The sequence below is a fragment of the Legionella pneumophila subsp. pneumophila str. Philadelphia 1 genome (assembly GCF_000008485.1).
Classification (GTDB): Bacteria; Pseudomonadota; Gammaproteobacteria; order Legionellales; family Legionellaceae; genus Legionella; species Legionella pneumophila.
The window spans coordinates 610,001-1,071,373 of record NC_002942.5; the positions used below are offsets into that span (position 1 = coordinate 610,001).

Genomic DNA, 461,373 nt, shown 5'->3' on the forward strand with positions numbered 1-461,373 from the left:
AAGAAGAAGAGGTAACACAAGCGATTGGTATATGCATCATGTGATTTTGAGGTGATTGAGATTATATGGTCAAGAAGAGAAGCGCAAACGGTGGATGCCTTGGCAGTAAGAGGCGAAGAAGGACGTGGAATCCTGCGAAAAGCTATGGGGAGCTGGAAACGAGCGATGAGCCATAGATGTCCGAATGGGGGAACCCGGCTGCAGCGATGCGGTCATTTGCATTTGAATACATAGGATGCAAAGGCGAACTCGGGGAACTGAAACATCTAAGTACCCGAAGGAAAAGAAATCAAGAGAGATTCTCCAAGTAGCGGCGAGCGAACGGGGAGGAGCCTGGCGTGATTTATTATTGAACTGAGTAGAACAATTTGGGAAAGTTGGCGATAGAGGGTGAAAGCCCCGTATACGAAGGTTTGATGAGGAACTAGGCACGCGAACAAGTAGGCCGGGACACGTGAAATCCTGGTTGAAGATGGGTGGACCATCATCCAAGGCTAAATACTACTTACTGACCGATAGTGAACCAGTACCGTGAGGGAAAGGTGAAAAGAACCCCGGAGAGGGGAGTGAAATAGAATCTGAAACCGTTTGCGTACAAGCAGTGGGAGCATGGTTTAGGCTGTGTGACTGCGTACCTTTTGTATAATGGGTCAGCGAGTTACTTTCAGTGGCGAGGTTAACTGAATAAGGGAGCCGTAGAGAAATCGAGTCTGAATAGGGCGATAGTCGCTGGGAGTAGACCCGAAACCGGGCGATCTAGCCATGTGCAGGATGAAGGTTGGGTAACACCAACTGGAGGTCCGAACCGGGTAATGTTGAAAAATTATCGGATGACGTGTGGCTAGGAGTGAAAGGCTAATCAAGCCCGGAGATAGCTGGTTCTCCCCGAAAGCTATTTAGGTAGCGCCTCGTGAATGATTACTGGGGGTAGAGCACTGTTTCGGCTAGGGGGCTGTCATGGCTTACCAAACCGATGCAAACTCCGAATACCGGCTAATTGAATCACGGGAGACACACGGCGGGTGCTAACGTCCGTCGTGGAGAGGGAAACAACCCAGACCGCCAGCTAAGGTCCCCAAGTACTAGTTAAGTGGGAAACGATGTGGGAAGGCATAGACAGCCAGGAGGTTGGCTTAGAAGCAGCCACCCTTTAAAGAAAGCGTAATAGCTCACTGGTCGAGTCGGCCTGCGCGGAAGATGTAACGGGGCTAAAACTAGTCACCGAAGCTGCGGATGTGCGCGAAGGCGCACGTGGTAGGGGAGCGTTCTGTAGGCTGATGAAGGTGCATTGAGAAGTGTGCTGGAGGTATCAGAAGTGCGAATGCTGACATGAGTAACGATAATGTGGGTGAAAAGCCCACACGCCGGAAGTCCCAGGTTTCCTGCACGACGTTAATCGGAGCAGGGTGAGTCGGCCCCTAAGGCGAGGCTGAAGAGCGTAGTCGATGGGAACCAGGTTAATATTCCTGGACTTTTTATAAGTGGTGAAGTGGGGACGAAGAAGGCTAGGTGAGCCAGGCGTTGGTTGTCCTGGTACTTGCATGTAGGGGGGAAGACTTGGCAAATCCGGTTTTCCATAACTCTGAGGTGCGAAGTGGTTCTGACCTTTTGGTACAGAGAAGTCATTGATGCCCGGCTTCCAGGAAAAGCTGCTAGCCATAACTTATAGAGAACCGTACCGCAAACCGACACAGGTGGACAGGTAGAGAATACTAAGGCGCTTGAGAGAACTCGGGTGAAGGAACTAGGCAAAATGGTACCGTAACTTCGGGAGAAGGTACGCCCTTTCTGGTGATGGGATTTACTTTCAGAGCTGGAGAGGGCCGCAGAGACCAGGTGGCTGCGACTGTTTATTAAAAACACAGCACTCTGCAAATTCGTAAGAAGACGTATAGGGTGTGACGCCTGCCCGGTGCCGGAAGGTTAATTGATGGGGTTATCTTCGGAGAAGCTCTTGATCGAAGCCCCGGTAAACGGCGGCCGTAACTATAACGGTCCTAAGGTAGCGAAATTCCTTGTCGGGTAAGTTCCGACCTGCACGAATGGCGTAACGATGGCCACACTGTCTCCACCCGAGACTCAGTGAAATTGAAATCGCTGTGAAGATGCAGTGTACCCGCGGCTAGACGGAAAGACCCCGTGAACCTTTACTATAGTTTTGCACTGGACTTTGATGATGACTGTGTAGGATAGGTGGGAGGCTGTGAAGTGAGGACGCTAGTTCTCATGGAGCCGCCCTTGAAATACCACCCTGTTGTTATTGAGGTTCTAACTTGGTCCAGTAATCCTGGATGAGGACAGTGTATGATGGGTAGTTTGACTGGGGCGGTCTCCTCCCAAAGAGTAACGGAGGAGCACAAAGGTACCCTCGGTACGGTCGGACATCGTACCAAGAGTGTAAAGGCAAAAGGGTGCTTGACTGCGAGAGTGACGGCTCGAGCAGGAACGAAAGTTGGTCTTAGTGATCCGGTGGTTCTGAATGGAAGGGCCATCGCTCAACGGATAAAAGGTACTCCGGGGATAACAGGCTGATACCGCCCAAGAGTTCATATCGACGGCGGTGTTTGGCACCTCGATGTCGGCTCATCACATCCTGGGGCTGAAGCAGGTCCCAAGGGTATGGCTGTTCGCCATTTAAAGTGGTACGCGAGCTGGGTTTAGAACGTCGTGAGACAGTTCGGTCCCTATCTGCCGTGGGCGTAGGAAAATTGAGAGGAGCTGCTCCTAGTACGAGAGGACCGGAGTGGACGAACCTCTGGTGCACCGGTTGTCACGCCAGTGGCATGGCCGGGTAGCTAAGTTCGGACGGGATAACCGCTGAAAGCATCTAAGCGGGAAGCCTCCCTCAAGATGAGTTTTCCCATGAAGCCCGTTGAAGACTACGACGTTGATAGGCAAGGTGTGGAAGCGCAGTAATGCGTGAAGCTAACTTGTACTAATTGGCTGATTGTCTTGACCATATAATCTGAGTAACTTCAGAATATGATATTGATTTGTATACCTGATAAGTATCGTGTAAACTCTGACTCTTTACCAAACCTGTGGCTTAATAAAGCAATCAAAGCCTCAGGTAAACCAGTTTTCCTGGCGACTATAGCGATTTGGAACCACCTGATACCATCTCGAACTCAGAAGTGAAACATTTCCGCGCCAATGATAGTGTGAGGCTTCCTCATGCGAAAGTAGGTCATCGCCAGGGTTTTATTCCTTATAGCGGCTCTCAAGCCGCTTTTTTTATTTATAAAATAAATTACATCGTCTTTTCTACATCAAATACTCGTTACTTCACTGGCTCTTTAAGTCATAAGTTGAGTTTAAATGGCTTGATTTCTTTTTTTAATTTATCAAAAGTAATATGTGGATAAGAAAAATGAGTAGCTCGTAACCTAATATGTAAGATACTTATTCTTTAACCTTATATAATGCCCTGCAGAATATTCAATTTGTTCTATCTCTTTTGCAGTTAATTTTCTGACGGCTTGAACCGGGCTTCCCAAATACAAATATCCACTTTGGAGTATTTTTCCCGGAGGTACAATGCTTCCTGCAGCAATCATGACATGTTTTTGTATGTGCGCTGAGTCTAAAATTATAGATCCCATGCCAATTAAACAGTAATCATTGATAGTGCAGGCGTGTAATAGAGCTTTGTGCCCTACCGTGATTCCTTGCCCTAAAATTAATGGCCTACCGCCTGGAGTATAAGGACCATCATGAGTAACATGCAGCACAGCACCGTCTTGAATACTGCAGGAATGGCCTATTTGAATATAATTGACATCACCACGAATAACAGCCATAGGCCATACGGATACGTCATCTCCCAGGGTTACGTTACCAATGACAGTGGATTGCGGATCAATATAAACTCGTTCACCTAATTCAGGATACTTGTCTTCAAATTTACGAATGGAATAGTTCATGTATATTTACACCATAGTTACAAATTCTTCAGCACTGGTTGGATGAATTGCAATTGTATTATCGAAGTCCTTTTTACATGCGCCCATTTTTATGGCAACCCCAAAGCCTTGTAGCATTTCATCGGCGCTGTATCCGACGACATGTAAACCAATAATCTTTTCCTTTTTACCCAAGGTAACCAATTTCATCGCAGTAGGGGTTTTATCAATACTCAAGGCATCATACATAGGGATGAAACGGGTTTGATATATTTTAATTTTATTCTTACCATATTTTTCAATGGCTTCATGCTCGGTTAAACCGACAGAACCAGATGGAGGATGAGAGAACACTACTGAACAAATATTATCATAATTTAAGCAGGCATCAGGTTGATTCCCGAAAATTCGGTCTGCCAAACGCCTCCCTGCCGCTATTGCAACGGGAGTTAGTGCGGGAGCATTAGTGACATCGCCAATAGCATAAATACCTTTAACCGATGTATTTTGGAATGCATCAACCAGGATTAATCCTTTGTCATCCATGTTAACGTTTATTTTATCAAGATTTAAATTGCCAGTCCGCGGTTTTCGACCTACAGCAGATATAATGACATCAATATTTTCAATAATAGAGCCACTTTGGCACAAAATACTTTTTCTGCCGTCGCTATGGAGATGGATAGCTTGGGCTTTATGGTTTTGATGAATACAGATTCCTTGTTTTTGCATAATTTCCATTAAAGTATCGCCAATCATATGATCAAAGCGACTCAGTGGCCGTGTACCTCTCATTAATAAGTGAGTTTCACTACCAAGAGAGTTAAGGATTCCTGCTAATTCAACACCTATGTAACCGCTACCAATAACAGCTACCTTAGCTGGTAATTTGGTTAATGAAAAGAAACCATCAGAATCAATAGCATGCTTAATGCCATTAATTGCTGGTAGAGCTGGCTCACTGCCAGTTGCAATAATAATATGTTCTGCTTGATAAATAGTATGATCTATCGTGATAGAACTTTGATCGTGGAAAATGCCCTTACCTTGAATCAGAGTAATTTTGTGCTGTGAAAATCGTTTCTCATAATTTTCTCTTAAACGTTCAATATACGCATTGCGTTTATTCACTAGTCGCTTCCAATCTAACTTGGCATTATTTTCCAGGAAAAAACCGTAATCAGGAGATTTATGGAGTGTTTCTGCAATTGATGAAGCATTGTACATAATTTTTTTGGGGACACATCCTAAATTCACGCAGGTCCCTCCCAAGTGGTTTTGTTCAATAACTGCTACTTTGGCTCCATACTGAGCAGCACGAACAGCACTAGCTATTCCGCCACTTCCTCCTCCAAGAACTATAAGGTCAAAATGTTTTGTTTTCATAGTCAATTAATAGGAAAATAAAATAATAGTAGCAGGTCGTACTTGGTCTACCAAGGGATTAAACTGAATTTTATAAAAAACTAAAATATTTTTTAATTTCAACCAGATGGTTTTAGTTATGGTTGGTGTTTAAGCCATGTATCAACACCAACCTGTAAAAATATAACAGTATCGTTATCGCCTCAAGTCAGCAGGGACTTAGTACTGACAACAGGAATATAAGACTGAGATTATTGTTCTAATTTTGTTAAAAGTTCTTTCCGGGTTTTTTCATCAACAAAAGCAGCTTCAATAGCCATACGCGTAATATTATTCATTGTGTCATTGTTATAGCCATAAGCTTTTTGAACTCTTTTGTATTCTTGAGCAAGTGTAGTGCTCATAAAAGGAGGATCATCGGAATTAATACTGACTTTAATCCCTGCTTCATAAAGCTTTGGAAAAGGGTGGCTATTCATGTCTTTGAATAATCCCAAAAATATGTTACTGGTTGGGCACACTTCCAATGCAATACCCTGGTCTTTAACCATGGCCATAATGTCAGGTGAGTCAATCACTCGAACCCCATGCCCAATTCTTTTAATTGGCAGAGTTTTCATTGCTTCTTCCATTCCTTTGGCTGAATCAAATTCGCCGGCATGAACGGTGCATTCCAATCCGGAGTCTGCTGCTATCTGATAAGCTTTGGTAAACAATTGAGGAGGAAATTTTGCTTCATCTCCTCCTAATCCAAATCCTGTTACACAAGGAAATTTATCTATAGAAGCCTGTTTTGCGACGCGTTCGCATGCTTCTACGCCAAAATGGCGTACTGCAGTGATAATAATACGTCCAACAATATCAAATTGACTTTTAGCATCATCAATAGCCTGTTGAATTGCTGCTAAATGCTCTTTTGAAGGAATTCCACTGGATTGCTCGGCATGGTCCGGAGAGTACATCATTTCAATGTAGATAGCATGTTCTTGAGCGTTCGATTTAAGATAATCAAAGGTAATATCATAATAATCTTGTGGATTTTTAATTACGGATGCCAGCGTATCATAAACCTTAAGAAAATCGAGAAAGTCTTTTGATAAGTAACTTTTTTCATCTGGTGCAATAAGACCATTAGGGAGAGTTAATTGATTTCTTTTTGCTAGTTTTTTGGCGAGTTCTGGGGAAATAGTTCCTTCTAGATGTACGTGTAATTCTGCCTTTTTTAAATTCATGATATAGCCTATTATCTTACTTGAAAGAAGATTAATGGTAACTTAGATAAAAAAACGATAAAATATATTTTTTAAATAAAGTTATTTTGGATTGAGTATGAACACAGATGATATAAATAAAGCTTATGTCAGTCCTTACGATAAGTTTTTATATGAATTTGATGCGACACATAAAAAATCAGCATCGCAATTGCAAGAAATTAAAAAGCATCAGCGCATCTTCAAAATGAGAGACGATAAAGACTACAAGATCGATCAAAGTGAAATTTGGGAAGAGTTTTAAGAGTTTCTCACCTATAACTATCTTGGTAAGCTGCTAGCATGTTAATCAAGACCTAGTAGCAGAAATGACAGGTCTTTATTGTATTAGTAAAGATAAAGATGAAAAATCCATCCATTCTGCACTAAATAATCCTGCTTTATTAAATAAGGCTATGCAGCTTAAATCAATTGGGAAAGTAGCCCTTTCTCAAAATCAATTAACTTATCTTAAGATTCATGATGAATGGATCCACGAACTATTTCCACTCTTACAAAATGAGCAGATCCGTAAACCTGATTATTTTGGTAATGAATCCATCGGTGCTCATATTAGTATTATCTATCCAGAAGAAAATACAACAATTAATCCAAAAGAGTTAGATCAAGAGCATCGCTTTAAAATTAAGAATATTATTAAGGCAAATTTAGAATTAAAAAAATATTATGCCATTATAGTGGAGGCATCCTCTTTGGCAAGATTGAGAAAAGCATATGGTTTGCCTGAGAATTTATATTTTAAAGGATATTCAATTCATTTTCATATTACAGTAGGCGTTGAAATTTAGGCAATCCATTGCCTATGATGAGCTGATAGGCAATGAGGATTATCCCAACAAAGCATGTAAAAGTTTATAGGATAAGATCGTTAGCATGGAGGCTGCGGGTAATGTCAGTACCCATGACATAAAGATATTACGGATTACAATGAGATTCAAAGCGCCGATACCTCTTGCCAAACCTACACCTAAAACGGCACCAACCAGAGTTTGAGTCGCCGAAACAGGGATTCCGGTGCTGGTTGCAACAACTACGGTAGTTGCTGCAGAAAGTGTTGCAGCAAATGCACGGCTGGGCGTTAAAGCAGTGATAGAACTTCCTACGGTTTCAATGACTTTTCTTCCATACATAAGGAAACCAGTTACTACTCCGACGCAACCTAATAAAATAATCCAGGAAGGGTAGTTATCTGCGTCAAATATTTGATTGGAATGCATGACCAGGCTGTGCACAATACTTAATGGTCCAACAGCCAGGGCAACATCGTTGGAGCCATGAGCGAAAGCCATAGCGCATGCCGTCATTGCCATGAGCACAGCAAAATACTTCTCTACCTGAATAAATCGTTCCCTGCGTCTTATTTTATGGTATTCAGGAATACGCTTAATAAAGATCATACCCAGAATTGTAATTATTATACTGGTGGCCAGAGTCACCGCCAAATCTTGCTTTAAATTCAAGTGAATATCAAAATGGTTAAGTCCTTTAAATACAGTGATAAAAGATAATATAAAACCAATCAAAAAAAGATAAATAGGAATATATAGCTTAGCTTTAGTCAACGGGTTACTTTTTACAAATATGGTTTGCTGTATACTAATGAACAAAGCGTAGGCCGTAATCCCTGAAATCAACGGAGATGAAATCCATCCAATAGCGATTCGCGCTACCTGGTTCCAATGTATTGCGTCAGGACCCAAGACTATAGTGCCAAAACCAACCATCGAGCCTACTAATGCGTTGGTTATCGAAACAGGGACCCCCAGATAACTCGCAAGATTCATCCATATTGTGCAGGCAAACAAAACGCACAGCATGCCTTCGATGAGGATTAATGGTTCATTAGAGAGTTGACTGGTATTGATAATCCCATCACGCATGGTTTCAGTGACACCTTCACCCCCTAAAAAAGCGCCTGCAAATTCGAAAATGATGGCGATAAGCATGGCTTGACGGACGGTAACTGCCTTTGAGCCCATAGTGGTACTCATGACATTAGCCAAATCATTGGCACCGACCCCCCAGGTCATAAGAAAACAAAGAATAAGAGCAGCAAAAAGTAGGTAAATTGAATAATCCATGAGTGATAACTACCGGGCAATTAGAATTTGAAGTCGACCACCAACTGTCTGGGCATGGTCAGCCAATTCGCCAATCCATTGGACCAGTTTGTATAGAAAAATTACATCTATAGCTGGGAGTTCCTTTTCTAATTCGAAGATTTTGTGCCTAATGTCCGCCAGTCTTTCATCACAGTCATGTTCAATTTCGTCTAATTTTACTATCATTTCTTCAACGATTTTGACTTCGCTGCCCCTGAATCCGGTTTCAAGCAATTCATCTAATTCATTAATCGCTGTACAGGCTTGTTTAGAGGCATCAAGACATCGGCTTAAAAAAGGCATAAAAGACGGAATTAATTTTTTAGGTATGCTCATTTGTCTGCTTATAATTAAAGCAGCTATATCTTCTGCTTTATTGGCAATTCTATCTTGAGCACTGAGCAGTTCTAATATATCTGTGCGGGCGACTGGTAAAAATAAGCCAGTAGGAAGATGAAGACGCAAATCACGTTTAATTAGATCCGCTTCTTTTTCAATAGAGATGATTTTATCCTTGATCTTGTTTGCAGTATCCCAATCGTTTTTGAGCACCGCTTCAAAAAAAGGGTACAATTGCTTGGCACACTGATGTGCTTTACGTATGTGTTGTTCAATGGGCTTTATTGGTGATGGCCCGAACATATTGAATATACTACCCATAATTTTTGATCTCGGATAACAGATTTTAAGGATTATACCTAAACTTTTTGAGGAACAAAACTACTACTTATCTAGAGTGAATACAGATTAGGGATTAAAGGGGGCTATTTGTAACCTTTTGAGTCCTATTAGTGCTACAATTCAATAAAGGATTTTATAATTAAATTGAAACAACAGGAGTGTTTCTATGATTAAGCGATGGCTATTAGTGATATTATTAATTTCTGGCAACGCTTTTTCCCAGCAGATGATAACCAAGGTTATCGAATTGAATTATTTGCAAGCAGATAAGGTTATTCAGTTAATCCAGCCATTATTGCAGACTGATGAGAAAGTAAGTGGTTCAGGGCAAACACTAATTGTTAATGTGAGTCCCCAAACTTTAACGCAAATCAGAAACGTATTACATAAAATAGATGTTCCTCCTGTTGTTTTTAATATTACTGTTTATCAAGGGGATCCTGAATGGTTAAGCTCACAGGATGGGAATGATGTCGTTTACAGCACACAACCACAATACGAAGTCCAGCGCAGTCAATCCGTTAAAGTTATGAGTGGGGAATCCGCTTTTGTTGCGACCGGTGAACAAGTACCAGTAGTTACTTCAGTTGGTGTTGGTCTTTTAGCCACAGGAGTATCTTATGAGCAGCATAATATCCAAAACGGTTTGCTAGTACACCCTGTTTTGCAAGGATCACAGGTCAAATTGACGGTGAGAAGAGTGCGAGAGCAGGAAAATGTAGAGAGTGATCAACAATTTGATAATCAACAAATAGATACTACGATCATGGCGCCATTGAATAAATGGGTTCCATTAGGTACAGCAGAGGGGGTTCAAAATACCGATTCTTCTTCAACTTCTTATACAGCTGGAAGGCCTTTTTCTCAAAATTCAACTTTGTACATTAAGGTATCAGTTGTAAAATCCACCCCTTCTGGGACCACCAAATAAAATGATGGAAATGCGTTTCATAATCATTTTACTTGGACTTCTCTTAATGAGCTTTTCTTCCCTGAACTGGAGAATAAGCCAGGATTTACTGATTAACTAACTCTTAATCCCTTCATTAAAAATATTTTTGCCTTGATCCTGGAGCTTCTCGTAAGCATCTTTAAGCCATGAAAATCATCATAATTCGGTATTGTGAGCTCATGCCATCATGGGTAGATTAAATTAAAAACAAAATGATAAAATTAAAATCATTAATAGTGTATAATTAAAGTGAGCGGAGATAATTTTGGGGGGGACTTCTTATGGCAATTATCAGTTCACTGGCCAATCACCTATTGATTGCCATGCCTTCCTTAAAAGATCCAAACTTTGAAAGGTCAGTGGTCTATTTGTGCGAGCATAATGAGCAAGGGTCAGTTGGTTTAATTATTAACAGACCTTTACAGTTTCCACTATCTATTGTTTTTGAGCAATTGCAAATTGAACCTATTCGAGTAGAAAAAAATGGGTTGCCTTTATTGTTTGGCGGACCAGTACAACCAGAAAGAGGATTTGTTATTCATAAACAAATGGGCGGGTGGCGTTCCAGTTTGTTTTTGCAAGATGAAGTGACGGTTACTACCTCAAATGATATCATTCGTGCCATAGCTTATGACGAAGGACCTAAAGATGTATTAATTACTTTAGGTTATGCTGCCTGGACAGAGCAGCAATTGGAAAGAGAAATTATGAGTAACACGTGGCTAGTTTGTCCCTATAAATCTGAAATTCTTTATGAAGTGCCCTTTGAAGAGCGTTGGGAATACGCGGGATTAACGCTGGGCATCAAAATGAATCAACTCTCTTCTGATGCTGGCCATGCCTAGAGGTGTGTATTTAGGTTTTGATTTCGGGTATAAACGCATAGGAGTCGCTGTAGGACAGCGGCTAACTTGTAGTGCCTCTCCCTTATCTACTATAGAAGCTAAAGCCGGAATCCCTGATTGGAATACCATTCAAAAAGTGATAACCCAATGGAATCCACAAGCTTTAATTGTAGGTCTTCCTACCTGTATTGATGACCGTGAATTGTATACAACATCAGCTGCTCGTCGTTTTGCAAAGCAATTGCACAAGCGGTTTTCTTTACCTGTGCATTTAGTCGATGAACGACTTTCAACAGTAGAGGCAAGAGGGTATTTGTTTGAGCAGGGGGGATATCGCCAGATTAAAAAAGCCGAGGTAGATAGTATAGCAGCTTGTGTTATACTGGAGCAGTGGTTGCAACAATCGGAATAACTCAAAGAGTATTTTTCTTTTGGCGTAAAATGAAATTTGGCGGGGGAACATGAAGCATTTTCTTGAAATTAGTCAATTGTCATCTGAACAAATTGAATCCTTATTGCAACGAGCTTTATATTTTAAACATACAAAGCAATACCCTTCTTATTCCCAAAGTATTATTGCTAATTTATTTTATGAAAACAGTACCCGAACCCGCATCAGCTTTGAGTTAGCAGAGCGCCATCTGGCAATGTCTGTAGTGAATCTGGATCTTCAGACCTCATCAGAAACTAAAGGCGAAGCCATTGAAGATACCATCAGAACGCTAGCCGCTATGGGTATCCAGTATTTTGTAATTCGCCATAAGCAAGATGGGCTGCAGCAAAATTTAGCTAATAAGTTAGGTGATACAGTTAATATAATAAATGCAGGTGATGGAACTCATGCTCATCCAAGCCAAGCGATACTGGATATGGTGACAATTATTGAACAAAAAAAGCGATTAGATAAATTAAAAATTGCTATTTTGGGAAATATTAAACATTCACGTGTTGCTAATTCTTTCCAATGCATTTGCAGTAAATTAGGGGTTGGTGAGTTGGTTTTGATTTCTCCAGAGATTTGGCAACCATCACAAGTGCACTTTGGACGGGTTACTGATAATCTCAATGAAGGTCTGGAAGGTGCGGATGTGGTAATTTGCCTGCGAGTTCAAAAGGAACGTTTGCTGCAAGATGATCATTTGGATTTGGATTTTTATAGAAACAATTTTGCACTTACTCAAAAAAGTCTGTCTTATGCAAAACCTGACGCTATGGTTATGCACCCTGGGCCTATGAATCGCGGGGTTGAAATTGATAGTGAAGTGGCTGATGGCAACCAATCTTGTATTTTACAACAGGTTACTAACGGTGTTTATGCAAGAATGGCTATCCTTGAATCGCTGATAGCGAGTTAGGTTTCTCTATATTCTGTCATGCATTATGCTTTTATTCTCTTGGGTAATATATTCTACTCATACTGCAAGACGCATGATTAACCACGTTGAGCAATAGATAGGAAACCGCAAAATTATTCAGGTAGATCGATGGATAACATTTGACCTTGCGTCAGCGGTTTTCCCTGTTCTCCGGCACAAGCATTTATGATTAAAGTTTTTCCTGTGGTTACTATACAGTAATACATATACCCTGTTTTATCGACCATAAAGACTGGTATTCGTTCATTCGTGCCTTTTTCGTCAGTTTTAAAATTCATAATCAATTGAAAATTCTCTGCGTTAGGCATAGTTTTGAGTTTTTTGGTAACGCAGGGAGTAAACTCATTGCTGAGGTTTACTGATTCATCATAGCATGATTTTATAATCGCTAGCGCATTATCAGTAGGTCTATTAGCTGTTGCAAATTGCCATGGTATCATTAATAAAATGCAAGGAAATAAGAGTCGTATGCTTCTCATGATGGCCCCGTAATTTATATTTATGTATAATTATAGGACAACTTAGGTATATATGATTAATACGGAATTGATTTTTTATACACCCCAATACTTGAGAAGAAATTTTATTTAGGCAAATGCAAGATTTGTTTATAGGATAACGCCTGTTGCAGATGGTTTAGCATGACCTTATTACATTCACTCATATCAGCAATTGTCCTGCTTACTTTTAGTAAGCGATGGTAACCACGAGCAGACAGTTTCAGTTTACTCATCACCTCTCGGAGAAACAATTGTTCTTCTGATCCCAATTCGCAAACCATTTCGCATGTTTTGGAATTTAAATTGGCATTGAGACTATCTTGTCGTGCCATTTGTATTTCATGCATCTTTGTTACCTTTTCTCTAATAGCAGGACTTTGTTTTTCTAAATGGGTATTGGGTTTAATTAACTCCTCTTGAGATAATGCGTGAATTGTAACCTGCATATCGATTCTATCTAATAATGGAGCAGAAAGTTTTGCCAAATAGCGGCTGATTCTATCAGGAGTACATAAGCAATTGGCTTGTGAATTACCCCATTGGCCACAAGGGCAAGGATTCATTGCTGCAATTAATTGAAATTTGGCAGGAAACTCTATTTGTGCAGCTGCCCTGGAAATGCAAATATGCCCTGACTCCAAAGGTTCTCTAAGTGTCTCTAATACTTGCCGATTAAATTCAGGTAATTCATCTAAAAATAATACGCCGTGATGGGCTAATGAAATTTCACCGGGTTTCGGCGGGTTGCCTCCTCCGACTAAAGCGACAGGTGAAGCAGTATGATGTGGTGCACGAAAAGGAGGCAAACGCCATTCCCTGAAATCAGGTAATTTGCCTCGAATTGAATTAATGGCTGCGCATTCGAGAGCTTGTGTTTCGGATAGTTCAGGTAGCAAGGTACTAAATCTTTTTGCCATCATCGTTTTTCCACTGCCTGGTGCGCCACTTAGGAGAATACTGTGTCCCCCACAGGCAGCAATGACCATAGCATTTTTGGCATGATGTTGCCCCTTAATATCAGACCAATCCAATTCATGGTTATTTAATAAAAGATCTGGTTTGGGAGGTAAGTTCTGTAAAGAAGTACCCTGGCATAGATAATCACAAACTTCGCGTAAGTTATTGGCAGTAAAGACTTTTGGATGGCCGGTTAAAGAAGCTTCGGCAGCATTTGCATTCGCTATAATCAGATGTTGATTGTCTTTATGAGCGGCAAGAACAGCAGGTATAATGGCAGAAACCCCTCTAAGCTCGCCGCTTAAAGCCAATTCTCCAATAAATTCGTGGTTTGCAAGGTTGGTGAGAGGAATTTGTTCCGATGCTGCGAGTATCCCTAGTGCAATAGGCAAGTCAAAGCCACTTCCCGTTTTAGGTAAATTGGCAGGGCCAAGATTAACGGTAATTTTACGGCATGGAAATTCGAATTGGCTATTTATAATAGCGCTGCGCACTCGGTCTTTACTTTCTTTCACTGCTGTTTCAGCAAGTCCTACCATAGTAAAACCTGGTAATCCATTTGATAAATGGACTTCCACAGATACTGGTTGTGCGACAATACCAATAGTGCTTCGCGTTTTGGTAAATGCGAGATTCATAAGATTTTTTCCTTATTATGTTGGACTTAAGTCGATCCCATTTCCTATGGACGACTAATAGTTATTATTTATTATTTTTAACTTCTTGCCGTTTAATGAAGTCTTCAAGCTGGTGCTGCAATTGCTCCAGTTTTTCTCGAGTTCTGGCAAGTACCTTACATTGCACATCAAATTCTTCACGGGTAACAAGGTCCATTCGGCTGAATGTTGATTGCAGTACTTCTTTAAATTTTTGTTGAATGTCTTTTTCAAAATTTTGTAGACTCGTAGGTAAAGTAGCGAAAAGCTTATTAGCTAATTCATCAAATTGCTTGGGGTCAAACATGGTGGCTCCGGATTATTTTTGAATACAGTCTAGCAAAACTGTTGGATTACAACTATACCCAAGATGTCTTGAAAAGCAATAACATAAAAATTGTGTGTTAGAAATATCATGGGTGGCTCTGCATTTAACGTGATGGAAAAAAATATGAAAATGATCACCGCAATTATCAAACCATTTAAACTGGATGATGTACATGAAGCTTTAATGGAAATAGGAGTGCCAGGAATTACTATATCTGAAACTCGAGGATTTGGGCGTCAAAAAGGTCATACCGAATTATATCGAGGGGCGGAGTACGTGGTAGACTTCCTCCCTAAAATTAAAATTGAACTGGCATTGCCAGATAATATGGTTGAAGCAGCTATAGAAGCTATTTGCAAGTCCGCCTACACTGGTAAAATTGGTGATGGCAAGATTTTTGTTTATGCTTTGGAACAGGTAGTGAGGGTTAGAACCGGGGAAGTCGGTACAGACGCTCTATAGAATGTCATTTTAGGCCAAGGGATTTCGCCAATAAATAGCTTTTTGAGTTATTACGGCATCCAGGGGAACATCCCAAGGGCGTGGTTCTATGTAATCAACCCTTTGAAATTGGTAGGCGACTCCTAAGAGATGCGCTTTTGATTTATTAGCCAAGGTGCGATCATAGTAGCCTGAGCCCATACCCAAACGAGTACAGTGTGCATCAAAAGCAACCAGAGGCATGATAATCAAGTCTAATTCATCAATAGGCAAGGCCAACTCAATATCAACGTCCGGTTCCGGGATATCGTATTTATTCGTTTTAAAAGGGGTGCTGGGGGTGGCTGGTAAAAAAGAAAGAGTGGAATCATTATTTAATACCGGAAAATAACAATACTTCCCCTGGAGGGGCGCGCTTTTCCAGAGAAACGTTAAATCAACTTCTCCATTAACGGCAAAGTACAAGGCTATTCGTTTTGCTTGCCTGTATTGTTCCAGCGAGCGGATACGAGTACAAATTTGATTGGAAGATGCTGTTCTGTAGGGTACAGAAAGCTTGGATCTTACCTGTTTTATGGTATTTCTTAGAGCAACTTTATATTGGTCTGACATGATTTGGTATCACTAATATTCTTTTTTATTATTAGATGGATTAGGCTTAAAGTTCAAGTGTTTCCAGGTATCAATATGTTGTTTTATGCATTGGGTGATTATAAATGCGCGATGCGATAAGTTTATAACATAAAATAATTAAAAAATACTATGCAAAAAATTAAAAATAAGGTATATAGCCGTCCTGGAATCTTGTTCCATTTAAGCAATTATTTAATGTTACTTTTAATTCTTTGAGGGAATGTTATGAGTGACTTGTTTGAAGAAGATGAAGAAGAAGTAATTGAAGTTGTCGACGATTTTGATGATGTTGAAGTGGATACTGAAATTATAGAAGCTCCCGGTGTCAGTTTGGATGCGCGCAGACGACTGGAAAATATGTTGGAGGAAAAGCGATTGCGAGATGAGTTAGATGATTTTGTAGATTATTAATTATGAGATCATAATGCCTACTCGTGTTATTGAAGACAAAGGAGATATGACGCCATCATTTGGAATTGATGATCGAATTTTTTTAGGTGAGGGATTATTTGAAACAATTAGAGTCAATAGTTCCAAGCCTTCCTTTGCTTATATGCATTGGGAGAGACTAGGCAATTCAGCTCGTCAGTTGGGTATTCCTTTTGAAATTTCATTTGATGATTGGTTTGAGCATCTTATTCAAAAAATCCAAAAAGATAACCTGTACCATGGTGGCATTAAAGCCATTTTGAGTGGTGGTCCTGCTTCGAGAGGCTTGGCAGAACGAGGACAAGTCAGCCAATTAATATTTCAGACTTTTAATTATTCTATACAAAAGCATCCTGTTCGGTTAATCAGTATTAATTGGCTAAGGGATAAGGCCAATCCTCTTTATCAATTAAAATCAGTGAATTATTTAGAGGCGATTATTGCTCAACGTCAAGCGATTGCGGTTGGGGCAGATGATGCCTTATTTTTCAACACAGAGAATCATGTTACTGAAACAACTTGTGCCAATTTATTCTTGATTGAAAATAACATTTTGTATACCCCGCGAGTAGAGGATGGGATCTTACCCGGCATTACCAGAGCACGCCTCATTTCACATTGTCAGCAACACAAAATGTCAGTGCAGGAAATATCATTAACGAAAAAGAGGATTGAGGACGCCGATGCTGTTTTTTTAACTAATAGTCTGCAGGGTATCAGAAGGGTGCTCTCCCTGGATAACATTATTTTTGAAGTCAATCATCCAATTATCGATAAGTTGATCTTTTTATTAAATCAGGATGAGTCTTGATAAATTTTTATTAATTGAAAAAACAACTATCTTTTTTTCATTATTCTGATAACAAGTAAAAAGAAAATCGCTAATCCAGTTAGAAAAATTCCACCATTCCTATATAAATGGCCTGGCCTTGTCAGAGCATCCATGCCGACGTATCCAAAATAGGTATAAATAATTTCTGCAGGAATTAGAAAAATAAAAGTAGTTAGCAAATAAAGACGAAATGATATGCCAGTTACTCCTAAGCCATAGTTGACCAGGTTAAAAGGGACTATTGGAAACAATCGCAAGAAAGCCACAAAAACCCAACCTTTCTCATCTACCCCGGCAATCAATTTGTTTAGTTTTTCACCCTTTTTGGTTGAGAACCAATCGTAAACCAGGTGTCTTGTTATCAGAAATGCCAACGCAGCGCCGCTAGTGGCGCCCAATAAATTAAGCAAGGTACCAAATACAGGCCCAAACACAGCTCCTCCAGCCAGAGTTAATACCATTGTGGGTAAAAGCAATAAAGTCGCGAGGCAGTAGGTGATCAAGAAAAGAACAGGGGCAAGCCAACCCAGATCGTCTATATAATCAATGATCTCTAACGAATGATTATGAAAGACCACTGCGAAAATAATTAAAACTAATATGGCTAAAATGAAACAGAATGTCTTAATGGTTTTTTGTGTTAAAGTAAAGATGCCCCTCACTTTATTACAGGAATTAAGGACTCGCAAGCCTTCTCTCAATATTCCGGGTAAATTATCATAAAAACAGATGTTGCTTTCGCTTAAATTTTTTAAATGAAATCAACATGATTCATAAACCTATCTATTCAAATCGTTTTGAATCTTGCAGAATAAAAGTCAATATAGAGATAACTGATGCGACATGATGACAAAAACAAATGAGGAAAATTTGACCTGGAAGGGAAAACAAAAACAGCGGGCTAGGGCATGGATAAAAATTTTTCTGGAGAAATGGTTTCGCATAGAGGTTAAAGGACAATATCAGGCGAACAGTCATTCTGTCATTATTGCCAACAGGGCTTCTATAATTGATGTGTTACTCCTTTCTGTATTTTTACCCGAACGATTAACTTTAGCTTTACATCCTGATATGTTTAAAAAAATATGGGTAAAAACGTTATTATTTTTCGCTGATGTCATAGTAGTTGATCCAGGCAGCGCTCAGGCAACAAGAATTTTAATAAGAGCAATACGGGCTGGCAAGCGTTGTCTTCTATTTCCACAAGGGTTATTAAGACAGCAGGAAGACAGCTTAAAGGTCTTTGAAGGACCTGGATTGATACTCCAAAGGGTTGGCGCCGAGGTAATCCCTGTTCGTATTGAAGGGGCGGAGCACAGTATTTTTTCTAATAGCAAAAATAAACATCGAATACGGATTTTTCCGAAAATTACTCTTCATATATTACCTGCTCAAAAATTGAGTCAAGCTGAAAATACAGGTGTCGACAGAGAAGGTATCAGTTTACGTTTATTTCAACTAATAAGCGATTTATCATTCGCCAATAGTTTTAAGCCATATGTTTTATTTTCTGCTTTAATTGAAGGAGTAAGTATAGGAACTAAAAACAAAACTAAAATAGAAGACAATAATCGTATTCCATTAACTTACAGACAGTTCTTGGCTCGTTGTTTTATTCTGGGGCGCCAAATTAAAAAGCAAACGGCTGTAGGCGAAACTGTTGGAGTAATGATGCCGACTACTATAGCTGGCATGGTCACTTTTTTTGCTTTACAAGCTTATAGACGAATACCTGCCATGTTAAATTTTAGCATGGGTTTTTATAACTTATATTCAGCTTGTAATACAGCAAGAATTAAATCAATTTATACCGCAAGACAATTCATAGAAACCGCCAAATTAGAACCCTTGGTAGAAGAGTTCCAACAGGCGGGTATAAGAATTCATTATTTAGAAGATTTTAAATCAACCATTCATTTAGGTAACAAGCTTTCCGGGATATTCAAAGGCTTCTTTCCTACTCTAAGCTACCGTTTTCTTGGTGACAAAATATCCTCTGATACAACAGGCATAATCCTGTTTACCTCTGGTTCTGAGGGAAAACCCAAAGGGGTTGCTCTTAGTCATGCCAATATATTGGCTAATTGTTGGCAAATGACTTCCAGAGTCGACTTTACTCCACGAGATGTTTTATTTAATTCCTTACCTATATTCCATTGTTTTGGCCTTACAGCAGGAAGTGTGCTTCCTTTGGTTAATGGTTTGAATTGTTTTTTCTACCCTTCCCCTCTTCATTATAAGGTAATTCCTGGATTGATTTATCAAACAAGGGCTACTATTTTGTTTGGCACAGATACTTTTTTAACAGGTTATGCAAGGGCCGCGGGCAAACATGATTTCAACAGCGTCCGCTATATCTTCGCTGGCGCCGAGAAAGTGAAACCGGAAACCATTAGATACTGGAGCGAAGCGTTTGGGGCAAGAATTTATGAAGGCTATGGTGCTACTGAGGCATCGCCAGTCATATCGCTTAATTGTCCTTTGGCATCAGTACCGGGTAGTGTCGGAATGATTTTACCTTTTATGGATTTCAAAGTAGAACCAGTAGAGGGAATTGTACAAGGCGGGCGTTTAAAATTATGCGGACCCAATATCATGTTAGGTTATCTTGATGAGGATAAACCTGGAGTAATTATAGAACCTGAAGATGGTTGGCATGATACGGGAGATATCGTCACCGTGAATGCGGATGGATTCATTACTATAGCAGGTCGCGCCAAACGTTTTGCCAAGATTGCTGGTGAAATGGTATCTCTTACAGCGGTGGAAGGAATTGCAGCCTCAATTTGGCCTGAATTATTACATGCCGCTGTTGTGCAAAAATCTCCAAGAAAGGGGGAGCAAATTTTCTTATTTACTGAAGCAGAGTATGCAGATAAAGTATCATTTATAAAAAAGGTTAAGGAGAGAGGGCAATCAGAATTGCTGGTTCCTCATATGATTTATCCGGCATGCCAAATTCCTGTCCTGCCTTCAGGAAAAATTGATTATATAACGCTTGAAAAGCAATTTTTAGAACAGAAAGAAACCATGGAAACAGTATAAATGAAATTAATATGGATAGTATTAGCCCTTATTTTAGCCCTTGTTGTCATTCTTTATTTATTTCCTCAAATCAATTTTCGAGAAATGCCGAAAGGGTTAGTTGAGGGGCAATTGCCAGATGATAAGCCAAACTGGGTAAGTAGCCTGGTTAATGAATCGGATTCTCACTATATTGCTCCTTTGAAGGTTGAGAGTATGCCTCAATTGGTAGCATGCATTGAACGCAAGATCCCGGAATTGAAAATCCAGAAACAGGAGGCATCCTTTCTGGTGGGGTATAGACAAAGCCCCTTTTTCCATTTTGTTGATTGGCTATGCATCCATGCGGATGGGAATGTTATTTCAAGTGCCACCATGGGGTATTCTGATTTTGGCAAGAACAGAGAGCTGGTGGAGAAAATCAGATCCCTGTGTTTATGATTTATCTTAATCAATCCATGTCATTGCACCTTGTCCTGGCTATTGCTGTGTACTTCAACCAGGACATCAGCAGGGAATAAATCGAATTATCTTTTATAGATTTCAGCCACGGTTTTGGATAAACGCTTAGCAGAATAATTCAGCCAACGAGATTGGGCGATGTATTGTATCCCCTCATTCAAACTAAAGCTTCCGGTCGCGATTCTTGCTTTTATACTGTCAACCCCAAAAACAATTTCACAATCAGCGGAAGTATTCGCACAAGCTGCTTCTAAGATATCAGAGTTAATATGAATCGAATTATCAGGGGGAATAGCACAACTGGAAGTCAATTCACAGGAATAGGATCCTATTGTCACATATCCCAGATCATCGGACGTATTAACAACCGTCAGATCTTGAGCAGCAAAGGCATTCAGGCTGCCTAGCAAGAATAAACTTGCCAAAAGTATCCTGTTTTTTTTTCTCACAATACAACTCCTTTTATGTTTTAATGTATGGTTATTGAGTTCAAAATATTATTTTTTTAGTACATAACTCCCTGGAGCATCCATTATCGGTGCGAATGGCAAGTGATTGATATCAGGGGAATTGATGAGTCTTCCGGAATGCAATTTAAGCCAATTTAACCATTCTGGCCACCATGAACCGGAGTGTTCCTTGGATTTTTCAAACCATTGCTCAGCAGATAAATCCATGCTGTTATTGGTTCTATAACCATATTTTTGCTGGGTTGGCGGATTAATAATTCCTGCAATATGTCCAGATCCACCTAAAACAAAACGTTTTGGCCCCTTCATTAATTCAAATCCTTTATATGTTGTTTTCCAGGGAGCGATATGATCTTTTTGAGTAGACAGAAAGAAAGTGGGTATGTCGATATTTGTTACGTCAATAGGGATATGATTAAGGCGAATTTTTCCAGGTTTTATCAAGTTATTATGCAAATACATCCAACGTAAATATTGAGAATGCATGGTTGCAGGCATATTAGTTGAATCAGCATTCCAATAGAGTATGTCAAAAGGAACAGGGCTTTTACCGCGCAGGTAATTTTTGATGAAAAATGACCATATTAGGTCATTTGCCCTTAAGGAATTAAAGCTGGACGCCATAAATTTGCCAGCCAGATAACCTTTGGATTTCATTTCTTCTTCAAGTTTATTAATCTGCTGCTCATCAATAAAAACAGCGATGTCCCCAGGATCACTGAAATCAATCATTGCCGCTAAAAAGGTTGCACTGCGAATGGAATGATCCTTAGTTGCCTTATTGTAGGCTAAAAGAGAAGCCAGAAGTGTCCCGCCTATACAGAATCCCAGCGTATTGACTTGTTTAACACGCAATTGTTTTTGAATTACTGCAATGGCTTCTCTGGGGCCTTCATTTAAATAATCATAGAAGCTTTTATTGGCATACGTTTCGTCAGGGTTGACCCAGGAGATAATAAAAACAGTAATCCCTTGTTCGACCAACCAGCGTATTAATGAATTATGCGGGCTTAAGTCTAAAATGTAGTATTTATTAATCCAGGGAGGAACGATAAGTAAAGGTATGGATTTTACTTTTGTTGTTCTGGGGCAATATTGGATTAACTCCATCATGGAATTGCGAAATATGACTTTACCAGGCGTTGTAGCCAGATTCTCACCGATTTTAAATGCTTCCGTATCAGTCATTTTAATGATTAATCTGGAAGATCCTGCTTCAACATCGGATAGCAAATTGTGTAATCCACGTAATAGGTTTTTACCATGACTTTGTAATGTTTCTGCCATGAGCTGAGGATTCGTGTGAATAAAATTAGCTGGGGATAAAGCATCAAGATATTGTCGGGTGAAAAAACGTACTCTTTTTGCCAGATTCTCGTCACCATATTCCATATTTTCCAGCAATGAATTCATATGCTCATTTGCCAAAAGATAATGTTGGCTTAGCAAGTTAAAAAAAGGATTGTTTATCCAATCTTCCCCATTAAAACGCTGATCGTTAATAGGCAGTGGTTTTCCTTCAAGCCAATAATTAAATTGTGCTTGAGCCAGACTTAAGGCATCTTCTAGGTAATTCAACTGCATTTGCCATACTTTTTCAGGATTTTTTAGAATGACGGCAATCAAATTTTGGAAATGCTCCGTGAGATCGATGTATTGACTGACCAGCGATGAAATCGGGATGGGTTTTTCTTTGAAATCGGTCATAATCTGCAGGCTTTTTTTAGCTACAGCCTGCATCAGTTCGCTTAGTTCAGTGTCGTGAGTCATCCTGGCTCCTGAAAGCAAATAATCGAATAGCTTATTCTTATGGGTTTGGTTGTGTTTATCAAGAGTATTCTATATTAAATCCAGAGCACATTATAGACAGATGGAATATTGGCAAGCCCATTCCCTTGATGACTAACCTATTGTAAAAAATATTAAAATGCATGAAATCGCCAAGGTAGAACAGAAGATTTTATTTGCTTATTTCCTTATCAATAAGGTAAAATCTCTCTTTTATCGAATACAGAACCAAATTAGTACTATATTTATAATAAGGTAATAGAATTTTGCTTTGGATGATTGTGCCAGAAAAACTCACATAGAGGATCAGGTGATATTGGATCAGTAAGCAATTGTCTAATCCTTGTTCTTAATAAGATATTCTTTTCCTCTATCTGAAAATAAGACTTATTTGGTACTAGATTATTCGAGTAGGGGGTGTTATGCTGCGCGTCAGTAAATTGGCCGATTATGGAACAGTTGTAATGGTTTATCTAGCCAAGCATTCGCAGGAATTATGCAATGCTCGAGATATTGCCTTACATACGCATTTAACAGTACCTACTGTTAGTAAAATACTAAAACGCCTGACTAGCGCGGGTTTGTTAACTTCGGTACGAGGTGTATCCGGAGGATATAGACTGCAAAGACCAGCAGCTGAAATTTCGGTGTCTCAAATCATATTTGCTTTGGAAGAGCACAGGGGTTTCACAGAATGCAGTATGCAACCCAATGATTGTTTTTTACAGGGAGTATGTACCATTCAAGGAAATTGGCGATTAATAAGCCATGCGATCGAAACTGCTCTTGATAGTGTCAGTTTGGAGGCATTGGCAAAACCAACTCTTCCAACAAGGGATGTTGAGCGAGTTCGGCAATTAGCAAGTGGAGTAAATCGTGGCTAAAAGCAGTGAGCAACTAAATTCTCTGCTCGATAGAGAATATCAACATGGTTTTATAACCGACATAGAAGTTGAAACTTTTCCTCCCGGATTGGATGAGGATGTCATTCGTCGTTTGTCTGCAATAAAAGGCGAACCTGAATTTTTGCTTGAGTGGCGGTTGAAAGCATTTCGGCACTGGCTCACTATGCCTCACCCCGAATGGTCGAGTGTGCACTATCTTCCAATTGATTATCAGTCCATTTCCTATTATTCCGCGCCTAAAAGTAAAAAAGACGCTCCCAAAAGTCTGGATGAAGTTGATCCGGAGTTGTTAAAAACCTATGAGAAATTAGGTATTCCTTTACGCGAACAGGAAATGCTGGCAGGTGTTGCCGTTGATGCGGTGTTTGACAGTGTTTCAGTTGCGACTACTTTTAAAGCGAAATTAGCTGAAAAAGGAGTAATTTTTTGCCCATTATCGGAAGCGGTACATCAATATCCGGACTTGGTTAAGAAATATCTGGGGTCAGTTGTTCCTTACAGGGATAATTTTTATGCTGCTTTGAACTCTGCTGTGTTTAGTGATGGATCATTTGTTTATGTCCCTAACGGTGTCCGATGTCCCATGGAGCTATCGACCTATTTCAGGATCAATGCTGCTTCTACCGGGCAATTTGAGAGAACACTTATTGTTGCTGATGTTGACAGCTATGTGTCCTACCTGGAAGGGTGTACTGCCCCAATGAGAGATGAAAATCAGTTGCATGCCGCAGTCGTTGAATTGATTGCGTTAGATGGGGCTCAAATAAAATATTCAACGGTACAAAACTGGTATCCTGGTGATAAAGAAGGTAAAGGAGGGATATACAATTTTGTGACCAAACGGGGAGCTTGTCGGGGTAAGAAATCGAAAATTTCCTGGACACAAATTGAAACAGGTTCAGCCATTACGTGGAAATACCCCAGTGTGATTTTGCAAGGTGATGATTCTGTTGGCGAGTTTTATTCTGTTGCCTTAACCAATAATTTTCAGCAAGCTGACACAGGTACGAAAATGATTCATTTAGGGAAAAATACCCGATCAACAATTATTTCGAAAGGGATCAGTGCCGGGCATGCGCATAATGCTTATCGAGGATTGGTACGCATCGCACCAACAGCCACGAACGCGCGTAATTATACCCAATGCGACTCCATGTTAATGGGTAGTCAATGTTCAGCACATACTTTTCCTTATATAGAAGTCAAAAATCCAACGGCACAAGTAGAGCATGAGGCCACTACTTCAAAAATTAGTGAAGAGCAATTGTTTTATTGCCAGCAACGCGGTATCGATACAGAAGATGCAGTTTCTATGATCGTGAATGGATTTTGTAAGCAAGTTTTAAAAGAATTACCTATGGAATTTGCGGTGGAAGCCACTAAATTACTAGGTATAAGCTTAGAAGGGGCAGTCGGCTAATATGTTAAACATTAAAGAACTCAATGTTGCTGTCAATGGACAGTCTATTTTAAAAGGTATTAATCTTGAGGTTAAACCAGGAGAGGTTCATGCGATTATGGGACCTAATGGTTCAGGAAAAAGTACTCTCTCCAAGGTATTGGCTGGGCATCCTTCTTATGAAGTAACTCGTGGTGATATATCCTATTTGGGACAAGATTTATTGCCTATGTCCCCGGAAGAGAGAGCGCGGGCCGGTATTTTTATGTCTTTTCAATATCCGGTAGAAATTCCTGGTGTAACCAATATCAATTTTCTTAAAGCCTCAGTGAATGCGGTTCGCAAAGGACAAGGAAAAAACACCCTTGATGCCATAGAGTTTTTAAGTTTTATTCGGGAAAAATGTCAGCTGCTGGATATGGATGAAAGCTTTTTATACCGAAGTATTAATGAGGGATTTTCAGGTGGGGAAAAGAAACGTAATGAAATATTGCAAATGGCCGCTTTGGAGCCCAAGCTAGCTATTCTTGATGAAACCGACTCCGGCCTGGATATCGATGCATTACGAATTATTTCTCAAGGAGTTAATGCGATGCGCTCTCCCGAGCGTTCTATTATTTTAGTTACCCATTATCAGCGCTTACTGGATTATATTGAGCCTGATTTTATTCATGTCTTGGCAAATGGTCGTATTATTACGTCAGGGGATAAATCTTTGGCGCTGGAACTGGAGAAGAAGGGTTATAGCTGGCTTGAAGAAGTGGAGCAGTTATGAGTGATATTTTGGATTATTATCAACAGCAAGCCCAATTAGGCGTATCGCAAATACCCTGGCTTGCGCAGTTGCAGTCTAAAGCATTAACTGATTTGAAGCGCCGTGGTTTTCCCACCCGATATGATGAGGAATGGAAGTACACTCTCGTTGACTCACTATTACAGCAACATTTTGTACCACCTGATCCTACAGTAAAGCCTGCTCTTAAAACCGCCTTTGACGATTCACCAGTCAAAAATCTGTTTTTAATACAGAATGGATTTATTTCCCAAGAGCAAGAATGGATTAAGAATCTGCCTCAAGGCGTGTTAATTCTGCCTTTATCTCTTGCGTTAATACATTATGCTGATTTGGTTAAGCCTCACCTTGGAAAAATTATGGAGCAGGAGCATGGGTTTCATTATTTAAATACAGCCATGCTTCAATGCGGAGTCTTTATTTATATTCCTGAGGGAATTTGTTTGGAAGAACCCATTGTTTTAAAGCATATCCAAGATCAAACGAACCAGGCTATGTATTTAAGACATCTGATCCTTATGGAAAAGGAATCTCAGGCTACTCTGATTGAAGAATATCATGGCGAAGAAAACATTTGCTATTTCACTAACAGTATTACTGAAGTGTTTCTTGGAGCAGGCGCAAAACTTAATCATTATAAAATTCAAAAAGAAAGTAAATCAGCTTACCATTTAGGTCATTTATCGGTTAGGCAATCTGCCGCCAGTCAATTTTCCAGCCACTCTTTAAGTTTGGGTGGGAAGTTAGTACGCAGTGATATTAGCGTGTCCATGCAGGAAGAACAGGCTCAATGCCTTATGAATGGAATTTATGCGCCGGGGGATGGGCAACACATAGATCATCATACTGTGGTTCATCATTTGGTGCCTAACTGTCGAAGCGATCAAGATTACAAAGGGATTTTAAAGGGACATTCCAGAGCTGTATTTAATGGCAAGGTTATTGTAGCCAAGAATGCGCAACATACTGATGCCAAGCAGCAAAATAAAAATTTACTTCTCTCCGCAAATGCTGAAATTGATACAAAACCGCAATTAGAGATTTTCGCTGATGACGTTTTATGTTCACATGGTGCTACGGTTGGGCAACTGGATGAAGAGGCAATCTTTTACCTGGCAACACGCGGTATTAGCAGGGATGAAGCTTCTCATTATTTGATCCAGGCGTTTGCCAATGATAATTTGCGCCTTATTCCAAATCGTGATTTGGCTGATTGGATGGGTAATTTATTAACTCAACAGTTGGGGTACGCAAATGAGTACTAATCCTTCCCTAATGACATCCTTTGATGTCAATAAAATCAGGAAAGATTTTCCTGTATTGCATCAGAAAATCAATGAGTATGATTTGGTGTATTTTGATAACGCGGCTACTACTCAAAAACCCAAGGCTGTGATTGATGCTATTGCTCAATTTTATGAAAAGGATAATTCAAACGTACATCGTGGAGTTCATGCCTTGAGTGTCAGGGCTACGGAAATGTATGAGGCAGCCAGAGCAAAGGTAAAACGATTTATTAATGCCAGGTCACCGAGAGAATGTATTTTTGTACGTGGTACCACTGAAGCCATTAATTTAGTGGCTCAGAGTCTCGTAGCCCCTCGCATATTACCTGATGAAGAAATTTTGATAACGCATATGGAACATCATTCCAATATAGTTCCCTGGCAAATGGTCTGCAAGAAAATGGGTTGCAAGCTGCAAGTTGCCCCTATTTCTTTAAATGGCGAGGTAATACTTGAAGAGTTTGAAAGAAAGTTAAATGAAAACACTAAAATGGTTGCGATTAATTACGCCTCCAATTCTTTAGGAACCATTAATCCTGTTAAAACAATGATTAAGATGGCCCATGAAGTAGGGGCTAAAGTGTTACTGGATGGGGCACAGGCAACGGCTCACCTGATTGTGGACGTTCAGGATTTGGATTGCGATTTCTATGCTTTTTCCGGACATAAAATGTATGGTCCCACTGGAATAGGTGTTTTATGGGGAAAAGAAGAATTATTAAATAGCATGACTCCTTATCAAGGCGGGGGCGAAATGATCAACTCCGTGAGTTTTGAAGCAACGGAATATGCGGCTATCCCCCATAAATTTGAAGCAGGCACCCCGAATATTGCAGGGGCGATTGGTTTGGCTGCTGCAATTGATTATATTTGGTCATTGGATTTGGATGCGATAGCTGAATATGAAACACAATTGTTAAACTATGCTACCAAGGCTATTGAAGCAGTAAAAGGGTACAATATTATTGGAACGGCTGCCAACAAAGTACCCATTATCTCTTTTGTCCACGGAAAAATTCATGCCCATGACATTGGAACTATTCTGGATAGTGAAGGTATAGCGATACGCAGCGGACATCACTGCACTATGCCTTTGATGGATTTCTACGATGTTGCTGCGACCTCTCGTATTTCCATGTCCTTTTATAATACGTTTAAAGAAATTGATTATTGTATGGAAGCCTTACAACGAGTTAAAGAGGTATTCGCATGAGTATGGAGTTGCGGGAACTTTACCAGGAAATCATCATCGATCACAATCGTAATCCTCGTAACCACCATGCGATGGAGGATGCGACCACCGAGGCGAAGGGGTTTAACCCTTTATGCGGAGATAAACTGACTGTTTACCTCAAGTTGCAGGGTGATTTGATTCGTGATGTCAGTTTTATTGGATGTGGCTGTGCTATCTCACAAGCTTCTGCATCGTTAATGACCGATGCGTTAAAGGGTAAATCAATTAAAGAAGCTCATGAACTATTTCATCGTGTTCATCGAATGCTAACACAAGAGGAAGAAGATTCTTTGGTTTCCATGGATAAATTAACAGTTCTAGCCGGAGTTAAAGCATTCCCTGCGCGTGTAAAATGCGCCACTTTGGCGTGGCATACTTTGGAAGCGGCTTTAAACAAAGAAACAGAAGTGGTGAAAACAGAATAATGTTATGGCAATAGTGGCAGAGCTCGTGAAAGAGTTTGTCTGTATATTGCAAAATAGACCAGAGGCAGCTCATGTTTGGTTTTAAGAAAAAACAGAGTAACGAATCAATAAAGGAAGGCGTTATTACCGCGTTGAGGGGAGTTTTTGATCCCGAAATTCCGGTCAATATTTATGATCTGGGCTTGATTTATGACATTGCCGTTAATGACGAAGGCCATGTTCATATTCAGATGACGCTAACGACCCCGGGGTGCCCTGTGGCGCAAACCTTTCCCGGTACGGTGGAGCAGGCAGTCAATCAGGTTGAAGGAGTCAGTGATTGCACTGTTGAGTTGGTGTGGGAGCCGCCCTGGTCTCAAGACCGCATGACAGAGGCTGCCCGCCTGGAGTTGGGAATATTTTATTGATCATGTCTGATAACTCCTGGTTGCCCTCAGCTTCAATTCAATTATTACGTGCGCGAGCCGAGCTAATAGGTAAAATCCGCCAATTTTTTACTGAACGCCAATATCTGGAAGTGGAAACCCCTGTGATGGCGCGGCATGGGGTTACAGATGTTTACCTGAGCAATATCAAAGCGATTTTCAGAGGTGAAACATGCTATTTACAAACTTCCCCGGAATATCATATGAAACGGCTGTTAGCTGCTGGCAGCGGGCCTATTTTTCAATTAGCGCGAGTTTTTCGTGATGACGAACTGGGGCGCTGGCATAATCCTGAATTTACTTTACTTGAATGGTATCAATTACATATTGATCATCATGTTTTGATGGATGAAGTGGATTTATTATTACAAATTATTCTTAAATCCCGGCCTATGATCAGAAAAACCTATCAACAGGCTTTTGAAGAGGCTTGCGGCATTGACCCTTTTTCTACATCCATAGAACAATTCAACAAGGTATTAGCACAGCATGATTTGGATGGTGTCTTATCTCCTAACGAACAAGACAGGGATCAATATCTGTTTTTATTAATGAGCCATGTCGTGGAGCCTTTTTTGGCAGAAGAATCAACCCCCGTTGCTGTGTATCACTTCCCTGCCTCCCAGGCTGCCTTGGCACAAGTAAAAGAGGGCTTGGCTGAGCGCTTTGAAGTGTACTATCAGGGAGTTGAATTGGCTAATGGTTTTCATGAGTTGACTGATGTCGAGGCGCAAAAAAAGCGTTTTATGCTGGATCAGCAACATAGAAAGCAAAAGGGATTGACGGCAATGGAAGCCGATGCATATCTTTTGAAAGCCCTGGAATATGGGTTACCTCCTTGCAGCGGGGTTGCCCTGGGGGTTGATCGATTGTTGGCGCTCGCCTTAAAACAACCAAGCATAGAAAAAATTCTCTCATTTGATTTTTCAAGGTCTTAAGTCATAGAAAATTAAATATTAGCTCGTCATTAAGATATTTTTGCAGACATAATCACTAAATCCTGGTTATGTTTATACTGGATAAAAAAACGTGACTTCATGTTTGTTATAAAACAGATTGATTACTTTGGAATTAGGTATGGATTGAAATCGTTTGATTGTGTTTAAGTCAGTTTGCCCCTGTAGTTTGATGGTAAAAATCAACTGTTTTGCTTTTTTTGATGCTATCCATTTTTTGATGAGGGTGTAGGCTCTGTCAGGATAGCAGGCAACATCGGAAAGTACCCAGTCATAAGACTCTGTGAGTTGTTCGGGATCTAGGGCAAAGGCGCTTTGCTTTAAAAAACTGACTCTGGGAAGCGCCATGATTTTTGTATCCAGTTCTGCTTTGTCGACCGAAGTGACTTGGGTTCCGAGTGATTGCATCACATATGTCCAACCTCCCGGGGATGCGCCCAAATCTAAAACTGTTTCACCAGGGAGAGGGTATTTATTTAACAGGAACAAGGCTTCCCATAATTTTAAATAAGCCCGGTTTGGGGGATTGACTTTGTCTTCAATAAAATAACATTGTCCATCCGGCCATTTTTTTAGTCGTTTGGCGCTAAAGAGTAGAGTGTTTCTATCAAGAAGACTAAATACACCTATGGGTGGAATGTCACTTGTAACTGGAAAATGGGACATTAGTGATGGGCACTTGCGAAGTTGTTCCTCAATCAAGCGCGATCGGCGAATTTCAGTAACAGGGTGCAAATACCAGAATTTTCCGGCTTGCCTCAATATTTTTGCTGCTTCTGAAATGGATTGAAAGGTTACTATCTCAGGTTCAAGCCATACATCCAGTGCAAAACAAACATCAAGCTTCTGATGAGGAGAAAAAACGAGAGAGCCTATTTTATTGGATACCTCGCCTAACTCCTCAGAAAGTGCTTCTATAAACTCTGGTTTTGACACATAGGCAGTAGAGAAATGATAGGGCAGTTCCATGATAAATAACGCTCACAGGTTAATGGCGACAAAGTCAAATGCTGTAATTTAGGCGATTTTGTATTCTTTTTCTATATTTTTGTCTCGATTAGCGCTTGACCTGGCCTCCTGAATAACCCGCCTTGTTTATTTTACTGTCACGCTCCAAACGTTTCAGCAACGTTCATTCAATGTATATAAACTCATTGCCCCATAACATTCTCACCTTGCCCCAAAGCAAAACAATCAGCTTATGCGAGGGGTGCATTATCTACTATCATCCATCAGGGTTATTTCAATGCGTTCAATAGATTTGCCAGGATGCGAGCGTTTGAGACGAATAAAACCCACTTCAGAAGTGGAATGAACATGTGTTCCCCCACAAGGTACTTCAGCAAAACCGTCAATTTTCCAAAACCGACGTTGATTTGTCACATCATGGTATCCTTTATAGATAACAAGATCTTGTCTAATGATGGCATTATATTCATCAAGCAGCTGGCTAAAAATAGAAGAGATATTAAAATTCGCTTTAAAATCTATTCGAGCTTTGGATTCTGAGATGTGAGCTCCTACTTTTTCAAGCATACTGGTTCTGGTTACAAGTTCCAGAATCAGTTCTGCTGCAAAATGAAGACGCATCAGCCGGTGTCTTCGAGGCCAATCTATAGTCATGGTGATTACATCATTGGGCGCAAGATTATGGTCATCAGGCAGGGTATAATAAATAAGATTTCCATCTATTCGTGAACTGAGTACTTCAAGGCCATTGATAAATGCTCTATCGCTTTCCTGTCCTCCTGAAAATGAAAACGCGATGGTTTTTTCTAATAGAATCTCGTTGCCATTAATTGAGATTATCTTGGTATCGAGTGTATGCTGGTAGGGATTAGACCAAAAAATTTTTTCCATAGCTACACTCCCGTCAATGAAGTCTTTTTCATAAGCTCTGGGGCTGCATAAGCTCTTGTTTTGATATGAATTAATACAATAAGCAAACTGCCGCATAAGGCACAGAATGGAATGAGTGACAAAGCCCATTGATACGATTCCATTTCATATAATTTAAGTCCATTAGCGCTCATTTGCCCGCTCCAACTGCTATCCATTAATTTACCAATCAAAGTATGGAAAAAAGACCCGCCTAACATATTGATGCAATTCAAGAAGGCGATGGTGACGCCTAAACCTTCATAAGGAACCAAAGTAGAACCTGCGGCGAATACAATAACTTGATAGCAACACAGCAGGCCGATTGCAAAGAAGAGAGTGCCCAGCTGCCACCAGTGAAGTGTAGCGGTGTAAAGAAGAATTAGGAACAAGAAGGCCAAACCAGTACCACAGAGGGCTATTACAAAGTAGTTTCCTAATTTTTGGCTGAGGAAAGCGAGTAAAGGACCGCCAAATATCATCCCCATAAAGATAAACGAGATGAGAAAAGCAGCATCAGTTTTGTTCAGTGCGTATTTGGCGATAAGATAAGGTACTCCCCATACGTCCGCGAATCCCTCCAGGGCACCGACCATTAATAAATTAGCAAGAGCAAGAGCCCAGATGATCCACGATGAAAATAAAGAGGAACAGTGAGACAAATTCATTGTTTTTGTTACTGAGTGAGTATTATTTGGGGGAGAGCGCAAGATCAAAAGTGCGCAACATCCTAAGAGGATGGAGAAAACCGCCAAAGCCAAACCAACTTGTTGTCCACTAAAATTCTGTATCAGGTGGGCAAGCGGTTTTCCTCCATAGATTGCCCCCAACAAGCCTACGCTAAAGGATAAACCGATCATTCTGGAGTACTGTGAATGGCTGAACCACTCTGATACGACTTTGGATACGCCAAGAAAACCAGCCGCAGAGCCTACACCTATCAAAAACCTGCCTGACAGAGCCAAGTAAAAATTATTGGTACCTATGAAAACTAAAGTTCCAATACCACACAACATTGCAAAGGCAAATACAACGAAGCGGGCTCCAAATTTATCCAGCAGTAAGGCTACAGGGATTTGCATTCCTGCGTATCCATAATAATAGAATGCAGCGATAAGGCCAAAGCTTGCGGCATCAATTGAAAATTGCGCCATAATGTCTTGCATGGTTAATCCAGGCCAAAGACGTAATAAGAATTGAAAAGTAAAAAAAGATAAAGGTAATGCCCACATCACCAATGAGACGAAATTATTCTTTGGTTTGAAACTATTTTGATTCATGACGCCCTCCAGTTGAAATCAGTTGGTGCTAACTCTTTGGAAGCCTCCCTAGAGAGGCAGAGAATTAGCAACAGCTGACCGCTCTAGGGGAAAGAGGGCAAGATAATAATAATGATTGAAAGATTATCTATAGACTGGGAAGCGCCGCAAAGCAAAACATTGGCATAAGAATTTGCATAAAAGTCATGGCATGTTTTGTCGTCTGGACGATTCATAATCTTTTCAGGTTGAGTTAATTTTGTCTTTTAATGAGTAAAATTAACAAATTGTGCTTCTATTTGTCAATAGGGGGCTGCTATTTACTGATATTTGGTGTCATTTCTATACGGTTGCTTTGATTAAATAATTTGTCATTAAAGCGGATGATAATTATTTTATCTTTGGGTTCTGGCTTAGTCATTTTAAACTCGCCAGGACTGCGATATTCTATTAACATAAAGGATTCGATCACATTTGTAGAGAGTGAATGTTTTTAGTGAAGGTACGACTGAATAGAAAACAGGACTTACGAAAAACCAGAGGGCCAAGGTAAAAAATATTTTTAATGAGGGATTTTATATAAGCCAAATGACCGAATTATAAATATTTTTAACGAAGAGAATGGGATTTTTCGTAAGTTCTGTGAAATTAAATCATAAACCGGACTATTTTTAATGTATAACATTCTGTTAATTTTTATAGCATTCCTGCTGGTGCTTCTCAATGCATTTTTTGTATCGGCCGAATTTGGGATGGTTAAACTCAGGGCTACGAGAATTCAAGCCATCAAAGAAAATTACGGGCTAAGAGGCCGCATTCTTGAGCAAGTCCATCAAAATCTGGATGCGTATTTATCAGCATGTCAGTTAGGCATTACTCTTGCTTCGTTAGGATTGGGTTGGATTGGAGAGCCTGCTTTTGCAGAGTTATTGGGGCCATTATTTGTTGCTTTGGGTATTTCATCGGTTCATATTGTTACTATATCTTCTTTTTTTATTGCATTTTTTCTTATTTCTTTTCTACATATTGTAATCGGTGAGCTCATGCCCAAGTCCATTGCCATTCGGCAATCTGAATTGATTTCAATATGGACTGCAGTCCCGTTGTATTGGTTTTACTGGATAATGTATCCTGCCATTTGGTTGTTAAATACCTGTTCCAATTTTTTTCTCAAACTGTCCGGCATGGATATAAAAAATGAATACGAAGGTTTTTATTCAAGTGAGGAACTTAAATTAATTTTAAGCGGACAGCATCTGCAATCGGAATTAAAAGAGGATGAACGTGAAATCCTGGAGCATACTCTCGATTTGGCTGAGTTAAATGTCACTGAGGTAATGCGTCCTGAAGATGAAATGATCATAATAGATATAAATGAGCCATTCGAAACGATTAAAGATAAAATTTTAAAATATCGTTATAGTCGTTATCCTGTCTATGATTCCGGGACTAAGGAAATGATTGGTGTCATCCATGTTAAGGATTTATTTGCCGATTTGTTGCTCCAGAAAAATATCAATACATTAAAGCCTTATGTGCGACCAGTACTTAAAGTCAGTCATAAATTACCTGCTATGGATTTGCTGCGTAAATTCAGAGCTGGTATGCCTCATTTTGCTTTGGTATACAAACACAAATCGAGTTTACTTGGATTTGTAACTCTGGATAATTTGCTCCATATCCTGATTGGGCGGATTAAAGACGAGTTTCATAAAACACATGAAGATTGGGTAAAAAATTCGGACGGAACTATAACGACAAAAGGAGATTGCTCCCTTTATTCTCTAGAACGGGCTCTTGATTGCGATATTACTTTATCGCCAGATGAAGAAGAACTGAATACACTATATGGACTTATTATCACGCGCCACGGAAAATTGCCCAATGAAGGCGAAATAATTCAATTTGTTGAATTTGATGCCTTGATTGAAAAGGTACAGGATTCTTTTATAACCAAAATTAAAGTTTTCCCCAAGATTAAAAACTAGGAATAATATTTGCTCCGTGGTATAAAAGGCCAACTGGAAGCCTTTTATACCGGGTTCATTTAATCCAGGGTTGACATATCGATAACAAATCGATATTTCACATCTCCTTTTAACAGTCTTTCGTAGGCAGAATTTACTTCATGCATTTTTATTAATTCAATGTCTGCGGTGATCCCATGCCTGGCGCAAAAATCCAAAACTTCTTGTGTCTCTTTAATGCCGCCAATCAATGAGCCGTTAATGCTCAGTCTTTTTAAAATAACAGGAAACATGGTAACTTCAAGTGGATCTGATGGAAGCCCAACCTGGGTTAGTTGTCCATCCACTTTAAGAAGGTTTAAATATTGGCCAAGATCATGTTTGGCAGAAACAGTATCAAGAATAAAATCATATTGATTGGCTAGTGTTTGCATGACATTGTTGTCGGTAGACAAGACAACATCATGAGCTCCCAAATCTTTACCCGCTTTTATCTTGTTTATAGAAGTGGTAAATACAGTCACATAAGCCCCCATGGCACGGGCTAATTTGACAGCCATATGTCCTAAGCCACCCAGGCCTACGATTCCTACTTTACTCATTTTACCTACTTTAGCCCTTTTCAAGGGGGAATAAGTGGTTATTCCGGCACAGAGTAATGGTGCGGCGGCGGCAGGATCAAGTGATTCATCAATTTTTAATACAAAATCTTCAGTGACGACAATATGTTTGGAATACCCCCCGTAGGTCACCCCTCCCAGATGATTGTCTTGACTATTATAGGTAAAAGTTGCTCCAGATTTGCAATATTGTTCTTCATGCTGATGGCAATAGGTGCATTGACGGCAGGAGTCAACCATACAGCCAACGCCCACTAAATCTCCTGCTTTGAACCGGCGGACTTGATGTCCTACCTCCTTGACTCGTCCAATGATTTCATGTCCAGGAACCATAGGATAGAATGCTCCTGCCCAATCATTATTGACTTGATGCAAATCGGAATGACAGATACCACAAAATAGAATATCAATTGCTACGTCGTGTGCACCAACAGGGCGGCGTTCAAAAGTGAAAGGTTTTAAAGGGGCTCCCGCTTTGTGGGCGGCATAACCAATAGTTTCTGACATTTTTTGTCCTTAAAAAATTATAATCAGGACATACCCCCAATCTCTTTGTTAGAAAATGTTTTTAATTCGGTTGTTTAGTTTATCTAAACTCCCTCATTAAAAGCATTTTTTGTCTTGATCTTGGGATTTTTGTAAGTCCTGCTAATATCTCATCCCATAATGGGCTGAGTCCCAAAACATTAGTTGATTGAGTTATTAATTTATCTGCAAAATTGCTCTAACCAACATTGTCCATAAGGATCACAAACTTCCATTTCCTCACATGAGGGTACGTAATACCTTTGAACTGGTACATTGATCACTACATTCGGTACAATTACACTAGGAACGATAATGTTTCTTACTCCATTATAGTAATAATTTCTGTCGTAGTATCCATAGCCCCACGGGTCATATACTCGGATATCATCTCCGTAATAGTGAACATTCGCTCTGGCAACACCAATGGTTATCCCTGAGCCATACCAAGCATTAATGGTGGTGCTGGAAAATAGTCCTAAAGCCAATAAAAATATCCTGACCATTTTGTTCTTGTGCTTGCGCATTTTCTACCTCACCAGGGACTGAAAGGAAAGTAATTATCATAATGAAATTGTTTCATTTTGCCAAATGAATTGATTTTTTTTAATACGTGAGGCCTAAATTTTTTCAACATTTGTCTTGGTTAATAATTGATCATTATATTCTATAATTTTATATATGTAATATCGTAGTAGAAGACTGGAAATAAAATGCACAAGTTAATTGAGCTGCAAGGCGTAGGCCCAAAATATGCTGAAATGCTAAAGCGAGTAGGGATTGAAAGTCAGGAAGATTTATTAAGAGTTTGTAGTGGTCGCCGGGGGCGTTTTAGAGTAGCCGAGCAAACGGGAATCAGTCATAAATTGATTTTGAAATGGACCAATCAAGCTGATCTTGCACGAGTAAATGGCATTAATGAAGAATATGCTGAGCTTCTGGAACAGGCTGGTATTGACTCAATCCCAGAGTTAGCACATTGCAATCCTGAACAACTTTATAGCTCATTAAAAGAGAAAAATGAGCAATGTCATTTGGCGCAACATGTACCTGGATTATCTCAAGTTGTTACCTGGGTTGAACAAGCAAAAAAATTACCCAGGGCAGTTTATCATTGAAGTCAATTCATAAAAGATAATTTGGAAACTCGACCTTATTTTTTAAGTTTTTTTGCCATGATTTGATCAAATAATTTTCGTTTTTCTAAAGGCAATTCAGCACGGCGAATAGTCATCATTTCTTCAATAGTCCCTTGTACACAATCGGGAGTTAAACGATCGGTGATTAATACGCCATTCAGATGATCAATTTCATGTTGCAAAACACGGGCGTAAAAGCCATTTTCGATTTGTTGGTGAACATTCCCTTCTTCATCATAGTACTTTAGCTGAATTTCATCATACCTTGGCACTTTCCCTGCTTTACTGGATACAGAATAACAACCTTCAAAGTCGCTAATAATACGAGCCTGGGGCAAGGGCTCGTAATTTGGGTTGATTAGGATGTGCATTGGATAGATTTTCGCATTATCACGTAAAAGCTGAGCTTCTTCAGGGATGTAAACTGCGATAATTTGTTTGGCGGAATTGACTTGTGGTGCTGCCAAACCAACCCCTCCCAATGCGTATAATTTTTTTTTCATCGCTTCTATTAAATCTTTATCTTCTCGACTCAAGGGAAATTGAATATTTTCAGCCCGAGTTTTTAGCATATGGTGGTTTTCTATTTTTTCTATAGTAATAATTTCTAAAGACATGACTGGTGACATCCCTAATAAGAAGCCTATTAAAATAAGAAGTTGTTGAGATTTCTTTTTGATTCTCGTTAATGTGGTTAGTAGCAAATACACTATTATTGATTTTCCCAATTGGACAAGAAACTATCAGGACTTACGAAAAACCTCAATCTCTTTGTTAAAAAAGTTTTTAATTCGGTTATTTAGTTTATCTAAACTCCCTTATTAAAAACATTTTTTGCCTCGATCTTGGGGTTTTTCGTAAGTCCTGTAAATATAGTTTATTTCATTTTTTTAATAAAATATTGACCCTCACGTAACGTGATAGATTATAATCATTTTGTTTTTTAGAGTTACAAAATGAAATTTTATAAGATTAAAGAAATCAGCAAACTGACTTCATTAAGTATTCGTACCTTACAATATTATGATGAAATTAATTTACTAAAGCCATCGAAACGGTCACAGTCAGATTACCGACTGTATTCATCGGATGATGTATTACGCTTGCAGCAAATAACTACCCTGAGGTACCTGGGATGTTCACTGGCTTCAATCAAAGAAATTATTCAGCATCCTGATTTTAATCTAAAAACTTCACTTGCTGTACAAGCCAAGGCTTTGGAGAAAAAAGCAGAGCAAATTCATGAAGCGTCTTCTTTATTAAACTACATTGCAATGCAAATTGAAGCCGGGCAGCCAATCAATTGGTATAGTACAGCGCAAATCATTACTATTTTGGAGGCATCAATAATGAATAAGGAACTTGAAAGCACTTATCAGAATATAACGAATCAATCGGAGCTGGGACAAAGTTCAAATTATGATGACCACTATAATCCTAAAAGGCTGTATCCTATCCCCAGAGCCCCAAAACGCCAGGAAATTAATTTGGATCCCAACTCCACCACTTTCTATGGTTTTGATTGCTGGAATCATTATGAGGTATCCTGGTTAAACTCCAAAGGTAAACCTGTTGTTGCGATGGCTGTTATTTCTTATGATTGTCATTCCCCGTGTATTATTGAATCCAAGTCATTAAAACTCTATTTTAACTCGTTGAATAACACTACTTTCCCTGACGTGGAAACCGTTGTGCAAACTATCAGCAAAGATTTAAGTCACTGCATTGGTTCTGAAGTGGCGGTTAACGTGTACCCCTTGTCGGAAATCGCTAGTCAAACTATCTATGCTGCATTCGATGGTATTTGCCTTGATAAGCTTGATATTGAATGCTCTGTATATCATGTAATGCCTGATTTTCTTTCGACCTCGTCTGAATTAGTTGAAGAGGCATTGTATTCTGATTTACTTAAATCAAACTGCCTGGTTACCAACCAACCGGATTGGGGAAGCGTTCAAATTATTTATAAAGGTAAAAAGATAAATCATGAAGGGTTGCTTAAATACCTGATTTCATTTAGAAATCATAATGAATTTCATGAGCAGTGCATTGAACGGATATTTGCAGACATTATGCGATTTTGCCAACCTGAATCATTGACTGTTTATGGACGATATACAAGAAGGGGAGGTCTGGATATTAATCCAATCAGGTCAACAGAACCTTGTGTTTTTGATGGGCAAAATATTCGTTTAATACGCCAATAAAGGAGGGTACTTATCCCCTCCAGCAGGATAAGGAATAAGTTTTAATCCCGCCTGGGAATTTAATAATTAATTTTCAATACATTACATCTTTCCTATGCTAAGATTGCCTGAAAATTTGTACCAATTCAGGCATAAATCTTAAACATAATTCCACAGATTTACTCATCGCTGTTCGATTGGTCCATCGCTGAAATCCATAGATTAAAGAATAAAAACTTGGTTTTGGAGTTTATTTTGATTGACAGGACTTACGAAAACCCCAAGGTCAAGGCAAAAAATGTTTTTAATGAGGGAGTTTATATAAACTAAATGACTGAATTAAAAACAATTTTTAACATAGAGATTGGGGTTTTTCGTAAGTCCTGATTGATAGAAATCATGCATTAGGGAGGATTCATTAAATATGAAAAAATATCATCAATTACTTATGGGAATTACTTTATTGTTGTTTGGTGTATGCAATTATGCCGGTGATACAGGGCCAGTTGAAAATAGCGACTTTTTCCGTGTGTTCATTCCTAATTTGAAACCGGGATATGAATTTTCTGCGACAGCCTTTTATCTGCAACCGGGAGCGAATAATTTAGGTTGGGGGGTGATTACGACAGTACTGCCAATACCATCGCCTAATTGGCAGGTTGTTACTTTTAATCCAGATTATCAAGTTGGGTTTAATTTGGGAGGACGTTATGTATTTGCCAATTCTGGAAGCGATTTGCAATTAAACTGGTCTCATCTGCGTACCAATGATACTGATAATGTCTTTGTGAATCCCTCATCGCAATGGATCTCTCCTTTTTCTCAGACCGGTACTCCTCCTACGCCTTCTGGCCAAATTACAGGAGTGGCTTTATTGAAGCTTGCACATGCCAGTCTTGATTTTAGTTATGATGCAGTCAGTCTCGATGTTGGAAAATTTATTAACTTTGGTTCCAAATTACAGACAAGGCTTTTTACAGGGTTAAGCAGTGCCTGGATAAAGGAAGAGTTGATATCAACTTTTCGGGGCTTTTCACTCCCTATACTGTCATTAAATAATACATCCACTTACAAAGGTGTTGGGCCGAGACTAGGATTCAATAATAGTTATAATATTTCTCATGGGTTCAATTTGGTCGGACAACTCGCCGGCTCAGTCTTGTACGGCAGAATGCAACCAGCTCAATACCAATTCACAGGAACCTCTCAGCAATTGATTATCGCTGGAATCTTTGTAAATCGTGAAGGACTTGCTAATCCCAGTGTCAATCAACTGGTTCCAGCTCTGGATGCCAAAATTGGGTTAAGTTATCTTTACTCATTGAAACAAAATTGGGATTTGAATTTTGAAGCAGGGTATATGGGAGCTTTGTATTTTAATCCTTTATCCAGTTATGAAACAAATACCAATGTTATTGCCTTGGACACTGGCTCTTTGTCAACATCAAGTGCCAAACACACACAAAGTAATTTTTCTGTAGGTGGCCCTTACATTACAGTCAGCTTGAGAACCTGATTAGGGTGGTCAAACTATCATTCCCTGGCCTAACAAAATATGAAAACCGAATTTCTAATTTATGGTTAGGCCAGGACACGACAGATAATCCGGTTTAAATGATTTCGCTAAAAAGCTTATGGAGAATATGAGTCACCTTCAGGAGTTCGAGTGATTTCTTTATTTGGCTCGAAAACAGGTTACGATGTGATCATTCACCATACCAATGGCTTGCATGTAAGCGTAGATGATTGTTGAGCCAACAAAGCTCATTCCTCTTTTTTTCAGATCTTTGGATAAGGCATCTGATTCTTTGCTGGTTGCTGGTATCGCTCGTATGCTTTCAGGACGATTTATGATAGGTGCTCCATTAACAAATTGCCAAACGTAAGAATCAAACGATCCATATTCTTGTTGAATAGATAGAAAAACCTTCGCATTTTTTCTGGTAGAAAAGATTTTAAGCCGGTTGCGGATAATTTCAGGATTAGTTAACAAAGCATTCAATTCATCATCAGTCATTTGGGCTACGGCTTGTGGGTTAAATTGCTTGAAAGCTCTCCGGTATCCGTCGCGCTTTTTTAATATAGTTTCCCAATTTAACCCTGCCTGAGCACCTTCCAGAATGAGCATCTCGAAATGTTTTTCATCATCATGAACAGGAATTCCCCATTCAGTATCATGGTATAGTTCATAATGGGGTTTGTTTTGCCCTACCCATTCGCATCGGTTTAGTATGATGTTTTGACTCATAATGTAATTATTAGATTGGGTTAAAAATATTTAATCCTGGTAATGGCAGTATTTATAACATTGGTCTACTATTCTGTGTGAACTATTCATTAAGTTGTATTCGTTGTCAAGTAATGAAGGTAATCAGGAAATCGCTTGTTAACAGTATAAGGACTTACGAAAACCCCAATCTCTTTGTTAAAAAAGTTTTTAATTCGGTCATTTAGTTTATCTAGATCCCCTCATTAAAAATATTTTTTGCCTTGACTGTGGTGTTTTGCATAAATCCGAATACCAATCAAGTTGTTCTAAAAAAAACAAATTAAAGGAGATTCTTATGACTCAAGCTGCGTTTGGAGAGTTTTGTTGGAATGAATTAGCCACTTCTGATGTTAAAAAGGCAAAGGATTTTTATGGCAAGGTCTTTGGTTGGCAATTTAGAGAGATTGAATCAAAGGAAATGACCTACACTCTTATTCAATGCAATGATAAGGAAATGGCTGGTATATGGCAAATTCCCAAAGATCAACAAAGTCATATTCCTCCTCACTGGATGGCTTATATTTATGTCCAAGATGTATCAGAGGCTTTAAAAAAAGCAAAACAACATGGTGCTCAGGAAGTCAAAGGAATAACGCAGGCTGGTGAAATGGGACGTTTTGCTATTATAGTCGATCCGACTGGTGCACATGTTGCCTTATGGGAGTCCTTTGAATAATACAAAATAGACAGGTGACGTATGAAGTCTAATTTAGTTTATAGTTAATTCCTGAAGATTAAAAAATTGTAAAAGCTATTGGGTTTATAAGGGAATGCTTTTATAAAAAGGGATTACTGTTGATTTCCTGAGCTCGGTCATTTTTTGGAGGTTTGTCAGGAGCCTCTGTCAGGATTTTATTCAATCCCCCGTGTTTATTAATAATCTCCCCCAAGCGACCATCGGAAAGCGCCTTTCTTTCTGATGGATTTAGATTACATCGTTCATGGCATTGGGGATCAAGAATTTTCTGTAATTTGCTTGCTGCAGTTAATTTGACCTCACGGGCTTTATGATTGAAATGATCAGTTCCAAGAATTAAATCCTGTATGAAATAAACGAAAGCCACTAGGCCTAGAAAATTATAATGATAACTCCATTCATTTCCCCTTTTGTTTATATATTGAGCAAGATCCTTAAGGATAGGATGAGCAGTATTCGGTTTGGACCGTTTGGGTGAAAAGATAGTCACTTGTGGAGGTTGACTTGATTTCTCTGTTGTCTTTTTCACAGGGGAATTTGATTGATGTTTGACCAATAACTCAGTTTGTTGACATGGAGAATAACCCTGTGGAGCAATTTGTTTAAAAACTCTATTACAAGTCTCATAAAGCTCATGATACTTGTTTTGAGAATCCGTATCTTTTGAACTCAGGTAATTGGAAGTGGCTTGGAACAAGGTCAAACTTGAGATGAATTTACGATCATCAGGAAAACCACCCATCAGATGAGGTAGAGGAATGTTCTTTAATTTTTCCTCTATGAGTTTTATTAACTCAAAATAGCGCTTAAACAGTACAGGATCTTTTAAATAATCACATGCCTCATTAAAATCTTTAATTCCATATAGTTTGGCCGATGGGCTTTTACCTAAATTTTCCAATTGAGGAAAAATATACCATATCCAATGGCTTCTTTTTCTTCCGTCTTGTATTTCGCTGAATGCTTGATCGTAGCCACAAGTATTACTATTTTGAGCATTATGAAAACGATCGAGTCTTTTATTTCTGGCCATGAATTTTTCTCTTGATTTCATTAATTTTTATATTCACAAATCAGGTATTACGCATAAATTGACTATTTATAAATCAATTATAACAAAGTTATGAAAAGTTGTTATATTTGTTAACGAGTTGGTTTGGATATGGAATCAAAAGTTGTAGGTACTTGTTCATTAGTTGTATCAGTGGTTTTCTGTTCTGCTATTTTTGTGTGCTCTCGAGAAGATGAGCCAAATAAAGTAAATCTGGAATCTAATGAGCTTACAGTACTTTCAGTTGGCGACAAAGCAGGCACTTTATCGTGAACTATTAATATATTTTTCACCTGTCTCGCAGGGTTTGAAGGACTGACTAACTCAAGATTTAATTGTTGCTCATAAACGTTTAATGCTTCATCTAAAACTGCATCCTCGTGTTTCGCAGTTTTTTCTGCTTTTAATTGAGCGTCCTCTATTTCAGCCATTTTTTCAGCGGTCCACTTGATTAAACCAATGATTGCCATAACACTACCTACTGCAAACATGATAGGGACCATAATCGGAGGTGCGGCAATCACGCCAGCTACCACCAATAAGCCGGCTATCGATATTAAAGTACTGGCCGCTGCTATAGCAAAGGTACTGTAACTTAATGGCAAATTAATGGTAGATTTCAAATTGTCTCGTTCTATTTTAGCAAGTGGGGCTATGATTTCTTCTATGCTATCGTCGGTTTTGGTTATTTCTTTTTGTAATGCTTTGATTTCGCTTAAAAGTTTGTTTTGCTCAGCTCTTTTTCCAGTTGGATTGATTAAAGCAATTTTATCTACAAGAGTTTTTAATTGCTCAGCGCGTTTAGCATAGAGTTGGTTTAGTTTGTAAGCGTCATTCTCTTTGTTGTTGCCCGGGGTGATATTTTTTTTCCTAAGTACCGCATTAATGAAATTCAACTCTTCTTTTAATTGTTGCTGTTCAATTTGATTGGGATAAGATTTCTCAAGTTCATGTTGGAGTTCTATGGCACGAATTTCGAATAAGTCATTATATTTATCATTGTTTGGCTCTATACGTTTCGCTACAAGATCTATAAATTCTTTTTTCATTTTGTAGGAATTTGCCAATTGAAATTTTTCAGCAATTTTCCCAAAAAATCCCAATCCTTCCATGATGGTTACAGTAGAAGCAATTACTGTCCCGATGATTGCGGCAGCCAATCCACCGAGGGTGATCGCTGCAATAGACAGGGCGATAATAGCAGCAATTAGAATCGAAGATATTATTTTTTCAGCAATAGATTTTTCCGGATCGCTCACAATTGAGATTGATTTAGCTAATATGGCCACCAATTGCAAAACCCCACCCACCAGTGGAATTTGTCGGTAGGAGCTTAAAAAGGAAGCAATAACATTAAACAAGTGATTTATTCCCGTTGTTATTGTTGATGCTGTGGTAGTTCCAGCATGAATTTGCTCGCCTAACGATTTGGATTGTGTCAGTTGCTCCTGAAGATTCTTTTTAAGAGTTTTCATCTTGTCTGACAATCGGATGGGAGTTCGATATTTTTTGGACATAAAAAGAACCCTAAAGGCATATATAAAACTATATGAGTTATTTTAGTACATAATTTTACTTGTTAATTTTCCTTTTGGGAAGATATTTGTTTGGAATTTAAACAAAAAATCAACAAAGAAGAGCTTGGCACACTATTTTTATTGACGCATCCTTGTTGTTTTAATTATTGCTGGCAAAAGTTTTATAATGAATAGTATATTTCGTTTGCCAGTGCGACGAAGGTACTTGCTTTGAGTTAATGGAAAATGAAATAACCTTTTTACCTGCCAGGTAATTATTCTGGCTAAATAATAGTCCAAACTCAGCGCTGTTTTCTATGAATGGGGATAATAGAAAACCGGATTTTGCCATATTGGAAATGAGTCTATATTGTCTTTGGGTGCCATTTTTTAATTCCAAATTGGCTTCAAGCTGGTGAGGCTTGAAAAAGGTAGTCGCTAACATCCCCCAGAGCGTTGGTTGAATATCTATTTCGACAAAAAGAGATTTATCTGTATCAGGTATTTTAACTTGTTCTCCAAAAGTATGAATTTCTGTTTTTAATGGCACTAAAGATGTTACAGGTTTGTTGACTAATTTTTTTCTTAAAAATAAAAAATCATTTTCTAACCGTACTGGTTGGTAATGATTAATCAGTATCGGCCAACTCATTCCGTCTTCCATTGAAGGAATTCTATTGTCAATTGGTTCTACTTTAAAAAGGATGTTATCCGGTTTGTTCTCACTTAAAAGGTAATTCGTATTGATTTCTGCCATTTTTGCAGTAAAAACGGAATAACTCTGAAAGATTGGCCTTGGCGACCATGTCATTCCCGAGGCGATTAATGAAGTTTGATTGTAAGAATAAATATCGGTAGTACCCGGTAATCTGGGAAAATCATCGCGGGCTTTCAAATAATTCATCGTTAATGAAAAATTTTCTTTTAACCAATTCTTATTCTGGATTCTGTTTTTAAGGCCATAGTAAGCGGCGGTATAGGTGGAAATGAAATTATCTCGAACAGATATTTTGGTATAGTGCCCGTTGATATAACTCGCTGTATAAAGGGATAAAGCTAATAATGGGACTATTACTTTGTTGTTGGAATTAAAATACGGTAACAAAAAAGAGGCTAGCAAAACAGAGGTACCAGCAATGAAGGCATGGCCAAAATGTCTTGTGAAACCCGTTTTATATGAGAGGAAAAGAAAAACGAGATAGATACAAAATAGAAATGCTTTGGATAATGGTGAGAGCTGTTTTTGCAGGAGTATTGATAAGAGAATGCAAGAAGAGGTAACCCCAAAAAATATCAGTTCTTTATTGTCTCCTTCAATTGCCATGGCTTCAGTAAAACCTGATGCGAGCAAGATAGTGTTACTGACATAAGCTGGCAGATTGAAAATAGATTGCCCGGATGCTATCCAAAAAAATAATATGGAAACTACTGGAGATGCCAGACAAAGCACAGCAAGATTTCGCTGTTTATATAGGATCAAAAATAAAGAGCATAAGAGCACGGTAATAATACTTAATATTAAAAGAGAGCCCTTTATCAGAGGAAATAAACCGAATGGCGTAAAAAGCAAAGCAAATAAAGTGCAGAAATTGCTTTTAAAGGATGTTTCTTTTCCAGAAATTTCTTTATGAATGAGTAAGCCAATGATTAATGAATAGGAAAAAAACAAAGAATCCCGAGCATAGATCATACTAAAGAGAAGTATTGCAAAGGCAATACTCCAACGCCATTTAATGCCTTGCATTAAAAGGATAATAGCTATCCAGTAACATAAAGCCAAATACAAACTTCCCCCAACCATCATGAAATCGGTAGCTGGATGGTAGAATTTTGTATAGATTGAAGAATAAGGTCCTAAGGTAAAAAAAATGTCTTTACCAAAAGCCAAACCTTGGGCAACTGCTTGATTAAGTCCTACAGCCCAAGAGGCATCGAGACCGGGAGCTGGCATTTTGGGGGATAGTGGAATAAAAACGGCGATTATAATAATGAGCAAAGCAGATTTTAATAACCACCCCAAAGTGAGTGGAATTATTTTAAGATTTGAAATAACGGTCGTTTGATGAGGGCAGGTTTGGGCTCTAGTCATTTTTTTTGTAGGCATATCATATCAAGCATCATATCATAGCATTCCTTGCTGCTGAATTGACAAGGACTTTATCGCTTCCTTTCCCCATCAACAGAATGAGTCATAGTACCTCAATAACTCTTCCTTTATTTCAAATAAACATAATAGACATTAAATAACAGGAACAAACCAATAATAAAGAATATTACAGCTGCTATTTTTAGTCTCATTGGATTATCGACAAATGATTGGCCTATTCTAACTGCGGTATCGGGGCATAAAAACCTAATTAAACCACCAAGTAAGACTAACCATGCAAAAAGAGTAATAACAACAGGCCAGCCCATTACCCAGATATTATGACTGACGACTAAAAGCAAACCTGTAATTAAGGTTACTATCGCCATAATCAATTGCGATCCGCGATGAGCTATAATCTCTGCCATAGCTGATTTTGCATGCTCATTATGGAATAATAAGAATAAGCTTACTATGACTAAATACCAGCCAATCACTGTGGCTAGAAATGTAGTTAACATCTTCAAACTCCTTACAATGACCTCCTACTATAATTATAGCAATTTTGTGAGCTATGTGTCGGAAAGTTAAAGGAAAATTGAGGAGTAAGCGAGATGACACACTGTTATTTGATTTGAAAATGGAGAGTAATCTAACATGATGAAAAAAATTAATTTATTCAAATTGCTTATGATCTTTGTTCTGGGTACAAGTGCGCTCCAGGCTGCAGGATTATCAACTCAACGTATTGAGCAATTATCTAATGCCAGGGTGACTGTGTGGAAAACAATTATCTATCCCTCTTCAAAACAAGTTTTGCCCATGCACAGGCATGATAACGATCGAGTTTTGGTCGCATTGACGGATGGGACATTGAAAATTACAAACAATAAAGGCAAAGTACACTATTTAAAATTAAAGAAAGGTAAGTCATATTATCTCACCAAAGACGCCCCTAACGAATTGCATAACGATGAAAACGTAACTAACCATCCAATTCAGGTGATGGTAATTCAACTCAATGATAAAGCATGATTAGCAGGAAGTGGGTAATCTGGTGTTGTATTAATTTCTGGTCAGGGAAAACAATTTTAGCGAGAGTACTTGGAGCTCTACCGCTGTCATCGTGATATCAGGCCGTACTATCATCTAATTGGAGCGTTGCTTCCGTCCTTGTTGTTTATTATTTGTGCTATCATTTAATCATTGATTCATTCATTGACAGGATTTCGAGAATGCATACTCAACGTGGATTGGAAGTAACGACAGGCTCCATAGAGGCAGTAGATAGTATCAATTATTTTCACGAACAGGTACTAAGCTCCGGTCAAAACGCAATCCAAATTCTGGATTCAGCAAAAAAACATACTGACAATTTATTAATTCAAACTTATGCGGCGGCTTTTTATTTGTATGCACAAGAAGATGTAGCGAATGAACAAGCCAGCGATTATTTGCAATCGGCATTCAGGTTATTAACATCAGCGAATGAACGTGAAAAATTAATTTTTGAAGCAGTAACGAATTGGTCTAAGCGAGATTATGCCAATGCCATTAGCTTGTTAGTTACTCTGCTTGAAAGGTATCCCAGGGATACTCTGGCTCTGAAATTCATGGAATGGCTTTTTTACTGTACAGGACAGGCTTTTAATGCTGAATATTTTCTTAAAGTATGTGATAAGTGTGCTCCCGAGAATCAGGATGAGTCCCATTTTTTAGCCATACATTCCTTTGCTTTGGAATTGTGTGGGCAATATTCAAAAGCCAAGGAAATGGCTGAGGAAGCTATCACAATGAATTTGCTTACTCCTTGGGCACATCATACCCTGGCTCATGTGCATTTATTAACAAGTGATATTACTGGTGGTATCAATAGACTTCGAGATTTACAAAAAACCTGGGAGGATATTTTGCCTTTGTTGAAAGGCCATAATACCTGGCATTTAGCGCTATTTTATTTGGCAAATCGTAATGAAGAGGAAGTTAAAAAGTTATACCCCCATATTTCAGGGGCATTGCCTGATACTGTGCTTGAGCAGCTGGATACTATTTCCCTGCTATGGCGCATGGATATGGCAGGTCTGCCCCAAGACAGGTTGTTAAATCAGGTTGTGGACCATTTAAGTACCCATCCATTGGAATATTATACCGGGTTTACGAATGCTCATTTTATTTATTGTCTGGTGAAGTCAGGTTATAAAAACGAAGCGGATGAGTCGTTGAAAAGAATGAAGTTTTACGCCTGTTCACCTTCTTCTGATGCTCTATGGGGCGATGTCGTTTTGCCTTTGTGTCAGGGTATCTATGCCTTTGCCGATGCAGATTACAAGACTGCCTTGATGTTGATGGAGCCGGTGATTGGTGAGTGTGCACAATTAGGTGGAAGCGATGCGCAGATAGAGCTTTTTTTTCAGACTTACTTGTTGGTGTTGATACACAATAAACAAAAGGACAAAGCGTTACAATTTTTTACGGAACATTTAAAGTATTACAATAATACGCCATTGAGTGACTGGTGGTTCCAATCGGCTAATAAGGCTTAGATATAACATGGGTCAGCCAATCCATTTATACAGCCTGCATACAGGTTGGTTTGTTAATTTTACCTGACGCAGGTAGTTTGATTGCTGCCATTCCGCATTCGTCTGTTCTAAAAAAAGTGATACCTAATGTTTTCATGCTTTGCAAAGTTTTAGAATGTGGAAATTTGAAGCGATTATCAAATCCTAAGGATGCAATGGCATAAAGCGGGTTTACTTCCAGCAAAAATCGATAGGATGAAGACGTTTTGCTCCCATGATGAGGCACAACTAAAATTTCGGATGCCAGCTGACTGCCGTAGTTTCTTACCAGGTACTCTTCAGCTGCTTTTTCAATATCTCCCGTTAACAAAACCCTGCCAGCCGAATTACTTACCTGTAAGATACAAGAATTGTTATTTTTTTTATTGAAAGATTCCCTGATGGGTAAAAAACGAAAACTCACCCCATCCCATTGCCATTGCGGGTATGAATGACAATTACTTCCACGTTTATAAAAATAGGGATCATTCACTATTAATTGATTGACTTTCATCTCTTTTTCAAGGGAATTTAATCCGCCTTTATGATCTTTATCGGGATGGCTTATTACTATTTTGTCAATTGTTTTTATTCCAATTGACCTGAAAAAGGGGATTATCGCCATTTGCCCTAAATCACTCCCCTGAAAGTAGGAATCTCCCGTGTCGTAGAGTAAAACATGATGTTGCGTTTGTATCGCAACGGCAAGTCCTTGCCCAACATCCAAAATATTAATTAATGCTTCCCCGGGATAAATTGCAGTACGAGGTGGAAATAAGGGAAGGATAATCCAAAGGATAGCCAAGTGTTTGAATGGCTTGACAGGTAATAATACCCTTAAAAACAGACCTGCTGTCATAGCGAGCATCATTGTTACCGAGGTGATGGACCAGGTGATATTGATCCCTGCTATTTGCTCAACATACGTTAGTCCTTGCAGTAACAGGGCAACAAGCCACGCCAATGGTTTCATCAATATCCAGGACCAATGAAATGGACTCGTTATCATGGTCATTAAAGCCAAGGGTACTATCAGAAAACTGACTAAAGGTATGGCGAATAAATTGGCAAGAAATCCATTGATAGAACCATAGGAATACCAATGGAGAGTCAAGGGCATTAATCCAATGAGGCAGCTTAATTGTAATGCCAGTGTTTTTTTATAATTTTTCAGTGGCCAGCGTTGATGAGTCAATAGAAGACAGGCCACGGCAAGAAATGAAAAGTAAAAACCTTGCAGGAATACGGCATGGGGCTCAATACACAAGACTAAAAATAAGGCATATCTCCATATTTGCCATGGTGTAAAACGTTGTTTTCCTATGGCGTATATTGTGTAAAGTACACAACCAATTAAAGCACGTTGCACAGGAGGCTCAAACCCGGCTAAAAAAGCATAGGGCAAGGCGGCCAGTAGCCCACCGATACTCGCTATGGTATTGGCCGGTAAGAACAAACAGCATCGATAATTTATTGACCAAATCCATCTCATTACTATAAAGAAAATGCCAGAGACCAGAGCGATGTGCTCTCCTGAAATCCCGAATAAATGTATCGTTCCTGTTCTTCGGAACAAATTCCAATGATCTGAACTGATATGGTGAGTAACATTTAACGTCAATGCTTCGATGATGCCTGCCGTTTCTGTATCCGGCGCCAGTTTTGTCAAAGCATCCCCTATTTTTTCACGTAGTGCTAACCAACTGAAAGAAGGGGGTTGATTGCTAATTAGCTTATTATTCCGATAACGAATATAGCCAGTCCAATGGATATGACGAGCCGCCAGGTAACGTACATAATTAAAACCTCCCGGGTTGTGGAAGTTACGAGGTTTTTTTAGTTTCACTGAAAGTTGCCATCGCTGACCGGCTCGTAAGACAGGTGGTTTGTTATACCAGTTTAATTGGATCAAGCCTTGAGCAGGGTTATTATTAATTTTTTCAATTGCAAAATGGAATTGGGTTTTGTTAGGATGTTGCATCGGGATGGAAGCAATTGTTCCTTCCAATTGGGCTTGTGTGATTACTTGCGTATCAGGCATGCCCTTGGGAGATACAATCCACTGATGAATCAGGGCAAAGCCACACCCGGCAATGAAGAACAGGACAATGGGATATCTTGGTGTGATATAAAAGAGTAAAGGAATCGCAATAGTTAGATAAATATTATAGGTATAGGCATAAAGTACGCCTATTAAAAAGCAAAAAATTTCCATTTCAAATTAAGTTGGACTTTCCCTTACTGGCAAATCTACTCGAATTGAATCCTTTGTGTAAAGAATTTTTTACAGTATTAACCGGGATTCCAGCATTCTGGTTGCGCATTAGCGGAGGAATCTACTGCTGTTTTTACATTGGCCTGGTTAATTGACATGCTGGCACACTCGGTATCTTTGGCTTGAGTTCCAACAGGGGTTGCAGTTAAGGTATACGTTGTGGCTGTCAGGTTTGAAATATTGATAGTATAGTACCCGTTCGGCGTTGTTTGAGGAAATGCTGGTAAGGCGCCACACGCCGCAGCATAAGAAAAATTCTGTGAATAACAGCGTTCTAAAATAATTTGATCTTGTGTCAATGTGGCGTGAGCATCGGCACGACGGGATTTTTGGATATATTGTAAATAGGATGGATAGGCAATTGAAACCAGAATGCCCATAATGACCATGCTGATCAGAACTTCAACCAGGGTAAACGCGGATTGTTTCATACGGCTATTCTTCATAAAATGTACATGACTGAGCATTTGGGTATCCTCTATTGAATTTGCCACCAGCCTATTTTTCTTGGCGTAATGTTAGGAGCGATAACAGTAGTTTGTGTTCCATCCGATTGTGTGATCAGAATGACCAAATTGTTATCCTTGTTAGGCCCCAGAACAGTTGGTGAGTTGGCATAACTGTTGGACAAGCCAATTCCAACGGGGTAGGCCCCATTATACTGATCGGCTATATCAAAGCCTCCATCGCCGGAAATATCAAATCGCGCATATTGAAAAGCACCGCCATTTAAGAAATTAAGCTCCAGAAGCATGGATGTGAAACCAAAACCGCACGAATTGAGTGGAGGAGTGTTTAGCGTTGCAATAAATGCTCCGTTAATTAGTTCAGGTGTAGTAATGAGTCTTTGCCCCGCTATAGGCAGATCAGCAAACCATCCCACTTTGTTACTCCAATTGATGGTAGTAGCAGTGGCAGTGATAATGTTTGTGGATAAACCTGATGTAGCCGAGTTAACCAAGGTCAAAGTTTGTTGCTGGAGATTGGCACGTACATAAGGCACAGATGAAAGCGGCTTGTCCCATACTCCATAAATGGTTTGTCTTTGAGTAGTGACCAAATCGGATGTGGTCAGAAGTTGTCCGGTGCCAAACACAACAAAAAGTCCTGGATTGCGAGGATAATTAGGATTCAATGTCACTAAAGGAGGAGTAGTGATAGGTTGCGGTGTACCAGCAGAGTCTCTTGCCTGGAATAATACACGCGCACTCCAACTGGCAGGATCAGCCGAGGAAACATCAATTGCCCACAGATTGCCTTGCAAATCACCGGCATACACTACAGTAACAGGATCAGCTTGCAATCCGTCTTTTTGTCCCAAAGCGACTGTCGATAATCCCTGGGGTAAATTGACATTGCAGGCTGAAGGTACAGCAGCACAAAGATCTATTTTTCTTAGTAGTGTTCCTGTTTGAGGGTCTACGGCATAAAATACCGATTTGTTGTTAGTATTGTTGTATCCATTGCCAAAAAAGACGGCAAAATTTAATGAAGATGGACTTCCGGATCTGATTTGACCTATTTGAGGCTTGCTATAAGTGAACCCTAAGTCAGTATCTGCAAATTCCCAGAGCACAGCATTAGCCACTCCTGGTTCAGAACTCAGGTTTGTCGGATTTGTAATGTCCAGGGCAAAGATGCTTTTACCGCCTGCATTTTCACCTCCCACCAGAATGGTGTGCCAGGAACCATCGGAAAATTGTACATCAGCGCTTTCCGGAGAGCCGTTGACAAAGAATAAATGATTTTGGTTGTACAGGGGAGAAGTGAGTTGGTGGAGATTATTAAACACGGCATTGGGAATGAATGCAAAAAACTCTTCTCCAGTGGTTGCATTAAAGGCGTGAAGCATTCCGTCATTTGCCCCAACGTATAACATGGGTTGTCGATTGGCATTGGCTTTTGCGAAGCTGATGTAACTGGCGGTTAAATAGGGGCCGCTTGGTGGGCCAACATAAATTACCTGGCTATCGATAATGTCTCCCAATACATGCGAGCGATCACGGAATGTTCCCCCGTTTCTTTTTTCCAGAGTGGCATTGCCACGCAGGTATTCTAATCGGTTTTCTCCCAACAGATCACTTGGTTGCAGTTGAGCCTGTTGGGTGGCATTAATATTCGCCCAGCGAAACGGTACTCCGTCTGCGGCTATAGGATCCCAAGTCGCTATCTTTCGGTTAGTTGACCATCCGGTTCCTGATACCAGGGAATCAAGTGTCGATTGAGCTGACCATTGTATAATATTTGTTGGTTGGCCAGTATTCTCATCCAGTTCAATAGCTGTCAAATTACCAGTCCAATCCTGATAGGGTGTATCTCTGGTTATAAAGTTAGCTTGATATTCTACAGTACTACTGTCAATACGAGTTGAGCTGATAGCTGCTGCAGAGGTAGAAAAAGATCCATTTTGAATATTTGAGAGAATGGAGTTCAAACTATTGACTAGAGCTTGAGGACTTGTTGCAGGGTAGTAGTTTTCGGTACCTCCTGCAACAGCCATGGCTCTAAGGGTTGCAGCTGCCTCTGGATTTACAGCAGGATCTACGCCAGCTCCCATGCCTATAACAAAAGTAAGAACGCCATCGTTTTTTAAAGCGTTTATTTCATTGATTGCATCCGATAAGGCTTGACTGTTAGTACTATTCAGTGAGCCATCGGCATTAAATGTTGCGGTGACGCCATAGCCGGTCGCAGCCGCACTTCCTAGTGGCGGCCAATATCTTGCCTGGAGGTCTTGAGTGGGTAGACCATCAGAAATTAATATAATGTATTGTTTTTGCGGACAATTGCCGCTGGTTGTACCGACAGTCTTCATGAAACTTCGAGATCGTGTCAATAATCCTGCAAGAGGGGATTGTACAGCGGCTGCTTTGATTTCTGTCGTCGATGTAGAATTTGTTTCAGGTCGAAGATGAGGCAAAAACGCATTAATTGCATTAGTAACACTAGTAGTTGTAGGATTTGTTCCTGCCGTAGTCATGTTCACTCTCATATTGCCGGTATTAAAAGATTGATTGCTGTAATAGCCAAAACCACGTTGCACATACATTACCTGTTGTGAAAAGGGTACAAAACCTGCATTTGTGGGGCCTGTAGCAAAACTTCCAATCGAGGGTCTGGTTGAAGAATAGGAAAGAAGTACATTACCATTATTATAATTGCTGAGAGAAAAATTCGGAGGATAAGGTGTTGCTGGAGATGGGCCATTAAAACTGACAAAAACTCCAGGAAAACCACTTCCAGCATATAGAACGTCATTAATAGTTGGATCATCGCTTGCCCCCCCGATTTGTAGATACTGGCTTGAAGAAACTAAACTAGTACCATACAAGCTTCCAATGGATGCACAGTTACTTGAAACAGTTGATGAAGCCGAACCATAGTTATAGCAAGGGTTGATAACGTATCGATTTCCAGCTACCGGGGTGTTGGTGAACACAAAATTACTTCCAGGCGGCGACATGTAATAAACCCAAGTGTTATAAGTACTGATGTTACTTGTGCTGTAGGTGCCCAATGCAAAGTCTGTTGTAGGCATGTAATTTTCAATAATCGCTTTGACTCCAGCTTTGGCCACATTGAGTCGGCTTGAACTGTTGTCTACTTTATTACCTCCCTGAATAACAGTATAAGGAGCTAAGCCGTTGGCATCAGGGCCTTGTACTGGCGGAGTAAATCCAGCCGGTACGGTATAATTCACAGGTGAACTGGAATTGTAAAGGGAGCTTAAACCGGAGGACAGAGAACCAGAGCCCGTCATGATTGCTCCACTCAAATTACCATCCATGGATTGAGAGTTTCCTATGAGTATCAGAACCTGAGGGTGAATTGGACTGGCAATGATTAGAGGTATTTGTGGAATGGTTAAGGGAACGGCATAAAGAGAAACTGAGGCAGACAATGAAATGGCTAGAAATATTCGAGGTAGAACTCTAATTGCTTTCTGAGCTCCTTCTCTGATTAAAATGCAAAGTTTTAACGCGTCCATGATAATCAAAACCTACTGTTGAATTTGAATTGTACTTTGTATGAGTACTGAAGTATCCCCGCTTGCTCCTGATGACCGAGCAGTTATTCTGTAGACATTACTTGGCTTTTTCATACTCTGGCCAGGCATAATCACGGACGGCAGTTTTTCAAGGAAATAGCCGGCTTGTGCCCCTGTATTGCCTTGAAAGCTGTTAATGACTGCCGAACCACTTGACCAGTTAATCGTTTTCCAAAGTGGGGTAGTAGCACTTTGGTCAAATAAATACATTCCATTATTAGAAGCAAGAAAACTTTGAGGGTTATAAGTGCCATTTATGATCAGATTAATGGCTTCATTAATGGCGCCTTCAGTTTTTTCAAAACTGATTTCCGAATCGGTTGCGTTAGTTGCAATCCTGGTTTGAGATGTGTTTTGTGATATCTGGGTCAGGGCTAAAACGGTAAGCATTGACATAAGCACAAGAGAGGTTATCAGGACGTAACCTCGCTGTTTTGAATATTGAGCTGTGAAAGATACGTTCATGATATCGAATTCCTCAAGTTGATGGTTAATTCAAATACATGTCTTAAGCGGTTATCAGCAGGTACAGTGACTTGCGTATCCAAAACGTTGTATTGTCTGGTTGTCAAGCTTCCTGATCCGAGTTGACCTGCTATCAAAAATCCCAAACGAATGGCATAAACCTGTGCCCAATCAGTTACTGCATTAGCAGAGACGTATCGAGTAATGACTCCATTATTGCCAATACCATACTGGACTTTCATTATTTCCACCCCAGGAACTAATGGCTGTATTGTCCAGTTGTTGCCAACGAGAGAGGCCCGCATTAATGCGCTTTGCCCACCTTGACCTTGACCCACAAAAAATGCCGTTTGTTGGATGGGAATGAATTGGGAGCCGGTTTGAAAATTGACAGGGAAGGCACTGCTTGCATTTTGTAGCACCCCAGCGCCTGCATCATGAGTAATCGTGGTTCCTGCTACTCCGGTAATTTGAAATATTACGGTTTTACCACAATCAGAGACCGCTCCAAACATTCCAGAGGTAAGGGACATCCCGCTAGTGCCTTGAACTACAAAGGTATTGCTGCCGGGATCAATCGCGGTTATTCCTGTTGGATAGCTGTCAGAGGTAGAGCCTAATACTACCAACACATCACTACCTTGTTGAGCATTGCCAACAAGGGTGGAATCTAATGCGGGTGACCAATGACTGGCATTGGTGCTATTTGCAGGATTGCTTTGGGTTATTGTGAAGCTCGCTCCGCTGCCATTGTAACCCATAAGGATTGTTGGCGTTGTATTCAATATTCCCAAAGGCCTTGGGCCCCCAGCATTTAGGCTGGAAACTGCGGTGATAATGGATCCACAGCCGGCAAATCCAGCCGATCTTATCATCGGTATGAGTAAATTGGATATGGCATTTTCAGTACTTTGAATAAGATCCTGAGAGTTCGATGCTTTGTAAAGTTGGGTTTGTGCCAGGTATATTTGTAAAATTGAATAAGTGAGTATCAGTCCAACCAAGGTGGCTATCATTAACTCGACTAATGAAAATCCTTGTTGTAGTCTGTACTTAATATTCATATCTGACTCTGTACTCTGAATTGAACGAAATTGGCAGTTCCTGAAGAAGCGCTGCTTGCCCCTAACTCATTTTGTGCTTTACTATCATCCCATTGTACAGTCACGGTAATCACGGTATTTCCTGCCACACCTGAAAGAGCAGACGTTATTGAACCGCTTCCATTTGGCAATTGCGACACCACTCTGGTGAGCCAATACCAGGTATCATATCGTGCCAGTTGATTTGGATTGCATACCGATGCATTGCATAATACTGAAGGAGCACTTACGGACGTAGGATACCCATTACTGCCGATATTACTGACATTATAACTCCCATTAGATGCGGCATCCGAATTCGCTCGAATTCTGTCAAAAATATCATAGACTGCTTGTACTGCTTGCAGTTTTGCATAACTGGAATTGTTCGCTTTATTACTGACTATCAACATACTGGCGATCCCTAGCATGCCAACGGCTAATATGACTACAGATATCAACACTTCCAGCAAAGTCATTCCCTTGTCTTTTGCTAATGTATCCATTCGGTTAATCATATTCTATCTCCGTTAAGGGCAGTTCAAAGCTCCATTATTCCAGACTGCTTGGCCGGGTGTTGTTCCGGATTGGACAAATCCAGTGGCCAAAACCATTGCCGAGCGGGCAAACGCATTGCCTCTGTTATCACACATAGTGAAGTTACTTTGGGTTGTTGATAACCCATGTGGGTCAAAAACAACACTGGATACGTTCGAAGTGATAACAGGATCATTCACTGAAGTCTGGTGCGATTTTAAAAGCGTTGGTGCTCCTGCTACTGGTTGGGTCACTACTATCCATCCTGAGCTCCAGTTGGCTCCACAGGCCGTTGAACCTGGTGAACCTAATGGGCATACTGCCACATTGACTGCCCGATCAAGTGCCACTCCACGCGCATAGTTTAATGAGCTTACCAGTGAGTCAATGTTTGAAGTCAAACGGCTATTCAAAATCATAGTTCTTAATGAAGGGACGATTAGAGTTAAGATGATGGCAAAAACAGATAGGGTTACTAATAATTCAACCAGTGTGAATCCGGCTATGGAAAGAGGGTTGCTGTTAAGAGGGGCCTCAGTATCGAAGCTGTCTTTACAAAGATCATTGTACATTATGCCTTGTGTTTGTATCTTTTGTGCTATATTAGATTGTGCGGGCAACACACTACTCTCAACGCAAAATAACATATTAGCTATGTTGCGCAGAGTGAATTTTTGTGATTCCGTTATCACTTTGTTCAAAGCATTATCCCTATTGTTTGATCGAACCCACTACATTGTTAATTATAGTTCAAATTAGTTAAATTTTTTACAAATAATTGGCTAGCAAATGCTTGGTCCAGTTAGCTATTGCAATTTTAAGGATAGTCCGGTTAGCAAGGTTGTATAGAGAGAATTATATAGGGGCCAGAAACATTGGTCTGGCAAAAAAATTTTACAGTCTGAAGGCTTCATGGTGCTTATTAATCCCAATCCATAAATGATTCTATGTTTAAATCCGTTTCCTCTCCGGCAGGTTTTTTTGTAAGGATTCTGGTTTTATGACAATGATAGTTTTCTTTGAATGTTTTTAAGGCATCTTCCAGACTCACAAACGTGTAACCATTTTGTTTGTATAAATTAATAATATCAGGCAGGACATAGGCATTAAGTAAGTTAGCATGGATTAACAGGATTTGTGCTTGATCTGGATTATGGTGATATTGCGTATGCTCTTCAGCTTTTAACGTTTGTTGCCAGATAAAATCCAGATAAAATGGCTTCAACTCATCCAGGTAAGCTCTCCTTCCTAATTCAGGCACAGATAATAAGCGTTGATTAAAGACAAAATCTTTGCTGTCAATGGTAATCGGGGCAACTTGATAGTGGTGTTTTTCAAGGTAGCAGAGGATTTTATTTTTTTTACTTCCAGAACTCATTGCCAAATAGGGATAACGAAAATACTTGGGTTCAGTGAGGACGGGCATTAAAAGTGAATCTGCTTCTTTAATTTCCTGTATATATTCTTTCGCTTTGAGTTTGTTTAAATTGGCATGAGAAAAAGTATGGTTGCCCAAGCCGAAACCTGCTTCACGAAATTTATGAAGTATTTCCCAATTATCAGGCCTGACTTCTTTGGCAATGATAAAACCTGTTGCCGGGATTTTTTCGTCTTTCATTGTATTCATCATCATATTCAGATGAAAGTTTCGGTATTCACCAACAAAGGGCAAATCATCAATAGTGATTGCTATGGCTTTTTTTTGAGCAAATACGTTGTTAAATCCTATCAGGAAAAATATTGAGAAAAGCAGTAAGTATCTCGTAACAGTCTTGATTTTCATTCGAAATTTAATATGTGTAAGGTCAATTGAGAAAAATATTGTCACTATTGTAACAAAAATTACGATGAATAGCTTATATTTAAGAGCTTATTAAAATAAGAAATACGAAATAAACAGCCTTATTTTGAAAATAAGACTGTTTATGAATGAAAATCGACGTTAATTGTTCAAATTAATTATACGGTCGGTTTGCTGGTCTCTTCTGCTGTGTTTTGATCTTTTAAGTCATCTTCTTCGTCTTCTTCAGACATGCTTGGTGCTTTTTTAAACCAGCTGCCTACATATCCAGTGACTGAACTCGCAATGGAATAACCCTCTTTTTTGGGTTTTAATGCTTCGAGTTCTTCCTTACGCTTGGTGACACAAGCTTCAATGGCATCAGTACGACATGTTTTGATCATGTTTTGTATTAACGTCAAGACAGAGATCAATTGGAAGCCGGCGATGTCGGAAAACATGTTGTTTTCTCGAACGGATTCCTTAGTGATTTTTTTATTTGATTGTTCAGGACGCTCAATAACCATATGACGAATAAATTTATTCGCAGCAGCAATCAGTACTTCCTTGTCTTCACAGCAATCAGCATTGGCATGAAGTATCGTGCTTAAACCTGTATGAATCACAGTAGCGCTGATTTTATCGTTGCTTAATGGATCTTTTCCATACTCCTGGGCTATTTGGCCACGAACGATATACATTGCTCCAGCAAGAATGGCCATTTTCTCAGACGGCTCAAGAGATTGGTTAGGGATCTTGTCTAGTTGTTCTGCCATCGTTTGTAAAAATTTCAGTTGTGCGGAGCGGGCTTGACTTAAAGCTGAAATTTTAGCAACGTTCTTATCAGAAAGTTCATCGAGAATTAATTGATGAAGAGCGCCTTTCATTTCATCCCAGGATTTGAATTGCTCAACAATGGATGAATCGATTGGTTTTTCCACATGGAAGCTGTTCGCATTGGCTTTGGTTTTTCCATCAGCAGTTAATTTTGCCAAAGCATTATTTTCAGCTGCCTCTTCCTGCTCATAACTTAATTTGGCTAAAGAGTATATCTTTTTTAACGAAAGGACTTGCAGGAAATGCTCCTTTTTTAAGCCTTTACGAGAATCATTGCTTTCATAAATGAAATTTAAGAATTTGTTTAATCCTCTGTAAAACATGATGTTCTGCTCAGATGTTGGTATATTTTCATCAGAAATACCCATACCATCCATTAAGCGAGTAAACAGCAAGCTGTTTTCTTTCTTTTCCATCACCCGCAGATTATTTTCAACGTCTTTACAGACAAGCAGCATAGCACCATAAAATACATGGACATAGCTGGCCAAAGAACGTGGTTTCAGTTCATCGATTTTTGCTTCCAATTGATTGAGAACAGCGGTCAGAAATTGAAGCTCTTCTTTTCTGGGGTTGGGAAGGTCTTCAATTTTGTCCTTTTTTTCGCGTTGAAGGATGATTTTAACGGTGTCGTTAAAATGACTTTTTAGTGCATCAAATTCCTTTAAAACAAACGTCATGTTAGTCTCCAAAAATCCAAGTAAGATTAATGTAAGAAATACTTACAGTGGCCAGTGTAAACTAAACTTAAGCTGACGTCATGTATTTTCATTATACAATTTAAAAATATATAATAATCATTTAAAAATTAATAAACTTGGCTTGGGTGTGAAGATCTCAAAAGGAAAAGGGAGGTTAGGGAATAATTGGTTTTATGGAATTTATTCCTGGGGACGCTATGTCCGAGATACCACAGGCTCACTCCAATGCTTCACTAAATGATACTCCGATTTAGTTGTTTAAATAAAAGAGGTATATTTTGAGTTTTCAAACAGATAAAGAGATTCAACAAAAATTCTTTAATTACACCTTGTTTGTGTTGGTTGTTCTGCTGATATGTCGCTTGATTGCCAATTATTTTTTTCCTTTGTTTGATACGACCGAATCCCGTTACGCTGAAATTGCACGCAAAATGCTGGAAACAGGGAACTGGGTGACTTTGCAGCAGGATTATGGTGTTCCATTTTGGGCTAAACCACCTTTATCAATCTGGTTGTCTGCTTTTTTTATGCAACTGTTGGGTGTTAATGAATTCGCAGTTCGCCTGCCAGGTCTTTTGCTGTCTATTGGTGTTTTATGGTTGGTTTGGGGAGTGGCAAAAAAACAGAGTGGCTCAATGGCTGCGCTCTTTTCCCTATTAACACTGGCAGGGTCGCTTTATTTTTTCCTTGATGCAGGGACTGTGATGACTGACCCTGCCCTACTTTTTTGTATCACACTTGCAAGTGTCTCGTTTTGGCATGCCATGGTTTATGAAAACAAAATATGGTCTTATGCATTTTTCGCAGGATTGGGCCTGGGTTTATTAGCAAAAGGCCCAATTGCTGTGGTACTGGTCGGAATGGCTGTATTTTTCTGGGTTCTGTTACGCAATGAATGGCTTAATTTATGGAAGAGATTGCCGTGGGTTAAAGGCACGCTTCTTCTTTTGTTAATTGCTGTGCCCTGGTATGTTCTGGCTGAATTACGAACTCCGGGATTTTTAAATTATTTTATCCTGGGAGAGCATTTTCATCGATTTTTAACCCCTGGCTGGTCTGGTGATAAATACGGGATAGTGCACCATGTACCCAAAGGAACGATATGGTTATATGCTACAGCAGGCGTCTTTCCGTGGAATATTATAGCAGGTGGCTGGCTGGTGAAACATGGAAAAATGTTGCCCTCTCTGTGCCAAAGTGGAGACGGATGGTTAAGTTATTTAACTCTTTGGATGATTACTACGCTTCTTTTTTTCACTTTTGCCAGCAATATTATATACCCCTATGTGTTTCCTTCTCTGCCCGCATTTGCTTTGTTTTTTGCTGAAATTTTGAATCGTCTGAATTTGGAATTGAAACATTTGAAGTGGATCTTTATCTCCTCATTACTCTGTGGAGTTTTATTTTTGGCAGTGGCTTTTGTATTTAGTGTAAAACCAAATGTTGTGCCTAATACGCATAAGCCGATTATTACTGCATGGCTAAATCAGAACCCAACAGCAGGCAGTTACCTTGTTTATTGGGGATATAAGACGGATTTCTCTGCTGAATTTTACTCGGAAGGTCAAGTTAAAGCGGTTAAAAATTCGAACGATTTATGCAAATTAATATCTAATCGGTTGGAAAACTATTTGGTTATCAACAGTAAAGAAACTCAGCAGATTCGCGAGGGATTACTTGCAAGATTCACACTCATCGACACTTTCAGAGTCCATCGGGATACTTTAATATTGTTCTATGCCCCAGTGCTAACTTGTTGAGCAGTGGTTTCCAATTTCATCTCGTAGTAAAGTAACAGGACTTACGAAAAACCCCAATCTCTTTGTTAAAAAAGTTTTTAATTTAGTCATTTAGTTTATCTAAACTCCCTTATTAAAAACTTTTTTGCCTTGACCTTGGGGGTTTTCGTAAGGCCTGAGTAATACAAACGAGGATGGAAATAATCAATCTATGGCAAAATTATATTTCTACTATGCGGCTATGAATGCAGGTAAAAGTACGGTGTTACTGCAGTCTAGTTATAATTACAGAGAACGCGGTATGCAAACTCTGTTGTTTACCCCAGCCATCGATACACGTTTCCAATATGGAACTATCTGTTCACGTATCGGTTTATCCGAACAGGCTTATGCTTTTAACAATTCGGATAACCTGTATGTTTTAACTCAAGAATTTCAACTACAAACTCAGAAATACTCTTGTGTCTTGATTGACGAGGCTCAATTTTTAACTCGAGAGCAAGTTTATCAATTAACGGAAATAACCGATCAAATGTCTATCCCAGTACTGGCTTATGGTTTGCGCACTGACTTTAGAGGCGAGTTATTTCCGGGAAGTCAATTTTTATTGGCATGGGCAGATGAGTTAATCGAATTAAAGACAATTTGTCATTGTGGCCGTAAAGCAATTATGAATATGAGAATTGATGAAAATGGGCAAGCTGTTGTTGAGGGTGAGCAGGTATTGATAGGTGGCAATGAATCCTATGTTGCTACCTGTCGGTTACATTATAAACGAGGTGAGGCAGAGGTGACATTTCCAAGAAATAAATTGTTCAATAAAGATACCAATGCTTTTTAAATTTTGATATAATTTGCCCCAGTTTTTAGGCCTTAAATAAAGGAGAGGTGGTGTCGCATTCTGTCGCAGTGGAGTCGAGAACTTTTGTTCCCCGTGGTGACTTTATGGCTTGGGTAGTGTGTCTTTCCGCGGGGCTTTTCTTTTTATACGAGTTTTTTCAACTCAATATTTTTGATGTTATTAATCAGTCGCTTCGAGAAGATTTTCATATAGATGCCACCCAATTAAGTTGGATGTCGAGCACTTATTTATGGGCTGATATTCTTTTTCTTTTACCAGCTGGCCTTATTCTCGACAGGTTTTCAACCAGGAAAGTTATTCTCACCGCAATGTTTGTTTGTGTTGTTGGAACAATAGGGTTTGCAGTTACGGAATCATTTTTTCTCGCTTCATTTTTCCATTTTCTCTCAGGAATAGGCAATGCGTTTTGCTTTTTATCTTGTGTTGTTTTGGTCTCTCATTGGTTTCCTCCCAGAAGACAGGCATTAGTCATTGGCTCATTAGTTACCATGGCATTTATTGGTGGCATGATGGCGCATACCCCTTTTGCTTATTTGAATGATCTGTTTGGCTGGCGACGTGCATTGTTAATTGATGGGGTTGTTGGAGCTTTTTTAATATTATGGATTTACATGATTGTGCAAGACAGGCCTGAAGAGTCACCATCACATAAATTAACTAATGAAGGACAAATACTATCGAGTTTCATGAAAGCTCTATCCAATAAACAAAATTGGTTGGCAGGCTTGTATACCTCTCTACTTAATTTACCCATTATGGTTTTGTGTGCCCTATGGGGTGCAAGTTACCTGCAGGTGGCTCATCATTTGCCTGATATTGCGGCAAGTAATGTCGTAAGCCTTATTTTCATGGGGAGTGTTGTTGGTTGCCCATTGGTTGGTTGGTTATCCGATACTCAGGGACGTCGCAAACCCTTAATGATTTTCGGAGCGATAGCTACTTTAATTACTACTATTCCTCTATTTATCAATGTGGTTCTGACTCAAACGAGTCTCAGTATCCTCTTTTTTGCTTTGGGATTATTTACCAGCACGCAAGTGATTTCTTACCCCCTGGTCGCTGAAAGCAATCAGCCAGAAAATACTGGTGCTGCAACTGGAATTGCTTCTGTCATTATTATGGGAGGGGGCGGTGTTGCTCAGGTTCTGTTTGGTTGGCTTATGACACATCACGCGGGAACAAATGTTACAGCATATACGGTTAGCGATTTTCAATTTGCCATGTGGATGTTTCCTGTTGCCGCAATTGCTGGACTGGTTGCTGTGCTCATGACTCGTGAAACATACTGCAAGCGATAGAGAGGAGAAATAATGCAGGTAGTGGATGAATTTAAAGCATTCGATGTTAAAGCATCGCTAATGCCATGGCTGGTTTGTTTTGCAGCAACCATGTTTTTCTTTTATGAGTTTATTCAGGGAAATATGTTTGCTTCCATTGCAGCAAATATCATGCAGGATTTTCAGATTCAAGCAGATAAAATGGCTTACTTATCCAGTATCTATTACTTGGCAAATGTGATTTTTCTGTTTATTGCCGGAATGGTTTTGGACAGGTTTTCAATCAAAAACACCATTTTAATAGCTATGTTTCTGTGTGTGATTAGTACGTTTATCCTCTCCTACTCAGATTCGTTTTATGTGGCTTTATTTTGCAGGTTTGTGACCGGAATAGGTAGCGCATTTTGCTTTTTGGGTCCCGTGCGTTTGGCGTCTCATTGGTTTCCTCCCCAGCGTATGGCTTTAGTAACTGGCGCGATTGTAACTGTTGCAATGACAGGAGGAATGCTGGCGCAATACCCCTTAACTAAACTGGTTCTATATGTTGGATGGCGCCAAGCAGTTCAAGACGTAGGGATATTGGGCTTGGCCATGTTAGTTCTCATGTTTTTTTGGATTAAAGAAAGACCTCAAGTCGCAATCAAAAAAGAAGGAAAACCTATCAATGTTCTTGTGGCTGCAAGAAAAGCCTACTTAAATGCTCAAAATTTGCGAGCAGCCTTATACACTAGTCTTATGAACATGGCCATTGCTGTATTTGGCGCCATGATGGGGACTTTATATCTTGAACAGAGATTAGGCATTAGCCCTGATCAGGCAGCTATGATCAACGGTATGTTGTTTTTTGGAGCCATTATAGGTTCACCTCTGATGGGGTGGATATCTGATAAGGTAGGGTTGCGTGTGCTGCCTATGAAAGGGGGAGTCCTTGCCTCTTTACTTATTTTGCTGGGAGTACTTTATTTACCTGTTTCAGTGACAATGATGGCCGTGTTGTTCTTTTTATTAGGATTATTTACTTCGGCTCAAGTCATTAGCTATGCCTTGGTTGCTGAAAGCAGCCCTCCCATGATGACTGCAACGGCTGTCAGTGTCGTGTCCATATTAACTCAAGGCGGGTATCTTATTTATCAAAACCTGTTTAGTGCTTTATTGACGAATTATGGCGATGTTCGTTTGATTAATGGTGTGCCAGTTTATTTACTTGAAGCGTATCAGCACGCAGCAATCATTTTACCCATAGGATTATTGATCGCATTACTTTTGTTGTTCGGACTAAAAGAAACTCGTTGCCAACAAGTTGAGCATACAGTATGACCGGACGAGTTTGTGTACTAGTAATGGACTCCTTTGGCATCGGAGCCAGCCTTGATGCAGCTCGGTATGGAGATGCGGGTGCTAACACCTTGGTCCACATTTATGAAGCGTGTAAACGAGGTGAGTGCGATATAGAAGGGGTTCGCAAAGGTCCTTTAATGCTTCCAAATCTTGCGGGCAAGGGGCTTTACCATGCTGCTATGGCCAGTTCCGGGTTATCCTTTATCGATTTGGCTACTTTAGCTATTCCTTCTGGATATTATGGATATGCAGTAGAACAAAGCTTGGGCAAAGATACCCCCAGTGGTCATTGGGAAATGGCTGGGGTGCCTGTGACTTTTGAGTGGGGATATTTCCCTGATAAACCCTACTGTTTCCCTGAAGAATTAATTTCAGAATTCATTAAGCAGTGTAATTTGCCAGGAGTTTTGGGAGAAAAGCATGCTTCGGGAACCATCATTATAGACGAGTTAGGTGAGAAGCATATTCGTACCGGTAAGCCGATCGTATACACTTCTGCCGATAGCGTATTTCAAATTGCCGCACATGAAGAGGCATTTGGTTTACAACGTCTCTATGATATCTGCAAAATTGCTCGAAATTTGGTAGATAAATATCAAATTGGTCGAGTGATTGCTCGTCCTTTTACAGGTAAGCCGGGCTCATTTAAGAGAACAGGTAATAGAAAAGATTACGCTACACCTCCTCCGGAAAAAACATTGCTTGATTTTCTAAAGGAAGATGGTCGGGAAGTGATTGCTATAGGTAAGATTGCAGACATCTATGCTCATCAAGGGGTTACGCAAGAAATCAAAGCCGATGGCAATATGGCTTTGTTTGATGCCACTTTATCCGCAATGAAAACAGCCCCGCAAGGTAGCTTGGTATTTACCAATTTTGTTGATTTTGATTCTTCTTATGGGCACAGGCGTGATATAGCTGGTTATGCGCATGCGCTAGAGCAATTCGATGCGCGTCTGCCAGAGTTGGATGCTTTATTACAACCCGATGACATGGTTTTTATCGCTGCAGATCACGGCTGTGATCCTACATTCCCTGGATCTGATCATACCCGAGAGCATATCCCGGTATTAGTGTTTGGCCCCCAAGTAAATAGCAAATTTATTGGGCGCAGAGATTGTTTCGCAGATATTGGTCAGAGTATTGCGGAGCATTTGCAATTATCCTCGCCACTCGCTCATGGTGTTTCTTTTTTATAATTTTATATCCACTCCTTACGGTCGTGGCTCGGTTTGAACGATAATCCGAGCCACGACCGTAAGGAGTGGATATGACGATTAGTATTTTCAGATATTAAGAACACTTAATTTTTCTCTCAATCCCTATTGATTTTTTACCAATGATCCCCATTTAGACATTTCTGCAATGTAATTGAGGATTTTATTTTGGAACAATTTCATGGGACAACAATACTTTCAGTACGACGCGGTAATCAGGTTGTCATTGGCGGTGATGGGCAAGTTACCCTAGGCAATACCGTGATGAAAGGCAATGCACGTAAAGTTCGGAGGTTGTATAAAGATAAAGTGATTGCTGGTTTTGCAGGTGGAACAGCAGATGCTTTTACTCTTTTCGAACGGTTTGAAGCAAAACTGGAAATGCATCAGGGGCATTTGATTAGAGCAGCTGTTGAATTGGCTAAAGATTGGCGAACCGATAGAATTCTTCGTCGATTAGAGGCGGTGCTTGCAGTAGCGGATAGCAAGGCTTCTTTAATTATTACCGGTAATGGCGATGTCATTGAGCCCGAAGAAAGTTTAATTGCAATCGGTTCTGGCGGCCCCTTTGCTCAAGCTGCAGCCAGAGCTCTTATGGAAAACACACAGTTATCTGCCAAAGAGATTGTCCAGAAAGCTTTAACAATCGCTGGCGACATTTGTATTTATACTAACAATAATTTAACCATAGAAGAATTAAATGATGAAGGCAAATAATATGGTCATGACCCCTCGAGAGATAGTTCAAGAATTAGATAAGCACATTATTGGTCAAGATGATGCAAAACGTGCCGTAGCCATTGCATTACGAAATCGCTGGCGTCGAATGAAAATCAAAGATCCAGTATTGCGCAACGAGATAATGCCTAAAAATATTTTAATGATAGGCCCTACCGGTGTTGGTAAGACGGAGATTGCAAGACGTTTGGCTAATTTGGCTAAAGCTCCATTTATTAAAGTAGAAGCAACCAAATTCACGGAAGTGGGATATGTGGGGCGTGATGTTGATTCGATCATTCGTGACTTAACAGATATGGCAATCAAGCAAGAGCGTGAATTTGCCATGAAAAAAGTGGAGCACCTGGCAGAAGATGCGGCTGAAGAACGAATCCTGGATGTTTTACTCCCTCCAGCTCGAGGAACATTAACTCCTGGTGAGAAAAACACGACAGCTCGTCAAGTGTTTCGTAAGCAATTGCGCGAAGGTGAGCTTAATGATAATGAAATTGAAATTGAAGTAGCGGCAACGCCTGTTGGCATTGAAATTATGGCTCCTCCAGGTATGGAAGAGATGACTAGCCAATTGCAGTCTATGTTTCAACAAGTTGGAAGCTACAGAACGAAAACTCGAAAAATGACCGTTGCCAAGGCAATGAAAATTTTGAGAGAGGAAGAAGCGGCAAAATTAATTAACGAAGAAGATATCAAGTTAAAAGCGATTGAAAGTGTTGAGCAAAATGGAATAGTGTTCATTGATGAGTTGGATAAAATTGCCAAACGCTCTGATACGGTAAGTGGGGGAGATGTATCACGTGAGGGAGTTCAGCGAGATTTATTGCCATTAGTCGAAGGAACTACCGTTTCAACAAAATACGGCATGGTAAAGTCTGATCATATTTTATTCATTGCTTCAGGTGCTTTTCATGTAGCTAAACCTTCTGACTTGATTGCTGAATTGCAAGGGCGTCTGCCGATACGTGTCGAGTTGTCAGCCCTCTCTGTGGAAGATTTTGTACGAATCCTTACTGAGCCAAGCGCCTCTTTAACTTTACAATATTCCGCTTTGATGGAAACCGAAGGATTGACTCTTACCTTTGATGAAACAGGAATTCGACGTATTGCTGAAGTAGCCTGGCAAGTGAATGAGCGTACGGAAAATATCGGAGCAAGAAGATTATATACCGTCATGGAACGTTTACTGGAAGTGGTTTCATTTGAAGCGACTGATAAAGCTGGCGAAACTGTGCATGTTGATAAAGCTTATGTCGATAAGAACTTAGGCCAACTAATCGCTGATGAGGATTTGGCTCGCTATATTTTGTAATTCAGAATAGTTAAACTGAAATCAAGAATGAAATCTTTTTAACATATCAACTTTTTGTGGGGGATATTTCTCGAAAAAGAGATATCCCTCATGTGACTCTGATTATACAACCATGCAATTTACTTTTACAAAGAGCAAGGCAATACTAATTATATTCTGATATCATTATGTACATAATGGTTGTTTATATCAGAAATAAATGAAAACTCAGCGAATTATCCATCCCAATATTGATATTAGAAAGTTTCCTGAAGTAAATACAGATTTTTCCATGACCGATATTAGCATGGGAGATTTGCATGCTAATGCCTTGCTTTTTCTCAATATCCTTGTTCGCCAGGGAATAATTGCTATTTCTCCCGAAAATTATGCCAAATTTGCTGAAATTTATACTTTGCCAGAGCTTCAGGCAGATTACTGGGGGACCGAAGCACCTGTTTTTAGCGCTGAAAATAAACAGGAGCGTTTGGAAGAAATCAAGAAACAATACAATGCATTAATAGCGCAAATCAAAATTATTAATACTAAAAAATTGATTCGCTTGATAGGCGATGAATTAGTAGATCGCGGTGTTATTGATTATTTCATTTTAAAATTATTACAAGCTTTGTACGATCAAGGTGCTGATTTTGAAATATTACTTTCAAATCATGGGATTGAGTTTGTCGAGGCCTGTGAACTATTCAAGGAAAATGGAAACAAATTAGTAGCAAAAAGATTAGGAAATATTCAGCATGGTAATTCATTTCATGCATTGCAAGAAGCAATAGCAGCTGGTGCGATTTCAAATGAAGAAGTATTAAATATTTACCATCAAGTTTACAAAAAGCACTTGAAAATTATTTCTTACTCATTGGATCCAGATGCAAATGAAATTAAAGTGTTTAGTCATGCTGGTATTGGTTTAAATCATATTCGAGGGCTTGCCAGAAAATTTAAAGTACCCTATTCAGAAGAGTCGGCTGTTGATTTGGCTAAAACAATTGATGCAATTAACAAAAAATTCGCAGAAAAAGCATCTTCGGGAGAGATTCACACGCTTTATACCCATGATATGATGTATAGAGGTTATGCAGGCGAACATTTGAATTCAACAGACGAAGTGGTTGCCGCAACGGTCTGGGGACGTGAATATGGGGATTTGATTCGAACGTCTAAAAAATTTAAAATCACCTTTATTCATGGCCATGATAGTTACGACCCTGAAAAGGTAGAACATGTCACTTTAAATAATCAATTAGGGCAATTTCAAAATAATGTAGGTGATTTATATCTGTATGCCACCAATGGCATGAGAGCGGTTCCAACACAATATTTGAATCCAGATAAAAAAATTCAGGGCTCAAGGGAAAAAGATCGACCAGATAAACCGAATGATTATGTTGTAAAAATCCATCATACTAAACCATCATTTTTTAAAACTTCTAATCCCAAGATCACATTCCCGGACAGCTATAAACGAATTTGGGACAGTGCGGATGGGGATTCCAATATCACCAAAATTAAGGCATTACTTAAAGATTACACCAAGGAAGACAGTATTTTGGGTTCGTTTTGGGGCTTAATATTTACATTACATTGGGGAAGACATCACGTCAAATCTGTGCATCAGATTGCCCAAACTAAATATACATCAGTAGAGGCTATTCTTTCGGATTTGAAAGCACTTAAGCCAAGGGAAGGTGGCTCATTAGATAAACGCATTAAGTTTATTGAATTACAAATTATAGCTCAGAGGTGTGATTCTCCAGAACCACAATTCAACTTGAAATAGTCCTTTTACCTTGTTTTTATTATTGTTCCACATTCGATATATGACACTATTTGATTACTGTTCCTGTTTTCTTGAATAATTCTTCCAAATTAATATCCAGGGATTTTTTCAATTCTTCATTATGTCTTTTAAAGGCGGCTCTCCATTGTTCCGCCAGAGAGGCTTTGGAATATTGTAGCTCCAGATGAGTTGGCAAGCGATAAGGTAATAATTGAGTTAAATCATAAAGAGTAACGTGGCTGAGATCACGGCTTAACATGTAATGCCCATCAGCGGTAGCATGGATCAGTTCATGATAAATCAGAGCATTGATCATTTCATCTACATCCACAGCGAAAGGTTGTTTGCTGGCATCCACCAGATCATTAAAGCTTAATCCTTTTCCATGCTGTTGCGCTAACCATAACTGGTGTAACCAGAGCAATGCATGTGAAAAGCCATCGAGGGACTTCCCTCCACGACGCTGATGATGCACTGAAAAGGCATAACTGATTTCAGCGCCCAACAAGGTAATAATCCATACCCAATAAACCCAAATGAAAAATATAGGTACTGTGGCAAATGCCCCATACAACAACGCATAGGTATTGTAGCGTATCAGGTAATATGCAAATGCATGCTTAGCTGATTCAAACAGGATTGCGGCAACCAAGCCACCCCAAAAAGCATGACGGATTTTGACAGGGCAATTGGGAACCACCACGTACAAAAAGGTAAAACCGATTAGTGAAAGAAAAAAAGGGGAATAGTGAAGAATAGTGTAAGGAGCTCGATGATCTGCCAATATTGGCATGGAGAATAAATAGGAGCTTGCTGCCAGGCTCAAACCTAATAAAACCGGGGCAAGAGAAATGATAGCCCAATAGAGTAAAAAGGCAGAAACACCATGCCGAGATGAACTCACTCTCCAGATTTTATTCATTGCTCGTTCAATAGTGAACATGACCAATAACGCAGTAAAAATTAGAAAGACTATACCCCAAATTGAGAGTTTTGATACTTGAGAGGTAAACTGCTGTAAATAGCTTTGCACAATTTTACCTGTGGCCGGAACGAAATTGTCAAAAATAAAATTCTGTACCGGCTCCGCCAAACCTTGGAATACTGGAAATGAAGAAAATATTGCCAAACCCACAGACATCAATGGCACGACTGCCAGTAAGCTTGTAAAGGCTAATGCCGAAGCAATATAGGTACAATCATCCTGTATGAAATGTTGGATAACAAACCGAACAAAGCGATCGCAGGAGTAGAATGTAGTTTTTACTTTATCTTTCCAATTCATGGATTAAATAGAAGATTTTTATTGTATAACTATATCGTTTTATGCTCGTTTTTGTATAGTCAGGAGTTATGTAAAACTCCAATCTTTTTGTTAAAAAAGTTTTTAAATCGGTTGTTTAGTTTATCTAAACTCCCATGAACAAATCAAATGAATAAAAGGCTATTTGCCTCATCAGACAATTTTGCAATAACATAATACTTCTTTACGGTTTTGTGATCATCGAATTACTCTATTCTAAAACAGGCGAGTCATTGACATATATCAAAACTGTTAAAGTAAAAAAACCTATATAAACAAGACATAATTATATCGATATGATTCAAATGTTTACACATTTGTTACATTTCAACTACAAGGAGGCTTAATCCTTGAACTATTATTAATATGAATAATAGTAAACTTTGAGGACAGAACATGTTAGCTGAATCTGTTATCGGTATAGTAAGAGCCGTCAATGGACTGCTAGAAAAAGTAAATGTGCAAGGACAAGCAAGCTTAGTAAAGTCTGGCGCTCGATTAGAGGAAGGGGATGTACTTACTTTATTAAGTGGTGAGGCTTACATACAATTTATTCATGGGTTTCCTGAAGCACTGGCCTTAGAAAAACCGGTCAAGCTAGATGGTGTTTCCCCAACACTACAGTATGGTGCGGAAGATTTAAAAGAACAAATGGTCCAAGAAGCGATAGCCAAAGGTATTGATCCTTCAGTCATACTTGATGTTCTCGGCTCAGCAGCAGCAGGTGCGGTAGCTGTTGGTTCAGGCGGCGATGCCTTTATTATCGATCCTTTGTTTGGTTTCGGACATGTCACAGCAGGATATCCTACCGGCCCTATTTCCTTTGCTTATGAGGCAGACACTCAGCAATTATTTTGGTTTGTGCCAGAAGAGACAGGGGCGATTGCAGAATCTGAATTGACTACCGAACCCGAATTTACTCCGCAAATTCCTCAATTCACTACAAATCAAGCAGTGCTAACAGTCTTTGAGGATGCTTTGCCAAGTGGTATTCCAGATTCAGCAGGACAAGCAAGAACAGCAAGTTCTTCTCTAAGTACTTTGCTAACTTCTTCACCAGACGTTGCTGCTTCCTTTGCATTTAATACCAATTTAAGTGTTCTTCCTACATTAAAATCAGGTGGTATAGACCTTGACTATAATTTATCCCCTGATAAACGCACTTTAACAGCATCAATCCCTGGTGGGGGAGATGTCATGCAATTTGAGTTGACAGCAGATGGACGGTTAACTCAAACATTAATGGATTCAATTGATCACCCAACAACTGATAGCGATGACGGCGAATGGATGAGATTAGACCTTTCACCTTTAATTTATGTGACTTTCACAAGAACAAGTGATGGCACTGTTTTAGAGTCAAGAACACTGCCTGCTAATGCAGTTGTTGCAGGAATTCAAGACGATGTTCCAATAGCAAGGGCTCAATTGACCAATAATGAAATCTTGCTCGATGAAACTGTAGGAGTGAAAGTCGGGGATGCTGATGCAGCTAATGATGATTTTAATCCAACGATCACTACGGATCCTTTTAATAATACTTATGGTATACCCATAGGTCTGGTGCAAAATGCGAATCTCCTCGATAACGGTACTTCTGAAATGGGGGGGGATTATAAAAATGCAACAATGACCCATTTGTTAAAAATTACCGATGCTGTTTCAGGATTACAGACAACTGACGGTACTTCTATCAATCTCTTTTTGGAGTCGAATGGTGATATTACGGGGCGAGCAGGCGATATTGGTGAGCCTGCAGTTTTTGCAATTCGCATGAATCCAAATACCGGCTCAATTACTGTTGCGCAATATGGTTCAATCAAACAGTTTGATACCAACAGCCATGATGAAGCGGTTGATTTGACAGGTCGCATTTCAGCTGTTGTTACAGCCAAAGACAGTGATGGCGATGTATCTAATGTAGAAATACCTATAGGACAATTGATTATTTTTGCCGACGACGGTCCGAGCGTGACGATGGCGGTGAGCGATAATAATGCGATCACCTTGAACACCCAGGATGCCGATACGATTGGGGCAGCCAGTGACAGCGACAGCGCAAGCTTTGCGGCCGCCTTTGCGGTGACTCCTAATTACGGGGCCGATGGTGCGGGCACGACGGTGACCACCTACGCCTTGAGTGTGTCCGCCCAAGGGGTGGATTCCGGCCTTGATAACAACGGCAACAACATCTACCTGTACAACATCGCAGGTTCTGTGGTGGGTTCAACATCAGCCACGCAGGCGGGTATTACCACAGGCAACACCATCTTTTCATTGGATGTGAACAGCAGCAGTGGGGTGGTGACTTTAACGCAACACCAGGAAGTGGACCACGGTTTGCCGGGAGCCAGTTCCAATTACGCGGCTCAGGAAGCGATATTGAATACGGGCCTGGTCTTTTTGAACGCCACCGCAGTGACGACGGATGGGGATGGGGACACGGCGACCGCCAGTGCGTCTTTGGATTTGGGCGGCAATGTGAAGTTTGATGACGACGGTCCGAGCGTGACGATGGCGGTGAGCGATAATAATGCGATCACCTTGAACACCCAGGATGCCGATACGATTGGGGCAGCCAGTGACAGCGACAGCGCAAGCTTTGCGGCCGCCTTTGCGGTGACTCCTAATTACGGGGCCGATGGTGCGGGCACGACGGTGACCACCTACGCCTTGAGTGTGTCCGCCCAAGGGGTGGATTCCGGCCTTGATAACAACGGCAACAACATCTACCTGTACAACATCGCAGGTTCTGTGGTGGGTTCAACATCAGCCACGCAGGCGGGTATTACCACAGGCAACACCATCTTTTCATTGGATGTGAACAGCAGCAGTGGGGTGGTGACTTTAACGCAACACCAGGAAGTGGACCACGGTTTGCCGGGAGCCAGTTCCAATTACGCGGCTCAGGAAGCGATATTGAATACGGGCCTGGTCTTTTTGAACGCCACCGCAGTGACGACGGATGGGGATGGGGACACAGCCACCGCCAGTGCGTCTTTGGATTTGGGCGGCAATGTGAAGTTTGATGACGACGGTCCGAGCGTGACGATGGCGGTGAGCGATAATAATGCGATCACCTTGAACACCCAGGATGCCGATACGATTGGGGCAGCCAGTGACAGCGACAGCGCAAGCTTTGCGGCCGCCTTTGCGGTGACTCCTAATTACGGGGCCGATGGTGCGGGCACGACGGTGACCACCTACGCCTTGAGTGTGTCCGCCCAAGGGGTGGATTCCGGCCTTGATAACAACGGCAACAACATCTACCTGTACAACATCGCAGGTTCTGTGGTGGGTTCAACATCAGCCACGCAGGCGGGTATTACCACAGGCAACACCATCTTTTCATTGGATGTGAACAGCAGCAGTGGGGTGGTGACTTTAACGCAACACCAGGAAGTGGACCACGGTTTGCCGGGAGCCAGTTCCAATTACGCGGCTCAGGAAGCGATATTGAATACGGGCCTGGTCTTTTTGAACGCCACCGCAGTGACGACGGATGGGGATGGGGACACGGCCACCGCCAGTGCGTCTTTGGATTTGGGCGGCAATGTGAAGTTTGATGACGACGGTCCGAGCGTGACGATGGCGGTGAGCGATAATAATGCGATCACCTTGAACACCCAGGATGCGGAGACGATTGGTGTACTTTCCGACACCGACAGCGCAAGCTTTGCGGCCGCCTTTGCGGTGACTCCTAATTACGGGGCCGATGGTGCGGGCACGACGGTGACCACCTACGCCTTGAGTGTGTCCGCCCAAGGGGTGGATTCCGGCCTTGATAACAACGGCAACAACATCTACCTGTACAACATCGCAGGTTCTGTGGTGGGTTCAACATCAGCCACGCAGGCGGGTATTACCACAGGCAACACCATCTTTTCATTGGATGTGAACAGCAGCAGTGGGGTGGTGACTTTAACGCAACACCAGGAAGTGGACCACGGTTTGCCGGGAGCCAGTTCCAATTACGCGGCTCAGGAAGCGATATTGAATACGGGCCTGGTCTTTTTGAACGCCACCGCAGTGACGACGGATGGGGATGGGGACACAGCCACCGCCAGTGCGTCTTTGGATTTGGGCGGCAATGTGAAGTTTGATGACGACGGTCCGAGCGTGACGATGGCGGTGAGCGATAATAATGCGATCACCTTGAACACCCAGGATGCCGATACGATTGGGGCAGCCAGTGACAGCGACAGCGCAAGCTTTGCGGCCGCCTTTGCGGTGACTCCTAATTACGGGGCCGATGGTGCGGGCACGACGGTGACCACCTACGCCTTGAGTGTGTCCGCCCAAGGGGTGGATTCCGGCCTTGATAACAACGGCAACAACATCTACCTGTACAACATCGCAGGTTCTGTGGTGGGTTCAACATCAGCCACGCAGGCGGGTATTACCACAGGCAACACCATCTTTTCATTGGATGTGAACAGCAGCAGTGGGGTGGTGACTTTAACGCAACACCAGGAAGTGGACCACGGTTTGCCGGGAGCCAGTTCCAATTACGCGGCTCAGGAAGCGATATTGAATACGGGCCTGGTCTTTTTGAACGCCACCGCAGTGACGACGGATGGGGATGGGGACACGGCGACCGCCAGTGCGTCTTTGGATTTGGGCGGCAATGTGAAGTTTGATGACGACGGTCCGAGCGTGACGATGGCGGTGAGCGATAATAATGCGATCACCTTGAACACCCAGGATGCCGATACGATTGGGGCAGCCAGTGACAGCGACAGCGCAAGCTTTGCGGCCGCCTTTGCGGTGACTCCTAATTACGGGGCCGATGGTGCGGGCACGACGGTGACCACTTACGCCTTGAGTGTGTCCGCCCCAAGGGGTGGATTCCGGCCTTGATAACAACGGCAACAACATCTACCTGTACAACATCGCAGGTTCTGTGGTGGGTTCAACATCAGCCACGCAGGCGGGTATTACCACAGGCAACACCATCTTTTCATTGGATGTGAACAGCAGCAGTGGGGTGGTGACTTTAACGCAACACCAGGAAGTGGACCACGGTTTGCCGGGAGCCAGTTCCAATTACGCGGCTCAGGAAGCGATATTGAATACGGGCCTGGTCTTTTTAAACGCCACCGCAGTGACGACGGATGGGGATGGGGACACGGCGACTGCCAGTGCGTCTTTGGATTTGGGCGGCAATGTGAAGTTTGATGACGACGGTCCGAGCATTGCAGTGGTTGCGGCATCGGATGCGCTGGTGGTGGATGAAAGCTTCCTGGCCACGGATGCGAGTGCGAATTTTGTGGACAATTTCACCTCCTCTTATGGGGCCGATGGGGCTGGCAACATCACCTATGCCCTGGGCATCAACGCCGGCAGCACGGGGTTGAAAGACACGGCGACCAACGAAGACATTAAACTGGTGAACAATGGAGGGGTTATCGAAGGGCGCACGGTGACTTCGAACGCGCTGGTGTTTAAGGTGAGTGTGGACGCCTCAGGGGTGGTGACCCTGGACCAACAACGCGCGATAGTGCATAGCCCCAACACCGGTCCTGATCAAGCCAAGACTTTGAATGCGGCGAATTTGATTACCTTGACGGCGACGATTACGGACAAGGACGGGGACAGCAGCAGTGCGACCTTAAACATAGGGCAGGCCTTAAGCTTTAAAGACGATGCGCCGGTAGCATCAGACATAACCAGATCAGGAGCCGCAAGTGAGGTAGCTGATACGAATCTTATGCTAATCCTTGATACTTCAGGAAGTATGGCTGGTTCTGGTATTCAAACATTAATCAATTCGACTTTGGAATTGCTTGAGCAATATGAGGCACTTGGTAATGTAAAGGTAAGGATTGTGACTTTCAACACAAGCGCAACTGCTGTTGGGTCTGGTTGGATGACCGTAGATGCAGCAAAAAATGCAATCCTAGGACTTACTGCTGGTGGCAATACAAATTTTGATGCGGCGCTTATTACAGCTATGAACGCATTTAACAGTGGTACTGTTGGAGGAGCTGATGGAAGAATAGCAGGAGCACAAAATGTGTCATATTTTATCTCTGATGGTAATCCAACGGTTAACCAAGACTGGCCTAGTATTCCAGGTACATTAACGCAAAATGGGATTCAGCCAAGTGAGCAAGCAGCATGGGAAGCTTTTCTGCAAGATACTAATGGTGCATCTGCTGGAGGAGAGCGGATTAGATCTTACGCTTTAGGTATGGGAACAGGTATCGACGTTAATAATCTTGAGCCTATAGCATTTAATGGTGTGAATGGAGCAAATATACCAGCAGTTGTTGTTACAGATATTAGTCAGTTAGCAGATGTATTAGTGAACACAATTACTGCAGGTCCAATCAGTGGTACTATAATTTCTGATCCTAATCCTGGTGTTTCCTTTGGGACAGATGGTGGGCATATACAATCGATAACTGTGAATGGTATCACTTATACTGTTAGTACTGACCTTGGTTCTGTATCTACGAGTGGTTCTGCTACTCAAGGCTCAAATACTTATTCATACAATAATTCAACACATGTATTAACAGTAACAATTAGTACAGGCGAATCATTTACTATAGATATGGATGATGGTAGTTATACTTTTACTCCGCCTGCAAATATTACTAATGCAATAAACCGTATAATCAACTATGTATTAGTAGATAATGATGGTGATACTTCAGCAGCTGCAATAACTATTAATATAAATCTTCCTGGAACTAATGATCCTTTGGTAGTTCGTGATGATTTGATTCTTACTAACCAACCTGCTGTAAGTGGTAGAGATGTTATTTCTATACCGACATGGGCATTATTGGCCAATGATACGGGTGGAAATGGGGTGTCTTCAGTCAGCAGTGTGACACAACCAGTTGCTGAAGGTACTGTAGTTCTCAACGCTGGTTCTGTAGCTTTTACCGAAGAATCTAATAGTGCAGCGGATGGTACCTACAATGGAAGTACATCTGATCCTTTTAGGTACACTAATACGACAGGTTCTCAATCAGCGACCGCTAAGGTTGATCTGGATCGTGCACAAGCAGGGGAAAATACGTTAGATGGAACCTACAGAAGCGAGATTTTATTAGGTAGAGATACCTCGAATGACACGATTATTGGTAATGATGGTAATGATATACTGATTGGATTAGGTGGGGATGATACTTTAAGTGGTGGTAATGGTGATGATATTCTTGCTGGTGGCGCTGGTAATGATACGTTAGATGGTGGTGCAGGCAATGATACAGCTACTTACATTGACGCCACTGCAGGTGTAACTGTTTCCTTAAATACCGGTTCTGCACAAAACACTGTTGGTGCAGGAACGGATACACTTACTAATATAGAAAATCTAACTGGTTTCAAATTTAATGATACTCTAACTGGAAATAATAGTGCCAATACAATCAAAGGATTGGAGGGTAATGACACAATAAGTGGATTAGGTGGAAATGATACTTTAGATGGTGGTTCCGGAGACGATGTCATTATTGGTGGATTGGGTGATGACATACTCACTGGTGGCTCAGGCGCTGATCAATTCGTGCTTGTGAAAGGACAAGGTGGTGCCAGTGCAGGCGCAGCGCCGATCGATACTATTACAGACTTTGAAGTGAACATTGATAAGATTGTTATTAACGGTAATAACATTACGGGTGTCAGTGTATCCACTCCGGTTTCTAACACTTATACTATAACGGTTAATTATTCTGATGCTGCTACAGAACACTTTAAGATGACATTATCTAATGGCGCTTTATTGAATGATTCTGGAAAAACTCATTTGAACGGAGTGGTTATAAGCGGCGGCACAGCTACCATTGATGGCACAATCGTTGGTGCCGTTTTGTATCTGGATTTAAATGCCAATAATCAGGAAGATGAAGGAGAACGACTAGGTATCACTGACCAGTATGGCCATGTGGAATGGGTCGTTGACCTTTCTAAATTCGATGTCAACGGTGATGGCCAGTATGTTATAGGCGAGGCTCGTGCTGTTCAAACCGGTGGTTTTGATATAGATACAGGTCTTAGCTATGAAATAAATCTTTACGGGCCAGTAGGTTCAGCAGTTATATCGCCCTTGACAAGCCTCTTGCAAGCGCAGCTAGAAGCCGGCATGGATTATGAGACAGCTAATGCTGCCTTGGTTGCTCGCTTAGGCTTACCAGAGGGAACACAAATTATTAGTTTCAATCCGATTACTGGCAGTGGTGAAGTGCTGGCTCAAAACGCAGGTGTAATGACAGCTGCCATTCAGTTTGCTGAAATAGCCGCAATACACTATTCAACCGATGAAGGTCATGTTTCATTCGTTGTCTTTGAGGCAATTAGCAAGGCATTGCTTGAACTTCCTGAAGGGGTAGTCGCTGATTTTGGCGATGAGGGTTTCTTGCAGTCCATTTCAAATTATTTGGGATTAGATGCTCTGGTTACATCTGATATGATTGACTATATGGCAACCAGCCAGAAAGCGTTAGAGGCCAGTATTTTGACTCTTGCGCCCGGAGAAGATGCTCTGACGGCCATCAGCAAGATACAGCATGTGACCCAAGGTATATATGCCCAGGCTATTGAAATGGCATTGATAGGGTATTTGCCATTAGATGCTCTTAAAAACATGAGTGCTGTTCTTAAGGCTTATGCTGATGGAGATATTACGGATGAACAACTCAACTCCTTTGAAGACAAGCTTTCTGCTGTGATTGTGAATTGGGAAGATAACAATGTTACAGACACATCTCATCAGGCTACATTGCAAACAGAGCGTATTGTTGATGACTCTTCAGTCAAATCAGAGGCGAATCATGAAATGGCGCAAGAAGTTAATGCCGTGATTAATGATTTTATGGATGAACATAATATTTCTTTGTACTATTATGATCAACAGGCTCAAATGCCTCAAGAAGTACAAGAACAACAACCAACAGAGGATCAGGCAGAAGAGACGGTCATGCATGACGACGTTGTTCAAGATTTGTTGCTTGATGATCATAGCCTTACCATGTTGGCTAATAATCCCCAATTAAACGGTGGTAATGGCAATGATGTTCTACATGGAACTACCGGAAACGATTTTATAAGAGGCGGTCAAGGAAATGATACGATGACAGGTGGTGGTGGTGTTGATACCTTCTTCTGGTTAAGTGGCGACGATGATGGTGGTGTGGATACTATTACCGATTTCAAAGCAAATCCTGTTGATCAATCATCAGATGCCAGCGTCCTTAACTTAAGTGATTTGCTATCTGATGCGGATCTGGAAACCAATAGTTTGGATAATTATCTGAATGTTTCTACCACAGAAGAGGGCGACACAGCCATTAAAGTAGACCCTAATGGTAATGGAAATTTTGACGCTCCAGCGCAAACGATTATATTAGAAGACGTGGATTTAACAGCTGTTTTCGCTACCAACAATTCCCATGATATTGTGAATCAAATGATCGCTAATGGAAACTTGATAGTAGAACAGTAAGATGAACTCATTACATTGGTGAATATGTAATTCACCAATGTTTTATTAATTGGAAAATATCCTCGCGACATTTTTCTCGCTGCTATATACTCATGCGTTCATTCGATAATAAGCCTTGCAATTCATTTCACGTTATTAAAATGATGAAAAAAGGCAAAAAACGCTATGGAGCAGTATCATGTCTAATCCTTATATCTTGGTTTTATACTATTCTCGCACTGGCTCAACGGCACAATTAGCTCAATATATTGCTCGTGGTGTGGAAAGTGTGTCTGGGCTTGAAGCCAGGTTACGCACTGTACCTCCTGTATCTACCACTTGCGAAGCGGTGGATAAGCCGGTTCCCGATGCTGGCGCAATTTATGTTTCCTTGGATGATTTGCGTCATTGTCATGGATTAGCTTTAGGCAGTCCTACTCGCTTTGGTAATATGGCTGCTCCAATGAAGTATTTTTGGGATGGAACTACTTCTTTGTGGCTGGGTGGAGATCTGGTGAACAAACCGGCTTGTGTGTTTTCTTCTTCAGCGAGTATGCATGGTGGACAGGAGACTACCTTAATCTCCATGATGATTCCTTTGCTACATCATGGCATGATTTTATTGGGTGTTCCTTATACTGAACCTGCCCTAACCAGTACGCAGTCTGGTGGTACGCCTTATGGTGTAACCCATGTGGCTGGTGGTGATAACGAGAATCCATTAAGTCAAGATGAGATCACATTGGCTAAAGCTCTGGGGGAAAGATTGGGACGTGTAGCAATGGGTCTGAAGGTTTGATGAGAGGGTTTTAGGGGTTGATTACCCCTCTCCCTTACCCTCTCCCCAAAGGGGCATACTCTTATACATAAGTATTAATCCATGTAAAATTCATATTTTTTATATGGAACTTAGATGGCTAGTTGTGAATGGATTATTAATGAATCCAAGGAAGCGAACTTCGGTGATAAGCGGTTAGATAAGCGTTATGGAGATATCTTAAGCGGGTTACTTAGCTCACCAAATGCAAGCATTCCAACTACATTTCAAAGTTGGAATGAAACACTGGCAGCCTACCGGTTTTTTAACCATGTGAATGTAAATCCGGAATCAATTCTTTTACCCCATTCTGAAGCGACACTAGAACGTATAAAAGCAGAAAAGATAGTTCTAATTCCCCAAGACACAACAGAGGTAGATTTTACAGGTAGAAAATCATTGTCAGGCATGGGTTATCTCTCCAACGAGAGAAGCCGGGGATTATATTTACATCCAAGCATTGCATTTACGCCAGAACGAGTTTGTTTGGGCGTAGTAGAAATGCAGCATTGGATAAGAAAAGAGATTGGTACGAGGAATAGTAGAAAGGGAAAGTCAATTGAGGAAAAGGAAACCTATTGTTGGCTTAAGGGCTATAATGCAGCGAATAAAATTGCACTGGCAGTACCCGATACAATGGTTGTCAGTATTTCCGATAGAGAGGGAGATATTTATGAGGTTCTTGAAAAACTTCCCTCCGAAGAAAATAAAGCCTATTGGCTTATACGTTGTCAGCATGATAGAGCTGTTTTGAATGAAGAAACAAATCAATTCGAGTTACTTCTTAAAAAAGAAGTTAGCAAAGCTTGTGTTCTTGGCACCATAGAGTTTGAAATTCCCGCAGGCACTTCCTATAGAAATTGCAAAAAAAGACATACTCGAAAAGCCCGTAGCGTTAGACAGGAGATTCGTATATGTAGTGTTTCTTTAAGGCCTCCTCGTCGAAAAAGCAAAAAATTGAACGTCATTGAAATTCAGGTTGTACACTGCAAAGAAATAAATACACCAGAAGGGGAGCAACCCGTTGAATGGTTTCTAATCACAAGTGTCCCTATAAAAACACTGGATCGGGCAGTTGAAATTGTTAATTGGTATTTATGTAGGTGGTTAATAGAAATGTACATAAAAATTTTAAAGAGTGGATGCAAGATAGAGGAATTACGATTTGAAACTTACGAGGCTACTCTTAATTGCATCGCTTTTTATATGATAGTGGCATGGCGGGTATTTTATTTAACAATGTTGGGACGAACTTGCCCTGATATAGACTGTACAACAGTCTTTGAAGATAACGAATGGCAAGCCACTTATGCCATGGCAACAAAGAAAAAACCACCAAAAAAACCACCTAAACTTTATGAAATTATTTTAATGATCGCAAAATTTGGAGGACATTTAGGAAGAGGCTCTGATGGCCTCCCTGGAACAAAAGTCATGTGGATTGGTCTACAACGCATGAAAGATTTTACTTTGGCTTGGGAAACCTTTCATACATTGAGTTAGAATAACTTATGTATAAGAGTATGCCCCAAAGGGGCGAGGGAATGATTAATTAAACTATATCTTTTCTCCAAATAGGCGAGGGAATGATTAATTAAACTATATCTTCTCTCCAAATAGATGAGGGAATGATTAATTAAACTATATCTTCTCTCCAAATAGATGAGGGAATGATTAATTAAAACTAGAGTTTTCTAAATTGATGGCTATGAGAGCTCATTGATTTAGAGTGATAAGTTTTTTGTTTATGAGCAATGATGTAATTTGGTATTTTTAAAGAAAATTGTAGTAATTGGCCTGATATTTAAACAAAAACTCCCTCTCCCGCGAAAGAAATTGTATAAAAAAATTTGGGTATGATTCGCGGGAGAGGGGTGGGGAGAGGGGAATAAGTGGTTCCAGCTGATGCTAAATTATTGAAACAAGCAAAATCTCTCCGGAAAAGGAGCACTGATGCTGAAAATTGTTTATGGTACTATCTAAGAGCACATCGATTAAAAGGATACAAATTTAAAAGACAAGTTCCTATTGGGAATTATATTGTCGATTTTGTTTGTATTCAGAGAAAACTCATTGTTGAACTGGATGGTGGACAACATCTTTTAAATAAAGAGTATGATAAAAACCGGAGCGCCTATTTTAGCACATTAAGTTATAAGGTTTTGCGGTTTTGGAATGATGACGTGTTATTGAGAACTGGGGACGTACTTGAGAGTATTGTCAGATGCTTGGAAGAATCATAAGGTTGATAAGATTAACATTTAACTGTTCAGTAATGACAGCGGAGTACCCTAAGTAATGAAAGTAATTAGTTTTAACGCCAATGGCATACGCTCTTCTGCCCGTAATGGATTTTATGATTGGCTTGTAGGGCAGGATGTTGATTTTGTATGTATTCAGGAAACGAAATCGCAAGTAGAGCAATTAATCCCTGAAGAACTCTATTTTCCAAGGGATTATTTTTGTGATTATTTTGATGCTGAAAAGAAAGGCTACAGTGGGGTTGCCATTTATTCAAAATATAAACCCATGCGTATTGTGAAAGGGCTTGGGTTTGATTATTGTGATAAAGAAGGGCGTTATATCCAATTTGATTACCCTAAATTAAGTGTGGTTTCTCTTTATTTGCCTTCTGGAACAAGTGGTGATGATCGGCAGGAAGTGAAATATGCTTTTCTGGAGCAATTTGCCAGACACTTGATGAATTTAAAAAATGAGGGAAGAGAATTAATCATTTGTGGTGATTACAACATCGCTCATAAAAAGATAGATTTAAAAAATTGGCGAGGAAATCAGAAAAACTCGGGATTTTTACCCGAAGAGCGTGCCTGGATGGATGAGTTATTTGGTTCTATGGGGTTTGTAGATGCCTTTAGGGTACATAATCAGGAAGAAGAGCAATATACCTGGTGGTCTTATCGAGCTAGAGCCTGGGAAAAGAATGTCGGGTGGCGGATTGATTACCAGGTGATTACGCCTGGTCTGACTGAATATGTCGCGGACAGCCGAATTTTTCGCGAAGCACGTTTTTCGGATCATGCTCCTTTAATGATTGAATACAAGGGAGACTGGTGTGTTTAAACTCGCTAGCTGGAATGTTAATTCATTAAAAGTCCGTCTGGAACAGGTTTTGCAATGGCTTGAGTCTTCACAAGTTGATGTGCTTGCTATGCAGGAGACTAAGCTGACCGATGACAACTTTCCTGTTGCTTCATTTATAGACAAAGGGTACCACGTCATTTTTTCAGGTCAGAAAACTTATAACGGGGTGGCCATTATTAGTCGATATCCTATGACAGATATTCAAACCGATATTCCAGAATTGGAAGATCCCCAGCGGCGTATCCTGGCTGCTACGGTAAAAGGAATCAGATTGATTAATCTTTATGTGCCCAATGGTGGAGAACTGACTTCAGACAAGTACCAATATAAACTGGATTGGTTAAATAAAGTGACTCGTTTCATCCAACATGAGATAAGCATTTATTCTAAAGTAGCAGTTGTGGGTGATTTTAATATTGCGCCCGAAGATCGGGATGTCTATGATCCAGTTGAATGGGAAGGTTGTGTTCTGGTCAGCCCTCCTGAAAGGCAAGCATTTATGAAGATACTTGAATTGGGTTTACATGACAGTTTCCGTAATTTTGCTCAGGAAGAAAAAGCGTTTAGCTGGTGGGATTATAGAGCCGCAGCATTCCGACGTAATCGTGGTTTGCGCATTGATCATGTGCTATTGAGCCATGAATTAAACGCTTTATGCCGACAATCCAAAATCGATAAAGAACCAAGAAAAGCAGAGAGGCCTTCCGATCATGCGCCGGTTTGGGTTGAGTTAGAATTATAAATGTCCGAGGTGTTTGAGAAAAAATTGCTTTATGAGATCATTTCTGCTATTGTTTTGACTCATTTGTGTAGAGTATGGTGCTTGGCAATAGCGTCCAGGTGGCGATACTTATTTGAAACTAGAAGAGAGTGGTATTATGAAAGCATCAGTTCATCCTGATTATCAAACAGTTAAAGTAACATGCAGCTGTGGTGAAGTATTTGAAACTCGTTCTACTTTGTGTAAAGATTTGAACATAGAAGTTTGTTCAATGTGCCATCCTTTTTATACAGGAAAACAAAAGTTGGTTGATACTGGTGGCCGTGTTCAGAAATTCCGTGACAGGTATAATATGCGTACTGGGCAAGCCAAATCAAAAGAATAATATTTTAATTTTTGAGTTTTTAACAAAGGCACAAATTTTTTGTGCCTTTTCTCTAAGAGAGAATTAAAAATTCAAATTTTTGATATGATGTTTTCACCGCGTGATCTGAAATAGAGAGTATGCACTTTGGATAATGAAGTAATAAAGCAGCGGGCATTGGATTATCATGAGTTCCCTGTTCCAGGGAAACTCTCTGTTCATCTTACAAAATCGACTAATTCCCAAGACGATTTGTCTTTGGCTTATACACCTGGTGTAGCTGCCCCAGTTTTAGCCATAGCTGAAGCGCCCGAAAATGCGTATCGTTTTACCAGCAAAGGCAATCTGGTTGCGGTGATGACCAATGGTACTGCAGTGTTAGGTTTGGGAAATCTTGGGCCCTTAGCGAGTAAGCCTGTGATGGAAGGCAAAGCGGTATTATTTAAACGATTTGCCGATCTTGATGTCTTTGATATAGAAATTGATGCAGAGGATCCTCAGTCTTTTATTGCTACTGCAAAACGCATTGCCCCAACTTTTGGCGGCATAAATCTTGAAGACATCAAAGCTCCGGAGTGTTTTGAAATAGAACAAGCTTTGATTGAGCAGTTAAATATTCCTGTATTCCATGATGATCAGCATGGTACTGCGATTGTAGTTGCAGCTGGTTTGTTAAATGCTTTGGAACTACAGAACAAGAAATTAAGTGATATTAAAATTGTCTGCATGGGTGCTGGAGCTGCTGGTATTGCTTCTATGCGACTTCTTGTGGCATTAGGGGCTCCCAAAAGTAACATGCTCCTTCTGGACACCAAGGGCGTTATTCATTCAGGCCGCGAGGATTTAAATCCCTACAAGTTTGCTTTTGCCAGAAATACTTCCTGTCGTACACTTGAAGATGCTTTGGTCGATGCCGATGTGTTTATTGGCGTTGCAAGGCCAGATTTGCTGAATGCTCATTTATTAAGTTTGATGGCGCCCAATCCAGTGATTTTTGCTTTATCTAACCCTGATCCTGAAATCAAACCCGAATTGGCTCATAGTGTACGTAAAGATCTGGTGATGGCAACAGGACGAAGTGATTATCCTAATCAAGTTAATAATGTATTATGTTTTCCTTATATTTTTCGTGGTGCGCTAGATGTTCGTGCCACTTGCATTAACCAGGCCATGCAAATTGCAGCTGTTGAAGCCATTCGTCAATTGGTGCATGAGCCTGTTCCTCAGGTAGTGAAGGACAATTACCCAGGAGTTGTGAATTGGGATTTTGGACCTGACTATATTATTCCAAAGCCTATCGATCCTCGCTTAAAAGAGAGGGTCCCTGCTGCTGTAGCGAAAGCTGCAATAGCGAGTGGCGCGAGTCAATTTAATAATTTATAAGGTAATAAATTCACCTTGTAGAAGTAAGCAGTTTAGGTCTTAATAGCGTTTAAACGAAGGATATCTTGGAAAATTCTTTGTAAAGCCACCAGCTGGTTTGCAGAGAGATTGCAAGATGAGCTTTTATGCGCTTACAAGATATGCTGGGATGCAGAAATGGGAACTAAGACAGGATTTAAAAATACTTGACTAATTGTTAAGGAGATAATTTTGCATACTGAAAACCGAACTAACTATGCAATGATAGGATGGCTACTTTGTGGGCTGGGAGCCATATTTTATAGTTATGAGTATTTGTTACGCATCGCACCAAGCGTAATGGAAAACGCGTTAAGGACTCATTTTAATTTATCGGCGTCTGGTTTTGGCTTCCTTTCTTCCATTTATTATCTAGCTTATGTTCCTATGCAATTGCCAGTTGGGGTTTTATTGGACAGGTATGGGCCGAAAAGACTGTTAACAATGGCTTGCTTGGTATGCGTTATTGGAACGTATATGTTTACGGGGACAACTATTTTTTGGGTAGCCGCAACAGGCCGTTTTCTAGTTGGATTTGGCTCTGCTTTCGCCTTCGTCGGTGTTTTAAAGATCGCAACTCTTTGGCTGCCTGAAAATCGATTGGCTATGATCTCTGGTATGACCTCGGCACTAGGCCCCATCGGTGCTATGCTGGGCGATAACTTTCTGGAATTATTCATCGTTAAGATGGGTTGGGTTAAGACACTTAACATGACCGCAGCTTTTGGTATTGTATTGACTTTAGTTTTGTGGGTTGGGATCAGGGACAGGAAGGGACACCACAGGCAAAGTGGTACAGTTCCCACTCTTAAGAAGGGGTTAGTTGATCTGGGAATTATTATTACCAGCCGGCAGATATGGGTTAATGGAATGTATGGCTGTTTAGTTTATCTGCCAACTACGGTTTTTGCAGAGTTGTGGGGTATTCCCTATTTACATCATGCCCATGGTTTAACTACTCAAGCGGCAGGATTAGCTAACTCTGTACTATTTTTGGGATTTATTATTGGTGCTCCAATAATGGGATATATTTCGGATCGTTTGTATCGACGTAAATTCCCAATGCTAATTGGTGCTAGCGGCGCTGCAATTGTCATGATGATGATTTTATATTTGCCTGGATTAAATGAATCCAATATTCAAGCTTTAATGTTTTTATTAGGATTGCTTTATAGCGCTCAAGCTATAGTTTTTGCTGTGGGCAGAGAGTTGAGCCCTGGTGAGGCAGCAGGAACAGCAATGGCGGTAACTAATATGATAGTCATGCTCGGCGCAATGTTTTTGCAGCCGTTGGTAGGGCATTTATTAGACTTCAGCTTATCAACTCATTTAAGTGATACTACTGGTATTGTTGTGGATAACATGAGTAAACTATATACCGTAGATGATTATCAGTTTGCCTTATCCATTATTCCATTAGGTATATTGATAGCAGCCATTTTAACTTTCTTTCTAAAAGAAACTCATGCAAAAGCACCTAAATAATATGACTACTAAAAAACAAATTTCATATGGCGTCCTGGTTTGCTTTATCGGGGCTGTTTTTTACTGTTATGAATTTATTCTCAGAATTGTTCCGGGAGCTTTACAAACGGAGCTAAGTACAGCTTTGGGACATATTTCTGCTACCACTTTTGGACAAATTTCAGCTCTGTATTATTTTGCATATTCACCCATGCAAATGCCTGTAGGGATGTTAATGGATCGCTATGGGCCGAGACGACTTTTGACTTTTGCCTGTTTGTGTTGTGCCTTGGGCTCGTGGATGTTTACTCTGACCTGGTCAATTGTGCTTGTTGGAATTGGTCGATTCCTGGTGGGATTTGGCTCATCCTTCGCTTTTGTTGGTGTCTTATCTCTGGCTTTGCATTGGCTGCCACGTCGTTATTTTTCTTTAGTGGCTGGTTTGATTACTACGCTAGGTATGCTAGGACTGGTTTATGGTGAAATCAAAATAACTGAATGGTCAGAGGTAATAGGCTGGGATCATGTTTTAATGCACATTGCAATGATTGGTTCTGCGCTGTGTATCTTAACTTTCTTTGTTGTTAGAGATGGTCCAGAAGGATATCAACCCAACAAATATCCTTGGCCCGAGTTTTTCCATAACGTGCTTAAGGTACTAACGTCCCATGAAGTATGGCTTATTGGGTTTGTTGGAGCCTGCCTTTATACTTCATTATCAGTATTTGGAGAGCTGTGGGGTAAAACCTATTTGGAGCAAGCACATCATTTAACCAAAGTAGAAGCCGCAAAAACTGTTTCTGCTGTTTTTCTGGGGTGGGCGGTAGGAGCTCCCTTGGCTGGATACATATCCGATATTACCCGCAGGAGATTGTTGCCTTTGGTGATTGGTGCGATAGTTTCATTAATATGCATTAGTTTTGTTTTGTATTGCCCTGGCCTATCCTATCTTACCTTGAACATATTGCTATTCCTGTATGGTGTTTTCAGTGCAACTGAAATTATAGTTTTTATTATGGCTAAGGAATGTAGTGGTGCCAAATTATCAGGAACGGTTTTTGCAGTAACCAATATGATTATTTCTTTGGCTGGTGCTATTTTTCAACCGCTCGTAGGAAAGTTACTGGATACATTTGGCGATAGCGGTATAGTGGCAGGGGAACATATCTATACTGTTGATGATTATCAAGTGGCTCTTTCGATATTACCTATTTCATTACTTTTGGTAACTATTCTGGCTTTCTTTATTAAAGACAAGGACCACTCCAATAACTCCTAATCCTGGTAAAGACTCTTCCTTATCTTTGTCAGGATGAACAGTTGAATACTGCGACTAGCTCTTTAACCGGTAGTCGCATCTTACTTCTACAGCTTATCCAGCGAGGTACATAGAAACTCTTTATTTGTGCTTTTTTGTAATGATGTCGTGTAAATTCAGTATCATGATTCGATATAATGACAGGAATCCCTTTGGAAGCTGTTTCCTGGGCCAATTCAGCCAACTCAATTTGATCTTCTAAAGAAAATAATTTTTGGTTATAGGGTAATGTTTGATTGTTTTCGGTCAGTGGCACATATGGGGGGTCACAGTAAATGACATCACCGGGTTTAGCTAAGGCAAAAGTGTTTCTAAAATCGCCGTGAATGAACTGTGCCGAAAGGCATTTTTTATAAAACAGCATCATTTCTTTACGTGGAAAATAAGGTTTTTCGTAAAGACCAAAAGGGACATTATATTTTCCTTTTGAATTGTATCGGCACAAACCATTATATCCATGCCGATTAAGATAGAGAAAAACCGCTGATTTTTGATTTGAATCCATTAAATTATTAAATTCACTTCGCAATTCATAATATTTTTCTTTGCAATTGGCTTCGGGGGTAAAGTATTGCTGGCAATAGTCTATAAAGGATTCGCCATTTAATTGTAGAATTCTATAAATATTAACCAAATCAGAATTGCTTTCAGCCAGTAGGTAAGATGAATAGCTGGTGTTCATAAACACCACGCCTGAACCTGCAAATGGCTCTATTAAACGCTGGCCAGTGGGTAAAGAGGAGATAATTTCATTTAAACAATTGTACTTACTTCCTGCCCATTTCAGAAAAGGTCTGATTTTTACCATAACTTATAAAATCAATATTTTAGGATGAAGTATCTCTTATTTTCAGGATAAAGAACAGGATAATGAATAAAGGTTCCTTATCTGATTTACAAAATAGCCCTTGTACTGGTTTCGCTTTACTTTAAAATATATCAAATTTGTACTTTTTAACGCTGATATTCAGGCTTTAATTAATACATGATCGCAATGATAAGCAAACCAATGGCGATAAACCCTATAAGGCTTAAAGCTGGATTTCCTCCAGGAATCAAATGAGTTTCTGATGGAGATTGGCTACAGGTTTGTCTTCCTTTCCATGCCATGATAGCAGGTAATAACAGCAATAAAATGACACAACAAACCCCGGCATAACTTAATGCATGCAGGTAGATACCTGGGTTAAACAACACCACTGCCAATGGAGGGATAAAAGTGAGAGCCAGTGTATACTTGCCTTGATTACCAGATTTTTTAAGCTTTAATCCATCAGCAAGAAAATCAAATAATCCTAATGAAACTCCCAGAAATGCAGTAACCATACAGATCGAAGTGAAAAAACCAAAAAATCCACTGATCCACTGGCTGCTTACCGATTGACTAAGTGCTTCAGTGAGGCCGCTGGTTGCATGATCCGAGTTCATTAGGGACAATAAACCATTTTCTCCCTCGCGTGAGATAACGCCCATAATCACTGCATCCCAGACTATGTAGCAGAATAATGGGATAAGAGAACCAAACAAAATAACTCGACGTAAGCTACGTATATCATCGTTAAAATAATCACGTAAGCTGGGCACGATGGATGCAAATCCAAAAGAGGTGACCAAGATCATGAGAGTGCCAGTAAAGGCTTTCGCTGAGCCGCCTGTTAATCCTGCTGTGGATACATGGGGACTGATAATAATAACCAATAAAATATAGACGCCCAGTTTGCCAAACATAAGTCCACGATTAACGTAGTCTACAGAGCGTATACCACTATATACAATAAGGCTGAACATGGCAGTAAATATTACAGACGTTATCCAATTCGGTAAATCAATGTGGGCCTTATGCAGCAGACTGCTAAATACATCACTTCCACCTGAAATATAAGCCGCCAGGAGGGTATAAAGAAGAAGAAGGTAGGTTATCCAGGCAATTACCTGACCTGGCAAACCCAAGGTTGATTTCGCCATTGAAATCATATTGCTTCCTGCCGGGAGTCGTAGATTTACCTCAAGAATTAATAAAGCTCCAGCGGTCATCACCAACCAGCAAAAAAACAGGAAAAATAATGAGTTAGCAAATCCCACCTCGGCTGTAGAAACAGGTAGCGCTAACATCCCACCACCAATCGAAGTGCCTACTATGAGTAATATACCACCAATTAATTTTGAATTGATCACGAAGTATAACCCAAAACAGTACAAATACAGAACAAAATGATACTTTGTTCCTCAAAAAAAGTCAACTTCCTTATTGTAGACCTCAATCATTTTTTTTCGCAAATGACCTGGCGTTCAATTTATACATCCTGTTTATCAGGTTTTAATGTTTTACTGCTATCAAAGTAAAAATAACGCCAGTAATAACATTAATCATTCTTATTTAAAAAGCGCAATAAATTCATGTGTCAATAAGACTACAGAAATAATAATCACTGCGAACTGTGATATTTTACCCCCTGGAACCCAAAAGGGTGATTTGTAACGCTTTCTGCCAAAATAACACATTAGAGCTGGCAATAACAGTAGTAATATGATGCAAAATATACCGGCGTAGCGCAGAGCATAAATATAGGCCCCCGGATAATAAATGACGATTAGTAAAGGCGGCAAAAAAGTCAAAACAAATAAGCCAATTCCATGGCGGCCTCGCTCTCGCAATTTTAAGCCATCAGCAAGAAAACTAAATAAACAAAGTGATACACCTAAGAAGGCAGTTAACATGCAAATGGAGGTAAAAAAATTAAAGAGGGCGCTGATTGTGGTATTTTCAACTTTATCAGTTAACAAACTGGCTAACGCGCTGGTTGTACGCGGATTTTGCATTAGACTTTCAAGTCCGCTAGTGCCTGCTGAAGGGAGTGAACCAATAATTACGGCATCCCAGGCTATGTAACATATCAAAGGTATTAATGAACCAATAAAAATGACTTTTTTTAATGTCTTAATGTCATCATCAAAATAATCTCTCAGATTTGGCACGATAATAGCAAAACCAAAGGAAGTAATTAAAATCATAATTGCGCCACCAATTTGTTGATAATCACCATGTTGAAAATAGTGAAATTCGATGTGTGGGGCAATCATGATAACAAGTATGCAGTAAACGGCTAATTTACCGAACATGAGAGCGCGGTTAGCAACATCAACGGAATGGATGCCACCATATACCACCAGGCCAAAAATTAAAGTAAATAACGAACTTGCCTGCCAATCACTGAGATGCCAATTGGCTTTGGACAATAGACTGTTCAATACATCAGCGCCGCCGGAAATGTAAGCGGAAAGCAAGGTATACAATAAGAAAAGGTAACTAATCCAGGCAGTAAGTAACCCATAATCGCCAAGAGTTGCCTTGGCCATGGAAACCATGTGTTTTCCTCTGGACAAATAGAGATTTGCTTCCAGGATGAAAAAGGCACCAAAGGTCATAAAGGCCCAGCAGATAAGAAGAAACAGAGAAGATTGCCAAAAACCGGTTGCTGCATTAGCTACTGGTAAAGCCAACATCCCTCCACCAATGGAGGTACCAACTATCAATAAGATGCCGCCTATAAATCTTGAACGCATTAATAAACCTTTATTTTACATAAGCCATTTGTGGTTGTGGGGGTTGAGCAGGGCTTGTAAACCACTGGATCTCGATTCTTCTGTTCTGGGCGCTTCCATGAATAATAGCATTGTCAGAAATCGCATTCTTATCTCCATAGCCTTCTGCTTTTAGTCTTTTGGCTGCAATACCATTAGCCCAGAGAAAAGTCATCATTGTTTCAGCTTGCGCTTGAGAAAGTTTTCTCTTATGGCTACGTGATCCGACATTATCAGTAAATCCGGCAACATAAATCGTACTTTGAGGATAAAAATTTAACAGTCTGATGACATTGTTTAGGCCAGGATAGCATATTTCATTAAGGCGAGGGCTGCTAAACATGAAATATTTGTCTGTAGGAATAATTAATGTTCTGGTATCTCCATATTCAACATACTGAATATCCTGCTTTTGCAGATCTCTGATGATTTTGCGTTTGCTGTCACGGTAGATACTCGCAACCAGACCTACGGTACCACCAGCCGCTGCCCCAATAAGAGTTCCTGAAGCAGTACCACTGGCGATTGCCCCAGCTACAGCACCAATCCCTGTATCTACTCCTACTCTCTTAACAGCTCGTCGATCGGGTTGAAAGTTGTTATAAGGGGGATGAAAGCAGCCCGCAAGAAAGCAAATCATTAATCCATAACCAAGGATTCGTGTTTTGGCTAATTTGCGTGACATATCCACTCCTTTAATCAATGATTTAATCATTATTAAGCATCTCATTAAATTTCGCAATCTAACAGTTTATATTTTTATAGGACATATAAAAAATACCATTGCCAATTGATTACAAGATTGCTGTTCTTTAATTGTTAACTTTAATTATTAACAATGATAGGAGATTAATCTTAAATGACGTTAAAAATCTCGATTTTTTTGTTGTGCGCATGTTGAATCATGTGTTTCATCTTAAGATTTATCCGCTTCATGATTGTAATAGATGTGTATCTGGATGAATTTTGTTTTTATATCTCACTTCGGTTTATTAACCAAGTTTTCTTTCTCAAAGAGCCCTAGCTTACAACTATTTTTAAATAGTAAATTATGGCATTATGAGTTTTTATTTATACTTTCTTGATAAGAAAATATAATGCGAACAAAGGGTTAGTACGCCAAGGAATTCATGGAGAACTATATGAGTAAAAAAGCGATAGCAATAAGTATCGTCATCGCACTTTTTTTCATCACAGCTATTTGGTTTGCGTACAACTTTGTCAAACAAGAAGAAAATCAAAATTGGCTCACCCTTTACGGAAACATTGATATACGTGACGTTTCATTATCCTTTCGTGTTTCAGGGCGTATTTTGTCTATGGATGTTGATGAAGGTGCTCATGTTAAGAAGGGGCAAGTACTTGCCAGGCTTGATAAAGATACTTTTATAGCTAATCTGGAAACGGCGAAAGCCCAATTGGAACAAGCCATTGCCAATCAAAAAAACGCAAGCAGAACTTATAAAAGACGTGAGCAACTGGTGGATAACGGGGCTGTTTCAAAAGCTCTTTTTGATGATGCTGTTGCAATGAAAGACTCGAGTAGTGCGGAAGTTGCTGTGGCTAAAGCGAATCTTGAGAAAGCTCAAATATCATTGAACGATACGGAAATTCATGCCCCTACTCATGGGACGATACTGACCAGAATTCAGGAGCCAGGGGCTATTGTTAATATTGCGGAGCCAGTTTATACCCTGGCGATTGATAATCCAGTATGGGTAAGAACTTACATTGATGAACCTTTTTTGGGTAAAATTTATCCAGGACAGGAGGCTTTGGTTTACACGGATTCCAATCCGGAAAAACCCTATAAGGGGCATATTGGTTTTATTTCCCCACAGGCAGAGTTCACACCAAAAATTGTTGAAACAACTCAATTGCGAACGGATCTTGTCTATCGTATAAGAGTCGTTGTTGATCAACCTGATAACGGACTAAGGCAAGGAATGCCTGTTACTGTGAAAATACATTTAAAGGCGAATTCATAGTAATGAATAGTTCAAAGCCACTTGTCAGTATTAATGGGGTCAGTAAATGTTTTCCTGGAAACATTGATCCTGCGTTAGATAATGTTTCTGCAACAATTTTTGAAGGGCAAATCACGGGTTTGGTAGGACCTGATGGGGCTGGAAAATCAACTCTTATGCGTCTTATATGCAGCCTGATGATGCCTACGCAAGGAACAATTAAAGTAGATAGTCTCAATACCCGGACTGACTCGGAAAAAATTCATGCGATTACTGGCTATATGCCACAAAAATTTGGTTTGTATGAAGATTTGACCATTATAGAAAACTTGAGGCTCTATGCTGAACTTAGAAATCTGCATGGCGAGAAACGTGAAGAGCAATTTAGTACATTACTTAAATTTACAGCACTGGAGCCTTTTCAGAAACGTCTGGCTGGTAATCTCTCAGGGGGAATGAAGCAAAAATTGGGGCTGGCTTGTGCCTTAATGGGTGAGCCTAAGCTGTTGTTACTTGATGAGCCGAGTGTTGGCGTTGACCCAATATCCAGAAGGGAGTTGTGGACTATGGTCCAGGGGCTGCTTGGAAGGGGTATGGGCGTTGTTTGGTCAACTGCTTATCTTGATGAAGCTGAAAAGTGTGATCAAATTCTTTTACTCAATGCGGGTAAGCCAATATACCATGGAAAACCGGGAGATTTTTTGCAGAAAACCAAAGACCGGACTTTTCAAATTTGCGGTGTTTCCCTGCTAAATCGTCGCCAAGCTCTGATGAATGCCCTTAATACCCCTGAAGTCATTGATGGTGTCATCCAGGGTAAGAATATTCGTATTGTCATTGGTGATAAAAAAATAAAGCCAAGTTTGGATAGTATAACTCGGGAACCTGGAGTTCATTTTCAAGAAGTTGAATCGCGTTTTGAAGACGCTTTTATTGACAGTCTGAAAACTAAAATAAGTGGTCGCTCTTTGTTAGCCGAGCATATTGCTGAAAAGCCTCATAGTGACAAGCCTATCATCGAGGCTCGAAAATTAACGAAACGTTTTGGTAGCTTTACTGCAGTTTCGAATAATGAATTTACAATCAAACGCGGTGAAATCTTTGGTTTATTAGGCCCTAATGGAGCAGGTAAATCAACCACATTTAAAATGATGTGTGGTTTATTGCAACCCACACAAGGACAAGCATTTGTAATGGGACTCGATCTAAAGACTTCATCCTCTGAAGCAAGAAGCCGTATTGGGTATATGGCTCAGAAATTTTCACTATACAGTCATTTGGATGCCTTGCAGAACATGCGCTTTTTTTCTGGTCTTTATGGGTTATCCGGAAAAAGGCAGGAAGCACAGATCAATAGCATGATTGAAATTTTTGATCTTAAAAAGCACTTAAAGCAAAATTCGGGCGATCTTCCATTAGGATTTAAACAACGTCTCGCTCTGGCTTGTGCCGTAATGCATGAGCCTGATGTGTTATTTCTTGATGAACCGACTTCAGGGGTTGATCCATTGACCCGACGTGAGTTTTGGACACATATTAATGGTATGGTGAATAAAGGTGTGACCGTGATGGTAACCACTCATTTTATGGATGAAGCGGAATATTGCGATCGTATCGCTCTTATTTACAGGGGGAAAAACATTGCCACAGGAACACCTGATGACTTAAAGGATAAAGTACGTAACTCCACATTACCCAATCCCACTTTAGAAGACGCGTTTATCGAGTTAATCCGATTGGATGAGTTGCGTGAGCCGGTACATTAACACAGGGAGAATAGTGGTTGAATATTCGCTTTCTAAAGGCTTTGGTCATTAAGGAAACTCTGCAAATTATCCGTGATCCCAGTACTATATTAATTGCCTTTGTATTGCCTTTAATTTTGCTTTTTATTTTCGGTTATGGTGTTAATCTGGACACTGATCAAGTCAAGTTTGGCCTGGCTTTAGAGAGTTATGATTCGTCGACTGTCAGTCTTTCTCAATCTTTTAGCAGTTCCCGATTTTTGGATGTATCTATTTCAACAAACAGACAAGCGTTTCGTTATGGCTTGGTTAATGGAACAATTCGTGGTTTTATTGATATTCCTCAACGTTTCACTGCTGATAGCCTGAGTGGAAATCCCAAGCCAGCTCTACAAACCATAGTTGATGGTTCTTATCCGCAAGTTGCCGGTTTTGCAGAAAATTATGCGCTTGGAGCTTTGCAAACCTGGATTAGCTCTCAGGCTTATGAACATGGCCAACTGACGGTTAAGTCTGGTATTAATCTGGAGCCCAGATACTGGTACAACCAGGAGCTGAAAAGCAGAAATTTTCTTATTCCTGGTTCAATAGTTATTGTTATGACTTTGATTGGAACATTACTGACTTCACTGGTGATTGCTCGTGAATGGGAAAGAGGTACGATGGAGGCGATGATGGCAACACCAATTTCTATTGTTGACATCATCTTGGGAAAATTAATACCCTATTTTGTGTTAGGGATGGGTTCCATGTTTTTATGCACTATTATTGCAACATGGTATTATGGAGTTCCTTTCCAAGGTACTCTTTTGGCACTGACTTTAGTGTCAGCTGTCTTTCTGGTTGCTGCTTTAGGGCAGGGATTATTAATATCTACTCTTGCAAAAGACCAGTTTGTGGCTTCGCAATTGGCTTTAATGTCTGCATTTTTGCCTTCATTTATTCTTTCCGGGTTTATTTTCGAAATCAATTCGATGCCAAAGTGGATACAATTACTCACTCATCTGTTTGCTGCACGTTATTTTGTGACAAGTCTGCAAACCTTGTTTTTAACGGGTAACATTTGGTCTCTTTTGATTCGTTGCCTTTTTGCGATTGCACTGATTGGATTCGCATTCTTTTTTATTACCGCGCATAAAACCAGAAAAAGGCTTGATTAATGGCAAAATTATCTCCAACAACAAGAATTTTTGCTCTTGTCATTAAAGAAATATTGACTTTATTCAAAGATCCCAAGGGACGAATTGTATTGATAGCTCCTCCACTCCTCCAGTTATTGATTTTTTCCTTTGCAGCTACTATGGAAATTAAAAATATTTCTATAGGCATTTTGAACCAGGATTTCGGAAAGCATGGTTATGAAGTGATTCAACGCTTTATAGGCTCACCAACTTTTTCAAAAGTTTTTTTTATTCAAAAGCAATCTGATATCAAACCTATCATTGATAACCAGGAAGCAATGGTTGTAATGACCATCCCACAAGATTTTTCTCGTAAAATCGAATCGAATTCACAAGCCAATATTCAGTTAATTTTGGATGGTCGACGTTCTAATGCAACCCAAATTGTAAATGGTTATATCAGTAGTATTATTGAAAACTATAATCAGGAAATTCAAAAAACGCATGGTGCAATCATGACGCCTCCCGTGATGGTCACTCGAAGTTGGTTTAACGAAAATTTGCTTTATCTTTGGTTTACCGTTCCTTCATTGGTTTGCATCTTATCCATGCTGATTTCTCTTGTGGTTACTGCTTTATCGGTAGCCAGAGAAAGAGAGCTGGGAACCTTTGATCAATTATTAGTATCGCCTCTTACTCCCTATGAAATTCTTATAGGCAAGACTATTCCTGCCATTATCATTGGTTTGGCGGAAGGTCTCTTGATGTGGGTTGCTGCGGTTTGGCTATTTGATGTTCCTTTTTATGGTTCTCCGTTACTGATGGTTTATATTTTGTTTATTTTTATTATGTCAACGGTGGGTGTTGGCTTATTTATTTCTTCTATGTGTAAAACCCAGCAGCAAGCTATTTTGGGTGTATTTATCTACATGGTGCCTGTTGTGACGCTTTCCGGTTACGCTTCTCCGGTTGAAAACATGCCGGAATGGCTCCAGGATTTAACGTGGTTTAACCCATTAAAATTTACTTTAATAGCAGTAATTGGCATTTTTTTAAAAGGTATGTCGGCTTTAGAGGTTTTTATCACAACATGGCCACTTCTATTGGTAGGGGCTGTTACATTATTTATTGCTGGCTGGTTTTTTAAGCAGCGTATGGAGTAAGAAACAGTATGGACAGAAAATTAGCGCTACTCTTCAGTATTTCTTGTTTATTTGGCTGTACTGTCGGTCCTGATTATCAACGCCCAGACATTAAAATTCAGGAGAAATGGCCAACAAGCAAAGTAGAGAAAAAAATTTCCAGTAGTGCCCCTGTTCATTTAACCTGGTGGAAGGCATTTCATGATCCATTGCTTGATCGATACATTAACGAGGCAGCTACTAATAACCTTGATATCAAAGCAGCAGAAGCTCGTATCCGCCAAGCCCGCGCAATGAAACAAATTTCCCTTGCCAATTTTTATCCGCAGATCAATGGATCAGCAAGTGCTAATTCCTTGCAAATCAGTAAGGGTACGTTGGAGGGGATTTTTGCAAATTCTCCAACATATACTCTAATTGATAGAAATCAATGGATATATAATTTGGGTTTTGATGCACAATGGGAGTTGGATTTATTTGGTAAAACAAGAAGAAAAGTTGAAGCAAGCAAAGCAAGCCTGGAAGAGGCTTATGAATCACGCCGTACCATTTTACTATCTACGATAGCCGAGATCGCAAGAAGTTATATAGAATTGAGAGGCGCACAACAGTTGTATGGTATTGCGCAAAAAAATGTGGAATTGCAAAGAAAAACGTTGGCTCTTGTCCGCCAACGCTATAAAGCAGGTGTTAGCAGCGAAGTCGATGTTTCTTTGGCCGAAGGCCAGTTAAAAAATACAGAATCTGTTTTACCCAATTATATTACCCAAATACAGGTAAATGCTTATCAAATTGCCGTTATGCTGGGTAAAGATCCGCAAACAATTCTCAAAGATATTGCAAAAATGCAATCTTTACCCAAACCACCGCAAAAAGTACCTATGGGATTACGTTCAGATATTCTGCGCCAGCGTCCAGACATAAGAGCAACAGAGAGGCAATTGGCGTCTGCCGTAGCTGAAATTGGTGTGGCAGTTGCTGACTTTTTCCCGCAATTTAATCTTTCTGTTTCCAATCTTGCTTTTCAGAGCACTTCTGTTGATACGTTATTTCAATCCAGCAGTGGATTTTGGCTCATGGGTCCTCAAGTCAGTTTACCCATATTTCGTGGTGGCCAGATTAGAGCTAATGTTGAGAGTAAGAAGGCAGTTGCTCAGCAAGCAGCAATACAATACAAAAAAATAATTCTCCAGGCATTGCAAGAGGCTCAAAGTGCTCTTGCCCGCTATAGCCAATCGCTTGATACAAACCATAGCTTGCGCGCTGCCATTATTGCTAACAAGAGAGCTGTGCAATTTGCCAAGAAACGATTTCAATACGGTGAGGATGATTATTTATCACTACTGCAATCAGAGGCTGCTCTTCTGAATGCCGAGACTCAAGAAGTCAATTCGGAGGTTTCTTCATTGACTGCGTTGATTAGTCTATATAAAGCGCTTGGCGGAGGTTGGGAAAACTTTGAGGCTTAAAGTAGGTTTAAACATCCGCACATGCTCTAAAATCAGGAATTTTATCAATAAATTAATGTAATAAGCTATGGATAAGGGGTAGGTCATTATCTTGAATCGTTCGGGCTGAGGAGTCCTTTATGCCGTCTCCAAGCCTTGTATGGAATTTAATGTTTCGTGCCAAGGCTTCGAGCCGATGCTTACGCATCTCCTAAGCCCAAACGGACTATGGATATGGACAGCTTCTTATATAATCCTTGTCCATTACGTTAAATTAGCAAAAGTCAGACAGGTAGCTCGCAAACGTAGATCTGGCTATAGAACGATTTACGTTGACTACCATGAAAATATTTCTTACAAAGGTGTTAGAAACCTATTCATATCAGGCTGTTGGTTTAAACGGTATTGATAAACAATATAAAAGGCCATTACATTTTTTAGATAATTTCGTGTTTCTTGCCAGGGAAGTGTTTCAATCCAGATATCTATTTCTTTGGGTGGGTGATTTTTAAGCCAATAGACTACTTGCCTGGGACCGGCGTTGTAAGCGGCAGCAACAAGAACCGGGTGGTTACTGAAGCGCTTGGTTAAGTGCTGTAAATAAGCAATCCCTATATTGATATTCTTTTGAGATAAAAACAATTGTTTATGATCCGAATACGGTATTTTGCTGGTTTTGGAAACAGCGCTGGCTGTTTGTGGCATGACTTGCATTAGCCCTTTAGCTCCAGCAGAGGATGTTACATCTTCTCTAAAACCACTTTCCTGACGAATAATAGCATATACAAGTTCGGGCGGTATGGCGTATTTTGATGCATATGCCTTTATTGTGTCTTTGTAGGCCAATGGAAATCTTAATGCTAATTGATTATTGAGTGTGTCATTATTGCTTAAGTAAACTGATTTTCCGTGCCATTTTAGTTCGGTTGCTATCCAATAGACCAGAGCACTTGCTTCTTCTTTGGGTAATTCACTAATGAAGTCATTTAATAACCTTGATGCCTGCAGTAGCTGTTTGGAGTTGTAAAAACTTTTAATTTGCTCTATGACAGGTTGATAGGGTTTGAGAATCTCTGTGTTGGTTGTTGGTTTTTCATTGTCAAAGCTGGGTCTTTTTTTCAGGCGTTTGCTGGCTAGAAAACCATAATAATGTCTGTTTTTAGCTAGTGGCTCATAAATTTTAATCGCCTCTGCTTTTTTCCCTTGTTCTTCCAGGGAGCGAGCCAACCAATATTGCCAACAAGGCATCTCTTTATTTGGTGAGTTGTTAATTAATTTCTCAACTTGTTTCCAGTTTTTATTTTTCAGAGCAAAGCGGATTTGCCAGTCGACTAACACATCGGTGTAGTATTCAGGTTTGATTTTGGCAAACCATTCCTGAGCATCGGCATGATTTCTCATGGCCTTGTATAATGCCAAATGTGCAAGAAAATCTTGTTTTTGTCGCTCATTTAACATGATGTTGGTTTTTTTCTCTTGCCATAATTTCACTGCTTTATCCATGTTAATGGATACTAATCTTTTTAATCCATAAAGATAGAAATAATCGTTCAATTTGCCAGGGTTCAACTTGGAAATATTGGAAGGATTCTCATAAACACTGGTTAAGTTTTTTATTTCTGTATCGTGAGGTGTTTTGTATTGTTTTAACAGGTAACGAGCGAGGAGAACATTACGTTTGTCTAGTGCAAGTGTTATGCGTTGCGTAATGAATTTCTGATCAAAATTATCCTGTTTTAACAATAAAGCAAATAGGGTATTGCATGCTTGTGGTCTGGATTCTCCTGTTAACCAGATTGGAATAGAGCCTGCAATAGCCTCCTTGTATAATCCTAAATTAAATTTGGCAATTTGCGCAAAGCATCTGAGGTTTATGTCGTTTGTGGGTTGATAATACTTATTATAATTTGCCCAATCCTTTATCCTGGCCAGTTCATATAGCCATTTATCTCGTAATTTATTAGCAAGCGGCGTGCTTTCTTTTACAAATTCCAAAAATTCTGGTGAAGGGTTAATGGGCAGGTGTTCATACCATGCGAGATAGCGATTAAATCTGTCCATGTAGGCTTGTCCAGATAAAGCAAACAAGTTGAAAGAACAGAGAAGCCCACATAAAAAAATTAATAATCTTTTCATAATTCCTCTTAATAAGGCTTGAGGGCAATTATTTGGCACTTTTAAATGCTTGCTAATTGTTCACGCATACGTTTAATGGTTTCACTATAATTACTGCTATTGAATATAGCAGAACCTGCAACAAATTGGTTAGCTCCGGCATGTGCTAATGAAGCAATATTCTGGGGTGTGACTCCACCATCAACACAAAGATCGAGATTTGGGTGCTGCTGCCGAATTTTAGAGAGCTTGGGTATAACCTCCGGGATAAGTTTTTGACCGCCAAATCCTGGGTTAACTGTCATGACCAAAACAAATTTTAGATTATGGGCACACCAGGTTAATGTGTCGATTGACGTAGCTGGGTTGAGCACTAAACCCGCTTCACATCCAAGGTTATTGATTAACTGCAAACTCCTGTCTAAATGAATAGTAGCATCTGGATGAATACTGATACGTTTCGCACCTGCTTTGGCAAATGCTTCGATTAGAGTATCAACCGGGGTGGTCATCAAATGGACATCAATCGGCAAATTTGGAAATTTTTTGATTAAAGCGTCACAGAAAGCGGGGCCAAAGGTCAGGTTGGGTACATAATGGTTATCCATGACATCAAAATGAATAAAATCAGCGCCGGCTTTCATAACGGTATCTACTTCCTCTCCTAAACGGGTCACGTCCGCTGACAGTAAAGAGGGTAAAATTTGGAATGTCATGATTTAGTAATTCAACGGTTTGCTTTTACATATAATAAGCTGACTTTGGTAAACATTCCAGCATTACGATTTGGATTCATATCGAGTTTTATTGATTTAATCCTGAATTTGGACTGGAGCAAATCAAGATAACAAAATTCCATCCTCTCTGATTCGTTAGAGAGAGGATGGTATAGAATGCTTGATGTTTCGTGCTATGGAGTTTAAAGATTCAATTAATTATCTAATTTCAAATAAAATCGTCTGATTAAATAATCAATTGATAATTTCCCTGGCCCGGTACATAAGAGCATTAAAATCATGATTCCCCATTGCATATGATCGGTAAGGCCAACGGCACCGTCTGGTGTCCACAGAAATTTATAAGAGAAAACAGCAAATAAGTTAAATAGAAAAAGTCCAAATAAAACGAGCCTGGATCCAAGTCCTAATGTAATCAATATAGGAAAGCCCAGTTCACAAGCTGTTCCCAGATACGCGGCAAAAGTAGGCGACATAACGGGAACCATGTATTCGTTTTGGAATAAAGAAAGAGTAGCCTGCCAATTACTGATTTTGGTTAAGCCAGATAGAAAAAAAACCTGGGCCAGATAAAGGCGGGTTAAAAGGATAAAAATTGGGGCAAGGAAATCAAAAATTTTATCAGCCAGCAGATAGGTTTTTGCTATAAGTGCTTTCATATAGCCTCCAGTGAAAAATGATTAATCCATTGATAACGAAGCGCCTTGGTTAGAGTGTCGCCAATTTTTTCTTCGCTAATCCATTTACTTAATTCTGTTACCACTTTTTGCCATGGTGTCTGTTTTCCAGAGGATAAGAGTTCCAGAAAAATATATTCCTCCTCACTAATTAGCATAATACAAGGTAAATCATTATGCTGATAAATAACAACTTTTTCAGGGCAACCTGATATTTGTATTTGTTTATCCTGCTGAAAATAGTTCATAGCCCAAATTTGGTAAATAGGGTATTGAGAATCAAGTATTTTTAAATTGGGAGTCAGATGAAAACATAAAGCTTGAAAACTAATCTCGTCTAGGCAAGCAAAAGATTCAAAATCAAAAGATTTGGCCGGTGAGGCAAGTTTTAATGTGTGCCAATGCCATTCAATAAAGCATAACTCCTGCAAATAAGGCAGCTCTTTAGCAGGTTCAAAATTCGCAATAAATTGAGGAAGGCTATCTCCGTACTGATTAATGTCATATTGAGTGGATTCGCAATTATTGATATAGCGATGCAATAAAGCGTACCAGAAGTTTTCCCCGACCAAACGCATACAGAGAGGAAAAGTTGATTTCAAATGATTAAATAAAGTAGCATGGTGGCTTTCCATGTAGACACTAATACCATCAAAATTGGATCGAGCGAACCTGTTTTTTAAGGGGCTTGATAGTGCCTCCTCTTTGAATTGTGCTATCCATTCCTTTTGAATTGTTTCAAGCAGAGTATTACGCATAATGATTCATACTCCTTTCTGCCACACACTTTATTATGGTTTTTGCTTTACACATTTCTTCATACAGGAGTGAAAAGTCTGGCAAGTCATTATCCCACTCGATAACTGTTGGCGTGTTTATAAAGAGATTTTGAGCCTTTTCATAAAGTTGCCAAACGTCTTGGTATACTTTATCACTATGACTATCCAGCAAATATCCCTCTTGTTTTGAAAATCCCCCAAGATGCATCTGCCATACGTTTTTGGTATTCATCGAATGAAGATACTTATCCGGGTCATCACCATGATTATACCAATTCACGTATAAATTATTGATATCCAATAAGATACCACAACCTGTAGCAGTGCTTAACTCATTGAGAAACTCGGCTTCAGATAATGTATTTTGTCGATAAGTGACGTACCTTGATACGTTCTCGTACATTATTGGCTGGTTTAGGTATTCCTGAACGCGGTTTGTTTTTTCAATAATGAATGAGAGCGTTTCTTCAGTATAGGGAAACGGTATCAATTCATGGGTAAAAAATTGATTGGCATGGGTCCAGCATAAATGATCTGATATTAGCTTGGAGTTTAAACAATGCGCCAAATCTTTTATTTGCCGCAAATATTGATAATCAGGTTCAGAGGATGTGGCGATAGATAAGCCAACGCTGTGTAAACTCACTGGATAAAATTCTGCAATCTTGAGCAATTGTTTAAATTGAACTCCCGATTGTTTCATATAGTTATCAGCCAGGACTTCAAAATAATCAACTGTGGGCTGTTCCTTTAAAATATCGTCGATGTGTTCAAGCCGCAATCCAATGCCTGAACATCCAGAATAAGGCGCGGCTTGATCGATAGAATGATTTGAATACATTCTAATTAGCTTTTAACTGTGCCGTTAACCAGCTTTTCACAAGTACCTTTGGGCAGATAAATCCAGTCAGTTGTTGAACCATCTGTTTTAGATTGGCCAGCACAGGCATGTTGAGCTGTACCACAATCATTTTTTCCAGCTTTGGCCACGCCTTGGCATTTTTCCATATCATTTGGAGTATCTGCATTAGCAGGTATGGTAGCCATTGAAAGTCCAGCAGCCATCACGGCAGCCATTGTTATTTTAGAAATATTATTCATGATACCTATCCTTTGTTATATGTGATTAATCCATATGTTATTTAATAAACCCCTTGCCTAACCGGGCTCTTTCATTGTATTCCTGCATGCAAACACAGCTCCTCAAAATGCTTGTTTCTTGCTCTAAAAAATTAATCAGGTTAGGCAAGAGGTCTAATAAAATAACGTAGTTAGTATAGTACCATTTTTCGATTTGTGACAGGACATCAACTTATTTCTCAAAGATGGAAAAATATTTAACATGGTTTGTTTTTATTCCAAATAGGATAGAAAACATTTCTTGCATCTTTGCCTTATACTTAATAAATCACAGCAAAAGGAAGAGGAGTATTGTATCATGGCAAAGGATACCAAAATGATTAATCTTGCTTTACAAGGAGGTGGTGCTCATGGTGCTCTTGCCTGGGGTATTATTGACAGACTTCTTGAAGATGGTCGTATTAATTTTGATGCCATTTCTGCAACGAGTGCTGGTGCTATGAATGCTGCTGTACTTGCCTATGGATTTGCAACCGGTGGAAAGGAGGGGGCTCGAGAAGCTCTGCATCAATTTTGGAAAATGGTGAGTGATGCCGGGCAGATATATAACCCACTTAAAAAAACTCCTTTGGAAGAACTATTGGGCATAGGTATTGAAAATTCTATGTCCTTTTTTATGTTTGATTTGATGACCAAAATTCTTTCTCCCTATCAATTTAATCCCTTAAACTTTAACCCACTTAAGGAAATATTAGAGAAAATTGTAGATTTTGAAAAAATTAAATCCTGTAAAAGCATTAAAATATTTATCTCAGCTACTAATGTTCGCACAGGTAAAATCAATGTATTTGATAATAAGAAAATTTCTGCTGATGCGGTTATGGCCTCTGCTTGCCTGCCTTTCATGTTTCAGGCAGTGAATATTGGCGAGGATTATTTTTGGGATGGTGGTTATATGGGGAATCCAGCTATTTTCCCTCTGATTTATAATTCCGAGTGCAGGGATATTTTAATTCTTCATATCAATCCTATTTATAGAGAGCATGTCCCGGATACTGCAGCCGAAATTCTAAATCGAGTGAATGAGATCAGTTTTAATTCTTCATTAATGCGGGAAATGCGGGCGATCGCTTTTGTTACCAAATTGATAGACAGTGGTTGGATTAAGGATGAATACAAAAACAACCTCAGGAAACTTTATTTACATGCCATTCGCGCAGATGTATCAATGGAATCCGCCTCAGTAGCCAGTAAGCTTAACCCCGAGTGGTCTTTTATTAGTCATCTTTATGAAGAAGGGCGCAAAAAGGGAGAAGAATGGTTGAAGAGTAATTTTAAACATCTTGGAAAAGTGACCACTATTGATCTGGATGAATATTTATAATTTTATTATCAGAATGATAGTCCACAACATAATTTGAAATTTGCAGCTATAATTAAATCCAAAGTTATTAGAAATACAAAGATATTTTAAAAACTTTCTTGAAAGGGATTTTGATATGCAGCAAGAAGATCAGGCACAGATACCTCAAAACAGTCGTTCGTTTTCAAGAAACACGGCGAGGTGTTTCGACACTTTTATGGACACTGTTGACTTTCTTGGCCGGATTGGATGGCCTGTTATTGATTTGGCATTTCGAATATGGATAGCCCAGCAATTATTAGTTTCCGCAATACTTCTAACCAACCACTGGGATACTGCTGTCTATTTAGCTAAAAATGAATACCCGGTTCCATGGCTATCACCTGAATGGGAAGCTTTGTTAGGCATATTGGCGCAGTTTGTAGGGGGGATTTCCCTGCTTTTGGGTTTGTTTACCCGATGCGGGGCGGCATTTATTGTTGGATTCGCTGTCATGACTCAAGTCTATTACCAGCCTATCGATCTTAATTTGCTTTGGATTGCATTAATGTTGGGTTATGTGTTGCGAGGCCCAGGTCCACTTTCTCTTGATAATTTGTTTGAGCATGGGTTTAGTCGCAGCCCTTTGCCGTTTGCCATGTTGATTGTGACATTTGTAGATAGAACAAGAGAATTTTTTTCAAGTTTGTATTTATTTTCTTTACGTATGTGGTTAATGATTTCACTTTTACTCATCAATCAACACATACAGCTCATTTCTTCTGATGCGCTGCCGCTATTGATGCCATGGTTGCCATTAAATTCAGCCTCTATCGTTTTTAATAATGTTTCACTATTCATGGCTATTTTTTTGGGACTTGGCTTAGCGACTCGAGTTGTTGCAATTTTTGGATTAATTGTTGTTCTTTTGAGTTTTACGCCCGGAGTAACCGGTTTTTATTTATACTGGATGATGGTGATGGCTATTTTATTTATTTCGGGTCCTGGGATCTTGTCATTGGATCATTTGATCTTTCATGCTTTGAAGAAACATTATCCTCAGCTTTCTGGAAAACCGGCGTTTAGCCTTGATGGTTTGCCACGAGTAGTCATTATAGGTGCAGGTTTTGGAGGGATTGCTTGTGCTAAGGCACTACGTCATATGCCAGTCAAGATTACTTTGATTGATAGACACAATTATCATCTTTTTCAACCTTTTTTATACCAGATTGCTACTGGAAGTTTATCACCAGCCGATATTGCTATTTCGATTCGCTCTATATTTTTAGAACAATTTAATGCGGAAATATTATTGGGTAATGTAACAGATATTAATAAAGAGGAACGTTTTGTTATAGCTGATAATTTCACAATTCCATATGATTATCTGGTAATCGCTACAGGAGCAACGCACAGTTATTTTGGAAAGGACAGTTGGGCCCCTTATGCTCCCGGGTTAAAAACAATTAACGATGGAACTTCTGTTCGAAGCCGTATAATAAAGTCGTTTGAACTGGCCGAAATCGCTGAAAGTGACGAAGAACGCAAGCAATTTTTAAATTTTGTCATTGTAGGCGCCGGGCCTACTGGAGTGGAACTTGCAGGAGCCATAGCAGAACTGGCTCGATTTGGGATAGTAAAGGAGTTTCGTCATTTTGACCCGGCATCAGCAAATATCATACTGGTTCAGGCAGCACCGCGGATTTTACCCACCTTTTCAGAACAAATATCGCAAAAAGCGCAGCGCTATTTAGAAAGCATGGGGGTTAAAGTTTTAGTGAATAGCATGGTTGAGCAAATTGATAGCGATGGTGTGATTATTAATAAGGAAAGAATTTATTCAAAATCAGTTTTTTGGGCAGCAGGTGTTGCTGCTTCCCCTGCATCAAAATGGCTTCAGCTCGAAGCTGATCCTGCGGGTCGCGTGAAAGTGAATGATGATCTCACCGTAGCCGGCTATTCTAATATTTTTGCTATTGGGGATACAGCTGCTTCGAATGCCTGGAATGGCAAGCCGGTTCCTGGTATTGCTCCTGCTGCAAAACAGGGCGGTGCTTATGTAGCAAAAGTCATATCCAAAAGAATTTATAATAACAATTCAAGATACAAACCATTTAAATATATTCATTATGGTAGCTTGGCTACAGTGGGTCGTAAAGCGGCTGTTGCAGAATTTGATCGTTTCAAAATCAGTGGGGAACTGGCATGGTGGTTTTGGGGGGGAGTCCATGTCTTTTTCCTGGTTGGCTCTCGAAATCGTTTAAGTGTCATTTTAAATTGGCTTTGGTCTTATTACACTTTTCGCGCCAATAATTTGCTGATTACCGATGATTCATTGAATAAAAAAAATAAATCAGGGACGAGCGAGGTTTAGGGCTCATTGAAGATAATAAGGAAATACAAAGGGAGTGATTAATGGACAAGTATCTTTCAGCAAATTCTCTAGAAGGGGTTATCGATAATGAATTTAGCATGCCAGCTCCACGTTGGTTAAATACTTACCCGGCTGGCCCATATCGGTTTATTAATCGTGAATTTTTTATTATTGCTTATGAAACCGATCCGGATCTTTTGCAAGCTATTTTACCTCCTGATATGGAATTATTGGAGCCGGTAGTCAAATTTGAATTTATACGTATGCCTGATTCAACAGGATTTGGTGATTACACCGAGTCAGGGCAAGTGGTCCCTGTGAGATATAAAGGAGAAGAGGGCGGATTTACCATTTCAATGTTTCTTGATTGCCATGCTCCTATTGCTGGTGGCCGAGAAATATGGGGTTTTCCAAAGAAGCTGGCCAAACCCAAATTGTTTGTTGAAGAAGACACGCTCATTGGCATTCTTAAGTATGGGAGTATTGATATTGCCATCGCAACTATGGGATATAAACATCGTCCGCTGGACGCGGAAAAGGTATTGGAATCCGTTAAAAAGCCTGTATTTTTACTTAAAAACATTCCTAATGTAGATGGAACTCCTCTAGTGAATCAGTTGACCAAGACTTATTTGACTGATATTACAGTGAAAGGAGCATGGACCGGGCCAGGTAGCTTGGAGCTTCATCCTCATGCACTGGCTCCTATCTCTAATCTTTATATTAAAAAAATTGTATCCGTTTCACATTTTATTACTGATTTGACCTTACCGTATGGAAAGGTTGTTGCCGATTATCTGGCCTAAAATAAAAAGCGATTCCTAAAAATGGCAGGAAAATCATATGAATAAACGTCCGATACAAAACACGGCCGTCATTGCAGCTGCTTTGGGAGCTGCTCTTGCTTCTATATACACCTATACAGATTGGCTTTCGTCAGATGACATCACAGTAAAAAGAGAGCGTTGCTATAATGTGGTAAGAGCGGGCAAAAATGATTGCGCTACTTCCCAGCATTCTTGTGCTGCGCAATCAACGGCTGATCGTGACCCTGAAGCATTTATCATGTTACCTAAAGGGTTATGCGAACGCATAGTGGGGGGAAGGAGTGGATAGTTACTCTAAGTTACCGCTTCGCATCAGGAAAGAGATAGAAGCCCAACAATACACTGGTGAACTATTGGTTGCCGGCGTCCAGTTGGGTGTCATTGTATTATTAAGCATTATCAATATATTTTCTTCAGCTGGCTATTCGCCTGGCGCGCCGGTGCAATCTTCATCCCTGGGCTTGTGGCTATTTGCTATTTTGATATTACTAAGGCTGTGGTTTGTCTATACTAATCAATTAAATCCAATATTCTTGGGATTTTTTATAGTTGCCGAAATGGCTTTGTTATTATTTATTATTTGGACTTATTATTTGCAGTTCGAAACCACACCTACCATTAATCTTAAAAATCCGCATATTAACTATGTTTATGTTTTAATTGCTTTGCGCGCGCTTCGATTTGAACCAGTATGGGTAATTCTCTCTGGCCTCACTGCAGCTATTGGCTGGGGAATTATTACCTGGCAAACTTTATCCAGTTCAGGTATGAATGTCATTACATGGGATTATGTGACATTCGCGTCAACTCGGAGTGTCTATCTGGGAGCTGTATTTGATGTCATATTGTCCGTTCTCCTGGTTACAGCCATCATTGCCTTGGTATTGACGCGTGCGAAACACACTCTTTTTCAAGCAGTAGAACAAACTAGCGCCGCAAAAGATTTATCACGTTTTTTTGATACAAGTGTGGTCGAAAAGATAACAACATCTGAAAAGTCATTGCAAGCTGGGTATGGCGAGCTTCGTCAGGCTGCAATTATGTTCATTGATATGCGAGGATTTACCAAAGCATCAGTGAAACTGTCCCCGAGTGAACTAATCGGACTGCTAGCTGAATATCAGCGCTTACTGGTTCCGATTATTCAAAAGAATAATGGGAGCATTGATAAATTCATGGGGGATGGTATTTTGGCAAGTTTCGGTGCTGTGACCCCTTCAAATACTTATGCGGCAGATGCATTAAGGACTGTGGATGAAATTGTCGCATCGGTAGACGTATGGAGTGAAAATCGCCGTAAAAAAGAACAGATAGTGGTCGGTGTAGGAATTGGTCTTGCTTCAGGTGAAGTAGTAGTTGGTGTGATTGGTTATGAAAATCGTTTGGAATACACTGTAATTGGTGAAGCCGCCAATTTAGCTGCAAAGCTTGAAAAACATAATAAGGAAGAAAAAACCCAGGCTTTGACTACCCGGGATACTTTTTTAGAAGCGGTAAAACAAGGTTATGAGGACAAAATAACTAAAAAGGAATTGAATGCAAGAAATGTAGGTGGTGTGGGAGAACCATTGGATTTAGTGGTTTTGGCAAAATAACCCATGCTGCTCTTCACCCTCATTCAGGACAGTTGTTAGTGTGAGTCAAATGATAATTAGGATTAATAAAAGAATCTTCCAATAATTCATTTCTTAATAAAAATTGTAATGCACTGAGCAAATCAAAATCGGGATTATTTTCCAGAGTATTTTCGTATGCGAACCCAAGTGAGGCCCCCGCTTTGATGTGGCATAAAAAGTGGAACAAATCGTGAGTAATCCAATGAATCACTGTTTGATTTTTTTGACGAGATATCACTGCGTAACTTGGTATTTGTTGAAAATCAATAGAACCTGTTTCCATGGGATTTTCTATCAGATCAAAAATACTTTTTAAGTAATAAGAGGATGAGTATAAAAACACGGAAGGATTAAATAGCAAAATTAATTTTTCTACTCGATCATTTAGGTGTTTTTGCAGTTTCTGGGGATCAAAAACAATACAATCCCGTGAGCAATAGCTTAAATGCTTTAACCATTCTATTTCTGCGATATCTTTCAAATAAAGAAGATGACTAACGGTTGGATTATTTTTTAAAAACAGAGGAAATTTTTCCCCCCAATCATCCAAACAATTGGTTGTTGGCAAATTATTTTTATCCTGGATAAAGTGTAATGCCAAACCATCCGCACATCCTTTGCCAACCAATTTCCAAATGGCTGGAAAAGTCATTTCCAGGGAATGCCGCAGATTCTGCAAAATGGTATTACGATAAATGTCGAAACGGAATTGATTAGAAATCTCGTCAGGGCAAAAATACTCAAAAATGGCAGTATCTTGTTGATTGAATACTGTGTTCAGAAAAAATTCCTGTATTTGTTTCATTCTAGGCATAACAGGCAGACTTCCTGGCTTCATTTAATAAAGTATCCAACGAGGGAATTTCTGTATCCCATTCTAACAAAGTGGGAACAAGGCCTGTATAATGTATTGCATATCGATACAAATCCCATACCTCGGGACACACATAATTATTATGTGTGTCTATCCGCAAGAAATTCGTATTGTCCTGATAGACAATGGAATGGCCCGCCAAATGAATTTCTTGTACTGCTTCATGCGGGATTCTTTGGATATATTGATAAGGATCTCGTTTGTTATTAGAACAGGAAACATAGATATTATTTATATCCAATAAGAGCCTGGCTTCAGTACGCTTGATTATTTCTGCTAAAAAATCGGGCTCTGAATACGATGAAGTCTGATATTCCAAATAAGAAGCGGGGTTTTCTATTAATAAGGTTCTCTTTAAATAATTTTGTACTCTATCAATATTATTGCTAATAATGGTCAAACTTTCCTCATTATAGGGAATAGGTAATAGATCGGGTAAATAGGTGTTTCCGATGGTACTCCAGGACAAATGATCAGAAAGCAAAGCTGGTTGAAAGCGGTCAATGAGAGTTTTAATGCGATTTAAATGCGCTATACAGACTCCCTCTGCAGACCCTAAAGATAATCCGACTCCATGAAAGCTAAGTGGATAATGTTGACTGATAGAATCTAGAAGCTCTAGTAAAGGCCCACCCTCGGCCAAGAAATTTTCTGTATGTACTTCCAGCCAATCAATATCAGGCTTTTCCTCTAATATTTGGGCATAATGTGGTGCTCTTAGGCCAATACCTGTCATAGTACCATTTATGATTTTATGCATGATGTTTCTTCATCTTAAATTGGTATGAGCTTGCTCCGTAACGCATTAATGTACTCTTGAGAGGTTTCGAACGCAATGGTCTTGGAGAAAGCTGTTTTCAATGGGCATTTTAAATCATAAATGTTTTTTAATTCAGTGTAAAAATTAACCGCAATATTGAGTATTTAAGCACTTTATGAGATAATATGTATTTATTTCACAACTGGCAATTTTAAAAATTGTCTCCATGTTGTAGAAGTAACAACATGTCTTGCTCATGTTTTTAGGGAGTGTCTTATGAGTCAAAATTGGCCTACCAGAGATAAAGATTTGCAAACGGCGCGAGTCATAATGGAAGAGTATGCTAATGAACGTGATAGTGATTCATTAGGTCTTTTCGAGATTGTCGTTGATCAAAATGAAAAACGCATGAATTTCCGTTTATCTGGTTGGGTAGTTATTTTGGCAAAACATTTTACTTCTTTATATGGAGTTAGTCAGGGTGATTACGTTACCAGGCAGGTGATTAGCCGCTGCATTACTCAAGGTCAAACTCTGCATTAAAAGTGAGAGATCAGACACCTACCTGGAGCGGCTGTATTTGGTCCAGGTAGGATGATAGTTAAACATAAAAGCACTAACCTATTACGTATTAAAACAATTATTTAGTTATTGATGAATTTTTAAGGGCAATTTTTGCAGCAATTGCCAAACATTGAACTCTTAAAAATTCATCATGTATTTGTTGTAATTTTCCTTGTATTTTTCTGAACGCTGGTATTCTATTAATGCGTCATTAAGCGATTTGAGTAATTCAGCATTTTCCCGATTTACTGCAATGCCCAAACCATAACCAACCAGCATGGGACTACCAACCACCAGAAGCCTTCCGGACGAATTAGCAGACCAGTATAAGGCAGCAGGATTATCCATCAGAACAAAATCAACTTCATTTGCATTTAAGGCCTCAAGCATCTCTTCCGTTCTGTCAAATTCGACTATCACAGGGTCTATTATCCCCATCCTCCTGATTTCTTGGCTAAACACCGTATTTTCTTCTACACCGATTCGTTTACCTTTTAAGAGCATTAAATTAAACGGTTGATGAGTGTTGTGTATATTATTTGTAAGAAATCTGGAGTAACTCAATAAATAGGGCATACTGAAATTAACCAGGCTTGCGCGTTCTGAAGTAATAGATATGGCGCTGATCGCTGCATCAACTTGTTTGTTAATCAGAGCAGGAATTAATTGTCTGAATCTCATGACTCGAAAATTACATTGGCGTTTCATTATCTTACACAGCTCTGTCATGGTTGCGATGTCATAACCAAAGAGTTCATTATTGGTTCCTTGCATGATAAAGGGAGGGTAAAAGCCTCCTACACCTACTATTAAAGGTACAGGCTCGTTTTGAGCGTGGAGAGGTGAAACTAGAAAAAGGAAAGAAAGCAATAATCCCTGAATAAATTTCATTGGTATCTTCACTAAAATATTATTAGAGTCTTTTATAAGAGTATAACGTCCAATAGGAGTTTTAAAGTATTAAATGTAAAATTAATTGATTAATCCTATGATATGTTTAGGTTTTTATATTAAGAATAGTATATTTTATGTCTCCACAAAGCGATATTGAAACATTGATTTCTACAAAATCCTGGTTGATTGAAAAATATGTTGCTCCTTTGCACCATCCATTGAGAGAAAGTGCCGAAAAGTTGATATTGGTAAGTGACTATGCCAGCAGACAAATTAAATTATTGGTCTCTCTTTTAGAAAGTGATTCCTGCTGTTTCTTATGGTCTCGCGAAAGCTATTTTTATGCCATTCAGCAAATCAGCCTGGAATTATCTCAAGCCCAGTATATGCAGGAATTGCGTCGGTTTCGTCATACCCATTTTTTGCGGTTATTATTACTTGAAATAGCCGGTTTGGCTTCTACTCAAGAGGTTATGCAATCCTGGTCTGATCTGGCAGACTCTATCATCTTGCATACTTTAAAATATATTGGATTTACCTTGTTGAGTCGTTACGGGGTTCCCAGAAACAGTGAGGGTAAAGAGATTCAATTATATGCTCTTGCCATGGGGAAACTTGGGGGAAGAGAACTTAATTATTCATCCGATATTGATTTGATTTTTGCCTTCAATGAAGTTGGCTGCACTGATGGTGAGGAGCAGATTACCAATCAGCATTATTTTAGCAAGATGGTGCAAACATTTGTTCATTTATTACAGAGTGTAACGCCTGATGGTTTTGTATTTAGAGTGGATTTAAGATTACGACCTAATGGAGATAGTGGTCCTTTGGTTTCCAGTTTTGCAGCTATGGAAACCTATTACCAGGAACAGGGACGTGATTGGGAACGTTATGCCATGGTTAAAGCGCGAGTTATTGCTGAGTCTTTGAATGAACCATTTCCATGGTTTGAGCGTTTAATCATCCCATTTGTTTACAGGAGGTATGTAGACTTTGGAGTGATAGAATCCCTGCGAGGGATGAAGGCAATGATCGAGCGTGAGGTGCAACTTAACCCCTTATTGAATGATATTAAACGAGGCCGGGGTGGTATTAGGGAAATAGAATTTATTATTCAGAATATTCAATTAATTCGCGGAGGCAGATTACCTCAATTGCAAGTTCAAAATGCCATGTTAGCGCTGGCTGTGATAAAAAAGGAAAAATTACTACCCAGGTGTGATGCTTTAAAACAAGCGTATCTTTTTTTGAGAAAATTGGAAAATATTCTACAGAGTTTGAACGATCAACAAACCCATTCTCTACCTGAAGACCAGTTAAAAAAAGTGCAGATAGTTTATGCCATGGGATTCACTGACTGGGAACAATTTTTCAATAAATTACAACAATATCAACGAATTGTTAGTAATTTCTTTCATTCCATTCTTGGCAAGGTTGATGATTATGAAGACGAAAAGAGATTGTTAAACAATCAATTATTTAGCCTTTGGCAAGGTCATGTTGAAAGTAATATGGCAGTGAATTTATTGATTAGTTTAGGGTATGAAAACGCACAACATTGTTACCAAATGCTCCATGCTTTTCGACATGGGCCACGGTGCAGAAGATTATCACAGGGCGCTCGCATTCGCCTTGATCGTTTCATGGTTTTATTACTTACAGAATTGGCTTACTGCCCTAAAACGGATGAGGTTTTATTACAAGTAATTCATTTGCTTGAAAATATTGTGGGGCGAAGTGCTTACCTGGCTTTACTCACTGAAAACCCGCATGCGCTAAGAGAATTATTATTTTGGTTTGTGAATAGTCCTTTTATTTCTTCCCTGTTTGTTAGCCAACCTTTTTTGTTGGAAATCTTGTTGGAACAGGAAAAGGATTGGCATCCTGATTCATTATCCCAAATGGAACAGACAATAGCTGAAAAATTAGAGCATACTAATGATATGGAAGTGCATGAGGAAATCCTGCGTCAGTTTAAATTAACGAATTGGATGGTGGCTGCCAGAGCGGAATTGTATGGATTATGTGACGCTGTGCGCATAGGGAAATTTCTATCTGATGTGGCGCAAGTCATTGTCAGTCAAGTTTTAATTATTGCAAGCAAACAGTTATGTGGCCGTCACCCTGAAATGGCTCAAATTCAATCACGATTTGCCATTATTGCTTATGGAAAACTGGGCAGTCGAGAGATGAGTTATGCGTCTGATCTCGATTTGGTCTTTTTACATTCTGCCAAACCATCTGAAGAAGCTTTAGTGACCCGATTAACACAAAAAATATTGCATATGCTGACTACTCGTACTCAAATGGGGGTTTTGTATCACGTTGATACTCGTTTAAGACCCTCCGGTGCTGCAGGCTTGTTAGTCAGTCATGTGGATGCTTTTGTTGAGTATCAAAAAACACAAGCTTGGACATGGGAACATCAAGCTTTGTTAAAGGCGAGGATATTATCGGGAAATTTAAAAATCAAAAATCAGTTTTCCCAACTAAAAAAATCAGTCCTGTTGCTAGAGAGAGATAGTAAATTATTGCAAAGGGACGTATTAACCATGCGATCTAAAATCGATCAATTTCAAGAGTCAGATGAAGTAAAGCTAGCTCGGGGGGGATTATTGGATCTGGAATTTTTGGTTCAATTTCTTATATTGAATCTTAGGGATCCCAAATTTTCAAGTTATACCAATACACTAAGCCAACTTAAGCATTTATTTTTATCGAACGTATTAACGAAATCTCAATTCACAACTTTAAAGAAAGCTTATCAGTATTTTCATTATTTGATGCATCAGAAAATTGTACAGCCAGATGTTATTAATGATGACGAAATGCAAAACGCAGTGTCTTCAGTTTGCAAAGATCTTTATCGATATTAGATTGTGTTTAGATAGCACTCCCCGAAAATGAATCCTACAGACTTGCAAAACCCCCAATCTCGTCGTTAAAAAATGTTTTTAATTCGGTCATTTAGTTTATCTAAAATCCCTCATTAAAAACATTTTTTGCCTTGACCTTGGGGTTTTCTTAAGTCTGTCCTAATATCATTTAGGATAATTCATAGGTCTGCGCGTAATATACTCTGACACATGGCAATCCATTTTACTTTCAGTTACTCTGTAATTTTTAGGGAATTTTTTACTATTATGCATGCTAATTATTATGATGTGTATCAAAAAACAGGAATTTTCAGTGATGAATTTTTCGGACAGTTTTTAAGAACTCTTGGTAAATGTTATGTGCGGTGTGCTGATGTTGGTGAATGTTATGCAACCTTGTCCAAAATCACTGATAAAGACGGGGAAAGTTGGTATAAGGCATGGTATGAGATGGCAGATATACTTAAAACCAAAGCCAATATCAGCTGGGAAGCCAATCATTTTATAACAGCAGCATACGCTTATCTGCGTGCTGCAGAATATTACCGTGCAAGCGAGTTTTTTTTACGAGCCAATCCTGATGATCCTCGTGTGATCCCTTGTTTTGATCAATTGCAATTTTGTTTTGAACGAGCAATGCATCGATTGCATCCTGGATCTCAAAAAATATGGATCCCTTATGATGATCAAACGTTGAGCGGCTATTTATTTTTCAGCGACCAATCCCCCAAAGCAACTTTGATCGTACCTGGAGGATATGACAGTACTTTTGAAGAAAATTATGCTCTCGTCCCTGCTGCGCTTTTACATGGATATCATATTTTGATTTTTGATGGTCCGGGACAAGGACATGTTTTACGTCGACAAAAATTGTATATGAGAGCCGATTTCGAACATGTTGTGTCTCAGGTTTTGGACTGGCTAGATGAGCAAAATGGACTAGGGACATCCAATTATGTGCTCATTGGCAGAAGTTTTGGCGGTTATCTTGCGCCAAGGGCGGCCTGTGGTGAAAAACGATTAGCTGCATTAATTTGTGATCCAGGACAGATGGATATTGCAGGCTCACTCAATAAAATGCTACCTCCAAACCTTATGATGTTATTAAAAGAAAGAAAAGCTGATGAACTTAATGCCTGTTTTTATCAATTGTTCTCAGAAAATCCAATGAAAGAATTTTATTTCAAATCAAGAATGTATACACACGGTTTGACTACTCCTTTTGACTATTTGCAGGCATTATCCGCTTACACTTTTTCTGATAGGGTGCAAGAGATCACCTGCCCCACACTTGTCTGCGATAATCCAAGCGACAGGATATCCAATCGTGGGAATACACTATATGAAGCTTTGCGTTGTGAAAAAACTTATGTGATGTTTGATGCCAAATTGGGGGCAGGTATGCATTGTGAAGCAGATGCTAATGGTCAGTTTCAGCAAGTTATTTTTGATTGGCTGGATGAGCGATTTACTCAATAGTGGATATCCCAATCGTTATTGCTTTGCCGATGGATGACTAATACTGATGACTAAAGGATAAGAGGTATGAGAATAGGGATTGCAATCCTGCTTGTATTAGTTTGTTTCACATTGCAGAGTTGTAAAAAAGAAAAATCACCGTATCAAACGACAAGTTATGTTGAATCTCAGTTATTTATTGTGTCAAGCCCGGATGGTGGATACATAAAAGAATGGTATGCTGATGAAGGTCAATTACTGCATAAAGACGATAAAATTGTAACCCTTGATGGTGTAAATTCAATCAAAGCGCCTGCAGACTCTGTTATGACTGAACGTTATTATTTAAAGGATGAGTACGTACCTCCTAATTTCCCCATTGCAAGTCTCTCCTTACCTTCTCAAATGAAAATCCTGTTTTATGTTCCCGAAAGCCATTTGGGAAAAATTAAATTAGGTAAAAAAGTTCGAATTTTGCTTAATGAAAAAGAATATTCAGGCAAAATAAGCTTTATATCCAATCAGGCTGAATATACTCCTGATGCTATTTTTAGTGACAATAATCGTTATAAATTAGTATACAAAGTAAAGGCGGATTTATCTCAGGGATTAAGGGATTTATTAAAAACAGGTCAGCCTGTGGAAGTCAATTATGAGTAAATGGAGCTCAAAGCAAATTATTATCGATGTGTCCGGGCTAGCTAAATCATTTAATGGCCTCAACGCAGTAGTGAACTTGAATTTGCAAATCGAGGAAGGAACAATTTTTGGTTTTTTAGGGCCAAACGGTAGTGGTAAAACGACCAGTTTACGATTATTAAGTGGATTAATAATTCCCGATAAAGGCCAGGGTAGATGTCTGAATCTCGATTTAATGACCCAAACCAAGTTGCTCCAGGCTCAAATTGGCTATATGCCACAAAATTTTTGCCTCTATCAAAATCTGACTGTTTATGAAAATCTCGATTTTATCGCAAGAATATATCAATTAAAAAACAGGAAAGAGAGGCTGAAGGAAATCATTGAATTACTGGCCTTAAGTGACAACCAAAAACGGATTACTGCTACTTTATCAGGAGGTTGGAAGCAGCGGGTGGCTTTAGCGGCTGCTTTGTTGCATAAGCCTCGTATACTTTTGTTAGACGAGCCAACTTCAGGCATTGATCCTCAATCGCGTTTGTTAATTTGGGATCATATACAAAATATAGTATCCAAAGGAGTTACTGTTTTACTCAGCACACAGCATATGGATGAGGCAGAAAGATGCCATCAATTGGTTTATATGTCCGCCGGAGAAATCATAGCACGTGGCTCAGTGATTGAAATTATTCAATCGGCAGGCTTGCACTCCTGGGTTGTTAAAGGTGAGAGTTTCTCCAGATTAAAGGACATATTAGTAAATAACCCCGCTATTCAAATGATTGAAAAGGGTAATGAAATGCGCATCAGCTCAATAGTTGATGATATACATCAAGTATTGGATCCTTTCGTGTTGAACAATTATGAAATCAAAAAAGCAGATACTACTTTAGAAGACGCTTTCATTTATAAAATTATGAAAGAAGGGAATCCAAAGTGAAGAGTCATTTTTCAATGCAACGTTTGTGGGCTATCATCCGCAAAGAATTCCTATTGATGAAACGTGATCCTGCTACTATCGTGATTATGGCAATCTTACCTTTGATTTTAGTTTGTATAGCCGGGTATGCCATAAACACCTATCCTCAAAAAGTTCCTACGGTGTTAATCAATTTGGATAATACTGATGTAACACGTGAACTGGTTCGAGAGATACAAAATACAGGGTATTTTTCATTTGTGGCTTCGACGAACGATTCAGAATCAGCCCATCATTTATTGAAGACAGGCAAGGCTATCCTGGTATTGACTATTCCTGTGAACTTTACCAAAGCACTTCGTCGAAACCAAAATCCAGCTCTTTTATTGGAAGATGGCAGTATCGATGCTATTGCTTCAGGTAGAGCTATCATTGCTTTGGCGGGATTGAAATCATCATTTATAGAGAAAATGGGCCAAAAGGGTATTAACATTCCCTTGCAGAGGCCTGATTTTCAAATCATAAACCACCGATTATATGATCCGGATCGTGTAACTCAATTTTATGTGGTTCCCGGGATGATAGGCTTGGTGCTCATGTTAACGATGCTGCTGATAACCGTGGTTGTGGCATTTAGAGACGTTCAGGGCGGTACGATTGAATATTTATTAGCTTCACCGGCCCGCCCATCAGAAATTTTATTAGGCGAAATTTTTTCTTATATTCTCATTGGTTATCTACAATTAAGTTTTGGTCTTATCTTGTCTTACTACTTATTCCACGTTCCGTTTATTGGCGCCCCTCTTCTTTTATATTTATGCACCTTACCTTATATTGTGGCAGAGTTATCGTTGGGTTTAACTATAGCTACTTTTTGTACATCCCAGTTTGAAGCAGTGCAAGTGATCAATGTTTTCATTGCTTTTTCTATTTTGTTAACTGGATTTACTTTTCCGATATTTGGAATGCCTGAATGGGCGCAATATTTAGGATTATTTTTGCCATTGACGCATTTTTTTAAGGTTATGTTCGGCATTATGTTAAAAGGAAATAATTTTGGTGAAATTTGGGCTAATTTATGGCCACTACTCGCGTATTGCCTTACCATGATTTTTTTAGCGACATGGCGATTTAAAAGGCATTTTGTGCGATAGAAGATACATCAAGAATCTTATTGACAAATGGTTGATTCATAATCCCAGCCGCGACCGTGAGGACATACTCTTATACATAAGTATTAATCCATGTAAAATTCATATTTTTTATATGGAACTTAGATGGCTAGTTGTGAATGGATTATTAATGAATCCAAGGAAGCGAACTTCGGTGATAAGCGGTTAGATAAGCGTTATGGAGATATCTTAAGCGGGTTACTTAGCTCACCAAATGCAAGCATTCCAACTACATTTCAAAGTTGGAATGAAACACTGGCAGCCTACCGGTTTTTTAACCATGTGAATGTAAATCCGGAATCAATTCTTTTACCCCATTCTGAAGCGATACTAGAACGTATAAAAGCAGAAAAGATAGTGCTAATTCCCCAAGACACAACAGAGGTAGATTTTACAGGTAGAAAATCATTGTCAGGCATGGGTTATCTCTCCAACGAGAGAAGCCGGGGATTATATTTACATCCAAGCATTGCATTTACGCCAGAACGAGTTTGTTTGGGCGTAGTAGAAATGCAGCATTGGATAAGAAAAGAGATTGGTACGAGGAATAGTAGAAAGGGAAAGTCAATTGAGGAAAAGGAAACCTATTGTTGGCTTAAGGGCTATAATGCAGCGAATAAAATTGCACTGGCAGTACCCGATACAATGGTTGTCAGTATTTCCGATAGAGAGGGAGATATTTATGAGGTTCTTGAAAAACTTCCCTCCGAAGAAAATAAAGCCTATTGGCTTATACGTTGTCAGCATGATAGAGCTGTTTTGAATGAAGAAACAAATCAATTCGAGTTACTTCTTAAAAAAGAAGTTAGCAAAGCTTGTGTTCTTGGCACCATAGAGTTTGAAATTCCCGCAGGCACTTCCTATAGAAATTGCAAAAAAAGACATACTCGAAAAGCCCGTAGCGTTAGACAGGAGATTCGTATATGTAGTGTTTCTTTAAGGCCTCCTCGTCGAAAAAGCAAAAAATTGAACGTCATTGAAATTCAGGTTGTACACTGCAAAGAAATAAATACACCAGAAGGGGAGCAACCCGTTGAATGGTTTCTAATCACAAGTGTCCCTATAAAAACACTGGATCGGGCAGTTGAAATTGTTAATTGGTATTTATGTAGGTGGTTAATAGAAATGTACATAAAAATTTTAAAGAGTGGATGCAAGATAGAGGAATTACGATTTGAAACTTACGAGGCTACTCTTAATTGCATCGCTTTTTATATGATAGTGGCATGGCGGGTATTTTATTTAACAATGTTGGGACGAACTTGCCCTGATATAGACTGTACAACAGTCTTTGAAGATAACGAATGGCAAGCCACTTATGCCATGGCAACAAAGAAAAAACCACCAAAAAAACCACCTAAACTTTATGAAATTATTTTAATGATCGCAAAATTTGGAGGACATTTAGGAAGAGGCTCTGATGGCTTCCCTGGAACAAAAGTCATGTGGATTGGTCTACAACGCATGAAAGATTTTACTTTGGCTTGGGAAACCTTTCATACATTGAGTTAGAATAACTTATGTATAAGAGTATGACCGTGAGGAAGCGGACTTTTCCGACATAAAAATTTTAATTTAATGCAATTTCCTCAGACTAAAGAAGCATATAAATCATAATCGTCGCTGTCAGTGATAACAACCTCAGCGAAGGATCCTACAGTAATCCCGGATGTTTTAGGCAAATAAACCAGACCATCGATTTCAGGAGCATCGCTTTTACTGCGGGCTATGATTTGATCGTCGTTTATCTCATCAATTAAAACGGTTTGAGTACTGCCAATTTTATTTTTTAATTTATTACGGCTGATTTCTGCTTGTACTTGCATAAAACGATGATAACGCTCTTCTTTAATATCTTCCGAAACAGGATTATCCAAATCATTTGCTTTGGCTCCCTCAACAGGGGAGTATTTGAAACAACCGACTCTGTCTAATTGTGCCTCTTTAAGGAAGGCTAGTAATTCTGAAAACTCCTCTTCGGTTTCACCAGGAAAACCTACAATGAATGTGGAGCGTAATGTAATATCAGGGCAAATTTCTCTCCATGAAGCAATCCGCAATAAGGTATTTTCACTACTGGCAGGTCTTTTCATAGCTTTTAATATGCGTGAATTGGCATGTTGCAATGGTATATCCAGGTAAGGCAAAATCAGGCCATCGCGCATGAGAGGAACAATATCATCAACATGGGGATAGGGATAGACATAATGAAGTCTCACCCAAATTCCTAATTCGCCTAATTGTTCGCATAGATCGTAAAAACGGGTATTGACTGTTTTTCCTTGCCATTCGACCTGCTGATAACGTGTGTCCACGCCATAAGCACTGGTATCTTGTGAGATAACCAGCAATTCTTTAACTCCAGCTTGTTTTAATTTTTTAGCTTCAGTAAGAATTTGGGCCATTGGATAACTTTGCAATTTTCCTCTCATCGTAGGGATAATGCAAAAAGTGCATTTTTGGTTGCATCCTTCTGATATTTTTAAATAAGCATAATGCCGAGGTGTGAGTTTTATTCCCTGTGGGGGAATCAGTTGTGTAAAGGGGTCTGCAGGAGGCGGTAAGTATTGGTGTACCGCATTGACTACTTCTTCGTAAGCATGAGCACCACTGATATGCAGGACATCAGGACAGGCATTTTTAATTACGTCCGCTTTAGCTCCTAAACAACCTGTAACGATTACTCGCCCGTTTTCAGCCATCGCTTCTTTAATCGTATCCAGTGATTCCTGGACAGCGCTGTCAATGAATCCGCACGTATTAATCACGACGACTCCAGCATCTTGGTATGTGGGAACCAACTCATATCCTTGTGCTTTAAGCTGAGTAATGATTCGCTCTGAGTCGACCAGTGCCTTGGGGCATCCTAAACTTACAAATCCTACTTTATGATTCATAAACTTCTATCTGTAAAAAAAATGAGCTAATTATACTGCTTAATCGTTCGAGTGTCGACTGATTTCATACAAAAGTGTCCGTAGTTACTTTAGTTCTCATCAATGCTTTTTATGGTTTGCATGAATTCATCGGCGTTCAATTCACCAACTCTTTTCAAATTATTGAGTTGTACGCCATCAGCATTAAAAAAGATAAAAGTCGGGGGGGCTACTACACGGAAATGCTGCATTAATGCTTTGTCATTTTTATTATTGGCAGTCACATCCACTTTGATAACGATAAAATGGCTCAAAGCTTTTTGTACACGAGGATCTTTGAACGTGGTGTTTTCCATTACTTTACATGATGCACACCAGTCAGCATAAAAATCAAGCATCACTGGTTTTCCGAACGCTTGTTTTATAGCCAGTTCAACACTTTTAACAGATTGGGCTTTAGCTGATTCAAAAGCATTGCTTACAGTAGGGGCTGCTTGTAAGTTGGCTAAAGGCTGCAAAGGGTTGGAAGAGCCCATGCTAGCTCCAATGAGAATCAGCAATCCATAGGTTAATAAAATGATACCAATGCCTTGGCAGAGCTTTTCCTGGTTGGTATTCGATTTGGTTAAGGCACCAGAGTAAATGCCGGAAAAGATCAGGAGACAAGCCCATAGCCCCATGACCAAACCTGCTGGTAAAATGCGTGCCATCAGATAGATGGCAACAGCAAGAAGTAATATGCCAAAAAAAGCTTTAACAGCATTCATCCAGCTTCCTGTTTCGGGTAGCCATTTACCAGCAGAAGTTCCTATCAGCAGTAATGGAGTACCCATGCCGAGGCTTAATGTAAATAGAGTGACACTGCCGAGTAATACGTTTCCGGTTTGTGCTATGTAGGTTAATACTCCAATTAATGGTGCTGTAACACATGGTGACAGAATGAGTGTGGACAAACATCCCATGATGGCTGCCCCAAGATAGTGTCCACCACGTTGTTCACGACTTGAACCTACAATTTTGCTTTGCCATGCATCTGGCAGTTTGAATTCATAAAAGCCAAACATGGACAAGGCCAGCAAAACGAATATCAGACTGAATAGACTGATAGCCCAAGGTGATTGCATACTGATTTGTAAATTGGCTCCAAGCAGGGCAACGACAGCACCCACAACGGCATAAGTGACGGACATGCTGAGCACGTAGCTTAATGACAGGAAAAATGCTTTTTTCGTGGTTGCCGTTTTCCCATGACCAACAATAATGCCTGAAAGGACAGGAACCATGGGAAGTATACAAGGAGTGAAGGATAAAAGCAGGCCAAACCCGTAAAATATAAGCAGAATCATTATCCAATTATGATTTGCAAAAATATCAGCGATGTCTTGTTGCGGTTTTTCAAGAGGTGTTGCTTCAGGTGCATGGAATGTTTCCAAATCAACTTGAGAAAGAGCCAGTTTATCGTCAATTGCCAGTTTGATTTGTTTTACTTCGGGGGGATAACAAAAACCATCGTCGGCACATCCTTGAAAACGCAAATTGACTATTGTTTCTCCTGGGGTAATGCCCAGGACTCCCACTGGAAGGTTAAGCTGATTGCGATAAACTTTAAAGGTTCGCCCTTGTTTATCCGTTTTGGTTAAGGGGGTGGGGAAGCGAAGAGTTCCAAGCTGTGCAATGTCATCATTATCGGAATTTAATTGAATACGGTCGCTATATAAAAAATACTTGGGCAAGATATTCCATTGTATGGCAAAGGTATTGGGGTCTATTTTTTTTACACTAACCTTAAATACTTCAGAAGCTGGCAAGGGCTCAGCATGAACACAAAGGGAAGTTAAAAATAATAGGGAAAATAAGAGCCATTTTTTCATTCGATATCTTTTACTGTTACTAATAAACATTATTGTAGACTCTGTAATCCCAAATCCAAAATTTTTTTTGATTTTACCCTTGAAAGTTTGTTTATTGTCCCCATATCGCTGTCATCGGTATTGTTTGCCCTAAGGAAAGCAATACTTAAATGATTTAAAGTTTAATTTAATCAGGAGAGAAAAGTATGAAAATTCGTCCTTTACACGATCGCGTTGTTGTTCGTCGTATGGAAGAAGAGCGTACCACTGCTGGTGGTATTGTTATTCCAGATAGTGCTACCGAGAAACCTATGCGTGGTGAGATCATTGCTGTCGGCGCTGGCAAAGTATTGGAAAACGGTGATGTTCGTGCTTTAGCAGTTAAAGTAGGTGATGTGGTATTGTTTGGCAAGTACTCTGGTACTGAAGTTAAAGTTGATGGAAAAGAATTAGTTGTGATGCGCGAAGACGACATCATGGGTGTAATCGAGAAGTAATCTAATTGTTTAAAGGAGACAATGATAATGGCTAAAGAATTACGTTTTGGTGATGACGCTCGCCTACAAATGCTTGCTGGTGTTAATGCATTAGCAGATGCGGTTCAAGTTACTATGGGTCCACGTGGTCGTAATGTTGTATTGGAAAAATCTTATGGCGCTCCTACTGTAACTAAAGACGGTGTGTCTGTTGCCAAAGAAATTGAGTTTGAGCATCGTTTCATGAACATGGGCGCTCAAATGGTTAAAGAAGTGGCTTCTAAAACTTCTGATACTGCTGGTGATGGTACTACTACTGCAACAGTATTGGCTCGTTCTATTCTTGTTGAAGGTCACAAAGCAGTTGCTGCTGGTATGAATCCAATGGATCTCAAACGCGGTATTGATAAAGCAGTATTAGCAGTTACCAAAAAATTACAAGCTATGTCTAAGCCATGCAAAGACAGCAAAGCTATTGCTCAAGTTGGAACTATTTCTGCTAATTCCGATGAAGCGATTGGTGCTATCATTGCTGAAGCAATGGAAAAAGTTGGTAAAGAGGGTGTTATTACCGTTGAAGATGGTAATGGATTGGAAAATGAGCTTTCTGTTGTTGAAGGTATGCAATTTGATCGCGGTTACATTTCTCCATACTTTATCAACAACCAGCAAAACATGAGCTGTGAACTTGAGCATCCATTCATTTTATTGGTTGACAAAAAAGTTTCCAGTATTCGTGAAATGTTGTCCGTATTGGAAGGTGTTGCCAAATCTGGTCGTCCTTTATTGATCATTGCAGAAGATGTTGAAGGCGAAGCTTTAGCTACTCTGGTAGTCAACAACATGCGCGGTATTGTAAAAGTATGTGCTGTCAAAGCGCCTGGTTTTGGTGATCGCCGCAAAGCGATGTTGCAAGACATTGCTATTTTGACTAAGGGTCAAGTTATTTCTGAAGAAATTGGCAAGAGCTTGGAAGGTGCTACTCTGGAAGATCTTGGTAGTGCTAAGCGAATCGTTGTTACCAAAGAAAACACTACTATCATTGATGGTGAAGGAAAGGCAACTGAAATTAATGCTCGTATTACTCAAATTCGTGCACAAATGGAAGAAACCACTTCTGATTACGATAGAGAAAAATTACAAGAGCGCGTTGCTAAACTAGCTGGTGGTGTTGCTGTTATCAAAGTTGGCGCTGCTACAGAAGTTGAAATGAAAGAGAAGAAAGCACGTGTTGAAGATGCTCTTCATGCTACTCGCGCTGCAGTAGAAGAAGGTATCGTTGCCGGTGGTGGTGTTGCCTTGATTCGTGCTCAGAAAGCTCTTGATTCATTGAAAGGCGATAATGACGATCAAAATATGGGTATCAATATTTTACGTCGCGCTATTGAATCTCCAATGCGTCAAATTGTTACTAACGCAGGATATGAAGCTTCTGTTGTAGTAAACAAGGTAGCTGAGCACAAAGACAACTACGGTTTCAACGCTGCAACTGGTGAATACGGTGATATGGTTGAGATGGGTATTCTTGATCCAACCAAAGTAACCCGTATGGCTCTGCAAAATGCAGCTTCTGTAGCCAGTTTGATGTTGACTACTGAATGTATGGTTGCTGATCTGCCTAAGAAAGAAGAAGGTGTTGGTGCCGGCGATATGGGCGGCATGGGCGGAATGGGTGGCATGGGCGGAATGATGTAATTTTCTCCCGGTTATCCAATAAAAAACCCGCTGTAAAGGCGGGTTTTTTATTAATGTTTATTTTGTTCTTTGACTGTTTTGAACTATCCTTAATAGCGTGAATAAATAACAAGGAAAGAATAATGAGTAAAGTAATTAAAAAGCTGGAAGTCGCTCTTGCTGATACTTATGCGTTGTACCTGAAAACACAAAATTACCATTGGCATGTTACCGGACCTCAATTTAAAAGTTTGCATGAATTATTTGAGATGCAATATAAAGAACTGGCAGAAGCAGTGGATCAAATTGCAGAGCGAATTCGAATCATGGGACATAAGGCTCCTGCTACCTTTACCGAGTTTAATCAATTGAAAACGATTAAAGATGGTGATTCCGGATTGAGTGCTAATGAGATGGTCAGTGAGTTGGCAAAAGATAATATGATGATAGTAAAAGATTTGAATCAGGCCATTAAAATTGCCCAGGAAAATGAAGACGAGGGTACTGTGACTATTCTAAGCGATCGAGTTGCGGCTCATGAAAAAGCTCATTGGATGTTATCAGCTTCAAAGGAAAAGAAATAAAGTATTCATTTTATGTATCAGTTGATATGGAATCAGTGCCTATCTTCAAGTAATGGGATGTTTACAAAAGCTTCAAAAACCATAAATGGATGATTCCATCTGTCAATATGGAATAATATGTGTTTGTGAAACATCCCTATCGATTATGTTTACAAATTGTTTTGCAGAGTAATAATTCATCCTTGTATGAACGAGAGTGTAGTCGTAAAATGAGCGATTCATTCATTTGGCAGCACCATTGGCTAAGGATTGCTTTGTGTTTCGATTTTTATTTCCTGTCAGTCTTTTTATAAGTTCCATTCTCCTATTCAGTATTCAACCCATGGTTGCAAAAGCAATACTTCCAATCTATGGAGGGACACCAGGTGTGTGGACTGTTTGCGTGCTTTTTTTTCAATTTATTCTGCTCATTGCATATGGCTACGTATGGCTTATAAGTCAGATTAAGAAACCTGCTGTTTGGCGTTTGATCCATATGGTTTTGGTTGTTTTAAGTTTTACAGCACTTCCATTGCTGTTTCATCCTGTAGCCAGGGATGGACAGCCTGAATGGGTGATTCTGCATAATTTGTTAATTCAACTGGGTTTGCCTTTGTTAGTAATTGGTGCTTCTGCTCCTTTATTACAATTTGCCTATAGCCAGACAAAAAGCAAAGGGGCCTCAGACCCTTATTATTTGTACATATCCAGTAATCTTGGAAGCTTGAGTGCCTTGCTTTTTTATCCATGGGTTATCGAGCGATTTATTGGTTTGACTTATCAATTTTATTTATGGAACTTTGGATTTGCTATTTATTTGCTACTGTTGGTAACGGTCTTGTTTTTTACAAAATACCAACCCTTACTATTAACTGAAAAAAAAGAGGTGGATTTTTTGCCTTGGAGAGAGATAGCCTATTGGATTTTTTTGAGTTTTGTCCCTTGCAGTTTGATGCTGGGAGTTACTTTATATATTACAACTGATGTTGCTGCAACTCCCTTATTTTGGGTTTTGCCTTTAGCGCTTTACCTTTTGTCATTTGTATTTACCTTCACAGCGACCCCCCTTATTTCACAAAAATGGATTTCTCGTAATTGCCTGTTTTTCCTGGTTTTTACAATTCTTGGATTCATTTTTGGAGTTAGCCAAATCAGAGTGTGGCAATTGGTGTTATTTAATCTGTTAAGTTTTTTTATTTTGGCTTTACTGTGTCATGGCCAGTTATTTGCGCGAAGACCTAAGCCACATAAACTCACTTTGTTTTATTTTTGTTTGTCTATCGGAGGAGTTTTAGCAGGGATTTTTAATGGAATTTTAGCGCCAAATTGGTTTAATTATGTATATGAATACCCATTAGCCATTTTATTAAGTTTATTTGCTCTTCAGCTGCCGAAAACTAACCGGGGATGGTGGGTGCCATTAGTTGTTTTGGGTTTGCTGTCGCTTCATTATTTCATTCCTACCGTTCCCTGGTTTAAAAGTACTACCACTTTTCACATCCTTGCTATTTTGGCACTTGGAATTATTGTGATTTGGCATCGTAATAAAATCAATCTTGTACTATCCATGCTCATTTTATTTGTTTTCCTTTACTTTCCTCCGTTGCAAGACAAACAGATTTTACTCAAGGAAAGAAATTTTTACGGTGTCAAGCAAGTCTTCAAAAAGGATGATGTGCATGCATTAATAAGCCAATCAACCCTTCATGGGATGCAGGTAATGAATGGGGAAAAAGCAAGTTATGGAAGAAGCTCCTATTATGGGGCCATAGCTCCAATTGTTGATATTTTGAAGAAGGAATTTCATCCGCTTTCTGCGACAATTATGGGGTTGGGTGCAGGAACACTACTGTGCCAATTTCGGGCAACTGATTCCATAAAGGTTATTGAGATTGATCAACAAGTAATTGATTTAGCTAAAAATAATAAATTATTCACATACATACGAGACTGTTCGCCTTCAGCTGAGATTATTAAACAGGATGGTCGATTGGCCTTGGTTAATATGCCAGATGCTTCACAGGATTTGTTAATTTTGGATGCGTTTAATTCAGATGCTATTCCTGTCCATCTGATGACACTTGAGGCTTTCACCTTATATAAGAAGAAAATTGTCGAAGATGGAGTTATTTTGGTTAATCTAAGTAACAGACATCTGCAAATGCTCCCGGTAATTAATGCAATTGGACGTTCTTTGGATATGATAACTTTATTTTTAGCGCATAAGGGAGATAAGAAATTGGGGCAATTTAACTCAGAATGGGCTTTGCTTACCTCGAATCAATCCTTGGCGTTTCAAGTGATGAAAGGAACAAACTGGAAATTTGTAGCAGATGATAATCAGTTTTTATGGACTGATGATTATTCTAATATTATTCCCTTGCTGAAATGGTAGGGTAAAAAGGTAAGCTATCAAATTCAATTGTAGCCTTGGTTTATCGTGATGCCGCTATCTACATGAACAAGGTTAAGATAGAAAAGCAGATGGTAATGGCTAGACGGAGGCAATTGTTCAAGTGCTGTCTTTTTCACTTCGGCTAGTCAACATTGTTTTCCTGACTGGCTATGAAATTTTTAAACCCTTTTAGAGAAAGTGACTTCTTAACCGCCACCTTTTTAGTAACATCAAGGAAGTCACGTCACAATTAGCTCAAATTTCAGCAAGGTTTCCTTTTGTTTCTAGCCAGAGTTTTCTGTCGGCGGCCCTTTTTTTGTTGAGCATCATATCCATAATGGCTTCCGTCTGCTCTTCATCATCAAGAGTAAGCTGTACCAGACGCCTTGTATTGGGATCCATTGTTGTTTCTCTAAGCTGAATGGGATTCATTTCACCTAATCCTTTGAATCGCTGTACATTCACTTTTGATTTTGTGGTTTGACTGAGATGTTGAACGATTCTATTTTTTTCTTCATCATCCAGGGCATAGTGAATCAGCTTACCTGCATCGATTCGATAGAGCGGGGGCATGGCTACAAAAACATGGCCTGCTTTAACCAGAGGTTTGAAGTGTCTTAAAAACAAGGCACATATTAGTGTGGCAATATGAGCTCCATCAGAGTCTGCATCGGCAAGAATACAGATTTTTCCATAGCGAAGACCCTCAAGATCGCTAGAGCCAGGATCTACGCCTATAGCAACAGATATATCATGAATTTCCTGGGATGCCAGAACTTGTGAAGAATCTACTTCCCATGAATTAAGTATTTTCCCACGTAAGGGTAAAATGGCTTGATAATCTTTATTGCGGGCTTGTTTGGCCGACCCTCCTGCCGAATCTCCTTCAACCAGGAATAGTTCCGCTTGACTTAAGTCCGTTTGCAAGCAGTCGGCTAATTTTCCAGGTAAAGCAGGCCCTTGGCTAACACGTTTGCGTGCCACTTGTTTGGCTTGCTTTAGCCGTTTCTGTGCGCGTTCTATTGCAAGAGCTGCTATGGCTTCACCCTGGTTGCGATGCTGATTCAACCAAATTGCAAAAGCGTCTTTTATGACATTACTGACTAGTCCTGAGGTTTGGCGTGAGCTTAAGCGCTCTTTGGTTTGCCCAGCAAATTGCGGCTCTTTCATTTTGATTGATAAAACATACTGACATGATTCCCATAGATCATCCGCTGTCAATTTTACTCCACGAGGAAGAAGGTTTCTCAGATCGCAAAATTCAGACATGGCTTCAAATAATCCCGAACGCAATCCATTGACGTGCGTGCCTCCTTGTATTGTCGGGATTAAATTCACATAACTTTCATTTAAATTGCCATTGGCAGAGTCTGACCAGGCCAAAGCCCAATCAACGGTTGCTTCATCACTTTTGAATGCTCCGGCAAAAGGTTCTTCAGGCAAATAGTCTTCGGGCAAGGTTTGCAGTAAATAATCAGTTAAACCTTGTTCATAATACCAGTTCATTTCTTCATTAGTGATTTTATTGATAAAGGTCATGGACAGGCCACTACACAATACCGCTTTTGCTCTTAATACATGAGTCAGATGTTTTACAGAAATTTTTGTAGTATCAAAATATTTGCCATTAGGCCAAAAACGTATAACAGTCCCGGTCTCTCTTTTTTTTGTAACCCCGGTTTCATTTAATTCACATAATTTGTCGCCATTAGCAAAGGTCATTTGATAAATGATCCCATTGCGCTTTATGGTGACGTCAAGTCGTTCTGACAAGGCATTTACCACGGACACCCCAACGCCATGCAAGCCGCCAGAAAAGCTGTAATTTTTATCTGAAAATTTACCTCCAGCATGAAGTCGAGTCATAATGACCTCGACACCACTTAAACCCAGTTGAGGATGCAAATCAACTGGCATACCTCGGCCATCATCCTCGACTTCAATAGAACCGTCTTCATGTAAAGTAACAATAATACGGCTGGCAAATCCAGCAAGTACTTCATCGACGCTATTATCAATCACTTCCTGAGCCAAATGGTTGGGGCGTGTCGTGTCGGTATACATACCGGGACGTCGTTGAACAGGCTCAAGACCACTTAAGACTTCAATCGCTTCCGCAGTGTAGTTTTCTGACATGGGTATTCACTCAAATATTAATTGTGCTTATTCTATCATAAACATTCTTTTGCTCAGAGTGGTATGGTATTTTTATTGCTACTATCACCTCTCTCTTGTTAGAGTGTAGTTATCATTATTTGTGGCAAATTCCATGCAAAATACCGCTAAAATTAATCAATTGTCAGTTGCTTTTAAAAGCCCTGATAAAACAGTTCTGGCTTTGGATAAATTAAGTTTTAGCCTAAATCCAGGAGAGACTTTGGTTTTACTGGGAGAGTCAGGATGTGGTAAATCATTAACTTCATTGGCTATGATGAGATTGCTGCCCAGAGCTGGTGTCTATGGGATTGACAGCCAAATCAATATTCACGGTGAAGACATCTTAAATTTACCTGAGAAAATGATGAGGGAGTTAAGAGGGCGCAGGCTTGCGATGATTTTTCAAGAGCCGATGACTGCTTTAAATCCCGTATTAACGATTGGAGAGCAGATAGCTGAGGTTTTAAAAAGGCATCGGTCTTTGACAAAAGAACAAATAAAAGAAAGAGTAATATTGTTATTGAATGAAGTAGAAATGCCTCAACCACAAATGAGAATTTATCAATACCCACATCAATTGTCTGGTGGTCAAAAGCAGAGAGTGGTTATTGCTATGGCGTTGGCTTGCGAGCCAGATATCCTTATTGCCGATGAACCTACTACGGCTTTGGATGTGACTATCCAGGCTCAAATATTGGCCTTACTAAAGAAAATACAAAAGAAACATCAGATGAGTCTGCTATTAATTACTCATGATCTGGGTGTGGCTAAAACCATGGCTGATAGAATTTGTGTGATGTATGCAGGGCAGGTAGTGGAGCAGGCCTCAGTAAAAGATTTTTTTTCAAAAGTGAGACATCCCTATGTCCAGCAACTTTTGACATCCCTACCTTCATTTGCAAAAAGAAATGAAAAACTGTCTATCATTGCAGGTACGGTACCTTCTTTGGAATCTATGCCTTCAGGGTGTCGTTTCCATACACGCTGTATTTATGCTTTTGAACGTTGTCACCATGAGGAGCCTCAATTACAAGAAGTTGAACAGCGTATGTTGAGATGTCATTTGTATCCTGATATCAAAGAATTGCCATTACTGGATAAAAATAAAATCAGTTGGGTTCCTTCGGTTGAAAAAGAAGAGATCGTGTTCACAGTAGATGATTTATCAGTTCATTTTATACATAAGAAAGGATTTTTGAGCCGTAAAAAAACCATTTTCAAAGCCGTTGATGGTTTGTCGTTCACTCTCTCCAGAGGTCAAACATTAGCTTTGGTTGGAGAGTCTGGCTGTGGGAAAACAACTGCAAGCCGTGCTCTGTTGAGGTTATTGCCAGCGGCCGGGGGGAAAATCAGATATAAAGATAGTGATGTACTGTCTATGACAGGAAGCGCTTTAAGAAGATACAGAAAAAAAGTACAGATTATTTTTCAAGATCCTTTTTCTTCTATGAATCCACGCATGACAGTTGGAGAGATCATCGCAGAAGGGATGCATGCTCAGGGAATGAAGCCTTCTTACATCAGGAAACAACAAAAATTCCTAATTGAGCAAGTGAACTTACCAATTACCAGTCTGCATCGATACCCCCATCAGTTTTCCGGTGGGCAAAGACAACGGATCTGCATCGCGAGAGCTTTGGCGACAGAACCCGATATTTTAATCTGCGACGAACCGACCAGTGCTCTTGATGTCTCTGTTCAGGCACAAATTCTTAATTTATTAAAGGAATTGCAACAGCAAAGAGGTATTTCCTATTTGTTTATAACCCATAACATGGGGGTCGTCTCTTATATCGCTGATGATGTATTAGTCATGAAAGACGGCTTGGCTGTTGAATATGGAGCGTGCGAGAAGGTGCTTCGGCAACCAGAACACCCTTATACCAGGCAGCTATTAAATGCTGTATTGGACATCGAGTAATATTTCAAATTTTCTTTTACATTTATCTGCTACATTTTATGCAGCTTATATATAATGAGGGCATTCTATTTTTCAGGGAATTCAGGGCATGAAAATCACTCGAAATCAATTAAATTTCAAAGGTGTAAAGGAATTTGGTGGTTGTTTAACAAGAAATGATGAACAAATTGAATTCATTAACAAAGAGATCAAGCTGTTGAAGGAATTAATCGAGTTCAATATTCTGAAGGGAATCGATGAAAACAAATCACAATCCTTATTTGATGCAGTGATTGAGGCAGTGGAAAAGGCTGGCTTGGATGTCGAGCATGAACTGCTCATACAATTTATTCAATCCACATCAGAGATTATTGACTCCAAATCGACAGACCTTCCTGAGTTGGTTTCCTTATTAACGGTACTCATTAAATCAAGTAAGAAGTATGACAAATCAGAATTGACCAGATATTGCCGTCTTATCGATAAGCTTGAAAAAACGGATGAGAAAACCTTGGAACAATGGATAAAAATACTGACTATACTTGGAAGAAATGTTGATAGTATAAATGGTGATTTATTATTCAATGTTCAGTCTCGCCTTGAGATCCATAGTGTTTTACTAAAAGATATTTCTTCTTTATTTGACTATCCTCCTTATCCCGCATTGGATGTTTTTTCCGAGAAATTGCGTGAATACTCAAGAGAGTTAAAATTATATATTGATTCATTTGATAGAGATCCTGCCGGAGCCAGGGCCCCCAAAGTGAATCAAGAAGGTATTCTGGTTAAGTCGAGAGAACGAATTTTTAATGAGCAATTTGACACAAGTCAAATTCAAGAGGTTATTGCCAAGATTGAAAGTCTGGCTGATGGAGCGAGTTTATCGTGTAAACGGCAATATGAATTGGCTCAACAAGTCGTATTTATCAATGCAATAGGCAGGAATTTTCCTCTAAAAATAGCGAGTGCAACGTATACTGATTTAACGCAATTAGGCAGGAATAAGTTGCAGGAGTTGTCTGATTTTTTAATTATGGAGATGAGAAGACTCGATATTAGCAAAGAGGATAAACTGCGAACTCAACTGAAGTTGCTGGCAGTGATGCGAGAGCAGTATTTTCGCAGTACCGGCATATTCTTTGATACTACACAAATGATTTCTCTTTTATTGTCTTTACATCATCAAGAACAGAATGTGTTAATGGAAGTCAGTCGTAATGAAAACCTGAGCGCTCAACCTGCAGCAATTCTTGCTGCCATGCAATGGGTGCTTGCTGAGGGTGGTACCGTCGACGTGTGTTTTGCAAATCACCGATTAATAGCTGATTATCTTGAAAAAGGTGATAGAGATTTCTTTACCTGTTTGGGTATACCTTCCTCTGTGTTAGAGGCGAATTCTGAGTCTGGTACTTACCAGGTTGGAGGTATTAATTACTCGACTCTTTCTGATTTGACTTCCTATCGCTCGCACGCAGAGATAGAGGATGAGGAACTGACTATGGATAGATACGGCTATCCTGTTTCCAGCCACCTCATTCTTAATCATATTGATTTTTCTAATGTAGACGATAGAACTTTATCTCATTTTTCTTCATTGTGTGATTATTATAAAGGGAAGGGGCGTGTCGTCAGGATAACCGAAACAGAGGAAACCGTTGGTGAAGTGGTTGGGCAAATCAGCCGGTTCGATATGGATGTGGGGTATCGGGTTTTCCCTGCCAGGATGAATTTGCAGGAAGAATTAAATACGCAAAGTTTGGCTGAAAGACGAAGAGAAGAAGCAGTTAAACAGTATTTCATTCAATCTGTTTCTAATATTCAACAAGCGGTATTAAATCAATTGGAAGAATGGCAAGCATTTTTGCATCTAATTTACCCCAAGTCAGAATGGAGACAGTTGGATAATGAATTACTTGTGCAAAGAAGCGAGCTAATTGATTCGCTAAAGAAGCAATGGACAAAGTGTTTGGAAGACTCTGATCCTAAAAAAATGTATCCAAACCCCTATGTCCGCAGGGATGTTTTTCAGCGCTTACAAACCAGAGAATTGGAAAAGGCGATTCAAGCCTATGAAAAATCCGTTTCCAGCATTTGGAACCTAAACCGAGATCAGTTGAAAGCAAAAACAGAAAATAGATTCTCCAATGACTCAGTCAATGCATTGCGCTGTAAATATTTGGAAGAGGTCGATTTAAGTGAACAAATAAAGTGGAGTAAATTATCTGCCCGTTTAAAGAAAAAAGAAGCAACTCAGGAGAAAAAGCGCAGTCATCGTCACCTTGAGTCAGCAGTAGAAGTAACTGGTGCGATGTTAAGCTATCATGATGGTGATTTAGAGCCCTATCGATTGGCTTTTGTGAACAGCCAACTGAAATTGTGGGCCAGGGATATTAGCAAAGAAATCAATAACTCCTCATTACCTGCCAGCGTTAAACAAGGTCTAATAGAGAGAGCTAATAATGCGGATAACTTTCTTGCTCTGGAGTTGTTATTAATTGACTATGAAAGCAGATGGTTAGACAAAGAGAAATTGAGTGAAAAATTCCGCATGCAACCAATTATCAGTGATATGCTGAGAGTGTATCAGCAAGCAGGTTTTGAAGAACATAAAGAACTTAAGATTTTAAAAGAAACCTATCTGGATAATACAGCTACACAAATCATTCATCATCTTGACAAGGCATTGGCTTGGGCTAAGCCTGAAAACAGAGGACCTTGGTATTGGATTGAGCGGTCAGCAGTAAAAAAAGCGGCAAATGAAATATTGGTTTTGGCCAACGGAGTAAAACAAGCAAGAGATTCTTTATCCAAACAGGTTGCTATCAAAAAATTATATAGAGCCTTATGCAAACATCAAGCTCAATTGGAGGATGTTTGGATTTTTTCATTTGGTCATAAAAATGCACGTGATTTGATTAATCAAACATTAAATACCATGGACAGTTTAACTGTTCTGAGTAGAGATGAGGGTGGGCTGGATATTAATTTTATTCAGGAGTGCAAAGAAGAAGCTCAATACTATTTGTTGGGAGAGAAATTCAGCTCTGTTTTAGAAGACTTTGAAAAAAATAACAGTCAGATCTTAACTGCTCATTCTGAATGGCAAGAGGTTAAAAGGCAACTTCAGCAAAAGCAAAATGAGAGTCGCAAGGTTTATACATTGAATGAAATGTATTATGTTCTTTGTAAAAAAATCAATGAATTATCCATTTCATATTCCCTATTGCGTGAGCCTTTAGTGCAATTACGAGGGATGATGCGTACTCTTTGGAATAGTTTTCAGGAAAAACACCAGGGTATCATGGATGAATCGAAATATTTTGATTTTAAAGCGCGAAAAATTAAGGAGGAGCTGGAGGGAATAGAAGGATATTCTGTTTTTAACGTGAAAGTAAAAAAAGGATATACAGGATTTAATGAGTATGTTGAGTTAATTATTGAAGGAGAAGGGACATCCGCATTATTTGAAGGATTTATGCAATATAAATCCAGGTTAACTGAATTAAAAGAGGCGTACCGTCAGTTAGAATTTTCTCTTAAGCAAAATAGATTAGAGTTGCTGAATCTGAATAGAATCCATGCCAAACACTTACCTTTTTTGAAAGATCGCATCAATGGCAATCCCGAAGTAGAGTTGTTTCCAGAGCAATGCCAAAGCAAGGTGAAGGAGATTTTAACACTAAAGGAGTGGATTAATGGCCAAATACCTGAAAACCTCAGTCAATTTCCTGAAAACATGCAAAATCATTTTCTTGACAGAAATACGTTAAAAAGCATGGATAGAAATATGATGACCATGGAGCAAATCGATAAGATAAAGGATGAGCAGTTAAAAGCCGACCTTACAGAATTATATAATAAAATGCATAAGGTCGATGAAGAACAGTCCAAATCATGGTTTTCTACAGTGACTCGCAGGATTGTTGGTTTGATTCCCGGCATGTTCAGACAGGAAGAGACAGAGGATGATTGGAGGTATCAATTTAATGAATTACAAGGACGCTCAGATAGCATTTTGCAATCGTTGTTGACTAAAAAAATAATGACAAAATATGATGCGTTGGTTAATGAAATGGTTTTAATCCAAAGCAATCTGGCAAAACAGATGGACTCTGGTAACAAAAAAATTCAATTTTTAAGCGATAAGATTCTTGAAGAAGAAAGGAAAACCAATGTGATTATCAAGCGTTTTGATAACCTCAATGATTTTTATGATTTTGAGGCTAAACTAAAACGTTTTAAAACCGCGCCTCCAATAGCCCCAGTAAATGAGGTTCAGATAGAATCTAAAAAAAGGATACTTTCTTATGGTGAGGAGGCGTTTTCCAATCCTGGAGAGGAGTTGCAGACGGATTCTGTAATGCAACCTCCAATGGTTTTTAATATTTAACGTGAGTGATGGATAAGGATTATAAAACCAGTTGATATCCAAGGTTCGTTCGGGCAGAGGAGCTGCATAAGCATCGTCTCGAAGCCTTGGCGCACAACATTAAATCCCGTACAAGGCTTCGAGACGGCATAAATGCCTCCTCAGCCCGAACGATTCGAGGTGACAACTGATCTTATCCATAACTCACATTATTTCATGAATACCAAACGAGATATGGTGAACCTGGGCAAAGAACTTTATTTGTGATTCTTTAAATACAAGTCCTGTATTATTGGCTTCTCTTTAATGCTGTTCGGGTTATTTTTAATCCGAACAGCATTGACGGAATGCAGATAACGCAGTGTCAATGGGGTAGAAAATCTTATTTATTAATTAACTCAATAATAAAATTAACCACCTTATCCAGATTGATCAGTTGAGTTTCGCTTGAAATTCGAGCCTTGTACTCAACACAGCCTTGCTCCAGGTTTCTCTCACTGACCACTAATCGGTGAGGAATCCCTATCAAGTCATTATCAGCAAATAATACACCTGCTCTTTCATTACGATCATCGAGTAATACATCGATGCCATGAGATTTGAGTTGTTGATAAAGTGACTCCGCCTGTTCTTTAACGGCTTGTGATCTCGCGCCATTAAGAGGAATAATATTGACTTGAAAAGGTGCTAAAGCTTGAGGCCAGATGATTCCGTGTTCGTCATGATGCTGCTCAATCGCGGCAGCGACCACACGAGTGATCCCTAATCCATAGCAGCCCATGATCATGGTTTGCAATTGTCCTTGCTCATTAATAACAGACGCATTCATGGCTTTGGCGTATTTATCACCCAATTGGAAAACGTGTCCTACCTCTATTCCACGACAGCAGTGAAGTGTTCCTTTCCCATCAGGGCTTGGGTCACCTTCTTTAACATTGCGTAAATCATAGGCATCATCGTATTTTGCATCGCGCTCCCATGCAGCATTGATAAAGTGTTTATCTGCCTGATTGGCGCCACAGACAAAGGAAGGCATGGCTAAGGCATGATGATCAACAATGACAGGGATGTTTAACTGGATTGGCCCTATGGAGCCTAGAGGGGTTTTTAACGTTTTTAAAATCAGTTCTTCATCAATAAAGGACAAGGGAGCGTGGACTAAGGGATGTTTTATCGCTTTAACCTCATTGAGTTCATCATCCCCTCTTAAGACCAGAGCCACCATAGGATGTTCTTTGCCTTTGACAATCAAGGTTTTGATGGTTTGATTACTGGCAATACCAAGGAAGCTGGCCACTTCATCAATTGTTTTTTGATTTGGAGTATCGACCAATGTGATTGTTTCATTACATGGTTGATTCGCTTTGAGTGGTTTTAAGCTGGTCGCTTGTTCAATATTTGCAGCATAGTCGCTGGCGTCACTATAAAAAATCAGATCTTCACCCGATTCAGCCAATACCTGAAACTCATGGGATGCTGAACCGCCAATGGCTCCCGTATCAGCTTCAACTGCTCGATATTTGAGTCCCATTCTATCAAAAATCCTGCAATAGGCTTGATACATATCTTTATAGGTTTCTTGCAGGCTTTCAAGACTGAGGTGGAAGGAGTAAGCATCTTTCATAATAAACTCACGGGCTCGCATTACCCCAAACCGTGGTCTGATTTCATCGCGAAACTTGGTTTGTATTTGATAAAAATTGACTGGCAATTGTTTATACGATTGCAATTCATTACGCATGATATCGGTAATGACTTCTTCATGGGTAGGCCCAAAGCAGTACTCTCTTTGATTACTGTCTTTCATAGTTAATAATTGACCACCAAAGGTTTCCCAACGTCCCGTCTCTTGCCATAATTCAGCAGGTTGTACTGATGGCATAAGCAGTTCCATGGCATGAGTTTTGTTCATTTCTTCCCGAACTATATTTTCAACTTTACGAAGCACTCTAAGGCCAAGTGGCATCCAGGTATAAAGTCCTGAGCCAAGCTTACGAATCATTCCTGATCTTAGCATTAATTGATGGGATGCTATTTCTGCATCGTTGGGAGTTTCTTTTTGAGTGACCAAAAACCATTGAGATGCGCGCATGTCTATTCCTGGATTTCTATAAATAATTAAGGTCGATATTATATACTTATCACCCTTCAATTTGCGATATGTTTAGTTTAGGTCCTTCGTTTCTCTGTTCTTCTCAAAAGACTATATTTGCTCACATTGTCCTATAATTATTAATAAATTGGTATTTTAAATTGGTAAAAATTATGCCAAATCTACCTGGATTATATTTTCTTCAAGCCTATCCAAGCGAAGAAATATGGAGATTATTTGTTGATGGGCGCTTCTGGTCAAAAGAAAATGGATGGAGAGGCTATGAGTCGCGAGAGCCAGGATGCCTTAACGCCGCTCTGGAGAGTTTATGTTCTATTGCATTGCAAGTTGAGAAATCAGGAGAGGAATTTGAATTAAGCGTTGATTTAATAAAGAGGATACACAAGAAGTGTGGAAAAAAGGTGGAGGAATTACAGGAAAAAAATCCAGGTGAACTCAGAACAGATGAACCTGTTTCATTTGGCATTCCAGCTGGCCGGGCCTCGATTAAGGGTATTGAAGAATTCCTGAGCCTGGTATTTCTTACAGAAGGTGGAGCTGAATTTGGCCCAGGCAAAGCGGGTCCATTTGGCCCACGCTTTGATAAGAACTATTTTAAAAATCTGAATCCAGAACAAATACCTGATCTTGCCAAGCAAATCTATTTCGATATGTGCAAATATGGGCATAGTAATACCAATCACTTCTATCTTGCCGTGATGAAAAATGTGGATGTTTACCTGGAAAAAATTACCCAATCTTACAACAAGGAAATAAAAACCGCCGAAACTCTTGATGAAAAACTTAAAATTATCGTTAAGCATATTCGAATGTACGAAGTATTACACCCTTTTCGAGATGCCAATGGCCGTACCTTTGTCAATAATTTATTAAATATTCTTTTAATGCAACAAGGTTTACCGCCAGCGACGTTTTACGAACCTAATGTCTTTGATTTATATAGCGCTGAGGAATTAGTTGTTGTTGTGAAGGAGGCAATTTTTAATACGGTAGAAATTATTGAACAAAGTAAAAGAAAGACTCCCATTACTTTATATGGATATCATTCAAGCTTGGAAGAGCAAACCAAATTTCGGGACATGCTGGATAGCCCATCGTATGAAAAAATCAAACATATGGATTTTTCAGATTTAAACCCTGAGAAACTGCATCTGAAGACTCAAAAATGTTTATCATCATTAAATGAGCAATATCCATTACACAGAGGCGCAATCTATCTTAGTGATCCTGGTGAGATAAAATTATTATTGTCAAATCGCAATGAATCCCAGATTAATCAGCAGATAGAGCAAGGAGCACCGCCTATTTATGTCGGTAAAACTCCTGCTCATTTGGCTGTCATATCAGGAAATATGGCAATGCTTGATGAGCTTATCGCAAAAAAAGCGGATTTATCTCTTCAGGATTATGATGGAAAAACTGCTCTTCACTATGCTGCGGAGTGTGGAAATATGCAAATTATGGGAAAAATACTAAAAGTTGTGCTAAGCCAGGAAGATGCCATCAAAGTACTGAATATCAAGGATAATCATGGCAAAACAGCATTCCATTATGCTGCTGAGTTTGGAACCCCGGAATTAATATCAGCCTTGACAACCACAGAGGTTATTCAGATTAATGAACCGGATAACAGCGGTTCTTCAGCAATCACTTTGGCATATAAAAATCATAAATTGAAAATTTTCGATGAACTATTAAATTCCGGTGCTGATATCAGTGATGAGCTTTTGGACGCGATATGGGCTCGGAAGGATAAAGAGACATTAGGTAAAATAATTGCCAAAAATGAGAAAATTCTTTTGAATAAAGAAGCCTTCAGGATAGCTATTTCTTTAGGAAGTGTCAGTCTGGTTAAAAAATTTTTACGTGCCGGGGTCGATATTGATATACCCTTAACCAAAGATAAAGCAACACCGCTAATGTTATCTATAAATTCCGGTAATCCCAAATTGGTCAGTTATTTATTGAAAAAAGGAGCTAATACACGTTTAACCGATACCAGTGGCAATTCTGTCCTGCATTATGTTTTTTATTCAAAGGCAGAAAACAGGGAAGCTTTAGCAAATATTATAACTGAGAAAGATAAGAAATTAATTAATCAGCCAAATGCTAATGGAAATCCACCTCTTTATAATGCTGTGGTAGTTAATGATTTGAAAATGGCAACAATTTTATTAGAAATGGGGGCAAGGGTCGATTTCGAAGACAGGCTGGGAAATAATATTTTGCATAGTGCCATGAGAAGATGTGATTTGCCGATTATATTGGATATTGTCAAGAAAGATAGCACCTTACTTCATAAAAGAAACTCTGAAAGAAGAAATCCTTTTCATCAGGCATTGCATGAGATGCATACGTTTCCATCCTCAAAAGAAACCGAAGAAATACACTTCATGAATTTAAGTGATTTACTTTTAAAAGAAGGAGTCGATTTAAATAAAAAAGATATTAAAGGAAAAACAATATTAGATATCGCATTATCCAAGCAGTATTTTCATTTATGTGTCAAACTGATGAAAGCAGGTGCCCATACCAATATATCTTCTCCATCAAAATTTCTTAAAAACTCCGATGCCAATTCTATTTTGGAACGTCCTTTTAAATTTAAGAACGATTTAAAAAAAGAGCTCGATAATAATCCGCTAATTGCTATGGCACAAATTAATGATTTGTACGTCCAAATCAAAAATAACAGGATTAGGACTCCTACAGGTTATGCCCCGAAAGAAGGAGTATCCTTTTTTAAAGGAAAATCAAACGATGCCAAAGCACATGATGAGGTTTTATCTGTTTTAAAGGAACTCTACGACAGTAAACTCACTGAGATGCTCGGTAATCTTCCTGGAGAAGGATTAGAAGAAATCAAAAGAAGCCAGAAATTTTTTGACGGCGAACTAAAATTATTAATTAAAAACCAGGACATTTCGAGGAAAGTCGATAAAAAGTCTATTCAGGAAGCAGTTGGTACATCCTTGAAATTAAAATGGTAAGAACTGCTATTTCAATTCATTTTTATTTTCTATTTCACTATCCAATAATTGCAACTCGATTTTTTTGTGAAATGCCTTGTATAATTTATTTTGGTTTTCCCCAAACAATGTTTGGAAAACCCCGGTTTTAGGTTTTATTTCACTATCTAGCATGGATAATAGCAATTTAATATCATTTTTTTCGAGAGAGGATTCCTTAGATAAGTAAGCACTCAGATCATTTAATCGTTCCTGATAATTTTTTTTACTATCTAAACCAGTCGAAATACGAAAATAGTGAGTTAAGACAGCCTGAGTTTTATCAAGGGTTTCTTTTTTAAAAGCACGTTCAAAATGAGTTTCAGAAATTGGGCACTCGATTTCAGGTTGTACCATTTCAAGTGACAGACGATGAAATGCCTCTTCTAAATCAGCCTCAGATTTTACCCTTGCTTTAAATAGTGGCGCCAGGATTTGATGTTTCTCAGGGTAATTGATAAAACCTCGTATGAGCTCATCTAAATGATAGGGAATGCGCGTTACATTGATGGTTGAACAATCACCGACGGTACGACTTTTTAAATCGTGCATTACCATCTCCAGCGGGATTTCAATATTTTCAAAATAAGTTATTCCATCACTCAAACCGTCTTCAAAGAGAATTGCTTTTAATGTCTGTGCTGTTTCCACATGGCCTGTTTTAATAAAATATTCCAGGACTTCATTAATGGTTTTGACAGATTTTTCATGGAAGTGTTGTTGTTCTATTTCATTAATTAATTTTATTAACGTTTTTCTACGCTCCAAACTGCGAGACATGGCGCGCTGGGTAATGATACGAGCGATATCAAATGAAGATGGGTAGGGAGCATCTGTCAATTCGTCAAATAGCGTTTTGAAATATTCTTTATCTACTCCTATATCTCGACGGTCATTGGTTTGAGCAATCAAACTGGTTTTCAGCTCCCCCCAAACCCCATCAGTCATTGATATTATAATGTCGCCTTCTGCAAGTTTAAGTGTTTGTCTGACAAGCAGGGCGTCTTTATTTGCAGTTGTTGCCAGGGCTTGCAGGGATGGTGGTGTCCAGGTACCAAATCCGCGATATATATGGCATGCGGATACCATATGTTTTATTTTAAAACGTTTATCCAGGATAATAATTAGTCCATCACCAATATTTGCAAATTCACCTATGTATCCTTTTCCCGGATGATTTTGATAAATAAAAGCAGCCATCGACGCTTCTGTATGCTGCAACGTTTTCGGTGCTGTTTGTTTTTTATCAGAGGCCTTTGGTTGGGTAATCAAGCTTAGAGTCGTATCTATATTTTGGTCGCAATTCAAAAAATTCTCGCAACTGGAATGAGATACTCTGTATATCTCGTCGTCTTCTTCCTGATCGCCATTTCCACCACCCAGACCGTCAGTAATTGCGACTCTTGCTCCGTTAACGATGCCATTTGTATCAGTAGTCACTAACACGCCTGATGTATCGAGTATGGTATCGTGTTCGATATCATTCTCTTGGTGAGAAAGACTGGAACCGATAATAATGGAATGATTATGGCTTTGATTTACAGAGTAAAACCGTTCTGATAAAAAGCTTGATAAATTTTTTGTTTGGTCTTTTGCAACGGATTGTGAAAAAATAATTTTTTTCCCAGTGATAATTTTATCTCTCATATTGCAACTCGTAAAAACAAGCTTATTCTCATTAATAATATAGCGTAACTTCATACGCCAGGCTTAACGACTTGTAGAAAATCTTATGCCTGGCTTGAGAAATTTATTTCTTTCCGGTGTTTTTACAATTTCAAAAAAGTTTAACTTGCTTTGGCTTCTAAAAGAATGGTTTCAAATTTTTGAGCCAGGAGCTTATTTTCGTCTCCATCCAAAGTGGATAACTCTTCGGTATATGTTTTACAGCTCACTTTTCCGCTGCTTACATCATAAATAGCACCAACCATCCCTATCTCATTACTGTCTATCATAGTCCGTAAAATATCACTTTTCTTATAAATGTTCTGTAAGGTATTCGCAACATTTAATTCAGTGACATGATTTACAAAAGTTTGATTTTTTCCGTTACGTTCTGTTGTAGTTTCTTTTTCTGCGTTAACTGCAGGCTTAATTTTAGAGAGTAATTGGGTGATATGACCTTTTTCAATACCATCACAGGCAGATTGAATGGCGCCGCATCGGGTATGTCCCAGAACCATGATAAGCTTTGCACCAACTACGTTACAGGCGTATTCTATGCTGGCCAAAATATCGTCATTAATCACATTGCCTGCTATGCGGACACAAAAAAGATCACCGAAACTCATATCAAAGATGGTTTCTACAGGAACTCTTGAATCGATACAGGCCAAAACCACAGCAATTGGATGTTGTGTTTTTGCAGTGTATTTTATATCGATTTGGTTTGATCGATGAATCCGGTTATCGCTTAAAAAGCGCTGATTTCCCTCAAGCAGTATGTTTAATACTTGTGCGGGCGTCAGGTTAGTTTGAACATCATAGGTTGTAACCGTAATGAAATCGATGTAGTTATGAATTTTATAGTGTTCCTGAAATCCGGTGAAATTTACAGAAATTTGTTTACTGCCTGCCAACTCTTCTTTCAATTCATTAAATAAGTCCAGAATTTCTTTATCAATGTATTGAGAATGACGCGCATCGATAATCAGTTGAGAACGTCTGGGCAATGTATCCAATTCAGCGACCAATGCAGCTTTGTTAAGAAAAGTCATTTGTTGGGGAAGCATCAAACGGTATGTTGAACCATTTGGATAAATTTCCTTAATGATATCAATACGAGCTTGGCTATTGGACTTTAATATATAAAAGAGACTGATAGCCAGACCTATTAATATACCTGCAAGAAGATTGAAGGCAATAATACTGATCACGGTCACTATAAAAGGGATGAATCGATCGCTGCCTTGTGAAAATATATTGATATAGATGGCTGGTTTATTTAGTTTATAGCCAGTGTAAATTAAAATTGCAGCGAGAGAAGACAAAGGAATTTTATTCAATGCACCAGGTATTAACATGACAGCAAACAAGATGAAAAAACCATGGAGTACGGCTGAAAATTTGGTTTTTGAACCAGCATGGATATTAATGGATGTTCTGACAATGACTGATGTAACAGGAATACCCCCAACCAAACCTGATGTTATATTACCCAAGCCTTGAGCAACTAATTCCTGGTTAGTTGGGCTGTGCCTTCTTTTTTTATCCAATCGTTCTGACGCTTTGAGATTAAGCAACGTTTCCAAAGAAGCAACGATACATATGACTAGCGCATAGAGATAGACTTTAGGATTAGTCCAGGCGGACCAGTCAGGGTACTCAAGATGGCTGAAAAATTGGAAAAAACCATTGGTATCTGGGATATTAACCAGTTGAGGCGAGTTTTGTGCCAGGCTGGAGTTTGTCCAGATGAAAAGTTCATTTAACAGTATTCCTGCCAGAACTACAAGGATAGGGGCTGGGATTTCCTTCAGAATTTTATTTTTGGTTATATCAAAATAGATTAAAATAGCCAATGAAAGAGTAGTAATGATGAGTGCGCCTTCATTAATGTGCTGCGACAAAGCTAACAAAGGGCTTACTGTAAACCCTTCTGTTGTTTCCAATAAATGTGTTTTAAGCTCATCAAAATCTGATGAGAGAGTGAATGCAAGTGGTAATTGCTTAATGATTAGCAAGATCCCGATTGAACACAGTAAGCCTTGAACTACGTTCGAAGGAACATAATCTGCAACAAATCCTGCCCTTAATGCACCAATTATCATTTGTAAAAGGCCTGCAATCGTAAGAGCCAATAAGAAGGTATTAAAATCACCAAGTTGAGAGATTGCCGCCAATACAACGGCTGCCATACCCGCAGCAGGCCCGCTGACACTAACTTGTGAGCCGCTAAATATACCCACAACAATACCGCCAATGATTCCACTTAAGATACCAGAAAAAAGAGGTGCGCCAGAAGCCAGGGCAATACCTAAGCATAAAGGAATCGCCACGAGGAAAACGACAATTGCAGCAACAAAATCAAATTTTAAATAACGTTTAGAGTAGATACGAAATAGACGCAGGTTAACTATATTTCTATCAATCATAATCTAAAAGTTCCTTTATTTTGAATTCAGTATCGGGTTAATGAAACAAAGTCACAGGTAATGTGATAATTTGAAAGCCTATTTTTATATATTTAATTCCATTTGTCAAAATAATAAGCTTATTTTACGTGCCAATTATTTCATTATATTGCAAAAATGAAAAGAAATATTAGATAATAATTTTCATAAGTCAAATTTTTTCATCCTCAAGCTCAAATTCCTGTGCGTTAAAAACCTCTTCACATTGGATTGACTGCGTGGTTTCAAGCCCATCTTCCAGATTTTTAAAATTCCAAAAATTTTGATCCATCAATTGACTTGGCTTCAAACTTTGCAGCGCATGAAGCATGTTACTGGGGACTTTGGGGTTTTCAATCGCAAGCTGATCAATGAGTGAGGCAACTTTTTTGCGCATTAGATTTTCTTGAGAACCACAAAGATTGCATGGGATAATTGGAAAGGCTTGTTCTGATGCAAACGTAATAATATCTTTTTCCTGTACATAGCACAGTGGCCGGATGACTATGTGCTTTTTATTATCACTTAATAATTTGGGTGGCATGGAACGTATATCGCCATTATATAGAATTGACATCATCAATGTACGAACAAGATCATCGCGATGGTGACCTAATGCTATTTTATTAAATCCGTTTTCTTCAGCATATCTATAGATGATTCCACGTCTCAAGCGAGAACACAAAGAACAGTAGGTTTTGCCTTCAGGAATTTTTTCCTTCACTATACTGTATGTGTCTCGGGTTAGTATTTCATGAGGAATGGATTTTTCAGCCAACCATTGACGCAAACAGGCATCATTCCACCCTGGCTGGGCTTGATCCAGAGTAAACGCAAAAATTTCAAATTTATTTCCTGATTTGATCCTGAGTTGGTTAAGAATTGTTAATAGTGTGAATGAATCTTTTCCGCCAGACAGACATACCATGACTCTGTCACCACGCTGGATCATATTAAAATCAGCTATGGCTTTACCTGTATAATGAAGTAATTTTTTTTCAACTGAAGAAGGATTGGAAGACATAAAAAAACCTAAATTTGTTATTTGGAGGTTTTGTTATCTACGGGTGAAAATCCATTGACACGTGTAGTTGCTAACCATGAGTTAATCTGTTCGAGATCATTAACGTTTAATGTCCCTGCAAGGTATTTCAGCGTAAGTATGGAATTAATCAAGTCGTATTGATCCCGGGCTAATTGTTCCTGTGCTTCAAACAATCTTTGTTGAGCATTGACCACATCTACCATGGTTCGAGTACCAACTTCAAATTGAGCTTCAGTACTTTGCAAAGAATTTTGCACGGAGATGACCGTTTGTCTGTCCGCCTTTACTTTGCTGATCCCATCAGTGATGGTATTGAAAGCAATGCGGCTGTTTACAATCACATCGCGATACGTTTGTTCCAGTTTTTCACTCGTAGACTGAAAGCCATATTGAGCTTGTCGGGTTTGAGCCTGGACCAGGCCGCCTTGAAAAACAGGAAAATTCATCGCGATTGCAATATTAGCCTGGGTTTGTTTTGACGGAATAAAAACGGTATTGCCGGATGCATTATTATGTACCTGGCTTGCGTTGCTCTGTAGTGAAAAAACTGGCCAGTTGCCGGCAGAGATCGCTTTTACATTGTCTTTTGCTACCTCAAGATTATATTTTGCAGCATATAATTTATAGTTTTGCTTAAGTCCGGTATCTATCCATTGATTCACGTCATTTGGCTCTGGCTTAACAAGAGGAATTTTGCTGTCTTTGAGTGGCGCAAGTGTTTCGTATACGTGATTAGTAAGTTTTCGTAAATTTTCACTCTGATTAATCTGATTATTGCGGGCGGCGATAACTGTCGCTATGGATTGATCATACGCTGCTTTTGCTTCATAGACAGAAGTGATGGCATCCAGGCCAACTTGAAAACGTTGAGTTGCTTGATCATATTGTCTTTTGTTCGCCCGTTTTTTTGCTTCGGCAAAGTCTAAAGTGTCTTTAGCAAACAAGACATCAAAATAGGCTTTGGCCGTTCTTAGAATTAAATTCTGTGCTGCATCATTGAAAGTGGCTTGTGCTGCTTTAACAGAGGCTTTAGCCTGGGCTACCTTGGCCCATGCCTGATAGTTAAACAGTGCCTGAGAAGCATTGACTTGCCACAAATAACTTCCATAGTATTGATTGGCACTGAAAGCTCCAGCAACAGCATCCTGATAATTGCGACCAGCTTGTGAACCAAGGCCTACTTGAGGGTAAAGAGCGGCACGAGCTTGAGGTATGGCTTCTGTGCTGGACATATAGGTATCATATGCCTCTTTAAAAATGGTATCGTTCTCCAGAGCTTGTTGATAGATATCCATTAGGTCTGTTGCAAACACATGGGTTGAAACACCTAAAGTTAAAATCCAACAAAACAGAGATTTTCTCATTCGAGTTTTCCCTAGAAAACAAATTCTTTCGGTTTCAATTGATCTACCAGAGGAGGTATATCCGTTTCAAAAAGCATGGATTCTGTCCAGATTGCATTATGATCCAACTGAAAAAGATAAGCTTGCATTACAGGGGATTTACCAAGGATTGCGAACAATTTGCCACCGGGTAAAATTTGTAGTTTATGGGTATCTGTCAGTTTTTCCATGGCACCAGTGAATACGATAACATCGTATGGCGCACTTTCCAACCATCCACGACAAGCATCTCCGGTAATTAATTCAACATTATTACAATTATGCTCCTCGAGTTTACGTTTTGCATTGGCAGTAAATTCAGAATAATAGTCAATACTGATGACTTTTTTACATAACTTACTGAGTAATGCAGTCATAAAACCGGTTCCTGTTCCCACTTCCAACACAGTTTCATGACCTTTAAGATCAAGGGATTGTAAAATTGTACCTTCTTCCAATGGAGTTAACATCCTTTGACCGTATGCCAAAGGAATTTGCATGTCTGAATAAGCAAAATGAGAAAAAGGTTCAGGAACAAACTCATGTCTTAAGAGCTCATCGTATAAGTCAAGGATGGATTCGTTTAATACATCACCAGTTCGTAACTGTTGTTTGATCATATTTATGCGTGCACTGTGATTCATTTGCTCTACCGTCTTAATAATCATTGGATAGGTTAAAACTTTGGAGCAATTTTAGCAAGAATTCAGCTTATGTCTAAGCATTAATGTTTGAAAGTGAAATTTTCTTGATAATATCTCATGGTGAGAATGTTTAAAATTTGGTATTATTTACAAATTTATCCAGAAATACAGGAGATTATAGTGCTTGAGCGATTCATTAATTATTTACAAAATGAACTTGAAACACTCAAGGCAGACGGATTGTATAAATCAGAGCGAGTTATTTCCAGCCAACAGCAAGCTGACGTGAAGGTTAACGAAAGAGAAGTTATTAATCTTTGTGCAAATAACTACTTGGGTTTGGCCAATGATCCTGAATTAATAGCGGAGGGACAGGCTGCGTTAGCCAAGTATGGATATGGCATGGCTTCTGTTCGTTTTATTTGTGGAACACAAACCCCGCATAAGCAACTGGAACAAAAAATTAGCCATTTTTTAAGTAAAGAAGACACTATATTGTATTCTTCCTGTTTTGATGCCAATACGGGATTATTTGAGACATTATTGACAGAAGAAGATGCCATTATCAGCGATGCCCTGAATCATGCGAGTATTATTGATGGAGTCAGGCTGTGTAAGGCCGCACGTTATCGATATGCCAATAATGATATGAAGGCCCTGGAAGAACAGTTAATTGCAGCAAAAAATGCGAGATTTCGTTTGATTGCAACAGATGGTGTTTTTTCAATGGACGGTATATTAGCTAACTTGCCAGCAATTTGTGAACTGGCCGACAAGTATGACGCCATGGTGATGGTTGATGATTCTCATGCTGTTGGTTTCATGGGTAAGACAGGTAGGGGAACACCAGAGCATTTTGGAGTTAGTGATAGAATCGATATCGTAACCGGCACTCTTGGTAAAGCCTTAGGGGGCGCATCAGGAGGATATACTGCGTCAAATCAAGTTGTCATTGATTGGTTGCGCCAACGATCCAGGCCTTATCTGTTTTCCAATACATTGGCGCCCGTTATTGCGCATACTTCTTGTGTGGTGCTCGATAAATTGTCCACAAATAACTCCCTTGCTGAAAAATTAAAGCGCAATAGTCATTATTTCCGTGAAGGAATGACTCAGTTAGGTTTTGAGTTAATCCCGGGTGAACACCCTATTATTCCTGTCATGTTAGGAGATGCTAGTTTGGCCGGGCGAATCGCTAATCGGTTGCTGGAGTTGGGTGTCTATGTTGTAGGGTTTTCCTATCCAGTGGTACCCAAAGGTTTAGCCCGCATTCGTACCCAAATGTCTGCAGCTCTTGAATTACATCATTTGGATAAAGCCTTGAAGGCGTTTGAAACGGTTGGTAAGGAATTCTCTGTAATCTGAAACTAAATTACTCTACATTTCACAACCTGATATTTTTAGGGTGAATTGCGAAATGGTGGTATTACCTAATTAATTTGAGGTATGACAATGAAATCATTGGTTAAAGCAAAAAAAGAGCCTGGAATTTGGATGCAGGATATTCCTGTTCCTGAATATGGAGTAAACGATGTTTTAATAAAAATTAAAAGGACTGCAATTTGTGGTACAGATATCCATATTTATTCCTGGGATGAATGGGCGCAAGCCACAATTCCTGTTCCTATGACCGTAGGGCATGAATTTTATGGTGAAATAGTAGAGGTTGGAAAAGAAGTACAAGGTTTGAAAGTTGGACAGAGAGTTTCTGGTGAAGGTCATATTACCTGTGGTTTTTGCAGAAATTGTCGTGCCGGCAAGCGTCATTTATGTCGTAATACCCTGGGAGTGGGGGTGAATCGACCAGGATGCTTTGCTGAGTATCTGGCGCTTCCTGCTACCAATGTCATCGCTCTCCCTGACAACATTACAGAAGAGCAAGCGGCTATTCTCGATCCTTTTGGAAATGCTGCTCATTGTGCATTGGCATTTGATGTAGTAGGCGAAGACGTTTTGATTACTGGTGCAGGCCCCATAGGAATAATGGCCGCAGCCATCGTAAGACATATTGGCGCACGGCATGTTGTTATCACCGATGTTAACGATCATCGATTGGAACTGGCCAGGCAAATGGGTGTCAGCCGAGCGGTTAATGTCAAATACCAAAAATTAAGTGATGTGGCTAATGAGCTAGGAATGCTTGAGGGTTTTGATGTTGGTCTGGAAATGTCCGGGAACCCTATGGCATTAAACGATATGATGAAAGCGATGAATCATGGTGGTCATGTGGCTTTATTGGGTATCCCACCACAAGAAACCCCTATAGATTGGAACCAGGTTATCTTTAAAGGATTGGTTATTAAGGGTATTTATGGTCGAGAAATGTTTGAAACCTGGTATAAGATGATTGCTATGTTACAGAGCGGTTTAAATATTTCTCCCGTTATTACTCATAATTTCCCAGTAGATGAATATCAGCACGCATTTCAAATTATGGCATCGGGCCAGTCAGGGAAAGTTATACTGAACTGGTAGTATTGTTTGATAAAAGGCTGATTATAGAGAGTTGGAGCGATTATGGCGCAGTATATATTCACTATGAATAGAGTGAGCAAGATTGTTGAGAACCAAAGGTTTATTTTAAAGGATATTTCATTAAGTTTTTTTCCAGGGGCAAAAATTGGCGTATTAGGATTAAATGGCTCTGGAAAATCTACTCTATTGCGGATTATGGCAGGTGTTGATACACAATATGAAGGTGAAGCAAGACCTCAACCAGGAATTAAAATTGGATATCTTGCTCAAGAACCTGAGCTTGACTTAAATAAAACTGTCCGCGAAGTAGTTGAGGAAGGTGTCGCTGAAATTAAAGAGAAACTGTCTCGTTTCGATGCGATTAGTATGCGTTTTGCAGAACCAATGAGCGATGATGAAATGAATGCCTTGTTAATAGAACAAGGTGAGCTGCAAAATGAGATAGAAGCTTGTGGCGGTTGGGATCTTGAGAGAAAGCTCGATGTGGCTGCTGATGCATTAAGATTACCCGAGTGGGATGCCATAATAGGAAAACTGTCGGGTGGTGAACGCAGACGCGTTGCTCTTTGCCGATTGTTGCTATCAAGTCCTGATATGTTGCTTCTTGATGAACCTACCAACCATTTGGATGCAGAGAGTGTTGCCTGGTTAGAACATTATCTTGAAGAGTTTTCTGGTACCGTTGTTGCAATTACCCATGACCGGTATTTCCTGGATAATGCGGCGGAGTGGATTTTAGAATTGGATCGGGGTGAAGGTATCCCTTATAAGGGGAACTACAGTTCCTGGCTTGAACAAAAAGAAGCACGGTTGAGTATGGAGAAAAAGCAAGAGGACGCTTTGCAACGTGCTATTAAAGCAGAGTTGGAATGGGTTAGAACCTCACCTAAAGGACGTCATGCTAAAAATAAAGCCCGCTTGGCCCGTTTTGAAGAAATGAATTCTAAAGAATTCCAAAAGCGTAATGAAACCAATGAAATATATATCCCGCCCGGTGAGCGGTTAGGTGATTTGGTTCTGGAAGGTGAAAAAATATGCAAATCTTACGGTGACCGGATATTAATCGACAATTTTGATTTCAAACTTCCCAAAGGCGGTATTTTAGGAATTATTGGTCCCAATGGGGCAGGTAAGTCTACTTTTTTAAAAATGTTAACTGGGCAGGAAGAACCAGATAAGGGCGTCATTCGTATTGGAGAAACAGTGAAGTTGGCTTATGTTGATCAGATGCGGGACAATCTAAACCCCAACAATTCGGTGTGGCAAGAAATTTCAGATGGCCATGACATTATGCAGATAGGTAATTTCCAAATGCCTTCACGAGCCTATGTTGGGCGTTTTAATTTTAAAGGGACGGATCAGCAAAAGAAAATTTCTCAATTGTCTGGCGGGGAGCGTAACCGGGTTCATTTGGCAAAATTATTGAAAAGTGGCGGGAATGTTTTGCTACTCGATGAACCCAGTAATGATTTGGATGTTGAGACATTGAGAGCTTTGGAAGAGGCCATCCTTAATTTTCCAGGTTGTGCTATAGTGATTTCTCACGATAGATGGTTTTTAGATAGAATTTGTACTCATTTGATGGCTTTTGAAGGAGATTCACAAATAACCTTTTTCGAAGGTAATTACACTGAATACGAAACGGATAGAAAGCGTCGATTGGGTGATGAAGCGAACAGACCATCACGAATTAAGTATCGAAAATTAAGCGATTAATTAAGGCCACCAGGTTTTACTATTGTGGAGATAAAATCTAAATGAAAAAAATTTATTGGGCAGTTATTTTAATGTGCCTTGGATTAACTTCGTGCGTTGAGTTTGATGAGTCAACATTAATTACTGACGATGCGGGTTATGTACATAGGACCGTTCATTATTTAAGGGATAAAAGAGGACGTAATTATTTCCCAATGCAAATTAAAGCACCGGGCGAAAGATTATTTGTTTTTGATCCTAAAGCGTCTGCCTGGGCTGCCTACGATGAAGAAGGTCATCGTGTAATGACGGGAGCTGGTTCTGGTGGAATAGATGTTTGTGAAGAAAATCCAAATCAATCTTGCAGGACGATAACCGGAACATTCAGGATTTATAACAAACGAGGTATTGACTGTCGTTCGGGTGAATACCCTGTCGATACGAAAGGTGGGGCTAAAATGCCCTATTGCATGTATTTTTACAGGGGGTTCACTATTCACGCGGCTTATGAAGTTCCAGAGCACCCATCAAGTCATGGATGTGTAAGGGTTTTCCCCAGCGCTGCCAAATGGTTGAACGAAGAGTTCTTGCGAGTTGGAACGAAGGTAATCGTATTAGCCTACCCCGATCAAAACGGGGTGAAAACCATGTCCTCATTGGAAAAAGTGAATTAAAATTTGGACTATTGTTTTAAAACATCAATGTAATTTGAGAGACACTTTAATTTTTTAAAGTGTCTCAATTCAGGTGTTATTCATTGTAAATGAAACGGAAATGTAAATAATGGATTATATAACCTCTTTTACTCCTTATCTAAGTGCCATTGGTGGATTACTGATTGGCTTAAGTGCTGTCCTTTTTTTATGGTTAAACGGCCGTATAGCAGGCATCAGTGGAATGATACACGGACTCTGTCCACCTGAAAAACCATTCCCAGTCTGGCGTATTGCCTTTTTACTTGGTTTGGCAGCTGCAGGATTGATCTATTTCATAAGCCCTGTTATCCAGTTTCCATTAAGAACACATTATCCGGTTTTCCTGTTACTAATTGGTGGATTTTTGGTGGGTTTTGGAACCCGAATGGGCCAAGGTTGTACTTCGGGACACGGGGTATGTGGACTGGCCAGATTTTCCAAGCGCTCCTTTATAGCGACACTGCTTTTTATCTTATCTGCAATGATTACTGTGTATCTGATAAGACATGTGGGAGGATTATATTAATGTATAGCATCATGTCATTTCTATGTGGTTTGTTATTTGGAGCCGGGTTGACTATTTCAAATATGATCAATCCTAACAAGGTATTAAATTTTCTTGATATCAATGGATTTTGGGATCCGAGTTTACTGATTGTAATGGCTGTTGCTGTCACCGTAACTTTTTTGGGGTACAAACTGATAAACAAATTTGATAAACCAATATTGTGTAATCAATTTTATTTACCCGAGAAGAAAAGCATTGAGAAAAAACTAATCTTGGGAAGTATCATTTTTGGAATTGGTTGGGGTGTAGCTGGATACTGCCCAGGTCCATCCATTACTGCCTTGACTACCCTTAATTCCGATCCGGTATATTTTTTGATTGGGCTGATAGCAGGATCATGGACTTATTACTGGCTATTTAAAAAGAGGACTATTCAAAAATAAAACTCTCGGAGGAAGTGCCAGGTGGTTACACCTGGAAGATCACCCCTCGATTTTGATTTTAAGATCCAAAACATTGGCATTAATTGTCACCCGGCCTGTAGTAAAGGGAACGGGTACATTGTTTACCTTGGCTTTGTTTTGAATGCTGGGATTAGAATACACATGTCCCAAGATAAGTTCCATGGAAGCATGTTCCGTAAAACGGTAGTCACCAATCAAGCCAAGAAAATATTGAGTATCAGAAGGAAAAACGATAGTCCTAAGGCCATCTTCTTCAGGACCATCATCTATCATGCCAGCCAGCGCAATGCCTAATTTATCAGACACTTGTTTACGTATTGCGGCAAGATAAGCATAAGAGGCATCAAAATTCATATCAAAAATAAAATTAGTAAATGGATGTGGTGCTGCTGTGTTATAAAGTCTTACTTTTTGATTGGCGTTCCATTCGCTTTGAAAAACCTGTAAGTTGATGAGCCATTTGGGATTAAAAATATGGACATAACTGGCAACCGTTGTTGCTGGCATATAAAAACCGAATTGGAAATCAGGGTTGGCAGCTAATCCCAGATAACTGGTTCCGGAAGTATTTTGGCGAATTCTTGAATAATAAGTGATACCAAGGAAATTGGTATCATTCACTGCATAATTAATCCCCAAATTATAACCCACACCAAAACTAGAGGATCGGTTAATTAAATTCGCATAAGTGGATTGGCCAGTAGGAAAAGCCCAATTGACTTCATTCTTTAGTAGTACATTAAAGTTTATGCCACCACCAATTTGTAATTTTTTGCTAATCGCATAGGATATTTTGGGGCTTAGATCCACATCGGTCAGGTAATTTTGGGTCGCAGCGTATCTTGTAAAAGCGTCGTTTCCCCAATCAAGATTGGAATTAAAAGGTTCGGTAAGATCTACTGCAACTACAGTCTTGTCATTGAGGCGCTTGGCAACTCGACCATATGGCCAAACAATATAAGTACGCGAGTGATTAACCCCTGAATCGTATTGAAACGTATTAAAATTTAAGGCGCTTCCCTTAAATTGCAAGTCAGCATAAGAACCAGTTCCTCCAATAAGCAAGATACCATTTTTTACTTTGAATAAGTCAGCAGGGTTGTTATAACTAATTCCCGCAAAATACTGTATCACATTCGCCTGGGCATTGAATGTCAACAGGCATAATACTCCTGTAAATATTAATCGCATGATATTTCCGTGATTTTGGCAGCATTCTTAATGGAATGCCGCACTAATTGTTAAATTTAATTCTGGGTATTTGTTGTAGAGCCACTCGGAGGTGAGTTGGTTGGTGTCCCAGTCTGTGTTTGTGTATTGGTTTGGGTAGCATTATTTGTTGTGTCACCAGGTGTTTGAGAGGTCGAGGTATTTGAGTCTGCTGGGTTTGTATTAGACGGTGAATTGGTTTGTGAGGTATTGGTTGCTGTGCGGGGTACAGCAATCATTTGGTTGATGCCTAAATCACCGGTAATTTTTCGTCCAACAGTTACGTTGACATTAAGTAACTGGGTTACCTTCTCCTTGTCATTTTGATAGACAACTTGTAATGGTATGATAATTTTCCATTGATTTTCTATCGCTTCAGTCACTTGTGGCTGACCATCAATTTGGCTGCTAACATGCAACTTTTGTGATTTAATGGCATCGAGATTACCTGATTTTTGCAATGCTGAATTAAAGCTTAGCCATCCTTGATCTGTAAAGCAGGCTTGTAATTTTTGCAATTGGGCATCTACAGTAGCCGGATCAAAATCAAATGCCTGAATTATTGCCTTCTCTGACCAGGTTAAAACCAGGGATTGCTCTATTGCTTTTGTTTCGGCGGAAATCTTGTAATCACAATTAATAACTGGCGCTGTTTGTTGTGAAGGTACTTGTTGTTGAGCAGGTTGCTGTGTGGTTTGTTGCTGTGCTGGTTGATTCTGCTGATTATTCTGGGTGTTTTGGTTAGACTGTTGTTCCCCTGTCTGGCTCGGTTGATTTTGTTGATTGTTTTGAATGGTTTGAGTTGGTTGTTGTCCATTTGACTGTACAGGTTGGTTCAGCTGATTTTGATTCGTGGCAGATACCTGATTCGTTGACTCAGAAACTACATTAGTGCCGGTGGACGCCGAATTTTGAGTTGATATCGCTTGCTGAGTTGCTTCAGAGTTCGCTTGAGTAGTGATTAGAGTAAATAAAGCACCCCACAGCACAGTTTTCTTCATGAAATATACTCCTCAATTAGTATCTAACAATTCTGCGATAATAAGTGCCGCTAGTCTAGCAGTTTTTAATTCGGAATCTAGTGGCGGCGAAAGTTCTGCAATATCTAAACTTACTACTTTGCCACTTTGTATAAGGTATTTCAACAGTGGCATTATTTGCCAGGGAGAAAGACCCAGTGCTTGCGGGGCGCTTACACCAGGGGCATAGCATTCGGCGAGAACATCCAGGCATATCGTTAAGTAAATATGGTCCAGATTAAGGATAAAATCATCAAGAAATGCAATTTGCCAAGCCTGGCTTTGCTCATAAAGGTCTTCTGCTGAGAGGTAGCTCACATTTAATTTTTTTGCTTTTTCAAAAAGAGATGGGGTGTTGCCAAATTTTTGCACCCCAATACAACAATAATGAAAAGGCATTTTTTTTTCTTCGCAATAGGTGGCAATTTGAGAGAAAGGAGTTCCCGAGTTGCCAAACTCACCTTTTTTATAAGGGCGTAAATCAAAATGAGCATCAAAGTTGATAACCCCTAATTTCGGATAGAGTGAGGACAATCCTTGATAGTGCGCCCAGGCTATTTCATGCCCACCGCCGAAAGCACAGATCTGATGGCCATTTTCATGGCAAAAATGAACTATTTGAGCAAATTGAGATTGGGATAATTCCAATTCATCGTTTTCACATACCACGTTTCCAAGATCAACATAATGTTTATTATTATGACATGGTAATTTGGCAAGTTGGGTTTTAATTTGATCAGGGCCTAATTTTGCTCCTGTTCTGCCTAAATTGCGTTTAATTCCGGTATCACTGGCAAATCCAAGAAATATGGTTTTTTTGTCTTTAGTCATTAATTCATTTTGATTATCAATAAAAGTAATTTTTTGAAAAAAACGTTCCTGGTTGGCGGTGTCCTTCCTGCCTTGCCAAAGCGCAGGGTTGGCTGGCCGATAGTTACTTAAATCGTCAAACATCAAGTTCTCCTTTAAATAGATCTCTTGCATAACCTGTTTCTTTAGTTTTAATGCCGTGTTGCAAACGTTTCTGGGTGCTCAACTACATTTAAACTTCGCTCCTCAAAACGTTTGCGCCTTGTCCTAAAACAAAATAATCAGGTTATGCAAGAGCTCTAATGATAGGGCTAGTTTCCAAGAGAAATGCTAAATACTCAAGATTTTCATTTACTTTTAATAGAATTAGGTCGTTCAGTCGCTTTTTTCTTGTTCTAAAATAAAACGTGCAGGTTATGCAAGAAGTCTAATGTCTGGTATTATTTCACCTATTGTTTTCTATATTGATGAGGAAATTGTGTATCTCATTACTGGTGGTGGTAGCGGCATAGGAAGAGCTTTGGCGTTTGCTTTGGCAAAACGCAATAAACAGGTATTCATAGTGGGGCGCAGGGAAAGTTTACTGCAAGAAACCGCTTCTTTGTCTGCAAACATTCATTATTTATGTGCTGATGTTTCCACTCTTCAAGGCAGAGAGATAATCAAATCCAGTCTAAGTACTATTCCCCAAATTAATGGTTTGATAAACAATGCAGGAACTCTGGAGCCTACACTGCTTTTAAAAGATATTTCTTTTGCCGAGTGGCACCAGGCATTAAACACCAATATAGACGCGGCACTTTTTCTTCCACAACTTTTGTATGATAAATTGTCAGGTGGCAGAGTATTGAATGTAGGTTCAGCTGCCGCTTATTTTCCTATCAAAGGATGGGGGGCTTATTGTGTATCGAAAGCGGCTTTGGCTATGTTAACACGATGCTGGCAGATTGAGTGCGATTCACTGGCCTTTGCCAGCGTAATGCCTGGAATTATCGACACTCATATGCAGGCGATAGCCCGAAACGGGATTAATCTTGATCCGGAACAGGTCAATTTTTATAGGCGTTTAAAAGATCATAATCGTTTGATATCACCCGAAACAGTAGCAGAATTTTTTATTTGGCTGCTGTTAGACATTGATAAAGAAACGTATGTATCCAAAGAGTGGGATATATATGACACGACTCACCACTCTGCCTGGTTGAAGCCGCCTCACCAGGTACTTCATTGGGAATTTTAATGTTTGCCTGTGATGAATTATTGCTCAATGCGAGCACAATCGATGCCACAGGGTTGCAACTTTCTAATCAAGCCATTGTTATAAGAAAAGGCAGAATAGAGTGGTGTGGTTCTGAGGATCAGTTACCTGCCCATTTTCAGGAAAGTGCCAAGTCAAGAAAGGATTGTCACGGCCAATTAATTACACCAGGATTAATTGATTGTCATACTCATCTGGTTTATGCAGGCCACAGAGCCGCAGAGTTTCGATTAAAATTGCAAGGCGTCAGTTACGCTGATATCGCCAAATCAGGCGGTGGCATATTATCCACAGTACAAATGACACGAGATGCCTCTGAAGAAGAGTTAATTGAGCAATCATTGCCAAGACTTCTTGCGCTAAAAAATGAAGGGGTTACTACTGTTGAAATTAAGTCAGGCTACGGCCTTGATTTGCAAAATGAATTGAAAATGCTCAGGGTTGCCAGGCAGTTAGGGGAAATGGCTGGAGTCAGGGTAAAAACAACTTTTCTGGGGGCGCATGCTGTAGGTCCCGAGTTTAAAGGAAATAGCCAGGCTTATGTCGATTTTCTTTGTAATGAGATGTTGCCTGCAGCTAAAAATATGGATTTGGCAGATGCCGTGGATGTTTTTTGTGAATCCATAGCTTTTTCTATAAGGCAGGCTGAGCAAATTTTTCAAACTGCTAAGGATTTAAATTTACCAATAAAATGCCATGCTGAACAATTATCTAATATGGGGGCCAGTTCTTTGGCTGCTCGTTATGGTGCGTTATCCTGTGATCATCTGGAGTTTTTGGATGAAAACGGCGCGTTAAATATGGTAAAAGCCAATGCGGTTGCTGTCTTACTTCCTGGCGCTTTTTATTTCCTTAAAGAAAAACAAAAACCACCTGTTGATTTATTGCGTCAGGTTGGTGTTGGTATGGCCATTGCTACGGATTCTAACCCGGGTTCTTCTCCAACGACTTCTTTGTTATTGATGATGAGTATGGCTAGCCAATTTTTCTCTATGTCTATACCTGAAGTTTTATCTGCAGTAACGTATCAGGCTTCCAGAGCTTTAGGAATGGAAAAGGATATTGGGAGCATTGAAGTAGGCAAGATTGCTGATTTGGTTTTATGGTCTATAAAAGATAGCGCTGCGCTATGTTATTATTTCGCTTATCCGTTACCTCATCAAACGATGGTGGCTGGTGAATGGGTATCCTGAGAGGATTACTTGATTGGAGATAAACAATGCCGATACAAATGAATTTAATCAATAAAATTGGCCTGATGTTTGGGCTATTATTTTATTCGTTTCTTGCTTCTGCGATTACAACAGAAGTTATTAAAAAAGAAACAGCGGAGTATTTGCTGGATATAAAATACCCTCAGGGATTTCAAAGTAACGGAGTAAATCAGGCAGTAAAGGAATTTATCACTAATCAGCAAAAGAGTTTTATGAATGAATTATCTGAAGATGCTGATACTCCTGCAGATGCTCCAGGTAAAACCGGTTTAAATATTACATATGCTATTCCTTACCAATCAACTAATGCCCTAAGTGTTCGATTTAATATTTCCATATATCATCGAGGAGCTGCTCATCCCTCAAATGCAGTAAAGGTACTCAACTTTATCAAGAATCAGCCTGTACAATTGTCTGATTTATTTGTTCAAGGTTCCGATTATTTGCAGCCAATCGCTGATCTGGCTAAAAAAGAAATCACAGCCAAGAAGATTTCAGATGAAAACTGGATTAAAGAAGGAACGAAACCGACACAGGAAAATTATAGTGTTTGGCATTTTACCAAAAAAGGGATTGCTATTGTTTTTAATACCTACCAGGTGGCCGCTTATGTTTATGGAGAGCAAACAGTGGATATCCCATTATCACTAATTTCTGCTATGGTAAAACCAGAAATTTCCAAAGCAGTGTGGGGTAATTAATGTCTGATACTCCATTTATTGCAGCGAATAAAAAAGTAGCTGAACTCACTTTTAGAGTGATTATTCTGGCGATAATTTTGACCGTTCTACTGGCCATGTCTAATGCTTATCTGGCGCTTAAACTCGGTATATTAACTTCCGCTTCAATTCCCGCCGCTATTATTTCCATGGGGATTTTGCGGTTTTTTAAAAATTCAACCATTCTTGAAAACAATGCCGTACAGACAGCAGCATCTGCTGGTGAGGCTGTTGCAGGTGGTATCGTTTACACTATTCCTGCGCTCATTATCATCGGGTTTTGGAACCACTTTGATTACGTCACTAATTTTTTTATTGCTGTTTGTGGAGGAATCCTAGGAGTTTTGTTTTCTATTCCTTTGCGTCGAATTCTTGTAAATGACCAAACCCTCAAATTTCCTGAAGGAAGAGCGATTGCAGAGGTCTTGAAATCTTCGGCAGACAAGGTGGGTATTAAAGACATTTTTCTCGGTGGGCTTGTAGGCGGACTTCTCGAGTTACTGCAAATTGGTTTCAAAGTAATCGCCAGCAGCTGGAATTATTGGTTTGTTGTAAAACGTTCTCTATTTGGTTTGGGTGCTGGCTTCTCTGCAACTATGATAGGTGCGGGCTACCTCGTTGGTCACGATATGGCAATAAGCATTTTTCTCGGGGCAGTCATTTCATGGTTGATTGCTTTGCCAATAGCCAGCCAGTTTTATCCTGATTTTTTAAATCAATATCCCGCTGAACAAGCAGCTACTTTGTTATGGAATAGTGAAATGCGCTATTTGGGGATAGGAGCCATGCTGTTTGCCGGTATTTGGACTTTTATAAAATTAGTGAAACCTCTCACCAGAAGTGTCAAGACATCATTCAGAACTTATATTTCCAAGAGCAAGTTCAGAGAACAATATCCGCGCACTGAGAAAGATATTCCCATGCCATTTATATTGATGGGAATTGGATTGATGGCAGGAATACTGTTTTTGTTCTTTCAAATCATTTTTCCATTAGGGCAGGTTGGACTGGATAATGATTTTTCACCAACTATTGTATTTATTGGTGTTATTTATGTTTTAGTCGTCGGTTTTTTATTCTCAGTGATTACAGCTTATTTTTCAGGAATGGTAGGAGTCACTGCAAGTCCTGGGAGTTCAGTGGTTATCTCGGGTATGCTTTTTGCCGCATGGTTATTGGTTTCAGCAATTAATCATCTATTGCCCCTTCCATTAACTTCACATCAAATTCAAGCTGCAGAAGCTATTACTATTATTATAGGTGCTGTAGTCACAGGCATAGCGGCTATCGCTAATGACAACACCCAAGACTTAAAAGTAGGTCAATTAGTTGGGGCTACTCCATGGAAACAGGAGGTGATGTTGTTGCTTGGAGTTGTTGTTTCTGCTTTGGTTATTCCTCCAGTCATGCAGATTTTATTTAATGTCTATGGCATAGCAGGAGTAATGCCACATGCTGGAATGGATGTAACACAATCGTTACCCGCCCCAACTGCCGCATTAATGGCAGCCATCACGGAAGCAGTATTTAGAAATTCATTGCCTTGGAATATGATGTTGGCTGGTTCATGTATTATTTTATTGGCTATTTTTCTCAATCGCATATTAAACATCAAACGCTTTCTTAATTTATCTATTTTAGGTATTGCCATTGGTATGTATTTACCTCTTTCCTCTTCGGTTCCTTTATTTATTGGAGGAATGATTGCCTTATTTGTTCAAAAGCAATTAGGGCGTGTAAAAATGGCACTTGAAGAATCTATGATTAGGAAACAAAAGGGTACTCTTATTGCCTGTGGTTTAGTGGCAGGGGCAGCGATCATGGATGTGTTACTTGCTATACCATTTTCTATTTTTCATAGCCCAGATGCATTGCAATTAGTTAGATCTTCGTGGAAGCATTATGGCGTATATTTAGGTGTGGCTTCTACTATTCTTTTAGCAGGGTGGATAAGTCGTCGGGTATGTAGAAGTAAAATTTGAGTTAATTGATAATTGTTCTAACAATTCTCCTTAATTGTAGATTAGTGTTGCTGTGTGAGGCGGGAAAAATCTATGTTTTTGGAATAGCTTAGTGCAATATCCGATCCCTTATGGTTTCGGATAGATGAAATACATATATTATTCAATTTCAAAAAGCTTTTTCATGGTAGGGTTAATATAACAGTGGTGCCTAAACCTATCTTGCTATCTACCGCAAGCTGGCCTTTATGGTGTTCCATGATTGATTTAGCAATGGCCAAACCTAAACCAAGGCCTGCGTTTTCTTTGTTAGTACTATAATCTACTCGATAAAATCCGTGATATAAAAGAGGTAAGTGTTCTTTTGATATACCAATTCCATTGTCTTTTATACGGATTTGAATGCTGTCGTCTGTTCTTTTTTCTATGATGATTAGTATTCTTCCGCCTTTGTTGGTATAGGTCAGACTGTTGTCTATTAAATTTGAAATAACGCGCTTAAATAAATGCTCATCTACTTCAATCTGAGCCTCACCAAAAACTTGAATTTCTATGCCCTTTTCTTGAGCTATTGAATAATAATACTCAATAATTGAACTGATTAAGTGGTTTGCAGATAATGTTCTTAAATTTAATTGAAGTTGGCCGTGCTCACAGCGAGTTAAAAAGATCAGATTATCTATAAGTTGGGTTAAACTTTGATATTCTTCGAGATGCGTTTGTAATACATGTTGATAGGTTTCAATCGTTTGTGGTTTAGTCAGGGTAATTTCGGTGGCAGTTCTGAGGTAATGAATGGGATTTCGTAATTCATGAGCTATACTGGCTGAAAACTGCTTTATATGGCTAAATGCACTTTCTATTCGAAAGAGCATGTCATTACAAGTCGAAGCTAATTCTTCCAGTTCTTTGGGATTCCCTGTGTAAGGTAATCGTTTCTCTAGTGATGAAGCATTAATCGATGCAAGTTCTTTAGTGAATATTTTAATTGGCCTCATGCTTTTTTTTGCGAGCAAATAACTGGCAAGAATGATTATCAAAGTAGAAAACCAGAGTCCAACAAAGAAATTTTTAATACAAATTCGTGTTAATAAATAATTATAATGCTCATTATTCAAATGAGTATGATGGAGTAATTCTTTCATTGGAGGATAGATTAACCCTGTGATAATAGACAATATCAGTACGGTTGAACCAATAAATATCAGTAATAAGCGGTTAGTAATAGACATTGATTTAGCGAATCTCCAATACATAGCCGACTCCTCTGACAGTATGGATCAATTTAGTAGGATGATCATTATCCACTTTTTCCCTTAAACGCTTGATCGCTACATCAATGATATTGGTATTCGTGTCAAAATTAATGTCCCAAACTTGTTCAGCAATGACTGTCCTTGAAAGTACTTCACCATTTCGTTTCAACATAAACGTCAATAACATGAATTCTTTTGCTGTTAAAGGCAACTTTTTCTCGCCTCGTATTGCTGTATGCTTTTGTAAGTTTAGAGTTAAATCATCAATCTTTAATAAGATAGGATTCTCTTTGGGTTTTCTTCGTAGTAAAGATTTTATTCGGGCAAGGAGCTCGTTGAAGGAAAAAGGTTTAACAAGGTAATCATAGGCCCCCATTTCAAGCCCTTTCACACGACTATCGACATCGTCGCAGGCAGAGAGCATTAAAACGGGTAAATCAGGTTTTAGTTCACGAATCTTTTCAAGTACAGCCCATCCATCCATTATGGGTAACATAACGTCTAAAACAACAGCATCGTAGTTAATTTCTGAGATTCGATAGATTGCTTCCGCACCATCGTATACAGCATCTGCGTGAAATTGATATTCATTAAATCCTTTACAGATAAAATCAGCCGTTCTTTTATGGTCTTCAACAATTAATAATCGCATAATGCCGTTGTGTTCAAATTATGCTCAATTGTAGCATAAAAATGCTAATCATCATAATGAATTAGATTACAATTTTGTAATCTTGATGTCACTCTTCTGACAGATTTAATTGCTTATTATTAATTCATTTAATTGTTTGATGATACTAATATGAGCAAAAACGAGTCAGGTACAGCAAAACCGATTATAAAATCCACATTAATGTTTTTTAATAGCAAACTGACTGATTTAAATGATAAAAGACTTCAATTAAATCGTGGTAAAGGTTTAGCAAAGTATTTGGCAAAATCACAAAAAAACACAAGGGATCTTGCTCCCTTAGATGCGGTTTTGGGTGTGATGAGTTTTTCTTTGTATATGCTTCGATTTTCAGCTAACGTTGGTTTATTAGCGCATCTCATTTTAGTCGAATCGCAAGAAAAAACTAATCATAAAATACGAAGGGATATTTACTACAGTCTTTTAAATGATAGCTTGTGGTGCGTTGTTAACCTGACCCAGTTTTTTTGGTTATCTTATAGAAACTCAATATCTGCAGGCCTTCAAGGGATGCAATTAGAAACGTTGGCTCAACTCATCGATATTTTAGTGATGATTATTCGTTACCAACAAGACAAAAAGGAATATGACTTAAAATACAATCAGGCTATGGGTATGGAGCGCTCTCGTTTAGCAATTGAATGGCAGAATAAAGAATTAAATGGTCTTCGATCCTTGCTCACAAGCTTATCTGTAGTGATAGCTTTTGGATTATTTTCATTTTCAGCAGTGGCAGTACCACTTTCGCCTGTAATATCTTCTATCATTCTTATTAGTTCACTTTTACGAGTTTTAATCGATATAGAGAAAGATAGGCAATTAATACATCAACTTAAGCTTAATGAGACTAGTCGAGAACAAATCAAGAATGAACAATTGGCAATGACGAACGCTCGTATGAAAGATTTAAATAAAATAATTCTTAATAGCGTTTTTTTACCTATTGGTTTTTTTCTGTTGATCACAACTCCAATCCCTTTAACTATAATAGCCTGTGTAAGTATGTTATTGGTTCACTGGTTAATTACTAATTTAATTAATATGAGGTATTCACCAAATATCTCCGTATCCCCCACTATTCAAACTGCTGAATTATCTCTCTGCTGAAGTTGAGAGTGATGATGCTTGCTAAAAATTTTAAAGGCGTGTCTTTGACCCAAAATCAAGTATCCTATCTCATTTTATTCTGTGAAATTCATTGGTCTGCTTATTGAATTCCAAACCATCCGCCAGTATCGCCACCGGCCCAGCAACTGTTATTTTGGCAGGCGGGGATCTTTTCAGCACAAAGCTGTTTAAATTGATAAGCAGCACTGATGTCTTGATTTTTATATCCATCAGGTTGGCAAATTCGGGCGTCATATTGCCCTTTGACTCGAATTTGTCCCATGACTGAAATTGTTGGGGAAATGGCGTAGACACCTGTATTATGCGAATAACAAGCAATATAGCATCCTGGATAATCTACATAGCCGTTGTCGGTTGGCAGGAGTACTTTTTTTGCTCCCGGGTAAGGATGATTGACAACAGCAGACCCCTCAATGACGTAAACAGGAAAAGGTGAAGGGAGCAGATCTTTGTTAGAATTGGTAATATTCCCTGGTATATCAAGGGCAAAAGAGTTCGTAATTAATAAAATACCCGGAATAACATACAGTATTTTTTTCATTACTATTCCCTCCAAAAAATGCTTTTATATTGCACATATGGGATAATGAAAATTTAATATGTGCTTTTTATATTAAACATACCTTAGATTATAGGTTATTTTCATCGGAGGATCTGAGAAACCAATTTTTACCTTCGACCAGACGTGCAATCATCATGCTGCAAACACTATTGCTTGTTACGTTGACCATTGTCGCTATGGGATCAATGATGATGCTAATAGCAGCAACTGCAATTAAAACAGAAGGTGGAAAACCATACACTGACAAAATTAACAATTCTCCTAACATCCCGCCACTAGGAATCGCTCCCATTACTGTTCCTACCAACAAAGAAACTCCCAATGCCATCATAAGAACGGGCAAGCTGGCAAAAGGTAAATGAAAGATCCCGAATAAAAAGGCAATTTTAAAAACACCGCCCATGACTGATCCATCTTTATGAATTATGGAGCCTAAGGGTATTGATGTTTCATAGATTTCAGCAGGGATGCGCATGGATTTGGTTGCCATTAAGTTGGCAGGAATACTGGCGGCACTACTACAAGTTGCTATGGAGGTCGCTGCAGGAAGGAAAATATTTCCCCAGAATAGCCGGATACCCTGGGATTTTCCCGCCAAATAAGCATAGGCAGTTAAGGCGAAGAAAAAGTAGAACACTGAAGCGGTATAGTAGAGTATGGCAATGCGTAAATAATTTTCCATTAATTGGGGGCCTATTTCGCTTACTATTACTGCAAAATAGGCAAAAAAACCGATGGGAGCATAATACATAATCAGGCGAAATACTGACATGAATACATCTTCTCCTGCTTTTAAGAAGGAATTAAAAATTGTACCTTTATCTTTTGAATGGGCTACAGCCAATCCTACCAGGATTGAAAAAAGGACTAATGCCAGAATATGCTCATGGGAGAATAATTTTGAAAATTCAGGTACAGTAAAAATCTCAATCAAGCGTTCAGGGAGATTTGTCGGAGAGAGTTGCTTTGAACTTTCCAAGAGAATGGGCATGTTTTGCGCTGGAGGGAAAAGTAAAACTACGAAAAGGGCATAAATTGCAGCAACTATTCCTGTAAATAAGAATATGACTGTCATTGAGTAGAATATTTTGCCTAATTTGCCAATAGAACCAGTTCTTGCAATCGCTGAGGATACACTGAAAAAAATTAGGGGAACGATGGTAGTAAAAATCAAATTAAGAAAAATATCGCCAAAGGGTTTTAACCAGGCAACGTTTTGATTAAAAACATATCCTGTTAACCCACCAAGTAAAATAGATAAGAGCAAAATGATGGGGAAAATATAGGATTTAAGCGTATTGAATTGAGTTACCACGAGAAGACATCCTTTCTTTTAAATAATCCAGTTTGTGCCATTTGTTCCTTACAGTCACGTATAGAATAATGAGTTAAGTTGAGCCATGACTGTAAGGAGGTTTTAACTAAGGATCATTGAGTTATAATGACTCAATCCTGTTTTTATGTTGCAAAAGTTTATCTTTAGCCACTTGAGCCTGAGCTAATTTGTCTTTTTCTTTAGCAATGATTTCTTCAGGCGCTTTATCAGTGAATTTAGGGTTATTTAATTTACCCTGAGCCAGCTCGATGTCTTTATTCAATTTGGCAAGCTCTTTATTCAGTCTTGATAACTCTGCCTCCTTATCAATCAAATCTGCCATTGGAATCAACAATTCAATTTCACCCAATACCGCAGTAGCTGAAACAGGAACTTTCTCATCAGGAGCAAGATAATTAATTTTGTCTATCTTGCTTAGCGTCTTGAGAATTTTTTCATATTTTGCGATACGCTCCTTTAATTCAGGAGTAATATTGCGTATGTATAAAGGTATTAACTTGGCGGGTGAGATAGACATTTCACTGCGTATGGTTCGTAGTGATTGAATGGCTGACTTTAACCAATCCAATTCTTCCTCTATAGCGGGGTTTATGAATTCCTCATTGACTTTGGGATATGTGCTCAGCATGATACTAATCCCATTTTCACTGGTAAATTTGGTAGTTTTTTGCCAAATCTCTTCTGTAATAAATGGCATCAGAGGATGAAGAAGCTTCAATATTTGATCCAGAACATGAATTAAAGTTCTTCGCGTGCCTCTTTTCATGGCGCTTAAAGCCTGGTCATCCTGTAATATGGGCTTGGATAATTCTAAATACCAGTCACAATATTCATGCCAGACAAATTCATATAGCGTATTAGCGAGGAGATCAAACCGATAGGTTTCAAAATAGTGATGCACCTTACTTACGGTATTTTGTAGCCGGGATAGTATCCATTGATCAGCTGGGCTGTATTGAAATGCGCCATCCCCAAAATCAATTTGCTCTTCGTCTGTATTTAATAAGACATAGCGAGCTGCGTTCCATAGTTTATTGCAAAAATTTCTATATCCTTCAACTCGTCCTAAATCAAAACGCACATTACGCCCTGTTGAGGCAAGAGAGCAGTAAGTGAATCGCAGCGCGTCTGTTCCATAAGCGCTGATTCCTTCAGGAAATTCCTTACGAGTGGCTTTTGTAATTCTGTCACGAACAGAATTTAACATCAGGTTAGACGTTCGTTTGGCTATTAAAGAATCCAGATCAATTCCGTCTACAATGTCCAATGGATCCAGTACATTTCCTTTGGATTTGGACATTTTATGCCCTTCACTGTCACGAATTAAACCTGTTATAAAGACTTCTTTAAAAGGAATTTTCCCAGTGAACTTTAGTCCCATCATGATCATACGGGCAACCCAGAAAAATATGATATCAAATCCGGTTACCAGTACAGAAGTAGGGTAAAATTGTTCCAATTCGGGAGTACGCTCAGGCCAGCCTAATGTTGAAAAGGGCCAGAGAGCTGATGAAAACCAGGTATCCAGAACATCTTCATCTTGTTTCAAGGGAGTAGATTGATCAATTTTATGTTTAAAGCGAACATCGTTTTCACTATAACCTACATAAATATTACCATGATTATCATACCACGCAGGAATTCTATGCCCCCACCATAGTTGGCGGCTGATACACCAGTCCTCAATATTATCCATCCACTGGAAATAGGTTTTATCCCATGTCTCGGGAATAAAACGGATGTCTCCTTTCTTTACAGCAGCGATAGCAGGTTCTGCCAATGGTTTGGTTTTAACATACCATTGATCGGTTAATAAAGGTTCGATGATGACATTCGATTTTTCACCTCGAGGCACTTTTAATTTGTGAGGCTCTGTTTTCGCCAGCAAGCCTTCCTTTTCCAAATCTTTAATGATTTGCTCTCGGGCAACAAATCTATCCATCCCCTGATATTTTAAGGGGGCGTTTTTATTGATTGTCCCTTTCTTTGTTAAAATATTGATTTGTGGTAATTGATGACGTTTGCCTACTTCATGATCGTTAAAATCATGTGCGGGGGTAATTTTTACACACCCACTGCCAAATTCCTTGTCAACGTAATCGTCCGCAATCACGGGTATTGTTCTATCACATAAGGGCAGATGAACCTGCTTTCCAATAAGGTGCCTGAAACGTGAGTCATCGGGGTGGATGGCAACGGCACAATCACCTAGTAAGGTTTCGGGGCGTGTAGTTGCAACTATTAGAAATTCTTCAGAATCAACAACAGGATAGCGAATGTGCCAAAGAAAGCCATCTTCTTCTTCAGAGAGAACTTCAAGATCTGAAACAGCAGTGCCCAGTTTGGGATCCCAATTCACCAGGCGGGTTCCTCGGTAAATAAGTCCTTCTTCATAGAGCTGTACAAATACCTTTTGTACAGCAGCAGACAATCCTTCATCCATGGTGAAACGTTCTCGACTCCAATCTACAGAAGCGCCTAAACGTCTCATTTGTTGCGTGATGGTATTACCGGACTCTTCTTTCCATTGCCACACTTTATCCAGAAATTGTTCACGGGTGAGATCTTTTCTCGATACGCCTTGGGCTTCCAGTTGACGTTCTACAACAAGTTGAGTTGAGATGCCGGCGTGATCGGTACCGGGTTGCCATAATGTTTTGTCACCAAGCATGCGATGATATCTGGTTAATGCATCCATTATGGTGTGTTGAAAACCATGTCCCATATGGAGGCTTCCTGTTACATTAGGGGGCGGAAGCATAATACAAAATCGTTTACCCTCACCGCGTGGTTGAAAGTAATGATGACTTTCCCATTTTTTATAAAGGGCTTTTTCTATTGCTTCCGGAGAGTAAGTTTTGTCCATTATCGTATAGCCTATACTGGTAAAAACTCACAATTTTATCATAGAGTATGGGAATTTAGCCATTTTAAAAAAACAGGAACTCAGGAAAAAAATCATTATAGTCCTTTGGGTTTTAAATGGCCGATTCTCTAATGACCGTTGCTTGTCGCAGGTATCCACAAAGTACGGCTGCATGCTTCGGAGAAGACGAAACATGCAGGCTGTTTGACGAATTATTTTTAAAGATTAATAAGGCTTACGAAAAAATCCAAAGTCGAATTATTGGATCTCCGCAGGTTCGTTTGGCTTATGTCGATGATCTTCAGCTAAGTAGGTATATAAAGTAGGTACTACGAACAGTGTGAAACAGGTACCTATTAATAAACCTGTGGAGATAACGAGTCCTATGTCGAATCGACTTGCTGCTCCAGCACCGCTGGCAATAAGAAGAGGTATTACTCCAAACACCATGGCAGCTGTAGTCATTAATATGGGTCGTAATCTAATTCCAGCAGATTCCTCAACAGCAGCACGTTTATCAAGATTTTTTTCACGTTGCAAATGATTAGCGAAATCCACTATCAATATTCCATGTTTACTGATGAGCCCAATTAAAGTAATCAAACCCACTTGAGTGTAGATATTAATAGTCGCTACTCCAAGGTTAAGCGGGATAAGCGCGCCACAGATGGACATGGGTACGCTGATGAGAACGATTAATGGATCCCGAAAACTCTCATACTGCGCTGCCAGCACTAAAAAGATAACAACAATAGCAAAAAGGAATGCAAAGATGAGAGCACTTCCTTCTTGCATAAATTGCCTGGATTCTCCTCCATAATCATAAGTAAATCCCTTGGGCAAGACTTCCTGGGCTGCTTTTTGTAAAAACTCCAAACCTTGGCCTAATGTTTTACCTGGCATCATCACAGCCTGAATCGTTGCAGAATTGAGTTGTTGAAAATGGGTAGCTGCATTAGGTTGAGTTTTTTCGGTTGGGGTTATCACAGTGGATAATGGAACCATAGTCCCGTTTAGCGTTTTAACATAAATTTGGCCTAATTGTTCTATAGTAAGACGGAATTTGCGCGCCAGTTGTGGGATTACCTGGTAGCTTCGACCTTCCAGATTGAAGTAATTGATGTAGTTGCCGGATAGAGCACTTGTCAGGCTGCTTCCAAGCGCTCTCATATCCAAGCCCATTTCGGAAGCTTTTGCTCGATTGATGCTAAACTCCACTTGTGGTTGGTTAAATTTAAGGGAATTGTCTATGTAAATGAATAACCCGCTATTCCTGGCTTTTTCAGTTAACTTATTCGACACATCCATTAAGCTCTGGAAATCATTCGTTGTCTTAACCACAAATTGTACGGCAGGACCGCCACCGCCGCCTGGCAGGGGAGGGGGGACAATAGCGAAAGCATTAAGTCCAGCAATTTTGGATAACTTGTTTTGTAAAGGTTGTTTTAGAGCAAACTGACTTTTTTTCCTTTGATCCCATGGTTTCAATACCATTCCTGAAATAGGTTGGCTCATGTTAACCGTAAAATAGTTTTCTGTTTCAGGAAAACTTTTATAAATGGCATCAAAGGGCTTTGTATAGGCTTCTATGTAGTCTAAGGTTGCATATTGTGGAGCAGTAGCCATTACAAAAAAGAAGCCTTGATCTTCATCAGGCGCAGTTTCAGCAGCCGTGTTAGAATACAAATAGGGCAACATTAAAATCACTACCCCTGCTAACAGCAACATCATTTCTCGGGTATCCAATAAGCTATGAAGTGCATTCTGGTAAACGCGTTTCAGTTTGTTAAAAAACTCATCCAGAAAAATAGCAAATTTTCCACTAGTGGCTTCTTCGGATAGAATTTTTGAACACATCATGGGGGACAGCGTTAAGGCAATAACCCCTGAAATAATAACCGCACTTGCCAGTGTAAAAGCAAATTCCTTGAACAAAGCGCCAGTCAGTCCACTCATAAACCCTATTGGTGCATAAACAGCTGCCAGGGTGATTGTCATCGCAATAACCGGGGTAGCAATTTCTCTGGCGCCTATAATTGCGGATTCAAAGGGGGTTTTTCCTTCTTCCAAATGGCGATGTACATTTTCTACCACTACAATGGCATCATCCACTACCAATCCTATTGCTAACACAAAGGCAAGAAGGGTAAGCAAGTTGATGCTGTAACCCAGTATGAGCATCAAAGTACAGACACCAACCAATGACAGCGGAATAGTGACAACGGGAATAAGAACTGAACGAACAGAGCCTAAAAATAAAAAGATAACGATAATCACGATGACTGCGGCTTCAATGATAGTTTCCATTACCTCATGGATAGATGCCCGAATGAATGCTGTGGCATCGTATACTATTGTGCCAGTTAATGATGGCGGGAATTCCCTTACTATTGAAGGAAACAGTTTTCTAGCATCATTAATTACTGTGAGGGGGTTAGCAGTTGGTGTTGGAGTGATCGATATAAAGACGGCTTTTTTACTGTTGAAAGTCACTGAGCTATCATAATTTTGTGAACCCAGTTCCACTTTAGCGATATCCCTGAGTCTGATTATTGACCCCTTATCGCTTTTTACGATCAGTCTTTCGAATTCCTCAACATTATTCAAATCGGTTTTAGCCGTGACATTGATGGCAACGTATTCACTTTTAGTGCTTCCGGCTGCAGTAAGGAAGTTGTTACTGGCCAAAACAGCTGACACATCAGCCGGAGTGACGTTAAGCGCAGCCATTTTAATTGGATTCATGAATATTCGCATGGAATAAGTTTGACCACCTAAAATATCAGCCTTGGCTACTCCATCCACTGTTTGCAACTGGGGTTGAACGACTCGGGTAGCATAGTCAGTGATTTGCTGAGGGGTCATATCCTTACTGTCGAGACTAATGTACATCAATGCGGTTGATGAGTCTGATTTTTTCAAGATAACCGGTTGTTGTGACTCTTTAGGTAACTGATTGAGTGTTTGCTGCACTTTACTCATGACATCAGTAAAAGCAATTTGAGGGTCGAAATTCAACTTGATGTTTAAGGTAATTGTGCTAAGGCCTTGCTGACTGGATGAAGTCATATAATCTATTCCTTCAGCACTGGCAACAGCACTTTCAAGAGGAGTAGTGATAAATCCTGCTATGAGTTCAGCATCAGCGCCAGGATAACCGGTCATTATGGTTATGACTGTATTCTCCATTTTAGGGTATTGGCGAATTTGCATTTTATAGATGGAGTTTATCCCGAATAGAAAAATCAACATACTGACCACTATGGAGAGTACCGGGCGCTTGATGAATAGATCTGTGAATTTCATAAGTTATCCTGCAAAAAACTGACCATGATCCTAGTCGGTAGTAAAGAACAACAAGCCATATTATTAGAGCATGCTAATGTTATAAAATGATTTAAATACCGGGTTGCCAACACGATCTACTGTCCCAGTTGGTTGGGATCACTGTCTGTATCGAGTTTGACACTGTTGTTAATAACAACAGGGGTACCATTTTGTAATTTCAAGTCACCAGTACTTACGACCAATTGGCCTGCTTTAATGCCTTTCTTGATAACTGTGTAATTTCCCTGTTGCTCCCCTGTAGTGACGAATACCCGGTTTACAACCAACTGGTCAGTACCATCCTTATTCTTCTTACCTTCTTTACTTTTTTCAATGATATAAACAGCATTTCCATAGAGACTGTAAGAAATTGCTGTGGAAGGCACGATAATAGTATTAGGCTCTGCAGGTTGATCCACTTCAATGGAAGCAAACATGCCTGGGATAAATACAAAATTTCGTATTTTATTTTGTTTGTTTAATTCTGTACTGCAGGCCACAATCAGTTTATCTCCTCTGACTTGTTTACGTGCTTTGATAAGAGGAGATTTGGTTGGATCCTGAATTGCATCAGCAGGGCAGTTCGGTAATAGAGCTTGTACCTGAACATTATGAGTAGTTAGATCTACTTTAGAGTTTACTGCATGAATGACTCCTTCAAAGAGAATATTAGGAAATTCCTCTACGCGAAAGGTCACAGGCTGGTTAAGATGAATTCTTTTGTAATATTGCTCTGGCAAGTAAAATTCCAGGTAAAGGGGATCCAGTGATTGTAAAGAAACTATGGAGGTTTGTCCTGGAGTGACGTATTGGCCGAGGTTTACCTGGCGGATGCCAAGGCGGCCGGAAAAAGGGGCACCTATGTGTTTTTGTTTAATTTGCGCTTGAATCTGCTCTACTTTCGCCTGAGCCTGTTGCAAGTTAGCTTTGGCTTCATCAACACTGGAGCTTGGCGTGGCGCCACGCTTGAAGAGATCAGTTTGCCGTTTATAGCTGAGTTCTTTAAGCGTTAATTCCGACTGGTTAAATTTGAGCAATGCTTGATCGATGCTGTCGTCAATGGTGATCAATGGCTCATCTTTTTCTACGTATTGCCCTGATTCAAAATGAATTTGAACTACATTGCCAGATGCTTCCGAGTTGACATCAACTCCGTTGATTGCAACGAAATTACCTACAGCGTCAATGGTTGGCTTCCAATCGACTGCTTGAGCAACAGCAGAAGAAACGGTAACAGCAGGAGGCGCATAACTGGCGAAGAATTGTTTAATCATGTAAGCCTTAATTAGATTAAAAGCTATGATTCCACCGAAAACTACCAACAAGATTATTCCCATGATAGTCAATCGTTTATTCATTATCTTCCCCTGTTAATGCTTGAAAAAAATTTTAATTTAGCAAATATAACATAAACATTTACTTTATCATCTTATTGTTTGAGATGACTTATTATTTTTAATATTTTCATAGTTGTTTCTGCTTCTTCTCTAATAAAATTGAATTGTAATGAACTTTGATTTTATGGGTACAAAAAAATCCTATTGACTAAATTGAATACTTTGATACTATGCAGCTTCCATCTTACTAAGGGGAAGCTCATGAAGTTAAAATCATTGTTATTTGTTGTATGTTTCAGTTTATTTTCTAACGTTTTTGCTGCAAATCTTCACTTACATCCCAAGGCTGATAATGCAGACAAGAAATCAATACAAAAGAGCGTAACTTATCCTGGTTACTGCCAAATTGAAATCATTAACCAAAGCTTCACAGATGTTCGTGTATTCGGTACGTTTGATGATGGCACAACTATAGATTTTAATATCTATCGTTATGAGTCACCTCACTACATAAGCCTATTCTATAATTTCTATTGCCATAGTGGTATGTACATTACTATTACATCACCTTACTATACTATTTATTCCGGTTGGACAAATGTGAACAGTACCATCCGTGTAGTTCCTTACTTGAAAGAAGCTAAGGCTGAGTTATCAACCAGATAATTCGTTGAAAATTCGGGAAAGCTCTCAATGATTCGAGAGTTTTCCTTTCCTTTGAGGAGTTGTACATGAAATACCTCATTCCCTGCGTAGTACTGTTTCCTTTACTTTCTTCCTGCACAGTTATCCAAGAAGACTTTTATCAGCCAGAGTATTTGGGGCCTGCTCCTCGCGTAGAGGTTACCCCCTCATATCCTCAAGGGCATTATCATCGTCATTACAATCAGCGATATCATAGTAATAATCGATACTATAGTGCGCCAAGGGGGCAGGTTCATTATGAGCATGCGAAAACTCAAGGCCATGCTGCGGTAGTTACTCCGCCACCATCACAAGCCAGAGTCGAAGTTCAGAAAAATGTTCACGGACACAATGCAAATAACGGTCAGGTGCATGGACATGCTCATGATAATGGTAATGTGCACAGCCATCCTGATTCTTCTAATGTACATGGACATGATACTTCCAATCCTGAGGAACAGAAAAAAATTCATGGCCATAGTTAATAATTTAACTTGCTGAATACAGGAAACTTTTTTTTTAAAAGAACTAAAATTGTACTATTATCCTCTTCGTATCCGGGTAATTTTTATGATACTCTAATAACGTTTTTATCTTTAAGGAGCCTCTATGCGCGACTCACTTAAGATGTTATTAGTGGGATCCATATCCATGATAATTATTGCGTGTGCCGCTTCTCCTCTGTCGGAAAGTACAGGGGAATATCTTGATAGTTCAACGACTACTGCCAAGGTGAAAGCCAGTTTGGTTGACCAATTGGGGACTATGGGATTTGCCGTAAAAGTAAAAACATATAAAGATCAAGTGCAGTTGAGCGGTTTTGTCGATTCTCAAAAAATAAAACAAAGAGCTGGGATTATTGCGGCTGGCGTAGATGGTGTAAAGAGTGTTCGTAATGACCTTATTATAAAAACAAGGTAAATATAACCTTCCAACCAAGGAACATTCATGTTTGACGAAAGTTATAGTATAAAAAATTTTGATGATGTTCTTTTTAAAGCAATTTCTGATGAAAAACGACGCCAAGAAGAACACATTGAATTAATAGCATCTGAAAATTATGTCAGCCCGAGAGTATTGGAGGCTCAGGGTTCTGTGTTGACGAATAAATACGCTGAAGGATATCCAGGCAAACGCTATTACGGAGGTTGTGAGTTTGTTGATGTCGCTGAGGAGTTAGCCATTTCAAGGGCAAAATTACTTTTTGGCGCTCATTATGTCAATGTGCAACCGCATTCGGGATCACAAGCGAACGCAGCAGTCATGATGGCATTATTGTCCCCAGGCGATACTTTTATGGGCATGGCTTTACCTCATGGTGGGCACTTGACTCATGGGTCAAAGGTTAATTTTTCAGGTAAATTATACCATTCTGTCGAGTATGGTGTTGATAGCAATACGGGTTTGATTGATTATGATGCTCTGGAAAAACTTGCGCTTCAACACAAACCAAAATTGATCATTGCCGGTTTTTCAGCTTATTCCAGGATCCTGGATTGGGCTCGATTTAGAGAAATTGCCGATAAGGTCGGCGCTTATTTAATGGCGGACATCGCTCATGTAGCTGGTCTGGTGGCTGTAGGGTTATATCCTTCTCCTGTTCCTTATGCGGATGTTGTGACAACGACAACTCATAAAACTTTAAGAGGACCTCGCGGTGGTTTAATCCTTTGTAAGGAAAACGAAGAAATTGAGAAAAAATTAAATTCTTCTGTATTTCCTGGTATGCAAGGTGGGCCCTTAATGCATGTAATTGCAGCCAAGGCAGTTGCTTTTGCAGAAGCTCTGTTACCCGAATTCAAAACTTATCAGCAACAGGTTTTAGCTAATGCCAGAACGATGTGCAGTGTGTTACAAAGCAGAGGCTATGATATTGTTTCTGGCGGAACTGATAATCATCTTTTGCTAGTGGATTTGATAAATAAAGGAATTACAGGTAAAGAAGCTGACGCTGCTGTAGGCAGAGCTAACATAACAGTCAATAAAAATTCGGTTCCCAATGATCCTCGCTCGCCTTTTGTAACGAGTGGTTTACGTTTGGGTACGCCTGCTGCAACCACAAGAGGCTTTAAAGAAAGAGAGATTACTTTGTTATCTAACTGGGTAGCGGATGTCCTTGATAATGTTCATGATGAAACTAATATTTCAAGAGTGAAAACCCAGGTGTTGCTACTCTGTCGTGAATTTCCGGTTTATGCCTAATCATGTATTGTCCATTTTGTCATGCGGAAGAAACAAAGGTAGTGGATTCACGTCTGGTCGCGGATGGCGCTCAAGTTCGCAGAAGGCGTGAATGTCTGGAATGTCATGAGCGGTTTACTACTTTTGAAACCGCTGAATTGATTATGCCATTGATTATAAAACGTGATGGAAGAAGAGAACCGTTTCATATTGATAATTTACGTTCTGGCATGTTGAGAGCCTTGGAGAAAAGACCTGTCAGCGTTGATGATTTGGAAAAAGCTATTATTTCTATCACTGAGGAAATTCGAAGAAGAGGTGAACGCGAGATCGATTCCCAGGTGGTTGGCGAGTTGGTAATGAAGGAATTATTCAGGCTTGATCATGTGGCCTATGTGCGTTTTGCATCAGTGTATAAACGCTTTAAAGATGTGAGTGATTTTAGACAAACAATTGATCAAATGAAAAATGAAGATAAGGAAAAGTCTTAGATAAAAAATGTGAAGGGCTCACTTTTCTTGTTGTTATTAGAATAATATGAGGTAATTGTGGAAAAACAATCAATTCGTGGTAAAAGACGAGCTCGAAAATTTGCATTGCAAGCCCTTTATCAATGGCTGATGTCTGGTACAGATCTTCATGAAATTGAAGCTCAATTCAGAACAATTAATAATATGGATAAAGTAGATGGAGAATATTTCTGCCGCCTGTTATACGGCATTCCAACTCATGTGGAAGCATTGGAGGCAAGTTTACTGCCGTATCTAGACAGAGAAATCAATGCATTGAATCCAATAGAGCTTACTGTATTGAGAATTGGGTCTTTTGAATTGTTTCATTGCCCTGAGATACCTTATAAGGTCATTCTTGATGAATCAGTATCCTTGACTAAAGAGTTTGGTTCACAAGAGGGATATCGTTACGTTAATGGGGTATTGAATAATTTGGCAAAACAGGTTCGTTCTGTTGAAGTCAGTCTTGATAATGAATGAATTTACCCTGATTGATCATTATTTTAAATCCATCCCATGCAAGAGAAATGATGTCCTTTTTGGGATAGGGGATGATGCTGCTTGCTTGCAGGTTCCCGATGGAATGCATTTGCTAGTCAGCACGGATACTTTAGTTTCAGGCATTCATTTTCTACCGCAATGGGATCCCTATGATATTGCCTGCAAGGCAGTAATGGTCAATATTAGTGACATGGCTGCCATGGGCGCACAGCCATGTTGGGTGACTCTTGCATTGACCTTGCCCGAATTGAATCAGAGTTGGCTTGATTCCTTCGCGAGAGGGATAAAAGACTCTCTTGGCTTATATAATGTGGATCTGATCGGTGGTGACACGACCAAAGGCCCGTTATCAATCACTTTGACCATCATGGGGCTCACACCTCAGGGACAAGCAATCAGACGTTGTGGCGCACAAGCGGGTGACGCGATTATGGTTTCCGGTGAATTGGGGGCTGCGGGTCTGGCTGTAAAATTGCTGGATGAGCATAAAAAAGTGAATGCAAAAGATAAAGTAGAATTAATGAATAAACTATTACATCCTAAACCACGGGTGGATTTATGCCATTTGCTTAGAAAATATGCTACTTCAGCGATTGATATCTCCGATGGGTTAGGCGCTGATTTAAATCATATTTGCGCCGCAAGTGGTGTTGGGGCCAACTTGTTTGAAGAAGCAATACCCAGGCATCCTTTATTGAATCAATATTGTCCTGAACAAGCCCTTGACTTGGCTCTTTCAGGAGGTGATGATTACGAGTTATGTTTTACAGTTTCAATACAACAGCTGGATTCTTTTAATCGGGATCTTCAAAAAGAAAATCTGATCTGTTTTCCCATCGGTGTGATAGAGGAGAAACCAGGATTAAGAATACAATCAGCTGATAGTCCAAGTAAAGAATTGCAACCCAGAGGCTATTCACATTTTTAAATCCCGCCTCTATAGTATGATAATAAAAATTAAAGACAAAATTCGATTCTAAAGTGATGTGATAGCGATATTTAGGTTGAGGAGCAAATATGAACCAAGTCAATTTGGCAAATCGAGTATGGCAAGATCCCGTTTATTTTATCGCTTTTGGTTTTGGCAGTGGATTGATGTCAATTGCTCCAGGCACGTGGGGGACATTAGCTGCTATTCCCCTCTATTTATTAATGATCAATGCTCATTGGAGCATTTATTTATTATGGACTGCCCTGGCATTTGCGCTGGGAGTTTGGGTCAGTGACAGAGTGACAGAAGATCTTGGGGTACATGATTACAAAGGAATTGTATGGGATGAAGTGGTTGGTTATTTATTAACTATGTTTTTAGTTCCCAAAGGAATATCATGGATGTTAATTGGCTTTATTTTGTTCCGTATTTTTGATATCTGGAAACCCCAACCAATACGTATGGTCGATCAAAGAGTTCACGGTGGGTTAGGAATTATGCTGGACGATGTTTTAGCAGCAGTTCCTGCCTGGTGTATTATGCAAATCTTGGTTTGGAGCTTTGCTTAATGAATGAAAATCATAAAGAGCTAATTAGCATAGGGTTAACAGTCAGTATCGTTATCTTCTCGCTTTACATTGTTCATAAATTCATTCCTTCCATGATATGGGCCGCTATTATTGTTATAGCTACCTATCCCTTATACACCAGATGGCGTAAATTATTTGGTAACAAACACAACACATCAGCGTTCTTATTTACAACACTGATGGGCTTGCTTTTCCTTATTCCCTTGAGTTGGCTTATAGGAATCCTTATCAAGGAGTCTCAATTATTTATTAATTTTTTGCAGCATATTAATAAGGAAGGTGGAGCCGCCCCTGAGTTTTTTAAAAATATTCCATTGGTTGGAGATGATTTAATTCAATATTGGGATGTGAATATTGGTAAGCCGGGAAATATCAAGGAGTTTTTATCTAATTTGCATGTAACGTTAACCCCTACCAGCTATTACATCAAGCAGATTGGGGTCAATTTGGCTCATCGTAGTTTTCAAGTAGGATTTACCCTTTTAACACTTTTTTTCTTCTATCGTGATGGGGATAAATTACTATTACAAATTCAGCATATAGGAGAATATTGTTTGGGTGACAGATGGTTTCGTTATTCCGACAGGCTTCCCAGCGCGTTGCGAGGTACTGTGAATGGAACTATTGTTGTTGGCATAGGGGTAGGTATATTAATGGGCGTTTGCTATGCCTTGGTTGGGTTTCCAGCCCCCACATTGACTGGGTTTATTACCGCATTGGCAGCTATGATACCTTTTGTTGTTCCTGTTGTTTTTATCATAGTCGCTTTGATTTTACTTTCCGTTGGCAGTTTGATTGGAGGCATCATTGTTCTGGTTTGGGGAACTTTGGTTATGTTTGTTGCTGATCATTTTGTAAAGCCAGTTCTTATCGGTGGAGCGATACAATTACCTTTCCTGGCTGTTTTGTTCGGCATTTTGGGGGGAGTAGAAACTTTGGGTTTGCTTGGCCTGTTTCTAGGGCCGATGGTGATGGTTTTGTTTGTGACCTTGTGGCAGGAACCCCAAGGCCACAAGAAGTCATCAGGTTGACTTGTCAAAGGTAAAATTGATACCCACATTGAATGTGCTGAGTGTATAGCGACTGTTGTTAAAGTCGGACAGACTACTGGTCGTGAGAAAGCGGAAGTCCATAGCAAGCCAGGCGAAATCATCCATTAGATACCCTACGCCTACAATGCCCTGTCCAGCTCCTGAGACCATGGTAGTGCTAAATCCAGCTGAAGCCGGCAGATTGACGGGAGTTGTTTTTACGAAATTATTTCTATTTTGAATACGTACTTGTCCTGCGCCTATTCCAATATAAGGTACATAAGTACTTTCATTCACAGAACTAAAAAAATCATAATACAGATTGAGCAAACCATAGAGAGCTGCACTACTGCCATCATAACCCAGTCGATTAACTTCAAAAGCGGAAGGACAAACGCCTGTTGGAGTTAGGACATTAGGACTTTGTAAAGTACAGGAACTTATTGTGAAAGGACCAGTTGAAATCCGGTTATATAGTACCTCCCCTTCAATGCGATAGTGGCTTATTTTATAACCTAATACAGCCCCTCCACCTCCAGAAACAGGACTGTATTCCACGTTGGCAGTAATGGTTCGGTTGGGTTCGGTAAATATAAGGTCCTCACCAGAAGGCCCATGACTTATTTCCCCCAATATCCCAACGTAGAAGCCTTGAGGCTGGTTGAAGGCAAAAGTTGAGCCGCTTAATAGCAAACCGGATAATACCGAGAGTTGAATTAACTTCTTCATTGCGTATCCTTACTTATAATTTCCTTGATCAAAACGGTAGATTGCTCCCACGCTGGCCAAATGAGCCTGGTAGGTTTTTCCAAAATTACTCGAATTATCGGTTGCGATATAGCGGTAAGCCAAATTTGCCGCATAATTTTCGGAGAAATTATAAGTTATTCCCACAGTTCCCTGGTAGGCAAAGGCGCTGTCGCTGGTGGTAAAGTAAGATGGTCTAAAAGGACCTATGCTGTCAAGCTCTGTCCTAAGAGAGGCATAACCAATCCCCAATCCAATAAATGGCGCAATGGCTGGCAGCATATCAGGGCAATCATAGTAAATATTGGCCATGATAGTATTGGCGGAGGTAAAACCGGTAACACCGAGCTGTGTTATAAAGTTAAGATTAAACTTTCTGGCTTCACCCCTGAGATAGGTGTATTCTACTTCATAGCGGATTGGGTTGCTTTGGTAGCCTACTCGTCCTCCGGCGTTATACCCGTTATTGTATCCCACCTCATCACGGAATACCCCATAAGCGAAATTGTATATGTTGGGGGGAATATAAGTGTAACCTCCAAATGCGCTGGCATACCACCCGTCTACAGGTACAGCGGCGTAGGCAACACCCGTAGCTAATATAGCTGTTGTAAGTAATGTAATTCTCATGACATCCCTTTTTATTATTATTATTTTTTAACTGATTCATGTTAGCGGTTTGTCTTAAATTTGCAAGTTTTCTATTGCGCTTTATTGAGCAATTTAAATTTTAAATTCCAGTTAGCTCAATGATTTTGTTGCTTGTATAAAATTCTGATTAAGGTAAGATGAAATTTGGACAAGGAACAAGGAGCGTATATGCCACCAAAGGATGGAAAAGAGTTATTGGATATAGTCGACAATTTAAACGAATTTGCCGAAAAGTTATTAAGTCGAATTGCGGATGAATCCGATGAAGGATGTAAGCAATTAGTTCATGTCTTGGAATCTGCCCGGGCAAGATATAATAAGCCCATTGAATCATGGCTTAAAGGTTGGTTTTACCAGTTTACCAGAAAACGCGGACAAGAAATTGATATGGCAATTAAAGGCATGGAAGCGTTCCCTGATGCCTACACTCGCTTGCAGGAGTTTAAGTTATTGGTTGGGAAAGGGGAGTGGGAACATGGATCGTTTAATTATTATTTATTTGATGAGCTTATCAAGTCAGTTCCTGGCTATAAACCATTAGAAAGTGAGTTAGTCCATCCAATTATTTTGAAGCTCAGACAAAAAATAAATAAAAGAATTGACGAGTTTATGTCGCAATACCTGGCTACCCAAAAATTAATAGAAGCTCGAAAACAGGAATTGTTGCAGACACATCAAAGTGCTCAGAAATTTATAGATAATGTTTCAATTATCAATGACCTGGAAGCAGCTAAAAAATCAGCCAAAGAAAATAAGGGCATTATACAATTTTGCTTAATTTTTGAAAGTGATATTTGGAAGCTTTCCTGGGTAGATGCAACAGGGAAAGTGTATGCTTTGGAACCCGGGGAAGAGTTAATCCAAATTCTAATAGACGGAAAGATTAAGGATATTGTTAAGGATATTGATAATCTAAGTGCTTTGCATTTGAAACAGCTTAAACAGGAGTGTGTAAAAGCCCGAGAAATGCTTCTAGGACGAGTTCAACTGCTCATCAATCCGAAAGATCCGAGAACTCAAGCTGAGTTGACTAATGATGTATTAAAGGAAAATGGGACTTCTGCTACTTTTGTTTTGCGCGGTAAACCTAATGAGTATTCGTTGTGGTGGATAAATACATTAGGTTTCGCACATGAAATTTCATTAGAACCCTATGCATCTATGAAAACATGGTTAAATGATCAAAGTCATCCGCTAAAGGAAGAACACATTCCTCAACTTAAGACTTATTTATTGAATGTAAATACTATCAAGTCCATTGATGTCAAGGAAGACATGAAGGCATTTAAAGCTCAATTGCAGGAATGTTTGGCTGCCGGACCAAAATCTAAAATACCTCCTGCCAGTGGCGCAATCAAGACGACAAATGCCAAAAAACTGGATTTGCGCTTATTTGGAGACGTTGAACGGTGTTTGAGAAGCCAGTTAAGTGAAAGACAAGAAGAAAAGGCTGCAATACAAGAACCTGGTAAAATTAATCTAAATAAATATGAGAATATTGCCACCTTGTTCGGTAACAGAGCGCAAAACATGGAGCAACACGAAGGTCAACACTCAAAACCAAATGATAGTCTCTCTATAAGATCTATTTAATTAATAAATGCAATAACTGCCTTGAATTTTATTTCAAGGCAGTTATTGCATTCAAATGCATTGATTAAAACCATTAGTGATAGGATATCTCCAGTCTTTACCAAAGGCCAGATTACTTATCTTTATTCCTGGTGCAGCCTGACGTCTCTTGTATTCATTACGTTTAATCAATTGAATGATTTTGTTGACCACTTGAGGTTTAAATCCTTTGGCAATGATTTCAGAGGGACTTAAATTCTGTTCCATGTAAGCCATGATAATGGCATCCAGTTCACCGTATTCGGGTAAACTATCCTGATCTGTCTGGTTTGGTTTTAATTCAGCAGAAGGGGGTCTGGTAATGACTCGCTCTGGGATAACCAATGAAATCTTGTTTCTATACCTCACTAATTCATACACTTGAGTTTTCAGTACATCTTTTAATACGGCAAATCCGCCGGCCATGTCGCCATATAAAGTGGCATAACCTACAGCTGTTTCACTCTTGTTACTGGTAGTAAGAACCATTTTCCCTGTTTTATTTGACAAAGCCATGAGCAGCATCCCACGTATTCTTGCCTGAATATTTTCTTCCGTGGTATCTGGTGGCAAGTCTTTAAAAACAGGATGAAGCGATTCAATCATAGATTGAAACATGGGTTCAATCGGTATAATGGAATGTGCAACTTTAAGGTTGCTTAATTGTTCCAGTGCATCTTCATTGCTGATTGACGCGGTATATCGTGAGGGCATCAACACAGCATGGACTTGCTCTGCTCCGAGCGCATCGACAGCTATTGCTAAAGTTAAGGCAGAGTCAATGCCTCCGGAGAGCCCAAGCAGTACGCCGGGGAAATTGTTTTTTCTGACGTAATCTCTGGTACCACAAACCAGTGCCTTATAAATAAGCGCTTCTTTGTCGAGGTAAGGGGTGCTTGATCCGTCTATTTTGTTACCGTCTATATTGACAGTACATAAGCTTTCTTCAAAGGCAGGAGCCAGAGCACGGATAATACCTTGATTATCCATGGCTAAAGATTGCCCATCAAAAAGCAAATCGTCCTGACCACCAATTTGATTGACATAAATAATGTACACCCCCCGTTTAGCATAAGATCTTAAAAGCTCTTCTCTCAGCTGGTATTTACGATAATCAAAGGGGGAGGCGTTTAAACTGATTAAAATGGAAATGCCACTGTCAAGTAAATCATCTACAGGACCCTTTTGCCATAAATCTTCACATATGCAAAACCCTAATTTATGGTTTTTAATTGATAAGACGCAAGGATCTTTTTTACCAGGAGTAAAATATCTTGCTTCATCAAAAACTCCATAATTTGGCAATTTTTGCTTGTGATATGCTCTGATTTTTTCTCCTTGATAAAAGATGCTGAAGCCATTGTAGCAATCCCCAATGTGTATCATTGGATGTCCGACAATGACATAACAATCCTTGGTAGTATCCTGAATATCCTGGAGGTTGAGCATGATTTTATCATGATATTCTTTTCGAAAGAGTAAATCTTCCGCCGGATAACCGGATAGAGTTAATTCTGGAAAAATAATCACATCATGGTTTGCCTGGTGGTTTTGGATGACATCAATAATTTTTTTTGTATTCGCGTCAATAGCTCCAACTGTTGGATTAATTTGAGCCATCAGTATTGTCAAGGGTGCATTCATGAAAATCTGTCAATTAATTTGTATATAGGAATTGTAGCTTAGAGGGCATTGATATGGCTACAGATGAAGAGGATGGTAGTCAGGTTAATTAGAGAAGTTTTTATTTTTGCATTTATCCGCTCACTTATGGTCGCGGCTCGGATCATGACTCACTCTGAGTCAGATAGGATCATGGTTAAAACCGAGCCGCAACCGTAAGGGAGCGGATAGAACAACCCATTCTATTGTCAAAAAGCGTAAAAAATGACTACAATATACGATTTTTCCTGGACAAATCCAAGGTATGTTAAACGAAGCAATATCAAAAATGCCAGAGGCTTTTGAAGCTAAAATATTGCTTCGGGGTGAAGAGTACTTTCAAAAAGGCCAAGTATTGAATATTCGCTTAAGTGACGGCTTGCTCAAAGGGAGAGTGAAGGGTAGTGCAAGTCAAATTTATGATATCCATATGGATTTAAAATCATGGCCAGCAAAGCCTTCTCGATGTTCATGTGCTTATCAATATAATTGCAAACACGCCGCAGCTTGTCTTTTTGCATTAAGAGACAGAGAAAAAATAAACCTGCAGTCACTGCCTTCTAACAAACTAGATCGAAAATTAGATGTTTGGTTAAAAAATTTACGAGCACAAGAAGCATCAGAAATAAAAAGAGAAGAGGCGACACACCATCTGACTTATTTGATTGATTTAAAGCTTCGGGGTTATGAGCACAAAGTAAGCATTAAATTAGCTTTGGCCAAACTATTAAAACGTGGCGGTTACGGGAAAAAAATAATCTTTAATACTCTGGCTAATTCAAAAAAACAACATTTTATGGGTGATGATAATGACATTGTGGCTCAATTGTTATTTAAATGTAATGTATCCGGTTGGTTTGATAATCTTTTGATTCGGAATACAGAGCTTCTTGATAAGATCATTGCAACCGGAAGAGCTTTTTTTATTGAAAATGAGGATACCCCTATAAAAAAGGGAGAGACTTTGACTGGTGAATGCCAGTGGATTTTATCCTGGAATGGCAATCAGATTTTAAAATTAAGGCATGATAATCAGAATATTGAGCCATTATTATTGGATGAAAGTTGGTATTTTGATATTAAAAATGTGGTAATGGGTCACTTAAACTCTCCTTATCCTATCAAGCAGCTTCGTCATTTGTTGGATGCACCACCTATTCCTCTTGAACAAGCCGAGTTATTGGCTAAAAAAATGTCTAAAAATTGCCCTGAATTTCCCATGCCCAATGTGTTTAATCAAAAGGAAACGAAACAATTAAAACCAATTCCTGTGTTAATTCTCGATGCGGTTACCGAACAGGAAGAACACAGGTGGATTGATGACGGAGAGGAAAATAATTCTCTTTATATAGCAAAAGTCTTTTTTGATTATGAAGGATTGCTTGTTCCCTTTGCGGAAGAGTGTGAAAAAGTGGTGTCTTTAAAAGGAGATGTATTAGTTGAATACCAACGTGATAAGGAATTTGAAGATTTAAAAATTCAAGAGTTGAGAAATTCAATTGATTTGAGGCCATATCATCAATGGGAAAAATACCATTGGAATTTACCCGACCACTCTTTTTTTATTTTAAAAGATGTGCAAATTGTTTCAGACTTGGAAAGTCTTTATCAGCAATCGTTACCTTATTTAAAAGACCATGGATGGCGTATAGAGTTTGCAAGCCCGTTTTATCAAGAGATTGTTTCTGCTGATGAAGTGGAATGGTATTCCGATATTCAGGAAAGTACGACCGATTTTTTTTCCTATCAATTGGGTATTTTGGTTGAAGGCAAGCCAGTGAGTATTGTGCCGCTGGTTGCGGATTTGATTCAACGTTACAAAGGGAATGATTTAGATAATTTACCTGATGAGCAGCTGGTTAAACTCCCATTGTTGGATGGTCGTTTATTGCAATTGCCCATGGGGCGAATTAAGCCATTGGTCCGTTTGTTATTACAGTTTGGCTTGCGCCAAATCGATCAGAATCTGCAATTACAGATTAATAAATATCAACTGGTGTTAATGCAGGAAGTTGAATTGGCTATTGCTGCAACCAAATCACGTTGGCAAGGTGCTGAATCATTAAGAGAAGAATTAAGGAAGCTGGTCAGATTAAATGATCTGCCAGAAATAAAGATTCCGTCTGGCCTTCAAGCTCATTTGAGGGATTATCAACACTATGGGTTAAATTGGTTACAATTTTTGCGGGTCAGTCGTTTTAATGGCGTATTAGCGGATGATATGGGACTTGGCAAAACAGTGCAGACTCTCGCCCATTTACAATATGAGAAAGAACAATCAAGATTACATAAAGCCAGTTTAATCATAGCTCCCACCAGTCTTGTTGGTAATTGGTTTGCCGAGGCCAAGCGATTTACGCCAGAGATCAGAGTATTGATTTACCATGGAAGTGATAGACATCAGGACAATTTTGATGATTATGATTTAATTATTTCTACCTACGGATTAATTCACAGGGACAAAGAAAAATTTGTTGGTTACCCCTTTTATTATCTCATTTTGGACGAAGCGCAATTCATTAAGAATGCACGGACAAAAACAACACAAATCATTCAACAATTAAAGGCTTCACACCGTTTATGTCTTACTGGAACTCCACTAGAGAATAATTTAGGCGAACTCTGGTCTTTATTTCATTTTCTAATGCCCGGGCTATTGGGTGATGCAAAGCAATTCAGGCTTTGGTTCAGAACGCCTATAGAAAAATATGCCGATATGGGAAGAAGGGATTTGTTAGCAAAAAGAGTGCAACCTTTTTTACTGCGCCGAACCAAAAATCAGGTAGCCAATGAACTCCCGCCCAAAACGGAAATAACTCGTACTATAGAGTTGGTTGGTGCTCAGCGGGATCTTTATGAGGCTATCCGCATGAGCATGGAAAAAAAGGTGAGAGATGCCATAGCAAGGCAAGGATTGGGGAAAAGTCATATATTATTACTTGATGCCTTGTTGAAATTGCGGCAGGTTTGTTGTGATCCAAGATTGTTGTCTATGTCTGAAGCGGAGATTGCCCACGGTACTTCATGCAAGCTCGATGCACTGATGGAGTTGCTTGATAATTTGGTTGAAGAGGGAAGGCGAGTACTGGTATTTTCACAATTTACATCGATGCTAAAACTGATTGAGGAATTATTAATAGTCAGGCAATACGATTATTTGAAATTGACGGGACAGACCCAAAACAGACAGGCCTTAGTCGATCAATTTCAACAAGGTGATACGCCAATATTTTTAATTAGTTTGAAAGCAGGAGGCACAGGACTTAATCTGACTCGTGCAGATACTGTGATTCATTATGATCCCTGGTGGAATCCTTCTGTTGAGGACCAGGCTACTGACAGAACTCATCGAATAGGCCAAGAAAGCCCTGTTTTTGTTTACAAGTTGATTACATCAGGTACTGTAGAAGAGGCAATTCTTGGTATGCAAGAGAAGAAAAGGCAATTAGTGGAAGGGATTTTGTCTACAGACGCTTCCAGGTCAATGGTTTTAAGTGAAGAAGATTTGAATCAATTTTTTATGCCTTTATGAATAAAAGTAACGGTTTATTATCCGCTCCCTGACGGTCGCAGCTCGGTTTGATGGTTGAGGATTGGTTTGATCCATAATCCGAGCTGCGACCGTCAGGGAGCGGATAATAACCCTATATTTATTTTAAAGATTTCAGTAGCAAAGTTACCTATCATGGCTTATGCTTTATTACAAGCTCTTGTATAACTTGAACTTTGTATTCCAAAAGAGTACAGAATTTATACAAGAGGTATACTGATTCAATTACGGAGATTACTTATGAAATTATGGAAAGTGTTATGTAGTTTTGTAATTGCTGTATGTTATTTACCATTAGCCTTTGCAGCATCACAGTCTCCTGCCGGTACCTGGACAACCATTGATGATAAAACCGGAGCTAAGAGAGCAGTAGTTAACCTTAAAGTATCAAATGGTACTTTAAGTGGTACTATTGTGAAGGTATATCCACAACCAGGTGATACCGGAATTTGTTCTAAGTGCCCTGGCGCATTCAAGGACAAAAAAATTCAAGGGTTGACTTTTGTTTGGGGATTAAAAGATGAAGGCAACGGCGTCTGGAGTGGTGGCTCTATCCTCGATCCCAAAACAGGAAAAATTTATAAGGCTAAGATGACACTGCAGGGTAATAAACTGTATGTCAGAGGGTATTTTGGAGTTTCTGCTCTAGGACGTACTCAAACCTGGATTCGATAAGTAGTACTGAAGGATGTTTTTATATATAATGTGGGATAGTGCTTTCTCTTGTCATTGAAAGCAGTTGGTACTATCCCGCATTTTGTTTTTAGTGTTATGATCATTTGCAATTAGATTAGGAATGTCTTTAAATAAATTGTCTTCCCTATAAATAAATTCTCAAAAAATATTATTACCATGCTTGATTTGCAAATATCTAAAAAAACGGTTGATCCACTAAAACGCCCCCCGCATTCTGTAGAGGCTGAGCAATCCATTATTGGTGGTTTGATGCTCGACAATCAAGTCTGGGATAAGGTAAGCAATAAATTATGCGAAACCGATTTTTATCGTACTGAGCACCGAATTCTTTTTAGAGCCATTTCTGCTTTAGCCAAAAAAGATCAACCTTTTGATGTAGTGACGCTTCTTGATGCTTTAAAAACACGCAACGAGTTAGATGATGCTGGTGGAGAAGCCTATTTATTTGAGTTGGCTAATAACACACCAAGTGTAGCGAATGTGACCGCTTATGCGGATATTGTTCGGGAAAAATCAGTCCAGAGGCAACTGATAGCGGTAGCAACAGAAATTGCTGATTCCGCTTATAATCCTGCTGGAAGAGAAGTGCCTGAGCTATTGGATATGGCCGAAACCAAAGTATTTGCTATTGGTGAACAAACAGCGAGTGACGGGGGTCCAGAAAATATTAAATCCATTTTGGTACGGGCGGTAGAGAAAATAGATGCCCTCTATCATAATGGTGATGCGATTACAGGCCTTGCGACAGGCTTATCCGATTTGGATGAAATGACATCGGGTTTACAGCCTTCTGACCTGATTATCGTTGCTGGCCGTCCATCGATGGGAAAAACAACTTTGGTGATGAATATGGCAGAGCATGCGGCAATTAAAGCCGGTAAGCCAGTATTGGTTTTCTCTATGGAAATGCCTGCTGATTCCCTGGCAATGAGAATGATGTCTTCCTTGGGGCGAATAGATCAGCATCGGATTCGTACTGGTAAATTAGATGATAATGACTGGCCACGAGTGACCTCCGCGGTGCATATGCTTTCTGAAGCTCCTTTGTTTATAGATGATACTCCAGCTTTAAGTCCTGGAGAAATGAGGGCACGTGCCAGACGTTTAGCAAAGGAACATGGTTCGTTAGGGCTTATCGTTGTCGATTATTTACAATTAATGAAAGTGCCCGGGTTTAATGCAGACAATAGAACAGCGGAAATCTCCGAAATTTCTCGGAGTCTTAAATCGCTGGCAAAAGAGTTACAGGTTCCCGTAATTGCTTTATCTCAGCTGAATAGAAGCCTCGAGCAGCGAGCAGATAAGCGGCCAGTGATGTCAGATTTGCGAGAATCAGGAGCAATTGAGCAGGATGCTGACTTAATCTGTTTTATTTATAGAGATGAAGTATATAATGAGGACAGTCCTGATAAAGGCACTGCGGAAATCATTGTTGCCAAGCAAAGAAATGGACCCATAGGCAAAGTCAGGGTAGCCTTTTTGGGTAAGTACACACGATTTGAAGATTTGGCATTTAATGGTTATCAAGGGGTAGAATAGGGTGTCAAGACCTACACGTTTAGTGATAGAGCCCAGTGCTTTATTGCATAATTTATCTCAAATCAAGCATTTAGCTCCAGGCAAAAAAGTTATCGCTATGGTAAAAGCCAACGCCTATGGCTGTGGAGTCAGGGAAGTTGCCCCTGTCCTTGATGGGCGTATTGAGGCTTTTGGAGTAGCCTGCCTTGAGGAGGCTCTGGCTATTCGAGCTTTAGGTGTTGAAACCCCGTGCATTCTCTTTCAGGGCGTCTTTAGTTCTGATGAATTGTCAGTAGCCGTTGAGAATGATTTCGCCTGTGTTCTTCATCACGCACAGCAGTTGGAATGGCTAATCAAGACTCCGTTGCCTTACCCGATAAAAGTATGGGTGAAGGTAAACACAGGCATGCACAGACTGGGATTTAAAATCCATGAATTGCAAAAAGTGATGGGGGCATTGCAAACCTGTACCTGGGTTGATAAAAGTATAGGGTTAATGACTCATTTGGCTTGCGCAGATGAACCTCATCGTCCTGAGAATCAACAACAGATCTCTTTGTTTCAGGAGATATCCATACCTGGGTTTCGCCAACGCAGTATCGCTAATTCGGCGGCAATTATTTCATTCCCTGATTCGCAGGCTGATGTGGTGAGGCCCGGGATTATGTTGTATGGTGTTTCCCCATTTGCAAATCAAAATGCCCATGATTTAGGTTTAATCCCTGTCATGCGTTTTATGTCAGCCATCAGCGCGATTCATGATAACCCATCTTTTGCCCAGGTAGGCTATGGTGGAACCTGGAAAAGTGATAAACCTTCGCGAATTGGTGTTGTTGCAGCAGGTTATGGCGATGGGTACCCACGGCATATTTCCGAGAAAACACCGGTTTGGGTTAGAGGGAGGGAGGTGTCTATTGTTGGCAGAGTTTCTATGGATATGCTGACCATCGATTTGACAGAGCACCCTGATATTGAGATCGGCGATGAAGTTGAGCTTTGGGGAACACATGTTTTAGTAGAGCGCATTGCCAAATCAGCAGGTACAGTAGGATACGAATTATTATGTCAAATTTCGGAGAGAGTACGTTACAAATAAGTTATGGATAATAACTGTTCGTGGTGGTAGAATGACAACCGATTTTGTAACTCTTTAAACAGGTGAACTGTAATGAAAAAATTAATTGTTGCATCATTATCCCTAACATTCATGCTAGGTGGCTGTGCCTCAATGAACAAAGAAGGTGTAGGTACAATTACTGGTGGTGTGGTAGGTGGATTACTTGGTAGCCAGTTTGGTGGTGGTTCAGGTAAGGTTGCAGCTGCAGGAGCAGGAGCATTATTAGGAGCTTACCTGGGTGGCCAAATTGGAAAAACAATGGATAAAGTAGACCGACTTGAAATGCAAAGGGCCCTCGAAACAGCTCCAACAGGTAAAGCAGTTGCATGGTCAAATCCGGATACTGGATACCGTTATACTGTCCAGCCAACGAGAACTTATTATAATGCTCAACAACCTTGCCGTGAGTACATTACCAAAGCCATGATTGGTGGAAAAACCCAACAAATTTATGGTAAGGCCTGTCGTCAAGCTGATGGTTCGTGGCGTGTTGTGAATTAATTAATTGATTAAGATTGTTGGGGAAAACCCAACAATCTCATTTTATTATTCTAACCAATTAAGACAGAACTTACGAAAAATCCCCGTCTCTTTGTTAAAAAATGTTTTTAATTCGGTCATTTGGCTTATCTAAATTCCTTCGTTAAAATCATTTTTTGCCTTGACCTTGGAGTTTTCAATATACAAATCCTACGATAATCTTTTATAAAAATCTTTCCTGCTTTCGATTAATGAGCTTAACCCCTCCTTGTTTTGTGCTATATTTATACAGCGAGTTGCTAATTTAGTATTAATCAGGGAGAGTGCAATGGCTCACTTAATTCATAGCGTACTGCCGGTGCCACCAAGGAAAATCGCTTATATTCATCCTGATGATAGTGTCAAAGAATGTATTAAACAGATGGTTGAAAAAGATATAGGTGCATTAGTTGTTTTCGACAATGATGCCCACTTGATTGGTATTGTGAGTGAAAGAGACATACTTCGCTGTTATTTTCATAAGAGTCTAAGTTTGGAAACTGCAAAAGTATCTGATGTTGTTTATACCAACGTCACGATCTTAAGTCCACATGATTCGGTAGAGAAAGCCATGCAAGTGATAACTGAAACAAAAAGAAGACATGTATTAATCCAGGAAGAAGGTGAGCTATTAGCTATATTGTCAATAGGAGACTTGTTGTACCACGTACTGGAAGATAAATTGCGAGTGATTGAGCATTTGGAAAATTATATTCACTCCTGAAATATAAACTCTTATTTCAGATTTATATTTTTTGCTTTAAACGTGAGTGTCTGGCTATTTCATACAATCGATCCTAAGTGCTATAGTATTCATTTACAAAGAAATATAATGAAAACCATGAAGCAAATGATTCGATTGACAATGTTACTTCTGATGCTCAGTTTTAATTTATGGGCAATAAATTCTTCATCTCCCTGGTATACAGAAGAAAAAGGTAAAGGGCTTGTAATTAACGTTGAATTGTATCTTTCATCTACTTGTCCTCATTGTCATAAGGCCGATGAATTTTTCAAAGAAATTGAAAAACATTATACCTGGTTGCATGTTGAGCGTTATATTATTGATAAAGATAAAAAGGCTTTGAAACGCTTTGGCGATTTATTGACAGAACTTAATCGATATGATTTTGCCGTTCCATCCATATTTTTTTGTAATTCCCGTTGGGTTGGGTTTGCTACTGCACAGACAACCGGAAAGGATCTGTTAAACGGCATAGAATATTGTAAAGAAGAAATTGTGAAAAATGGAAGATTGACTCCTGCGACCGAGAATGTTTTAAACAGATGGGGGAATGCGAGTTTGTTTGATTCCAATATCACAGGAAGCCCTTCCACAAATACATTTATTTTTGTTGTAGCCATAATCGATGCAATCAGTCCATGTGCTTTATTTACGATTACTGCATTTTTAGGTCTTTTATTCATGATTGAAAAGCGAAAGCTGCAATTTATTAGCGGTTCCGTGTTTATTTTAACTGTTGCAGGTGTTCATTATTTTCAACAGGTTTATCCTACCCTGTTTTTTGAGTCGCTTTCATGGTTCCGTATTCCGGCTGCATTGGTAGGCCTTTTTGCTTTTTATTTCGCTGGCCAATATTATAAAAAGCATTCTATCCAACCATTATTTATTGTTTTGGCTTTTTTATTGGCTCTTACAGTGCCAATGTTTCAACAAACCTGTTTGATGAATTGGTCTTATGTGTTTGAACAATGGTTACATAACCAAAATGTATCAGGAGTTCAGATGGGGCTATATCAATTTGCTTATCAGCTTATCTATATCTTTCCTTTAATTATCCTGATGTTTCTCTATTGGATTTTAATGAAAATTCATTTTTTCAAAAAATTTAAGACAAAATTAACTACTATAGGTTTTTTATATATTTTAGCTATCGCACTCTTATTAATCGTTTATCCCTATGCCTTGTCTAATTTGGCTTTATCATTATTTTTAATTGTCTCATTGGGGATCTCCGGTCTGTTACTGAATTGGTTTAATGCTTCTAAAATGACATGAGGGTTCAATCGGCATAAAATAATTATAAATTCTGAATATCTTTCATTTTATGGCATACAATTAAAAATGAGCCAGGCTTAGAAGCTGATCGCTTATGGAGAAATTCTCATCATGGATGATAATAATTCAGAGTTTAAGCATTTATTTCCAATAGCTGTGGAGGTAACAGAAGGAAAGACTTACGTATGGTGCGGTTGTGGCAAAAGCAAGACCCAGCCTTTCTGTGATAAAGAGAATTGCGGGGATAAAGCAGTCTCTTTTATAGCAGAGTTGACTGAAGACGTTTATTTTTGCAATTGCAAACAAACCAAAAACCCTCCTTTTTGTGATGGATCGCATGCAAAGATTTTGCTTGAAGTGGTTAAAAAAAAGGCAAAACAAATGAACAGGAAAGGAAGTCTTAAATGATTGATCAAGAATTAAAGAAAAAAATTGTTAACACAATTAGCCAATATGAGCACAAATGTGACAAGATGCAAAGTCAAATTAATACGCTCAGAAGTGTGATTAATCAATTGATTATTAATCCGATTGGAATTAATTATGAGTTAGATGATCGCCTTTCGCAATTAAGAAATTATTTAGATACTGAATTTGAACCTGCTGTCATAGAAAAAAAAGTGAAACGTTTGGCAGAAATACTTTCCAAAATGCAAAGGAAAAAAGCGGAAAATTCTCGTTTAGTCAATGGACTAATCAAACAGGGAGTGGAATCCATTGGTCGTATTGCCAATAAATCTCAGGATAAGAGGGCAGTTACAAAATTACAAAAAATGCTGGATACCGAGATGGAAAGCCATGCGATTTTGATTCGTTTTAATCAAGTCTTAACTCAATGTATTTCTTCTGTGATTAAGGAGATGGAGAAGTTACCACAAATTACAAAAGTCGATACCCCCCAAAAAAGTTATCAGTCTGAGATTAGTTTAAAAGTAAATGACAGCTTGCAACAATTACTTAACCATTTATCTATCCCTCAGGACTTGGATTCCAAGAGGGGAGTCATAAAAACAAATTTGGAACATGCACTCACTGATGAAGAGCTTAGCACTATTATTGACAATTTGACGGAATTAGTCGTTGAGTCATTTAATGTTGAGCAGAATCGATTCAAAGGGTTTCTTCAACAGTTAACCGATCAGCTCAATGATTTTGAAATCTATTTAAGAGTATCAGGAGATGCTCGCAAAAAGGCAAGTGAAGACAGTCGTTTATTAGAGTGTGGGATTCAGGATAATCTTGATCAAATCAAGAATCATTTGGATACCTCTAAAACGATTGAGGAATTATCCTCAAAGGTGAGCCAAAATATAAAAATGATTGGTGACAGGTTAAAAGAATATCGACACAATGAAAAAATTCGAGAGGAAGAATATGCAAAGCAAGTATCCGAGTTGCAAGCTAGATTACAGGAATCAGAGCAAAATGCGGAAGAAATAAAAAATTTGCTTGCTTTTCAGAAATACAGAATTAACCACGACAGCTTAACAGGCTTGCCAAATCGGGAATCTTATGATGAGCATATCCTGGATTCATTCCAGCGCTGGAAACGAAGTTCAAGCGCATTGTCTCTTGCTGTGTGTGACATCGATCATTTTAAACGTATTAATGATAATTTTGGCCATCTTGCAGGAGATAAGGTTCTTAAAAAGGTAGCTATGATTTTTAAATCATCAATCAGAACGGTTGATTTTATCGCTCGAATAGGTGGTGAGGAATTTGTGTTTATTTTTGAACAAACCAGCAGCAAGGAAGCTTTTGGAATTTTGGAGAAATTACGTAAATTAGTTGAAGATTGTTTGTTTTATTATCGAGACAAAAAAGTCGATGTTACTGTTTCTTTTGGGCTAACTACGGTAACCGAAGAAGATGATATTGAATCTTTATTTATGCGGGCAGACAATGCCATGTATAAAGCTAAAAATGCAGGAAAGAACAGGGTAGAAATATTATAGTGGAATATATTTCCAACAATTTTTAATTATACTATTTTCGGAGTAAATCCATGGTAACAGATGATTTTCCTCTGATAACGATTTTTAAATGAACTTGATCTTATCTTTGTGATTTGGGATCATCATAACTCTTTGTATTTCGGATGGCGTCATGGGCAAATTGATCGATATTCCAATCGTTGTGGAAAGTGGACAAAAATATAAGACATCTCAGGGTGTGACAGCTATTAAAGATGGAATAAAATCATCAGGTCAAGATCATGAGCGATTGCCAAAACCGAAGTGGCTTCGTATAGTCAATCATACAACTCCAGCCTATAGCCAAGTTAAAGAGCAAGTGCAAAAACATCGTTTGGCAACAGTTTGTGAAGAAGCGAAATGCCCCAACATCTCAGAATGTTGGTCTCATGGAACTGCAACTATTATGTTAATGGGAGCAGTATGTACCCGGGCTTGCCGATTTTGTTCTGTGGATACAGGAAATCCGCATGGTTGGCTTGATGCAGAAGAACCTGAGAATACCGCAGAAACTGTGGCCTTAATGAATCTGGATTATGTGGTTTTAACCTCAGTTAACCGTGATGATTTACCTGATGGGGGGGCGAATCATTATGCCAAAACCATTAGAGCAATCAAAAAACGATCTCCCCGAACCAAAGTCGAAGCGCTAACCCCCGATTTTCAAGGAAGTGAAAGAGATGTTGCTGTATTGTTAGATAGTGGCGTTGATGTGTTTGCGCAAAATGTAGAAACGGTTGAGCGCCTGACACACCCGGTAAGAGATAATCGAGCGGGTTATCAGCAAACCTTGAATGTACTGGCTTTTGCTAAGAAATATCGACCGGATGTTCTGACCAAAACCAGTTTGATGTTGGGTTTGGGTGAAACCGATGAGGAAATTATACAGACTATGGATGACCTTCGAACTCATCACGTGGATATTTTGACTTTGGGACAATATTTGCAACCAACTAAAAATCATTTACCTATAGCACGTTACGTAACTCCTGAAACTTTTTCTGAATTAAGGCAAATTGGTCTAAAAAAGGGCTTTTTTGAAGTGGCTTCAGGCCCATTAGTTCGATCAAGCTATAGGGCTGACCGAGTGTTCAAACGGGATAATTTAGGGCTTGATGTTTGAAGTTAGTGAACAGCTTGTGTTTTTCGAATTGGCTATAAATAATTTTATTATTAGTTAAAGAAATTAGATTTTTTATTAAACCATTAAACCGTTCATGCTGAGGAAGTGCGAAGCACCATCTTGAAGCAAGAATGGCCCGATGGGAAAATCCACTTTTTGTAATCAGCCTTCGGGCTTTATGCAAACCATCTTCCGATTATCCATAAATTTTTCTTGTTAATTGGATAAATCAGTTATTATATTAATCCGTTCATGCTGAGGAGGTGCAGAGCACCGTCTCGAAGCATGTTCGAATGAAACACAGCCCACTCTTAATTTTTACGTTTAGAATAGTCTGATAACGCTTGCCAGTCTCCATTTATTAAAGCCTCTTTCTTTCTCCGACTCCATCCTTTGATTTGTCTCTCAGCATTCAAGGCTTCTTCACGAGACATAAATTCCTGGCTGAATTTTAATTGAATTGGTAATCTTGTGCTTGTATAACAACCCGGAATCATTTTATCTTGATGTTGAGTAAGGCGTTTTTCCAAATTATCCGTTTGCCCTGTATAATAACTCTTGTCACTGCATTGAAGAATATAAACCCAAAACATTTAGTCAATCCTTTATACTATGTTTTTAAGCATGCTTCGAGACGGTGCTCTGCACCTCCTCAGCATGAACGGATTAATATAATAACTGATTTATCCAATTAACAAGAAAAATTTATGGATAATCGGAAGATGGTTTGCATAAAGCCCGAAGGCTGATTACAAAAAGTGGATTTTCCCATCGGGCCATTCTTGCTTCAAGATGGTGCTTCGCACTTCCTCAGCATGAACGGTTTAATATAATAACTAATTTATCCAATTAACAAGAAAAATTTATGGATAATCGGAAGATGGTTTGCATAAAGCCCGAAGGCTGATTACAAAAAGCGGATTTTCCCATCGGGCCATTCTTGCTTCAAGATGGTGCTTCGCACTTCCTCAGCATGAACGGTTTAATATAATAACTGATTTATCCAATTAACAAGAAAAATTTATGGATAATCGGAAGATGGTTTGCATAAAGCCTGAAGGCTGATTACAAAAAGTGGATTTTCCCATCGGGCCATTCTTGCTTCAAGATGGTGCTTCGCACTTCCTCAGCATGAACGGTTTAATATAATAACGGATTTATCCAATTAACAAGAAAAACCTATGGATAATCGGAAGATGGTTTGCATAAAACTCCAAGGCTGATTACAAAATTGGATTTTCCCATCAGGCCGTTCATGCTGAGGAGGTGCGAAGCACCGTCTCGAAGCATATTCGAATATTACAATGTTCAGTTACGTTATGCTAACTCAATACCTCGTCGTTTCATAATCTTGTGTAAATAATAAGCTACAAAATACATCAGAATACCAAGCCCCAAAGCACTAATGCCCATAATCAAATAATAATTTTTATAATAAGGTAAACTTTCAAGAGCAGAATTAATATTCTCTGGTATGGCGACCCAGCCTGCAATTCGTCCTGAGATGGCATTGGACATGGAACTGGCCAAGTACCATACGCCCATAGCAAAGGCAATCGCACGTGCATCACAATACAGTCCAATCATGCTAAGACCAATGGCACTGACCCATAATTCAGCAATTGAAATTAAAATGTAGGTCAAAGCAATGTAGTTACCATTCACTAATCCATTGATTGCATTTTGGGCCGCAAAAGCCATAACCAGCAGGGCAATACCAGAGAGAATTGTGCCTGCGGCAAATTGATAGGGGATCGTAAAACGCGAAAAAAACCTGTAGAAACGGGGAAGTTGACTTCCAATCAGTAAAATGAGCAAAGGATTTAGCATTTGGTATTGAGCGGGTGAAATTTTAAACCAAAGAAAACTTAGATCAGAATTGTTTTCTGCAAATAATACCAAGGTACTGTTCATTTGATTGTATATGATAAAAAATACTATGGCTTCTATTATCAGTAATACAGCGATCATTTGTTTACTGCGAGTTTCGCCTTTAAGCATAATGGTTTTAATTAAAAACCAGAGAATTCCTATAGCACATCCTGCGCCTATCAGTGTGCTGGCGATATAAACATGAGTATAAGCATATAAAGTAAGAGAATAGATAGCCGCTATATAAGCAACAAGGCGCAATAGACCTTGGTTAGAAAATTTGGATTTATCCATACCCCAGATGACACTATCATATATGGAGTAACGTTTCGCAAAATTCAAGGCAGCAATCGATTTGCCAATAAAGGTTAAGGTGAGTACTGAAAGTGGACCATAACGACTTTCCAGGAGAACTGGCGCGATCATGGTGGCCAGCAGAGCTCCAACATTAATGGCCATATAGTAATAAGTCATAGCGGATTTGGCTTTAATGGCATCATCGGAATAAATATGAGAAACCATACTGGATGCGGTTCCCATTAATAGCGAGTTGGTTGCAGGAATAAAGGCAAAAGCTATGATAAATAATTGATCCCCAAGAGAACTGATGGTGTACCCACTTAACATGACCAGTAAATAAGCACAAGCCAGCATGATGCTACCCAAAAGAATGGATCGTCTGACACCAACAATATTATCAGCCATATACCCACCTAAAATAGGCATCAGGTAGCCTGTGGCTTGAGTTACACCAATGAAAGCGTAGGCTTTGGCTTGGCTGTAGCCTAATCCCTGAGCAATCAAGGGTCGAGTTAAAAATAAAACCAGAACTGTATTCAAGGCATAGACAGAAAACTGGCTCCAAAAAGTAATAAAAATAATATTATTGGTTTGTTTTTGGCGAAGACTTAGTTCTGGAAGATAATTTTTAACTGCTTGAGAAATCAATTTCACACCTCATTCCGTTTTTTCTAACCCACCGCCCAAGATTATCACTTCCTGGCAAGAACTACATCAATAATATGAGTGTCATGGTAGGGAAAAGTAAAGATTTTGCTGAAAAGTCGTTTAAGACGCTGAATTAAAAAATATTTTGGCAGCATGCGTATCGATAGAGTGTTAAGAAACCAGGTGCCTTCTATTCCAAACAGTGCCAATTCATCAATGTTATTAAGGGTAATGGGTATTTCAATACGTTGGTGATCCAAAATATTAAATTGATGCTGTTTAAATGCCAGCAAGAGTTCATCGAGATTTGCAGCAACAGTTGTATTTTTGACTATGGATTTATAGTAGTGACCAACAACTCGACTTAAAATAGTATCCTGAGCAATGAAGTTGGCCAGTTGTTGTTGCGCTACAGGAAAAGAATCATAGGTCGTTGTGATTAAAGAGAAGTGACCATTGGCACGCGTCAAGTATTTGGCTTCATCAAAGAGAACATTAATAGGGATATATGCATTAATAAAATGAGCCAGAACCAAGTCCTGGCTATGTGCGGGCAAAAACTTGTTGGCTTCTGCAGCACTGCCTTCAATGGTTGTTAAAGGAAGGGCTTCGCTCGCTCGTTTCAACATTTCTGATGAAACATCAATTCCTGTGAAATTGGCCATTGGCATTAAGTGATGCAATTTTTGCAAAAAAGAGCCATTGCCAACGCCCAGATCGAGGATTTTATAATGGGGTTTCAACCCCAAATGAAATTTCCTCATCTGCTCAATGGCAACGTGATGGCTTTCACTAATTGAACCAAAACGATTAGCTGTCGCGTAATTTTCTGCGATTTGGTTATACATGGCCTTCAAGGACATGCAAAATTCCTACTTTAACTCGATTCATCCAGTATATCCCTAAAAGGGGGTAATTGGCGACTATTGAAAACACAAATTTATTAAATTATATATTTTGGTTCTTCAATCAGGATTTGTTTAATACCTGAAATTTTTATTGTATACTGCGGTTTTTTAAAAATGTCTAATGCCAGGATAGGAATTGATATGAGCAAAATTTACGCACCAAAGTCCATTGATTTATCAAGTTTTCAGCTCCCAGATGAAAAGCTACAAACAAAGTATGGTCTACCACATAAGGTGGAATTTTGCAAAAGCTGTGTTATTTCAAATCAAAGGCCTAATTCTGCTGTAGAGTATGAGCACAAGAAAGAATCAAAAAAACATACCATCCATTTTGATGACGAAGGCATTTGTGATGCCTGTCGAGTTGCCGAACGCAAAAAATCTACTATTAATTGGGAAGAGCGAGACAGGCAATTGAGAGAGCTTTGTGATCGATTTAGAAGCAAGGATGGTTCTTATGATTGCGTTGTTCCTGGTTCCGGAGGAAAGGATAGTTTTTATGCTGCCCACATTTTAAAATATAAATACGGAATGAATCCCTTGACCGTGACTTGGGCTCCCCATATGTATACGCCATGGGGTTGGAGGAATTTTCAATCCTGGATACATGCCGGATTTGATAATCATCTGTTTACTCCAAATGGCAGAGTTCACAGGCTATTGACACGACTCGCAGTTGAGAATCTATTCCATCCATTTCAACCCTTTATGATTGGTCAAAAAGCTTATGCTCCTAAAATGGCTTTGTTGCATAAAATTAAATTGGTTGTTTATGGAGAAAATGAAGCGGAATATGGTAATCCAATAGGTGATACGGAGTCTGCAAAAAGAGACTGGAAATACTTTACCGCGGACGATAAAAGCAAAATCTTTTTAGGTGGTACATCTGTTCAAGAGTTAAAAAGCGATTTCGGTTTAAATGACAATGATTTGGATGCTTACTTACCTGCTGATCCACAGCAAATCGAAGAGCAGCAGGTAGAGGTTCATTACTTGGGTTATTATCTGAAGTGGCATCCTCAAAGTTGTTATTATTATTCTGTGGAACATGGCGGTTTTGAAGCTTCTCCTGAACGAACTCCAGGAACCTACAGTAAATACAATAGTATTGATGACAAAATTGATGATTTCCATTACTACACCACGCTAACCAAATTCGGTATTGGAAGAGCAACATACGATGCCTCCCAGGAAATACGTTCGGGGGATATTACTGTTGAAGAAGGTGTTGCTCTGGTGAAGCGTTTTGATCAAGAGTTTCCAGAGCGTTTTGCTGAAGAAATTTTTAAATACTTGAGTATTAACCTCAAAGAGTTTCCCATTGCTTCGCAAATGTTCGAGCAACCGATTATGGACAGAGCCTATTTTATGGCTTTGGCGGATACCTTCAGATCTCCTCACTTGTGGAAAAAAGATGGAGAACAGTGGAAACTTAGACATCAAGTAACAAATCTTGAAAAAACTAAAGCTGAATATCTGGATTTGGAGACTGTTTGATGAGTAATGTCCGTCTAATTGCACGACTAGATATTAAAGGACCTAACCTAATCAAAGGAGTGCATCTGGAGGGATTAAGAGTAGTAGGAAATCCCAATGAATATGCTATGGCATATTATGCACAAGGTGCAGATGAATTGATTTATATGGATACAGTTGCATCTTTGTATGGGCGTAATAATTTGTCAGAAATTGTAAAGACTACTGCTGAAAATGTATTTATCCCAATTACTGTAGGTGGCGGAATTCGCAGTGTTGATGATGCCAAGCAATTATTGCGTTGCGGTGCCGATAAGGTAGCTATTAATACAGCGGCAACTAAAAACCCTACTCTAATATCTGATATTGCCAGAAGATTTGGGTCTCAATGTGTTGTTTTATCTATCGAAGCAAAACGCACTGTGAATGGAAGATGGGAGGTCATGACAGACAATGGACGTGAACATACCGGAATGGATGTTGTTGATTGGGCTAGGAATGGCGAAGAATTTGGTGCAGGTGAAATTCTTCTGACCTCTATTGATCAGGAAGGTACGCGTAAGGGATTTGATCTGGAATTAGTGAAACAGGTGTCTTCCATGGTTTCTATCCCGGTGATTGCAAGTGGGGGTATGGGTAAGCTGGAAGATTTAACTGAAGTGGTTTGTGAGTCTAAGGCTGATGCAGTCGCTATGGCGGATGTTTTGCATTACAAAAGAATAGGTTTACCTGAAATCAGAAAGTATGCTTTAGATAATGGCATTCATGTGAGAGTCTTATGAGTTCAGTTTCAATTGTAGATTATGGGGTAGGCAATTTATTAAGTGTGGCTCGAGCTTTTCAATATTTTGATGCTTCTGTCAATTTAGTGAGCACACCCGAGGAAATTATGAGTGCCGATCGGTTGGTTTTGCCAGGAGTAGGCGCTTTTGAAGATGGGATGAAAGGATTAACTACATTAAATTTTATAGAACCCATAAAGCAATTTGCGCGGAGTGGAAAACCTTTTCTGGGAATATGTCTTGGCATGCAGATGATGCTCTCAAGAAGTACTGAATTCGGACAACATGAAGGCCTGGATCTAATAGCTGGCGAGGTTGTTAGCGTTCCTTCACATGGAGTTGATGGTCAATTGCATAAAATACCTCATATAGGCTGGAATGAACTGGTTTCCACCTCAGAAGGCGAGGATTGGTGTCATACTATCCTGAAAAATATACCATTAAATTCTTCAGTATATTTTGTTCATTCTTTTATGGCCATGCCTAGTAATCCTAAAAAGCGTCTGGCTGATACTTTATATGATGGTCAGGCTATTAGCGCAGTAATAAAAGATGAAAATATGTACGGATGCCAATTTCATCCTGAAAAAAGCGGGGAAGTAGGTTTAAGCATCATTCAACAGTTTTTGCAGATTTAGGGTGAATTAAAAATGAGAATATTGGCAGTAATCCCGGCAAGGGCTGGCTCAAAGAGGCTGCCCGGTAAAAATACCAGATTACTTGCCGGAAAGCCATTAATTGCACATACTATTGTTGCTGCCTTGCAGTCGTCTTGTTGTGAAGAAATCGTTGTTTCAACCGATAGTAAACAAATAGCAGACGTCGCCGTTCAATATGGGGCTTCAGTACCCTGGCTAAGATCGGAAGATTTAGCCACGGATACTTCGGATGTGATTCATACTGTTATTGACCTCCTGTTTAAGTTTCAGCAAATGGATGTTTTTTTTGACAGTGTATTGCTGTTACAACCAACTTCTCCATTTAGGAAGCCAGAAACCATAAGACATGCTGTTGAAATACATAAAGTAACGGGGAAAAGTGTCGTTTCAGTTAGTCCCATCTCTTTAAAGCCTTCTTGGTGTAGAAGCATTGATAGCCAAGGCAATTTGGTTAAGCCAGAACTTTTTCAGGATCTGGAAATTTATTGCAACGAGAATCCAATTTATAAATTAAATGGGTCAATTTATATTGCAACAGCTAAACAAATTATTGAAAATAAGAGTTTTTATAGCGAACCAACCAAACCTTTATTGTTAAATAGTATTAGTGAATCCATCGACATCGATACGCCAATCGATTGGGCTCTAACAGAAAAATTAATGGAATTAAACCAAGAGGCTCTAGTATGACTTGTTTTATTATTGCTGAAGCAGGAGTAAACCATAATGGTGATCTTCAACTGGCTAAAGAATTAGTTTATGCAGCCAAAGAGTCAGGAGCTGATGCAGTAAAGTTTCAGACTTTCAAAGCGGACACCTTGGTTAATAAAACAGTAGAAAAAGCGGAATACCAAAAAAATAATGCCCCGGAATCCTCTACTCAGTATGAGATGCTCAAGGCACTGGAACTTTCAGAAGAGGACCATTATTTACTAAGTGAATTAGCCAATTCACTCGGCATTGAATTTATGTCAACTGGTTTTGATGAACAAAGCATCGATTTTCTTATTTCCCTAGGGGTAAAGCGATTAAAAATCCCTTCTGGCGAAATTACTAATGTACCTTATTTACAACATTGTGCCAGTAAGAAGTTACCTTTAATCATCTCAACAGGGATGTGCGATCTACAAGAAGTAAGAGTAGCCATAGATACAGTAAAACCCTACTATGGAAACTCTTTATCCGATTATTTGGTTTTGTTGCATTGCACTTCTAATTATCCGGCATCTTATCAAGACGTGAATCTGAAAGCCATGCAGACTTTAGCTGACGAATTTCAATTGCCAGTAGGTTATTCTGATCATACTTTAGGTATTTTGGTGCCAACATTAGCAGTAGGAATGGGGGCGTGTGTTATCGAAAAGCATTTTACAATGGATAAATCTCTTCCTGGTCCAGATCATCTGGCTTCTATGGATCCAGAGGAAATGAAGAATTTAGTACAATCCATTAGAGACGCTGAAACTGTTTTGGGAAGTGGTGAAAAAAAACCGTCGGATAATGAGCTGCCGATAAGAGCTCTGGTTAGAAGAAGTATTACTTTAAGACGTGATTTGGTGAAAGGAGCACAAATCAGTAAAGAAGATTTGATCTTGCTAAGACCTGGTACTGGGATAGCGCCCTCTGAAATATCAAATATTGTAGGCTCTCGATTAAGTATGAATTTGTCTGCGGGTACTACTTTGTTATGGGAACATATTGAAGCGTAATGATCAGAAAAATAATTTATGTTACAGGTACTCGTGCCGATTATGGACTGATGAGAGAAGTACTAAAAAGATTACACCAGTCAGAAGACATTGACTTATCGATTTGTGTCACTGGTATGCATCTTGATGCTTTGTATGGAAATACAGTTAACGAAATTAAAGCAGATCAGTTCTCAATATGCGGCATTATTCCTGTTGATCTTGCCAATGCTCAGCATAGTTCTATGGCAAAAGCTATCGGCCATGAACTTTTGGGATTCACCGAGGTATTCGAAAGTGAAACTCCTGATGTCGTTTTATTGCTGGGAGATCGAGGAGAAATGCTTGCTGCGGCCATAGCAGCGATACATTTAAATATCCCGGTTGTACATCTGCACGGAGGAGAGCGCTCTGGAACCGTTGATGAAATGGTAAGGCATGCGATTTCCAAATTATCTCATTATCATTTTGTCGCAACAGAGGCATCCAAACAACGATTGATTAGAATGGGTGAGAAAGAAGAAACCATTTTTCAGGTTGGTGCTCCAGGCTTGGATGAAATCATGCAGTATAAAACGTCTACACGTGATGTGTTTAATCAACGTTATGGATTTGATCCTGACAAAAAAATCTGTTTATTAATCTATCACCCGGTTGTTCAAGAAGTTGACTCGATTAAAATTCAATTTCAAAGCGTGATTCAGGCAGCACTCGCTACAAATTTACAGATTATTTGCCTTGAGCCTAATTCCGATACGGGTGGTCATTTAATTCGAGAAGTGATTCAGGAATATATTGATCATCCTGATGTTAGAATTATCAAGCACTTACATCGTCCGGAATTTATTGATTGTCTTGCAAATTCTGATGTGATGCTGGGAAATTCCAGTAGTGGCATCATAGAGGCAGCCTCATTTAACCTGAACGTAGTTAATGTTGGAAGCAGGCAAAATTTAAGAGAACGAAGCGACAATGTCATTGATGTTGATGTTACTTATGATGCTATTTTGACTGGTCTAAGAGAAGCGCTAAATAAACCCAAGATAAAATACTCTAACTGTTATGGGGATGGAAAAACGAGTGAAAGGTGTTATCAATTGTTAAAAACTATCCCTTTGCACTCACAAATATTGAATAAATGCAATGCATACTAACTTGAAAATAATAGGATGTGGTGGACACTGTAAGGTGGTAATTGATGCTTTATCACTGACTCAGCACTCTTTACAAGTTTCACTTTGTGATAGCAATAAGAGTTTTCTGGGGCAGGAGGTGTGTGGAGTATTAGTTGATTCAACTATGGACAGTTTAGCTGACTATATTGGTTATGTGCACGTTAGCATTGGAAATAATCAGGCCAGAAAGAATGTTATAGATTTGATGAATTCCAATGCAAACTTGTTTACAATTATTCATCCGGCTGCCATTATTGCGAAATCAGCGAGGCTCGGTGCAGGCTCCTTTATTGCAGCACAGGCAATACTCGGCCCTGAATGTCAGGTGGGTGAGGGATGTATCATCAATCACAGTGCCGTTGTGGATCATGAAGTGATAGTTGGCTCGTGTTCACATATTGCGCCTAATAGCACCTTAGGTGGGCGAGTCAAGATTGGTGAGAGAGTGCTGATTGGAGCTGGAGCAGTTGTTTTGCCTGGTGTGACTATAGGTGATGGAGCAATAATTGGAGCTGGCTCAGTCGTTGTGAAGGATGTAAAAGAAAATGCTGTTGTGAAAGGCGTACCCGCAGTTTAAAAGGAATAAAATGATTACTATCAAAGAGTTATATATACAAAAACAAGAAAATCTGAAAACTGCTTTGAGCAAGCTGGATGCTACAGCTCAAGGTGTGTTATTTCTGGTAGATAGTGATGAACATTTAATAAGGACAGTTACAGATGGTGACATCCGAAGATTGCTATTAAAAGGATTTACATTAGATTCTACTTTAGAGGAATTATCAGAGCATTCATCAAAAGCTTTACCTGTCTCTGCTACGATTCAGGATGCTTATCATTTGATGCAGGAATATGAATTAGATCATATTCCCGTTATCGATGAGAGTAATCGCCCCATACGCTTGATCCACCGGAGAGAACTCTCTTCCAATATTCTGCTTTCCTCGCCTCATATCGGTGAGCATGAGCAGCAATACGTACAGGAAGCTTTTGCCACCAACTGGGTAGCCCCTTTAGGCCCCAATGTTGATTCTTTTGAAAAAGAAGTGGCGGAATACATTAATATAAAATCAGCTGTGGCTTTAAGCTCAGGAACAGCTGCAATTCATCTGGCACTCGTATTACTCGATGTGAAACCAGGAGATATTGTGTTCGCATCCAGCTTTACTTTTGTAGCCACAGTGAATCCTATCTTATACCAAGGTGCGACTCCGGTATTTATTGATTCTGATTTGGACACCTGGAATATGTCTCCAGTTGCTCTTGAGCGGGCATTAAGAGAAAGTAAAGCAAAAAATCAAATGCCAAAAGCTGTGATTATTGTTAATTTATATGGACAAAGTGCTAATTATGACGCTTTATGTCAATTATGCAATGAATACAATGTGCCAATTATAGAAGATGCGGCGGAGTCTTTGGGAGCCACCTATAATAACAAGTACAGCGGGACTTTCGGCAAGTTAGGCGTGTTTTCATTTAATGGCAACAAAATCATTACCACGTCTGGTGGCGGCATGTTGGTGTCTGAAGATGAGAGTCTCATACAAAGAGCAAGATTTTTATCAACTCAGGCTCGCGAACCAATGCCCCATTATGAACATACTGTGGTTGGGTATAATTACAGAATGAGTAATGTGCTTGCTGGTATAGGCAGAGGTCAGCTGAAAGTATTGGAAAAACGGGTTAAGGCAAGACGAGCTATTTTTGAACGATATAAGCAAGCCTTGGAATCTTACCCATTTATTGACATGATGCCAGAGATAACCCAAGGATACAGTACTCGTTGGTTATCGACATTGGTTATTAAACCAACGCCAAACAAGATAAAACCGGAAGAAGTCATTGAGCAATTAAAGCCATTTAACATTGAAGCAAGAAGAACATGGAAGCCTATGCATAGACAGCCTTTATTTGCAGGCTCTAAATACTATCCTCATGATGAACAATTCAGCGTTTCAGATTACTTGTTTGATCATGGTATTTGTCTTCCTTCCGGGTCAAATTTAACCCCCAGAGACATTGATAGAGTCATTCATTGTTTGAATGATATTTTTATTAAATATAAACAAAACAATTTTGAGGTAGCTTAATTATTTGTTCTAGTGAAAACTGGATACAGGTAGTAAAAGATTTAAATATTAAGGAATTATAATTCTCTTTTAAGAGCTTTAGTAACGATATGAATATAATAAATACTCAGATCGATGAACTTAAAATTATCGAACCAAAGATTTATGGTGATGAAAGGGGGTTTTTTTATGAATCTTTTCAAGCTAAACGATATGAAGAGTTATTAGGAATAACTGATCGTTTTGTACAGGATAATTTTTCAAGATCACAAAAAGGTGTACTAAGAGGTTTGCATTATCAAAGTCAACAAACTCAGGGAAAACTGGTTTCAGTTTTAGCTGGTGAAGTGTTTGATGTTGCCGTGGATATTAGGTTAGGCTCCCCTACTTTTGGGCAATGGGTTGGAGTGATTCTTTCCGGAGAAAACAAAAGGCAATTTTGGATTCCTAAAGGATTTGCCCATGGGTTTTATGTTTTGAGTGCTATGGCTGATTTTGCTTATAAATGTACTGACTATTATCATCCTGAAAGTGAGTTTTCCATTCATTATCTTGATCCGCAATTAGCAATTGATTGGCCATTAGGAGAGCAGGTTCAATTGTCTCCAAAAGATGCTGCAGCCAAGCTTTTAAATTTAATAGATGCTGAACTTTTACCGAGATATCAAGCCTAAATGAAAATATTGGTTACAGGTGCTAATGGGCAAGTTGGTACCGAGATTATCAAGCGATTTTCTTCCTCTGAGCATGAAGTATATGCTTGTACCAGAGATATTCTAGATTGTTCCAAACTCGAACGGGTTCATGATGTGTTATCGGAAATCAAGCCGGATCTTATCATTAATGCAGCAGCCTATACGGCTGTAGATAAGGCAGAGGATGAACCTGATTTGGCTCATATTGTGAACGCCGAATTTGTCTGTCGCCTGGTGAATTATTGTACCTTGAAAAACGTCCCCTTGATCCATCTTTCAACTGATTATGTATTTGATGGAGAAAAGGAGGGAGCCTATCATGAAACCGATATTCCGCATCCAGTAAGTACCTATGGGCGCACGAAATGGGAAGGAGAACAGGCTATTTTATCCCAACTTAAAAAGTATATTATTTTGCGAGTTAGCTGGGTATTTGGTGAACAAGGGAAAAATTTTGTAAAAACGATTTTAAATTTGGCTTCCAGCAGAAAAGAATTGAATATTGTTTCAGATCAATCGGGAAGGCCTACTTCAGCTCGCGATATAGCAAGAGTACTATTTGAAATAGTACAGAAAATCAGACATTCTTCCTTTGACTATTGGGGGCTTTACCATTATGCAGGGCAGGGTGTTACCAATTGGCATGAATTTGCAAACGTATTTCTTAATATGGCAAAAGAGAAACAGCTTCTCTTAACTTTAACCGATTTAAATCCAATTAAGTCACAAGAATATCCTACTAGGGCAACAAGGCCTAAAAATTCGGTACTGGATACAACAAAGATAGAAACAATATTGGGTATAAAAAGCTGTAGTTGGAAAAATGATTTGCCAGATGTTATCGACCATTTTACAAAAAAGTAAGAATCTCACTATGAAAAATCAGATGAACAACCTTTTGGTAACTGGAGCTGCGGGCTTTATAGGAAGTAATTTTGTTAAATTTATGAACGATAAATACCCGGAGATCAAAATAATCAGTTTGGATAAATTAACCTATGCAGGAAATAAAGCCAATTTGAGTGAAATGGCAGAATGTAAAAATCACCTTTTTGTGCAAGGAGACATATTGGACAAAAGTCTGGTGTTATCCTTACTAAGGGAATATGAAATAGATACGCTTGTCCATTTTGCAGCCGAATCCCATGTGGATAATTCCATTGATAATCCACAAATATTTCTTGAAACCAATGTAATTGGAACTTTTACTCTGTTAGAGGCGGCAAGGATTTATTGGTTGAATGAAAGGCAATGGGATAAATCAAAGTGTCGGTTTCATCATGTATCCACTGATGAAGTGTATGGTTCATTAGAAAGAGAAGAGCCGGCGTTCACTGAAAAAAATTCATATCAACCCAATTCCCCTTATTCAGCGTCCAAGGCAAGTTCTGATCATATAGTCAGAGCTTATTATCATACCTATGGATTACCTGTTACCACTTCGAATTGTTCGAATAATTACGGGCCTAATCAACATAAAGAGAAGCTGATTCCTAAAGTAGTATATGCTTGTGTCAATCAGCTGCCCATCACCGTTTATGGCAACGGATCAAATATTCGCGATTGGTTGTATGTCATGGATCATTGCGAAGCAATTGATACCATTATTCAAAAAGGAGCATTAGGGGAAGTTTATAATATAGGTGGTAATAACGAACTGGATAATTTAAGTTTGATAAAAATGATTTGTCAGATGATGGATGATTTAAAACCTATGGAAAAACCATATCATTCATTGATTACTTTTGTTGAAGATAGAAAGGGTCATGACAAACGATACGCCATAGACAATAGTAAAATTCAAAAGGAATTGGGCTGGGTTCCACAAGGTGATTTTGTTCATAAATTATCAAATACAGTTCATCATTACTTAACACGGTATGAGCGCGAAATTAATATTTAATAAATTGAAAATAATCAGGTAACATAGACTTTATTTTGATGATTAGAAATAGCATGAAGTCTCACACAGAATTATTGTCATGGAATTTGCTTCAAAAAGAAGCGGATAGAGTGCGTCTAAATTCAGATTCTCTAACATGCGTTGTTCCGGATTCCAACAATTATGAATCCAGTAAACAGATCAATTGTATTGAGTACGACTATTCCAGGCAGAGAGTAAACAGAACCATCATTGATTTGCTTATCGATTTGGCTAATGAAGTCAAATTACAAGAAAAAATTGATAACTTAATCAATGGTAAAAAAATCAATATCAGCGAAAACAGGCCTGCACTACATACTGCACTTAGGGACTTAGGTAATAAATCGATAATGATTGATGGACTGGATATTATGTCCGCAGTTATAAATACTCGTGAAAAAATTAAAGTTATATCCAATCAGATCAGAGAAAAGAAGTGGCTGGGCCATTCAGGTCTACCAATAACTGATATTGTAAACATAGGTATTGGCGGCTCGGATTTAGGTCCTCGTGTATGCATCAATGCCCTGTCTAATTATATTTCCAAAGAATTTAATTATCATTTTATCTCAGATGTTGATCCGGCCAGTTTTAACGATGTTATTGCAAAAATTAATCCGCAAACCACCTTATTTATTGTTTCTTCCAAATCATTTACTACAAAAGAAACTCTATTAAATGCCAGAAAAGCTTTTGCATTGTATGAGGATACGGCCTCTATCGATCAACATTTTATAGCTGTAACCGCACATCCGGAAAGAGCTTATCAAATGGGTATTAAAACTGTTTTACCGATTTGGGATTGGGTTGGTGGTCGATTTTCTTTTTGTTCCGCAGTTAATTTAATTACTGCGATTGCAATTGGTTATGAACAATTTGTTGAATTGCTGGCTGGTGCCCATGATGTCGATACTCATGTCCAATTTACTGATTTTAAAAATAATATTCCTGTGCTAATGGCTTTAATCGGTATATGGAATAACAATTTTTTGAATATTCATAATTTACTTATTCTTACCTATTCAAAAAAACTGGAGTACTTTGTTCCTTATGTACAACAGCTGGATATGGAGAGTAATGGGAAGTCCATTGATGTGAATGGAAGTATGGTAGATTACGCCACTGGACCTATCGTTTGGGGTGGATTAGGAAATCAGGCACAGCATAGCTATTTTCAATTATTATGTCAGGGTACGCATCGATGTGTTGGTGATTTTATTACTTTGAAAACTAATGATGAGCATGAGATTAATTCCATGTGTCATTATAAAATGAAAGTTTTAAGTGAGGGAATTCAAACAATTGAAAATCCTTATGGGTATATTCCTGGCAATATGCCAATGAATCATCTCATTTTGTCAGATTGTTCTCCTTATACATTAGGGGCTCTGGTGGCACTCTATGAACATAAGATTTTTGTACAAAGTGTGATATGGAATATTAACCCATTCGATCAGCCCGGTATTGAAAGCGCCAAGAGTGCTCACAGAGAAATCACATTATCAAGCGAATCATAAAGGGGCGCTCAATGCTATAAATTAGTTTAATTATTAAACTAAACTTTATATTTTATTGACATTATCAACGTATTTTAATGTATTACTTCAATAAACTTGATAATATTTAAGGCTGTTATTTGTTCAAAGAAAAATAGAGAGTAGGCTCGATATAATGAAAGGTATTATCCTGGCAGGTGGTTTTGGTACAAGACTGTATCCTCTGACAAAATCCATTAGTAAGCATATGATTCCGGTTTATGATAAACCAATGATTTATTATGCCATCTCTACATTAATGTTGGCTAATATCAGGGAAATACTGATTATTTCAACGGAGGAGCATCTTCCGCTGTATCAAAATTTATTGAGTGATGGCTCTCAGTGGGGCATCTCATTTGCCTATCTTGTGCAAAATGAACCAAGAGGAATCGCGGAAGCATTCATTTTAGGTGAAAAATTTATTGGCAATGATTCTGTTTGCCTGGTTTTGGGGGATAATATCCACCAGGGCAGAGGTTTTTCTGAATTATTACAAAATGCAAAATCAAAATTAAACGGTGCAACAGTATTTGCTTATTATGTCGATAAACCTCAGGCCTATGGTGTGGTGGAGTTCAATGAAAAACAACAAGTACTATCCATAGTGGAAAAACCAGCGCAGCCCAAATCCAACTACGCAGTAACCGGATTATATTTTTATGATAATCAAGTTATAGAAATTGCTAAGAGTTTAAAACCCTCTGGGAGGGGGGAGCTGGAAATAACTGACATCAATCAGTTTTATTTATATGAAAACAAACTGGATGTCCAGATTTTGGGAAGAGGTTTTGTCTGGCTGGATATGGGTACACCAGAGACCCTGTTATCAGCAAGTAACTATATCTGTACTATCGAACAGCGGCAAGGTTTAAAAATTGGATGCCCTGAAGAAATCGCGTGGCGTATGAAGTTTATTAGTGATGATGAGTTACTGTGCAGGGCTAGAGAGCTTAATAAAAGTAGTTACGGTCAATATCTTGCAGAATTGCTTAATCATAAACGATATTAATTTTTTCAGGTTATAAAGTAGTGGCAAAAATATTAATTACCGGCGCGACAGGATTTATAGGACGAAGTTTAGTTCCTGCCTTGCTTTCTGAAGGACATGACGTGCGTTGTGCTGTTTTGCAGCTGGATAGTACATTACAAGCAGAACAAATAGTAATAAACAATCTTGAGGTTCACACTGATTGGACTGATGCTTTGCGGAATGTGGAAATAGTGATTCATTTAGCTGCCAGAGTTCACATAATGAAAGAATATGCAACATCCTCTTTAGACGAATATTGCAAAATTAATAGTATTGCTACAAAAAATTTTGTTGAGCAGGCAGTTCAAAATAATGTAAAGCGATTTATATTTCTTAGTACCATAAAAGTACATGGCGAATTTTCACAAAATAATCTGCCATTTTCTGAAGATTGTAGGACTCAACCTGAAGATCCCTATGCAAAAAGTAAGTTGTATGCTGAACAATTTATACAAGAAATTTGCCAGAATGCCCGGATGGAGTTTGTTATATTAAGACCACCGTTGGTCTATGGACCTTATGTGAAGGCTAATTTTCTCAGGATATTACAACTTGTTGATAAAAAATGGCCTTTGCCTTTTGGTAGTATTTATAATAAACGAACTTTTATATATATTGATAATTTGGTTTCAGCAATAAGCGCGGTTGTGAGCGAGCCTAGTGCTGCTAATCAAGTTTATTTGGTAGCAGATGATTGTTCATGGTCTTTAACACAACTAGTGCAAACCTTATCGCGCAAGATGAATACAAAATTATTTTTAATCCCGATTCCAGTTCAAATTTTAATTTTTCTATTTAAATTATGTGGACTTAAAAATATTAATACAAGATTGTTTTCTTCTTTAGAAGTAAGTAATGAGAAAATTAAATCCCAATTAGGGTGGACACCACCAGTTAGTTCTATTGATGGATTAGAAAAGACGGTAAAATGGTATCAAAATGAATATAATACTTAATGTATTTTTAATATTTGTCTCAGCAATTTTGACTAAATTATTTGCCTTGTTTGCGCAGCATACAAAATTGATTGATATTCCAAATGAAAGAAATTTACACTCCAGACCTACTGTCCGAGGAGGAGGGCTTGTCTTTATTGGTCTTAGTTTATTTTGTTGGTTTTTTATTTGTAACTCACAATTTTTTTTAACATTGGATCAATTCATTTTTTCGATAGCTATTATTTTCATAGCAACTATAAGTTTTATAGATGATTTTTATAATTTGTCAGTTACAATTCGATTCTTTTTTCAATGTCTGATTGCATTCCTGATAGTTATATTTATATTGCCTTCCCAGTTAGATTTTGGTTTATTTCTATTTGAAAACACCTATTTAATTGCTTTTTTTCTATTTTTTGCAGTTATTTGGGCAATTAATCATTTTAATTTCATGGATGGGCTTGATGGTTTTTGCGCTTCCCAAGCGATTTTTTTGTTAGCCGCATATGCTTTGTTTTTCAACTCAGCAGGTTCATTAATTTATCAAGATTTTTGCCTGATTCTTATTTCTAGTTTGGCAGGGTTTTTAATTTTTAATTTCCCACCAGCCAAGATATTTATGGGAGATGTAGGGAGCGCCTCCTTAGGATTAATTACTTTTTTCATAGCAATCATTGCTCAAAAGAATTATCAAATTCCAATTCTATATTGGTTTATCCTGAACTCATTATTTCTCTTCGATTCTACAGTGACTTTAATTCGAAGGATTATAAAGCATGAAAAATGGTTTAGTCCCCATAAAAAGCACGCTTATCAGAGATTAAAGCAATTGGGCATTAACTCTAGGTTTATTTTGTTAGGTCAAGCAATAATAAATGGTAGTTTATTTCTTTCTGTCATGTTTATGCATTTTCAATTTTTTAATCTTAAAAATCTAATAATTATTCAGTTATGTTATTTATCTGCCATATATTTTTTCATTGAAAAAAAATATCCTATGGAATAAAGATAAGAATTTTTTTGTATTTAAGATATAAACTTTTAATTGTGATTAATTTGTCTTTAATCTTATGTAAATATTTGGTTTAATTAATAATCATAATATATACAAGGATGTTTTATGAAAGCCAAATTTTTCTTTATGTCTTTATTTCTTATTGTTGGTGATCTGTCATGGGCGAAGGGAAAAGTTTCAAAATGTGACTATGACATTTCTTCGCTGCCAGTTATAGCCAACAAGCCTGGTAAATGGTGCCTAAATAAAAATTTAACTTATTCGAATAATAAACAAGATGCCATTACTATACAAAGCAATGATGTTACTATAGATGGAAATAGTCTTTATATAAAAAGGTCCAAATAATTTGGATACTGTAATTCGTGGAATTATTGCTCATGATATACAAAATATTACCATAAAAAATATACATATTTATGGCTTTCACACGGGAATTTTGTTTGCCGACAGCACTATGCTTGCTGAGTCATCTATGTATTTCGGGCTTGATTATTTATACAATTATACTGAGCCAAAATCAAATAATATTGTGATTAAAAATGTAATAGTTGAAAACCCAACTTTGCAAGGCATTCATGTTCGTGGGAATAATTTTAATATAAAAGATGTTCATGTTATTGATGTAGGGCCTACAAGAACCTACTCTCATGCTTTTGCCACAGGAATTTACACAGTAGGTAACTTATGCTCAATTGAGCGGAATCTAATAAAATTGGGTAATGCTACAAGGAACGGTGAAAATGTCGGGATAGCATTGTATATGGGTTCAGGTTGTAGAATAAGTAATAATGATATTGTATTTGATAAATGGTTAACTTGGGGAAGAAATTTTGGAATTTGGACTAAATTAGAAAAGGAGAATACCCTCTAATAGAAAATAATATCATTTCAGGTGCAAATTATGCGCTTGGTCCATTTGGATTATTCAGAGGTAATATTGCTACAAATGTATCATGTGCCCTTTTTGTAAAACGAAAACATCCAAAATTTGAAAATGTTGATTTGGGAGGGAATGTCGCAATAAAATGGATTCCAGGAAATGGATCTATGCAAGGAGACGGGACTTGCCCAGATGATATCCCTTATGCAGAATCACGATACGCCTCTAATCCGGGAGCTTTATCAGCTTATTCAGTAGTAATAGCTTGGGGTGAAGGAGGGGCTACTACGTTAGTTGAAACTTTTGCTTGGTTTATAGTCGCTGCACATTACAAGCATGAGCTTGCAAAGATAGTCGAAGGTCATAGGGGTTATCCAGATGATGTAGTTGCACAGGCCGAAATTATGGCTAAAAAAATTCTTTCAAGTACTAAATTAACTCTTTATTCTGAAATAATGAGTTAGCCTTAATTTAAGAGGCATTAGTAGTCTAACACTCATAAGAATGATTATATTTGTCAAAAATAGAATAAATGCTGTTATAACAGCATTTATTCTTTGGGGATTATTGGCTCTGTGTCAATAATTTCAATTGAGCAACCAAAGTGGTATTACTTCCTATTAATGCTGCATAATCCTCCAGTAGGTGAGGTGCAAGGTGAAAATCTTTCTTGACAATTTCGTATCCGGATTGTTCTAGCAAAAGAAAATAATCATGATTAATTAGAGACCCTCTTCGTGCTATAGAAATATTTGGCATTTCTCCATAATTATAAAATGTTAAAGTATCTCTACTGAGAGAGTTAGACTCCATAAGGCATATATATTCAATGCCAAGTTCAGCACATTTTTTATATAGCTTTAACAAAAAATTAGGGTAACACAATACAGCTGTTCTACAATGAAATAACATTCGATGATTTGGTACTAAAAGTGCAAAATGTTCAAGATATTCAAAAATATCACCAGCTTCAAAACGGAGGTTATTTAATGAATAGGCCTTATCGTTTAGTTCTTTAACCAAATCCTGCCTATCTATTCCAACGCATTGGATCTCTGGATTATTTTTAGCAAAACGATAAAGTGGTTCAGCGCAAAGTGTTCCAAAATCTAATACTCCTTTCAATGTTATTGTGGCATCTTTGGCTATAGATGTAAGATATCTTGGAATATAGTCAATCATGTAGGCTTCAGGGTGTTGAGTAGGTCGAAAGCAATTGTAATGATACCAATATTGGTACCATGCTTTTTTTGTGTATTTATCATCATAAATATCATTCTTTTGGTCTCGATAAATTTTATCGCATTTAATTGCTTCCGAAATTTCTACTGCTAGTTTTTTTGCACCTTCTATTTCAGATTTATACATAGTATTGAAGTCTTTTTTGACTGGCTCTAATGTTTCATTTGCTAGTTTTGTTTCTCCCATCCAATACAGGGTACCGGAAAGGGCTAGTGTTAATAAAAAATCATTAGGAAAATGTGTTAATCCATCCTTGATCGTATTAAAAGTTTCAACTTTTTCATTTAATGCTCTGTATGTTTTTGAAAGCATTAGATAATCAATGGGTTTGGGCTCGATATTAATTATTTTTTTAAAATATTCTTGCGCTTCTTTAAATTCACCAAGTACAAAAAGTCGTGCTCCAATTCCATAATAATAGAGAACTTCCTTACTATAAGCATTCTTAAATAGATCAGAATCCAAAGTTCCGCTAAATTGCCAATCGAACATCACAATTTCAATAAATGCCTCAATAAATCGTGTTCGCTCCTTTATGGTGGCTAATAATTTATATTCAGCTATTGCTTTTTCAAATAGATTAGGTAGTAGATATCGTGGGGTTGAGTTTCCATAAATTTCATCAAAAAAAGAGTTTTCAAAATCATTCATTAATTTTGCGAGCTCTGCACAGACTGTATCAACCGAATTTTCTACACCATTGCCATTGATTATTTGTCGCTCTAATTCTCTATTTCCTTTCTCGATCAAAAAATTGACATGTGATTTCCAACCGGGTTGGCGAAACACAGTATTGAAATTTTCTGGGGAGGCTTTTATCAAATAATTCTCTAGTATTTCTTTTGATAGGTAGTTTTTTTTGCTGGAGTATATTTCATTATCATTAAAATCGCTTAAATCTGGAAGTGTAGCTAGCCTCAACATTTCAGTTTCAATATCATCAAGCAATGTTTTCCTATTTTTCCATTCCGCATATCCCCAAGAAATAGCTTTTGATATATATGGTTCAATAGCATTATTTGTAGCCATTTTTTCATAACGCTCAGGAGAAGAACGGCACAAGTAATTTTTAATTTCTTCAGACCAATTTTTAGGATTGTCAGATATAATTGATGGCATATTTAAGGTTCTCCTGTTAATAAGATAGCTAATTCTCTAGTTAAGGATTTAGTCGGGTGTTCTAATTTAACTTTACTGTGCAGCCAATATTTATGTGAACATTCGCTTGATAATAAGTAATCAATATCCTTTGCTAATGTGTGAGGGTATTCACAAAAAAAGGCTAACTCTTGTTTGCGATATGGGGAAATTTCATATAAACTCAATTGATTAGTGTAATTTTTAATCTGTGGGTGAAAATTAAGCACGACCGGGGTTAGTATAGGTCGTAAAGAAAAGTAGTTTAAATAGGCTGCATCGTAAAGGCAATTAGAAAAAAAGCTACAAACCAAGTCACAAGCTAACAATGATTCTTCAACTAATTGAGTCGACAAAATTTTCCATTCTAATCCAGATGAAATAAGTAAGCTTATGGTTTCTTCTTTGTCAGCTTCTGATTCTCTGGGATGAGGGCGATAAAGAATAACTAATTTGGTTTTTTCTTGTTGTAAGCATGCTTCTAACCATTGTGAAATGGTTTCCATATATCCAGGTATACCATGAAGTGCTTGCCCAAAAAGACCAATAGTTTTTGTACTTTGAGTAATGTTAAAATATTCTCTTATATAGTTGCGTTGTTCCTCAATATTTAATGTTTGATAAATGGCATGGCGAGGGGAGCCTATCACCTCGGTTTTGGCATTAAATCGTTTTTTTGTAATTTCTGCAGCGTGATGATCTATGCATAAATAGCAATCAGCTAATTTTTCAAAGAAAAAATTAACTTCTCCCCAAAAATCTTGAAGGACGAATGTTTTGATATGCGCAGGACACTCAGCTATTATTGCTTCATCTATGCCTGCTTCGCCAGGGGATGATAATCCAGATAATATGATATCGGGATTTAATTTATCAATTAATTGATTGGCGTAGGATAGGAGGTCACTGGCTTCATTTAAGGATCGGCTTGGTGGTAGTGGAACTTCAAATACAGGTTGAATCCCAGCCCGAAGAAAATATTTTGAAGCAGGGGGTTGAGCGTAAATAAATACAGTAACACCTGCATATTGCTTAAGTATTTTTACTATCTCAATAATGTTTAATGCAGCACCAACATCCCGTGCAGTAACAAGAATTTTCACACTATCTTTCTTATCCTTGTAAAATTGTTTTTATTAAATCCCGCTCATTTCCTGCTTTTTGAGTTAATTTAAAAAATTTATCCCATTCTGAATTAAGTATATTTTTATTTTTCTCTGCTAGCAAAGTCAACAAACAAAATGCTTTTAAAGCAAGAATTGTTAATCCAAATTCATCTCTCGTTTTATACTGGTATGTACCACCAGCCTCTTTATATGCATGAATAAACATGAGACCAAGGTTTAATAGCTGTTCAGTCGAACTATTTTGATTAAAAATAATGCGCTCAATAACGAATAGCAAATCTAACACTACTGGATGGAAACTATGTAATGCGTCTTCAAAGTCAAAAAAGCAAATCATATTATCTTCGGATAGTAACAGATTTCCTGCATTTAAATCACCATGAATTGGTTGGGCATCTTCTTGATTAATCCAATCAAAATCATATTGTTGAGCCATCTTTTTGACAAAAGAGAAATGTGGAATGTAAGAATAACATCCATCAGCTAAAGCCTTTCTTATAAAATTAAGCTGTGATGTTCGTTCCGTGGTATTTTTAATAATCAACTGTTGGTCAGGATAAGATTTTTTTTTAAGATGTAATTTTGCTAACGCAGTTGCAAGGGTTATTATTTGCTCTGGTTCAGCAAAGAGGCGTTTCCCATGAATATAGGGATAAACATAATAGAGTGAGTTTTCTTCTTCATTAGAAATGCAATTAATTGCAATATTGACTATATAATCTGGGCAAGCGATAAATTGAGCCAAATCTTCGCTCTGCTGATATTGCCTTTTATGCTCAGCGGATACTTTCTTGATAAAAAATTTTTTTTGATCATTTTTACGCTGAAACAAAAAAGCATAGGTTGATTTTAGATCAAATTGAGCAGTATAAATGCCGCCGTCTTCTCCTAATTTTTCTTTCAGGAAATTTGTCTCGACTGTATCACAAGAAACAAATTTAGGAAGTGGGGGGGTAAGAGAGTTCCAAGTAGGGTTTCTAACAATCATTTTTTTGCTTAATATCCGACCATTTAATGGGTTCACCTATAGATACCTTGTTTTGTAATTCCCAGCCATTTACCAGATCCCAGTATTGGGTCGGGACTCCCTTACAAGGAAAGGCAAAGGTTGTATTATCAAGGCTAATTAGAGAGCCAGGTTGAAGTTTTTGCTTTGCAACCAAACAAGTTCTTTGAGAGCTGCCAAGTACTCCTTTTATAGGAGCTTCTAGATCTCGCATCGGTTGACCTAAAGCTTGCCAACAATTGTAAATTGTTTCAAGAGTCTTGGCTAATTGCTCAATCCCCATAGTATGTGATATGTCCTGATCAATATCTTCTGGATAGAGATGAACTCCTTTTTCCAGGATTGAAGCTCCCAATGCAATAGACATATACAACATTTCAATTCCATTATAATGGTCAGATAAACCAACTGGTAATGAAAAACATTGGTTTAAAGTTCGTAACATTCTTAGGTTATGTGCTTCTGGCAAAGCAGGATGTCCATCAGGACTATGTTCAATAATAATTTTTTCACATCCGGCACTTTTTGCTGTTTCAACTGCTTTGCATATATCAGTTAAAGAAGATCTTCCAGTGTCAATAATGAGCGGTAATCCTGTTTTTGCCAGATGACGAATTAAAGGAACATGGACAATGTTCGATGAAGAGGTTTTGAGTGCGCAGGCACCCTGCTTTATCGCAAAATCAATAGTGTCCAATTCATAAATCGAAACTATGAAGGGTAAATTGGCATTCTTTAATAGTGAAAATAGCATACTATAATGTTCTAAAGGCAGTACTTTTCTCTCAATTAATGAGCGGTAGTTTTCCTTGCGGACCTCACCGGATTTACTGGTATAGGTTTCTTCATAATCAACAGGTAGGCAAATGTTTGGGTTATTTAAAATTTCTGTTTTTAGTATAAGAGGTTGGTATGGTACTTTATCCCTGATGGTTATAATTTTGTGTAGCAATTGTTCAGCTATGCCAAGATCCTGATTAAAAAAAGTACCTATTTCTGCTAAAAAAATAGGAGGATGATTTTCTTCAACAGAGAATGGACCAATTGTAAAAGGCTGACTCATTGACTATCTCGCTTATATGTGAATTTCTAATAAATAATGATCTACCAGTAATTTCATACCATTAGTTAATTGCTTATCATTAAACTCGGTTTTCATTGTCCAGGTTCTAATTACGTCTTCACGCTGATTCAATTCAAGATTAAATTTGAAAGGATGGAAAAACCAATTTTTACAACGACCCTCAAGATATTCTGCTATCGTTTCTTTACAAAAAATATTCCAACCGCGCTCCCATTCCCCTTTAATATTATTTATTCTTTTTCTATGTCGTATTTCACAATCTACCCCATATTCATTAAATGGTGACAAGACATAGATTACTCCGTTATCTTTGGTTGCTTTAAAGAGATTATCCCAGAATATATCTAAGTCGATAGTATCGAAGATAGAAATAACACTTACAACAGTAATAATATCAAATTGATTTTCAAATTCAAAAGGCAGATCCAAGGCTGATGCATTAATAAAATTTACATTCGGTTGTAGTACTTTACATACCTCAATCAAGTCATCAAAAACATCTATTCCGGTATACTGCAGTTGTGGGAAATGTTTACTCAAAAAATGAATTAATTCTCCTGTTGCACATCCTATATCTAATAGTTTGCTTCCAGGCTTTAATGGCAACTCTTTAATTTTTTGGGCAAGAAATTTGAACATTTCTTTAGGTTCTTTGCTCCAGCCGTCGGAAATATAATGATAGTAGTTCTTGTATTGCGCGACAGTTGACATAAATCATAACCTCCGTTTCCCTCAAGGAATATTGTATTTTAGGTTGTTTATGCGCTTTTTAACAGAAATTTTGACCTATGTCATCTGTTGGGGTGTTTTAACACAAAATGAAAATTATGAATACTACAAAGTAAACGATTAATTTAGAAGCATGTTAGTTTTGTGGATTAAGGACCATAATCAAAATATAATTGCTCTATTTGAGGAGAAGAAAATCTATTTCAATTTGATTGCATTGAATTAAATATTTGAATTTGTTCTTCCAAATGAAGAATGGAAATATAATTCTAAGAACAAAAAACCATAAGGAATTTTATGTCAAATACTGTTTTAGCAATCGTATATGAAGCGTATCAATTTAATGTTTTTTTTCAATTATTCCAAAAGCTAGCAGGGGAAAGAAAATACAATTTTATTATGTATTCTCCCTATTATTTACCTAATACTGAACAATATATTCAACTTTGTACTAGGGATGGATTTCATTATATTTACAGCACAACAAAATATGGTGGAGATGCTGGAGTTCTGGATCAAATAGATAATTTAAGTATTAACTTAAATAATATTTGTGTTACAAAAAATAAAAGTAACCAATTCCTTAGAACTTACCTGATTTTAAAAAATAAATTCAGAGAATTAGCTAGATTGCCAGTTACGAGGTTTAAAAAAATTTTGCTTTATTTACTTAAAAAACTGGATGATTTGGATTTATACAAAAAAATCACTAAAGAAATATTGGAGTTTATTGATTATTACACTGATACTAGTTATAAAATTAACTCTATTATAGACAAAATAAATCCTTCATTGTTGCTATTTACTGAAGATGTGGTTGAAAGAGACAGTAATATATGGATAAAAATCGCCCAAAAAAAAGGTATTTTGTCTGCAATTCTGAGTTCGAGTACTGCTACTGTGACTGAGGCTGCAGAAACTTATTTTAATAACCCGCATTATTATTTTCCTACCCATTTGCCATTATACCTACAAATCGGATTAAAAATTTTTATAAGAAAATGGTGCTTTAATTATCGTGATAGGAAATTTATACGCCTTCCTCTCAAACAGTTGATTGCGATGGATTTATTAGATTTAGCTCCAAAGCAACCATGGACAATTAATAGTGGAGACTCCACCTTAATCTTGGTTGAAAGTCAATTTTCCAAAGACTTATTGGTAAAAGAAGGTATCAACAGGAGGCGAATTAAAATTATAGGAAGTTTAAAGTTTGACTCAATGGCTCCGGTTTTAAATGATTCAACTCGCTATAAACAAGAGCTTTATCAAAAATATAATTTGAATTTAACTAAAAAACTAATTTTGTGTGCTTTCCCACCCAACCTTCCAAATCGGTTATCATATGATTTTCAAAACTATGAAGATATGACTAAGAAATGGATATCTACGCTTCAATTATCTGATTACAATGTTTTATATTCTGTACACCCAAGTGGGTTTCCTGACACAGCAAATGCAATTCGCTCTCTGGATCAGATTGTTGTGGAAGAAGACATAGCAAATTTGATTCCTCTTTGTGATGTTTATCTGGCTTCTGTTTCAAGTACTATTAAATGGGCAAGAGCTTGTAATAAGCTTGTTTTGGATTATGATTGTTTTCATTTTAATTATCGCACTTATGAAAAGGATCCTGCAATTATTGCTGTTAAAAGTCTGAATGAGCTGAAAGAATGGATTACTCGCCTCAATAATCAATCAGTATCAAAGATACATGATCAATTAAATCCTTCTCTACATCCAAACTATTGGGGAATTATTGATGGGAGGTCTTTATGGCGAATTAATAATTATATTGATTGCCTGATTAAATAACTTTGATACTCTATGAATGTTTAAAAAAATTGTAACTAATTAAGCTATCCCCTATAATGCACTGCAAAAGAGCATGATTAAATGCTGAGCCTGTATTATTTTTATTATTTTGTAGTTTAAGAAATATAGAGCAGGTATGGATTTCATAAAGTGTCAGTAATATTTTGCATTTCAAGAGGAATACTACAAGCTTTTTATAATTTAATGATTTTTATGGATATTGATAACAAATATGAAATCAATCCTTTTTGTAATAAATGAAGCTGGTGAGTTTGTTGAGCTTAGTAAGATTGCATTGGCTATTCAGCAACAAGGCTATGATATTAATTTTCTTTTTGTGTCATCATCTTATATAAATTTAGAAAATGACTGTAAATTTTGTGAAGTAAATGGGTTTACTTTTTATTATCCATTCAAATCGTTTAATAAATTAAGAGCTCAAAAAATTGAAAAAGAGTTTGATTTTGTATCTACGAGAAATCACCCTATAGAAAATCAATTAGGTAATGGATATATCCCATATTCATTTTTACTTAAATCAAAAAGAAAATCTTATTTTTTTATTTGCCCGATTTTATTTCTAATTAGTTTTGTAGGTATTTTTGCTGCTATAACCAAGTTCTTATGCAAGATCACAAAAAAAATTATAAGTATAACTGCAAATACTGTCTTAAAATTTTTCGAAAAATTATTTAGAAAAAAAACTTTTAATAATTCATCTCAAATCCTTTTGAGTTGGTATAGTGCAAAAAGTAGAGGGATAAAAAATTTTTATTACGCTTATAGAGTTTTTAAGTGCAATTCCTTTGATCTTTTGATTTTTGGACAAGAATTTCCCGGCTCTGTAAATTCTCTCTTAATTAAGGCTTGTAATAATAAAAACATCCCAACCCTAATTATACCATTTGCAGTCGGTACCACTAAGGAAATAGTGGAGAGCTTATATGACAAGGATATTTTTGATGTATCTTCAAGTATAACTAATTATCTTGCATCTTTACTCTATCCTAATTGGATTAATTTTTATAAAGGAAAAAAGATGCTCAGGTTAACTGGTAAACAAATTTTCTTTTTAGAACTGATGGGGTTAGCTCCAGAACATCCTTGGCTTCCCAATAATTCCTTTGTTACCAAAATTGCTGTTGAAAGCGAAAAAATGTTTTCATATTACCAATCAATGAAATTCCCTGTTCATCAATTATCTCTGACAGGAAGTTTATCTGATGATATTTTGGTTGAGGCAACAACAAACGGTCAGGAAATTAAGAAAAAAATATGTCAAAAAATGAACCTTGATCCAGAAAAACCTATTTTATTGTGTGCTTGGCCAACAGATCAATTTGGTTCACGATTTGTTTCCCTGGAATTCAAAAATTACGAACAGCTTTGTAGAGCATGGGCAAAATGTTTGAAAGAAATTGAAAGGGAAGGAAAATATTCTGTAATTATTCGACCTCACCCGGTTACTAATAAAGAAATTTTAGGTAAAATATTAGGACAGTGTGATTTAAAACAATTTATATCCTATGATGATACAATCCAGCTTATTACATGTTGTGATTTATTTGTAGCTTGCGTTTCATCAACTTTGCGTTGGGCAATTGCAAAAGGAATCCCTGCCATTAATTATGATTGTTATCAATATGGATATACAGACTTTGATGCAAAAGGTGTTTTTAATGTAAATGACTTTAAAAGCTTTTCTGCTGTTTTGGAAGAATTAACGCGTGATAGGCAGAAATATGAGGGTGCTAAACAGAACCAACAAGAATGCGCTAGTGCATGGGGCATCCTGGATGGGAACTCCCAAAAAAGAATAGTGAACCTAATTAATAAGTTAGTTCAATCGGAATCTGTAATTGATATAGAAAACAAAAATTATGACCTCAATATCCTCAAAAACTCAGACGTTTAAAGAAACAGTAGTCTATGGAGTTGATAAGTTTAGGCTTTTAGCTGTTTTAAGAAATATATGGGATTACCGCTTGCTTTTATGGATTTTTTGTAAACGAGATCTCAAAGGGCGTTACAGTCAAACCATCTTGGGATTGGGTTGGGTTATTTTAACTCCTTTGATTACGGTTGGGGTGTTTGTCATTGTTTTTGGCATCATGATAAAGGTACCTACCGATGGGCTGCCTACTGTCATGTTCTATTTGGTTGCGGTTATACCTTGGTATTCCTTTTTAAATGTTCTCAACCCTTCCATACAAATGATTGAGGGAAATGCTTCGTTAATAACAAAGGTCTATTTTCCAAGAGCGTTGATAGGCGGTGCCTATGCTATGGGAGCTGCGGTTGATTTTCTGATGGCTTATGTGTTTTTGATAACCCCCTTTGCAATTTATTATGGCCTTTGGTCTATCAAGTTATTAATTATTATGCCATTCCTGCTGATATCTACCTTAATGATTGGATTAGGTATTGGTTTGGTTTTAGCACCTATCAATGCAAAATATAGGGATATTAAACATTTTATGCCTCTGGCTTTGCAGTTATTTTATTACTCCACTCCAGCGATTTACCCTGTTTCTGCTGTGCCTGTGTGGGCTAAACCATGGTATGCTGTTAATCCATTATCTCTTGTTATCACCAGTTATCGAGAGGTGTTAATGGGGCATTGGCCATCACCTACTATAATAATGACATTATCTGGTATGGCAATTATAACTTTCCTTGTGGGGCTTGTTGCATTTCATCACATGGAGCATAAGGTAGTTGATATTTTATGAGTTGGTCTATTCGTATTGAAAACCTTTCCAAACAATATCGGATTGGTAGTACTACTACAACCGCAGCAGAGCTGATTAATGAAAAATTGAGAAAATTTCTTTTATTACTGGATTTTAAAAAAAGGAATCGATTTTCATCCGATAAGCCACTGCCTTCATCCATTGCACAAGAAGGTAGAACTGTAGTCGATGCAAGTCAAATTAGCCCGGAATATCCCAATCATTTCTGGGCTTTGCGGGATATTAATCTTGAAATCGAGGCAGGGGAGCGGCTTGGTATAGTAGGACAAAATGGTTGCGGTAAGAGCACATTATTAAAAATTCTATCACGTATTGTTTCTCCTACCGAAGGGTTATTCCGATTTAGGGGGCGCTTAATCAGTTTGTTGGAAATCGGTACAGGATTTCATGGTGAACTGACTGGACGTGAAAATATTTTTTTAAATGGCACTATTATGGGAATGAAAACCCATGAAATTAAAAATCGACTCAATCAAATTATTGAATTTTCTGAATTGGGGTCAATGATAGATACTCCTGTCAAGCGCTACTCTTCCGGAATGTATATACGCTTGGCATTTGCTGTAGCTGCTCATTTGGAGTCTGAAATCCTTATAGTTGATGAAGTGTTAGCGGTAGGTGATGCAGCATTTCAACGCAAGTGTACGGAAAAAATGCTGGATTTAGCAAATCAGGGAAGAACTTTATTATTTGTCAGTCACGATATGGAAACCGTGAATCGAATTTGTAATAGAGCCATACGAATGTCGCATGGCAGAATTGTCGGTGACAGTAAATTTGATACAAGTGCAGCAAGCAAAAGTTCAGTCATGGATATCACTCGCGACTATCTCCGCTCAGGAGCGAAATATAAATCGGAACAGGTTTGGCCTAGTGATAAGCCAATGATATTTTTAAATTCCCTTAAGCTTAACCGAGTTAGATTGATAGATTACGACAATAAAGTTCGTTCTAATTTTAATTTAAATGAAACTATTGTTGTTGAAATAGATTTTACAATTATTAAAGAAACATACCCTTTTAATATTCATCTTTATCTTAAAGACAGCTCTGGGCGTGTGATATTTGTGTCAATGGATAATCATGCCTGGCAATCTAAGAAAGTACGTCCATTGGGAAATTATACCGAACGATGTACTTTGTATTCACCCTTATTAAACATTGGCGATTATCATATTGATATTGAATTTTGGCCAGGTAATGCTTTGGAAAATCGATTGGTAGTCAATTCAGTAGTCAGCTTCGAGTTGAAAGATGGAGCTGTAAATGAGGGGGTAAGAGGCAATTGGGCTTCTGATTGGCCAAACTCATTGATTAGACCACAGTTGGATTGGAGTATTTCGACAAATAAGAAACAGCATCTTGTTTTAAAAGAGCATGAATTAGTCACTGAAAAGTAATCAACATGAACAAATATGGTGGTGCAATCATTTTACTCTCTTTTCCCCATCAATTAATTCATGCTCTTGCAGCATTATTTACTGATAGAGAGCAGCGCAGAATTAATAAAGATGCTCCAATTTTGATATTTATCTGGTCATACCGTTGGTTTGATCATAAAAAGAATTCACCATTTCTTGAGATAATTAAGAAATTATCGAAAATAGAAAATTGCCAGCTTTATATTCCCAGTTTGCTTCAAAGAGTGTTTGGATTATCTGAGTTTCGGGCATTAAAGCAACGAGTAAAATACGTTAATAAAATATTTCCATTAAAGGATTATGATAGCTTTTATTATTCACATGACTTTAGTGCCGATCATACCGCACAAGTATTCATGCAGGCTTTCCCTAATATTTATAAGGTTTGTTTTGGTGATCCACCTGGGTTTCTTTATAAAAATTATACCTCAGTAATGGAATGTATGGAAAATATTAAAACGGGTCTTAAAGGTATTTTCTGGAAGAGTCGGCTTAAAAACATAGAAAAATGGTATGGGTATGATAAAGCTTATGTGGCAATGAATTTAAGTACAGATATTCAAAGTTATCCTTTGCTAACAACCACTATCCCAAATATAAATTTTATTAATTTGCTTAACAGATTAAAAAGTAATCTCCCTACTCTTGAACAGGAGGAGCACGCTTTTATTGAAACTTTAGAGTCGTTTAATCAGAATAAAAGATTTCAACTTCTTGTGCTTAGCAATTTTACTGAAAGTGGATTAATTTCAAGAGAGAATGAGCTTAAATTATATCTTGAGCTATGTCATCGCCACTGTCCTCCAGGATCTACTATCATTATCAAGCCACATATATTATCAAATCCCGCTTTTCTTCAGTCATTGAAAAGTAGCCTGGGAAAATATCAAGTTATTCTTTTTCCCGAAAATTTAAGATGTATTCCATTGGAAATGTTAACTGAGCTTTTAAGCAAATGTAATATTATTTCTGTTTCCTCATCATCGATTTTTTTGTCTTATTTATATGGTAAGGAAAAAATTATTCATGCTTTAACTTTATCAGATGTAAGACAATTTTTTAATGAAGATAGCTGTGCTCAAATGAGTGAGGCTACACAAACTATAATTAATACCTTGAAAAACTTTAATTAATTTTATTAAATTTCTAGTTACTGGTTCGCAACAGCTTCTTAAAAAGAAGCAAACCACTTAAAGAAAAAAATCTCGCGATAATTCCAACTCTAATAATAAGAGTGGTAGCTGGAGAAGAATTTTCTTTAAAGAATTTATTATAAAATCTCCACATTCCCTTTGCTTTATACAACAGTACTTTAAATGGAATTTGTTTGGTGGAGAAACTTTTTATATGAGTGACTTTTGTATTTGGATTAAAAATAATTTTCCAATTGCTTTGTGTAAATCGATAAAACCAATCGTAGTCCTCACAATATAGGAAATAGTTGTCATCCAGAAGGCCAACTTCATCAATAGCCTTTTTGCGTACAAACATACAAGACCCTGAAATCAACTCTACTTCAGCTGGTTTTGTCGGGAGCTTTTCTTTTGAAAATAAGTACCCCCCAAATTTAGGGTTATTCGGGAAGATTTTTGATAGTTTCAATAGTTGATTTAAAACCCTGGCTGGGGTTGGAGTAAGTCCACAACAGCCAATTTGCACGCTACCATCCATGTTATTTACCAGACATCCAACCATTCCAGCATCATTGTGTTGGTGCATTGTATGCAAAAGATTTTCAATGGTATCGTTTTCAACGAAACAATCTGGGTTAAGATAGAGTATAAATGGGGTTGAGATTTTGGTAAAAACTGCATTATTGGGCGTAAGAAAATCCATAGTTGGAATTATTTCTGTGAATAGTAATAGTTTGTTTATTTAATTTAGATTGTTCTAATAACGCTAAACTATTATCAGAAGAGGCATTATCTGAAATAATAATTTGAATTGGAACTGTGCTTTTTAGCAGATGTTGTTGGTGTTTACTTAATCTCGAGAAAGCTTCATCTGCTGGCTTATATTTTTCCCCTGATTTTGACAGGGGTATTCTGTTTTATCCTCATATAGAAAGGAATGCTGTCCCTGTATCAAAAGGATGTACGTGCTTTGTTGGAGAATTCTCTATTCAAAAGAACCACCCATATTCGATGCCTACCAAATTGTTTCACGAACCTCTGTAACAGGGCAATTTGTACTTTGCTTGTTGAGTTACTCGCTTTATTGAGTAAACGCGAATAGATAGGAATTGATATGCATTCATAACAGATAGACAGCATGAAAATATTGATTTTACACCTTTCCCAATACAAATTGGTTCCGTCTATTTAAAGATAGAGCTTATCGGATGAACTGAAAAATAAAAAATAGCTATCGAGCTATAAAACCAAAATAGATTTCAAAATCGCGAAAAAAACGTTGTATTCTCTTCTATCGAGATTCAATCTGTGCCTCAGATGGCATCAGTACTGCAATTTTTTTAAAATAGATAGTTTTTGCCACTAAAAAGCCAACCAATGCTCGTAAGAAAAAATTAATTCAAGCCTTGTGCCAATCGAAATGTTCGCCTAACATGCGAGTTTAACTCGCTGATATTCCTTATTTATACCTCTTTTTTCGCGAAACGAAGTATAAATTATTTGAATTAAATCAGCTAATTATCCCTTCGTATCTTTCTAAGCCCTTAATCAATATCTTTTTTTGTCCTGCACAGGGGGTAAGGAAAAATAATTTATCTAATTTAATTTCATTACTCATATTTTTTATATATAATTTCGCCAAAATTTAATCTATTGTTGGTTACATATAAGGGAATAGTTTTTAAATGTACAATAAACTCACAACAAGTCAAGCAACCTATCTAAATTTTCTCCGCGGGTTTTCAGCTATAATAGTCTTGGCTGGTCATACTTTATCAGGCATACCTGGTGTAATTTCATTTGGGAAACAATTGCCTTTTCAATCCTTGGCAGTAAATGCTTTTTTTTGGCTCTCAGGATTTTTAATTACATATCATTGTATAACAAAGAAGCCCTATACATTTGCAGAATACATGATTGATCGTTTCTGCAGAATTTATGTCATTTACATTCCTGTGTTGATTTTATCAGTTTTTTTGTTAGTGAAAGCGGATTTGGCATCAATGCCTGAGCTTAAAGAGTGGGTTGCTAATATTTTCATGATACAACATACTCCTTTTAATCGAATTTTTGAATTTTTACCTACTATTCCACCTTTAGCTCAAATTTCCCCATTGTGGTCAATAGCAGTTGAGTGGTGGTTGTATACTTTGTTTGGGATAGCCTTTTTTTTTCATAAAAGCTCTTTTGCTAACAGGCTTATAATGAGCATATTAATTATTCCTGCATTGCTAGTTGCTGGATATTTCACATTAAAAGAGTATGTTGCTTTGGTATGGTTTCTGGGTTCTGGGTGCGCATATCATTTCTGTAATATAAATAGGAAGTATAATAATCACGGGATTTTAATGCTTAGTTTAATCACAGGAGCAGCTTTTCTGGTTAGATTCCATGTCTTGAAGCATTCACTAATGAATATGTATGATTTACAATTAGTAATTCCTGGCTGTATCTTTTTGTATTCGCTGTTGTTATTACTGTCAACTAACAAACTAAGCAAAAAAATAGAATTAATCTCAGCATTCCTTGCATTTATTTCTTATACACTGTATTTGAGCCATGAGCCAATAAGAAGAGTTGTATCCACATTTATTGAGCCGACGAATTTAAAGAGGGGCTTCCTCATTTGTGGAGTTTGTATTGCTTGCGCAACTATAATTGCTTATTTATTAGAGAACAAACATCTCGTAGTTCGCGAGTGGCTAAAAAGTAAACTTTTGCAAAAAAATACATCAAACAAGTTAGCTTATTCAACATAACTAAATAATAGGATATTTAATCGGAAAAAAGCAGATCTCAACAGACCTTCTTAGTCTATTGAGTAAATCTGTTATAGTGTGTGATAGAGTAGCATTAGAATCGGTGAATTTTCTAGCTAGTGGTGCGTAATAGCTTTTTAAAAAGAAGCAAACCACTTAAAGAAAAAAATCTCGCGATAATTCCAACTCTAATAATAAGAGTGGTAGCTGGAGAAGAATTTTCTTTAAAGAATTTATTATAAAATCTCCACATTCCCTTTGCTTTATACAACAGTACTTTAAATGGAATTTGTTTGGTGGAGAAACTTTTTATATGAGTGACTTTTGTATTTGGATTAAAAATAATTTTCCAATTGCTTTGTGTAAATCGATAAAACCAATCGTAGTCCTCACAATATAGGAAATAGTTGTCATCCAGAAGGCCAACTTCATCAATAGCCTTTTTGCGTACAAACATACAAGACCCTGAAATCAACTCTACTTCAGTTGGTTTTGTCGGGAGCTTTTCTTTTGAAAATAAGTACCCCCCAAATTTAGAGTTATTCGGGAAGATTTTTGATAGTTTCAATAGTTGATTTAAAACCCTAGCTGGGGTTGGAGTAAGTCCACAACAGCCAATTTGCACGCTACCATCCATGTTATTTACCAGACATCCAACCATTCCAGCATCATTGTGTTGGTGCATTGTATGCAAAAGATTTTCAATGGTATCGTTTTCAACGAAACAATCTGGGTTAAGATAGAGTATAAATGGGGTTGAGATTTTGGTAAAAACTGCATTATTGGCGTAAGAAAATCCATAGTTGGAATTATTTCTGTGAATAGTAATAGTTTGTTTATTTAATTCAGATTGTTCTAATAACGCTAAACTATTATCAGAAGAGGCATTATCTGAAATAATAATTTGAATTGGAACTGTGCTTTTTAGCAGATGCTCTACGCACTTACCAAGCATTTCGCCCGAATTATAATTGACTATAACAACTGTTACTAAATTAGCTACCATGGCAAGCCTTTTTTCAAGATTTTTAGTAATTGAAAATTAGAAAGAACTCTCGATTTTTGAATGTGCCTTCTTTGTTGTAGTAGTGTTGGCAAACCTTTAATCGCATCAATTTTAGATTTTATAATTACAAAAGTTTGCTTTCGTTTAATGAATAAAAGAAGAGTAGCAATATTTAAAAGAAGGTGTAAGGGTAAAGTTGCAATAAGCAATAACAATGGCATATTCTTGAAATAGGTCCAAACTAGATTTCTATGGCCATAATAAGTATAAAAATCACTATGTTTCTTTGTTATGGCGGAGCCTGTATGCTCAGCGATAGCTGTAGGAATATAACATCCTTTATAACCTGCTAGCCATAATCGAAAAGCCAAATCAACATCTTCATAATAACAAAAATATTGCTCATCGAACCCTTTTACAGCATTGAATGCATCACGTCTATACAAGGCAGCTGCAGCGCAGGGAGCAAACAGTTCTTGCATATCTTTGGGGGCTTTGTCTAATGGTTTTCTGTGGTTTAATCTCCATGCTTTTCCGCTAATATGGTACACATCGCCTGTCCCATCTAATAGATAAGGCTCATTTTCACAAATTAGTTTTGACCCCATGAAAGCATATTGCGGATGAGTTTTAATTGCACTAACCATTTCTAGTAACCAGTCCTTGTGCGGGTAGGCGTCAGGATTAAGCAATGCTATCCAATTGACTTCTGGATCTAGATATTCAATGGCCTTATTGTTCCCAGCTGCAAATCCCAGGTTAATATTGGATACAACAATTTTAATTGGTAATTTAGTTGTGTGGACGATCTCGGGTAAATTTTCAATACTCGAATTATCAAAGAGTATTATTTGATACGGTTTGTATGATTGCTTCTCTAAAGCAGTAATTGCCTTAGAGAGGCAATGTGCTGAATTATAATTAACAATTATAACGCCTATATTAATTTCAGTATTTTGAATTTGCATAATTGAAAATTGGATGAAGAGCAAAGAAAAAGCGCGTTCTATCATTTACTCTAGTTTATGCCAAGAATATCATTTTTTAATCTTTAATGATATTTAAATTAATGCTTTGTTTTTATTGGATATGCAGTCTTTTTGCTATATATTGTGAATTTATTTTCATTTTTGCGCAGATGAAAAAATAAAATATTTTTACTCAATTAATTCAAGTTATTAAACATGACTAATAACAAAAAGTTTTTTTATAGGGATTGGTAAAATGATTTTCCACCAGCTATTTGATCAGGATTCCTGCACTTATACTTACCTGATAGGCTCTACTGTTAGCAAGCATGCAATTATTATTGATCCGGTACGATCACAAGTTTCGCATTATATTAATCTAATTAACAAGTTAGAATTAAATTTGGTTGCTTCAATTGATACACATTTACATGCTGATCATATTACTGGATCAGGCCAATTAACCATCCTTACTGATTGTCATTCTATGATAGGAATGGAAAGCAAAGCGAAATTTGTGCACATCAAATTTCATGATAATGAGATTTTAAATTTTGGAAATATTAAAATAAAGGCTATGCACACGCCAGGGCATACTCCAGATTCCTATTGTTTTGTAATGGAAGATAGAATATTTACTGGCGACACTTTATTAATCAATGCTACAGGACGTACTGATTTTCAAAATGGTAGCGCCAGTGCGCAATATGACAGTCTTTTTAACAAACTTTTAAAATTACCGGGATTCATGAGAATATATCCTGGCCATGATTATAATCAAAAACAATATAGTACAATTGATGATGAGAAAAAAAATAATCCCAGATTGCAGGTAAAATCCAGGCAAGAGTATGTTGAAATGATGGGTAATCTGAATTTGTCTTTTCCTAAAAACATGCATTTTGCAGTTCCCGCCAACTTGAATAATGGATTAACTGAGCAGGAAGTTAATGCTTTAGTTTAAAGATTATTATCATTTATTTTGTTATATTTTATTCATTTATCTAGTCTGGGATTTATAAAGATAAATTGCAATATAAGCTCAAGATACTTTTGTAATTTGAATAACAGATAATTTAAGGAACAGAATTTTATAATCCAGTTTATTATTTCAATCAATAAACTGGTAATTTTCTGAATTTAGCTGTAAATTTATTCTATTAATATCGTATCCATATGATTTTAAATAGGTATTTTTATATTGTTTGAGTTTATTGCAGGAAAAAAACTTGTTTTTCCTTTTGAGTCCAGTTTATTTATAATTGGGAGTTTTTGATATTAGGGAATGTTGAACAGTTTTATGATGAATTTATGACAAGGAATTTATTAATTTTTCAACTCATTTCTGCAAAAATTAAACGCAAATTTATCTATGACTTAATATTCCGTTAATAATCAGAGTGTACAATGTGATCCAAGCAATAAATTTTGCTTAAATTTTGTTCATATTGTAGTTGCCAAGAACACCATGGAAGCGTTCTATGGAGAAGTAGGTAGCTGCTATGTTAGGGAGATTTTAGTCATGTTGATTTTGACTCGGCGTATAGGTGAAACATTAATCATAGGTGATGATGTCAATATTACTGTTTTAGGTGTAAAAGGCAATCAAGTTCGCTTAGGAATTAATGCTCCAAAAGATGTTTCTGTTCATCGTGAAGAAATTTATTTACGCATACAACAAGAAAAAGAATCTGATGATTCGGAACAAGCAGTATAAATCGATTTCCACGCAGCTCATCCGGTTCCGAGTACTTAAAAATACTCGGGACGCACTATGTAACTAAATGTAATTTCCTCTTTAATAAAGCTTCTTATACACTCATCAGCAAATCAAAATTAATACTAACTATATATTGAGTTTTTTGTTTGAAATGGATTACCAAATTTTTTGAGATATAGTTTTCCAATAAGTGTCGAACCATCATAGTTCAAATGAGAATTTGCACCTTCATCGAAATATAATGGTGTCCCGTTAATTGAGGTATAGCATTTTGATTTGTCGCATATTATTTTTGTCGGATCAATTAATATAAGCTGTGGGAACTCATTCTTTAAGTTCAAAATAATATTTCTGGTAGCATTTTGAATTTTTTTTACCTCACGTAAGTTATTGGAGCAGTCCAGAAAGGATACCCTTGTCAATCCGCAAGTTTTACTCAGGTTTATCAAGGGTGGATTATCAAACATAATTACTGGGATACTTTTGTTATCAACAATAAATTTTACTGCTTCACGTAATCCTTTCTTGAATACTTCAAAAGGAGGATGTTTTTTGCCATCCAAGGATGGCAAGTCAGGGTAATAATCCCAAAACCCGCCCATTACGACATAATCATATTTTTTATTTTTAATTAACTTTCTGAGAAGCTCATTCCGGCTCATAGGATTGTTTTCTCTCCAATTCGAGATGTTTCCTAATATAAAGGGGGTTCCTGATTGATTGACCACATAAGCTTGTAAGTGTTGATCGGACAGCAACACATGCAACATACCAACATATGCGGTTGCGTGACTGTCACCAACTACCAAAACAGTTTTTTTATTGGAATGGTAATCTCCTATAGTACATAATTTTTCTGATGGTAAAACTGAAAACCCATCTTTATTATCAATGCAACCATAATCTTGTTTTAACAACCCATAATAGGTATTTACCTGATTAAGTTTTTCCGGAGAAATTTTATTAAATCCAAAATTATCTTTGTATTGAGAAAATAAGTAAAAAATAACTGCAAGAGCAAGAGGAAGAATAAAAAAAAGTAGCATTGTGTTGAGAAAGGAAAGCTTTAATTTATTTCTAAACGGAAGCTCAACAAATTTGTAAGTAAAGGTTGAAGTTAATAGCAAAATCAATATAAAAACAAATCCAATTGTGAAATTGATTGGGATTTTTAAATAATTTAAATATGAAATTAAAGGCCAATGCCACAAGTACAGCGAGTATGAAATTAAACCAATAAAGACTAATATCCTGTTTTCTATAATTTTGCTTGCAAATCCTTGGTTATTTTTTCCTGTGTAAATTAAAAGAGCTGTACCTAAACAAGGCAAAAGGATTTTAATGCTAGGAAAGTCATTATTAGTGAAGGCACAAGCAGGGTAGATAATCAAAAAAAGGCCTAAAATGGAACCCAGATTTTTTAAATATTTATTGCTTACTGCAGGAATATTATCGAAATTCAATGCCACTAATGCGCCTGTCAATAATTCGAATGCTCGAGTAATTGGTGAATAATACACCAAAAGAGGATGTTTCCTTAACAAAAAATAGGCGAAAAACGAGATAATTGTTAACAAAATTGTGCCTAATATAATTTTTTTATCAGTAAATTTTTTAGTTAGTACAATTAGTATGATGGGCCATATCAAATAGAATTGTTCCTCTACACCCAGAGACCAAGTATGAAGTAACTGTTGAATGGTAGCATCTGTTGAGAAATATCCAATATTAATGAATTTCCAAAAATAGATATTTGAGCTTGAGAGAATGGTTGCCAGAAGTGATGTACTGTAATTTTTTAGATCTGGGACTAATAAAAGAAAATAGGACATAACAGAGGAAACTAGAAGCACTAGCATTAATGCAGGAAGAATTCTTCGCATTCGGTTTAGGTAAAATTTGATTAATGAGAATGTTTGGGTTTTTGTGTTTCTAAATATTATCTGTGTGATTAAAAAACCAGATATTACAAAAAATACGTCAACCCCTAAAAAGCCAGCGGGTACCAAATTGATATGTAGATGATCAAAAATTACTAGTAAAACAGCAACTCCTCTTAATGCATCAATATCTTTTCTATAGTTTATTCTGGCAGTATTTGACATTAAGTTTAAACCCTATCAACAGATGACGCTTTATTAGATTGAAAAATGAACATTAACCTTGATTTTGTACATGTTGCGTGAAAAGCGATTATAGAATAAAGTGAAGTTATTAAAATATTAGATTTGAAATTTTACTCTAAAACTTCCTTTTTGTTAAAAACCCTATTCAAAATTACTTAGGGCAAGTGATGTATCACCCGAAGAGAGTTCATGCTTATTTCCAAATTCATCTTCCAGAATCAGTTGGCCAAACGAATTAATGCCCAAGGCAATCCCGGAAATCGAATTCAAAGCTTGGGACACTTTAACTTTTTTCCCAACAAGGTAGTCATACTTATTCCAGTCATCCTTAAATGCATTTAGATCGTTATTAATAAATTTTGATAGATATTTTTCCAGGTTAATTAATAGCCTTGTAACAATCGAATTCCGATTGTAATTTTGATTAGTTATTCCAAAAAAAGAACACCAGGATTTATCTGGTAGAGGATTGTTTTTTGTATCAGAGTTGATATTTAAACCAACACCTATAATAAATTGTGCTGTCGCGTTAGATTCTGCAATAATCTCTACTAAAATCCCACATAACTTTTTATTATTCCACAGGATATCATTTGGCCATTTTATTTTTACTTTATCAGATACAATGAATTCATTTATAGTGAGAACTGTTGCTAAACTTATGACTAAACTGAGACCCGATAGCTTAGATATGTCACAATTAAAACTCCACCGGGTAGAGCAGTAAATATTCTCTCCAAAAGGAGAGTGCCAGTGTCGTCCAAAGCGCCCTCTCCCTTGAGTTTGCATTTCAGTGCAGCAAATTTCGACGGCTGAGCTTGAAGGCAGATCTTTCAGGTAGCGGTTGGTTGAGTCAATCGATGTAAATAAATGCAGGTTAAACGGTTGGCTAAATCCTTTGCTGTGTAATTGCTTGGTAATTTCATTGGAGTCTAGCAGGATTAAAGGCTTTTCCAATTGGTATCCTTGATGTGGTATGCGGATAATAGGTATGCCTAAATCATTAAGCTGATTGATTTGTTTCCATACTGCTGAGCGACTGATTTTTAAAGCGTTTCCTAATTCACTCCCACTATGACATGCCCCATCGCCCAGTATTTGCATTAACGTATGTTGAGAAGTATTAAATTGAAACATGATTTAAAATTTTAAACTAATATTTTGTTGAAGCTGGACGATCCCATGACGAATTTCTCTAACAGAAGGGTGATAGCATAAAGCGCCACTGCAGCATACTTCCGGCATGAATGAGCGTAGTTGCCAGGTCATGTTATGCAAGGGATCGTCGACCAATTGTTTTGTTGGGAAACTGGTAGGGACATGAAATTCTTTGGTTGGATAGGAGAGACCTAAACCACTCGCTTTGATGAACGCTTCCTTTTGAGCCCATATATGAAAAAATAAGGCTGGCTTAAGGGACTGATGTGCTTTTTTCAGTTCCTGGTATTCTTGCTCGGAAAACAAATTTTTACCAATCCCTTCATAAGGCCGGGCTGAATATCTTTCAATATCCACTCCAATCGGATAGGTTTTACCCACTGCCAATATGGCCATTTCACCGGTATGACTGATATTAAATTGCAATTTTTGCGAATTAATCACATTGGGCTTGCCATGGGCATTGTAAGTAAATTCCAATCGTTCAGGGGGCGTATTAAGGTATCGGGCCAGGATAATTCTTAAAGTTGCTCTGGCGTTGGTAAAGCGTCTTTTATGGCGATTAAAATAAAAGCGATCAGCACGGGAGCGTTCATCGGCATTCAATAACTGATACGCACTATGCAATTCATAGTCTAATGAGAACTGCCAAAGATCAATACGTGACTCATTTAAAATGCAGTTTTGTGTGTTTAATGGAGTAAATCCTGTAATTATCATCTGTTGTATCTGAAATCTGGCATCGATTAACGGTTAAGAGTATCATATACCAAAGATGTTTAATTCACCAAAGAGTAATCAATGACCCGACAATTTTTGGAATTTGAACAACCTATTGAAGAGTTGAATCAAAAAATTGAAGCACTGCGTATGGTTGGCAGTGATAATGAAGTTAATTTAAGTGAAGAGATAGCTCGACTTGAAGCGAAATGCTCCGAGTTAACAGAGAATATATTCTCCAGGCTTGAACCATGGCAAATTGCTCAGATGGCCAGACATCCTTTAAGGCCGCAGACTACTGACTATATTGAGCGAATTTTTACTGATTTTCAGGAGTTGCATGGTGATCGCAGTTATTCTTCAGCCCCTGCAATTATCGGAGGCATGGCGCGATTAAACGGGGAGCCTGTCATGGTGCTTGGTCACCAAAAAGGTAAACGTACCAAGGAAAAAGTATACAGAAACTTTGGTATGGCAAGACCTGAAGAATACAGGAAAGCACTGCGTTTGATGAGAATGGCTGAAAAATTCAAAATGCCTGTAGTCACATTTATTGATACGGCTGGAGCTTATCCTGGCATAGGTGCTGAAGAACGTAACCAATCAGAAGCCATTGCACGCAATCTTTTTGCTATGTCTCGCATTAAAACACCAATTGTCTGTATTGTTACAGGAGAAGCCGGTTCAGGTGGTGCCTTGGCGATTGGGGTCGGTGATAAGATTATTATGCTGCAATTCAGCATTTATTCAGTCATTTCTCCTGAGGGGTGCGCCTCAATCCTTTGGAAAGACGCCTCTAAAGCGAGTGAAGCCGCGCGTGCTATGGGAATTACTGCAGACAGAATATTCGAAAATGAATTGGTTGATATGGTAGTCCCTGAGCCTTTGGGGGGCGCACACCGAGACGTTGATGAGATGGCAAGTCGCTTGAAGAGATTATTAACGAGTGAACTCCAGGCTTTGAAAAAGGTGCCTCTGGATCAATTAATTGAGTTAAGGTATCAAAAGTTTATGGCAATGGGTGCTTGTGACTAGGCCTTTACTAAGTCCCGAATGGGTAGCTCGCCTTAAACAATTCAAGAAATTGATAGTAGGGTTCAGCGGTGGTCTGGACTCTACAGTGCTCCTGCATGTCCTTGCCTCAACTCCTCCCTTGTCTAATCAACTTTTGGCTGTCCATATTAACCATGGCATTAGTGGAAATTCTCTGAACTGGCAAAGGCATTGTGAGCAATTGTGCCTGGATTTAGGTATTGCTTTTATTGCCAAAGCGATTGAATTTGATCGTTCTGCAAATGTTGAAGAAGCAGCACGCAATGCGAGATATGATTTTTTTTCCTCCTTATTAGAGGATAATGATTGTTTGGTTTTGGGGCATCATCTTGATGATCAGGCTGAAACAGTTCTTTTGCAATTGTTTCGCGGTGCAGGAGTTGATGGCTTGGCAGCTATGCAGGAATGCAGCAATTTGGGTGCTGGGCAATTGGCAAGACCATTTTTGACCTGCCCCAGAGTGGAATTAGAGCATTATGCTCGTATTCATGAATTGAAATGGATAGAAGACGAAAGCAATCAAGATACAAAATATTCTCGCAATTATCTGCGTCATCGCGTAATGCCATTATTGCTTGAAAAGTGGCCGGGAGTAGCAGGTAATATTTCCCGAGCTGCGACTCATTGTCAGCAGGCAAAAGCGAATCTTGAGGTATTGGCTATAAAGGATTGTCCTGATTTGTTAAACGCTACTGATCATTTGCTGATTGAACCCATAAAAGGACTTGAATTTGAGCGGATTACAAATGTTTTAAAGTTTTGGCTTAAAAAAAATAGAATTCAATTGCCTTCGTCCAAGACGTTTCATCGTATCATTCATGAAATAATTTTTGCAAAGCTCGATGCTATGCCAACAGTGAGTTGGAATCAAATACAAGTACGTCGTTTCCAACAACATCTTTATTTGCTTAAGGCAGACCAGATCAATTTACCGAAGGCTATTAAATGGCAACAATTTCCAGCTTCTTTAACTTATCCAGACGCTGATATTAAGTTGTCTGCAGTAAAGGCCCAAAAGGGATTAATGATCCCGAAAGATGCGCAAATAGAAATACGATTCAGAAAGGGTGGTGAAGAGATTTATTGGCATGGTCAAACCAAACATCTAAAAAAACTATTTCAGGAATGGCAAATTCCCCCATGGGTAAGGGATAGAGTTCCATTGGTTTACATTAATGATCAATTGGCTTGTGTAGTAGGTTATGCAGTGAGCGATTTGTTTTTTACTACTAATCCACTGGAAGCTTGGTCTATAGTTAATAATTCTTAATATAACAATCTCCGCTCCCTTACGGTCGCGGCTCGGTTTTGACTATAATTCCATTTGCACTCCCTTATGGTCGTAGCTCGGTTTTGACTATAATTCCATTTGCACTCCCTTATGGTCGCGGCTCGGTTTTAGCCATAATTCCATTTGCACTCCCTTATGGTCGTGGCTCGGTTTTAGCCATAATTCCATTTAATAATCTGATTAATCATCTGAGCCGCGACCGTGAGGGAGCGGAAAACTGGTTATTGTACTAATTTTCCACAGAAAAATTTACTTCAAAAATAATTAGTTAGTGTGATAACCTTTTCTTACATAAACAAGTCCTAAACCAAATGGAAATGGTGAAATAATGATATCTGAATCAGTCATTCCACTCGCCTATTTTATTACCTTTACCTGTTATGGAACATGGTTACATGGAGGTAAATCAACTTCAGTTGATCGCTACAATAATATCCCAGGAACTGAATTTATCCCTTATGATCGAAGGCGGTTATATCAGGTAAAAAACCTCATGCTGGAAACACCTTATTCTCTGGATGAATTAAGGCGTCACATTGTTTTGCAAGCAATTTGTGAAGTGTGCAGATATCGTCAATGGGTATTACTGGCTGCTCATGTAAGATCAAATCATGTACATCTTGTTATCCACGCCCAAATTTCTCCCGAACACATTATGAATACAGTAAAAGCATATGCTTCACGTTATTTAAATTATACAAGGCTGGATGGTGATAGAAAGAACAGATGGACTCGCCATGGAAGTACTCGTTATCTTTGGAATGAGGAAGAAATTGAAGCAACGATTCAATACGTTGTTTATGAACAAGGGTTACCAATGGCTGTTTTTGAAAATAAAGACAGAGTGTTTGGTGTTGAAGTTTGATCTATCCGCTCTCGGTTTTAGTTATAATTCCATTTAATCCACTCCCTTACGGTCGTGGCTCGGTTTTAGCCATAATTCTATTTAATCCACTCCCTTACGGTCGTGGCTCAGTTTTAGCCATAGTTCTATTTAATCCGCTCTTACGGTCGCGGCTCGGTTTTAGCCATAATTCCATTTAATTATCTAATTAATCATCCGAGCCGCGACTGTGAGGGAGCGGATTACGTTTAAACTAAATTATTTCTTCAGTTTTTTTATAGCTTTTAATACTATACATCATTATCAAATATGTTTATTCTGCGCAAATTCGAATATTGTAAAATTAATTTCTGTTATTTATGTCTGATATCCATTGCGAAAAAAGCTACAGATCAAAACTTCTGAAACAGGGCTTGCTTGGTGTATTAATTTTATGCCTGGTTTTTTTGTTTCTTGAATCTTTTTCAAGATGGATAGCAGCTACAAGTACAGCACCTTTTGGTGAAAGTATCAGGAATGATCAGAAAATGATTGTGAGTGACTCCATCAGGCAAGGTATTGTTGCTATTGGGGATTCCATAATTGCCAGAAGTTTTTATCCGGAACTTTTTTCTTCTTTATTAGCTAAAAATTTTTCAAAGCCTTATGAGGTGTATAACATAGGAGTGGAAGGTTCAGGAATTATCCATCATCGAGCACACTTAAGATATTTATTGAAAAGGAATGTCAAACCAGATTTTGTGATTATGAATGTTTCTGTCCATAATCTTAATTTGAATTATTTTGCCCATGATAGTAATGAACATATCATAGAGCAGAGATATGAAGATCATAACTCCTTGGATTATTATAACCGTTGTTTTACAGTAAATAAGCAAACACTTTCATCAACGCTTTATTGCAAGATAGCGAAGTATTCTTATTTTTTTCGTTTAGTGCATTATTACCATCAACAAGTTAACAATAGTTTGCAATCTTTGCTGCATACACAAAGATTGAGAACTGAGAATTTGATAATCAAATATCCAGCAATCTCTAGACAAGGTTTTTCACCAATTTTTGGCAGTCTTGCTGAGGATACAATAAGCACGCCTAGAATGTTTGAATTTTTGAGACATGAATATAGGAGTGCATTTGCAAATTTTAAGTTAACTACTGAAGTTTTAGACAGCATTATTGATGATCTGAATAACAATTCAATTAAAGTAATTTTAGTCTTGGCACCAGTTTACCATCCAGTAACTCGTAAGGTTTATGACGAATTCAACTTGCCATCTAATGGCGCTATAGTCAGTACGCTTGAAAATTATGCTTTAAAGAAAAATATTGCTTTTATAAACTTATTCGAGGAATGTCAGGATCCTGTTTATTTCCAGGATCCAGTACATCCTAATATCTATGGTGCTGTAAAGATAACTACATTGTTATCGCAAAAAATTATCAACAAACAATTTGTAGGGCCTGACGGGTATTTGGATAAAGAATTGTTTCAATACCTAAAAAGCAATAATGAGAACAAAGCATGAATTTTGTCACTTTTCAGTTCGTTGTTTTTCTAGTTATTACGGTCATTGTCTTTATGATGATGTCTCCCTATTATCGGAAATATTTTATTTTGCTTTGCAGCTATTTTTTTTACGGTACCTGGAGCGTTCCATTAATCAGTGTCATCTTATTTTCAACCTCGGTTGATTACTATCTCGGAAAAAAAATCCATGAGAGTCATTCCCAAACTCATAAAAAACTCTATTTGACTTTATCCATTTTGGTTAATTGCTCCATTCTGGTTTATTTCAAATACATGAATTTTTTTATTTCCAGCATTGATGCTATTGGCTTTAGTTTGGGAGCCACCCAACTTTTGTTAAATCCTATGCATATTATTTTGCCTCTCGGCGTTTCTTTTTACACTTTTGAGGCGATCAGTTATATCGTAGACATCTATCGAGGGGAAAAGCCGGCTAGTAGCTGGTTAAACTATAATTTTTATATTATGTATTTCCCGCATCTGATTTCAGGACCGATTGTCCGTTATAAAGAACTGCATGCTCAATATGAAAGTAAAATTGAATTACCGGAAACCTCACGTTTAAAAGAGGGGTTTCAGTTATTACTTTATGGCTTTATTTTCAAATTGGTCATAGCCGATTCAATGGCTTCAATCTCAGATCCCTTGTTTGATAAGTATCAGACAATTGGCCATCTGGAATCCTGGTTGGCCAGTATTGCATTTACCATACAGATTTATTTTGATTTCCTTGGATATACCCATATTGCGCGGGGTGTATCATTATTTTTTAATATTAAATTACCTGTTAATTTTAATCATCCTTATAATGCGCGCAATATCAGTGAATTCTGGCAGCGTTGGCATATCACTTTGTCATTATGGATTAGAGATTATTTATATATTCCTCTAGGAGGTAATCGAGGCCGTTTGTATCAAACGGTGAATAATTTACTAATTACTATGTTTATTGCTGGTTTATGGCATGGCGCTTCCTGGAATTATGCGATTTGGGGCACATACCATGGTTGTTTGTTAGCCGTTTATCATGTTTTCCGGTTTTATTACATTAAAAGAAATTTACAAACTGAAAATCAATTGATGAAGATTGGCTCAATTATAATGACTTATTCATTAGTAGTCATAGGCTGGGTAATATTTCGATCTACTTCATTTGAACAGGCATTTACTATTCTCGGTAAGATGTATGATATTCCTGGTTTCGTGCAGGAATTTGCAATGAATCAACGTGCTTCAGCTTATACCGATTCATTATTTTATCTCGTGGGAATGTTCGCCCTGTGTTTTATAGGGCCAACTTTTAAATCAATTGAAACGAAAATCTTGTCAGCTGTACAGCCATTCTGGATTAAAAAATGGCTTTATTCGCTTTCAATTTTTACGGTGTTAATTTTTATGTTTTCCCCTGTGAAACCGTTTATTTATTTTGTTTTTTAATTAGATAATTTGTTATCCGCTCCCTCACGGTCGCGGCTCAGGTTTAATTATCATTTGATTTAATCATCCGAGCCGCGACCGTGAGGGAGCGGTGATAACTAACACTCAGGCAAGTTAACAGCCAATCCACCCATGGACGTTTCCTTGTATATACTTTGCATATCCATGCCGGTTTGCTTCATTGTTTTGATGACTTTATCCAAAGAGATTTGATGCTGACCATCACCTATGAGTGCCATTCGGGTTGCATTAACTGCTTTCACAGCCCCCATGGCATTTCTCTCGATGCATGGGATTTGCACAAGGCCCAGAACGGGATCACAGGTCATTCCCAGATGATGTTCCATTGCAATTTCTGCAGCATTTTCAACCTGCTCGATGGTTCCGCCAAGAACCGCTGTCAAACCAGCAGCTGCCATGGAAGAGGCAACACCAACCTCACCTTGGCATCCTACTTCAGCGCCAGAAATTGAAGCGCCTTTTTTATAAAGGATTCCAATCGCTGCGGCAGTCAGAAAATAAGTGTAGATGTCTTCGTTGCTCATCCTGTCGTGAGCTTGCTGACAATATTTAAGAACAGCTGGAATAATTCCGGCAGCTCCATTTGTTGGGGCTGTGACAATTCGTCCTCCCGCTGCGTTTTCTTCATTGACAGCCATAGCATAAAGGTTCAAATGATTCATAATATCTGACTGTTCAAAAACACTTTTAACCCCTTTTTGTTCTATTAGTTTTCTATACAAGTCAGGTGCCCGTCGCTTTAAATTAAGGCCACCGGGGAGCACTCCATCATGTTTGCAACCGTTGTTGATGCAGTCATCCATTACTTTGGCAATATCAAGAATTCCTTTATGAATTTCTGCTGAACTTCTCCATGTTTTTTCATTGACTAACATCAATTCAGCGATGGTCAAGTGATGTTTTTTGCATAATTTCAATAACTCAGTTGCTGTTGCAAAGGGGTAAGGGGGGGGATTGGTATCGGTTGTTGATTTATCAAAGTCTTCTTCGGTTGTAATAAAACCACCGCCAATAGAGTAATAGACTTGCTCAATCAGTAGATTAGCGTTTCCATCAAAAGCAGAAAAGCGCATTCCATTACTGTGTTTGGGTAATAATTCTTTTTGTAAAAATAAAAAATCGGTCGCTTCATGAAAAGGAATTTCTTTCTTGCCGGCCAAATTGAGTAGATTAGAATCAAGAATTTCATGCATTCTTGGGATCATGGAGGCAGGATCAACTGTCTCGGGCGCTTTGTTTTCAAGACCATTTAAAATGGCTTTATCAGTACCGTGCCCCTTGCCAGTAAGCGCCAGCGAACCATAAAGCTCTACTTTGACTCTCTGAGTTTTATCAAACAGATTTTTTTGTTCCAGTAATTGCAAAAAAGCATTGGCAGCTAACATAGGGCCTACTGTGTGTGAGCTTGATGGCCCAATTCCTATAGAAAATAAATCAAAAACACTAATGTTCATCGCCGTTAAAATCTCTTGTTCATTATTAGGGGCAAGTGTAGAAGGATATTACCTTTTTGTCCATTATATAATTAAATGATAGCTTATGACTGGTAATTTTACGCAAATTTAGGCAGAATTAGTGGGCGATTTGTTTTTGCTTTATTTTGCTCAATTTATTGTGCAGTATGAGAACTTAAGTGTAAGACTAAAAGGGGATTGTTTATGAAGATGAAATTGGTGACTGCAGCTGTTATGGGGCTTGCAATGTCAACAGCAATGGCTGCAACCGATGCCACATCATTAGCTACAGACAAGGATAAGTTGTCTTATAGCATTGGTGCCGATTTGGGGAAGAATTTTAAAAATCAAGGCATAGATGTTAATCCGGAAGCAATGGCTAAAGGCATGCAAGACGCTATGAGTGGCGCTCAATTGGCTTTAACCGAACAGCAAATGAAAGACGTTCTTAACAAGTTTCAGAAAGATTTGATGGCTAAGCGTACTGCTGAATTCAATAAGAAAGCGGATGAAAATAAAGTAAAAGGGGAAGCCTTTTTAACTGAAAACAAAAACAAGCCAGGCGTTGTTGTATTGCCAAGTGGTTTGCAATACAAAGTAATCAATTCTGGAAATGGTGTTAAACCCGGAAAATCGGATACAGTCACTGTCGAATATACTGGTCGTCTGATTGATGGTACCGTTTTTGACAGTACCGAAAAAACTGGTAAGCCAGCAACGTTCCAGGTTTCACAAGTTATCCCTGGATGGACAGAAGCTTTGCAATTGATGCCAGCTGGATCAACTTGGGAAATTTATGTTCCCTCAGGTCTTGCATATGGCCCACGTAGCGTTGGCGGACCTATTGGCCCAAATGAAACTTTAATATTTAAAATTCACTTAATTTCAGTGAAAAAATCATCTTAAGTTTTTTTGAATTAAAGTCATACAAAACGCATCCTTCTCATTTAGAGAGGGATGCTCTCTTTGTAAAGGCTAATGATCTTCATAAAAGGTGTCAGCCTAACACCACTGAGGAAATTAAAATATGTCTGTTTTAAAGGCTATGACTCATACTGAGTGAACAAAGGAATGAACAAGCGCCTGTTTATCGTTTTCATTTTAGGTTTTTCTTCCGGTTTACCTATGGCATTAATCAGCAGTACCTTGCAAGCATGGTACGCTAATAATGGCATGTCAGTGCTTGCGACGGGAGCTTTAAGTTTAGTCAGTCTACCTTATGCGTATCGTATTTTCTGGGGTCCAATTCTTGATCGCTACTCTTTATTTCATTTAGGGAAAAGGCGAAGCTGGATTCTCACCATGCAGATACTACTGCTTCTGGGTTTTAATCTCATGGCCTGGTTTATTCCAGCTCAATATCCTAAATTGATGGCATTTTTAGCTTTAGTATTAGCCTGTTTTTCAGCCACACAAGATGTGGCAATTGATGCTCATCGAGCAGAATATCTTCCCCCACAGGAACATGCATTGGGCGCGTCTCTGGCTGTGTTTGGGTATCGATTAGCTCTTTTGTTATCTGGCGGTTTGGCTTTGGTAATGGCAGAAAAATTAGGCTGGGCTTTTACTTATCGCTTTATGGGATTTGCAATGGCGATAGGTATGTTGGCAATATTTGTCAGCAAGGAACCCTCTACAGAAATAAAAGAAAAAAGTAATTTTCTTGTTTCGTTCATTGCACCAGTGAAAGAACTTTTAAGCCGCCCAGGGATTATTTATCTTTTAATATTTATATTTTGTTATAAATTAGGTGAAGCATTCACTACGACAACTAGCGGTATAGTGATGCCTTTTTTGATCCAAGGCTTGGGTTTCTCTCTGGATACTATCGGCTATATCAATAAAATGCTTGGAATAGTCTCTATCCTGTTAGGCGGTTTAACGGCAGGTTTTTTATTAATGCGATATTCCTTGTATCGCGCATTATTTTTCTTTGGCTTACTACAAGCACTAACCAATGTCTTTTTTGTCATATTAGCGATGTCAGGAAAAAATATTGTGCTGTTAGCAATCGCAGTATTTTCGGATAATTTCGTCGCAGGGATGGGTTCTACTGCATTGGTTGCTTTATTTATGCGTTTGGTGAATAAACAGTTTACTGGAACACAATTTTCTATGTTAGTCGCATTATCGACTTTACCCAGGATCATTTCAGGTCCTGTAGCTGCTACCATTCAAATGCATATCGGCTGGGTCGGTTTATATCAGTTATCCATCGTTTTCGCTTTGTTTTTTATACCTTTTCTAGTGTTAATCAAGGAGCAAACAAAAAATATGTCACAGCAGGAGTTGGAAATTGAAAAATCGGGAGATTTAAATCCGATAAGATGATTTATTATTTTATAGAACAAAATTTTTATAGATGTAATTGTAACCCCCTCTAAAATAGGTGCATTTCTGATTAGAGTTCTCCAAGTTAAACTATGTTTGAGGAGAACAAAAATGAAAAAATCACGTTATACAAAAACACAAATTGTAAAAATTCTAAAAGAAGTCGAAGCAGGTAGTTTGGTCAAAGAAATTTGTAGTGAATATGGAATTTCAGATGCAACCTATTACAACTGGAAAGCAAAATATGTTGGTATGGAGGCATCCGACGTAAAACGTCTAAAAGATCTTGAAGAAGAGAACCGTCGTCTAAAGCAAATGTATGCTGAGTTAAGTCTTGATCACAAAATCCTAAAGAATATTGTCGAAAAAAAGCTGTGAAGCCATCTGTGAGACAGGAGGTGGTTGATTATGCAGTGAATACTCATACTGTGAGTTTACGCCGTGCTTGTAAGGTTGAGGGTATCAGCGACTCGGTTTATCGATATAAGCCGGATAGCCAAGCTGATGAAGGCGTTATTGCAGCATTGCAGGAATCATCCGAACGTTATCCGGCGTATGGCTTTAGTAAATTGCTTAAAGTCTTACGCCGTCAGGGTCATAAGTGGAATCATAAACGCATTTATCGGGTATATTGTGAACTGAAGCTCAATATGCGTCGTAAAGGCAAAAAACGGCTTCCTAATCGCTCACCTGCCCCCCTTGAGTGTACCAGCATCCATTAATCAGTGTTGGCCTATGGATTTTATGTGTGATGCGTTGATGTGTGGCCGACGTTTCAGAACATTTAACATAGTAGATGATTTTAACCGTGAAGTGTTGGCTATCGAAATCGATTTAAGCCTGCCTGCGCAAGGAGTAATTCGCGTATTAGAACGCGTTGTTGCATGGCGAGGTTTCCCTGCTAAATTACGCATAGATAATGGTCCTGAATTTATCTCAAGCACATTAGCAGACTGGGCTGAAAAGCATCAAGTGGTTTTAGAGTTTATTAAGCCAGGTAAACCAACGCAAAATTCATTTATTGAGCGATTCAATAGAACTTACCGCACAGAGATATTGGATATGTACGCGTTTAAAAATCTACAAGAAGTCAGAGAGCTGACAGAAATCTGGATAAAGGAGTACAACGACGAGAGACCGCACGATTCGCTAAATGATTTAACACCGTGGGAATATCTGGCAAAAAATAAGGCAATGAACTCTAATTTAGGTTGCCACTATATATGGGTGGTACAAGTTACAAACCTTGCGTTTTTAAATATGAATTTACCTCATTCCCCTTCCTGTCTTCATTTTGTAGCAACAATTAATTTGAGGCAATTCGGGGAAACCTATCAAAATTGAGTATTTAATGTTCACTTAATGTAAATTTGCTAAAATGTTTGTCAAAAATATACCATTTCGAGAGAAAATGAAGCTGATGAACTTAATACATATATTTTAAAAATACGAAAGTATTTCAAAAGTTGAAATATTTGATTTAGTTAAAAATCTCATGCTTCTAAAATCTCGAGTTTCTAGTCTTTATGGTAAACCGAAAGACTCTATATCGGGTGAAACTAAGAAATGCTTTAAATAAAAGTGACACTATTTAAAAATAAAAAGAATTTCAATACACATATTGAATAGTATTACAAAAAACTGAATTTGATGTTCTTGAGACGATGCATCATCAATAAATAGCAAATTCAAAATTTGAACATATTATTTCAAATACAAAAATAGACTGGTAAAGAACAGTATACTCTATTAACCGGCCAATATAATGAAATAAGTCAAAGACTTAAATTTAATTAGTATTTATGAAGGTTTAAATATGAATAGTATTCCCATCCAGGCAAATAGGAGAATTAAATGTTTAAAAAATTGACTAATATATTAAAAGGTACTAATGCCAATAAAAATATTGTTATTCCTTACAATCAAAATGGAACTTTATTGTTAATTCAAAAAGAAGTACTTCTAAATGAACTATTTCCATTTCTTGATTTAAAGAGTCTTTTGAGAGTCCGAACGCTCTCTAGAGAGCTATTCGATCTAGTGAATTTGTATTTGGAAAAAGAAGTTAATGCAAAAAAAATTGGAGTAATTGCCTTATCTAAAGATAGTAAATTTTATGCAGTTGGGAAAGGTGTGGCGCACAAGGTCAGATCAGATAGTATATGGAATGCTATTTTCAATGATGGTCTTCAAGATGTCGAACCTACTCTTGCGAATATAATTGACTCATTTATTGCTGGTGCAACATTGTTTAAATCTAAAGAAACTGCAAAAGAGAAAATTAATAGCCAAACTTTTTTTGGTAAAAATCAAGCACTTTATATTAAACCTTATCTTGCTGAAGTGACTATAAAAAAAGATGCAACATTAGCCAAGCTTGATAGAGATGGACTTAGGTACAACACAGAAAAAATGAGTATTCAGCATATTAATGAATCTTGTATTGAATACATAGAAGACAATGGTAATTCTGTAATGTCGAAGGCTAATACACTCGGAAAATAACGAGTCTCAATGGTACCGAGGGTGGGACTCGAACCCACACGGTGTCACCACCACCGGATTTTGAATCCGGCGCGTCTACCAATTCCGCCACCCCGGCACGCGCGGTCATTATAGCAAAGAAATAAATTCTAACAATGGTTTAGTTCATTTATTATTTGAAAAATTACATGGTTGATTGCATTTTGATTATTAATTTGACAATTGCTTGAGCTTTATTAAATAATGAGATCATACCAAGAATAAATTGGAATTATCAGGATTAGAGTTGATGGAGTCTTTATGAAAAGATATTATTCTACACTATTAGTTTTGGCTTTAGCCCATACCAGTTTGAGCGCTTATGCGCATACATGCCCTGATCCTCAAACCACGTCATTGCAATGGGGTGTGCCTCCATCACCATGGGTAGAAAATCCTTTTTCCCCAAATAGCCCTCAGGGAGAAGAAAATACTCGCTTCGTGCGAGCTAATATTTTAGTCGCAGGTTATGGTCAGGGTGTGACTTGTACTTATAGAAACTCCGTAGGTGATTTTTCTATTTTATGGCAGGTGCGGACCAAAATACCCGCTCGTGTTGATTATAGCTGGATAGAAACTATGGGAGGGTATGTCTGCACACGTGGTTTGAATGAATGTCAGTTTTATGTGGCTGATCCTTCGGCTTAATATACCCACTTCCTTACGGTCGCGGCTCGGATTTGATAAGCGCTGTTGATGCAAATCCGAGCCGCGACCATAAGGAAGCGGACAACACACTAGCTAACACGTATTAAACCCTGTCTTCTGTGATATTAATCATCATTTCCAGGGCTTTTTTGGCATTATTAATAACCCATTGCTGATCGTTGACTGGCAGTCTGTTTCTGGTTCCTGTGAATTCGTTGACCACATCACCTGCTTTTACTTCATTGTAAGGCATCGATTTGCCCTGGCGAAGTAAATCGAGTAGAGCGACCAGATGTGGCGGATCATTGCGAGACATGGTAGCACAACCACATCCAACTCCTTTTTCAGTGTCTTTTTGAGGGGCTTCAGCAAGATTTACAACACGAATTCCAAGATTGTTACAATATTGCTTTAAGTTTTCTACCATGTGGTTTTCAGTTCCGATGGCATAACTTTTTGTACCTGCTTTGTCATGGACTACCAGATCCCATATGAATGCAGTAGAACCTGAGTAATCAGCCACTTTGATGACATCATTACGGCACTCTGGATGTACAATGGTAGTGTATCCCAGGCTTTTCCAATAATCACACATTTCAGGTTGATAATGGGTATGAACCGCGCATTGACTTGCGAATAAAATCAACTCTGCTTTATCAAATTGCTTGAGTGTTTTTTTGTCTTGCGCTGGTAGTGAATAATTAGCGCCGGCAGTTCCTCCAGGCCAATAAGCGAGATTTTTAATTCCTAACCAGTAAGCGACATTTTCTCCCATGTGTTGATCAGGAATAAACAGGATTTTCTTGTTTTGTTTTTGAGCCCATTGAAAAATTTTTTTGACATTGGAACTTGTACAAACCGCACCTCCCTGGGCACCGGTCATGGCTTTCACACGACCAGAGGTATTCATGTAGCAAACAGGTAAAATATTTTCAGCACCATAACGCTCATTTAAATCAAGGAAAGCAGGCTCGACCATAAAGTCTTTGGCAAGCATTTCCATGGTGCAGCCTGACTTGGGATTGGTGATATAGACGTGTTGATTTTCATTAGCCAAAATGCTTATGGATTCCGCCATAAAATGAACTGCTGATTCCACTATGACTGATTTTTCAGGGTTATTCGCAGCCATCAAAGCCAATTGGTAGGAGTCACCGATTTTGCCCCCGAATTGCTCTATTAATCGAACAATTTCTCCACCCATATAATAATGGGCAAGAAGTAACAGTTTGTTACCGAAATGATTTTGGGCTTTAGCAAGATAAGGTTTCATCCAATTTAAAACAGTCGTAAGCTTTCTATCGGGTAAAGCCTGATATTCCTGGGCATAAGGAATAAAATCTTCTTGATACCAATCTAATGGATAATCGCTTTGACATATAGCCATATCATTACGAATAGCCATGAGGGTCGCTTCGGGTTGGTACGTAGTTGAATTTTTAAACATTAAATCTACCTCTAGTCATTAGGGATTTGTGGGAAGGGTTCTTTCATTATTGTTAATGGGATAGCTTTGCCAGGCTATCCTAATGAACTGTCTGCCTGTCCCAGTTTTGCAATACTTTCCTGGGCTTTGAAATTTTTATTGGGGAAATCTTCACGAAAATGTCCACCACGTGATTCCCTTCTGGAAAGGGCTGCTCTAACAATCAATTCTGCATTAAGGATAATGTTCCTTAACTCAATAAAATCTCTGGTAATGCAATGTTTCCAGTAATACTCTTCAATAATTTTCTTACGCTTCAATATTAATTGTAGTAGATCTTCAAGGCCTGCTTCAGTGCGCACAATGCCTGCATAGGAAGTCATTTCCCCTCTTAAGCCTCTCCATTGGGCGTTGATTTGACTGGCTCTTCTTGCATTGACTTCTCCTGGAGAGCTCCAGCTGGGGATATGATCGATAAGTTTTAACGGAGTAGCAATGTCTTTAAGTGTACAGCGTGCCGCATTGGAACCCATGACCAAGGCTTCAAGTAGGGAATTGCTTGCCAGCCTGTTCGCACCATGCAGCCCAGTAAAAGCCACTTCACCGATAGCGTATAATCGTGCCAGATCGGTGCGGCCGTCCACATCAGTAAGAACCCCACCGCATTGGTAATGAGCGGCCGGAACGACAGGAATCAAATCCTGGCTCATATCAATTCCAATAGATAACAATGTGGAATAAATTTGTGGGAAACGTTTTTTCAGGAAAGATTTGCTTTGATGAGAAATATCCAGATGCACATATCCAGCCTGGCCTTGCTCAATTTCACTAAAAATAGCTCTTGCCACGACGTCTCTGGTTGCTAACTCAAGTTGGTCAGGTGCGTATCGTTTCATAAAACGCTCGCCTGTTTCAGGGTTTTTAAGCAAAGCGCCTTCGCCTCGAACTGCTTCGGAAATTAAAAAATTGTTAATGGTGTGATGGTGCAAGAGGGTAGGGTGAAATTGATAAAATTCCATGTTGCCCACACGAGCTCCAGCCCTGTATGCCATCGCGACACCATCACCTGTTGCAACCATAGGGTTAGTCGTATACCTGTAGGTTTTGCCGGCGCCACCGGTCGCTAAAATGACGCATTTCGCAAGAAAGGTGTGAATGCGATTATGTTGGCAGTCGAGTATATAGGCTCCTAATACCTCACCCTGGTTATCTGTCCGGTGAGGATGATATTGAGTAATCAGGTTAACCGCCACGTGATGTTCAAAAAACTGGATCTGTTGATGTTGCCTTGCCAAATGATTGAGAGTTTGTGTTAGCGTTAATCCCGTTTGATCGCCACAATTAAAAATGCGCCGGTGTGAATGGCCACCTTCTTTGGCAAGATGAAAGCGACCATCATTTTCTCTTTTAAATTGAACTTTATACTGATCAAGTTGTTTTATAATATCTGGCCCTTGGCGGATAATAAATTCCACCGCAGGTAAGTAGCATAGCCCATCTCCAGCCAATACAGTATCAGATATATGAGACTCCAGGGAATCTTCTGGCGAAATGGCGGCAGCAATCCCCCCTTGAGCATAGCGGCTGTTACACTCAATGGACTCTGCTTTGCTGATTAACGCAATGTTTAGCTTGGGTTGGATAGCTAAAAGCTGCAAACAATAATGTAACCCGGCTAATCCTGTTCCAATGACGAGAACATCGAATTCGAACGATTGGCCTTGTTGTGATAGCTGATCACTCATGAAAAAGCCTTGACCAATTGGGTTGCAAGACCTGTGTAAGTCTCTGGAGTTAATTTCATTAACTCTGCTTTTGCTTCTTCGGGAATAGACAGGGTTTTAATAAATTTTTTAAGGTTTTCAGCGTCTATCATTTGTCCTCGTGTAAGCTCTTTTAATTGTTCATAGGCATTGGGTTCATTGTAGCGGCGCATGACAGTTTGTATGGCCTCTGCTAAAACTTCCCAGTTTTCGGATAAATCTTTTTGTAGAGCTGATTTATTGATTTGTAATTTATCATTACCTTTGGCTACTGAGTGATAGGCAATCAAACTGTAAGAGAAGGCTACGCCCAAGTTACGTAAGACAGTCGAATCAGACAGGTCTCTTTGCATGCGTGATTGAGTTAATTTGTTGGCAAAATGAATAAATAAAGCATTAGACAGACCTAAATTGCCTTCGGCATTTTCAAAGTCTATAGGATTTACCTTGTGCGGCATGGTCGATGAGCCTACTTCTTCGGCAATTGTTTTTTGCTTAAAGTAGCCAAGAGAAATATAGCTCCATATGTCTTGGGTATAATCCAGAAGAATATTATTAATTCTCACCATAATCTGGGAGACTTCCGCTATGCCATCATGTGGTTCAATTTGAGTGGTATAGGCGTTAAAGGATAAACCTAGGGATGTAACAAAATTAGCGCAATGCTTACGCCAGTCCACTTCGGGATAGGCTGCTACGTGAGCATTGTAATTGCCAACAGCTCCATTAAATTTGGCAGGGATTAATACTTCTGCCAATTGTTGCTGGGGTCGTTTAAGGCGAGCTACAAAATTGACCAATTCTTTACCCATGGTGGTTGGTGTTGCTGGTTGACCATGCGTTCTTGAGAGCATCGCAACGTCAGCATGTTGTTTTCCAAGAAGCGTAATGCTTCCCATGATCTCAGCTATAGTAGGTTGTATAACTTGGGCTATCGCTTGTTTGATCATTAAAGCATAAGCCAGGTTATTGATGTCCTCTGAAGTGCAGGCAAAGTGTATGAAAGCAACGCAAGATTTGAGTTGTTCATTTTCCTGAAATTTATCCTGAAGATAATACTCTACAGCTTTAACGTCATGATTGGTTTGTTTTTCAAATTCTTTTATTTTTTCAGCTTCTGATTCATTAAAATTGGAAATAAGATCAGATAAAAATTTACGAGCCTTGTTATCCAAAGCAGGTACTTCTGGAATAGTGTCGTTAGCAGCTAATGATTCAAACCACTTGATTTCAACCATTAAACGATAATAGGTTAATGCAAACTCACTAAAATAGGGACTTAATGCTCTGGTTTTATTGACATAACGACCATCTATGGGTGAAATCGCGTTTAATGCAGTAAGTGTCATGATAGGTAGCTTATTCCAATATTAAAGCGTATATAATATTAGATGCAGGACAAGATGTGAATTAAAGCGATAAATATTCTAGAAAATTAGCGTAAATTTGTTCAAAGTGCGTATAATAATGACCATGTTTTTAATGGGACAGGTTATTATTTATGAACACGATCACAGAATCGTATCGAGCCGGTTTATTTCAAAAAAAATATTGGTTACAAAATATTATTTCTGGCTTAATTGTTGGTGTTGTTGCTTTACCTTTGGCAATGGCTTTTGCAATAGCTTCCGGGGCTAAACCGGAACAAGGATTATATACCGCTATCGTTGCCGGATTAATAGTCTCAATTATGGGTGGCAGCAGAGTTCAAATCGCCGGTCCTACAGGTGCTTTCATTGTCGTTCTTTCCGGGATAACGGCCCAATATGGTATTTCAGGGTTACAAATAGCTACTTTAATGGCGGGCTTTATCTTGGTTCTGTTTGGCTTTGCCCGTCTGGGATCCATTATTAAATTTATTCCCAGTCCAGTAATCATCGGATTTACTTCAGGGATTGCTGTCGTTATTTGGGTAGGGCAATGGCAATATTTTTTTGGTTTACCCGCAGCTGGAAGCGGACATTTTCATGAAAAATTTTGGCATTTACTTCTGTCTTTTCCTCATATGAATATCGCGACTACTTTTTTAGGTATTTGTGCTTTATTTATTGTACTGTATTCCAGTAAATTACCAGGACTAAAGCGTATTCCTGGCCCTTTGATTGCTTTGGTCCTGGTTACAATCATACAGTCAGTTTGGCACTTTGAGGGAGTGGCCACTATAGGCAGCCTCTTTGGAGGAATACCACAAGGCTTGCCGGCTTTCACCTGGCCTGAAATCACAATGGGACGACTGATTGAGTTGATTGGGCCAGCCTTTGCTATTGCGATGCTGGGAGCAATTGAGTCCTTATTGTCTGCTGTGGTTGCCGATGGGATGAGTGGAACCAGACATAATTCGAATAGAGAATTAGTTGGTCAAGGGATAGCTAATATTGTGGCGCCTTTGTTTGGTGGTTTTGCTGCCACCGGAGCGATTGCTCGCACGGCGACAAACATACGCAATGGGGGCAATAGTCCTCTGTCAGGAATTATTCACAGCATTACTTTGATTTTAGTCCTGTTGTTCCTGGCACCTCTGGCAGTGGATGTACCTCTGGCGGCATTGGCTGCTATTTTATTTGTGGTTTCGTGGAATATGAGCGAGGCTCGCCACTTTATTAAATTAATTCGAGTAGCTCCGCGTGCTGATGTAGTCATCTTATTGGTTACTTTTTGTCTGACGGTGTTTGTTGATTTGGTTGTTGCTGTCAATGTAGGGGTCATCATTGCCGTCTTGCATTTCCTGCGCCGAATGGTTAACAGCATTCAAATTCAGCGTATGTCAGAAGGACAATTATCTCAAGAGTTGGCACAAGAAAAGAATTATGATTTGCCCGAAGGGGTCATGGTGTATGTTATCGAGGGCCCGTTTTTCTTTGGTGCTGTCGAAACATTTCAGAGTGCGTTGGCTAATACCCATACTGATCCGAAAGTTTTGATCATCAGAATGCGTTGGGTTCCGTTTATAGATGTCACTGGTTTGCAGGCTATGGAAGAAATTATTTTGAATTTGCAGAAGCGTGGAGTCAGAGTTTTGCTCAGTGAGGCTAACCCGCTCGTTGATGCGAAACTCCGTAAAATGGGAATTGTTCAATTGATTGGAGAGCAAAATTATTATAAGGAATTTTCTCAGGCTCTTGATGTTTGCCGAATTAATGATTCTGACAGAAAGAGTCAGCCTCCCTTTGAAGTTGCAAAGCCGCTGGCTTCAGTTACCCAGTGAGCTAAGCTGGTTATCTGTTCAAGTTGAGGAAGCGCTTCCTCAACTCGAATGGATAGAATTAACGTGATAATCGAAAAACTTCAAAGATTGCCATGCCTGTTTTTATATGTAATTCAATTTGCTAAACTTAAAATCTATTTTTTTGGTTTGACACTACGAATAATTTTTCCCGGCCTGCTGGTTAATGCATTTGCAGAGTGAACTATCCAATTATTTTATTTAGTATTTTCATATAGTCGTCGTGTTGAAGTAAACAACTTGCCATATGTTCATGAATAAATAAAGTTAATCCAGCTTGTTTTGTTTCTGGCGACTGGCCTTGTTGTATCTCTATAGCCAGACATAAAGCAGCAAGCAACGAGGCCATATGTTCAATGATTGTTTTTATATGCAGACTTTGCTCCTCATGATTGGCTGATTTCATTGTTTTTATTGTTGTATCTAACTCATTTATCTTTCCGAAAAACAATGCTTTATGAGGGTTGATATCCTGAACTTGTTCCAGAAGTTGTTGCAAATGGGCAATGAATAATTCATCAATTGCAAATTTATGCATATCTCTTAGGGTTTGCATCCATAATGTAAAATGCGTCCCCTCCCAATTTTCGCAAACGATACAGTCTCTTAATAGTCTTGGTAATGAAGAAAAGTTCTCTATGGTGCCATTTCCTGCCAATAAATCGAGACAATGATGTATATTGTCCACGGAACGTTTGGCTGTAAAGTACTTGTTGATATTCGCCAGTGTACGTAATAAGAGTTGTTGTGATTTGGTTTGTTGAGGCTCTGGAAGAGCATCTAATTCATCCTGACAACGAGCCATATGAAACACGCTGGCTAACATAGCCAGATTTTCTGATTTTATTTTAGCCAAACTTTCTTTTACCAGAGGATACTCAATAATAGGATGGTTAAATGCTCGGCGGTTTTTAGCATAATAGCAAGCAATCTGATAGGCGCGACGAGACATACCCAAGACTGAGAAGGAATTGAATATCCTTGATAAATGCAACACATTTTCCATAACCAAATGTATTCCTTCCGCCACATCACCCATAGGGTAGGCTAGTGCCCCTTCAAAATCTATTTCTGCGGTTGCCATGGTGCGGGTACCAATTTTCTGTTTTAATCGACGAAGATAATAGTGATTAGGGCTGCCATCATCCAGGCGACCGGGCACTAAAAACAAACCCAATCCTTTGGTTCCGGGAGTTTCCTCGTCGAAACGAGCTGTCATTAAAATTAAATCGGCATTAGCGTTGGAGCAAAACCATTTTTCACCTGAAATGCGCCATTGATTTTGCTTATCCAGATTGGCACGGGTCGCATTGGTGCCAACGTCAGAACCACCTTGAATTTCAGTTAAAAATTGGGCTCCAGTAAAATTGTAACTGAAAGAAGGGTGAGTGAGTTTATCGAGATAATATGAGGTTTTCTCTAATTGGGAATAACGACTTAAAACACGTATTACTCCTGCAGAACAGGCAATAGGGCAGTTGTGTCCTGCCTCCCCGGCATGCGATGAGAGCAGAAACAGGCTCAACGTTTTTTTCATTTGCCCTGGCTTTAGCAAGTATTGCATGAGATTGGATCCATAAATAATATCGCCGGATCGAACATAGGCAGGATGGTGGATTACCCGATCATCGCGCTGACCAATTGCATTGTATTGTTCTATTTTAGGCAAGTTGGCATCCAGGTTATTTTCCATAACGGTTGGTTCTAATTCTTCAGCTACTGCTTTGGAAAATTGACTCAATTGTTGAATAAAACCAGGCTCATCGGGAAAATAAGTTTTGTAAGTGTGCATTAAACAAGACTTTTCGAGCAGTATATTGTCTTTGAGTTGTTTGTCCCATAACCTGAAATGGTCTCTTGCTGTTTCATATTCATTTTTTATGCTCATTACCCCATCCTTTGGTAATTAATAGATGCATTGATATCACAGTTTTTTAAGTTCTTGGTGTACTTAAATATTTTTCAATAAATTGTAATAGTGGTTATTAATCAATTATCCCCCCTCGGCTTCGCTTGTGCCATATCCATGCGGCTTCACAATAGACCTCTTGCCTAAACTTGCCTCTTTCATTAAACAAAATAATCAGGTTCTGCAAGAGGGCCTAATGAATTCCAATTTATCCTATCATGGGTTGAAATTTATCAGTGACGTCCCCGGACAAATGTTGATAAACATTCAGGGCGATTGGTTGATAAAGATAATCAAAGTCAATGCTATCCATTGGAATCACTCTTAATGCAGCCTCGTTAATGCTGCGGAAGTAAATTGTTTTGGTCGGGATATCAAAAACCATACTCAGTTGGGTTGGAGAAGAAGTACCAGGTGCTTGTGTGACGACATTGAGGCCGTTGAAAGCATAAGCAATATGTTCTTCTTTAGCTATAAAGCTGGGAAGTTTTTTTAGATAATGTGCTGCTCTTACAAAACGGGATTTAGAATCATATCCACCTGGCAGAGCCTTAGAGCCACCATGGTCCTGGTATTCTTCAAGAAGAGCCAATGACAATTTATAGTCCGTATTGGTTAGTACTGGCGTGGTCAAGTTGTCTTGAGTATGAATTACCAGTTTACCATCCAGGTACTCAAAAACAGCAGATTTTCCTTCGGCATCGCTCACCATCAAGTGAACGTTCATGGTTATTCCCCGGTAGGTGTCTGCAACCAGTTGATAATTTGAGCTGTCATCTATGACTTCTTGGACCGTTTGAAAATTATCTAAAATATACTGAACCCATTCAGTAGTTTTTAAAGCGGGAAGCTCAGAGTTACTGGGATAAATTGATGAATCAAGCATCAGTATTGAAGCAGTAAGTCCTTTTTCATTCATCCCATCAGCAGATGGTCCTGCTTTAAACCGATTTCCTCCGTGAAATATCACACTTCCATATTGGCTTTTCCAGATTAATGGATGCATGCTGTGGTAATCTACACTGGAAACCATCATGGCATTCCGAGGATGAATCACAAAGGCTCCTTCCCGGTATTTCCAGTCCAAATTGACTGCGACAGTTGCGGGCTTGTTTTTATTGAACACTAAGGCAGAACAGGCTTCGCTGGTGAAGGAGATAGTATTTAAAGATAAGGCAATCGATATTAGTCCTATGCGTTTAAACATTTCAAATCCTTTTGCTTATTATATTCTTGGAACAGGTTTGCTTACCCGTTCAACCCTAAAACATGGACAGCAAGATATCTTACCGCATAGTACATATACTTGTCATTTTTTGTGAAAATGCCGGTATTTTGACCTTTATAAAAATGAAATACAGCACAAGTTCTAATTCCAATAAAGTAACAATTTAAGTAGAATGTTTACTATTTTATGAATTTGGGGCGGTTATGACTGTTAAAAGACATACTATAGATTTGGCACATCTTGGCATGCGCGATTTGGATCAGGTCGGTGGTAAGAACTCTTCTCTTGGTGAAATGATTAGTCATTTGTCATCAGCAGGCGTTTCTGTGCCGGGAGGATTTGCTACAACTGCTGATTCTTTCAGAGAATTTTTGTCCCAAAACGATCTTGATAAGAAAATTTATGATAAGTTGACTGCTCTCGATACGGATGATGTCTGCCAACTGGCAGTGGTAGGGAAACAAATTAGGGAAATGATTATTGATACGCCATTCACCCCGGAGTTTGAACAGTCGGTTCGCTCTTCCTACCAGAAACTTGCTCAAGAGATTGGGCATGATAATTTTAGTGTTGCAGTAAGATCTTCTGCTACTGCTGAAGATTTGCCTGATGCTTCTTTTGCCGGTCAGCAGGAAACTTTTTTAAATGTGAAGGGAGAAGAGGCGGTATTGGCTGCCATTAAACAGGTATATGCTTCTTTATTTAATGACAGGGCAATAGCTTATCGTGTGCATCATAATTTTGCTCATAACGAAGTGGCATTGTCTGCTGGCATTCAGCAAATGATTCGTAGTGATTTGGCAGTCAGTGGTGTCATGTTTACTATGGATACTGAATCCGGTTTTGATCAAGTAGTATTTATCACTTCCTCTTATGGTTTAGGTGAAATGGTTGTTCAAGGCGCTGTAAATCCAGATGAATTTTATGTCCATAAACCATGCCTTGAAGCCGGAAAACCGGCGATTATCCGTCGAAACCTGGGCAGCAAGGCGTTAAAGATGGTTTATTGCGATGACCCTTCCCTTGAAAGACGTGTTAAAACAGTCGATGTAGACCCTGCTGAAAGATTATTGTTTTCCTTATCCAAAGAGGAAGTAGAGCAATTAGCGAATCAGGCACTTATTATTGAAAAACATTATGGTCGTCCCATGGATATTGAATGGGCGAAAGACGGGGTCAATGGTAAACTGTATATCCTGCAAGCTCGTCCGGAGACTGTAAAAAGCAGGGATAACAAACAAGTGCTCGAACGGTATACTTTGCAAAAAAGAGGCGACGTATTGGCTGAAGGCCGTAGTATAGGTCAAAGAATCGGTCAGGGTAAAGCAAAGGTTATTAAAGATATTAATGAAATGCACAGGGTTCAACCCGGCGATGTTTTGATATCCGATATGACCGATCCTGATTGGGAACCTGTCATGAAGCGTGCTTCTGCAATCGTTACCAATCGTGGAGGCAGAACTTGTCATGCAGCTATTATTGCTCGTGAATTGGGGATTCCTGCAGTTGTTGGGTGTGGTGATGCAACAAAAACGATTAAAGATGGTGATGTGGTGACTGTAAGCTGTGCGGAAGGCGATACAGGTTTTGTCTATTCTGGTCTGTTGCCTTACGAGCAAGAGCGTCTTGATGTAGAAACCATGCCCGAATTACCCATGAAAGTGATGTTGAATGTTGGAAACCCTGAAAGAGCCTTCGCATTTCAATCAATACCTAATTCCGGAGTGGGATTGGCCCGTCTTGAATTTTTGATTTCCAACACGATAGGTATTCATCCTAAAGCGCTTCTGGAATTTGATACTTTAAAGGATGAGGAACTTAAGCGGTACATTAAAGAAAAGACCATAGCGTATGATTCACCTGTAGAATATTACATTGAAAGATTAAAAGAAGGCATAGCGACTATTGCTGCTGCTTTTTATCCCAAACCCGTTATAGTCAGGCTTTCAGATTTTAAATCGAATGAATACGCTAATCTGGTTGGTGGCTCATTGTATGAACCCCAAGAAGAAAATCCTATGCTTGGTTTTCGTGGCGCCTCTCGTTATGTTTCTTCAAATTTTTCTGAGTGCTTTGCTCTTGAATGTAAAGCAGTAAGACGAGTCAGGGAGGAGATGGGTTTAGATAATGTTGAGGTCATGATTCCTTTTGTCCGAACAGTTTCTGAAGCTGGTAATGTCATCGAAGTATTAAAAAAGCATGGTCTGGAAAGAGGAAAATGTGGGTTAAGAGTGATTATGATGTGCGAGTTACCTTCCAATGCCTTGTTAGCCAGTGAATTTTTGCAGTATTTTGATGGTTTTTCCATAGGATCGAATGATTTAACTCAATTGACTTTAGGATTAGACAGGGATTCAGGTTTGGTGGCTTCACAATTTGATGAGCGCAACGATGCTGTGAAAGCTTTATTGCATATGGCTATTTCAGCTTGTAAAAAAGAAGGCAAGTATATAGGTATTTGCGGTCAAGGTCCTTCAGATCACCAGGATTTTGCCCAATGGCTGATGAAGGAAGGAATTGAGAGTGTTTCTCTAAACCCTGACTCTGTTTTACAAACATGTTTGTTTTTAGCTAAACAATCGATGAATTGATGAACCAGAGTGTGCTGGCAATTCAGTTTGAAATTGTTAGGCTGTTGGTGCATTAGGAATTTACTGAGGCATTCCTATGATTTTGAAATGCAGCAGATTGCCTTGGAAGATGAGTTTTTTTGATCAATACAATTATTTTGGCTGTTAGTAATGGAACTACTTGTGATGGTATGGTGTTGCAATTCAAAATTCCCTTGCATTTGGGAGAAAGCAGCATATTAAGCTTATAGGATAAAGCGGTATGAGTAATTCAAAATGGTGGTTTCTTTTAGTCTGTTTCATTCCTGCTATTACTTTTGCATCTGAGGGGGGAGAGCATTCAGATCCAGTCACCTCTGTTCTTCTGGGTGTCACTACTATTTTATTTTTAGCTATCATTGGTCGTTATTTAGCCAGACTTCTTAATCAACCTGGCGTTCTTGGTGAATTACTGATAGGGATGATAGTTGGGAATCTCTCTTACTTTTTCGGAAGTGAATTAGTAGTAATTCTTCGCGAAGGTTCTGCCATTTATGATGTTGTCAAAGAAATGTTAGCAGGAATTTCTTTAAATCAGGCGGTAACTCATGTTATCCATAATTCCTATTATGCTAACCAGGTGATCCATGCCTTAAGTGGAGCAGAGGGAACTGAATATCTTAAAATAGCCTATGTCGTTGATATTTTCTCACGTTATGGTGTCATATTTCTTCTTTTTATGGTTGGTCTTGAGACGTCACTTTCTGATTTGAAAAAAACTGGCAAAGAATCCATTCTTGTTGCTGTGATCGGTATCGTTGCGCCAATGATTTTAGGGTTTGTAGTGGCTTGTTTTATCATACCTAACTCAAATTACAAGATTAATTTATTTATCGGCGCTACCTTGAGTGCTACCAGCATTGGTATTACAGCAAGTGTTCTTAAAGAGATGAATAAACTGAGTACACGGGAAGCAAGAACAATTCTTGGTGCGGCTACTTTGGATGATATTTTAGGCCTGATTATTTTGGCGGTAGTCAGCAGTATAGTTATCAGTGGTGCTGTAAGCATCATGGTTGTAATGAAAATTATCATTTTAGCTCTACTGTTTTTCATTGGTACCTTGTTTATGGGGCCTTTTGTACTTCGGAAAGCAGTCGATTTATTCCGTTTTCTGGAGCCTTGGGAATCCAAATTATTTATCTCATTCCTTTTTATTATGGCATTAGCCTGGTTGGCTTCATTTATACAGTTGGCGGCTATAATTGGTGCTTTTGCTGCGGGTGTCATTTTGCACGACGACTATTTTGGAGAGCAAAAAGCCCATCATAAAGATCATCGCAGTATTCATCATTTGGTATCTCCCTTGGAAACTATATTGGCTCCTATGTTTTTTACTCTCATTGGGATACAGGTTAAGTTAGAAACTTTTTATGATTGGAATGTCATTGTTTTAGCGGGAGGCTTATCAGTAGCGGCCATTCTTGGCAAGCTGCTTAGTGGCTTAGGCGCTAATCGACGGGATGATAGGCTGCTCATTGGTATAGGAATGTTGCCTCGTGGAGAGGTAGGATTGGTTTTTGCTTCTATTGGCAGAACTATAGGCGTAATAAGTGATAATCTGTTTACCGCAATTGTATTGATGATCATGATCACAACCTTTATTGCGCCACCTTTATTAAAGATGCGATATGCCAAACCAAAAGAGGATAGGAATGCATGAATAATGTTTTATCGCAAGTTACATTTGATGTAAAACGTGCTTTGCAAGAGGACGTGGGCAATGGTGATGTTACTGCGGCTTTGTTGCCTCAGCAGCTGATTGTAGAAGCAGAAATTATATCAAGAGAACCTATGCTTGTTTGTGGGCAGCCCTGGGTAAATGAGGTTTTTAAGCAAGTTGATAATACAGTTGAAATGGAGTGGCGGGTTTCTGAAGGAGATTTTTTAAGCACGCCAGCTACTTTATGTATTATTCATGGTACTGCCAGTAGTATTTTAACGGCAGAGCGTACTGCGTTAAATTTTTTGCAAACCCTTTCAGCTACTGCAACACAAACTTATCACTATGTTCAGAAATTAAAAGGTACCAAGGCAAAGCTGTTAGACACACGCAAAACAATTCCAGGACTTCGGTTAGCGCAAAAATACGCTGTCTATTGTGGTGGCGGGTTAAATCATCGTATGGGACTTTATGATGCGTTTCTAATCAAAGAAAATCATATCAAAGCCTGTGGTTCAGTTGCTCATGCTATCAGTCTGGCAAGGAAAACCGATAAACACTTACTGGTTGAGATTGAAGTGGAAACCCTTGAGGAGTTGCAAGAGGCTTTGGATGCTCACCCTGACAGGATATTATTAGATAATTTCACTCAAGATATGCTTGAGCAAGCAGTCAAAATGAATCATCCCAAGTACTGTGAATTGGAAGCCTCTGGCGGCATTAATATCAATAATATTGCAGACATTGCTCAAACCGGAGTGGATTTTATTTCAGTTGGATCCATCACCAAATCAATTCAAGCAATTGATTTGAGCTTATTGATTAGGGAAACATTATGAGCCCAAGTATTGTTTTTACCGGGGGAGGAACTGCCGGACATGTAACGCCTAATATCGCTTTGATTAAGGAATTTCGAAAAGAAGGCTGGAATGTAGAATATATCGGCTCTGTTTCCGGAATTGAAAAGGAGATGATTGAGCCGCTGGACATTCCTTTTCATGGGGTCAGTAGCGGTAAATTGCGCAGGTATTTTAGTTTGAAGAACTTGCTTGATCCTTTCAAAATTGTTCTGGGAATTATTCAATCTTCTTTGCTATTTTATAAAATCAAACCCGATGTGGTTTTTTCAAAAGGTGGCTTTGTAGCCTTTCCTGTGGTTGTAGGCGCCTGGTTAAATCGAATTCCTGTTGTCGCTCATGAGTCTGATATGAGCCCAGGACTTGCGAATCGCCTATCCTTTCCTTTCGTCAATAAAATATGTCTTACTTTTGATGCTGGCAAAAAATACTTTAAGCGTCAGGATAAAATAGAAGTGACGGGTACTCCAATTCGTCAACAGCTATTAACTGGAAATCGAATGAAAGGATTGGAGTTATGCGGATTTAATTCCTCCAAACCTTGCCTGCTTGTAGTGGGAGGAAGCTTAGGGGCTGGTTCAATTAACAGTTGTATTCGAAGCGCATTGAAACAATTGACATCAGAATTTCAAGTCATTCATCTTTGTGGCAAGGGAAAACTTGATTCTTCATTGGTTGGTGTGGAGGGATATTGCCAATTTGAATACGCCAATGAAGAGTTGGCTGATCTGTTCGCTGCTTCTTCTGTGGTGATTTCTCGAGCAGGAGCTAATTCTTTGTATGAAATATTAGCATTAGGAAAACCACATATCTTAATTCCAATCTCTTCACAAGTAAGCAGAGGAGATCAAATTCAGAATGCAAGGTACTTCCAGGGATTGGGAATAAGCGTTGTGATTCAGGACGAGTTATTGAAAGCTGATGTTCTATTACAGGCAGTACAGGACGTAATGCGAAAAAAAGATGAAATAGATAATAAAATCAAAGCATTAAAAATTGAGTCTGCCACTGATAAGATTGTGGCAATTATCAAGGAGCAAGCACATGTTCAAACCCCAAGGATTGTATGATTACATATGCCAACAGTGGCAAGAAGAGATATTGCCAAGTTTATGTGACTACATAAAAATCCCTAATAAATCTCCTCACTTTGATGCAAAATGGGAAGAACATGGTTATATGGAGCAGGCAGTTAATCACATTGCCAATTGGTGTAAGTCGCATGCTCCCAAAGGAATGACTCTGGAAATTGTTCGCCTGAAAAATAGGACTCCATTACTATTTATGGAAATTCCAGGCCAAATTGATGACACTGTGTTGCTTTATGGGCACTTGGATAAACAACCTGAGATGTCAGGCTGGAGTGACGATTTACATCCATGGAAACCCGTATTGAAAAATGGATTGTTATACGGAAGAGGAGGGGCAGATGATGGATATTCTGCTTATGCATCACTCACGGCTATTCGCGCCTTGGAACAGCAAGGTTTGCCATATCCTCGTTGTATATTAATCATCGAAGCGTGTGAGGAAAGTGGCAGTTACGATTTGCCTTTTTATATTGAGTTGCTGAAAGAGCGTATTGGTAAACCATCATTGGTTATTTGTCTTGATTCCGGAGCAGGTAATTATGAGCAGTTATGGATGACTACGTCATTACGCGGTAATTTGGTCGGTAAGTTAACTGTTGAATTAATTAATGAGGGCGTTCATTCTGGGAGCGCCAGTGGTATAGTGGCAGACAGTTTCAGAGTAGCTCGGCAATTGATCAGCAGGATAGAGGACGAAAACACCGGAGAGATAAAATTACCTCAGTTGTATTGTGATATTCCTGATGAGAGAATAAAACAAGCGAAACAATGTGCGGAAATTCTAGGTGAACAAGTTTATAGCGAATTTCCATGGATAGATTCTGCCAAACCCGTTATTCAAGACAAACAGCAATTAATATTAAACAGAACATGGCGCCCTGCCTTGACGGTGACTGGTGCAGATGGGTTTCCAGCGATAGCTGATGCAGGGAACGTAATGCGCCCTGTTACGTCTTTGAAATTATCCATGCGCCTTCCACCACTGGTTGATCCAGAAGCAGCTTCTGTTGCTATGGAAAAAGCCCTGACCCAAAACCCTCCCTATAATGCAAAGGTTGATTTTAAAATACAAAATGGAGGGTCCAAGGGATGGAATGCTCCTTTGCTTTCCGATTGGTTAGCGAAAGCGGCATCTGAAGCATCAATGACTTATTATGATAAACCTGCTGCTTACATGGGAGAGGGGGGCACCATTCCATTTATGAGTATGCTAGGCGAGCAATTTCCCAAAGCACAATTTATGATAACTGGTGTTTTAGGCCCCCATTCCAATGCTCATGGTCCGAACGAGTTCTTACATTTGGACATGGTAAAAAAACTCACCTCATGTGTCTCGTACGTTCTTTATAGTTTTTCACAGAAAAAATAATTTAAAATTGGCTAGACTCTTGTTTGAAAAATTGAGATACTCGCTCGCGGCTCTGGAACGAGCCGTTTAGTCCAACAATTAGGAGAAATTTATGAAAGCAAGACTCATTGCTATTTTATTGTCATTTATTGTTATCCCTTTCTCTTCTCAAGCTGAGAACGAGCCTCAAAAAACTCCAGCTAAACAAGTCCTTGTTAAGGGCAAGATTAATCTTAATACAGCGGATGTGTATTCTTTAACAGGCTCTTTTAAAGGGATAGGAAAAAAACGGGCTGAAGCTATTATTGCTTATAGAGAGAATCATCAAGGGTTTAAATCTCTGGAAGAGCTTGCGGAAGTCAAGGGTATAGGGCAGCGTTTTGTAGATAAAAATAGAGAAAAACTGAAAGAAATTTTCGTTATTAATTAATTCACGTGCAATATAAAACGTAAATCATGTTTTATAAAGCAAATGAGATTGATCCCATATGAAAGCATTGCTTTTACTATGGGATCCGGTTAAAAGCAGTTGTCTGGTGTATAAAATTCTTATGCGGCAACTGTCGATTTTTATCCAAATATAGGATAAAGTAGCAATCAAAAAAACAACGGGGTAGTACTGCGTATGTTCAGGAAATTAAGAGGCGTGTTTTCTAGCGATTTGTCAATCGATTTGGGAACAGCTAATACATTGATTTACGTAAGAGATAAGGGGATTGTTCTCAATGAACCTTCTGTAGTGGCATTGCGTAATGAATCAGGCCAGAAGCGTGTCGCCGCTGTAGGTCTTGAAGCCAAACGCATGTTGGGAAGAACCCCTGGCAATATTAATGCGATAAGACCCATGAAAGATGGGGTTATTGCTGACTTTTTTGTCACCGAGAAAATGTTGCAGCACTTTATACACAAAGTGCATGAAAATAAATTTTTACGACCCAGTCCACGAGTTTTGGTCTGTGTTCCTTGTGGTTCTACACAAGTGGAACGCAGAGCAATTCGTGAATCTGCAATGGGCGCTGGTGCTCGAGAAGTTTTCCTTATTGAGGAGCCTATGGCTGCGGCATTAGGTTCCGGAATGCCTGTTGAGGAAGCCAGTGGTTCTATGGTGGTTGATATAGGCGGTGGTACCACAGAAGTCGCAATTATTTCACTAAGTGGAATAGTTTATCATCAATCAGTACGTATTGGTGGCGATAAATTTGATGACGCAATCGTATCCTACGTACGCCGTAATTATGGTACTCTCATCGGAGAAACAACCGCTGAACGCATTAAACATGAAATTGGTTCGGCTTTCCCAAGCCGGGATTTATTTGAGATCGAGGTACGAGGTAGAAATCTTGCGGAAGGTGTACCACGTAGCTTTACTTTAACAAGCGCTGAAATCCTGGAAGCACTACAGGAACCTCTATCGGGGATAGTTGGTGCGGTTCGAGCTGCTTTGGAGCTTGCTCCGCCTGAGTTGGCTGCAGATATTGCTGAAAGAGGTATGGTTTTAACAGGCGGAGGCGCTCTGTTGAAAAATATAGACACCTTGTTGATGGAAGAAACTGGATTACCCGTATTAATAGCTGAAGATCCATTAACCTGCGTTGCGCGTGGTGGTGGTAAAGCTTTAGAAACCATGGATTTGCGCGGCGGTGATTTCCTCTCAACAGAATAATAAACACAATAGATTATTTGCAAAGGGCGGACACAGTTCTCTGGGATTTGTGTTTGCCCTTGCTTTTTCTATTCTCCTGATGTTTTCTGATTATCATTACCGATACCTGGATTTCGTTCGTAGCGGTTTTTCACTAATAGTTTCTCCCTTGCAATATGCGGTAGATTATCCTGTTCGAGTCATCGGCTGGATTCAGTCGTTGGTTAGTGCCAAAAAGGCGCTGATAGATGAAAATATGCGTTTAAAATACAAGCAAACAATGCTTGAAGCTGAATTGCAAAAATTAATTGTTATTCAAAGAGAAAATTCGCAATTAAAAGAATTATTATTGACTTCATCCAAGGCTGATATGAGAGTCATGGCTGCCCAGATACTCGCTGTTGATACAAGCCAGGCAAGACAAGTTGTCGTCTTAAACAAAGGCACACGTGATGGTGTCTATGTGGGACAGCCCGTGTTGGATGCCAAGGGAGTGATGGGGCAGGTTATTGATGTAGGACCAATGACAAGCACTTTATTACTGATTTCAGATTCAAAAAGTGCTGTGCCAGTAAGAAACAATCGAACCGGAGAGCGCGCAATCCTTGTAGGTACTAATGATATTGAAGAACTGTCTTTGATTAATTTACCGAAGACTTCTTCTATTCATCCAGGTGATGTGCTGGTAACGTCCGGTTTAGGCCGAAGATATCCAGAGGGCTATCCTGTAGGACGCGTTGAGGAAGTTAAGAGTATTCCTGGTGAAGATTTTGTCAAAGTTACAGTTAGCCCTGTCGCATTGCTGAATCGCAACAGGTTGGTGTTATTGATTTGGGCTGATAGTGAACAAGAGGAGTTAACTGCTCAAATTAATGAGCGATTGAATGCTGAGGAGTCTACAGCATGAGCGTGCTTCACATTCGTTTAGGATTGGGGTTTCTCGTGGCACTTGCTTTATCAATACTGCCGATGCCTGAGTTAATTTCAATTTTTCGACCTCCTTGGGTGTTATTATTGGTTTTATATATTGAATATTATTTACCAGGTAAATTTAAACTGACTGCTCTGTTGATAGTTGGCTTATTACTGGATGTGCTCTTATCAACCGTGATCGGTGAACATTCATTCGCATTGCTATTGGTGACCTGGATAGCGTCAACCAAATCGAGACGAGTTCAATTTTTCTCACTTATTCAGCAGGTTTGTTTGATTGGTTTTTTTTGTTTTCTATATCAATCAATTATTATATTTATTGATGCTCTGTTAGGTTTTAATTATAACCTGATAATGCCTGTGACAAGTGCCATTTTGGGTATGATTATTTGGCCCTGGATTCGAGTCTTGGGTTACTCTTCCTTGTTAACTCGTTCAGTTTATCGTTAGTAAGGTTGATTAATTTATATTCCCCGGGCTGGAGTTGATCTAAGTGCCAATCACCAATCTGGTATCTAATTAAACGTAAAGTAGGAAATCCAATAGCAGCGGTCATTTTTCTTATTTGATGATTTTTTCCTTCTCTTAAAATAATTTCCAGCCAGGTAGTTGGTATGTGTTTCCTTTCTCTTATAGGTGGAATTCGTGGCCAGATTTTTGGCTCTGAAATCAATCTGGCTTCGGCTGGTAAAAAAGTAATGTCTTTGATTACCAGGCCTTTTCTTAAAGGTTGTAAATCTTTGTCTGTAGGGACCCCCTCTACTTGAACCCAGTAATGTTTCTTTTTCTCAAATTTAGGATGGGTTAAGCGGTGTTGTAGTTTTCCATCGTCAGTTAAGATAAGTAAGCCTTCACTTTGTTTATCCAGACGTCCAGCCGCATAAAAACCCGGAAGTTTAATAAATGCCGAGAGAGTTTGTTCGGGTAATTCGCCAGTAAATTGAGTCAGGATTCCATAAGGTTTATTAAAAAGTATTAATTGCGGCATTTTATGATTGCGTTGATTGTGGAAATTAATGATAAATTTTTTGGTTATTGACAGCAACCACTTCAGGGCAAGATCAAGCCTTTAAGCACGATAAACAGCGTAAATAATTGTTATATTTTGTCATTCACGCAATAAGGTATGAGGTGCATTAATTAATTAAAATATGATTTTGTCCCGCTTGGAACTTAAGCCAAGATTGATTTTTTATGGCCAATCACTATACAATTACACAATTTTATTCGTTATGGTGACTCTTATTCATGAAATGGGTATTGGTTGTTATGGCAATTATCGCTCAAACAAGTTGTGCAGTGAATCACAGAGTTATGGTTGGGGATGAACCTGTAATAATTCAACAAACCAAAGGTCAAGGTAAGACTTTTGTACATGTTCATCACAATGAACAAACGGCATTAAAAGCTGCTAAAGCTGTCATTAGAAAAGAGGGTGGAAGTCTCATTACACTTATCCATTCCGGCGGTCGCAATATAGTATTCCATTTACATAACCAACGCTATGAATTTGATCCCAACCGCATTTTTACCGACAAAGGGATCAAAAAAACTTTGACGCAATACAGTTATTATACTCCTGAAGCGCATCAGGAAGTGAAGAAACTTGCAGACAAAATTAAGGTCTTACTACCTGAGGGTAAAGTAATCGCTGTTCATAATAACTCCTCCTATTCCTTAAAAGATTATTTGCCCGGACATGAACTTGCCAAGGATGCAAAAGCTTTGTATATGAATCCTGACAATTATTTTAGGAATTTTTATCTGGTCACTAAATTAAGTGATTATCTGCGTTTAAAAATGCAAGGTTTTAATGGTGTTTTACAAAAACCTTCGGCTACAGATGATGGATCTTTATCAGTCTATCTCGCTAAGCGTGATTATATTAATGTCGAGGCCGGTTACGATCAGTTGGCAGAACAAATTAAGATGTTGCTTCATGCCTAGTTCCAATCTGAGCTAATTTAGCTAAAAATAATTAATAGTCGTAATTGATATTTGGGAAACCCGATTATCACATGCTATCATTAATTTCTCTAAATTTATGGAGTCGTCAATGACATACGATAAAATCAAAGTGCCTGCCCAAGGCGAAGCTATTACTGTTGCTGCTGACCATTCACTTCATGTTCCTGATAATCCAATTATTCCTTTTATTGAGGGTGATGGTATCGGTGTTGATGTAACACCTCCGATGATCCGTGTTGTTGATGCTGCAGTTCAAAAAGCATATGGCAACAAGAGAAAAATTTCCTGGATGGAGGTTTATGCCGGGGAAAAGGCTACTAAGGTTTATGGTGGCGATCAATGGCTTCCCAAAGAGACTCTGGATGCCATGAAAAAATATGTGGTTTCAATTAAAGGTCCTTTAACTACTCCTGTTGGTGGCGGTATACGTTCATTGAATGTCGCTATTCGCCAAGACATGGATCTCTATGTTTGTTTACGTCCAATTCGCTATTTTAATGGTGTTCCAAGTCCGGTTCGGGAGCCATGGAAAACCGATATGGTCATTTTCAGGGAAAATTCTGAAGATATTTATGCCGGTATTGAATGGCAGGCAGATACCCCGGAAGCTAAAAAAGTGATTCAATTTTTAACTAAGGAAATGGGTGTTAAGAAAATTCGTTTTCCTGAGCATTGTGGTATAGGTGTGAAGCCTGTTTCCAGAGAAGGTACCACTCGACTTGTCAAAGCGGCCATTCAGTATGCGATAGATAATGACCGCAGTACAGTGACTTTGGTACATAAAGGCAATATCATGAAGTTTACTGAAGGGGCTTTTAAAGATTGGGGATATCAAGTTGCTCGCGATTCTTTTGGAGCAAAAGAATATCAAGGTGGGCCATGGATGGAATTTAAAAATCCTAAAACCGGTAAGCAGATTATCATTAATGATGTGATCGCTGATGCCTTTTTGCAACAAATCCTGTTAAGACCTGAAGACTATAGTGTCATTGCTACATTAAATTTGAATGGTGATTATATTTCTGATGCTTTGGCTGCTCAGGTTGGTGGAATAGGTATAGCTCCCGGAGCGAACATTAGTGATCAAATGGCTGTGTTTGAAGCAACTCATGGAACTGCGCCTAAATATGCTGGGCAGAATAAAGTGAACCCCGGTTCTATTATTCTTTCTGCCGAAATGATGTTACGTCATATGGGGTGGTATGAAGCAGCTGATTTGATTATCAGAGGTATGGAAGGCGCGATAGAAGCCAAAACCGTAACTTATGATTTTGAACGTGGTATGCAAGGAGCAACGTTAGTCAGCAGCTCTGGTTTTGCAGATGCCATGATTAAGCATATGTAAACCGGGGAGTTATCACATGGTCTTTCTGAACAACGCGTATTGACAATATAGCACTTACAGCTTTACTCAGTGCCAATGCGTTGTTCATGAAAGACTGGGATTATCCTTTCAAGATTATTGGTAGTATCTTTGACTATCAGGTTTATACATCTTACGAGTTCATGAAAATTGAGCAGGAACTTTATCCATGCTAATTATGATGCTACTCTACTGATTAGAGGCGGCTCAATGTCTTGAGTAAAACCTGGTGGTCAATAACAAATAGTACAACATTTGAGTGAATCATATCTAATCACTATGCTATTGATTATTTCAATGACTAAATTTTTCATTAAAATTAGCTAAATTTACTGGCCAAATGCGTGTAGGGAGTCTATAAAAATAGTAAGAGGTTGTTAGTTATGAGCAAGCAAAATTTAGAGGAAATAATACAAACAGGGATAGCTGATACAGAACTTAGCACAGAAATTAGCACAGCTATTAAACGGCCAAGAAAGTATAAGGTTTTATTGCTCAATGATGACTATACGCCAATGGATTTTGTGGTAGAGGTACTGAAGCACTTTTTTCATTTAAATGAGGAGGTTGCGATTCAGGTGATGTTACAGGTTCATTTTCAAGGGAAGGGGGTTTGTGGAGTGTTTACAAGAGACATAGCAGAAACAAAAGTCGCCCTGGTAAATGAATACGCCAGAATGAATCAACATCCATTATTATCTAGTATGGAACCGGAGTAAACTGGTGGTGGGTTGGTAAGGAGCAATGACAATGTTAAATAAAGAACTAGAATTCACCTTGAATCTAGCTTTCAAGGAAGCAAAAGAAAAGCGTCATGAGTTCATGACTGTTGAACATTTGCTGTTGTCTTTGCTTGATAATCCAGCAGCAGGAAATGTATTACAAGCTTGTGATGCTAACATCGAGGCATTACGTCGTGATTTGATCGAATTTATTGATGAAACAACCCCAAGAATTCCTGAGGATGAATTGGACAGGGAAACTCAACCAACATTAGGTTTTCAAAGGGTTTTACAGCGTGCAGTATTTCATGTGCAATCAGCAGGCAAAACGGAAGTCACTGGAGCTAATGTATTAGCCGCAATTTTTAGTGAGCAAGAAAGTCAGGCTGTATATTTTTTGCGACGTGAAAATATTACTCGCCTTGATGTCATTAATTATATTTCTCATGGAGTGTCAAAATATCAAAACAATGATATGCATGAAAACATGAATTCATCTATGGAAGAAGACATGATGACCCCTGAGGGTAATGAGTCTCCACTTGATAGTTATTGCACCAATCTCAACAGACGTGCAAAACAGGGCAAGATAGATCCATTGATAGGGCGGCATGAAGAGATACAAAGAACTATACAAGTGCTTTGCAGACGCCGTAAAAATAATCCTTTATTAGTTGGCGAGGCAGGTGTAGGTAAAACTGCTATCGCAGAAGGTTTGGCCAGACGTATAGTGGATGGTGAAATCCCAGATTCCATAAGAGGCTGCGTAGTCTACTCTCTTGATTTGGGCGCGTTATTGGCAGGAACGAAATACAGAGGGGATTTTGAAAAACGATTGAAAGCTGTGCTGAAACAGTTGGGTCAGCAAGAAGGAGCCATTTTATTCATAGATGAAATTCACACCATTATTGGAGCAGGTGCTGCATCTGGAGGAGTCATGGATGCTTCCAACCTGATTAAGCCATTATTGGCAAATGGTGAATTGAAATGTATTGGCTCAACTACTTATCAGGAATATCGTGGAATATTTGAAAAAGACAGGGCCTTGGCAAGACGATTCCAAAAAATTGATATTTCAGAACCAACAATCGATGAAACTTTTGAAATATTAAAAGGATTAAAAGGCAAATTGGAAGCTCACCATGGAGTAAAATTTTCAATTCCTTCATTAAAAGCGGCAGCAGAATTATCTGCAAAATACATCAATGATCGATTTTTGCCTGACAAAGCGATTGATGTGGTGGATGAAGCGGGCGCTTATCAGAATTTATTGACGGCAAATAAACGTAAAAAAATTATAAGCGTGACTGAAATCGAGAGTGTTGTCGCAAAAATTGCTCGTATCCCAATTAAAAAGGTATCTGCGCGCGACAAAGATACTCTGCGTAACCTGGAACGTGATTTAAAATTATTGGTCTATGGTCAAGACCAGGCAATTACTGCCTTGGCTTCAGCAATCAAATTGGGTAGATCCGGACTTAGAGAACCTCAGAAGCCAGTAGGTTGTTTCTTGTTTGCCGGACCAACTGGTGTAGGAAAGACAGAGGTAACAAGGCAACTGGCTAATGTGTTAGGCATAGAGTTGCTGCGTTTTGATATGTCTGAGTACATGGAAAAACACACTGTTTCACGTTTGATAGGAGCACCTCCTGGCTATGTAGGATACGATCAAGGTGGTTTATTGACTGAAGCCGTGACTAAGAATCCACATGCTGTTCTGCTACTTGATGAAATAGAAAAAGCACATCCTGATGTCTTTAATTTATTGTTGCAGATAATGGATCATGGCACTTTAACTGATACCAACGGTCGTCAAGCTGATTTCAGACATATCATACTTGTAATGACCAGTAACGCAGGGGCCAGTGAAATTGTTCGTAACTCCATAGGTTTTTCAACGCAAGACAATACCAATGATGGGTTGGAAGTAATTAAAAAGCAATTCAGTCCTGAGTTTAGGAACCGTTTGGATGCTATTATCAATTTTGCACCGTTAGATACTCAGACTATAGGACTAGTTGTTGATAAATTCATTATGGAGTTGGATGAACAATTAAGTCATAAAGGCGTTACTTTTACAGTTGATAAGTCAGCCAGGGAATGGCTGATGGAGCATGGTTATGATAAAGCCATGGGAGCACGACCTATGGCCAGATTGATTCAGGAAAATATCAAAAAGCCTCTTGCTGATGAACTGTTGTTTGGTAAATTAATGCATGGTGGTCATGTCACTTTGCGAGTGAAAGACGGTAAACTGCATTTTGACAGTCATGATCATAGAGAAGGTGTTTGTTAAACGGAAACCCTCTTCAGTTCTGTGCATGACAAATTTTTTGTTATGCACAGACAAAATCACAATAATTATGAGATAGTAATTGTCATTAACCTGTTAGTTGCATAACTGGTAATTGTTATCACAATTTCTTTTTGTGACCGCTAAACGAATATTATTCCTCTCTGTACGGTACGATTTTTGGGACCGTCGTTGCGAGGAGCGTAGCGACGAAGCAATCCAGTGGCCTGAATTCGTTGAAGTAGCTCACTGATTCATTGATAATCCATATTTTTTCCGCTAAGAAACGACATGGAGTCGTGAATGAGTATCACTGAGCTGTCAGATATTTTAAATGGTTATTTTTCATGGAACAAGTCGCGAATCGAGTGTTTTGCGACGATGTTAATCTCTTTAATCAAAGTAAGAACGGTCAATTTAACTGAGATTGCATGTGGTTTTTCTAGCCCTGCTAAACAAGATTCAAGGTACACAAGAATCAAACGATTTTTTAGAGAATTTAAGATTGATTTTTCTAGTGTTTCAGTCTGGGTTATTCATTGTTTTGGTCTATCGGGGCAGGCACTCTATCTCAGCATGGATCGAACCAATTGGCGTTGGGGCAAAAAAGACATCAATATTTTAATGCTATCAGTTGTGTATAAAGGGATAGCAATACCATTATTTTGGACATTGTTAGCTAAAGGAGGAAATAGTGATACAAGAGAGAGAATTGAAATCGTCCAGCGTTTTATCACGAAATTTGGAAAATCAATGATTGCTGGATTACTTGCTGACCGAGAATTTGTTGGTGACAACTGGTTTGCATGGTTGTTGACGGAAAAAATACCATTTTGTATTCGCATCAAAAACAATGTTATTACTACAAATAGTCGAGGCTTAGAGGTAAGTATTGATGCCTTGTTTTATGATTTGAAATCAGGAGAACAAAGAATTTTACAAGGCTTGAGAAAATTATGGAGACAAAAGATATATTTAAGTGCGCTGAGACTTGCCGATGGTGAATTATTGATTGTAGCTACCGATCATTTAATGGATGAACCTATTGAACATTATGCCTTGCGTTGGGAAATAGAAACGTTGTTTTCATGTCTCAAAGGGCGTGGCTTCAACTTTGAAGACACACACATGACTCAACCGGATCGCATTGAAAAATTACTGGTGCTATTGACCATTGCTTTTTGTTGGGCCCATAAAACTGGAGAGTGGCGGCATGTTCAGAAGGCAATTAAAATCAAAAAACATGGTCGCAAAGGGGTAAGTTTTTTTCGTTATGGACTTGATTTATTACGTGATGCTGCGCTTAATGGCTGTCAGTTTATTCGCCATTCTTTCTCCGATATACTTGGGTTTTTGTGCATTAGTCGCGTGATATGCGCTGCTGAATGAATTGGTCCAATAACAAGGAAGAAGCATGCAAGTGAAACAACCAGCCATTTACATCATGGCGAATAAACGCAATGGAACGATCTACACGGGTGTCACAAGCGATTTGATCAAACGTGTCTATGAACATAAATATGGGGATGTACCCGGGTTTACTCAAGAGCATGGATGTAAGTTTCTTGTTTACTATGAGCTCATTGAAGACATGATAAGTGCCATAGCTCGAGAAAAACAACTTAAAGGCGGGTCAAGAAAAAAGAAATTGGCTTTAATTGAAAAGCTAAACCCTTATTGGGAAGATCTTTACGAAAAACTGTTGTGAAGATTAGCAATTTTAAGGTCACTGGATTGCTTCGTCGCTATGCTCCTCGCAACGACGGTCCCAAAAATCGTACCGTACAGAGATTATTCCTTTTTACCTTGTTACAATCCGGCTTAATTATCGATATAATATTTATTTTGAATTGATATAAAGTCATGTTATCCGTAATAATTATCACAAAAAATGAAGAAGCCAACATAAGGCGGTGCTTGGAATCCGTTCATTTTGCAGATGAAATAATTGTATTGGACTCTGGCAGCACAGATAATACATTAGCTATAGCCAGGGAGTATACGGATAAAGTATTTTCAACAGATTGGCAAGGCTATGGTATCCAAAAGGATAGGGCCTTACAGAAGGCTCAAGGGGATTGGGTTTTAAATCTTGATGCTGATGAATCAGTAAGCTCGGAATTACGACAGGAAATACTACAGGCCATTTCATCGGATACAGCAGATGCATTTCGTATTCCTATACAAATGATTTTTTATAATCAAGTTTTAAAATATTCAGGAAGTCCTAAAAGGCATATACGATTATTTAAAAGAGAGAATGCTTCTTATAGCAAAGACATCGTTCATGAAAAAGTATTGATTCCTGTTAATGCGAGAGTGGGAAAACTAAAAAAACCGATTTGGCATCATTCTTTTAGCGATGTACATCATGTACTATACAAACTTAACAAATATTCTTCTTATAGTGCGAAAATCCGTATAGAATCCAATGAAAAAGTTGGATTAGTAAAAACTTTTTTTAGCGCCCTATGGATGTTTGTCAGATGCCTTTTTTTACAGAAGGGATTTTTAGACGGCAGGGCAGGTTTTTTGTTTGCAGTATTTGGGGCGCAAGGCGCTTTTTATCGCGGGGTCAAACAAATATATAAAGACAGGGATATCAATAAATTACCCAGTGTAAATCATATAAAAGAGGAATAATCGTGCGATTAACCATAATGGATACCAAGGGTATTTTATTAGCTCCTTTTTTCTTTATTTCATTTATGTTTTTTATTCCGATCAGTCCCACGATAAAGTCTATTTGTTTCATTTGCAGTTTAATTGCCGTATTGATTACTCCACAATACAGAAAACATATTGTTTATGCTTATAATACTTTGTGGGGACGCGCTGCATTTTGTTTGTTTCTCTTTGTCGTTATTGCAAGTTTATGGAGTCCTGCGCCTTATTCAATGCAATGGATGGTTATTGGTAAATATTGTAAGTTAATTTATCTTCCCATTTTAGCTACTGGTTTTATTAATCCCAAAGTAAGAAACTGGAGTATCAATAGCTATTTGGCTGCTATTTTTATTACTTGTGTTATTTCCATCTTAAAAGCTAAAAATATTATTGCGTCAGAAGATCCGGGCGAGGTTTTCTACAATCATATTATTACTGGTTTTATGGTGGCATTGGCAGCCTATTTAGCAGGATTGCTGGCTTTTCAAAGTTCGGGCTGGTTGCGACTTATTTATATCTTCATGATATTACTAACCAGTTACCAAGTGCTTTTTATAAATACTGGAAGAACGGGTTATTTGGTCTACTTTATTTTGATGTTATTGCTTTTGATACAAAAATTAAACTTCAAACAGGCTTTAGCAGGGATTGTTCTCTTCAGCGGCATCATTGCTTTGGCATATCATCATAGCCCTGTAATGCAAACCAGAATTTATGATTTAATTCAGGATATCAAGCTATTAAAACAACATAATAAAAATACATCGATAGGCTATAGAATGCAGTTTCATCACTATGCCAAGCAATTGATGTTGAAACATCCTTTTATTGGAATAGGCACAGGTGGATTTAAATATAGTTATTCACAAGATGTACCTGTTCCAAGTTGGGGTAAAGAGTTGACAGATCCACACAGTCAGTATTGGATGACTTTGGCTGAGCAAGGTTTAATTGGTCTGGTACTTTTGATAATATTTTTAGCGAGTTTGTTTATTACATCATTTCAATTGACTAGCTCCAGACCTATTCTTTTAGGTGTTTTATTTTCTTTTTGTATAGGCTCCATTTCCGACACGATTTTATGCTATTCGACTGCAGGTTATTTGTTGGTAGTGATGAGTGCATTATGTTTTGGTGAGTTAATTGAGAAGCGTAGAGTCAAGGACGCAAAAGAAGACCATCCTGCTCTTTTATCAGCCCATGCTCCAGCAGCAATAAGTCAGACCTAATCAATAAACAGAAATTTGCTCAACAGGTTTTTGCAATGAACATTCTTCCGAAACATATCCGTCATTGCAAACCACAAGACCCGATGAGTTTAATTGTGGATAGACCCCGCCATGCCATAAGCAACATCCCATAAGAAATTGTAAATCCATTACGGCATGACGTGTGCAGTAGCAAGTTGAATAGAAACCGTTGTTACAAACAAGACGACCAGCAGAAGAATCGCAATAATTTATACCCCCCATTTTACTGCAACAACCATCAGCAGCGAAAGCAGGGGATATTGATAAAACAAACACACTGGCTAGTAAAAATGCTTTTGGTTTCAATATGTTCATTGTGGTTCTCTGATTGGTTTTTATTTTTAAGAATAGCATAGAGTTAGATGGATTATTAGTGAAATATGATGATTTAATTGCAGTTTAAGACTGAATTTATTAGGACAAAAAAGTTCAAAGTGAAATGATAAATTGGTTTCATGGGCTAGCTATTGTGAAGAGTTAATGACTAATAATAAATGAGAATCTGAGGATAGATTTCTAATAAATAGCTGGTGAGAAAACCTGCTAATAGCCCAAACAAGTGGCCTTGCCAGGATACGCCTTTTTCACCTGGAAAAATTCCCAGAAAAATACCAGCAAAATAATACAGGCTAAGCAGACCAAGAATAATAGTGGTCAAGGTACCTGTTTGATAAATGTTATACACGAGGAATCCCCAGTAGCCTGTGATTAAACCACTGGCGCCAATGTGTATACCTCGTTTAGCAAAACACCAAATCAGTGTCCCGCTAAAAAGAGTTATCATCACTGTGACAATCAAATAATAGTTAACTCCATTAATCAGAATAAAATTACTTAAAACCAGTAAAGGGATAGAGTTAAAAAATAAGTGATTAAAATTAGCGTGAAGTAAAGGTGCTAATAGTATCCCCGGGAGGCCCAATATATGCCTTGGGATAATGCCAAGAAGCAAAATTTTATTACTTATAAAATGACTAATAAAAAATATTGACCAGGGAATTAGTAGTATTACTCCCAAAATTTTCAGGTTATTTTGTGTCTGGGTGACAATCACATTCAAACTGGTCGTTAATTCGTTAATCATGATTTTGCCGTTGCATCTTGTGTTGATTTGTTTGATTTTTTATCTGGTATAACTGGTGTAACTGTGATTTTGCGAAACGGCACAAAAAGTAAAGGCTCAACCAAAGTTTGGTTAACTACCATAGTCCAGTGGAGATGGGGGCCTGTTACTCTTCCTGTCATACCAACTAATCCAAGCTCTTGGCCTTGTTTGATTGTTTCTCCTGTTTTAACCAGAATTTTGCTAAGATGAGCATAAACCGAGAATACTCCCATGCCATGATCAAGGATAACCGTATTGCCTGTGAAAAAATAATCACCGGTATCTGCTACAACTCCCTGATTTACAGCATACACAGGTTTCCCCTCGTCAGCGGCGATGTCCAATCCAGAATGCGGATCTCTTGGCTGTTTATTATAAACTCTCTTCAGGCCAAATAAACTGGTTATAGGTCCTCTCAGTGGTGCTGTGAATTGTTTCTCAAATGGATTGGTATTGGAGTAATTAGCAAAAATTTGGGTTAATTTTTTGGTTTCTTTTTCAATACGGATTAAATCTTCGGGTTGAGGATCCACTTTACTGATATCTTTTATATTTAAAAATTGGGTACTGTAAAATTTTTCACTAACATGAAAGGGAATAGATGCTTTGATGGGTTTTGTCACGTTGATGTATTGAACAGAGTTGGTATTTTTAAGCGGGATTGCAACGATTAATAACCATTGCCGGGGTTGGGTACTGGGAAGAACCGGGATGCGTTTCCCCTCGAAATAGGCTTCAGGCTTCTGATTGAAATCAATTGGAATAATAGTCAGTCCCCCATTGACAGAATGATTTTCTGGTAGAGCCAGACCATAGGATAGTTTTGCTGAGCTTATTAATATCAATAGACAGGCAAGTGAATGTAATAGATTCTTCATGATTTTAGTCAATCCTTAATTTGAGTAACCTCACAAGCAAGACTTCCTTTTGCTAAACGGACATCGATAGTATCTCCAATTTGTGCCTGTTGGGCAGCAAAGAGTATTCTTTGGTTTTTACTCACAATAGCATAACCTCTATCTAGTGTAGCCAAGGGGCTTACAGCATGCAAAGTGGAAAGATTAGTGGATAGTTGATTTTTTAATTGGTTTACTTGTATCCGGATCTCTTGGTTTAATTGCATTATTAATTGTCGTAGTTGGGTTTTAGTTCGTTCAATTTGTGTTTTGGGATTGTTAGCTTGCAATTGTGTTGAAAAAATATTCACCTTATTAATATTTAAGTTAATAAATTGAGTCATAGCAGATATTAACTGTCTCTCCAGATAATCCAGGGTTTGCCAATATGTTGAGATAGTTTGCCTGGGTGAGGCAATTTTATCTATCAAATGATTGAGCTTTAATTGCAACCCTTTAACTAGTCTGATGATGGCATCATGCAATCGATAAATAGCCGTATCAAGAATATTGAATAATTCGATGCAGTTTGGAGTAACAGCCGTAGCGGCAGCAGTAGGCGTTTCTGCACGATAATCTGCTACAAAATCAGCAATTGTGAAATCTGTTTCATGACCAATACCGGAAACAACAGGAATTTCGCTGATTGCAATTTGTCGAGCAAGGTATTCATCATTAAAGGCCCACAAGTCTTCAATGCTGCCACCGCCGCGCGCCAGGATGAGAACCTGGCATCGTTTATGGGCATTAGCCAGTTTTAAGGCCTTGACTAGTTGTTGAGGGGCGGTTTGCCCCTGAACTTCACTTGGATAAATAATAATTCTGGCTATTGGGAATCGACGGGCCAGAGTTGAGAGAATGTCCTGGATAGCTGCTCCGGTGGGTGATGTAATGATGCCAATCGTTTCGGGTATTCTGGGCAGCGGTTTTTTTCTCTCAGGATTGAATAAGCCTTCGCTGGCCAGTTTGATTTTTAACTCTTCAAATCGTTGATAGAGAATCCCCATTCCTGCTTTAACTATCTCTTCGACAATAAGCTGATATTCTCCCCGGGCTTCATACAGACTTAATTTGCCAGTGGCAACAATTTGTTGACCATCATTAAAATTTCTAAGCAGAGAATTGGAATGTCGATTTTTAAAAAAAGCGCAACGAATTTGCGCTGTGCTGTCTTTCAGGGTGAAATAGTAATGTCCTGAAGAAGGTTTGCTTAAGTTAGAGATTTCGCCTTCGACATGCACAAGGCCTATTTCATTCTCGAGAAAACCTTTCACTTGTCTATTCAGCTGACTCACGGTCAGTATTGGCAATTGACTACTCATGGTGGTAAAAATCCCATCAAATCAAAAGGTTGTTAACAACAATAACTAATTAAAGAAATAAAATTATATTGTAGTGAGATGTTATTTCATTTAAGGTTATACGTTACTATATAGATAATTAACAAAATAACAATAATAAGGAATGAGGAATGAGAAAGGCGCTGTTGGTAATTGCAATGCTTACTTCTTCCTACGTTGCTGCAGATACTCTTTATGAAGCAGTACAATATGGCATGATCGCTAACCCGGATATACTACTTAATACTGCAAAAGGTTTGTCAGCGAAACAGGCAATTGATAAAGCAAAGGGTGGTTTATATCCTTCTATCGATGTAACTGGTGGGTTTGGACGACAAAGGAGTGTTAACCCGACATCTGCAGCGATCGATGATACTCCCAGTACTACTCTCAATATAGTGGAATCGGCCGTGGAGTTAAGGCAGAGATTGTTTGCTGGTGGAGGGATAATTAATGAAGTGAAGCGAAACCAATACCTTACTGAGGCGCAAAAGTGGAAAACACAGGGTATTGCTGAAGATTTGGCATTGGAAATTACCAAAAATTATTTCGCTGTATTACTGCATGAACGTTTGTATGCTTACTCCATCGAAAATCTTAAAGCACATAAAGCGGTTTTTAAGATGATAAAAGAACGGGCTACCGCCGGGATTACCAGAACGGCAGAAGTCGATCAGGCTAATGCAAGACTGGCTCTTGCCGAGGCTAATAAAATAAGTGCATTGGCTGATTTGCAAGAGGTGAAGATCAATTATGCAAAAACAGTAGGTAAATGGCCAGAGAATCTCCAAGTGCCTCATGTTCCAGCAAGAAAAAGTTTGCCTAATAATTTAGCCAGGATTATAGAAAAAGGATTAGATAATCACCCAACAGTGAAATCAAGTTACGCTGATATTAAAGAAGCAAAGGCTCAGTACGATGTCGCCAGAGCAGCCTATTACCCTGAGGTTAATCTGGTTTTGAATAGCTCAAAAAACAAGAACTTGGGTGGTCTGATAGGTCCTAATGACTCCGACACGGTGGCTGTAAGAATGAATTACAATGCATTTCGTGGTGGTGCTGATGCCGCTCGTATACGAGAAACAGCTTATCAAGTCCAGGAAGCTTATGAAACAAAAAATCGCACATTGCTGGAATTAAAAGAGACTATCAGGTTAGCCTGGAATGCTTATGTTGCCTCTGCCTTGCGCATTCAACCATTGAAGCAACACGTTACCGCTTCGAGAAAAACACGTACGGCCTATCAAGATGAATTTAAGGTGGGTAAAAGGACGCTCCTTGATTTACTCGATTCTCAAAATGAATATTATGAATCACAAATTGAATTGGCCCGCGCGGAAAATGACGAGATACTTTCCCGCTATCGAATCCTGAATGGAATGGGTTGTTTATTAAAACATTTGAATTTGAGGTTGCCGGTAAATGTGGTGAATAATGATGTATTCTCGTCGGCTCAGACCAATATTTTATTGAACAGGAAAATGGATGAGATCCCTTATCCCAATAATACGGATAATCCTATGGTTCTCACTCATCCTGTTAAGAACATGGAGAAAACTCGTTTAACTAAATCGATGGTAGACAAAAACACTACTTATCCTCAGCAAATAACGCCCAAGTTATGGTATATCTCAGCAGGCTCTTTCAGAGATAAAAATAATGCCGTAGCTTTGGTTAAACGGTTAAATGGATTAGGCTTTACTGCCTTCATGAGCCCTTATAAAGATCTTCTGTCCGTTTTTGTTGGTCCTTATGAATACAGAGGTCATGCGGGTAATGGAATGGAAAGGCTAAAGGAATTGGCTCATGTTGAAGGAGTCCTGGTTACTTTCAAAGAGCCGCCCAAGAAGGCTTAGTGTTATAGCTAAGAGATTTCAGAAGGTTTTTTTGGAATCTCTTCGTTATAGATTGGTTTTATCCATTTGGACTGGTTTGATACTTTGCTATGTAACAAGCTTTTCCACTCAAGCCGCGCCTTTAATCAGTGTGGAAAAAATTCAGAAATTGGCGCAATCCTACCAGGGGGACACCCGGAAACGGTTTACCGCATGGGGGAATTTAATTGACTCACTTAAAAAAAAGCCAGTAAAAATACAACTGGAAAAAGTAAACTCTTTCTTTAATCAATTTAATTATGAAACTGACCCAATAACTGGTGCAAGTGATGATTATTGGAAATCACCAGTAGAATTTATTGTTGATGGGGGAGGTGATTGTGAAGATTTTGCCATAATAAAATACTTTACATTAGTTGCTGTTGGTGTTCCTTCTGACCAGTTAAGAATCACTTATGCTGCTTCTCTGACACTAAACCAAGCACATATGGTGCTGTCTTTTTACCCAACTCCTGAATCCGAACCACTAATCCTTGACAGTTTGGAAAGTAAAATTCTGAAAGCTTCTGCAAGGCCTGATTTGAAACCAGTTTATAGCTTTAATGCGGAAGGTTTATGGCTTGCGAAAACAAGGGGAGAGAGTTCATTGATGGGGGATTCAAAAAGTTTGGGCAAGTGGGATGCTCTAATGAAACGTATGGAATAAAAAAGGTGATAGACCATGACATTAACTAAGAAAATGGCTGTAGGCGTGTTGATTATGTTGTTATTCGTTTTTATCGGAACTTATTTCATCACTATGAATAATGCGCGTAATTTTTTTATCCAACAACTTGAAAGTAATGCTCAAGATACTGCGACATCATTAGGTTTGTCTTTATCTCAGTCTTTAATCAATCATGATGTACCTACCATGGATTCTATGGTTAAAGCTGTTTTTGACAGAGGATATTTTTCATCAATTAAAGTACAAGACATAAAAGGGAAAGTGATCATTTTAAAGAAACAATTGCCACAAGAAAGCGATATACCACAATGGTTTGTGAACTTGATAAAATGGCCCTCGACTGAGAAGTCATCCTTAATTATGGATGGGTGGATGCAAGCAGGAGTTGTTTTAGTCGCTAGTGATCCGAGCTATGTTTACGCCTCTTTGTGGCGTAATGCTGTAGAAATGGTAAACGCTTATCTGATTTTTGCGTTAGTTGCTTTGGTTCTAAGCTATGGCTTTCTAAAATATTTATTGCAACCTTTAAAACGAGTCACAGCACAGGCTTTGGCAATTTCAGAACATGAGTTTCCTGTAGAAACGAAGATTCCTAAAACTCCTGAATTGAGGCAAGTTACCTTGGCTATGAATCAAATGGTTACTAAAGTCAAATCCTTATTTCAAGACCAATTAAAACAAACAGAATCACTTAGAACACAGGTTTACCAAGATTCATTAACAGGGATGAGTAATCGTCGTTATTTTTTACAGCATTTGGCTTTGATTCTGGATAATGAAGATGAATTTATACCTGGTTATGTCATGATGCTGGTCATAGACGGTCTGGATGAGTTAAATCAGAAGCAAGGGTATCAGCAAGGGGATCAATTGGTATTAACTGTAGCCAAAATATGTAAAAGCTATTGGAAGCAATCGTCTGTTAGTACATTGGCAAGAATTAACGGGACGACCTTTGCCTTAATTAGTCATGAAAGGGATCCTTTGGTGTTTGAAAAGGAATGTCAGGAGTTTGAACAAATTTTGAGCCAAGGTATCAATGATATTAAAATTTGCAAAATACACATGGGGGCTGCGAGTTATTTTCTCCACCAACCTGTCTCCAATCTGTTGTCTACGGTAGATCAAGCGGTTAAAAAGGCTCGTGAAACCGGCGTATTTTATTGCCAGAAAGAGCATGATACTTATAAATATCCTCAGTTAATCAGCGGCGATGAAATTAGAAACTCATTGCAACAGAAAAAAATAAGCTTGTATGCGCAGGCAGTTACAGACGGTAAGAATTGTTTTCATAAAGAGGTCTTCGTTCGAATTCGCAACCAGGAAGGGGAGGAGTTAGGCGCTGGTTATTTTATACCAGTTGCTGAGAAATTAGGATTGGCCTATCCTATTGATCAGTATGTGCTCAATGAATTAACCGTCATGGACATTGCAACACATACCCATTTTGCTCTTAATATTTCAGAAGATACTTTAGCAAATAAAGTCAATAGCACTGGTTATTTGCGTCAATTGGAAGACACTCCTGCAGCTGTCTTGAGAAATCTTTCACTGGAAATTAATGAGGCTCACGTTTTGTCACATTTTTCAAACTCCAAGTTCTTTATCAAGCAAGCCAAAAAATTGGGGGTGACAGTTGGAATAGATCGTGTGGGTATTAAATTTTCTCCGTTGCATTATTTGAGTGATTTAAACATAGATTATTTAAAGCTGCATGGGAGTCTGGTGACAGATATTGATGAAAATGAAAGCAAGCAGTTTTTCATACATTATTTTAATGAAATGGCTAAAACGATGGATATTGCGGTGGTAGCAACTCAAGTGGAAAGCGAGGCTCAATGGCAAGCATTACAAATAGTCCACATACCTTGGGGGCAGGGACGCTTTTTATCTTCTGTAGAATTAATAAAATAACGAGATGAAAAACAGATTATTCTCAAGGCATTAAAATGAATTCGCGAATAGCCTTAAACCCGCCAGGTGCCTCTGTAAAATGGTACAAGAATAAGGTATGATAAAAAATCAAATAATTACAATAATAATATTAATATGAACTATTTTGGCAAACTGCAAATACGTTTTTCCAAATCATTTTTATTGTTGTTGATTGTTAGTAGTTTAACGGCTTGTGTGGATTTGACGGGCGCGCGAAATACTTATATCAAGAAAGAAAAGCAACCTGCAATTTCTGATGTCCCTAACAAAAAGTCCAAAGCACAAAATATGTCATCAAAAAAAGGCGAAGTCCATACTATGCTTGGCGGCCTGGGAATTTTCAGCAAGGGGATGTACACACTTCGTGATAAAGTGTCTGAAAAATACCATATCACGGCTCATAGCACCATGTGGTATAACGCTGGAGCGGTAAGTCGGTATATTATTGACCATTACTATCAAGAGAAAGATCACAAGCCAATTATTTTAGTGGGGCATTCTTTAGGGGCTAATGAACAAATCAAAGTGGCTCGAAATTTGAATGCCGCAGGTGTCCCTGTTGCTTTGTTAGTGACTGTCGATGCAGTATCACAAACTATTGTGCCTCCTAATGTTAAACAAGCTTTGAATGTATATAAACCTGGTTTTGTACCGATGTTTAGCGGGTTAAAACTCAGAGCAGTCGATCCTCAATTGACAAAGATTGATAATATCAATGTTGATTCGATAAAAGGGATAAAAGTAAATCATTTTACAATTGACAAAGACGAAATTTTACAAGCGATGATAATGGATAAAGTTGATAAGGTGTTAGTTGATGGAAATAAAAAGGGTGCTTAAGGACCGTCTGTCTGCCCGTGTTTGTGTGATCGGTGCTGGTCCCAGCGGTATTGCTGCCATTAAAAATTTGCAAGAACACGGCATTACTAATGTTACTGTCTTTGAAAAAAACAATCAAATAGGTGGTAATTGGGTTTATGATGAGCAAAATGAGCATTCCAGCGTTTATGAGACGACTCATATCATTAGTTCAAAACGCTGGTCTGAGTTTGAAGATTTCCCTATGCCTGTTGATTACCCGGATTATCCTTCACACTCCCAGCTTTTAAAATATTTTCAGAGTTATGTGGAGCATTTTCATTTAGATAGATACATTCGTTTTAACACAGTGGTACAAAAGGTACATCGACTTGATGATAATACATGGCATGTTATCTATGAGGATGCCCAAGGAATTCATGAAGCGTGCTATGACTATTTGCTGGTAGCTAATGGTCATCATTGGGATCCCTTTATGCCTGTATATCCTGGAGTATTTGACGGGGAGATACTTCATTCTCACCAATATAAAAAAGCTTCAATTTTTAAAGGCAAGCGAGTACTGGTTGTTGGCGGGGGTAATTCAGCCTGTGATGTCGCTGTTGAAATATCGCGGGTTGCTCCCGGAACTTGCATTAGCATGCGTAGAGGGTATCATATTTTCCCCAAATTTATTTTTGGTAAGCCAACGGATGTAGCAGTAGCTAAAATACAATGGATGCCATCCTGGCTAAGGCAGAAGTTCATCAGTTTGGTTATTAGAGGCTTGCAAGGCCGGTATGCCAAGTATAAATTAATGAAGCCCGATTGTGGGCCATTGGAAATTCACCCTACTATTAATTCCGAACTCTTGTATTTTATTCGCCATGGCAAAATACACCCCCGTTCGGGTATATCGAGATTTGAGGGCAACACAGTTCATTTTACTGATAGAACCCAAGGGGAGTTCGATACGATCATTTTCGCTACGGGTTACCAAATCAGTTTTCCATTTTTTGATAAAAGTTGTATTGATTTTAGTAACTCTACCACGATCCCTTTATATCGAAAAATGATGCACCCCGAGTTTGAAAATTTGTATTTCATTGGCCTATGCCAACCTCAAGGTTGCATTTGGCCTTTGGCTGATTATCAATCAAAAATAGTAGCTCGCATTATTGCAGGGACTTTGAAACGACCTGATCAATTACATCGAAAAATAGCCAAAGAAATCAATAAACCCCATCACCGATTTAAATCGCACATGCGCCATGCTCTAGAGGTCGATTATCATATTTTCAGAAAAGAATTGTTAGAAATGCTAGGCCAAAAACATAAGAGACTGAAATTCTATCCCTAGATTCGTTATGAGTACATGAATGTTAAAGCATGGATGCTCACATCAGTTATAAGCCGCCTTACACTTATTCTGTTTTGAAAATCACAAACAATTTACAGATTGGCTTCTGATGATTGGCGCTTTAATAAAGAACACATTAATTGTTCGACGCTGTTACGATGAGGATTTTCCTGCAACAGGATGGCTTTGGTTCTGTCTTCACAATACCCTTTAACTTCTTTATCAGGCAATATATAAAATCTTTTTTGTTCAACTTCCCTTACTATATGTTCTGCAACTTCAATGGCGGGTCGAGAATGTGCTAACAAGTTATTTAATTGATTATGGATTGGAGAATGGTTTAATTTCCCACTACTTGCTAATAACGAGGTATCTGTAAAAGAAGGAAATACTACAGAAACATCTACAGGTTTTTTAAGGCGATTTAAATCAAAATATAATGACTCGGATAAGGCTAATACGGCATGTTTTGACATGGAATAGGCGGCCATTTGTGAGCCTGTACATAAGGCATACAGGCTTGCCATGTTGATAATATGAGAACGGAAATTCTGTTTGAATAAATAAGGCATGAATGAGCGAATTATATTAAGCATCCCATGCAAATTTACTTGCATTACCTGATTAATATCATTTTCTTGCAGTTCCCAGGCAGGAAGTAAATTGCCAATGATCCCAGCATTATTAAATATCCAGTCTACTTGGCCTAGTTGTTTACAGGAATATTCTGCAAGTCGTTCTACTTCTGATGGTTGGGTTACGTCGCAGGCAAAACAAATAACATGTTCAGGAGAGAATTTAGTCATGAATGATTGGGCTTCTGTATGTAATTTGTCCTGATTCTTATCAACCATGACTATAGTTTTTCCATTGCTAAGACAAACTTGACTTAAGGCATGTCCAATGCCACTTGCTGCACCAGTGATAATTACTACATTCATATAAAATACCTTACAAAAGTTTAATGCCCTCTTCTTCAGGACTTACGAAAAACCCCAATCTCTTCGTTAAAAAAAGTTTTTAATTCGGTCATTTAGTTTATCTAAACTCCCTCATTAAAAACTTTTTTTGCCTTGACCTTGGGGTTTTTCGTAAGTCCTGTTCCTGTGGCGCTAGGGAGGCATTGAGGTTTCTAATGTGGATTTTATGAAAAAGTGTATCATGGGCAAGAGTATTTACCAAAATGATTGCTAAAATTGATTTTGCTATACTTTGAATAGAACTATCAGAAGGAGGCGATACTTTGAATACAACTGAAATACCAGAACAGCCAATTGAGTATCCAGAGGAGCCATCAGAGTACCCTGAACAACCTTTGGAGTACCCTGATAATCCAGAGCCTCTGGAGCCTGGTTATCCCGAGTTGCCTGAGCCTGAGCCGAGTCAAACTCCTGAGCCAGGTTTTGAGTAGTTTATTTAGTCAGTCATTAGTTTCTGTAATGCTTTCCCGATGTTATCTGCCCTCATTAAACTCTCTCCAATCAAAAAGGCATTAATGCCATGGGATTGCATTAATTTTATGTCTTCACGGGTGTTGATTCCGCTTTCAGTAATAATAATTTTATCTTTAGGAACAAATTGTTTTAATTGGATACTCAGTTGAATGTCTGTTTTAAAGTTGTGTAGGCTGCGGTTATTAATGCCTATAAGGGGGGTGGGTAAGCGTAATGCTCTTTCTAATTCATCTTGCGTGTGGCTTTCAACCAAAACAGACATTTTAAGTTCTTGAGCCAGTTGGCAAAAATCCATTAATTGAACATCATCTAATAATGCGACAATCAGTAAAATGCAATCAGCACCCAAGACAAGGCTTTCATAGATTTGATAAGAATCAATAATAAAGTCTTTACGCAATACGGGCAAAGTGGTTTTTGATTTTGCTAAAGCCAAATAATCAGGATGACCTTGAAAAAACTCAATATCCGTTAAAACGGATAAGCATCTTGCGCCATTTTGGGTATAAATCTTGGCAATTTCTGCAACATTAAAATCTTTTCGAATTAAACCTTTGCTTGGAGAAGCCTTTTTTATCTCAGCTATGACTGCAGGTGAGGTATTGGATTTTAAAGCAGTTATGAAGTCACGCATTTCCCCCGGCTGTTGTTTTGACAGAACATGTAAAGGCTTATTTTTTTTCGCAACTGCAACTTCTTCTAGTTTATGTTTTGCTATTCGTTCCAGGATACTATTCATGATTTGATTCTTTATTTAAAGTTTGGGTCAATAATCGGAGTTTGTTAAAACAAAGATTTGCCTTACCACTATCAATGGCAATTCTTGCTTCCTCTATGGCCGCATCAAACGATATGCCATCTTTGGCACAATAAATGGCTGCGGCAGAATTGAGAAGGACTATATCTCGAGCTGGGCCAGAATCACCTGAAAGTACGGATTGAATCAAATGCAGGCTTTGCTCTGGTGAGTCGACTATGATTGCATCTAAAGAAGAATGCTTTAGACCATAATCTTCAGGAGAAATGAACCATTGCTTAAAATTTCCATCTCGGTATTCAACTACTTCACTTTTCGCTGCAATACTAATCTCATCCAGTCCATCTTGAGAGCTTATTACTAATGATCTTTCACTACCTAAGTTAGCCAGAACAGTGGCTATTGTTTTGAGCCAATTCGTTGAAAACACACCAACTACTTGTCGTTTTACCTGAGCCGGGTTAATCAGTGGACCAAGTAAATTAAATAAAGTTCTTATTCCTAATTGTTGCCTTGCAGCTCTCGCGTGTTGCATGGCGGGATGATAATGTGGCGCAAACAAGAAAGCCAATTGACACTGGTTGATGCAGTTTTGTACCTGTGAGTCAGAAAGATTGAGTATAAATCCGGCTTGTTCTAATAGATCAGCGCTACCGCTACGACTCGAAACAGAACGGTTACCATGCTTTGCAACTTTTATTCCTGCTGCAGCTACAACAAAACTACAGGCTGTCGATACGTTAAAAGTATTTCTTCCATCACCGCCAGTGCCAACTATATCTATCAGGGGATTTCCCAAATCTATTTTGTGGGCTAATTGTCTCATGACTTGAGCCGCTGCAGTAAGTTCATTGACTGTTTCACCTTTCATGCGCATTAATGCCAGAAAGGTTGCAATTTGCACATCACTAAATTCACCTGTCATACAAGCATGGATGACCTCTTGCATCTGGTCTGAGCTTAAATCCTGTCGGGATAGAAGTTGTTCAAATAGAAGTTTGGGTTTCATAGCGTAAAAAATTCTCGAGTATTTGCAAGCCAAATTGACTTAATATGGCTTCAGGATGAAATTGTAGACCAAAAAGAGGAAATTGACGATGTGATATTGCCATTATTGTATCGTCTGCCCACGCATCTATCGAAAAGCAATTGGGCAAGCTCATGATATCCACGGCTAAAGAATGATATCTCGTCGCTTGAAAGTGATTTGGTATTCCTGTGAATAAGCCTTGGTAATGATGGGTGATTTCTGAGGTTTTACCATGCATGATTTCTGGTGCCGGGATGATTTTGCCTCCAAATGCCTGAGCTATGCACTGATGGCCAAGGCAAATACCCAATATCGGAATATGCTTGTGAAACTCTTTAATGACTTCTATAGAGATTCCTGATTCATCAGGAGAGTTGGGTCCCGGTGAAATGACCAGGTATTGCGGAGCTGATTGCCTGATAGTATCGATTTGAATTTCGTCATTTTTAAAAACTTCAACTTTTTGATTTAAGCTCTGGAAGTACTGTACCAGGTTGTATGTAAATGAATCGTAGTTATCAATAATTAGTAACATAAGTATAATTAAAATGTATTCTTTTAAATGAGGCTACAAAGCAAATTCTTCACCCAAATAAACTTGCCTTACTTGTTGATTGGCAAGTATCGCTTTGGGAGTTCCTTCGCAAAGAATTTTTCCCTGACTTACAATATAAGCGCGTTCGCAAATGTCTAAAGTCTCTCTCACGTTATGATCTGTAATTAAAACCCCTATACCTTTATCACATAAATGCAGGATAATTTTTTTGATATCGATTACAGAAATTGGATCAACCCCGGCAAAAGGCTCATCAAGCAAGATAAAGGATGGTTCTATTGCCAGGGCTCTTGCAATCTCAACGCGTCTTCTTTCGCCGCCCGATAAGGCCATGCCCAAGCTGTTTTCTATGTGAGAAATATGAAACTCTTGTAAGAGAAGATCCAGCTTTTCTTCACGTTTTTGATCATCTAAATCTTTTCTTAGTTCCAGAATCGCCATGATATTTTCAGCGACAGTAAGCTTTCTAAAAACGGAGGCTTCTTGCGGAAGGTAACTAATACCATGCCTTGCTCTTAGGTGCATTGCGTCTTGAGTTATGTCTGTTCCGTTAAGAATAATATGGCCTTCATCACAGGATTGCAGACCTACAATCATATAAAAACAAGTGGTTTTACCCGCCCCGTTAGGACCCAATAAACCGACACATTCACCTTGCTTAATGTGAATGCTAACACCATTCACAACCGTCCGGCCCTTAAATGATTTTTTTAATTGTTTAGCCTCTAGTAAACTCATGATTTCTTTTCAGGATAAATAATGATTGTCGTTCTTGTTTTTTCGTCACTATGTGATAAAACATGTTGTTCCTGAGTATCATAACTAATTTTTGCCGCTGAAAGAGAGTTGGGTCCTTGCTCTATGCGAGCATTCCCAATTAATTCGATTAAATGTTTTAGCGGATAATATTTTATAGTGTCAGCATAGGCATGGAATGGGGGTTTATCAGGGGCTGTTGTAGTCCAATAATGAGCTTGCTTGTCTTTAGAGCCTTCGGCAACGGCTAAAGTGAGTTGATTTTTGGCATCTCCTTGCGTAATGGCTTTTTCTGCACGCAAATTGGTTGACCCTTGAACAAACTCAACATTTCCTATATAGACTCCCTGATGATTTTTCTGATTTAAATCGGCTGAATCAGAAACTACTTGCACCATTTTTTCCTTATCAAACGGAAGAGCATTTCCTGAAATGGAGCACAACATCAACAATAGTAGTATAATGTATTTAACCTTTAGCTGGGTCATAGCTACCTCTGGCTTTATGGAGTAATTCTACTCTTTTTTCATCCAAATAGGCATTCATTCCAGTAGACTGTATGATATTGCCTGGTTGTTCAAAGGTTACAAAAAGACTTGTTGTTGCTTTTTTTTCCTTGGGATAATAAGTAATCTCTTCAGTTTTTAAAGTGCTTTCCCTGGTGCTTTCTCCCGGATTTTGATGAACTACTACTTGCTCTATAAAAGTAATTTGTTTACCACCATCAAACGATTTTGCTCGTAATGAATTGATTTCCCACGCGGGTTGATTGTCTTGCTTAATAATAATATGGGGGTTTTTAAGCAAATGGAGATTGTTGTTAGGAATATATTCTACCTGTGGAGTGGTTAATAAGTTAATTAACACACCTTCTGAATTAAATTGCTTTACGGTAAGCTGCGAAATCGTTGTGTCAACTTCATTTGACAACGATTTCTTATTGATAATAGCCTGATTAAAATGAGCATAATACCAACCAGATCCTGCTAAAATAAGCAAGGTCAAGAATAGCCAAATTGCTTGTTTGGTAATATTCATTGTTTTAAATAGCCTGTGATTGCCAATTCTGCTTTATTTTGTGCGTTAAGAATTAAGTCACATAATTCACGAACTGCGCCTCTACCACCAGTCCGCTCTGTTCTCCAATCAGCAAATTCCAGAACTTGTGGCACAGCATTACTGACTGCAACTCCTAATCCCACTTGTTGTATCAAGGGTAAATCTGGCAAATCATCGCCAATATAGGCAAACTCATCATCATTGAGTCCCAATGTTTTTTTTAGATGTTGGTAAGCGCTACGTTTATCAACTTGACCTTTATAGTAATGAGTTATCCCTAATTGTTCCATTCGATGGTCAACTACAGCATTTTGTGCTGTGGTAATGATTGCAACTTGTATCCCGGCGGCCATTAATAATTTTAATCCCATTCCATCTTGTACATGGAATGATTTCAGTTCATTGCCGTGATTATCAATGTGAAGTAAGCCATCACTGAGCACCCCGTCCACATCACAAATAAGACATTTAATTTTTTTCGCTTTTTCCAATAGTTCGTTCATTTCTATCTCTGTATTAAAAAACACCTGCTTTTAGCAAGTCATGTAAATGGAGTACCGCATAAGGTCTATTATCATTTTCAACTACTACCAAGGATGTGATGCTATATTTTTGCATGATTGCTAAAGCTTCAGCAGCCAACATGCCTTTAGAAATAGTTCTGCAGTTTTTAGTCATGACATCCTTGATTAGAGTAGTGTTGATATTAAATTGACGTGTCAATGTTCGCCGGATATCTCCATCAGTATATACACCCACTAAATAGCCATGGTTGTCTACAACACAAGTCATTCCCAGCTTTTTATTCGTGACTTCAATTAAAGCGTCACTCACTGTTGCGTTTTCATTCGCTAAGGGAAGTTGCTCTCCTGTATGACATAAATCGTCTATTTTTAGCAACAATTTTTTGCCAAGTGCGCCTCCAGGATGGGAAAGAGCGAAGTCCTCTGCACTAAATCCCCGTGCTTGTAAAAGAGATATAGCCAATGCATCCCCCATAACCAGCGATACCGTAGTACTGGTTGTTGGAGCAAGACCCAGAGGGCAAGCTTCTTGTTTAATACTGACATCCAGGTTGACATCGGCAGATTTAGCCAGAGTTGATTGTTTATTGCCGGTCAATGTAATTAAGGGGACTTCAAGCCTTTTTAATAATGGAAGCAAAGTAACTATTTCATGGGTATTGCCCGAATTGGAAATGGCAACAACTATATCCTGGCGAGTTATCATACCCAAGTCTCCATGACTTGCTTCTCCAGGATGCATAAAAAAAGCGGGGCTGCCAGTGCTGGAAAAAGTAGAGGCCAGTTTATTAGCTATATGGCCAGATTTTCCCATGCCTGTGACGACGATACGTCCTTTGCATGATAAGAGTAATTCACAAGCTTTTTCAAAATGTTCATCAATTCGTTGAGTTAGCTCAAATACAGCTTGTGCTTCAGTTTCAATAACTGCTAGTCCAAGTGTGCAAAAGTTCATAGGTCATTGAGTCGTAATTTTGTTTGGTTTTCATTCTAACATAATGTATTTAAATGATGTACCCTATATTTCAGTAACTGATACCAACTAATGGCTTATAACATTATTATTTATTAAAATAACACTCAAGTTGAACTTAAATAATAAAAAACGTCTTTTATTTAATTTTTATGATTAATTTTTGAAAAAATTGGTATTGTAAAAAAACTTTTAAAAAGTTTTTTTTTAATGGAAACGCAATTATTAAACACATTTTTATTTATCCAGTATATACTTCTTAATTAAAGATATAATAAAGCATTACCTGTCTTTGATAGATATCAAACTGACATCATTACCCGTTAAAATAATAAGTGGATAATAAAGCATGCCTGATAATTGGGTTGAAATAAAAAATCTATTCTTTAGCCTTGATGATCGCTGCATTTTTGATGGCATTGATATGGTGGTTAAGCAAGGCAAGATTACCGCTATTATGGGACCCAGTGGTTCTGGAAAGACTACTTTACTGCGGTTAATTGGTGCGCAATTGAGGCCTGATAGTGGCCAAATTTATGTTAATGGTCAGAATATTCATCAATTATCCCGCAAATCACTTTATGAAACCAGGCGAAACATGGGATTGCTTTTTCAAAGTAGTGCCTTATTTACACACCTTTCAGTATTTGAAAATGTTGCCTTTCCATTAAGAGAACATACTGAATTAAACGCGTCCATGATAAGAAACATTGTATTAATGAAGCTCGAAGCGGTTGGTTTGCGTGGAGCCGCCCATCTAATGCCCGCTCAATTATCAGGGGGAATGTGCAGGAGAGTTGCATTAGCCAGAACCATTGCTCTTGATCCTGTATTAATGATGTATGATGAGCCTTTTACCGGTCAAGATCCAATTTCCATGGGGGTATTGGTCAGATTAATACAACGATTGAATCAATTATTGCATACCACCACTATTATCGTATCTCATGATGTTGAAGAAACTTGTTCAATTGCAGATTATATCTACTTAATATCAGGGGGTAAAATTATAGGTCAAGGTACTCCGGATGAATTAAAGCGATCTATTGAGCCTCAGATAAGACAGTTTATGCATGGAGAAGCGGATGGGGTAGTGCCTTTCCATTATCCGGCAAAACCGTATACAGAGGAGTTATTAAATGCTTGATACAATCGCGCGTCTGGGTAATCGAGGTGTACAAGCCTTACAAGGTATTGGTAGCTCAGGGCTGTTTTTATTTTCTATGTTGTTCAGAAAGCCTAATGTTTTAAGGTTATGGCCATTATTACGTTATCAGCTTTATTTTATCGGTGTATTGTCTTGTTTAATTATTGTGGTTTCAGCCTTGTTTATTGGTATGGTTGTAGGACTTCAGGGTTATAATACGTTACAAAAATTTGGTGCTTCAAGTCAATTAGGCCAATTATTGGCTTTAAGCGTCGCCAGAGAATTAGGACCTGTGATTAGCGCTTTGTTGTTTGCAGGGCGTGCCGGGTCAGCCCTTACAGCTGAAATTGGTTTAATGAAGGCAACAGAGCAGTTATCCAGTATGGATATGATGGGAGTGGATCCATTAGGAAGAGTGGTTTATCCGCGTTTTGTGGCAGGATTTATAGCGTTACCGATACTTGCTTTGATTTTTTCTGCAGTAGCTATATATGGTGGTTATTTTATTGGTGTTTACTGGCTAGGCGTGGATGCAGGGAGTTTTTGGTCTAATATGCAAGCTGCTGTAAATTTTCGTATAGATATCTTAAGCGGGATTATTAAAAGCTTGGTTTTCGCATTTGTGGTTACTTGGATTTCTGTATACCAAGGTTTTGAGTGTGTGCCAACAGCTGAAGGCATTAGTCATGCTACAACTAAAACTGTAGTATACTCATCGCTTGCTGTATTAGGTCTTGATTTCTTGTTGACTGCAATGATGATTGGAGATTGGTAAATGAAAAAGCAACGTTATGTAGACATTAGTGTAGGAATATTTATGTTGCTTGGGCTGCTAGCATTATTAGTAATGGCGATGAAAGTGAGTAACATTACTGATTTTATGTCTGATAAAACTTATCGTGTCACTGCAGATTTTACTGATATCGGTGGTTTAAAAGTTCGAGCTCCAGTGACCGTTGCAGGTGTCCGTATTGGTGAGGTCAGTCGAATTGAGTTGCAGCCAGGTGAGCTCAATGCAAGAGTGACTATGACTTTGAATGGTGATAAAAAGATTCCTTATGAGGATGCTTCTGCACGAATTTTGACCGAAGGCTTGCTTGGTTCGAATTATATTAGTATCGTTCCCGGTTTTGACGAGGACGGTGACACAGATCATCCCTATTTACGCGATGGGGATACCATTGCGAAGACTCAGGAAGCAATTATCCTTGAAAATCTTATAGGCCAATTATTATTTAATATAAAAAAATAGGTGAACCATGAGAGTTTTTAAAACAATTTTATTAGTTGTGTTGATGACGTTGTCTCAAGCAATGGTTGCTCAGACCTCTCCTATCCCTATGTTAGAACGTGCAGCTAATCAAATTATTTCTATTCTCAAAGAAAATAAAGCGCGCTTAAAAAGTAATCCTGAGATTATTTACAAAGCAGTCGAGGAGAATCTTTTACCCAACGTTGACGTTGCTGGTATGTCTCGTTCAGTCTTGGGAAGACAAGCCTGGAGTAAAGCTACTGAAGCAGAAAGGGTTGAATTCTCAAAAGCATTTACTCGCTTGGTGATTCGTACATATTCTAGCCCATTGGCCCAATATTCCGATGAAACTGTGCAGTTTTTACCTTTACGCGGTTCTTTAAATAGTCGGTTTATTCGTGTAAATAGCGTGATTGTGCGTTCTGCAGGGCAAAATATACCATTAAGTTATAGTCTTGTTTCCAAGAATGGGAAATGGAAAATTTATGATATAAGCGTTGAAGGTGTTAGTTTGTTGCAAAGTTTTAGATCGCAATTTGCACAGGCACTGCAGCATTCCAGCATTAGTCAAGTGATTAAGGAAATGCAACAAAAACAGATTAAGAAGGCTTCCTGAGCATGGAAATTAATAACTTTAAACCTGGCGCTGAGCTTACATTCAAATCAGTGGTATCGGTCCGTGACAAGCTGTATAAGGCTTTAATGGAAGATACCAGAGGGAGATTTTGCCTTGATTTAAGCGAGGTGACTCATTGCGATAGTGCTGGACTTGCTTTAATTATTGAAGCTAGAAAATTATGTAAACAAAATAATAAGGTTTTTGATGTAATAGGAATATCTCCTGAAACACAATCCCTGGCTGAATTCTGTGGAGTGAAGACTATTTTACAAAGATCTTGAAATAATTCTGAGTCAGAAATATTTATTATTCCATAGAGCTTATCCCTTTAGAGCGCTAGAATCTATCGACATTTCTACTGTCTTGGCTTTAAAGCGTTGGTTTTCTGTGTTCCGTTGCTTAATAATGGTTTTATATTTCTGCTACGGTGCTGAAAAATCAAAGTTTTGGGTTTTAAGCCAGAGAAAAATTAACAGACTCTAGTTGTCCTCCTGAATTGATAAATTCCCATGAGTTTTGAGGTAATGTTGTGGTTGGTGAAACAGTCTAAATCTTTAGAGAATGATGGTGTAAACACGGATTTTTTTGATGATGATTCAGTCATGTCCATTATTTTTTATCAATAAAAGTATAAAAAATTTGTATTTATTTTAATTAGTGAGCTAAGTTTATGTTAAGTAATGAAGAAATTGAACAAAGACTTAATGAAATTGACGATGTATTTTATGTCAAGGTAGAAGGCGATGGTTATCAATATCAGGTAACTGTAGTGACCGATATATTTCTTAAGAAGTCTAAAGTAGCAAGACAGCAATGGGTTTATGCCCAGCTTAAAGACTTTATTACCACCGGAAGGCTTCATGCTATCAGTATGAAGACATGGACAAAAGAAGAATGGGGGAAGCAAAATGGATAAATTATTGATTAATGGTGGTAAAGCATTACATGGTGAAGTGGTCATTTCGGGAGCAAAAAACGCTGCTCTTCCAATCATGGCTGCCAGTCTATTAGCCAGTGATCACGTCACAATATCTAATGTGCCTCATCTTAAAGACATCACTACCATGATGGAACTGTTAGGACAATTGGGAGCTCATTTAATTGTTGATGAAAAGATGAATGTTCAAGTTGACTCCAGTCAAGTCAATGAGTTTGTTGCTCCTTACGATCTGGTCAAAACAATGCGTGCCTCCATTTTGGTATTAGGCCCAATGCTGGCGCGCTTCGGTAAGGCAGATGTTTCTCTGCCCGGTGGATGCGCCATTGGAACAAGACCAGTTGACCTGCATTTAAAAGCATTAAGAGCCATGGGGGCAGACATTACGGTTAAAAATGGCTACATCAATGCTCGTTGCAAAAAGGGATGTCTGCAAGGTAAACGCTTGATGTTTGACACAGTTACTGTCACAGGAACCGAAAATGTGTTAATGGCTGCTGTGTTGGCAGAAGGCATTACTACGATTAAAAATGCTGCGCGCGAACCAGAAGTAGTAGACTTGGCTAACTTTCTGATTCAAATGGGAGCGAAAATTCGAGGCGCGGGTACTTCTACTATTGAAGTAGAAGGTGTGGAATCACTAAACGGTGGGACTTATTCGGTCATGTCCGATAGAATAGAAGCGGGCACTTATTTGGCAGCTGGAGCGCTTACTCGTGGTCAAGTGACTGTTAAGAAAGTACGTCCTGATACTTTATTATCTCAATTATGTAAATTCGAAGAGGCAGGCGCGGAATTAACCATTGGTGAGGATTGGGTCAGTTTAAATATGCATAACAAGCGGCCTCAGGCAGTTAATATTTCAACCGCCCCTTATCCTGCATTTGCAACGGATATGCAAGCTCAATTTATGGCAATGAATTCCGTAGCAGAAGGTTCTTCAACTATTATAGAAACTATTTTTGAAAACCGATTTATGCATGTTCAAGAGTTACAGAGAATGGGGGCTAATATCCAACTTAATGGAAATACAGCCATCGTTCATGGTGTTGAAAAATTAACTGGCGCACCGGTAATGGCTACTGATTTAAGGGCATCAGCCAGTTTAATTCTCGCGGGCCTGGTTGCTGAAGGGGAAACAGTAGTTGAGCGGATTTATCATGTTGATAGAGGCTATGAGCGAATAGAAGAAAAGTTATCTCTATTGGGAGCGGACATTAAGAGAGTTTCTGACAGGTGATTACAAGAGATGAATTAAGCCTTTTTTTACTGGATTTCTTGAATTGTTCTCAATACCAGGATTATGCACCTAATGGAATTCAAGTTGAAGGCAAAGACAAGATTAAGCGTATATGTACGGCAGTCAGTGCATCAGAGGACGTGATTTCCCAAGCTATTGAACAGCAAGCTGATGCACTGTTAGTTCACCATGGTTATTTCTGGAAAGGTGAAAATCCTGTTATTTCCGGAATGAAAAGGCGAAGGATTGCTAAGCTACTTGGCCATAACATGAATTTATTTGCCTATCATTTGCCTTTGGATTGTCATCCCGAGCTAGGGAATAATGCCAGCCTGGCGAATTTGTTGTTAATAGGGTCCCATGAGATGCATAAGGTCAACAATACTGCCAATCTCCTTTGGTCTGGAAAATTATCAAAGGCAATGAACAGCGAACAGTTTTCCAGTTTTTTAGAGCACAAACTTGGCCGTTATCCTGTGCATATTGCGGGAAATGAAAAAATGATTCACTCCATAGCATGGTGCACTGGAGCAGCACAAGACTTTATAGAAGAAGCTTACCAACTTGGCGTTGATGCTTATTTAAGTGGTGAAGTTTCTGAACGAACGTTCTATCAGGCTATGGAATTGGGTATACAATATTTTTCTTGTGGTCATCATGCGACGGAACGTTTCGGCATTCAATCCCTCGGTGTTTATCTTGCAAACTATTTTGACTTGGAACATTGGTTTATAGATAGTCCTAATCCGATTTAAAAAGAACAGGACCTACGCAAAATCCCAATCTCTTTGTTAAAAAATGTTTTTAATTCGTTCATTTAGTTTATTATTTAAACTCACTCATTACAAACATTTTTTGCCTCGACCTTGGGGTTTTACGTTAGTCCTGAAGAATAGATCAGGATGAAACTGATGAAGTAAGCATGGACTAGCAAGAAGTGAGGTTATTCTTGCATTTTGCCATCGACAATGTGAATCACTCTGTCCGCTGTAGCAGCAAAATTCATATCGTGCGTTACGATGATTACCGATCTTCTGTATTCATGAGCAAGTTCTTTTAGTATATTTTGCACATTGGTACTCGAAACGGTATCAAGATTTCCAGTTGGCTCGTCTGCCAAGAGCAATATGGGATCATTGGCCAGAGCTCGTGCAATAGCAACGCGCTGGCTTTGCCCTCCTGACAGCTGTTTAGGCAGTTTTGATAATTGCTCCTCTAACCCTAGGCTGGTTAAAAGCTTGGTAGCTCGGTTTTTCATTTCCCCAAGACTTAGTTTGCCTAGGCGTTGCATAGGCAACATCACATTCTCCAGGGCTGTAAACTCAGGTAATAGAAAATGGAATTGAAAGACATAACCAATTTGAGTCAAGCGCAACCAGGCCATTTTTTCTTCCTCATAAGTTGAAACATCTTCATTATTCAGCCAAATTGTTCCTTGAGAGGGTCTATCAAGCAAGCCTAGCAAATAAAGCAGTGACGATTTGCCAGAACCTGAGGGGCCAGAAATTACTAAAAATTCACCTTCTCTGACTTCGAGATTTATGTCCTTGACTAAAGTGACGGGAACTTCACCTGGCAGTTGACGCGAAAGCTCTTTTGTTTTTATGACAATCTTGTTCACATTCCCCCTCCTCGCAGGATATCAACAGGATGAACAAGCGCTGCCTTATGAGCAGGAAGAACGGCGGCTATGATTGAGGCGGACATCGCAAAAGCTGTGGCGATGACAAATTGTAAATAACTCCAATCGAGTGGCATATTAATCAATTCAGAGCTTCCTGGCGGCTTGAATTGGACTTGCATGAGACTGTACATCAGTCCACTTCCCAAAGGCAGTCCTAACAAACATCCAACCAGTCCTAGAAGAAAACCTTCTATGATAAAAATAAATTGAATATCATGTTTTTGGAAACCGATTGATTTAAGTATGGCAATGTCTCTGTGTTTTTCCATTACTACAGTCGAAATAACATTATAAATTCCAAATGCAGCGACAATTAAAACAGCGCTAACCACGCTATACATAATGATATTTCGAATGACTAGTGTATTGAGCAAATCTTCCGATTTTTCCTGCCAGGAAATAGTTTTATAGCCTATCTGTTTTTCAATTTGAGCGGCAATGTCATAGGCCTGATAGGGGTTAGGCAGTTTTATAATGATGTTATTGGAGCGGTTAGGTCGGTTTAATAATGCTTGAGCGCGTTTAATACTAATAAACGCTTGATTGGTATCAAAATCTGAACGGCCAGTGCGAAATACGCCAAGAATTTTGAAAGTGCGTATTTGACCATTGGGCGCTGTCACAGTAATGTTATCATCTTTTGTCAGGGATAATTTACGCAAGAGCTCGCTTCCCAAGACAATACCATCGGGATTGACTATGAGATCATCAATCGAACCTGAAGTCATATAATTTTCGATAGTAGAAACTTTTTTTATCTCTTCAGGGATCATACCATTCAAAGTGACCGAATAATCTTTCCCTGCATAACTAATTAAGGCTTGTCCAATTAGAACAGGAGAAATAACAATTCCCGGGATGGTAAGCGATAAATTATTTATTGTTTGTTCATACCCTCTAATCCCTCGGGGTTCTGTTAATGGTTTAACACTGCGAATTTCAATAGCGCCATGTGTGTGCAGCTGTTGGATGGGTTGTATACGAGGGTTTCGATATTCATCTATGATCGTGATATGCGGTGAATTATCCACCAAGCGTTTGATGAAATCTTTTTCAGACCCCTGCATCAGTGACGAAATTGTTAAAAAGAAGGCTACTCCCAATACAATTCCCATCAAAGAAACCAGGCTTTGTCGTTTGCGTGCAAGCAAATGTTTTAAAGCGATCTTTAAAAATAGCTTCATTATTCTTCCTGTTTTACAAGAATGAAACGCACTTTTTGCCCATTTTTTAGCTTATTATCAGGTTGTAAGACAACCAGGTCGTTAATATTGACACCTTTTAAAATCTCGGCTTGTTTTAATCCTCTTGCGCCAATAGTCACTGTATTTTGAGAGAGCTTCCCATCATCCTGTACAATCCAAACTTTGTTTTCAGAAATACTACTTACAGGAAGCAATAAGGCATTTTTCTTTTCATGAACAATAATATTGGTTTCAGCTGTCATACCAATCAATAAAGGATTATTTTCTGAAAAATTAATGCGAACTCTGTAACTTCTGGCTATTGGATCGCCTTTAGGGGTGATGCTTTTGACACGGCCATAAAAGATTTGATTTGGAAAAGCATCTGATCTGATCAACACTTTTTGCCCGACTCTGACCAATACAATGTCTTCCTCATCGACTTCAGCAGAAACTCTTAGGGGAGCACAGCAAGAAAGCCAAAATACAGGTTGATTTGCCGGGATTAGTTGTCCAACTTCACCGTCACGTTTAATGATACGGCCATCTGCAGGGGCTATCAGTTGTAAATAACTGATTTGAGCTTCTATTCTGCGTACGGCGGCACTGGCTGCTTGCCATTCGGACAAGGTGCGATCATACTCATCTTTGGAGATGACTCCTTTTTTAACTAATTGAGCATTCCGCTCGTATCTTATTTTTGCTAATGTTTCATGTTCTTTCAGCTCTTTTAAGTTATGTTGCAGGTGTTCATCTTCCAGGCTGGCTAATATCTGTCCCTTTACTACTTCCGAGCCTTCATCTGCATTCAACTTGACAAGGCGGGCTGTGTTTTGTGAGGCAATTGGCATCATGACGGTTGGTTCGACTGTCCCTGTGGCATAAACAGCTTGAACTGCAGTTCCATAAACAGGACGCACAACCTTGACAGTTCCAATTATCCATAAGTGGCGAATGAACCATATTATTGCAAGTAAGGCTAAGCCTGACACTATAAAAGTTAAATATTTTTTCATAAACGACTAGCCTTTGATATGGGCTTTTAAAGTGATGATTGAAAAGCTTGTTTCATTAGAATTTGCTTAAGCCCCTATGCTCTTTGTTACAAAGTGTTTTTAATTCTGTCATTCAATTTGGCCAAACTTTCTTATTAAAAACATTTGTTGCCTTGATTCCAGGGGATAAGTTCTGTTCATATGCTATTTATAACATTGTTTATAGCCTTTGAAAAATTATCTTGATATAGTTGTTTTGTCTTTGGTCAGCTTTTAAATCATAGTCGTATCTAGAAAATGCAATAAGACAAAAGTTCATTACAGTACGAGTAAAAGAAGAATAAATCTCTCTTGTGCCTCCCAGTCATCCTAAGCTAACATGTGCTAATACTTGGTAATGGATTGTTATAATGAGCAATTTTAGAAATTTCCTGGTTTTTATACTTTTATTTTTTTCTTTTTGCGGTCAGTTAACAGCTTCAAGTAAGCAGAATTTGGCATTTAGAAATTTTTGGCATCCTACTTATTTAGGGCAACGACTTGATTACTGTACTTTAGATGGGAAAGAGTGCGGAAAGGAGGTAGCGAATCGTTATTGCCAAATGCTGGGTTATGATTACTCCACTCAAAATGTCATTGCCTATAACGTCGGTTTAACTAATTACTTGGGTAGCAAGGCTCAATGCAAAGGATGGCGTTGTAATGGTTTTATGACAATAGCTTGTGCTATTGGTTTATCACATACTCCTCCCAAACCCTACCATTATCGAGAGAAAAAATTTGCCGTACCCCGTTATAATGATTACCGAGTGGATTGGTGTATGGAGCGCAATAAAGGCTGTGGTAAACAAGCTGCCAATTCGTTCTGTAATCGTATGGGATATATGCAAGCCAAGGATTTCGTAAAGCAGGCTCAAGTGAGCGCTACGAAGACCATAGGAAGTCAGGAATTATGTTTTGGTAATCAGTGTAATGCGTTTAAGATGATTATTTGTTACAGATAAATCAAATACTTAGTCTGGTGATGACTATGATTTTTTAATTAGCATCCGGATAGGTTAGTATTTTTTTAATTATAGCGATACGGCCTAATTTGATAGATTTTATGACGGTTAAAATAAATTGTGACAATTATTTGACAGTTATTCATTATGTGTCCGATACTTTAAATTAAATGACTCAAACTTAAGGATAGGTTTATGAGGAGCAATGACAGGATTTATATTATCGATGATGATAAGGAACGTTGTGACAAGCTTCGGACTATTTTTGATTTTATAGGCCAATTCTCTGAGGTCACTCAATATGGCAATTGGCAATTGAGTGTTAATCCTAATCCAAGTGTGATAGTTCTTGGAGCGTGCGCTTCTTTTGAAAAAATGATGGATGAATTGGATACATTAGTTAAAAGGTTTCCAAAAACTCCAATATTGGTTATTGATGCTGTGCTTTCTACATCTGAATGCGCGGATCGAAATATCGTTGATTGTTTATCATTTCCATTCAGCTATGCAAAAATGCTTAAATCGCTCCATAGGTGTCAAATAGCTAAAGAAGCAGTTAAATTTATCACTGCAGGTACCCATAAGACTCCTTTATTTAGAAGCTTGGTTGGGAATAGTGAAGGTATTCGTCAAGTACGCAAACTAATTGAGCAAGTAGCCGATACTGAAGCCAGTGTGTTGATTTTAGGTGAGTCAGGTACAGGTAAGGAAGTCGTTGCTCGCAATATACATTCTCTTTCATCCCGAGCAAATAAACCATTTGTCCCTATCAATTGTGGAGCAATCCCGGGGGAATTGTTGGAGAGTGAATTATTTGGTCATGAAAAAGGTGCATTTACAGGAGCGATTACATCAAGGCAAGGACGTTTTGAGTTGGCCAATGGAGGAACTCTATTCCTGGATGAAATAGGAGATATGCCATTAGCTATGCAGGTTAAGTTATTAAGAGTTTTACAAGAACGTTGCTTTGAAAGAGTAGGTTCAAATAAAAGCATCGAAGTCAATGTTCGTATCATTGCTGCTACACATAGAAATTTAGAAATTGCTATTCAAGAAGGGAAATTTAGAGAAGATTTGTTTTACAGATTGAATGTATTTCCCATTGAAATGCCTCCACTACGTAATAGAAGTAGTGATTTATCACTGCTTTTTAATGAGCTGGTTTCTCGAATTGAAGGAGAGGGCAGACCTACCGTTCGATTAATGCCCGATGCTATGGATGCTTTATGCGAATACAGTTGGCCAGGTAACGTGAGGGAGTTAGCTAATTTGGTGGAGAGATTATCTATTCTTTACCCTAATGGTATTATTGGCAAGAGTGATTTACCTCATCGGTTTCAAGGTGAAAATAAACCATCTTGTCCAGAGGCATCGGGGGCGGAACGTGAAACTTTGTTGCAAATAATAAAGCAGGAGTCAGTAGCTAATGCAGAGGGCATTGATTTAAAAGAGCATTTGGTTAAAACAGAACTTGCCTTGATTAGCCAGGCCTTAGATGAGTCAGATTGGGTTGTTGCTCATGCGGCCAGTTATCTCAACATGAGAAGGACAACTTTAGTTGAAAAAATGCGCAAATATGGCTTAACTCGACCAGAAAGAATGGAACGATAAATAGATACAGCTCACCCCGTATCACTTATTTGCTAGCACAGGATTATTTCTCTTTTTCCTGTGTTTCTTCTGTATTTGATTCAGGTTTGCTTTCTGTTTTTGGCTCAGTTTTGTTTTCAGTGGTCTTGCTTTCTGTTTTTGGTTCGGCCTTGCTTTCAGCTGGCTTATTTTCTGTGGTTTTCTCTTCGGTACTAACAGGCTGTGCTCTTTTTTGCTTATAGTCCTGAATTATTTCACTGACACTGGTTTTAATCCCTTTAAATAATTTCGCGGTCATTGATGTTAATTCATTAAGATCTGGTAACTTCGATTTGAAATCACTCATGTCTTACTCCTCAGAAAAATTGTTATTCTTTAATTATATACCGAGATTCAAATTTTGGTTAATGGCAGATTTTGAAAGTTTTTGCTCATTAATTCCTTAAATTCCGCTACCATCATTAATCTTTAAGCCCATGATAAAATTGATCTCGTTTCCTATGGAATGCTGCCTGATTTAACGGTATTGAATTTCAATAGCGTTCCCAAGCTGTTTCAGTACTAATTTTTAAATCCACGGATGAATGAGTCTCATTGCCGGTTTAAGCACCTTGCTTATAATTGGCAATTTAGCAAGGACAGTTAATTTGAATGCATTAAACTCCGCCATTTTTTCTATTAAATATTCATCGCTAGTAGCTAACTTATCAACGAGCCGGAGATCAAAAGCATCTTTTGCTATCCAATGTTCACCAGTTGCAACCTTATCTATATCGAGTTGACTTCTATTTTTAAGAACATACTCTCTGAATGCGGTATGAATTTTTTCCAAATCTTCCTGAAACTTTTTTCTACCTTTTTCAGTATTTTCCGCAAAAAGTGTTAGGGTGCGTTTGTATTCTCCTGCAGTTAATAGCTCAACATCAATGTTGTTTTTCTTTAACCAGCGATGAAAATTAGGAATTTGAGCAACTACACCTATAGAGCCGATTATTGCGAATGGGGCAGCAATTATTTTATTTGCTACGCAGGCCATTAAATATCCGCCGCTGGCTGCCATTTTGTCTATGCTGACAGTCAAAGGAATTTTTTTATCACGGATTCGCTGTAACTGGGACGCAGCCAATCCATAACCATTGACGGCCCCTCCAGGGCTTTCCAACCTTACTAAAACCTCATCCTCAGGTTTTGCTATACTTAATACCGATGTGACTTCATCTCTTAGTTGTTCAACTTGGGTTGCTTTGATATCACCGCTGAAATCAATGACATAAAGAACCGGGCGCTTGGTTTTATCTTTTTTCTTTTTTCCAGGTTTTTTTCCTAAAATCTCTTTATTCATTAAGGCATTCAGGTGTTGATATTCTTCATTAAGAGAGGTGATTTCCAGTTTGGGTTTGGTTTTGCGACCCATAGAAAATATACCTGCCAGAAGAATGAGTAATGCGATGACGAGAGTGATGCATTTTAAGAGAAACATGCCATATTCACTAAGGAATTCCATCATATACCTTTGCAAAAAATAAAGCAGATTATGGCGATCATCCACTCACTTCGCAAGCAAAAATTAAATAACTTTTCACGAAGGCATTGGGGATTTTTCTTATGTCCTGTTATAGTTAGCCGAGTGTATCTAAAAATAAAGTGTTTTATGCTTGATGTGATTGAACTTGATTTTGACTATCATGACCAGCCATTGTTGCAACAAATTTCTTTTCATCTTCCTGCTGGAGGCTTATTGCATTTAAAAGGTTCCAATGGAGCAGGAAAAACGACTTTACTTAAATTAATCGCAGGTTTGCTTAATCCTGAAAAGGGAGAAATTCTCTTCGAAAGGCAATCTATAAAAAAAGATCTATGCACCTATCAAAAGCAATTATGTTTTGTGGGGCATAGATCAGGGATCAATCCCTATCTTACGCTAAGAGAAAATTGTTTATATGACATACATTTTTCTCCTGGTGCAGTGGGCATTACAGAATTATGCAGATTATTCAGTTTAGAACACCTTATTGATTATCCATGTGGATTACTATCCTCAGGACAAAAAAGGCAAGTTGCTTTATTAAGATTATGGATGTCAAAAGCAAAATTATGGTTGCTTGATGAGCCTTTGGTTGCTCTTGATGAGTTATCATTGCTTACAATTATCACAAAAATCCAGGAGCACAGGGCAAAAGGTGGTGCTGTATTATTGACCTCTCATCAGGATTTGCCTTTAAACAAGGCGGATTATGAGGAGTATCATCTATGAATTCCCCATTTCAATTATTCGGAAAACAGTTCAGGCGTGAAATATTAATCCAGGTGCGGCAAATCAGATATTTAGTTAATTCGTGTTTATTTTTTTTAATGTTGTTATTTATTTTCCCTCTTACTCTAAGACCAGAATTAATGTTGATGCGTATGTTTGCTCCCGGATTAGTGTGGATGGCCATTTTGTTATCCATGCTTCTTTCGTTAGAACGGTTGTTTCAACAAGATTATGAACAAGGAGTCCTTGAACAGTGGCTAGTTTCAGGGCAACCATTAAATCTCCTTGTGACAGCCAAAGTTATGGCACACTGGTTGATATCCGTGACTCCGTTATTATTATTATCTCCTTTGATTGCAATATTATTTTCATTCAATGTTTGGGAAACATGTATATTGTTATTGAGCCTTATTTGCGGGACGCCTGCCATATTATTTTTATGTGCGCTTGCAGCAGCTTTTGGTATAGGGATAAATCAGCGTGGGGCTTTGATGGCATTGATTCTATTACCGTTAACTTTACCTTTACTGATATTTGGTAGTGGTACTTTGAGCGTTGCGATGCAAGGTTTGCCGGTCAGCGGCTATCTGGCTTTATTATTGGCGATGTCTCTATTGGCTGTTGGTTTTCTACCTTATGCGATTGCGGCAGTGATACGTATTAGTCATATAGACTAGGGTCTGTTGACATTTCTACTATCTTGGCCGAAAAGCCTTGATTGTCTGTGCTCCGTTACTCACATACTTCTATGTATGCTCCGCTACGGTGCTCGAAAATCAAGGCTTTTCGACTCAAGCGAGCGAAATGTCAACAGACCCTAAGTTTGGAACTAAATTTTGTGATTGTTTTGATGCGTGGTAGAATCCTTCTTTTTGATTTTATTGTTTCCTATGTGGAAGATATTGTATCAGTTGGCATCGCCAAAAAATTTTTATAACTACGCGGGACGTCTCATTCCCTGGTTGGCAGTCAGTGCTTTGACTACCATGGCCATTGGTATGGTTTGGGGATTGGTATTTGCTCCACCAGATTATCAGCAAGGGGATGCATACCGAATTATTTTTGTTCATGTACCCAGCGCTTTTTTATCAATGGCATTGTATGCCTGGATGGGGTTTCTGGCCATTTTATTGTTGGTGTGGCGTATCAAAATGGCAGGGCTTTTGATTCATAAGGTCGCGCAATTAGGTGCCTGCATGGCATTTCTTGCTTTAATTACAGGGAGCATTTGGGGTAAACCCATGTGGGGTGCCTGGTGGGTATGGGATGCCCGCCTGACCTCAGAATTAATACTTTTGTTGCTCTATCTGGCAATTCTGGCTACCTATCAAGCGGTAAAAAATAAAGAAGATGGAGATAAAATAATAGCAATTTTAGCTTTGGTGGGTTTAATTGATTTACCAATAATTCATTATTCAGTTTATTGGTGGAATACTTTACACCAAGGTGCAACTTTATCTGTGTTTGCCAAACCCAAAATTGCTCTCAGTATGTTGTATCCATTGTTAATCACTTTGCTGGGTTTTTTCTTGTATTCCTTATGGATCATTTTGGAAAAAGCACGTAATGAAGTCTTATTCAGGGAGAGAAAGCAATCATGGGTTAAGATTCAATTTGAGGAAGAGTCTGATGAATCAGTTTTTTGAATGGTTGGCAATGGGCGGTTATTCTCTCTATGTTTGGCCTGCTTATGGTTTGGTTTGCGTGGTTTTGGGCATGAATATTTTAGGAATAAAGTGGCAAAGAACTCGTACCCGCAAAAAATTACAACGTTGGTTTAAGAGATAGGTTAAATGACCCCTGTACGGCGACGCAAATTATTTATCTTACTGTTTGCCCTGTCTGTTTTATCTGCAGCGGCTGCCTTGGTTCTATATGCCTTAAGACAAAATATCAGTTTATTTTACACCCCCACGCAGATTGTTGCGGGAGAAGCACCAGCAAAACACCACATCCGAGTTGGAGGTATGGTGGAAGCAAACAGCATAGTGCGTGCCAAAAAAGGTTTGGATGTCCAGTTTAAAATTACAGATTTTGAAAACACGATTGTTGTTACCTATTCAGGGATACTTCCCGATTTATTTCGAGAAGGGCAAGGAATAGTTGCGGAAGGAGAAGTAACTGATAATCATCATTTTCATGCTACACAAGTTTTGGCAAAACACGATGCCAATTATATGCCACCTCAAGTAAAGTCTGCTTTAGCTGATAAGGTGAAACAATGATAGCGGAATTAGGGCTGTTTTTTTTGGTTTTGGCTTTAGTGGCTTCTTTGATGTTAGCTTTGATCCCATTGGCGGGTTTGCAATTCAATCGGAAAGACTGGATTGATTCCTCCAGGAATTATGTCGTGCTGCAATTTTTATTTGTGGCATGTGCTTACCTATGTCTCACGGCCTGTTTTTTGATGGATGATTTTTCGGTGATCTATGTGCTGAATAATTCCAGCTTATTGCTCCCATGGTTTTATAAATTTTGTGCTGTGTGGGGTGGGCATGAAGGTTCCATGCTGTTATGGGTCGCTATCCTTAGTTTTTGGATGATCCTGGTTTGTTTTTTTAGCTCAAGCCTTGATACGGAAATGCGCGCTCGGGTATTAGTTATTTTAGGTTGGCTAAGTATTGGTTTTATTCTTTTTTTGTTAATGACTTCCAATCCTTTCTTGCGCCAATTTCAAGTATTGAATACACAGGGCCGTGATCTGAATCCATTGCTGCAAGATCCTGGCTTTTTATTCCATCCTCCTATGTTGTACATGGGATATGTAGGGTTTTGTGTCGCTTTTGCTTTTGCTATTGCCGCTTTATGGGCAGGGAAAGTAGAAACCAGTTGGTCTAAATGGACCAGACCCTGGACTCTGGCTGCCTGGTGTTGTTTAACCGCGGGAATTACTTTAGGCAGTTGGTGGGCTTATAGAGAATTAGGCTGGGGTGGTTGGTGGTTTTGGGATCCTGTAGAAAACGCTTCTTTTATGCCCTGGCTGGTTGGTACGGCACTATTGCATTCTTTGGCAGTTACAGAGCAACGCCAGCAATTTAAAGCGTGGACCATGTTGCTTGCAATCGCTGCTTTTTCTTTAAGTTTAATTGGTACTTTTCTTGTTCGCTCTGGAGTTTTAACTTCAGTTCATGCCTTTGCGGTTGATCCTCAGCGGGGATTATATATTCTGGGATTTTTGTTATTCGTCATTGGGGGTTCTTTAACATTGTTTCTTTTCAGAGCCCAAACCTTGCAAGTCAATAAACATCCTGGCTTATTATCCCGAGAAAGTGCGTTGTTGTTAAACAATGTGTTTTTAGTGGTTATTATGCTGACGGTATTAATGGGCACGGTTTATCCATTGCTGGTGGAAGGGTTAGGGTTAGGTAAATTATCCGTTGGAGCGCCCTATTTTAATGCAGTATTTGTTCCATTAATGATTCCTTTATTGTTGCTAATGGGGTTAGGTGTCCGTTTGAAATGGCAGAATGATTGTTGGAGGGATGTCTTCAGAAAGCTAAATCGTATTTTTTTGCTTAGTCTGATATTGCCTGTCATTTTACTATTCTGTACCTCAACTGAAATACACCTTACAGCCCTTTTGGGATTAATTTTGGCATTCTGGGTTTTGTTGAGTACTGCTAATGCGGCGTATCACAAAGTCAGGGATAGAGGGGTGGCAGGAGTTGGACAGGCTTATTGGGGGATGGTTTTGGCTCATTGTGGTGTCGCAGCAACAGTGATTGGCATTGCTGTTTCTTCAGCTTATGGCGTACAAGATGATGTACGTATGTCTCCTGGCAAGCAAGTGAATCTGCTGGATTATCAGATTGGATTCATTAATCAGACTCCGTTGAATGGCCCAAATTACAAAGGGACAAGGGCTGAGTTTTCAATACAATATCAGAATAAAACCAGGAAAATTTTTCCTGAAAAAAGAGTGTATACCATTGGACAAATGCCAATGACTGAGTCTGCGATTGATGTTACTCCTTTCCGAGATATTTACATTGCTTTGGGGGAACCACTGTCTGAGGATGCCTGGTCGGTACGTATTTATTATAAACCGTTGGTCCGCTGGATTTGGGCTGGCGGATTTATGATTTTAGCCGGAGGCGTTTTGGCATTAACAGATAGAAGGTATTACAGAAAAAGGCAAGTAACGGTAATGTCAGTGCGGGAGATCAAGATATGAAAAAAATAGGATGGCGTGTTATTCCTGTCGCTATTTTTTGTCTTTTATGTTTTTTCCTCTGGCGAGGTTTATCTTTGGATCCTCATCATTTGCCTTCAGCTCGAATTGGAAAGCCATTACCAGACTTTGCCTTACCAGAGTTGCAAAATCCCGATTCTACTTTTAGTGCAATGAATTTTCATAATCAGGTCGTTTTACTTAATGTCTGGGCAAGTTGGTGCGAGGCTTGCGTTGAAGAGCAAGTATTTATGTTGCAACTCGCAAGAGAAGGCGTACCTATCTATGGTTTAAATTATAAAGACAATCCAGAACACGCAAGAGCATGGCTTGTACAATGGGGGAACCCTTATCGACTCATAGGCCAGGATTCAGAGGGTAAAGTCGCTATTGATTTAGGTGTATATGGGGCGCCTGAAACGTTTGTTATTGATAAGAAAGGAATAGTCCGCTACAGGCATGTCGGGATAATGAATCAGAAAACCTGGTTAACTGATATTTTACCTTTAATGAGGAATTTGGAGAAATCATAATGAGAGTATTCCACTTCTGTTTTAAGGTGATTTTATTGCTGCTATTAGTATCCGTTGCGTTTGCAAATAGTATGTATCCATTGGACTCAGCAAGAAAAGAAGCACAATTTAACCATCTTTTAAAAGATTTGCGTTGTTTGGTATGCCAAAATCAGGATTTGGCAGATTCAAATGCTCAATTAGCGAAGGATTTACGTTTTCAGGTTTATGAATTAGTGAAAGAGGGCAAAAGCGATAGTGAAATAATGGATTATCTAACCGCACGTTATGGGGATTTTATACTATTTAAACCGCCTGTTAAGAGCGTGACTCTTTTATTGTGGTTTGGCCCATTCCTGTTTTTATTGATTGGCTTTATTATTTTTTGGCGGACATGTTTTAAGCGAAATTCTCATGAATGAATGGTGGTTAGTTATTTTATTGGTTGTTTTAGCCGTTTTTGCATGCACTCTTATTACCTATCCTTTGCGGCGCAATCGTTTGGTAAGTTTGTTGCTCGCCCCCATTATTTTTATAATGGTTTTTACAGGGTACTATTTTTGGGGAGATTTTGCTCGGTGGCAAGAATATCTACATCGAAATGAGGCTCAGGAGCTAGCGCAATCGATGCTAAAATCGATTAAAAGCCCTCAGGAATTAATCGACAAGCTGAAGGCCAAGTTGGATGCGCAGCCTGAAAGTGCCAAGGGTTGGTATTTGTTAGGCAGATTATACAGCAGTCAAAAGGATAACCAAAATGCTTCCCTCGCTTTTGCAAAAGCCCACCAGCTTAAACCTGAAGACGAGCAATTTGCAGTCAATTATGCCCACAGTTTATGGCAATTGAGTAATCAACAGTTCAATCCTGATATTTTAGAAATTTTTCATACCTTATTAAAAAATAACCCCAGGCAACCGGATGCTTTAGCCATGCTTGCGATGCATGCTTACTTAAGTCATGATTATGAAGCTGCGATTAATTACTGGCAACGACTACTCCAGTTGGCGCCAGCGCAGTCCGAAGAAGCATTGGCTATTCGCAAGGCAATAGCAAAAGCTGAGCAACAAATTAATAGAGGGGGAAAGAAAAGTGACAGATAAAGTTTACCAAATCGTGGAGTTAATTGGGACCTCGCAGGAAGGAATTGAAAAAGCAATTGATAATGCAATAAAGCAAGTGGCTAAAACGCATGGGAAATTGGATTGGTTTGAAGTAGTAGAAACAAGAGGTTTCATTGATGATAATAAAGTGAAATATTATCAAGTGCATTTAAAAGTGGGTTGTAATGTTTAATCAAACAGGAGTTGTTAACATTTCATTGTTTTGTTGATAACAAAAAGGTGTAATTATGAAAAAACTACTATCTGCGTCTGTTATTACTTTGATGATTACCGGATGCGCAGCTATTCCAGCAGATCCTCAGGCCGAACGTGTCATTGCAAGCCCGAATCCGGCACCTAAAGGTTGCAAATACGTGGGCCAGGTCGTAGGCAATCAGGGTAATTTCTTTACCGGAGGCTTTACTTCCAATCGCAATTTGGAAGAGGGAGCAATGAATGATCTGAAGAATAAAGCAAGCAAAAAAGGGGCAAATTACATTCAATTGGTGACGAACCGAGCCGGTGTAACGGGTTCCATGAGTGGTTCATTTGATCGTCACGGTGGTTTTATGAGCGGCGGTTCAGAACAAACCAATGTGACTAATCTGGGTAATGCCTATATCTGCCCGCCCAAGGCAATTGGGTTAGAGTAGAGTTATTTCAAGAAATTACCCCGGATTAGGCACAAAGCCTGGATCCGGGGATTGACAGGACATGCTTGAAGAAAGGGATGTAATAATAATGGGCTCATTAATACGATAATACGCTTTTTACATACCCTGAGCATCACAGAAATCTTTGCAATGCGGCAATAAAATGAAAGAGACAGTTTATGCACGAGGCCTAATCAGGTTTTCGAAATATAAGGATTGTCTTTAATATAAAATCTTAATAACTCATTAGCCCATTCTTTAGCATAATGAACCCCAATTCTGGGTTTTTCTATAATGGTAAAATCAGTTGGACTGTTTGGCTCAGCAATATAAAAATCATTGCTTAATAAATCACGATGATTCAGTTTGGAGTCAATGCGCATAGCTTTGGATAATAACCCTGGTCCTTGAGTTCTGTCTTGAATGTTTTTGATAGGCTCCAGGGCACGTATTAATACTGCTGAACCTATCCCCTCCTTTTCGGTGACTACGTTCATGCAATAATACATGCCATAAATTAGATAAACATACGCATAGCCTGCTGGCCCAAACATAACTTTAGTTCTTTTAGTCAATCCTTTTGATGAATGACAAGCCAAATCATGTTGCCCAAGGTAGGCTTCGACTTCTACAATGCGCCCAATTTTCTCTTCCAATCCATCATGATGAACTAAATATTTACCTAAAAGTTCTTTTGCAACCAGAACGGTATCACGTTCGTAAAAAGGTCTTAGTAATTTACGCATAACGGAATCTCACTCGACTTCTGAAAATTCGTTTAAGGCTTCGAGAAAATAATGGCCATAACGAGCTAATTTATGTTGCCCAACCCCAGATACATTCAGTAGTTGCTTACTGTTTTTGGGTTTTGATTGGGCCATTTCATGTAATGTGGCATCACTGAATATCATAAATGGTGGTTTGTTTTCTTCATCGGCTAACTGACGTCTTAACGCACGAAGCTTTTCAAATAATGGGTTACTTTCAGGTTTAAAGGAAGGATTCTGCTTGCCTTTCTTTTTACTGCTATTCAGGTCATTGTTAGGAATGGTTAATGAAATACTCTCTTCACCTTTTAGGAGGGGAATCGCTTTTGGGGTCAAGCGTAACACATTAAAATGATTCATGTCCTGTAAACAATAATCTTTATGAATTAATTGCCAGGCAAGATGCTTCCAATAATTGGCAGATTTCTCCTTCCCAATTCCAAAGGTACTTAAATGCTCATGCCCAGACTGCTTGATTTTTTCAGATAAACTACCTCTCAGGACATCAATAGTATGAGTTAAACCATAGCTTTGTTTTAATCGATAAATACACGATAAAAATTTTTGCGCATCTTCTGTTGCATCGGCTGTTTGCGGTGGGTTATCGCAGACATCACAGTTTTTACATTCTGTATGAGAAGGTTCATCAAAATAGCGTAATAAAATTTGACGACGACAATGCGACGCTTCAGCAAAAGCAAGCATATGATTTAATTTATTGGTTTCTATATGTCTTTGCTCCTCAAGAGGAATGTTCATGATCCAGGACCGCAAACGGGCACTATCCGCAGCATCATAAAGAAGAAGGGCCTTGGCCGGTAATCCGTCACGTCCTGCACGACCTGTTTCCTGGTAGTAACCTTCGATGCTTTTGGGTAAATCATGGTGAACAACAAAGCGAACATTAGGCTTGTCAATACCCATTCCAAAAGCAATAGTAGCTACCACAATATCAATGCGATCGTATCTGAAAAGGTTTTGCACCTCACGCCGCACCGCATGAGGCAGGCCTGCATGATAAGCGCGTGCTTTAAATCCAAGTTCTTGTAATTTCGCTGTAAGATGTTCGACTGTATGGCGGGTTCCACAATAAATAATTCCAGATTGCTGGGTATCAGATTGTAAAAACAGATTTAATTGCTTCACTGCATTTGTTTTAGGAACTACTTTGTAATGGATATTCGGTCGATTGAATGAAACAACGTATTTTTTGGGTTGATAATTCAACTTGGTAACAATATCCTCACGTGTTTGCTTATCGGCAGTAGCTGTCAGAGCAATCATAGGAATGTCAGGAAAGTTAGTTTTCAGTAAACCTAAACAGGCGTATTCAGGTCGAAAATCATGTCCCCATTGTGAAATACAGTGTGCTTCATCGATAGCAAATAAAGAGATAGTACATTCTGACAGCCGATCCAGAAACGAGGTACTAATAAGACGTTCTGGAGCAATATAGAGTAAATCCAATTCATTATGATGTAATTGATTTAATACATTTCTAGCCTCTTCGGCGGTTAAGGATGAGTTGTAGTAAGCCGCACGAATACCCTGCAGTTTGAGAGCGGTTACTTGATCTTCCATTAACGCGATTAAAGGAGATACTACAATGCCAACACCAGGGCGGACAATGGCTGGAATTTGATAGCAAAGCGATTTTCCCCCTCCAGTAGGCATCAAAACCAGTACATCTTCCCCAGAAATGACATCCTCAATTATTTTTTCCTGAGGAGGTCTGAAGGAATCAAATCCAAAATATTTTTTTAAAACAGCTAATGCGTTTGGATTTATAAAAGATGGTTGCGCTAAAGTTCCCATGTAATTATTCTTATTATCTTTCCTGGGCGCTAAAAATTCGCAATAATATCATTTTTTAAGAAAGCGTCATAAATAAATCCAATGACTAAAATCAATAAATCTAAGGATGGTCTATGCATTTTAATTTCACTGATGAACATTTGGCATTTCGAGAAATGGCCTCCGAGTTTGCTCGTAACAAACTGGCTCCAATGGCAGATTTCTGGGATGAACAAGGTTACTTTCCAATCGAAACTTTAAGAGAAGCGGCACAATTAGGTATGGCGGGAATGGTAGTCCGCGAAGACATAGGAGGTGCTCAGCTCTCTCGTCTGGATGCAGCACTCATCTTTGAACAACTCGCTACGGGCTGTATTCCAACAAGTGCATATCTCTCCATCCATAATATGGTTGCTTCATTGGTCGACCGCTATGGCAGTCAAGAGATTCGCAAGAAATGGGGGCCAAAATTAACCAGTATGGAAGTGATAGCCAGTTATTGTCTTACAGAGCCAGAATCCGGATCTGATGCAGCCTCTTTAAAAACTCGCGCGGTAAAAGAGGGTGAATATTATGTTCTTAATGGTGCGAAAGCATTCATATCGGGTGGAAGTGTTAGTGATGTGTATTTATGTATGGTACGTACAGGCGATGAATCTCATCATGGCATCAGTTGTTTGTTAATTGAAAAGAATACTCCTGGTCTGACATTTGGCAAACTGGAGAAAAAATTAGGTTGGCGAAATCAGCCAACTTGTATGCTATATTTTGAAAATTGTCGTGTGCCCATTGCCAATCGTGTTGGTGAAGAAGGTATGGGTTTTAAAATCGCACTGAATGCCTTAAACGGAGGGAGAGTGAATATTGCTTCCTGCTCATTGGGAGGGGCTCTTGCTTGCCTGCGAATGAGCCAATCTTATATGCATGAGCGTAAACAGTTTGGAAAACCTTTAACTCAGATGCAAGCCCTTCGTTTTTATTTTGCGGATATGTTAACAGATTATGAAGCGGCAAGGCTGATGGTTTATAGGGCTGCAGCAGCAATGGATAATGATGATCCCAATGCGCCAATGTATTGTGCTATGGGCAAGCGCTTGGCTACAGATGTCGCATTTCGTATTAGTGATAAAGCCATGCAATTGCATGGAGGTTATGGCTACCTGCGAGATTATCAAATTGAAAGAATATTTAGAGATTTAAGAGTTCATCAAATTCTTGAAGGCACTAATGAAATCATGCGTGAAATTATAGCGAAAGCAAGTTTGGATGAAGAGTATTTTATAGAGTAATCATAGGGGATTATTGATGAATTTAATTGAACAGGATATAGATAATAACGGAATCTTAACTTTAACTTTGAATAGGCCAGAGAAGCTCAATGCTTTAAGCACTGATGTTCTGAGCGCATTAAATGAATTATTCTTTCAAGCGAAATCCAATCCCAAAGTCAAAGCATTATTGTTAACAGGAAATGGTAAAGCATTTTGCGCTGGGGCTGACATTAATCGACTGGCTGAATGTAACGCTCAAACTGGTTATGAATTTGCTTGCCAGGGACAAGAGGTTTTTCGACTTTTGGAAACGATGGGGAAACCTTCACTTGCCGCAGTGAATGGTTTTGCTTTCGGTGGCGGATGTGAGTTAGCGATATCTGCGACTCTTAGAATTGCTTCAAATAAGGCAATGTTTGGTCAGCCTGAGGTAAAATTAGGTGTTATTCCCGGGTATGGCGGCACACAACGATTGGCCAGGCTAATTGGCAAAGGGCGCGCGATGGATTTATGTTTGACTGGGCGCTTTATAAATGCTGAGACTGCCTTAAACTGGGGGTTAGTCAGTGAAGTTGTAGCACCAGAGGATTTGTTGACTCAAGGAAAAAATATTCTAAACGGAATATTAAGCATGGCTCCTTTAGCAGTTGCCAGTGTAATGGAAGTGATAGATCATGGTTATGATTTATCACTCACAGAGGCACTTCATTTGGAAGCAATTCATTTTGCAAAAGTTTGCGCCACTGAAGATAAGAAGGAAGGAGTAGCTGCGTTTCTAGACAAGAGAACCGCGGATTTTAAAGGGGTTTAATTATGACTGAAGAGGTGCTGTTTTCTCAGGAAGGTCAATTGGGATTCATTACTTTAAATCGACCAAAGGCTTTAAATGCTTTAACTTTAACCATGATCATGGCACTGCAAAAGCAATTGTCAATTTGGAAAGAAGATAATTCTATTAAAGCAGTCGTCGTACAAGCTGTTCCGGGTAATGCTTTTTGCGCAGGTGGTGATATTCGTTGGCTATATAATGCGGGCCGTAGTAAAGACTCTGAGCAGATGCAGTTCTTTTGGCATGAGTACAGGTTAAACCATTTTATTCATCATTTTGGTAAACCTTATATTTCTTTGCTGGATGGGATTACTATGGGAGGAGGGGTCGGTATTTCCTTACATGGAAGCCACCCTGTTGCCAGTGAGCGTTTTGTATTTGCAATGCCAGAAACAGGGATTGGTTTTTTTCCTGATATTGGTGCCAGCTATTTATTAAACAAATGCCCAGGGTTTTTAGGAGTCTATTTGGGGTTAACCGGAAATAAATTGGGTCCTCATGATGCCAGGAAGGCAGGGTTAGTGAAGCAGATTGTCTTTGCAGAGCAAATGCAGTCAATGATTGAGGCATTAAAGAGAGAAGATTTATCAGAAGATGCTTTCAATCTTGTTGATCAATGCATTTCTTCTTTTGCAAGTGATGCCATGCCCACCGAGGCAAGTCAAATCAAACCTTTAATCGATGTCTGTTTCTCCAAGCCTAGTGTTGAACTAATAAGAGAGTCTTTACAGAGCACAGACGGTGTGTGGGCTCTTGGGGTGGATAATACTTTGCTGCAAAAATCGCCTCTGAGCCTTAAGATAACCCTTGCACAAATCCAAAAAGCCAAGGGCTTATCTTTAGCAGAATGTTTAAAAATGGATTTCGATCTCGCCAGTCATTTTATGAAAGGTAGTGATTTTTATGAAGGAGTTCGCTCTTTATTGATTAATAAAGATAAAAATCCTCAATGGAGACCGTCCAGTTTGGAGTTGGTCACTGATGCCATGGTAGTGAGTTATTTTGAAAGCTCATCTTCCGGATTGGAATTAATGATACTTTAGTTTTTGGATTTTGATTGGGGGAATAATAGATTTCCCGTATGAATACTTCCTTATGGTTGAAAGCAGTCTGAAATATTATCTGCTTGCTGTCATAAGGAAGTATCTAAAAGTAATAATTTAATAAAATGTGCTCATCCCAAAAATGTCTCCTTCGTCAAAAGAGCTTCAAGCTTGCGGTTGTAAGCAGCGGTGATTACTGTACCTATTACAATTATGAGTGAAATAATATTTTAGATTGGAAACAAATATTTGTTCACCATTTTCCATAAGAAAAATTCGTTCAGGTTGCAGTTCGACAAAATTGGAGTCCATTAAAATGGCTTCATAAACGCTTGAGGCATTAACGAAAATCCACTTATCCAGGAAAGGTAGAATTTTATTGGGATCATTGGTAAAGAAATTTTGATAAATATCAGTGAACAATTTATTTCTCATTTCATAATTGCTTTTGAAGTAGAAATTGCTGCGGTCTTGCTTATATTCTACAAAGGGTGGTTTATTAGGATTTTTTTTCATTCCCGCCGAGATAGTTAAAGCAACAACAAGAGCTTTTGCTGGCTCAAATGTCAATGGTGTACCTAACAGATTGGATCCATTATTTTTTGCCAGGTAAGTTTCTAATAATTCCACTGCATCATCGGTTAGTGGATCTAAATAGCTATTGATGAGAAAGCCAGTGGCCATATTGGTATCCGGATTATAACTACAACTAATATAAGTATTGTAAGTGAATTTATCAGGAGTAAAAGGAGCCACCACTTTTTCAAGAATTTCTTCGTGTACTTGATCGCAGTCCAGCTGTTGTGATTCGAGAGAACCAGAGACACGAACAATTTGAGTGGGGTAGTCAATACTTCTGGCATTAGGCTCAAGTAACTTCAAGTGTGTCGATTCACTGGAATAAGATTTTACAAAAGCATTTTTACTGGTTGGAATTTTTGATAAAAAGACATCTCCTTTGTCATTTTGGGGTTGGCTTAATGCACAAACAGGGAGTAAAACCAGTGGAGCAATAAAATGATTGAATCTCATAGCAAACTCCTTTTTTAAATTAAATCCTTTAATTTAAAGAACCAGTTTGGCAGGGAACAGATTAGATCAGGTTTTGATCACATGTGATCGCATGAAAACAGGTTCTAATTTTGAGTATACAGGAATGATTTTAATTCGCTACGTTTATGGGGTCGTAAGTTCCATGGTATACTATGCGATTGAAGCCTATTATTTTTAATTAATTACTTAATTTGAGAGCAGTATGTCTGATTTTTATCAAGACTTTAACAAAAGGCGAACTTTTGCCATTATTTCTCACCCTGATGCAGGAAAGACCACTGTAACTGAAAAGTTATTACTTTTTGGAGGAGCTATTCAGTTGGCAGGTACGGTCAAAGGCCGTAAAGCAGACAGGCATGCCACTTCTGATTGGATGGAAATGGAAAAAGAGAGAGGAATATCGATTACCACGTCTGTTATGCAGTTTATACATAATCAACACGTCATCAATTTGCTAGATACACCAGGCCATGAAGACTTTTCTGAAGATACATATCGTACTCTCACTGCTGTAGATTCTGCCTTAATGGTAATTGACGTGGCCAAGGGAGTAGAGGAGCGAACGGTAAAATTGATGGAAGTTTGCCGTTTACGTGATACACCGATCATGACTTTTATCAATAAATTGGACAGAGAAGGGCGAGAACCTATTGATTTGTTAGATGAAGTAGAGTCTGTTTTGGGCATTCAATGTGCGCCAATTACCTGGCCAGTTGGAATGGGTAAACGCTTCAAGGGAATTTATCACCGCTATCAAGATATTATTTATTTATATCAGCAGGGAAGTAATGCAAAAAAAGTCGAAGCTATGCAGATTAAAGGATTGGATAATCCTCAATTAGATGAGTTGATAGGTGACAGTGCGGACGAACTCAGAGAAGAAATTGAATTAGTCAAAGGAGCGTCCCACGAGTTTAACTTGGAAGCTTATCTTGCAGGAAAAATGACCCCGGTATACTTTGGTTCAGCAATTAATAATTTTGGTATTAAAGAATTATTGGACGATTTTGTCGAGTATGCGCCAGGACCTCAACCTCGAGCAACTCAGGAGAGAGTTGTTTCTCCGCATGAAGAAACATTTTCCGGTTTTGTTTTTAAAATTCAAGCCAATATGGATCCCAAACACAGAGACCGAATTGCCTTTGTGCGGGTTTGTTCTGGCTCTTACAAGAAGGGAATGAAATTAAATCATTTACGCATAGGAAAAGAAGTGCAAATTTCCAATGCCTTAACTTTTATGGCAGGCGATAGATCACACACAGAACTTGCTTTAGCTGGTGATATTATTGGTTTGCATAATCATGGTACTATTCGTATTGGTGATACTTTTACACAAGGTGAACACTTAAAGTTTACTGGAATTCCTAATTTTGCTCCTGAATTGTTTAGGCTTGTCAGGTTGAGGGACCCATTAAAGAGTAAAGCCTTACTTAAAGGATTAATCGAATTATCTGAAGAGGGTGCTACCCAGGTTTTTAGACCATTAAACAGTAATCAGCTAATATTGGGAGCTGTTGGGATATTACAATTTGATGTGGTAGCGCATAGACTGAAACATGAATATAAAGTGGATTGTATTTATGAATCAGTCAATATAGCTTGCGCTCGATGGGTTTATTCTGAAGATGATAAAGCAATGAGCGAGTTTCGTACCAAGGCTTATGATTATTTGGCTTTGGACGGAGGAGATATGCTTATGTACTTGGCGCCTACCAAAGTGAATTTGACAATGGCAGAAGAACGTTATCCCAAGATTAAGTTCTGCGCTACTCGAGAACATTGATGAACAGGATTTGAATTTTCACACCCCATTACTGTTTGGTGTTGGGGTGCGATTAGCTCAATTCTTTATGCAGTACAAGTTGCTTTGAGAGTATGTGGTCCAAAATTGGTGATTTGAACTTTTGCTCCAGATTCCGCGCTTAATTTTAAAATATCGCCGGAATGGACAGTCACTTTCATGGTATTTCCTTTAGAGAGCGTAACACCATTAATTTTACCGGCTTTTGCGAGTGCCTCGGCAAAAAGTTCATTGGATGGATCTTCACTGGTAATTTTACAATCGGCCGCTACTTCCCAATACAAATAATTAACAAAGACTAGAGGTTCATTAGGGGGAAACTCATATTCCAGCGTTACTCCAGCTTGGAGTGTGTGAGTCACGCTGGAATAAGTGCTTGAACTAAATGTTGCCACTGCGCATAACAACGTAAAGCCGATTTTTCGTAGCATAGATATATCTCCATTATGAAAAATTAACTGGCTAAGATACATTTATTTTGCTTCGTTGGCAAATTAAAAGGCATTTGCGTCGATTGAACCGGGTACCCACCCCGTCAGAGATTATTGTTTTTATTTTGAAAGGGTTATATTTCTCCCAAAGCCTTAGCTATTGATTCAGTCATTACTTTTGCATCTCCGAAAAGCATGTAGGTATTGTCGTGAAAAAATAAATCGTTTTCTACACCGGCATAACCAGGAGATAAGCTGCGTTTGACGAATAAGACCGTTTTAGCTTTTTCAACCTCCAGGACAGGCATCCCATAAATGGGTGAGGCAGGATCAGTTTTAGCTGCGGGGTTGGTGATATCGTTAGCTCCAATCACGTAAGCAACGTCACAGGTAGCAAAATCTCTGTTAATTTCACTTTGCTCAAAGACTCTGTCATAGGGGATATTGGCTTCAGCAAGTAATACGTTCATATGGCCAGGCATGCGCCCAGCAACAGGGTGTATTGCAAAGCGAACACGAATAGAACGAGATTCCAAGGCATCAACAAGCTCTTTCACCGCATGTTGAGCATGTGCCACTGCCATTCCATATCCAGGAACAATGATGACATCCTTGGCATTACTTAATAGGAATGCAGCATCTTCGCCGTTGGCTTGCCTGACATTGCGTAACTCATTAGCAGAATGAACTTGTTTCGTATTTCCAGAACTGTTTATTCCACCAAAAATGACATTAAAAATAGAGCGATTCATACCAACGCACATGATATAGCTTAAAATTGCCCCGCTGGCGCCTACCAGAGCGCCTGTGATAACTAACAGATGATTACTCAGAGTGAAACCTATTCCTGCTGCGGCCCAACCTGAGTAGGAGTTCAGCATGGAAATAACGACGGGCATATCGGCTCCGCCAATAGGAATAATCAGTAAAACCCCAATGAGAAAAGCTAATCCCGCGAGCAGGTTAAAGAGAAACAGGTTTTGATTGGCTACAAATAAAATGAGTAACACCAGGATTGTTAGTCCTATTAGTAAGTTGACATAGTTTTGAGCATAAAATCGAATTGGAATACCTGATATGAGTCCTTGCAATTTTAAAAAGGCAATGACTGAACCAGAAAAGGTAATGGCTCCGATAATTAATCCCAGGCTCATTTCAATTAGACTTGCGGTCGCAATAGCACCAGGTGTGCCGATTTGAAAGGACGCGGGGGATAAAAAGGCACAATAGGCTACCAGAACTGCTGCCATGCCTACTAAAGAATGAAAAGCAGCAACCAGTTGTGGTATGGCCGTCATGTTGATCTTCAAAGCAATAATAGTTCCTATTATTCCGCCGCCTGCTATTAAGGCGATTAAAAGAATATGATGGTAGGTAGTGGGCATCATCAGGGTGGAGCCCACTGCCAGGATCATACCCAGAATGCCTAGAAGGTTCCCCCTTCTTGAAGTAGCTGGACTGGCCAGTCCTTTTAAAGCCAATATAAAGCAAATGGCTGCAAATAAATAAAACAGTGGAACTATTGAATTCATTACTGATTCCGTCCTATAAATCATTATTTTTTATACATGCGAAGCATGCGTTGAGTTACTACAAAGCCACCAAAAATATTAATTGAAGTAATGAATATGGCTATGCCACCTAACCAGGTTATGCATCCGATCAATTCACTTCCTGCAGCAATTAAAGCACCAAGTATAATAATACTGGATATGGCATTGGTTACTGACATTAGGGGTGTATGTAAAGCCGGTGTTACTTTCCAAACCACATAATAACCTACAAAACAGGCCAGTACGAAAATGGTTAATATTGTAATATAAGGATTATCAAGTGTATGAATTTCAGGCATTTTGCTTCTCCTTTACTCCTTGAAAGGGCAGGTAAGTTCCTTTATGGCAAAGAACGGCTTGCTGGATAATCTCATCATCAGGATTTAAGTTAAGTTCAGCCGGATTTTTCGCCAAAATGTTTATAAGATGAACCAGATTATTAGAATAAAGGTCACTTGCCGTAGCAGGGACGAGACCTGCCATATTACTTAATCCCACTATAGTAATCTCACCATGCTTGATGATTTTATCGGCAACACTGAGTTCACAATTTCCACCTCGAGACGTTGCGAGATCAACAATGACAGAACCTGGTTTCATTTGCTCGACAGTTTTTTTATAAAGTAAAACCGGAGCTTGACGCCCTGGTATCAAGGCAGTAGAAATTACAATGTCTGCAGTTTTTGCATATTGATCAATGAGTTCAGCCTGAAGTTTTTTATATTCTTCGCTTGTTTCTGTGGCATATCCCCCAGCTGTTTCACTATCTTGCTCCTGCATTACCTCTATGAATTCAGCGCCTAAACTTTCAACCTGTTCTTTGGCTGCCTTTCTTACGTCAAAGGCATAAACCACTGCACCTAAACGTTTCGCAGTAGCTATGGCTTGCAAGCCTGCAACTCCGGCACCAAGAATAAGTGCTTTGGCCGGTTGTATCATGCCTGCTGCTGTCATCATCATAGGTATAGCTCTATGAAATGTTGCCGCAGCTTCCAAAACTGCCCTGTAACCAGCTAGGTTAGCCTGAGACGATAGGCTGTCCATGCTTTGAGCACGACTTATCCTGGGAATGAGATTCATTGAAAATAATGTCATTTTTTGATCCAGACACCACTTAACAAGCGGGCTAAGTGGGTTATTGTCTATATGTCCGATTATTAGAGAATCTGGAGGTAAGCCATTCAGGTTTTTGGGATCGGGTTCGTTAACACATAAAAGAATTTGTGTTTTTTTGAGTAATGTACTTTTACTATCGAATATTATTGCGCCAGCTTTTTCAAATTCTTCGTTAGCAAAATCTGAGCTAAGCCCCGCGTTTTTTTCAATCCCTACATCATAGCCTAGTTTTATGTATTGTTTGGCCGAGTTGGGAGTAATGGCTACTCGCGTTTCCTGGGCTGATTCCATTAAGGTTGCAATCATCATGGGAAAATCCTTATTACCGTTATTATTCTATCCTATTGTAATTTAGAATAATTTTCTACAGCATAAAATACCAATTTTGGATCTTTGGATCCGGACAAGCGAGGAATGAACCAATAAAAAGGGCGTATTGAATACGCCCCATGGTGTTAGTATGTTATAGACAGCAAGATTGAGTGCAGTCCTGTTTAAAACTGTGGATTCCTCCGGAGTGCTTTTGGCTTCTCAGTCTAGGCTGAGCTTGCTCACCACACTCTCAATCTGGCCTCCAAAATTGTACTGTTGGCTGAACAATGATTGCCGTCTATGTTTCAATATTAGGCTAACGTTGTCATTAATTCCACTCAATTGCACTTAAAAATTGCAAAAATTTTGTTAAACACCCTATTTTAATTTTTATGCTTTCTTACTGAAGAGGGCACCACTAAAAATTGATGGGAAGGGTTTTCTGGAGGCATAGTGGCTATTTCCTGTTTTTAAGAATATTTGAGTAAAATATATTTTCCCCTTTTCATCTCGAGCTATACCTACCCCGGTAAGGTCATAGTTCCCAACGATATTTCTTTTGTGTCCTGGGCTACGTAACCAGTTTTTGACAACATCCTGGGCATTTTTATAGTTGTAAGCCACGTTTTCAGCCCCTGCATTTGAGTTTTTAATTTGTGTGTGTAATTTATCAATACGTTTTTTAAAATATTTATGGCCGAATGGTATCGCGTGTTTTGCCATATCCATGGAATGAATTTTTGCTTCTTTTACTATGCGGTTATCCATTTTGAGAGGAGCCAGGCCATGCTGTTGTCGGTAATTATTGATATAAACTAATATTTCATTTTGAATGGCGGTGTCATTCACTGTGCTTTTGGGGTGTGATACTGCATAAGCAGGGGAGAGCAAACTGTATACAAGTACCATGAATAGGGTTTTAGATTTAATTTTTATCAGATTCATAGGAAATCCTCATAATTTATTATTAAGAATAAAGGAATTATTTTGATCTGAATGGTTACTAAAAAACACACTTTTGTCCAGTGGTTGATAGAACTAAAAATTTACTAAAAGTATTTTATTGGATTTATTTGGTCTTAATTTTCATATTATGGTGTGTGCTTTTTCATTTGATTTCATATAATATATTTTCAATCCAGGATTTGAAATATACCTCCATACAATGAAATGTGATATTTCTTTGGGCACTTTTGGCTTATATTTTTTTACTTAGTTTTTCAATAGCCTCATCAATTTTTTCAACTTCGCCTGAATAATGGTAATAAATACGATTTTGGGAACAATCGATGATCCCTAGTTGTTCTTTAGGCTGCTTATCAAATTGTTTAAAGATCCAGAAAATAGCTTGGGAATCATCGTTTTTTATTTCTTTTAACAGATCAATCATCCTGTTTTCTTCAATTTCAGAATGGGTACAAACCAGCCCTGTTGAAGAAAGAGTGATTTTATAGGCAAAATGTTTTTCTTTCATGATAGTACTCCATTTAATTATCATCAGGACTTATGAGAAATCCCAATCTCTTTGTTAAAAATATTTTTAATTTAATCATTTGGTTTATCTAAACCCCATAATTAAAAACATCTTTTGCCGTGACCTTGGTTTTTTCGTAAGCCCCGCAAACTAAAAGGCTTAATAGATTAAATTATAGTCTCTAATACATTAATAAGGATAAAAAATTTTGAATAGGTTTATACAAAAGTGTTCTTTAATTAGCCGGTGTTCTATAATTAAAAGGAATGGATATCAATTAATGGACATTGGATAAGATGACTTCCTCCAAGCATTACAAGGAAAGTATGACCTTGCTATTTGAGGGATCTCTAAGAGCGATTCCGTTCAATATTATATTGGCTACATTGCTTGCCCTTGACCTTGTTTATAGTGATGTGCCTGCATTAATAATAGGGGCATGGTTTTTCGGTATTGTCTTTATAAGCTTGGTAAGAAGTTATTTCTGCTGGAAAATAATTAAGAGGGGAGTAGAAAAAAATAGAATTCAAGCCACTTTGATCGAGTTTTTCCTTCTTACATTTGTTACGGGCAGTATATGGGGCGCATGTTACTTCATTACACTGCCTTATGTAAATGATCTGCATGAATTTATTATTATTTTAGTGTTTGGTGGAATGTGCGCAGGCGCGATCGCTTCTCTGTCTATTTATTTACCAGCTTATTATGCCTATGTTTTTCCAATGCTTTTACCAGTCATTGTTTATAATTATGCCTTGTTAGATGTCGATAGAACGATGTTAGCAACCATGTTTCTAATATTTATTGCCATGCTTATTATTTCTGCAAAGATTAATCATAGATTGCTCAATGAAAATTTTCGATTATTCAATGAAAAAGAACTATTAATCAATGAATTGAAAGTAATGTCAATCACTGATTCTTTGTCGGGGTTATATAACAGGAGATATTTTGACAACATATTTCCACAAGAGTTTAATCGAGCAAGACGCAATCAATATTTTTTAAGCCTGGTATCAATAGACATAGATAATTTTAAATTAATCAATGATAATTTGGGGCATCCTTTTGGCGATAAAGTCCTGATTAGCATCGCTGATTTATTAAAAAAAATATTTCGACGTTCAAACGATATACTGTTTCGGCTTGGCGGAGACGAATTTGCAATAATCATCGCTAATCAGCCGATTAAAGAAACAATATCTATTTGTGAAACAATTAAAAATCCTTTTAAAACAGAAAACTTGAATCATACTTATGACTCAAACGAGCAATTATTCATGAGTCATGTCACTTTAAGCATAGGGATTGTTTATATTCATTTTGAAAGTTCAGCCAGTATAGAGCATGCAATTACTGCGGCAGATAAGGCATTATATCAAGCTAAAAAAAAAGGAAAAAACCAAATTGTAGTAAAAAAGCTACTTTAAGAAGATGACATTCTATCTTTAACTGAGATGGCGCCTGGAAGCTGCGTCCTAGTTTAATGGATTATAAGTTGACAGTAAATCCTAATAAAATTCCATGTAAAACAGGGATATTTGAAACACTGCCAGTTTTTGAGCTCATGTTTAATTTGACGTTAGGATCATTACCAAAAACCCCCTGATACAGCAAACTCAAACTGGCCAAAGCGGTGATAGGATAACCAAAGCCAGCTTGAATTTCTCCGGCTAATTGTGAAATTTCATTGATAGGGTAGAGATCAACTTGCCAAGACCTGTAAGCGACACCACCTTTTAATTGTGCGAAAAAAGAACTTCCAAATAAAGGGTCGCTTTTGGCGGTAACTAATAAATCCAGCATAGGACTGAGGTTGGTTTCTACCGGTAGCCATCCAAGGACTGATAAGGTTTCTCGTGGGATATTCAAGCGCATTTTATTGCCGTTTTGGACTCCAAGTTCTAATCCCAGAGCAATATCTCCACTCAGCATTAATTCATTAGCCAGAGCCAATCGGCCTAAAGCGGTTTTGCCATCTTTTGAATACATGTGCTGGTATCTGCCACTTCCAAAACTGGCAATAATTGTCCAAGGTTGGTCTTGAGAGGTGGGCTCAGGATAGTAACCATCAGCAAATACGTTGATTGATAATAAAATTCCTATTGCAATTAGTTGTAATTTCATTTTCATCTTTCATATCCCTGATTGAATTGGTTGGTTCTGAAAGCAGTTTTACCAAAAGAATCTTATATGAGCCAGCTGTAGTCTTTACACAATGGATATAATTTACTGCTTTATGCAATTCAATGAAAGCGGCAATTATAGCCTTATACCCTGTGAAGGATAACCAGGAATTGTAATTTGGCGGAGAGAGAGGGATTCGAACCCTCGATACGTTGCCGTATACACACTTTCCAGGCGTGCGCCTTCGACCGCTCGGCCATCTCTCCAACCGGGCAAGCTTATACTTGTCGGCAAATAAAAGCAAGACTGTGATAATTATTAAAGAGGTTTTCCATCACAAAGATAATATATTCTATTTTTGTATAGGAATAAATTGTATCGCTTTATTTGAGTTTTAATCCAATCTACTCGTTACTTCGGTGTTCAATTAGTGTTGATTATGTGCAAAATTAAGTGTATTATTCCTCAATTTTTTAGGAGTAAGATTAATGACACTGCAACGTTCCATACAAAAAGGGGTATCTGATTTTAGTTTTATTATTGGCACAGGTCTAAAGTATGGTGGTGCTGGCGGTCTTTTAGTGATGGCTGTTGTAGGAACGGTTGCTATTGATCTTGTCTTGCTTGCTGCTGCAGAAAAACATCATAACAGTTTTTTGACAGGATTTGTGTTAGGTTCAATGTTTTCCAGAGGTAATTTGGATCCGGTTCCACTTTTGATCGCATCCCCCATCACATCAGCTGTTGCTGTTGTGTTATCTGTTGCCTTGGGCGTTCCCGGGGTCGGTCTTGCGATACTGGCTGGTTGGACTTTGGCTGGCACTTTATTGGCTGTTGGTATGGGCTTGGAAGCGTTTGCTAAATCCATTGATCCTGAACCTTCATCTGAGTCAGATTACAATTCTTGTTTGTGCTTTAACTAATAGAGCCAAGAGGGGAGATTCAGATTATTTCCCCCTCTTAAAACAGTTTATCGGAAAATTATTTTTATAAATATTGTATATACTATATAGTAATAATGGTTCATTAAATCTTAGGATTGAATCATGTACTTACGTTTACTCGCCCTATCTGCATTGTGCTTCGTGACTAGCCCAATTTGGTCTTTCACATGCATCTATACTTTGGTTAAAGACAATTGTTGGACTGATTATGATGTTACTGTCGATGTCATTGAAGATTCTACGTCAAAAACTTTGTTGACACTTACCGCTCCCAAAGGAAAATCATGGGCTAGAGGTACTTTCAATTGTGAGGCTGCTGAAGGGTTGAGATATGTCGCTCAATTTTCGCCTGTCTTTTGGCAAAATGATGTTGGAAAAACTTACCCGGCATTAAGAAATTGGTATTTACCAGCAAAAGTGAATCCTGGAGATTTGGCCTGGACTATCCCGGTTTGTTTTCCGGCAGATTTTGCTCAAGTTCCCTTTCCACCTAATGTAGCAGGAAACTGTAAGTGCAACTTCAAGAACATTCCTGATCCCAAGCTTTAATTTTATGAGAAGCATTTTTTTATTTGTACACATTGCGATACTGTTTATAGATAATGCGTAGCGGGCATAGCCAGAGAGAATATCTTTGTGTATGATTTTATGCTTATTTTGTGATGGAGCGAGTGATTGATTACAATAAGAAACAAAATCGGACAAATGCTGATTATGGGATTTCATGGTTCTGAGCTGCATGATAATAGTCCGGTTGCTCAATGGTTATCTAATGATGGTCTCGGCGGAGTCTTGTTATTCGACAAAGATTTATCCACAGGGATTTATGGCAAGAATTTAAGGAATCAGGCTCAGATAAAGCAATTAATTCGACAGCTTAATCGTTATGCATCAATGATTTCAGGAGGTAATGACAATCTGCCTTTATTTACTGCGATTGATTACGAAGGTGGAGTGGTTGACAGACTAAGCAAGATAGAAGGCTGTCCGCCTACTATGAAGGCCAGGGAACTTGCAAAGTTATCCAGTGATGATTTTGATGAAGAAGTAACTCAAATGGCTATGACGTTGCAGTCATTAGGTTTTAATTTAAATTTTGCCCCGGTTGTAGATTTAAATTTAAATGCTCATGCAGGGATTATTGGAAACTTGGGAAGAAGCTTTTCTTCTAACCCAGAGGTTACTATTCGTTTGGCCAAGCAGTTCGTTGATGTTTTCAGTCGTTATGGTATTGCTTGTGCGTATAAACATTTCCCCGGCCATGGCAGCGCCACTGGAGATACACATGAGGGATTTGTAGATGTTACAGAAACCTTTCAAACCGATGAGCTAATTCCTTATCGAAGTTTATTAAAAGACCTGTCTAACCCTTTCATGGTAATGACGGCGCATGTGATTAATAAGCATTTGGATAGTAAGGGATTGCCTGCAACTCTGTCCTACGACGTTTTAACGTTATTGTTACGTCAAAGCATAGGATATGACGGGGTCATTATCAGCGATGATTTGCAAATGCATGCCATTTCAAATCACTATTCATTAGAAGATGCTCTTTGTCTTACCATCAATGCCGGGGCTGATATGGTCATATTTGCCAATCAGCTTGGAACTATTACCCCACCGGAAGTTATAGATGTGATTGAAAAATTGGTAATTGACAAGCAAATTCCCTATCAACGTATTGATGAGGCGTACAGAAGAATAGTACGTCTGAAGCAACAAATTATATGCAGTGAATTAATCAATACGTAATGCCCATGCAAGTGGTAACTGGCGGGTTTATGAAACATTAAGTTACCACTGTAACTCCGCCCATTTGAGAGGCGCCATCTTCTTTTACAGCATGAACAGATACAATTGTTTGAGATGCGGTTTGAAGTATTTAATTAGTATCTATATGGTGTGTTCTGTGAAGAATATAACAGGACTTACGAAAAACCCCAATCTCTTTGTTAAAAAAGTTTTTAATTCAGTCATTTAGTTTATCTAAACTCCCTCATTAAAAACATTTTTTGCCTTGACCTTGGGATTTTTCGTAAGCCCTGTATAATTGACTCAGTTTATTTATACTATTGACTAGAAGAAAAATCGTGTTACAATATGTACTCTTAATGAACAGTTTTAGCTATGGGTGATGACTTTTATGTCAATTCAATCATTATATTATTATAATTCCTCATTATTTCACTCCATATATCAAGCCATCTGTTGTTGCTGCTAATCATACTTTGCTTAAATAATTAATTAAAGTTTTAAGGATTCAGCTATGTGTGCAGCACACCACCAAAAGAATAAATATATTTTTAGTACCCCACTAATTTATGCAGCGATGATTGGACTTGGGATAATAAGTGGATTATCCGATTTGCCTTTTTTAAAGGAAACAGGGCTTTTAATTTCTGATTTGTTTATTAAATTGTTCAAGTGCATTAGTTTACCAATTATTTCCTTGTCGATTATTGTAACTCTGGCAAACTATCAAACGGATAGTTTGATGAAAAGTGTATGGCAAAGAACAATTAAATATACTTTTGCTACAACTTTAGTTGCAGCATTAATCAGCTGTTTTCTATATATTTTGATTCATCCAAGCACTGTTCAAGTCAACTTGGATGCGGCGAACCCAAAATCCACCAGCAGTTTGGGATATCTTGGCTATTTGAGTAACATGATACCGACTAATTTATTATCTCCATTCCTGGAGCAACAGGTTATGGGGGTATTGTTGCTTAGTATTGTTATCGGTTTTGCTGTTCGTCAAATACCGGAGACAGAGCCACGTGAAACTATTATTCGATTTTTCCGCGGTGCTCATGGGATGTTTTTAGTGATGACCAAATGGATAATTAAATTAATACCTTTGGGGTTATTCGGGTTCATTACTTCTACTGTAATTCAGTTGCGATCGGGTATGGATATTAAAGGGATAGGTCAATACTTGGTGATTATTGTTTTAGCTAATTTGATACAAGGATTAGTCATTCTGCCTTTATGGCTGAAATCAAATGGTATTAAACCATTCTCTTCGATGCGCGCAATGTTACCTGCGTTATCTGTTGCTTTTTTTTCCAAGTCATCTGTCGGTACTTTGCCTGTTACAATGAATACTGTAGAGGCTAATTTAAAGGTTAACCCTCAAGTCAGCCGTTTTGTTTTACCATTATGCACAAGCATTAATATGAATGGATGTGCCGCATTTATTTTTGCCACAGTCATTTATCTTATGCAAAGTCACGGCATCCAGGTTTCTTATGCTACTATGGGGATATGGGTTTTAGTATCAACTATAGCGGCAATAGGTAATGCCGGCGTTCCTATGGGCTGCTTTTTCTTAAGCGTTAGTTTACTTTCCAGTATGAATGTGCCCATCACGCTTATGGGAGTTATTCTTCCCTTCTATGGTTTGATTGATATGTTGGAAACTGCCTTAAACGTATGGTCTGATGCTTGTGTTACCAAGGTTGTTAATGATAAAGCAGAAGTTGGTGATGGAGTGGTGGGCATTAGACCAAAAGAGCGTTCATTATTAAATGCCGAGTTAGGTTAAAGCCAGCAAATCTTCAAGCGCAAATGAGTATAGCTTACATATAAGTCTCCAGAAAATTTTTTTGAGACTTATATCTATGAAATCAGTTTGTAATTTATAAGAGATCCGCTCACTACCTGGAGCGGCCGTATTTGGTTCATCTTGAACGAAAATAATCCTTCAAAAATGCTCACATAACAAATCTATACTGTGCTTTTTCAAGGATTATTTTTATCCAAACTGAACTCAAATCCGACCACTAGAGGATATTTAAAGATTAGGGCACTAAACAATTACTGTAATTTGGACTGTTGATGCGAACCCTCATTACAGAATTGGCTTGATTAGTCAATTAACAATTTCTCACAGATTGAAAAATACATGGTTTCAAGTGTATTCAAATCCTGTAGAGAAGTGCATTCATTAACCTGATGAATGGTTGCATTTACCAGTCCCAGCTCTATGACCTCAACCCCATAAGGTGCTATAAAACGCCCATCTGAAGTTCCACCACTTGTTGAAAGTTCGGGGAGAGTCCCAATATGTTCAAGCACTGTTTGTTTGCAGCTTTCTAGCAATATGCCTTTATTCGTTAAGAATGGTTCGCCATTTAATCGCCATTCTATAGCGGGGTTAAGATTATGGTGTGTAAAGGCATTAATTACTCTCGTTTTTAACGACTCGTCTGTTTGCTCTGTCGAATATCTAAAGTTCAAATGCAGATTTAATTCGCCTGGGATAATATTACCCGCATGCCCTCCACAATGAATATAAGTTATTTGCATGGAGGTAGGGGGAAAAAAAGCATTGCCATTATCCCATTGCATTGAAGTGAGTTCGGCTAATACTGGGCTAATTCTATGAATTGGATTGTCAGCCAAATGCGGATAGGCAACATGGCCTTGCTTTCCGCTCAGATGTATTTTGGCACTTAATGATCCACGCCTTCCAATTTTGATGACATCACCAGCTTTCAAGCTGCTTGAAGGTTCACCTACTATGCAATAATCAATAACAATCCCTTGCTGCTCCAGTTTTTGCATCACATAAGGGGTGCCCAAATTAAATTCATCGCCTTCTTCGCCACTGGTGATCAGAAATCCTAGTCTGCCTGGAAAGGAAGGATAAGTTTTAATAAATCTTCTGGCCATATGCAACATACAGGCCAGGCTGCCTTTCATATCAGCAACCCCACGACCATAGAGCACGCCACTTTTTTCTTCGAGAGAGAAAGGGTCTGTATCCCATTTTGATACTTCACCAACAGGAACTACATCGGTATGGCCTGCGAACACCAATAAAGGCCCAATTTTGCCATAGCAGGCAAAAAAATTGGATACGGGCCCATTATTCAGTTGTTGACAAGTAAATCCCAATTGCTCCAGAAATTGAATCATGTATTTTTGGCAGCCAGCATCTTCTGGTGTAATAGAAGGAAAACCAATGAGGTCAGTCAGAATTTGCTTAATATCAGTCATCTTGATTGGCTCTTAGTAAATCATTAATGCTTACCTTCGCGCGAGTTTTTTCATCCACTTGTTTCACAATGACAGCACAATATAGACTGTGGCTTCCATCATGACTTGGCAAATTACCTGCAACAACTACTGAGCCAGCCGGAATTCTGCCGTAGCTTACTTCGCCAGTGATTCGATTGTAGATTTTAGTGCTTTGGCCTAAAAATACTCCCATTGATATGACGGAGTTTTTTTCTACGATAACCCCTTCCACTATTTCAGAGCGGGCACCAATAAAGCAATTGTCCTCAATGATGGTTGGGTTCGCTTGTAATGGTTCTAAAACACCTCCTATACCTGCGCCGCCAGATATATGTACATTTTTTCCTATTTGGGCACAAGAACCAACAGTTGCCCAGGTATCAACCATTACTCCCTCATCAATATAAGCACCTATATTGACATAAGAAGGCATTAAAACAGTATTTTTGGCAATATATGCTCCACGTCGTACCATGGCATGAGGAACAACTCTTACCCCTGATTGTTGAAATTGCTCATTACTACAATCCGTATATTTTAGCGGTATTTTATCGTAAAACTTGCAAAAACCCGCGTCTATGATTTGATTTGGGAAAAGTTTAAAGGATAAAAGAACTGCCTTTTTAAGCCATTGATGAACTGTCCATTCACCATTTATTTTTTCAGCGACTCTGAATTGGCCATTATCCAGACCACTGAGAACTTCATTAATGGCATTGATCAAATCTGAGGAGGCTGTGTCGAGCGATAAATTTTGACGGTTTTCAAAGGCTTGTTCAATTAGATCTTGAAGTGAGTTCATGTTTTATTCCTGTAAAGAGGCTATTAAATTATCTTTTATTGCCCATTGTTCATTTAACCATTCTTTGAATGCATTTTGTGCCTGAAAATCGTTAATAAGATTTGCCGATGTAAATTGTGCAGGGATAGGGAGTTGACGAATAATGATTTTAACTTTCTTGACTCGTTTACAAAGAAAATCCCAGAGAGAATGGTTTTTTTCCGCATAAACGATAGTGACGTCAATCAGGCTTTTTATCTGTTGTCCCATCGAGTTAATGATAAAACTAATACCGCCTGCTTTGGGTTTCAATAAATAATTATAAGGGGATTGTTGCTGTTCTTTTTTTACTTTAGTAAAACGGGTTCCTTCTACAAAATTCATAATAGAAGCCGGGGTTCTTTTAAAAGTTTCTATGGCTTTGCGAGTTGAAATTATATCTTTTCCTTGTTTATGAGGGTTTTTAGCCAAATACTCCTTACTATACCGCTTCATAAAGGGGCAACCCATAGCCCACCAGGAAAAGCCAAGTAGAGGAATCCACTTTAACTGATCTTTGATAAAAAATTTTAAAACGGGTATTTTTCTGTTAAATAAACGTTGAAGAATGACAATATCCAGCCAACTTTGATGATTGGCAACGACTAAATACCAATCTTTAGGAGTTAAATTATTTAACCCGGAGATTTCCCAATGTATTTTTTGTGCTTTAGCCACATAAAAGTTATTTATTCCACACCAAAAAGTAGCAATCTTATCAACACAACGAGTGCAAAGGGATTGCCAGTTTTTATTAGGAAATAATTTTAATAATCCAACAAATAATATGGGGATAAAACAAAGAGTAGTGGACACTATCAATGCGAAAATAGCCATAATCGCATGGAGTTGCCCGCCATTTTGTTTATTTTTTTGCATGAAATACTTCTCCTATACACATCTGCCCTGGTTCTTTTTAACAGTCAGAACCAGGATTTACATCTTTTAACCTAAAGCATGCTCCAGATCGGCACGCAGATCATCAATGTGTTCAATACCAACTGATAATCTTATGAAACCATCTTCTATGCCCAGGGCTTTGCGTTGTTCGACTGGAATAGAGGCATGGGTCATAATTGCAGGATGCTCAATTAAACTTTCTACACCCCCCAGGCTTTCAGCCAAAGTAAATAATTCGCAGCGAGCTAAAAATCGTTTGGCATCTTCAAGACTACCTTTAAGTACCAAAGATATCATACCACCGAAATTGTTCATTTGTTCCTTGGCAAGAGAATATTGCGGATGACTTTTTAATCCGGGATAAATGACTTTTTCAATCTTGGGGTGGCTGCTAAGCCAGTTAGCCAGATGGTTAGCGTTTTCACAGTGCCTTTGCATACGAACGGATAATGTTTTTAAGCTTCTCAGAACCAGGAAACTGTCGAAAGGGCCAGCTACAGCGCCGCATGAATTTTGCAAAAAAGCAATTTTATCAGACAACACTGAATTGTCACCGACCACAACGACACCACTGACTACATCAGAATGTCCGTTCAGATATTTGGTTGCTGAATGAAGTACAATGTCAAATCCGAGTTCAAGAGGGCGTTGAATCCAGGGAGTTGCAAAGGTGTTATCGGCAACTGTAATCAAATTATATTTTTTTGCAATAGCAGCGATTTTTCGTAAATTAGCTAGCTTTAGCATGGGATTGGAAGGGGTTTCCAACCATAGTAATTTTGTCTTCGGAGTTATTGCAGCTTCAATATTCTCGGGTACTGACATATCAATAAAAGAAAAGGATAAATTAGAAGTTCGGGTTTTTACTTTATCAAAAAGCCGGAAAGTCCCTCCATAAAGATCATCCATGGCAACGACGTGATCTCCGGAACCTAATAAATCAATAACTGTATTGATGGCAGCCATACCTGAAGCAAACGCAAATCCTTTTTGGCCTGATTCAAGACTTGCTATGCAATCCTCATAGGCCTTTCTGGTGGGGTTCTGGGTGCGTGAGTATTCATAGCCAAGATGTTCGCCAGGAGCAATTTGTTTATAGGTGGAGGTAGCATAAATAGGGGTCATCACGGCCCCTGTACTTTTACATGGTTCTTGCCCAGCATGAATTGCACGTGTATCGAAATGAGTCTTATTCATTTTTTATTCCCATAAAAATATTTAAATTCAAAGAAATACCAATAAGCGATCAAAAATTTGATTAAAAATTATACTTTCGTCGCTTTTATTACTAAAGTTCATAGTATAAATGCCGATATTTTTATAGAGTCATTCTAGAGAGGGATGCATGCGTAGGCAAGAAATCAATTATGAAAAAGTTGCCAAGGCCGCAGAAAAAATAAAAAAAAGAGGCATAGAGCCGTCCGTTAATGAAATTCGTGACGAACTTGGTTTAGTTGGGAACCATCCGCAATTATCAATTTTGCTGGAGGAGTGGTATCACAATCAACCAGAATTTAAAAGAAAAAGTCACACACCTTTGACCGAGAATATTAATTTAAATACTGATGAAATTCGCGAAAAAAATGTAGAGCTTGAAAAATCAATTTCGCTTTTACGGGCAACACTCGAATCCACCGCAGATGGTATTATGATGGTTAATGGGCATGGAGCTGTTGTCGATTGGAATCAAAAGTTTGTAGAAATGTGGCGAATTCCTTCTTATATGATGGAGTCGGGAAAGGAAAGTATCAGTTTTGAATACATACTTGAGCAACTTATTGATCCGCAATCTTTGATTGCTGATGTGCAATATCTTTATCAAAATCCAGAGTGGCAAGGTGAATTACCTGAGCTTCATTTCAAAGACGGTCGGATTTATGAGCGTTTTACTCAGCCTCAGCGTGTGGGATCACAAATAGTGGGGCGAGTATATAGTTTCCGTGATGTTACTCAAAAAAGGATGGCTCTCGATGAGTTGAGAATACGTGAACGCGCTATTGAGGCCAGTACACATGGTGTGGTGATTATTGACGTAACAAAAAATGAGAATAAAGTCATTTATGTCAACCGAGCTTTCGAAAGAATCACGGGATATGGGGAGCAACATGCTTTAGGGAAAGGCTTGCTTACTTTGCTGGGTTCAAATTTGGAGGAGGTAAACCATAAACGTATTGAATTGGCAATTAGGGAAAGCAAAGAAGAAACAATTGAAATGGAAAGCATAAAACGAAATGGAGAATTCTATTGGTGTGAAATCAGCGTTGCTCCTGTTAAAGATTCTTTTGGCTATGTAAAACATTATATTTGCATTTTAAATGATGTGACTCAACGACGTGATATGGAAGATCAACTGTTGCTGCAAGCAACTTATGATTCCCTGACTAATTTACCGAACCGTGTCTTACTGATGGATAGAGTGGAGCAGGCCATTCTACAAGCAAGAAAGAACAAGGCAATTTTGGCTTTTTTATTTTTGGATTTAGATCGGTTTAAACTGACTAATGATACTTTGGGACACAGTATGGGGGATAAATTATTACAAGCTATTGCCAATCGATTACTCATTGTTACAGAGGATTTTGATACTGTTGCCAGATTGGGGGGCGATGAGTTTGTGATATTACTTACAGACATAGATAATATGCTGGAAGCCGAAACAATTGCACAAAATATTTTAAAAATTATAGAAAAACCTATTCAAATAGATCAACATAGTTTGAAAATTACAGGTAGTTTGGGAATCAGCTTTTATCCCCGAGATGGTGATGATTACGAATCTTTGATGAAAAGTGCTGATTTGTCTATGTATCATGCGAAAGATACTGGAAGAAACAACTATCGTGTCTACGAACCTGAAATGAATAGGCGAGTCATTAATCATATGCAATTAGACAATGCGTTAAGGGATGCTTTAAAAAATGATGAATTATTTCTGGTTTATCAACCATTGATTGACTTAAAGCAATCCAGAGTAGTCGGATTCGAGGCTTTAATGAGATGGCATAGCAAAATATTGGGACTGGTTAGTCCGGCGGATTTTATACCCATGGCAGAAGAAAATGGCATGATTTTGGAAATGGGTGAATGGGCAATGAAGCAAGCTTGCATACAAGTAAAAGAATGGCATAAAGCTGGCTTTAAAAACTTAAGTATTGCGGTGAATCTTTCTGGACGGCAGTTTCGACAAAAAAACTTGCCGGAGGTTGTATCGCGAGTATTAAAAAGCTCTGGTTTGCAATCGAGATTTTTGGAACTCGAATTAACTGAAAGCTTGTTGATAGAAGATATTGATCACGTTGTAGATACTATGTATGCATTGAAAGACATGGGAACCAAGTTAGTTATTGATGATTTTGGTACAGGTTACTCAAGCTTGTCTTATTTAAAACAATTTCCCGTAGATAAACTGAAAATTGATCGTTCGTTTATCACTGAAATGGTAAGCAATCAGAATGACGCGGCTATTGCCAAAGCGATTATTAACCTGGTCCACAGTTTAAATCTTCAGGTTCTTGCGGAGGGCGTTGAAAATGAATTTCAAAGAGACTTTATAACATCTCATGGATGTGACTATGCTCAAGGATATTTTTTTAAGGCTCCTGATACTCCAGAAAATATATTAGAATTTTTAAAAAGTTTATCTGAATCGAAAATAAAGTAATGACTAATTCATTAAGTTGAGAATTCCTGTTTTCTCTCAAAACTCAAATTCCATCATAAATCTCACCAAATCGGTATGTTTTTTGCAAGCAAAGGTTAAATTAATCAAGTAGTTTCTGTTGGCTTTGCTTATTTTATCTTTTATGTTGTTTATATGAAGGGCAAGTATATAGAACAACTCAAAATGACAGGTTGAGCCTGAGTTTTACTTTTATTCAAGCAATATATTGATTGAATTTGTGTATTTTTTAAGGAGATTCGGAATAGATGTCGTGTTGATATAGAATGGGTTGGGAGGATAAATGAAGCACATTACCATAATTGGAGCCGGGTTAGCGGGAACTTTGTGTGGTTTATATCTTGCTAGAAGAGGCTATGAAGTAGAGTTGTTTGAATCAAGACCAGACATTCGTAATAGTCCGACTGATTATGGACGCTCCATTAATCTTGCTTTGTCATGCAGAGGAATTACCGCTTTAAAAGCAATGAACCTGTTAAGTGAAGTAAATAAAATTATGGTTCCAATGCGGGCAAGAGCTATTCACGAAGCCAATGGCGAGGTTCACTATCAACCATTTGGACGTTACATTGATGAATATATCAATGCTATTTCTCGTTCTGATCTCAATGCCTTGCTTTTAAATAAAGCGGAATTATGCCCTAACATTAAATTACACTTTAATATGAAATTGCACTCTCTTGATATTCATAATAAAAAAATTAAATTTGAAAATAAAAATGGTGATTTTGTTGAGGCCTCATATCATAGACTAATTGGAGCAGATGGTGCGCCGTCTCATGTAAGGGATATGCTGAAAAATGAAGGGATAGTTAGTGCAAGCAGAGATTTTTTATCTCATGGATACAAGGAGCTTTCAATTAGCAAAAAACATACAAAAGGGATGGCTAGGGAGCATTTGCATTTATGGCCACGTGATTCGTTTATGCTATTAGGTAATCCTAATCCTGACGATTCAATTACAGGTTCTTTGTTTTTAGCTAATGAAGGGAAAGACAGCTTTGCTGAACTAAATAATGAAGAAAAATTACATTTATTTTTTAAAACACAGTTCCCGGATGCCTATGCAGCTATGCCAAATTTGGTCCAAGAATTTTTTGGTAATCCTACTGGACATTTGAGTACTATCCAATGCTCACCCTGGTACTATAAAGACGAATGCTTATTAATAGGTGATGCGGCACATGGGATAATTCCATTCTTTGGGCAAGGAATGAATAGCGCATTTGAAGATTGCCGTATTCTTGATGAATTACTGGATGAATACCAAGACGACTGGTCGCGAGTGAACCCTCTTTTTTATGAACAAAGAAAAGTGAATACCGATGCGATAGCGAAAATGTCCATGGATAATTATCATGAGATTCATTCGGACATAAGAAATCCAAAATTTATTTTACAAAAGCAGATTGAACGGGAACTCATGTTGCGATACCCGGAACATTATGTTTCCATGCATGTTTTGGTTATGTTTACCAATACCCCGTATGCTAAAGCGATGGCAATAGGCGAGTTACAATCTGGCCTTTTAGAGCAAATTTGTTTCCCAATAACTGATATTAAGGAGTTAAATTGGCAGGAAGTAGAGAAATTACTTGGCATATATGACAAAAAATTGGCGAAAATTATTTGATTTAATTTATGTCATTCATTTTAAATGAAATTTATAGTCAAAGTTTTGTCAGAAAAGATGGATTCAGGGACATTTTTTTGTCGCTACCTGAGGGTTATTAGCGCAAAGAATAAAAAAATAACTTAATTTTTGTTGTATTAGTGAGCATTTTGACCAAAAAGATGGCACGCCTTCTGCAGTATAAACTTGTCTAAATAAAGTTTATATGGAGTCTGTTATGAAAACTGTTCAAGCCTATATTGATTCAAAACAACATGAGTTCATGAATCATCCTTTCTTCAACATTTTAGAAGAATTAAATAGTATAGAAGAAATCAGTTATTTTGTCCCGGAGTTAACATTTTGGGCAATGACTTTTCAAGATATACTTCGAATTAATGAAGAAAGAGTAACTGATCCTTATTTAAAGAAAGTAGCTCGACATCACAGATTAGAAGATGCAGGACACGAAAAATGGTTTTTAAGTGATAAAAAATACATGGGTGAAATATGTGATAACAAGGCCTGTGATCGCGATGATGTTGCCTGGCTATACAGTAAGGATTCCCAATTGGTACGTGATGCTGCCTATTCTATTATGTCTGAAATTTATAAAATAGAGGATGAGAATCTGAATATTGTCTTGCTGTTGACCCTGGAATCATCAGGACATGTATTTTTTGAGAAAGTTGTCAAACAAGTTAAAAAAACGGGTGAAGATAAAAATCTGAAATACTTCTCAAGTTCTCATCTTGAAGTAGAATTAGCACATGCTTTATTTGAAGAGGAAATGGAAAGAAAAGTATATTCCAGAAGATTACCAATTAGCACTCGTAGAGAAGCACTAAGGATGGTAGATCGTTGCTATGATGCATTCAGCAAGATGTTTGATGGATTGATTCTTGCTTGCAATAAACGATTGGAATTGGCAAAAGAAAGGAATCAACATGTCGCAAAATCAGTGGAGCTTAGAGAAAATCAAGCAGTATAAGGAAGATACCGGACAAGCATTGCTCAGTGATGAGCAATCGCTTGTTTTATTTGGTCAGGATTTTGGCAAGCTCATTCAATCACAGCCGGTAGCTGTATCCGCCCCTCAAAGCACAGAGTCATTGCAATCATTAATTCTATTCGCCAATCAATATCACTTACCAGTGACTATTCGTGGTAATGGTTTAAGTCAAGGTGGCCAATCATTGCCTGTTCCTGGAGGACTAACAATTTCTATGCAGTCTTTCAACAAGCCACTTGATTTGAGTGAAGATCTCATCTGGGTTGAGGCCAATACCAGTTGGAAGAATCTGCTTGAAAAATCACTACTGAAGAATAAAGCCCCCTATGTGCTGCCTTATAACTGTAATCTGTCGGTTGGGGGTGTTTTATCTGCAGGAGGAATAGGGGCTTCCTCTTTTAAATACGGTGTTATTAATGCTTATGTTTCAGCATTGGAAGTGGTTGATGGTTTGGGGAGAAAGCAAATCGTTGAAAAAAACTCACCTCTATTTCAAGCCTGTCTTTCAGGGCAAGGTCGATTTGGTGTCATTACCAAGGCATGTATTCAGCTACGATCAGTTCAGCCACGCGTCAAAACTTTCTTTCTGGTTTATGCTGATCAGAATCAATGGTTTGAAGATATTTATAAAATACAGGGTAAAGTCGATTATATGGAGATATTTTGTTCTCCTTCAATTCAGGGAGCTCGATTGAAAGAAGATAAACGTATTCCCATGGCTTATTGGTTGTATGGTTTGCACCTTTCTGTTGAATATGATCGGCATGCAGAAGATATTTTAGGGAAGTTAAAGCCCTGGAATGTCCTAAACATACAGGAAGAGGGCATTTTATCTTATTTTTTAAGGCATAACTCTCGCTTTGATATGATGAAGTTGACGGGGCAATGGGATTTGTTACATCCTTGGTATGAATGTTTTGTTCCTACCTCATTTTTAACAGGAGTACTTTCCCAACTGTTAGAGGAATTACCACTTCACTATGCCAGCTTGGTTCATGTTGTTCCAATTGCCAAGCAAAAAGCCGGGTTTATGATGTTACCAGACTGCGATTCAATTTGTGAATTTATGATTTTAAATCCAGGGGTACCTTATTCCCTAGAGGAAAGTTGCCTGAAGGCTATTGAGAATCTCGATAAGCACTTGCTGCAAAATAATGGTAAACGCTATTTATCAGGATACTTAGGTACAGAATTACCAGACAACTATTGGCTAAAGCATTTTGGAGAAAAATACGACTCATGGGTAGGTTTGAAAAAACAGTATGATCCAGCAGGGATTTTTTCATCGATGTTACATCATATATAAAAAATAGTATTGTGCAAACTCATGCTTCGTAACAGATATCAAGGCATGGTGGTCGATCTGATGCATAAAGGTATGAATTCAGCCTGGATAAAGATATATTATCTACAGGGCTTACGAAAACCCCTATCTCTTTGTTAAAAAAAGTTTTTAATTCGGTCATGTAGTTTATTCTAAACACCTTCATTAAAAACATTTTTTGCCTTGACCTTGGGATTTTTTGTAAGCTCTGATCTAGTGATCTTGAAGTGAGGGTGATAAAGATCTATTTTGTGGTAGGATGCTATATATCAATATTATTTAAAGAGAAGGATGAGTTTGTTTTGATAGGTTTAACTGGGATTGGCAACGTATGAAATTTGATATTCAATTTTTGTTTTCAGCCAATTACGCTAAATGGATAATCATTAGTTTAATATCCCTGTTTGGTATTTTGATTATTTTTGAATGGATTTCCTTATTTTATCCATTGACTTATGTTAGGGCTATCCCGGTTTCAAATACAAAATCTATTACTGGAATGAGAGAAGAGAATCTCAATTATATTTTCAATACGTCCTTATTTGGAGTTTATGTTCCTGCAGACTTGAATGAGGATAATGTAAAACAATCAATGCTGAATGTTACTTTGGTCGGTATTCTTTTTGCGGACAAGATAGAAGAGTCTCAAGTGATTATACGATCTGCCAGTGGGGAAGAAAAAACCTATAATGTAGGAGATAAGATACCTGGTGGTGCAACAATTAAACGTATTATGCCAGGAGGAGTGCTTGTGGAAAGAGATGGCACTTTAGAAAGTTTAAGTCTTCCGAAAAATGATTTAACCTTTGAACCTGTCGCTAAGCCTTTAAAAGAGGAATAAATGGCATGCAACGCATCTTTAAGTTATTCATTCTAGTAATTTTTATTCCTATGATGGCTGCCTGTATTCATAGTACCTTAAATTTACGAGAAGGAATCCAATGCTTTAAAGCACAGGACTACAGGAAAGCATTCATTCGTTTAAAACCGGAAGCTGAAAAGGGAAATCCAGATGCTCAGTATGCTGTAGGTTATATGTATTATTATGGTAAAGGTGTGGTAGAAGATAGAAAAAAAGCCCGTTTCTGGATAACTTGTGCTGCAAGAGCAGGTCAGCCAGACGCCATAGTTGCTCTTGGAATTCTTGATCGCCAAGCTAGACGGGATAGAGAACTATTTCAAGATAATAATTTGCAACATTTTCCCGTTGATAATGGTTTATAAGTTTTTTACTTTAAGCTAATTTCCTTGATTCAAATGCTTTCTTAAAAACCTGGGTAAACAACCAGGTCAGGTTAGTTTTAGCTAACTGTGTGCGTTAATAATCAAAGAAGCCATGTAACAAAAATACACAAGCAAAAGTATCCCCCCAGGCCAGGAGGATGTCTTTTTTTGATAATAGTAATTTAAAAACAATAAAAGTAAGGTAATGGAAAGCATCACTGGCATATCACGCCATAATACGACGCTGCTAATTTTAGTTGGGTTTAGTAATCCCGGTAGAGCTAAGATTAACAACAGGTTATAAATATTTGAGCCAATTATCGTACCTATCGCTATAGAGTCTTCTCCTTTGATAGCGGCAACAAGAGCCGTTGTAAGTTCTGGCAAGGAGGAACCTATAGCAATAATGGTCAAGCCAATGGTGAATTCACTTATACCAGCCCATTTTGCAATTTCAGATGCATTATAAACCAGGTATTTTGAACAAATAGGCAGAATCAATAAACCTATTGCGATACTCAATAAATTAGAGGGTGTTGAACGATAGGATAGTATCGCGGGTCTAAATTCATTAACTGATAAATCTCTTTTAGGCGAGTGACTAGCTAAATAAATGAAATAACAGAGTACTGCTATACATCCGATCAAAAAAAGGCAACCATCAATTGTACCCAAATAACCGTCAAGTATTAAGCTGTACGCAAACAGCATGACAATTATCAATATTGGGTATACTTTTTTTAGTTTATTGAAATGAAAAGAGGTTGGTTTGATAAGGATTATAATCCCTAAAATTAAGCCAATATTTGCTATATTTGAACCAATCGCATTTCCAATTGCCAGATCATTTTTATCTTTTAAGGAAGAAATGATAGAGATAAATAATTCGGGAGCACTGGTACCCAATGCAACAATAGTTAAACCAATCATGAGGGGTGATAATTGAAAACGAATTGCCAGCCCTGAAGAACCAGCAACCAAATGATTGGCAGCCCAAAGAAGGGCAATAAAACTGATAATCAAATTCAGAATAGGGTTCATTTTTGTACTCGATATTTTTTAGTGATAATAATACGAGAATGGTTTATAGGATATAACTTATAGATATTAAGTGTCACTTTATATTCAGGTTTTGCCAGGAGCTCATGTAATCATCATGTTAATTAAAAAATGCTTGTATATCATGAAGCACGGCAAGTTCTGTAATCAAATCTTGTAATTAAGGAGTTTATGAATGTGTTGCCAATTCTTCAAGCTACATACCAAGAATGATTTGCGGTACGTAGCCTGGAAGAACAAGCCGTGAGTATTTCTTAATGAATAGCCAATGAAGGTGGTTGAATTTCTTCAGTTGGCAGATGTTCTATCTCTAGAGTTTTCTGCTCGGTTGATTTAGTTTGAGAAGCAAACATCAGCATACCCATGGCTGCAAGAATGACGCCCAGGATTTGTACGGCACTCTCAAGCTTGAATGATAGGGTAGTGTCGCCAGACTCTGAGTCTACTTTGAGAGTATTGCCGATTAGACTGTTAATACCCTTTACCACATCTTCCGGCTGTATACTTTTGATCTTTTCACACACAGCCTCATTTGCAGCCTTTGAAACATCTTGGGTAAAACGCTCAACAGCACCATTAAAATGCTTGGACAACACTTCTATACTTTGTTCAGAATTTACGCCAATATTGCCCAACAATTTCTGCATTATACCGGTACTGCCAACCAGAGTGGTATTTGCCTCTGTTTTTTTCTTTGAGCTTAGCGTGGGGGCAGATACATCTTCAATGTCAGGGCTGTTTGTGGATAAATCATTACCATTATCTTTGGTGGTGTCATTCGAAGAAGACAAAGCATTCAACATTCCTTGTTTCAAACGATTCACAGCCGCTTTTATGACTACTTCGCCAATAAACTCTTCTGTTGACTTCTTTAAATTACTCCCGACTTCAACAACTCTATTTTTAATTTCAGTTGAAAAATTATTTATGACACGCGAAACAGCAGATAATATTGACATAATGTTTACCTCTCTTGTTAAGTGCAAATAAATAATAAGAAGAGAACATTAAGTGAACATTAAGGAATTGTTAAGATTGAAATATTTCTTTACAAAAAAATGTAAATTAAAAGTAATTGTTCATTATTTATTAAATAATGAATAAATAAATTATTTGTAAAGATTTTGTTAGATTGATATTGGCTTATGCGGACTTAACAGTTTATACACCTTTTGGTGGTTTTAAAACGGTTCTTCGCTAGGCGCCAGTCTCCATTAATTTGGATAGTATCAAGGTGGTTGGTTTGGCAAGACCTAATGTTGGCAAGGTTTCTTTTGTAAACCATTGTCCTCTGGATTCAGAGATAAAATTATTCGTAGATTCTATTCTTATGCTCAATGCTGTTATTTCCAAATGAAAATGGCTAAAGCTGTGTTTAAACCGGGTAATTAGCTTTGGGCTATCTCCCTGCAACCTGTAAAAGAGTTGGATATGCTCAATTGGGCAAGTTTGATTATTTATACTGGGTAAACACCATAAGCCTCCCCATAACCCTGTAGGAGGTCTTTTTTCCAGATAAACCTGATTTTGTCTATTATGCAACACCAAGAACTGTTGGGATAATATTGGGCGCTGTTTCTTTATTTTTTTTGTTGGATAAAGATGTTGTTTTTTATTATGAAAGGCCAGGCAATGATTTTTAACAGGACAACGCAAACACTGAGGATTTTTATTTGTGCAGCATGTTGCACCTAAGTCCATAATTGCTTGTGTATAATCTGCACACCGTTCATTGGGCATACAAGAAGACGCAAGCCCCCATAGTTTTTTTTTAACCTGGGCTTGTTCTGGCCAGCCTTCGATTAAAAAAAATCGAGACAAAACTCGCTTCACATTCCCATCTAAAATAGCAGCTGGTTTATTAAAAGCTTGTGAAAGTATCGCTGCTGCTGTCGATGGTCCTATTCCTGGCAGTTGAACTAAAATGTTCAGATCTTCAGGAAATACGCCATTATACTGGTCACTAATTATTTTTGCTGTGTTGTGAAGATTTCTGGCGCGACTGTAATAGCCTAACCCCGACCATAGAGAGAGCACTTCATCCTCATCTGCATTAGCAAGCAAAAAAATATCAGGGAAATGTTCTATAAAACGATTAAAGTAGGGAATAACAGTTTGAACTTGAGTTTGTTGTAACATGATTTCAGATACCCAAACTCTGTAGGGAGAGCGGGGTAATTGCCATGGCAAATCTTTGCGTCCATGCAGGTCATACCAATCAAGCAGTAATTGACTGAAAAGTTGATTTAAAGAGTTTGTACTCAATGGATTAGCTCTTTAAGTGGTTTTTGTATTATTTTTAAAGGTTTTGTCAGAGCCGATTTGATCGCTAACGAACTTAATACAGGGCTAATTGCTTTAAAATCTGGCAAAACTATGGGATTTTCAACTGTGCCAGATACTACCAGTGGGAAATAGCCGCCCAATGCTTGTTGAATTTTTTGCAAAGTATTGTCTGTACTATTGTCGTTTAACGTGGCCTTAATATTGGAGTATATTTCTTGATTTAGCAGATTAATTCTCCCTTCTCCATTCACCTGGAGTTTATCAGTCTGCAGCAAAAATGAATCACTGCTAATTGCTCCGGTTTGTAACTGGAATTTAAAATTTGCTAGTTTAAATTTGGTATTGCCTTGCGTGTTTTTATTTTGATCCCAATCCGCTGATTGAGCCAGTTTTTTTATGTTATCTGGAGTTTCAGTCATAAGCGAATTAAGTTTTACTTTTAGATTATTAAGTAATTGATCAAGATTAATATTATAGACTTCTCCATCTTTAAGCGTAATGGTTCCTTTACTAACAAGACTCTCAATACTGAGTGCTTTCAATGGTATTGAGGCATGAATTGAGTAATCTAAATTACCGCTAATTGCAGGATGTTTTAATAAAGAAGTGATTAATTGTTTTCCATCTAAATTGGTTGCAGTTTGATTAATTAACAATTGTTGTGTAGCGATGACATAGTCCATATCTCCTATCGATTCCCCATTATAGAGTGACAAAGTAAGTGGATTAAATTGGATATCTCTTTTATGAGTTTTAAGAGTGGTATTGATTTTTTTGATAGCAAATTGATTCAATAAAATATTTTGTATTTGCAGTTGGCCTTCTATGGAAGACTTACTAATTCCTGAATTGAGTTCATCAATAATTGAGGGTGATAGACTAACTCGACCTTTAAAATTAATATTAGCTTTGGCTGTCTGTAAAAAAGCAGCATCAGTCAGCTTGGCTTTAATCTGTACTGAAAAGGGCGAGTTTTTTAAATTAAATTGCTCTGCTCCAATTTGAATATTTTTTAAGACAGTAGAATGCCCCTTACTGTTAAGGATAATTTGTCCATGGCTTAATAATAATTTTTGAATGGCAAATTGCTCATTGGGGTACGTTGTTGTGTTGTATTGATTAGCGTTTTTTTCAGAAGAGAGAGGCTTTTCATTATTTTCTTGGTTGATAAATAATTTTAGGCCATCAATGTTAATTTCACTAAATACAAAATGTCCTTTCAACAAAGGAGTAATTTTTAAATTTAATAGCAATGTATCAATCAGAAGAGAATAATTATCATTTAAATTTTCATTACCTATATGTATCTTATTGAATTTGAGTCCAGGTCTTGGGAACAATTGCCAGGAAATAGTCCCATCAATTTGGCTTTGCTTATGAGTGATTGCTGTGATTTTATTACTAACCAATTGCTTAATGGTTTCGGGTTTAATATTTTTTGCTAAAATCCATAAAGTAATTGATACAAAGATCATTAAAGCAGTAAAAGCAAGTAGAATTTTTCCTAGCAATTTCATGGGATAGAACCAGAGTTTAAAAGCCAAAGCATATAGATAAAGGAGTTTCTGTCAAGGAGGATTTAAGACTATAGGTGTCTATTCTAACAAATTGGAAAAATATTCTCAAAAAAATTCTGTTTAACTATTGAAACTATCATATATGCAAATTAGACTGAATAAGAGAGATTTTTTTTTGGACTTTTGAGTTAATGTATTACCAGAATTTTTGTTGATGTACTTAATCTTGGTTCTAAATTTAACAATATCAGGGAATTTTTAAGTCTTTGAAAGTCAAGTGTGACTTCATGCGTACTTGTGAATAAAACTCTGTATTAGTCAAAATAGTGACTAAGATTCTAAATTGAGATGAGACGTTGATTTTAATAGTTGAGATGTAATCAGGAGGAGTTAATTAAATCAAGGAGAGCCTCATGCCTCAAAGACAATCTGAGATAGTAGTGTTGAAGCCTACTAATTTATTTTTATCCTTTCTAGCGTCACAATTACCGGAAGCTAATTTACCCAGCTTAAAATTATTGCATACTGACAATACGGCTTATGTTATTCCCAAGCATGATTCTGATGATGGTACTCTTAACGAGATCGAAAAGCATTTTACTACAATGTTCAGACATGAAATTTGTCGTTGGTTGGGGCGTTCTGCACATAATGAAATTGAAACAAGTTTTCTTGATTTTCTGTGTTGTTTTAAATTTGAGTTACATTCTCATATTATTTTAATGGAACCCTCTTTAAAAGAAGGGCACCAGATGTTGAATATCAAGCCTCGTTCAGCGCTTTTAGAGTGGATGAAATGTGCTGTTGAAGATCAAGAAGGCCTTTCTGATGTTATGAGTCGGGTGAATTTGGCTCAGATAGCGGAAAACTCAACGGTTATTGTTAAAAACTTCACAACTATCAAAGATGTAAAGCCATTTATAAAACAGTATTTTAAGCCAATATTTGAAACGACTATGAGCCGGATAAGCGGTCAATCAGTACAATGGCCACAAGTCAATTCATTTCAATCTTTCAGCCGGTATTTTGCTGTTGAAATACACACCCAATTGATACATTTGCACTATTAAGGAGTTGACTATGGAACCAGTGACTATAGCCCTCATCTGTGCGGCGTCGTTTGGAGCAGTTGTAGCATTATCCGCATTTATCAGACAGCTATTATTAAGTAGAGATAAAAATTTAAATGATGAAGCACAGAGAAAAGCAATAAATCAGGAGGCCGGTGAACTCGAGAAAATGAGAGAGCAGATGCAAAGCAATAAACGATTTGATTCTCATTATAAAGTTCTTGGCGCGAATAAAGATGCGATTATCTACCTGGATAATAAAATTGAGGATATTTTACGTAAAAAAGCTCACTTAGTGGAGCGTTATGCACAAGTATCTCTCAAGGAATCAGGGGCCATAGTTGAGGGTGGGATCTCGACAGAAAGAAAGGATGCCTGTGACAGGTTAAAGAAGGAGATAGATGAAGAAATAAAATTCTATGATAGTGAATTGCTGCACCTGCAACAAAGGCGAACTTCATTGTGGGATACTCATACGGATTTACAAGAATATTTGTTGGGTCAGGAAAAGTCTCGCAATGAGAGTCTGGATCATCTTTACAAGCAACATACAGCACTTTTAGAAAAAATATATATTCGGCATACTGATGACAGTGAAAATATTGCAAAACAAAGTATTGATGCAGGAACCACCTCATTTAAGGCGATTATTTTGGCGCCTATACAATTCTTGCTGCAATATTTTAATATTTCATCAGGTATTAATTTTGACCAATCCAAATTGGAGAATGCTGCGCGAGATGATGTTGATAAAACTGAAAGTGATATCAATGATTCTGAGAATAGCGATGATGAGATTTATAGCGATACCGATGCCAATTCTGACGATGAGTCTAATCGTTCAGATAATGAAGACTCTCGGGATGAGTCGGATTCTGAAAATGATTCAAGACTAATTTTTGCATAAAAATTAATCTTTTGAGTTAATTGGTGACATCTATGAAAGGATATATTACAATACGATGCTTGTACTTAATGATATTCCTGGAATAATTCATGAAAGTCTTTTGTCTGGGTTTGGGCTTACCATTAATACGGAAGGTTTGAGTTTAGAGACAGCAGACATAAGATTTATGTGTCTGTTTTTTCTAAACATAGTATTAGCTAAAAAAGGATTAAACAGTGGTCTACATAAAACGAGATAAGGATGGTCGGATTTGTGCCGTATATAGCCAGAAGACCTCAGATGTAACGGAGCAAATTGACATTAACGATGCAGAATTTGTTGATTTTTTGTTGCGTTGTGAGAGCGACGAAAAATTAAAATTTCTACAATCCGATTTGCAATTGATTCGTGTACTTGAAGATTTGATTGATGTTTTAATAGATAAAAATATCATTACTATTACAGATTTTCCACAATCAGTAATTGATAAATTATTAGCGCGACAGGCATTTCGCAAGAGATTTGCCAGCCGTGCAGGTATGGAGTTAAATGGAGATGATGAGACAACAACGTAACTTATTACTTATCCCTTTTATTTTATGTTTTATTCTGGCAAGACCTGTTTTTAGTTTAAACCTGGATGCTCTCCTTCCAGATGAACGGAATACAGTTGAAGTATTTCAAAAAGCCTCATCCAAAGTTGTTTATGTTCATCGATTGGCAAATGCTACTGTTCAGCGTCGTTACTCATTACAAAAAACACATATTCCTGATGGGGCAGGCTCCGGTATTATTTGGGATAACAAAGGCCATGTTGTAACCAATTTTCATGTCATTAACGGTGCTGATGACATAGCAATCACTTTGGGAAATATGACTGTTCCTGCCAAAGTGATTGGTTCAGAGCCTCGCAAGGACATTGCAGTCCTGGAAATTAAATCACCCAAGGCTCTGAATTATTTAAAATCATTTCAGCCCTTTGAAATAGTCTCTCTTAATGATTTGATCGTTGGGCAAAAAGCGATTGCGATTGGGAATCCTTTTGGGTTAGATCATAGTCTATCAAAAGGGGTGATCTCCGCTTTAGGGAGAAAAGTCCCTGGTATAGGCGGGGTAACAATTTATGATATGATCCAGACGGATACCCCTATCAATCCGGGTAATTCAGGGGGGCCTCTATTAAATAGCGCAGGCCAATTAATTGGTATGAACACCATGATTTATTCACGATCGGGTTCTTCTGCAGGTATTGGTTTCGCAGTTCCCGCGGAAGATATTCAGAAAATTGCATCTCAAATTATTAATCATGGTCGAGTGGTATTGTCTGGTATCGGTATTCAACGAGTTGAGCCACATCTTGCTGAAAGGTTGGGAGTTAAAAAGGGTATTTTGATTGCTGATGTGGTGCCTGGAACTCCTGCAGACAAATTGAAGTTACGAGGTACTCACAGAAATCAATGGGGGCGTATTGTTTTAGGGGATGTTATTGTAGGTGTGAATGCACATCCTGTCCCAAATTATGATGCTCTGTATAATTTGCTCACGGAAATTAAGGTGGGAGAGCAAATTACTGTTTCAATAATAAGGAATGGTAAGAAAATGGATGTCAAAATGAAAACAATTGATATTGCAGCGCTTTAACTCTCTTCATTTTTTCTAACTATTATTTCCCCGGAAAAGAATAATACGTCAATCCGGGGTTCACTCACTTTTCTTAATGCTATATGATATAGTTCAATAAATAGAATGAGGCTATCAGGATGTTACTAAATAGAGCGGATTCTCTTTTGGTCTTGATTGATGTACAGGAAAAACTAACCCCGGCAATATTAAATCTCGATCTTTTTTTAGCTCGATGTGAATGGTTACTAAAATTAGCCAGAAAACTGGACGTGCCTGTTCTAGCCAGTGAACAATACCCTAAAGGTTTAGGTCGAACCGTTTCTCCTTTAAGCTCTTATATCAATCAAGAAGAATGCATTGAAAAAATTCATTTCTCATGCGTGCAAGAACCACAATATATTAACCTCCTGAAAGGATATAATAAAAGCCAGCTTATTCTTATTGGAATTGAGGCTCATGTATGTGTGCTTCAAACGGCCATAGAAATGAAGGGCTATGGATTCGATGTCTTTGTTGTTGTAGATGGTGTGAGCAGCCGCTCTGAGTTTGATTTAAAATACGGTCTAAAAAGGATGAAACAGAATGGGATCCATTTGATAACCGCTGAAATGGTACTGTTCGAGTGGTTAAAACAAGCAGGTACGCCAGAATTTAAAGCGATTAGCAAAGAATTTTTACAATAGAACATTTGCATGGCCTGATTGTCTCCTTTTATTGCTGTGTTGCAAACGTTTCTGCGGTACTCATTTACTGTATGCAAGCTTCCTTCCTCAAGGCGGTTTTGCGCTTTGCCTTAAAAAAATAAGCAGGTTTGCCAAGGGGTCTAATAGAATACTGTTTTTAAGTGGAATAAGAAAATTGGAAATTGAAACCGTAGAATTTTGGAGAGAAAATGAATTTCGATAATCAGATTGCACTAGTAACTGGTGGTGTCTCAGGTATGGGTAAGGCTTGTGTACAATATTTACAACAGCATGGCATGAAAGTTGTGGTCTGGGATAAACAGGAAGGCACCTCAAATGAAGCGGAACTGTATGTTGCTTGTGATGTAACCAGTGATGAATCTGTTGAAAAGGCAATGCGACAAACTATCTCTCAGGTAGGAGTACCAAGGGTTTGTATCAATTGTGCGGGAATTGCTCCGGCAAAACGCATGGTAGGAAAAGAAGGGCCAATGCCTTTGGAATCATTTAGACAAGTAATAGATGTCAATTTAATAGGTACCTTCAATGTCATGCGAATAGCTGCACATGCCATGTCAGGATTGGAGTTGGACAACAAATCTCAGGAGCGGGGTGTCATAATCAATACAGCTTCCATTGCTGCTTTTGAAGGACAAATAGGACAGTCTGCTTATAGTGCGTCAAAGGGTGGAATAGTATCAATGACCTTGCCAGCAGCACGTGAATTAGCTCAATTTGCAATAAGAGTAAATACAATTGCGCCGGGGTTAATAGCAACTCCTTTACTTTTAAATATGCCTCAAGAAGTTCAGGACAGTTTGGTTGCAACAGTGACTTTTCCCAAACGCCTGGGTAGACCAGAGGAATTTGCTTCACTAGTAGGTCATATTATTGAAAACCAGATGATTAATGGAGAGGTAATTCGTTTGGATGCGGCTCTCCGTATGCGTTGAGTAGCTATGCCTGGCGCATCATACTGGAGAGCTATTTTAACCAGGGGTTATATTTCTTATGCTTCTTCATGGTGACTGCTTTCGGAAGGGGTTTCCAAATTCCCGTTAGAAGTGTAAACACTCACAGCGTCAGATTTATTTCCCGACAAGGCGTTGACAATTTGTTGACGGGTATACATGTTATTCGCTATGACTTGACCATTAATGGTATTTAATTCACGACATAGGTTTAATCTCTCTGCAAGAGTGTTATTTAAATGATTGATTTGAATGCCATCTTCTGTAGCGCAATTTTTGAGAAAATCAGACAACAGGAGTCCATGAGGTTTGTCGCCGGGGTTTGATTCTTTTATAAGGTCTACACGTTGTTTTGCACTAGCCTCTAATTTAGTTGATAATTCCTGTTTTTTCTCGGCTAATGTCTCCAGCTGATTGAATTGACTGGTAGAAAGTATCTCTTTTTCTTCAGATAATAAAGTATTGAGTTCTTCTACCCAGTTTATTTCCTGTTCTAATTGGGTTATTAATGTTTTTGCTTTATTGTTATTATTCATCGAGTCGTCCTGCAGTTTAAACCATCTCTACACTATTTAACATGCCATGTGCAATCTTGCTGCTATCAATTTCATACTGGCCGGATTGAATTTCAGCTTTAAAATACAATACACGTGCCTCATTGATTTCAGGTAAATCTTTAAGAGATGCTTTTAAAGCTTCCAGTTGCTTCGATGTACTACTTAAATTGACGCTATCAGCAGAGTTATTTTCCAGAACAGGGTTTTGGGCTTCTTTATGTTTTGCATTGATACGATTGTCCATATCGATATGCCTTAAATTGGCAGAGTCATTAATTTGGTTAACCATATGAATATCCTCAATCGTATTTATCATGATTATCGGCTCCTTTTGCAATTTCTTTAGTAAATTAAGGTTGATTTTTAATCTTTTTTCCAAATTTTTTCTTAAAAATTAAAACATTAGTTAAAAAGTAACTTTCACGGTTTTCTTTCCTGTGACTTGAGCTTCAATAATTCGTTTTGAGGAAAGATTTTTTACTTTTACAGAGTCTCCTAGCGCCCCCTCATCCATTGCAATTCCATCCATGCTCACTGTTAAATTGTCATGAGCGGCTATTATAGATACCTGTTCTCCTTTATGGACCAGTTTGGCTAATTCAATATTGAAAGGGTTAAGTGGGCTATTAGGCGTGATATCATGCTTGCAAACCAATCCAATAAGCTCTTTACTGTCAGTAAAATATCCTTGTTTCAGTTTTTGAACATCAAGCTCGGTTTGGTATATATCTGAATTACTAATTTTTGTACCTTTCAGTAAAGCTCGTTTTGCCACAAGTACAGATTTAAATATAGTTATTTTGACAGGTATATATAGGGTCCAGTGATTGTTTTCCTCTAAACATTTGATTCCCATGGTACTGGTGTTGAGCATGGGTGTTTGATAAGGGTTGAATACTTCAAGTTTATTTTCATCACAAACTTTTAAGTTTAGGCGAGGATCAATATTATCCGCTGTAACCTGAATTTTACCTTCAGTATAGTTTGATAATTCATTGAGGGCGTATTGTTCTATTTTATTTTTTAATAATTCGAGAGACTGACTTGATTCTGAAAATAAACTGGTGCTTGCAAAAAATAAGAAAAAGCTTAGTATGCACTTTTTCACGACATAAACTCCCTTAGTCTATTGATTTTTTATATTGAAACGCATTGTGTCCCAAGCAAGTATTGCGCCAATTTTAGGAGTATATCATGAGACCTTGTTATTTTGTTTGTATATTGGCTTTATTTATGTTTGCGATGCCAGGGTACTCTGAGAATCATCATCCTCAAGAGTTTCTAAAGTCAATTGCTGGCACAAAAGATGAAGGGGAAAAAATTTTTAATCATTTTTGTGTTAATTGCCATGGAACGAAACCAATGATTTCTTTAGGAGCCCCTGAAATTGGAAATGAAAGAGCATGGGGAGAACGATTGAAACAAGGAATGGAAGTGCTTTTTAAACACACCGATGAAGGGTTTAATGCCATGCCTCCCAGAGGAGGATGCTTTGAATGCACTGATAAACAGCTGATTCTAGCTATCATTGCGATGGTTCCCAAACAGGCTCAAAAAGGACTATTAAACAATCTTTTAGGTCATAAAGAATACAAACAGTAAAAAATTTTTATAAAAAAGCCTAAACTTATTCAAACTGCTCCCGATATAGTTAAAAAGAGAAAGAGGGAGATAGAAAGTGAAAAAACAAATACTGTTAGTTCCAGTTTGTGTCTTGGCTGCCTCTTGTGCATCCATGGATAGATCAACGGCCATAGTCGATGATGCGGGTTATACCCATTACACTATGAGTATGGAGTCCGATAGAAAGGGGTCTAGTTACTTTCCTGAGAAAAGACAGGCCACAGGAAAAAAAGTATTTATTTTTGATCCTAAAGCTACTGCCTGGGCAGCTTACGATGCTCAGGGTAACCGAGTTAAAACCGGTAGTGCTTCAGGGGGAAAAGATTTTTGTGAGGACGTTGGCAGACCCTGTCGGACTGTAACAGGCAGTTTTAGAGTTTATTCCAAGAAGGGCGAGGAATGTACCTCCAGTATCTATCCAATAGAAACTGGCGGTGGAGCAAAAATGCCTTATTGCATGCATTTTCATGGGGGTTATTCAATACATGCTGCCTATGAAGTTCCCAACTATAACGCAAGTCACGGCTGCATCCGGGTTTTGCCAAGCGCTGCAAAATGGTTAAATCAAAACTTTATTGATGTAGGAACTTCGGTAATCGTTAAACCTTATTAATTAAGTAAAGATTCTCCACTACTCCCCGCTAATTGCGGGGTTTTTTTATTGGGTGATTTTATTATCTTGTTCTGGCAAAAAGACAATGGTTTTATGACAATTGTTTTATGTAAGAAGTCCAGCTAAAGTTTGGGTTGGGATGAAAGCGGATTCAACAATAATTTGAATTAATAATATATAGAATGCTCTCAATACAAGTCTATTTCTTTCCGGGATTGCTGAATTATTGTCTTAGACCTATAATCACAAATCACCAATTATGCCATTTAAAAAGTAGATCTTAATAATGATTCTGTGTATTGATGTAGGAAACTCTCATATATATGGTGGAGTATTTGATGGAGATGAGATTAAGCTCCGGTTTCGTCATACTTCCAAGGTAAGTACTTCGGATGAATTGGGTATCTTTCTTAAAAGTGTTTTACGTGAAAACAATTGCTCTCCTGAGACAATTAGAAAAATTGCTATTTGTTCAGTAGTACCTCAAGTGGATTACTCATTGCGGTCTGCCTGTGTGAAGTATTTTTCAATTGACCCGTTTTTATTACAGGCAGGGGTTAAGACTGGATTGAATATCAAATATAGAAATCCGGTTGAGGTTGGAGCTGACCGAATTGCGAATGCTATTGCCGCCACTCATAGTTTCCCTAATCAAAACATTATTGTTATTGATTTTGGTACAGCAACTACTTTTTGTGCCATTTCTCATAAAAAAGCTTATTTAGGTGGTGCTATTTTGCCAGGCCTTAGATTATCTGCTGATGCTTTGTCAAAAAATACTGCAAAGTTACCTTCTGTTGAAATTATCAAGACCGAGAGTGTAGTTGGGCGTTCTACCATAGAAAGCATTCAGTCTGGAGTCTACTATGGTGTCCTTGGTGCATGTAAAGAATTAATTCAAAGAATACATCATGAAGCGTTCAATGGCGATCAAATACTAATTTTGGCAACAGGGGGATTTGCGTCTTTATTTGATAAACAAGGTCTTTATGACCATCTTGTCCCAGATTTGGTTCTCCAGGGGATAAGATTGGCTGCTATGATGAATACTGCCTGAGCAGTAAAAGGTTTTTGTTAATATCAGAGTGATTTCTGTTTATTCTCATGGAGTTTATGGGGTGTTTCGTATTCTGGTAAGTTAATCAAAAGGGAGGATTTCGAGTCTTATAAGGTAGGATATCTTTTTGTTTTTATCCGGATTTCCATTTTGAGCGTTTTACCTCCTGCTTTTTCTATTAGAAAAACTCTGGACTCTTCCTTCTCTTTTATTAATTAATCCAAGATCAACGCATGAGCCAAACAAATTCTCAACCGCTCACTTGCTAAATCTGCCTCTTTCATTTTATTGCTGCGTTGCAAATGTTTCTGTGATGCTTATTTACTCTGGCAAACCCTGCTCATCAAAACATCAGTGTTTTCCCTCAAGCAAAATAATCAGATGATGCAAGAGAGCTAATAACTGTGCGCATACAATTGGTTATTAATTTTTCTTAAAGATCAAATAAATAGCAATTCTGGGACTTGTCTCTTTAATCCATAAAAAAAATTGCTCCAAAAGTGGTATTTCAGCTTGACGTGTGTAGAAATGTGTTCCTATAGTGTAGAAAAGTGGGTTAAAATAATAAAAAAGTGGAGAATTGTGGGAGAATAATTCTCCTTCACTTGGGAAATAATATGTTTCGTGGAATTAATGCCATCACCATAGACACTAAAGGGCGCTTAGCTATTCCGACGCGTTACAGAAGTGCCTTGGGTGCAGAGGATAAAATTCCTCTCGTGGTGACTATTGATACCGAAGAAACCTGCTTACTCCTTTACACAGCAGCACAATGGCAAATCATCGAAGATAATTTGCAAAAACTGCCAAGTTTTAATGCTGCAGCAAGACGAATTCAACGTCTGTTAATCGGGCACGCCACTGATGTAGAGGTTGATGCGAATGGACGAGTACTTTTACCCACAGTTTTAAGAAATTATGCAAAGCTGGAAAAAGATGTCGTGATGATAGGCCAGGGAAATAAATTTGAGGTTTGGAATAAAGAATTATGGGAATCCAAGCGTGAGCAATGGCTGGCAGAAGAAGCGTCCATGACGGATGGGTTACCCGAGGAAATGAAAACGTTTTCTTTATAACGGAAAGAGAAATGGCAAAGCATCAATCTGTTTTATTACATGAATCAATCAAAGGTTTGGCTATAAAAGCTGACGGTATCTATTTTGATGGAACTTTTGGCCGAGGAGGCCACAGCCGCGAGATTTTAAATCATTTAAGCGATAAAGGAAGATTGTTTGCAATAGATAAGGACCTTGATGCGGTGCAATATGCCAAGGATTATTTTGGTTTGGATAAACGATTTCAAATTTTTCACGGTTCATTCGCGCAAATCAAGGAATTTGCGTCACAAGCGGGGGTAATTGGGGCCGTTGATGGAATTTTGCTTGATCTGGGAGTGTCTTCACCTCAGTTGGACAATCCAGAAAGAGGTTTTAGTTTTATGCTGCAAGGCCCTCTCGATATGCGAATGGATTTAACTCAATCAATTAATGCTGCGAATTTTGTTAATGAAGCAGAGGTCAACGAGCTGGCTCATGTATTCAGGGCTTATGGTGAGGAACGATTTGCAGGCAGGATTGCAAAAGCTATTGTTGATGCAAGAAAACTAAAACCAATAACAACCACTTTGGAGTTAGCGGAAATTGTTAAAGAAGCAAACCCCAAATGGGAAAAACACAAACATCCTGCAACCCGGGTATTTCAAGCGATTCGAATACATGTCAATCAGGAATTAACCGATTTGAGTAATTGTCTAGAGCAATGTCTGGACGTGTTGGGGCCAGGAGGACGCTTGGCCGTTATCAGTTTCCACTCTTTGGAAGACCGAATAGTCAAACAATTTATGAGAGATAAAGAGCAAGGTAACAGGCCACCTGTTGAAGTTCCAATCAAATACGAAGAACTAAAGACCAATTTTAAAAAAGTAGGTAAAGCAGTGAAACCACAGAGTAGCGAAATAAAGGAAAATGTTAGATCTCGAAGTGCAGTACTTAGGATAGGGGAGAAATTAGCATGAACGCTGCAGCGAAAGTCATTAATCAAGGTAATTTATTTAATGGTCAATTGGCAGATATGCAAATGTCAAAATCACTCTATATGTTGATAGTATTGTTAGCTGCCGTACTAGTCAGTGCTTTTGCGGTCATATATAGCACTAATTCCTACAGATTAACTCTCAGTCAAGTGCAACAAGAGGAACAGCAAACCCATTTTTTACAATTGCAATGGGGACAATTATTATTGGAACAGGCCAGTTTGGCAACTCCAGCCCGGGTTGAGGAATTAGCCAGAGAAAAACTGGGAATGACATTACCAACTTCTGCAAATACGTACTTACTGCATCCTCAATAAGTGAGTCGTTTTGGAGAAGTTAAAGTGTTTTCATATTTTGAGTTATAGGTAAGAACTAAGTACCTGGTGAAGGATAATCTATGTCCAAGAGCATCAAATTAAAGATTGAATAATGAAATTTCAAAGGATTTGATAGAGCAATTAGCGCAATGCGGAGGAAATCACCTCGAAAAAATTGAAAGCTTCATGTACACTTACACGTCATTCATCTTCTTTCCAGGACGTCATGGAAGACTAAGTGTAAAATGGCCTGATAAGTTCCAGGCAGGTATACGTGCCTTATGTTTAACTCTGAGGTAATTTTGAGGAAGAGGTTTCAAGTATATTTTCACTAATTTCTTGTTGCGTGCATAGTTAATACTATTTATGAGTAGTCATATATGAAAAAAACACACCATTTTGCCAGACTGGTTACTGTCGCTGTTTTTTTCTCTTTGATTTTGGCTATTTTGATATGGAGAATGGTTGATCTCACTGTTCTGCATAGACAATTTTTGCAGGGCCAGGGTGATGCGCGCAGCATCCGAGTTATAGATATTCCTGCCTATCGAGGTATGATTACCGATAGAAATGGTACTCCGCTTGCTGTGAGCACACCTGTTGAATCAGTTTGGGTCAATCCAAAGGAATTTTCTCCGGATGAAGAACAATTTATGCAGTTAGCTAAATACCTGAATTTGGCACCTAAAGAATTAAGTAGAAAAATTGTCCGGGCTGAAAATCGGGAGTTTGTTTATTTACAAAGACAGTTACCTCCACCCCTTTCGAAAAAGATCGAAGCTTTAAAAATCCCAGGTGTTAATTTTCAAAAAGAATTCAAACGTTATTATCCAGATTCAGATAGTATTTCCCCATTAATTGGATTTACCAATGTCGATGATCAAGGATTGGAGGGGATTGAGCTGGCTTATCAAGATTGGCTTATGGGAGTCGTTGGTAAAAAAAGAGTAATCAAAGATCGATTAGGACGAGTTGTCGAAGATCTGGGAGTTTTGAAGGAACCACGCCCGGGACATGAGTTAACTTTGAGTATAGATAGACGACTACAATATTTAGCTTATAGCGAATTAGGTAAAACAGTCGAAGAGTTTTCTGCTAAATCCGGGTCTGTAGTTGTAATCGATGCTGAAAATGGTGAGATCCTGGCTGTAGCTAATGTTCCATCTTATAATCCTAACGCACGTGGGCATTATGATAAGGAAACCTACCGCAACAGAGCTTTCACCGATACTTTCGAGCCTGGGTCTGTCATTAAATCATTCAGTATAGCCAGTGCTTTGGAAACAGGCTTATTTACTCCGGATACCATTATTGATACTAATCCAGGATGGATGACTGTCCATGGCCGAACAGTAAGAGATATCCATAATTATGGTGTTTTAGATGTTACCGGAATATTACAACATTCCAGTAATGTGGGTGTTACAAAAATGGTATTATCCACTCCAGCTGAACAATTAATCGGGTTTTTGCAAAAATGTGGTTTTGGGCAACGCTCTGAATTGGCATACCCGGGTGAAAGTGAAGGAGGCATAGTAAAAGCCAAGGATGCAAACCCATTCGTTTTAGCTACATTAGGTTTCGGTTATGGCTTGTCTGTTACTGCACTGCAATTGGCTAAAGCCAATTTAATTTTTGCAAATAAAGGACGATTAATACCTGTGACTTTGATTCATAATGATACCCCCAGTAATGGCATTCAAGTGATGCAACCTAAAACCGCTGAAAATGTATTATTAATGATGGAAGCGGTAATGAATAAGGGTACAGGTAAGGGAGCAAGGGTTCCTGGTTATAGGGTAGCTGGAAAAACTGGAACAGCACGAGTTGCTGGAAAGAATGGATATAAAGACAGGAAATACACAGCCAGTTTTATTGGGATAGCACCAGTTTCCAAACCAAAGTTTGTAGTCGCTGTTATTATTCATGAACCTTCACGAAAGGGTTATTATGCTGCCTCTGTGGCAGGGCCCTTATTTGCGAAAGTCATGTCAGGTGCTTTACGCTTATTCAATATTCCTACTGATGAGCCAGTTAGTTAAAGAGAATAGGAGCCAATTTTGTGAAATTAACCCAATTATTAGAACCGTGGATTAAAAGGGACATTATTGATGGCACTGTGAGTGACATAAAAAATGACAGCCGCTTGGTGAAAGAAGGGGATTTATTTGTCGCCTATCCAGGGGCAGCTTCCGATGGTCGATTATATATAGAAAAAGCCGTGGCATCAGGTGCTGTCGCTGTGGTTTATGAGCCCAATAATTTACCTCAGGGAATTACTTTGCCAACAGGAATTCCCTGTATAGCCATTCCCCAATTAGCTGAAAAATTAGGGGAAATAGCGAAACGGTTTTTTAATAACCCATCCCAATTTCTTGGTTTAACTGGGGTAACTGGCACAAATGGTAAGACGACTATTGCTTATCAGTTGGCACAGGCACATGATTTACTCGGGCAGCACTCGGCTTACATCGGGACTATAGGGCAAGGAAAGGTGGATGCCTTAAAACCTTTGGAAAATACTACGCCAGATGCTCTTTGTTTGCAGAGGTTAATGCATCAGTATAAAGAAGGAGGCATTAAACAGGTTTGTATGGAGGTATCCTCTCATGCGCTGAGCCAGCATAGAGTCGACTCTCTCGAATTTAGTCAGGCTATCTTTACCAATTTAACGCTCGATCATTTAGATTATCACCAGACAATGCAAGCTTATGGGGCTGCAAAGTCGAGGTTGTTTGAACGAGCAGAGTTGCAATGGGCTATTATTAATCAGGATGATGACTTTCAAGATCTCATGAGCAATGTGCTAAAGACTCATGTAAAAAAAGTGACTTACGGTATGCATCAAAATTGCGATGTGAAAGCGCTCCAATGGAATATGGATATCACCGGAACAGAAATTGAAGTCAAATCTCCTTGGGGGCACCACCTTCTAAAGATTAAAGCACTGGGTAAGTTTAATATTTATAATAGCCTGGCTGTTTATAGCAGTTTGCTTGCCAGCGGGTATAATCCAGAAAAAGTAGTGCAAGTTATGGCCGAATTAAAAGCGGCTCCTGGCCGAATGGAAATTGTCGCTCAATCCCCATATGTTCTTGTTGATTATGCTCATACTCCCGATGCATTGGAAAATGTTCTTATCACCTTAAAACAAATAAAAAAAGGGAGATTGTGGGTTGTATTTGGTTGTGGTGGGGACAGAGATAAAACCAAACGGCCCATTATGGGAAAGGCAGCCAGCATGTACGCTGATAATATTGTCATTACCAGCGATAATCCAAGAAGTGAAGATCCGGAAATTATTCTAAATGAAATTGCTTGTGGCATTCCTGCCTCTGCGCCTGTCTCTAAACTGGTGAATAGAGAAGAGGCAATTGCTTATGCTTTAAGAAAGGCTGAGCATAACGATATCATATTAATAGCAGGAAAAGGACATGAATCGTATCAGCAGATTGGGAATACAAAACATGTTTTTTCTGATCAGGAAGTTGTAAGACGTTTGATGAATAATTAAAATTTCGGGACAGGGGTTAATTATTAGAAACAGACATCAACACCTTAACCTAATAATGGATACTTTTTTATTGAGTCAGAATCAAAATAAGTTGTGAAATCATGGCGGTGATGATGATTCTTGCGAAGAGTCAAGAATGCTGAGGATAGATTTCCAGCGTGTTTTAATTCTAGTGTTTCATGAATCGGGTTATATATTGATAAAGCCAACTCTCTCCAGTCGCTGTTTTCATTTAATCTATAAGGTTTTTCAGGGGTTGCAAATTGTGGGTATGGAAGACCAAGCATTTGATGTAATTTACGACTGACGATTGCGACTGCAGCAAATTTAGCTTCGAGGCTGTGTCCTGCAATATGTGGTGTGCAAAGAGTTGCCTTGGAGACAATCCGGCTATCTATATGAGGTTCGTTATTGTAGACGTCGGTGCAATAAAGTATGGCAGAGCCAAGATGCAAAAGGGCTTCTTCATTAACGATACCTCCTCGAGAAGCATTGATGATAATGCAGCCAGGTTTTAATTCCTTGAGAAAATCCCGATTAATTAAGTTAAGGCTTGGGTAGGGCGCATCGCTATGTAATTCAGCATGAACACATAAGAGGTCACATTCAAAAAGATCTTCAAGAGAGCAGCTTTGAAAAGAAGTATCTCTGGTTGCTTTGGGTGGGTCATAAAGGCATAACTGAAATTCGGCAGCATTTAGTCGTTCATAAACTTTAGTACCTACTTGCCCTAAACCAATAATTCCTGCTGTTTTACCTTGAATAAGTTGCTGTTTATCTAAATAGGCAAGGCAAGCAACAACATAGTCAGCAACCGATATGGCATTGCATCCTTTGGCATCAATAATAGATATGTTTTGTGATTCTAAAAAAGGAAAATCAATATGATCGGTTCCACTGGTTGCTGTCGCAACAAACTTTATTTGGTGGTTTTTGAGTAAATCGCCATTTATTTTTAGGGTTGAACGACAAAGAAGAACGTCCTTATAGTGAAGCAATTCTGGAATTTCATCGGCCTTATGATACAAAGTTACGGTAAATGGTGGTGGAAAAGCACTATCTAATCCTGGCAATAAAGCATCTGCTAAAATGTTCATAAATTAAAAATCGCGCTTAAAATATATAATGAACCATAGATGAGGGGAGTAAGAATATACCCCAATACATTAGTAAAAATTAGTACAATCAATATTAAAAAACCAAATGGTTCTAATTTTGCATAAGCGATAGCTTGTCTTGCTGGCAATAGATTTATTACAACTTTGCTGCCATCAAGTGGAGGAATGGGGATTAGGTTTAAAAAGGCAAGAATCAAATTGATCATCATTCCCGCTCTAGCTGTAACAAGCAGGAATAAAGCAGTCATTGAGCTTTGAGGGCTTAACAGCGTTGCTATTTTAAAACATCCAGCCCATAGGAATGCCATTATCAGATTTGCTAATGGTCCCGCAAGCGTTACCAATATCATATCTCGGCGTGGTTTTCGCAGTTGGCTCTGGTTAACCGGAACCGGTTTTGCGTAACCAATTACGAAATTGAAATTTGTTATCACGCCAATTAAAAGAGGTAATAGAACAGTGCCTATTGGATCAATGTGTTTGATAGGGTTTAATGTTAATCGACCGAACATTTTAGCTGTGTTGTCACCGCAGCGGTAGGCAACGTAACCATGAGCTAACTCATGAAAAGTAATAGCTAATAATACTGGTAAAGCCCAAATACAAATTTGTTGGATTAACGTGAATTCTGGCATTAATATTCTGATGTATTTAATAAGGATCCTGATTTTAACGAATTCTACTCGCTAATAACAAGGGTTGATGAAAAATTGTGTGGCCGCTCGCATTTGTTGATATTTTTACCATCCTTGCCGAAAAACCTTCATTTTCTACTCAAGCATGAGAAATCTCGACAGGACCTAATGTTTTATTAATAACATGGGGTCTTGGCTAAATCGAAAGCATCTTATATGATTCCATTTGATATGAGGATTTATAAGGCTTGGTTTCGATGACGCAATTTGAGAAAACTTTTAACTTCATGAAAAAAATCTGGGTAATAATAACCTATATTATCCTTGTTGTTCTCTCTTATTATTTTTTGGATAGAACGTTGGCTACTTATTTCCATAGCCTGGATCTTCGAGTCAATGCTCATGCATTAACATACTTGACGGCTTTGGGAAAATGGAAGATTTATGTTGCATTGTTTTTAATCACCGCATTATACTTTCGATACATTCAGCAAAATAAACAATATGAAATTAGATCTTGGTATTTATTGGGCTGTGTTTTGCTGCCTAATTTATTGACTTTTGTGTTAAAAATTAGCTTTAGTCGTGCGCGGCCGGATCTCTTGTTTGATAATAACCTCTATGGGTTTTATTGGTTTCAACTCAATGACAATTATTGGTCATTCCCTTCAGGGCATTCTATTACTATAACTGCTTTGGCTGCGGGATTGGGGTTTCTCTTCCCAAGATATTTTTTCCTCTTTATCGGAGCAGCCTTGCTTGTCGCTGCTACCAGGGTTATTTTATATCATCATTATTTAAGTGATGTTATGACTGGATTTTATATCAGTATGTTGCTTGTTGGCTTATTTACACAGTATTTGCAAAGGAACCACTATCTCAATAAGATAAATTAGACTCTATAAATCGTAGTCAAGTTTATTAAGGGAGTAATTATGACTATAGAAAGGGAATTAAAAAATTTTGTAAGATTGTATGCGGAATGGGACACAACTAATAATTGTTATAAATCCCATTTAGATAAGGATACCTTATTGAGATTAGAAAGAGATTTTGCAAGATTTATTAACCAGCAATTATTGATAGATGGGCCAGAAAAAGAAAAAATTGTTAAAAATTATAAAAGATTAACTCTCTGCTTTCATCCTGATCATGCTTCAGGATTTTCGCCAGAAATGGTTTGGCTAGAGAATAATTTATCTCAGAGCAAGAATAATGGAGCATGCTTCAAGATACTTGGCTTGTGTTATGAAAAATTAATCTCACCTGAAAAATTCAAAGATAGTAGTTTAGGAGATATCAAAAGCAAGGATGATTTTAAACAATGGCTGGAAAATTTAAGATCCAAGGCGACTACCTATTCTGGCCAGAGTTTTTGTGACAGTTTAATTAATTTATTAGAACAATCCAGTGGTTTTTTTGATGATACTGGCAAAATAAAACCTAGAGGACTCAGAGTTTTACTTCGATTTATTCCAGTAGTATTTGCCAGCTATGGCACTTTTCTTTTTGCAGAAGAATTGTTTGCTATCTATGCGCTCTATTTTATTTTATTGAAAGGAGGGCAGTACCTGGAGAGCACTGAATCCAGTCAACTAAAAAAAATAGGCTGCACGTTGCAAGAAATCAGTATTATTACTGCAACTGCATCAACTACTCTATTAGTTCGCCTGCTTGAAATGACTTTTTGGGCTTCGCGCCAATTTCTTGATGTGAGTTTACAAATCGGTTCTGCGATTTTAAAACCTATGTTACCCTCTCCTGAGACTAAGGAAAAATCAGAGTCTGATACAGCTACCAATTTATGTAGAGATTTAATCTTGGCTAGCCATAATACTAGCGAGGGAATGCAATTCAAGACACCAGAATTAAAAGTCATTTCTGCTCCTCTTGAATCTTATCTTGGTTTAAACGCGCAGCAATTTTTTGGTGACTTGAGGATAGGTCGAGAGAAGCGTTTAAAAGTAGAGGCATTTTTATTCAAGATGAGAGTATTGGATTCTCTTCCTAGTCCTTTGGAGGAGAAATTGGTAGAAGCTCAAAAAGAACTGGATAAGATAAAGAAGGATACCAAGGTTTTTACAAGCAATACAGCAAAAGCCGTAAAAGAAGCAGAACAAGTTATCTCTCTGCTACAAGACCAGGATTCTATGCAATTGGTGGTTTATAATGGAACTTAATAGCTGTTGCAAGTATCTCATGCTTATTCTCAGGACAAAATAACGCATTGGTTAAATAATGAATTATGTGTATGATTTGTTCCAATTCGTGAAGCTATTGCAAATTTTGCTTTTCAGTTTGTTATAAAAATAGCTTCCTGCCTGCGCGGAAATGAAAAAATACCACCATTGTTTGTAATGCTGATTGTACTTAAGGACATTATTTTGCCCTATGTTTTTTCTTTTTGCATGAGTTGAGTTTTCCAACCCGGACCAGATTATTAGGTAGGTGAGAATAGAAAAAGGCTTTCTTTAACATAGCTCATTTAGAATAAATTAGCTTTATGTTCTAATTAAAATCAACCCCTTGAATTTATACCCCTATCTCTGGCAAGATGCAGACTGATTTGATATTCCAGTGAGGAACCATGAAAATACTCGTGGCTGTAAAACGTGTGATTGACCCTTATGTCAAAATTCGAGTGAAATCGGATAATTCAGGAGTTGAAACTCAAAATATCAAAATGGCGATGAATCCATTTGATGAAATAGCCATTGAAGAGGCATTGCGTTTGCGAGAAAAAAATTGGGCAACGGAGGTTATTGCTGTAAGCATTGGTTCGGATAGCTCTCAGGAAACTTTAAGGCACGCTTTAGCTTTGGGTGCAGATAAGGCCATTCTGGTTCGAACAGAAAAATCATTCGAGAGCCTTAATATAGCCAAGATATTAAATAGTATCGTAGCTAATGAAAAACCGGATTTGGTTTTGATGGGCAAACAATCGATAGATGGTGACAATAACCAAACCCCTCAAATGTTGGCTGCATTATTGAATTGGCCACAGGCTACCAATGCGTCGAAGATCATTCCCGATAATAATAATCTTGAAGTGGTGAGAGAAATTGATGGTGGTTTGGAAACACTCAAGGTACAGCTGCCTGCAGTAATCAGTACCGATCTTCGTTTAAATGAGCCCAGATATGCCAGCTTGCCGAATATTATGAAGGCCAAACGAAAGCCTCTTGATATCATTGATCTGGATTCGCTTGGCTTATCTCTTAAACAACACGTTGAAATATTAAAGGTTAATGCCCCGGCAACCAGAAGTGCTGGTGTCATACTTGATTCTGTGGCTGCATTGTTGGATAAATTACAACATGAAGCCAAAGTGCTTTAATTAAGGAGATGAGATGAGCACTTTAGTTTTAGTTGAACATAATAATCAGCAGTTACATCCAGCAACCCGCAATACACTGTCTGCTGCTTTAGAGCTCGGTGATAAAATTACATTACTAGTGGTTGGATATCAATGCCGTTCAGTAGCCGAGGAGGCAGCCAGTCTGGAAGGAGTTCATGCTGTTTTGCATGTAGATAATCCTTGTTACGAACATCAATTGGCTGAAGCAGTTAGCGATTTGGTGGTGTCTTTTGCGAATTCATTCAGTGCTATTTTAGCTCCTTCCAGTACTTATGGGAAAAATATATTGCCCAGAGTTGCTGCACAACTTGATGTGACCCAGATTTCTGATGTGAGCAAGATAATTAATTCAGACACATTTGAACATCCTGTTTATGCTGGTAATGCTATAGAGACTGTGCGTGTTTTGGATTCATTAAAAGTAATGACTATTAGAACGACAGCTTTTGATCCCATCACATCAAGCCAGGAAGTATGTTGCATAGAAAGTATTGATAAGGAATTTCAAGCTAAAGGAAGTCAATTTGTGCGCCATGAATTAAGTAAATCCGAGAGGCCGGATTTAGGTAGTGCCAAAATAGTTGTTTCTGGCGGTAGAGGGCTACAAAATGCAGAAAAATTTAAATTAATCGAAGAGTTAGCTGATACTTTGGGCGCAGCAGTAGGGGCATCCAGAGCTGCAGTTGATGCCGGTTTTGTTCCTAATGATTATCAGGTAGGTCAAACCGGGAAGGTAGTGGCTCCTATGCTTTATATTGCCGTGGGTATTTCTGGAGCAGTTCAACATTTGGCAGGTATGAAGGATTCCAAGGTTATTGTTGCAATTAATAAAGACGCAGATGCACCTATTTTTCAAATTGCGACTTATGGGTTAGTAGGTGATCTGTTTGAATTAATTCCACAATTAATAGAACAATTAAAGAATCGATAAGAGGTAACAATATGTTAGTAGGGGTACCAAAAGAAATCAAATCGCACGAAAACAGAGTAGGACTTGTTCCCTCGAGTGTTAGAGAAATTATTAGGGCAGGAAGTGATGTATTGGTAGAGAAGGGAGCTGGGCTTGGTATCGGCATATCGGATGATGATTACAGAAATGCCGGGGCTGAAGTGGTTGATACTGCTGATGACGTATTTGCCAATGCCGAATTAATAGTCAAAGTAAAAGAGCCCCAGCCTATTGAATGTAAACGGTTACGTGAAGGGCAAACATTATTCACTTATTTACATTTAGCTCCTGATCCTCACCAAGCGCGTTTATTAAAAGAATCTGGGGTTACAGCAATAGCTTATGAAACTGTGACACAGGATGATGGCGGGTTACCTTTACTTACTCCCATGTCCCAAGTGGCTGGTCGTATGGCAATCCAGGCTGGTGCACATTGCTTGGAGATGGCTCAAGGGGGTAGCGGTATATTGCTAGGTGGTGTACCTGGTGTTGCTGCAGCCAATGTCGTGGTCATTGGCGGTGGAGTTGTAGGAACAAATGCTGTTCGCATGGCGATGGGGATGGAAGCTCGTGTTATTGTGCTGGATCGTTCACTGCAACGTTTAAATGAATTGGATTTTCAGTTTGGTTCTAAACTCAATACAGTTTACTCAACTGCAGATTCCATAGAAAAATACGTATCCAGCGCTGATTTAGTGATTGGTGCTGTATTGGTACCAGGTGCTGCAGCCCCCAAACTAGTGACTCGCTCTATGCTGAGCTCAATGCGTCCTGGCTCCGTTTTAGTCGATGTTGCTATTGATCAAGGGGGGTGTTTTGAGACAAGTCGTGCGACAACCCATCAAGAACCTACTTACATGGTCGATAACGTAGTGCATTATTGTGTGGCCAATATGCCTGGTGCTGTACCCAGAACATCAACATTTGCTTTAAATAATGCCACATTACCCTTCATTTTAAGTATTGTTACCAAAGGTGTTAAGCTGGCTTTATTAAGTGATCCGCATTTACTTAATGGTCTAAATGTTCACCAGGGTAAAATCACTTATGAGGCTGTTGCTCGTGATTTAGGATATGAATACACGCCAGCTGCAGCTGCTTTATCAGGACGATAATTAGTAGATTAAAACCCGTATTACACAAATTGAATACGGGTTTTTTGCTTCATCAGAATATAAATCTTAAATTAAAACAGACTTTCTTCCACTGGCGCTAGTTCTTCTTCCTGCTGATCATTATGTGCATTATAGACAGGACCTTGATCCTCTTCAGATGGAACCTCATTTTGTCGAAAATACTCAATGATGCCATTTTCCTGGTTAGGCTTGGCGAGCAAACCACTTACTGGATCTATTCGAACAGCTATAACATTTTCAGGCTGCTTCAATTCAGTTTCAGGTTTGTCTTTTAATGCTACTTTCATAAAATCAATCCATAGTGGAAGAGCAAGATTTGCAGCATATTCATGCAATGATTTGGGATTATCAAAACCAATCCAGGTTGTTACTACCAAATTAGAGTTAAATCCGGCAAACCACGCATCTACTTGATCATTAGTAGTCCCTGTTTTACCAGCGATGTCTTGACGATTTAATACTCGTGCAGCACGTCCAGTGCCATGCTGTATTACATCGCGTAATGCCGTATTCATTAAAAAGGCAATGTCTTCAGAAATAACGCGCGGTGCCAAGGTAGAGGCATCAACTTTGTCTTTATCACAAGGGTCACATACAACACTTGGTTTGGCTTGTAACAGAATTTTACCATCAGCATCTGTTATATGGTCAATGAGGTAGGGCTCTACTTTATAGCCACCATTAGCAAAGACTGCATAAGCAGTGGTTAAATCCATAGGGCTAATGGATAAACTTCCTAAAGCAAGTGATAAGGCTCTAGGCAATGATTTTTTATTAAAGCCAAAACGAGTTAAGAAATCTATCGTATAATCAATACCTATATCATCAAGAATTCTTATAGATACCAAATTTTTAGATTGAACTAATGCCTGTTTCAGGCGGGTAGGGCCATTGAATTTTAGATTCACATTGTGTGGCCGCCATAAATTCGGTTGGCTGGGATCGTCTACAACGATGGGGGCATCATTAATTAAGGTAGCAAGATTATAACCATTGTTCAAAGCCGCAGCGTAAACAAATGGTTTGAAACTGGAGCCTGGTTGTCTGCTGGATTGGGTAGCTCGGTTGAATTTACTTTTTGAGAAGTTAAATCCTCCGACCAAAACTTCAATGGCGCCATTTTTAGGATTCATAGCAACCATTGCAGATTCTGCTTCAGGAATTTGGGCGAGTTGCCAGGATTTTTCCGTGGGGTGTACATAGATTATATCGCCTGCTGCTACCACTTGTTGTGCTTTGGTTGGTGATTTCCCAACCCAGCCTCCTCTCTTCAGTGCCGGCCTGGCCCAGGACATACCCTCCCAGGGAATAATAATTATTTGCCCATTTTGTAATGCCGCAGTCGCTTCTTTTTCTCTTACTTCAGTGACCACTGCTGGAATCAGGCTGTTAAGCTCTGGATATTGCCGCAAGTATTTTTGCCTAATCTTGGGAGATTGACTGTCTTTTTCACCTATATTGGCAATTGGCCCTCTGTAACCATGTCGATGATCATAATCAATCAGATTTTTTTCTACCACTTCATTGGCAGTATTTTGTAATTTGCCGTCAATGGTTGTATATACCTTATAGCCTTTAGTGTACGCTTCGGGGCCAAAATTGTCGTACAGAGACTGACGAATCATTTCAGCAACATAAGGCGCTTTCACCTTGATATTAGTTCCATGGTATTTTGCAGTAATTGGTTGATTGACAGCATTTTGGTATTGTTCTTCATTGATATAATGTTCTTCCAGTAATCGCTCCAGTACATGGTCACGACGTTTTTTTGCAGCAAGCGGGTTAGCGATAGGATTCTGAGTTGAGGGCGCTTGAGGAAGTCCTGCTATCATAGCCAGTTCAGCCAGATTAAGGTCTTTAAGGGATTTTCCAAAATAAACCATGGCTGCCGCACCAACACCGTAAGCCCGATTACCCAGATAAACCCTGTTTAAGTAAAGTTCCAAAATCTTTTCTTTACTTAATTCCCGGTCAATTTTGATAGCAAGCATAATTTCATTGAATTTCCGTAAAAATGTTTTTTTACGGCTTAAGAAAAAATTACGAGCTACTTGCATGGTGATCGTACTGCCACCTTGAGATTTGGTTCCAGTTTTGAGCATGCTTACTGCGGCTCGGCCCAATCCCATAACGTCTACACCAGGGTGCTCAAAAAATCGTTGATCTTCTGTTGCAATTAATGCATGGATCAGAGTAGGGGGAATTTCGTCATAGGTTACGGGAATACGTTTTTTTTCACCGTATTCCTGAATTAATAAACCTTCTTTGCTGAAAATCTGTAATGGCACTTGTAATTGTACAGTTTTTAATGAATCAACATTAGGCAATTGGCTTTCGAGATAAAGGTATAGAAGGCTGCCAGCTACTATTAGGAGAAAAAACAGGCTCATCAGCGCCCAAAGACCTTTACGCCAGAAGTATGCCATTTTTTTCATAGAATTTCGTTTTCGTTAAATGTGAGTAGTGCAATATTATACAGCGAATCTATATAATATTGCGAGGTTTACAAGGGAAAAAAACCTGATTTAAATGCTATTTTGCGCCTCACAGCTATGGAGATAATCATTGATGAAGCGCCAATAGGCATTAATCCCCATGGCCATTACTCATAGAAAAAGATTGATTAGGCTGGGTATCTGTTGTTTCAGAGGATTTAACCATTGGTAAATCGCTTACATCAATCATTGTTGTTTGTTGTTTGGCTTGAGTGCCCAGCTTGGTATTGAAAAACAGAGAGCTGTATCCAAGAGGTAGGACAGGGTTGAAAACTGGACGGGGCATGCTGCGAGTTAGCTCGCTTACTTTCTCTTTCAGTTTTTCTATTTCTTTGTCTTTCTCCAGAATAGTAGCTTCTTGCTCTGAAATTGTATTTTTATCTTTTTCTGCTTGTTGTGTTTTTGTTAAGAGTTCTTTTTCTTGCTCTTTGCTACTGACACTCAATATTTGGGCTTTCTCCATTAGTTCAGGTACCAATAGAGCGTTTTGATGCTCTAAGCATAAAGATTCAGCAAGCGCTTTAATTTCTTCATCAGAAGAACATTCTGCTGTATTTTTAGAATTAATATGGATGTTCAATGCTTCTAAAACTTCTTCTTTGATCAAATTTCCGGAGTTGCAAAATTCTCCACCAACGTATCCATCATTTTTTACGCCAGAAAGAGAAATGCTGGTTTCAGCGCTCTCGGTGGCAGAAGTATATTTTACTTCATAAGTTTTACTTTTAGGGGTGATCATTAATTGTTTAAGATCAATTAAAAGCTGAGCGATCTGTTTTTTATACTCTTCCAGTTTAGATGGTTCAAATGAGCTTTTCCTATCCAGCATGGATTTTAGAAAAAGCACTTCATTTAAAATAAAATATAAGAATGGTTTTCTGTCGGGATAGCCTTTGGTGCAATTTTGTATTAACTCTTCAAGGCGTCCCTTACATTCACCGTCTTTATCCTGAATAATTTCTTTAGCCAAAGCAAGTGCTTTTCTTCTTAAGAGAATGGGATTGCTTTCAACTATTAATTTATTTAATACTTTAGGCTGGCTGTCATGATACCGAATGATTACAGAAGTCAATGTATAGAGTAGCTCTTCTAATCTAGTCATATGTAAAGCTCCTTTTTATAAAGCTAAAAATCTAAATGTGGAAATCCCCTACAACTTGGTATTTCACTATATTGAATGTTTTGCATAAGTGCAAGTGCCTATTAACTGGTACATTATTTGAAAAAAACATACAAGTAGAGGGGTTGTTTTACAGTTTTTTGAAAGAATATAAAATCTGATTTGATTGTAATACTATGATTGATATCATGAAATTTTCTTGGGCATCGACAGAAGGCAGAAATGGAAATGCATGGATCAATTTTCAGATTGATTATAAACGCTTAACCCCAAGTAATAAGTAAAGTGATTCCAATTTATAGTGGCTTACGCTAACATTAATTATTCAATAGTTAGGAAAAGATCTAAAAATAGGAGTGCTTTTGGGCTGCAAGGAAATATACAGGGAGATTATATAAGTGCTCAAATTGCTTAAACCTAAGCATCGTTCAATTCTTGGCATTGACATCAGTTCTTCCGCAGTGAAAATCCTGGAAATATCAGGTTCCGGAGAGGACATTTGTGTTGAAGGATATGGTCGCGAAGAAATACCTGCCTCTGCCTTAGAAGGAAATATAATTAAGGATGTCGATGTAGTAGCGAATTGTATCAAAAAATTAGTAGAAAGATTGAAGTTTACATCTAAAAATGTGGCATTGGCTGTACCTGATTCGGCTGTTATCAGTAAAGTAGTGCAAATTAATGAAGGGTTAACTGACCTTGAAATGGAAGAGCTTGTCGTTATTGAGGCGGATAAGTACATTCCTTACCCAATAGATGAAATAAACCTGGATTTTGAAGTGTTAGGCCATTCAGCCAAGAGCTCATCACTGCTTGATGTTTTAATCGTGGCATCAAGGGCAGAAAACGTTAATACCCGTGTTGAAGCAGCCCATAGAGCAGGGCTGGAACCCAAAGTTGTTGACGTTGAGTCTTATGCAGTAGAGCGTTCAGTACAACAAATCGCGCAAGAATTACCAGCAAGTGGGCAAGACAAAATTGTTGCAATAGTAGATATTGGAGCCAATTATACTCACTTATTTGTTTTGCATGGTATGCGACTAATCTTTTCAAGAGAAGAAAAATTTGGAGGTATGCAACTTGTTGAAGCTATTGCAGAACACTATCATATGAATTTGGAGCAGGCTATTGCCCTAAAAAATCAGGGTAAACTACCGGAGGACTACGAATCTGCTGTATTAGAACCTTTTAAGGACATGATTCTTTTGCAGATCAAACGTACTTTGCAGTTTTTTTATTCAACCAGTCAACATGGATTTGTAGACCATATTTTATTGGCGGGAGGAATGGCAAGGCAATCAGGATTGGCAGCGCTTATTCAAGAACAGTTAGGAGTGACTACTACAGTGGCAAATCCACTATCCCATATGTCTTTTGGTAAAAAAGTGAATTTGGATGTGATTAACAGTGATGCGCCTACACTGATGGTGGCTTGTGGGTTGGCTTTGAGGCATGTCGAGTAAAAAATGACTGAAATTAATTTATTGCCATGGCGTGAACAAAAACGTGAGCAGGAAAAGAAATTATTTACAACCATGCTATTGATAGGAATTATCATCGCTGCAGCAATTGTTTTTTTAATGAACTCTTATGTTTCTCATTTAATAAGTAATCAAATGAACCGAAATCAGATTTTACAAAAAGAAATTACAGCTTTAGATGAACAGATCAAGGAGATTAAAGCATTAAAACAAATCAGGGAAGGTTTGATTTCAAGAATGTCGATTGTGCAGAATCTGCAGTCAACAAGAACTTTAATGGTTCACTTATTTGATGAATTAATAAAAATTACTCCTCCAGGAGTTTACATAACCAAGATGCAAAGAGAACACGATGTAGTAACACTCTGGGGGTATTCCGAATCGAATACAAGTATTTCTATTTTGATGAGAAATATAGAGGCTAATGTCTGGATACAGAACCCTGTTCTAACTGAAATTAAAAAAAATGTTGAAAAAAAACAGTCTCCAAACAATGAATTTAAATTAAGTTTTGTGCTTAAACCCAAATATTAGGCTGATAAAAATCATGGACACGGTCAATTTAAGTGAATTAACTCTGGAGAATGTCGGGCAGTGGCCAATGCCGGTTAAAATCGGAGTCATTTTAGGTATCAGTATACTGATAATTGGATTAGGGTATTGGCTTATTGTTAAGCCCAATTTTGAGCAATTGGAAATACAGGAAGCCCAGGAAATTGCTTTGAAAACAGAGTTTGAAAAAAAGCAACATCAGGCAGCAAATCTACAAGCTTATCGTAATCAGTTACAGTTAATGAATGAACGCTTTGGGACTATGCTAAAACAACTCCCGGCGAAAAATGAAATGCCAGGGCTTTTGGAGGAAATATCTAAAACGGGGATTGCATCGGGTTTGAAATTTGAATTGTTTGCACCACAACCTGAAGTAGTGCATGATTTTTATGTGGAGTTACCTATAAAAATTACGATTGTCGGATCCTATATGCAATTGGCAAGATTTTTAAGTCGTGTAGCTGAAATGAACAGAATAGTGACTTTGCATGAATTTAGTGTTGAGGGGGTGTCATCCGGAGATGGTAAAACGGTCTCTCAGGATGAATTGGTGATGGCTATCACTGCGAAAATATACAGATATCGGGCACAATGATAATTAAAAATAACCAGACTCTTCTTATATTAGGCTTTTTCGGAAATTCTCTGCGCACTTTACTCACCTCAGAGAATTTCCGAAAAAGCCTATTCACAGCGTTATTGGTTCTATTACTTAGTGCCTGCTCTGGTGATAACAGTGACCTTGTTAAGTACATCAACGAAGTGAAATCAAGACCAGGAAGACCTATCGAGCCTATTCCCAAATTCGCCCCTTTGCCAATTTTTAGATTTCCAGAAAACGACAATAGGCGAAATCCATTCAAGCCTATTGATCAAAAAAAGAGAAATGATATTTATGCCCCAGATAAAAAAAGGCCTAAGCAGCCTTTGGAATCTTTTCCTCTGGATGCTTTAAAATTTGTAGGTACTTTAAAAAAAGACAATGAAATCTGGGCTCTGATTAAACAACCTGACGGTCAGATTAGCCGTGTTAGGGTTGGAGATTACATGGGACAAAATTATGGACGTATTATTTTGATTAAAAATGATCTCATTAAATTGGAAGAAACTGTACAGAAATCAGGAACGTGGGAAAAACAGTCCACCACAATTAATTTGGATACTGGCAAGCAGGAGTGAGGCGTGAGAAAAATTATCGCGATTTTGATATTAATTAGTGCCAGTTTGAGTATGGCATATTCTAAAGATAATTCGCTCATTTCAGTAAAAGTATTGCCATTGCCCGAAAACAGAGTGCGTATTGATTTTCAATTTTCCAAGCCCTTAAAGCAGTTGCCTGCAAGCTTTATTACTCAAAAGCCGCCCCGTTTGGTGTTAGATTTTATCAGCACTGATATGCAAATTCCTTCGGATCAGAAAACTAAAACTATTCAATTAGGCTCATTACACAGTTATAACATTGTTGCTGTTGGTGATAGAGTAAGAGCCATATTGGAACTGGATCGTTCAGTATCCTATTCTGGCAGCACGGCGGGTTCCATTTATAGCCTTGTCCTGAATGGTAAAAGCAATGATTTATTTGAAAATAGCAAGGAGGTATTCATAACGAACCAGGTTGTGAACGCCAAGCACGAAATTAAAAGAATTGATTTTCGTGGTATAGAAAAGCAGGGTGGTAGAGTCTTAATTGACGTTTCTGATACGGGTATTCCAATTGATGTAACTCAAGTTGGGAAAGAAATAGTCGTTAATTTCCTGAATACCAAGATCCCTTTGAATTTAATGAAACGGTATGATGTTTCTGATTTTCACAGCCCTGTGCAGATTATTACGATGCAACAGGAAGGCAAGAAGGTTCGCATGACCATTCTCAGCAAAGGGGATTATGGACATTTTGTGTATCAGGTCAATAAACAATTTATGGTTGATGTCTTTCCTTTAACTGCGGAAGAAATTCGTCAGGCGAAATTAAAGAAACAGGTATTTACCGGTAAACGTATTTCTTTGAATTTCCAGAATATTAGTATTCGGGCTGTACTTCAATTGCTGGCAGATTTTACTGGAATCAATATGGTTGTCAGCGACAAAGTACAAGGAGATATTACGCTTAGATTAAATGATATCCCCTGGGATCAGGCTCTGGATATCATTTTAACCACACAAGGGCTAGATAAGCGCAGAAAAGGCAACGTCATGTTGATAGATACCAAGGCCTCCATGGATAAAATGGAGGAAGAACAACTCAAAAGTCAACAGACAATTGAAAAACTTGAGCCTATCCGTTCTGATTTAATACAGATTAATTATGCAAAGGCAGCAGATATTGCTGTTTTGATCAAGGATAAGCAAAATTCCCTATTATCAGACAGAGGAAAAATAAGTGTTGATGCCAGAACGAATACAATCTGGATTCAGGATACTGGCACCAAAATTGAGGAAGTAAGGGAACTGATAAAGCAATTGGATATCCCTGTTAAGCAAGTGCTTATTGAGGCAAGAATTGTTGAAGTAACTAAAGATTTTAGCCAGGATATTGGGATACGCTGGGGGGTATCAAGACCAACCCACTTAAGTGGTACACTGGAAGGTGCTAACGAGTTAGCGAGAGGCACAGCACCAGCCAATGTTGTCCCCTTGGAAAGAAGGTTAAATCTTGATTTGGCAGCTGCTCCTTTAACTGGAGCTACACCAGCCTCGGTAGGTATTGCGCTAGCTAAACTTAATGATAACATTCTGCTTGATCTGGAATTGTCTGCTTTGGAAAGCGAAGGGCGTGCTGAATTAATATCCAGTCCTCGCCTGATTACTACGAATCAACAGGCAGCAGTCATAGAGTCTGGTGAGGAGATACCCTATCAGGAGGCAACATCAAGTGGAGCGACTGCTGTTGCATTTAAAAAAGCGGTATTGAGTTTGAAAGTTACCCCACAAATTACGCCTGATGGTAAAATTTTGATGGATTTACAGATAAATCAGGATACTCCTTCCCCACAAACATTCCTTGGTGTTCCAGCAATAATAACAAAGGAGATTCAGACGAATGTTCTGGTTAATAATGGACAAACCATAGTACTTGGGGGTATTTATAAGCAAGATAAGAACAAGGTAATCAATAGAATTCCTTTCTTTGGTGAGTTGCCTGTTGTCGGTATTTTATTTAGTAATAGACAAATCACATTGAAAAATGAGGAATTACTGATTTTTATTACTCCAAGAATAATAACGAATGCCTTATCGATTACAACGATAGAGGGACGTGAAAAGGATGTTTATAAATAATCAAGATTGGACTAATTTTATCTCATTAATAAAGATAAAAAACATTAATTTAATAGCAGTGCCTCAACACGGTGAACATGTTATAATTAAAATGTAGCCCGTTATGATGTAATGGCATTTTGAAAAAAATTGCTCATCAGCGATGGATTGGGTAAAGTTGAAGTATCAACTTCAGCGATGGCAGAAAAATGTAATAAATAATTATTTTATATGGGTAATTAATGGTTATCCGTTGTAGAATGTCAGAAGTATTTTAGATAGTAATTGGATGTATTCCTAATTTGTGTTATTTACTTTAAATGCTTCAAATATAAGGTCTTGTGTTATTCTATCGAGGCTGTTGGAGCAGTAAATATCATGAAATCAACTAAGACGTGTATCTAATTTGTTGTTATAATAGCATGGCTAATTATGACAATTCAGTAGAAGAGGTAAGTAAAAAAAAATGAGCATAGTTAAAGTACGAAATATTTTTCTCATTGGTCCGATGGGTGCTGGTAAAAGTACTATAGGACGTGCTTTGGCAAAGGAGCTCAAACTAGAATTCTATGACTCAGATGAAGTAATTGAAGAGCGTGCTGGCGCAGATATATCGTGGATCTTTGATATAGAAGGTGAGGAAGGATTTAGGCGCCGAGAGCAAAAGGTCATTGATGAATTGACTCAAAAAACCAATATAGTATTGGCAACGGGTGGCGGAGTCGTGATTACTCCTGAAAACAGGAATGCCCTGGCAGGCCGTGGCACAGTGATTTATCTCAAAACATCTTTGCAACAGCAATTTGAAAGAACAAAGCGCGATACCAAACGTCCTTTATTACAAACAGAAGATCTTGAGGGACGCCTGGAGTCACTCAGAGATGAGCGAGAACCTTTTTATGACGAATTGGCAGATGTCAGTTTTGAAACAGATAAACTGACTGTAAAAGCTGTAGCAAACAATATAATAAAATACTTATATGGCGAAGTTTGAACTTTATGCCGAGGTTGATGTTTCGATTTCAGGGCATCAATATCCAATAATTATTTGCCGCAATGGTTTAATTGATCCTGAATTAATTAATCGTTTTATCACTTCAAAACAGGTGCTTATTGTTACTAATCGAACAGTGGCACCTTTGTATCTAGGCCATTTGCAATCTGTTTTACCCTCAAAACAATGCGATGTTGTTATTCTGGAAGACGGTGAAGAGCATAAAAATCAGCGCAGTTTATTTACTATTTATGATTCTTTGATTCAAAACAAACATCATAGAGATACCTCAATCATCGCTTTGGGTGGGGGAGTGATTGGTGATATGGCTGGTTTTGCAGCTTCTACGTACCAACGAGGAGTGCGATTTATTCAGCTGCCTACTACGTTATTGGCCCAGGTTGATGCTTCAGTTGGTGGTAAAACAGCGATTAATCATCCTGCCGGTAAAAATATGATTGGCAGTTTTTACCAACCTCAAGCGGTCATAATTGATTTAAATACCTTAAAAACATTACCTGAGCGTGAGTTTCGTGCAGGTATTGCCGAGATGATAAAATACGCTTTGTTGGTTGGCGGCTCTTTTTTTGAACGAATTCAAGAGGCTCTGCAACAAGGATTAACGGTACATAGTCCGGAGTTACCACTACTGATAGCAGAATGTTGTCAAGTTAAAGCTAAAATTGTAGAGCAAGATGAAAGGGAATCCGGGTTGCGTGCTTTGCTTAATCTGGGGCATACTTTTGCTCATGCGTTGGAAACGTATACCGATTATAAAAAGTGGTTACATGGAGAAGCCGTTGCCATAGGTTTATATTGTGCGGCTGTATTATCAGAGAAGAAGGGCTTGCTGGATAAACCAATTGTAGACCAGGTAGAAAAGATGCTTATACATGCTGGTTTGCCTCATAAAATTCCAAACTCCATAGATTTAATTCAATTAAGAGAGTTGATGAGTTTGGATAAGAAAATTAAAAATAATTGTTTACGTTTCGTAATGATTAAAAAACCAGGTGCTTGTTATATTGATGATTCAGTTACAGAAGATTGTTTGCATAATGCACTGATTAATGTGGTAGAAGGAGAACGAAAATGATAGATGGAAAGGAGCCTCTTGATGAGGGAGTTGCCAATCAGCCCAGAACTCTATTCAAACCAGGAGCCTGGCTTGCGAAAGTTGATTTCATTAATCATTTAATTCTCTTTAATAATGTACTAATAACCATTTTGTCAGAGAAAGAGGGTGGAAAAACTTGTTTTAACTCTTTGTTGAAAAGCCATTTGAACCAACAAATTAAATCAGTATCATTTAAGGCAAAACCGCCATTTGACAGTCAAGATATTATCAATGAGTTTGCCAGGCAGTTGCATCTTAATAATAAGGATAACAATATTGGTTCTCTTGCAGCACAAATTAATGAAAGAAAAACGCATGTTTTGCTGATTATTGATGATGCACATCACTTGCCTGAAAGTTTTATCAAGGAAGTGATGATTATTATAAAAAATCAGGAAGATTTTGGATTTTTCCATCTTTGTTTAATTTCTGATTATTCTATCGTTGCCACATTGAATAATCTTGCTGTTGAGCCGTTTAATAATTTAATACACACAATAGAACTCGGAGCATTAAGCGAGACTGAAACCAGAACCTATGTATTACAAAGAGCAATGGCTTCTCATTTAATCAACAGGCCACTTACTGACACGCAATTTAAACAGTTTTATCACTTAACCAAAGGGAACTTATCAAAAATCAATTCAAGCCTGGAATTATTTTTATCCAAGTGCGCTAATGAAAAGCAAAATAATAAAAAGGCAATTTTAAAAAGAATAAGTTTAGTCGCGAGCTTCGCTATTGTTGCAGGATTGTCCTATTTTTATTTTGATAATGTCTATAAAGCACCTGATAATACTCCCAAACTGCCAGATTTAGCTTCTGTAACTACACTTCCACCCATAAAGGACCTTATAAAAACTCCCACACAGCAAGCTGTCCCTAAACAAGAAGCTGTAAGCTATATTGCCTCATGGGAAGATTCTTCAACGAGGCAGTTAGTGCATTATGGGTTACCCAAAAAACAAATTTTAGATGATTTTATGGATGAAGAGGATACTCTTAATACAGTGGCTATTGTAGATAAGGTCGTTGTCATTCCAAAACTGAAAGCTAAAAACATTTCAGAACAGGTCGGGCAAGCGGTAGTTAGTCAATCAAAATTACCTCCTGTTCCTGATTCATCACAAACAAAATTAGCCAGTGAGCAACCAGACATCAAGAAAATTAATAGTAAGCTGTTTACTATACAATTGGCTGCCAGTCATAAAGTAGAGGATATCAACAGGTTTAAGAACCAAAACAAATGGTTAGCTCAGGCAAAAATAAGACATTTTACTAATGCGAAAGGTAGTTGGTACATATTAACTATCGGTGAATATGAGAGCAGGAATCAAGCTCTGTTGAATATAAAAAAACTACCAGGTGAGTTAGCCAAACTAAGTCCATGGATACGATCTGTGGAGGGACTTTCAAACATTGGTTAGACTAAGATAATCAACTTGGATATAGCCGTTAGTTATTGATTGATTCTGGGAAAATAGGCTTAAATCTGCTAATCTTAACTTAGCTATCAGAATTTTAAGGAGAAAAAGATGTATAAAAGGGTATTGTTTGCTACTGACTTTGATGAGGTTGGGGTGCGAGCAGCTGAGAAAGCTAAAAAAATTGCTGACGAGAATGGTGCTGATTTAATTTTAGTTCATGTTGTAGAGCCTATTCCAGCTTATGCTTACCCAGGTTTTGCTGGATTTGCAGAAGTAGAAATGTCTATTCGTGAGCAAGCTGAAAAAGAACTTAATGAATTGGCAGAAAAACTGGGTGTAGATGAAAAGCATCGTTTTATAGAGTATGGTTCAACTAAAAATGAAATCCTAAGGGTAGCAAAAGAACATAAAATTGATTTAATTGTGACAGGAAGTCATGGAAAACATGGCCTTTCTTTATTATTAGGTTCAACCGCTAATGCAATCTTGCACGGTGCTGAATGCGACGTCTTGATTGTAAGACCCAAAATAAGCCACTAAGAACGCCCTCTAACTAAAGAAATTCCGTACTACTTGGTAGTACGGATAATGCTTTATAGATTTCTCAATATCTCAGAAAACCAGTATACTATGTGTTTTTTATTCTGCTGATTAAAACGATTCATGAAATTGTTACGCGGTTCTACTCATTTTGCTATATTTGATAAGGGTGCAGTTGCCACTATTGGCAATTTTGATGGCGTGCATTTAGGGCATCAGCATTTGATTAAGACCCTAAGAGCAAAGGCTGATGAAATGAACTTGCCTTTAGTTATTTTATTGTTTGAGCCTCAGCCTAAAGAGTATTTTCACAGAGAGAAAGCACCAGCACGACTTTCTACCTTGAGAGAAAAAATAGATGTCTTAAACTTATGTCAGGTGGATTACATCTATTGCATCAAGTTTGATGCAAGGCTGGCTCAAACTCCCGCTTTGTATTTTGCTCAGTTTTATTTATTTGAAGCATTGAAAATACGCTACCTTCTGGTTGGCCAGGATTTTCGTTTTGGCAAAAGCAGAGAAGGTGATGTTAATTTACTCAAAACACTAGGTGCTAATTATTCCTGTGAAGTGACAGTGCAATCTGATTTTCTTATAGAAAATGAAAAAATCAGTTCGACGAGAATCAGAGAAGCCTTGCAACAGGGAAATTTACGTTTCGCAGCCAAGTTGTTGGGAAGACCATACAGCATGTGTGGACGTGTTATCAAAGGGGATGGTCGTGGTCGTCAATGGGGGATACCGACAGCCAATTTAGGCATGCATCGTTTATCGATCCCTTTGCAAGGTGTATATGCTGTACAAGTCCATATTAATTCGAATGTTTTTTATGGGGTTGCAAATATTGGAAAGCGGCCAACTGTAGCTGGAACCAAAAATATTTTGGAGGTCCATTTATTTGATTTTCACGGATCTCTGTATGGTCAGCTAGTGCAGGTAATTTTCTTGCACAAACTTCGAGATGAAGTTAAATTCTCAAGTGTGGAAGCGTTAATTACGCAGATTAATAGTGACATCATATTGGCAAAGGCCTATTTAAAACAGAATTGGCTTGATAGTGTGATTGATTCATCGAATGATGTTGCGAATGGAATCAATAATACCGTTTAATTTACCCTTAATCCGGGTATTTTTTGTAAGCTCCCTTTGGGCTGTGCAGACGAAACAGAACAAGGGCATTTAAAATTATCAAAAACTTAATGATTTGGCAGAGTAGGCACCTATGGCAGAATATAAAGATACTTTAAACCTTCCAAACACTTCATTTCCAATGAAAGCAAGTTTGTCAGTGCGAGAACCTGAAATGTTGGCGGATTGGCAAGCAAAGGGAATTTATCAGAAAATTCGTAAAGCTCGTGTTGGAAGTAAGCGATTTATTTTGCATGATGGTCCGCCCTATGCCAACGGGCATCTCCACTGTGGGCATGCGCTCAATAAAATTCTCAAAGATATTATTATTAAATCAAAAACCTTTAGTGGTTTTGATGCCCCCTTTGTCCCCGGTTGGGATTGTCATGGCTTGCCTATAGAATTGAATGTAGAAAAAAAAGTAGGTAAAGCAGGGAGCAAGATTAGTCCAAGAGAATTTCGTGCCAAATGTCGAGAATACGCAGCAAGCCAAATTGATATACAAAGAGATGAGTTTCAACGATTGGGAGTCTTGGGAGACTGGTATAACCCTTATGTGACTATGGATTATCATTATGAAGCCAATATAGTAAGAGCTTTAGGTTTAATGATTAAAAATGGCCATTTACAACAAGGCTTTAAACCCGTTCATTGGTGTATAGATTGCGGATCCGCGTTGGCTGAAGCAGAGGTGGATTATGAGGATAAAACTTCTCCATCCATTGATGTGGCGTTCTCAGCAGTAAATCCATCCGAGTTCCTTAATTGCTTTGGAACTCAGCCAGCGGTGAAACCATTAATTCTGCCTATTTGGACTACAACGCCATGGACATTGCCAGCTAACGAAGCGGTTTGTTTGCATCCTGAAATTGATTATGCATTGATTGATGCAGGTAATTCTTATTATATCGTGGCTACTGATTTGGTTGAGTCGGTTATGGCACGTTATGGAATCAGCCATTACAAAACATCGGGCTCCGCTAAGGGGCGAGTCTTTGAGCATTTTAAACTGCAGCACCCATTTTATAAGCGTCAGGTTCCCGTAGTTCTTGCTGAGCATGTGACAACAGAATCTGGTACGGGTTGTGTACATACTGCACCTGCTCATGGCCCTGATGACTATTTGGTAGGCCAGTCCTATCAGTTGCCGTTAATAAATCCTGTTATGGCCAATGGATGTTTTGCTGAGAATGTGGAGTTATTTGCAGGCATTTCTGTATTGAAAGCGAATGAGACTATTCTGACAGTTTTGTCGGAACGGAATGTTTTGTTAGCTAGTGAATCTATCAGGCACAGTTATCCGCATTGTTGGCGTCATAAATCGCCAATGATATTTCTGGCTACGCCCCAGTGGTTTGTCTCAATGGATAAATCCAATTTGCGGCAAGCAATAATTAACGAGATAGATAAGGTTAACTGGGTTCCTGACTGGGGTAAGGCGCGCATCAGTAATATGGTTGAAAATAGGCCTGACTGGTGTATATCAAGGCAGAGATCTTGGGGAACACCCATGCCATTGTTTGTGCATAAAACCACCAGAGAATTACATCCTGATACTTTGGAGTTAATAGAGAAGGTTGCTGTGATGATTGAGAAATCAGGCATAGACGCCTGGTTTGATCTGGATAGCTCTGAGTTGCTTGGCGATGATGCCAAACACTATGATAAAATCACAGACACCATGGATGTTTGGCTAGATTCCGGAATATCACATTATAGCGTTTTAAAACATAATAATGATTTAGATTTTCCGGCTGATGTCTATTTTGAAGGATCCGACCAGCATAGAGGTTGGTTTAATTCCTCATTAACAACTGCAGTTGCAATGTATGGAGTTGCTGCTTACAAAACCGTATTAACTCATGGGTATACTGTTGATGCTGAGGGAAAAAAACTATCAAAGTCTAAAGGAAATTATGTTGCTCTAGATAAATTAGTGAATCAGCATGGTGCGGATATTTTAAGATTATGGGTAGCGTCAACTGATTATCGTCATGAAGTAAGTATTTCTGAGGAAATCATTAAGCGTAACGCGGATGCTTATCGAAGAATTCGTAATACAGCGCGATTTTTATTAGCTAATTTATTTGACTTTAATCCAGCCAGTGATTGCATTGATGCCAAGGAGTTATTAGAGCTGGACAGGTGGGCTCTAAAGCGTTGCCAACTTTTACAAGAAGAAATAATTACTGCCTATGAAAATTACCACTTCCATTTGATTTACCAGAAAATACACAACTTCTGCGCAGTGGATATGGGTAGTTTTTATTTGGATTTGATAAAGGACAGGCAATACACCACAGCAAAAGACAGTATAGCGAGACGATCTTGCCAAACAGCGATGTATCATATGGTCAAAGCATTCACTATCTGGTTAGCGCCTATCTTATCTTTTACAGCTGAGGAAATATGGCAAACAATACCTGGGAATAATAGCGAATCTATTTTTATTGAGCATTGGTATGATGCCTGGCCAACTATTGACGCAGTGAACATGGAGGATTGGGAACAGCTGCATATCGTTCGTGATGAAGTAAACAAGGCTTTAGAAGAAACCAGGCAAAGAGGTGAAATTGGTTCTGCATTGGCGGCTGAGGTAACTGTTTATGCTGATGCCAAGGCATTACCAAAATTAACGCGTTTAGGCGAAGAGTTACGCTTTTTATTCATTACATCAGAAGCCAAAGCTTGCCCAATTAGTCAATCCCCCAAAGGATTAGCTGTTACTGATTGTGGGGTATCAATACAGGTTACAGCCAGCGTTCACGAAAAGTGTGCTCGATGTTGGCATAGACGGGAAGATGTTGGTCAAAATCAAGAGCATCCTGAACTGTGCTTGCGCTGTGTAGGAAACATCAGCGGATATCATGAAGAGAGGCTTTACATATGAAAAAATGGCCTTGGCTTGTACTTAGTTTTTTAGTAATTATCTGTGATCAGTTAAGTAAGTATTGGGTTGGGGTGTTGTTAACTCCATATAAACCCATGCCAGTTATGCCTATGTTGAATTTCACTTTAGCTTTTAACACAGGCGCTGCTTTTAGTTTTTTAAGCGGCGCAGGCGATTGGCATAGGTGGTTTTTTGCAGGGTTTAGTTTTTTAATGAGTATTATTTTGCTGATTTGGTTAGTACGTACTCCAGAACAGGCACGATTTCAATCTGTTGGGATAAGTCTTATTCTAGGAGGCGCTATTGGCAACTTGATTGACAGAGGTCTTCATGGTTATGTGATTGATTTTATTGACGTTTATTATAAACACCACCATTTTGCCACGTTCAACTTGGCCGATAGCGCTATATGTATAGGAGCCGCAATTTTAGTTCTGGATTTATTGATTCGTAGGGAATAGACTCAAACTGCCTAGGAAATAATGTCATAAGTTAGTGTCCTCATGTTTGACTATCCTCTAACAGTCGGGTTTGTGTTCTGGTTAGATGCAAATAATCCTGAAAGCACAGAATAGATGGCTATTTTCATTCAAGATGAGCAAAACAAGGACTTTGTTGGTAGGAGGCTGATCTCTTACAGAAATAATAGTGCCGAAGTGGTTTAGTATCTTAGCCATTTTCTAAGTCAAAATACTATACCAAAGCTTGTCATGCATTATTAATGGAAAACAATGCTTACCAATTAGAATCGATTTATTTTCAGATAATTGATTGTGCCAACCTAACTAATCCATTCAGTTGCTTATGGTCAGGGTTATGAATAATTACTGCTGCTACAGCTGGCAAGTTTAGGAAAAGCTCAGCTTCATTCCAGTCAATTTCAGCTGGGAACAGATTTAATCCTGGTAAATATTTGCTTAGAGCATTACAAAATGTCAGATTGGCAGGGTAGGGTCGCACTTGTTTAAATCCAATATTCGCTGCGGCCATAGCTTCTGATATGGTAGCTACACTTGGAAAATAGCACATCGAATAAACACTTGCAGTTTGGGCTATAGAAGCTAAAAAGCCGGGGCTAGAGGCAAAATGTACACCCGCCTGGTAGCATTGCTCTAATTGTTGAGTATCAATTATGCCGCCGGCTCCAATTTTTAGAGATGGGTATTGTGTTTTAATCTTTACCAATAAATTGGTATCGGTCGAGTTGATCTCTACTAAATCCAAATCGGAATTTGCAATTTGATCGAGTCTGTCAAATAAAAAATTATCGATATCCAGTGATATGATCACAGATTGATTACCTAAGATTTTTTCAATAATCATGTTTTATTCCGAAAATTCTGCAATAATCTTTCAATGTTAGAAGACTTGCTGATTGTTGGCAAGGGTATTGATAAGAAAAACAACAATTTGTTTGATGATGAGGTGGGGAGGGGTAGAGCACCCTGAATTATGATTCTCAGATAATAATCCAGGGTAGGGAGATGAAAGATAATTCTATCTTATGATGTCTTGAATGGAGATAAAGACGGGGTAGGGTTAAATCGTTGCTCAAGGACTTCATCTGTTTTGCTTCTTATAGAAGTAACACTGGGTTTTGTAGTATCTACCCCATATTGCTCAAGAGTTTGCAGCATACGTTGCATAGTTTGAAACGGTATTGCTCCAGAGCGCGGCACTTCCTTAAGTAGTTCACCAGTAAAATAAGTACGCGCTTTTGGATCGGCAATTTTAATACTGAGCGCCAGCAGATCATCAAAGGTAACTTTAACATTTTCATTTTTTTTCATTTCATCTATCTTCGTCTTGAAAAAAGTAGTCACTGACGCCAAGCTCGGGGTTGGTTTCGGTGAACTGGTTGTACTTCCTCCAGAAGGTGTTAAGACAGGTGATTCAGTATCTAAAGTTGGTTGGTTGAGTTGATTTAAAGCCACACCAACTGTAGATTGAAGTTTACTTATGTTATTGGCTATTTCTATTTTTTCTTTTCCATTGTCTTCTAATTGTTGTTTCGTCTCTTCAACTCTTTCTTTATGAATGGTTGTTTCTAAACCTTTATTATGATGTACTAATTTCTTGACGGTCATTGGTGTTTCATACTGAAGTTTATGAAAATCATGCTCAGCTTTTTTTTGTTTTTCCGGACTGTCTTTGATAGATTCCCAGTCTTCACCTTGTTTTAAAAGATAAAATTTGCCGTCTTTTTCAAGTATTTTTTGTTCTTTATGGATAGGATAGAATTTACCGCCTAAATTAAACAGTTGTTGATCTTTACCTATCACGTAATGCGCATCATTTAATGATGTCACTTCCTCTCCTTTCTCATTAAAAAAGGATTTTTCTTTTCTATGTACTGCAAGCATATCTTGTAGATTTGCCAATTTTAAATTTAATCCATTATGTTTATGCAGCAATTTGGTGGCTTCCTCGTTTTCTTTGGGATCTGTGCTCATAATAAGATTATTTATTGTTTCCAATTGTTTTTCCATTTCCAAACTAAGCTTATGAATTAGAGCTTCCATCTTGATGGTTGCAAGATCATGTTTAGATTGGCTATAGTCTTTTTGGGCTTTTTCTAATGCTGCAGGATTATTCTTAATGGCATCCCATTGACCTTTTTGCAGGAGATAGAATTGTCCTTCATGTTCTACTACTTCCTGGTCTTTATTAATGGCCAGGTGCGCGTCTTTTAATGAGCTGACCGGGTTTCCTTTTTCGTTAACATAGGATTTTTTACCTGTATGAGCGTCATGCAAAACTTGCAGGTTAGCCAGTTTTGCTTTTATGTCATGATGCTCACGCTGTAAGGATTGAACGGTTTTCTCATCGCCTTTATGCTTTTCCATCAGTTGAGTGAGTTTCTCACTGTCTTTGCTGAAGGCTTCCATTTTTTCATTAATTTCGGATAGTGATAACTCTTCAGAATCAGTGAGAAGTTTTTCAAACCCTTCCAAATTTTCTTCATAGGTTTTGTACTTGTCTTCAAGATCTTTGCCTTGACGTTCCAGCTTATCCAGTTTTTTTTCTAATTCTTCGCCTTTCTTAATATTCTCTTGAGCACGTTTAATAGCTTGTTCATATTCATCCAGCATTTTTTGAATTTCTTTATCAGCTTGCGAAGTGGATGAAGTGGACTGTTGGCTTGGCTTGCTTGCTTTTTCAGCATTTTTTATGGCTTTTTCATTGTATTCCCGAATAATTTCTTTGACTTTTTCCGCAGCATGGGATTTTTTGGATAAATACCACAAAAACAATGCGGCCATTAATCGGCGTTTAAAGAGCTCATGCTCCATTCTGTCTTGTTGATTTTGTAGATTGATGTTTCTTTGCAGAGCCATTTGGGCGCCTAATTCAGCTATTACGTCTTTACCCGCCGGAGATAAAAGAAATTTTTTGACCTGGGATGCGTTTTTTAACCCTTCTCGGCCCAGATTAATGGTGGAGCCTCTGTCTTCCTTAGCCTGTGGATCAAGCAAGCTGGATTCTATCCATTTCTCAAAAGAAGTTTTAAAGGGCTTGACTGGCTCATTGGGTTGAGATTCTTTTTTAGTGGTGGGCATTGATAGCTTATCTTCTTTTTTACTATCCTCAACACGCATTTTTTCTAAAACAGGTTCCTTTTCCTTGGTTTTTACGGATTCAAGACTCCCTTCTGATGTTTTAACTTGATGTGATTTGTTATCTTTTGCCATAAGTAGGATCCTTAATCAATCGCCCCCAGTTATCTTATATTATACACAATGTTGACCAATAAAGCATCAGTTTATTCATGTTTTAACAGGATCATATCATTTACTATCGTGCGATCTTGAGTTTGCAACTCATGCATGATTGGAGCCGTTTTTTGCTGAATATTAGTATTTCATCTTAGAAGCAAGTAGAATAATTTGCAAATAAAAACCATGAAATCAATGCAATTAGATTTGGAAGTGTTTAGATAGTCAGTGTATGTTCTTGAGGCATTGTGTCTGGTGTTTGTGTGGTACCATGAAACAGACCTGGAAAATGCAGTTGTTGGGATTTCGGATTATCTTTGACTTTATTGGTGGAGCTCCTTTCGTCCAATAATAAATTGCGTAACAAGCAGTGACTGTCTGAGTGAGGAATTAATTCGCAACGTCTGGGATCATCGAAATAGTATTGATTATCCTGCACCATTTTATGTGTCAGTATATCCTCATCATGGAATGCCCATTGATATACTTTTCCACGATTTATTTCTATTAAGGAAAGCAAATATTGCTTTAATTCACCCGCTTTGCTATCTATGTGGTTACATAAGGTAGTCAGCCCATATGCGCTTGTTGAGAACAAAACTCCTGCTGAATGATCCCAAATCTGTCCGAAGTGATAAAGGATAGTACCGGTAGAATAAGCAAGAAGTCGGGAAATAGGGTTAATAATAGATAAATTTATTCTTATTGTTAGTGAAAGTATGTCTATCATAGGGAGAATCAAAATATTTTTAATCAGCTGCAGGAGGGGTAAAAAAAGCAGCCTTATGCCATTAATGCCTATGTTTGTGACTGGATTATCTGAAAAATGGCCAAAAGGGGAAGTAAATCCATAAAGAGGGGAAAGCGTAAATTCAGATATGAAGTTATTTGTGGATGGACGCTCTGCTATATCGATGAGTAATTTCCCAATCGCACTGAAGTTACCTAATACAGACAGTAATTTGCGGAAAAAATTGGTAATTCCTCTAAAAGGGACGTGTATTAAAAGCGAACTAGCCTCAAGTAAGGGGATGGTTAAAATAGCTAAAATAAGATCAACACTTGCGGCTAAAGTTTGTTTACCCAGTTGTTTTATCAATTTGCCACTTTTTTTCCAGCCATTTATAAATCCATCAAAAAAACCATAGTAAAAACCTTCAAAAAAAGGTGCAACCAATAATTTTCCAATATTTATAATATTCTTGCAAAACCACTTGCAAGTCCCAAGGAACCAGTCATCACCCGGGTGCATAATGGTATCATAGATAGCGGCACCTCCTTTACCTCCAAGAGCAGCATAATTGGTATAAGGAAAGTCACCCATTTCATGTTGTAGTGAAGGAATCGCTTTTGTTAAACCATAACCAAGGCTAAGCGCTAAAGATACAATAATAGCAATTTCTGCCGGGTCTTCTTTCAGGACAGAGACAGCATCGACAAAGAACTTATCCAAATTGCCGCTCACTACCATACCTTGCCAGAGAGTTACAGAGGCAGAAATAGCTTCTGAAGTCTTGCCATGATTCATCAAGTGAGCCAATTTTTGCACAGGCTCAATTCCATAAATCAAGCCACTTAAGTGCAGCTTTTTTAAAATGTCAGCGAGAACATTGGGTGCGAGTACAGCTCCTGCGCCATAGACATAAGCTGCCATGGCAAGAGTTCCAATCATAGGGTTACGTTCGCTAGTGTCTATAAAAAATCCGGCTAAATGGCGTACTACGCCCAAAGCTCTGTGCAAAGGATTTTCATAGGTGTGCACAGTAGGGGGATGGTTCGCTCTTGCAATGACATAGGGGCTGTTGTTGATCTGATCACTAATGAACTCTTCAAGAGTTTGACCATTCGCGAGAAGTCCATGATTTTGGAGCGCTTCATGCAGAGAGGTTCTTTTAATTTTTTTGGATTTTGGACGCTGATCTCTTTCTGAAAGATGTTGTTTAGGGGCATGAGTTGCATGCACATGATTAAAAAATTCTTCATGCAGGTCATGTATGATGAATTGGCTCATGCTTTTGTAAAAACCTTTAAAAAAATCAGGTATACGGGAAATAAAAGCTTTGAAACGGAGGCTGATTCTTTCAGGCAAGTAAAGATGTCTTTTGCTGATTTGGCTTAAAATATATAAATCCTCTCCATCCGGCAAAGGATAAAAGAGTTGATCATGAATAAAATATTTGAGATGAATCAGCTTATTTTCGAGTCTTAACAGAACGGCATTTTTTTGAGGCACAATAACCCAATTACCATTAGGTAAGTGGCTTAGTAATCTTTTCGCCTCTTTTATACTGCTTACCTCTGTCTGTTGTGCTGAGTTTTCCACTAGATGATTTACCATCGCAGCCAGACTATTATAACCTCTTTGAGGCAGTCCTTTGAGTTTGTAGTAAGGCGTTATTTTGGTAATAGATACTCCATCAGAGCGTTTTTGTATTTCAGTTTTATGACTTGGTTTTGTTGTGATTGCCAGATAATTAATCCAATCGTGACCGTCATGCCAAAGTTTACTTATGAATCGTTCCAGTTTTGCAAAGCGATTGGCCGGGATGTTGTTTAATGCTGGCGCAGGGCAGAGTTGGTATTGCTGACAAATTACCCTGAGCGCATCGTCAAGCTCACTGCTACTGTGCCCAATATGGATTTCACTATCCCAAACAAAACAAGGAGTAATTGGTTTTCCAAGTTGTGTTTTAGTCACTTTGGTAAAGTCCATTTGATCCTGGCGAGAAACAGAAAAAACTCGGTTAAACCGATAATGCTGTGCTGTTTTGTGCGCATCATATAGCATATAACCAAAACTTCCTTCTGAAACCACAGGATTATTGGCTATCATTCGATTGTCGTTCTGGCAATGTTCAATAATGGAAATGATTTTTCTTCTTAACTCCTCCTGTCCAGCATGATCATGAGGTTTTAATTGTCTTTCTTTTTTCAATAGATGGTTTAAGGAACGGATGCAAGCATTAGCCAGGTTAATTTTTTCTTCCTGCTCATGGCTTAGGGGTTTTTTATAGCTTTCAGCTTGAACTTTATAGCGATTGATGTGATTTATAACATCAGCAACTAGCGAAGATGGTCTGTCTCCCGGAAGAATTTTTAACAGTTCAGGGTTATGAGTGAATAGCATCAGCTGAACTGTTTTCTTGTTGTGATTGGCTATTAAGCGTAGTCTGTCTCCTCCAGGAAGGAGATATTCCATATTATAATTACCATAAAATACTGTACCGGCTTCGTGACTGAAAATACTTCCAGTGATAGTTGGCATCGCTTTGTGTGTGTGCGGAGTAACTCTGAGTGGAATAATAACTTGAGTTTGGCCATCAGTAGTTTCAAAATCAGGCATAAAGATTTATTTGTTTTAATATATGGTAAAAGGATATTGTCATTAATTTAGTGATTTTTTATCGCTTAAGTTGGTTTTGAAGAAAAGTAAAGCCCATTTAAGCTAAAATAATACAAAATCGTTTAATTTAATGCCATTAATGCACAGGGTACTCGAATTGGAACAGAAATAGCAAGCCTATTTAATGAAAAATTTGGTATCTCTGGAAGTTTTATGACATGGCTGTTAGAATGTTTTAAAAATAAACAGGAATCAAGATTAATGAGTAGTTATTGTGGTTATATTGCTTTAGTTGGCAGGCCAAATGTTGGCAAATCAACCTTATTGAATCGTATTTTACAGCAAAAATTAAGTATTACCTCGAGAAAACCACAAACCACGCGCCATAGTATTTTAGGAATTCGCACAGAAGGTGAATTTCAGTTTGTTTATGTAGATACTCCTGGTATTCATCAGGGTAATGCGAAAGCAATTAATCGCATGATGAATAAAACTGCGATTAGTGTACTACGTGACGTGGATGTGATTGCCTTTCTAGTTGATGGAACGCATTGGAAAGACGAAGATGAGTATGTGTTGAATTTAATCAAACAAGCTAAAGTTCCTTGCATCCTGGTAGTTAACAAAGTTGACAAGATAACTGATAAAACACAACTTTTGCCCTGGATAGAGCAAATAAGTCAGCGATATCAATTTGCAGCCATTATTCCTTTGTCGGCGAAAACTGGTTTGCAGGTGGATGAGCTGGAAGGCAAATTAAAGAATTATCTGCCAGAGGGACCTCATTTGTTTCCTGATGATCAATTCACCGATCGGTCTACAAAATTTTTATGTGCCGAATTGCTCCGTGAAAAAATTTTCCGCTTTTGTGGACAAGAATTGCCTTATTCTGTAACAGTAGATATTGAATCATTTAAGGATGAGGGCAATTTAATTCGTATTCATGCCTTGATTTTAGTAGATAAGGATAATCACAAGCGCATGATCATTGGTGATAAAGGCCAAAAATTAAAAGAAATGGCAACTAATGCCCGTTTGGACATGGAAAAAATGCTAGATAAAAAGGTTTTTTTACAGTGTTGGTGTAAAGTAAAGTCAGGCTGGTCTGATGATGAGCGAATACTGAAGCAATTGGGATATGACCAGTAAATCGCTGAATGCTTGGGTAATTCATAAGCAATGGTCTGGAGATACCAGTGCCAGACTAAAGCTTTTTACTAGGGAACTGGGATTAATTAATTGCTTGTGCAAGGGAGGGCGAACTCCCAAGAAACAGTCATTACTTCAAGCTTTTATTCCTCTGTGGGTTAGTATCGAAGAGCGTTATGATCAATATTACACACGAAACATTGAAAGCACTTCATCCAGACTGGATCTTGAGGGACATTCTCTTTTTTCAGGCCTGTACATCAATGAGTTACTCTATTATACGCTGAGCCCGGATTTCCCCGACCCGGATTTATTTGATGCTTACTTGTTCACCTTAAATGGCATAGCATTAGCTAGAGAAAGAGAGGCGATAGAAGCTTTGCTGCGTCGTTTTGAATGGGCTTTGCTTAAGGCTTGTGGATACACGTTTTCATTTCTTCATGAGGCGCGAACGGGAGAGTTAATTGTTCCCGATTCTTATTACCAATTTGTAGCTGGGGAGGGTTTTATTTTAGGTGGTGATAAAGAAATACCTGGTGAGCATTTACTTGCTATAGCAGCAGATAATTTAAGTGAGTCCGCTTATTTAAAATCAGCGAAATTCATTATGCGTCAGGCAATCAATCATCTTTTGGGTGGACGGGAAATCAAGGCTCGGTCCTTGTATGGACCGGCCTGAGATAGTGGTATGATCGCCAAGTGCTTCGATGCTATCAAATCAGGTCTAGGGTCTATTATGTGAGGTTAGGTCTGGATAGATTTTCGATTTCTTCCACAGGATTTTGCTCCTGAATTTTAATAAAACCAATTTGCTCTTTTAAAGTACCTTTAGGATTGAGTTTACTTCCCAATGAAATAGCAAGATTATCTAATCTATCAACCAAAGCACGTGAGGTAGTGTAATTACCAGCATCAATTTCCTTGACAATGTCATCAACTACTTTGACATGGTGTCTATTCCAATGAAAAGTGAAAATTCGTCTGAATTTGGCCCACCAGGTGTTGCCTCCTTTAGTATAATCATCAAGAACAGTTCTAATGGCATGTATCTTTTTGTATTCTACATCATTTCTGTGGAGCTGATGGCGAGGATCATTCATAATTTCTTGAAAAGCATTTCGCCATAATTCATGATATGCAGCAAAATTTCCGGGGATCGTTGCAGAAACAGGCCTTCTTGTACCAGGGAACTGGCTTTCTGCGCGTACTTCTTGTCTTCCAGTTCGTGAAGGTGTACCAGTATAGGGAGTGAGCTGGCCTGTTCTGGTTGAAGTAAGACTCTCGTCAAGAGCTGACTGATAATTCACTGTGGCGGGAAAAAGGCTGCGATTATAAGCAAATTGTTCTTTGGGAATCGCCAATGCTTGTTCAGGAGGGTGTCCCATGCCAACGGCCCAGGGATCAACGATTAGCGTACCAATTGGAAAAACTTCAGCGGTTAATTGCTGTGGGGGTTGAGGGAGTCTGCTTCCTTTAGGAACGAGTAAGGTAATATTATGTAAATACCGGCCGTTACTATGCATACTTCCTATAACGGCAACATCATACTGAGTTCTTATTTGTGGATCATCTAACAATACTCCTGCAGAGTGGTAAGCAAAATTGCTGCATTCAGAGACACGAACTGCCTCGCCATCAATTTTAAAACTTGATTTTTTATTTCTTTGCTGAGCAAATTTAATATATTCCTGAGCCGATTTAGGGGTTAAGAGCTGGGGAGCTCCCCATTGACTAAAAGGTGGTGTTCTGGATAAGGAGTTTGTACTGTATTTTTGGTATCTTTGTCCGCTAGCTATGCCTTCAGGAGTCTGAGCAAGGCAATGTGGAAAATTCCCAATATCAGCAACAACAAATTTTTGATATTGTTCTTGCTTCAGTCTCTCTTGTATCTGTTGGGGGGCAATAGCCATAAATTACTCCGATAACTGATTTGAGTTTATTGTGGCGGTTATTTCTTAACCATGATTTCTTTAAAAATATAGTGCTTTTCTTTTTATGGATATGAATAAAAAAATTACCTCTTGGGTTGTTATTTTTACTGAATCTTGATTATGATAATTGTGATTTCATAATTAATTCGGTTTTTTATTTAAGCCTTTATCGCTTTCTGCGGTTTCTTGACAAGGTGACATACAACTGAGAAAAGTAAATTTTTGCAAAAACTTAAATACACTATGGGAGTCTGGCGATTTTTTAGAATAATTTAGTTCATCTGTTTCATGCACTTCAATTGGATTGCCGATTAAATCGAGGTCCGTTATCCTGGTATTGGTTTCAAGTATTTTTTTACCTGCTGCTGTAATTTGATTACTACCCAGATGAAGGGTACTCAAAGACGTGTTATTAGCAAAATGGAGTGTTGATTTATCGGTTATCGCGTTTTTTCCCAAAATAAGTAAAGTCAGTTGATTGTTTTTAGCTAATTCAATAGCTCCAATATCAGAGACATCACAAGCGCTTGCAATCAGCTCTTTTATATTGATATTACTTGCTAATGCTATAACCCCCTCATCTTCCAGACTATTGAAGCAGAGATCGATTTTCTTAAGATTGGATTGAGCAAGATAGCCTGCTCCTACTTTGGTTATCTTATTATAAAGTGCATAAAGGGTTATCAGTTTGGCGTTAGCGGCTAGAGCTTTAACTCCCTCGTCACCAATCTCGTTAAAACTGACATCTAAAGTAGTAATGTGGTTATCTTCTGATAGCCATTGAGCACCCTCCGGACCAATATTATTATGGCTAATGTTAAGGGATGAAACCGATGTTTTATTAACAAAAAGCTTCACACCATTGGCTGTAATATCATTATGTGACAGGTCAAGACTGGTTATGGCAGGATGATTTTGAAGAAACTCACATAGCAGTGGTATGTCATTATCTCTAAGATTTAAAAAGGATAATGAGAGTTGATTAAGATTTTTATCATAGCCTTTTTCCAAATCCGATAATGTTAACACCAAACACCATGTTCAATTATAATTAAAATTGTTTAATATTTTACTTGAACAAGAAAATCATATCAAGTTTTTTGTTCAGTTTATGATGATTCAGGGAAATGTTATCAGTGCCTATTATTCAGGCATCAGTTTGACTTCAATATTATAATTTCTTTAAAGTGGTAGTGAATAAAGTAAAGTATGGTTAAATGCTTTAGGTAGTGCCGTTTAAACTGATTGAAATAAGGTAACGTGAATAGCAGTTTGTCAAGAACTGCATTATACTCTGCATTTTATATTTTTTGGTGCAAAATGAATAAAGAGTTATTGTTAGGTGTTAATATTGATCATATAGCAACCATAAGACAAGCACGAGGAACTCGTTATCCTGATCCTGTCCAGGCAGCAATGGATGCTGAAGAAGCAGGGGCAGATGGAATTACTTTGCATATGAGAGAGGACTTACGACATATTCAGGCGCGTGATGTCAGATTGATTAAACAGGTTCTGCAAACACGTATGAATCTTGAGCTGGCGGTTACTGAAGCCATGCTTGATTTTGCCGAGGAAATATCGCCGGAGCATGCTTGCTTAGTGCCTGAAAAGCGGGAAGAACTAACTACAGAAGGTGGATTGGATATTTTGACTCACCGAAATGTGGTGGAAAAGGCAGTACGTCGCTTACAATTAATGGGAAGTGAGGTTTCTTTATTTATTGACCCGGATAAAGAGCAAATAAGAGCTGCGGTTGATGTTGGGGCGCCAGTTATCGAATTGCACACTGGGTGTTATGCTGATGCCACCTCAGAGGAAAAGCAGCATTATGAATTGCAACGAATTAAAGAGGCAGCTGAATTTGCTGCCAGTTTAAACTTGGTAGTGAATGCCGGTCATGGGTTGCACTATCATAATGTTAAACCGATTGCAGCGATTAGGGAGTTAAATGAACTTAACATAGGACATGCCATTATTGCCAGAGCATTATTCTGTGGATTAAAAGAGGCAGTAAGACACATGCGCCAATTAATGCAGGAAGCGAGACTTTATGTCAACGACTGATGTCATTGTTGTACGTATCACTGGCGATTCTGGTGACGGAGTACAATTGGTAGGTGAACAATTAACCATTAGCGCGGCATTGACAGGACGTGATGTGCGTACTATGCCTGATTTCCCGGCAGAAATCCGGGCTCCTGCTGGAACAGTTGCGGGTGTCTCAGGATTTCAGTTGGCAATGGCGGAAAGGGCTATTTTTACTGCCGGAGAGTCATTGGATGTTTTAGTGGCTTTAAATCCAGCTGCATTAAAAAACTCACTTCAACATTTGAATCAAGGTGGTTTATTGATCATTAATGAAGACAGTTTTCAAGAAAGAGATTGGCAAAAAGCAGGTATCGATAAGAGTTTCCTGGATAATTGTCGAGAACATTATCACATTGTTGCTTTCCCATTAATTACACAAACTATTCAGGCAGTTGAATCCATTAACCTTACAAAACCACAGGCTGTCAAAACCAAGAATTTTTATATTTTGGGATTGGTTTTGTGGTTGTTTGATTTGCCTACAGAAACTTGCCAGGCTTTTATCGCTAAAAAGTTTAAAACAAATCAGGCCATAGCAAAAGCCAATGAATTGGCTTTGTTGGCAGGATATAATTATGCTATGACTCTGGAGCTTTCCCGTCGGGATTACATGCTGGGGGAAGTCAACAGGCATTCAGGTGAGTACAGGCAAATCACTGGAGTTGAGGCAGTAGGGTTAGCTCTGGCTACATTAGCTACTCAGACACAAGTTCCACTGCTGGTGTCAGGTTACCCAATTACACCGGCTTCTGCTATTTTGCATGAATGTGCTCGCTTATCTGATTACGGCGTACAGTTAATACAAGCCGAGGATGAAATTGCCGCTATTTGTTCTTGTATAGGGGCTGCTTATGGTGGTCGTTTAGCTCTGACCTGTACTTCAGGGCCTGGACTTGATTTAAAATGTGAAAGCCTGGGCTTGGCTGTTGTGACGGAGCTGCCCTTGGTGCTAGTTGATGTGCAAAGAGCGGGGGCTTCAACAGGTTTGCCCACAAAAACCAGCCAGAGTGATTTAAAGCAAGCTTTGTATGGTCGCCATGGCGAGGCACCTTTACCTGTGATTGCAGCTCAATCCCCTGCTGATTGTTTTAATACAATTATTGAAGCCTTCAGGATAGCCATCAAGTACATGACTCCAGTTATTGTATTACTCGATGCTTATTTGGCGAACGCGGCAGAGCCCTGGGAAATTCCTGCTTTGGATTCTCTCAATATACCAAAACCGGAGTTTAATCGTTTTACCAAACCCTATCATCGAGATGAATTTTTAAGTAGAAGCTGGAATGTTCCTGGAACTTCCGGGTTTATTCATCAAATTGGAGGCTTGGAAAAGCAAGGCGATGAAGGACGAGTTAGTTACGATGCTGAGAATCATCAAAAAATGGTGATTACACGCGCCGAGAAAATAAAGGGTATTGCAAGAGATTATCCTGCTTTGGTTCTTGAGGGTGATATGACGGCTCCCACGCTTGTTATAGGTTGGGGTAGTACTTTTGGTAGTTTAAAGTCTGCTGTACAACAATGTCTTGAACAGGGATTACCGGTTGCCTATCTGCATCTGCGCCATCTTAACCCATTACCTGATGATTTGGGCTCTTTGTTGAAAAAATATGACAAGGTATTGGTTGCTGAATTAAATTCTGGCCAATTATGTCAACTCATCAGAGCAGTTTATCTGGTGGATGCGCAATCGATTAGCCAATGCAATGGTCAACCTTTCAGTGTTAATCCTTTGGTAAGTGCCATTAAAGCGGAAGCTAACTATGAACAGCAATTATAAGCGTGAAGATTTTGTGAATGAAACAGAAGTTCGCTGGTGTCCTGGATGTGGTGATTATGCCATTTTGGCTGCTTTGCAAAGAGTACTTCCTGAGTTAGGTTTGCCTCCTGAGCAACATGTTTTTGTCTCAGGCATAGGGTGTGCTGGACGGCTTCCTTATTATATGAACACTTATGGATTTCATACTATCCATGGCAGGGCTACAGCAGTAGCAACTGGTTTAAAGGCAATGCGAGAAGATTTATGTGTCTGGGTTATCACCGGAGATGGGGATGCGTTAAGTATAGGCGGCAATCACTTGCTGCATATTTTAAGGCGTAATGTCAATGTTAATATACTTCTGTTTAATAATCAAGTTTACGGATTAACCAAGGGGCAATTTTCTCCAACGTCTCAGAAAGGGCAGGTAACTAAAACATCCCCCAAAGGAGTGACAAGTGAGCCAATCAATCCAATCATGATCGCTTTGGCTTCCGGAGCCAGTTTTGTAGCCAGGGCGGTTGATAAAGATCCTGTCCATTTGGCTTCTGTGCTTAAAAAAGCTTATGAACATAAGGGTTGCTCTTTTGTTGAAATATACCAAGATTGCAATATTTTTAATCATGGTGCTTTTGATGATTTTGCAGTTAAAAATAACCGGGCTGAAAACACAATAATATTGGAAGACGGTCAGCCACTCGTATTTGGCGCTCAAAAAGAAAAAGCGCTGCAGTTGGACGATGAGCAATTTGTACAAATTTCAATTGATGAAAAAACGCTTTATAAGCATGATGAGAAAAACTTAATTAGCGCCATGCGTTTAGCGCGATTGACGTTCCCTGATTACCCCGTACCTTTGGGAGTATATTATCAAAAGGATCGTGAGCGTTTTACTCTGAGCCAGGAAGTGAAGAAAAGACCGGAAGATTTGCCAGAACTTTTTAAAGCCAAGGCTAGTTGGAAACAAAATTAATTTCACATCGATTGATCATACTTCTGGATTTTATAATGTAATTATTAGTAACTGTCCAGGGTATGAGAATTTTTCTGCTTATAAGCCTATTTATTTGAGTTGTCTTTCCCGCGAAGGAGGGAAAGGCATAGGACTTAATATTCCTTAATTACATAGCCGTGAAGGGTTGACAATTAAAAGGCGCAGGTCGTCTCAGTATAGATAAATTGCCTTGTACCAGACCAGCGCCTCCATGTTGAAATATTCTCTTACATTTCCTTTTAAACAATTGATCGATAAAAAAATCCCGGCATACAGCCGGGACTCAGGTAGAGGAGACGATATTCAATTAGTCGCGACCTGAGAATGCGCTTAACAGGTTCAGCAGGCTAACAAATAAGTTATAAATGGAAACAAACAAACCAATTGTCGCCATTATGTAATTGGTTTCTCCTTCATGAATTATGGCGCTGGTTTGTAATAGAATCAATCCAGATGAAATTAATACAAAAGCAGCAGAAATTACTAATTGCAAAGCTGGTATTTGTATAAATATTCCCGCTATCATCGCCAATAAGGCAACCATAACGCCAACAAAAAGAAATCCACCCAGGTAGCTAAAATCTTTTTTCGTTGTCAGGGCATATCCTGATAGAGCAAAAAAGATCATTCCAGTACCACCTAAAGCAGTAGCGACTATTTGTGGGCCATTTGAAAAGCCTGTGATGTAATAGTTGAGTAATGGGCCAATGGTATATCCTAAAAACCCTGTAAAAGCAAAGACGCTTACCAAACCCCAAACGCTATTTCTTAAAGCTTGAGTTAGAAACATCAAACCATAAACGCCAACTATCATTAATAGTGGATTCATTGGGCGAGCTCCACTAATAAAGGCTACGTAGGCAGTTAATGCGCTAAATATGAAGGTTAAACTTAGCAGTAAATACGTATTTCGCAGGACCTTATTGGTTGCGAGCACAGATTCTCTTTGTTGACTAAGTATGGTGATATCATTTCGGTTCATTGTTCAGAACTCCAGTTATTTATTATCAGTGTAGCATATCTATGGTCAAATTTCCTATTTTTCAAGTCGCATCACTTGAAAATTTTGTAATAAAATTTACATATAGACCAATAGACAATTTATTATTAAGGCGAAAAGGTTTTTGTGTCAATTTTGTTTTGGGCTTATATGGAACGATATAGTAAGATGAAAAATATGAATGTCATTTAGGAAAAAGGATGAATCGAGTAGCGCTTGTGCAAATGGTATCATCTGCCAAAATAGCAGATAATTTGCAACTCACTGAACAATATTTAATTGAAGCCAGGGCACAGGAAGCCAGTTTGGTTGTTCTACCTGAGAATTTTGCTTTTATGGGAATGAATGAACGAGAGAAGTTGCAGATTGCCGAATATTATGGTCAAGGACCTATACAACAAAGAATAAGTGAGTTAGCGAGAGATTTGCGGGTATGGATAATAGCAGGAACAATCCCGTTAAAAAGTATGGGTTCAAAGGTAAGAGCAAGTTGTATAGTTTATGATGATAAAGGCCTAAATGTTGCTCGTTATGATAAAATTCATTTATTTGATGTCATAGTTTCCGAGCAGGAAAAACACCAGGAATCGTTAACTATAGAAGCAGGAAAAGATATAGCGCTTGTGGATACGCCAGTGGGGAAAATTGGGTTAACCATCTGTTATGACTTGCGTTTTCCGGAATTGTACCAATATTTAACCCAAAGAGGCGCACAATTACTTTCAGTTCCGTCTGCTTTTACTGCGGTAACTGGAGCGGCGCATTGGGAGGTCTTACTCAGAGCAAGAGCAATCGAAAATTTATGTTATGTCTTAGCTCCTAATCAGGGTGGGACTCATGAAAACGGGCGTCATACTTATGGGCATAGTATGGTGGTGGAACCATGGGGTAAAGTGTTGGCACAAAAAGAAGAAGGGCAGGGAGTAATTCTGGCTGATATTGATTTAGAGAGATTGTCACAGTTGAGAAGACAATTTCCGTGTGTTGAACATCATGTTTTAATGTAAAAGGTATATAAATGACAAAATCTCTTGCGATAGCAAAAAATATTTTATTGACACCAGCTTCCCTGGATGAAGTCGGCATAGAAAAATTATTCAAGACCATGTTTAATCGGAACGTCGATGATGCTGATCTTTATTTCCAAAGTTGTAGTTATGAATCCTGGTATTTGGAAGATTCAGAGGTTAAAAGCGGCAATTTTTCTCTGGATAAGGGGGTAGGGATTAGGGCTGTAAGCGGTGATAAAACCGGCTTTGCTTATTGTGATGATATATTGCTGCCTTCCATGCTTCGTGCTGCCGATGCGGCGCGCTCCATAGCCCTTTCTGGTTCAAAAACAGTACCGGCCGTCAAGGTATTAAAGGCCTCTGTAAATCGATATGAAAGTTTAAATCCTTTGGAAGGAATGAGCAAACAGGAGAAAATTGCTTTATTGGAAGCCATTGATAAAGAGGCCCGTAGTCTTGATCCTCGAGTGATACAGGTTAATGCCACTTTAACTGGTTGCTATGAAGTAGTAATGGTTGCCAATATGGATGGGCAGATGATGGCTGATGTGAGGCCATTGGTTAGCATTAATGTCAGTGTTATTGTTGAAGACAGTCATGGTAGAAGAGAATCGGCGAGATCGGGTGGTGGTGGACGAGTAGCTTATTCCTATTTTACCGAGAAAGAAAACGCCTTGAGTTATGCGCGTGAAGCGGTACGGGAAGCATTAACCAATTTGAAGGCTGAGCCAGCTCCTGCTGGAACCATGCCAGTTGTTTTGGGCCCAGGATGGCCAGGGGTACTTCTTCATGAAGCCGTTGGACATGGTTTGGAGGGTGATTTTAATCGCAAGGGATTATCTGCTTTTTCAGGCAGATTGGGTCAGCAGGTTGCTGCTGCAGGCGTTACAGTTGTGGACGATGGTACTTTAGAGAATCGACGTGGTTCTCTGACTATAGACGACGAAGGGACGCCATCGCAATGTACGACCTTAATTGATAATGGAATTTTAGTGAATTACATGCAGGACAAGTTGAATGCCAAACTAATGGGAATGCAATCAACAGGTAATTGTCGTCGTGAATCCTATGCCCATGTCCCAATGCCGAGAATGACCAATACTTATATGCTGTCAGGGCAGTATGACCCTCAGGAAATTATTCGCACTGTAAAAAAAGGGTTGTATGCGGTGAATTTTGGAGGCGGACAAGTTGATATTACTTCTGGCCAGTTTGTATTTTCTGCGAGTGAGGCTTATTTAATAGAAAATGGCAAGATTACAAAACCGGTGAAAGGAGCTACTTTGATTGGCAATGGCCCTGATGTGATGAAAAAAATAAGTATGATTGGTAATGATTTGGCATTGGATAGAGGGATTGGTGTATGTGGAAAAGAAGGACAATCTGTTCCCGTTGGCGTAGGGCAGCCCACTTTGAAAATTGATGCCTTGACGGTTGGCGGAACCAAGTAAGAAAATGCCAGTCAAGAGTTTACCAACTATTTCCAGGAGTTATTCTTGACAAATCAATACCCTAAAATTGGTTTGGCTTTAGGTAGCGGATCAGCGCGCGGCTGGGCTCATATCGGGGTAATTCAATCAATCAAACGATTGGGTGTAAGGATTGATTGTGTCGCTGGATGTTCCATAGGCGCATTGGTTGGCGCCATTTATGCCTGTGGCACCCTGGATCTGTTTGAACAATGGGTGTTAAAGCTTAATAAAAGAGAAATGGCTAAACTCATTGATGTGAATTTTTTAGGTGGCGGGGTTCTCTCTGGTAGTAAATTGATGACCTTTTTCAAGGATTTTGGTCTTGAAAAAAATATTGAAGAGCTTTCTCTACCTTTTAGTTCAGTTGCTACTGATTTGAGTACTGGACGTGAGATATGGCTAAGTAAAGGGTCTCTTGAGCTTGCTATTCGCTCATCCATGTCTTTACCAGGGTTATTTACCCCGCAGCGTTATAAGGATTGCTGGTTAGTCGATGGTGGTTTGGTTAATCCCGTTCCTATTACATTGTGTCGAGCTATGGGAGCAGAGGTTGTAATTGCTGTCAATTTAAATCATGACTTGTTAAGAGTACCTCCGAGCACGATAGAACACCCGGGGTTTTTTTCAGTTCTCTCAGGCCAATTTGATAAAATGATAAAAAGAATAATGGGTATCAGTGATGGACCTGGATATTATGATGTCTTGACCAGAAGCATCAAAATAATGCAGGACCGGATAACCCGGGCAAGAGCGGCAGGTGATCCTGCTGATTTGACTTTGGTTCCTCAATTAGGAAACATCATGCTTTATGATTTTCATAAAGCAAAAGAGGCGATTCATGAGGGTGAAAATTGTGTTTTGCGAGAAAAAAATAATATTTTACAACTAGTTGGTCTAGAATAGTAATTAAACAAGCTTAAGGAAGAGCTATGCCAAAAGAATCCAATTCCAATTCATTATTTGACTTACTGTTGAAAAATGAAAAAAATTCGGCAGACCGTGTGTATTTAAGACAGCCAAAAAATGGAGTTTGGCATGAATACACCTGGTCGTCAGTGATGCTGCAGGCCAGAAAAGTAGCTGGTTTTTTACACCATCTGGGGTTAAAAAAAGGCGATCATATTTCCATTATCTCAAAGAATTGCGCGGAATGGTTTATCACAGATTTTGGAATTCATATTGCTGGCATGGTCAATGTTCCATTATTTGCCAATCAAAATGAGGAAAGCGCGCATTATGTTTTAGATCATGGGGATGTGAAACTAGTTTTCGTTGGAAAATTAGATGATCATCAACGAGTCAGGCAATTTATCCCTAAGAATTATCGCACAATTGGTTTTGATTACCATAAAGATTTGCAAGTTGATTACGAATGGTCTGATGTTCTGAAAAGTGACCCTATGATTAACCTGGTGGAGCCAGAGCCAGATGCGTTGTATACCATTATTTATTCATCCGGGACTTCGGGGGCACCCAAAGGAGCTATGTATACCAATCGGTCCATAGCCAATTACTTGACAGTTTTCCCCAAAGACTTGCTCAGAATCAGAGAGTTGGAACATTATAAATTAATATCTTATCTTCCCCTGGCCCATGTCTATGAGCGATCTGCCATCCAATTAGGCAGTGTTGCTATTAATGCATCGGTATCTTTTGTTGAAAGTCTGGAGAAGTTTGCAGAGAATTTAAGGGAAGTTAGTCCCACCTTTTTCACTGCAGTTCCACGCATTTGGGGAGTATTTAAGCAAAAAATTGAACAAAAACTGCCACCAGCCAAATTGAATTTTTTATTAAAAATTCCTCTTATATCCAGTTTGATAAAAAGAAAGATCATTCACAGTTTAGGATTAAGCGAGTGTACTAATTGTTTTAGTGGAGCATCTCATCTGCCAATATCCATTATTGATTTTTTTGAAAAACTGGGAATATATATTCAGGAAGGATATGGTCAATCCGAGAATTTGGCTTATGCTACCTTATCGATGTTAAATGAGAGAAAACGTGGTTACGTTGGTACCCCGAGGTTGGAGGTTGAGATAAAAGTAGGCGAAGAGAATGAATTGCTAATGAAGTGCCCTTGTCTAATGTCAGGTTATTACAAAAATGAACAAGCAACTAAAAATGCCTTTACAGAAGAGGGTTGGTTGCGAACAGGAGATGTTGTTGATGTTGATAATGAAGACAGAGTTAAAATATTAGGGAGACTTTCTGAGAATTTTAAAAACCAGACAGGAGAGTTCATTGCTCCTTCGCCAATAGAAAAACTGTTTTCAGTGAACCCTATGTTAGAACAACTGTGCCTGGTAGGTAGAGAGTTACCCAATAACGTTTTGTTAGTTACCTTGAATGAAGGGGTGCGTTTGGGTATGCCAAAAGAGGAGATCACTCACTCATTGCAAGAAACCTTAAAACAAGTCAATTCCAAATTGGTTAAATACGAAAAAGTCAGTCACATCCTTGTGCTGAAAGATGCCTGGACAACTGAAAATGATAAATTAACACCTACACTGAAAGTAAAGAGAAGGGTAGTTGAAAAAGATTATGCCGAGTTAATCCAAAAGGCACTGCAGCAATCTCAGTCAATCGTTTGGGAATGAGGAGACAGTTTATTTAATAAAGAACTGATTTCAAATATTCGTTCCTCTGCTGACGTGCTGTCTAAAGTAAAGCGCAGACGTTGCGGTCCTTCCATTTGATAGCGTTTGGCATGTACTTGTATTAAGCTAATCAGGGTTCCAGGGTCAATCGATGGTTTTTCACTAAAATCCAATTTACCTTGTTGAGCACTGGCACTGATTTTTTGAATGCCGAGCTGTTCCGCTTTTAACTTTAATTCAGTAATCAAAAACAGATGTTTGACTGGTTGCGGGAGTAAACCAAACCGGTCTATCAGTTCTATTTGTAGTTCTCTAAGTTGTTGGGTAGTTTTTGCATTAGCAATTCTTTTATACATGATGAGTCTATTGTGTATATCACCTATGTAATCTTCGGGGATAATCGCGCTAATTCTCAAGTCAATTTCAGGTCCTTGATGCATGGGTGCTGACAATTCAGGAGTTTTGCCTGCCTTTAAATCGTTAACGGCACGGTCAAGCATTTCCATAAATAAATTAAATCCTATGGCATGCATATTACCACTTTGTTCTTCACCAAGGAGTTCACCTGCTCCACGAATTTCCAGATCGTGTGTTGCCAAGGTGAATCCTGCTCCCAAATCTTCTAAAGACACAATGGCTTCGAGACGTTTCACTGCATCTGGCGTTAACAGTTTTTCATTGGGAGTTAATAAGTAAGCGTAGGCTTGATGATGAGAGCGTCCAACACGACCACGTAATTGATGCAGCTGGGCTAATCCAAATTTATCGGCACGATCGATAATAATCGTATTGGCGGTTGGAATATCGATCCCTGTTTCAATGATGGTTGTGCAAACCAGGACATTAAATCGGTGATGATAAAAATCAGACATGATGCGCTCTAATTGCCTTTCTCGCATTTGCCCATGTGCGCTTTGAATTTTTGCCTCGGGCACTAAAGCTTCCAGATCCTGGCAAACTCTTTCTATAGTTTGTACATTGTTATGCAGGTAAAATACCTGCCCTCCCCTTAATATTTCACGCAATATCGCTTCTCGTATGGTGAGATCATTTTTTTCTTGCCAAAATGTTTTAATTGCCAAACGCTTGGCAGGCGGTGTTGCAATAAGTGAAATATCTCTGATTCCTGCCATTGCCATGTTCAATGTTCTGGGAATTGGAGTAGCAGTCATGGATAAAATATCAACATGAGTTCGAAGCGATTTAATATGTTCCTTTTGTTTCACTCCAAATCGATGTTCTTCATCAATAATCAGTAATCCCAGGTTTTTGAAAGAAATATTATTTTGGAATAATTTATGGGTTCCAATTACAATATCTACTTTACCTGATTGCAATGCGGCAAGGACTGCTTCGGACTCTTTATTACTGCGAAAGCGGGATAATAATTCAATATTAACAGGAAAATCTGCAAATCTATCGCGAAATGACTCAAAATGTTGTCCTGCAAGCAAGGTAGTTGGAGCAAGGATACAGACTTGTTTTCCATTTTGTACAGCTACGAATGCAGCACGCATGGCGACTTCTGTTTTGCCAAATCCTACATCACCACAGATTAGGCGATCCATCGGTCTTGGTGATTGCATGTCCTTAATAATTTGTTCAATAGCTTGAAGTTGATCTGGTGTTTCTGTAAAGGGGAAGCCACTGGCGAATTTTATATATTCGGATTGATTGAAATCGTATTGGTGCCCTGGCTGGGCTTCTCTTTTAGCATAGAGATCCAATAATTCAATTGCAACATCATGAATCTTCTCGGCCGCTTTCTTTTTTTCCTTTTGCCATTGTTCAGAACCCAGTTTATGCAAAGGGGCGTGTTCACTGTCCACACCAGTATACCGGCTTATCATATGCAGAGAAGTGACTGGCACATAGATTTTGTCATCCCCTGCGTAAGCAAGGACAAGGAACTCACTGGGGGTACCATTGGAGTCAATGTATTGCAAACCTTGATAGCGACCTACTCCAAATTGAAGATGTACAACAGGAGCGCCCAATCGAAGTTCGGCCATATCTCGTATGATTAAGTCAGGGTCAACTGATTTTTGAGTGCTTCGGCGTTGAGGTGTGCTTTGCTCACCAAATAATTGCGACTCAACGATGATCACAATTTGTTTGTCGGTTAATTCACAGCCATAAATCAATGGGCCAGTAGTTATATTGATGGGGGATTCATCGTAAATGAAGTCTAACCATGAGTTCTGTGTTTTTGGAATGATATGGCTTGATTTAAGCAGATCCAGTAACACTTCGCGACGCCCTGCGCTTTCAACAACAATAAGATAGCGTCGAGTTGGATCAGAACAATACTCACTTAATTGGCGGAGTGGCTCAATATTTTTCCTGTCAATGGGTAGTTGTGGAGCTTTGGCAATGTTGAAATTTAAGGCTCCTTTTTTTTCGGAAGGTTTGTGATACAGGCGTACTTGTTCATAATGGTTTGCTTTAGTTAATAACTCGGTGGGATTAATAAAGCAATTATCTGGGGGTAAAATAGGGCGGCTGACATCATGACGCCTTTGTTCATAGCGTTCATTTAATTCTCGCCAGAATCTCTCAGCATTCTCCTGGATTTCTTCAATTAAACAAATTTTGGCATTGGCTGGCAGATAATCAAAAAAGGTAACGGTTTTATCAAAAAACAAGGGCAGATAATATTCTATGCCAGATGGAAATTGATTGTTACTAATTGCTTCGTATATTGGGCAATGGCTGGGATTTCCAGGAAAAGACTCTCTGAAAGCTCGTCGGAAGTGTAATTGGCTTTGTTCATTTAATGGAAATTCACGAGCAGGTAACAAATGGATTTGATTGATTTTTTCTATTGTGCGTTGTGTTTCCGGATCAAATTCTCTGAGACTTTCAATTTCATCATCAAATAGCTCGATACGGAAAGGTAAACCACTACCCATCGGATATACGTCAATAATAGATCCACGTAGTGCGTATTCACCATGTTCAAGCACTTTATTAACACAATGGTATCCAGCTTGTTGCAACTGATTCCTGAACGAGTTCAGATCAAGCTTTTGCCCCTCTTTAAGCATTAAAGCGTATTGATTTAAAAACTCTGGCGGAGAAAGCCTGTGCATTAAAGTGCTGGCTGAAGAAATGATGATTCCATTGGTAATTTGTTGAACTCTGCTTAAGGTGTAGAGTCTTTCTGAAATAATATCTTGATGAGGAGAGAATTGATCATAAGGCAAGGTTTCCCAGTCGGGAAAAAATAATAACTCCTGGGTATTTTGGTTCGGGTTTAGAAAAAATTGTAGTTCATCCTGCAACTGACTGGCGCATAGGTTGTCTTGCGTAATAAGTAATTTGATCCCGGGTGTTTGTTGGCAATATTCAGCTAAAGCAAGTGCCAGACTGCTACCATAGAGTTGCCCCCATATTTGTTTATTTTTTGTGGGTTGGTAAAGTAGCGTTTTTGTATTCATTGGAATTTAATGATTAAAACTGAAAACCGCTTAGTATAATGCTAAATTAGGTATTCTGCACCATAAAGATTTTATTTTAGATGGATTCAGACTCGACCAATTCTAATTGAGTTACTTCGTGTTCATCCAATTCGATATCGACCGATTCAATTTTTTGGAATCTGGAAGTGATCTTTTTGGCTGATGTATTGACTTCATTAACGTCCTGATGTGCCAAGTCAATGTGTTTGGATAATTTATCCATTCTCTTTTCAAAGCGTTGAAAATCATTGGCCAGGGCTTGAAGATGTTTTTGAATGATGTGTACTTGTTTGCGAGTTGCATCATCTTTAAGTACTGCCCTTGCTGTAGTCAGTACAGCCATTAATGTGCTAGGCGATACCAGCCAGACTTTTAGCTTTTGAGACATGGCAATTAAATCAGGATAGTTTGCATGAATCTCAGCAAATATAGATTCTGCAGGAATAAACATCATGGCGCCATCTGTTGTTTCATTGGGCACGATATATTTTTCAGCGATGTCCTTAATATGCTTTTGAATGTCTTGGCGAAATTGTTGTTGTAATGACTTACGATCAGTGGATAAGGCATCACTGTTGATTAATCGTTGATAAGTTTCCAGGGGAAATTTGGCGTCTATGACAATATTTCCAGTGGGCTCGGGTAAGAACAAAACACAGTCAGCCCGTTTTTGATTACTGAGGGTATATTGCATTTGATAACTTGCGCTGGGAAGCATATTGCTGATGAGTGTTGATAATTGAACTTCACCAAAAGCACCGCGAGCTTTTTTGTCCACTAATACGTCCTGAAGGCTGACAACATGACTGGAGAGTTCGGTGATTTTCTTTTGTGCCTCATCAATGATGGTCAATCGCTTTACCACGTCAATAAAAGTAGACGAAGTTTTCTCAAAACCTTCGGTCAATTTGTGATTAACCTGCTGAGTTAGTGTGTTTAAATGATTACGAATTTCCTCAGTTAGTAATTGTAAGTGAGAAGTGAGTGAGCTCGCATGATGTTTGAAGCTATGAGTCATTTGCTCTCTGACATCGGCCATTTGTCTTTGTATGGCATCACTAATGAGCTGTTGTGTAGCCAGTTGTCCTTGAGCTATCTTTTCATTAATAAATTGTTGGCTCGTTTGATATGATTGGCTTAAATCAATATGTAACTGGTGAAGTTGAGAGATAAGTGCCTGTTGTATTCTTTCACCAAGTTGTTCGGTCAGTTTTTTTTGCTGTGCTTGTTTTATCAAAACCCAGAAAAGCAATAAGAATTGAAGGGCAATAGCCAACGCTATGCCCTCAAACAAAGTGACAGAAGAAAATAATGCCATTCATTAATCCACTAACTGACTAAGCTTGACAGGTTGGTTGTATTGATACACAGTTTTTAACTGCCCATAGTCTATCAAGCGTAAATAACCCAGATAGAGGTTATCGTCCGATAATTGATTGTGATTGTCAAAGGTAAATTGCAAAACATGCTTACCGGGTTCAAGCCACTGCGCTCTTTGCGAGGTCTGAATAGGCCTGGCTTCACCCTTTCCATTTTTTTGGAACAACACACTTTGTAAAGCGTATCGGCTTGCAGTTGCAACATCTACAGTGACAACAAAAGTCAAAGGTTTAGAGGACAATTTTTTTACATTCATAAGACTGGCTGAGGGAATGGAGTATGAAAAGGCTGTATGGCCAGATCGTCTAATGATTTCTTGCCCGTATTCTGTTTGAACATCAGTTTCTAAGTACCAGTTTTCGCCGCGATCATTTAACTCAGAATCCAAAGTGGCAGTTCCTTCAAATACATTGGATTTTAACTTGGTCAGATTAAGCGAAATGACTTGACCTTTAGGGCCTACAAGTCGAGCATCAACGTCATTGACGTCATACTCAGTGATATCATTGTGAAGCGATATGGTCGCTTTTAGCTTATCCCCATACTGGTAATGGAGAGAATCGGTTTCAACCTCCAGGTAAGTGATGGAAAATTTATCAAGGACACTAATCATATAAGCATCGGCATATTTGTTAGTAATGTCCTTGCTTTTTAGTATAAATTTTCCGTACCCCAGTTCAGGTTTTATTTGTAACATAGCCTGGTGTTTTGTAATGGCTAAAGGATTATTGCCAACCTCGTCATCCTGATTATAGAGAGAAGAGGCTTCTTTCAGGGGCAGGAGTTGGTTTTTTGGCGTTTTGATAAGTAATTCCGGGATGGATTTATTTTGCAAAGGGGTAATGCGAACGACAGCGCCAGGAGCCAATGTTGATATAATAACTCCGCGTTGTAATTGTTCCAGAGAAATACGTTCTTTGTAACCATAACTTCTACGAACATTACTGATGTTGTTGTTTAATGGTTCATTGGTAATTTCCCATTTATCGTGCAGGTTTTCTCGTGATAATTGGCTGCAATTCTCACATTCATAAGCTTTGGTTGGCTGTCTTGGTAATGTAAACGCATGAGCTTGGGCAATACAAAATGCGGATATCCATATAAGATGGGCAGTTTTCATTTTACAACTCCTTCATTAACTAGGGCACTGATAAGTATTTGATCCAAACCAAAACAAGAATGTCGACTTTGATTATGGCTTAAAGGCAAATTGTAATCAGTTTTGTCTATATCATAGAACCATACTTCTCCTGCTTGAGCTTGCGACTCACAATCCAGAAAGCCATCAGCACACTGATTAAGATAGAGTTTGGCGATTTTTAGCCCGCTATTTAGCATGTATCCATTGCAATAGCTGGATGTTGAAAATGGTGAAGCATAGACATCAGTACCCACTATGACTTTAAATGGAATGGACAGAGAGGGTCGGCCTTTGCTTCCCAATAGCAACTCTTCGTTATAGATCAGCATGTCGCCTACGCGTTGCTGTTTGACTGCATCTGAAAGATAACCGAGTAACCAGGCCAAACTCGTTTCAAATATGCCGCCATTTAATACTTCATCAGCAAGAGGAGTCCCTCCGCTGGAAGGTGCAATGGCAATCACTTGACTGATTTTGCGTTTGAGAGTCATATATCGGCCATCATAAGTTGGATTTGAGAGAATCCAACGCATGATGTTGGCACCATCAGAGTGGGTGTAGACTGTGAGAGAGCTCACATTTTTATCGTTAATAAATTCCAGAAGTTGATTAGCAACACAATTGGCTGCGTCTTCATGCCACATATATTGGCTAAAGTCACAATGAACCACGTAGTGATTTTCAGGTTTTGCCAGGGTTTGGGAGATACTTTGTATGAAATCAATTTTCCAATACCCTCCATAGGCATCTTCTCTGTGATCTCGAGTACCATGGACAAAAGCAATACCTTGATTGGAATTAGTGTCGGAATGAGAATGGATAAGGCTTGAAAACAATAAAACAATAAGAGTGGATAAAATGCGCAGAAGTTCCATTTTCAAAATATCTCCTTCAATACAGAGACGTATCTATATCATGGTTCTGGCAAAAGATTCAAGAGATGGGATTGATGCGTTTTAGTGGATTTGCGCCGATTACTTGGTTCCGAATAAAGAGGCTTCCAAAAAAAAGATTTTGCCTTGAATGATTAAACCACTCATATTTGAAAGAAGTAAAAAAATGATAAACTGTTGTTTTTATTTTGGGAATCTTCATTAATGAATGATCAAGGAATTAAGGAATCGATAGAAACGCTTAAAGAGCAAATAAGAAAATACGATTATCACTATTATGTTTTAGATGAACCTTTGGTTCCCGACGCGGAATATGATCGATGTTTCAAGGCATTGCAACAGTATGAAGAGCAATATCCGCAATTTTTATCGCCAGATTCTCCTACACAGAGAGTGAGCGGTACTCCTTCAGATGCTTTTATGCCGGTAGCCCATAAGCAACCCATGTTGTCTTTGTCCAATGTGTTTACTACCGATGAATTAAAAGCATTCATTAAGCGAGCAATTGAGAAACTGGATGAACCAAATCAACAACTGGTATTTGCTTGCGAACCAAAGCTTGATGGGTTGGCTGTTAACATGACTTATGAGGGCGGGATCTTGACTCATGCCGCAACTCGTGGCGATGGTGCTGTAGGAGAAAACATCACAGCAAATATTAAGACTATTGCTTCAGTTCCATTAAGGCTAAGGGTTAGTAACCCTCCAAAATTGATCGAAGTGCGGGGTGAAGTCTATATCCCCAAAGCCGATTTTGAAGCTTACAACGCAAGGGCTAGAGAGCTCGGTGAAAAAACTTTTGCTAATCCGCGAAATGCTGCTGCAGGCAGTTTAAGGCAATTAAATCCTGAAATTTCTGCCAGTCGTCCACTTGCTATTTATTGTTATGGTATAGGGGCTTGTGAGGATTATAAGTTACCTAACAGTCATTTGGAGCAATTGAATTTATTAAAAGAGTTTGGATTTAGAGTGTCTCCAGAAACGAGGAGGGCGGTTGGAGTAGAAGGCTGTTTAGATTATTACCAGTATATGTTAGCGAAACGGAATCAATTGCCATTTGAAATCGATGGGGTTGTTTATAAGATTGACAGTATCTCCTTGCAACAGCAATTAGGTTATGTTTCTCGTGCCCCAAGATTTGCTTGTGCCCATAAATTTCCCGCTACAGAAGAAATGACTCGTCTGATAGCCGTGGATTTCCAGGTAGGTAGAACGGGCGCTGTGACACCGGTTGCACGTTTGGAGCCAGTTAGTGTTGGTGGTGTTACTGTGAGTAATGCGACTTTGCATAATTTTGATGAAATTACCCGAAAAGACATTCGTATTGGTGATACAGTTATTATTCGCCGTGCCGGTGACGTGATCCCTGAAGTGGTTTCTGTGATTTTGGAAAAGCGTCCCGCTAATGCCAGAATGATTGAGCTTCCTAAAAATTGCCCTGTTTGTGGTTCTGAAGTCGTAAGGGAAGCCGATGAAGCAATTGCTCGTTGTGTCGGCGGTTTATATTGTAAAGCACAATTAAAAAGGATGATGTGGCATTTTGCTTCTCGAAAAGCAATGTATATTGAAGGACTTGGCAGTGTTTTAATTGACCAGTTAGTTGATGAGGGTATTGTCCATCATTTGGCGGATCTTTATGAACTCGATTTGCAGACTTTAGCTAACCTGCCAAGGATGGGGGAGAAATCTGCAAAAAACCTATTATCCGCTTTGGAAAAAAGTAAAAAAACGACTTTCAATCGCTTTCTTTATGCTTTGGGGATCAGAGAAATCGGTGAAGCCGGCGCAAGGGTTTTAGCGGAGCACTACTGCGATGTAGAGAGCTTGAAAGCGGCAACGATTGAGGAATTAATGACTCTGAATGACATAGGTCCAGTAGCGGCTTCTCATATAGTCCATTTCTTTGCCCAAGCGCATAATCTTGAAGTGATTGACCGTCTTCTCGAGTTGGGTATTCATTGGCCAAAGCCCGAAAAAATACAGGTTAATCAGCAAAATCCATTTTTTGGTAAAACAGTAGTTTTAACTGGAACTCTGAGTACCATGGGGAGGGAAGAGGCAAAGGCAAAATTATTAGCCTTGGGAGCAAAAGTAAGTGGAAGTGTGTCTTCCAAAACGGATTATGTAGTAGCAGGAAGTGAAGCCGGTTCAAAGCTGATTAAAGCGACAGAACTGGGAGTAGCGATTATAGAGGAAGACGAGTTTTTAAAATGGGTTAATTCATGAGTAGCTAGATCTTTGTTATTTGGTTTATGATGGGTATCAATGAATCAGGTGAAGTAGGTATTTAAACCTGTAATAATGACTGATTGGCACGAGGGAAGTAAGTGCGGCGATATTTGTTAATTCAATTCATGTTATTTTTAATGCCTTGCTGTGTCAATTTGGCTTATGGCAGTTCTTGGGTATTCAATAATCCTTACCCAGAGAGCGAGGCCAATGAAAATATTTATTATTCTTCTTTTAATGAACAGCCAAAAACTCTGGATCCGGCACGTTCCTATTCTTCCAATGAATATCTTTTCATAGCCCAGATCTACGAGCCACTGCTGGAATATGATTACTATAAAAGACCCTATGAATTAATCCCCTTAACGGCTACCCAGTTACCTAAGATTCGATATTTGGATGCTAATGGAAATCCTGTTCCGGCAGGAGATAACTCAAAACCGGCATACAGTGTCTATACCATTCAGATAAAAAAAGGAATTTTATATCAACCTCATCCTGCTTTGGCTCAGAAGAAAGATGGCTCTTATCGATATCATCACTTACCAGAAGATTATTTGGAAGAGCATGATATTGGCAAGTTATCAGATTTTAAATACACCGGTACAAGGGAGCTGATCATTGATGATTACATTTATCAAATTAAAAGATTGGCAAACCCTGCTGTGAGTTCTCCGATATATGGATTGATGAGCTATTATATTCTGGGCTTCAAGGAGTATGGAGATAGTCTTCCTAAAGGATTGGCCAATAAAAATTCTTTTATTGATTTACGTAAGTATCCTTTGAAGGGGGTTAAAAAATTAGACGATTATACCTTTGAGATTACATTAAAGGGACAATATACACAATTTTTGTTTTGGTTAGCCATGCCCTTTTTTGCTCCGGTTCCTTGGGAAGCGGACTTATTTTATTCCCAAAAAGATATGGATGATAAGAACTTATCTTTTGGCTGGTATCCTATAGGTACAGGGCCTTTTATGCTGACTGAAAATAATCCCAATAGAAGCATGATATTGGAGAAAAATCCTAATTTCAGAGAAGTGTATTTTCCTGTCAATGGTTCAGATGCCGATAGACGGGCAGGTTATTTAACCAATCTGGGAAGGCGCTTGCCCTTAATTGATAAAGCCGTTTATACCCTTGAAAAGGAATCCATACCTCGATGGAATAAATTCTTGCAAGGCTACTATGATATGTCGGGGATAAGTGCTGACAGTTTTGATCAGGCTATTCATATTAATCGCTTTGGAGAACCTATCCTTAGCCAGGAAATGAAAGATAAAAAAATATATTTAAGACAAACCCTGGAACCGTCTATCTATTATACTGGCTTTAATATGCTTGACAGCGTTGTTGGGGGCAATAGCAAAAGAGCACGAAAATTACGCCAGGCAATTTCTATTGCGGTGAATTTTGATGAAAATATTGCCATATTTTTTAATGGCCGAGGTATTCCGGCGCAAGGCCCTATTCCACCTGGTATCTTTGGGTACAAGGAAGGAAAAGAGGGTATTAATCCCTATGTTTATCAATGGGTGAATAATGCGAGGAAACGCAAATCCTTAAAGGACGCGCAGAAGTTAATGGTTGAGGCAGGATATCCGAGAGGGATAGATCCGAAAACTGGGAAACACCTGATTCTTCATTATGATGTCATGACGACAGGTGGACCTGATGATAAAGCAAGGCTTGACTGGATGCGAAAGCAATTTGCAAATATAGGGATAGATTTGAATATTAGGGCGACTCTTTACAATCGTTTCCAGGAAAAGATGCGGATAGGTCATGCTCAAATATTTAGTTGGGGCTGGAATGCCGATTATCCTGATCCCGAAAATTTTTTATTTTTGCTTTATGGGAAAAATGGAAAAGTGAAGTATGGTGGTGAAAATGCATCAAATTATGAAAATCCTGAATTTGATAGATTGTTTAATTTGATGAAAAATCGCCCTAACGATCTACAAAGACAAAAACTGATTGATAAGATGTTAGCGATTGTCCGGTATGATGCTCCATGGGTATGGGGCATGCATTCTGAAGACTTTATTTTATCGCAAGATTGGGTATCTAATATAAAATCCAATACGATTTCTCTCAATACTCTAAAATATGTTTCTGTTAATGTACCTGAACGTAACCAACTGCGAAGATCCTGGAATCAACCGGTATTTTGGCCTTTAGGTGTGCTGTTTGGCCTATTGATTGCTCTGGTAATCCCTTTATTGATTACTTATTTAAAGAAAGAAAAACAGCCGGCAGAAAGAGTAAAATTAAAATGATTAAATACATACTCCGCAGAATTTTATATGCGATTCCAATTTTGTTTGGTATTAATCTTATTACTTTTGCATTGTTTTTCATGGTTAATTCTCCCGATGATATGGCACGTATGCACTTGGGTAATAAACATGTAGAGCAAAAAGCCATTGAAGATTGGAAAGTGGTTCATGGCTATGATTTACCGTTATTTTATAATGAAAAGCAGACTGGATTTAATCAATTTAGACAGACTTTGTTTTATCAAAAATCGCTGATGTTGTTTACATTTAATTTTGGTGTCTCGGATGCTGGTAGAGATATTAGCCACGATATATCCTACAGAATGTGGCCAAGCCTTGCCATTGCCCTGCCAACATTATTATTTGCTGTTTTGGTGAATATCATTTTTGCTATGGCTATGGCATTTTTCCGTTCGACTTATCTTGATTTATCCGGGGTAGTTATTTGTATTATCCTAATGTCCATTTCCAGTTTGTTTTACATCATTGGCGGGCAATATCTGTTTGGAAAAATATTAAAATGGTTCCCTATTTCCGGCTACGATGATGGCCTCGATGCTTTAAAATTTACTATTTTACCAGTCCTGGTAGCTGTTCTGGGACAATTGGGTGCGGGAGCGCGTTGGTATCGAACCTTGGTTTTGGAAGAAATTAATAAAGATTATGTAAAAACCGCAAGAGCAAAGGGGCTCTCTGAGCAAAGGATTTTATTTAAGCATATATTAAAAAATGCCATGTTACCCATTTTGACCGGAATTGTTGTAATCATTCCTACTTTGTTTATGGGAAGTTTGGTTTTAGAGTCTTTTTTTGGTGTGCCAGGCCTGGGTAGCTATATTATTGATGCGATACAACAGCAAGATTTTGCTATTGTACGAGCTATGGTATTTCTGGGGTCAGTTCTTTACATCATAGGCTTGGTTCTGACTGATTTTTCTTACATCCTAGTTGATCCCCGAGTGCGATTATCCTGATAACCAAGGAGTATGAGGCAAAAATGACATTTGAATTGCTTTGGACTGACAAATGTTTTCTTACTTTACTGGCGGTGGTTTTATTTACCGTTCTGCTGAGTCTTAGAAAACAACACATCAAATTGTCATTTGCAATCATTTTACAAAGGCCGTTAGCAATCAGTGCTGGAATTGTGTTGTTGCTGTTTTTAGCCATCGGTGTTTTGGATTCTATTCATATTAAATTCATCAATGATAAAACAGAAAAAACTCAGTCTCTATTGGATAGAGTTCTTGCACCTATAGGGAATACCTATGAGAAAACTTATTCAGCTCCCTTGGCTTTAAATCAATTTATGAGTGAAACAAAGTTGGTTAATGGAGTTACAACTCAGGTTTATCCTCGCTTAAAATATCCACCAGCTTCTATTAAGAATGAAAAGGACAAATCCCTCATCATCAAATCTGTGCTTATGAAAGGTATAACATACAGTGCTTTAGTCATTTTGGGTGGATGCTTATTACTCGCTTTAATAAAGCTTAGTCTTGGATATAAAAATACTTTCATTTTAAATTCTACTCAAATCAGCGCTATAGCGACTGTAGCTGTACTTACTTTTGCGGTCGTCATTGGTTACGGATTATCAAGATCCTTTCATGTCTTGGGCACAGGGCAAATCGGACAAGATATTTTTTATTTCAGTTTGAAAAGTGTGCGAACGGGTCTAATCATTGGTTTTTTAACAACCCTCTTCATGTTGCCATTGGCTTTATTTCTGGGGATTGCAGCAGGATATTTTGGTGGGCTTGTGGATGATATTATCCAGTATGTTTATACTACTTTAAGCTCCATTCCAGGTGTTTTGCTGATTACGGCTTCCGTATTGTCATTGCAAACTTATATTGCAAACCACCCGGAGCAATTTACTACTTTGGCCAAGAGTGCCGATGCGCGTTTATTAGCTCTTTGCTTGATACTGGGTGTAACCAGTTGGACAAGCCTGTGCCGACTTTTGCGAGCAGAAACATTAAAATTGCGGGAAATAGATTATGTCCTGGCCGCACGTGCCTTAGGCAGTAGTTGGTTTACTATCGTACGCAAACATTTGGTGCCCAATGTCATGCATATTGTTATCATCACCCTGGTATTGGATTTCAGTTTTTTAGTCTTGGCAGAAGCTGTATTGACCTATGTAGGGGTAGGTGTTTCACCCATGACTATTAGTTGGGGAAATATGATTAATGGCGCGCGCCTTGAATTAGCACGTGACCCTGTTGTATGGTGGCCTATGTTTGCAGCCTTTCTGTTAATGTTTTTATTGGTTTTGGCAATGAACTTGTTTGCAGACGCAGTACGGGATGCTTTTGACCCACATCAATCTCATTTATAGTCAATATCTGTTAGTTTCCTATTTCCGGGATTTAGGTTAAAGTTTCGAAATTATCGTGAGTGGGTTAATTCTCTATGCGACAACGTTTTGTTCATTTAAGAGTACATACGGAATTTTCATTAGTTGATGGTTTGGTACAGATTAAACCATTGATGAAAGCTTTGCCAGCCAGAGGTATGAGCGCAGTTGCTGTAACGGATTTTTGTAATTTATTCGCTGCTGTCAAAGTATTTAAAAGTGCGACAGAGGCAGGAATCAAACCCATTATTGGTAGTGATTTGCCATGCCATGATTTGGAAACCCCGGATAACATTTTTTCTTTGGTTTTGTTATGTCAAGACACAGCAGGCTATAAAAATTTAACCTGTCTGGTATCCAAAGCATATCAGGAAGGGCAATATCATGGCCAACCCAGGGTGCAATTACAATGGATTCAAGAGTTTTCACAGGGATTAATCGCATTATCCGGAGGAAAGTTCGGTGATATTGGGCAAGCATTGCTGGCAAATGATGACACCTTGGCAAGAAAACGTGCTTTGCATTGGATGAATTTATTTCCGAATCGATTTTATCTGGAAATTCAGCGAACCGGAAGAGCTGATGAGTTGCATTATAATGAGAAGCTGATCGCGTTAGCGGACGAATTGCAATTACCTTTGGTTGCAACCAACGACGTTAGGTTCATCGATGAGGATGATTTTGATGCTCATGAAGCTCGTGTATGCATTCACGAAGGGTACACGTTGGCTGATCCCAGGAGAGTTCAACAATACAGCTCCCAACAGTATCTGCGCTCAGCAGATGAAATGGAGCTATTATTCTCGGATCTTCCCAGTGCATTACAAAACACAGTCGAAATTAGTAAACGCTGTAATGTGAAACTCGAGCTGGGCCATAATTATCTACCTAATTTCCCTATACCGGATGGAACAACAGTAGAGGCGTATTTATCACATCTTTCTGAAATTGGCTTGGAGGAACGTTTAAAGCAATTATTCAGAGACAAGTCTGAGGGGGAGCTGCTTGCTGCCAGAGGGGAGTACGACAAACGCCTTAAAATTGAACTGGATGTTATTAATAACATGGGCTTTGCTGGTTACTTCCTGATTGTTGCTGATTTTATTCAATGGGCTAAACAAAATGGGGTTCCAGTAGGACCAGGTCGTGGTTCTGGTGCTGGTTCTCTGGTTGCTTATGCCTTAAAAATAACAGATCTGGATCCTTTAGAGTATGAGCTGCTTTTTGAACGATTCTTAAACCCCGAACGTGTTTCTATGCCTGACTTTGATATTGATTTTTGCATGGAAGGCCGTGATCGGGTCATTGAATATGTAGCAGAGAAATATGGCCGGCAGAGTGTTTCCCAAATTATTACTTTTGGCACTATGGCCGCAAAGGCTGTGGTGAGAGATGTTGGGCGTGTTTTAGGTCATCCTTATGGCTTTGTGGATAAGCTTGCGAAATTAATTCCCTTTGAGTTAGGAATAACTTTAAGTAAAGCGATGGAGCAGGAAGAAGAGCTGCGCCGACGATATGAAGAAGAGGAGGAAGTAAAAGAGCTATTTGATCTTGCCCTGAAACTGGAGGGAATTACTCGTAATGCCGGCAAGCATGCTGGGGGAGTAGTTATTGCACCTTCTCAGCTGACTGATTTCACAGCGATATATTGTGAAGAAGGATCAACACAAATAGTTAGCCAATTTGATAAAGACGATGTTGAGGCGGTTGGGTTAGTCAAGTTTGATTTTTTAGGGTTAAGAACACTAACCATAATCGATTGGGCTCTGGCCACAGTGAATAAGCAATGCGAAAATGCCGGGTTGTCACCAATTGATATTAGTCAAATTCCAACGAGTGATGACTCTACTTTTGAGTTATTAAAAGCATGTAAAACTACTGCTGTATTTCAGTTGGAATCTCGAGGAATGAAGGAGCTGATTAGCCGGCTGCAACCCGATTGTTTTGAAGACATCATTGCTTTGGTTGCTTTATTCAGACCAGGTCCTCTACAGTCAGGGATGGTGGATGACTTTATCGACAGGAAGCATGGCAGGGCTCGAGTTGATTACCCCCATCCAGACTTGGAACCAATTCTTAAACCCACTTATGGGGTTATCCTCTATCAAGAACAAGTAATGCAAATCGCTCAGGTTCTGGCCAATTACACGCTTGGCGCTGCTGACTTGTTAAGACGAGCCATGGGGAAGAAAAAACCGGAAGAAATGGCAAAGCAAAGGGAAATTTTTACCCAGGGAGCTGTTGCGAGAGGAGTAGATGAGCAAGTAGCAACCCATATTTTTGATTTAATGGAGAAGTTCGCCGGATATGGATTCAATAAATCACATTCTGCCGCGTATGCTTTAGTCGCTTATCAAACCGCCTGGCTAAAAGCACATTATCCTGCAGCTTTTATGGCTGCAGTGATGTCCTCTGATATGGATAACACGGATAAGGTTGTAACTTTTATTGATGAATGCGCGCACATGAAATTACAAGTGTTGCCTCCTTCTATCAATAACTCCATGTATCATTTTACCGTGTCCGATGAAAAGACGATTATTTATGGCCTTGGGGCAATAAAGGGAGTTGGCGAATCTGCGATTGAGTGTATTATTCAGGAGAGAAACCAGAATGGACCTTTTTTGGATTTGTTTGGTTTTTGTCAAAGATTGGATTTACGCAAAGTCAACAGAAGAGTGATTGAAGCTTTAATCAAGAGTGGTGCTTTTGATATTTGGAAAGTGGAAAGGGCTGTGTTAACAGCGTCCTTGGAAAAAGCACTGAAAGTTGCCGAAAAGGAACATCAAAATCAATCAAGTGGACAATTTGATTTATTCTCCCTTTTAGAGGACAAAGCGGATGAACAAAATTATGTGGAAAGTAAATCCTGGTCTGAAGCTCAACGATTAGAAGGCGAAAGAGAGGTATTAGGTTTTTACCTCACTGGCCATCCTGCTGACCAATACAGACGTGAATTGGGAGATTTTATTGTTCCTGTCAGCCAATTAAATCCGTCTTTACATAAAAAAGCGATTATTTGCGCTCAGGTTGTAGCAATTAGAAAAATTATCACCAAACGTGGCAAGAAATTAGTGATTATTGGAATGGATGATGCGACTGCCAGGATTGATGCCGTAGTTTTTGGTGAGATTTTTGAACAATATTCTGATCCATTGGCGACGGGTAACATGCTTGTAATTGAGGGCGAGGTTGCAATTGATGATTACAACGGTGGTGTTAAAATGACCGCCAATCAGCTTTTAAGTATCGCTTCAGCTCGAACAAAATTCGCTCGTTGTCTGGAGTTGCGTTTAAATCAAAACAATGCTGCTGTATTGCCTTCTATCCAATCCTTACTGAAGACTTATTCAGGACGGTGCGCTGTTCAATTGGCTTATGCTAATGGTGTTGCTAAAGCTAATTTAAATCTTGGCCAACAATGGTGTGTGACCCCTAGTGATGAGTTAATTGGGCTATTGAGCAATCTTTTAGGGGAAGAGCAAGTAATAATGCGTTATTAGAAATACTGCTAATGATAGCGCCTGTGGAGTTGAGCAGATAGCACGGCTCAACTCGCATTGCAGAATGATAGTTGTCTCATCTACATCAAATAGTTGCTAACAATGTGGAAGAGGAAGAGTCTTCTTCGCTAACTTTTTCCTCCTGCAGCTTCAATTGAGCTTTTAATTCATTAATTAACTCTAGTGGAAGTTGAACTCCGCCGTCAGGAATAGTGACTTCTTTTCCATTGATAAGAAGTTTTCCTTCTTCAGTAATTTCAACTGTTTGCTGTCCTTCTTCAGTTTTTAAATCAGAGCTTGGAGTGTATTCAATCACTATGCCATTCATGATGGATTTGCCATCCGCAATACGAATACCCGTCATTTGAGAGGTATTAGGATAGTTGCTGTAGTAATTCATAATAGTGGCGCTGGCTTTCCATATTAATCTGTAGGCATAATCCAAAGGTAACCCAATGCCCATTCCTACGCCTTGTCCGATAATACCCATGGTTGTTCCTAAAACATGAGCCAAACTAATACTGAAAAATGCCGTGACTAATTTACTTGCTATGATCTGAGAGAACAACGCCACACCCATAGGCCCTGTTGTACCGAGCATCAGCAGGCTGCTTCCCACCATGGTAGTAATTTGTAGTTTGGTCGACATCGCTTTGGAGGATTGGCTAATAACATCCCCCCCAAGATAACCAATCGTTGCTCCTGTATAAGAAAAAGCGGCTCCGAATAAAGGTTGAGTAATGGATGTGACGGGATAGTTCGAGTAAGGATTGGTAGATACCTTTTTAACACTCACACTACTGACAAACTTGGAAAAGTCACTCCACTCCTGCTCGGTAAATGGCTTCATATTGGCTTTGCGCAAGGCTGCGTTGGCATCGCTAAATGCGGATAAAGAGGAGTTGACCACTCTATTGGCAGCTAAAAAGCAGATTTCCTTGTCTTCATCATCCAGATAATTTGTATCAGTAATGCCTAAATCCTTATTAATCAATCGATATAATGCGGAGTTATTTTTGGGAGATGAAATTTGCGATTGAACATATAGACAGGCTGCGATGACGACTCTAGAAGCAGTTAAATTTGCTTCCCATTGTTCAGGGGTTGTGATTTCTTCCTCTTTTGCCAGATTTGCTCTAAGGACAACAATCATTTTTTTTATAAATTTGGTTTGTTTATCTCTGGCTATGACATCAGTGCCTCCAAAAAGAGTAGGTACTCCGATTAAAGATGGAGGTTGATCCAAATCCACTTTTCTTTCTGATTGATAGTCATCGCGTAAAAAGTTAAGGCTGGTTAGAGCTCCTGCTGGCAGTATATAGCGCATAATAACCTCATATCCATTGAAAATTTATTTGTGTGTTTTTTATCTTACCGATTAGCTGGTTAAATGCAATCTGATTTGGTTAATTTTTACTAAATTGTTGCAATCAGATAAGGCAACAGATTTTATTTATGATTTAACTCTTTGAAATGATGATTTTTTTGCGATTATACTATTTTTAGCCTTGAGCTAGATATGTTACTCTTATAGGGTGTAATTAATTTAAAATTAAAACAAATCCATGTCCTGTAGCCTGATTGAGGCGGTCATTAATACTTTGATTAGAAATGACAGAACTGTTTTAGCTGTTTTTGAGAAAAGGGTAGATTTGTATGATGGAATTAGCAAATAAAATCATCAGGGTAAGTTACATGGATAAGTTATACCAATATCTTTTACTTCTTCGTTTATCGCACTGGAGTAAAGCAATTTTTGTTATGCTCGGTTTCATTTATACTCCTGTTCCGGGGTATTTGTTCCCGGCATTATTGGCTTCACTATCTTTTTGTCTTATTGCAAGTGCCGTTTATATTTACAATGATATTCAGGATAGAACGGAAGATAGTCTACATCCTTTTAAATGCAATAGGCCTATAGCCAGCGAGCAGGTCACTTTATTTGATGCGATCATTGTAATGCTCTTATTAATGGTTATTGGACTTGCGCTGGGTTGGCTTATTTCAAAAAAGCTGGTGGTCATTTTAATTATTTATTTGATAATCAATCTTGCTTATAACCATGTTTTAAAATTGATTCCGGTTTTTGATGTCGCTTGTATTGCCTTGGGATTTATGCTCAGAGTTTTGGCCGGAACAATAGGAATTGATTTGGCTATATCAGCCTGGTTAACTGTTGCAGCGACTTTGCTTAGTTTATTTATCGCCCTAAATAAAAGACAACTGGAAATGCAGTTGGGATTGAAAAATTCAACCCGTAAGGTTCTACGCCGATATAATCCAGTCTTTCTGCAAAGACTTATCGTCATTACAGGATTAGCCTGCTTTATTACTTATCTGTTTTACACGGTTTATGCCAGAGCAGAATCGTTTTTTTTCATTTTAACTTTACCTTTTGCTGCTATTGCACTATGGCGTTTTGCCTGGCTTGCCACTCAGGATGTAGAGAATGATGATCCAGTCAATATTTTTTTAAGTGATCGATTATCTCGAATCAACTTATGGTGCTTTGCTATCTTGACCTTTATGGCATTGAATTGATGAGTGCTAAGTGGTGCTGGTATGACAGCCTGTTTATCCTTTTGTTTGCTTATTTGCTGGTTTTACAAATCCAGGCCATATGGCCGTTCACTATAGATGACATGTATATTTCTTTGCGGTATGCCAAAAACTGGGCTGCAGGAAATGGCTTATTATGGAATTTAAACACTGAGCCGGTCGAAGGCTATTCCAATTTCAGCTTTGTTGCTTTGGGGGCAATATCAATTATTCTGCACATTAATCCAGTTCTTACCCTAAAAATCGCCGGGTTTGCTGGATTACTTGCCACGTGTCTTTTTATCTTTCTTATCAGCCGCTTTTGGTTTACCAAACGAGAGTCTTTTATCCCCTGCATTTGGCTTTTACTATACAAAGGACAAGTTATTTGGTCAGTTAGCGGCCTTGAAACGACCGTTTACCAGGCACTGATTAGCGGTTCAGTCTATTTTGCTTTTCGCGGGTTAGGATATCATTTTTATCCCGCTCCTAGAGGTGAGTTTAAGACAAGTGGTTTTGTCTTGTCAGGGTTGTATCTTTCATTCGCAGGAATGACCAGGCCTGAAACACCAGCGCTGATGCTTCTTTTTTTTCTTTTAATCGGTTGGGACCGGAATAAATTATCAGGCAAGAAGCCATGGAGAGGGGCGGTATCTTTTGCGGTGACTATAGGTTTGGTGTTTCTGCCTTATTTTCTTTGGCGTTGGAGTTATTACAGGTTATTGTTTCCTAACTCTGTATATTGTAAAGGCTTTAATGGCATATCCTATTCATTGGATTTGAATTATCTCAAATTAATTTGGCCATTTGCTATTCTGGCTTTGCCAGCCTGTTTTTATGCTCAGGACAGAAGGCATTATTTTTTATGGTCTCCCGGTATTATTTATTTATTAATGCTTGTGAATGCCGATCCAGTTGTCGCTTTTGATAATCGATTGTTCTTGCCAGCGTTTGCTCTTATGTTACCTCTGACCTTGAATGGTATCAGTTATCTTTTATTAAGCTATTTCAAAAAACAAGATAATTACTTTAGAGCGGCATTGTATGTGAGCTCATTTTTTCTGGCGCTACTATTTATACCCAAAATGTCCCTTGATGCTTATCGCTACTTTAGTCAAAATCCGGTACATGGAGAGCAATTACGGAAAAGTGTTGTCCAATGGTTAAATACTCATGCCAAGAATCAAGATAGAGTGGTGTTGGCAGATTCTGGTTTGATCCCGTTTTTAAGCGGATTAACTTTTATTGATTCTTACTGCCTGAATAATAAGGAAATGGCACAATTTCCTGCCGTGAAGAGATATGAATTATTTTGCCAGCAGATTTTAGAAGAAAAACCACAGGTAATTATTTTGACTGCGCTTATTGATAAAGGAAAGATCATTTATACTCCCAGTGATTCTTGTTTGAAACCATTACTTGATGTTCATAAAGAATACAAATTGGGTGGTGTTTTTTCTTTTGGCAGTGCTGAGTCACAATATAGGTATGAATTGTTTGCTAATTTTTGATGCGGGAAACTGTAACATAGTGTACCATCTTTCCTTTATAAAGGATTACAGACTGTGGTTTTTATAATGCAAAAAATAATCATATTGACAAAAAAAATCATTGCAAAACTCCCAGTAATTTTGTTTGATGTGGCTGCAATACCAGTTGCCTGGTATGCCGCTTACTGGTTGCGCTATAACATGCAGCCATATCCCAGCAGCCTGACATCCACCCATTCTTTTATTGCTTTAGCTTTATTATCAATTGTTCAGATTAGTTGTTACTATTATTTTAAAATTTACAGAGGATTATGGCGTTTCTCTTCTCTGAATGATGTCATCAGGATACTGAAGGCTACTATCACAGCAATGGTTTTAGTAATCCCTGTTTTTTACTTGACTTCAATTCTTCAGCACCTGCCCAGATCAGTTTTTCCTTTGTATTGCATTATCCTGGCTACCATCCTTTGCGGGGGAAGGTTGGTAATCCGTCTGCATTGGGATAAGCCTGGCAGAGGAAACAGGGAATTGGAAACGAAAAGAGTTTTGGTGGTTGGTGCCGGGCAGGCTGGTGAAGGCTTGGTGCGTGATTTGAAAAGAAGCAGTTATTATCGGCCAATAGGCTTTGTAGATGACAATAAAAGCAAGAGAGGATTAGAAGTTCATGGAGTGCGGGTTCTGGGAACGACCAACCAAATTACCGAATTAGTCAATCAGTACGACGTGGATTTGATTTTCATTGCCATACCTTCTGCCAAATCGGCAACCATGCGAAGAATTGTAACGCTTTGTGAACAAAGCCATGTGCCTTTTAGTACTTTACCCAGTATTTCAGCCCTGGCTGCGGGTCGAGTTGAAGTGAATGCGCTGAGGCCTGTGAATATTGAGGATTTATTGGGTCGGGATCAAGTGACGCTCGAATGGGAAAAAATTGCTCGTTCAATCGCAGGAAGACGCATATTGATTACAGGCGGTGGTGGCTCAATCGGTTCGGAATTGTGCCGTCAGGTTATGGCTTTAGAGCCTGCGAGCATAGCTATTGTTGAGAATAGTGAATTTAACCTGTATCGCATTGAACAGGAGTTGTTAAAGAGTTTTCCAGGTATTCCCGTTGAATTGAGTTTAATCAGTGTGACAGACGAAATTGCGATTAATCACTTATTTCGTCGGTTTCAACCTGAAATTGTATTTCATGCGGCTGCATACAAACATGTTCCCATGCTTCAGCATCAAGTACGAGTTGCTGTGTTTAATAATGTCATAGGTACTCAGGTTGTTGCCAAAGCCAGTGTGACATTCGGAGCTGAGAAGTTCATTTTAATTTCCACTGATAAAGCAGTGAATCCAACGAATATAATGGGAACTACCAAGAGAGTCGCTGAAATTTATTGTCAGAATTTAAATACACGAGTTAAAACCCAGTTTATTACGGTTCGTTTTGGAAATGTCTTGGGTTCAGCTGGTAGTGTGGTGCCTTTGTTCCAAAAACAGTTGCAGGAGGGGGGGCCACTGACTGTGACCCATCCCGATATGCAAAGATATTTTATGACTATACCGGAAGCATGCCAATTGATTTTGCAAGCGATGGTGAATGGGGAGGGCGGTGAAATTTTTGTCCTGGATATGGGAGAGCCGGTTAAAATCAGTTATCTTGCAGAGCAAATGATTCGCTTGGCAGGCAAAGAACCGGGAAGAGACATCATGATTGAATATACAGGGTTGCGTCCTGGCGAGAAAATGTATGAAGAGTTGTTTCATGAGACTGAACAGTTAACTTCAACAAAACATGAAAAACTATTCAAAGCAAGGTTTCGTGAACTGGATTGGAATGATTTGACACAAACCATGCGAATGTTGCAGGCAGCTTGTATTGAGCATCAGGATGAAGAATTGCTTGTTCTGTTAAAAAGTCTGGTGCCTGAGTTTCAATTGGAACCTATGGTTGAAGCTTAAGCAATAGACCTAATCTGGTAAATCAAGATTGTGTTATGTCAATTACTTATGTTGATTTTGAAACGCTATTTTCTCATAATTTGATGGTAAAATGAAAAACAGCAAAAGAATTTCTTAGCTTCTTACATCTTCCCGGGCCCTTGTTTTAGAACCTGGGGCCGTGATTTGGTTCTTCCGGTTCATCCAGTTTCTCCGCATGTATTAAATTTGTGGCTGCATCACGAAATGCCAGCTTAGCCTGATTAAAGGCTTGTATGCAACGCTCAGACTCAGGGAGACACTTAGCCACTTCTATAGTTTTATATTCTGCTCCCTCGTGGATCGTATGTTGAAAATCTTCCCATGCCGAACCAGATTGTCCAGAAGTAAGAGAACCAAGTTCTTTATTTGCAGCAGCTACAATACTCTGCTTTGCGGGTTCCAATTTTTTTTCCAATACATCAAGCGCAAAATCAACGTAGTCATCTATCGTTAAACCCATTTCGTCCTCGAAGCGCTCATCGAATTCATCTTGTGTTTCGTTAGGCCGAATCTTTACCCCGCTTGATTTTATTATAGCTTGCTTCATGTTTTCATCTATTGGAGTTTCACTCAGCAATGCCCTTGCTTTGTCGTGTACGGCCATCATTGTCATACAATACTCTCTCCTTGCGTTAAGGTATTCTTCCTCAAGTTGTTCACTACTTGACCAGGTCATGATATCTGCTCCACTCATATACCTATATTTAAAAGGTAGCATTCGATTTATAATTATTCAAAATGACAGTAACAATACCAATTGGGTTGTGGTGAATACTAAGTCAATATCCCTAAATTTTTAGTGAACATTTAATCTTGAATTGAGCGGGGATTTTAATTTCACTTCGATCTGCTCTCTCTCGCCCCATGAGCTTAGGTAGTATGGTGGTGCATTTCGCGGAAGATTGCTGGGGGGAGGGAGGGGTAAAATCTGTGCTAACCACCAGACCCATTAGTAGGTATATGATGCATCATCTCATTATAAAGAGCGCTCCGGATTGCAGGAAAGCTGTAATCCGGGAGAACATCTCTGATAACAGGTAAATTCTTATATCAAGAATTTTTTATTATGGACTTAATCGTTATTAAAGGCTTAGGCTTTCTTCCTGTACTTTTTGCAAGCTTCCCAAAGTATCTTCAAGTTTGAGTTTAATTTTAGTGATTTCATCAGATACCTGATCCACACAGGTTCTGGTTGGAGCCAAAAACTGCGGTGGCGTATTGAAACCTATTAAACTAATCGCCCAACGGGCAATGGCTGTCAAAATATCGGCTATTTTTGTCAATACCGGACGATTGTCAGCTAACTTTTCAGCTGCTTCTGAACCGTATTGACTACATTGATTAAAAAATTTCTCTACATCCTGTGGAGTAATGTCTTCAATCAGTTTATCACCCAACAATTGGTTCTTTGCATTTTTTATATTTGTATAAAATTCTTGGGCTATCGCCAGAGTTTCATTATCCTGAGAATGGGAGATGTCGGTCATAAGTGTCTCAATTCCCTTGAAAGTTGGAATTTCAAAGCCCATAAAAGTTAATAACTCAACTCTTTCAGGAATTTTGTCCAGGATTGCTTTGGTTTTGGTTTGAATATATTCATTAATTTGTTCGAGATTCATCTTGGTAAAAAGATTAATCTGTTTATCCATTATTCTCCCAAGAAGCTGATACAATTCTGTCGCAGCTTGTAGTCGAATTTTCTCATTAGGATCAACTTGTTTAAAAACTTCTGTCTTAATAATTTGATAAATAAATTCTTTACTATGGATTAGCTCTGCAATGGTCTTGACCTTTTTGTTCGATATAGATTCAATAATGTAATTTTGGGAATCAGGAAATGCCATGCTTAATAATTGGGCATCACATTGTTGAGCAGTATATTGCAAAGCATCTTGTGGTGATATTTTCAGAGCTTGAGAGTAAATCACTTCAATTTCCCTGATATCCAGGCCAAATTTACCTAATTTGACTTTGCTTAAAGCATTTAATTTTTCGTTTTCTTTAACAATTCTGTCGATGCTATCAAGTAATGTTTTTGTTAATACATCAGAACTGGATAGTGCCGATAATTTATCTTGTAAAACCTTGCTTGAAAGCTTCGGCATTGCATAATCTATCATAGTTTTAACTAAAATTTTCTGGTCTTCCGCAGGCAAAATACCTTCAAAAGGAGATTCTTCAGGCTGATCTTTTACATACCCTTTAAACAGGTGATATTGTTCATCTATTTTTTCGTTAGCCATTGCGAGCAAATGCAATCCCAGTTTAAACAACTGGTTGATGCCTTCATTATCTTCTGTAATCCCATATTGGGCTATCTGCATCTGCAATACAGAGGTCATTGCTCTTAGAAAATTATTTTTAGGAGTTGGTGCTGCATTTTTGAGGTAATCTGTTAATTGATTCAGTTGATTTAGTTTTACATGGTAATCACTTTTCCATAAATTCACATGCTGCTTCATTTTCTCATATTGAGACTCAATCAGGTCTAATTTCATTTTAAAGGGACTAATTGATGAAACAAGCCGCAGCAATTCTTGGAGTATTAGCGATCGTCGACTTAATGCATCCAGATCATTAGGGCATTTTCCAGATTTGCTGGCTTCCAATATTTCCTCAAAACGATAATTTTTCTCTGCCCATATCAATACATCTTGGTAATCTTCCCTTATTTTTTTCAAATTATTTTCAGGATCTATAGTTTGCATGCATCTGGCGATATATCCGATTTTACCGACTACTTGACTATGATATTGCTCGCTAGTTAAGCCACCCATTTTTATACCTACCTTGATAAAAGACAATTAATTGTCCAAATAGTATCAATAATGGGTAAAAAATTCAAGGTATTGCCATGTAAAAGTTTCCATTTAGTAAATTATGTATGGATTTTGTTAAGAAAAATTACTGTTTTCAAATATTTAATTCAAATAATGAAGCCCATTTTTTTCAGTTTTTTCATATAGATTTTCAATTTAATAGGACAGTTTTTATAGTTAATATAATTAACTACATGTATAAAGTTTTTATTAACTCAAGAATTTACTTTCATTAAGTAAATGAAAGTATCAGAAATGCCTCAAATTCACCTTAAAGAAGAAAGTATATTCATATAATTCATAAAAAATCTTGACTGAATAATTTCAATACCAAATAATGGTCTGATGTGAAGCATATTTTGATCAGTTTGCTATCTTTGATTTCTTTATGATCGCAGGGATTTCTTACAATAAGGAGGGGTATTATGGTAAGTTTGGAGCATATACAAAAACTTATTTCGGAATGTAGGAAGTTGGGTAAAGATGGACTTGATAATGGTACTAATGGGTTAATCCCTGAATTGGAAATCGATGTTGTCCCTCCCAGTGCGTTTTTAGGGGTAGGTAATAATCCGGCAATTTTTGTAAATTCTAAAACATACAAGTTAATGCGTACAACCCATGAAAAATGGGTTGAAAACAAAACAATAGTTTTTAAAAGTTATTTGCTTTCCCAGCCGGCGATCAAAATTATTGGTGCTATTGTTCATGAAACTGGTCATGCTTTTAATGTGGCTGCCAAAATTCCCAATACTGAAGCAAATGCCTGTATTTTTGAAATTGAAGTGTTAATGAGGTTGTTTCAAGTTAAAAGCCCCTTGCTGCTAGGGTGTACGGAACTGGATATGCAATCTTATTTTAAATCACGGTTAACTGATTACAACAAATGTGTGAAAGACTGCCAATGTTTAGCTGAAATGGTCGAATTTATAACTCATCAATTTAAGCTGGATGAGGTATCAATTTCAGAGAAAGAAAACCAAATCCCGCTTCTGTCTATTTCAAACAAATGGCCAGGCTTATTTGCAAAGAAACAGATTGCCCCTGACATGGATAAATTATTGACTTCTCCTGTAACTATCACTCCAGAGGTTAAAATCCTGTTTTATCAATTGGTTAAAGAGCATTTTCATTCTCCTGAAACAGAGATAAAGCTTGATATATAACAATATTTTTGATTGATGCAGGTAATTGCTGTGACTTTATGAGTCTGGCATGCAAAATGAATTCTGCACGCCAGAAAACACTTCAAAAAGCAATGTTTAAGTTACTGTGGCGGAAATAAATCCTGAAATTTCACCCGACTTTTCACATGCAAAGCTTTTTTCCTAACCTTGGATAAATCAAAGACCTTATAGATAATGACGGGTATAATGAAACTCACCACACCAATAATAAATGATAATTTATAGATGGGATCTTTATTTAGCAGTAAGAAAAATAAGGAGCCAACCATCAAAATGACAGCAAGAATTCCGGTATAGGGTGAATAAGGTGTTACATAACGGAGATCTTTAATGGAGTAACCGGCTTTATACAAACGGTTTCTAAAGCTGATTTGAGCAATGCATAAAGAAAGCCAAGCCAGCGTTCCAGTAAAACCGGATACTAATAATAAAGCGATATAGAGTTTCGTTTGACCAAAAAAGTAACCCACACCCAAAAGAATCCAAACTCCAATCAGTGTGGCAATAACGGCGTTCTGAGGAACAGAGTTTTGATTAAATTTGGCTAAAACATGTGGAGCCATACCATCACGTGCCAAAGCATTTAAAGAACGCACAGCACCATAAAATCCGGAATTAGCGCAGGATAAGGTTGCAGACAGAGTGACAAAACTCGTTACTGCTCCTGCCCATTTCAGGCCGTAGAAATTAAGCGCATCAGCGAAGACTGAGTTAGATAACCCAGCCTTTTGCCAGGGAAAAATTAAAACCAGGCAAAATACTGGAATGATGTAGAGAAACAGGATTCTGAAAGTAACATTACGGATGGCGTGAGGGATCATTCGGGCAGGGTTTTCAGATTCTCCCGCTGCAAGTCCTATGATTTCAGATCCTTGATAATTAACCAGCAAAAGAACCATGGCTGTCAACAACGACATTGCCCCATTAGGTAACAGACCTCCATCGCCTAACAGGTACTTAAATCCTATTATACCGGGTGGTTCTGATCCATGAATGAGTCCAAAGAAAATTAGTATTGCCAGGAAAACAAAGGCGAGTAATGAGATAATTTTAATTAAGGCGAGCCAGAATTCAATTTCACCAAACGTATCGACTTTAGCAAGGTTAATATAGGTAATAATTAATCCGAAGCAAACCACCCATATGTAACCGCTCACCCCAGTAAACAATTCCATTATGATCCCTCCCGCAACACATTCTGCGGGGATATAGGCGACCCAGGTAATCCAATATGACCACCCGACACCGCAAGCGACAGTTGGGGATATAAAATCAGAAGTGTAAGTAACAAAAGAGCCGGAAATTGGAATGGCGACTGCTAATTCACCCATACATAACATGGTTAGGTAAATAATTAACCCACCAAGTAAATAGGCAATAAACACAGAGGGGCCAACAAGATTAATTACTTCACCGGTTCCTAAAAAATATCCAGAGCCGATAATTCCACCTAGTGCAATCAGTTGGACATGACGATCTTTTAAACCTCGTCTGTAACCACTGTCTTTAATGGGTTTTGATAGGGTTGGAATATTAGTCTTCACGGGCTGTTTTTTCTCACTATGTTAGTAAAAAATAATAGAGCTAATGTTATATTTATCCATATAAATTTAAAACTGCTCCAGATTAAAAAATATTTTTCATCTTATTGATAACTCTCATTTTTGCTATATGGAAGTAGCTAATAATGACGCCCCAAAATGAAAAATTTCGCGTTTATAGCATAAATTTTGAACTTTTAAAAGAAACAATTTCATTAATTTTTATTTTTTTACCTTTCTTCATTTTGATGGAAAAATGAGTTTCAGATTGATATGGATTTCCAGGTGTCTCGCTTTTATTCGCAAATTCAGTTCCTGTTTTGACCAAAAAAAACAATTAATGTAGGATAAATGCGTTATTTGAGGTGAATTAAGGAAAGACTATGTTGCGATGGATCGTGTTAATTTGTATCTCTTTGTTTTTGCCTTTATCTGCTTATGCGGACAAATCCGATTGTATCAATCATCATTGCATTGCGGTAATTGATGCTGGAAGTTCCAGTTCACGATTACATATTTATGCCTATGATTTGGATGAAACAAACACACCCATTGCAATTAGAGAGATTTGGAACCGAAAAGCCGTTCCCGGATTGCCTACAATTGAGCATGAAAACAAATCGGTTTCAGCCTACATGGAGAAGCTATTTTCAGATGCTCCAGCTGTTTTAATGCCAGTTTATTTTTACTCCACAGCAGGCATGAGATTGTTGCCTAAAACTCACCACAGAAACGTCAATCAATTGGTAGCTGAGTGGTTTGACAGGCAGTATTACTGGCGACTTGTAACTGCAAGAACGATTTCTGGTACAGAGGAGGGTATTTTTGCCTGGCTCGCAACCAATTATCAATTAAACCTGTTTCAACAAGAACCCCAAACTTTAGCTGGTGTGATGGATATTGGCGGAGCATCTGTTCAGATTGTTATTCCTGTTGTAAATCCATCTTTTATGGATCATGAGCATACAACCACAATTCGCCTCTACGGCAAGGAATTTACGGTTTTCTCTCATAGTTTTCTTGGTCTTGGTCAGAATGAGATGGGGCATCAGTTTTTTGATTTAAAATTCTGCTTTCCAGAGGAATACGAACTGCCAAGCGGGCGCCAAGCTCGAGGCGATGCCTATGCTTGCAAAGATGAAATTGCCATTTTAGTCAATAGCGTTCATTCTGTGAGCCGAAAGATTAAATCGGTTTTAGCCGCTAACCCTATTGAGAAATGGTATATTTTGGGCGGCATTACCTTTATGCTGAATGACAAACTGTTTTCTCTGGACAATCAATATTTTACCAATCGTGATCTTATTTCCTATGCAGATCAAAATATTTGCCATCAAAAATGGTCAACTCTTGAAGTGCTCTATCCTGATAACCTCATGGTGTTCAACTACTGCATGTTACCTTCCTACCTTTATGCTTTGTTAGTTCACGGCTATGGACTTAAGAGTTACCAGAAAGTTAATTTCATGCCAAATAGCAAGAATATCGATTGGACCTTAGGAGTGGTATTGCAACATAAGCAATCTTAAGTATACTTTTCTTTATGCCGTTGTAGCTCAGTTGGTAGAGCAATTGATTCGTAATCAAGAGGTCGGAGGTTCGACTCCTCTCAGCGGCATAGTAAAATCAATGAGTTACAAATAGAAAGTTAAAAATTGAAAAAATTGGTACCGTTTTTGGTACCAGTTTTGAAATGTAATTAATAGACATTAATTGATATCAAAATAACATTAGGTATTCTGGCTCTTTCCCAATTAGGAGCAGCTTTAATCATTCGCAGAGCACCCTAACACGAACCCTATAATTTTCTAAAACCATAAGTTCGGTTTAAATGAGAACAAAATACAATATAAATGATCATTTTGTGAGTTTATATAGATCATAGTGTAAAAAAACACTCCTTAATATGATTGTCTTGATGAAATAATAAAATTATAATCCAATACTGTTATTCAAGGATATTAATAAGGAGATGTTATGAACGTATATTATTCTAATAGAATTGATGCCGACGAAGATAAGGATGAATATATGCCTTGGTAAATAAAGGAGATATAAGTATCTCCTTTTATAGTTTTATATTGATATGAAATTAGTTTTTAACAATGATGTTCTCGCGGTCATTGATGATTTCCTGGAGCAACCATCTTTTGAAAAAATTTGGAATTTTATTCAAACTGAAAAATTCAAGTTTGTTCACTCTTCTAAATGGGTAAATGCTTTTAGTCTTGAGGATGGATCTCCTCTATGGGGCAGCGTTACTATTTCTCATCCTAGGCCGGAAGCTTGCACAACAGAGCAAGTTTACCCTACAAACAAAACTATTGATTTATTTATAAATGAATTAATTGCAAGCTCCGCTGATTATTCTCATTTAATTGGTTTCAAGGATAGAGATTGGGATTTTTTCTATGCTAGACCTTATCTATATCCTAGAGGATCAGGACTTTCTTGGCATACTGATGGTAAGTATAAAATTTCAGGAGCCTATGTATATTACTGCCATCCAATTTGGGACATAAATTGGGGAGCTGAATTACTAATAAATTCTACTCCTCAACTTGATTTCGATTATCCCGAAGTGACGTTAATCAACAATAAGAAGAAAAAAGTAGGATACCATCTAAATAGCGCTGAATTGAATAAATATGCCGATGATGGAGTTGGATATTATATTGTCCCAAAACCCAATAGGTTGGTTATTTTTAAAAATAATATTCTGCACTGCATAAAAAAAGTAGAAAATGCAGCCGGTAATCATGTTAGAGCATCAATAACGGGTTTTTTTATGAGTAATGAGAAAATACATGAAACGAAAGAGGCAGAAAAAGAAGATTCAATCTAAGAATTATTTGTATTAGTTTAGTCCGGCCAACTTATTGATACTATCAATCTTAATATGCTTGGAATTATAAAATGAATTTAGTGCATGAAATCACACCTACACTAGCTCAGGAAAAAGTAAATTTTGTTATTTCGATACCCAATTCTGATGAGGCAGCTTTATCTAATTTTAAACTTAGAGTAGAGGATATTCCTTATAATGAACAACCAAGCCATTATCAATTTAAAAAATGGTCTTCTTGGTGTTCGGCTCATTTCTCTTCCTATTACTACTACATTAAGTATAAAAATGCTCTCTTAAGATGTAAGCAATTTTTGTATGACTTTGGACCTTTATCAACATTAGATCACGCTGCTCTTTACGATCATTGGGTTTGGGAAATGAAACCCCACGTATTGAATCAGGAAAATATTTGTTGGATTGGTTATGACTATTCAAAATCGAAAACATTAAGTTTTTTATCTCATGGAACTAATATTGAACTTCGTCTTCTTGAAGGAAATTTGAGCGATGAAGAGTTCTTGGAACTTTGTAAATTTTTTTCTCCTCTTCCATCATCAACTGAAATCTTAAAAAAGAATTTTTTTGAACTATCCTATTGGTCTCGTTACAACAAATGCCTAGAAAATGCATGTATTAATAGAAATGAATATAAACCACCTTCAAGTATATGGAATTTAAGATGGCCTTTACATAATATTCTTAGAAGCAGCAAACCGGATCTTAATATAAAGTATTTAAACCAGCTTAACTTAGATTTCAGTCTGGATAGTCAAATTATTTATGGTAAGGGAAATCAAATAGAAGAAATTCAATTTGTCCTGTTTCCGAAGAATGGAAAGAAAAATCAAATCGCGTGGTTTCGTGTTTTTAATAAGCTTTCTTTTTCAATAAAGAAACCAGCACTTTCTAGATTGCCTAATATGAACTCATTTAGTGGGTATAGTGGTTTTAACTTAACTGTCTTAACTCCGAAGAGTAATATGATTTCGAGTAATATATACATTGCCAGTGTTCATGAGTGTTATGGACCACATGATGCCCTTTGGTGGGATAATGAAAATGCTTATCTACTGCAACTAAGTGCTAGCGCTAATAACTCTATAGAGTATTTGAAGAGAATTTTTTGTCAACTTATAGAAGACAAATGATCATTAGATTTATGCACTTTTAATATGGATAAATTAAGCTAGCGCCCAAAGCTACTAGGAAGGCTCCAATCCACTGATATTGGGAAATCTTTTCACCAATAAAATAAGCAAATATTTGCGCAAATACCACTGAGGTATTACGAAGAGTAAGGGCTAGTCCAGCTTCAGAATGACGCAATCCGATTAAAAATAGCAAGAAGGACAACGCACTTATAATTCCTCCTAGAGAAGTTATTTTCCAATTGGATTTAATTTGATCTTTGAATACTTGTTTTTGTTCTTTGTTCATCAAAAGATAAACACAAGGTAAAGCAATCCATAAAGCTGCAGAAAAGAGTGCAGCTGGGTTTGCACCATATGCTAAAGAACGACCGTAGCATAAATGATAACCAGCAATGCAGATGCCACATAAAACCGGAAACAATAATTGCCTTGATTGAACGGGGTTAAAAGTTTTGCTTGTAAGTATCAATCCAAAAAGAACTGATGATACACCTATGACATTAGATAAATTTATATTTTCACCAAGGAAACATGCCGAAATAAACCATACAATTACCATGGCGCTTCCTCGCATAATAATGTAGGCCTTCCCAAGTGAAGACTGACTAAGACTAATAGCGAGTGTGATTATATAACCTCCTTCAAATAAACCAGAGGTTAGTGCCCATAAAAAGGAATCAGATGTTTTAAACAATGGACCAGAGAAAAAAGGAATAAATACAAGCGAGAATACAGTTGCAAAACTCATAATTCCCAATACTTCGTAATAGGGTGTTGAATTGCGTTTGGCAAATGTATTCCATGCTGCATGGAGGATTGCGGATAAAATTATAAATACACCAGAACCCATTTTCAGTTCATTTCGAGATAAATAATCGATTATTGTAACAATTGGACCAACAGCCTATAACATAAATTTTTTAAAACCCAATAGAAGTTGCAAAGTGATTTTAGAGTTTAAAGTATTAAAAAAGATGCCCCAAAGAGGGGCTTAATAGATTGAAAAAATATATGCCTGTCTACCAAACTTTACCGAACAATAATCACTAATAAAAAGATCCCGAGCAAAAGCCTCAAAATCAAAATAGCAGCTCAAACTATCCGGTATTTGATGGGCATAACAGTCATCAAATAACTGTCTGGCAAAATCAACCTCTGAATCATAGCAACCTTGGTAATGATCCTCCAACATGGTTTGTGCATCTTCTACCGAATAATCGCAGAGAAGGGCTAAGCCTAGCTCTCCATGTTCTTGAATAAATGAAGCATACTCCACAATATTACTTATTGACTCGTACTCATGGATTTTGATGCTGCCGAATCCTTCATAATCGTGTATGGCATATTCTTCAGCATTGGGCTCAGGGCTGTTATCCAGCATTTCCCAGATTTCTTCCATAATGTCATCTTCGCTTTGTGTGGCATCTATCCAAACACCATGCAGGATGGCATTGTTGTATGAGGCTAAACACGCGACGTAGATTGAAGGGGTGTCCATGGGATTATTTCCTTGTATTAAGGGAGCAATCCCACACGGGAGCTTACTCCCGTGGTAGGGTATGATTAAAACGGAATTTCTTCTGAATCGGTTTGCAACATTTCACGCATTTGCGCCATGTGGTGCTCTGCGGTCTTGTTGCTAGATTCATCAGCAGATTTGGAGTGACTGAGTAGCTGGATATGATTGACGACGACGCTTAACGTTTGATGTGTCTTACCTTCATTGTCAGTCCATTGATTAGAACGCAGTTTACCTTCAAGGTATACTTGCGAGCCTTTCTTTAAATATTCAGCTACTTTGATCAGTTTTCCAAAAAGCACCAGTTGATGCCATTCCACTCTGGT

Annotated in this window: 396 protein-coding genes, 3 tRNA genes, 2 rRNA genes and 3 pseudogenes (1 of these 404 running past the window's edge); 253 read left to right on the top strand and 151 right to left on the bottom strand. The window is 38.6% G+C overall.

What is annotated here, in order from left to right:
- The first annotated feature begins 67 nt into the window (after positions 1–67).
- Together LPG_RS02845 and rrf are read left to right on the top strand one after the other, a co-directional pair.
- A 23S ribosomal RNA gene (locus LPG_RS02845) occupies positions 68–2,960 on the top strand.
- A 123-nt stretch (positions 2,961–3,083) separates the two neighbouring features.
- Positions 3,084–3,199, top strand: a 5S ribosomal RNA gene (gene rrf / locus LPG_RS02850).
- 187 nt (positions 3,200–3,386) lie between these two features.
- Here rrf and LPG_RS02855 read toward each other — a convergent pair.
- The 3 genes from LPG_RS02855 to LPG_RS02865 form a co-directional block, all read right to left on the bottom strand.
- Complete coding sequence (locus tag LPG_RS02855) at positions 3,387–3,923, bottom strand: gamma carbonic anhydrase family protein (RefSeq protein ID WP_010946314.1); 537 nt, start codon at positions 3,921–3,923, stop codon at positions 3,387–3,389.
- 6 nt (positions 3,924–3,929) lie between these two features.
- Positions 3,930–5,288: a glutathione-disulfide reductase gene (gorA, locus tag LPG_RS02860; protein ID WP_015444784.1), complete on the bottom strand. Its 1,359-nt coding sequence runs from the start codon at positions 5,286–5,288 to the stop codon at positions 3,930–3,932.
- Positions 5,289–5,518: 230 nt separating this feature from the next.
- The gene (locus tag LPG_RS02865) at positions 5,519–6,499 is read right to left on the bottom strand and encodes an adenosine deaminase (RefSeq protein WP_010946317.1); all 981 of its coding nucleotides are present in this window, start codon (positions 6,497–6,499) and stop codon (positions 5,519–5,521) included.
- Positions 6,500–6,596: 97 nt separating this feature from the next.
- Here LPG_RS02865 and LPG_RS02870 point away from each other — a divergent pair, with 97 nt between their 5' ends.
- Both LPG_RS02870 and LPG_RS02875 read left to right on the top strand, forming a co-directional pair.
- Positions 6,597–6,782, top strand: a complete 186-nt coding sequence (locus LPG_RS02870) for a CBU_0585 family protein (protein WP_010946318.1) — start codon at positions 6,597–6,599, stop codon at positions 6,780–6,782.
- 64 nt (positions 6,783–6,846) lie between these two features.
- Positions 6,847–7,326: a hypothetical protein gene (locus LPG_RS02875; protein ID WP_010946319.1), complete on the top strand. Its 480-nt coding sequence runs from the start codon at positions 6,847–6,849 to the stop codon at positions 7,324–7,326.
- A gap of 39 nt (positions 7,327–7,365) precedes the next feature.
- Here the strand turns inward: LPG_RS02875 and LPG_RS02880 are convergent, their stop codons facing one another.
- Complete coding sequence (locus LPG_RS02880) at positions 7,366–8,619, bottom strand: inorganic phosphate transporter (protein WP_010946320.1); 1,254 nt, start codon at positions 8,617–8,619, stop codon at positions 7,366–7,368.
- A gap of 9 nt (positions 8,620–8,628) precedes the next feature.
- Positions 8,629–9,300 carry a TIGR00153 family protein gene (locus LPG_RS02885; protein ID WP_010946321.1) on the bottom strand — a complete coding sequence of 224 codons (672 nt, stop codon included), beginning with the start codon at positions 9,298–9,300 and terminating at the stop codon, positions 8,629–8,631.
- A gap of 187 nt (positions 9,301–9,487) precedes the next feature.
- Here LPG_RS02885 and LPG_RS02890 point away from each other — a divergent pair, with 187 nt between their 5' ends.
- From LPG_RS02890 to LPG_RS02905, 4 genes are all read left to right on the top strand, one after another.
- Entirely contained in the window at positions 9,488–10,252 is a 765-nt protein-coding gene (locus LPG_RS02890; RefSeq protein WP_010946322.1) for a hypothetical protein, read from the top strand.
- A 302-nt stretch (positions 10,253–10,554) separates the two neighbouring features.
- Entirely contained in the window at positions 10,555–11,118 is a 564-nt protein-coding gene (locus LPG_RS02895) for a YqgE/AlgH family protein (protein ID WP_010946323.1), read from the top strand.
- Positions 11,111–11,530 (top strand): Holliday junction resolvase RuvX, encoded by a 420-nt coding sequence (ruvX, locus tag LPG_RS02900; RefSeq protein WP_016356737.1) that lies wholly within the window; start codon positions 11,111–11,113, stop codon positions 11,528–11,530. Before LPG_RS02895 ends, ruvX begins: the two co-directional genes overlap by 8 nt.
- A 49-nt stretch (positions 11,531–11,579) precedes the next feature.
- Positions 11,580–12,473, top strand: coding sequence for an aspartate carbamoyltransferase catalytic subunit (locus LPG_RS02905; protein ID WP_010946325.1), 894 nt, complete (start codon positions 11,580–11,582; stop codon positions 12,471–12,473).
- A 113-nt stretch (positions 12,474–12,586) separates the two neighbouring features.
- Here LPG_RS02905 and LPG_RS02910 read toward each other — a convergent pair whose 3' ends face one another.
- The 3 genes from LPG_RS02910 to ubiK all read right to left on the bottom strand — a co-directional run bounded on the left by LPG_RS02910 (position 12,587) and on the right by ubiK (position 14,914).
- Positions 12,587–12,973 (bottom strand): hypothetical protein, encoded by a 387-nt coding sequence (locus LPG_RS02910; RefSeq protein ID WP_010946326.1) that lies wholly within the window; start codon positions 12,971–12,973, stop codon positions 12,587–12,589.
- A gap of 104 nt (positions 12,974–13,077) precedes the next feature.
- On the bottom strand, positions 13,078–14,589 hold the full coding sequence (locus LPG_RS02915; RefSeq protein WP_010946327.1) for a YifB family Mg chelatase-like AAA ATPase: 1,512 nt from the start codon (positions 14,587–14,589) through the stop codon (positions 13,078–13,080).
- Positions 14,590–14,653: 64 nt separating this feature from the next.
- The gene (ubiK, locus tag LPG_RS02920) at positions 14,654–14,914 is read right to left on the bottom strand and encodes a ubiquinone biosynthesis accessory factor UbiK (protein WP_010946328.1); all 261 of its coding nucleotides are present in this window, start codon (positions 14,912–14,914) and stop codon (positions 14,654–14,656) included.
- Positions 14,915–15,058: 144 nt separating this feature from the next.
- Here ubiK and LPG_RS02925 point away from each other — a divergent pair, with 144 nt between their 5' ends.
- Positions 15,059–15,397 carry a P-II family nitrogen regulator gene (locus LPG_RS02925; RefSeq protein ID WP_011213200.1) on the top strand — a complete coding sequence of 113 codons (339 nt, stop codon included), beginning with the start codon at positions 15,059–15,061 and terminating at the stop codon, positions 15,395–15,397.
- Between the two features lie 9 nt (positions 15,398–15,406).
- Here the strand turns inward: LPG_RS02925 and LPG_RS02930 are convergent, their stop codons facing one another.
- Complete coding sequence (locus tag LPG_RS02930; protein ID WP_010946330.1) at positions 15,407–15,988, bottom strand: 5-formyltetrahydrofolate cyclo-ligase; 582 nt, start codon at positions 15,986–15,988, stop codon at positions 15,407–15,409.
- Positions 15,989–16,234: 246 nt separating this feature from the next.
- Here LPG_RS02930 and LPG_RS02935 point away from each other — a divergent pair, with 246 nt between their 5' ends.
- Together LPG_RS02935 and LPG_RS02940 are read left to right on the top strand one after the other, a co-directional pair.
- Positions 16,235–16,420, top strand: a complete 186-nt coding sequence (locus LPG_RS02935; RefSeq protein ID WP_010946331.1) for a PA3496 family putative envelope integrity protein — start codon at positions 16,235–16,237, stop codon at positions 16,418–16,420.
- Between the two features lie 13 nt (positions 16,421–16,433).
- Entirely contained in the window at positions 16,434–17,249 is an 816-nt protein-coding gene (locus LPG_RS02940) for an aminotransferase class IV (protein WP_010946332.1), read from the top strand.
- A 26-nt stretch (positions 17,250–17,275) separates the two neighbouring features.
- On the opposite strand, the gene LPG_RS02945 is transcribed toward LPG_RS02940, so the two are convergent.
- Positions 17,276–17,959 carry a TVP38/TMEM64 family protein gene (locus tag LPG_RS02945; RefSeq protein ID WP_015444780.1) on the bottom strand — a complete coding sequence of 228 codons (684 nt, stop codon included), beginning with the start codon at positions 17,957–17,959 and terminating at the stop codon, positions 17,276–17,278.
- A gap of 154 nt (positions 17,960–18,113) precedes the next feature.
- On the opposite strand from LPG_RS02945, the gene LPG_RS02950 reads away from it, so the two are divergent.
- Entirely contained in the window at positions 18,114–20,315 is a 2,202-nt protein-coding gene (locus tag LPG_RS02950; protein WP_010946334.1) for an AMP-binding protein, read from the top strand.
- Positions 20,316–20,735: a DUF1499 domain-containing protein gene (locus tag LPG_RS02955; protein WP_010946335.1), complete on the top strand. Its 420-nt coding sequence runs from the start codon at positions 20,316–20,318 to the stop codon at positions 20,733–20,735.
- An 86-nt stretch (positions 20,736–20,821) separates the two neighbouring features.
- Here the strand turns inward: LPG_RS02955 and LPG_RS02960 are convergent, their stop codons facing one another.
- On the bottom strand, positions 20,822–21,205 hold the full coding sequence (locus tag LPG_RS02960) for a hypothetical protein (RefSeq protein WP_014326639.1): 384 nt from the start codon (positions 21,203–21,205) through the stop codon (positions 20,822–20,824).
- A 48-nt stretch (positions 21,206–21,253) separates the two neighbouring features.
- Positions 21,254–22,996 carry a PHA/PHB synthase family protein gene (locus tag LPG_RS02965; RefSeq protein ID WP_015444777.1) on the bottom strand — a complete coding sequence of 581 codons (1,743 nt, stop codon included), beginning with the start codon at positions 22,994–22,996 and terminating at the stop codon, positions 21,254–21,256.
- A 440-nt stretch (positions 22,997–23,436) separates the two neighbouring features.
- Here LPG_RS02965 and LPG_RS02970 point away from each other — a divergent pair, with 440 nt between their 5' ends.
- The 8 genes from LPG_RS02970 to epmA all read left to right on the top strand — a co-directional run bounded on the left by LPG_RS02970 (position 23,437) and on the right by epmA (position 30,419).
- Entirely contained in the window at positions 23,437–23,898 is a 462-nt protein-coding gene (locus LPG_RS02970) for an SUF system Fe-S cluster assembly regulator (RefSeq protein WP_010946337.1), read from the top strand.
- Entirely contained in the window at positions 23,891–25,339 is a 1,449-nt protein-coding gene (gene sufB / locus LPG_RS02975; protein ID WP_010946338.1) for a Fe-S cluster assembly protein SufB, read from the top strand. Before LPG_RS02970 ends, sufB begins: the two co-directional genes overlap by 8 nt.
- Position 25,340: 1 nt before the next feature.
- Complete coding sequence (gene sufC, locus LPG_RS02980; RefSeq protein ID WP_010946339.1) at positions 25,341–26,093, top strand: Fe-S cluster assembly ATPase SufC; 753 nt, start codon at positions 25,341–25,343, stop codon at positions 26,091–26,093.
- Positions 26,090–27,376, top strand: coding sequence for a Fe-S cluster assembly protein SufD (gene sufD, locus LPG_RS02985; RefSeq protein ID WP_010946340.1), 1,287 nt, complete (start codon positions 26,090–26,092; stop codon positions 27,374–27,376). The genes sufC and sufD overlap by 4 nt, the downstream gene beginning before the upstream one ends.
- On the top strand, positions 27,366–28,610 hold the full coding sequence (locus tag LPG_RS02990) for an aminotransferase class V-fold PLP-dependent enzyme (protein ID WP_010946341.1): 1,245 nt from the start codon (positions 27,366–27,368) through the stop codon (positions 28,608–28,610). The genes sufD and LPG_RS02990 overlap by 11 nt, the downstream gene beginning before the upstream one ends.
- Complete coding sequence (gene sufU, locus LPG_RS02995) at positions 28,607–29,056, top strand: Fe-S cluster assembly sulfur transfer protein SufU (RefSeq protein ID WP_010946342.1); 450 nt, start codon at positions 28,607–28,609, stop codon at positions 29,054–29,056. Before LPG_RS02990 ends, sufU begins: the two co-directional genes overlap by 4 nt.
- 71 nt (positions 29,057–29,127) lie before the next feature.
- Positions 29,128–29,463: an SUF system Fe-S cluster assembly protein gene (locus LPG_RS03000; protein WP_011213210.1), complete on the top strand. Its 336-nt coding sequence runs from the start codon at positions 29,128–29,130 to the stop codon at positions 29,461–29,463.
- Between the two features lie 2 nt (positions 29,464–29,465).
- Positions 29,466–30,419, top strand: coding sequence for an elongation factor P--(R)-beta-lysine ligase (epmA, locus tag LPG_RS03005; RefSeq protein WP_010946344.1), 954 nt, complete (start codon positions 29,466–29,468; stop codon positions 30,417–30,419).
- Positions 30,420–30,491: 72 nt separating this feature from the next.
- Here the strand turns inward: epmA and LPG_RS03010 are convergent, their stop codons facing one another.
- From LPG_RS03010 to LPG_RS03020, 3 genes are all read right to left on the bottom strand, one after another.
- Entirely contained in the window at positions 30,492–31,406 is a 915-nt protein-coding gene (locus LPG_RS03010) for an SAM-dependent methyltransferase (protein WP_010946345.1), read from the bottom strand.
- A gap of 246 nt (positions 31,407–31,652) precedes the next feature.
- Positions 31,653–32,297 (bottom strand): alanyl-tRNA editing protein, encoded by a 645-nt coding sequence (locus tag LPG_RS03015; protein ID WP_011213211.1) that lies wholly within the window; start codon positions 32,295–32,297, stop codon positions 31,653–31,655.
- A gap of 2 nt (positions 32,298–32,299) precedes the next feature.
- On the bottom strand, positions 32,300–33,595 hold the full coding sequence (locus LPG_RS03020; RefSeq protein ID WP_011213212.1) for an MFS transporter: 1,296 nt from the start codon (positions 33,593–33,595) through the stop codon (positions 32,300–32,302).
- A gap of 653 nt (positions 33,596–34,248) precedes the next feature.
- On the opposite strand from LPG_RS03020, the gene LPG_RS03025 reads away from it, so the two are divergent.
- Positions 34,249–35,562, top strand: a complete 1,314-nt coding sequence (locus LPG_RS03025; protein ID WP_010946348.1) for a hemolysin family protein — start codon at positions 34,249–34,251, stop codon at positions 35,560–35,562.
- A gap of 59 nt (positions 35,563–35,621) precedes the next feature.
- Here LPG_RS03025 and LPG_RS03030 read toward each other — a convergent pair whose 3' ends face one another.
- Both LPG_RS03030 and LPG_RS03035 read right to left on the bottom strand, forming a co-directional pair.
- Complete coding sequence (locus tag LPG_RS03030; protein WP_010946349.1) at positions 35,622–36,668, bottom strand: NAD(P)-dependent alcohol dehydrogenase; 1,047 nt, start codon at positions 36,666–36,668, stop codon at positions 35,622–35,624.
- Between the two features lie 200 nt (positions 36,669–36,868).
- On the bottom strand, positions 36,869–37,213 hold the full coding sequence (locus LPG_RS03035; protein ID WP_011213213.1) for a hypothetical protein: 345 nt from the start codon (positions 37,211–37,213) through the stop codon (positions 36,869–36,871).
- A 186-nt stretch (positions 37,214–37,399) separates the two neighbouring features.
- Between LPG_RS03035 and LPG_RS03040 the strand changes: the two genes are divergently transcribed.
- On the top strand, positions 37,400–37,804 hold the full coding sequence (locus LPG_RS03040) for a DUF4332 domain-containing protein (RefSeq protein ID WP_010946351.1): 405 nt from the start codon (positions 37,400–37,402) through the stop codon (positions 37,802–37,804).
- Between the two features lie 35 nt (positions 37,805–37,839).
- Here the strand turns inward: LPG_RS03040 and def are convergent, their stop codons facing one another.
- The gene (gene def / locus LPG_RS03045) at positions 37,840–38,442 is read right to left on the bottom strand and encodes a peptide deformylase (protein ID WP_025862460.1); all 603 of its coding nucleotides are present in this window, start codon (positions 38,440–38,442) and stop codon (positions 37,840–37,842) included.
- 339 nt (positions 38,443–38,781) lie between these two features.
- Between def and LPG_RS15295 the strand changes: the two are divergent.
- The 3 genes and pseudogenes from LPG_RS15295 to LPG_RS03055 form a co-directional block, all read left to right on the top strand.
- A pseudogene (locus LPG_RS15295) lies at positions 38,782–38,934 on the top strand (MerR family DNA-binding transcriptional regulator); the annotation flags it as partial.
- 240 nt (positions 38,935–39,174) lie between these two features.
- Positions 39,175–40,032, top strand: a complete 858-nt coding sequence (queF, locus tag LPG_RS03050) for an NADPH-dependent 7-cyano-7-deazaguanine reductase QueF (RefSeq protein ID WP_025862459.1) — start codon at positions 39,175–39,177, stop codon at positions 40,030–40,032.
- A gap of 403 nt (positions 40,033–40,435) precedes the next feature.
- On the top strand, positions 40,436–41,527 hold the full coding sequence (locus LPG_RS03055; RefSeq protein ID WP_010946354.1) for an Lpg1974 family pore-forming outer membrane protein: 1,092 nt from the start codon (positions 40,436–40,438) through the stop codon (positions 41,525–41,527).
- Between the two features lie 159 nt (positions 41,528–41,686).
- Here LPG_RS03055 and LPG_RS03060 read toward each other — a convergent pair whose 3' ends face one another.
- The gene (locus tag LPG_RS03060) at positions 41,687–42,259 is read right to left on the bottom strand and encodes a DNA-3-methyladenine glycosylase I (RefSeq protein WP_010946355.1); all 573 of its coding nucleotides are present in this window, start codon (positions 42,257–42,259) and stop codon (positions 41,687–41,689) included.
- 316 nt (positions 42,260–42,575) lie between these two features.
- Between LPG_RS03060 and LPG_RS03065 the strand changes: the two genes are divergently transcribed.
- Positions 42,576–42,956: a VOC family protein gene (locus tag LPG_RS03065; protein WP_010946356.1), complete on the top strand. Its 381-nt coding sequence runs from the start codon at positions 42,576–42,578 to the stop codon at positions 42,954–42,956.
- A 100-nt stretch (positions 42,957–43,056) separates the two neighbouring features.
- Here LPG_RS03065 and LPG_RS03070 read toward each other — a convergent pair whose 3' ends face one another.
- The 4 genes from LPG_RS03070 to LPG_RS03085 all read right to left on the bottom strand — a co-directional run bounded on the left by LPG_RS03070 (position 43,057) and on the right by LPG_RS03085 (position 48,152).
- Positions 43,057–44,010 (bottom strand): DUF1810 domain-containing protein, encoded by a 954-nt coding sequence (locus LPG_RS03070; protein ID WP_011213220.1) that lies wholly within the window; start codon positions 44,008–44,010, stop codon positions 43,057–43,059.
- 110 nt (positions 44,011–44,120) lie between these two features.
- Positions 44,121–45,545 (bottom strand): T4SS effector SidA, encoded by a 1,425-nt coding sequence (sidA, locus tag LPG_RS03075; RefSeq protein ID WP_010946358.1) that lies wholly within the window; start codon positions 45,543–45,545, stop codon positions 44,121–44,123.
- A 160-nt stretch (positions 45,546–45,705) separates the two neighbouring features.
- Complete coding sequence (locus tag LPG_RS03080) at positions 45,706–47,634, bottom strand: hypothetical protein (RefSeq protein WP_011213221.1); 1,929 nt, start codon at positions 47,632–47,634, stop codon at positions 45,706–45,708.
- A 125-nt stretch (positions 47,635–47,759) separates the two neighbouring features.
- Positions 47,760–48,152: a hypothetical protein gene (locus LPG_RS03085; RefSeq protein WP_010946360.1), complete on the bottom strand. Its 393-nt coding sequence runs from the start codon at positions 48,150–48,152 to the stop codon at positions 47,760–47,762.
- Between the two features lie 136 nt (positions 48,153–48,288).
- Between LPG_RS03085 and LPG_RS03090 the strand changes: the two genes are divergently transcribed.
- Positions 48,289–48,666 carry a hypothetical protein gene (locus tag LPG_RS03090; protein ID WP_010946361.1) on the top strand — a complete coding sequence of 126 codons (378 nt, stop codon included), beginning with the start codon at positions 48,289–48,291 and terminating at the stop codon, positions 48,664–48,666.
- Between the two features lie 200 nt (positions 48,667–48,866).
- A complete protein-coding gene (locus LPG_RS03095) occupies positions 48,867–50,174 on the top strand; it encodes a tetratricopeptide repeat protein (RefSeq protein ID WP_011213222.1) in 1,308 nt (435 codons plus the stop codon).
- A 25-nt stretch (positions 50,175–50,199) separates the two neighbouring features.
- On the opposite strand, the gene LPG_RS03100 is transcribed toward LPG_RS03095, so the two are convergent.
- From LPG_RS03100 to LPG_RS03140, 9 genes are all read right to left on the bottom strand, one after another.
- Positions 50,200–52,407: a DNA internalization-related competence protein ComEC/Rec2 gene (locus LPG_RS03100; protein WP_010946363.1), complete on the bottom strand. Its 2,208-nt coding sequence runs from the start codon at positions 52,405–52,407 to the stop codon at positions 50,200–50,202.
- Between the two features lie 77 nt (positions 52,408–52,484).
- Positions 52,485–52,934, bottom strand: coding sequence for a type IV pilin protein (locus LPG_RS03105; protein WP_010946364.1), 450 nt, complete (start codon positions 52,932–52,934; stop codon positions 52,485–52,487).
- Between the two features lie 11 nt (positions 52,935–52,945).
- Entirely contained in the window at positions 52,946–56,455 is a 3,510-nt protein-coding gene (locus LPG_RS03110; RefSeq protein ID WP_011213223.1) for a pilus assembly protein, read from the bottom strand.
- A 12-nt stretch (positions 56,456–56,467) separates the two neighbouring features.
- Entirely contained in the window at positions 56,468–56,980 is a 513-nt protein-coding gene (locus tag LPG_RS03115; RefSeq protein WP_010946366.1) for a pilus assembly PilX family protein, read from the bottom strand.
- A complete protein-coding gene (locus tag LPG_RS03120) occupies positions 56,977–58,044 on the bottom strand; it encodes a PilW family protein (RefSeq protein WP_010946367.1) in 1,068 nt (355 codons plus the stop codon). Before LPG_RS03120 ends, LPG_RS03115 begins: the two co-directional genes overlap by 4 nt.
- A complete protein-coding gene (pilV, locus tag LPG_RS03125) occupies positions 58,041–58,580 on the bottom strand; it encodes a type IV pilus modification protein PilV (RefSeq protein WP_010946368.1) in 540 nt (179 codons plus the stop codon). The genes LPG_RS03120 and pilV overlap by 4 nt, the downstream gene beginning before the upstream one ends.
- A gap of 12 nt (positions 58,581–58,592) precedes the next feature.
- Entirely contained in the window at positions 58,593–59,300 is a 708-nt protein-coding gene (locus LPG_RS03130; RefSeq protein ID WP_010946369.1) for a GspH/FimT family pseudopilin, read from the bottom strand.
- Between the two features lie 221 nt (positions 59,301–59,521).
- Positions 59,522–60,382, bottom strand: a complete 861-nt coding sequence (locus LPG_RS03135) for a polysaccharide deacetylase family protein (RefSeq protein WP_011213225.1) — start codon at positions 60,380–60,382, stop codon at positions 59,522–59,524.
- 176 nt (positions 60,383–60,558) lie between these two features.
- The gene (locus LPG_RS03140; RefSeq protein WP_010946371.1) at positions 60,559–61,908 is read right to left on the bottom strand and encodes a lpg0634 family Dot/Icm T4SS effector; all 1,350 of its coding nucleotides are present in this window, start codon (positions 61,906–61,908) and stop codon (positions 60,559–60,561) included.
- Positions 61,909–62,195: 287 nt separating this feature from the next.
- On the opposite strand from LPG_RS03140, the gene LPG_RS03145 reads away from it, so the two are divergent.
- The 8 genes from LPG_RS03145 to wipB all read left to right on the top strand — a co-directional run bounded on the left by LPG_RS03145 (position 62,196) and on the right by wipB (position 72,168).
- On the top strand, positions 62,196–63,677 hold the full coding sequence (locus LPG_RS03145) for a phospholipid carrier-dependent glycosyltransferase (protein WP_010946372.1): 1,482 nt from the start codon (positions 62,196–62,198) through the stop codon (positions 63,675–63,677).
- Positions 63,678–63,867: 190 nt separating this feature from the next.
- Positions 63,868–64,497, top strand: a complete 630-nt coding sequence (locus tag LPG_RS03150) for a thymidine kinase (RefSeq protein ID WP_025862458.1) — start codon at positions 63,868–63,870, stop codon at positions 64,495–64,497.
- Positions 64,498–64,547: 50 nt separating this feature from the next.
- Positions 64,548–65,816: an MFS transporter gene (locus LPG_RS03155; protein ID WP_027223836.1), complete on the top strand. Its 1,269-nt coding sequence runs from the start codon at positions 64,548–64,550 to the stop codon at positions 65,814–65,816.
- Positions 65,817–65,828: 12 nt separating this feature from the next.
- Positions 65,829–67,112 (top strand): MFS transporter, encoded by a 1,284-nt coding sequence (locus tag LPG_RS03160; RefSeq protein WP_010946375.1) that lies wholly within the window; start codon positions 65,829–65,831, stop codon positions 67,110–67,112.
- On the top strand, positions 67,109–68,332 hold the full coding sequence (locus LPG_RS03165) for a phosphopentomutase (RefSeq protein ID WP_010946376.1): 1,224 nt from the start codon (positions 67,109–67,111) through the stop codon (positions 68,330–68,332). The genes LPG_RS03160 and LPG_RS03165 overlap by 4 nt, the downstream gene beginning before the upstream one ends.
- Before the next feature lie 186 nt (positions 68,333–68,518).
- The gene (gene hslV / locus LPG_RS03170; RefSeq protein ID WP_010946377.1) at positions 68,519–69,067 is read left to right on the top strand and encodes an ATP-dependent protease subunit HslV; all 549 of its coding nucleotides are present in this window, start codon (positions 68,519–68,521) and stop codon (positions 69,065–69,067) included.
- 1 nt (position 69,068) lies between these two features.
- Positions 69,069–70,394 carry an ATP-dependent protease ATPase subunit HslU gene (gene hslU / locus LPG_RS03175; RefSeq protein ID WP_011213230.1) on the top strand — a complete coding sequence of 442 codons (1,326 nt, stop codon included), beginning with the start codon at positions 69,069–69,071 and terminating at the stop codon, positions 70,392–70,394.
- A 199-nt stretch (positions 70,395–70,593) separates the two neighbouring features.
- Positions 70,594–72,168 (top strand): Dot/Icm T4SS effector WipB, encoded by a 1,575-nt coding sequence (gene wipB, locus LPG_RS03180; protein ID WP_010946379.1) that lies wholly within the window; start codon positions 70,594–70,596, stop codon positions 72,166–72,168.
- A gap of 46 nt (positions 72,169–72,214) precedes the next feature.
- On the opposite strand, the gene LPG_RS03185 is transcribed toward wipB, so the two are convergent.
- A complete protein-coding gene (locus LPG_RS03185) occupies positions 72,215–73,453 on the bottom strand; it encodes a YihY family inner membrane protein (protein ID WP_010946380.1) in 1,239 nt (412 codons plus the stop codon).
- A gap of 414 nt (positions 73,454–73,867) precedes the next feature.
- Here LPG_RS03185 and rtxA point away from each other — a divergent pair, with 414 nt between their 5' ends.
- The 11 genes from rtxA (at position 73,868) to LPG_RS03240 (ending at position 92,055) form a co-directional block, all read left to right on the top strand.
- Positions 73,868–78,331 (top strand): enhanced entry virulence factor RtxA, encoded by a 4,464-nt coding sequence (rtxA, locus tag LPG_RS15405; RefSeq protein WP_010946381.1) that lies wholly within the window; start codon positions 73,868–73,870, stop codon positions 78,329–78,331.
- On the top strand, positions 78,297–82,928 hold the full coding sequence (locus tag LPG_RS15410) for a DUF5801 repeats-in-toxin domain-containing protein (protein ID WP_164919818.1): 4,632 nt from the start codon (positions 78,297–78,299) through the stop codon (positions 82,926–82,928). Before rtxA ends, LPG_RS15410 begins: the two co-directional genes overlap by 35 nt.
- Positions 82,929–83,106: 178 nt before the next feature.
- The gene (gene wrbA, locus LPG_RS03200) at positions 83,107–83,706 is read left to right on the top strand and encodes an NAD(P)H:quinone oxidoreductase (RefSeq protein ID WP_010946383.1); all 600 of its coding nucleotides are present in this window, start codon (positions 83,107–83,109) and stop codon (positions 83,704–83,706) included.
- 114 nt (positions 83,707–83,820) lie between these two features.
- Complete coding sequence (locus LPG_RS03205) at positions 83,821–85,227, top strand: IS4-like element ISLpn6 family transposase (protein WP_010946384.1); 1,407 nt, start codon at positions 83,821–83,823, stop codon at positions 85,225–85,227.
- A gap of 389 nt (positions 85,228–85,616) precedes the next feature.
- Positions 85,617–85,967 carry an endonuclease domain-containing protein gene (locus LPG_RS03210; RefSeq protein ID WP_025862488.1) on the top strand — a complete coding sequence of 117 codons (351 nt, stop codon included), beginning with the start codon at positions 85,617–85,619 and terminating at the stop codon, positions 85,965–85,967.
- A gap of 55 nt (positions 85,968–86,022) precedes the next feature.
- Positions 86,023–86,805, top strand: a complete 783-nt coding sequence (locus LPG_RS03215; protein ID WP_010946385.1) for an exodeoxyribonuclease III — start codon at positions 86,023–86,025, stop codon at positions 86,803–86,805.
- Positions 86,798–87,568, top strand: a complete 771-nt coding sequence (gene xth / locus LPG_RS03220) for an exodeoxyribonuclease III (RefSeq protein WP_025862491.1) — start codon at positions 86,798–86,800, stop codon at positions 87,566–87,568. The genes LPG_RS03215 and xth overlap by 8 nt, the downstream gene beginning before the upstream one ends.
- A 136-nt stretch (positions 87,569–87,704) precedes the next feature.
- A complete protein-coding gene (gene rpmE / locus LPG_RS03225) occupies positions 87,705–87,932 on the top strand; it encodes a 50S ribosomal protein L31 (protein ID WP_010946387.1) in 228 nt (75 codons plus the stop codon).
- A gap of 126 nt (positions 87,933–88,058) precedes the next feature.
- Positions 88,059–89,294 carry a malic enzyme-like NAD(P)-binding protein gene (locus LPG_RS03230; protein ID WP_010946388.1) on the top strand — a complete coding sequence of 412 codons (1,236 nt, stop codon included), beginning with the start codon at positions 88,059–88,061 and terminating at the stop codon, positions 89,292–89,294.
- A 210-nt stretch (positions 89,295–89,504) separates the two neighbouring features.
- Positions 89,505–90,797, top strand: a complete 1,293-nt coding sequence (locus tag LPG_RS03235; protein ID WP_010946389.1) for an MFS transporter — start codon at positions 89,505–89,507, stop codon at positions 90,795–90,797.
- Positions 90,778–92,055 carry an MFS transporter gene (locus tag LPG_RS03240; protein ID WP_010946390.1) on the top strand — a complete coding sequence of 426 codons (1,278 nt, stop codon included), beginning with the start codon at positions 90,778–90,780 and terminating at the stop codon, positions 92,053–92,055. Before LPG_RS03235 ends, LPG_RS03240 begins: the two co-directional genes overlap by 20 nt.
- Positions 92,056–92,083: 28 nt before the next feature.
- On the opposite strand, the gene LPG_RS03245 is transcribed toward LPG_RS03240, so the two are convergent.
- The 4 genes from LPG_RS03245 to cmpA all read right to left on the bottom strand — a co-directional run bounded on the left by LPG_RS03245 (position 92,084) and on the right by cmpA (position 96,361).
- Positions 92,084–92,902, bottom strand: coding sequence for a Dam family site-specific DNA-(adenine-N6)-methyltransferase (locus tag LPG_RS03245; protein WP_010946391.1), 819 nt, complete (start codon positions 92,900–92,902; stop codon positions 92,084–92,086).
- Between the two features lie 170 nt (positions 92,903–93,072).
- A complete protein-coding gene (locus LPG_RS03250; RefSeq protein ID WP_025862495.1) occupies positions 93,073–94,269 on the bottom strand; it encodes an amino acid permease in 1,197 nt (398 codons plus the stop codon).
- A 198-nt stretch (positions 94,270–94,467) separates the two neighbouring features.
- Positions 94,468–95,658, bottom strand: coding sequence for an amino acid permease (locus tag LPG_RS03255; protein WP_010946393.1), 1,191 nt, complete (start codon positions 95,656–95,658; stop codon positions 94,468–94,470).
- A gap of 10 nt (positions 95,659–95,668) precedes the next feature.
- Entirely contained in the window at positions 95,669–96,361 is a 693-nt protein-coding gene (gene cmpA, locus LPG_RS03260; RefSeq protein WP_014843488.1) for a C-OmpA-like family protein CmpA, read from the bottom strand.
- Between the two features lie 457 nt (positions 96,362–96,818).
- Here cmpA and LPG_RS03265 point away from each other — a divergent pair, with 457 nt between their 5' ends.
- Genes LPG_RS03265 through LPG_RS03285 form a run of 5 tightly spaced genes read left to right on the top strand, consistent with a single transcriptional unit; the run spans position 96,819 to position 103,120 of the window.
- Positions 96,819–97,664, top strand: coding sequence for an efflux RND transporter periplasmic adaptor subunit (locus LPG_RS03265; protein ID WP_025862498.1), 846 nt, complete (start codon positions 96,819–96,821; stop codon positions 97,662–97,664).
- A gap of 2 nt (positions 97,665–97,666) precedes the next feature.
- On the top strand, positions 97,667–99,409 hold the full coding sequence (locus tag LPG_RS03270; protein ID WP_010946396.1) for an ATP-binding cassette domain-containing protein: 1,743 nt from the start codon (positions 97,667–97,669) through the stop codon (positions 99,407–99,409).
- Positions 99,410–99,426: 17 nt separating this feature from the next.
- A complete protein-coding gene (locus LPG_RS03275; protein WP_010946397.1) occupies positions 99,427–100,548 on the top strand; it encodes an ABC transporter permease in 1,122 nt (373 codons plus the stop codon).
- On the top strand, positions 100,548–101,672 hold the full coding sequence (locus LPG_RS03280) for an ABC transporter permease (protein WP_010946398.1): 1,125 nt from the start codon (positions 100,548–100,550) through the stop codon (positions 101,670–101,672). Before LPG_RS03275 ends, LPG_RS03280 begins: the two co-directional genes overlap by 1 nt.
- Before the next feature lie 8 nt (positions 101,673–101,680).
- Positions 101,681–103,120 carry an efflux transporter outer membrane subunit gene (locus LPG_RS03285; RefSeq protein ID WP_010946399.1) on the top strand — a complete coding sequence of 480 codons (1,440 nt, stop codon included), beginning with the start codon at positions 101,681–101,683 and terminating at the stop codon, positions 103,118–103,120.
- Positions 103,121–103,453: 333 nt separating this feature from the next.
- On the opposite strand, the gene LPG_RS03290 is transcribed toward LPG_RS03285, so the two are convergent.
- The 6 genes from LPG_RS03290 to LPG_RS03315 all read right to left on the bottom strand — a co-directional run bounded on the left by LPG_RS03290 (position 103,454) and on the right by LPG_RS03315 (position 108,508).
- Positions 103,454–105,235 (bottom strand): lytic transglycosylase domain-containing protein, encoded by a 1,782-nt coding sequence (locus LPG_RS03290; RefSeq protein ID WP_025862502.1) that lies wholly within the window; start codon positions 105,233–105,235, stop codon positions 103,454–103,456.
- A 41-nt stretch (positions 105,236–105,276) separates the two neighbouring features.
- A complete protein-coding gene (gene rpe / locus LPG_RS03295; RefSeq protein ID WP_010946401.1) occupies positions 105,277–105,930 on the bottom strand; it encodes a ribulose-phosphate 3-epimerase in 654 nt (217 codons plus the stop codon).
- A 215-nt stretch (positions 105,931–106,145) separates the two neighbouring features.
- Positions 106,146–106,610 carry a DoxX family protein gene (locus LPG_RS03300; RefSeq protein WP_010946402.1) on the bottom strand — a complete coding sequence of 155 codons (465 nt, stop codon included), beginning with the start codon at positions 106,608–106,610 and terminating at the stop codon, positions 106,146–106,148.
- Positions 106,607–107,386 (bottom strand): HvfC/BufC family peptide modification chaperone, encoded by a 780-nt coding sequence (locus tag LPG_RS03305; RefSeq protein ID WP_010946403.1) that lies wholly within the window; start codon positions 107,384–107,386, stop codon positions 106,607–106,609. The genes LPG_RS03300 and LPG_RS03305 overlap by 4 nt, the downstream gene beginning before the upstream one ends.
- Entirely contained in the window at positions 107,379–108,248 is an 870-nt protein-coding gene (locus LPG_RS03310; RefSeq protein WP_010946404.1) for an MNIO family bufferin maturase, read from the bottom strand. Before LPG_RS03310 ends, LPG_RS03305 begins: the two co-directional genes overlap by 8 nt.
- Before the next feature lie 5 nt (positions 108,249–108,253).
- Positions 108,254–108,508: a BufA1 family periplasmic bufferin-type metallophore gene (locus LPG_RS03315; protein ID WP_010946406.1), complete on the bottom strand. Its 255-nt coding sequence runs from the start codon at positions 108,506–108,508 to the stop codon at positions 108,254–108,256.
- 337 nt (positions 108,509–108,845) lie between these two features.
- Here LPG_RS03315 and LPG_RS03320 point away from each other — a divergent pair, with 337 nt between their 5' ends.
- From LPG_RS03320 to LPG_RS03340, 5 genes are all read left to right on the top strand, one after another.
- A complete protein-coding gene (locus LPG_RS03320) occupies positions 108,846–109,871 on the top strand; it encodes a patatin-like phospholipase family protein (protein ID WP_011213256.1) in 1,026 nt (341 codons plus the stop codon).
- A 115-nt stretch (positions 109,872–109,986) separates the two neighbouring features.
- The gene (locus LPG_RS03325) at positions 109,987–112,203 is read left to right on the top strand and encodes an FAD-dependent oxidoreductase (RefSeq protein WP_010946408.1); all 2,217 of its coding nucleotides are present in this window, start codon (positions 109,987–109,989) and stop codon (positions 112,201–112,203) included.
- 41 nt (positions 112,204–112,244) lie between these two features.
- Positions 112,245–113,009 (top strand): acetoacetate decarboxylase, encoded by a 765-nt coding sequence (locus LPG_RS03330; RefSeq protein ID WP_010946409.1) that lies wholly within the window; start codon positions 112,245–112,247, stop codon positions 113,007–113,009.
- A gap of 37 nt (positions 113,010–113,046) precedes the next feature.
- Positions 113,047–113,319, top strand: coding sequence for a BufA1 family periplasmic bufferin-type metallophore (locus tag LPG_RS03335; RefSeq protein WP_010946410.1), 273 nt, complete (start codon positions 113,047–113,049; stop codon positions 113,317–113,319).
- A complete protein-coding gene (locus tag LPG_RS03340) occupies positions 113,312–114,625 on the top strand; it encodes an adenylate/guanylate cyclase domain-containing protein (protein ID WP_010946411.1) in 1,314 nt (437 codons plus the stop codon). The genes LPG_RS03335 and LPG_RS03340 overlap by 8 nt, the downstream gene beginning before the upstream one ends.
- Before the next feature lie 19 nt (positions 114,626–114,644).
- Here LPG_RS03340 and LPG_RS03345 read toward each other — a convergent pair whose 3' ends face one another.
- Together LPG_RS03345 and LPG_RS03350 are read right to left on the bottom strand one after the other, a co-directional pair.
- Positions 114,645–115,460 carry an HvfC/BufC N-terminal domain-containing protein gene (locus LPG_RS03345; protein WP_025862510.1) on the bottom strand — a complete coding sequence of 272 codons (816 nt, stop codon included), beginning with the start codon at positions 115,458–115,460 and terminating at the stop codon, positions 114,645–114,647.
- Entirely contained in the window at positions 115,453–116,280 is an 828-nt protein-coding gene (locus LPG_RS03350) for an MNIO family bufferin maturase (RefSeq protein ID WP_010946413.1), read from the bottom strand. Before LPG_RS03350 ends, LPG_RS03345 begins: the two co-directional genes overlap by 8 nt.
- A 276-nt stretch (positions 116,281–116,556) precedes the next feature.
- Between LPG_RS03350 and LPG_RS03355 the strand changes: the two genes are divergently transcribed.
- Positions 116,557–116,823 carry a hypothetical protein gene (locus tag LPG_RS03355; protein ID WP_010946414.1) on the top strand — a complete coding sequence of 89 codons (267 nt, stop codon included), beginning with the start codon at positions 116,557–116,559 and terminating at the stop codon, positions 116,821–116,823.
- Between the two features lie 159 nt (positions 116,824–116,982).
- On the opposite strand, the gene LPG_RS03360 is transcribed toward LPG_RS03355, so the two are convergent.
- Positions 116,983–117,735, bottom strand: coding sequence for a transporter substrate-binding domain-containing protein (locus LPG_RS03360; protein ID WP_025862512.1), 753 nt, complete (start codon positions 117,733–117,735; stop codon positions 116,983–116,985).
- 137 nt (positions 117,736–117,872) lie between these two features.
- Here LPG_RS03360 and glnE point away from each other — a divergent pair, with 137 nt between their 5' ends.
- The 6 genes from glnE to LPG_RS03390 all read left to right on the top strand — a co-directional run bounded on the left by glnE (position 117,873) and on the right by LPG_RS03390 (position 126,314).
- Positions 117,873–120,614, top strand: a complete 2,742-nt coding sequence (gene glnE, locus LPG_RS03365) for a bifunctional [glutamate--ammonia ligase]-adenylyl-L-tyrosine phosphorylase/[glutamate--ammonia-ligase] adenylyltransferase (protein ID WP_010946416.1) — start codon at positions 117,873–117,875, stop codon at positions 120,612–120,614.
- A gap of 267 nt (positions 120,615–120,881) precedes the next feature.
- A complete protein-coding gene (locus LPG_RS03370; protein ID WP_025862515.1) occupies positions 120,882–122,093 on the top strand; it encodes an alpha/beta hydrolase family protein in 1,212 nt (403 codons plus the stop codon).
- A 66-nt stretch (positions 122,094–122,159) separates the two neighbouring features.
- Positions 122,160–122,732, top strand: a complete 573-nt coding sequence (locus LPG_RS03375) for an HlyD family secretion protein (RefSeq protein WP_010946418.1) — start codon at positions 122,160–122,162, stop codon at positions 122,730–122,732.
- A complete protein-coding gene (locus LPG_RS03380) occupies positions 122,725–123,651 on the top strand; it encodes an ABC transporter ATP-binding protein (RefSeq protein ID WP_025862517.1) in 927 nt (308 codons plus the stop codon). Before LPG_RS03375 ends, LPG_RS03380 begins: the two co-directional genes overlap by 8 nt.
- A complete protein-coding gene (locus tag LPG_RS03385) occupies positions 123,648–124,784 on the top strand; it encodes an ABC transporter permease (RefSeq protein ID WP_223804303.1) in 1,137 nt (378 codons plus the stop codon). Before LPG_RS03380 ends, LPG_RS03385 begins: the two co-directional genes overlap by 4 nt.
- 123 nt (positions 124,785–124,907) lie before the next feature.
- Entirely contained in the window at positions 124,908–126,314 is a 1,407-nt protein-coding gene (locus LPG_RS03390; RefSeq protein WP_010946421.1) for an IS4-like element ISLpn6 family transposase, read from the top strand.
- Between the two features lie 77 nt (positions 126,315–126,391).
- On the opposite strand, the gene rimO is transcribed toward LPG_RS03390, so the two are convergent.
- Both rimO and dsbD read right to left on the bottom strand, forming a co-directional pair.
- Positions 126,392–127,699, bottom strand: coding sequence for a 30S ribosomal protein S12 methylthiotransferase RimO (gene rimO / locus LPG_RS03395; RefSeq protein WP_010946422.1), 1,308 nt, complete (start codon positions 127,697–127,699; stop codon positions 126,392–126,394).
- Between the two features lie 89 nt (positions 127,700–127,788).
- Positions 127,789–129,549 (bottom strand): protein-disulfide reductase DsbD, encoded by a 1,761-nt coding sequence (dsbD, locus tag LPG_RS03400; RefSeq protein ID WP_025862442.1) that lies wholly within the window; start codon positions 129,547–129,549, stop codon positions 127,789–127,791.
- Between the two features lie 185 nt (positions 129,550–129,734).
- Here dsbD and groES point away from each other — a divergent pair, with 185 nt between their 5' ends.
- The 4 genes from groES (at position 129,735) to LPG_RS03420 (ending at position 134,636) form a co-directional block, all read left to right on the top strand.
- Positions 129,735–130,025 (top strand): co-chaperone GroES, encoded by a 291-nt coding sequence (groES, locus tag LPG_RS03405; protein ID WP_010946424.1) that lies wholly within the window; start codon positions 129,735–129,737, stop codon positions 130,023–130,025.
- A 24-nt stretch (positions 130,026–130,049) separates the two neighbouring features.
- Positions 130,050–131,699: a chaperonin GroEL gene (gene groL / locus LPG_RS03410; protein WP_197535493.1), complete on the top strand. Its 1,650-nt coding sequence runs from the start codon at positions 130,050–130,052 to the stop codon at positions 131,697–131,699.
- Positions 131,700–131,821: 122 nt separating this feature from the next.
- Positions 131,822–132,262 carry a Dps family protein gene (locus LPG_RS03415; protein ID WP_010946426.1) on the top strand — a complete coding sequence of 147 codons (441 nt, stop codon included), beginning with the start codon at positions 131,822–131,824 and terminating at the stop codon, positions 132,260–132,262.
- Positions 132,263–132,518: 256 nt separating this feature from the next.
- Positions 132,519–134,636, top strand: a complete 2,118-nt coding sequence (locus LPG_RS03420) for a fused MFS/spermidine synthase (protein WP_025862443.1) — start codon at positions 132,519–132,521, stop codon at positions 134,634–134,636.
- 255 nt (positions 134,637–134,891) lie between these two features.
- Here LPG_RS03420 and parE read toward each other — a convergent pair whose 3' ends face one another.
- Complete coding sequence (gene parE, locus LPG_RS03425; protein WP_010946428.1) at positions 134,892–136,772, bottom strand: DNA topoisomerase IV subunit B; 1,881 nt, start codon at positions 136,770–136,772, stop codon at positions 134,892–134,894.
- A gap of 133 nt (positions 136,773–136,905) precedes the next feature.
- On the opposite strand from parE, the gene LPG_RS03430 reads away from it, so the two are divergent.
- Together LPG_RS03430 and LPG_RS03435 are read left to right on the top strand one after the other, a co-directional pair.
- On the top strand, positions 136,906–138,714 hold the full coding sequence (locus LPG_RS03430; RefSeq protein WP_025862444.1) for an ABC transporter ATP-binding protein: 1,809 nt from the start codon (positions 136,906–136,908) through the stop codon (positions 138,712–138,714).
- An 88-nt stretch (positions 138,715–138,802) separates the two neighbouring features.
- Positions 138,803–143,083 carry a hypothetical protein gene (locus LPG_RS03435; protein WP_010946430.1) on the top strand — a complete coding sequence of 1,427 codons (4,281 nt, stop codon included), beginning with the start codon at positions 138,803–138,805 and terminating at the stop codon, positions 143,081–143,083.
- Positions 143,084–143,444: 361 nt separating this feature from the next.
- Here LPG_RS03435 and LPG_RS03440 read toward each other — a convergent pair whose 3' ends face one another.
- Positions 143,445–145,154, bottom strand: coding sequence for a proline--tRNA ligase (locus tag LPG_RS03440; protein ID WP_010946431.1), 1,710 nt, complete (start codon positions 145,152–145,154; stop codon positions 143,445–143,447).
- A gap of 161 nt (positions 145,155–145,315) precedes the next feature.
- Here LPG_RS03440 and ankN point away from each other — a divergent pair, with 161 nt between their 5' ends.
- Positions 145,316–148,165, top strand: a complete 2,850-nt coding sequence (ankN, locus tag LPG_RS03445; protein ID WP_010946432.1) for a Dot/Icm T4SS effector AnkX — start codon at positions 145,316–145,318, stop codon at positions 148,163–148,165.
- Positions 148,166–148,171: 6 nt separating this feature from the next.
- Here the strand turns inward: ankN and lem3 are convergent, their stop codons facing one another.
- The 5 genes from lem3 to LPG_RS03470 all read right to left on the bottom strand — a co-directional run bounded on the left by lem3 (position 148,172) and on the right by LPG_RS03470 (position 155,366).
- A complete protein-coding gene (gene lem3 / locus LPG_RS03450; protein ID WP_010946433.1) occupies positions 148,172–149,884 on the bottom strand; it encodes a T4SS effector phosphocholine hydrolase Lem3 in 1,713 nt (570 codons plus the stop codon).
- A gap of 86 nt (positions 149,885–149,970) precedes the next feature.
- Positions 149,971–152,277, bottom strand: a complete 2,307-nt coding sequence (locus LPG_RS03455) for a bifunctional SulP family inorganic anion transporter/carbonic anhydrase (RefSeq protein WP_010946434.1) — start codon at positions 152,275–152,277, stop codon at positions 149,971–149,973.
- Between the two features lie 190 nt (positions 152,278–152,467).
- A complete protein-coding gene (gene ttcA / locus LPG_RS03460; protein WP_010946435.1) occupies positions 152,468–153,319 on the bottom strand; it encodes a tRNA 2-thiocytidine(32) synthetase TtcA in 852 nt (283 codons plus the stop codon).
- A 17-nt stretch (positions 153,320–153,336) separates the two neighbouring features.
- A complete protein-coding gene (locus LPG_RS03465) occupies positions 153,337–154,704 on the bottom strand; it encodes a TolC family outer membrane protein (RefSeq protein WP_010946436.1) in 1,368 nt (455 codons plus the stop codon).
- A gap of 11 nt (positions 154,705–154,715) precedes the next feature.
- Positions 154,716–155,366, bottom strand: coding sequence for a protein-L-isoaspartate O-methyltransferase family protein (locus tag LPG_RS03470; RefSeq protein WP_025862446.1), 651 nt, complete (start codon positions 155,364–155,366; stop codon positions 154,716–154,718).
- Between the two features lie 180 nt (positions 155,367–155,546).
- On the opposite strand from LPG_RS03470, the gene LPG_RS03475 reads away from it, so the two are divergent.
- The 6 genes from LPG_RS03475 (at position 155,547) to LPG_RS03500 (ending at position 161,182) form a co-directional block, all read left to right on the top strand.
- Positions 155,547–156,731, top strand: coding sequence for a glycine C-acetyltransferase (locus LPG_RS03475; protein WP_010946438.1), 1,185 nt, complete (start codon positions 155,547–155,549; stop codon positions 156,729–156,731).
- Between the two features lie 87 nt (positions 156,732–156,818).
- Positions 156,819–157,841 carry an L-threonine 3-dehydrogenase gene (gene tdh, locus LPG_RS03480; protein WP_014843524.1) on the top strand — a complete coding sequence of 341 codons (1,023 nt, stop codon included), beginning with the start codon at positions 156,819–156,821 and terminating at the stop codon, positions 157,839–157,841.
- 42 nt (positions 157,842–157,883) lie between these two features.
- Complete coding sequence (ettA, locus tag LPG_RS03485; protein WP_010946440.1) at positions 157,884–159,557, top strand: energy-dependent translational throttle protein EttA; 1,674 nt, start codon at positions 157,884–157,886, stop codon at positions 159,555–159,557.
- Between the two features lie 41 nt (positions 159,558–159,598).
- The gene (locus tag LPG_RS03490; RefSeq protein WP_010946441.1) at positions 159,599–160,210 is read left to right on the top strand and encodes a L,D-transpeptidase; all 612 of its coding nucleotides are present in this window, start codon (positions 159,599–159,601) and stop codon (positions 160,208–160,210) included.
- Positions 160,211–160,319: 109 nt separating this feature from the next.
- Positions 160,320–160,757 carry a YeeE/YedE family protein gene (locus LPG_RS03495; RefSeq protein WP_010946442.1) on the top strand — a complete coding sequence of 146 codons (438 nt, stop codon included), beginning with the start codon at positions 160,320–160,322 and terminating at the stop codon, positions 160,755–160,757.
- Positions 160,757–161,182, top strand: coding sequence for a DUF6691 family protein (locus LPG_RS03500; protein WP_025862447.1), 426 nt, complete (start codon positions 160,757–160,759; stop codon positions 161,180–161,182). Before LPG_RS03495 ends, LPG_RS03500 begins: the two co-directional genes overlap by 1 nt.
- A gap of 39 nt (positions 161,183–161,221) precedes the next feature.
- On the opposite strand, the gene LPG_RS03505 is transcribed toward LPG_RS03500, so the two are convergent.
- Genes LPG_RS03505 through hutG form a run of 3 tightly spaced genes read right to left on the bottom strand, consistent with a single transcriptional unit; the run spans position 161,222 to position 164,385 of the window.
- Positions 161,222–162,394 (bottom strand): OmpP1/FadL family transporter, encoded by a 1,173-nt coding sequence (locus tag LPG_RS03505; protein WP_010946444.1) that lies wholly within the window; start codon positions 162,392–162,394, stop codon positions 161,222–161,224.
- Positions 162,395–162,450: 56 nt separating this feature from the next.
- Positions 162,451–163,413 (bottom strand): DotI/IcmL family type IV secretion protein, encoded by a 963-nt coding sequence (locus LPG_RS03510; protein WP_010946445.1) that lies wholly within the window; start codon positions 163,411–163,413, stop codon positions 162,451–162,453.
- A 12-nt stretch (positions 163,414–163,425) separates the two neighbouring features.
- Positions 163,426–164,385, bottom strand: a complete 960-nt coding sequence (gene hutG / locus LPG_RS03515) for a formimidoylglutamase (RefSeq protein WP_025862448.1) — start codon at positions 164,383–164,385, stop codon at positions 163,426–163,428.
- Positions 164,386–164,671: 286 nt separating this feature from the next.
- Between hutG and LPG_RS03520 the strand changes: the two genes are divergently transcribed.
- From LPG_RS03520 to LPG_RS03535, 4 genes are read left to right on the top strand one after another with little or no spacing between them, the layout of a single operon-like run.
- The gene (locus tag LPG_RS03520) at positions 164,672–165,481 is read left to right on the top strand and encodes an SDR family NAD(P)-dependent oxidoreductase (RefSeq protein ID WP_010946447.1); all 810 of its coding nucleotides are present in this window, start codon (positions 164,672–164,674) and stop codon (positions 165,479–165,481) included.
- Entirely contained in the window at positions 165,481–166,692 is a 1,212-nt protein-coding gene (gene hutI, locus LPG_RS03525; RefSeq protein WP_027223834.1) for an imidazolonepropionase, read from the top strand. Before LPG_RS03520 ends, hutI begins: the two co-directional genes overlap by 1 nt.
- A gap of 26 nt (positions 166,693–166,718) precedes the next feature.
- Positions 166,719–167,414 (top strand): DUF3298 and DUF4163 domain-containing protein, encoded by a 696-nt coding sequence (locus tag LPG_RS03530; protein WP_010946449.1) that lies wholly within the window; start codon positions 166,719–166,721, stop codon positions 167,412–167,414.
- Positions 167,414–169,414, top strand: coding sequence for an OPT family oligopeptide transporter (locus LPG_RS03535; protein ID WP_010946450.1), 2,001 nt, complete (start codon positions 167,414–167,416; stop codon positions 169,412–169,414). Before LPG_RS03530 ends, LPG_RS03535 begins: the two co-directional genes overlap by 1 nt.
- 161 nt (positions 169,415–169,575) lie before the next feature.
- Here the strand turns inward: LPG_RS03535 and lciS are convergent, their stop codons facing one another.
- Both lciS and lciR read right to left on the bottom strand, forming a co-directional pair.
- Entirely contained in the window at positions 169,576–170,649 is a 1,074-nt protein-coding gene (gene lciS / locus LPG_RS03540; protein WP_025862449.1) for a copper-responsive two-component system sensor histidine kinase LciS, read from the bottom strand.
- The gene (lciR, locus tag LPG_RS03545; RefSeq protein ID WP_010946452.1) at positions 170,630–171,301 is read right to left on the bottom strand and encodes a copper-responsive two-component system response regulator LciR; all 672 of its coding nucleotides are present in this window, start codon (positions 171,299–171,301) and stop codon (positions 170,630–170,632) included. Before lciR ends, lciS begins: the two co-directional genes overlap by 20 nt.
- A 132-nt stretch (positions 171,302–171,433) precedes the next feature.
- Here lciR and LPG_RS03550 point away from each other — a divergent pair, with 132 nt between their 5' ends.
- Positions 171,434–172,447 carry a lpg0716 family Dot/Icm T4SS effector gene (locus LPG_RS03550; RefSeq protein ID WP_010946453.1) on the top strand — a complete coding sequence of 338 codons (1,014 nt, stop codon included), beginning with the start codon at positions 171,434–171,436 and terminating at the stop codon, positions 172,445–172,447.
- Positions 172,448–172,547: 100 nt separating this feature from the next.
- Here LPG_RS03550 and LPG_RS03555 read toward each other — a convergent pair whose 3' ends face one another.
- The 5 genes from LPG_RS03555 to LPG_RS03575 form a co-directional block, all read right to left on the bottom strand.
- Positions 172,548–173,009: a hypothetical protein gene (locus LPG_RS03555; protein ID WP_010946454.1), complete on the bottom strand. Its 462-nt coding sequence runs from the start codon at positions 173,007–173,009 to the stop codon at positions 172,548–172,550.
- Positions 173,010–173,097: 88 nt separating this feature from the next.
- Positions 173,098–174,345, bottom strand: coding sequence for a dicarboxylate/amino acid:cation symporter (locus LPG_RS03560; RefSeq protein ID WP_010946455.1), 1,248 nt, complete (start codon positions 174,343–174,345; stop codon positions 173,098–173,100).
- Positions 174,346–174,466: 121 nt separating this feature from the next.
- Positions 174,467–177,232 (bottom strand): valine--tRNA ligase, encoded by a 2,766-nt coding sequence (locus LPG_RS03565; RefSeq protein ID WP_010946456.1) that lies wholly within the window; start codon positions 177,230–177,232, stop codon positions 174,467–174,469.
- 258 nt (positions 177,233–177,490) lie between these two features.
- A complete protein-coding gene (locus LPG_RS03570; RefSeq protein ID WP_010946457.1) occupies positions 177,491–180,538 on the bottom strand; it encodes an efflux RND transporter permease subunit in 3,048 nt (1,015 codons plus the stop codon).
- 116 nt (positions 180,539–180,654) lie between these two features.
- A complete protein-coding gene (locus LPG_RS03575) occupies positions 180,655–181,917 on the bottom strand; it encodes an efflux RND transporter periplasmic adaptor subunit (RefSeq protein ID WP_010946458.1) in 1,263 nt (420 codons plus the stop codon).
- A 240-nt stretch (positions 181,918–182,157) separates the two neighbouring features.
- Between LPG_RS03575 and LPG_RS03580 the strand changes: the two genes are divergently transcribed.
- The 9 genes from LPG_RS03580 to LPG_RS03620 all read left to right on the top strand — a co-directional run bounded on the left by LPG_RS03580 (position 182,158) and on the right by LPG_RS03620 (position 188,326).
- Positions 182,158–182,562 (top strand): hypothetical protein, encoded by a 405-nt coding sequence (locus LPG_RS03580; protein WP_010946459.1) that lies wholly within the window; start codon positions 182,158–182,160, stop codon positions 182,560–182,562.
- A 65-nt stretch (positions 182,563–182,627) separates the two neighbouring features.
- Positions 182,628–183,065 (top strand): hypothetical protein, encoded by a 438-nt coding sequence (locus LPG_RS03585; protein WP_010946460.1) that lies wholly within the window; start codon positions 182,628–182,630, stop codon positions 183,063–183,065.
- Between the two features lie 124 nt (positions 183,066–183,189).
- Entirely contained in the window at positions 183,190–183,501 is a 312-nt protein-coding gene (locus LPG_RS03590) for a BON domain-containing protein (RefSeq protein WP_010946461.1), read from the top strand.
- Between the two features lie 27 nt (positions 183,502–183,528).
- Positions 183,529–184,782: a serine hydroxymethyltransferase gene (gene glyA / locus LPG_RS03595; protein WP_010946462.1), complete on the top strand. Its 1,254-nt coding sequence runs from the start codon at positions 183,529–183,531 to the stop codon at positions 184,780–184,782.
- Between the two features lie 2 nt (positions 184,783–184,784).
- A complete protein-coding gene (gene nrdR, locus LPG_RS03600) occupies positions 184,785–185,252 on the top strand; it encodes a transcriptional regulator NrdR (RefSeq protein WP_010946463.1) in 468 nt (155 codons plus the stop codon).
- A gap of 57 nt (positions 185,253–185,309) precedes the next feature.
- Positions 185,310–185,753 (top strand): transcription antitermination factor NusB, encoded by a 444-nt coding sequence (gene nusB / locus LPG_RS03605; RefSeq protein ID WP_011213300.1) that lies wholly within the window; start codon positions 185,310–185,312, stop codon positions 185,751–185,753.
- Positions 185,746–186,702 (top strand): thiamine-phosphate kinase, encoded by a 957-nt coding sequence (gene thiL, locus LPG_RS03610; RefSeq protein ID WP_011213301.1) that lies wholly within the window; start codon positions 185,746–185,748, stop codon positions 186,700–186,702. The genes nusB and thiL overlap by 8 nt, the downstream gene beginning before the upstream one ends.
- Before the next feature lie 89 nt (positions 186,703–186,791).
- The gene (locus LPG_RS03615; protein ID WP_010946466.1) at positions 186,792–187,274 is read left to right on the top strand and encodes a phosphatidylglycerophosphatase A family protein; all 483 of its coding nucleotides are present in this window, start codon (positions 186,792–186,794) and stop codon (positions 187,272–187,274) included.
- On the top strand, positions 187,274–188,326 hold the full coding sequence (locus LPG_RS03620; protein WP_010946467.1) for an AI-2E family transporter: 1,053 nt from the start codon (positions 187,274–187,276) through the stop codon (positions 188,324–188,326). The genes LPG_RS03615 and LPG_RS03620 overlap by 1 nt, the downstream gene beginning before the upstream one ends.
- Here the strand turns inward: LPG_RS03620 and LPG_RS03625 are convergent.
- A complete protein-coding gene (locus LPG_RS03625; RefSeq protein WP_010946468.1) occupies positions 188,318–189,055 on the bottom strand; it encodes a hypothetical protein in 738 nt (245 codons plus the stop codon). The genes LPG_RS03620 and LPG_RS03625 overlap by 9 nt on opposite strands.
- 9 nt (positions 189,056–189,064) lie before the next feature.
- Positions 189,065–189,703, bottom strand: a complete 639-nt coding sequence (locus LPG_RS03630; protein ID WP_010946469.1) for an outer membrane protein — start codon at positions 189,701–189,703, stop codon at positions 189,065–189,067.
- A gap of 165 nt (positions 189,704–189,868) precedes the next feature.
- Between LPG_RS03630 and ravH the strand changes: the two genes are divergently transcribed.
- Complete coding sequence (gene ravH / locus LPG_RS03635) at positions 189,869–191,317, top strand: Dot/Icm T4SS effector RavH (RefSeq protein ID WP_010946470.1); 1,449 nt, start codon at positions 189,869–189,871, stop codon at positions 191,315–191,317.
- Positions 191,318–191,368: 51 nt separating this feature from the next.
- On the opposite strand, the gene LPG_RS03640 is transcribed toward ravH, so the two are convergent.
- Complete coding sequence (locus tag LPG_RS03640) at positions 191,369–192,979, bottom strand: NAD+ synthase (RefSeq protein WP_010946471.1); 1,611 nt, start codon at positions 192,977–192,979, stop codon at positions 191,369–191,371.
- Positions 192,980–193,262: 283 nt separating this feature from the next.
- Between LPG_RS03640 and LPG_RS03645 the strand changes: the two genes are divergently transcribed.
- The 10 genes from LPG_RS03645 (at position 193,263) to lipA (ending at position 205,513) form a co-directional block, all read left to right on the top strand.
- Positions 193,263–196,529: a DEAD/DEAH box helicase gene (locus tag LPG_RS03645; RefSeq protein ID WP_010946472.1), complete on the top strand. Its 3,267-nt coding sequence runs from the start codon at positions 193,263–193,265 to the stop codon at positions 196,527–196,529.
- Between the two features lie 258 nt (positions 196,530–196,787).
- Complete coding sequence (locus LPG_RS03650) at positions 196,788–197,222, top strand: DUF2147 domain-containing protein (RefSeq protein ID WP_010946474.1); 435 nt, start codon at positions 196,788–196,790, stop codon at positions 197,220–197,222.
- A 177-nt stretch (positions 197,223–197,399) separates the two neighbouring features.
- On the top strand, positions 197,400–198,782 hold the full coding sequence (gene dnaB / locus LPG_RS03655) for a replicative DNA helicase (protein WP_010946475.1): 1,383 nt from the start codon (positions 197,400–197,402) through the stop codon (positions 198,780–198,782).
- Between the two features lies 1 nt (position 198,783).
- Entirely contained in the window at positions 198,784–199,857 is a 1,074-nt protein-coding gene (alr, locus tag LPG_RS03660; RefSeq protein ID WP_010946476.1) for an alanine racemase, read from the top strand.
- A 72-nt stretch (positions 199,858–199,929) separates the two neighbouring features.
- Positions 199,930–200,379 (top strand): RT0821/Lpp0805 family surface protein, encoded by a 450-nt coding sequence (locus LPG_RS03665; protein WP_010946477.1) that lies wholly within the window; start codon positions 199,930–199,932, stop codon positions 200,377–200,379.
- Between the two features lie 307 nt (positions 200,380–200,686).
- Positions 200,687–201,121, top strand: a complete 435-nt coding sequence (locus LPG_RS03670; protein WP_011213303.1) for a CBS domain-containing protein — start codon at positions 200,687–200,689, stop codon at positions 201,119–201,121.
- 108 nt (positions 201,122–201,229) lie between these two features.
- On the top strand, positions 201,230–202,417 hold the full coding sequence (locus tag LPG_RS03675; protein ID WP_011213304.1) for a membrane protein: 1,188 nt from the start codon (positions 201,230–201,232) through the stop codon (positions 202,415–202,417).
- Between the two features lie 111 nt (positions 202,418–202,528).
- Entirely contained in the window at positions 202,529–202,825 is a 297-nt protein-coding gene (locus tag LPG_RS03680; RefSeq protein WP_010946480.1) for a CDGSH iron-sulfur domain-containing protein, read from the top strand.
- Positions 202,822–204,372, top strand: coding sequence for a GGDEF domain-containing protein (locus LPG_RS03685; protein ID WP_010946481.1), 1,551 nt, complete (start codon positions 202,822–202,824; stop codon positions 204,370–204,372). The genes LPG_RS03680 and LPG_RS03685 overlap by 4 nt, the downstream gene beginning before the upstream one ends.
- A gap of 151 nt (positions 204,373–204,523) precedes the next feature.
- Positions 204,524–205,513 carry a lipoyl synthase gene (gene lipA / locus LPG_RS03690; RefSeq protein ID WP_010946482.1) on the top strand — a complete coding sequence of 330 codons (990 nt, stop codon included), beginning with the start codon at positions 204,524–204,526 and terminating at the stop codon, positions 205,511–205,513.
- A gap of 311 nt (positions 205,514–205,824) precedes the next feature.
- On the opposite strand, the gene LPG_RS03695 is transcribed toward lipA, so the two are convergent.
- The 3 genes from LPG_RS03695 to LPG_RS03705 all read right to left on the bottom strand — a co-directional run bounded on the left by LPG_RS03695 (position 205,825) and on the right by LPG_RS03705 (position 209,196).
- On the bottom strand, positions 205,825–206,106 hold the full coding sequence (locus LPG_RS03695) for a GIY-YIG nuclease family protein (RefSeq protein ID WP_011213305.1): 282 nt from the start codon (positions 206,104–206,106) through the stop codon (positions 205,825–205,827).
- A gap of 724 nt (positions 206,107–206,830) precedes the next feature.
- Positions 206,831–208,339, bottom strand: a complete 1,509-nt coding sequence (locus tag LPG_RS03700; protein ID WP_010946483.1) for a peptide MFS transporter — start codon at positions 208,337–208,339, stop codon at positions 206,831–206,833.
- 38 nt (positions 208,340–208,377) lie between these two features.
- On the bottom strand, positions 208,378–209,196 hold the full coding sequence (locus tag LPG_RS03705; protein WP_010946484.1) for a class I SAM-dependent methyltransferase: 819 nt from the start codon (positions 209,194–209,196) through the stop codon (positions 208,378–208,380).
- A gap of 186 nt (positions 209,197–209,382) precedes the next feature.
- Here LPG_RS03705 and LPG_RS03710 point away from each other — a divergent pair, with 186 nt between their 5' ends.
- The 18 genes from LPG_RS03710 (at position 209,383) to LPG_RS15330 (ending at position 225,577) form a co-directional block, all read left to right on the top strand.
- Entirely contained in the window at positions 209,383–210,738 is a 1,356-nt protein-coding gene (locus tag LPG_RS03710) for an N-acetyl sugar amidotransferase (RefSeq protein WP_164919819.1), read from the top strand.
- Positions 210,738–211,499, top strand: coding sequence for a glycosyl amidation-associated protein WbuZ (wbuZ, locus tag LPG_RS03715; RefSeq protein WP_011213307.1), 762 nt, complete (start codon positions 210,738–210,740; stop codon positions 211,497–211,499). Before LPG_RS03710 ends, wbuZ begins: the two co-directional genes overlap by 1 nt.
- Positions 211,496–212,137, top strand: coding sequence for an imidazole glycerol phosphate synthase subunit HisH (gene hisH / locus LPG_RS03720; RefSeq protein ID WP_010946487.1), 642 nt, complete (start codon positions 211,496–211,498; stop codon positions 212,135–212,137). The genes wbuZ and hisH overlap by 4 nt, the downstream gene beginning before the upstream one ends.
- 12 nt (positions 212,138–212,149) lie before the next feature.
- Entirely contained in the window at positions 212,150–212,848 is a 699-nt protein-coding gene (gene neuA / locus LPG_RS03725; RefSeq protein ID WP_010946488.1) for a CMP-N,N'-diacetyllegionaminic acid synthase, read from the top strand.
- Positions 212,845–213,867, top strand: coding sequence for a N,N'-diacetyllegionaminate synthase (gene legI, locus LPG_RS03730; RefSeq protein ID WP_011213308.1), 1,023 nt, complete (start codon positions 212,845–212,847; stop codon positions 213,865–213,867). Before neuA ends, legI begins: the two co-directional genes overlap by 4 nt.
- Positions 213,867–215,000, top strand: coding sequence for a UDP-N-acetylglucosamine 2-epimerase (gene neuC, locus LPG_RS03735; protein ID WP_010946490.1), 1,134 nt, complete (start codon positions 213,867–213,869; stop codon positions 214,998–215,000). The genes legI and neuC overlap by 1 nt, the downstream gene beginning before the upstream one ends.
- A complete protein-coding gene (locus LPG_RS03740) occupies positions 214,990–215,598 on the top strand; it encodes an acetyltransferase (protein WP_010946491.1) in 609 nt (202 codons plus the stop codon). The genes neuC and LPG_RS03740 overlap by 11 nt, the downstream gene beginning before the upstream one ends.
- 10 nt (positions 215,599–215,608) lie before the next feature.
- Positions 215,609–217,111, top strand: coding sequence for an aminotransferase class I/II-fold pyridoxal phosphate-dependent enzyme (locus tag LPG_RS03745; protein WP_010946492.1), 1,503 nt, complete (start codon positions 215,609–215,611; stop codon positions 217,109–217,111).
- Between the two features lie 89 nt (positions 217,112–217,200).
- Positions 217,201–217,764, top strand: a complete 564-nt coding sequence (gene rfbC / locus LPG_RS03750) for a dTDP-4-dehydrorhamnose 3,5-epimerase (RefSeq protein ID WP_010946493.1) — start codon at positions 217,201–217,203, stop codon at positions 217,762–217,764.
- Positions 217,765–218,649, top strand: a complete 885-nt coding sequence (gene rfbD, locus LPG_RS03755) for a dTDP-4-dehydrorhamnose reductase (RefSeq protein WP_010946494.1) — start codon at positions 217,765–217,767, stop codon at positions 218,647–218,649.
- The gene (rfbB, locus tag LPG_RS03760; RefSeq protein WP_010946495.1) at positions 218,609–219,688 is read left to right on the top strand and encodes a dTDP-glucose 4,6-dehydratase; all 1,080 of its coding nucleotides are present in this window, start codon (positions 218,609–218,611) and stop codon (positions 219,686–219,688) included. The genes rfbD and rfbB overlap by 41 nt, the downstream gene beginning before the upstream one ends.
- 53 nt (positions 219,689–219,741) lie before the next feature.
- Positions 219,742–221,226: a glucose-6-phosphate isomerase gene (pgi, locus tag LPG_RS03765; RefSeq protein WP_025862603.1), complete on the top strand. Its 1,485-nt coding sequence runs from the start codon at positions 219,742–219,744 to the stop codon at positions 221,224–221,226.
- Positions 221,227–221,380: 154 nt separating this feature from the next.
- A complete protein-coding gene (rfbA, locus tag LPG_RS03770; RefSeq protein WP_011213310.1) occupies positions 221,381–222,256 on the top strand; it encodes a glucose-1-phosphate thymidylyltransferase RfbA in 876 nt (291 codons plus the stop codon).
- Between the two features lie 20 nt (positions 222,257–222,276).
- A complete protein-coding gene (locus LPG_RS03775) occupies positions 222,277–223,233 on the top strand; it encodes an NAD-dependent epimerase/dehydratase family protein (RefSeq protein ID WP_010946498.1) in 957 nt (318 codons plus the stop codon).
- On the top strand, positions 223,217–224,221 hold the full coding sequence (locus tag LPG_RS03780) for an MraY family glycosyltransferase (protein WP_010946499.1): 1,005 nt from the start codon (positions 223,217–223,219) through the stop codon (positions 224,219–224,221). Before LPG_RS03775 ends, LPG_RS03780 begins: the two co-directional genes overlap by 17 nt.
- Positions 224,222–224,335: 114 nt before the next feature.
- Positions 224,336–224,578: a hypothetical protein gene (locus LPG_RS15320; RefSeq protein WP_010946500.1), complete on the top strand. Its 243-nt coding sequence runs from the start codon at positions 224,336–224,338 to the stop codon at positions 224,576–224,578.
- A 1-nt stretch (position 224,579) separates the two neighbouring features.
- Positions 224,580–225,104, top strand: a complete 525-nt coding sequence (locus tag LPG_RS15325; RefSeq protein ID WP_010946501.1) for a hypothetical protein — start codon at positions 224,580–224,582, stop codon at positions 225,102–225,104.
- 176 nt (positions 225,105–225,280) lie between these two features.
- Complete coding sequence (locus LPG_RS15330; RefSeq protein ID WP_011945900.1) at positions 225,281–225,577, top strand: hypothetical protein; 297 nt, start codon at positions 225,281–225,283, stop codon at positions 225,575–225,577.
- 100 nt (positions 225,578–225,677) lie between these two features.
- Here LPG_RS15330 and LPG_RS03790 read toward each other — a convergent pair whose 3' ends face one another.
- The 5 genes from LPG_RS03790 to LPG_RS03810 are packed head-to-tail and all read right to left on the bottom strand — an operon-like array spanning position 225,678 to position 231,420.
- The gene (locus LPG_RS03790) at positions 225,678–227,474 is read right to left on the bottom strand and encodes a hypothetical protein (RefSeq protein WP_010946502.1); all 1,797 of its coding nucleotides are present in this window, start codon (positions 227,472–227,474) and stop codon (positions 225,678–225,680) included.
- 2 nt (positions 227,475–227,476) lie between these two features.
- Positions 227,477–228,595 (bottom strand): hypothetical protein, encoded by a 1,119-nt coding sequence (locus LPG_RS03795; RefSeq protein ID WP_010946503.1) that lies wholly within the window; start codon positions 228,593–228,595, stop codon positions 227,477–227,479.
- 10 nt (positions 228,596–228,605) lie between these two features.
- Complete coding sequence (locus LPG_RS03800; protein WP_010946504.1) at positions 228,606–229,643, bottom strand: phosphotransferase; 1,038 nt, start codon at positions 229,641–229,643, stop codon at positions 228,606–228,608.
- A complete protein-coding gene (locus LPG_RS03805; protein WP_010946505.1) occupies positions 229,597–230,688 on the bottom strand; it encodes an N-acetylneuraminate synthase family protein in 1,092 nt (363 codons plus the stop codon). Before LPG_RS03805 ends, LPG_RS03800 begins: the two co-directional genes overlap by 47 nt.
- A gap of 12 nt (positions 230,689–230,700) precedes the next feature.
- Positions 230,701–231,420 (bottom strand): class I SAM-dependent methyltransferase, encoded by a 720-nt coding sequence (locus LPG_RS03810; protein WP_010946506.1) that lies wholly within the window; start codon positions 231,418–231,420, stop codon positions 230,701–230,703.
- Between the two features lie 315 nt (positions 231,421–231,735).
- Here LPG_RS03810 and LPG_RS03815 point away from each other — a divergent pair, with 315 nt between their 5' ends.
- The 5 genes from LPG_RS03815 (at position 231,736) to LPG_RS03835 (ending at position 238,560) form a co-directional block, all read left to right on the top strand.
- Positions 231,736–233,253, top strand: coding sequence for a hypothetical protein (locus LPG_RS03815; protein WP_010946507.1), 1,518 nt, complete (start codon positions 231,736–231,738; stop codon positions 233,251–233,253).
- Positions 233,254–233,485: 232 nt separating this feature from the next.
- A complete protein-coding gene (locus tag LPG_RS03820) occupies positions 233,486–235,168 on the top strand; it encodes a hypothetical protein (RefSeq protein WP_011213312.1) in 1,683 nt (560 codons plus the stop codon).
- A complete protein-coding gene (locus tag LPG_RS03825) occupies positions 235,134–235,985 on the top strand; it encodes an ABC transporter permease (RefSeq protein WP_010946509.1) in 852 nt (283 codons plus the stop codon). Before LPG_RS03820 ends, LPG_RS03825 begins: the two co-directional genes overlap by 35 nt.
- Positions 235,982–237,406 (top strand): ABC transporter ATP-binding protein, encoded by a 1,425-nt coding sequence (locus tag LPG_RS03830; RefSeq protein ID WP_010946510.1) that lies wholly within the window; start codon positions 235,982–235,984, stop codon positions 237,404–237,406. Before LPG_RS03825 ends, LPG_RS03830 begins: the two co-directional genes overlap by 4 nt.
- A gap of 5 nt (positions 237,407–237,411) precedes the next feature.
- Positions 237,412–238,560 carry a polysialyltransferase family glycosyltransferase gene (locus tag LPG_RS03835; RefSeq protein WP_010946511.1) on the top strand — a complete coding sequence of 383 codons (1,149 nt, stop codon included), beginning with the start codon at positions 237,412–237,414 and terminating at the stop codon, positions 238,558–238,560.
- A gap of 13 nt (positions 238,561–238,573) precedes the next feature.
- Here LPG_RS03835 and LPG_RS03840 read toward each other — a convergent pair.
- Positions 238,574–239,465: pseudogene (locus LPG_RS03840) on the bottom strand (glycosyltransferase family 2 protein).
- A 780-nt stretch (positions 239,466–240,245) separates the two neighbouring features.
- Here LPG_RS03840 and LPG_RS03845 point away from each other — a divergent pair.
- Positions 240,246–241,319, top strand: a complete 1,074-nt coding sequence (locus LPG_RS03845) for an acyltransferase family protein (protein ID WP_010946514.1) — start codon at positions 240,246–240,248, stop codon at positions 241,317–241,319.
- A gap of 112 nt (positions 241,320–241,431) precedes the next feature.
- On the opposite strand, the gene LPG_RS03850 is transcribed toward LPG_RS03845, so the two are convergent.
- Both LPG_RS03850 and LPG_RS03855 read right to left on the bottom strand, forming a co-directional pair.
- Positions 241,432–242,325: a glycosyltransferase family 2 protein gene (locus LPG_RS03850; protein ID WP_010946515.1), complete on the bottom strand. Its 894-nt coding sequence runs from the start codon at positions 242,323–242,325 to the stop codon at positions 241,432–241,434.
- The gene (locus tag LPG_RS03855) at positions 242,319–243,338 is read right to left on the bottom strand and encodes a glycosyltransferase family 2 protein (RefSeq protein ID WP_010946516.1); all 1,020 of its coding nucleotides are present in this window, start codon (positions 243,336–243,338) and stop codon (positions 242,319–242,321) included. Before LPG_RS03855 ends, LPG_RS03850 begins: the two co-directional genes overlap by 7 nt.
- Before the next feature lie 211 nt (positions 243,339–243,549).
- Here LPG_RS03855 and LPG_RS03860 point away from each other — a divergent pair, with 211 nt between their 5' ends.
- Together LPG_RS03860 and csrA are read left to right on the top strand one after the other, a co-directional pair.
- Positions 243,550–244,257, top strand: a complete 708-nt coding sequence (locus LPG_RS03860) for an MBL fold metallo-hydrolase (protein ID WP_010946517.1) — start codon at positions 243,550–243,552, stop codon at positions 244,255–244,257.
- A gap of 558 nt (positions 244,258–244,815) precedes the next feature.
- Complete coding sequence (gene csrA, locus LPG_RS03865) at positions 244,816–245,010, top strand: carbon storage regulator CsrA (RefSeq protein ID WP_011213314.1); 195 nt, start codon at positions 244,816–244,818, stop codon at positions 245,008–245,010.
- Between the two features lie 125 nt (positions 245,011–245,135).
- Here the strand turns inward: csrA and LPG_RS03870 are convergent, their stop codons facing one another.
- The 3 genes from LPG_RS03870 to LPG_RS03880 all read right to left on the bottom strand — a co-directional run bounded on the left by LPG_RS03870 (position 245,136) and on the right by LPG_RS03880 (position 249,017).
- On the bottom strand, positions 245,136–247,118 hold the full coding sequence (locus LPG_RS03870; protein WP_010946519.1) for an acyltransferase family protein: 1,983 nt from the start codon (positions 247,116–247,118) through the stop codon (positions 245,136–245,138).
- 162 nt (positions 247,119–247,280) lie between these two features.
- Positions 247,281–248,276 (bottom strand): biotin--[acetyl-CoA-carboxylase] ligase, encoded by a 996-nt coding sequence (locus LPG_RS03875; RefSeq protein WP_010946520.1) that lies wholly within the window; start codon positions 248,274–248,276, stop codon positions 247,281–247,283.
- Between the two features lie 3 nt (positions 248,277–248,279).
- Positions 248,280–249,017, bottom strand: a complete 738-nt coding sequence (locus LPG_RS03880) for a 4'-phosphopantetheinyl transferase family protein (RefSeq protein ID WP_010946521.1) — start codon at positions 249,015–249,017, stop codon at positions 248,280–248,282.
- An 81-nt stretch (positions 249,018–249,098) separates the two neighbouring features.
- Between LPG_RS03880 and LPG_RS03885 the strand changes: the two genes are divergently transcribed.
- From LPG_RS03885 to LPG_RS03910, 6 genes are all read left to right on the top strand, one after another.
- Complete coding sequence (locus tag LPG_RS03885; RefSeq protein WP_010946522.1) at positions 249,099–250,052, top strand: acetyl-CoA carboxylase carboxyltransferase subunit alpha; 954 nt, start codon at positions 249,099–249,101, stop codon at positions 250,050–250,052.
- Entirely contained in the window at positions 250,045–251,340 is a 1,296-nt protein-coding gene (gene tilS, locus LPG_RS03890; protein WP_011213315.1) for a tRNA lysidine(34) synthetase TilS, read from the top strand. Before LPG_RS03885 ends, tilS begins: the two co-directional genes overlap by 8 nt.
- Positions 251,341–251,378: 38 nt before the next feature.
- The gene (locus tag LPG_RS03895; RefSeq protein ID WP_126297583.1) at positions 251,379–251,594 is read left to right on the top strand and encodes a hypothetical protein; all 216 of its coding nucleotides are present in this window, start codon (positions 251,379–251,381) and stop codon (positions 251,592–251,594) included.
- A gap of 95 nt (positions 251,595–251,689) precedes the next feature.
- Positions 251,690–252,226, top strand: a complete 537-nt coding sequence (locus tag LPG_RS03900) for a transposase (RefSeq protein ID WP_010946524.1) — start codon at positions 251,690–251,692, stop codon at positions 252,224–252,226.
- A 338-nt stretch (positions 252,227–252,564) separates the two neighbouring features.
- Positions 252,565–253,731 (top strand): DUF1574 family protein, encoded by a 1,167-nt coding sequence (locus LPG_RS03905; RefSeq protein WP_011213316.1) that lies wholly within the window; start codon positions 252,565–252,567, stop codon positions 253,729–253,731.
- The gene (locus LPG_RS03910) at positions 253,728–255,170 is read left to right on the top strand and encodes an MBOAT family O-acyltransferase (RefSeq protein WP_010946526.1); all 1,443 of its coding nucleotides are present in this window, start codon (positions 253,728–253,730) and stop codon (positions 255,168–255,170) included. The genes LPG_RS03905 and LPG_RS03910 overlap by 4 nt, the downstream gene beginning before the upstream one ends.
- Before the next feature lie 98 nt (positions 255,171–255,268).
- Here the strand turns inward: LPG_RS03910 and LPG_RS03915 are convergent, their stop codons facing one another.
- Entirely contained in the window at positions 255,269–256,645 is a 1,377-nt protein-coding gene (locus tag LPG_RS03915) for an L-serine ammonia-lyase (protein ID WP_010946527.1), read from the bottom strand.
- A 204-nt stretch (positions 256,646–256,849) separates the two neighbouring features.
- On the opposite strand from LPG_RS03915, the gene mip reads away from it, so the two are divergent.
- From mip to LPG_RS03935, 4 genes and pseudogenes are all read left to right on the top strand, one after another.
- On the top strand, positions 256,850–257,551 hold the full coding sequence (gene mip / locus LPG_RS03920; protein WP_011213317.1) for a macrophage infectivity potentiator Mip: 702 nt from the start codon (positions 256,850–256,852) through the stop codon (positions 257,549–257,551).
- A gap of 165 nt (positions 257,552–257,716) precedes the next feature.
- Positions 257,717–258,976 (top strand): AmpG family muropeptide MFS transporter, encoded by a 1,260-nt coding sequence (locus LPG_RS03925; RefSeq protein ID WP_011213318.1) that lies wholly within the window; start codon positions 257,717–257,719, stop codon positions 258,974–258,976.
- Between the two features lie 111 nt (positions 258,977–259,087).
- A pseudogene (locus LPG_RS03930) lies at positions 259,088–260,170 on the top strand (IS3 family transposase); the annotation flags it as partial.
- 660 nt (positions 260,171–260,830) lie between these two features.
- Positions 260,831–261,481, top strand: coding sequence for a lpg0796 family Dot/Icm T4SS effector (locus LPG_RS03935; RefSeq protein WP_010946533.1), 651 nt, complete (start codon positions 260,831–260,833; stop codon positions 261,479–261,481).
- A 10-nt stretch (positions 261,482–261,491) separates the two neighbouring features.
- Here the strand turns inward: LPG_RS03935 and LPG_RS03940 are convergent.
- A tRNA-Leu gene (locus tag LPG_RS03940) sits at positions 261,492–261,578 on the bottom strand.
- A gap of 182 nt (positions 261,579–261,760) precedes the next feature.
- Between LPG_RS03940 and LPG_RS03945 the strand changes: the two genes are divergently transcribed.
- On the top strand, positions 261,761–262,147 hold the full coding sequence (locus LPG_RS03945; protein ID WP_010946534.1) for a DUF3757 domain-containing protein: 387 nt from the start codon (positions 261,761–261,763) through the stop codon (positions 262,145–262,147).
- 103 nt (positions 262,148–262,250) lie between these two features.
- On the opposite strand, the gene nadA is transcribed toward LPG_RS03945, so the two are convergent.
- From nadA to purB, 3 genes are all read right to left on the bottom strand, one after another.
- Positions 262,251–263,594: a quinolinate synthase NadA gene (gene nadA / locus LPG_RS03950; RefSeq protein ID WP_010946535.1), complete on the bottom strand. Its 1,344-nt coding sequence runs from the start codon at positions 263,592–263,594 to the stop codon at positions 262,251–262,253.
- Between the two features lie 74 nt (positions 263,595–263,668).
- On the bottom strand, positions 263,669–265,318 hold the full coding sequence (nadB, locus tag LPG_RS03955; RefSeq protein ID WP_010946536.1) for an L-aspartate oxidase: 1,650 nt from the start codon (positions 265,316–265,318) through the stop codon (positions 263,669–263,671).
- Entirely contained in the window at positions 265,315–266,685 is a 1,371-nt protein-coding gene (gene purB, locus LPG_RS03960; protein ID WP_010946537.1) for an adenylosuccinate lyase, read from the bottom strand. The genes nadB and purB overlap by 4 nt, the downstream gene beginning before the upstream one ends.
- Before the next feature lie 152 nt (positions 266,686–266,837).
- On the opposite strand from purB, the gene LPG_RS03965 reads away from it, so the two are divergent.
- On the top strand, positions 266,838–268,541 hold the full coding sequence (locus tag LPG_RS03965) for a SulP family inorganic anion transporter (RefSeq protein ID WP_010946538.1): 1,704 nt from the start codon (positions 266,838–266,840) through the stop codon (positions 268,539–268,541).
- 202 nt (positions 268,542–268,743) lie between these two features.
- Here LPG_RS03965 and LPG_RS03970 read toward each other — a convergent pair whose 3' ends face one another.
- Both LPG_RS03970 and LPG_RS03975 read right to left on the bottom strand, forming a co-directional pair.
- Positions 268,744–270,447 carry an acyl-CoA dehydrogenase family protein gene (locus tag LPG_RS03970; RefSeq protein ID WP_010946539.1) on the bottom strand — a complete coding sequence of 568 codons (1,704 nt, stop codon included), beginning with the start codon at positions 270,445–270,447 and terminating at the stop codon, positions 268,744–268,746.
- Positions 270,448–270,676: 229 nt separating this feature from the next.
- On the bottom strand, positions 270,677–271,675 hold the full coding sequence (locus tag LPG_RS03975) for a linear amide C-N hydrolase (RefSeq protein WP_010946540.1): 999 nt from the start codon (positions 271,673–271,675) through the stop codon (positions 270,677–270,679).
- A gap of 224 nt (positions 271,676–271,899) precedes the next feature.
- Here LPG_RS03975 and ppsA point away from each other — a divergent pair, with 224 nt between their 5' ends.
- The 9 genes from ppsA (at position 271,900) to mreD (ending at position 282,289) form a co-directional block, all read left to right on the top strand.
- The gene (gene ppsA / locus LPG_RS03980; RefSeq protein WP_010946541.1) at positions 271,900–274,287 is read left to right on the top strand and encodes a phosphoenolpyruvate synthase; all 2,388 of its coding nucleotides are present in this window, start codon (positions 271,900–271,902) and stop codon (positions 274,285–274,287) included.
- A gap of 241 nt (positions 274,288–274,528) precedes the next feature.
- A complete protein-coding gene (locus tag LPG_RS03985; RefSeq protein WP_010946542.1) occupies positions 274,529–275,968 on the top strand; it encodes a cation:proton antiporter in 1,440 nt (479 codons plus the stop codon).
- Positions 275,965–276,807, top strand: coding sequence for a carboxylating nicotinate-nucleotide diphosphorylase (gene nadC / locus LPG_RS03990; protein ID WP_010946543.1), 843 nt, complete (start codon positions 275,965–275,967; stop codon positions 276,805–276,807). The genes LPG_RS03985 and nadC overlap by 4 nt, the downstream gene beginning before the upstream one ends.
- Positions 276,804–277,895 carry an undecaprenyldiphospho-muramoylpentapeptide beta-N-acetylglucosaminyltransferase gene (locus LPG_RS03995; RefSeq protein ID WP_010946544.1) on the top strand — a complete coding sequence of 364 codons (1,092 nt, stop codon included), beginning with the start codon at positions 276,804–276,806 and terminating at the stop codon, positions 277,893–277,895. Before nadC ends, LPG_RS03995 begins: the two co-directional genes overlap by 4 nt.
- Positions 277,870–279,285, top strand: a complete 1,416-nt coding sequence (locus tag LPG_RS04000; protein WP_010946545.1) for a M20 family metallopeptidase — start codon at positions 277,870–277,872, stop codon at positions 279,283–279,285. Before LPG_RS03995 ends, LPG_RS04000 begins: the two co-directional genes overlap by 26 nt.
- Positions 279,286–279,376: 91 nt before the next feature.
- Positions 279,377–279,694 carry a ComEA family DNA-binding protein gene (locus LPG_RS04005; protein ID WP_010946546.1) on the top strand — a complete coding sequence of 106 codons (318 nt, stop codon included), beginning with the start codon at positions 279,377–279,379 and terminating at the stop codon, positions 279,692–279,694.
- Between the two features lie 195 nt (positions 279,695–279,889).
- Positions 279,890–280,927 carry a rod shape-determining protein gene (locus LPG_RS04010; RefSeq protein ID WP_011213320.1) on the top strand — a complete coding sequence of 346 codons (1,038 nt, stop codon included), beginning with the start codon at positions 279,890–279,892 and terminating at the stop codon, positions 280,925–280,927.
- On the top strand, positions 280,905–281,813 hold the full coding sequence (mreC, locus tag LPG_RS04015) for a rod shape-determining protein MreC (protein WP_010946548.1): 909 nt from the start codon (positions 280,905–280,907) through the stop codon (positions 281,811–281,813). The genes LPG_RS04010 and mreC overlap by 23 nt, the downstream gene beginning before the upstream one ends.
- Positions 281,810–282,289 carry a rod shape-determining protein MreD gene (gene mreD, locus LPG_RS04020; protein WP_010946549.1) on the top strand — a complete coding sequence of 160 codons (480 nt, stop codon included), beginning with the start codon at positions 281,810–281,812 and terminating at the stop codon, positions 282,287–282,289. The genes mreC and mreD overlap by 4 nt, the downstream gene beginning before the upstream one ends.
- On the opposite strand, the gene LPG_RS04025 is transcribed toward mreD, so the two are convergent.
- Positions 282,225–282,827 carry a pseudouridine synthase gene (locus LPG_RS04025; protein ID WP_011213321.1) on the bottom strand — a complete coding sequence of 201 codons (603 nt, stop codon included), beginning with the start codon at positions 282,825–282,827 and terminating at the stop codon, positions 282,225–282,227. The two genes, mreD and LPG_RS04025, sit on opposite strands and share 65 nt — an antisense overlap.
- A 260-nt stretch (positions 282,828–283,087) precedes the next feature.
- Here LPG_RS04025 and LPG_RS04030 point away from each other — a divergent pair, with 260 nt between their 5' ends.
- From LPG_RS04030 to LPG_RS04065, 8 genes are all read left to right on the top strand, one after another.
- Positions 283,088–283,786, top strand: a complete 699-nt coding sequence (locus LPG_RS04030) for a hypothetical protein (protein WP_010946551.1) — start codon at positions 283,088–283,090, stop codon at positions 283,784–283,786.
- Positions 283,787–283,883: 97 nt separating this feature from the next.
- Positions 283,884–285,152 carry an NADP-dependent isocitrate dehydrogenase gene (gene icd, locus LPG_RS04035; RefSeq protein WP_010946552.1) on the top strand — a complete coding sequence of 423 codons (1,269 nt, stop codon included), beginning with the start codon at positions 283,884–283,886 and terminating at the stop codon, positions 285,150–285,152.
- 401 nt (positions 285,153–285,553) lie between these two features.
- Positions 285,554–285,889 (top strand): ATP-dependent Clp protease adapter ClpS, encoded by a 336-nt coding sequence (clpS, locus tag LPG_RS04040; protein ID WP_010946553.1) that lies wholly within the window; start codon positions 285,554–285,556, stop codon positions 285,887–285,889.
- Between the two features lie 31 nt (positions 285,890–285,920).
- Entirely contained in the window at positions 285,921–288,188 is a 2,268-nt protein-coding gene (gene clpA, locus LPG_RS04045) for an ATP-dependent Clp protease ATP-binding subunit ClpA (RefSeq protein ID WP_011213323.1), read from the top strand.
- A gap of 300 nt (positions 288,189–288,488) precedes the next feature.
- Positions 288,489–289,574, top strand: a complete 1,086-nt coding sequence (locus LPG_RS04050; RefSeq protein WP_010946555.1) for an IS4-like element ISLpn9 family transposase — start codon at positions 288,489–288,491, stop codon at positions 289,572–289,574.
- Positions 289,575–289,599: 25 nt separating this feature from the next.
- Entirely contained in the window at positions 289,600–289,893 is a 294-nt protein-coding gene (locus tag LPG_RS04055; RefSeq protein ID WP_010946556.1) for a GIY-YIG nuclease family protein, read from the top strand.
- A 155-nt stretch (positions 289,894–290,048) separates the two neighbouring features.
- Positions 290,049–290,828, top strand: coding sequence for a glycosyltransferase family 2 protein (locus tag LPG_RS04060; RefSeq protein WP_010946557.1), 780 nt, complete (start codon positions 290,049–290,051; stop codon positions 290,826–290,828).
- Between the two features lie 2 nt (positions 290,829–290,830).
- Positions 290,831–292,081 carry an O-antigen ligase family protein gene (locus LPG_RS04065; RefSeq protein WP_010946558.1) on the top strand — a complete coding sequence of 417 codons (1,251 nt, stop codon included), beginning with the start codon at positions 290,831–290,833 and terminating at the stop codon, positions 292,079–292,081.
- Here the strand turns inward: LPG_RS04065 and LPG_RS04070 are convergent, their stop codons facing one another.
- The 4 genes from LPG_RS04070 to xseA form a co-directional block, all read right to left on the bottom strand.
- Positions 292,082–292,417 (bottom strand): hypothetical protein, encoded by a 336-nt coding sequence (locus LPG_RS04070; RefSeq protein WP_011213324.1) that lies wholly within the window; start codon positions 292,415–292,417, stop codon positions 292,082–292,084. It abuts the gene before it with no gap.
- A gap of 169 nt (positions 292,418–292,586) precedes the next feature.
- The gene (locus LPG_RS04075) at positions 292,587–293,186 is read right to left on the bottom strand and encodes a rhomboid family intramembrane serine protease (RefSeq protein ID WP_010946560.1); all 600 of its coding nucleotides are present in this window, start codon (positions 293,184–293,186) and stop codon (positions 292,587–292,589) included.
- A complete protein-coding gene (locus tag LPG_RS04080; protein WP_011213325.1) occupies positions 293,183–294,085 on the bottom strand; it encodes a M23 family metallopeptidase in 903 nt (300 codons plus the stop codon). Before LPG_RS04080 ends, LPG_RS04075 begins: the two co-directional genes overlap by 4 nt.
- An 8-nt stretch (positions 294,086–294,093) precedes the next feature.
- Positions 294,094–295,425, bottom strand: coding sequence for an exodeoxyribonuclease VII large subunit (gene xseA, locus LPG_RS04085; protein WP_010946562.1), 1,332 nt, complete (start codon positions 295,423–295,425; stop codon positions 294,094–294,096).
- Between the two features lie 149 nt (positions 295,426–295,574).
- Here xseA and LPG_RS04090 point away from each other — a divergent pair, with 149 nt between their 5' ends.
- The 5 genes from LPG_RS04090 to LPG_RS04110 all read left to right on the top strand — a co-directional run bounded on the left by LPG_RS04090 (position 295,575) and on the right by LPG_RS04110 (position 302,098).
- Positions 295,575–297,299: a TolC family outer membrane protein gene (locus LPG_RS04090; protein WP_010946563.1), complete on the top strand. Its 1,725-nt coding sequence runs from the start codon at positions 295,575–295,577 to the stop codon at positions 297,297–297,299.
- A complete protein-coding gene (locus tag LPG_RS04095; protein ID WP_010946564.1) occupies positions 297,250–297,984 on the top strand; it encodes a transglutaminase-like cysteine peptidase in 735 nt (244 codons plus the stop codon). The genes LPG_RS04090 and LPG_RS04095 overlap by 50 nt, the downstream gene beginning before the upstream one ends.
- Before the next feature lie 15 nt (positions 297,985–297,999).
- A complete protein-coding gene (locus LPG_RS04100) occupies positions 298,000–299,919 on the top strand; it encodes an EAL domain-containing protein (RefSeq protein WP_010946565.1) in 1,920 nt (639 codons plus the stop codon).
- 135 nt (positions 299,920–300,054) lie between these two features.
- Positions 300,055–300,780: a thioesterase domain-containing protein gene (locus LPG_RS04105; protein ID WP_010946566.1), complete on the top strand. Its 726-nt coding sequence runs from the start codon at positions 300,055–300,057 to the stop codon at positions 300,778–300,780.
- Positions 300,758–302,098, top strand: a complete 1,341-nt coding sequence (locus LPG_RS04110) for a flavin-containing monooxygenase (RefSeq protein WP_011213326.1) — start codon at positions 300,758–300,760, stop codon at positions 302,096–302,098. Before LPG_RS04105 ends, LPG_RS04110 begins: the two co-directional genes overlap by 23 nt.
- 92 nt (positions 302,099–302,190) lie before the next feature.
- On the opposite strand, the gene LPG_RS04115 is transcribed toward LPG_RS04110, so the two are convergent.
- Positions 302,191–303,039 (bottom strand): SDR family NAD(P)-dependent oxidoreductase, encoded by an 849-nt coding sequence (locus LPG_RS04115; RefSeq protein WP_011213327.1) that lies wholly within the window; start codon positions 303,037–303,039, stop codon positions 302,191–302,193.
- A gap of 302 nt (positions 303,040–303,341) precedes the next feature.
- On the opposite strand from LPG_RS04115, the gene LPG_RS04120 reads away from it, so the two are divergent.
- Positions 303,342–303,509 (top strand): hypothetical protein, encoded by a 168-nt coding sequence (locus LPG_RS04120; RefSeq protein WP_011945949.1) that lies wholly within the window; start codon positions 303,342–303,344, stop codon positions 303,507–303,509.
- A 5-nt stretch (positions 303,510–303,514) separates the two neighbouring features.
- On the opposite strand, the gene trpC is transcribed toward LPG_RS04120, so the two are convergent.
- The 8 genes from trpC to LPG_RS04160 are packed head-to-tail and all read right to left on the bottom strand — an operon-like array spanning position 303,515 to position 309,189.
- Positions 303,515–304,291, bottom strand: coding sequence for an indole-3-glycerol phosphate synthase TrpC (trpC, locus tag LPG_RS04125; RefSeq protein ID WP_010946569.1), 777 nt, complete (start codon positions 304,289–304,291; stop codon positions 303,515–303,517).
- On the bottom strand, positions 304,284–305,318 hold the full coding sequence (gene trpD, locus LPG_RS04130) for an anthranilate phosphoribosyltransferase (RefSeq protein WP_010946570.1): 1,035 nt from the start codon (positions 305,316–305,318) through the stop codon (positions 304,284–304,286). Before trpD ends, trpC begins: the two co-directional genes overlap by 8 nt.
- Positions 305,296–305,874, bottom strand: a complete 579-nt coding sequence (locus LPG_RS04135; protein ID WP_010946571.1) for an anthranilate synthase component II — start codon at positions 305,872–305,874, stop codon at positions 305,296–305,298. Before LPG_RS04135 ends, trpD begins: the two co-directional genes overlap by 23 nt.
- Positions 305,875–305,907: 33 nt before the next feature.
- Positions 305,908–306,633 carry an LPS export ABC transporter ATP-binding protein gene (lptB, locus tag LPG_RS04140; protein WP_010946572.1) on the bottom strand — a complete coding sequence of 242 codons (726 nt, stop codon included), beginning with the start codon at positions 306,631–306,633 and terminating at the stop codon, positions 305,908–305,910.
- The gene (gene lptA, locus LPG_RS04145; RefSeq protein ID WP_010946573.1) at positions 306,630–307,139 is read right to left on the bottom strand and encodes a lipopolysaccharide transport periplasmic protein LptA; all 510 of its coding nucleotides are present in this window, start codon (positions 307,137–307,139) and stop codon (positions 306,630–306,632) included. Before lptA ends, lptB begins: the two co-directional genes overlap by 4 nt.
- The gene (lptC, locus tag LPG_RS04150) at positions 307,120–307,689 is read right to left on the bottom strand and encodes an LPS export ABC transporter periplasmic protein LptC (RefSeq protein ID WP_010946574.1); all 570 of its coding nucleotides are present in this window, start codon (positions 307,687–307,689) and stop codon (positions 307,120–307,122) included. Before lptC ends, lptA begins: the two co-directional genes overlap by 20 nt.
- Positions 307,686–308,213, bottom strand: a complete 528-nt coding sequence (gene kdsC / locus LPG_RS04155; protein WP_011213328.1) for a 3-deoxy-manno-octulosonate-8-phosphatase KdsC — start codon at positions 308,211–308,213, stop codon at positions 307,686–307,688. Before kdsC ends, lptC begins: the two co-directional genes overlap by 4 nt.
- A gap of 13 nt (positions 308,214–308,226) precedes the next feature.
- Positions 308,227–309,189, bottom strand: coding sequence for a KpsF/GutQ family sugar-phosphate isomerase (locus LPG_RS04160; RefSeq protein ID WP_010946576.1), 963 nt, complete (start codon positions 309,187–309,189; stop codon positions 308,227–308,229).
- Positions 309,190–309,556: 367 nt separating this feature from the next.
- On the opposite strand from LPG_RS04160, the gene LPG_RS04165 reads away from it, so the two are divergent.
- The 8 genes from LPG_RS04165 to LPG_RS04200 all read left to right on the top strand — a co-directional run bounded on the left by LPG_RS04165 (position 309,557) and on the right by LPG_RS04200 (position 315,157).
- Positions 309,557–310,354 carry an ABC transporter ATP-binding protein gene (locus LPG_RS04165; protein ID WP_010946577.1) on the top strand — a complete coding sequence of 266 codons (798 nt, stop codon included), beginning with the start codon at positions 309,557–309,559 and terminating at the stop codon, positions 310,352–310,354.
- On the top strand, positions 310,347–311,129 hold the full coding sequence (mlaE, locus tag LPG_RS04170) for a lipid asymmetry maintenance ABC transporter permease subunit MlaE (protein ID WP_010946578.1): 783 nt from the start codon (positions 310,347–310,349) through the stop codon (positions 311,127–311,129). The genes LPG_RS04165 and mlaE overlap by 8 nt, the downstream gene beginning before the upstream one ends.
- Positions 311,130–311,606, top strand: a complete 477-nt coding sequence (gene mlaD / locus LPG_RS04175; RefSeq protein ID WP_010946579.1) for an outer membrane lipid asymmetry maintenance protein MlaD — start codon at positions 311,130–311,132, stop codon at positions 311,604–311,606.
- 7 nt (positions 311,607–311,613) lie between these two features.
- Positions 311,614–312,222: an MlaC/ttg2D family ABC transporter substrate-binding protein gene (locus tag LPG_RS04180; RefSeq protein ID WP_010946580.1), complete on the top strand. Its 609-nt coding sequence runs from the start codon at positions 311,614–311,616 to the stop codon at positions 312,220–312,222.
- A gap of 2 nt (positions 312,223–312,224) precedes the next feature.
- Positions 312,225–312,506 (top strand): STAS domain-containing protein, encoded by a 282-nt coding sequence (locus LPG_RS04185; RefSeq protein WP_010946581.1) that lies wholly within the window; start codon positions 312,225–312,227, stop codon positions 312,504–312,506.
- Positions 312,507–312,895: 389 nt separating this feature from the next.
- A complete protein-coding gene (locus tag LPG_RS04190; protein ID WP_010946582.1) occupies positions 312,896–313,141 on the top strand; it encodes a BolA family protein in 246 nt (81 codons plus the stop codon).
- Positions 313,134–314,402, top strand: a complete 1,269-nt coding sequence (gene murA, locus LPG_RS04195; protein WP_010946583.1) for a UDP-N-acetylglucosamine 1-carboxyvinyltransferase — start codon at positions 313,134–313,136, stop codon at positions 314,400–314,402. Before LPG_RS04190 ends, murA begins: the two co-directional genes overlap by 8 nt.
- Complete coding sequence (locus LPG_RS04200; RefSeq protein ID WP_010946584.1) at positions 314,399–315,157, top strand: Nif3-like dinuclear metal center hexameric protein; 759 nt, start codon at positions 314,399–314,401, stop codon at positions 315,155–315,157. The genes murA and LPG_RS04200 overlap by 4 nt, the downstream gene beginning before the upstream one ends.
- A 188-nt stretch (positions 315,158–315,345) precedes the next feature.
- On the opposite strand, the gene LPG_RS04205 is transcribed toward LPG_RS04200, so the two are convergent.
- The 3 genes from LPG_RS04205 to LPG_RS04215 are packed head-to-tail and all read right to left on the bottom strand — an operon-like array spanning position 315,346 to position 318,286.
- Positions 315,346–316,023, bottom strand: coding sequence for an ABC transporter ATP-binding protein (locus LPG_RS04205; protein ID WP_010946585.1), 678 nt, complete (start codon positions 316,021–316,023; stop codon positions 315,346–315,348).
- Entirely contained in the window at positions 316,020–317,270 is a 1,251-nt protein-coding gene (locus tag LPG_RS04210; protein ID WP_010946586.1) for an ABC transporter permease, read from the bottom strand. The genes LPG_RS04205 and LPG_RS04210 overlap by 4 nt, the downstream gene beginning before the upstream one ends.
- Entirely contained in the window at positions 317,270–318,286 is a 1,017-nt protein-coding gene (locus tag LPG_RS04215; protein WP_010946587.1) for an efflux RND transporter periplasmic adaptor subunit, read from the bottom strand. Before LPG_RS04215 ends, LPG_RS04210 begins: the two co-directional genes overlap by 1 nt.
- 389 nt (positions 318,287–318,675) lie before the next feature.
- Between LPG_RS04215 and LPG_RS04220 the strand changes: the two genes are divergently transcribed.
- Together LPG_RS04220 and LPG_RS04225 are read left to right on the top strand one after the other, a co-directional pair.
- Positions 318,676–319,269: a hypothetical protein gene (locus LPG_RS04220; protein ID WP_010946588.1), complete on the top strand. Its 594-nt coding sequence runs from the start codon at positions 318,676–318,678 to the stop codon at positions 319,267–319,269.
- Between the two features lie 195 nt (positions 319,270–319,464).
- Positions 319,465–320,880, top strand: coding sequence for a sigma-54 dependent transcriptional regulator (locus tag LPG_RS04225; protein WP_010946589.1), 1,416 nt, complete (start codon positions 319,465–319,467; stop codon positions 320,878–320,880).
- Positions 320,881–320,923: 43 nt separating this feature from the next.
- On the opposite strand, the gene LPG_RS04230 is transcribed toward LPG_RS04225, so the two are convergent.
- Entirely contained in the window at positions 320,924–321,205 is a 282-nt protein-coding gene (locus LPG_RS04230) for a hypothetical protein (protein WP_010946590.1), read from the bottom strand.
- Positions 321,206–321,427: 222 nt separating this feature from the next.
- Entirely contained in the window at positions 321,428–322,363 is a 936-nt protein-coding gene (sohB, locus tag LPG_RS04235; protein WP_015444709.1) for a protease SohB, read from the bottom strand.
- A gap of 147 nt (positions 322,364–322,510) precedes the next feature.
- On the opposite strand from sohB, the gene ccmA reads away from it, so the two are divergent.
- The 11 genes from ccmA (at position 322,511) to LPG_RS04290 (ending at position 329,550) form a co-directional block, all read left to right on the top strand.
- A complete protein-coding gene (gene ccmA / locus LPG_RS04240) occupies positions 322,511–323,113 on the top strand; it encodes a heme ABC exporter ATP-binding protein CcmA (protein ID WP_010946592.1) in 603 nt (200 codons plus the stop codon).
- A complete protein-coding gene (ccmB, locus tag LPG_RS04245; RefSeq protein ID WP_010946593.1) occupies positions 323,110–323,790 on the top strand; it encodes a heme exporter protein CcmB in 681 nt (226 codons plus the stop codon). The genes ccmA and ccmB overlap by 4 nt, the downstream gene beginning before the upstream one ends.
- A gap of 213 nt (positions 323,791–324,003) precedes the next feature.
- Positions 324,004–324,759, top strand: coding sequence for a heme ABC transporter permease CcmC (gene ccmC / locus LPG_RS04250; protein ID WP_011213329.1), 756 nt, complete (start codon positions 324,004–324,006; stop codon positions 324,757–324,759).
- Positions 324,743–324,901 carry a heme exporter protein CcmD gene (gene ccmD, locus LPG_RS04255; protein ID WP_011945969.1) on the top strand — a complete coding sequence of 53 codons (159 nt, stop codon included), beginning with the start codon at positions 324,743–324,745 and terminating at the stop codon, positions 324,899–324,901. Before ccmC ends, ccmD begins: the two co-directional genes overlap by 17 nt.
- Before the next feature lie 5 nt (positions 324,902–324,906).
- Positions 324,907–325,338, top strand: coding sequence for a cytochrome c maturation protein CcmE (gene ccmE / locus LPG_RS04260; RefSeq protein WP_010946596.1), 432 nt, complete (start codon positions 324,907–324,909; stop codon positions 325,336–325,338).
- The gene (locus LPG_RS04265; RefSeq protein ID WP_010946597.1) at positions 325,335–327,287 is read left to right on the top strand and encodes a heme lyase CcmF/NrfE family subunit; all 1,953 of its coding nucleotides are present in this window, start codon (positions 325,335–325,337) and stop codon (positions 327,285–327,287) included. Before ccmE ends, LPG_RS04265 begins: the two co-directional genes overlap by 4 nt.
- On the top strand, positions 327,284–327,817 hold the full coding sequence (locus LPG_RS04270) for a DsbE family thiol:disulfide interchange protein (protein ID WP_010946598.1): 534 nt from the start codon (positions 327,284–327,286) through the stop codon (positions 327,815–327,817). Before LPG_RS04265 ends, LPG_RS04270 begins: the two co-directional genes overlap by 4 nt.
- Positions 327,817–328,218: a cytochrome c-type biogenesis protein gene (locus LPG_RS04275; RefSeq protein WP_010946599.1), complete on the top strand. Its 402-nt coding sequence runs from the start codon at positions 327,817–327,819 to the stop codon at positions 328,216–328,218. The genes LPG_RS04270 and LPG_RS04275 overlap by 1 nt, the downstream gene beginning before the upstream one ends.
- Positions 328,211–328,897 carry a tetratricopeptide repeat protein gene (locus LPG_RS04280; protein WP_011213331.1) on the top strand — a complete coding sequence of 229 codons (687 nt, stop codon included), beginning with the start codon at positions 328,211–328,213 and terminating at the stop codon, positions 328,895–328,897. Before LPG_RS04275 ends, LPG_RS04280 begins: the two co-directional genes overlap by 8 nt.
- Positions 328,887–329,090 carry a dodecin gene (locus tag LPG_RS04285; RefSeq protein ID WP_011213332.1) on the top strand — a complete coding sequence of 68 codons (204 nt, stop codon included), beginning with the start codon at positions 328,887–328,889 and terminating at the stop codon, positions 329,088–329,090. Before LPG_RS04280 ends, LPG_RS04285 begins: the two co-directional genes overlap by 11 nt.
- A gap of 55 nt (positions 329,091–329,145) precedes the next feature.
- Positions 329,146–329,550 (top strand): DUF4156 domain-containing protein, encoded by a 405-nt coding sequence (locus tag LPG_RS04290; RefSeq protein ID WP_010946601.1) that lies wholly within the window; start codon positions 329,146–329,148, stop codon positions 329,548–329,550.
- Positions 329,551–329,744: 194 nt separating this feature from the next.
- Here LPG_RS04290 and LPG_RS04295 read toward each other — a convergent pair whose 3' ends face one another.
- The gene (locus LPG_RS04295; protein WP_010946602.1) at positions 329,745–330,296 is read right to left on the bottom strand and encodes a DNA-3-methyladenine glycosylase; all 552 of its coding nucleotides are present in this window, start codon (positions 330,294–330,296) and stop codon (positions 329,745–329,747) included.
- A 9-nt stretch (positions 330,297–330,305) separates the two neighbouring features.
- Positions 330,306–332,132, bottom strand: coding sequence for a DNA helicase RecQ (gene recQ / locus LPG_RS04300; RefSeq protein ID WP_010946603.1), 1,827 nt, complete (start codon positions 332,130–332,132; stop codon positions 330,306–330,308).
- 113 nt (positions 332,133–332,245) lie between these two features.
- Between recQ and LPG_RS04305 the strand changes: the two genes are divergently transcribed.
- From LPG_RS04305 to LPG_RS04315, 3 genes are read left to right on the top strand one after another with little or no spacing between them, the layout of a single operon-like run.
- Positions 332,246–333,400, top strand: a complete 1,155-nt coding sequence (locus LPG_RS04305) for an acyl-CoA dehydrogenase family protein (protein ID WP_010946604.1) — start codon at positions 332,246–332,248, stop codon at positions 333,398–333,400.
- A gap of 16 nt (positions 333,401–333,416) precedes the next feature.
- Complete coding sequence (locus LPG_RS04310) at positions 333,417–334,193, top strand: enoyl-CoA hydratase/isomerase family protein (protein WP_011213333.1); 777 nt, start codon at positions 333,417–333,419, stop codon at positions 334,191–334,193.
- A 2-nt stretch (positions 334,194–334,195) separates the two neighbouring features.
- Entirely contained in the window at positions 334,196–335,254 is a 1,059-nt protein-coding gene (locus LPG_RS04315; protein ID WP_010946606.1) for an enoyl-CoA hydratase/isomerase family protein, read from the top strand.
- A 165-nt stretch (positions 335,255–335,419) separates the two neighbouring features.
- Here the strand turns inward: LPG_RS04315 and LPG_RS04320 are convergent, their stop codons facing one another.
- A complete protein-coding gene (locus LPG_RS04320) occupies positions 335,420–336,286 on the bottom strand; it encodes an Lpg0189 family type II secretion system effector (RefSeq protein ID WP_010946607.1) in 867 nt (288 codons plus the stop codon).
- Positions 336,287–336,509: 223 nt separating this feature from the next.
- On the opposite strand from LPG_RS04320, the gene LPG_RS04325 reads away from it, so the two are divergent.
- Entirely contained in the window at positions 336,510–338,090 is a 1,581-nt protein-coding gene (locus LPG_RS04325) for a peptide chain release factor 3 (RefSeq protein ID WP_010946608.1), read from the top strand.
- Between the two features lie 65 nt (positions 338,091–338,155).
- On the opposite strand, the gene LPG_RS04330 is transcribed toward LPG_RS04325, so the two are convergent.
- The 6 genes from LPG_RS04330 to LPG_RS04355 form a co-directional block, all read right to left on the bottom strand.
- Positions 338,156–338,539 (bottom strand): hypothetical protein, encoded by a 384-nt coding sequence (locus LPG_RS04330; protein ID WP_011213334.1) that lies wholly within the window; start codon positions 338,537–338,539, stop codon positions 338,156–338,158.
- 134 nt (positions 338,540–338,673) lie between these two features.
- Entirely contained in the window at positions 338,674–340,071 is a 1,398-nt protein-coding gene (locus LPG_RS04335; protein ID WP_011213335.1) for an NAD(P)(+) transhydrogenase (Re/Si-specific) subunit beta, read from the bottom strand.
- Positions 340,072–340,094: 23 nt separating this feature from the next.
- Positions 340,095–340,391: a proton-translocating transhydrogenase family protein gene (locus tag LPG_RS04340; protein ID WP_010946611.1), complete on the bottom strand. Its 297-nt coding sequence runs from the start codon at positions 340,389–340,391 to the stop codon at positions 340,095–340,097.
- The gene (locus tag LPG_RS04345) at positions 340,384–341,517 is read right to left on the bottom strand and encodes a Re/Si-specific NAD(P)(+) transhydrogenase subunit alpha (protein ID WP_010946612.1); all 1,134 of its coding nucleotides are present in this window, start codon (positions 341,515–341,517) and stop codon (positions 340,384–340,386) included. Before LPG_RS04345 ends, LPG_RS04340 begins: the two co-directional genes overlap by 8 nt.
- A 393-nt stretch (positions 341,518–341,910) precedes the next feature.
- Positions 341,911–342,465, bottom strand: coding sequence for a CAP domain-containing protein (locus tag LPG_RS04350; RefSeq protein WP_010946613.1), 555 nt, complete (start codon positions 342,463–342,465; stop codon positions 341,911–341,913).
- A gap of 253 nt (positions 342,466–342,718) precedes the next feature.
- Positions 342,719–342,994, bottom strand: coding sequence for a hypothetical protein (locus LPG_RS04355; protein ID WP_011213336.1), 276 nt, complete (start codon positions 342,992–342,994; stop codon positions 342,719–342,721).
- Positions 342,995–343,290: 296 nt separating this feature from the next.
- Here LPG_RS04355 and LPG_RS04360 point away from each other — a divergent pair, with 296 nt between their 5' ends.
- Complete coding sequence (locus LPG_RS04360; protein WP_011213337.1) at positions 343,291–344,424, top strand: sensor domain-containing diguanylate cyclase; 1,134 nt, start codon at positions 343,291–343,293, stop codon at positions 344,422–344,424.
- A 61-nt stretch (positions 344,425–344,485) separates the two neighbouring features.
- On the opposite strand, the gene LPG_RS04365 is transcribed toward LPG_RS04360, so the two are convergent.
- Together LPG_RS04365 and LPG_RS04370 are read right to left on the bottom strand one after the other, a co-directional pair.
- Entirely contained in the window at positions 344,486–345,127 is a 642-nt protein-coding gene (locus tag LPG_RS04365) for a hypothetical protein (protein ID WP_010946616.1), read from the bottom strand.
- 172 nt (positions 345,128–345,299) lie between these two features.
- Positions 345,300–345,387 (bottom strand) — tRNA-Ser (locus LPG_RS04370).
- 222 nt (positions 345,388–345,609) lie between these two features.
- Here LPG_RS04370 and LPG_RS04375 point away from each other — a divergent pair.
- The 4 genes from LPG_RS04375 to LPG_RS04390 all read left to right on the top strand — a co-directional run bounded on the left by LPG_RS04375 (position 345,610) and on the right by LPG_RS04390 (position 349,612).
- Positions 345,610–346,044 (top strand): hypothetical protein, encoded by a 435-nt coding sequence (locus tag LPG_RS04375; RefSeq protein ID WP_010946617.1) that lies wholly within the window; start codon positions 345,610–345,612, stop codon positions 346,042–346,044.
- A gap of 123 nt (positions 346,045–346,167) precedes the next feature.
- Positions 346,168–346,614 carry a hypothetical protein gene (locus tag LPG_RS04380; RefSeq protein WP_010946618.1) on the top strand — a complete coding sequence of 149 codons (447 nt, stop codon included), beginning with the start codon at positions 346,168–346,170 and terminating at the stop codon, positions 346,612–346,614.
- A gap of 126 nt (positions 346,615–346,740) precedes the next feature.
- Positions 346,741–347,817 carry a glycoside hydrolase family 3 N-terminal domain-containing protein gene (locus LPG_RS04385; protein WP_010946620.1) on the top strand — a complete coding sequence of 359 codons (1,077 nt, stop codon included), beginning with the start codon at positions 346,741–346,743 and terminating at the stop codon, positions 347,815–347,817.
- 514 nt (positions 347,818–348,331) lie between these two features.
- Positions 348,332–349,612, top strand: coding sequence for a dicarboxylate/amino acid:cation symporter (locus LPG_RS04390; protein ID WP_010946621.1), 1,281 nt, complete (start codon positions 348,332–348,334; stop codon positions 349,610–349,612).
- A 323-nt stretch (positions 349,613–349,935) separates the two neighbouring features.
- On the opposite strand, the gene dapE is transcribed toward LPG_RS04390, so the two are convergent.
- The 4 genes from dapE to LPG_RS04410 form a co-directional block, all read right to left on the bottom strand.
- Complete coding sequence (dapE, locus tag LPG_RS04395; RefSeq protein WP_010946622.1) at positions 349,936–351,069, bottom strand: succinyl-diaminopimelate desuccinylase; 1,134 nt, start codon at positions 351,067–351,069, stop codon at positions 349,936–349,938.
- A complete protein-coding gene (dapD, locus tag LPG_RS04400; RefSeq protein ID WP_010946623.1) occupies positions 351,062–351,892 on the bottom strand; it encodes a 2,3,4,5-tetrahydropyridine-2,6-dicarboxylate N-succinyltransferase in 831 nt (276 codons plus the stop codon). The genes dapE and dapD overlap by 8 nt, the downstream gene beginning before the upstream one ends.
- Positions 351,893–351,895: 3 nt before the next feature.
- Positions 351,896–352,789 carry an acyltransferase gene (locus tag LPG_RS04405; RefSeq protein WP_010946624.1) on the bottom strand — a complete coding sequence of 298 codons (894 nt, stop codon included), beginning with the start codon at positions 352,787–352,789 and terminating at the stop codon, positions 351,896–351,898.
- 66 nt (positions 352,790–352,855) lie between these two features.
- Positions 352,856–354,007: a trans-sulfuration enzyme family protein gene (locus tag LPG_RS04410; RefSeq protein ID WP_010946625.1), complete on the bottom strand. Its 1,152-nt coding sequence runs from the start codon at positions 354,005–354,007 to the stop codon at positions 352,856–352,858.
- Between the two features lie 148 nt (positions 354,008–354,155).
- Between LPG_RS04410 and LPG_RS04415 the strand changes: the two genes are divergently transcribed.
- The 6 genes from LPG_RS04415 to LPG_RS04440 all read left to right on the top strand — a co-directional run bounded on the left by LPG_RS04415 (position 354,156) and on the right by LPG_RS04440 (position 361,661).
- A complete protein-coding gene (locus LPG_RS04415; protein WP_010946626.1) occupies positions 354,156–356,471 on the top strand; it encodes an EAL domain-containing protein in 2,316 nt (771 codons plus the stop codon).
- Positions 356,472–356,772: 301 nt separating this feature from the next.
- A complete protein-coding gene (locus LPG_RS04420; protein WP_010946627.1) occupies positions 356,773–358,122 on the top strand; it encodes an FAD-dependent oxidoreductase in 1,350 nt (449 codons plus the stop codon).
- Positions 358,123–358,339: 217 nt separating this feature from the next.
- The gene (locus LPG_RS04425; RefSeq protein WP_011213338.1) at positions 358,340–359,092 is read left to right on the top strand and encodes a hypothetical protein; all 753 of its coding nucleotides are present in this window, start codon (positions 358,340–358,342) and stop codon (positions 359,090–359,092) included.
- Positions 359,049–360,419: an FAD-binding protein gene (locus LPG_RS04430; protein ID WP_010946629.1), complete on the top strand. Its 1,371-nt coding sequence runs from the start codon at positions 359,049–359,051 to the stop codon at positions 360,417–360,419. The genes LPG_RS04425 and LPG_RS04430 overlap by 44 nt, the downstream gene beginning before the upstream one ends.
- A gap of 349 nt (positions 360,420–360,768) precedes the next feature.
- A complete protein-coding gene (gene lspC / locus LPG_RS04435) occupies positions 360,769–361,278 on the top strand; it encodes a type II secretory system protein LspC (protein WP_010946630.1) in 510 nt (169 codons plus the stop codon).
- A 5-nt stretch (positions 361,279–361,283) separates the two neighbouring features.
- Complete coding sequence (locus LPG_RS04440; RefSeq protein WP_010946631.1) at positions 361,284–361,661, top strand: tetratricopeptide repeat protein; 378 nt, start codon at positions 361,284–361,286, stop codon at positions 361,659–361,661.
- 81 nt (positions 361,662–361,742) lie between these two features.
- On the opposite strand, the gene LPG_RS04445 is transcribed toward LPG_RS04440, so the two are convergent.
- From LPG_RS04445 to LPG_RS04460, 4 genes are all read right to left on the bottom strand, one after another.
- A complete protein-coding gene (locus LPG_RS04445; RefSeq protein WP_010946632.1) occupies positions 361,743–362,702 on the bottom strand; it encodes a calcium/sodium antiporter in 960 nt (319 codons plus the stop codon).
- 272 nt (positions 362,703–362,974) lie between these two features.
- The gene (gene ceg18 / locus LPG_RS04450) at positions 362,975–363,706 is read right to left on the bottom strand and encodes a Dot/Icm T4SS effector Ceg18 (protein WP_010946633.1); all 732 of its coding nucleotides are present in this window, start codon (positions 363,704–363,706) and stop codon (positions 362,975–362,977) included.
- 211 nt (positions 363,707–363,917) lie between these two features.
- Complete coding sequence (mutY, locus tag LPG_RS04455) at positions 363,918–364,985, bottom strand: A/G-specific adenine glycosylase (protein WP_010946634.1); 1,068 nt, start codon at positions 364,983–364,985, stop codon at positions 363,918–363,920.
- Positions 364,982–366,523 carry an AsmA family protein gene (locus LPG_RS04460; protein WP_011213340.1) on the bottom strand — a complete coding sequence of 514 codons (1,542 nt, stop codon included), beginning with the start codon at positions 366,521–366,523 and terminating at the stop codon, positions 364,982–364,984. The genes mutY and LPG_RS04460 overlap by 4 nt, the downstream gene beginning before the upstream one ends.
- 413 nt (positions 366,524–366,936) lie before the next feature.
- Between LPG_RS04460 and LPG_RS04465 the strand changes: the two genes are divergently transcribed.
- From LPG_RS04465 to LPG_RS04495, 6 genes are all read left to right on the top strand, one after another.
- Positions 366,937–367,593 carry a hypothetical protein gene (locus LPG_RS04465; RefSeq protein WP_010946636.1) on the top strand — a complete coding sequence of 219 codons (657 nt, stop codon included), beginning with the start codon at positions 366,937–366,939 and terminating at the stop codon, positions 367,591–367,593.
- 10 nt (positions 367,594–367,603) lie between these two features.
- Positions 367,604–368,500, top strand: a complete 897-nt coding sequence (locus LPG_RS04470; RefSeq protein WP_011213341.1) for a hypothetical protein — start codon at positions 367,604–367,606, stop codon at positions 368,498–368,500.
- Positions 368,501–368,715: 215 nt separating this feature from the next.
- The gene (locus LPG_RS04480) at positions 368,716–369,054 is read left to right on the top strand and encodes a hypothetical protein (RefSeq protein WP_011213342.1); all 339 of its coding nucleotides are present in this window, start codon (positions 368,716–368,718) and stop codon (positions 369,052–369,054) included.
- Complete coding sequence (locus tag LPG_RS04485) at positions 369,029–370,120, top strand: S1C family serine protease (RefSeq protein ID WP_010946638.1); 1,092 nt, start codon at positions 369,029–369,031, stop codon at positions 370,118–370,120. Before LPG_RS04480 ends, LPG_RS04485 begins: the two co-directional genes overlap by 26 nt.
- Before the next feature lie 119 nt (positions 370,121–370,239).
- Positions 370,240–370,785 (top strand): isochorismatase family protein, encoded by a 546-nt coding sequence (locus LPG_RS04490; protein WP_010946639.1) that lies wholly within the window; start codon positions 370,240–370,242, stop codon positions 370,783–370,785.
- A 209-nt stretch (positions 370,786–370,994) separates the two neighbouring features.
- On the top strand, positions 370,995–371,738 hold the full coding sequence (locus LPG_RS04495) for an SDR family NAD(P)-dependent oxidoreductase (protein ID WP_010946640.1): 744 nt from the start codon (positions 370,995–370,997) through the stop codon (positions 371,736–371,738).
- Positions 371,739–371,794: 56 nt separating this feature from the next.
- Here LPG_RS04495 and LPG_RS04500 read toward each other — a convergent pair whose 3' ends face one another.
- The 3 genes from LPG_RS04500 to flgA all read right to left on the bottom strand — a co-directional run bounded on the left by LPG_RS04500 (position 371,795) and on the right by flgA (position 373,421).
- Complete coding sequence (locus LPG_RS04500) at positions 371,795–372,292, bottom strand: flagella synthesis protein FlgN (RefSeq protein WP_010946641.1); 498 nt, start codon at positions 372,290–372,292, stop codon at positions 371,795–371,797.
- A 16-nt stretch (positions 372,293–372,308) separates the two neighbouring features.
- On the bottom strand, positions 372,309–372,629 hold the full coding sequence (gene flgM, locus LPG_RS04505; RefSeq protein ID WP_010946642.1) for a flagellar biosynthesis anti-sigma factor FlgM: 321 nt from the start codon (positions 372,627–372,629) through the stop codon (positions 372,309–372,311).
- A 90-nt stretch (positions 372,630–372,719) separates the two neighbouring features.
- The gene (gene flgA, locus LPG_RS04510) at positions 372,720–373,421 is read right to left on the bottom strand and encodes a flagellar basal body P-ring formation chaperone FlgA (RefSeq protein WP_010946643.1); all 702 of its coding nucleotides are present in this window, start codon (positions 373,419–373,421) and stop codon (positions 372,720–372,722) included.
- An 86-nt stretch (positions 373,422–373,507) separates the two neighbouring features.
- On the opposite strand from flgA, the gene LPG_RS04515 reads away from it, so the two are divergent.
- The 8 genes from LPG_RS04515 (at position 373,508) to LPG_RS04550 (ending at position 381,469) form a co-directional block, all read left to right on the top strand.
- Positions 373,508–373,915: a c-type cytochrome gene (locus tag LPG_RS04515; protein WP_010946644.1), complete on the top strand. Its 408-nt coding sequence runs from the start codon at positions 373,508–373,510 to the stop codon at positions 373,913–373,915.
- 76 nt (positions 373,916–373,991) lie between these two features.
- The gene (locus LPG_RS04520; protein WP_010946645.1) at positions 373,992–374,549 is read left to right on the top strand and encodes a L,D-transpeptidase; all 558 of its coding nucleotides are present in this window, start codon (positions 373,992–373,994) and stop codon (positions 374,547–374,549) included.
- A 286-nt stretch (positions 374,550–374,835) separates the two neighbouring features.
- Positions 374,836–375,606: a type III pantothenate kinase gene (locus LPG_RS04525; RefSeq protein WP_010946646.1), complete on the top strand. Its 771-nt coding sequence runs from the start codon at positions 374,836–374,838 to the stop codon at positions 375,604–375,606.
- A gap of 617 nt (positions 375,607–376,223) precedes the next feature.
- The gene (mraZ, locus tag LPG_RS04530; protein ID WP_011213343.1) at positions 376,224–376,682 is read left to right on the top strand and encodes a division/cell wall cluster transcriptional repressor MraZ; all 459 of its coding nucleotides are present in this window, start codon (positions 376,224–376,226) and stop codon (positions 376,680–376,682) included.
- An 11-nt stretch (positions 376,683–376,693) separates the two neighbouring features.
- Positions 376,694–377,620: a 16S rRNA (cytosine(1402)-N(4))-methyltransferase RsmH gene (rsmH, locus tag LPG_RS04535; RefSeq protein WP_011213344.1), complete on the top strand. Its 927-nt coding sequence runs from the start codon at positions 376,694–376,696 to the stop codon at positions 377,618–377,620.
- On the top strand, positions 377,617–377,955 hold the full coding sequence (gene ftsL, locus LPG_RS04540) for a cell division protein FtsL (protein WP_011213345.1): 339 nt from the start codon (positions 377,617–377,619) through the stop codon (positions 377,953–377,955). The genes rsmH and ftsL overlap by 4 nt, the downstream gene beginning before the upstream one ends.
- A gap of 380 nt (positions 377,956–378,335) precedes the next feature.
- Positions 378,336–379,997 (top strand): peptidoglycan D,D-transpeptidase FtsI family protein, encoded by a 1,662-nt coding sequence (locus LPG_RS04545; protein WP_010946651.1) that lies wholly within the window; start codon positions 378,336–378,338, stop codon positions 379,995–379,997.
- Positions 379,998–380,017: 20 nt separating this feature from the next.
- Complete coding sequence (locus LPG_RS04550) at positions 380,018–381,469, top strand: UDP-N-acetylmuramoyl-L-alanyl-D-glutamate--2,6-diaminopimelate ligase (RefSeq protein ID WP_010946652.1); 1,452 nt, start codon at positions 380,018–380,020, stop codon at positions 381,467–381,469.
- Between the two features lie 44 nt (positions 381,470–381,513).
- On the opposite strand, the gene LPG_RS04555 is transcribed toward LPG_RS04550, so the two are convergent.
- Both LPG_RS04555 and LPG_RS04560 read right to left on the bottom strand, forming a co-directional pair.
- The gene (locus tag LPG_RS04555) at positions 381,514–382,566 is read right to left on the bottom strand and encodes a 4-phosphoerythronate dehydrogenase (protein ID WP_010946653.1); all 1,053 of its coding nucleotides are present in this window, start codon (positions 382,564–382,566) and stop codon (positions 381,514–381,516) included.
- Positions 382,563–383,222, bottom strand: a complete 660-nt coding sequence (locus tag LPG_RS04560; RefSeq protein ID WP_010946654.1) for a site-2 protease family protein — start codon at positions 383,220–383,222, stop codon at positions 382,563–382,565. The genes LPG_RS04555 and LPG_RS04560 overlap by 4 nt, the downstream gene beginning before the upstream one ends.
- A gap of 257 nt (positions 383,223–383,479) precedes the next feature.
- Between LPG_RS04560 and LPG_RS04565 the strand changes: the two genes are divergently transcribed.
- The 5 genes from LPG_RS04565 (at position 383,480) to ald (ending at position 388,644) form a co-directional block, all read left to right on the top strand.
- Positions 383,480–384,118, top strand: coding sequence for a phosphatase PAP2 family protein (locus LPG_RS04565; RefSeq protein WP_015444701.1), 639 nt, complete (start codon positions 383,480–383,482; stop codon positions 384,116–384,118).
- Positions 384,119–384,157: 39 nt separating this feature from the next.
- Positions 384,158–385,402, top strand: a complete 1,245-nt coding sequence (locus tag LPG_RS04570) for a hypothetical protein (RefSeq protein WP_010946656.1) — start codon at positions 384,158–384,160, stop codon at positions 385,400–385,402.
- Between the two features lie 407 nt (positions 385,403–385,809).
- Positions 385,810–386,559, top strand: coding sequence for an electron transfer flavoprotein subunit beta/FixA family protein (locus tag LPG_RS04575; RefSeq protein ID WP_010946657.1), 750 nt, complete (start codon positions 385,810–385,812; stop codon positions 386,557–386,559).
- A 13-nt stretch (positions 386,560–386,572) separates the two neighbouring features.
- The gene (locus LPG_RS04580; RefSeq protein ID WP_010946658.1) at positions 386,573–387,511 is read left to right on the top strand and encodes an electron transfer flavoprotein subunit alpha/FixB family protein; all 939 of its coding nucleotides are present in this window, start codon (positions 386,573–386,575) and stop codon (positions 387,509–387,511) included.
- 11 nt (positions 387,512–387,522) lie between these two features.
- Positions 387,523–388,644, top strand: a complete 1,122-nt coding sequence (ald, locus tag LPG_RS04585; RefSeq protein WP_010946659.1) for an alanine dehydrogenase — start codon at positions 387,523–387,525, stop codon at positions 388,642–388,644.
- A gap of 71 nt (positions 388,645–388,715) precedes the next feature.
- Here ald and LPG_RS04590 read toward each other — a convergent pair whose 3' ends face one another.
- Positions 388,716–391,100, bottom strand: a complete 2,385-nt coding sequence (locus LPG_RS04590) for a penicillin-binding protein 1A (protein ID WP_010946660.1) — start codon at positions 391,098–391,100, stop codon at positions 388,716–388,718.
- A 151-nt stretch (positions 391,101–391,251) separates the two neighbouring features.
- On the bottom strand, positions 391,252–392,262 hold the full coding sequence (gene ravI / locus LPG_RS04595) for a Dot/Icm T4SS effector RavI (RefSeq protein WP_010946661.1): 1,011 nt from the start codon (positions 392,260–392,262) through the stop codon (positions 391,252–391,254).
- A gap of 416 nt (positions 392,263–392,678) precedes the next feature.
- On the opposite strand from ravI, the gene pilM reads away from it, so the two are divergent.
- The 12 genes from pilM to lspA all read left to right on the top strand — a co-directional run bounded on the left by pilM (position 392,679) and on the right by lspA (position 406,128).
- The gene (gene pilM, locus LPG_RS04600; protein WP_010946662.1) at positions 392,679–393,743 is read left to right on the top strand and encodes a type IV pilus assembly protein PilM; all 1,065 of its coding nucleotides are present in this window, start codon (positions 392,679–392,681) and stop codon (positions 393,741–393,743) included.
- A gap of 3 nt (positions 393,744–393,746) precedes the next feature.
- On the top strand, positions 393,747–394,295 hold the full coding sequence (locus tag LPG_RS04605) for a PilN domain-containing protein (RefSeq protein ID WP_010946663.1): 549 nt from the start codon (positions 393,747–393,749) through the stop codon (positions 394,293–394,295).
- Between the two features lie 13 nt (positions 394,296–394,308).
- Positions 394,309–394,908, top strand: coding sequence for a type 4a pilus biogenesis protein PilO (locus LPG_RS04610; RefSeq protein WP_014841277.1), 600 nt, complete (start codon positions 394,309–394,311; stop codon positions 394,906–394,908).
- Positions 394,905–395,492: a pilus assembly protein PilP gene (locus LPG_RS04615; RefSeq protein ID WP_010946665.1), complete on the top strand. Its 588-nt coding sequence runs from the start codon at positions 394,905–394,907 to the stop codon at positions 395,490–395,492. The genes LPG_RS04610 and LPG_RS04615 overlap by 4 nt, the downstream gene beginning before the upstream one ends.
- Before the next feature lie 3 nt (positions 395,493–395,495).
- Positions 395,496–397,592 (top strand): type IV pilus secretin PilQ, encoded by a 2,097-nt coding sequence (gene pilQ, locus LPG_RS04620; protein WP_010946666.1) that lies wholly within the window; start codon positions 395,496–395,498, stop codon positions 397,590–397,592.
- A 445-nt stretch (positions 397,593–398,037) separates the two neighbouring features.
- Positions 398,038–398,565: a shikimate kinase AroK gene (gene aroK / locus LPG_RS04625; RefSeq protein ID WP_010946667.1), complete on the top strand. Its 528-nt coding sequence runs from the start codon at positions 398,038–398,040 to the stop codon at positions 398,563–398,565.
- Positions 398,552–399,661, top strand: coding sequence for a 3-dehydroquinate synthase (gene aroB, locus LPG_RS04630; protein WP_010946668.1), 1,110 nt, complete (start codon positions 398,552–398,554; stop codon positions 399,659–399,661). The genes aroK and aroB overlap by 14 nt, the downstream gene beginning before the upstream one ends.
- A complete protein-coding gene (locus LPG_RS04635) occupies positions 399,658–401,109 on the top strand; it encodes an SPOR domain-containing protein (RefSeq protein WP_010946669.1) in 1,452 nt (483 codons plus the stop codon). The genes aroB and LPG_RS04635 overlap by 4 nt, the downstream gene beginning before the upstream one ends.
- Positions 401,110–401,217: 108 nt before the next feature.
- Positions 401,218–401,649: a universal stress protein gene (locus tag LPG_RS04640; RefSeq protein WP_010946670.1), complete on the top strand. Its 432-nt coding sequence runs from the start codon at positions 401,218–401,220 to the stop codon at positions 401,647–401,649.
- 123 nt (positions 401,650–401,772) lie between these two features.
- Positions 401,773–402,759 (top strand): bifunctional riboflavin kinase/FAD synthetase, encoded by a 987-nt coding sequence (gene ribF / locus LPG_RS04645; protein ID WP_010946671.1) that lies wholly within the window; start codon positions 401,773–401,775, stop codon positions 402,757–402,759.
- Positions 402,760–402,871: 112 nt separating this feature from the next.
- Positions 402,872–405,667, top strand: a complete 2,796-nt coding sequence (gene ileS / locus LPG_RS04650; RefSeq protein WP_010946672.1) for an isoleucine--tRNA ligase — start codon at positions 402,872–402,874, stop codon at positions 405,665–405,667.
- Positions 405,664–406,128, top strand: a complete 465-nt coding sequence (gene lspA, locus LPG_RS04655; RefSeq protein WP_011946027.1) for a signal peptidase II — start codon at positions 405,664–405,666, stop codon at positions 406,126–406,128. Before ileS ends, lspA begins: the two co-directional genes overlap by 4 nt.
- A 298-nt stretch (positions 406,129–406,426) precedes the next feature.
- Here lspA and LPG_RS04660 read toward each other — a convergent pair whose 3' ends face one another.
- The 3 genes from LPG_RS04660 to LPG_RS04670 form a co-directional block, all read right to left on the bottom strand.
- Positions 406,427–406,990, bottom strand: coding sequence for a 2-dehydro-3-deoxyphosphooctonate aldolase (locus tag LPG_RS04660; RefSeq protein ID WP_010946674.1), 564 nt, complete (start codon positions 406,988–406,990; stop codon positions 406,427–406,429).
- A gap of 179 nt (positions 406,991–407,169) precedes the next feature.
- Positions 407,170–409,359, bottom strand: a complete 2,190-nt coding sequence (gene lidA, locus LPG_RS04665) for a Dot/Icm T4SS effector LidA (RefSeq protein ID WP_010946675.1) — start codon at positions 409,357–409,359, stop codon at positions 407,170–407,172.
- 241 nt (positions 409,360–409,600) lie between these two features.
- On the bottom strand, positions 409,601–412,726 hold the full coding sequence (locus LPG_RS04670) for a hypothetical protein (RefSeq protein WP_010946676.1): 3,126 nt from the start codon (positions 412,724–412,726) through the stop codon (positions 409,601–409,603).
- A 213-nt stretch (positions 412,727–412,939) separates the two neighbouring features.
- Between LPG_RS04670 and era the strand changes: the two genes are divergently transcribed.
- Positions 412,940–413,875 carry a GTPase Era gene (gene era, locus LPG_RS04675; RefSeq protein WP_010946677.1) on the top strand — a complete coding sequence of 312 codons (936 nt, stop codon included), beginning with the start codon at positions 412,940–412,942 and terminating at the stop codon, positions 413,873–413,875.
- Positions 413,865–414,554: a DNA repair protein RecO gene (recO, locus tag LPG_RS04680; protein ID WP_010946678.1), complete on the top strand. Its 690-nt coding sequence runs from the start codon at positions 413,865–413,867 to the stop codon at positions 414,552–414,554. The genes era and recO overlap by 11 nt, the downstream gene beginning before the upstream one ends.
- A 55-nt stretch (positions 414,555–414,609) precedes the next feature.
- On the opposite strand, the gene ravJ is transcribed toward recO, so the two are convergent.
- The gene (gene ravJ, locus LPG_RS04685; protein WP_010946679.1) at positions 414,610–415,785 is read right to left on the bottom strand and encodes a Dot/Icm T4SS effector RavJ; all 1,176 of its coding nucleotides are present in this window, start codon (positions 415,783–415,785) and stop codon (positions 414,610–414,612) included.
- Between the two features lie 162 nt (positions 415,786–415,947).
- Complete coding sequence (gene legL1 / locus LPG_RS04690) at positions 415,948–416,838, bottom strand: Dot/Icm T4SS effector LegL1 (protein WP_010946680.1); 891 nt, start codon at positions 416,836–416,838, stop codon at positions 415,948–415,950.
- Positions 416,839–417,126: 288 nt separating this feature from the next.
- On the opposite strand from legL1, the gene pdxJ reads away from it, so the two are divergent.
- Genes pdxJ through LPG_RS04705 form a run of 3 tightly spaced genes read left to right on the top strand, consistent with a single transcriptional unit; the run spans position 417,127 to position 420,629 of the window.
- A complete protein-coding gene (gene pdxJ / locus LPG_RS04695) occupies positions 417,127–417,873 on the top strand; it encodes a pyridoxine 5'-phosphate synthase (protein WP_011946036.1) in 747 nt (248 codons plus the stop codon).
- Positions 417,860–419,677: a 2-oxoacid:acceptor oxidoreductase subunit alpha gene (locus tag LPG_RS04700; RefSeq protein ID WP_010946682.1), complete on the top strand. Its 1,818-nt coding sequence runs from the start codon at positions 417,860–417,862 to the stop codon at positions 419,675–419,677. Before pdxJ ends, LPG_RS04700 begins: the two co-directional genes overlap by 14 nt.
- The gene (locus tag LPG_RS04705) at positions 419,661–420,629 is read left to right on the top strand and encodes a 2-oxoacid:ferredoxin oxidoreductase subunit beta (RefSeq protein WP_015444695.1); all 969 of its coding nucleotides are present in this window, start codon (positions 419,661–419,663) and stop codon (positions 420,627–420,629) included. The genes LPG_RS04700 and LPG_RS04705 overlap by 17 nt, the downstream gene beginning before the upstream one ends.
- Before the next feature lie 328 nt (positions 420,630–420,957).
- On the opposite strand, the gene LPG_RS04710 is transcribed toward LPG_RS04705, so the two are convergent.
- Positions 420,958–421,632 (bottom strand): Bax inhibitor-1/YccA family protein, encoded by a 675-nt coding sequence (locus LPG_RS04710; protein ID WP_010946684.1) that lies wholly within the window; start codon positions 421,630–421,632, stop codon positions 420,958–420,960.
- 218 nt (positions 421,633–421,850) lie between these two features.
- Between LPG_RS04710 and LPG_RS04715 the strand changes: the two genes are divergently transcribed.
- The 4 genes from LPG_RS04715 to LPG_RS04730 are packed head-to-tail and all read left to right on the top strand — an operon-like array spanning position 421,851 to position 426,729.
- Positions 421,851–422,657 (top strand): carbon-nitrogen hydrolase family protein, encoded by an 807-nt coding sequence (locus LPG_RS04715; protein WP_010946685.1) that lies wholly within the window; start codon positions 421,851–421,853, stop codon positions 422,655–422,657.
- An 11-nt stretch (positions 422,658–422,668) separates the two neighbouring features.
- Positions 422,669–424,111, top strand: coding sequence for a metalloprotease TldD (gene tldD, locus LPG_RS04720; protein ID WP_010946686.1), 1,443 nt, complete (start codon positions 422,669–422,671; stop codon positions 424,109–424,111).
- A 45-nt stretch (positions 424,112–424,156) separates the two neighbouring features.
- Positions 424,157–425,035 (top strand): patatin-like phospholipase RssA, encoded by an 879-nt coding sequence (gene rssA / locus LPG_RS04725; RefSeq protein WP_010946687.1) that lies wholly within the window; start codon positions 424,157–424,159, stop codon positions 425,033–425,035.
- A 26-nt stretch (positions 425,036–425,061) separates the two neighbouring features.
- Positions 425,062–426,729 (top strand): AMP-binding protein, encoded by a 1,668-nt coding sequence (locus tag LPG_RS04730; protein WP_010946688.1) that lies wholly within the window; start codon positions 425,062–425,064, stop codon positions 426,727–426,729.
- On the opposite strand, the gene mfd is transcribed toward LPG_RS04730, so the two are convergent.
- From mfd to LPG_RS04750, 4 genes are all read right to left on the bottom strand, one after another.
- Positions 426,708–430,169 (bottom strand): transcription-repair coupling factor, encoded by a 3,462-nt coding sequence (mfd, locus tag LPG_RS04735; RefSeq protein ID WP_010946689.1) that lies wholly within the window; start codon positions 430,167–430,169, stop codon positions 426,708–426,710. The genes LPG_RS04730 and mfd overlap by 22 nt on opposite strands.
- 76 nt (positions 430,170–430,245) lie before the next feature.
- Entirely contained in the window at positions 430,246–431,508 is a 1,263-nt protein-coding gene (locus tag LPG_RS04740; RefSeq protein ID WP_010946690.1) for a DNA recombination protein RmuC, read from the bottom strand.
- A 3-nt stretch (positions 431,509–431,511) separates the two neighbouring features.
- Entirely contained in the window at positions 431,512–432,690 is a 1,179-nt protein-coding gene (locus LPG_RS04745; protein WP_010946691.1) for a DUF4785 domain-containing protein, read from the bottom strand.
- Positions 432,687–433,586 carry a hypothetical protein gene (locus LPG_RS04750; protein ID WP_015444692.1) on the bottom strand — a complete coding sequence of 300 codons (900 nt, stop codon included), beginning with the start codon at positions 433,584–433,586 and terminating at the stop codon, positions 432,687–432,689. Before LPG_RS04750 ends, LPG_RS04745 begins: the two co-directional genes overlap by 4 nt.
- 222 nt (positions 433,587–433,808) lie before the next feature.
- On the opposite strand from LPG_RS04750, the gene ligA reads away from it, so the two are divergent.
- The 5 genes from ligA (at position 433,809) to dnaE (ending at position 443,980) form a co-directional block, all read left to right on the top strand.
- Entirely contained in the window at positions 433,809–435,830 is a 2,022-nt protein-coding gene (gene ligA / locus LPG_RS04755; protein WP_016356806.1) for an NAD-dependent DNA ligase LigA, read from the top strand.
- A gap of 128 nt (positions 435,831–435,958) precedes the next feature.
- Positions 435,959–438,115, top strand: a complete 2,157-nt coding sequence (locus tag LPG_RS04760; protein ID WP_032828680.1) for an ABC transporter substrate-binding protein — start codon at positions 435,959–435,961, stop codon at positions 438,113–438,115.
- Positions 438,112–439,089: an ABC transporter permease gene (locus LPG_RS04765; RefSeq protein ID WP_010946695.1), complete on the top strand. Its 978-nt coding sequence runs from the start codon at positions 438,112–438,114 to the stop codon at positions 439,087–439,089. The genes LPG_RS04760 and LPG_RS04765 overlap by 4 nt, the downstream gene beginning before the upstream one ends.
- A 23-nt stretch (positions 439,090–439,112) precedes the next feature.
- On the top strand, positions 439,113–440,459 hold the full coding sequence (locus LPG_RS04770; RefSeq protein ID WP_016356807.1) for an ABC transporter permease: 1,347 nt from the start codon (positions 439,113–439,115) through the stop codon (positions 440,457–440,459).
- Positions 440,460–440,533: 74 nt separating this feature from the next.
- Positions 440,534–443,980: a DNA polymerase III subunit alpha gene (gene dnaE, locus LPG_RS04775; protein WP_010946697.1), complete on the top strand. Its 3,447-nt coding sequence runs from the start codon at positions 440,534–440,536 to the stop codon at positions 443,978–443,980.
- An 85-nt stretch (positions 443,981–444,065) separates the two neighbouring features.
- On the opposite strand, the gene LPG_RS04780 is transcribed toward dnaE, so the two are convergent.
- Positions 444,066–445,307: a lpg0963 family Dot/Icm T4SS effector gene (locus LPG_RS04780; RefSeq protein ID WP_010946698.1), complete on the bottom strand. Its 1,242-nt coding sequence runs from the start codon at positions 445,305–445,307 to the stop codon at positions 444,066–444,068.
- A 329-nt stretch (positions 445,308–445,636) separates the two neighbouring features.
- Here LPG_RS04780 and LPG_RS04785 point away from each other — a divergent pair, with 329 nt between their 5' ends.
- The 3 genes from LPG_RS04785 (at position 445,637) to LPG_RS04795 (ending at position 449,961) form a co-directional block, all read left to right on the top strand.
- Positions 445,637–446,521 (top strand): decaprenyl-phosphate phosphoribosyltransferase, encoded by an 885-nt coding sequence (locus tag LPG_RS04785; protein ID WP_010946699.1) that lies wholly within the window; start codon positions 445,637–445,639, stop codon positions 446,519–446,521.
- Positions 446,482–448,029 carry a protein LphB gene (locus LPG_RS04790; RefSeq protein WP_010946700.1) on the top strand — a complete coding sequence of 516 codons (1,548 nt, stop codon included), beginning with the start codon at positions 446,482–446,484 and terminating at the stop codon, positions 448,027–448,029. The genes LPG_RS04785 and LPG_RS04790 overlap by 40 nt, the downstream gene beginning before the upstream one ends.
- Before the next feature lie 66 nt (positions 448,030–448,095).
- Complete coding sequence (locus LPG_RS04795) at positions 448,096–449,961, top strand: polysaccharide biosynthesis protein (RefSeq protein ID WP_161503191.1); 1,866 nt, start codon at positions 448,096–448,098, stop codon at positions 449,959–449,961.
- A gap of 145 nt (positions 449,962–450,106) precedes the next feature.
- On the opposite strand, the gene LPG_RS04800 is transcribed toward LPG_RS04795, so the two are convergent.
- Positions 450,107–450,700 carry a lpg0967 family Dot/Icm T4SS effector gene (locus LPG_RS04800; protein WP_010946702.1) on the bottom strand — a complete coding sequence of 198 codons (594 nt, stop codon included), beginning with the start codon at positions 450,698–450,700 and terminating at the stop codon, positions 450,107–450,109.
- 364 nt (positions 450,701–451,064) lie between these two features.
- Positions 451,065–452,786 carry a Dot/Icm T4SS effector v-ATPase inhibitor SidK gene (gene sidK, locus LPG_RS04805; RefSeq protein WP_010946703.1) on the bottom strand — a complete coding sequence of 574 codons (1,722 nt, stop codon included), beginning with the start codon at positions 452,784–452,786 and terminating at the stop codon, positions 451,065–451,067.
- Between the two features lie 440 nt (positions 452,787–453,226).
- Between sidK and ravK the strand changes: the two genes are divergently transcribed.
- Entirely contained in the window at positions 453,227–453,967 is a 741-nt protein-coding gene (gene ravK, locus LPG_RS04810; protein ID WP_010946704.1) for a Dot/Icm T4SS effector RavK, read from the top strand.
- Between the two features lie 101 nt (positions 453,968–454,068).
- On the opposite strand, the gene LPG_RS04815 is transcribed toward ravK, so the two are convergent.
- A complete protein-coding gene (locus tag LPG_RS04815; RefSeq protein ID WP_010946705.1) occupies positions 454,069–455,532 on the bottom strand; it encodes an amino acid permease in 1,464 nt (487 codons plus the stop codon).
- Positions 455,533–455,912: 380 nt separating this feature from the next.
- On the opposite strand from LPG_RS04815, the gene LPG_RS04820 reads away from it, so the two are divergent.
- The 4 genes from LPG_RS04820 (at position 455,913) to LPG_RS04835 (ending at position 459,525) form a co-directional block, all read left to right on the top strand.
- A complete protein-coding gene (locus tag LPG_RS04820) occupies positions 455,913–457,058 on the top strand; it encodes a multidrug DMT transporter permease (protein WP_010946706.1) in 1,146 nt (381 codons plus the stop codon).
- Positions 457,059–457,074: 16 nt separating this feature from the next.
- Positions 457,075–457,147 (top strand) — tRNA-Thr (locus tag LPG_RS04825).
- Between the two features lie 468 nt (positions 457,148–457,615).
- The gene (locus tag LPG_RS04830; RefSeq protein WP_010946707.1) at positions 457,616–458,374 is read left to right on the top strand and encodes a 2OG-Fe(II) oxygenase; all 759 of its coding nucleotides are present in this window, start codon (positions 457,616–457,618) and stop codon (positions 458,372–458,374) included.
- Between the two features lie 71 nt (positions 458,375–458,445).
- Complete coding sequence (locus LPG_RS04835) at positions 458,446–459,525, top strand: hypothetical protein (RefSeq protein WP_010946708.1); 1,080 nt, start codon at positions 458,446–458,448, stop codon at positions 459,523–459,525.
- A gap of 19 nt (positions 459,526–459,544) precedes the next feature.
- Here the strand turns inward: LPG_RS04835 and LPG_RS04840 are convergent, their stop codons facing one another.
- The 3 genes from LPG_RS04840 to LPG_RS04850 all read right to left on the bottom strand — a co-directional run.
- A complete protein-coding gene (locus LPG_RS04840) occupies positions 459,545–460,378 on the bottom strand; it encodes a DMT family transporter (protein WP_025862396.1) in 834 nt (277 codons plus the stop codon).
- A gap of 141 nt (positions 460,379–460,519) precedes the next feature.
- Positions 460,520–461,026, bottom strand: a complete 507-nt coding sequence (locus tag LPG_RS04845) for an antirestriction protein ArdA (RefSeq protein ID WP_010946710.1) — start codon at positions 461,024–461,026, stop codon at positions 460,520–460,522.
- Between the two features lie 65 nt (positions 461,027–461,091).
- Positions 461,092–461,373, bottom strand: partial view of a single-stranded DNA-binding protein gene (locus tag LPG_RS04850; RefSeq protein ID WP_010946711.1) — the 3' portion only. The gene runs 141 nt beyond the window's last position; only the last 282 of its 423 coding nucleotides appear in the window; its start codon lies off the right edge, out of view; its stop codon occupies positions 461,092–461,094.

What these genes read in the sequence shown, in the direction of transcription:
- LPG_RS03090 (WP_010946361.1), top strand. Translation starts at nt 48,289, where the DNA reads ATGATGAAAAAAATTAATTTATTCAAATTGCTTATGATCTTTGTTCTG.
- LPG_RS02955 (WP_010946335.1), top strand. Translation starts at nt 20,316, where the DNA reads ATGAAATTAATATGGATAGTATTAGCCCTTATTTTAGCCCTTGTTGTC.
- LPG_RS03010 (WP_010946345.1), bottom strand. Translation starts at nt 31,406, where the DNA reads ATGGAACTGCCCTATCATTTCTCTACTGCCTATGTGTCAAAACCAGAG.
- LPG_RS03115 (WP_010946366.1), bottom strand. Translation starts at nt 56,980, where the DNA reads ATGAACGTATCTTTCACAGCTCAATATTCAAAACAGCGAGGTTACGTC.
- LPG_RS15320 (WP_010946500.1), top strand. Translation starts at nt 224,336, where the DNA reads ATGAAAGCCAAATTTTTCTTTATGTCTTTATTTCTTATTGTTGGTGAT.
- LPG_RS04490 (WP_010946639.1), top strand. Translation starts at nt 370,240, where the DNA reads ATGTTACTAAATAGAGCGGATTCTCTTTTGGTCTTGATTGATGTACAG.
- lspC (WP_010946630.1), top strand. Translation starts at nt 360,769, where the DNA reads ATGAAATTTGATATTCAATTTTTGTTTTCAGCCAATTACGCTAAATGG.
- parE (WP_010946428.1), bottom strand. Translation starts at nt 136,772, where the DNA reads ATGTCAGAAAACTACACTGCGGAAGCGATTGAAGTCTTAAGTGGTCTT.
- LPG_RS04635 (WP_010946669.1), top strand. Translation starts at nt 399,658, where the DNA reads ATGATAGATGGAAAGGAGCCTCTTGATGAGGGAGTTGCCAATCAGCCC.
- LPG_RS03315 (WP_010946406.1), bottom strand. Translation starts at nt 108,508, where the DNA reads ATGAATAATATTTCTAAAATAACAATGGCTGCCGTGATGGCTGCTGGA.
- LPG_RS04590 (WP_010946660.1), bottom strand. Translation starts at nt 391,100, where the DNA reads ATGAAAAAAATGGCATACTTCTGGCGTAAAGGTCTTTGGGCGCTGATG.
- LPG_RS02990 (WP_010946341.1), top strand. Translation starts at nt 27,366, where the DNA reads ATGAGTACTAATCCTTCCCTAATGACATCCTTTGATGTCAATAAAATC.
- LPG_RS03860 (WP_010946517.1), top strand. Translation starts at nt 243,550, where the DNA reads ATGATTTTCCACCAGCTATTTGATCAGGATTCCTGCACTTATACTTAC.
- LPG_RS03845 (WP_010946514.1), top strand. Translation starts at nt 240,246, where the DNA reads ATGTACAATAAACTCACAACAAGTCAAGCAACCTATCTAAATTTTCTC.
- LPG_RS02970 (WP_010946337.1), top strand. Translation starts at nt 23,437, where the DNA reads ATGCTGCGCGTCAGTAAATTGGCCGATTATGGAACAGTTGTAATGGTT.
- icd (WP_010946552.1), top strand. Translation starts at nt 283,884, where the DNA reads ATGGAGTCGTCAATGACATACGATAAAATCAAAGTGCCTGCCCAAGGC.
- ravI (WP_010946661.1), bottom strand. Translation starts at nt 392,262, where the DNA reads ATGACTAGATTAGAAGAGCTACTCTATACATTGACTTCTGTAATCATT.
- LPG_RS04495 (WP_010946640.1), top strand. Translation starts at nt 370,995, where the DNA reads ATGAATTTCGATAATCAGATTGCACTAGTAACTGGTGGTGTCTCAGGT.
- LPG_RS03110 (WP_011213223.1), bottom strand. Translation starts at nt 56,455, where the DNA reads ATGGACGCGTTAAAACTTTGCATTTTAATCAGAGAAGGAGCTCAGAAA.
- dapE (WP_010946622.1), bottom strand. Translation starts at nt 351,069, where the DNA reads ATGACTGATATTAAGCAAATTCTGACTGACCTCATTGGTTTTCCTTCT.
- LPG_RS03670 (WP_011213303.1), top strand. Translation starts at nt 200,687, where the DNA reads ATGGCTCACTTAATTCATAGCGTACTGCCGGTGCCACCAAGGAAAATC.
- LPG_RS04095 (WP_010946564.1), top strand. Translation starts at nt 297,250, where the DNA reads ATGTTGAAGGAGTCCTGGTTACTTTCAAAGAGCCGCCCAAGAAGGCTT.
- LPG_RS03000 (WP_011213210.1), top strand. Translation starts at nt 29,128, where the DNA reads ATGTTTGGTTTTAAGAAAAAACAGAGTAACGAATCAATAAAGGAAGGC.
- rfbD (WP_010946494.1), top strand. Translation starts at nt 217,765, where the DNA reads ATGAAAATATTGGTTACAGGTGCTAATGGGCAAGTTGGTACCGAGATT.
- LPG_RS04820 (WP_010946706.1), top strand. Translation starts at nt 455,913, where the DNA reads ATGTTGCGATGGATCGTGTTAATTTGTATCTCTTTGTTTTTGCCTTTA.
- LPG_RS04460 (WP_011213340.1), bottom strand. Translation starts at nt 366,523, where the DNA reads ATGAAATTGCTAGGAAAAATTCTACTTGCTTTTACTGCTTTAATGATC.
- LPG_RS03415 (WP_010946426.1), top strand. Translation starts at nt 131,822, where the DNA reads ATGAGTAAAGTAATTAAAAAGCTGGAAGTCGCTCTTGCTGATACTTAT.
- LPG_RS03915 (WP_010946527.1), bottom strand. Translation starts at nt 256,645, where the DNA reads ATGAACATTAGTGTTTTTGATTTATTTTCTATAGGAATTGGGCCATCA.
- rpmE (WP_010946387.1), top strand. Translation starts at nt 87,705, where the DNA reads ATGAAAGCATCAGTTCATCCTGATTATCAAACAGTTAAAGTAACATGC.
- LPG_RS02910 (WP_010946326.1), bottom strand. Translation starts at nt 12,973, where the DNA reads ATGAGAAGCATACGACTCTTATTTCCTTGCATTTTATTAATGATACCA.
- pdxJ (WP_011946036.1), top strand. Translation starts at nt 417,127, where the DNA reads ATGAATAAAGAGTTATTGTTAGGTGTTAATATTGATCATATAGCAACC.
- LPG_RS03065 (WP_010946356.1), top strand. Translation starts at nt 42,576, where the DNA reads ATGACTCAAGCTGCGTTTGGAGAGTTTTGTTGGAATGAATTAGCCACT.
- LPG_RS04760 (WP_032828680.1), top strand. Translation starts at nt 435,959, where the DNA reads ATGTTATTTTTAATGCCTTGCTGTGTCAATTTGGCTTATGGCAGTTCT.
- ttcA (WP_010946435.1), bottom strand. Translation starts at nt 153,319, where the DNA reads ATGTCTTCCAATCCTTCTTCAGTTGAAAAAAAATTACTTCATTATACA.
- queF (WP_025862459.1), top strand. Translation starts at nt 39,175, where the DNA reads ATGAATAAGGAACTTGAAAGCACTTATCAGAATATAACGAATCAATCG.
- LPG_RS03905 (WP_011213316.1), top strand. Translation starts at nt 252,565, where the DNA reads ATGTCTGATATCCATTGCGAAAAAAGCTACAGATCAAAACTTCTGAAA.
- LPG_RS03590 (WP_010946461.1), top strand. Translation starts at nt 183,190, where the DNA reads ATGCGCGACTCACTTAAGATGTTATTAGTGGGATCCATATCCATGATA.
- tdh (WP_014843524.1), top strand. Translation starts at nt 156,819, where the DNA reads ATGAAATCATTGGTTAAAGCAAAAAAAGAGCCTGGAATTTGGATGCAG.
- ccmB (WP_010946593.1), top strand. Translation starts at nt 323,110, where the DNA reads ATGAATTCCCCATTTCAATTATTCGGAAAACAGTTCAGGCGTGAAATA.
- wbuZ (WP_011213307.1), top strand. Translation starts at nt 210,738, where the DNA reads ATGAGTAATGTCCGTCTAATTGCACGACTAGATATTAAAGGACCTAAC.
- ccmA (WP_010946592.1), top strand. Translation starts at nt 322,511, where the DNA reads ATGCTTGATGTGATTGAACTTGATTTTGACTATCATGACCAGCCATTG.
- LPG_RS04730 (WP_010946688.1), top strand. Translation starts at nt 425,062, where the DNA reads ATGCCAAAAGAATCCAATTCCAATTCATTATTTGACTTACTGTTGAAA.
- rimO (WP_010946422.1), bottom strand. Translation starts at nt 127,699, where the DNA reads ATGAATCATAAAGTAGGATTTGTAAGTTTAGGATGCCCCAAGGCACTG.
- LPG_RS03565 (WP_010946456.1), bottom strand. Translation starts at nt 177,232, where the DNA reads ATGGACAAAACTTACTCTCCGGAAGCAATAGAAAAAGCCCTTTATAAA.
- LPG_RS03245 (WP_010946391.1), bottom strand. Translation starts at nt 92,902, where the DNA reads ATGGTAAAAATCAGACCTTTTCTGAAATGGGCAGGAAGTAAGTACAAT.
- LPG_RS04000 (WP_010946545.1), top strand. Translation starts at nt 277,870, where the DNA reads ATGTTCAAACCCCAAGGATTGTATGATTACATATGCCAACAGTGGCAA.
- mlaE (WP_010946578.1), top strand. Translation starts at nt 310,347, where the DNA reads ATGCTTGATACAATCGCGCGTCTGGGTAATCGAGGTGTACAAGCCTTA.
- LPG_RS04315 (WP_010946606.1), top strand. Translation starts at nt 334,196, where the DNA reads ATGACTGAAGAGGTGCTGTTTTCTCAGGAAGGTCAATTGGGATTCATT.
- glyA (WP_010946462.1), top strand. Translation starts at nt 183,529, where the DNA reads ATGTTTGACGAAAGTTATAGTATAAAAAATTTTGATGATGTTCTTTTT.
- LPG_RS03970 (WP_010946539.1), bottom strand. Translation starts at nt 270,447, where the DNA reads ATGAGCATAAAAAATGAATATGAAACAGCAAGAGACCATTTCAGGTTA.
- ccmE (WP_010946596.1), top strand. Translation starts at nt 324,907, where the DNA reads ATGACCCCTGTACGGCGACGCAAATTATTTATCTTACTGTTTGCCCTG.
- LPG_RS03440 (WP_010946431.1), bottom strand. Translation starts at nt 145,154, where the DNA reads ATGCGCGCATCTCAATGGTTTTTGGTCACTCAAAAAGAAACTCCCAAC.
- LPG_RS03705 (WP_010946484.1), bottom strand. Translation starts at nt 209,196, where the DNA reads ATGTCCTTGAAGGCCATGTATAACCAAATCGCAGAAAATTACGCGACA.
- LPG_RS03500 (WP_025862447.1), top strand. Translation starts at nt 160,757, where the DNA reads ATGTATAGCATCATGTCATTTCTATGTGGTTTGTTATTTGGAGCCGGG.
- LPG_RS03815 (WP_010946507.1), top strand. Translation starts at nt 231,736, where the DNA reads ATGTCAAATACTGTTTTAGCAATCGTATATGAAGCGTATCAATTTAAT.
- LPG_RS03120 (WP_010946367.1), bottom strand. Translation starts at nt 58,044, where the DNA reads ATGAATATTAAGTACAGACTACAACAAGGATTTTCATTAGTCGAGTTA.
- dnaE (WP_010946697.1), top strand. Translation starts at nt 440,534, where the DNA reads ATGCGACAACGTTTTGTTCATTTAAGAGTACATACGGAATTTTCATTA.
- LPG_RS03325 (WP_010946408.1), top strand. Translation starts at nt 109,987, where the DNA reads ATGCAGCAAGAAGATCAGGCACAGATACCTCAAAACAGTCGTTCGTTT.
- LPG_RS04780 (WP_010946698.1), bottom strand. Translation starts at nt 445,307, where the DNA reads ATGCGCTATATACTGCCAGCAGGAGCTCTAACCAGCCTTAACTTTTTA.
- LPG_RS04525 (WP_010946646.1), top strand. Translation starts at nt 374,836, where the DNA reads ATGATTCTGTGTATTGATGTAGGAAACTCTCATATATATGGTGGAGTA.
- ravJ (WP_010946679.1), bottom strand. Translation starts at nt 415,785, where the DNA reads ATGGCTATTGCCCCCCAACAGATACAAGAGAGACTGAAGCAAGAACAA.
- LPG_RS03020 (WP_011213212.1), bottom strand. Translation starts at nt 33,595, where the DNA reads ATGAATCAAAATAGTTTCAAACCAAAGAATAATTTCGTCTCATTGGTG.
- LPG_RS02895 (WP_010946323.1), top strand. Translation starts at nt 10,555, where the DNA reads ATGGCAATTATCAGTTCACTGGCCAATCACCTATTGATTGCCATGCCT.
- LPG_RS03855 (WP_010946516.1), bottom strand. Translation starts at nt 243,338, where the DNA reads ATGATAGAACGCGCTTTTTCTTTGCTCTTCATCCAATTTTCAATTATG.
- LPG_RS03350 (WP_010946413.1), bottom strand. Translation starts at nt 116,280, where the DNA reads ATGCATAAAATCATAAATGGTACTATGACAGGTATTGGCCTAAGAGCA.
- LPG_RS02875 (WP_010946319.1), top strand. Translation starts at nt 6,847, where the DNA reads ATGACAGGTCTTTATTGTATTAGTAAAGATAAAGATGAAAAATCCATC.
- LPG_RS03650 (WP_010946474.1), top strand. Translation starts at nt 196,788, where the DNA reads ATGAAATTATGGAAAGTGTTATGTAGTTTTGTAATTGCTGTATGTTAT.
- ligA (WP_016356806.1), top strand. Translation starts at nt 433,809, where the DNA reads ATGAATGATCAAGGAATTAAGGAATCGATAGAAACGCTTAAAGAGCAA.
- LPG_RS03380 (WP_025862517.1), top strand. Translation starts at nt 122,725, where the DNA reads ATGAGTAAATGGAGCTCAAAGCAAATTATTATCGATGTGTCCGGGCTA.
- hisH (WP_010946487.1), top strand. Translation starts at nt 211,496, where the DNA reads ATGAGTTCAGTTTCAATTGTAGATTATGGGGTAGGCAATTTATTAAGT.
- LPG_RS04390 (WP_010946621.1), top strand. Translation starts at nt 348,332, where the DNA reads ATGTGTGCAGCACACCACCAAAAGAATAAATATATTTTTAGTACCCCA.
- LPG_RS03965 (WP_010946538.1), top strand. Translation starts at nt 266,838, where the DNA reads ATGAACACGATCACAGAATCGTATCGAGCCGGTTTATTTCAAAAAAAA.
- LPG_RS03530 (WP_010946449.1), top strand. Translation starts at nt 166,719, where the DNA reads ATGCCGATACAAATGAATTTAATCAATAAAATTGGCCTGATGTTTGGG.
- ppsA (WP_010946541.1), top strand. Translation starts at nt 271,900, where the DNA reads ATGACTGTTAAAAGACATACTATAGATTTGGCACATCTTGGCATGCGC.
- LPG_RS04410 (WP_010946625.1), bottom strand. Translation starts at nt 354,007, where the DNA reads ATGAATAAGACTCATTTCGATACACGTGCAATTCATGCTGGGCAAGAA.
- LPG_RS03055 (WP_010946354.1), top strand. Translation starts at nt 40,436, where the DNA reads ATGAAAAAATATCATCAATTACTTATGGGAATTACTTTATTGTTGTTT.
- LPG_RS04080 (WP_011213325.1), bottom strand. Translation starts at nt 294,085, where the DNA reads ATGAAGAATCTATTACATTCACTTGCCTGTCTATTGATATTAATAAGC.
- groES (WP_010946424.1), top strand. Translation starts at nt 129,735, where the DNA reads ATGAAAATTCGTCCTTTACACGATCGCGTTGTTGTTCGTCGTATGGAA.
- rfbA (WP_011213310.1), top strand. Translation starts at nt 221,381, where the DNA reads ATGAAAGGTATTATCCTGGCAGGTGGTTTTGGTACAAGACTGTATCCT.
- LPG_RS03035 (WP_011213213.1), bottom strand. Translation starts at nt 37,213, where the DNA reads ATGCGCAAGCACAAGAACAAAATGGTCAGGATATTTTTATTGGCTTTA.
- LPG_RS03080 (WP_011213221.1), bottom strand. Translation starts at nt 47,634, where the DNA reads ATGACTAGAGCCCAAACCTGCCCTCATCAAACGACCGTTATTTCAAAT.
- LPG_RS03925 (WP_011213318.1), top strand. Translation starts at nt 257,717, where the DNA reads ATGAACAAGCGCCTGTTTATCGTTTTCATTTTAGGTTTTTCTTCCGGT.
- LPG_RS02965 (WP_015444777.1), bottom strand. Translation starts at nt 22,996, where the DNA reads ATGACTCACGACACTGAACTAAGCGAACTGATGCAGGCTGTAGCTAAA.
- LPG_RS04005 (WP_010946546.1), top strand. Translation starts at nt 279,377, where the DNA reads ATGAAAGCAAGACTCATTGCTATTTTATTGTCATTTATTGTTATCCCT.
- trpC (WP_010946569.1), bottom strand. Translation starts at nt 304,291, where the DNA reads ATGAATAGTATCCTGGAACGAATAGCAAAACATAAACTAGAAGAAGTT.
- LPG_RS03505 (WP_010946444.1), bottom strand. Translation starts at nt 162,394, where the DNA reads ATGCGATTAATATTTACAGGAGTATTATGCCTGTTGACATTCAATGCC.
- dapD (WP_010946623.1), bottom strand. Translation starts at nt 351,892, where the DNA reads ATGAACTCACTTCAAGATCTAATTGAACAAGCCTTTGAAAACCGTCAA.
- LPG_RS02865 (WP_010946317.1), bottom strand. Translation starts at nt 6,499, where the DNA reads ATGAATTTAAAAAAGGCAGAATTACACGTACATCTAGAAGGAACTATT.
- LPG_RS03510 (WP_010946445.1), bottom strand. Translation starts at nt 163,413, where the DNA reads ATGAAGAAAACTGTGCTGTGGGGTGCTTTATTTACTCTAATCACTACT.
- LPG_RS04270 (WP_010946598.1), top strand. Translation starts at nt 327,284, where the DNA reads ATGAAAAAAATAGGATGGCGTGTTATTCCTGTCGCTATTTTTTGTCTT.
- LPG_RS02885 (WP_010946321.1), bottom strand. Translation starts at nt 9,300, where the DNA reads ATGGGTAGTATATTCAATATGTTCGGGCCATCACCAATAAAGCCCATT.
- nadA (WP_010946535.1), bottom strand. Translation starts at nt 263,594, where the DNA reads ATGTTTAAAAATTCAACTACGTACCAACCCGAAGCGACCCTCATGGCT.
- LPG_RS03135 (WP_011213225.1), bottom strand. Translation starts at nt 60,382, where the DNA reads ATGAAAATCAAGACTGTTACGAGATACTTACTGCTTTTCTCAATATTT.
- LPG_RS04275 (WP_010946599.1), top strand. Translation starts at nt 327,817, where the DNA reads ATGAGAGTATTCCACTTCTGTTTTAAGGTGATTTTATTGCTGCTATTA.
- LPG_RS04420 (WP_010946627.1), top strand. Translation starts at nt 356,773, where the DNA reads ATGAAGCACATTACCATAATTGGAGCCGGGTTAGCGGGAACTTTGTGT.
- LPG_RS03105 (WP_010946364.1), bottom strand. Translation starts at nt 52,934, where the DNA reads ATGCTCAGTCATGTACATTTTATGAAGAATAGCCGTATGAAACAATCC.
- LPG_RS03870 (WP_010946519.1), bottom strand. Translation starts at nt 247,118, where the DNA reads ATGTCAAATACTGCCAGAATAAACTATAGAAAAGATATTGATGCATTA.
- LPG_RS03310 (WP_010946404.1), bottom strand. Translation starts at nt 108,248, where the DNA reads ATGTATTCAAATCATTCTATCGATCAAGCCGCGCCTTATTCTGGATGT.
- LPG_RS03455 (WP_010946434.1), bottom strand. Translation starts at nt 152,277, where the DNA reads ATGATTGATAGAAATATAGTTAACCTGCGTCTATTTCGTATCTACTCT.
- LPG_RS03985 (WP_010946542.1), top strand. Translation starts at nt 274,529, where the DNA reads ATGAGTAATTCAAAATGGTGGTTTCTTTTAGTCTGTTTCATTCCTGCT.
- LPG_RS03185 (WP_010946380.1), bottom strand. Translation starts at nt 73,453, where the DNA reads ATGAATTGGAAAGATAAAGTAAAAACTACATTCTACTCCTGCGATCGC.
- LPG_RS03430 (WP_025862444.1), top strand. Translation starts at nt 136,906, where the DNA reads ATGCAAAATACCGCTAAAATTAATCAATTGTCAGTTGCTTTTAAAAGC.
- LPG_RS04430 (WP_010946629.1), top strand. Translation starts at nt 359,049, where the DNA reads ATGTCGCAAAATCAGTGGAGCTTAGAGAAAATCAAGCAGTATAAGGAA.
- LPG_RS03825 (WP_010946509.1), top strand. Translation starts at nt 235,134, where the DNA reads ATGACCTCAATATCCTCAAAAACTCAGACGTTTAAAGAAACAGTAGTC.
- murA (WP_010946583.1), top strand. Translation starts at nt 313,134, where the DNA reads ATGGATAAATTATTGATTAATGGTGGTAAAGCATTACATGGTGAAGTG.
- lptA (WP_010946573.1), bottom strand. Translation starts at nt 307,139, where the DNA reads ATGACCCAGCTAAAGGTTAAATACATTATACTACTATTGTTGATGTTG.
- LPG_RS03805 (WP_010946505.1), bottom strand. Translation starts at nt 230,688, where the DNA reads ATGAGTCAGCCTTTTACAATTGGTCCATTCTCTGTTGAAGAAAATCAT.
- purB (WP_010946537.1), bottom strand. Translation starts at nt 266,685, where the DNA reads ATGACACTTACTGCATTAAACGCGATTTCACCCATAGATGGTCGTTAT.
- ftsL (WP_011213345.1), top strand. Translation starts at nt 377,617, where the DNA reads ATGAACGCTGCAGCGAAAGTCATTAATCAAGGTAATTTATTTAATGGT.
- LPG_RS02915 (WP_010946327.1), bottom strand. Translation starts at nt 14,589, where the DNA reads ATGAATCTCGCATTTACCAAAACGCGAAGCACTATTGGTATTGTCGCA.
- LPG_RS03625 (WP_010946468.1), bottom strand. Translation starts at nt 189,055, where the DNA reads ATGAAGAAGTTAATTCAACTCTCGGTATTATCCGGTTTGCTATTAAGC.
- LPG_RS03025 (WP_010946348.1), top strand. Translation starts at nt 34,249, where the DNA reads ATGTATAACATTCTGTTAATTTTTATAGCATTCCTGCTGGTGCTTCTC.
- LPG_RS04335 (WP_011213335.1), bottom strand. Translation starts at nt 340,071, where the DNA reads ATGAATTCAATAGTTCCACTGTTTTATTTATTTGCAGCCATTTGCTTT.
- ccmC (WP_011213329.1), top strand. Translation starts at nt 324,004, where the DNA reads ATGTGGAAGATATTGTATCAGTTGGCATCGCCAAAAAATTTTTATAAC.
- LPG_RS04110 (WP_011213326.1), top strand. Translation starts at nt 300,758, where the DNA reads ATGGAAATAAAAAGGGTGCTTAAGGACCGTCTGTCTGCCCGTGTTTGT.
- LPG_RS03680 (WP_010946480.1), top strand. Translation starts at nt 202,529, where the DNA reads ATGGATGATAATAATTCAGAGTTTAAGCATTTATTTCCAATAGCTGTG.
- trpD (WP_010946570.1), bottom strand. Translation starts at nt 305,318, where the DNA reads ATGAAACCCAAACTTCTATTTGAACAACTTCTATCCCGACAGGATTTA.
- LPG_RS02930 (WP_010946330.1), bottom strand. Translation starts at nt 15,988, where the DNA reads ATGTCAGACCAATATAAAGTTGCTCTAAGAAATACCATAAAACAGGTA.
- LPG_RS04050 (WP_010946555.1), top strand. Translation starts at nt 288,489, where the DNA reads ATGAGTATCACTGAGCTGTCAGATATTTTAAATGGTTATTTTTCATGG.
- LPG_RS03575 (WP_010946458.1), bottom strand. Translation starts at nt 181,917, where the DNA reads ATGAATAAACGATTGACTATCATGGGAATAATCTTGTTGGTAGTTTTC.
- csrA (WP_011213314.1), top strand. Translation starts at nt 244,816, where the DNA reads ATGTTGATTTTGACTCGGCGTATAGGTGAAACATTAATCATAGGTGAT.
- LPG_RS04185 (WP_010946581.1), top strand. Translation starts at nt 312,225, where the DNA reads ATGGAAATTAATAACTTTAAACCTGGCGCTGAGCTTACATTCAAATCA.
- LPG_RS03390 (WP_010946421.1), top strand. Translation starts at nt 124,908, where the DNA reads ATGGCTAGTTGTGAATGGATTATTAATGAATCCAAGGAAGCGAACTTC.
- LPG_RS04515 (WP_010946644.1), top strand. Translation starts at nt 373,508, where the DNA reads ATGAGACCTTGTTATTTTGTTTGTATATTGGCTTTATTTATGTTTGCG.
- LPG_RS04355 (WP_011213336.1), bottom strand. Translation starts at nt 342,994, where the DNA reads ATGAAAGAAAAACATTTTGCCTATAAAATCACTCTTTCTTCAACAGGG.
- ruvX (WP_016356737.1), top strand. Translation starts at nt 11,111, where the DNA reads ATGCCTAGAGGTGTGTATTTAGGTTTTGATTTCGGGTATAAACGCATA.
- LPG_RS03070 (WP_011213220.1), bottom strand. Translation starts at nt 44,010, where the DNA reads ATGGCCAGAAATAAAAGACTCGATCGTTTTCATAATGCTCAAAATAGT.
- LPG_RS04280 (WP_011213331.1), top strand. Translation starts at nt 328,211, where the DNA reads ATGAATGAATGGTGGTTAGTTATTTTATTGGTTGTTTTAGCCGTTTTT.
- LPG_RS04180 (WP_010946580.1), top strand. Translation starts at nt 311,614, where the DNA reads ATGAGAGTTTTTAAAACAATTTTATTAGTTGTGTTGATGACGTTGTCT.
- LPG_RS03370 (WP_025862515.1), top strand. Translation starts at nt 120,882, where the DNA reads ATGCATGCTAATTATTATGATGTGTATCAAAAAACAGGAATTTTCAGT.
- def (WP_025862460.1), bottom strand. Translation starts at nt 38,442, where the DNA reads ATGTCTTTAGAAATTATTACTATAGAAAAAATAGAAAACCACCATATG.
- lidA (WP_010946675.1), bottom strand. Translation starts at nt 409,359, where the DNA reads ATGGCAAAAGATAACAAATCACATCAAGTTAAAACATCAGAAGGGAGT.
- LPG_RS03835 (WP_010946511.1), top strand. Translation starts at nt 237,412, where the DNA reads ATGAACAAATATGGTGGTGCAATCATTTTACTCTCTTTTCCCCATCAA.
- LPG_RS03995 (WP_010946544.1), top strand. Translation starts at nt 276,804, where the DNA reads ATGAGCCCAAGTATTGTTTTTACCGGGGGAGGAACTGCCGGACATGTA.
- LPG_RS04795 (WP_161503191.1), top strand. Translation starts at nt 448,096, where the DNA reads ATGCAAAAAATAATCATATTGACAAAAAAAATCATTGCAAAACTCCCA.
- clpA (WP_011213323.1), top strand. Translation starts at nt 285,921, where the DNA reads ATGTTAAATAAAGAACTAGAATTCACCTTGAATCTAGCTTTCAAGGAA.
- LPG_RS04545 (WP_010946651.1), top strand. Translation starts at nt 378,336, where the DNA reads ATGAAAAAAACACACCATTTTGCCAGACTGGTTACTGTCGCTGTTTTT.
- LPG_RS04090 (WP_010946563.1), top strand. Translation starts at nt 295,575, where the DNA reads ATGAGAAAGGCGCTGTTGGTAATTGCAATGCTTACTTCTTCCTACGTT.
- LPG_RS04290 (WP_010946601.1), top strand. Translation starts at nt 329,146, where the DNA reads ATGAAAAAACTACTATCTGCGTCTGTTATTACTTTGATGATTACCGGA.
- LPG_RS04565 (WP_015444701.1), top strand. Translation starts at nt 383,480, where the DNA reads ATGACGCAATTTGAGAAAACTTTTAACTTCATGAAAAAAATCTGGGTA.
- LPG_RS04740 (WP_010946690.1), bottom strand. Translation starts at nt 431,508, where the DNA reads ATGGCATTATTTTCTTCTGTCACTTTGTTTGAGGGCATAGCGTTGGCT.
- sohB (WP_015444709.1), bottom strand. Translation starts at nt 322,363, where the DNA reads ATGGAATTCCTTAGTGAATATGGCATGTTTCTCTTAAAATGCATCACT.
- lptC (WP_010946574.1), bottom strand. Translation starts at nt 307,689, where the DNA reads ATGAATATTACCAAACAAGCAATTTGGCTATTCTTGACCTTGCTTATT.
- LPG_RS04210 (WP_010946586.1), bottom strand. Translation starts at nt 317,270, where the DNA reads ATGAAGCTATTTTTAAAGATCGCTTTAAAACATTTGCTTGCACGCAAA.
- LPG_RS02870 (WP_010946318.1), top strand. Translation starts at nt 6,597, where the DNA reads ATGAACACAGATGATATAAATAAAGCTTATGTCAGTCCTTACGATAAG.
- LPG_RS04325 (WP_010946608.1), top strand. Translation starts at nt 336,510, where the DNA reads ATGTCTGATTTTTATCAAGACTTTAACAAAAGGCGAACTTTTGCCATT.
- ettA (WP_010946440.1), top strand. Translation starts at nt 157,884, where the DNA reads ATGGCGCAGTATATATTCACTATGAATAGAGTGAGCAAGATTGTTGAG.
- LPG_RS02940 (WP_010946332.1), top strand. Translation starts at nt 16,434, where the DNA reads ATGCCTACTCGTGTTATTGAAGACAAAGGAGATATGACGCCATCATTT.
- LPG_RS03435 (WP_010946430.1), top strand. Translation starts at nt 138,803, where the DNA reads ATGAAAATCACTCGAAATCAATTAAATTTCAAAGGTGTAAAGGAATTT.
- rtxA (WP_010946381.1), top strand. Translation starts at nt 73,868, where the DNA reads ATGTTAGCTGAATCTGTTATCGGTATAGTAAGAGCCGTCAATGGACTG.
- LPG_RS04380 (WP_010946618.1), top strand. Translation starts at nt 346,168, where the DNA reads ATGTACTTACGTTTACTCGCCCTATCTGCATTGTGCTTCGTGACTAGC.
- LPG_RS04500 (WP_010946641.1), bottom strand. Translation starts at nt 372,292, where the DNA reads ATGAATAATAACAATAAAGCAAAAACATTAATAACCCAATTAGAACAG.
- aroK (WP_010946667.1), top strand. Translation starts at nt 398,038, where the DNA reads ATGAGCATAGTTAAAGTACGAAATATTTTTCTCATTGGTCCGATGGGT.
- LPG_RS04165 (WP_010946577.1), top strand. Translation starts at nt 309,557, where the DNA reads ATGCCTGATAATTGGGTTGAAATAAAAAATCTATTCTTTAGCCTTGAT.
- LPG_RS03820 (WP_011213312.1), top strand. Translation starts at nt 233,486, where the DNA reads ATGAAATCAATCCTTTTTGTAATAAATGAAGCTGGTGAGTTTGTTGAG.
- LPG_RS04230 (WP_010946590.1), bottom strand. Translation starts at nt 321,205, where the DNA reads ATGAGTGATTTCAAATCGAAGTTACCAGATCTTAATGAATTAACATCA.
- neuC (WP_010946490.1), top strand. Translation starts at nt 213,867, where the DNA reads ATGATCAGAAAAATAATTTATGTTACAGGTACTCGTGCCGATTATGGA.
- legI (WP_011213308.1), top strand. Translation starts at nt 212,845, where the DNA reads ATGACTTGTTTTATTATTGCTGAAGCAGGAGTAAACCATAATGGTGAT.
- LPG_RS04360 (WP_011213337.1), top strand. Translation starts at nt 343,291, where the DNA reads ATGACTTCCTCCAAGCATTACAAGGAAAGTATGACCTTGCTATTTGAG.
- LPG_RS04800 (WP_010946702.1), bottom strand. Translation starts at nt 450,700, where the DNA reads ATGCTACCTTTTAAATATAGGTATATGAGTGGAGCAGATATCATGACC.
- LPG_RS03810 (WP_010946506.1), bottom strand. Translation starts at nt 231,420, where the DNA reads ATGTCAACTGTCGCGCAATACAAGAACTACTATCATTATATTTCCGAC.
- ileS (WP_010946672.1), top strand. Translation starts at nt 402,872, where the DNA reads ATGGCAGAATATAAAGATACTTTAAACCTTCCAAACACTTCATTTCCA.
- neuA (WP_010946488.1), top strand. Translation starts at nt 212,150, where the DNA reads ATGAGAATATTGGCAGTAATCCCGGCAAGGGCTGGCTCAAAGAGGCTG.
- LPG_RS04305 (WP_010946604.1), top strand. Translation starts at nt 332,246, where the DNA reads ATGCATTTTAATTTCACTGATGAACATTTGGCATTTCGAGAAATGGCC.
- LPG_RS04790 (WP_010946700.1), top strand. Translation starts at nt 446,482, where the DNA reads ATGGTGCTTTGCTATCTTGACCTTTATGGCATTGAATTGATGAGTGCT.
- ravK (WP_010946704.1), top strand. Translation starts at nt 453,227, where the DNA reads ATGGTAAGTTTGGAGCATATACAAAAACTTATTTCGGAATGTAGGAAG.
- LPG_RS03665 (WP_010946477.1), top strand. Translation starts at nt 199,930, where the DNA reads ATGAAAAAATTAATTGTTGCATCATTATCCCTAACATTCATGCTAGGT.
- LPG_RS03900 (WP_010946524.1), top strand. Translation starts at nt 251,690, where the DNA reads ATGATATCTGAATCAGTCATTCCACTCGCCTATTTTATTACCTTTACC.
- LPG_RS04610 (WP_014841277.1), top strand. Translation starts at nt 394,309, where the DNA reads ATGGACACGGTCAATTTAAGTGAATTAACTCTGGAGAATGTCGGGCAG.
- wipB (WP_010946379.1), top strand. Translation starts at nt 70,594, where the DNA reads ATGAAAACTCAGCGAATTATCCATCCCAATATTGATATTAGAAAGTTT.
- LPG_RS04365 (WP_010946616.1), bottom strand. Translation starts at nt 345,127, where the DNA reads ATGAAAATGAAATTACAACTAATTGCAATAGGAATTTTATTATCAATC.
- LPG_RS03100 (WP_010946363.1), bottom strand. Translation starts at nt 52,407, where the DNA reads ATGGAAATTTTTTGCTTTTTAATAGGCGTACTTTATGCCTATACCTAT.
- rfbC (WP_010946493.1), top strand. Translation starts at nt 217,201, where the DNA reads ATGAATATAATAAATACTCAGATCGATGAACTTAAAATTATCGAACCA.
- LPG_RS04640 (WP_010946670.1), top strand. Translation starts at nt 401,218, where the DNA reads ATGTATAAAAGGGTATTGTTTGCTACTGACTTTGATGAGGTTGGGGTG.
- LPG_RS04715 (WP_010946685.1), top strand. Translation starts at nt 421,851, where the DNA reads ATGAATCGAGTAGCGCTTGTGCAAATGGTATCATCTGCCAAAATAGCA.
- LPG_RS04225 (WP_010946589.1), top strand. Translation starts at nt 319,465, where the DNA reads ATGAGGAGCAATGACAGGATTTATATTATCGATGATGATAAGGAACGT.
- LPG_RS03975 (WP_010946540.1), bottom strand. Translation starts at nt 271,675, where the DNA reads ATGTTTAAACGCATAGGACTAATATCGATTGCCTTATCTTTAAATACT.
- glnE (WP_010946416.1), top strand. Translation starts at nt 117,873, where the DNA reads ATGTCTCCACAAAGCGATATTGAAACATTGATTTCTACAAAATCCTGG.
- LPG_RS02890 (WP_010946322.1), top strand. Translation starts at nt 9,488, where the DNA reads ATGATTAAGCGATGGCTATTAGTGATATTATTAATTTCTGGCAACGCT.
- LPG_RS04830 (WP_010946707.1), top strand. Translation starts at nt 457,616, where the DNA reads ATGAAATTAGTTTTTAACAATGATGTTCTCGCGGTCATTGATGATTTC.
- LPG_RS04570 (WP_010946656.1), top strand. Translation starts at nt 384,158, where the DNA reads ATGACTATAGAAAGGGAATTAAAAAATTTTGTAAGATTGTATGCGGAA.
- LPG_RS03570 (WP_010946457.1), bottom strand. Translation starts at nt 180,538, where the DNA reads ATGAAATTCACAGATCTATTCATCAAGCGCCCGGTACTCTCCATAGTG.
- LPG_RS04160 (WP_010946576.1), bottom strand. Translation starts at nt 309,189, where the DNA reads ATGAACTTTTGCACACTTGGACTAGCAGTTATTGAAACTGAAGCACAA.
- LPG_RS04710 (WP_010946684.1), bottom strand. Translation starts at nt 421,632, where the DNA reads ATGAACCGAAATGATATCACCATACTTAGTCAACAAAGAGAATCTGTG.
- sufU (WP_010946342.1), top strand. Translation starts at nt 28,607, where the DNA reads ATGAGTATGGAGTTGCGGGAACTTTACCAGGAAATCATCATCGATCAC.
- LPG_RS03095 (WP_011213222.1), top strand. Translation starts at nt 48,867, where the DNA reads ATGCATACTCAACGTGGATTGGAAGTAACGACAGGCTCCATAGAGGCA.
- LPG_RS04060 (WP_010946557.1), top strand. Translation starts at nt 290,049, where the DNA reads ATGTTATCCGTAATAATTATCACAAAAAATGAAGAAGCCAACATAAGG.
- LPG_RS03280 (WP_010946398.1), top strand. Translation starts at nt 100,548, where the DNA reads ATGGCAAAATTATCTCCAACAACAAGAATTTTTGCTCTTGTCATTAAA.
- LPG_RS04100 (WP_010946565.1), top strand. Translation starts at nt 298,000, where the DNA reads ATGACATTAACTAAGAAAATGGCTGTAGGCGTGTTGATTATGTTGTTA.
- LPG_RS02905 (WP_010946325.1), top strand. Translation starts at nt 11,580, where the DNA reads ATGAAGCATTTTCTTGAAATTAGTCAATTGTCATCTGAACAAATTGAA.
- LPG_RS03935 (WP_010946533.1), top strand. Translation starts at nt 260,831, where the DNA reads ATGTTTAAAAAATTGACTAATATATTAAAAGGTACTAATGCCAATAAA.
- LPG_RS03790 (WP_010946502.1), bottom strand. Translation starts at nt 227,474, where the DNA reads ATGCCATCAATTATATCTGACAATCCTAAAAATTGGTCTGAAGAAATT.
- LPG_RS04345 (WP_010946612.1), bottom strand. Translation starts at nt 341,517, where the DNA reads ATGATGATTGCAACCTTAATGGAATCAGCCCAGGAAACGCGAGTAGCC.
- LPG_RS03335 (WP_010946410.1), top strand. Translation starts at nt 113,047, where the DNA reads ATGAATAAACGTCCGATACAAAACACGGCCGTCATTGCAGCTGCTTTG.
- LPG_RS04010 (WP_011213320.1), top strand. Translation starts at nt 279,890, where the DNA reads ATGTTCAGGAAATTAAGAGGCGTGTTTTCTAGCGATTTGTCAATCGAT.
- pgi (WP_025862603.1), top strand. Translation starts at nt 219,742, where the DNA reads ATGAAGTCTCACACAGAATTATTGTCATGGAATTTGCTTCAAAAAGAA.
- LPG_RS04115 (WP_011213327.1), bottom strand. Translation starts at nt 303,039, where the DNA reads ATGAATGTAGTAATTATCACTGGTGCAGCAAGTGGCATTGGACATGCC.
- mfd (WP_010946689.1), bottom strand. Translation starts at nt 430,169, where the DNA reads ATGAATACAAAAACGCTACTTTACCAACCCACAAAAAATAAACAAATA.
- lciR (WP_010946452.1), bottom strand. Translation starts at nt 171,301, where the DNA reads ATGCGATTATTAATTGTTGAAGACCATAAAAGAACGGCTGATTTTATC.
- LPG_RS04840 (WP_025862396.1), bottom strand. Translation starts at nt 460,378, where the DNA reads ATGGGTTCTGGTGTATTTATAATTTTATCCGCAATCCTCCATGCAGCA.
- LPG_RS03520 (WP_010946447.1), top strand. Translation starts at nt 164,672, where the DNA reads ATGTCTGGTATTATTTCACCTATTGTTTTCTATATTGATGAGGAAATT.
- rpe (WP_010946401.1), bottom strand. Translation starts at nt 105,930, where the DNA reads ATGACATTCCAAATTTTACCCTCTTTACTGTCAGCGGACGTGACCCGT.
- LPG_RS04555 (WP_010946653.1), bottom strand. Translation starts at nt 382,566, where the DNA reads ATGAACATTTTAGCAGATGCTTTATTGCCAGGATTAGATAGTGCTTTT.
- LPG_RS04705 (WP_015444695.1), top strand. Translation starts at nt 419,661, where the DNA reads ATGAACAGCAATTATAAGCGTGAAGATTTTGTGAATGAAACAGAAGTT.
- LPG_RS03015 (WP_011213211.1), bottom strand. Translation starts at nt 32,297, where the DNA reads ATGGAAAAAATTTTTTGGTCTAATCCCTACCAGCATACACTCGATACC.
- LPG_RS03150 (WP_025862458.1), top strand. Translation starts at nt 63,868, where the DNA reads ATGGCAAAATTATATTTCTACTATGCGGCTATGAATGCAGGTAAAAGT.
- LPG_RS04265 (WP_010946597.1), top strand. Translation starts at nt 325,335, where the DNA reads ATGATAGCGGAATTAGGGCTGTTTTTTTTGGTTTTGGCTTTAGTGGCT.
- ald (WP_010946659.1), top strand. Translation starts at nt 387,523, where the DNA reads ATGTTAGTAGGGGTACCAAAAGAAATCAAATCGCACGAAAACAGAGTA.
- LPG_RS04670 (WP_010946676.1), bottom strand. Translation starts at nt 412,726, where the DNA reads ATGCCTGATTTTGAAACTACTGATGGCCAAACTCAAGTTATTATTCCA.
- LPG_RS03740 (WP_010946491.1), top strand. Translation starts at nt 214,990, where the DNA reads ATGCATACTAACTTGAAAATAATAGGATGTGGTGGACACTGTAAGGTG.
- LPG_RS03945 (WP_010946534.1), top strand. Translation starts at nt 261,761, where the DNA reads ATGAAAAGATATTATTCTACACTATTAGTTTTGGCTTTAGCCCATACC.
- LPG_RS04660 (WP_010946674.1), bottom strand. Translation starts at nt 406,990, where the DNA reads ATGATTATTGAAAAAATCTTAGGTAATCAATCTGTGATCATATCACTG.
- sufC (WP_010946339.1), top strand. Translation starts at nt 25,341, where the DNA reads ATGTTAAACATTAAAGAACTCAATGTTGCTGTCAATGGACAGTCTATT.
- LPG_RS03745 (WP_010946492.1), top strand. Translation starts at nt 215,609, where the DNA reads ATGATTACTATCAAAGAGTTATATATACAAAAACAAGAAAATCTGAAA.
- LPG_RS04440 (WP_010946631.1), top strand. Translation starts at nt 361,284, where the DNA reads ATGCAACGCATCTTTAAGTTATTCATTCTAGTAATTTTTATTCCTATG.
- lipA (WP_010946482.1), top strand. Translation starts at nt 204,524, where the DNA reads ATGGGCAAATTGATCGATATTCCAATCGTTGTGGAAAGTGGACAAAAA.
- LPG_RS03030 (WP_010946349.1), bottom strand. Translation starts at nt 36,668, where the DNA reads ATGTCAGAAACTATTGGTTATGCCGCCCACAAAGCGGGAGCCCCTTTA.
- LPG_RS04220 (WP_010946588.1), top strand. Translation starts at nt 318,676, where the DNA reads ATGAGCAATTTTAGAAATTTCCTGGTTTTTATACTTTTATTTTTTTCT.
- nadB (WP_010946536.1), bottom strand. Translation starts at nt 265,318, where the DNA reads ATGAGTGATCAGCTATCACAACAAGGCCAATCGTTCGAATTCGATGTT.
- kdsC (WP_011213328.1), bottom strand. Translation starts at nt 308,213, where the DNA reads ATGAACGAACTATTGGAAAAAGCGAAAAAAATTAAATGTCTTATTTGT.
- LPG_RS04580 (WP_010946658.1), top strand. Translation starts at nt 386,573, where the DNA reads ATGAGCACTTTAGTTTTAGTTGAACATAATAATCAGCAGTTACATCCA.
- ccmD (WP_011945969.1), top strand. Translation starts at nt 324,743, where the DNA reads ATGAATCAGTTTTTTGAATGGTTGGCAATGGGCGGTTATTCTCTCTAT.
- LPG_RS03285 (WP_010946399.1), top strand. Translation starts at nt 101,681, where the DNA reads ATGGACAGAAAATTAGCGCTACTCTTCAGTATTTCTTGTTTATTTGGC.
- pilV (WP_010946368.1), bottom strand. Translation starts at nt 58,580, where the DNA reads ATGATTAACCGAATGGATACATTAGCAAAAGACAAGGGAATGACTTTG.
- ubiK (WP_010946328.1), bottom strand. Translation starts at nt 14,914, where the DNA reads ATGTTTGACCCCAAGCAATTTGATGAATTAGCTAATAAGCTTTTCGCT.
- dsbD (WP_025862442.1), bottom strand. Translation starts at nt 129,549, where the DNA reads ATGAAAAAATGGCTCTTATTTTCCCTATTATTTTTAACTTCCCTTTGT.
- LPG_RS04835 (WP_010946708.1), top strand. Translation starts at nt 458,446, where the DNA reads ATGAATTTAGTGCATGAAATCACACCTACACTAGCTCAGGAAAAAGTA.
- ribF (WP_010946671.1), top strand. Translation starts at nt 401,773, where the DNA reads ATGAAATTGTTACGCGGTTCTACTCATTTTGCTATATTTGATAAGGGT.
- LPG_RS04560 (WP_010946654.1), bottom strand. Translation starts at nt 383,222, where the DNA reads ATGCCAGAATTCACGTTAATCCAACAAATTTGTATTTGGGCTTTACCA.
- LPG_RS03615 (WP_010946466.1), top strand. Translation starts at nt 186,792, where the DNA reads ATGAACCAAGTCAATTTGGCAAATCGAGTATGGCAAGATCCCGTTTAT.
- LPG_RS03375 (WP_010946418.1), top strand. Translation starts at nt 122,160, where the DNA reads ATGAGAATAGGGATTGCAATCCTGCTTGTATTAGTTTGTTTCACATTG.
- LPG_RS03305 (WP_010946403.1), bottom strand. Translation starts at nt 107,386, where the DNA reads ATGCGTAATACTCTGCTTGAAACAATTCAAAAGGAATGGATAGCACAA.
- epmA (WP_010946344.1), top strand. Translation starts at nt 29,466, where the DNA reads ATGTCTGATAACTCCTGGTTGCCCTCAGCTTCAATTCAATTATTACGT.
- recQ (WP_010946603.1), bottom strand. Translation starts at nt 332,132, where the DNA reads ATGGGAACTTTAGCGCAACCATCTTTTATAAATCCAAACGCATTAGCT.
- LPG_RS04075 (WP_010946560.1), bottom strand. Translation starts at nt 293,186, where the DNA reads ATGATTAACGAATTAACGACCAGTTTGAATGTGATTGTCACCCAGACA.
- dnaB (WP_010946475.1), top strand. Translation starts at nt 197,400, where the DNA reads ATGCTTGATTTGCAAATATCTAAAAAAACGGTTGATCCACTAAAACGC.
- LPG_RS03555 (WP_010946454.1), bottom strand. Translation starts at nt 173,009, where the DNA reads ATGAAAAAAATACTGTATGTTATTCCGGGTATTTTATTAATTACGAAC.
- LPG_RS04700 (WP_010946682.1), top strand. Translation starts at nt 417,860, where the DNA reads ATGTCAACGACTGATGTCATTGTTGTACGTATCACTGGCGATTCTGGT.
- LPG_RS04025 (WP_011213321.1), bottom strand. Translation starts at nt 282,827, where the DNA reads ATGCCGCAATTAATACTTTTTAATAAACCTTATGGAATCCTGACTCAA.
- hutI (WP_027223834.1), top strand. Translation starts at nt 165,481, where the DNA reads ATGTTTGCCTGTGATGAATTATTGCTCAATGCGAGCACAATCGATGCC.
- LPG_RS04750 (WP_015444692.1), bottom strand. Translation starts at nt 433,586, where the DNA reads ATGGAACTTCTGCGCATTTTATCCACTCTTATTGTTTTATTGTTTTCA.
- LPG_RS04190 (WP_010946582.1), top strand. Translation starts at nt 312,896, where the DNA reads ATGTTAAGTAATGAAGAAATTGAACAAAGACTTAATGAAATTGACGAT.
- LPG_RS04070 (WP_011213324.1), bottom strand. Translation starts at nt 292,417, where the DNA reads ATGAACATATTGAAACCAAAAGCATTTTTACTAGCCAGTGTGTTTGTT.
- LPG_RS02880 (WP_010946320.1), bottom strand. Translation starts at nt 8,619, where the DNA reads ATGGATTATTCAATTTACCTACTTTTTGCTGCTCTTATTCTTTGTTTT.
- LPG_RS04340 (WP_010946611.1), bottom strand. Translation starts at nt 340,391, where the DNA reads ATGCCTGAAATTCATACACTTGATAATCCTTATATTACAATATTAACC.
- LPG_RS03160 (WP_010946375.1), top strand. Translation starts at nt 65,829, where the DNA reads ATGCAGGTAGTGGATGAATTTAAAGCATTCGATGTTAAAGCATCGCTA.
- LPG_RS03780 (WP_010946499.1), top strand. Translation starts at nt 223,217, where the DNA reads ATGAATATAATACTTAATGTATTTTTAATATTTGTCTCAGCAATTTTG.
- era (WP_010946677.1), top strand. Translation starts at nt 412,940, where the DNA reads ATGACATGGCTGTTAGAATGTTTTAAAAATAAACAGGAATCAAGATTA.
- mraZ (WP_011213343.1), top strand. Translation starts at nt 376,224, where the DNA reads ATGTTTCGTGGAATTAATGCCATCACCATAGACACTAAAGGGCGCTTA.
- lptB (WP_010946572.1), bottom strand. Translation starts at nt 306,633, where the DNA reads ATGAGTTTACTAGAGGCTAAACAATTAAAAAAATCATTTAAGGGCCGG.
- cmpA (WP_014843488.1), bottom strand. Translation starts at nt 96,361, where the DNA reads ATGTCACGCAAATTAGCCAAAACACGAATCCTTGGTTATGGATTAATG.
- LPG_RS04295 (WP_010946602.1), bottom strand. Translation starts at nt 330,296, where the DNA reads ATGCGTAAATTACTAAGACCTTTTTACGAACGTGATACCGTTCTGGTT.
- LPG_RS02925 (WP_011213200.1), top strand. Translation starts at nt 15,059, where the DNA reads ATGAAAATGATCACCGCAATTATCAAACCATTTAAACTGGATGATGTA.
- LPG_RS03085 (WP_010946360.1), bottom strand. Translation starts at nt 48,152, where the DNA reads ATGTTAACTACATTTCTAGCCACAGTGATTGGCTGGTATTTAGTCATA.
- nadC (WP_010946543.1), top strand. Translation starts at nt 275,965, where the DNA reads ATGAATAATGTTTTATCGCAAGTTACATTTGATGTAAAACGTGCTTTG.
- LPG_RS03300 (WP_010946402.1), bottom strand. Translation starts at nt 106,610, where the DNA reads ATGAAAGCACTTATAGCAAAAACCTATCTGCTGGCTGATAAAATTTTT.
- LPG_RS02935 (WP_010946331.1), top strand. Translation starts at nt 16,235, where the DNA reads ATGAGTGACTTGTTTGAAGAAGATGAAGAAGAAGTAATTGAAGTTGTC.
- LPG_RS04215 (WP_010946587.1), bottom strand. Translation starts at nt 318,286, where the DNA reads ATGAAAAAATATTTAACTTTTATAGTGTCAGGCTTAGCCTTACTTGCA.
- LPG_RS03630 (WP_010946469.1), bottom strand. Translation starts at nt 189,703, where the DNA reads ATGAGAATTACATTACTTACAACAGCTATATTAGCTACGGGTGTTGCC.
- sidA (WP_010946358.1), bottom strand. Translation starts at nt 45,545, where the DNA reads ATGTCCAAAAAATATCGAACTCCCATCCGATTGTCAGACAAGATGAAA.
- LPG_RS03830 (WP_010946510.1), top strand. Translation starts at nt 235,982, where the DNA reads ATGAGTTGGTCTATTCGTATTGAAAACCTTTCCAAACAATATCGGATT.
- LPG_RS02950 (WP_010946334.1), top strand. Translation starts at nt 18,114, where the DNA reads ATGATGACAAAAACAAATGAGGAAAATTTGACCTGGAAGGGAAAACAA.
- LPG_RS03330 (WP_010946409.1), top strand. Translation starts at nt 112,245, where the DNA reads ATGGACAAGTATCTTTCAGCAAATTCTCTAGAAGGGGTTATCGATAAT.
- LPG_RS03710 (WP_164919819.1), top strand. Translation starts at nt 209,383, where the DNA reads ATGAGCAAAATTTACGCACCAAAGTCCATTGATTTATCAAGTTTTCAG.
- LPG_RS04030 (WP_010946551.1), top strand. Translation starts at nt 283,088, where the DNA reads ATGAAATGGGTATTGGTTGTTATGGCAATTATCGCTCAAACAAGTTGT.
- xseA (WP_010946562.1), bottom strand. Translation starts at nt 295,425, where the DNA reads ATGAGTAGTCAATTGCCAATACTGACCGTGAGTCAGCTGAATAGACAA.
- LPG_RS04485 (WP_010946638.1), top strand. Translation starts at nt 369,029, where the DNA reads ATGGAGATGATGAGACAACAACGTAACTTATTACTTATCCCTTTTATT.
- lciS (WP_025862449.1), bottom strand. Translation starts at nt 170,649, where the DNA reads ATGTATTGGAGATTCGCTAAATCAATGTCTATTACTAACCGCTTATTA.
- LPG_RS03040 (WP_010946351.1), top strand. Translation starts at nt 37,400, where the DNA reads ATGCACAAGTTAATTGAGCTGCAAGGCGTAGGCCCAAAATATGCTGAA.
- LPG_RS04405 (WP_010946624.1), bottom strand. Translation starts at nt 352,789, where the DNA reads ATGCAAAAAAATAAACAAAATGGCGGGCAACTCCATGCGATTATGGCT.
- flgM (WP_010946642.1), bottom strand. Translation starts at nt 372,629, where the DNA reads ATGATAAATACGATTGAGGATATTCATATGGTTAACCAAATTAATGAC.
- LPG_RS03470 (WP_025862446.1), bottom strand. Translation starts at nt 155,366, where the DNA reads ATGAATCACAGTGCACGCATAAATATGATCAAACAACAGTTACGAACT.
- LPG_RS04330 (WP_011213334.1), bottom strand. Translation starts at nt 338,539, where the DNA reads ATGCTACGAAAAATCGGCTTTACGTTGTTATGCGCAGTGGCAACATTT.
- LPG_RS03535 (WP_010946450.1), top strand. Translation starts at nt 167,414, where the DNA reads ATGTCTGATACTCCATTTATTGCAGCGAATAAAAAAGTAGCTGAACTC.
- LPG_RS03640 (WP_010946471.1), bottom strand. Translation starts at nt 192,979, where the DNA reads ATGAATGCACCCTTGACAATACTGATGGCTCAAATTAATCCAACAGTT.
- LPG_RS03585 (WP_010946460.1), top strand. Translation starts at nt 182,628, where the DNA reads ATGAAATACCTCATTCCCTGCGTAGTACTGTTTCCTTTACTTTCTTCC.
- LPG_RS03620 (WP_010946467.1), top strand. Translation starts at nt 187,274, where the DNA reads ATGAATGAAAATCATAAAGAGCTAATTAGCATAGGGTTAACAGTCAGT.
- LPG_RS04135 (WP_010946571.1), bottom strand. Translation starts at nt 305,874, where the DNA reads ATGTTACTAATTATTGATAACTACGATTCATTTACATACAACCTGGTA.
- LPG_RS03215 (WP_010946385.1), top strand. Translation starts at nt 86,023, where the DNA reads ATGAAAGTAATTAGTTTTAACGCCAATGGCATACGCTCTTCTGCCCGT.
- tldD (WP_010946686.1), top strand. Translation starts at nt 422,669, where the DNA reads ATGACAAAATCTCTTGCGATAGCAAAAAATATTTTATTGACACCAGCT.
- LPG_RS03360 (WP_025862512.1), bottom strand. Translation starts at nt 117,735, where the DNA reads ATGAAATTTATTCAGGGATTATTGCTTTCTTTCCTTTTTCTAGTTTCA.
- LPG_RS03290 (WP_025862502.1), bottom strand. Translation starts at nt 105,235, where the DNA reads ATGAAAAGATTATTAATTTTTTTATGTGGGCTTCTCTGTTCTTTCAAC.
- LPG_RS03880 (WP_010946521.1), bottom strand. Translation starts at nt 249,017, where the DNA reads ATGATAATTACAGGATTTACTCCATTAAACACACAAAACTGCATTTTA.
- LPG_RS03320 (WP_011213256.1), top strand. Translation starts at nt 108,846, where the DNA reads ATGGCAAAGGATACCAAAATGATTAATCTTGCTTTACAAGGAGGTGGT.
- LPG_RS04470 (WP_011213341.1), top strand. Translation starts at nt 367,604, where the DNA reads ATGGAACCAGTGACTATAGCCCTCATCTGTGCGGCGTCGTTTGGAGCA.
- nrdR (WP_010946463.1), top strand. Translation starts at nt 184,785, where the DNA reads ATGTATTGTCCATTTTGTCATGCGGAAGAAACAAAGGTAGTGGATTCA.
- LPG_RS03465 (WP_010946436.1), bottom strand. Translation starts at nt 154,704, where the DNA reads ATGAGAAAATCTCTGTTTTGTTGGATTTTAACTTTAGGTGTTTCAACC.
- aroB (WP_010946668.1), top strand. Translation starts at nt 398,552, where the DNA reads ATGGCGAAGTTTGAACTTTATGCCGAGGTTGATGTTTCGATTTCAGGG.
- LPG_RS15330 (WP_011945900.1), top strand. Translation starts at nt 225,281, where the DNA reads ATGCAAGGAGACGGGACTTGCCCAGATGATATCCCTTATGCAGAATCA.
- sufD (WP_010946340.1), top strand. Translation starts at nt 26,090, where the DNA reads ATGAGTGATATTTTGGATTATTATCAACAGCAAGCCCAATTAGGCGTA.
- mlaD (WP_010946579.1), top strand. Translation starts at nt 311,130, where the DNA reads ATGAAAAAGCAACGTTATGTAGACATTAGTGTAGGAATATTTATGTTG.
- LPG_RS03645 (WP_010946472.1), top strand. Translation starts at nt 193,263, where the DNA reads ATGTTAAACGAAGCAATATCAAAAATGCCAGAGGCTTTTGAAGCTAAA.
- LPG_RS04575 (WP_010946657.1), top strand. Translation starts at nt 385,810, where the DNA reads ATGAAAATACTCGTGGCTGTAAAACGTGTGATTGACCCTTATGTCAAA.
- thiL (WP_011213301.1), top strand. Translation starts at nt 185,746, where the DNA reads ATGAATGAATTTACCCTGATTGATCATTATTTTAAATCCATCCCATGC.
- mreD (WP_010946549.1), top strand. Translation starts at nt 281,810, where the DNA reads ATGAGCGTGCTTCACATTCGTTTAGGATTGGGGTTTCTCGTGGCACTT.
- hutG (WP_025862448.1), bottom strand. Translation starts at nt 164,385, where the DNA reads ATGTTTGACGATTTAAGTAACTATCGGCCAGCCAACCCTGCGCTTTGG.
- LPG_RS02855 (WP_010946314.1), bottom strand. Translation starts at nt 3,923, where the DNA reads ATGAACTATTCCATTCGTAAATTTGAAGACAAGTATCCTGAATTAGGT.
- LPG_RS03910 (WP_010946526.1), top strand. Translation starts at nt 253,728, where the DNA reads ATGAATTTTGTCACTTTTCAGTTCGTTGTTTTTCTAGTTATTACGGTC.
- LPG_RS04425 (WP_011213338.1), top strand. Translation starts at nt 358,340, where the DNA reads ATGAAAACTGTTCAAGCCTATATTGATTCAAAACAACATGAGTTCATG.
- LPG_RS04350 (WP_010946613.1), bottom strand. Translation starts at nt 342,465, where the DNA reads ATGAATCTGATAAAAATTAAATCTAAAACCCTATTCATGGTACTTGTA.
- LPG_RS03240 (WP_010946390.1), top strand. Translation starts at nt 90,778, where the DNA reads ATGCAAAAGCACCTAAATAATATGACTACTAAAAAACAAATTTCATAT.
- LPG_RS04765 (WP_010946695.1), top strand. Translation starts at nt 438,112, where the DNA reads ATGATTAAATACATACTCCGCAGAATTTTATATGCGATTCCAATTTTG.
- LPG_RS04055 (WP_010946556.1), top strand. Translation starts at nt 289,600, where the DNA reads ATGCAAGTGAAACAACCAGCCATTTACATCATGGCGAATAAACGCAAT.
- LPG_RS04770 (WP_016356807.1), top strand. Translation starts at nt 439,113, where the DNA reads ATGACATTTGAATTGCTTTGGACTGACAAATGTTTTCTTACTTTACTG.
- rfbB (WP_010946495.1), top strand. Translation starts at nt 218,609, where the DNA reads ATGATTTGCCAGATGTTATCGACCATTTTACAAAAAAGTAAGAATCTC.
- LPG_RS03695 (WP_011213305.1), bottom strand. Translation starts at nt 206,106, where the DNA reads ATGTTTTGGGTTTATATTCTTCAATGCAGTGACAAGAGTTATTATACA.
- LPG_RS04785 (WP_010946699.1), top strand. Translation starts at nt 445,637, where the DNA reads ATGATGGAATTAGCAAATAAAATCATCAGGGTAAGTTACATGGATAAG.
- LPG_RS03885 (WP_010946522.1), top strand. Translation starts at nt 249,099, where the DNA reads ATGACCCGACAATTTTTGGAATTTGAACAACCTATTGAAGAGTTGAAT.
- LPG_RS03675 (WP_011213304.1), top strand. Translation starts at nt 201,230, where the DNA reads ATGAAAACCATGAAGCAAATGATTCGATTGACAATGTTACTTCTGATG.
- mip (WP_011213317.1), top strand. Translation starts at nt 256,850, where the DNA reads ATGAAGATGAAATTGGTGACTGCAGCTGTTATGGGGCTTGCAATGTCA.
- LPG_RS03850 (WP_010946515.1), bottom strand. Translation starts at nt 242,325, where the DNA reads ATGGTAGCTAATTTAGTAACAGTTGTTATAGTCAATTATAATTCGGGC.
- LPG_RS03270 (WP_010946396.1), top strand. Translation starts at nt 97,667, where the DNA reads ATGAATAGTTCAAAGCCACTTGTCAGTATTAATGGGGTCAGTAAATGT.
- gorA (WP_015444784.1), bottom strand. Translation starts at nt 5,288, where the DNA reads ATGAAAACAAAACATTTTGACCTTATAGTTCTTGGAGGAGGAAGTGGC.
- LPG_RS03205 (WP_010946384.1), top strand. Translation starts at nt 83,821, where the DNA reads ATGGCTAGTTGTGAATGGATTATTAATGAATCCAAGGAAGCGAACTTC.
- LPG_RS04615 (WP_010946665.1), top strand. Translation starts at nt 394,905, where the DNA reads ATGATAATTAAAAATAACCAGACTCTTCTTATATTAGGCTTTTTCGGA.
- LPG_RS04605 (WP_010946663.1), top strand. Translation starts at nt 393,747, where the DNA reads ATGACTGAAATTAATTTATTGCCATGGCGTGAACAAAAACGTGAGCAG.
- LPG_RS03875 (WP_010946520.1), bottom strand. Translation starts at nt 248,276, where the DNA reads ATGTTTCAATTTAATACTTCTCAACATACGTTAATGCAAATACTGGGC.
- LPG_RS03355 (WP_010946414.1), top strand. Translation starts at nt 116,557, where the DNA reads ATGAGTCAAAATTGGCCTACCAGAGATAAAGATTTGCAAACGGCGCGA.
- lem3 (WP_010946433.1), bottom strand. Translation starts at nt 149,884, where the DNA reads ATGAAGTTACGCTATATTATTAATGAGAATAAGCTTGTTTTTACGAGT.
- LPG_RS03255 (WP_010946393.1), bottom strand. Translation starts at nt 95,658, where the DNA reads ATGCGTTCAAGATTTATAGGCGGCATCTTATTGATAGTTGGTACCTCC.
- LPG_RS04445 (WP_010946632.1), bottom strand. Translation starts at nt 362,702, where the DNA reads ATGAACCCTATTCTGAATTTGATTATCAGTTTTATTGCCCTTCTTTGG.
- LPG_RS03265 (WP_025862498.1), top strand. Translation starts at nt 96,819, where the DNA reads ATGAGTAAAAAAGCGATAGCAATAAGTATCGTCATCGCACTTTTTTTC.
- clpS (WP_010946553.1), top strand. Translation starts at nt 285,554, where the DNA reads ATGAGCAAGCAAAATTTAGAGGAAATAATACAAACAGGGATAGCTGAT.
- rsmH (WP_011213344.1), top strand. Translation starts at nt 376,694, where the DNA reads ATGGCAAAGCATCAATCTGTTTTATTACATGAATCAATCAAAGGTTTG.
- LPG_RS04375 (WP_010946617.1), top strand. Translation starts at nt 345,610, where the DNA reads ATGACACTGCAACGTTCCATACAAAAAGGGGTATCTGATTTTAGTTTT.
- LPG_RS03685 (WP_010946481.1), top strand. Translation starts at nt 202,822, where the DNA reads ATGATTGATCAAGAATTAAAGAAAAAAATTGTTAACACAATTAGCCAA.
- LPG_RS04745 (WP_010946691.1), bottom strand. Translation starts at nt 432,690, where the DNA reads ATGAAAACTGCCCATCTTATATGGATATCCGCATTTTGTATTGCCCAA.
- LPG_RS03580 (WP_010946459.1), top strand. Translation starts at nt 182,158, where the DNA reads ATGAAGTTAAAATCATTGTTATTTGTTGTATGTTTCAGTTTATTTTCT.
- wrbA (WP_010946383.1), top strand. Translation starts at nt 83,107, where the DNA reads ATGTCTAATCCTTATATCTTGGTTTTATACTATTCTCGCACTGGCTCA.
- LPG_RS03165 (WP_010946376.1), top strand. Translation starts at nt 67,109, where the DNA reads ATGACCGGACGAGTTTGTGTACTAGTAATGGACTCCTTTGGCATCGGA.
- LPG_RS03345 (WP_025862510.1), bottom strand. Translation starts at nt 115,460, where the DNA reads ATGCCTAGAATGAAACAAATACAGGAATTTTTTCTGAACACAGTATTC.
- lspA (WP_011946027.1), top strand. Translation starts at nt 405,664, where the DNA reads ATGAAAAAATGGCCTTGGCTTGTACTTAGTTTTTTAGTAATTATCTGT.
- LPG_RS04415 (WP_010946626.1), top strand. Translation starts at nt 354,156, where the DNA reads ATGCGTAGGCAAGAAATCAATTATGAAAAAGTTGCCAAGGCCGCAGAA.
- LPG_RS03060 (WP_010946355.1), bottom strand. Translation starts at nt 42,259, where the DNA reads ATGAGTCAAAACATCATACTAAACCGATGCGAATGGGTAGGGCAAAAC.
- LPG_RS04105 (WP_010946566.1), top strand. Translation starts at nt 300,055, where the DNA reads ATGAACTATTTTGGCAAACTGCAAATACGTTTTTCCAAATCATTTTTA.
- LPG_RS03490 (WP_010946441.1), top strand. Translation starts at nt 159,599, where the DNA reads ATGAAAAAAATTTATTGGGCAGTTATTTTAATGTGCCTTGGATTAACT.
- LPG_RS04310 (WP_011213333.1), top strand. Translation starts at nt 333,417, where the DNA reads ATGAATTTAATTGAACAGGATATAGATAATAACGGAATCTTAACTTTA.
- LPG_RS04465 (WP_010946636.1), top strand. Translation starts at nt 366,937, where the DNA reads ATGCCTCAAAGACAATCTGAGATAGTAGTGTTGAAGCCTACTAATTTA.
- LPG_RS04320 (WP_010946607.1), bottom strand. Translation starts at nt 336,286, where the DNA reads ATGAGATTCAATCATTTTATTGCTCCACTGGTTTTACTCCCTGTTTGT.
- LPG_RS04845 (WP_010946710.1), bottom strand. Translation starts at nt 461,026, where the DNA reads ATGGACACCCCTTCAATCTACGTCGCGTGTTTAGCCTCATACAACAAT.
- hslU (WP_011213230.1), top strand. Translation starts at nt 69,069, where the DNA reads ATGGTCATGACCCCTCGAGAGATAGTTCAAGAATTAGATAAGCACATT.
- recO (WP_010946678.1), top strand. Translation starts at nt 413,865, where the DNA reads ATGACCAGTAAATCGCTGAATGCTTGGGTAATTCATAAGCAATGGTCT.
- LPG_RS03495 (WP_010946442.1), top strand. Translation starts at nt 160,320, where the DNA reads ATGGATTATATAACCTCTTTTACTCCTTATCTAAGTGCCATTGGTGGA.